We start from the raw sequence: 447256 nt of genomic DNA on the forward strand, positions 1-447256 counted from the left end.
CGGCAATCCGGCGCTGGACCAGGCGGCGCTGAACATCGTGCGCCGCGCCGCGCCCTTCGGCAAATTCCCGCCCAATATGCTGTCCAGCGAGAAGGATGACCTGTGGGTCATCATCACGCGCTTCAAATTCACGCGCGAGGAAAAGCTGGAAACCAATCTCGGAGGCTCGAACTGATGGACCGTTACTGCGTGTTCGGGAATCCGATCGCCCATAGCAAATCGCCCGAAATCCACGCGGCCTATGCGGCCCAGACCGGCCAGCAACTGAGTTATGAGCGCCGGCTGGCGCCAGTGGATGGCTTTGCCCAGGCGGTGCGCGAGTTCATCGCCGAAGGCGGCAAGGGCGCGAACGTGACCTTGCCTTTCAAACTGGATGCGCACAAGCTGGCCGATGCGCTGACCATGCGCGCCCAGGCCGCCGGCGCCGTCAATACGCTGGTGTTCGGTCCGGACGGCATCATCGGCGACAACACCGATGGCGCCGGCCTGGTGGCGGATATCGTCCGCAACGCGGGCGTGCCCATCGCCGGCAAGCGGGTGCTGATGCTGGGCGCCGGCGGCGCCGCCCGTGGCGCCGTGCTGCCTATCCTGGAGGAACGGCCGGCCGCGCTGGTCATCGCCAACCGCACCGTGGCCACCGCCGAGGCGCTGGTGCAGCAGTTTGCCGCCCTGGCGGGCGAGGGCGTGCTCTCGTCCAGCGGCTTCGAAAGCCTGCAGGGCAGCTTCGATATCGTCATTAATGCAACATCGGCCAGCCTGAACGCGGCCTTGCCGCCGATTCCGGCCGCAGTATTTCACCAAGGAACGCTTGCATTGGATATGATGTACGGAAAGGAACCGACCGTCTTCATGCACTTTGCAGCCGAACACGGCGCTACCGTACGCGATGGACTGGGCATGCTGATCGAGCAGGCCGCCGAAGCGTTCTACGGCTGGCGCGGGGTGCGGCCTGATACGTCGGCGTTATTGGTGCAAATGCGTTCAAAACTATGACAAAAGCGCGCAAGCCGCCCGGCCGTTTCAGCTGGGTGAAGTGGATGTTCATTATCCCCATCGTCTTGTTCATGGCCGTGCAGGCCTATTTTTTCGTGCAGATCTGGTGGTGGGTGGACCATAACCCGACCATGACGTCCTTCATGCGCGAGCAGCAGTCGGCGCTGCGGGAAAAGAACCCCAAGGCCAATATCCAGCAGCAGTGGGTGCCATACGAGCGCATTTCCAGCAACCTGAAGCGGGCCATCATCGCCTCGGAAGACGCCAATTTCAACGACCACGAAGGCGTGGACTGGGATGCCCTGGAGAAGGCCTACGAGCGCAACCAGAAGCGCAAGAAGGTTACGCACGGTGGCTCAACCATCACGCAACAGCTGGCAAAAAACCTCTTTCTGTCGGGATCCCGCAGCTATATCCGCAAGGGCCAGGAGCTGATCATCACCTATATGCTGGAAACCCTGATGGACAAGCAGCGTATTTTCGAGATCTACCTGAACGTGGTGGAATTCGGCAAAGGCACTTTCGGCGCGGAGGCAGCCGCCAAGCATTACTACGGTATTCCCGCTTCGCGCCTGAACGCTGCGCAGGCGGCCAGGCTGGCCGTCATGCTGCCCAACCCCCGCTATTACGATGCGCACCGCGACACCAATTACCTGAACCGCCGTACCGCCACCATTCTCAAGCGGATGAATTCCGCCGAAGTGCCCCGTTAAGGAGAGCCCTATGCCTCTGCGCCGACAGTCCGGAATCAGCCTCATCAAAGTGGCCGTGGTCATGGCCTGCCTTGCGGCCGGAGCCATGATCGCCATGATGTCCATGCGCCATGAGAAGAACTACTTCGCCGAAGGAGTGGAGAAGGGCAAGGCTGCCGCCACCGCCGCCGTACCGGTGCCGGAGGTGGCCGTCCCCAAGTCCGCGCCCCTACGCAAGTGCGTGATCAACGGAAAAACCGTGGTGTCCAATGTGGATTGCGGCGAGAGCGGCAACCAGATCGATATCCACGTTTCGCGCGGTATTGAGCCGCCAAAAGTGCCGGATAAGCGTCCATCGGAGGACGCCGCGGCCACAATGCGGGAAAAAATGATCGAAAAGGCGGCACGTTAGACAAAAAGTGTTGCAGCGGGGTGGCTTGGCCCCGGTCTTGCGGTTACACTTGCGCTGTTTCGTTCCCACCGTCGGCTGAGAGTGCCTATGATCAATGTCTTCGTTTTACAAAATGGCCGGCTCAACCAGGTGTCCATTGAGACGCGCGAAGACCTGGAACAGGCGGCGCCGGTCTGGGTAGACCTGACCGACCCCACCGACGACGAGCGCAACTGGGTTAAGTCCATTTATGGCGTGATCCTGCCGGGCGAAGACGAAGTCAAGGATATCGAGGCCTCGGCCCGCTACTACGAAGCCGAAAACGGCGACCTGCACCTGCGCACCGACTTCCTGCTGGAAGAAGACGACGGCCCCTCCCGCGTGGTGACAGTTGCGTTCATCCTCGCCAAAAAGATGCTCTTCTCCGTGCATACGGACGATTTGCCGGTGTTCCGCCTGGTGCGCATGCGCGCCCGTTCGCGGCCCGGCTCGATTGCCGATTACATGGATGTGCTGCTCGACCTGTACGCGACCGACGCCGAGTATTCGGCGGATGCGCTGGAAGGTATCTACCAGAAGCTGGAAGAGGTGTCCGGCCGCGTGCTGCAGGAAGAGTTCACCGACAAGGACGCAGCCGACGCCCTGAGCGCCATCGCGCACGAGGAAGACTTGAACGGCCGTATCCGCCGCAACATGATGGATACGCGCCGCGCCGTCAGCTTCCTTATGCGCGGCCGCCTGCTGAATTCGGAACAGTTCGAGGAAGCGCGGCAGATCCTGCGCGATATTGAATCGCTGGACGGCCACACCTCTTTCCTGTTCGATAAGATCAACTTCCTGATGGACGCCACCGTCGGCTTCATCAACATTAACCAGAACAAGATCATCAAGATCTTCTCGGTGGCGTCCGTGGCTTTCCTGCCGCCGACCCTCATTGCGAGCGTGTACGGCATGAACTTCGACTTCCTGCCCGAGCTGAAGTGGACCTACGGCTACGGCTGGGCCTGGGGCCTGATGATCACCAGCGCGATCGCTCCCTTCCTCTACTTCCGCCACCGCGGCTGGCTCAAATAACACCGTCGTCCCCGCGCAGGCGGGGATGAGGTCATTCCTGCTTCAGGTTGAGAAAGATATTCGCTGCGAATACCAGTACCGAGGCCGCAGCGAGCATCTCCGCCACCACCAGCACCGGAATAATCTTCATATTCTGCGTGGTAAGAATAATCCCCAGCGCCGCCATCATTACCGGCACCGAGATATTCATCAGCCAGAAGTGAATCTTCGCCAGCTTGCTGAGTCCGGCGCGCGGATATACCGTGTAAATCAGGCCGGCCAGTGCAAATGTGGCCCAGCCCAGTAAATTAATGTGCGCGTGCACGGGACGCAGCGTGAAATCGCGGCTGGCGCCCATCATGATTCCCATTGCCACGCCAACGATCAAATACACAACCGCGAGTTTGATCCAGATAGCGCCTTTGTTTTGAGGGCTTGCTTGCATTTGCATCTCCATGAACCGGTGAGTGAAGCGAGCGATTCTAGAGAGCGAACTTCATCAATTTGTCGTCCTTTTGTCAGCTTAGGAAGTTTTTAAGATTTGCCGCCCCAGGCGTGCCAGGGTTTGGCGCCAACGCGCCAGAAGCTGGCGCGAAACCTCATCAGAACGTTGCCGCCATGCCGCACACGGCAGCAACCATCAGGCCGACGCCCAGCCAGCCGAGCACCGTATGCCGCCGCGTCAGCGTGGCCCTGCCCATCAGTTTTTTATTATTCGCGAGCAGCATCATGATAATCATGATGGGCACGGCGATAACCCCGTTGATTTGCGCGGACCAGAGCAGGGCCTTGATCGGATCGACCGGCGCAAAATCCAGCGCCATGCCGCCAATGGTGGCGAGCGAGATAATGGCGTAGAACTCGCGTGCCTCCAGCAGTTTTAAATCCAGTCCGTTTTTCCATTGGAAGCTCTCGGTCACGGCATAAGCCGCGGAACCGGCCAGCACGGGAATCGCCAATAAACCGGTGCCGAGAATGCCGAGCGCGAAAATCAGCGAAGCGAATTCGCCTGCCACCGGCCTTAATGCCTCGGCGGCTTGCGCGGAACTCTGGATATCGATGCCGTTCAGGGTTGCCGCTGCCGTCAGGATAATGAAGAAGGCCACCAGATTGGAGAATGCCATGCCGATCAGGGTGTCGAGCTTTACCTTGCGCAGGCTGCGCCGCGTGCCTTCGCGCATTTCCTCCACCTCCTGCGATGCCTGCCAGAAGAAGAGATAGGGCGAGATGGTGGTGCCGAAGATGGCGACGATCATGCCCACGGACGTGGCGTTCCACTCGAAATGGGGCATCAGGCTGGCGCGCAGTACCTGGCCCCAGGAGAGATGCACTGCGAAAACCGTTGCCACGTAAGCAAGGAGCCCCAGCGTCAGCCATTTAAGGAAGCGCACATAGCTGCGGTAGGGCAGGAAAACCTGCAGGCTCAGGCACAGGAAACCGCAGGCCAGCGAATACAGGTGGGCCGTGCCCACGCCGATCACCAGCCGCAGCGCCTCGCCCATCGCCGCCACGTCGGCGGCGATATTGATGATGTTGGCGGCAAGCAGGAGCAGCACGATCAGCCACAGCAAGGGGCGCGGATAGGCGCGGCGAATATTGGCCGCCAGCCCGTCGCCCGTCACGAAGCCGATGCGTGCCGACACCAGCTGGATGCCCACCATCAGCGGATAGGTCAGCACCACGGTCCACAGCATATTGAAGCCGAACTGGGCGCCTGCCTGCGAGTAGGTGGCGATGCCGGACGGATCGTCGTCGGCCGCGCCGGTAATGAGTCCGGGGCCGAGCGCCTGGACGGCGTCGTGGTCGGTGAGGTGTTTCAGCAGTTTCATTTTCCGGCTCGTGCAGGCGCACGCCGCCGGAACGCAGGCCGGCAGCTTAGTGCTGGGTGATAGAGGGAGGCTTCATGTTGAGGCGAGTCTATCAGCCTGCTTGCCGCAGAAAGTTTCCAACTTGTTACAAAGCGCAGGATTAAGGCACTTTTAAGTCGCGGTCCGGAATTGGGCGTTCCAGCGCTGGATGCGTTCGGTAAGGTTGGCGGGTACAGAGAGGCTGTGCTGGCCCAGTGCGGCGCCGGGTAGCGGCATGGGGCGGCCGTTCTCTACATGAAGATCGAATGCGGTTTCAAAAGCGTCCAATGCGTTCGCCAGGGCGTCTTCGATATCGTCACCAACCGAATGGGCTGCCGGGATGTCGGGAAATCCAACGAGGAGCGTGCCGTTGTCATCTTTCTCAAGTGACAGGGGATATTGCAGCATGATCAGTCCTCCAATCCGAGATCTTTCTTGATGCGCTTGACGAGCCCGGTACCGATCTCCTTTGCGCCATGGTAGGGCAGTATCGAAGAGCGGCCGCCGAGCGTGACTTTCTGGTGGCTGCCTTTGCCGGGTCTGAACACAGCCCCTTGCCTGATCAGCCAGTTGCGAAACTCACTGTATTTCATTGTAGTCCCCCAGCGGTCTGTTAGCCGCCAATTTTCGGGCGTGAGGGACGTAAGTGGCTTGAGAGAAAACAAAGCCCGCCTAAGCGGGCCTTGAGGGAGCCGGGTGGCTTATTTGAGGTTCGCGAACACCTTGCGCGCCGCCGCGATGGTGGCGTCGATCACGGCGTCGTCGTGCCGGGCAGAGACGAAGCCCGCTTCGAAGGCGGCCGGGGCGAAGTAGACGCCTTCGTCCAGCATGGCGTGGAAGAAGACGTTGAACTTCGCGCGGTCGCCGGCCATCATTTCGGCGTAGTTGCGTGGAGGCTCGGCGCTGAAATAGAGGCCGAACATGCCGCCTTCATAGTCGGCGCAGAAGGTCACGCCCGCTTCGCGCGCAGCCCCCGTCATGCCTTCGGCCAGGCGTTTGGCGCTGGCGGTCAGCTTGTCGTAGAAGCCCGGCTGCTGGATCAGCTTCAGCGTGGTCATGCCCGCCGCCACCGCCACCGGATTGCCGGACAGCGTGCCCGCCTGGTACACGGCGCCCAGCGGCGCCATTTTCGCCATCAGGTCGGCACGGCCGCCGAAGGCCGCCACCGGCATGCCGCCGCCGATCACCTTGCCCAGTGCCGTCAGGTCCGGCTGGATGCCGTACAGCGCCTGCGCACCGCCCAGGCCTACGCGGAAGCCGCACATCACTTCATCGAAGATCAATACCGCGCCGTGCTTCGTGCACAGGCCGCGCAGCGCCTGCAGGAATTCCGGCGTGGCCTTGATCAGGTTCATATTGCCGGCCACCGGCTCCACGATCACGCAGGCGATCTCGCTGCCGAAGGAGGCGAAGGCCTCTTCGATCTGCGCCACATTGTTATAGTCCAGCACCAGCGTGTGCTTGACGAAGTCCTCGGGCACGCCGGCCGAGGTGGGATTGCCGAAGGTGAGCAGGCCGCTGCCAGCCTTCACCAGCAGCGAGTCCGCATGGCCGTGGTAGCAGCCTTCGAACTTCACGATCTTGTCGCGGCCCGTGGCGCCGCGCGCCAGGCGCAGTGCGCTCATGGTCGCTTCCGTGCCGGAGGACACCAGGCGCACCTGTTCGATCGATGGCACCAGGCGGCAGATTTCCTCCGCCATCTCGATTTCGCCTTCGGTCGGCGCGCCGAAGGAAAGGCCGCGGGTGGCGGCATCCTGCACCGCCTTCACGACTTCCGGATGGGCGTGGCCGACGATGGCGGGGCCCCAGGAGCCGATGTAGTCGATATAGCGCTTGCCGTCCGCATCCCAGAAATAAGGGCCTTCGGCACGGGTGATGAAGCGCGGCGTGCCGCCCACCGAGCGAAAGGCGCGCACCGGCGAGTTCACGCCGCCCGGCGTGGTTTTCTGGGCACGTTCAAACAGCGTATCGTTACGGGAAGTTGTCATCGGATTCAGGCCTGTTGCAAATTAAAGAAGGGATTCGGCACGAACTTGCCCATGCCGATACGGCGCGCATGCGTGAGCGCGCCGAAAAGGAATTGTTCCGCCAGCTCCACCGCTTCCGGCGCATCGGCGCCTTGCGCCATATGGGCGGCGATCGCGGCGGACAGCGTGCCGCCGCAGCCGATGAAGGGGCCGGCCAGGTGGCGCCAGTGGTCGTGGCGCAGCACGCCGCTGGCGCCGTACAGGGTATTGGCGCGCATGGAGTTGTCGGGACGGCCGCTGCGCGCCTGGGTTCCGGTCACGAGCACGTATTCGCAGCCCAGGTCGATCAGGTGCTGGGCGTCGTCGGCCACGGTCTCGCCGTTGTTCATCTCACGCCAGGTTTCGGCGAGGCGGCCCAGCTCCACCTGCGACAGCATCAGCAGCGTGGCCTGCGGCACCAGCAGCTGGCGCAGCACCGTCAGCAGCTCTTCGGGATCTTCCTCTTCCGGCTGTTCCGGGAACTGGGAGCCGAAGGGGTCGAGGATCAGCGGCGCGTCGGGATAATCGGATACCACTTCGGCAATCGAGGACAGGTGCTCCATATTGTCGACCGCGCCCACCTTGAACGCGGAAACCTGCACGTCCTCCAGCACTACGCGGGCCTGGTCGGACACCCAGTCCGGGTCCACATGCTGCTGGTCCTCCACGCGCGCGCTGTCGCCGATCAGCAGGGAGGTCGTCACCGAGAGGCCATGGCAGCGCAGCGCGGAGAACACGGCCAGGTCGGCGTGCACGCCAACGGCGCCAATGGGGTCGGCGGCGCCAAAGGTCAGGATGAGTGGAGATGTTTGGTTTTGCACGGCTGGTAGATTAAGATACCTGATTCGGCATTTTACTTGATTGAGGGTGGCAGAACGTGAGCAGTAACGATACGCAGGAATTCAAAAGCTGGATGTGCCTCATTTGCGGCTGGATCTACGACGAAGCGGCAGGCTTGCCGGACGAAGGCATCCCGCCCGGCACCCGCTGGGCCGACGTGCCGATGAACTGGACCTGTCCGGAATGCGGCGCCCGCAAGGACGACTTCGAGATGGTGGCGCTGTAAATTTGGCAAGTTCCGCACGGCTGCCGCGCGCCTGCCGCTGAGAAGTCCCCTGTGCTATCGTACGGTAAAACTGGTGGGCCCTTATGACGACAACACCGCAAGCGACAGGTTTGAAGATCATGGTGATCGACGACAGCAGCACGATTCGCCGCTCCGCCGAGATTTTCCTGAGCCAGGCCGGCTATCAGGTGCTGCTGGCCGAAGACGGCTTCGATGCCCTGGCCAAGATCAATGACCACCATCCGGACCTGGTGTTTTGCGACATCCTGATGCCGCGCCTGGACGGCTACCAGACCTGTGCGCTGATCAAGAAGAGCGCGAAATTCCATGCCACCCCGGTGCTCATGCTGTCCTCGAAGGACGGCCTGTTCGACCGGGCGCGTGGCGCGATGGTGGGCTCGGCGGCCTACCTGACCAAACCCTTTACGAAAGACAGCCTGCTGGCGGCGGTGCGTGAGCATACCGGCGCGGCCACGGGCGCATGAGCGAGGCAAGCATGGCCATTCACCGTATCCTGATCGTTGACGATTCGCCCACGGAGCGCTACTACCTGAGCGATATCCTGGTGCGCAACGGCTATCAGGTAACGACCGCCGAAAGCGGCGAGGAAGCGCTCAGCAAGATCAAGGACAACAAGCCGGAGCTGATCCTGATGGATGTGGTGATGCCGGGCGCGAACGGCTTCCAGGTCACGCGCTCCATCGCGCGCGATCCCGAGCTGAAGGATGTGCCCATCATTATCTGCTCCAGCAAGAACCAGGAAACGGACCGCATCTGGGGCATGCGCCAGGGCGCAAAGGACTACCTGGTGAAGCCGGTCGACGCGGCCGAACTGCTGTCCCGCATCGCGGCCCTCGGCTAACGATGAACGGCGAGCCGCAGGACTTCGACCCTCAATCCGGCGGCGCCGAACGCCGCAGCCGCCTGCGCCAGTACCAGGTGCAGCTGCTGGAACGCATGCAGGCTGCCAAAACCTCCGATACGCCAACCGAACGCTCGCTCGCCGTGGAAATCGGCACGCGCCGCTACCTGCTGGACCTGACGCAAATCGGCGAAATCGTGCCGATGCAGCCGCCGTCGCCCGTTCCGCTTACGCAGGACTGGTACCGGGGCCTGGCCAATATCCGCGGCAACCTGACCGGCGTGATCGACCTGGCGCGCTATCTGGGCGAGCCGCCCGCGCCGGTGGGCGCCGAGTCGCGCCTGCTCAGCTTTGCGCCGCATCTCGGTTTCAACTGCGCACTGCTGGCCACCCGCGTGCTGGGCCTGCGCAAGGTGGAGGAGGTGGAAGGGCAGGACTGGTACAAGCTGGATCTCGCGCAACTGGTGCGCGAGCCGCGCTTCCTGCACGTCGGCCTCTAGCGCCGCAATTCACTGAAGGACGGACCTGATGGCATTCCAACTGTTCTCACGCGGCGCGGACTACGGCGCAGATGAGGCGCCGAATTCCGAATTCGCCGCCGATGCCCACGCCGACGATGCCGCGCCGCTGCGGCTGCGCGATGCACTGCGGCGCGGCGGCAGCACAGGTACCGGCAATGCCGCAGGCGGCAGCGGCCCGGATTTCAAGCTGCCGCTGATCGGCCACCTGCCGCCGCAGCGCCAGCTCAGCTACCTCACCACTGCGCTGGCGCTGAGCGTGGCGCTGAGCGCGGCCTTTGTGGCGCTGAACGTGCGCTATAACGCCATCAGCGCCGCACGCACCCAGCTGGCAGGCGATACGCTGGTGCACTCCCAGCGCATCGGCAAGGCTGCGCCGAACGCGGTGCAGGGCAATGCGGAAGCCTTCCGCCAGCTGGAGGAAAGCCGCAATGAACTGAACCGCGATTTCGCGCTGATGATCGACGGCGGCAGCTACCAGGGCCGCAGCGTGGGCAATGCGGCGCCCGACCAGCTCAATGCGGCGCGCGAAGCCCGCCAGCGCTGGAGCGCTTCGGACAAGGCGGCAGGCACCATCCTCGCCCTGCGCGCCGACCTCACCGGCATGGACGCCACCTTGCGCAAGCTGAATGCGATGTCGCCGGATTTGCTGGCGCTGAGCGAGGAGATTGCGGCCCTCAGGCTGCAGCGCGGCGGTTCGGCGCGCGAGCAGGCTGCCATCGGCCGCCTCACCATGCTCACGCAGCGCATGAGCCGCAGCGCAACCGAGTTCCTGAGCGCGGGCGGCATCAGCTCGGAGACCGCCTTCCAGCTGGGGCGCGACGTAACGGTGTTCCGGACCACGGTGGACGCTTTCCTGAACGGCAGCGATACCTTGCAGATTGCGGCCACGCGCGATCCTGAACTGCGCCAGCGCTTCACGGCGCTGAAAACCCAGTTCGAGGATTACCAGACGCTGACTGTGAGCATCCTCGACCGCCTGGACAAATTCATCGCGGCCAAGAATGCGGAACGCCTGATCTTCACGCAGAACGAAGGTCTGCGCCAAAGCCTGGCCAGCCTGCAGCAGTCCTACCGGGGCGCGCAGGAATCGCTGAACTATACGTTCTGGCTGATGGTGGCGGGCGGCATGCTCACGCTGCTGGCCGGTGCCGCCATCGGCCGCGTGCTGCTGCAGGATTCGCACAACCGCACCCGCGGCGCGGAACGCCGCCGCAAGGAAGCGGAAGCCCTGCGCCTGCAGGCGCAGCGCAAGGAGGAAGAGGCCAAGGCGGAGAACGACCGCGCCCAGGCGGCCATCCTGCGCCTGATGAACGAGCTGCAGGAAGTGGCGGACGGCGACCTGACGGTGCAGGCCACGGTGTCCGAGGATATTACGGGCGCGATTGCCGATTCGGTCAACTACACGGTGGAAGAACTGCGCGGCCTGGTGGGCCGGGTGACGGTGACGGCGGAGCAGGTGACTGCCGCATCGACGCAGGCCCAGGGCATTTCCAGCGACCTGCTGCTGGCATCGCAGCAGCAGTCGCGCGAGATCGCGGACGCCAGCGCCACGGTGCTCAAGATGGCGAACGAGATTACCGATGTGTCGCGTTCCGCTTCCGAGTCGGCCGACGTGGCGCGGCAGTCGGTGGCGGCGGCAAGGCAGGGCGCCACGGCGGTGCAGAACGCCATTACGGGCATGCACGAGATCCGCGACCAGATCCAGGAAACCTCCAAGCGCATCAAGCGCCTCGGCGAATCGTCGCAGGAGATCGGCGAGATTACGGAGCTGATCTCCGACATCACGGAGCAGACCAATGTGCTGGCGCTGAATGCGGCCATCCAGGCCGCATCGGCCGGCGAGGCGGGACGCGGCTTCTCGGTGGTGGCGGAAGAGGTGCAGCGCCTGGCCGAACGCTCCGCCGAAGCGGCCAAGCAGATCGGCGCCCTGGTGCGCACCATCCAGACCGATACGCACGATGCGGTAGCGGCAATGGAGCGCTCCACGCAGGGCGTGGTGGAAGGCACGCGCCTGTCCGACGCGGCGGGCGCCGCGCTGGAAGATATTTCGCAGGTGTCGAACCGCCTTGCGGAGCTGATCCAGGGTATCTCGCTGGCCACCGGCGCGCAGGCCACCTCGGCCAGCGGGGTGGCGCAGAACATCCAGCATATCCTGCAGGTGACAGAACAGACCAAAGAGGGCACGCAGCATACGGCGCAATCGGTGCGCAAGCTGTCGGTGCTGGCGCAGGAGCTCAAGAACTCCGTGTCGCGCTTCCGCATTTCATCCTGAGGCAAGAATGAACAAAGCTGATCTTTCGACTTCGTCCACGCCGCCGTTCGACCCGGACCCGCTGTCATGGGTCATGGTCGAAATCCGCGAAGCGCTGGGCCGTTCGAAGACGGCGCTGTTCGAAGCGGGCGGGCGCGATCCGGAGGACCAGGCCACGGCGCTGCAGCATGCCAAGTCGCACCTGCACCAGGCACACGGCGCGCTGCAGATGGTGGATGTGGATGGCGTCGTATTGGTGACAGGCCTGGCCGAGCAGGCGCTTGAGCGCTTCCGCAACGGCACGCTGAAGGCCAATGCCGACAATGCGCAGATCGTGGCCAACCTGTACCAGGCGCTGATCGAGTACTTGCAGGAACTGCTGGCCGGCGCGCCGTTCCAGCCCGTGCGGCTTTTTCCGTACTACCGTGATGCGCAGATCATGCTTGGCGTGGAGCGCGTCCATCCGGCGGATTTGTTCTTCCCCGACCTGTCGCAGGCGCCGGAGTTGCCTGCGGCGCCCGGTGCGGATGGTGCAGACTACGCTGCCTTGCGCCAGCGCTTCGAGCGCGCGCTGCTGCCCTTCCTCAAGGCCTCCGATGCCGCCGGTCCCGCGGCGGCGCTGCGGGATGCCATCCAGGCAGTGGCGGACGCGCAGCAGGATAGCCGCGCACGCGCCTTCTGGTGCACCATGCAGGCCTTTGCCGAACTGGTGGCGTCCGGCCAGCTGGAGGGCGGCCTGTATGTGAAGCAGCTGTTCGGCATGATCAATTTGCAGCTGCGCCGCCTGTCGCAGGGCGTGCCGGAATTGCCGGAGGCGATGCAGCGCGACGCGCTGTTCTTCATTGCGGCGGCCGACGCCGGGCAGCTGTCGCCGCTGGCCAGGCAGTTGCGCAGTGCCTATGCGCTGGACGGCATGGTGCCGCAGGATTACGAGGTGCGCCGCTACGGCCAGCTGGATGAAGAGGCGCTGCGGCGCGCAGGCGAAGCGCTGGCGCAGGCGCAATCCGCATGGCAGCGCATCGAGCAGGCGGATGCCGGTCCGGAACAGCAGTCCGCATTCACGCACGCGCTGGCGGCGCTGGCCGCAGCCAGCGACAAGCTTGGGCTGGCGCCGCTGGCGGCCTTGATGCGGCAGCTGGCCAAAGTATCCGAGCATGCACATGCCCGCCTCACCCCCGCGGAGGCGGGGCGGTCCGCCGGTGCGGCCCAGGGGAGCAGCGAGGAGCTGGGCCTGGAAATGGCCCGCGCGCTGTTATTTGCCGAACACCACCTCGGCCACATCCGTCATCTGCCTGACGATTTCACTGCCCATGCGGACAATATAGGCGCCCGCCTGCAGGCATTGCTGGCAGGTGAAACGCCGCCTGCACCGGCGCAGTGGCAGAACAGCATGGCGCAGCAGGATGAAACGGTCGTTGCGCTGGCGATGGAAATGAAAACCTCGCTGCGGCAGGTGGAGAAGGTGCTGGATGAGTTCCACGCCGACCCATCGCGCCGTGCCGAACTGGGTGCGCTGGATGCGGTGCTGCACCAGCTGGAGGGCGCCCTGTCCATGCTCGATCTGTACGACGCCACGCAAGCGGCGGCCCACGTCCGTTCCGCGGTGGCGGCGCTGGCCCAGGGCGGCGATGCCGCGCGCGCGCTGGACGATATCGCGCAGAACGTGGGTGCGCTCGGCTTCTTTGTGGATATGCTGGCGCAGAATGCGGCCGGGGCGCAGGAGCGCTTTGTGTTCGATGCGGAGCAGGGCACCTTCCGCGCGGTGCCGTTCCGCAAGATTGCCGGGCCCGAATCGATTCCGGTGCTGGACCAGCAGGTGCCATCGCCGCCGCCCCCATCGCCCGCTGAACCGCCGGCCGCCGGCGATGATGCAGGCGTCGAGGCCGAGCTGCTGGAGATCTTCATCGGCGAGGCGCAGGACGTGCTGGCCTCCGTCGATATGCAGTTGAACGGTCCGCACGCGGCGTTGGAGTCGCTGGAAGGGCTCACCGTGCTGCGGCGCTCCTTCCATACCCTGAAGGGCAGCGCGCGGATGGTTGGCCTCAGCGCGTTTGCCGATGCAGCGGCATCGCTGGAGCGGGTCATGAATGTGTGGCTGGCCGAGGAGCGGGCGGCCAGTGCGGACCTGCTGGCGCTGCTGGAATGGGCGGCGCCGCAATTGCGCGCCTGGGTTGCCGAGCTGGCCGCGGCCGGCGCATCGCGCCGTGACGCGGCGGCGATCATGCGTGCGGCGGACGGTGTTCAGCAGGACGGCGCCTTCGTGCTGCCCGCTACAGAAGATGCCGCCGCAGAGCTGGATGCGTTCAGCGCAGCCCCCGACAAGGACGCAGGGGACGCAGCGAGCATTGACGACGCAGCAGCGCCCGGTGCGCCCATTGCGGAAGACGATGCAGCTACAACAGGAGCTGCCCGCGGGGAGGCGGTTGCCGGGGCGCCAGCGGCTCCTGGCGCTACGGATTCCATGGGCGCGGTACACGCTGCCGGTGGTGGGCCGGAGACGCCGGGTGCGGCGCAGACCGGAAATGTCATCGGCCTTCCGGTTGCGACCGCGCCGACACCGGTGACGCCGTCTGCCGACGACAACGTCAAATTCGTGGGGCGGCTGGCGATTCCCCTGCCGCTGTATAACATCTACCTTGCTGAAAGCGACGAACTGGTACGCCACCTGGCGCGCGATTTCGGCGAGTGGCGGCACGAGCCGCGCCGTCCGGTAAGCGCGCAGGCGCTGCACGCTGCACATACCCTGGCGGGCACTTCGGGCACGGTCGGCTTCAAGGCCTTGCGCGAGCTGGCCTTTGCGCTGGAAACCGCTTTGCAGGTGGTGCAGGCGCCGGCGCCGCAGCTCGACCCCGCACAACACGACCTGCTCGACTTTACCGTGGAGCGCATCCGCCAGATGCTGCAGAGTTTCGCTGCGGGCGACATGCCGGACGAGCAGCCGGAACTGATCGCCGCACTGGCGGCCATGGCCAGGGAGCTTGCGCAGCCACGCGCCGAAGGCGCATTGAACGCGCGCCTGGACAGCATCTTCGCCGATGCCGCGAGCGAGCCCGCGCCGCAGGATGACCTGGAAGCCCGACTGAATGCGCTGTTTACAGCCACCTATCACGCGCTGCTGGCCGATCCGCCCCCAATGCCGGAGCGTGGCGCGGAGCTGCGTCCCCGTCCGCAGCTCGCAAAGCAGGACGAAAGCATCGATGATCTGTTCAACGCGGCGTTCGACGATGCCTTCGCCGCTCCGCCGCTGACGCAGGTGGCGCCGCCGCCCTTGCCGCCCATGCCGGTACCTGAACCAGAGCCGGCCGAACCGCCCGGGCCAGTCCCTGCACCCGCGATCATCGACGAACTGATGGCGCTTCCCGCCGATGAACCGGCAGGGCAGGACGCACCCGAGATCACGCAGGCGCCCGAGCTTGAAGCGCTGCAGGATCACACGCCGGTGCCGCAGCCAACGGACGCGCCAGTTGCCGATGCCGGCGAAGCCGTTGCGCACGCTGCGGAGGACGCGACCGAACCAACACCCGCCGCTGAGGCGGGCGATGCAGAAGCGGCCCGCGACGTCGCCGCCACCGCCGCTGCGGCGGCCGATAGCGCAGCATCCACGAACGAGATCGAGCCGGAAGTCGAGTTGCTTGCCCTGCCGGCCGCCGAAGCCGCGCTGTCCGACGGCGCGCCGGCAGCGATTGCAGACGACATCGACCCCGACCTGCTGCCCGTCTTCCTCGAAGAAGGCGCCGACCTGCTGCCGCAAGTGGGCGAAGCGCTGCGCGCCTGGCACAACGCGCCCACCGATATCGGCCATGCCCACACCCTGCAGCGCGTGCTGCACACGGTGAAGGGCAGCGCCCGCATGGCCGGCGCGATGCGCCTCGGCCAGCACGCGCACGAGATCGAAACGCATGTGGAAAACATGGTCCACGCAGGCAGCGTCTCGCCGCTGGCCTTCGACGAGCTGATGGCCCACTACGACCACGCCCTGCTGCTCTTCGAACAGCTGCAAAATCCGGCGCCGGCGGAAGCGCCGCAGCAGGAGCAGGAGCCGGCGCCGGAGGCGGCCGACCCGGCGGCGCGCCAGGCCATGGTGCGGGTCCGCGCCGACCTGCTGGACCGCCTGGTGAACCAGGCCGGCGAAGTGTCCATCACCCGCTCCCGCCTGGAGAACGAAGTCGGCGTGCTGCGCACCTCGCTGGCGGACTTCCAGGACAACCTGGACCGCCTGCGCCGCCACCTGCGCGAAGTGGAAATGCAGGCCGAAACGCAGATCGCCTCGCGCCTCTCGATCTCGGGCGAGCGCGAGTTCGACCCGCTGGAATTCGACCGCTTCACGCGCCTGCAGGAACTTACCCGCATGATGGCGGAAAGCGTCAACGACGTGTCGGCCTTCCACGACAGCCTGATTCGCTCCGTCGATGCCGCCAGCGACGATCTCACCCAGCAGGCCCGCATGACGCGCGACCTGCAGCGCTACCTGATGCGCGTGCGCATGGTGCCCTTCGCCAGCATCTCCGAACGCCTGTTCCGCGTTGCCCGCCAGAGCGCGAAGGAAGTCGACAAGCGCGTCAACCTCGATATCCGCGGCAGCACGGTAGAAATGGACCGCGGCGTGCTGGAACGCATGGCCGGCCCGTTCGAACACCTGCTGCGCAATGCCATCGTCCACGGCATCGAAGCGCGCAGCGAGCGCGCCGCCCACGGCAAGCAGGAAACCGGCGAGCTGCTGGTGGAAGTGAGCCAGCAGGGCAACGAAGTAGTGCTGGAGTTCAGCGACGATGGCGCAGGGCTGGATCTCGCCCGCATCCGCGCCAAGGCGCAGCAAAGCGGCCTGCTCGCCGGGGCCGATATCAGCGATGCCGATGCGGCAAACCTGATCTTCGAGCCCGGCTTCTCCACCGCCGACACGCTGACCGAACTGGCGGGCCGCGGAGTGGGCATGGACATCGTGCGCGCCGAGGCCAGCGCACTGGGCGGCCGGGTGGATACCTGGACCGAAGCAGGCAAGGGCACCCGCTTCACCATCCACCTGCCGCTCACGCTGGCGGTAACGCAGGTGGTGTTGCTGGCCGCCGGCGGCAAAACCTACGCCGTGCCGTCGGCACTGGTGGAACAGGTGCTGCAGATGAAGGAGGGCGCGCTGGCCGAAGCCAATGCGGCGGGTATGCTCACGCTGCAAGGCCAGAGCGCGGCGCTGCACTACCTGCCGGCGCTGCTGGGCGATGCCGCGGCGCGGCCGCTGGCGCAGCGCTCGGCGCCCGTGCTGATGCTGCGCAGCGGCACCGACCGTCTCGCCCTGCATGCCGACGAGATCCTGGGCAACCGCGAAGTGGTGATCAAGAACATCGGCCCGCAACTGGCGCGGGTGCCCGGCATCGCGGGCGCCACGGTGCTGGGCAACGGCGAGATCGTGCTGATCCTGAACCCCATCGTGCTGGCGCAGCAGCCCGGCCGCGCGCTGCCCCAAACGCCTGCGCCGGCGCAGGCCGAAGGCGTGATCATGGTGGTGGACGATTCCATTACCGTGCGCAAGGTAACGCAGCGCCTGCTGGAACGCGAAGGCTATACCGTGATACTGGCGAAGGACGGCGTGGACGCGCTGGAGCAGGTGCACGAACGCAGGCCGGACCTGATGCTGGTGGATATCGAGATGCCGCGCATGGACGGCTTCGACCTGACCCGCAATATCCGCGGCGACGATGCCACGCGCGAGATCCCCATCATCATGATTACCTCGCGTAGCGCGGACAAGCACCGCAACTACGCCCTGCAGCTGGGCGTGAATGCCTATTTCGGCAAGCCCTTCCAGGAGCCTATCCTGCTGGGCGCCATTGCGGGGCTGATGCCTAAGAAGCCTTGACCACTTCGTAGCGCGCCAGCGTGCGCCGGCGCGCTTCGTCGTGGTGCACGATGGGCTCGGGATAGTCCTGCCCCAGCACCACGCCGCGCTGCTTCAGCAGCTCGCGCGGCAGCAGCCATGGCGCATGGATCTCCTTGCCGTACAGTCCCTTCAACTGCGGCAGCCAACGGCGGATGAACTCTCCCTGCGCATCGAACTTCTCCGACTGCGTTACCGGATTGAAGATGCGGAAGTAAGGCTGCGCATCGCAGCCCGAGGATGCGGCCCATTGCCAGCCGCCGTTATTTGCCGCGAGGTCGAAATCATTGAGCTTCAGCGCGAAATAAGCTTCGCCGTGCTGCCAGCTGATGCCCAGGTCCTTGATGAGGAAGCAGGCTGTCACCATGCGCAGCCGGTTATGCATGAAGCCCGTGTGGTTCAGCTGCAGCATGGCCGCATCCACCAGCGGGTAGCCGGTGCGGCCTTCGCACCAGGCCGCGAAAGCCGCTTCGGCATCGGGGCCGGTTTCCCATTCGATGCGGTCGTAAGCAGGCTTGAACGAAGCGCCCGCCGCATGGGGATTGTGAAACAGGATCATCTGGTAGAACTCGCGCCAGATAAGCTCCGACAGCCAGACCGCGCCGCCTTCGCCCGCCTGCCCGCGCGCCGACAGCTCCGATACGGTACGCACCAGGTGGCGGATCGACACCGTGCCGAAGCGCAGGTGCAGGGAGAGGCCGGAAGTGGCGCGCTGCGCCGGAAAGTCGCGCGCTGTTCCGTAATCGGCCAGGTGCGGCAGGAAGGCTTCGAACATGGCCGCGCCGCCGGACATGCCGGTATCGATACCCAGCTCGCGCAGGCCGGTGTGTGCAAAGCCGACATCGCGCAACGACGGCAGTTGCGATACGCCCGGCGCCAGCCGGTCGGCCAGCGGCTCGATATGCCAGGAAGCGAGCACGGCGGGATCGGCCTGCAGTTTGCGCAGCCAGGCATTCTTGTACGGCGTGAATACGGAGAAGGGTTTGCCCGCGAGGGAGAGCACTTCGTCCTTCGAGAAGACCACCTGGTCCTTGAAAGTGCGCAGGGAACGGCCGGATTCGGCCAGCGCCTGCGCCACCGCCGCGTCGCGCGCAATGGCAGCCGGCTCGTAGTCTTCGTTGGCGAACACGGCGTCCGCACCCACTTCGGCGGCAAGCGCGGGAACCAGCTCCACGGCCGGGCCATGGCGCACCAGCAGGTGGCCGCCCATTGCTTCCAGGTCCGCAGCCAGTTCTGCCAGCGAGGCGTGTATGAACTCGACGCGGCGGTCCGCACGCGGCAGATCGTCCAGAATGGCGCTGTCGAAAATAAAGGCGCAAAACACTTTGCGGCTGGCCTGCAGCGCGTGATGCAGGGCGGTGTGGTCGAAGGAGCGCAGGTCGCGCCGGAACCAGACGAGGGCAGTTTCCATGATTGTCCAGGACAAATAACGAGCGCTATTATTGCCCAGAATCAGTTCCCGGTGGTGTCTTGCTGGTCCGGCAGGATGGCTGAACCGGCAATTCATAGTAAACTGTGGGTATATTCCACAAGATCAAGCTGGAATATTAAGGAAATATCAAGATACAGCCAGCAGAGAGCACCGCGTATGAAGAAAAGCAAAGCCAGTAATCCGCTACCTGTGCCCGGCCTGTTGCAAGGAAGCAGCGACCCCTTGCAGGACAACTCAACTTCCAGCGTGCCAGCATTGAACCTCGCCAACCATTTTCTGATCGCCATGCCTTCGATGCAGGATCCTGTGTTCGGCGGCACGGTCGTGTACGTTTGCGAACATAACGAGAATGGCGTGCTCGGCGTGGTCATCAACAAGCCCACCGACATGACGATGGAAGTGCTGTTCGAGCGCATCGACATTGAAGTGGAAGCGCACAGCAGCCGCTATATGGAATCGGCGCCCATCATGTTCGGCGGCCCGGTGCAGGACGACCGCGGCTTTGTGCTGCACACGCCCGGCGCGCACTATTCGTCCTCGCTGACCGTGACCAATGACGTGGCCTTCACCACCTCCATCGATGTGCTGGAAGCGGTGGCCAAGGGCAAGGGCCCGGAGCGCATGCTGGTGTCGATCGGCTATTCGGGCTGGAGCCCGGGCCAGCTGGAAGATGAAATCGGCCGCAACGGCTGGCTGACGGTGGGCGCCGACCCGCGCATCCTGTTCGACATGCCGATTGAAGAGCGCTACGTCGCCGCCATGAAACTGCTGGGTATCGATCCCCTGATGCTCACTTCCGAAGCGGGCCATGCATAATCCTGAAACGGTATTCGGCTTCGACTTCGGCATCAAACGCATCGGCGTCGCAATGGGGAACACAATGATCGGCCAGGCTGCACCGCTGGCCGTTATTACATCGGTCGGCAACGACGCCCGCTTTGCGGACATCAAGGCGCTGATCGACAAATGGGGGCCGACCCGCTGCATCGTGGGCCTGCCTTTTCATCCGGACGGTGCGGAACACGAAATGACGGCGCGCTGCCGCCGCTTCGCCAACCAGCTGCACGGACGCTTCAATCTACCGGTGGTGCTGGTGGACGAACGCTACTCCTCGGCCATGATCCAGGCCAAACGGGGCGAAGTGATCGACGACCGCGCCGCCGCCATCATCCTGCAACAATACTTTGACGAACATGTCCCTCACTAATCCTTCCGAGCTCGATGCCGAGCGGCTGTACGCCAGCCTGCTGGAACAGGTCAAGGCCGGCCTGGCCGGCGCCAGCGAGCCAGCCATTGTCGGCATCCATTCCGGCGGCGCGTGGATCGCCGAACGCCTGGCCCGCGACCTGGGCCTGAGCGCGCGCTTCGGCGTGCTGGATGTGTCCTTCTACCGCGACGACTACGCGAAGAAGGGCCTGCCCGCCGAGGTCAAGCCCACCTCCATCAACTTCGATGTGAGCGGCGCCACCATCCTGCTGGTGGACGATGTGCTGTACACCGGCCGCACCACGCGCGCCGCCATCAATGAGCTGTTCGACTACGGCCGCCCGGCGCGCATCCTGCTCGCCTCGCTGGTGGACCGCGGCGAACGCCAGCTGCCGGTGGCTGCCGACTTCGTTGCCGCCACCACGCGTGTCGAACCGGGCCAGGCGCTGCGCCTGCGGCAGGACGGCACGGGACAATTTACCCTGACCATCGAACAAGACCATGCTTAATCCGCAACTGAACAAACACGGCGAGCTGCAGCACTTGCTGACGACGGAAGGCCTGCCCAAGGCCATCGTCAACCAGATTCTCGACACCGCATCTTCCTTCGTCAGCGTATCCGACCGCGAGGTGAAGAAGGTGCCGCTGATGCGCGGGAAGAGCGTGTTCAACCTGTTCTTCGAAAACTCCACCCGCACCCGTACCACCTTCGAGATCGCGTCCAAGCGCCTGTCGGCGGACGTGATCAACCTGAATATCCAGGCATCTTCGGCCAGCAAGGGCGAATCGCTGCTGGACACCATCGACAACCTGTCCGCCATGCATGCGGACATGTTCGTGGTGCGCCACTCGCAGTCCGGCGCGCCCTACCTGATCGCCAAGCACCTGCACGACACGAAGCAGAACCACGTGCACGTGGTGAACGCAGGCGACGGCCGCCACGCGCACCCCACGCAAGGCCTGCTGGACATGTACACCATCCGCCATTACAAGAAGGACTTCACCAACCTCACGGTGGCCATCGTCGGCGACATCCTGCACAGCCGCGTGGCGCGTTCGGACATCCACGCGCTGACCACCCTGGGCGTGCCGGAAATCCGCGCCATCGGCCCGCACACGCTGCTGCCGGGCGGCCTGGACCAGCTGGGCGTGCGCACCTTCACCAATATGGATGAAGGGCTCAAGGGAGTGGACGTGATCATCATGCTGCGCCTGCAGAACGAGCGCATGAGCGGCGCGCTGCTGCCGTCGGCGCAGGAATACTTCAAGAGCTACGGCCTCACGCCGGAACGCCTGGCGCTGGCCAAGGCGGATGCCATCGTGATGCACCCCGGCCCGATGAACCGCGGCGTGGAGATCGATTCGGCGGTGGCGGACGGCCCGCAGGCTGTGATCCTGCCGCAGGTAACGTTCGGCATTGCGGTCCGCATGGCGGTGATGAGTATTTTGGCAGGAAACCAGGGATGAAACTTCATATCAAGAACGGCCGCCTGATCGACCCGGCCAACAAGATCGACGGACAGCACGACCTCTTCATCGTGGACGGCAAGGTAGCCGCCGTCGGCAGCGCACCGGCAGGCTTCACGGCCGACCGCAGCATCGACGCTGCAGGCCTGGTGGTGGCGCCGGGGCTGGTGGACCTGTCCGCGCGCCTGCGCGAGCCGGGCTACGAATACAAGGCCACGCTGGAATCCGAAATGCAGGCGGCAGTGCAGGGCGGCGTAACGAGCCTGGTCTGCCCGCCCGACACCGACCCGGTGCTGGATGAACCGGGCCTGGTGGAAATGCTGAAGCACCGCGCGCGCGGCCTGAACCAGGCCAATGTGCATCCGCTGGGCGCCCTCACCATGGGCCTGAAAGGCGAAGCGCTGACCGAGATGGCGGAGCTGACGGAAGCGGGCTGCATCGGCTTCGCGCAGGCCGAAGTGCCGATTACCGACACCACCGTGCTGCTGCGCGCCATGCAGTATGCGAAGACCTTCGGCTATACCGTTTGGCTGCGTCCGCAGGATGCGCACATCGGCCGCGGCGGCATTGCCCACAGCGGCCCGCTGGCGTCGCGCCTGGGCCTGTCCGGCGTGCCGGTGATGGCCGAGACCATCGCCCTGCACACGATCTTCGAACTGATGCGCGCCAGCGGCGCGCGCGTGCACCTGTGCCGCATTTCCTCGGCAGCCGGCATCGAGCTGGTGCGCGCCGCCAAGGCCGAAGGCCTGCCGGTGAGCTGCGACGTGGGCGCGCACCATGTGCACCTGACGGACGCCGACATCAATTTCTTCGATTCGAATGCGCGCGTTACGCCGCCGTTCCGCAGCCAGCGCGACCGCGAGGCAATCCGCGGCGGCCTGCTGGACGGCACGGTGGATGCGCTGTGTTCCGACCACACGCCGGTGGATGACGACGAAAAGCTGCTGCCCTTCGGCGAGGCGTCGCCGGGCGCCACCGGCCTCGAACTGCTGCTGTCGCTCACGCTGAAATGGGCGGACGACTATGCGGCCCAGCACAGCAAGGATGCGCTGTCGCTGGCGCTGTCCCGTGTGACGTCGGAAGCGGCGCGGATCGCGGGGCTGGATGCAGGCACGCTAAGTGTGGGCAAGGCGGCGGACGTGGTGCTGTTCGATCCGGCGGCGCGCTGGGAAGTGAACGCAGCCGCACTGGCCAGCCAGGGCAAGCACACGCCATTCCTCGGTTACGAAATGGCGGGGCAGGTCATGGCAACCATCGTTGCAGGCCATGTCGCCTTCGAACGCACCGCGCGCTGAGAAGGGCATGGTGGTGGCGCTGCGCCTGGTGCGCGTGATCGTGCATCTCTTCCTGGGAATGGCGGTGTGCGCATTCATCTTCCCTTTCATCGGTGTGGAAGCGCGGGATGTGCACGTCCGTAACTGGTCGCGCCACCTGCTGGCCATCTGCAATGTGAGCGTGCAGATTACCTCGCGCAGCTCGGCGCCGCGGCAGAAGGCGCTGGTGGTGGCCAACCACGTGTCGTGGCTGGATATCTTCGTCATCAATGCGCTGTATCCCTGCCGCTTCGTGGCGAAGGCCGAGATCCGTTCCTGGCCGCTGGCGGGATGGCTGGTGGAGAAGGCGGGCACGGTGTTCATCGCGCGCGGCAACCGGCGCGACCTGCGCAATATCTTCAAGGGGCTGGTGAGCACATTGCAGTCCGGCCAGCGCGTGGCCTTCTTCCCGGAAGGGACGACGGCGCCGCAGGGCACGCTGCTGCCCTTCCACGCCAATCTGTTCGAGGCGGGCATCGACGCCAAGGTAAAAGTGCAGCCGTATGCCATCAGCTATGTCGATAGCAATCTGAAGCCGCATCCTTCGGTGGACTTCATCGGCGACATGACGTTCGCGCAGAGCATGATGGCGATCCTGCGCGGCAGCCCGATCCGCGCGCGGGTAACGATCCTGCCCGCCATGCGCACAGAGGGCAGCAACCGCCGCGACCTGGCCGAAGCGAGCTACCAGGCGATCCGCATGGCCCTCAACATCCCGCAGGAAGCCGCGTCCACCGAAGAAGCCCCAGACGAAGTTGCCCCAGACTAAAGTTGCTCTAAAATTGGGGACAGACCCGGATTAATTTAATCCGGGTCTGTCCCCATTTTCTAAGCAAGTTTTGGCTTGCGGTATTCGGTGCAGGGGATTTGCAGCAGGCTGCGGTCGTCGAGGCAGATGGCCGATAGTTGGCCGCCCCAGACGCAGCCGCTGTCCAGCGCGATGATGCCGGGCTTGACCTGCAGGCCCAGCGCCGACCAGTGGCCAAACACCACGGTAACATCCGAGGTGCGGCGGCCCGGCACTTCGAACCAGGGCATCAGTCCCGTGGCCGGGTCGGCGTGCGCGCTTTCCTTCATCTTGAAGTCCATCACGCCATCGGCCGTACAGAAGCGCATGCGTGTCAGGGCGTTGACGATGCAGCGCAGCCGCGCCGTGCCGCGCAGGCCATCGTCCCAGCGGTCCGGCTGGTTGCCGTACATTTCTGCCAGGAAGTCCACCCACTGCCCATCGCGCAGCGCCGACTCTACTTCGCCGGCCAGCGCCACCGTCTGCTCCGCGCTCCATTGCGGCAGCACGCCGCCATGTACCAGCAGGTGCCCCGCGCGCATGATCGCCATCGGCCGCAGCCGCAGCCAGTGCAGCAGGGCTTCGCGGTCCGGCGCGGCCAGGATGGTGTCCAGCGTGTCCGAACCGGACTCGGGCCGGATGCCGTTCGCTACCGCAAGTAAATGCAGGTCGTGGTTGCCGAGCACCGCGTCGATGCGGCCCGCGCTGCCCTGCGCCAGCGCCTGCACATAGCGCAGCGTGGACAGGGAGTCCGGGCCGCGATTGATCAGGTCGCCGCAGAACAGGATCGAGGGCGCCTCTTCACCCAGCTCTTGTTCTCGTGCGAGAATGCGCTCCACCAAAGCGACAGTTTCACCATGGCAACCTTGCAGGTCGCCGATCACGTAAGTCCGCATTATGTTCCCCGGAGCACGATTGGATTTTTTCGCGGGACTGCCGCGCTTTCACATACAATCGAGGTTATTACTTCATCAACTTGCTGGACTGGGATACTAAATGATTTTTGTGACCGGCGGTGCTGGCTTTATCGGCTCTAACTTCGTTCTGGACTGGCTGCGGCAGTCGGACGAGCCTGTTCTCAACTTCGATAAGTTGACGTACGCGGGAAATCTGAACAACCTGAACTCGCTCAAGGGCGACGCGCGCCATCTCTTCGTGCGCGGCGATATCTGCGACCGCGAGCAGGTGGAAGCGCTGCTGAAAGAGCACAAGCCGCGCGCCATCGTGCATTTCGCAGCGGAAAGCCACGTCGACCGTTCCATCCACGGGCCGGGCGAGTTCATCAACACGAATATCAACGGCACCTTCAGCCTGCTCGAAGCGGCGCGCGCCTACTGGAGCGGTCTGCCGGAGCAGGAGAAGACGGCATTCCGCTTCCTGCACGTCTCCACCGACGAGGTGTACGGCACCCTGGGGCCGGAAGATCCGCCTTTCAGCGAAACCACGCCATATGCGCCTAACAGCCCGTATTCTGCCTCGAAGGCGGCGTCGGACCATCTGGTGCGGTCTTATCACCACACCTATGGCTTCCCCACGCTGACCACCAACTGCTCCAACAACTACGGCCCTTATCATTTCCCCGAGAAGCTGATTCCGCTGATGATCGCCAACGCCCAGGCCGGCAAGCCGCTGCCGATCTACGGCGACGGCCAGCAGATCCGTGACTGGCTGTATGTGAGCGACCACTGCGCCGCTATCCGCCGCGTGCTGCAGGATGGACGCCTCGGTGAAACCTATAACGTGGGCGGCTGGAACGAAATGGCCAACCTCGATGTGGTGCACGTGCTGTGCGACATCCTGGATTCGCTGAAACCGAAGGCCGACGGCAGCAGCTACCGGACCCAGATCACCTATGTGAAAGACCGCCCCGGCCATGATCGCCGCTATGCGATCGATGCGCGCAAGCTGGAACGCGAGCTGGGCTGGAAACCGGCCGAGACCTTCGAAACCGGCATCCGCAAGACCGTGGCCTGGTACCTGGAAAACCAGGAATGGGTGGCCGACGTGCAGTCGGGCGCCTACTCCAAGTGGATGGAAACCAATTACTTTAACCGGGAAGTAGCATAAATGAGCGCATCTCGCAAAGGCATTATCCTCGCCGGCGGTTCCGGCACCCGTCTGTACCCGGTAACAATGAGCGTGTCCAAGCAGTTGCTGCCGATCTATGACAAGCCGATGATCTACCATCCGCTGACCACGCTGATGCTGGCCGGCATGCGCGAGATACTCATTATCTCGACCCCGCAGGATACGCCCCGTTTCAAGGAATTGCTGGGCGATGGCAGCCAATGGGGCCTGAAACTGGAATACGCAGTGCAGCCCTCGCCGGACGGCCTGGCGCAGGCTTTCATCATCGGCCGCGAATTCGTCGGCGACTCGCCGTCCGCACTGATCCTGGGCGACAACATCTATTACGGCAACGACCTGGATGCACTGCTGAACAGCGCCGCCGGCCGCAGCGAAGGCGCCACCGTCTTCGCCTACCACGTGCACGATCCGGAACGCTATGGCGTGGTCGAGTTCGACGACCATCGCCGTGCAGTCAGCATCGAGGAAAAGCCGCTGAAGCCGAAATCCAACTATGCGGTGACCGGCCTGTATTTCTATGACAGGCAGGTGTGCGATATCGCGGCCAGCATCAAGCCGTCCGCGCGCGGCGAACTGGAAATCACCGACGTCAACCGCGCTTACCTTGAAGCCAAGCAGCTGAGGGTGGAGCTGATGGGCCGCGGTATGGCCTGGCTGGATACCGGTACCCACGAGTCGCTGCTCGATGCGTCGCAATTTATCGCCACCATCGAACGCCGGCAGGGCCTGAAAGTGGCGTGCCCGGAAGAAATCGCTTATCGTAAGGGCTACATCGACGCTGCCCAGCTGGCAAAGCTGGCTGAACCGTTGAAGAAGAATGGCTATGGCCAGTACCTGCTGCAAATTCTGGAAGACAAGGTTATTCCCCGATGAAAGTGATTCCGACCGCCATCGACGGTCTGCTGGTGATTGAGCCGACGGTATTCGGCGACGACCGCGGTTTTTTCTACGAAAGCTTCAATCAGCGCCGCTTTGAGGAGCTGACCGGCGTGAAGGCCGATTTCGTGCAGGACAACCATTCGCGCTCCGCGCGCAATGTGCTGCGTGGCCTGCACTACCAGATCCAGCATGCCCAGGGCAAGCTCGTGCGCGTGACCAGCGGCAGCGTGTTCGACGTGGCCGTGGACCTGCGCAAGAGCTCGCCCACCTTCGGCAAATGGCATGGCCTGGAACTGTCGGCCGAAAACAAGCGCCAGTTCTGGATCCCGCCCGGCTTCGCCCACGGCTTCCTTGTCACCAGCGAGCATGCCGAATTCCTGTACAAGACCACCGATTATTACGCTCCCGAGCATGAGCGCGCCATCATCTGGAACGATCCCGCCATCGGCATCGAATGGCCGCTGGATGCCGCCCCCCTGCTGTCCGGCAAGGATCAGAAAGGGCTGAAGCTGGCTGACGCGGAAGTGTTCGCATGAAAATCCTGCTGACGGGATGCTCCGGCCAGGTGGGCTACGAGCTCGAACGCAGCCTGCAGGGGCTCGGCCAGGTGGTGGCGGTGGACCGCAGCCGCATGGACCTGTCCAATCTGGACCAGGTGCGAGATGTGATCCGCGCCGAAAAGCCGCAGCTGATCGTCAACCCTGCCGCCTATACGGCGGTGGACAAGGCGGAGAGCGAGCCGGAGCTGGCCTACCGCATCAATGCCGAAGCGCCGGGCCTGATGGCCGCGGAAGCGAAGGCCCTGGGCGCGGCCCTGGTCCACTATTCCACCGACTATGTGTTCCCCGGCGACGATCCGGCGCCGCGCGTGGAAGGCGACGCCACGGGCCCGATCAATGTCTACGGCGCCAGCAAGCTGGCCGGCGAGCAGGCCATTGCGGCCAGCGGCGTGCCGCACCTGATTTTCCGCACCAGCTGGGTCTATGGCATGCGCGGCAAGAACTTCCTGCTGACCATGCTGCGCCTCGCGAAAGAGCGCGACGAGCTGCGCATCGTGGCCGACCAGCATGGCGCGCCTACCTGGAGCCGCACCATTGCCGACACGACGGCGCTAGTGCTGGCGCAGGCCGGGCAGGGCGGTGCGGACTGGTGGCGCGAGCATGGCGGCATCTATCACCTGAGCAGCCAGGGCCAGACCACCTGGTTCGATTTCACCCGCGCCATCCTGGAGCAGGCCGGCATCGATTGCAAGCTGGTGCCCATCACCACGGCCGACTATCCGGTGCCCGCGCGCCGGCCACAGTACTCGGTGCTGTCCTCGCAGCGCCTGATGGACCGTTTCTGCACCCTGCCGCAATGGCAGGAAGCCTTGCGCCTCTGCATGAAATAAACGCGCTGCCCGGCGCGTTTATCCTTTGCTCAACATTAATCCGGTACAATGCCCGGTTAGCGTACAGGCCCCCATACCCATAAAAAACCGATGTTTTCCTTCCTGGTAAGTTTTATCGCTTCCGCCCTGCTGACCCTGCTGGTCATCAAGGAGGCGAGATTGCACGGGCCCGCACTCGATTCCGATTTCAACGGCGTTCAGAAAGTCCACTCGCATTCCGTGGCCCGTATTGGCGGGCTGTCCATTTTCCTGGCCGTAGCGCTGAGCGCCTGCATTTCCATCTGGCGCGTGCCCGCCATGACGACCTGGATGCTGTCGCTGATTGCCTGCGCCAGCTGCGCCTTCGTCGGCGGCATCGTGGAAGACTATACAGGCCGCGTGAGCGCTGCCCGGCGCCTGATTCTCACGATGATTGCCGCACTGCTGGGCTATTTCCTGCTGGATGCCCGCATCGACCGCCTGGACTGGGTAAATGCGGTCTGGCCCCTGCCTTATATCTGGCTTACCTTGCCGCTGACGGTCTTGGCGGTGGCGGGTATTGCCAATGCCATTAATATTATTGATGGATTCAATGGTCTGGCCAGCGTCGTAACCATTTGTATGCTTTTATCGCTGGGTTATGTGGCGCTGCAGGTGAGCGATATGTTTGTGCTGGTTGCCGCTTTGATGGTGGCCGGCGCCACGGCCGGTTTCCTGATCTGGAACTATCCGGTGGGCCTGATATTCCTTGGCGATGGCGGTGCTTATTTCATCGGTTTTATGCTGGGCGAGCTGGCGCTGCTGCTGGTTATGCGGAATCCGGAAGTTTCTACCTGGTACGCCGCATTGCTGTTAATCTATCCCGCATTCGAAACATTATTCTCGGTTTATCGCCGCATGTTCATTCGCGGTAAATCGCCGGCCATGCCGGACGGCATTCACCTGCACAGCCTGATTTTCCGCCGCGTCGTGCAATGGGCCGTGGGCCGCAAGGATGCCCGGGCGCTGATGCGCCGCAATTCCCTCACCTCCCCTTATCTGTGGATGTTTTCCCTGATGGCGGTAATTCCTGCCACGGTATTCTGGCGCCATACCTGGGTGCTGATCTGTTTCCTGCTGCTGTTTATCAGCAGTTATGTCTGGCTATATGTGCGGATTGTCCGTTTCAAGGCGCCGCGCTGGATGATCCGGCACAAGAAGAACTGAGGTTTTCTTATTATGGTGTATATTGCGCACAGCAAGCTGCACCCTCTGATTAGCCCCTCAAGGAATATGCCAAATGGATCTGTCGAATATGTCGGCTTCCGATTTGCGCAATCTGCAAGAGCAGATCAAGCGTGAATTGAAAAAACGTGAATCCCAGGACCTGCAAAAAGCGCGCGAACAGATTTTCGCGATTGCGCAAAGCGTGGGTTTGCCATTGAAAGATCTGGTTGCATCGGGCAACCGCAATAAGGGCGGCACGGTGGCGGCGCGCTACCGCAATCCGGCTGATTCCTCGCAGCAATGGACTGGCCGCGGCCGCCAGCCGAAGTGGGTCAAGGAAGCGCTGGACGCGGGCAAATCGATGGACGACCTGCGTATCTGATATCCTCTCATCCGTTGGCGGCGGGTCTTGCCTGCCGCCAGCATCGCAACTACCATACCGCTTGTTATCAACCCCGCAACCCACCCGGGTTCGCCTGCCTTTATTCCTATGGTTTCCCTCTCTAAATCGATCTTCAAAGCTTACGATATCCGCGGCATCATCGGCAAAACCCTGGACGCCGGCGTGGCGCGCCAGATTGGCCATGCATTCGGCCTGGCCGCCGCTGCGAAAGGGGAGCGCGCCGTAGTGATCGGGCGCGACGGCCGCCTGTCCGGCCCTGAACTGTCCAAGGCGCTGGCTGAAGGCCTGCAAACGGCGGGCGTGGACGTGATCGACCTGGGCATGGTGGCGACGCCGATGGTTTATTTCGGCACCAATGTGCTGGATGCGAAATCCGGCATCATGGTAACGGGCAGCCACAATCCGCCGGACTACAACGGCTTCAAGATGGTGCTGGCGGGCGAGGCGATCCACGGCGAGGCCATTACAGGCCTGTACGACGCCATCGCCGCCGGCTTGCAGCCTGCCGCCGCCACCGGCCAGTACCGCACCCACGATATCCGCGCCGCCTACCTGGAGCGCATCATCGGCGACGTGAAGATTGCGCGCCCGATCAAGATCGCCGTCGACTGCGGCAACGGCGTGGCCGGCGCCTTCGCGGGGGACCTGTACCGCGGCATGGGCTGCGAAGTGATCGAGCTGTTCTGCGAAGTGGACGGCACCTTCCCGAACCACCATCCGGATCCGGCGCATCCCGAGAACCTGCAGGACCTGATCCGCTGCCTGCAGGAGACCGACGCCGAAATCGGCCTGGCCTTCGACGGCGACGGCGACCGCCTGGGCATCGTCACCAAGGACGGCCAGATCATTTATCCGGACCGCCAGATGATGCTGTTCGCGGCCGACGTGCTGACGCGCCATCCGGGCGAACAGATCCTGTACGACGTGAAGTGCACGCGCCACCTGGCGCCCTACATCACCAAGGCAGGCGGCAAGCCGCTGATGTACAAGACCGGCCACTCGCTGGTGAAGGCCAAGCTGAAGGAAACCGGCGCCCCGCTGGGCGGCGAAATGAGCGGCCATATCTTCTTCAAGGACCGCTGGTACGGCTTCGACGACGGCCTGTATTCCGGCGCGCGCATGCTGGAGATCCTGACCCGCGAAAAAGATCCTTCCGCGCTGCTGAATGCACTGCCGCAGTCGGACAGCACGCCCGAGCTGCACCTGCACCTGAAGGAAGGCGAGAATTTCGCGCTGATGGACAAGCTGCGTGCGGACGCCGAGTTCCCCGGCAACGAACAGATCATCACCATCGACGGCCTGCGCGTGGAATATGCGGACGGCTTCGGCCTGGCGCGTTCTTCGAACACCACGCCGGTGATCGTGCTGCGCTTCGAGGCGGAAACGCCGGCGGCGCTGGAGCGCATCCAGGGCCAGTTCAAGAAGGTGATCCTGGCTGCCAAGCCGGATGCCGAACTGCCGTTCTGAGTTGAGATGAACATCCTCCTGGTGCGCGTCTCCTCGCTGGGGGACGTGCTGCACAATATGCCCATCGTGGCGGATATCCGCCGCCACTTCCCGCACGCGAATATCGACTGGGTAGTGGAAGAGGGCTATGTGAGCCTGGTGCGCCTGAATCCTCAGGTGCGCAACATCATCCCGTTTGCGCTGCGCCGCTGGCGCAAGAGCCTTGGCGACAAGGCCACGCGCGCCGAGATCGGCCAGTTCTTCCGCACCCTGCGCGCAGTGGAATACGACTATGTGTTCGACACCCAGGGCCTGCTCAAGACCGGCATCATCATGGGCGCCGCACGCGGGCGTTTCAAGGTGGGCCTGGCCAATGGCAGCGAAGGCTCGGGCTATGAAGGCATCTCGCGCATCTTCCATACGAAAAGCATCCCCCTCGACCCGCGCACGCATGCGGTAGCGCGCGGCCGCCTTGTGGTTGGCGCGGCGCTGGGCTACGCCGCCGATACGCCGGCCGATTTCGGCCTGCCGGAGGTGTCGCCGTCCGATCCGCGTCCCGACTGGATGCCTGCCGGGCCTTATGCCGTCTACTTCCATGGTACGGCGCGCGACGCGAAGAAGTGGGCGCCGGCCAACTGGATCGAACTGGGGCGCGCATTGGCCCCGATGACCATCCTGCTGCCCTGGGGCTCGCCGAAAGAAAAGGCTGAAGCGGAAGCGCTGGCGGCATCGCTGCCGAATGCGCGCGTGCTGCCCAGGCTGTCCATGGCCGATGCCGTGCTGCTGGCACGCCATGCCGCGCTGGCGGTGGGCGTCGATACGGGGCTCACCCATATCGCGGCTGCCTTCTCGCGCCCTGTGGTCGAAATCTACTGCGACTCGCCGCGCTGGAAAACCGAGGGCAACTGGTCGCCGAAGATCATCAACCTGGGCGATGCCGGCGCGCCGCCTTCCGTGGCCGAAGTGCTGGCTGCCGCCCGCAGCCTGATCGCCTGACATGCTTCGTTTCTATACCCTGATGTGGTGGCTGGCCTTGCCGCTGGTGCTGGCGCGCCTGTGGCTGCGCGGCCGCCAGGAGCCGGGCTACCGCCAGCACTGGGGCGAACGCCTTGGCATCTATGGCCGCCGGGCCGCCAACGACGGGCCGCTCACGATCTGGGTGCATGCCGTCTCGGTCGGCGAAACGCGGGCATCCGAGCCGCTGGTGGAAGCGCTGCTCAAGCAGTATCCGCACAGCCGCATCGTGCTCACGCATATGACGCCGACCGGCCGCGCCACCGGCAAGTCCCTGTTCGGCAAGCACGGCGCGCGCCTCGTGCAATCCTATCTGCCTTACGATATTCCCTCGCTGGTGCAGCGTTTCATCCGCCACTTCGAGCCGCGCATCTGCATCCTGATGGAGACCGAAGTGTGGCCCAACCTGATCGCAGAATGCGGCCGCCGCAAGGTGCCCGTCATGCTGGCGAATGCACGTCTCAGTGAACGCTCGCTGCGCAAGGCGCAGCGCTTCGGCCGGATGATGCGCAATGCGGCTGCCGGTATCTCGCATGTCGCTGCGCAAACGGAAGCCGATGCGGAACGCATCCGCAGCCTCGGGGCGCCGAAAGTGGACGTTACCGGCAGCATCAAGTTTGACGTCGTCGTGCCGCCTGCCGTGCTGGCGCTGGGCGCGCGGCTGCGCCAGCAGATCGGCTTGCGCCCGGTGCTGCTGTGCGCTTCCACGCGCGAGGGCGAAGAGGAACTGATACTCGACGCCGCGCGCACGGCAGCCATGCCGGACGGCTGGCTGCTGCTGCTGGTGCCGCGCCATCCCCAGCGATTCGATGCGGTTGATGCCATGGTGCGCGGGCGCGGCCTCTCCGTGCAGCGCCGCTCGGCGCTTGAGACGCCCGGCGCCCTTGTCGCTGCCGAAACACAGGTGCTGCTGGGCGATTCGATGGGCGAAATGTTCGCGTATTACGCTGCCTGCGACGTGGCCTTCATCGGCGGGAGCCTGCAGCCGCTGGGCGGCCAGAACCTGATCGAACCTGCAGCGCTGGGCAAGCCGGTGCTGGTAGGCCAGCACACCTTCAACTTCGCGCAGGCCACCGAAGATGCGCTGGCCGCAGGCGGCGCGCAGCGCGTGGCGAGCGCCGATGATTTGATGCGCACCGCCGCGGCGCTGCTGCAGGACGCAACAGCGCGCGAGACGATGGGCGCCAACGCGCTCGCCTTCGCCAACCAGCACCGTGGCGCCACCGCGCGCACCATCGCGCTGCTGCCGCCGCTCGCCTGACCATGCAAGTCGCCATCGCATCCATTCAGCGCAACCGGAATCCCTGGATCGTGGAATGGCTGGCCTTTCATATGGCGGTCGGGTTCAACAGGTTCTTCATCTATTGCCACGAATGCGATGATGGCATGCCGCAGACGCTGGAAACCCTGTCGCGGCACTATCCCATCACTTTCTACACCGTGCAGGCGCCGGACAAGCCGCAGCTCGCGGCCTATCAGCACGCTATCGATACGCATAATGCGGATGTGGACTGGATGGCTTTCATCGACGGCGACGAATTCCTGTTTCCGGTGCAGGCTCCGGACATCCAGCAGGCGCTGGCGGAGTTCAACGGACACGAAATGTCGGCGCTGGGCGTGTACTGGATGTGCTACGGCAGCAGCGGCCACCTGGAGGAGCCGGACGGCCTGCTGATGGAAAACTTCACACGCCACAGCAAACCGGACTTCGGACCAAACCGCCATATCAAATCGGTCATCAAGGGCCGCCAGCAGGCCAGGGCGGCCACCTCGCATATCTTCGCGACCGAACGCGGCACGTATGACGAGCGCTTGCGCCAGCTCACCACGCCCATGCTGAACGATCCGGCGCAACAGCCATCGCATGCCAAACTGCGCATCAACCATTACGTGACGCAAAGCTACGATTACTTCAAGGGCGTGAAGCAGAAGCTGGCTGCCGCCGACCGCACGCCCGTGGTCCTGCGCGGCGACGACTGGTTCTTTGCGCACGACCGCAACGAATGCGACGATGGCCTGTCATATAACTTCCTCGTACGCCTGAAGCTGAAGGTGCGGGAGCTGGAGGCCGTGCTGGGCAGGTGACATTTGTCACACCAGATTGATGGCGTTTTGCTCTGGCGGGCGCGCAGCCCGGAGCCGATACTTCTCCCACCAGACACCAGGGAGAAGACCATGTTCAAACCACTACTGCTCACCGCCGCCCTTGCTGCCGCACTGCCTGCAATGGCCGCAACCACGCTGATCCGCGACGTGCGCGTATTCGATGGCCAGCGCAGCTACGAGCACCGCAATGTGCTGATCGACGGCGCAAAGATCGCCGACCCAGACTTCCACGGCAAAGCGCCTGCCGATACCGTTATCATCGACGGCAAGGGCCGCACGCTGCTGCCAGGCCTGATCGATTCGCACGTGCATGCCTACCGCTATCTCGAGCTGCCGCTGCTGTTCGGTGTTACCACGCAGGTCGATATGTTCACCGGCGTCTCCATCATGCAGGATATGGCGGCGCGCATGCAGCGCGGCGAGAACAAGGACCGTGCCGACATGTTCTCGGCCGGCACGCTCGCCACCGTGCCCGGCGGCCATGGCACCGAATACGGCATTGCCATCCAGACCCTCACCCGCCCGGAAGAAGCGCAGGCATGGGTGGATGCGCGCATTGCCGAAGGTTCCCATTTCATCAAGATCGTACTGGAGCAGGGCAGTGCTGCGCATCCCACGCCCAGCCTCGACCTGCCGACCGTGAAGGCGCTGGTGGATGCCGCGCACCGGCGTGGCAAGCTGGCCGTGGTCCATATCGCCACGCTGGCCAATGCCCGCGCCGCGCTGGAGGCGGGGGCCGACGGCCTCGTGCACCTGTTCGTCGGCGAGCGCATTGCGCCGGACGATCTCGCGGCATTTGCCGCGCTTGCCCGCAGCCGCAAGGCCTTCATCATTCCCACCTTCAGCGTCATGGAAAGCATCGCAGGCGTGCAGGAACAGGATGTGCTGGACGATAAAACGCTGATGGCCCTGCTGCTGAAGGAGCAGGTGCAGCCGCTCAGGGGCAGCCATGGCAGCAGTGCGCATCCGGAGAAACTGGCGGCGCCGCGCGCGGTGGTGAAGGCGCTGCGCGATGCGGGCGTCACCCTGCTGGCGGGCACCGACGCCGGCAATGTGGGCACCCAGTACGGCGCGAGCATGCACCACGAGCTGCTGGCCATGACGCAGGCCGGCCTGGCGCCGTCTGAGGCGCTGGCGGCGGCCACCAGCGCACCGGCCAGGGCCTTCCGCCTGCCGCAGCGGGGCCGTATCGCGAAAGGCTACAAGGCGGATCTGCTGCTGGTGGAAGGGGATCCAACTGCCGATATCGGCGCCACCCGCCGCATCGTGGAAGTGTGGAAGGACGGCGCACCGGTCTCGCCGCTGCGCACGGCGCAGATGAAGGCGGTGGCGGACGAAGCCAGCGCGCAAAAGGGCAAGGCCCTGGCACTGCCGCCGGAAGGCCGTATCAGCCTGTTCTCGCCGGAGCGCTTCGGCAGCCCGTTCGGCATGGGCTGGGTGCCGTCCACCGATAATTTCATGGGCGGCAAATCGACTGCGAAGCTGGCCTTCGTGGAGTCGGGCGGGCAGCGGGCGGCAGACGTTACGGCCAGCGTGAAACCGGGCTTCGCCTATCCCTGGGCCGGTATCGCCTTCATCCCCGGCCAGCAGCCGATGCAGGCGGCGGACCTGAGCGCCGCAACAGTGCTGCGCTTCCGTGCGCGCGGCGACGGCCAGCGCTACGCGGTGGCCATCATGTCCAAGGGCGTTTCGATTCCGGTAAACCAGCCCTTCACCGCAGGCGAAGGCTGGTCCGAAGTCGTGCTGCCGCTGTCCTCCTTCAAGGGAGTAGACGCCAGTGCGCTCACCATGATAGCGTTCAACGCAGGACCGAAGCCGGGCGATTACCAGTTCCAGATTGCCGACGTTCGCCTGACGGAAGAATAAGGAGAAGCGCGTGGACAGGATACGGCGAATGCTGGCAGGGCCATGGGTGCCGCCCGCGGTCGGCAAGGCGCCGTATCTGTGGCTGCTGTCGCTGAACTTCTTCGTCTGGAAGTACTTCTACATCCGGCCCACGGCATTGGAGCTGGCATTGCTGGCGCTGACGGTGATCGTGTTCGTGCCGATGTATTTCTCCAGCTACTGGCTGCGCAACCGGCGCCTGGTACCCGTGCTGCTCGCGACCTTCGCGCTCGGCGTGGCGTGGGCTCCCTTCAACTTCGGCGCCTGCACCTTCTTCATTTTCGGCGCCGCCATGTGCGCCGGCATCGAGAACCGGCGCTACGCCTATGCCACGATTGCGGCAATCCTGTCCGGCGCGGCGCTCATCGCGCTGGTGGTCGATCTGCCGCTCAGCTTCCTGATGCCCACGCTCGCAGTCGGCGTGCCGGTCGGCATCGCCAGCGTGATGGACGCGACGCTGAAGCGCAAGCACTGGCAGCTGCTGCGCAAGCAGGAAGAGGTGGAGCACCTGGCGCGCATCGCGGAACGCGAACGCATCTCGCGCGATATGCACGACCTGCTCGGCCATACGCTGTCGCTCATCACGCTCAAGGCCGAGCTGGCGGGGCGCTTGCTCGACCGCGACCCGGAGGGTTCGCGCCGCGAGATCAGGGATATCGAAACCAATGCGCGGCAGGCGCTGGCGGAAGTGCGCAGTGCCGTGAGCGGCTACCGCCAGACGGGTTTCGCGCACGAGCTGGCGCAGGCTCGCGCCGCGCTGGCGGCCGCCAACGTTACATTGGATGCGAACATAGAGCCCCTGACGATGCCGGCGACCGCGGAGAGCGTGCTGTCGCTGTCCCTGCGCGAGGCGGTGACGAATATCCTGCGCCATGCGGATGCGAAACGCTGCGAGGTGAACGTGACGCTGAAGGACGGCCTGCTGGTCTGCCATATCCGCGACGATGGCAGCAAGCTCGATTCGCTGCAGGCGCTGGAGCAGGGCAATGGCCTGCGCGGCATGCAGGAGCGGGTGGCGTCGCTTGGCGGCCAGCTCAGGGTGGAAGTGGTGCGCGGCCTGTCGCTGGAGCTGCGGCTGCCGATGGGAGGTTTTGCATGATCCGCGTACTGATCGCAGAAGACCAGTCGCTGGTGCTGGGCGCGCTCGCCGCCCTGCTGAAGCTGGAGCCTGACCTTGATGTGGTGGGGCAGGCACGCAATGGCCGGGATGCGCTGGCCCTGTGCGCCCGGCTTGCGCCGGATATTGTGCTGACCGATATCGAGATGCCGCAGATGACGGGCCTGGAGCTGGCATCGGCCCTTGCGGAGCGCGGCGACGCTGCGCGCGTCATCATCGTTACCACGTTCGCGCGGTCCGGCTACCTGCGCCGCGCCATGGCGGCCGGGGTTCGCGGCTATCTGCTGAAGGAGGCTCCGTCCGAGTCGCTTGCTGCGGCGATCCGCACCGTGCATGGCGGCGGCAGGGCGATTGCGCCCGAGCTGGCGCTGGAAAGCTGGAGCGGTGCGGAAGATCCGCTCAGCGAGCGGGAACGCCAGGTGCTGCGCCTGGCGGGGGAGGGCCGCAGCGGCGCCGATATCGCCAGGCAGCTGTCGCTGTCCGAGGGCACGGTGCGCAATTACCTGTCCGAAGCGATCAGCAAGCTCAATGCCGGCAACCGCGTGGAAGCCTTCCGCATCGCGCGCGAGGCGGGCTGGCTGTAAGCCCGGTCAGAACATGACGGGCAGCTCCTGTGCGCGGCGGCGCAGCAGCTGCTTGGCTTCCTCGTACTGCGGATAGATGCGGCCCACGTGCGCCCAGAAGCGGGCACTGTGGTTCATCTCCAGGATATGCGCCAGTTCGTGCGCCACCACGTAGTCGATCAGCGGCAGCGAAAAGTGCATCAGCTTCCAGTTCAGGCGTATCGTGCGCTGCACCGTGCAGGAGCCCCAGCGCGTGTCGGCCGATGACAGGGAAAAGTCCGCATACTGCACGCCAAGCCTTGCCGCATACAGGTCCAGGCGCTGCTTGAACAGGCCTTCGGCCTGCTGCTTCAGCCAGGACTTCACGCGCTCCTTCACCAGCTGTTCGGTCGCGCCCTGCACCAGCCCCATCGCCAGCTCCTGCGTGGCCGGATTGTAGTCCGTGCGGTTACGCGGGGCGGCATACAGGCGCAGCGTGAGGTCCACGCCCAGATAGGGAATGCGGGCGCCGTCTTCCCACGCCACCGGCGGCTTTTCCAGGCGTGCGGCGCGGCGCTGGCGGCGCTCATCGAGCTTGCTCAGTATCCAGTGCTGCTTGGCGCGGATGGCATTGTCGATATCGGCCAGCGTGCAGCGTTTGGGCGCGGTCACGCGCAGGCCGTCATCGTCGATCATGAAGCCGATGGAGCGGCGCGTGGAGCGGCGCAGCACGTATTCAAGCACGAACTCGCCGACCAGAAGCTGCCGCTTCGATTCGCCGGCGACAGGCGGCGTGAGGACCGGATCGGGCTTGCGCAGCTGGATCGGCGGCCGCAGCAGGTTGACGGTGGCGGGGCCGGGAACGGGGAAGGAAGAAGAAGGCGGTACGGGGAGCGATGCGGCGGGCGCCGCATCCGGATTTGCTGCGCCGGCAAACAGGTCGAGCTGATTCACGCCCGCCTCTGAAGCCGGCGTGGATTTCGCGGTTGCGAGATCGTCTAGCCAGCGTTGTAAGCGTGGGGCGAAATGACGCGCATTTCTGATTCTATCCACTGTTCCACCTGTTCCATCATGCCATCCGCGCTCTGGCCTTCGGACGATATCGGCTTGCCTACCGAGACCGTGATTTTGCCGGGACGCTTGATAAACGAATTCTTTGGCCAGCATTCACCGGAGTTCAGCGCAATCGGCACCACCGGCGTATTGGTTTCCACCGCGAGTCGCGTGCCGCCGCTCTTGTACTTTCCCGCCTGGCCGACGGGAATGCGTGTCCCCTCGGGGAACATAATAATCCATTGGCCGTCTTTCAGCCTGCGCTTGCCGTGCGCGACCACCTGCCTGAAGGCGTTTTTGCCCTGCTTGCGGTCGATGGGAATCATGCGCAGCAGCGCGATGCCCCAGCCGAAGAAGGGAATGTACAGGATCTCTTTCTTGAACACGAAGACCAGGGGGCGTGGAAGGTTCGCCAGCAGGAAGATGGTTTCCCACGCCGACTGGTGCTTGGACAGGATGACAGCCGGGCCGTCCGGGAAATTCTCGTAGCCCTTGAATTCGTACTCGATGCCGCAAATCGCTTTCGCCGCCCAGATGATAAAGACGTTCCAGCGCGAGGTGACGTAATACCGTTTGTTGTAAGGAAGCGGCGCGGCCAGCATGCAGACGAAGCACCACACCACGGTGGCGACCACCATCAGCAGCGTGAACAGCAGGGAACGCAGGAACAGAACGGTGTTACGCAATGCTGGACTCCATCAGGATCAGTTGGCAGCCGGCGGCACCGGATTTTTCAGCAGGTGCTGCACCGTGGCTGCGAGGTCGGGAAAAGTCATTGTACCGGGTGGCAGGCCTCCCGTGGCCGCTGTTTTCTCGCCTTTGCCGGTTAATACCAGGTAGGGAGCGCAGCCCGCGATGAACCCGGCCTGCAGGTCGCGCAGGGAATCGCCCACCGTCGGCACGCCTTTCAGGCTCACCTGGTAGCGCTTGGCGATTTCCGCATACATGCCGGGCTTCGGCTTGCGGCAGTCGCAGTTGTCCGCCGCCGCGTGCGGGCAGAAGAACACGGCATCGATATCCGCGCCCACCTGCTGCGCCATGCGGTGCATCTTGGCGTGGATGGCGTTCAGGATGGTGATGTCGAAGAACTGGCGCGCAATGCCGGACTGGTTGGATGCCACCACCACGCGATAACCCGCCTGGTTCAGGCGGGCAATCGCTTCCAGCGAGCCGGGAACGGGAATCCATTCTTCCGGCGACTTGATGAAGTCCGGCGAATCATGATTGATCACGCCGTCGCGGTCGAGGATGATGAGCTTGAGCTGCGGCATATCAGGCAGCCAGTTTCGAGATGTCGGCCACGCGGTTCATCATGCCGTGCAGTGAAGACAGCAGGGCAAGACGGTTGTTGCGCAGCGCGATATCGTCGGCCATCACCATCACGTCGTTGAAGAAGGCGTCCACGTCGTCGCGCAGCTGGGCCAGCGTTTTCAGCGTGCCGGTGAAGTCGCCGCGGGCGAAGGCCGCATCGACTTCGGGCTGCACGCGGGTGACGGCGGCGGCCAGGTTCTTCTCGGCCGTGTCCTGCAGCAGCGCAGGGTTGACGGTGGAGGCCTGCGCCAGCGCTTCCTCGTTCTTCTTCAGGATATTGGTGATGCGTTTGTTGGCGGCAGCCAGCGAGGCGCTTTCCGGCAGGGCGGCGAAGGCCTGCACGGCTTCCAGGCGCTGCACGATATCGTCCAGTCGGTCCGGATTCTGCGCCACCACGGCTTCGATCTCGTTCGGCGTGAAGCTGCGGTCACGCAGGATGCCGCGCAGGCGGTCCAGCATGAAGGCGCTCACTTCGGCCGACGGATCCTTGAAATTCGGCACGGAAGCGAACTGCTTTGCCGCGTCGGCCAGCAGGCCGCTGATGGTCAGCGGCAGGCGCTTCTCGATCAGCATGCGCAGCACGCCGAGGGCGTGGCGGCGCAGCGCGAACGGGTCCTTGTCGCCGGTCGGCTGCAGGCCGATGGCCCAGATGCCGACCAGGGTTTCCAGCTTGTCTGCCAGCGCCACGGCGGTGCCGGTATTGGTGGTTGGCAGAGCATCGCCGGCGAAGCGCGGCTGGTAGTGTTCGGAGGCGGCCAGCGCCACTTCTTCCGGCTCGCCATCGTGGCGCGCATAGTAGGTGCCCATGATGCCCTGCAGCTCGGGGAACTCGCCCACCATATCGGTCAGCAGGTCGGCCTTGGACAGGCGCGCGCCGCGTTCGGCCAGCTTCACATCGGCGCCCAGCCTGGCGGCGATGGCGGTGGCCAGCGCGGTCACGCGGTCGCTGCGCTCGGCCTGGGTGCCCAGCTTGTTGTGGTACACCACATTCTTCAGCAGCGGCAGGCGCGATTCCAGCGTCTTCTTCTTGTCCTGCTCGAAGAAGAACTTGGCGTCGGACAGGCGCGGGCGCACCACGCGCTCATTGCCGCCGATGATGGCCTGCGGCGTGTCGGTGGCGATATTGGAGACGATCAGGAAGCGCGAGCGCAGCTTGCCGCTGGTGTCGGTCAGCGCAAAGTACTTCTGGTTGGTCTGCATCGTCAGGATCAGGCATTCCTGCGGCACGGACAGGTACTGTTCCTCGAAGTGGCACTCGTAGACGACCGGCCATTCCACCAGCGAGGTCACTTCATCGAGCAGCGCTTCCGGCATCAGCACCTGGTCGGCGCCGGCTTTCTGCAGCAGCGATGCGCGGATCTGTTCCTTGCGCGCTTCGAAGCTCGGGACCACCTTGGCCTTGTCCGCCAGCGTGGCGGCGTACGCGTCCGCGTTCGGCACGGTCACAGTGCGCTGGCCGGGGGCGGTCAGGAAGCGGTGGCCGTCGGTCTTGTTGGATGCGGTGAGGCCCAGCAGGGTCAGCGGCAGCACGGACTCGCCATGCAGCGCGATCAGGCTGTGCGCGGGGCGCACGAACTGCACGGTCTCGCCGTCCGGACGCTGGTAGCTCATTACCTTTGGAATCGGCAGCTTGGCCACGGATTCTTCCAGCGCGGCCTGCACGCCGGCCTGCAGCTGCGAGCCCGGCGCGGTGTAGGTGTAGAAGAAGCTCTCGGCCTTGCCGTCCTGCGCGCGTTCCAGGTCGCTCACTTTCAGGTCGGGGAAGCCCAGCGCGGCCAGCTTTTTGGCCAGCGGCGGCGTCGGGTTGCCGGAAGCGTCCAGCGCCACGGTCACGGGCAGCACTTTTTCGCGGATCGATTTATCGGGCGAGGTGGCGCGCACCTTGGTGATGGACACGGCCAGGCGGCGCGGCGTGGCGTAGGTGGTGGCTTCGCTGCCGTCTTCCAGGAAGTCGCGCGATTTCAGGCCATTGACGATGCCCGCGCTGAAGGCTGCGCCCAGTTTGGCGAGCGCCTTCGGCGGCAGTTCTTCGGTCAGCAGTTCGATGAGCAGAGTTTGAGTCATGTTCGTGTATCTTTATGCAGAAGCCAGCATCGGGAAGCCAAGGCGTTCGCGGGAATCGTAGTAGGCCTGCGCCACCATGCGCGACAGCGCGCGCACGCGGCCGATATAGGCTGCGCGTTCGGTCACCGAGATGGCGCCGCGCGCATCCAGCAGGTTGAAGCTGTGCGAGGCTTTCATGATCTGCTCATAGGCCGGCAGCGTCAGTTGCAGCTCGATCAGGCGCTTGGCTTCGGATTCATGGTTGGCGAACTGCTGGAACAGCAGTTCGGTATTCGAATGCTCGAAGTTATAGGCCGACTGCTCCACTTCGTTCTGGTGGAACACGTCGCCGTAGGTGAACTTGCGCTTCACGCCGTTCTCTTCCAGCTCGGTCCATACCAGGTCGTACATGTTCTCCACGCCCTGCAGGTACATGGCCAGGCGCTCGATGCCGTAAGTGATTTCGCCCAGCACCGGCTTGCAATCCAGGCCGCCCACTTGCTGGAAGTAGGTGAACTGCGTGACTTCCATGCCGTTCAGCCAGACTTCCCAGCCCAGGCCCCAGGCGCCCAGGGTCGGGCTTTCCCAGTCGTCTTCCACGAAGCGCACATCGTTCTGCTTCAGGTCCAGGCCCAGCGCTTCCAGCGAACCCAGATACAGGTCCAGGATATTTTCCGGCGCAGGCTTCAGCACCACCTGGTACTGGTAGTAGTGCTGGCCGCGGTTCGGGTTCTCGCCGTAACGGCCATCCTTCGGGCGGCGCGACGGCTGCACGTAGGCCGCGCGCCACGGCTCGGGGCCGATCGCGCGCAGGAAGGTACCGGTGTGGAAGGTGCCCGCCCCGACTTCCATGTCGTAGGGCTGGAGCAGTGCGCAGCCCTGCTTGTCCCAGTAGGATTGCAGGGTCAGGATAATTTGTTGGAATGTCAGCATCTTCGTTCTTCAGTGGCGCGCGCAGGCGCGAGCGTTATCGGTTCGCCAAAACGACTCATTTTAGCGGTTTTTAGCGCGGACTTGTAGAGATTTGGACCACAGACAGGCCGCGATGACGGCCAAAGCGGCGAGCGCCAGGATGAGGCGATTCTGCAGCAGGATATAGGGCGTGGTGCCGCCCATGCCCTGCACGGTGGTATTCAGCACGCCCGGCTGGTAGTAAGGCAGGCTGGCTTTCACGATGCCCTGGTGGTCGATCATCACCGTGGCGCCGCTGTTGGTGGCGCTCAGCATGGGGCGGCCGGTTTCCAGTGTGCGCATTTGCGAGATCTGCAAATGCTGGGGAATGGCCAGCGATTCGCCGTACCAGGCCAGTTCCGACACATTCAGCAGCACCGTGGCCGGCTGCGCATCCTCCGCCAGCTGCTCGGCGATTTCCTCGCCAAACAGGTTCTCGTAGCAGATATTCGGCAGCACGCGCTGGTCCTTCACGCGGAAGGCCGGCTGCAGCACGGCACCGCGGGTCTGGTCGCCGAGCGGAATCTGCATCAGGTTCGTGAACCAGCGGAAGCCGGGCGGAATGAATTCGCCGAAGGGCACGAGGTGGTGCTTGTCGTAGCGGTAGGGTTTTGGCCCAAGCGTGGGCGCAAGGCCGATCACGCTGTTCGAATACTGGGAAGGGCTGTCCATCAGCGGAATGCCGAGCACGATGGAGCTGCCGCTGCGGCGCGCGAACTGGCCGAAGCTGTCCAGGTAGCCGGCGGGGAGCTGGTGCGGGAACAGGGGCACGGCCGTTTCGGGCGTGGCGATCAGGTCCGCCGGCGCGGCCATCACGGCCTGCTGGTACTGGCGCAGCGTGGACTGCATGTGGTTCGGGTCGAACTTGGCCTTGAGCGCGATATTGCCCTGCACCAGGCGCACGGACAATGGCTTGCCTTCGGCATGGGTCCATTGCACGTACTGCAGGCCGAAGCCCGCACCCCAGACCACAGCGATGAGCGCCAGCGCGGCGGCGCGCGTGCGGTGCATCAGCAGGAGCAGGGCGCCCGCGCTCAGGGCGACCAGCCAGCTGATGCCGTACACGCCCAGCACGGGCGCGAAGCCGGACAGCGGCGAAACATTGTGTGCATAGCCTGCGGAAGCCCAGGAAAATCCGGTGAATACCCAGCCGCGCGCCCATTCGCCGACAGCCCACAGCGCAGGCAGCAGGAGGAGATTGGCGGCAGGCAGCGGCATGGCGAAACGCTTGCGCAGCCATGCGCCGGCGCCCATGGCGAGCGCCGAGTAGCCGCCCATGAAGACGGCCAGCAGCGCAATCGAGATGGCGGCCGGCGGCGCGGCCAGCTCGCCGAAGCGGTTCAGCGCCACGTAGAGCCAGTGCACGCCGGCCAGGCACCAGCCGAAGCCGAAGGCCCAGCCCACCAAAGCGGAGGCTTTGACCGAGGAGGCGCGCAGCACCTGGTAGAACAGCACCGCGAGGCACAGCAGCTGCAAGGGCCACCAGCCGAACGGCGCGAACGAGAACACGCTCGCCGCGCCGGCCAGCGCGGCGATGATCATTCTGCTGCGGGTACTGCGTGCGGGAGCTGGCGCTTCGCCGGGTTGGGCGCGGCGAAGGCGCATCAGTCCTGCTCGTCGATGGACGGTGGCAGCTTTTCCACGGTCAGCACGTGGATCTGGCGGGCATCGGCGCGCAGCACTTCGAAGTGCAGGTTGCCGATATCGAACTCGTCGCCCTTGTGCGGCATGCGGCCCAGATGCTGGGCAACGAAGCCGCCGATAGTGTCCGCGTCCTCGTCGGACAGGCTGGTGTCGAGTTCTTCGTTGAACTGGCTGATTTCGGTCAGCGCCTTCACGCGCCAGCGCGGGCCGTGCTGGCCTTCCTTGATGGAGAGGATATTGTCTTCCTCTTCATCGAAATCGTATTCGTCTTCGATATCGCCGACGATCTGTTCCAGCACGTCCTCGATGGTGATCAGGCCGGCCACGCCGCTGTATTCATCGACCACGATGGCCATGTGATTGTGGTTGGCGCGGAAATCGCGCAGCAGCACATTCAGGCGCTTCGATTCCGGGATGAAGATGGCGGGGCGCAGCATGTCGCGCACGTCGAAGGACTCCTGCGCGTAATAGCGCAGCAGGTCTTTCGCCAGCAGGATGCCGACCACCTTGTCGCGTTCGCCCTCGATGGCGGGGAAGCGCGAGTGGGCCGTTTCCAGCACCAGCGGCATCCATTCCTCGATGGGTTTGGAAATGTCGATCACGTCCATCTGCGAACGCGGCACCATGATGTCGCGCGCGGACAGGTCGGATACCTGGAACACGCCCTCGATCATCGACAGCGCATCGGCATCGATCAGGTTGCGTTCGTGGGCTTCGTGCAGGACTTCGAGCAGTTCCGAGCGGTTCTCGGGCTCAGGGGAAATCAGGGCGGTGAGTCGCTCGAGGAGCGATCGATGTGGTTTAGCGTCATTCCTGACGCTACTAGAGTGCTCTTGCATAATTGGCTTAAAGCCTTTGTTCCGAAGAGACGTAGGATACACCAAATGACGCACAGCCATCGTTTTTGACGTTGTTGCAACATTGCAATTGTTTGCCAGGGTACGCTTGTCAAATTGCGGTCACATTCGTTTGCTAGGCTCGGCACGGGCCATTCCGGCCGGTGTGAATGAGGGTGGATGCATGCAGATGACTTACGGCTCGGACCAGAACGGCCTGGTGTGCGGCTATCTGTTCGGGCGCGGGGCGCCGCTGCCGATCGGGGCGGGCGAGGCGATTGCCTGGCTGTGCCGCGATACGCCCGAAGGTGAATTCCTCTGGCTGCACTTCAACCTTGCCAACACGGCCAGCGAAAAATGGCTGCACGACCACACTGCGCTGGCGCAGGAGTTCTACGACAGCCTGCACGATGGCGCCCGTTCCACCCGCATCGAGCAGGCCGACGATACGCTGGTGGCCGTGGTCAACGACGTGCTGCACGACTTCAGCTTCGAAGCCTCGGACATTTCCAGCCTCTGCCTGAGCGTGGACCGGCGGCTGGTGGTGAGCGCGCGGCGCAAGCCCCTGCAATCGATCGAACGGCTGCGGCAGGCCGTGCACCGTGGCGAAACGATGGCCTCCACCATGGAGCTGCTGACCCACCTGCTGCGCGACCAGGCCGACGTGCTGACGCGCATCGTGCGCGACGCCACGCTGAAGGTGGACGGCATCGAGGACAAGCTACTGTCGGGAAAATTGCAATACAAGCGCGCCGGGCTGGGATCGCTGCGACGGGTGCTGGTCCGCCTGCAGCGGCTGCTGGCGCCGGAACCGGCCGCCCTGTTCCGCCTGCTGCAGCGCCCGCCCGCCTGGGTGGCGGCGCAGGACCGGCAGGAGCTGCGCGAATCGAGCGAGGAATTCGCCGTGGTGCTGAACGACATCGCGGCGCTGCAGGAGCGCATCAAGCTGCTGCAGGAAGAGATCGCGGCGGTGGTCAATGAGGCCAACAACCGCAGCCTGTACGTGCTGACGATCGTCACGGTGCTGGCGCTGCCGATCAACATCATCGCCGGCCTGCTGGGCATGAATGTCGGCGGCATTCCATTGGCGGGTGACGACAGCGGCTTCTGGATCATCGCCGGCATCGTCGCCGCCTTCACGGTGATCGCCGGCTGGCTCGCCCTCCGCAAGCAGCGCAACGCCGACTGACACCATGGGGTCAGGCCCCCGCTGTCATACTGACACAGTAGTGCCTGACCCCATGGTGTCAGGGTGACGGGCTCAGGCGTAGGGGTTGGGGTAGCCGAGCGTGGCGAGGAGCTCGGTTTCGAGGGACTCCATTTCGGCGGCTTCTTCGTCGTCTTCGTGGTCGTAGCCTTGCGCGTGCAGTACGCCGTGCACTACCAGGTGGGCGGTGTGCTCTTCGACCGATTTTTTCTGCTCGGCGGCTTCGCGCTGCAGCACGTCCGTGCACAGGATGATGTCGGCGCGCGTGGGTTCGTCGTCGGCGATCTCTTCGCCTTCGTTGTAGGCGAAGGTGAGCACATTCGTTGCGTAGTCCTTGCCGCGGTATTCGCGGTTCAGCGCCTGGCCTTCTTCGGCATCGACGAAGCGGATCGTGAATTCCGCCGGCGCGAAGAGCGCCGCTTTCACCCATTTGCGGATCATGGGACGGGTGATGCTCTCTGCCAGGCGGTCGTCGGCGTATTGCACCGACAGGGTCAGCTTATTTTTTTCGGACATTGCGGGTCGTTGTTGTCGTTGTTTTGGCCGGCTTGAGCAGCGGCGCGATGTCGGCCGTGCTCTGGTGCGCCTTGTCGTAGGCGTCCACGATGCGCCCCACCAGCGGATGGCGCACCACGTCGGTGCTGGTGAACTGGCTGAAGGCGATGCCGCGCACCTGATGCAGCACCTGCGCCGCATCCACCAGGCCGGATTTCTGGTGCTTCTGCAGGTCCACCTGCGTCACGTCGCCCGTCACCACGGCCTTGCTGCCAAAGCCGATACGGGTCAGGAACATCTTCATCTGTTCCACCGTGGTGTTCTGCGCTTCGTCCAGGATCACGAAGGCATGGTTCAGCGTGCGCCCGCGCATATAGGCCAGCGGCGCGATTTCGATGGTCCCTTTTTCGAACAGCTTCTGCGTGCGGTCGAAGCCCAGCAGGTCGTATAACGCGTCGTACAGGGGCCGCAGGTAAGGGTCCACTTTCTGCGCCATATCGCCCGGCAGGAAGCCGAGGCGTTCGCCCGCTTCCACCGCGGGGCGCGTCAGGATGATGCGCTGCACGGCGTCGCGCTCCAGCGCGTCCACCGCGCAGGCCACGGCCAGGTAGGTCTTGCCCGTGCCCGCCGGGCCGATGCCGAAGCTGATGTCGTGTTCCAGGATATTGCGCAGGTAGCGGATCTGGTGCGGCGTGCGGCCGCGCAAATCGCTGCGGCGCGTTTTCAGCGTGGGGCTGCTGATGTCCGGGTCGTTGAAGGGCGGTTCTTCCTGCGCTTCGCCGTCTTCCGCCGGCGCGCTGCTGGTGCGCTGTTCCACCAGCGCGAGCTGCACTTCTTCGACGGCGATGGATTTATCCGCCACGTCCCAGAAGCGCTCCAGGATCTGCACCGCGCGCTCCGCATTCTCGCCGCTGACGATGAATTTCTCGCCGCGGCGGAAGATGGTCACGTCCAGCGCGGCCGAGATCTGGCGCAGGTTTTCGTCCAGGGGACCGCAGAGATTCGCCAGGCGCGTGTTATCGAGCGGTTCAGGCGTGAAGTAGTGCGGCTGTACAGGTGTCTTTTTCAATGCTTATCCATTCAGGGGCGCGGCGACCAGTTCGCCGCGCAGGGAGTACGAAAGGCTTTCGGTGATGCGCACGGAGACCATCTTGCCATGCAAGCGCTCTGCCGCGTCGCCACCATCGAAGAACACCGTACGGGTATTGCCGGCGCGTCCCTGCAGTTCGCGGCCGCCCTGTTTGGACGGGCCTTCCACCAGCACCTGCATGGTCTGCCCGACCATGGCTTCGCTGTGGCGGCGGGTCTGCGTGTCGATCAGGGCCTGCAGGCGCTGCAGGCGGGCCAGCTTGGCTTCCTGCGGCGTGTCGTCCGCCAGGCTGGCGGCCGGCGTGCCGGGGCGCTTGCTGAAGATGAAGCTGAAGCTGTTGTCGAAGTCCACGTCTTCGATCAGCTTCATCATCGCCGCGAAGTCTTCATCCGTTTCGCCGGGGAAGCCGACGATGAAGTCGGAAGCGATGGTGATGTTCGGGCGCACCGCGCGCACCTTGCGGATGATGGATTTGTATTCCAGCGCCGTATAGCCGCGCTTCATGGCGTTCAGCACCTTGTCCGAGCCGTGCTGCGCGGGCAGGTAGAGATGGTCGGCCAGCTGCGGAATATTGGCGTAGCAGTCCACCAGGCGCTGCGTGAACTCCTTGGGATGGCTGGTGACGAAGCGGATCCGTTCAATGCCGGGAATCGCCGCCACGTATTCGATGAGCAGCGCGAAGTCGGCCTGCTGGCCGTCCGCCATCTCGCCGCGGAAGGCGTTGACGTTCTGCCCCAGCAGCATCACTTCCTTCACGCCCTGCGCGGCCAGGCCTGCCACCTCGGTCAGCACGTCGTCGAAGCGGCGCGACACTTCTTCGCCGCGGGTGTATGGTACGACACAGTAGCTGCAGTATTTGCTGCAGCCTTCCATGATGGAGACGTAGGCGAACGCGCCTTCCACCCGCGCCGGCGGCAGGTGGTCGAACTTCTCGATTTCGGGGAAGCTGATGTCCACCTGCGGCCTGCCGCTGTGGCGGCGCAGTTCGATCATCTTGGGCAGGCGGTGCAGGGTCTGCGGGCCGAATACCATGTCCACATGCGGCGCGCGCTTGACGATGGCTTCGCCTTCCTGCGAGGCCACGCAGCCGCCCACGCCGATCAGCAGTTCGGGTTTGTTCTGTTTCAGCTTGCGGAACACGCCGAGGTCCGAGAACACTTTCTCCTGCGCCTTTTCGCGCACCGAGCAGGTGTTGAGGAGGATGACGTCGGCTTCTTCCGGGGATTCGGTGCGCACCAGTCCATCGCTGGCACCGAGCAAGTCGGCCATCTTGTCCGAGTCGTACTCGTTCATCTGACAGCCGAAGGTTTTGATAAATACTTTTTTCTGCATTGCGGGAGTTTACCGTAAACGGCCAAGCCCTTGAATTGACAGGCTTTCCACACTACATTGTTATTAACTCATCAAGGAGCAGCCATGGCCATCAGCCCTATCCAGTCCAGCAACGCCGCGGTGACGGAGCGCCGCATCGAGCGTATCCGCGAACGGGAGGCGGAAAGCGAGCAGCGGCAGGCGGTACGCCGCCAGGAAACGGAACGTGCGCAAGCGCAGCGGACCCAGCTTGCAGCGGAGCGTCAGGAGCGTGATTTTCTTACTCGTGAGCAACTAAAACAAGCGCAGGAAGCGGCCAAGCCACCGCCCGGCAGCCGCGTGAATACCGCGGCTTGAAAGCGCTTCCAGCTGCCGTCTGGAAAGAGAAATTTTCCTTTGTTATCAAGGAGAAAAACTGCGTTTTGTAACAATTTCCTGAAAGTTCTTGCGTGCGCCACACAGCGCCCCCATGTGTTGAAATAACATTGTTGTCAAGATTTCAGCAAATGGTTGACTTAAGTCAATCCTTGTCTGGGATCGCAAAGTTGGAGCGGGCTTTTTCGGGTCTATCATCTTGTTGTATTGATAAGCGAACATCCGAAGGCGGCCGGCCCATTCGCCACCAAAAGTAGTGGCGTTTTACTCACCAACTATATCGACGAGGATCAATCATGGCACACCACGCTTTGGCATCACAAGAGAGTTACAACCCCAATCACCTGCTGGACATTCTGCTCGGCAAAATGCAGCTGAAAAACGATGCTGCACTGTCGCGCCTGCTGGAAGTGGCGCCGCCGGTCATCAGCAAGATCCGCCACCACCGCCTGCCGGTGGGCGCCTCGCTGCTGATCCGCATGCATGAAGTGACGGGCATGAGCATTCGCGACCTGCGCGACCTGATGGGCGACCGCCGCACCAAATACCGCCTGTCCGACGCACAGGGCCGTCCGAAGCCGGAAGACAAGGCGGCACAACAGGCTCAGCCACAGCAGCAGAAGGAAGGCGGCAACGGCGGCAACTACGCGCACTGAAGCCCGCTTGAGCGGCCGGAACTGCTCCGTTCCGGCCGAAGCTTCGCCGGCCGTTTCAGGCCAGGAGCACTTGCGAGATCTCTTCGAACTGCAGTTCGGTCTCGCGGAACAGCTGCATGCAGAACTGTTCGTTCAGTGACAGGGCATGCCAGGCCACATTGGACAGCGGCGGCACCAGGTCGTCCGGCTGCTGTGCCAGGTCCAGGGCATGCACCACCACATCCGCCACGTGAATGATGGTGGCGAGGAATCCTGCGCCCGGCGCTTCGGGTGCATGGTGGCCGCCGATGGCGAGCCGCATCGTATCCGAGAAATTCCAGTGTTCAGCCAGCGCCAGGCCGGCTTCCACATGGTCCACGCCCAGGATGGCGCGCTCGGCGTCCAGCAGGTAGCAGTCCTGTTCGGCGCGGTAGGCCAGCACGGCCGCGTACTGCTGCGGGAAGCAGCTGACCAGCACCAGGCGGCCGATATCGTGCAGCAGTCCCGCCGTGAAGGCGTAGTCCTGGTTGAAGCGCATATGCCGCGCCAGCACCTTGGCGCAGGCGGCCGTGGCCACCGAATGGCGCCAGAAGGCCTTGTGGTCGAAGCCGGGGCAGGCGCTTTCGGCGAAGCAGCCGGTGACTGCGGCGGCGGTGATCAGGTTGCGCGTGGCTTCAAAGCCGAGGAAGGTAATCGCCTGCTGGATCGTGGTGACTTTAACCTGCAGGCTGTAGACCGAGGAATTGGCCAGGCGCAGGGTCTTGGCGGTCAGCGCCTGGTCGTGCGAGACCTTGCGCGCGAGGACGGAGACGTCCACGTCATCGGAATCGATGCTGTTCAGCAGTTCCATCACCACCGCAGGCAGCGAGGGCAGGTCTTCAAGCGTGCCCACCACGTCGTCATAGCTGAGCTGGGTACTCATTGCGCCTCCGGACCAAGGCGGTGCAGCGCGACCAGCTGGCGCAGGGCGTTGGCAGCCCAGTCATCTTCACCTGCGGCGGTCTTGCGGAACAGGTAGGCCAGGCGCTCGCGCTGCGCGGCCTGCAAGGCGGCCAGTTCTTCCGCGCTCATCGGTTGCTGTTCGACGGGAAGCGAAGTAATGCCGTGGCGCGGCATGTGGGACAGCATGGCCTCGGTCAGCACCGTGCCCTGCGGCAGCAGCATATGGCCCTGCAGGTCCAATAACTCTGTGGCGAGCACCATTCCGGGTTTCACACCGGACAGGGGCAGATGTCGGTAGCCAGCGTTCATCTCGTCTCCTTTTTGCAGCTGATATTAACATTGCCGCGGAGAAAGTAGCTATCTGAAAGTGGGGAAATCTGTGGCAGATCAGCACCTGGCTCATCTTGCTAATCAGCATTAATTCACTTACATTGAAACTCTCTGTTGGCAAGGAGCGTGGAATGTTCGGGATTCAGGGACGGCTGACTTGCCTGTTCGTCGTCATCGTTACAGTAGTGCTCGGCATTTCCGGCACGTATGCGCAGTACAGCCTGCAGCATGAGCTGGAGACCAATAACCAGCGCCTGCGCGACGGCGTGCTCACGCGCCTGCAGACCAGCCTGCCGTCCGCCCTGTGGGACCTGGACAAGGCCAAGGTGGACAATATCGTCTCCGCCGAGATGATGCCGCCGGAACTGGTGGCGATCCGCGTATATGACACCTCGGTCGGCCTGTTCTCCGGCAAGCAGCGCAGCCCCAACGGCGTGATTTCCAATGTAGGCGGCGACGACCCGGTGGCCGGCACGCCGGTGGTGGCCGACCTGGGCTACCGCGATGCCGGTTCGGTCGGCAGCAGCCTGCGTCCCGTCATCGTGGGCCGCGTGGTGGTCAACTTCAGCCGCGAGCAGATCGAGGCCACGCTGGCCAATGAAATCCGGCGCAAGGTCATCGAGGTGCTGCTGCTGGACCTGATCCTGGTGGTGGCGCTGGCCCTCAGCCTGCGCATCGTGTTCGACCCCATCAAGAAGCTGCGCGACGGCCTGTTCGAACTGGCCACGCGCGACAGCGATGAAGTGGCGGAGCTGCCGGAAAAACGCGCCGATGAACTGGGCGACGTGATCCGCGGCTTCAATGCCATCCAGCGCCGCGTGAAGGCGATTATCGGGCGCACCCGGCAGGCCGAGGATGAAGCGCGCCGTTCGGCGCTGGAAACGGCGCAGGCACTGGATAATCTGCGCCAGACCCAGGAGTCGCTGCTGCAGGCCGAGCGCCTGGCCTCGCTGGGCGGCCTGGTGGCCGGCGTGGCGCATGAGATCAACACGCCCGTCGGCATTGCGCTCACCAGCGCCTCCGTGCTGGCCGAAGCCACGGAGGACGTGCACAAGGCCGTTACCGGCGGCACGGTGAAGAAGTCCGAGATCCTCAAATACATCGAGACGGCGGGCGAGAGCGCGCGCCTCATCATGAACAATGCCTACCGCGCGGCGCACCTGATTCACAGCTTCAAGCAGATCGCCGTGGACCAGGTGAGCGAAGCGCGCCGCCGTTTCGAGCTGCGTGAATACATCGACGAAGTGGTGTCCAGCCTGCAGCCAAGGCTGAAGAAGACCCGTATCGCGGTAGCCATTACCTGCCCCGGCGATATCGTGCTCGACAGTTATCCCGGCGCGCTGGCCCAGATCATCACCAACCTCACGCTGAACTGCGTGGACCATGCTTTCGATGCCGACATGCCGGGCCGCATCGCCATCAATGTGATGTGCGACGGCGACTGGGTGGAAATGCAGGTGGTGGACAACGGCAAGGGCATTCCGCCGGACATGCTGGACAAAGTGTTCGACCCCTTTGTTACCACCCGCCGCGGCCAGGGCGGCACCGGCCTCGGCCTGAATATTGTCTACAACCTGATCGTCAAGCAGTTTGCCGGCTCGATCACGGTCAGCAGCGTGCTGGGCCATGGCGCCAGCTTCGTGCTGCGCATTCCGCGCGTGACGCCGGGCGAGGACAGCGAACTGCCGCACGCCGATGCCCGGCTGCATGCCTGAGCGGGCAGCCGGGCGCTGTATTTGCCCGGCCTGCCGCATACTGCGCACAAAACAAGAGGAGGAGTGAATGAGCACAACGCGGCAGATTGCCCTGTTGCGCGGCATTAACGTTGGCCGCGCCAAGAGGGTGGCGATGGCCGATTTGCGCAAGCTGCTGGGCGAACTCGGCTACACCGGCGTCCGCACCTTGCTGAACAGCGGGAACGTGGTATTCGATTGCAGCCGCAAGGAAGCGGCCCAGTCCGCCACGCGGATCGAAGAAGCCATGGTGCTGAAGCTGGGCGTGGGCTCGCGCGTGACCGTGCTGGACGCCGCCCAGCTGGACGAGGTGGTCGAAGACAACTGCCTGTGCGAGGTGGCGGACGATCCCTCGCGCCTGATGGTGGCGGTGCTCAGCAATATCGCGGACCTGAGCAAGCTGCAGCCGCTGGCGCACCAGGACTGGAAGCCGGAAGCGTTTGCGCTGGGCCGCTGGGCGGCCTACCTGTGGTGCGCGGACGGCGTGCTGGCCAGCCGTGCCGCGGCAGCCATGGGCAAGGCCCTGGGTGATGCCGTCACCACGCGCAACTGGAGTACCATCCTGAAACTGCATGCGCTGGCAAAAGAGCCGGCCTGATTGAAAGGAGATGCGGGAATGCCCCTTGTAAGCGGTGAATTCGAAGTGAAGATGGCGCCGGAACCGCTGGCCGCGCTGACGGAAGGCAGCGGCATCGGCCGCATGACGCTGGACAAGCGCTACCATGGTCCGCTGGCGGCCACCGGCCGCGGCGAGTTCCTCGGCTACCGCAGCAGCGTGCCGTCGTCGGCCGCCTATGTGGCGCTGGAAGTGGTGCAGGGCAGCCTGGAAGGCCGCGAAGGCAGCTTCGTGCTGCAGCATGGCGGCATCATGGGCGGTCCGTATGATGGCTTGCGCATCGTGGTGGCGCCGGACTCCGGCACCGGCCAGCTGGCCGGTCTCTCGGGCAAGCTCGATATCCGCATCGAGAACGGCAAGCACTTCTACGACTTCGACTACAGATTGGACGGCGGCAGCTGATCCGCTACAATGCGGCCTTTTTTCGCGTAGCAGAAACATGAACAAGGACTTGCTCAAGGGCGCCGTCATCATTGCGGTAGTGCTCGTGATACTCGTGGCGGGCGCCTTCCTCTTTTCGGACAACGGCTGGCGCAAGGTCAGCTGCGTCGGCCGCGCCGTGGCCAGCGGCGTCTCCTTCGGCAATATCCACAGCGTCTGCGGCCTCTGAACGGCCTCTCTACTGCCGAGCCCGTGTCCACCGTGGTGCCTGACCCCAAGGTGGACACGGGCTCGGCTGTGCGTTTGCGTTAGACTGTGCGCTTTATAGATTGACAGGCATTGCGCAATGAAAGCATCCACCATTGCGCTGCTGCTGGCGGGCGCCGTGCTCGCCGGCTGCGGCGGCATGAAGAACAAGCAGGGCGGCGTTTCCGCTGCGGGCAATCCGCAGGTGCTGCTGCTGGGAGAAGTCCATGACAACCCGCAAGGCCACAAGCTGCGCTATGAGGAACTGCGCAAGCGCATCGAGGCAGGCTGGCGTCCGGCCATCGCGATGGAGCAGTTCGACCGCGAGCAGCAGGACCTGCTGAACGATGCCCAGAAAGGCTGTGCCGATGCGGGCTGCGTGATCCGGCTGATGAAGAAGCCGGGCTGGGACTGGCAGCAGTATTACGGCGTGATCCAGCTGGCGCTGGACCACCAGCTGCCGCTGGTCGCCGTGAACCTGTCGCGTGCCGACGCATCGAAAGTGGTGCGCGACGGCCTGGCGTCGAGCTTTGACGAGAAGACGGTAGCCGCTTACCGCCTGGGCGAGCCGGTATCGGCCGACTTCCGCAAAAAGCAGGAAGTGGAAATCCGCGAAGGCCACTGCAATATGCTGCCGGACATGATGCTGCCCGGGATGGTGAATGCGCAGCTGGCGCGCGATATCTGGATGGCGAAACTGATCCGCGACCAGCAGCCGCGCGACGTGGTGCTCATCGCTGGTAACGGCCATGTGCGCAAGGATCTGGGCGTGCCTTACTGGCTGAACGCCGTGGCGCCAGCGCTGACGGTGCGCAGCATCGGCTATCTGGAGCCGAAAGGGCAGGGGGAGTTCGATGAAGTGCGCCAGATTCCCGCGGCCAAACGTGAAGATCCCTGCGCCAAGTTCAGGAAGTAGGGAGACGCCATGCCGACTCGTGAAGATATCGTCCTGCTGGCGGCCTATAACGCCTCCATGAACCGCAAGCTGTATGACGCTGCGGCCAGGCTGCCGGAGCCGGAGATCGCTGCCGACCGCAAGGCCTTCTTCGGCTCGCTGCTCGGCACGCTCAATCATATTATTTCGGGGGATACGATCTGGCTGCGCCGCTTCATGGCGCACCCTGCGGCCTTCCGGTCGCTGGAGGCGATGCATGGGATGCCGGTGGCGTCCGGCCTCACCCATCAATTTGGCGCGGACCTGCCGTCGCTGCTGGCGATCCGCACGCGGCTGGACGAGATCATTACTGCGCTCGCAGCGGAAATAAGTACTGCCGACCTGGCGCAATCCCTCGACTACCGGAATTCGCGCGGCCCGCACCGGAAGCACTTCGGCAGCCTGCTGCTGCACTTCTTCAACCACCAGACCCACCATCGCGGACAGGCGAGCACCTTGCTGTCGCAGGCCGGCATCGATATCGGCGTTACCGACCTGCTGGAACTGATCAGCGATTAGCTTACTTGTACATCGGGCCGTCGTAGACGAACTTGCCGCCCACGTACAGCGACACGGGGTCGTCATCCGGCGGATAGGCGCCGCTGTCCGGGAAATTGTGCGCGAACTGCGAGGAGCTGTCCTTCGGGCGGAAGCCCAGGTGCGAGGCCTTGCGGTTGTCCCACCACTTCACCGCATTGTCCGAGGTGCCGAACAGGATGGTGTGGCCCACGCGCGGCGTGAACAGGGAAACGCGCAGCGCCTCCACCAGGTCGTCGTAGCTGAACCAGCTCGCCATCATGCGCACATTGGTCGGCTCGGGGAAGGAGGAGCCGATGCGGATGCAGACGGTTTCGATGCCGGCGCGGTCCCAGTAGTAGCGCGACAGCTGCTCGCCGAATACCTTGCTCAGGCCATACATGCTGTCCGGGCGCGTCGGCGCGTCGGCGTCGATGATTTCCTGCTGCTTGTAGAAGCCCACCGCGTGGTTCGAGCTGGCGAACACCAGGCGCTTCACGCCGTTGCGGTGCGCCGCTTCGTAGATGTTGTAGGTGCCCTGGATATTGGCATGCATGATGGCTTCGAAGGTGTTCTCGGTGGAGATGCCGCCGAAATGTAGCACCGCGTCCACGCCTTCCAGCAGCTTCAGCACGGCGGCCTTGTCGGCCAGGTCGCACTGCATTATCTCTTCGCCTTCCTGCGCGGCGCCCATGTCGCCGATATCGCTCAGGCGCACAACGTCAGCCCAGGGCTTGATGCGTTCGCGCAGGATCTTGCCCAGGCCGCCGGCGGCGCCGGTCAGCAGCAGGCGTTTGAATGGTTTGCTCATTTGTTTCTCTTCTCGATCAGGTCACTGGTGCAGGGTTGAACAGCACCAGCGCATTATGCAGTTTCCAGTGTTCGGCCCAGGTCTTCTTGCCGCTTGCCACGTCCAGCATCAGGTGGAACAGCTCCCAGCCCACATCGGCAATGGTTGCTTCGCCACTGGCGATGCGGCCTGCATTCACGTCCATCAGGTCGTGCCAGCGCCGCGCCAGGTCGTTGCGGGTGGCGACCTTGATCACCGGGACTTCCGCCAGGCCATACGGGGTGCCGCGGCCGGTGGTAAAGATATGCAGGTTCATGCCGGCGGCCACCTGCAGCGTGCCGCAAATGAAGTCGCTGGCCGGGGTCGCAGCGTAGATCAGGCCCTTCTTCGTCAGCTTTTCACCCGGCGACAGAACGCCGGAGATCGGGCTGCTGCCTGATTTTACGATAGATCCCATGGCTTTCTCGACAATGTTCGAGAGGCCGCCCTTCTTGTTGCCCGGCGTGGTGTTGGCGCTGCGGTCGACGCCGCCGCGCTTCAGGTAATTGTCGTACCAGTCCATTTCGCGGATCATCTCGGCCGCTACTTCGGCATTGATGGCGCGCGATGTCAGCTGGTCGATGCCGTCGCGCACCTCGGTCACTTCGGAGAACATCACGGAAGCGCCGGCGCGCACCAGCAGGTCCGTGGCGAAACCGACGGCCGGGTTGGCGGTGACACCGGAGAAGGCATCGCTGCCGCCGCACTGCACGCCCACCACCAGGTCGGAGGCAGGGCAGGGCACGCGCTGGCGCGCATTCAGTACTTTCAGCTGCTCTTCCGCCGTCTTCATGATCGAATCGATCATGGACATGAAACCCACGTGGCCATTGTCCTGCAGGCAGACCACAGGCGGCTCGGCGGCCATGCTGCCGTCATGGCGGCGGATCGGAATGGAGTTGGCGGGAAACAGGCGCGTGGGCTGCAGCTTCTCGCAACCGAGGCTGACCACCATGGCCTGGCCGCCGAAATTGGGGTTCTTGCTGATGTTGTGCAGGGTGCGGATCGGCACCATGGCGTTCGGCGCATCGATCGCCACGCCGCAGCCATAAGTATGTTCCAGGCCCACCACGTCATCCACATTGGGATATTTGGGCAGCAGCTCGTCCTTGATGCGCTTCACGGCGAATTCCACCACGCCCGATACGCATTGCACGGTGGTGGTGATGGCCAGGATATTGCGGGTGCCGACCGAGCCGTCCTCATTGCGGTAGCCCATGAAGGTGTAGCCCTCCAGCGGCTCCATCTTCGGCGCGGGAACGGTGGCGATAGGAAGATTGGTCAGCTCGCGCGCGGCAGGCATTTCCACCAGCGCTTCGGATACCCAGCTGCCACGGGCGATATCGCGCGCGGCGCGGCCGATGGTCACGTTATAGCGCAGGATGGGCTGGCCCCGGGGAATGTCCTGCAGGGCGACCTTGTGCCCCTGTGGAACGCCTTCCACCAGCGTCAGGCCGTCGTCGAACACCGTGCCCGCGGGCAGGCCGCCATCGTTCACCACGATCGCGACATTGTCGTTATCGTGCATCCGGATGCGGAGCGGGGTCGTGGCTGTCATCGTTACTTCCTTGGTTTGTTTATGGATTCAGTATGACAGATCAAAAAAAATTTGGCTAGTCCACATTGCTTATTTGGTCTGACCGCTTTAGAATGGCCTGACCACATAAGTAAAAAAACGTCGCATCGGAGACACAGTTTCATGCAAAAGAAGCCCGAGATCCTGCCTCAGGAGCCGCGCCTGTACCGCGTGGTGGCCGAGCGCATCCAGCAGCTGATCCGCGAGGAAGGCATCGCGCCCGGTTCGCGCCTGCCGGCCGAGCGTGAAATGGCGGCCAAGCTCAGTGTCAGCCGCGCGTCGCTGCGCGAGGCGCTGATTGCGCTGGAGTTGGGCGGCGTGATCGAAGTGCGCGGCGGTTCCGGTGTTTACGTCAGCGCCTTGCCGGAGCCGGACAAGGGCGTGGCCGAAGTGGGTCCCGGCCCCTTCGAAGTGCTGGCCGCGCGCAGCGTGATCGAAGTGGAGATCGCCGGCATTGCGGCGCGCGCCGCCACGCCGGCCGCAGTGGACGAGATCCTGCGCGCCGTGCTGGAGATGGAAAGCAGCCACTCCAACAAGTCCAGCAACGAGCAGGCCGACCGCAACTTCCACCTGGCCATTGGCCGCGCCACCGGCAACAGCGCCCTGGTGAGCACCCTCGACTACCTGTGGAACCAGCGCGGCACGCTGTGGCAAAGGCTGAAGGAACACTACCAGACCGAAGAACTGCGCCAGGACACCCTGAAAGACCACCGCCGCATCCTCGAAGCGATTGCGGCGCACGATCCCGCCGCAGCGCGCAAGGCGATGCGCGCCCATCTTGAACGCGTGACGAGGACCTTCTCACGCGGATAAGCTTCCCGGAGCACGCAGCCGCGCTGCTCCATCCCGCAGCAAGCAATTGAAACAAGCAAGGAGACAGATGCATGAATAAGCGCGAGTATCACGGGGCCAAACGTTTTGTACTGACCTCGATCGCGATGGCGGTAATGGCAGTGGCGAATCAAGCCGCAGCGCAGGAAGCGATGGCGCGTGTGGAAGTGACCGGCTCCAGTATCAAACGCATGGCAAGCGAAGAAGCGCTGCCTGTTACGACCATCAAGGCAGAAGAATTCACCCAGCGCGGCATGACCACGCTGGCCGACGTGATGATGGCGCTGCCGCAATCGGCATCGCTGGCGCCGTCCAATGCCGGTTCCGGCACCAATATCAATCTGCGCGGCCTGGGTGTGAACCGCACCCTGGTGCTGCTGAACGGCCGCCGACTGGCGAATGAGGCCATCGCCGACGGCTACGCCAATCTCGACACCATTCCGTTCAGCGCCCTGTCGCGCGTGGAGATCCTGCGCGACGGCGCATCGTCCATCTACGGCTCGGACGCCATCGGCGGCGTGGTCAACTTCATCACCAAGCGCGAATTCGAAGGAACGCAGATCACAGGCCAGGTGGTGCGTCCGGAGCGCTCCGGCGGCGGCGACGAGCGCCGTGCCACGCTGACCTTCGGCAAAGGCTCGCTGGGCAAGGATGGCTGGGCTGCCTACGCCACCATCGACTTCCACGACCGCAGCCGCCTGGCCTCGAAGGACCGCATCGAATACAGCTCGGACGCGCTGCTGGCCAGCATCGGCCGCGCGCCGACACTGGGCAGCGGCGGCAATGCCATGCCGGCCAACTTCACCACGGCGACCAACAAGACCGCGCAGAACCCGTATGCGGGCAGCTGCGCAGCGCCGTACTCGAAGATCGGCGCCAAGAATACCTGTATCCTGGACAGCAACGAGTACGGCACCGCGCTGCACGAAAACCAGCAGATCGGCTTCTACGCCAGCGCCATCAAGCAGATCAGCGAAGACCACACCTTCCGCATCGAATACGCGCGCGGCCAGTCGCACATTCTCGCCGCGCGCAACCCGACTAACGCTGTGGCGGTGAACGGCGTGAACGCCATCCTGCCATCGAGCTCGAAGTGGTATCCGGGCAATAGCGGCGGCGTGCCTGCAGTGGCCGGCCTGAAAGGCGAACCGCTGACTGTTACCTGGTCGGTGGCCGACCTGGGCATCGCCGTGCAGAAGGACAAGCAGGTCAACCAGCGCTTGGCCTTCGTGGATGAAGGCAAGTGGGGCAACTGGGACTACCGCGCCGGCATGGTGATCGGCCTGAGCGACCGTGAGAACTATTACGACCGCGGCTTCGTCACCGGCCAGGGCCTGCTGGATGGCCTGAAAAACGGTGTGTTGAATCCATTCGGCCTGCAGGACAGCGCCGGCCGCGAATACCTGAAGACGATTTCCGTCGACGGCCAGAAGAACCGGGATTCGCGCAGCACCTACAAGGGTATCGACCTGACCGTGAGCCGTTCGCTGATGGAGCTGGAAGGCGGCGCCATGGCGCTGGCAATCGGCGGCGACCTGCACCGTGATACCACGCGCGACGACAAGCTGGCGATCCAGAACTCGGTGACTTACCTGAACAGCACCTCCTCGCATGGCGACGGCGCGCGCAACGTGGCCGCCATCTACGCCGAGCTGGATATTCCGGTGACGAAGAAGCTGACCTTCAACGTCGCCGCACGCGACGACTACTTCAGCGACTTCGGCAACACCTTCAACCCGAAGGCCAGCTTCCGTTACGAGCCAAGCAAGCAGATCATGTTCCGTGGTTCGGCCAACACCGGCTTCCGCGCGCCAACCCTGTTCGACGCCTACGGCTACCGCCTGCCGGGCGCCACCGGCAAGAGCTCCGGCCGCTGGGACGATCCGGTGCTGTGCCCTGGCGGCACGCCGGGCGTGGCCAATACCGGCAAGCCGCTGCCGGGCTATGTGCAGTCCGAAGTATGTAATGTGCAGCTGCCGAAGCAGGTGGGCTCCAACCCCAACCTGAAGCCGGAAGAGTCGCGCGGCTTCACGCTGGGCACCGTCATCGAGCCGATGAAGAACCTCACCGTGTCCTTCGACTACTGGAACATCCGCATGAAGGACATGCTGGCGAACCTGCCGGAGCAGGTGTACTTCCTCGATCCGGCCAAGTACGCGTCCCTGTTCGTGCGCAACCCTGACGGCACGCTGGCCTACTTCGTCAACACCACCATGAACCTGGGCGGCCAGAAGGCAGCCGGTATCGACGTATCGGCGAGCTACCAGTTCCCGCGCAGCAGCTATGGCGACTTCCGCATGCAGCTGGACGGCACCTACCTGACCCAGTTCGACAACCAGCTCTTCCCGGGTGAAGAGTGGGTGTCGAATATCGGCCGCTTCGGCAACGCCAGCAACGGCACCACCTCCAGCTTCCCGATCATCACCTACCGCTGGAAGCATACGCTGCGCTTCAACTGGAGCAAGGGTGACTGGAGCGCGTCCGCGACCCAGAACTACAATTCGCAGTACGAAGACCAGAACCTGGTGGCGAAGGAGTATTGGCGTGACATCAATTCCTACAAGCCCTGGAACCTGACCGTGGGCTACAAGGGATTCAGGAACGTGAACATCACGGCCGGCATCACCAACGTATTCGATACGGCGCCGCCGGTAACGAACCACAGTGGTTATAGTTTCGGTTATCTGAGCAGCGCTGCGAGCCCGATCGGGCGTTCGTTCAACCTGAAAGCCAGCTACACCTTCTGATGATCCCGCGGGCGCTTCGGCGCCCGCATTTACTTGACAGGGAGTGTTTATGAAGCGATTGTCTGTTGCAGCCCTCGCACTGGCCATGGCCGGTTCCGCCTTCGCCGCCGCGCCGGATGCGCGTCCGGTCCGTTTTATCCTGGTTGGCGACTCGACCATGGCGCATTACAGCGGCTATGGCGATGCCTTCTGCGCCCATGTCAAGCGCTCCAACAACTGCACCAACCTGGCCAAGGGCGGCCGCAGCTCCGGCAGCTTCCGCGCCGAAGGGCGCTGGGACGAAGTGCAGGGCATGCTGCGCGGCAGCGCGGCCTATCGCGCCACCTATGTGCTGATCCAGTTCGGACACAACGACCAGCCGGGCAAGCCTGGCCGCTCCACCGATTTCGTGACCGAGTTCCCGGTCAACATGGCGCGTTATGTGGACGAGGTGCGTGCACTGGGCGGCGTGCCGGTGCTGGTTACGCCGCTGACGCGCCGCAGCTTCCGGCCGGACGGCATCCTGAAAAACGACCTCGCGCCCTGGGCGGATGTGATCCGCAAGACGGCGGCCAGCAAGAACGCCCCGCTGCTGGACCTGAACACCGACAGCTATAACGCGGTGCAGGCCATGGGCGAGGCGGAAGCGGACACGCTCGCGGTGGCGCCGAAGCCCGCCGCTGCACCGGCTGCGGCAAACAGCGCGGCAGCGGAGCCGCAAGGTGCGCCGAAGTCCGAGTTCGACCATACGCATACCGGCCCGAAAGGCGCGGCCTTCTTCGCACGCATGGTGATGAACGAAATGAAGGCGGCGATTCCGGAGCTCACCAAAGAGTTCCAGGACGTCGCGCAATGAGTTTTCGTATCACAGCCGCAGCGCTGCTGGCCCTGGCGGCCGGCGTGCTGCATGCGCAGGACGCGCTCATTGCCGAGGAGACGGCGACGGCGGCGCCGCGCCGTCCGCAGTTAAGCGCGGAGCAGGCGCGCAGCTACGATTACCGCGAGGTGCTGAAATACACCGGCCGCGCCGGTGCGGAAACGCTTGACCCGTGGGACCCGCTGGCCGATCCGCTGGCGCGCGGCGCAAGCTTCCGTCCCGACTATACGGTGGACGCCGCGGCGCAAGCCGACGGCGTGAAAACATTCGCCACGGTGCAGGCGGCCATCAGCCGCGCCGTCAGCGACATTGCTGCGCAGGCAGTACGCGCCGATCGCATCTATATCCTGGTGAAGCCCGGAACCTACAGGGAACTGGTCTACATTCCCGCCGCCGCAGTGCCGATCACGCTGTACGGCGAAGGAAAGGATGCAGCGGCGACGCGCATTGAGGCAGGGCTGGACGCGGCTGTCAGCAGCGCGCGCTACGCGCAGCAGTTCGGTTCCCAGTTCTCCAATGTGCATCCATCAATCCAGGAAATGCATGCCCTGATCAAGGCGCGCACCAATATCTCCACCAGCGGCACGCCGACGGTGTGGGTGCGCAACAAGGGCTTCCAGGCGCGCAATATCACATTCGAGAATTCCTATAACAAGGCGACCGGCAATGCGGGCGACGAATGCAGCGAGCGCGCCTGCGGCAACAGCGCCGTCGATGCCCAGGCCACAAAAATACACCATCAGGCAGTAGCCCTGCTGGTGGAAGGCGCCGACAAGGCGCAGTTCGAAAACATCCGCCTGATCGGCTTCCAGGACACGCTGTACCTGAAGTCCGTTGAGACACGCGTGACAGCGCGCAGCTTCTTCAACAAGTCCTATATCGAAGGCGACGTCGATTTCATCTTCGGCGACACCACGGCATTTTTCTACCAGAGCGAAATCAAATCGCTGGGTGACCGCAGCACGTCCTACGTCGTGGCGCCGAACACCAACTGGAAAACGAAATACGGCCTGGTGTTCGACCGCTGCCGTTTTACCAGCGACGGTTCGCCCAACGCGCGCCTCGGCAATTTCTTCCTCGGCCGCCAGTGGTTCAATAACTCGCGCTGCACGCCCTACAGCCAGGTGCCGCTGGAAGGCTACAGCTGCATGCTGGGCGCGGAAAACGTCTACAAGGCGCCAAAAGGCGCCATCACGCCGACCGCACTGGAAACGGTTGGCAAGGCCGTGGTGCTGAACTCCAGCATCGGCAAGCATATTCACCGCAATACCCCATGGTCCGACTGGAACCGCCAGGGCACCTTGCCTTACCGCCCCGCGCAGTTCACGTCGGACGACTACTGGAATAACCTGCGCCAAGCCGGCATCGAGCCTGTGAAACAACTTGGCTATACAAAGCAACCCTCGCCAGCGGATATCTACCTGGCAGAGTTCAACAATTCAGTGGAATAGAAGGAGTACTCCCGCATGCAATACATCAATCAGGCTCGCCGCACCATCCTCAAGGCGTCGGGCCTTGCTGCCGCAGGCGGCGCCGGCCTCGCGCAGGCGGCCGTGGCGCCGGATCCATGGCTGGAAGCGGAAGCCATCGTCAAGCGCCTGTCCAAGCCGCCCAAGTTCCGCAAGCAGGACTTTCCGATCACTAAATTCGGCGCGAAACAGTGCCAGCTGGTGAAAGTGAAGGCGTGGATCTCGCACGACCACCAGGACAACATCAACACGGCGGCGCAGAATTCGCCGGACTGCTACCGCCCCATCGCCGATGCAATCGCGGCCTGCCACAAGGCAGGCGGCGGCCGCGTGCTGATCCCGGCCGGTAACTGGTTCGTGGCCGGTCCCATCGTGCTGCTGTCGAACGTGAACGTGCACCTTGCCAAGGGCGCCCACGTCTACTTCAGCAACAAGCCCGAGGACTACGCAAAGTACGGCGATTTCGATTGCGGAAAAAAAGGCAAGCTGGTGATCTCGCGCTGGCAGAGCAACGACTGCCTGAACTTCTCGCCGATGGTGTATGCCTATGGCCAGGACAATATCGCACTGACCGCCGATGACTGGACCTCGATCCTGAACGGCCAGGGCGGCGTGCCCTTCAATGCAGAAGGCGACTGCTGGTGGACCTGGAAAGGCCGCAACCGCACCATCAATCCGGCCTCGCAGGCGAATACGCCGGGCTACAAGGAGGGCAAGGTATCGCAGCGCGATCCGAACCCGATCAATCCGCAGTCGCTGGCCGAAGTGGCGCCTAACCTGACGGAAGAAGAACGCTTGCTGATCCAGGGCGAAGGCCAGCGCTGGCGTGCGGACGAGCAGTACCTGCCCGCGCTGTCCGAAGCGGGTGTGCCAGCGGGTAAGCGCGTGTTCGGCCTCGGGAATTACCTGCGTCCGCCGATGATCCAGTTCATCAGCTGCACGAATGTGCTGATGGAAGGCTACCAGGTCATCAACACGCCGTTCTGGCAGCACCATCCGGTTCATTGCCGCAATGTGGTGATCCGCAAGGTACACGCGAACAGCGCGGGCCCGAACAGCGACGGCTTCGATCCGGAAGCATGCGACCATGTTCTCGTGGAAGGCTGCACCTTCGATACCGGTGACGATTGCATCGCCATCAAGGCAGGCAAGGACCAGGACACGCAGTTTGGTCCATCGCAGAACATCGTGATCCAGGACTGCATCATGCACAGCGGCCACGGCGCCGTGACGCTGGGCAGCGAGATGGCCGGCGGCATCCAGAACGTGTATGCGCAGAACCTCGTGTTCGAGAACATGCACTGGGAGACCGATCCGCTGAACACGGCGATCCGCCTCAAGACGAATATGAACCGCGGCGGCTACCTGCGCAATTTCTACGTCCGCAATGTCAAGATCCCGAACGGCGTGCAGACCACGCCATCGTTCTATGCCTCGCTGCCGGGTTCCCCGATCGCCTCGCGCACCGTGGCGACTGCCGCCGGCGCCGTGGTCACTTTCGACTGCGACTACACGCCGACCGCGGACACGGTGCGTACCCGTCCGCCCATGGTGCATAACGTGCAGATCTCGAACGTCACGGTGGGCAATGTGACGAAGAAGGGCAAGCAGGTATCGTGCTTCCAGGCGATCGTGATCCTCGGTCCGGTGGCCTCGGACTACAACGGTCCGCAACCGATGCCGGCGGTGCTGCCGGTAGCGGGTGTAACGATCAGCGACTGCGACTTCGGCACGCCGGTCAATACGGAGCAGCCTTTCTACCTGTACAACGTGCAAGGCCTGAAACTGAACCGCGTGCGCGTCGGCGGCAAGGACTACAGCACCACGCTGTCGGCCTGACCGGTTCATCGTGCGGCTCCGGCCGCGGCTTCGTGCTAAGGTACGGTGTCGCGAACGGAGTCGAACGATGGAAAGAACTTACCAGGAAGCGGCGCCTTCGCGCGCCGATATCGATGCACTCAGCGGTCCCGCGCTGCTGGAATTCGGCACCAACTGGTGCGGCTACTGCCGCGCGGCGCAGCCGCTGCTGGCCGAAGCCTATGCCGGCAAGGACGTACCGCACTTCAAGGTGGAAGATGGACCCGGACGGCTGCTCGGCCGCTCCTTCAAGGTGAAACTGTGGCCGACGATGATCTTCCTCAAGGACGGCAAGGAAGTGGCGCGCGTGGTGCGCCCGGCCAGCGCCCAGGAGATCCGCGACGGTTTCGCCCAGATCGCAGGCTGATCACAGCGCAATCATAGTCCAATGATGCCCCGTTTGACGGCGATGGCCACAGCGTGCGTGCGGTCATTGGCGCCCAGCTTCGCCAGTACTGTTTTCATATAGCCCTTTACCGTTTCCTCGCCGATGCCCAACAGCTGGGCGATGCGTTTGTTCGCATTGCCCTGCGCGGCATGCTGCAGCACGTCCAGCTCGCGCGCCGTCAGCGGCTGCTGCCCAAGATGCGATACCAGTTCCGCCGCTATCTCCTGGGGAATGTGGCGCTGGCCGGCATGCACCTTGCGGATGACGTCCACCAGGCCGGTGCGCAGTGAACTCTTGAGCAGGTAGCTCGCCGCCCCGGCTTTCAGCGCACGCTGGATCAGGGCATCGCCCTGGTAGGTGGTGAGCACAATGACCTGCGCTTTCGGGAATTCGGCGCGCAGCGCGTCGATGGCATCGAGCCCGTTCATGCCGGGCATCTGCAGATCCATCAGTGCAATATCAGGGCGGTGCTGGCGGAACAGGGCCAGTGCTTCGTTGCCGTCGGCCGCTTCGCCCACCACCTCCATGTCGGGAAAACCGCTCAGCAGTGAAGCAATGCCGGTGCGCAGAATGGGATGATCGTCTGCGATCAGAACACGGATAGCTTGAGTCATGGCCTGCATGTTACACGAGGCGCGCCAAACGGGTGCGGCGCCGCTCTGGCAAATAGCAGAGGGAGAACGGCCCCCGGCAAGGGGTGACGGCGGCGCCGCGGCGCCGCACACTTGAGGTATTTCCTCAACCAGCCTCAAAGGAGCCCACCATGGCTTATACCACCTTGCTTACCCCATCCGATTGCGCCCTGGCGCTGATCGACCACCAGCCGCAGATGTTCTTCGGCACCATGTCGCATGAGCGCATGACGGTGCTGCACAATGTGCAGATCCTCGCCAAGTCGGCCAAGCTGTTCGGCGTGCCCACCATCCTCACCACCATCGCCTCCGATACCTTCAGCGGCCACCTGCTGCCGGAAGTGCAGAACGTGTTCCCGGACCAGAAGCCGATCGACCGCACCAGCATGAATTCCTGGGAAGACCAGAATTTCAAGGCCGCCATCAAGGCCACCGGCAAAAAGCGTATCATCATCGCCGGCCTGTGGACCGAAGTGTGCGTGACCTTCCCGACCCTGCAGATGCTGGCCGAAGGCTATGAAATCTTCGTTCCGGTGGATGCTTGCGGCGATGTGACGGTGGAAGCGCACGACCGCGCCGTCCAGCGCATGATCCAGGCCGGCGCCACGCCGATCAATTCCCTGCAATGGATGTGCGAACTGCAGCGTGACTGGGCGCGCGGCGAGACGTATGATGGCTGCATGGAGATCTTCAAGGCGCATTCGGCGTACGGCATCGGCGTGCGCTACGCCAAGCAGATCCTGGGCGAACACGCAAACGAAGGCGGACACTGATTATGCTGATACTCACCAACGGCCGTTTCCATACGGTAGACCGGGCCCAACCCCTGGCCACCGCCGTAGCGATCAAGGACGGCAAGTTTCTCGCTGTCGGCGACGCGGAAGACGTCATGCGCCACCGCACGCCGGAGGCGCAAGTCATCGACCTGAATGGCCGTACGGTGATTCCGGGCCTGAACGATTCGCACCTGCACCTGATCCGGGGCGGGTTGAATTACAACCTTGAGCTGCGCTGGGAAGGCGTGCCTTCGCTGGCGGACGCGCTGCGCATGCTGAAGGAACAGGCCCTGCGCACACCGAGCCCGCAGTGGGTGCGGGTGGTGGGCGGCTGGAACGAGTTCCAGTTCGCCGAAAAGCGCATGCCCACGCTGGACGAGATCAACGCCGCTGCGCCGGACACGCCGGTCTTCGTCCTGCACCTGTACGACCGCGCGCTGCTGAACCGCGCCGCGCTGCGCCAGGTGGGCTACACGAAGGACACGCCGAATCCGCCCGGCGGCGAGATCCAGCGCGATGCCAGCGGCAACCCGACCGGCATGCTGATCGCCCGCCCGAACGCCATGATCCTGTACGCCACGCTGGCGAAAGGCCCCAAGCTGCCGCTGGACCAGCAGATCAATTCCACGCGCCAGTTTATGCGCGAACTGAACCGCCTCGGCATCACCAGCGCCATCGATGCAGGAGGCGGTTTCCAGAACTACCCCGAGGACTACAGCGTGGTGGAGCAGCTGGCGGCCCAGGACCAGCTCACCATCCGCATCGCCTACAACCTGTTCACGCAGAACAAAGGCCAGGAACTGCAGGACTTCGAGAAATGGACCGCCATGGTCTCGCCGGGGCAGGGCAGTGATTTCTACCGCCACAACGGCGCGGGTGAAATGCTGGTGTTCTCGGCAGCCGACTTCGAGGACTTCCTGGAGCCGCGCCCCGACCTGCCCGAGACGATGGAAGCCGAGCTGGAAAAAGTGGTGCGCCACCTCGTCGGGAAACGCTGGCCCTTCCGCCTGCACGCCACGTATGATGAATCGATCAGCCGTATGCTGGACGTGTTCGAGAAAGTGGACCGCGACATTCCCTTCAACGGCCTGCACTGGATGTTCGACCACGCCGAGACCATCAGCCCGCGCAATATCGACCGTGTGAAAGCGCTGGGCGGCGGCATCGCCATCCAGCACCGCATGGCCTTCCAGGGCGAATACTTCGTCGAGCGCTACGGCGCGCAAGCGGCAAAGGCCACACCGCCCGTCAAGCGCATGCTGGAGAACGGCGTGCCGGTCGGCGCAGGCACCGACGCAACGCGGGTAGCCAGCTATAACCCCTGGACAGCCTTGTACTGGCTCGTGTCCGGCCGTACCGTCGGCGGACTGCGCCTGTACGACGCAGGCAGCAAGCTGGATCGCGATACGGCGCTGGAGCTGTGGACGGCGGGCAGCGCCTGGTTCTCCAACGAGCAGGGCAAGAAAGGGCGCATCCAGGAAGGCATGCTGGCCGACCTGAGCGTGCTCTCCGCGGACTTCTTCAGCGTGGACGAAGAGGCGATCAAGTCGATCGAATCCGTGCTGACGGTGGTGGGCGGGAAGGTGGTGTATGGCGCCGCCGAATTCACGCCGCTGGCGCCGCCGCCGCTGCCGGTGCTGCCCGACTGGTCGCCGGTGAACAAGGTGCCCGGCCACTACCGCGCCGTGGCGCCGGCCGCTGCACGGTCGCTGGCGCACCAGTGCAGCGGTCCGTGCGCGGTGCACAGCCACGCGCACGATGTGGCGCGGCGTTCGAAGGTGCCGGTGTCCGACTATTCAGGCTTCTGGGGCGCTTTCGGCTGCAGCTGCTTTGCATTCTGAGGTGATGCGATGAACTACACGAAAATCCTGGCCGGCCTTGTGCTGTCCTTCGTCGTCGGCATGGGCTGCCGCAAGTTCGGCATTCCCGCCGCATCGCCGCCCGTGCTGAGCGGCGCGCTGCTGGTGTTCATGATGAGCACCGGCTACTGGCTGGTGGACCGCTTCATCGCGCGTCGCGCAGCGGAGCACAAGAAGCATTGCGGCGGCCACGCGCTGGAGAAGGTCCAATGAGCGCGCTGCTTATTGGCAGTGTGCTGGGATTGCTGATCGGCGCTGTCTGCCGCGCCTGCGACATCCCATCGCCCGCGCCGCCAACGCCGATTGGCGCGCTGCTGGTGGTCGCCATGACCTCCGGCTACATGGCCGGGGCCTTCGTATAGCGGCTTACTTCCTGTCCATCGCTTCTTCATGCAGGCGCTGGTTGCGTTCACGCGCCGCTTCCTTCGCCTGCTCATTGAACTGAATCTGCTGGATCTGCGCCTGGATGGTTTCGATCATCAGGCGCAGCTGCTGCATCTGCACGTTCAGCGTTTCGAGCACTTTCGGGTCCGAAGTCTCCGCCATTAACTTGATCAGCTTCTGCACCGATTTCTGCAAAGTCTTCAGCTGCGCGTGCAGCCGCGCGATCTGCTGCTCCGGATTGCTCATGACCGCGCCGCGCAGGGAATATCCGCCGATTGAAACCATTTTTCACTCCATGATGGATGGAGGCTGCCGTGCATAACTCACTGTCAGCATTTCCCACTGATGGCCATCCGGCTCGTTCCAGTAGATCATGCTGCCGCCGTAATCGGTATTGATCTGCAGATCCATCGGTCCGCGCACCGAACTGCGGTAAGGGATGCCCTTAGCCTGGATGCGTGAAAGGATAGCATCGAATTCCTGCTGGCTCACCCGGAAGCAGAAATGATAGATGGGGAAATTTTCATCGGTATCGATGAAATCCAGTGTCAGCCCCTCGTTGACGAACACCGGCGCAAAGGGCCCGAGGCTTTGCGGCGCCCACGGCACATCGAGCAGTTCCGCCAGCAGGCGGGCGCCCGCGACCTTGTCGCGCGAGGGAACAATGGTGTGGTCGAGCTCAATCGTCATGGCCGCCCCCAATAGCAAAAAAGCCGTTGACTCTGATGAATCAACGGCTTCCGAATTCTTGGTGGTGATAGGTGGACTTGAACCACCGACCCTAGCATTATGAATGCTATGCTCTAACCAACTGAGCTATATCACCGCGAGAGGCATTATTATCGTGGATGAAGTGGGGTGTGTCAAGGAACCGCCGCGAATTTTTTTAAGATTTTCGCGTTAATCTTTTTGCATGAGGTCCAGCAGCTGCCGGGTGGCGTCCGGCGCCAGGCAGTCGATCACGATCCGCTCCGGCATGGAGCGCAGCCAGGTGAGCTGGCGCTTGCACAGCTGGCGGGTGGCGATGATGCCGGTTTCGCGCATCGTTGCATGGTCGATTTTGCCATCGAGGTATTCCCACATCTGGCGGTAGCCCACGCAGCGCATCGAGGGCAGGCCCGGATCGAGGTCGCCGCGCGCGCGCAGCGCTTCCACTTCGCGTTGCAGGCCGCCGCCGCTCAGCATGATGTCGAAGCGGCGCGCAATGCGCTCATGCAGCACGGAGCGCTCGGATGGTTCCAGCGCGAAGGACTGCAGCGTGAAAGGCAGTTCTTCTTTCTCGCGCTGCGCCAGCAGTTCGGACATCGGCTTGCCGCTGAGCCGGATGATTTCCAGCGCGCGCTGGATGCGCTGCGCATCGTTCGGCTTCAGGCGCTCCGCCGTCACAGGGTCGAGCTGCGCCAGCCGCGCGTGCAGCGCGGGCCAGCCGAGGCGCATGGCTTCCTCATCGAGTGCCGCGCGCACCTCGGGATCGGCGCCGGGCAGGTCGTCCAGGCCGTCCTGCAGGCCCTTGTAGTACAGCATGGTGCCGCCGACCAGCAGCGGCAATTTGCCGCGCGCGCTGATCTCGCCGACCAGGCGCAGCGTATCGCTGCGGAACTGCGCCACGGAATAGCTGTCCAGCGGGTCGATGATGTCGATCAGGTGGTGCGGCACGGCGGCCAGTTCTTCCTGCGTGGGCTTGGCCGTGCCGATATCCATGCCGCGGTACACCAGAGCGGAATCGACGGAGATGATCTCGGAGGGGATGCGTTCGGCAATCGCCAGCGCCGCCGCCGTTTTGCCGGAGGCGGTCGGCCCCATGATGGCGACCGCCAGCGGACGCTTGGACTGCTTCATCGTGAACCTTACTGGCCGCGCAGGAAGAGCTTGTCCAGCGCGCTGATTTCAACCTGCACCCAGGTCGGGCGGCCGTGGTTGCACTGGTCGGCGCGTTCGGTGCCTTCCATCTGGCGCAGCAGGGCGTTCATTTCCGGCTGGGTGAGGATGCGGTTGGCGCGCACCGCCGTGTGGCAGGCCAGCGTGCCAAGCAGTTCGTTGCGGCGCTCGATCAGCACGCGCGAGCCGCCGTATTCACGCACATCGCGCAGCACGTCGCGCGCCAGGGTCTGTGCATCGGCATTCTTCAGCAGGGCCGGCACCGAGCGTACGGCCAGCGTGGTGGGCGACAGCACGGCGATATCGAAGCCCAGCGTGGCCAGCGTGTCGCCGTGCTCCTGCACCGTGCCCACTTCCACTGCGTCCGCATAGAAGGTGACGGGGATCAGCAGCGCCTGCACCTGCATGTCGGTGCCGTCGATCTGCGCGTCGAGCGCGTTCTTCAGCTGCTCGTACAGGATGCGTTCATGCGCGGCATGCATGTCGACCAGCACCAGGCCTTTGCTGTTCTGGGCCAGGATGTAGATGCCGTGCAGCTGGGCCAGTGCGAAGCCGAGCGGGAATTCTTCCTGCGACATGGCGGAGGAAGAGGCCACATAGGGCGCGGCTTCCGGCATTGCGTATTCGCGGCGGGGCGCGGCTTCCGCATCTGGCGCGGCGGAGAACAGCGCGCCGTAGCGCTCCGTGCTCTGGGCCACGCCGCCGCCATCGCCGCCGCGCGCGAAGGGCGAGGGCGAGAACGTGGACACGTAGTCCGGTTTCAGGATGGAGCCGAAGGAAGTCTGCTGCTGCGGACGCCATATGGGGCCCCCGGCCAGCGTGTCGGCGGCGGGCAGCGGCGAGGGCACGCTGCCGTGCGCCGTGGCCGAGGTTTGCGCGAGGGCGCGCTGCACCGCATGGAACACGAACTGGTGCACGGCGCGGCTGTCGCGGAAGCGCACCTCGATTTTCGAAGGGTGCACGTTCACGTCCACCAGCGCGGGATCGAGGTCGAGCGCCAGCACATAGGACGGATAACGGTCGCCGTGCAGCACGTCTTCGTAGGCGGCGCGCACCGCATGCACCAGCAGCTTGTCGCGCACGAAACGGCCGTTGACGTAGAAGTACTGGCAGTCCGCGCGGCCTTTCGACGCCGTGGGCAGGCCCGCGAAACCATGCAGGCGCAGTACGCCGGAGCCCTCGTCGATCGCCAGCCGTGCCTCGGCGAAGGTGTCGCCCAGGATCTGCGCGCTGCGCTTGGCCATGTCCGTCACCATCCAGTGGTCGACGGTCTTGCCGTTGTGGGACAGCGTAAAGGCTACATCGGGACGCGCCAGCGCAATGCGGCGCACGACCTCGGCGCAGTGGCCGTATTCGGTCTGCTCGGATTTCAGGAACTTGCGGCGGGCCGGCGTATTGAAATACAGGTCGCGCACATCGACCGTGGTGCCTTGCGAGCCGGAGGAGGGCACCACCGTGCCCTGGTGCGAACCTTCCAGTTCCCAGGCGTGCGCTGCATCGGCGGTACGCGAGGTCAGCGTCACAGCGGCAACGGAAGCAATGGAGGCCAGCGCCTCGCCGCGGAAGCCCAGCGTGCCCACGTTCTCCAGGTCATCCAGCGAAGCGATCTTGGAGGTGGCATGGCGCGCGAGCGCCAACGGCATCTGGTCCGGTGGAATGCCCTTGCCGTTGTCGGTAATGCAGATGCGTTTAACGCCGCCTTCTTCCAGCCGCACCGTGACCTGCGTGGCGCCCGCGTCGAGCGCGTTCTCCAGCAGTTCCTTGACCACGGCGGACGGCCGCTCCACCACCTCGCCCGCGGCAATCTGGGAAATCAGCTGGTCGGGCAGGGCCCGGATCGGGCGTGGTGGCGTAGGGGCGTTCATGGGGCAGCATTATAACTTGGCTTACTTGCCTTGCTCCCGCACCGGGATGGTGACGTTGCAAAGATCCACATGGCCGGCGGCGATCTTGGTCCAGGGGCCGCCGCGGTTGCGCTGCGCCTCGGCCACGGCCTTGAAGCTGGCCGAATCGGTGCGCATCACTTCCAGCTTGCTGCGTTCCGCTTCCGGCACGTCCGCCGCCAGGCGGATGGACTTGATCGTCACCATCTTCTCTGGCTTGTCGTAGAAGCCCATCGGCGCCGGACCGCGCGGCAGGGTGGAGAGCAGCGGCATGCCTTCGACCACGCGGCCGACCAAGGTGATATTGCGGTCCAGCTGGCGCGGCGCATTGCCGGTGACGGCATACAGGGCGCCGCCATTGCCGCTGTCGGATTCATTGCTGCGGCCCACGCCCACCATGCCGTAGCAGTGGGTCAGCCAGGCCTGGCCCGATTTCGGGTCGCGCGCGGAGGGGAAGCCGTTCGAGTGGCCAATTTGCGGCGCGTAGCCGTCCTTGTCCGGCAGGCGGGTGAACTGCCTGTCATTTTTCAGGGGGATGCTGAATTCGCCGGGCAGCTTTTCCTTGGCCGATTTCAGCGGTTTCGGGTTCTCCTCGTTCGGGTCGCCCCACTGGGCCACGAAATTGTCCTGCGAGCGCAGGATGGCCAGGCCGTCGAAATAGTTCTCGCGCACCATGGTTTTGATATTCGCCACATGCAGCGGAGCAAAAACCGGCGACAGTTCGATCACGATGCGGCCGCCCGGCACTTCCATATAGAGGGTGTTGTCCGGATCGAGGGCGCGCCACTCGGCCGGCCTGGAGGCCTTGATGACGTCGCTGACGCTCGGCTTCGGGGGCAGTTCAGCGGCATGGGCCAGGGTGCTCAGGACCAGCGCAGCGGGCAGGGCTTTCAAAATTTGCATCCGGGAATCTCCTCTGTGGGCTCAAAGGATTGTAAACTGGAACGTGGGGGTTTTGGAAACCGGGCGAAGGCCGCCCCGCTGGTGTATGATTCCCGCCGCTACCTTTTGGGATTTTTATGGATTTCGTTCAATTGCTGGACATGCTGGTCCACGTCGACAAGGCGCTCGGACAGCTGATTGCGCAGTATGGCACCCTGATCTACGCGGTATTGTTCTTTATCATCTTCGCCGAAACCGGCCTTGTGGTGCTGTTCTTCTTCCCCGGCGATACCTTGCTCTTCATTGCGGGCGCGTTCTGTGCAACCGGCGAGTTGCATCTAGGTCTTCTTATTTTCCTTCTGGTAACAGCGGCCATTCTCGGCAACACCACCAATTACTGGATAGGCGAGGCCATAGGCCAGCGCATGTTCACGCACGACTACCGCTGGATCAACAAGGACGCGCTGCATAAAACCCATAACTTCTTCGAGAAGCACGGCGGCAAAACCATTATCCTGGCCCGCTTCGTACCGGTGGTGCGCACCTTCGCGCCCTTTGTGGCCGGCGTGTCCGACATGACGCTGGTGCGCTTCCAGTTCTATAACGTCACGGGCGCCCTGCTGTGGGTGGTGTCGCTGACCGTGGCCGGTTACTTCTTCGGCAATATCCCCGTGGTGCGCGATCACCTGACCGCCATCGTGCTGTTCGGCGTGGGTGTGGCCGTGGTGCCGGTGCTGCTGGGCGCGGCCTGGAAATTCGGCCGCAAAATGCTGGGACGCTGACCACAGGGTCCCGAACGGGACCCCTCAAGTTTTCCCGCAGCGCAACCGTTAACCGGAGTAATAGCTTCTTCACTCCGGATTTACCATGCGTACGCTGCTTGTCTTCTCTGCCTGCTGTCTCCTTGCCGGGACCGCGAGCGCTAAAGATGCCCCGGCCTCCGCGGCCAAGGGCGCCAGCGCGGCCAGTGAATCGGCTGCTTCCGCTCCGGCGGGCAGCACCGCCACGCTCCCCGTCATCAAAAAGCCGGTCCGCAAGCTCACACCCAAACAGCAGGAAGAGCAGGCGGAGGCTGAACTGTCCGCCAAGATTGCCGAGCGCCTGGCCGAGATGCGCGCCAACCAGGCGGCCCGCATTGCCGCCGCAGCCAAGGCAAAGAAAGAACGCGAAGCGCGCGAAGCCAAGGCCAAACTGGTGGCTGCCACCACGCCGCCGCCGCGCGCGAACGGCACCTACTGGACCTATGAGGGCGAGTTCGGCCCGGCCAACTGGAGCAAGATCAATTCCGACTGGGGCAAGTGCAATGCCGGCACGCGCCAGTCGCCCATCGATATCCGCGACGGCATCAAGGTGGAGCTGGAGCAGATCGCCTTCGACTACCGTCCTTCGGCCTTCAGCGTGACCGACAACGGCCACACGGTGCAGGTGCAGATGGGGGCCGGCAACTACCTGTCGGTAGCGGGCCGCATGTTCGAGCTGCAGAACGTGCACTTCCACCGCCCGGCGGAAGAGCGGGTAAACGGCCGCAGCTACGAAATGGGCATCCACCTGGTGCACAAGGACGTGGAAGGCAAGATCGCCGTGCTGGCGCTGATGCTGGAACGCGGCCGCCCGCAGCCTGCGGTGCAGACCATCTGGAACAACCTGCCGCTGGAGAAGCGCGATACCTTCACGCCTTCCATCGTGCTCGATCCGAACGACCTGCTGCCGGAACGGCGCGACTACTACACCTATATGGGCTCGCTCAGCGAACCGCCTTGCACCGAAGGCGTGCTGTATCTGGTGATGAAGGAAACCGTGCAGGCCTCGCCGGCCCAGTTGGCGCTGTTCAGCCGCCTCTATCCGCTGAACGCGCGCCCGGTGCAGGCCGCGGCCGGCCGCATGATCAAAGAGTCGCAGTAATGGTGTGAAGGCCGGTCCATTCGGCGCCGGCCGCCAGCGGCTTCTTGTCCACCCGGGCAGGCTCGATGCAGACGAAGTGCTGCCATTCGTGGTCTGCCATATCCGTCAGTGCCGCTGCCGCTTCCGCGCCAGGGTTCCACACCACGAATTCCGTAAAGCCCTGCTGCTGCAGGTCCAGTTTGCCGTCGCCGGTATCCAGCGTGAGCGCTGGCGGGGCGGCATAGATATTGTCCAGTTTCGGGCCGAAGTCGATGCGGCCCGAGTCCAGGCCTTCCAGCGCCGTGCGCGTGAAGGAGGGCACTGCATAATAGGTGTGCAGGGCGCAGGCGAAATCCCAGTCTTCCTTGCCGGTGTTGCGCACATTGAAGCGCATCTCGATGGCATTGCCGCGCAGCGTGAAGCGCAGGCGCAGCGCGAAGGCGTGCGGCCAGCCTGCCGCCAGCGCCGGCGGCACATCGGCATCGCCCAGCGCGAATTCGGCCCAGGCATTGCCGTTCTCGCGGCCGCTGTCCACCAGCGTCCAGTGCGACAGGCGGGCCACGCCATGGCGCTGGCCGGTGCCGCGCGTGGAGAATTGGGGGAAGATCACCGGCACGCCGCCGCGGATCGCGGCGCTGCCATCGAGCGGCGACTGGCTGCTCATGAACAGGCGTTCCTTGCCGCCGGCGCTCTTCCACGAAGTGAGGTGGGCGCCATACAGGGTAATGGTGGCTTCGGCGCCATCGGCCGAAGTAATGCGGACGGCGGGCAGGCTGCCCACTGTGACCATCTGGTTCATGCTGTATCCTTGTTCAAGTCAGGCGGTTCTTGGCCAGCGGCGGATTCTTGGCGAAGTAGCGGCGGATGCCCTTGACGATGGCTTCGGCAATCTGGTCCTGGTAGCCATTGTCCAGCAGGCGCGCCTCTTCTTCCGGGTTGGAGATGAAGGCGGTTTCCACCAGGATGGACGGGATGTCCGGCGCTTTCAGCACCACGAAGCCCGCCTGCTCGACGGAGCCCTTGTGCAGCTTGGCGATGCCGCCGATTTCCGTCAGCACGGCCTTGCCGACCTTCATGCTGTCGTTGATCTGCGCGGTGGTGGAAAGATCGAACAGCACGCTGGCCAGGTGCTTGTCGGCGGCTTTGGTATTGGCGCCGCCGATCAGGTCGGCCGTGTTTTCCTTGTTGGCCAGCCAGCGCGCGGCCGAGGAGCTGGCGCCTTTTTCCGACAGCACGAACACCGAGGCGCCGCGTGCGCTCGGCTGCACGAAGGCATCCGCATGGATCGACACGAACAGGTCGGCATCCACCTTGCGCGCCTTCTCCACGCGCTGCGGCAGGGGCACGAAGAAGTCGCCGTCGCGCGTCAGCATCACGCGCATGTTCGGATGCTCTTCGATCTTGAACTTGAGGCGCTTGGCGATGGCCAGCACGATATCTTTTTCGCGGCTGCCTTTCGCACCGATGGCGCCCGGATCTTCCCCGCCATGGCCGGGGTCGAGCGCGATGGTCAGCATGCGCGTGAGCTTCTGGCCAGGGCGTTTCGGTTCCGCGGGCTCCGGCTTCTCCGCCTTCTTCGGTTCCGGCACGGCGGCAATATCCGGGCGCGGCAGGGTTTGCGAAGGCGGCAGGTCCGGTGCGGCGATCTTGTTGTCCGGCAGGGGCAGCGCAGGCCTGGGCGCGGCTTCCTGGCCCACCGGCGTGCCGTCCTTGGCCCATTCGCCTTTTTCGATCATGGCGGCAATCGGGTCGATTTCCTGCGTCGGATACAGGTCGAAGATCAGGCGGTGCTTGTACACGCCTACCGGCGGCAGCGTGAACACCTGCGGCTTGATCTCGGCCTTCAGGTCGAATACCAGGCGCACCACATTGGGCCGGTTCTGGCCCACGCGCACCTGCTGGATATAAGGGTCGTTGGACTGGATCTTGGCCACCAGCGTTTTCAGCGTGGGGTTCAGCTCCAGGCCTTCGATATCGACCACCAGCCGCTCCGGGTCTTTCACGATGAAGTGGGTGGCCTTCAGGTCCGAGTCGTTTTCCAGCGTCACGCGGGTGTAGTCTTCGGCCGGCCATACGCGCACGGCCAGGATCTGTGCGGCGCGCGCGGGCAGGGAAGCGAAGACGGACAGCAGCAGGGTGCCGCCCGCCTTCAGCACGGTGCGGCGGCGGCGGGCGCGCGTGTCGGCGCTCAGGGTGTCGGCTGGAATTGGAGGCGTTGCAGGCATAACTGACCTATAGCGGAGGACGCACGCAATTCTACATCACGTCCGGCCCCTGAAATCGTCAGGAAAATGTCGATATCGGCATCCGGCAGCACCGGTTCGCCCTTTTCCGGCCATTCCACGATGCAGACATTGCGGCCGTTGAAGTCCTCGCGGAAGCCCGCGTCGAGGAATTCCTCCGGGCTGCTCATGCGGTAAAGGTCGTAGTGAATGATGTTGACGGGCTGGCCATCCAGCTCCACCTTGTACGGCTCGGACAGCGTATAGGTTGGGCTTTTGACATTGCCCTTGTGGCCGGCCGACTGGATCAGCGCGCGGGTCAGGGCGGTTTTGCCGGCGCCAAGGTCGCCGTGCAGGTAGATGGTGAGGCCGGGCGCGAGTGCACGCGCCATGGCGGCGCCCAGTGCGCTGGTCGCGTGTTCGTCCGGAAGGTGGGCTGTAAAGTGCTGCATCGAATAAAATGGCTGCCTGAATCCTGTTGATGCCGTGCCCGATGTCCCTGACTCCCTCCCAGCTCGCCGAACTCGCCGATGCCATCAAGGCATGGGGGAAGGAACTCGGCTTCGCGGAAGTGCGTATCGCGGATATCGACCTGTCAGCCGCCGAAGCGGGCTTGCAGGCCTGGCTCGACGCGGGCATGCACGGCGAGATGGATTATATGGCAAGCCACGGCATGAAGCGCGCCCGGCCTGCGGAGCTGGTGCCCGGCACGGTGCGCGTGATCACCGCGCGCATGAATTATTTGCCCCAGTCGCTGGACGAGGACTGGCGCGAACGCGAGCGCGCGCGGCTGGCCGATCCCTCTGCCGCCGTGATCTCGGTGTATGCGCGGGGCCGCGACTACCACAAGGTGCTGCGCGCCCGCCTGCAGCAGCTGGCGGACCGTGTGCGCGCGGCGGCCGGTGAATTCGGCTACCGCGTGTTCACCGACTCGGCGCCGGTGATGGAGCTGCCGCTGGCGGAGAAGTCCGGCCTGGGCTGGCGCGGCAAGCACACGCTGCTGATCAACCGCGGCGCCGGATCGATGTTCTTCATGGGCGAAATCCTGGTGGACCTGCCGCTGCCTGTGGATGAGGCGACGGACGCGCATTGCGGCCAGTGCTCGGCGTGCATCGATGTCTGCCCGACGCAGGCCATCCTCGGCCCCGGCAGGCTGGATGCGCGGCGCTGCATCTCCTACCTGACGATTGAGCTCAAGGGCGCGATTCCCGAAGAACTGCGGCCGCTGATCGGCAACCGTGTGTACGGCTGCGACGACTGCCAGACCGCCTGCCCCTGGAACAAGTTCGCGCAGCGCGCCTCCCTGCCGGATTTCGACGAGCGCCATGGCCTTGCCACGGCAGGCATGATCGAGCTGTTCACGTGGGATGAGGAGGAGTTCAACCGCCGCATGGAGGGCAGCCCGATCCGCCGCATCGGCCACGAACGGTGGCTGCGCAATATCGCGGTCGGCCTTGGCAATGCTGCAGGCATGGGCGCGCGCGGCGATGCGGCCATTATGGCGGCGCTGCAGTCGCGCCGCGATCATCCATCGGACTTAGTGCGCGAGCACGTTGCCTGGGCGCTGGCCTGCCACACGGAATAGTACTAAGGCCGCAGCGCTCCACGCCAGCAGCGTGACGACCGAACCCTCCACGCCGTAAGCGCCGCCGCTCAGCCATTCCGGCCCGGCCGGCGCCACCTGGATCCAGCCGCGCGCCGCATGGCCGGATACCGGCACCGACATCAAGGCGTCGAACAGGTAGTTCCAGGCGAAGTGCATGCCCATCGCGATCCATACGCGGCGCGTGAGCAGGTAGACGCCGAGCAGGCCCGCGCCTGCAGCCGCCGTGGCCAGGATCGCCACCACGCTGATATGTTCGTTCGGCAGGTGGGCGAGGGCGAACAGCAGCACATTCGATACCACGGCAATGCGCAGGCCCCAGCGCTGTTCGACGATGCGGAACAGGATGGCGCGGAACACCAGTTCCTCGAAGGTCGCCACCATGACCTGCTCGGGCAGGGGCTTGAAGATGGCGCGCCAGTCGCCCACGCCCTGCACCTGCAGGGCGCCGCACAGCAGCAGCACGCCCGCCACGCCGATCGCCAGCGCGGCGCCGATGCCGAAGCCCGCACCCAGTTCGCGCAATACGCCGGGGCCGGATGCCTCGGCAGGCGCGCGTTTCTCCACCTTGCGCACATAGAAGTGGTAGCCTGCCATGCAGCCCGCGGCAGCCAGCAGCGTCGGCCACGCTACGCGCATCGGCCTGGGCACGATCTCGGACAGCATCAGCAGCAGCGCCATGGTGCCGATAGAGGCTGCCACGGCCAGCAGGATGCGCACGACGGGATTCGCCAGCAGGCGCTTGCCCAGCGGCGCGCGCTGGATACCAGCAGTAACGGTGCTCATGTGTCCTCCTTGTTCTTTGCTGCGGCCCGGATCCGTTCGCCGAAGGGGCGCTGTTCGAGCGCCGCGATGGCTTCCGCCAGCGCTTCGGACAGGGGGTGGCTCATGTCGGCGTCCAGCGAATCCGCCGCGGCCTTGGTAGCGGCCCAGCAGCGCTTCAGCCTGGGCAGCATTTCCTTGCCGTGATCGCTGAGCCGCACCAGCTTCTGCCGTGCATCCAGCGCGCTGGTTTCGGTCTGCACCAGATCGGCCTTCAGCATCAGGTTCACGGTCTGGGTGGCGGCAGGCTGGGTGATGTGGGATTGTTCGGCGATCTGGCTGATGGTGAGGGCCTTGCCGGAGGCGAGGGCGCGCATCACGGGCGTATAGCGCGGGCGGTAATCGAGGCCTGCCGCGTCGTAGGCGTCGCCGACGGCGCCGTCCAGCAGGTCGATCAGGTGGCGCAGCTGTGTTCCGAGTCCGGGTTTCATGGACCCATGCTAACACAGATTTGCATAAGTGCTTATGTAATTTTGAGGCGGAGCGCCGACCAGTCCTCGTCGATGGCGATCATGGCCACGCTGGTGAGGCCGATGGATTCGCCATATTCGCGGATGGTGTCGCGGTGCAGGCCGGTGTGCAGTTTTGAAGTGCCCTTCACATAAGCCACCCACAGCGCGCCTTTTGGCTCCAGCCGCTCCTTCACCTTCGGCAGCTGCTTCTGCAGTTCCATCTGGCTGTTGGCGAAATAGATGACCAGGTCCGCCATACCTTTCTTCACCAGCTTCTCCGCCGGCAGCTCGGCCACCAGCGCCGCATTGGCCGGCCCATCGTTGATCACGGCGATCGTTTTCGCCTTCTGCACAAACAGTTTGTCGGCAACGGTTTTTTCTGGCATTCGAGAATTCCTCTGGAGGCGTGGGTCGCCCCGCAGGCCATGGGCGGCACGGCTCAAGTATAACGCCACCTCATCTTCGTCATTGGGATCGTAAGGCATCAGCCAGAAATCGTAAGTTTCCCGTTCAGGTGCGGCGGCGACCATCGCTTTGAGCTGTTCATCAGTGAAAATTCTCTTCGATGAATTTTCGGGCGCGGGCCCTGTTGACATACCAGCAGGATATCGCCCGGGCATGGCGCCCTCGTTCTATCCAGATGAGCGCGGCGACTCTGCCTTGATGCAGGAAATAGGTCCGGTAGCGGAGTTCAGAGTGCGGGCCATCATCTACCTCAGCATCGGTCGGCTGCGAAAAGATGTCACCCAAGCTGGCAAAATCGATGCCATGCAAGGCAATATTTCGTCTGCGCTTGGTTTCATCCCAGATGAGCATGCGGACCAGCGTAGCTGGCCGCGCAGGGGGATCAACTCATATTAGGAGCTGGCCTGAGGTGTATCAAGCAGGCGGAACGCCTATTTGAGCAGGCCCGCCAGTTCGACCGCGGTCTTGACCTGCATCTTGTCGAAGATGTGGGCGCGGTGGACCTCGACGGTGCGCATGCTGATGCCCAGTTCATCGGCCACCACCTTGTTCATCTTGCCCGCCAAAATCAAGTCCAGCACTTCGCGCTCACGCGTGGACAGCGTGGCCAGCCGCGCGTGCACGGCGGCCGATGCGGAAGCGTGCCTGGAGGCGGCCAGGCCTTCCTGCACCCGGTCCATCAGGTCGTTGTCGTTGAACGGCTTCTCGAAGAAATCGAAGGCGCCGCGCTTCAGCGTATCCACCGCCATCGGCACGTCGCCGTGGCCGGTGAGGAAAATCACCGGCAGGCGCTGCGCCAGGCCGCGCGCGGCCAGCTGGTCGAACACGGCCACGCCGTTCATCTCCGGCATGCGCACGTCCAGCAGCACGCAGTCGCCGTCCGGATCGAACTTGCCCGCCTCCACATACTGCAGGAACTTGGCGCCGCAGTCATAGCTCGTCGCCGCGATGGCGCGTGAGGAAGCCAGCCACGAAAGCGAGTCGCGCACCACTTCCTCATCATCCACGATATGCAGCATTTTTTCTCCGTCCTCAAGCCTTGCCGTCCGATGCGGGCAGCGTAAATGTGAATATGGTACCGCCTTGTGGATTATCGCGGTGCGTCAGTGTGCCGCCGTGGAACTCGATCGCCGTGCGGCAGATGTTCAGGCCCATGCCCATGCCTTCGGCCTTGGTCGAGAAGAAGGGCGAGAACAGGCGTTCCGCCACGTCGGCCGGAATGCCGTGGCCGCGGTCGATGACGGCAACGGCCACCTGTCCGCTTTCTGCATCCAGCGCCGCTTCGATGCGCAGCACGCGCCGCTCCTGCGACACATTGGCCATCGCTTCGATGGCGTTGCGCGTGAGGTTCAGCAGCACCTGCTCAATCATCGTGCGGTCCGCGCGCACCAGCGGCAGCGTGGCCGGAATGCTGGCCTGCACCGCCACCATGTGCTGGCGCGCCTGCAGGTCGATCAGCGCGCGTATGCTGTCCAGCATGGACTCGACCGACACATCCTGCCGCTCGGATTCGCGCTTCTTCACGAATTCGTGCACGCTGCGGATGATCTGGCCCGCGCGCCGCGCCTGTGCGCCCGCCTGCTCCAGCGCGGGCTTCAGCATGCCGCAGTCCACCGCCTGATCATTGCTGCCCGCGCGGTTCAGCACATTCAGTGCGCCTGTCGTATAGCTGGAGATGGCCGCGAGCGGCTGGTTCAGTTCATGCGCCAGCATCGAGGCGATCTCGCCCATCGTTGCCAGGCGGGCGCTGGTCTGCAGCTTTTCCTGGTGCTCGCGGTTCAGTTCCTCGATGCGCTTGCGGTCGGTGATGTCGAGGATGGAGCCCATCCAGCCGGTGTGGCGGCCTTCGTTGTCTACCAGCGGCGCTTCGAACACCAGCACCGGAATGCGGGTGCCGTCCGGGCGCTGGAAAATGGTTTCGAACTGCGGCGTCACCGTCCCCTGCAGCACATTGGCGAGCCGGTGCTGGTACTCGGTCATCACCTCCGGCGCCCAGTAGGGCATGGGCGGGGAATGGCCTACCAGCTGTTCTTCGGAATAGCCCACCATCTGGCAGAAGGCCGGATTCACATAGGTGATGCGGCCTTCGAGGTCGCGCGCACGCAGGCCGGTAATCAGGGAATTCTCCATCGCCGTGCGGAAGGCCATCTGCTGGCGCAGCGCATTCTCGGCGGCGAGCCGGCGCGAGATGTGGCCCCACAGCGCGAGCAGGCTCCATAAGAGCCCGAGCGACAGCGCAATCACCGAGCCGACCAGCAGGTTGGGCAGCAGTTTCGGTTCGCTCTTCACGCTGTCCGTCATCAGGGTGATGGTGGCGCCCGGCAGGTCCAGCGCGCGCTTGTGCGTATATACCCCGTGGCCGGGGCCGGCGGCGGTGCGGCGCGCCAGCACCTTGTCGTCGCGGTCCAGCAGCGTGATCTGGTTGTCCTGCGCGAACCACCAGGGCACCATCTCTTCCAGGATGCTGCTCAGCTGGAAAGTCGCCACCAGGCTGCCCACGTAGTCGGGTCCGCGGTACATGGGGTAGTGATAGTCCATCGTGATGGCGCCCGGCGTGCCGGCCGGATTCAGGGCGTCGTCGTCGGGCTGGCTGTACACCGGCTTGTGGCTGCGGATGGCCAGGTCGGCGGCGTTCAGCGACTCGCTGGACAGGCCCGCCAGCACCGGCTGCGCGCTGTCGGTGGATGCGGCCACCTTGCCTTGCGGCGTCACCCACATCAGGCGCTTCAGCTCCTGGCCGTTTTTCAGCATGCCGTCCATCAGCGTATGCAGGCGGGCGTCGCTCAACTTTCCGGCCAGGATCTCGTTGGCCAGGCTGTGCACCGCTTCCTCGTGGCGCGACATCTGGAAGCGGATGGTCTGTTCCACCCACAGCGTGTCGGCGATCAGCTGCTCCTGCCGTTCGCTGCTTTCCATCTGGCGCGCCTGCCAGGGCAGCCAGATCAGGATGGCCAGGAAGAACAGCACCAGCACGATAGGCATCAGCCAGCGCAAGGGGGCTGGAATGCGTGGGCGGGCGAGCAGGAGCTTCTGGGTCATCGGCTGAGGGTAGCGATTTTGCCGGCGGGAGATATTGTGGTTTTCCACAGTTGTCCGGAAAAATGCGCATGTTCAAAATGGTATCCTGAGCATAATAATCTAATCAAATCGGGGACACATTCATGAAGCTGAAGGCCGTACTGGCCGCGCTCGCCGCGGCTGCCTGCATTACTTCCAACGCATTTGCGCAAGCCCCCATCGTCATCAAGTTCAGCCATGTGGTCGCGCCGGATACGCCGAAGGGGCAGGCCGCCGAACGTTTCAGGCAGCTGGCCGAGCGCGCCACCAACGGCCGCGTGAAGGTCGAGGTCTATCCGAACAGCCAGCTGTACAAGGACAAGGAAGAACTGGAAGCCCTGCAGCTGGGTGCGGTGCAGATGCTGGCCCCGTCGCTGGCCAAGTTCGGCCCGCTGGGCGTGAAGGAATTCGAAGTCTTCGACCTGCCTTATATCTTTCCCAACAAGACCGCGCTGTACAACGTGACCGAAGGCCCGATCGGCAAGAGCCTGCTGAAGAAGCTGGAGTCGAAGGGCATCACCGGCCTGGCCTACTGGGACAACGGCTTCAAGATCATGTCGGCCAACAAGCCGCTGCGCCTGCCGGCCGACTTCAAGGGCCAGAAGATGCGCATCCAGTCCTCCAAGGTGCTGGACGCCCAGATGCGCGCGCTGGGCGCCAACCCGCAGGTGCTGGCCTTCTCCGAGGTCTACCAGGCGCTGCAGACCGGGGTGGTGGACGGCACCGAGAATCCGCCATCGAATATGTACACCCAGAAGATGCACGAGGTGCAGAAGCATGCCACGGTATCGAACCACGGCTACCTGGGATATGCCGTCATTGTGAACAAGAAGTTCTGGGATGGCTTGCCGTCCGATATCCGCACGGCGCTGGTGGGCGCCATGCGCGAAGCCACCACCTTCGAGAAAACCATCTCCCAGCGCGATAACGATCTTGCCATGGATGCCATGCGCAAAGCCGGCAAAACCCAGTTCTATACCCTGAGCGCCCAGGAGCAGGCGGCATGGCGCAAGGCGCTGCTGCCGGTGCATAAACAGATGGAGGGCCGCATCGGCGCCGAGCTGATCAACGCCATCAACAAGGAAAGCTCGAAGTAGTTACCACAAATTTGCCCGTTTGCGCGCGTTGTTTTACTTCTAAACTAAATTGTCATGTTCCTGTAAAAAAACAGGAGAAATTCGGAAATGGATCAGTTATGATTCGACACGCTCTTAGTTGGTGCAAGAAATAAAGATATGCACCAAAGTAGCAAAGGACATGCAAATTAGTGGGGAGTGCAAATATAAAACGGTAGCAAATACCGCGGATAAATCGAGGAGACCCGCAGCTCAATGATGTTGTTGGCATCACCGTTGACTGGCAGCCACAAGCCGCCGCGACGGGACCAAACAACCGGGGCCGCGCCAGGTAATACTTAAAACGCACCAGAGGGTGCGTTTTTTTTTGCCCGATCCGGGCCGCTGGTGTAGCATCGCTGCGACAGCTGTATGGAGTGCAACCGTGTCGCAAATACAACAGAATTATGAGATTTATTCCGCCATCGTGCCGGCCCCTTTCGGCGCGGTAGGCATCCGCAGCGCCGGCGGCGTGATCGCCGAACTGCACTATCTGTCCCCCGGCCACGGCGAAAAGGCGCCCGCCGATGCGCTGGCCGAGCGTGCCGCGCAGCAGGTGCAGCGCTATATCGAAGATGCCGACTTCGTGTTCGACCTGCCGCTGGCGCGGGTCGGCAGCGAGTACCAGCGCAAGGTATGGGACGCCATCTGCAGCATCCCGCGCGGCCAGGTGCGCACCTACGGCGAGCTGGCGAAGCATGTCGGCTCCGTGGCCCGTGCGGTGGGGCAGGCCTGCGGCGCCAACTACTTCCCGCTCGTGATTCCCTGCCACCGCGTGACCGGCACGCAGGGCCTGGGCGGCTTTGCCGGCGACGACAACCAGACCGGCTTCACCCTCGGCGTCAAGCGCTGGCTGCTGGCGCATGAAGGCCACCGCGAATACGCATGGCAGCAGACAACCTTGCTCTGATCGACGAGTTCTGCGACAGCCTGTGGCTGGAAGACGGCCTGTCGAAGAACTCGCTGGATGCCTACCGGCGCGACATGCGCCTGTTCGCCAAATGGCTGGAGGCCATGCGGCCGCAGGTGGACGGCCTGCTGGCGGTGGGCACGGCCGATATCAATGCTTATTTCGCGGCGCGGCATGTGGACACCAAGGCCAGCTCCTCCAACCGCCGCCTGTCGGTGCTCAAGCGCTTCTACCAGCTGGCCTTGCGCCAGCGCCAGATCAGCGAAGATCCCTGCCTGAAGCTGGCTTCGGCCAAACAGCCGCAGCGTTTCGTGCATACGCTGAGCGAAGCCCAGGTGGAAGCCCTGCTGGCGGCGCCCGAGCTGCGTGAACCGCTCGGCGTGCGCGACCGCACCATGCTGGAGCTGATGTATGCCAGCGGCCTGCGCGTGTCCGAGCTGGTGGCGCTGAAGACGCTGGAGCTGAGTCTCAACGACGGCGTGCTGCGCATTACCGGCAAAGGCGCGAAGACGCGGCTGGTGCCCTTCGGCGCCCAGGCGCGGCAATGGATCGAACGCTATGTGAAGGAGGCGCGCGGCGCCATCCTGAACGGGCAGCAGGATGATGCGCTGTTCGTGACCGGGCGCGGCGGGCCGATGACGCGCCAGATGTTCTGGGTCATCGTTAAGAAATGCGCGGCGAAGGCAGGCATTACCGCGCCGCTGTCGCCGCACACGCTGCGCCATGCCTTTGCCACCCACCTGCTGAACCACGGCGCGGACCTGCGCGTGGTGCAGTTATTGCTCGGGCATTCCGATATCTCCACCACGCAGATCTATACGCACGTGGCCCGCGAACGCCTCAAGCACTTGCATGCGGCACATCATCCGCGCGGCTGAAAACTCTGCCATGCTGGCAGCTCTGGCACAATGGAGTGAAAGGGGGCTGGATTATGGCAAAAACGAACTTCCAGTATGAAAAGCGCCAGCGCGAGCTGGAAAAGAAACGCAAGGCCGAAGAGAAGGCCAAACGCAAGCTGGAGGCCAGGCACCGGCCGGAAGGCGAGCAGCAGGCTGACGAGGCCGGTTTCGACAACGCCGAGTCCGACCCGGCAATGAAATTGGGGACAGACCCGGATTAATTTAATCCGGGTCTGTCCCCAATTTCCAGGAAATATTGCTGGGGAGCGCGAGGTTTGAGCGCGCGCAATCGTAGCGGCACGGGGTGCGGCAAAAATGCGGAATGAGCCTCCTGAACCAATTGCCCGCCCAGCAAGCTTCGTCCGCGCATTCGGCGCTGGAGCTGATCGGCCGCATCGTCGCGGCCATGGAGGCCACGCCACTGGTTGCCGTCTGCAGTTTTGACCGCGACGGCATTGTGCGATTCTGCAATGCCGCCTGTGCCGAGCTGTGCGGCCTGCCGCCGCAGGACGTGATCGGCAAGCCACTGCGCGAACTGCTGTCGCGCGGCGCCCGCCAGCACGAGCACGACGCCATGGTCGAGCAGGTGTGGCAGAGCGGCCACAACGGTCCTTCCGGCGACTGGCTGGTGCGCACCGCCAGCGGCCGCGAACTGTGGCTCTATTCGACCAAGATTCCCATTGTGCAGGACGGCCGCATCCACCAGATCTTCTGCATGGACGTGGACATTACCTCGCGCAAGCGGGAAGAAGGCGCGCTGCTGGCGGCCGGCACCAATTTCCACCAGATGTTCCGCCGCTCGGGCGACGCCATCCTCTTGCTGCGCAACGGCCTGATCGAGGAGGCCAACCCGGCCGCGCTGCGCATGTTCAAGTGCCGCAGCAAGGCCGACGTCCAGGGCCGCAGCCTGAGCGACTTTTCGCCGCTGCAGCAGCCCGGCGGGGGCTTGTCCGCCGCCGCCTCGGCCCAGCTGGAGCAGCAGGCCCATGAACAGGGTAACTGCCGCTACGACTGGCGCTATCTCGATTGCGGCGGCAACCTGTTCTGGGGCGAAGTGCTGATGACGGCCATCACCCTGAACCATGAACACCTGTTCTATGTGGTGGTGCGCGATATTTCGGCGCGCAAGAACGCCGAACGCACGCTCTACCTGGCCGCCCAGGTCTTCGAGAACAGCCGCGACGCCATCCTGCTCAGCGACCGGCACCGCCACATCATCGCCATCAACCGTGCCTACACCGAGATCACCGGCTACCATAGCGACGAGATGATAGGCCAGGCGCTGAGCGTCTACCGTTCGGGCGTGGAAGATGAATCCTTCTACCGCGAAATCTGGGCCCAGATCGATGCCACCGACCACTGGCAGGGAGAGATCTGGGCCTGCCGCAAATCCGGCGAGCTGTTCCCCGCCTGGCTGGCGATGACGGCCATCCGCGACACGCACGACGAGATCAGCAACTACATGGGCATCCTGTCCGACATCACGGAGCGCAAGCGTTCGGAGGAACACACGCGCCACCTGGCCGAGCATGACTTCCTCACCGACCTGCCCAACCGCGTGCTGCTGCTGGACCGCCTGAGCCTCGCGCTGACCGCCGCGCGCCGCAATAACAGCATGCTGGCCATCCTCTTCCTCGACCTGGACGGCTTCAAGCATACCAACGACACGCTGGGCCACCAGGTGGGCGACCTGCTGCTGAAGGAGGTGGCGGCGCGGCTGCTGAAATGCGTGCGCAAGGTGGACACCGTAAGCCGGCAGGGCGGCGACGAATTCGTCATCATCCTGGCCGATATCGGCGGCATCGGCCACGCCGCGCATGTGGCGGAGACGGTGCGCAATGCCATCACCCAGCCCTACCAGCTGGGCGAACACCAGCTGCATGTATCGACCTCGATCGGCGTGGCCATCTATCCCAGCGACGGCGACGATATCGACACACTGGTGAAGAACGCGGATATCGCCATGTACCATGCCAAGGAAAGCGGCCGCAATAACTTCCAGTTCTTCAGCGCCGAGATGAACGAGCGCACCGTGGAGCGCACCAGCTTCGAGAACGGCCTGCGGCGCGCGCTGGACGAGCAGCAGTTCGAACTGGTGTTCCAGCCCGAACTCGATATCCGCAGCGGCGCGCTGGTGGGCGTGGAGGCGCTGATACGCTGGCGCCATCCGGAGCTGGGCCTGCTGCTGCCGGAGCGCTTCATCGGCGTGGCGGAGGAGGCGGGCCTGATGCTGCCGATCGGCAGCTGGGTGCTGCAGCATGCCTGCCGCCAGGCGCGCATCTGGCACGACGCGGGCCATCCGCTGGTGGTGGCCGTCAACCTGTCGCTCGCGCAGTTCATGCAGAAGGACCTGGCGCAGACCATCCGCCAGGCGCTGGCCGAAGCGGGCCTGCCGCCGCACTACCTCGAACTGGAACTGACGGAAGCCCTGATCATGAAGGGCGGCGCCGCCGTCACCGATATCCTGGCCAGCCTGCGCGAGCTCGGCATCCGCCTTTCCATCGACGATTTCGGCACCGGCTACTCGCGCCTCGGCCAGCTCAAGGACTACCCCATCGACAAGCTGAAAATCGCCCAGGCCTTCATGCGCAACGGCGGCGACGCCACGGCCATCCGCACCATCATCGCGATGGCGCGCAGCATGCACATGACGGTGATTGCGGAAGGGGTGGAAACCGCAGAACAGCTGGACTTCCTGCGCCGTAACGGCTGCGACCTGTACCAGGGCCGCTATGCGGACAGCGTGGTGCAGGCCAGCGGCCTGTCACGCCTGCTGCACTAATTGAACAGGCGCAGCCTCACCAGCACCTGGCCGTGGTCGGAAGCTTCCGGCCGCTCCTGCCGCAGGTGGTCGTTGAAGTAGCTCACATCGACTACCTCGCCGATCGCGCGCGGCGACTCGCGGTTGAATTCCTCGGACACCAGCACATGGTCGATGGTCGAATAATGCCCTTCGTGGATGCTGGTGTAGCCGATATGGCGCAGGTGGTCCTGCCGCAGCTGGATCTGGTTGGCGTCGAACAGGCGCCCGCGCCGCTCCTCGCCGCTGCTCTGCATATTGCCGTTGCCCAGCACGATGGTGGTGGTCACGGCATCGGCCGTATCGTTGAAATCGCCCAGCACGATGCAGGGGCGGCGCGACTCGCGCATCATCTTGCTCAGCAGCACGCGCAGCGCCACCGCTTCCGTGCCGCGCCACACCAGCGAGCGCAGGCTGGCCATGGCGTAGACCAGCGGGTCTTCGCCATTGTCGCCATGGCGGTAGTCCGGACGGCGCGATTTGAGATGGACCACGATCACATCGACCACGCGCCCGCCCGGCATCACCACCTGCGCGTGCAGGGGCGCGCGCGCGAAGCGGTCGGAATCGGGGCTGCCGGAGTCGCAGGGTACGTCCTCCGGGAAGTTGGCATAGATCTCGGGCGCGGCCGCCAGCGGCAGGCGCGATACCAGGGCCACGTTGGGCGTCAGCCGTTCGGCCGAAGGATCGGGGTCGAAACCGGCGTGGGTCGCTTCGCGGTATTTGCGGGTGCGGGACAGCACATCGAGCAGGGCCGCCTGCGAAAAGATCTCCTGGAAGCCGATCACGTCCGCGTCCAGGCCGTCGATCTGCTGGGCGGTCCAATTCGCCTTGGCCTCGTACTCCTCCTCGCTCAGGGGCGTCAGGTTGTCGTACAATTTCGCGCCCGCAGGGGCGAGGTTGCAGACATTGAAGGTGGCAAAGCGAATTTCTTGCTGCATAATGAGAAACTCCTTTATATACGATTAGCGTATCACGGCATGGCGAAGAAAGAGCACATTTCAGAAACGCCCGCGACGGCGCTGCTGCGCAAGCACAAGGTTCCGTTCACCGAGCACCCATACGAGTACGAGGAACATGGCGGCACCACGGTGTCGGCTCGCGAGCTGGGCGTGGACGAACACCAGGTGGTGAAAACCCTGGTGATGCAGGACGAAGCAGCGAAACCGCTGATCGTGCTGATGCACGGCGACTGCAAGGTCTCCACCAAGAACCTCGCGCGCAATATCGGCTGCAAGTCGGTTGAGCCCTGCAAGCCGGAGGTGGCGCAGCGCCACACCGGCTTCATGGTGGGCGGCACCTCGCCCTTCGGTACCAAAAAGGCCATGCCGGTGTATGTGGAGGAGAGCATCCTGTCGCTGGAAACAATTTATATCAATGGCGGGCGGCGCGGTTTTCTCGTCGCGATCAAGCCACAGGTAGTGACGGAAGTGCTGAATGCCAAGGCCGTGAACTGCGCGCTGGCCGATTAAACACACAAAAAGGAAAACAGGGGATATGACGACTATTCTGCTAACCATTGCCGCCTATCTGATCGGCTCCATCTCGTTTGCCGTGGTGGTGAGCAAGTTCTACGGCCTGGCCGACCCGCGCACCTATGGCTCCGGCAATCCGGGCGCCACCAACGTGCTGCGCAGCGGCAATAAGGGGGCGGCGATCTGGACGCTGGCGGGCGATGCCTTCAAGGGCTGGCTGGCCGTCTGGCTGGTCATGCATTTCCAGGAGCGCCTGGGCGTGGGCGACGAGGCCATTGCGCTGGTGGCGCTGGCCGTCTTCATCGGCCACCTGTGGCCGGTGTTCTTCCGCTTCGTGGGCGGCAAGGGCGTGGCCACGGCGCTGGGTGTGCTGCTGGCGCTGAACATCTGGCTCGGCCTTGCCACGCTGGCGACCTGGCTGATTGTGGCGTATGCCTTCCGCTATTCCTCGCTGGCGGCGCTGATCGCCTCCGTGTTCGCGCCGTTCTACTACGGCCTGCTGTTCGGCGTGGAGCCGCAGCTGTTCGCCGTGGTGGTCATGAGCGGCCTGCTGGTGTGGCGCCATGCCAAAAATATCGGCAACCTGATGGCGGGCAAGGAAAGCCGCATCGGCAGCAAGAGCGCCGGCGCGAAAAAGCACTGAGAGCGCTGAGCTTGCAATCGGCGCCGTCGGCACTATCTTCAGGAAATTGAGTTCATCCGAAAGGTTCACCATGCCAAGCGCCGTGCGTATCGATTTTGTCTCCGATGTCTCCTGCCCATGGTGCGCCATCGGCCTCAAGTCGCTGGAAACGGCGCTGGGCCGGCTGGAAGGGGAAGTGAAGGCGGAACTGCACTTCCAGCCCTTTGAGCTGAACCCCAACATGGGGCCGGAAGGGCAGGACATCACCGAGCATATCGCCCAGAAATACGGCGCCTCGCCCGAGCAGCAGGAGCAGTCGCGCGCCATGATCCGCCAGCGCGGCGCCGATGTGGGCTTCGACTTCGCGATGGACAAGCGCAGCCGGATTTACAACACTTTCGACGCCCACCGTCTCCTGCATTGGGCAGAGGCGGAAGGCCGCCAGCGCGAGCTGAAACATGCGCTGCTGGCCGCCTATTTCACGCGCGGCGAGGACCCGAGCGCGCACGAGGTGCTGCTGCGCGCCGCCGAAACAGCCGGACTGGACCGCAATGCAGCGGCGGAAGTGCTGTCCAGCGGCCGTTTTGCGGCCGAAGTGCGGGAAGCGGAGCAGTTTTACCAGCGCAACGGAATTAATTCCGTCCCCGCCATCATCATTAACGAACGGCATCTGATTTCCGGCGGCCAGCCGCCCGAGGTCTTTGAGAGCGCCCTGCGGCAGATAGTGGCTAACAAGTAACACTATTATCCGGGTTACAACGTCTCCCGATTGCGCTAAACTTGGCCGCAAAGCCCAATCAGCGCTCCTGGGAGAGTACATGTCAGCAGCAGAGCAATTGTTTCCCTCGTTCCCGCAACCTGCGGATGAAGTGCATCGCGTCGCGGCCCTGCAGCGTTTCGAAGCGCTGGACGAGGCCGTGGGCGAGGATTTCGATTTCCTGGCGCAGATGGCCGCCCGCCTGTGCGGCACCCCGTATGCCTTCATGACCCTGGTGGACAGCGAGCGCACCTGGTTCAATGCGTCCAGCGGCCTGGAGCTCGGCTCCCAGCCTCGCGCGCAGTCCTACTGCTCGCTGGCCGTGCTGGGCGACGACGCCACCGAGATCGCCGACCTGGCCAATGACGCCCGCACCATGAATATGCCGCTGACGCTGCAGGAACCGCAGATGCGCATGTACAGCAGCATTCCGCTGCGCACCTCGGCCGGCTATGCGATTGGCACCCTGTGCGTGATGGATACCCGTCCCGGGGGGCTGAATGAAGAACAGCGCGGCTTCCTGCGCGGCCTGGCGCGCCAGGCCATGAGCCTGATCGAAGCGCGCGCCAACCAGAAGGCGCTGCGCCTGTCCATGCGGGAACTGGAGTTGCTCGCCACCACGGACGAGCTGAGCGGCATGCACAACCGCCGCTCGCTGCAGCACCGCCTGAAGTTCGAGGTGGCCCGCGCGCGCCGCTTCCGCACCCCGCTGACGGCCCTGATGATCGACCTCGACCATTTCAAGCAGGTCAATGACGAGCACGGCCACCTGGTGGGCGACAAGGTGCTGGCCGAGGTTTGCAGGCTGGTCCGCGAAAACGTGCGGGTGATCGATATTGCCGGCCGTTACGGCGGCGAAGAGCTGTGCGTGCTGCTGCCGAATACGCCGCTGGAAGGGGCGCACAAGCTGGCGGAAAATTTACGCGCAAAAATCGCAGCCCAAGTACACTATGACGGCGCGCGCCGCATCACCATGACGGCCAGCATCGGCATCGGCGTCCACAACGATATGGACGTGAGCGACGCCGAAACGCTGCTGCGCGCCGCCGACGCCGCCCTGTACCGCGCGAAGGCGAAGGGGCGCGATTGCGTCGAAAGCTGATTGATCGGAGATACCAGTAATGCCCAAAGCAATGTGGAACGGCGTCGTGATCGCGGAAGCGGCCGAGGACGAAGTGGAAATCGTCGAGCACAACGTCTACTTCCCGCCTGAGCGCGTCAAGCAGGAATACCTGAAAACCAGCAGCCACACCACCATGTGCCCGTGGAAAGGCGTGGCCAGCTATTACGACGTGGAGATCGACGGCAAGCTGAACAAGAACGCCGCCTGGTACTACCCCACGCCCAGTGAGGCCGCCAAGGCCCTCAAGAACCGCATCGCCTTCTGGCACGGCGTGGAAGTCAGCCATTGAACGCTGCCTGCCCGGGCGGCTGATCGATGGATAACCTGACCCATTCTTTCGTCGGGCTGGGCGTCGGCGAGCTGGTGCAGCGCAGCCTGCCGCCGGAGGCGGATCCCGCGCAGCAGCGCACGCGCCACCGGCTGCTGCTGATGGCCTGCGCGGCGGCCAGCAATTTCCCCGACCTCGACCTGTTCCTCACGCGGCTGCTGCCCAACCCGCTGGGCTACCTGCTGCACCATCGCGGCCATACGCACACCATCCTGTACGCGCTGCCGCAGGCCTTGCTGCTGCTGGCGTTCCTGTGGCTGCTGTGGCCGAACGCGCGGGCGCTGCTGCGCAGCAGCCGGCCGGCGCGCCTCGGCCTTGGCATCGCCATCGTGGCCGGCTTCGCGCTGCACCTGTCGATGGACTTCCTGAATTCCTATGGCATCCATCCCTTCTACCCGCTGAATAATGGCTGGTTCTATGGCGACATGGTCTTCATCGTGGAACCGGTGTTCTGGGTGGCCTTCGGCGTGCCGCTGGCGCTGGCCATTCCGTGGAAGTTCCTGCGCTGGCCGGCGCTCGCCTTGCTGGCGCTGGTGCTCTGCTACTTTGCGGGCAAGGGCTACCTCTCGCCAGCCTCCCTGGCGGCTCTGTTCATGCTCGGTGGCGCCATTGCGGCGCTGCGCCTGATGCATATGCACAGCCGCCGTGCGCTGGCCCTCGCGCTCGTGATTAGTTTCGGCTTCGTGGGCCTGCAGGCTGCCGCTTCGCACGCAGGCCGGCAGCGCATCGAACAGAGCCTGCAGGCCATGGACCCACAATCGCGCGTGCTGGACGTGGCGATGACGGCATTTCCGGCGCAGCCCCTGTGCTGGTCCTTCGTCTCGGTGGAGAGCAATGAGGCGGCAGGCAGCTACCGCCTGCGGCGCGGGCTGTTGAGCCTTGCGCCGTCATGGATGCATGTGCGCGAATGCCCGGCAGCCCTGCGCGATCCCGCGCAGTTCGCCGATGCCGAAGGGCGGCTGCAGCTGTATTCGGAGTGGCAGGGCAGCCTGCCCATGCTGCGCGAGCTGGCCCAGCGCGACTGCCACGTGAATGCCTGGCTGCGCTTCGCGCGCATGCCGGCCGTGGACGGGAATACGGCCAGCGATATGCGCTTTGCCGCTACCCCGCGCGGCAACTTCACCACGCTCGATGTGGCGGGCGATGGCGAGCGCTCCTGCCCTGGCAGCGTGCCGCCCTGGGGCTATCCGCGCGCCGACCTGCTGTCGCCGGCGCTAAGATGAGCGGCAATGAATCCGCCTGACCCCGTCCAGACCGCGGCGCCCGCGCCGGCCGCCCGCTCGTCCGATCCGCACCAGCGCTACGGCAAGCCGGCCGCCGGCTGGCGCGCCGCGCTGTATGCGGTGATCTTCGAATCCGATACGCGCAAGGGCCGCGCCTTCGACCTGGGCCTGATCGTGGCCATCCTGCTCAGCGTCACCTGCGTGGTGCTGACCAGCATGGCGCCCGTCGCACAGCGCTATGGCGACTGGCTGGCGGCGGCGGAGTGGTTCTTCACCATCCTGTTCACCATCGAGTACATTGCGCGCCTGCTCAGCGTGCAGCGGCCGGTGCGCTATGCGCGCAGCTTCTTCGGCGTGATCGACCTGCTGTCCATCCTGCCCAGCTATGTATCGCTGTTCCTTCCGGGCGCCCACGTGCTGCTGGACGTGCGCATCCTGCGCCTGCTGCGCATCTTCCGCATCCTGAAGCTCACGCTCTACATCCAGGAATACAGCATGCTGGGGCACGCGCTGATGGCGAGCCGGCGCAAGATCCTGATCTTCCTGTCGGTGGTGATGCTGATCGTGTTCCTGCTGGGGACCGTGATGTATGTGGTGGAAGGCCCGGCCCATGGCTTCACCAGCATTCCCACCGCAGTCTACTGGGCGGTGAGCACCATGACCACCGTGGGCTTCGGCGACCTGGTCCCGAAGACGGACCTGGGCCGCGCCATCGCCTCCATCATGATGCTGCTCGGCTGGGGCATTCTCGCGGTGCCGACCGGGATCATCAGCTCCGAAATCACCTACCAGCGCGCGCAGCCGGACCGTCCGCACCGGGTGTGCGATGGCTGCCTGGCCACCGGCCACGAAGCCAGCGCACGCTTTTGCCGCAGCTGCGGCAAGGCCCTGCCGCCGCTGGCTTAAGCCGCCAGCTTCTCCGCCGGGAAGTCGGTGGAGAGAGCAGTATCGATCCACTCGCCCAGTTCCTTCTCCACGAAAGCGTTCTTCTCGCGCACGCGCGCCACCGTGTCGCTGCCCAGCTGCAGGCGCAGCGGCGGGTTGGGGGCGTCGGCCAGCGTCAGCATCGCGCCCGCCAGTTTCTCCGGGTTGCCCGGCTGCTTGTGGCTCGCATGGGCCGCAAATGCGCGCATTGCGCCCACGGTGCCCGCATAGTCATCGATGCGGTTCGCGGTGGCCACCAGCGAATTCTGGTCGAGGAAGTCGGTGCGGAAGAAGCCCGGTTCCACCACGGTGACGTGGATGCCCAGCGGCGCCAGTTCCTGCGCCATCGCTTCGCTCAGGCCCTCCACCGCGAACTTGGTGGAGCCGTAGACGCCCCAGCCGTGATAGCCCGAGTAGCCGCCGATGGAAGAGATATTGATCACATGGCCGCTGCGCTGCCGGCGCATCACCGGCAGCACGGCGCGGCTCACATTCAGCAGGCCGAACACATTGGTCTCGAACACCTGGCGCACTTCGTCGGCGGACGATTCCTCCACCGCGCCCAGCAGGCCGTAACCCGCGTTATTCACCAGCAGGTCGATGCGGCCGAAGTGCTCCACCGCCTTGCGCGCCGCAATGATGGCGGCCGCTTCCTTCGTCACATCCAGCGCCACGGCCAGCAGGTTTTCCTGCGCGCCCAGCGCATCGATGACGGTCTGCGGATTGCGTGCGGTCGCCACGACCTTGTCGCCGCGGGCCAGCGCATCGCGGGCGATCAGTTTGCCGAAACCACGGGAAGCGCCGGTGATAAACCATACTTTGCTCATGATGTTTTCCTTTCGGGGTGAGTGTTGATGGAGCCCAGTTTAGGCCTGGCCATGGTGTTACACTAGATAGAGGAAAGCTGATTTATTTTCATCTTCTGGTTGTAAATCTAATGGACAAGGCACGGGTCATCACACTGTTTATCGGCGTTGTGCGCGCAAAGAGCTTCAGCCAGGCGGCGGTGGAAGCGGGGCTGACGCCGCAAGCCGTGAGCAAGGCCGTGCGCCAGCTGGAAGAGCATCTTGGCGTGCGCCTGTTCCACCGCACCACGCGCAGCCTGAGCCTCACCGACGAAGGCCAGCGCCTGTTCGAGCTGGCCAATCCGGGCCTGCGCCTGCTGGATGAAGCGCTGGACCAGGTGCAGAACAGCCGCCGCGAAGTGGATGGCCTGATCCGCATCGCCGCGCCCACCTCACTCGGCACCAATCTGCTTGCGCCCCTGATTGCGGGCTTCCAGCAGCAGTATCCCGGCGCCAGTTTCGACCTCCAGCTGAGCGACCACTTCACGGACCTGATCGAAGCGAAGATCGACGTCGGCTTCCGCGCCGGCCACCCGCCCGAGCGCAACCTGGTGGCGCGCCGCATCGGCGACATCGTGCTGCATATCTGCGCCGCGCCGTCCTATATTGAACGGCATGGCGTGCCGCGCAATGCGCAGGAACTGCTGCAGCACCGCTGCACCGGCTTCCGCCAGCCGAACACGGGGCGCCTGGTGCCGTGGGAGCTGCATGGCGAAGGCGGCACGGTGTTCATGGACGTGCCCTGCGTGGCCAGCTTCAATACGGCCGAATCGGAAGTGGCGGCGGTGCGCGAGGGCGTGGGCATAGGCCAGCTGGCGGGCTTCATGCTGGGCGACGACCTGGCGCAGGGCAGGCTGCGGCACCTGCTGCCGCAGCTGGACACGCACAATGCGGGCGTGTACATGTACTACCAGCAGCGCACCCGCATGCCGCTGCGCGTGCGCCATTTCATCGACTACGCCATCGAGGCGTCGAAGCACGCATTCCCCAACCTGCGAAAGGCGAAATAGATGGACCGGCTTTACCTGATGACCGTGTTCGTGGCAGTGGCAGAGGAGGGCGGCTTTGCGGCCGGCGCGCGCAAGCTCGAGCTGTCGCCGCCCGCCGTCACGCGCGCCATTGCCGCGCTGGAGGAACGCCTCGGCCTGCGCCTGCTGGAGCGCACCACGCGCCATGTGCGCGTCACCCAGGCCGGGCAGCGTTACCTGGATGATGCGCGCCGCATCATCGCGGCCGTGGACGAAGCGGATGAAGCGGCGGCCGGCATCAATGCCGCCCCGCGCGGCCACCTTGCCGTGACGGCGCCCATGCTGTTCGGCCGCATGTATGTGATGCCGGGGATTGTGGACTATTTACAACGCTACCCCGGTACCGAAGTCTCGGCCGTTTTTGTTGACAGGGTGACTAATCTGCTGGAAGAAGGGCTGGACGTGGCCGTGCGCATCGGCGAGCTGCCCGATTCCTCCTTGCGGGCGCTGCAGGTGGGCCAGGTGCGTCGCATTATTGTCGCTTCGCCCGCTTACCTGAAGGCCAGCGGCACGCCGCGGCACCCCGCCGAAATTGGCCGGCACACGGTGATTGCCGCCACCGGCGCCAGCACCCAGCCGGAGTGGCGTTTCATAGAGGAAATGAAGCTTCAGAGCTATAAAGTTCAGCCCCGTCTGACTGTAACCAGCAACGACGCAGCGATCGAAGCGGCGCGCTGCGGGCTGGGCTTGGCGCGCCTGCTTTCCTACCAGGCCGCGCCGTGGATCGCGAGCGGGGATTTATTGCCGGTTTTGCAGGAATTTGAACTTCCGCCGGTCCCCGTTAACATTGTTCACCGCGACGGAAGGCATGGATCGGCGCGGGTCCGGACCTTCATCGACCTGCTTGCGGAGCGCCTGCGGGGCGATCCCGGCCTTGCCTGATAGACCAGACCCAGCTAATTGAGTGGTATAGGCACGCAATTTGCTGCTATTCTGGTATATACAAATCGGGAGGTAGGTATCATGAACAAAAGCATCAACTCTGCCGCCGCTTCGCAAGGCGTGGCAGGGCAGGCAGCGGGCAGCAAGCCGCTGCGTAGCGAACGTCTCACTGCACGTGGTGTGGATCTGAAGAAAAAGAATGTTCGTACGGGCACGTATGCCGCCGGTGGTTTGCTGGCGCTGGTAGGCTTGGCGGCAGTGCTGCTGAACTGAGTCAGATAGTGCGCAGTTCGTCCAGCGGCCAGCGCGGGCGGACATTGAAGGAATAGTCGCGTTGTGCCGCTTGCGGGTTGATCCGCAGCCGCATCGCGCCCGCAAAGGCGATCATCGCGCCGTTGTCGGTGCAGAACTCCAGTTCCGGGTAGTAGACCTTGAAGCGCTTCCTGGCGGCGGCTGCGTTGAGCGACTCACGCAGCTGGCTGTTGGCGCCCACACCACCCGCAATCACCAGCCGTTTCAGGCCGGTCTGCTTCAGCGCGGCCACGCACTTGGCCGTCAGCACATCCACGATTGCATCCACGAAGCCGCGCGCGATGTTGGCCTTGTCCTGCTCGCACACATTGCTGTGGTTCTTCACCACGGTGAGCACGGCCGTTTTCAGGCCGGAGAAGCTGAAGTTCAGGTCTTTCGAATGCAGCATGGGGCGCGGCAGCTTGTAGGCTTCCGGATCGCCGAATTCGGCCATGCGCGAAATGGCGGGGCCGCCCGGATAGCCGAGGCCCAGCAGCTTGGCTGACTTGTCGAAGGCCTCGCCGGCCGCATCGTCCAGCGTTTCACCCAGCAGCTCATACTGGCCCACGCCGTCCACCCGCATCAGCTGCGTGTGGCCGCCCGAGACCAGCAGCGCCACGAAGGGAAATTCCGGCGGCTCGGAAGCGAGCAGCGGCGACAGCAGGTGGCCTTCCAGGTGGTGCACGCCCAGCACCGGCTTGTCCAGCGCGAGGCCCAGGCTGCAGGCGATGGACGAACCCACCAGCAGTGCACCGGCCAGGCCGGGGCCTTGCGTGTAGGCGATGGCGTCGATCTGCTTTGCCTCGATCTGCGCGCCGTTCAGCGTTTGCTCCAGTAGCGGAATCGCACGCCGGATATGGTCGCGCGACGCCAGTTCCGGCACCACGCCGCCGTACTCCTCGTGCATGGCCACCTGCGAATGCAGGGCGTGCGACAGCAGCCCGCGCTCCGTGTCATACAGGGCCAGGCCGGTTTCGTCACAGGAGGATTCAACGCCGAGAACGATCATGGAAATGCTGCGGATTCAAAAGAGGAATCCGCCATTGTAATGGAAAGCGGCCGCAACTTCATGGGGCGGCCGGTCCGCGATGGGGCGCAGCTGCACCCGGGAAGTGCGCCCCTCATTCCCGCGCAGGCGGGAATCCAGGCGTGCCGCCGGCAAAAGTCATGGCATCGCTCTTGCTACCAATTCACCATTGGCGCCGCGCCTGGACGAAAGGAGACCCGATGCCAGAACAATGGAAACTGATTTGCAAGCTGAAGGACATTCCGCCACTCGGCACGCGCCTGGTGCCGCGCGGGCTTGCATGGCAGGAGCTTCCGGGGGTGCTGCTGGAGCGTGACGGCGGCGAGGCAGTCTGCGCCCGGCTCGATGCCCTTGACGGCCGGCCATACAAGGTAAAGGTGGAAGAAGGCAGGGTGTACCTGGACCTGCTGGAGCTGAGCGAGCCCGCCAGCCGCGCGGAAGCGGCATTGGCGGGCACCTACGGCGTGGCGCCGCTGGTGGAGATGCGGCTTTAAGGACGGGCCAGCAGTTCCTTGTGTGCGTCGCGCAGCATTTTGGCGGTGGTTTCCCAGTCGATGCAGCCATCGGTGACGGAGCAGCCGTACTTGAGCTGTGACAGGTCGGCCGGGATCGGCTGGTTGCCGCCCACGATATTCGATTCGATCATCACGCCCACCAGCGACTTGTTGCCGTTGATGATCTGGTTGATCACATCGGTCATCACCAGCGGCTGGAGTTCCGGCTTCTTGTAGCTGTTGGCGTGCGAGCAGTCCACCACGATATTGGACGGCAGCTTGGCCTTGGCCAGCGCCTGCTCGGCGATCGTCACCGATACCGAGTCATAGTTCGGGCGGTCGCCGCCGCCGCGCAGCACCACATGGCCATGGGCGTTGCCGCGCGTGCGCACGATGGACACATTGCCCTGGCTGTTGATACCGAGGAAGGCATGCGGGTTGGCCGCCGACAGGATGGCGTTGATCGCGATGCCGATATCGCCGTCGGTGCCGTTCTTGAAGCCGACCGGGGTGGACAGGCCGGAGGACATTTCGCGGTGCGTCTGCGATTCGGTGGTGCGGGCGCCGATGGCGGTCCAGGCGATGAGGTCGCCGAGATATTGCGGCGAGATCGGATCCAGAGCCTCGGTTGCGGTGGGCAGGCCCAGTTCGCAGACGTCCAGCAGGAACTGGCGCGCTTTCTCCATGCCGATATCCACGCGGAAGGAATCGTCCATGAAAGGATCGTTGATATAGCCCTTCCAGCCGGTGGTGGTGCGCGGCTTCTCGAAATACACGCGCATCACCAGCAGCATGGTGCCCTTCACTTCCTCCTGCAGGGCCTTGAGGCGGCGCGCATAGTCCAGGCCGGCGACAGGGTCATGGATGGAGCAGGGGCCCACCACCACGAACAGGCGCTTGTCGGTACGGTCCAGGATGGCGCGCAGGTCTTCGCGGCCATTGGTGACGGTAGCGGACGCCTTCTCGGTCAGCGGCAGTTTCGCGTGCAGCGCTTCGGGCGTCGGCATCGAAGCGAAGGAAGTGACATTAATATTTTCGAGGTCTTGGGCAATCATGGTTCAAGCGTGGTTTCTGCAGGGGGAGCCTGATAGTGTAGCCGAAATGCGGTAAGCTGTTTGGATGACGATCAAGGAACCCTTCAAGGCCGCGCCCTTCATCAAGGAGATTGGCCGCGGCAAAAACGGCGCGCGCAGCATGACGCGCAGCGATGCCCGCGCCCTTTACGAAGCCATGCTGGACGGGCGCGTGAGCGATCTCGAACTGGGCGGCATCCTGCTCGCGATGCGCATCAAGGGCGAATCGGTGGAGGAACTGGCCGGTTTCCTCGATGCCGCCGAAGCTTCCTTCGCGCCGCTGCAGGCGCCGGAGGGCGACTATGCGCCGGTGCTGGTCCCGAGCTACAACGGCGCGCGCAAGATGGCGAACCTGACCGCGCTGCTGGCGCTGCTGCTCGCCCGCGAAGGCGTGCCGGTGCTGGTGCATGGTGTGGCGCATGACGTGGGCCGGGTTGCGACGGCCGAAGTGTTCGCCGAGCTGGGCGTTCCGGCGGCCGCCTCGCACGCCGAAGCCGAAGCGGCACTGGGGGGCGGCCACGTCAGCTTCATCACCATCGACGCGCTGGCGCCGAAGCTGGCCTACCTGCTGTCGCTGCGCCGCGTGCTCGGCCTGCGCAACTCCACGCACACGCTGGTGAAGATCATGCAGCCCTTCGCCGGGCCTGCACTGAGGCTGGTTTCCTACACCCATCCTGAATACCTCGAAACGCTGGGCGAATACTTCACAACGGCGGCCCCGCACGAGCGCGGCGACGCCTTCCTGATGCGCGGCACCGAAGGCGAGACGGTGGCCAATGCCAACAAGGCGCAGAAGATCGACTGGTTCCACGAAGGGCAGCGCGACGTACTGGTGGAAAAGCAGCTGCTGGTGGAACAGCTCCCTGTGCTGCCCGAAGACAAAAGCGCCGCCGCCACCGCCGCCTGGATCCGCGAAGTCCTCGACGGGAAGATCCCCGTCCCCGACAGCATCGCCCAGCAAGCCGCCCACTGCCTCACCGTCTCCCGCGCCCTGCGCACCCGCCACCGCTGAGCTCGTGTCCACCTTGGGGTCAGGCACCAAAGTGGACACAGCCTCATCCGTGCTACTGCTTGAGTTCGTGTCCACCTCGGTGCCTGACCCCAAGGTGGACACGGACTGGGCAATGGGTTCGCGTAGAATGCCGGGTTTGGATGCGGCGGGGGCAAGATGGCGAAGGTGTTTGATGTGGCGGTGATTGGCGCGGGCGCGGCCGGGATGATGTGCGCGGCCACGGCGGCGCAGCAGGGCAAGCGCGTCGTGTTGATCGACCACGCCGCCAAACTGGCCGAGAAGATCCGTATCTCCGGCGGCGGCCGCTGCAACTTCACGAACATCAATGCCGGGCCGGCCAACTTCCTGTCCGAGAATCCCCACTTCGCCAGGAGCGCGCTGTCGCGCTATACGCCACAGGACTTCCTTACCCTCGTCAAGAAACACCGCATCGCATACCACGAGAAGCACAAGGGCCAGCTGTTCTGCGATGACTCTGCCGAACAGATTATCGAGATGCTGAAGGACGAGTGCGCCGCTGGCGATGTGCATTGGCGTATGCCTGCCAAGGTCGAATCCGTGGCGAAGACGGAGCAGGGCTTCCTGCTGGCTACCGACAGCGGCGAGATCGAATGCGCCGCCCTCGTCATCGCCACCGGCGGCCTGTCGATTCCGAAGATCGGCGCCAGCGATTTCGGCTACCGCATCGCCAAACAGTTCGGCCTGAATATCATCGAGCCACGCCCGGCACTGGTGCCGCTCACCTTCGACGAGCAGGAGTGGAAGCCTTTCGTGCCGCTGGCCGGCATTTCCCTCGAAGTGGACGTGGAAACCGGCTCCCTCAAGGGCCGCAACCCGAGCGGCGCCCGTTTCCGCGAAGACCTGCTGTTCACCCACCGCGGCCTGTCCGGCCCCGCCATCCTGCAGATTTCCAGCTTCTGGCAGCCCGGCACGCCGATCACCATCAACCTGCTGCCGGAAATGGACGTGGCGCAAACCCTCATCGAGGGCAAATCCACCATCAAAAAGCAGCTCGGCAACGTGCTGGCCCAGTGGCTGCCCGCCCGGCTGGCGGAAGGGCTGCTGCAGGCCCATGGCTTCGCCGCCGAGGCCCGGCTGGCCGATATGAAGGACGAGCAGCTGCGCAAACTGGGCCGCGCCCTGAACCAGTGGACCCTCACGCCCAATGGCTCGGAGGGCTACCGCAAGGCAGAAGTGACCCGGGGCGGCGTCGATACCAAAGAGCTGTCCCAGCAGTCCATGATGGCCACCAAGGTGCCCGGCCTTTATTTCATCGGCGAGACGGTGGACGTGACCGGCTGGCTGGGCGGCTACAATTTCCAGTGGGCCTGGGCTTCGGGGGTGGCGGCCGGGCTGGCAATCTGATATGATGCCTGTCCCGGCTTGGGGTTTCGATCTCTGTCCAAGCCTGCAGTACAGATCCAGCCTGAGTTGTGCCATTTCCACAAGCTCCAGGCAAGCCTGACTATGCAGCCCGCTTCCCATCCAGGGAAAAATCTGCTATATTCGCTGTCTCTCTGAAACCCTAACGGTTTGAATTTTTACCAATGACCACTATTCGCCTTAAAGAAAACGAGCCGTTCGAAGTCGCAATGCGTCGCTTCAAGCGCACCATCGAAAAAACCGGTCTGCTGACCGAACTGCGCGCACGCGAGTTCTACGAAAAGCCAACCGCTGAGCGCAAGCGCAAGCTGGCGGCAGCCGTGAAGCGCCACTACAAGCGTATCCGCAGCCAGCAGCTGCCGAAGAAGCTGTACTAATTCCGCTTCTGCATCACGCACCTGCCGTTGGCGCTTGCGCCCCTGGTGCGTGTGCGTACGCGATTACCCGCTCCGGTTTTCCGCAGCGGGTTTTCCTTTTTCTAAGCCCACTTTTTGAGGTTGCCATGAGCCTGAAAGAACAGATCACCGATGACATGAAAGCCGCCATGCGCGCAAAGGACACCCAGAAGCTGGGCGCCATCCGCCTGGTCATGGCCCAGATCAAGCAGAAAGAGGTCGACGAGCGCATCGAGCTGAACGACGCCCACATCGTGGCCTTGATCGAAAAGATGATCAAGCAGCGCAAGGATTCGATCACCCAGTACGAAGCGGGCGGCCGTGCCGACCTGGCGGACGTGGAGCGCGCCGAAATGGCCATTCTCTCGGCCTATATGCCTGTCGGCCTGACGGATGAGGAAATCGCCGCCGCCGTGAAGGACGCCGTGGCGGAAACCGGCGCCAGCGGTCCGCAGGACATGGGCAAGCTGATGGCCGTTCTGAAGGGCAAGCTGGCCGGCCGCGCCGACATGACCGTGGTGTCGGCCCTCGTGAAGAAAGCGCTGGCCCCGGCGTAATCCTCCGCGCACCGTTGAGCTTTATCAACTCCAGCTCAACGGTGCGGTATAGTCTGATCTGCAACAAGCTCACCAGCCACACGTGATTCCACAGTCCTTCATTGCCGATCTGCTCAACCGCGTCGATATCGTCGACGTGGTGGGCCGCTACGTGCAGCTGAAAAAGGGCGGGGCCAACTACCAGGGCCTGTGCCCCTTCCACAACGAGAAATCGCCGAGCTTTACCGTCAGCCCCACCAAGCAGTTCTACCACTGCTTCGGCTGCGGCGCGCATGGCACCTCGATCGGCTTCCTGATCGAATATTCCGGCATGGGTTTTGTGGATGCCGTGAAGGAGCTGGCGCAGGGCGTGGGCATGATCGTGCCGGAGGCGGACGACAAGATTCCGCCGGCCCAGCGCGCCGCCCAGCAGGCCCAGTCCATGGCCCTCTCCGAAGCGATGACCACGGCCGCCGACTTCTACAAGGCCGAGCTGCGCAAGGCGCCGAACGCTATTGCCTACCTGAAAGGCCGCGGCCTGACGGGCGAAATTGCCGCCCGTTTCGCCCTGGGCTACGCGCCCAACGGCTGGGATAACCTGCGCGCCGTGTTCCCGAAATACGACGCGCCCGTGCTGGTGGAAGCCGGCCTCGTGATCGACAAGGTCGATGAGCAGGGCAAGCACATCAAGCGCTACGACCGCTTCCGCGAGCGCGTCATGTTTCCGATCCGCAACACCAAAGGGCAGGTGATCGCCTTTGGCGGCCGCATTATGGAGCAAGGCGAGCCAAAGTACTTGAATTCCCCGGAAACGCCTTTATTTTCAAAGGGTTCCGAGCTGTACGGCCTGTTCGAAGCGCGCCAGGCCATCCGCGACGCCGGCTATGTGCTGGTGACGGAAGGCTATATGGACGTGGTGGCGCTGGCCCAGATGGGCTTCCCGCAGGCGGTGGCCACACTGGGCACGGCCTGCACCACCACCCATGTGCAGAAACTGTTGCGTCAAACCGACACTGTGATCTTCAGCTTCGACGGCGACCGTGCGGGCCGCAAGGCGGCCCGCCGCGCCCTGGAAGCCTGCCTCCCGCATGTGTCGGACGACAAAACGATCAAATTCCTGTTCCTGCCGCAGGAGCACGACCCGGACAGCTATATCCGCGAATATGGCGCCGAGGCCTTCGAGCAGCAGGTGCATGAGGCCATGCCGCTGAGCCAGTTCCTGCTGCGGGAAGCGGCCGGCGACCACGACCTGAGCGAACCCGAAGGCCGGGCCCGCACCCAGTTCGACGCCAAGCCCATGCTGCAGGCCATGGCGCCCTCGGCCCTGCGGCTGCAGATCGTGCGCGGCCTGGCTACCATGACGCAGAGCGCGCCGGGCGAGATCGAGGGCCTGTTCGAGCTGGCCAAGCCGGTCGCGGTGGCGCGCAAGGCGCCGCCGCGCAGCAAGCGGCAGGAGCCGGTGGGCCTGGAACTGAAGATTATCCGGGCGCTGATCACGCACCCGGCGCTGGCCATGCCGCTGGACGAGAGCGCGCTGGAAGCCTGCCGCCAGTTCGGCGACGAGGCCTGCGAGCGTCTGACCCAGCTGATCCAGCTGGCGCAGTCGCTGGGGCCGCAGGGCACATTTGCCGCCTTGGTGCAGCATCTGAAGGAAACCGGCAGCGAATATGATGCCATCATCGGCGAAATCGCTGCGGCGCCGGAGCCGGACGTGGACAGCGAGCAGGTGTGGCTGACGGCCACCATTCGCCAGCTGAAGCTGGATGCGCTGAAGGCCGAGCTGAACGCACTGTTCTCGGCGGGTTTGTCTTCTGACGAGATCGGTGTACGCTATCGGGAAATTACGTCCAAGCAAGATCAGCTGATGCGGGAAGCAGACGCGGCGATGAGTCCGCGTTAAGGCCGAAAACGCTACAGCGCCAGAGGGAGGCGGGGGCTGCACTTCTGGCAATTGTAAAGTGGCGTGCTATAATAAAACGCTAAGTATTTCAATACTTTTGCTAGCTTTTTCAGTTCAGAATTTGTGTTTGTTTTCAGTAAGTTAGGCTCTTGATCGGCGCGTCAGTGAGCGTCGGCGGCCAGAGCCGGACTTGGGTTGAGACGGCGCGAGTTTCTTGTCGCCGAGCGGGCCTCGTAGCCCGTGCCCTCACCGCCATGGCTCTAGCCCCCGCGCGCTGCCGTACAGTAGAATTTCCTGCCGCACCAGGCAGGCAACGCTGTTGCGTGGAGAACAGAGCCTGCAATGAGTAGCAGTTTTAGCAGTGCCGGGGTGGATTATCGGCATCATCCTAAACCGTTAAGCAAGTCGTTGTGACATCGAAAGCGCCTGTGCCAGCAAAGAAACCTGAAACCAAAGCGGCTGCAAAGCCCAGCAAAGTGACCGCCAAGGCTGCCAAGACGGCCGATAAAACGGAGACCCGCGCCAGCGCGCCGCCAGCGGTCAGCCAGACCACGGATGCGGCGGCCCTGGCCGCCATCGATACTTCGGGCTACGTGCTCCCCACCGTCAAGGTGCCGGGCCGGCGCGGCCGCAAGCCGAAAGAATTCCAGCCCGAGAACGACGAGGTCGCCGCGCTGAACGCGGTCGAGCGCGCCGAGCTCAAGGCCGTGGACAAGGCCAAGGCCAAGGACCGCAAGGCCAAGGAAAAGGCGCTGCTGAAGGACGCCTTCTCGTCCGATACCGAGGCCACCGAAGAGGAACTGGAGCGCCGCCGCCAGAAGCTGAAGACGCTGATCAAGTTCGGCAAGGAGCGCGGCTTCCTGACCTACGCCGAGATCAACGACCACCTGCCGGACAATATCGTCGATCCGGAAGCGATCGAAGGCATCATCGGCACCTTCAACGACATGGGCATCGCCGTGTACGAGCACGCGCCGGATGCCGAAACGCTGCTGCTGTCCGATAACGTTGCCACCGTCACCAGCGACGACGAAGCGGAAGCCGCCGCCGAAGCTGCGCTGTCCACCGTCGATTCCGACTTCGGCCGCACCACCGACCCGGTCCGCATGTATATGCGAGAAATGGGCTCGGTCGAGCTGCTGACGCGTGAAGGCGAGATCGAGATCGCCAAGCGTATCGAAGATGGCCTGAAGGACATGATCCAGGCGATTTCCGCCTGCCCGGTGACTATTGCCGAGATCATCGCCACCTCCGACCGCATCCGCATGGACGAGATCAAGATCGACGAGATCGTCGATGGCCTGGTGGACGAGAACGAGGAAGAGTCCGCTCCGGTCGCCTCCGACGAGGAGGAAGAGGACGAGGACGCCGAGGAAGAGGACGAAGAGGAAGAAGAGGAAGCCAGCCCATCGGGCGCCGCTGCCGGCTACTCCGCCGAACAGCTGGAAGCGATGAAGCAGGCCTCCCTGGAAAAATTCGACAACATCGCCGACCAGTTCGACAAGATGCGCCGCGCCTTCGAGAAGGACGGCTACAACTCCAAGGCCTATGTGAAGGCGCAGGAGAACATCTCGCAGGAACTGCTGGGCATCCGCTTCACCGCCAAGGTGGTGGAGAAGCTGTGCGACACCCTGCGCGGCCAGGTGGACGAAGTGCGCCATATCGAGAAGCAGATCCTCGACGTGGCGGTGAACAAGTGCGGCATGCCGCGCGCCCACTTCATCAAGGTCTTCCCGGGCAACGAAACCAATCTGGAGTGGGTGGACGGCGAAGTGGCGGCAGGCCATGCCTACAGCGCCATCCTGGGCCGCAACATTCCGACCATCAAGGAACTGCAGCAGCGCCTGATCGACCTGCAGGCGCGCGTGGTGCTGCCGCTGCCCGACCTGCGCAACATCAACCGCCAGATGGCGGCCGGTGAAATGAAGGCGCGCAAGGCCAAGCGCGAAATGACGGAGGCCAACCTGCGCCTGGTGATTTCGATCGCGAAGAAATACACCAACCGCGGCCTGCAGTTCCTCGACCTGATCCAGGAAGGCAATATCGGCCTGATGAAGGCGGTGGACAAGTTCGAATACCGCCGCGGCTACAAGTTCTCCACCTATGCAACGTGGTGGATCCGCCAGGCGATTACCCGTTCCATCGCCGACCAGGCGCGCACCATCCGTATTCCGGTGCACATGATCGAGACGATCAACAAGATGAACCGCATCTCGCGCCAGATTCTGCAGGAAACCGGCGCGGAACCCGATCCGGCGACGCTTGCGATCAAGATGGAAATGCCGGAAGACAAGATTCGCAAGATCATGAAGATCGCGAAGGAGCCGATTTCGATGGAGACGCCGATCGGCGACGACGACGATTCGCACCTGGGCGACTTCATCGAGGACAACAACACGCTGGCCCCGTCCGACGCGGCCCTGCACGCTTCGATGCGCGGCGTGGTGAAGGACGTGCTGGACTCGCTGACGCCGCGCGAAGCCAAGGTGCTGCGCATGCGTTTCGGCATTGAGATGTCCACCGACCACACACTGGAAGAGGTCGGCAAACAGTTCGATGTGACGCGCGAGCGTATCCGCCAAATTGAAGCGAAGGCCCTGCGCAAACTGCGCCACCCCTCGCGCTCGGACAAGCTGAAGAGCTTCCTCGAAGGTAACTAAAGCTTGACGGATAGGGCCTCCAGCCCTATCCTGCCGGGTTCTCAGGGCCTCTAGCTCATGCTTGGTTAGAGCAGCGGACTCATAATCCGTTGGTGCCCGGTTCGACTCCGGGGAGGCCTACCAATAAAAAATTAAGGACTTAGGTGCAAACCTAAGTCCTTTTTGTTTTGGCCAGACGCAAGCGGGAAGGACCTGCCTCCAGTGAACTGTTGACTTCAGATCATCAGCGAAATGTAGCCAACCATCGCTGCAGCCGCTACGGAAACGCAAAGCATTACGCTGGACATGATCTTTCCAGCACGGACACGCATTGCCGTGTCGGTCTCCAGTTTCGTAATCAGGCCTCTCATTTTGTTCCCCTTACACAATGCTTGCCGCTACACCTGACGTTGGCGACACACCTTCGATGCGGTCAATTATAGACTGCTTGCCCGCTGTTTATTGCGTCGAAAATGTTATTGCGATAAGGTATTTGATCCTGAACGCGAATGCATGGGAGGTAGATATGTTTCCCAAAAAGGGCGGGCCACGCCCCAACGCCACATCCCATTTCGAAGGCGAAGATGCGGAAGCGGCGAAGGGGCTCTATCAGGGGTTCACGCCGGCCAAGGTCAAGGGTTTGCCAAAAGGGGCCAAGGTGGGCTTCAGCCGGCGCGGGTCGATTGTCGTCACCACGCCTTCGACGGTGGATGTGCTGCATTCGGTTCGCACCAGCGCCGAGTTGAACAATCTCGATCATCCGCCTGCCACGAGCAGCCGGGGCAGGGTGACGGGACAGAAGCCGAATGTCCGGGAGCAGATTTTCAGCGGCGTGAAAACCAGCACCGGACATTTGCTGGAAGTGGAATCCTATGACTGGGTGCCTGGAACAGGCTTTCAGGAAATTCCCACCCGTGAGAAAACAGGGGTGTATCGCAGCGGTAAGGCAAACGGCGCCTCGTTTTCGACGCAGAAGAAGGTTGAAGCAAAGGTCAGGGATTCCGGCTGGTTGGATGAGGACATGTCTTATAGCGCCGAAAAGCACAACCACTCCGAGACGGACTTTCACCTGCAGAACCCCGGTCTGATGGAAAGATCCGCGGTGCTTGCGGCGCATCGCATGCATGGAACCAACGACATCTGTGAGCATTGCAACGAAGGCTTTCAACGAACCTTATTGGGCCCCAGCCAGTCCCGTGTCATGAGCTATGCATCCGACAAGCCTTTCAGCAGCCAGGGGGAATGGGAGGAGGATGCATCGAAGCTGTCCATCGCCACCAACAAGCTTGTTCGCGTCCGGCCGGAGGAAATGCAGAAGCCGGAAATGCACGCGGAATTTGCAGAGCACGCCAGGGCGTTGAGGAACTTGTCCTCCATGGCGGAGCCAGCTCCGGCGCCGGCGGAAGAACCCGCGCCTCAAGTCCGATCCAAAAAACGGGAAAAACCAATGGCAACGATACCCAGGCCACGCGTGAACACGGTGACGGCGCCGGTGGGCGATGTGCCTGCAGAGCGTGAGGAAAGCATCGCCGACCGGGTCGTCAAACGTCACAGGACTCAACGCTAGTCCCATGGCGAATGATTTGCAACACATCGCGGACTACATCATGCCGGCCTTTCCTGCGGTGCCGTCGGATCTGGGATTTTTGTTCGGCACCCGCCATGGTGTGGACGAGTTTTGCGAGGCGGCGCATGCGCTCTGGGAGCGCGGCATGTTCAGGCGCCTGCTGGTATCGGGTGGATGTACGGGCGGTGAACAGCGATCGGAAGCGGAAGTCATCGGCGAACGGCTTGTGGCGCTTGGTGTTCCCGAATCAGTACTGATACTGGAAGATGCTGCCACAAACACCGGCGAAAACGTCCAGTTCGGCCGGACCAGGGTGGCCGAACTGATGGACCTCGCTGCCATCCGCAGTGTCCTGGTCATCGGCAAGGTGTGCTCGACCCGCCGCTACCTGATGACCTTGCAGCGCCACTGGCCGGGCTTGCGGATGTCGGTTTGCCCGGTCAACTACTTTGGCGTGCCTGTCGAACGCTGGCATGAGCACGAGGAGTTCCGCAGGCGCGTGCTCAGCGAATTCGACAAGATCCCCCGTTATCTGAGCCAGGGCTTTTTGGATGAGATCCCCATTGTTGGCCCCAGTTGAATTGAGTTAGCGGATTCCCTGTATTTATTCCCATGCGCTAAAGGGCAAGAATACGCCCTCACATTAACGCAACAGGAGAGCTGCAATGCCGTTCGCAAACTACAAATTCCCCGAAGGGATTCTGGACCACGCCCGCAAGGAAGAAATCATCCATCGCACCACCGCCATGTTCGTCGAATATTTTGGCGAGAACGTCCGCCCCTATTCGATGGTGCTGGTGGAAGAAGTGGCGGACGGCGGCTGGGGGCGCGCAGATGAAACGCTGACGCTCGAGAAGATGGGAATTCCGCCGAAGTCGAAGTGATGAGGGGCGGGCAGCCGCGCGGCTATTTCCGAAGTCTTAGCGGTAGATGAGCCCGTGTCCACAATTGGGGTCTGCCCCCAAGGTGGACACGAGCTCGGCTGTAGTGGCAGGGTTCAGGGGATCTTCACGCGCATCGGCATGGGAACCGGGATCTCGCGGCTCGGCATCGGCGCGCGGTCAGGCGGCGTGAGGCCCGTGACGAGGTCGGCGATCTTCACCGTCTGGCCGGTCTCGAAGCATTGGTTGGCTGCCACGCCAACCAGGATCGAGTAGGCGCCGGCACGTTCGTTGGAGGCGCGCTTGTATTTGTCCGCAGGCGCGTTGCCGAAGATCTCGGCCAGCATCACGTCGTCGCCGCCGCCGTGTCCCCCGGTGCCGGTCCAGGGTTCGATGTCGCGCGGATTGCCGCGCAGCGGGATGATGCGGGTGCTCACGCGCTCGCTCTTGCTCTGGATCTGGTTCGCGCCGGCCGCGCCGGCCTGTTCAACGATGCTGTGTTCGAGGCGGCCCTTGGTGCCGTTGAAGGCGATGTGATAGCCCTCCCACGCATCGTAGGCGGACAAGGCGTATTTCAGCTGCGTGCCATTGTCGTACTTGACCATCACGTTCATCGTGTCCTCGATATTGATCTCGGGACGCCACACGCACTGGTCGCGGTAGTAGCCGTCGTGCTTCTCGTTGTCGAGGTAGAGCTCCTTCAGGCCGCGGTCGGCCGACAGGTCGAAGTAGAAGGTGCACTTGTGCTTTTCACTGCAGGTCAGGCAGCGTTCGTGCGCGCCGGACAGGCCCATGCGCTTCGCCGTCTCCGGCGTGTAGAACTGGCGTGACCCGAATGCGTGCACCTGCTCCGGCTGCGCGCCGAGCCACCAGTTCACCAGGTCGAAGTGGTGGGTGGATTTGTGCACCATCAGGCCGCCCGAACTGGCCTTGTTGCTGTGCCAGCGGCGGAAGTAGTCGGCGCCGTGTACGGTGTTCAGCAGCCACGTGAAATCAACCGACAGCACGTCGCCGATCTCGCCGTTCATGAGCAAATCCTTCACCTGCGTGCGCGGCGGCGAGTAGCGGTAGTTGAAGGTCACGCGCACATTGCGGCCGGTACGCTTCACGGCATCGAGGATGCGCTGGGCTTTGGCGGCCGTTGTCGTCATCGGTTTTTCGGTGATCACGTCGCAGCCGGCTTCCAGTGCACGCACGATGTAGTCGTCGTGCGTGGAGTCGACGGTGGTAACGATGACGTATTGCGGCCTGGTTTCGCGGATCATGCGGTCGAAGTCTTCCGCCGCATAGGGTTTGGGCTGGCTTGCGCCGGTCTCCGTGATCTTGCGCACCGCCAGCGCCGTGCGTCCCGCATTCTTGTCGCAGATGGCGACGATCTCGCTGGTGTCGCGGAATTTGCCCGTCATCGCGCTCGTGAACATGCGGGCGCGCGAACCCACGCCTACCACCGCATAGCGCTTGCGGCCGGCGGCCGTGGCGCCATATACGGCGCCCGTAGCGAGCATCATCCCGGCTGCGCCGGCAGCCTTCAAAACAGTGCGGCGCGCGCCGTTCGTGTTGTCGTCCATCTGTAGTCCCCTCCTTGTTGTATGGCCGCCGATGGGCAGCAACTTTGATGGTAGGGAATTGTCATGTAATTGGCAAGGCCAATTTGATCATTGGCTTGACCAATTTGAGGTGTGCCAGGTGATGGGGTGGCGCTGTTCGAGCCAGTCGATGCCGAACCGGACAATGTCGTTCGCGTCGATCAGGCGCGAAGGTGCTGCACCGATGAAGCTTTCCGTGTGGCGGCCGAGGGCAAGGTAGTCGCGCGTGATGCGCTCCACGGCATCCGGCTGTTCCGGGTCTGCGTAGTGGTCCAGGATGCCGTTCGAATCCCAGTCGGAGGCGGTGATCCATTCACGCTTTCCGGCGCGCAGCAGGGGCATCGAATAGGTAACCCGGCGCTTGTTGGGAATGCGCGCCACGGCCTCTGCGTAGTGCAGCACAGTCACCGCGTCCGGCCCGGCGCCGATGGACAGCACCTTGCCCTTGCGCTGCAGGAAGCGTTCGATCGGTGAGCCGGGGCCGTAGGCGCTGCCCATCTCGTGCGGCGACACCAGCCACCCTGCATCGGGGCCTATGGCCGCCATCGATGCATCGGGGTGAGCGCTGCGCTGGCATCCGGGCCAGGTCCGGATGAATTCATTGATCGCGCCAAAGCCGGGATAGGAGGGCGCGTGTTCGGGGTCGAATGCTGGCCAGCTATCGCGTATTTCGTCCGGCACGGACTCGTGGCCCAAGGTCTCTTCGTAAGGTGAGTCGCTCCATGATACGAAGGCCATCAAGTTACCAGCCGAGCCTATGCGTTCCAGTATCGCCTTGATCAAAGAGGCGGGACCGTTTTCAAGCGGTCCGAGCGCACGCAGCGACACATGCGTCATCACCGTATCGCCGGGATTGACGCCGAGGGCCGCAAGCTGCTCAAGGAGATTCATTCTGAACTGCGGCTGCGCATGGTCGGCACATAACGCAGCAGGAATACCGTAACGCCCGTGCCGATCAAGGCAAGCATCGCGATCAGCAGCGGCTTGCCGGTCTTCGCCATCGAGTAACCCAGCGAGCCCCACATCAGCAGCAGGATCACCACCTTGCCGCGCACTGGCAGGCCCCGGCCGTCCTCATAATCGCGCAGGTATTTGCCGAACACGGGATTGGTGCGCAGCCAGTTGTGCAGGCGCGTCGAGCCGCGCGCAAAGCAGGCGGAGGCCAGCAGCAGGAAAGGCGTCGTCGGCAACAGCGGCAGGAAGATGCCGAGAATGCCCAGCGCCACAGCAATGATGCCGATCAGATTGAGGACTGTTTTCATTGCCTAAAATGCTGAGATAACGAGGAATCGTAACATTTGCGGCGCAATGCGGCGGATATCTACTAAACTGAATGTGAGAATCGTGAGGTCGCGGACATGAATATGTTCACCATTGAAGAAGCGAAATTACAGCTTGCTGAACTTGTTGAGCGGGCGATGAACGGCGAGCCGCTCATCATCGCCGAAGCCGGAAAACCGCTTGTAAAAATTGTTCGCTGCGAGCCGCGGGCGACACGCTCTGGCGTGCGCTTAGGATTCATGGCTGGAGAGTTCACCATTCCCGACGATTTCAACCAGATGGGGGCACGAGAAATCGAGAATATGTTCTACGGCAAAAAGTGACCTTATTGCTCGATACGCAGTTGCTGCTATGGATTGCTGCTGAGCCGGCGCGGATTCCGCCTGCCGCGCGGGCGCTTCTTGAGGTGCCGGTGAATGAGTTTGCGTTCAGTGCGGCCAGCGTTTGGGAAGTCGCGATCAAGCGTGGTCTGCGCAGGCGGAGTTTTCTCGTTGAACCCGACCGGTTCAGGGATGGGCTCCTGAACAACGGACTGGCTGAAGTTCCCATTACAAGCGCACATGCAGTCGCAGTACGTTCCCTCCCGCTGTTACACAAAGACCCTTTTGACCGGATCTTGCTCGCGCAGGCCATTGTCGAAGGGTTTTCTCTCGTCACAACAGACCTGCAAATGCGCCAATATAACGCGCCAATTTACGCTGTCTGATGCTTCGCGGCGCTGGCCAGGGCGTTGCGGTCGATGCCCATGGCCTTGAGGGCGCGGGCGGCGGCGCCGTGTTCGGTGGCGGCGATGGCGGCGATGACGTGGGCGCCGAGCAGGGGCTCGGACGCGTTGCCGCGCTCGCGGTTCGCCAGCTGTTCGAGCATCGGCCCGACCTGCGGTCTGGAGCGGTAGGCGCCGGTGGCGGCCGATACCGGCGCGGGCGGCTCTGCATCGTTGGCGATGCCTACGCTCTCCAGCGCCTGCTGGTACTGCTGCGCGATCGCGCTGCGAAAGCGGTCCGGATCGGCGTTCACGCTTTCGAAGGCTTTGCGTGCCGTGCCGTCCGGCAGGTCAATGGCGGCGAGGACGAAATGTTCGAGCCCCACCTCCTGCTGGCCTTCCGCATTGGCGTGGCGCTCGGCGCCGAGGCAGAGCGCCTTGATCGTGCGCATGTCGTGGAACGCTCGTGCGAGACGCTTGAACATTCTTGGCTCCTTAGGATTTGTTGACGATGCCGGACAAGCGCTTGTGTGCCGCCTGCTTGGAGACGCCCAGCGCATCCGCAACCTGGCTCCAGGACCAGCCTTGTGCCAGCGCGGCCTCCACGGCACGCCGCTCAAGCTGGTCGGCTTTCAGGCGCAGCGCGACAACGGCTGCCAACGCCTGTTCAGGGTCGTCGGGTGAGGGAAGGGTTTTGAGCTGGGTCATGCGTCAATATTAGTTGACGATTTTGATGTCGTCAACCTTTATTGACGATGGCCGAGCCACTTCGTGAACGCTACTGCGTATCCTTGTCGAACACGACCAGGTTGGCCGGCAGTGTTACCCAAGAATGTCTCCTGCAGTCGTAGACGGAATCCTGCGGAGGTGGAAAGGCGGGGTCGGCGAAGGCGCCTACGGCCACCATCACGAATCCTTCCACGCCGTGTTCCGTATGGAATACGGTGCTGCCGCAATGGGGGCAGAAGTAAAAGGTGAAGGTGCCGCCCTGGTCTCCGCTGCGCACATAGGCGGTGGCATTCCCGGTGACGGTCCACGGTTTCGGAAATGCCGCCAGCGTGGCGAAAACGCTTCCGGTCCGGCGCTGGCACGCGAGGCAATGACAAACGCCGGTTCCGAGGGGTTCGCCTTCAACGGTGATGCTCAGTTGTCCGCAGCTGCAGGCGGCCGTGCGTTGCGTCATGTTGGCATCTCATTGTTGGCGAAGCCGAGTTCGCGGTGCAGAGTAATGCGGTCATCCTCGTAAGGCTTGAGGCCAAAGCGTTCATACAGCGCCGTGGCGCCGGCGTTGCTGGCGCCGACTTCCACGTAGACGGATCTGCAACCGCGTGCGCTGCAGTCATCCAGCAGCGCGGCGAGCAGGGCATACGCCACGCCTTGCCTGCGGTAGCCGGCATGCACAAAGAGATCGTCGATTGCAGCAGCCAGCGCGCCGAATTCCATTGCATAGCGCACAGTGAGAACGGCGTGGCCGATCAGGCTGCCGTTGTCCGCCACCCAGATGGCGCCGAGCGCGGGCTGCGCCAGCAGGGTTTCGAACGACCTTGCAGCCCAGGCACGGTCGAGCGGATAGCTGGACTCGGCATAGAAGGACTCCATCAGGTCCACCAGTGCGGGAATATCGGCTGGAGTGGCCAGCCGTATGCGAACGCCGTTCAATGCAGGTGCTCCAGCGGATTCGCCTGTGCGAGATCGCCGCCCATGCGTGTCTGCCGCCCGGGCGAGGCGGCGTTGAATTCGGCCTTGCCGCCATGGCGCGCGTAGACCAGCAGCCATGACATATTGCCGGGCTTGACGGGCTCCTGTTCGAAACCTGTGGCTTTGGCGATGGCGCTGCTGTCCTTTGCACCGTCTACCGTGAAGCGCACCAGCCTGTCCAGCTGCGGCGACTGTACGTCGAGGATGGAGGCCAGCAGCACCAGCGGCTGCGCGGAGAATACGTGGTAGTGCAGGGCTTTCGTGGCGCGCGCCATTTCCAGAGGCAGCGAACCGTCTTCCGCTACCTGCGACATGGCGTGGTCGAAGACCTTGCGGCCCCAGGCGAGATAGCGCGCGTCGCCTGTCACGCCGCCAACTGCCGCAACGGCCAGGCCTTCCCAATAGTAGTGGTTATTGCGTTTGCCTTTCTGGGCATCGGAGTGCGTCATCGTGGCATCGGCAAGCTGCTTGAACCAGCCTTCGATGGCCTGCTGCTGCGCGGGCGTGGCGGCGGGCTTGATGCGGGCGTAGCTGAGCGCCAGGCCCGCCAGCGTCCACTTGCGCTGGTAATAGGACTGGCCTGAGCTCATCTTGCCGAGCATGGCGCGGCCTTCCGCCCATACCGCCAGCCAGGTCAGGGCGCAGCGCTGGTCGTCCGGTTTCGTGCTGCCCGCATTCTGCGAGACCGTGGCGAGATAGTCCTCGATGGGTTTGGTGTTCGCGATATTACGCGCGCGGAGCACAGGGTCGATGACGGAGTGGTTCGCGTCCGTGTAATAGCTGTTGGCATCGATATCGACGACGGCTGCAGGCGGCCTAGTGCAGGCGATGGCGGGGAGGGCGGAAAACAGCAGTGCGACAATAAGCGGATACTTCATCAGGTCTCCTTGCTCGCCAGCCGCTTGCAGAATTCCGCGGTGGCTTCGTCGGTGGGGAAGCACGATTCGATGTGCAGTTCATCGATTGTAATATCGCGCGGCGTGCCGAAGGTGGTGATGGTGGAGAAGAAGCTGTATCGCTGTCCTTCGTGCTGGAACACGGTCGTCAGCAGCGGGCCGGGAATCGCCGACAGGTCGCGCAGCCGCCAGCGGGCGGGCACGCCGGGATAGGACAGCACCTCGTCCAGCAGGGCGCGCGCCGTGGCGTCCGAGGGGGAGCGTGCCACCAGCGCGTGCAGGTGGCCGAGCAGGTGTCCGGCTGTCTCCTCCCAGTTGATCAGCGCGGCGCGCAGGTCGTCGGGATCGAATACATGGCGCAGCATGTTGCGGTGCGGGCTGGCGCGGCCGCCCAGCATGGCGCCCGTGAAGCGGATGGCGGCTTCATTGCAGGCCACAATGTCCCAGTGCCGGTTCAGCAGGAAGGCAGGATAGGGCTCCTGCTGCTTCAGGATGAAGTCGATGGCCTGCTTTACCTTCTCCAGGCCGGGCGTGCCCAATTCGGATTCTGGGAAACGCGGCGCGTAGCCGGCAGCCACCAGCAGCGCGTTGCGCTCGCGCAGCGACATCTCCAGCGTATCCGCCAGCCGCACCAGGATTTCGCGGCTGGGCTGGGCCTTGCCGGTCTCGATGCAGCTCAGATGGCGTGCCGACAGGCCAGCATCCAGAGCCAGGTCCAGCTGGCTCAAACGGCGTGCTGCGCGCCATTCGCGCAGCAGCGTTCCCACCTGTGATGGCGCCACGGCGCCGGATGAATGCATGTTCATGCGCCTATCTTAACCCTGAAGCGAAAATCGTTGCCATGACCTCCGAGGTCATGGAAGCATGACCTGCGGCGTCATTGATGGCGTGACCCTGAACGCGGAAGATGGCTCCATCGTCAACCAACCAAGGAAACGCCATGAAACGCCGAACCTTCCTCCATACCGCCGCCGCTTTCGCCACCCTGGGCGCCGCGCCCTTGCACCACGCGGCGGCACAGGGAATGAATGCCGCCGCCTTCCATGCCGCCCGCCGCTATGCCTCCCTCGATTGCGGCCGTGTCGCCTATATCGACCGCGGCGAAGGCGCGGAAGTGCTGATGCTGCATGGCTTCCCGCTGAACAGTTTCCAGTGGCGCGGCGTGATAGAGCGCCTGTCGCCCTACCGCCGCTGCATTGCGCCGGACTTCCTCGGCCTGGGCTATACGGAAGTGGCCGAAGGGGCGAGTGTGGCGCCCGATGCGCAGGTGGCCATGCTGGTGGCGCTGCTGGACAAGCTGGCCGTCCGCCGCGTGGATATCATCGCCAATGACAGCGGCGGCGCCGTGGCGCAGATGTTCATGGTGCGCCATCCTGAGCGCGTGCGCAGCGTGCTGCTGACCAATTGCGATACCGAACATGATTGCCCGCCGCCTGCGCTCAAGCCCGTGATCGAGATGGCGCGCGCCGGCACCTTTGCCGACCAGTGGTTCCTGCCCTGGCTGGCGAACAAGACGCTGGCGCGGTCGGCCGAGGGCCTGGGCGGCATGTGCTATTCCGATCCGGCGCATCCAGGCGACGAAGCGCTGGAATGCTATCTGGGTCCCCTGGTCAGCACGCCGCGCCGCAAAACCATGATGCATGCCTATGCCATCGCGCTGGAACACAACTGGCTGGCCGATATCGGCCCTGCACTGAAGGCCAGCAAGATCCCGGTGCGCGTGCTGTGGGGAATGGGCGATACGATTTTTGCGCCGTCCAATGCGGATTATTTCGAGCGGGCTTTCGGCAATTCGAAGGGCGTTCTGCGGCTGGGCCAGCGCAAGCTGTTCTGGCCAGAAGAGCGCCCGGACCTGATCGCGGCGGAAGCCATGCAGCTGGCCGCCGCCTGATTCAGAAGTATTTGGAGAGGTAGAAGGCGCCGGAGTCGGGGAAGATGGTCGCAATGCGGCCGTGCAGCTTCGGCAGCGCCTTCGCAATGCCGGCCGCCACGCAGCCGCTGGAGCCGCCGGCCAGAATGCCTTCCTCGCGGGCGAGGCGGCGGCAGTATTCCAGCGCTTCCTCGTCCGTCACCTGGATCACGTCGTCCACCACGCTGGGGTCGAAGCTGACTGAAGGCGTGCGCTTGCCCACGCCTTCCATCACGGTTTTGTACTCATCCCCGCATTCGTCGTTCGTCACCAGCTTGCGGTAGGCGGAGTTCGCGGGCTCCACGCCGATCACCTTGATGTTCGGGTTCTGGTCCTTGAGGTAGCGGCCGATGCCGGAGATGGTGCCGCCGGAGCCGATGCCGCAGACGAAGTAATCGAGCTCGCAATTGAGCTGGAACCACAGCTCCGGCGCAGTGTCGGCGTAGTGGGCCTGGCGGTTCATCTCCGAACGGTATTGGTCGAGGTGGAAAGCGCCCGTGTCGGCGGCGATGCGTTCGGCCACGGAGTGGTAGCTGCGCTCGTGCGATTCCGGCACGTCCGCCACGCACACATGCACTTCCGCGCCATAGGCCTGGATGCGTTTTACTTTCTCCACGCTGGTGCGGTCCGGCACCGTGATATCGCATTGCAGGCCGTAGACGGCGCTCGCCATGGCCAGCGCGGCGCCCGTATTGCCGGACGAGCTCTCCACCACATGCTTTACGTTGACCGGCGAATGGCGCAGCATATGGCGCACCATGCGGTCCTTGATGCTGCCGCCCGGATTCATGAATTCGAGTTTCGCCACCACCTCCGCGTTGCGGAACAGGCGTGACAGCATGACGACCGGCGTGTTGCCGATGGCATCCATCACCGAGCCGCGGATCTGGGAAATGTGTTCTGACATCATGTCAGGCTCCTCAATATATGTTGCTTTTGTGTAATCCACAGGCTAGCACGGCCATTTCCGGGGCAGCGCGCGATTGACATTGGGGTGCGGTAAAATGACGGGTTTCCAGATTTCGATTGAGGTAGCGCGATGAAATGGGCGATTGTCGGTTTCTACATGTTGGCCGTTTTGCACATCCACTTCCGTGGGCGTGTGCGCCTGCCTATCGGCCGCCAGCTGTTCGATCACTCGTCCTTCATGGCGCCGATCAACATCTTCATGCACTGGTTCTCGCGCGTGCCGTCCACGCCGTACCTGAACGTGGCGGACTTCAAGGAGCTGGCGCCGCTGCAGCAGAACTGGCAGGTGATCCGCGACGAGGCGCAGAACCTGATCCGCCTGCAGAAGATCAAGGCGTCGGAGAAGAATGACGACGCGGGCTTCAACTCCTTCTTCAAGGCTGGCTGGAAGCGTTTTTACCTGAAATGGTATGACGCGAGCCACCCTTCGGCGGAACAGCTCTGCCCACAGACCTATGCGCTGCTGAAGGCCATTCCTTCGGTGAAGGCCGCCATGTTTGCGGAACTGCCGCCGGGCGGCAAGCTGAATCCGCACCGCGATCCCTTCGCCGGTTCGCTGCGCTACCACCTCGGCCTGGCCACGCCGAACGACGACCGCTGCTTCATCGACGTGGACGGCGAGCGCCACAGCTGGCGCGACGGCGAAGGCGTGATGTTCGACGAAACCTATATCCACTGGGCCATCAACGGCAGCGAGAGCGACCGCATCATCCTGTTCTGCGACGTGGAGCGCCCGATGCGCTTCCGCTGGGCGCAGGCAGTCAACCGCTTCCTCGGCAAGACCATGATGACGGCGGCCGCCTCGCCCAACGAGTCGGGCGACCAGGTGGGCCTGGTCAGCAAGCTGTTCCGCGTGTCCTTCTATGCGGGCCAGTACCGCCGCCGCTACAAGGCCTGGAACAAAACCGCCTACAAAATCACCAAGGTCGCCCTCATCATCGGCCTCGCGGCCCTGATCTACTGGATCTAAGGCCGCCCGGCCAGCACTTTATCCGGCGTCATCGGCGTGCTGCGCAGGCGGCGGCCGGTGGCGTGGAAGATGGCGTTGCTCACGGCAGCCGCCACGCCCACAATCCCGATTTCCCCCACGCCCTTGGCGCCCAGGCGGCTCACGATATGGTCCTCCTCCTGCGCGAAGATCACCTCGATATCATGGATGTCCGCATTCACCGGCACATGGTATTCCCCGTAGTTGTGGTTCATGAAGCGGCCGAAGCGGTGGTCCGCATAGCTTTCCTCGTGCAGGGCCTGGCTGATGCCCCACACCACGCCGCCCACCACCTGGCTGCGCGCCGTGCGCGTATTCATGATGCGGCCCGCAGCCACCGCGCTCACCACGCGTGACACGCGCACGATGCCGAGCTCCTCGTCCACCCGCACCTCCACGAACACCGCGGAATGCACCAGCCGGCGGTATTTGCGCTGCTTGAGCATATTCGGCAGCATCAGGAACTTCTCTTCCAGGCGGTTGATGCCGCCTTCGCCCAAGATCGCCGTCAGCGCGATGGCCGTTTCGGGCTGCTGGCGCAGCTGCATATGGCCATTGATGAACTCCACGTCGCGTGGCTTCGCCTTCGCAAACGGCGAGTTGCGCAGCTTCTGCGCCTGCTTCAGCAGGGATTTCTGCAGCTTCTCGCAGGCGCCTGCAACCGCGGAGCCTACCGTGGCGACATGTGAGGAGCCGCCCTCGATCGGCGCCACCGGCAGGGTGGAATCGCCCAGCTGGAAGCTCACCCGCTCGAGCGGCAGGCCCATGGCCTCGGCCGCGATCATCGCCATCACGGTATAGGTGCCGGTGCCGATATCGGTGGCCGCGCTGCTCACCACCAGGCTGCCGTCCGCATACAGCACGGCGCTGGCGCGCGCGAACATCTGCATCGCGTCCCACACGCCGGTGGCCATGCCCCAGCCGACCAGCTCACGGCCCTCGCGCATCGAACGCGGTTCGAGCGGGCGCCTGTTCCAGCCGAAGCGCGCAGCGCCCAGCTCATAGCAGGCGCGCAGCTCCTTGCTGGAATAGGGCTTGTCTTCCACCGGCGCACGCTCGGCGTAGTTCTTCAGGCGCAGCGCCAGCGGGTCCATTTTCAGTGCCCAGGCCAGTTCGTCCATCGCCACTTCCATCGCATGCACGCCGTGCGCGGCGCCCGGCGCGCGCATGTCCATCGGCGACGCATGATCGAGCTTTACCAGCTTGTAGCCGAGGCGGATGTTGTCGCACTGGTAGAGCAGGCCGGACCAGTTCACCACCACTTCCACATAGTCTTCCAGCTGCGAGGTTTCCGCCACCGCTTCATGCACGATGCTGCGCAGCGTGCCGTCGCGCTCCGCCGCCAGGCGCACGCGCTGCAGGGTTTCCGGACGGTGGCCGAAGCTGAACATCTGCTGGCGCGTGAGCACCACGCGCACCGAGCGGTTCAGCTGCAGGGCCGCCATCACGGCCAGCGTGAGCTGGTACTGCGGCCGCAGGCCGGAGCCGAAGGCGCCGCCAACATAGGGATTGCGCACGGTGACTTTGCTCTTGGGCAGGCCGAACACATGCGACACATACCAGCGGCTGTTCTGCGAGCCCTGCGTCTTGTCGTAGATGGTGAGATGCCCGTCCCTGGCGCGGATCACGGTGGAGGCGAACAGCTCCATCGGATTGTGGTGCTCCACGCCGCTGTAGAACTCGGACTGGATCTGCACCGGCGCATCGTGGAAGCCTTTGTCGGCATCGCCTTTCTCATCGGGCGGCGGTTCGTAGCCCGCTTTCAGGCGGCTGGGCTTGAAGGCGCGGTGCAGTCCTGCGGAGAGCTTGGTGTCGTGCTCTTCCTCCTCATATTCCACCCGCACCAGCGCGGCGGCGCGGCGCGCGGCCTCGAAGGTTTCCGCCACCACCAGCGCCACCGGCTGGCCGCTGTAGAAGATCTCGTCGCTGTAGAGCGGACGGAAAGGCGAACCCCCGGGCGCCGTCATGTCCTTGTATGCCAGGTCGAAGCCGCGCACCTTGGGACGGTTCAGGTGCGTGAGCACATCCACCACGCCGGGCAGTTCGAGCGCGGCGCGCGTGTCGATGCCGGCGATGCGGCCTTTCGCAATAGCGCCGCTGACCACCACGCCATACGCGAGGTCCGGAGCAAAGTATTCGGCGCTGTACTGCGCGCTGCCCGTCACCTTGGCGATGCCGTCGATACGCGGCACCGGCATGCCGGCGTGCACAGGCCCGGCGCCGGGCAGGGCGCGCGGCGTTTTCAGCTCGTCGATCAGGTCAGTCATTGTTTTCCCCCGTGTTCATGGCCGTGCCTTCGGTGGCGGCCAGCAGCGCGCGCACGATGGCGTTGCGCGCCAGTGGAATCTTGAAGTCGTTGGCGCCCTGGCCCACGGCGCCCTGCAGCAGGAAGTCGGCGGCATCGCCGAACAGAGCCTCGTCCGGCCGGTTCCCTGCGAGCATGGCCTCCGCCTGCGCATTGCGCCAAGGCTTGTGCGCCACGCCGCCCAGCGCCAGGCGCGCGCTGCGGATGGCGCCGTCCGCACCGATATCCAGCGCGGCGGCCACCGAGACCAGCGCGAAGGCATAGGACAGCCGCTCGCGCAGCTTCATATAGACCGAATGCGCGCGGTATTCATCGGCCGGCGGCAGCGCGATATGGGTAATCAGTTCGTCCGGCGCCAAGCTTGTGTCGATGTCGGGCCGGTCTTTCGGCAGGCGATGGAAGGCCGCAAAGGGGATTTCACGCTTGCCGCGCGCCGATTCCACATGCACCACTGCCTCCAGCGCGGCCAGCGCCACGCACATATCGGAAGGATGGGTGGCGATGCAATGCTCGCTCGCGCCGAGAATCGCATGCTGGCGCGTGATGCCGCCAATGGCGGAACAGCCTTCGCCGTTCCGCCGCTTGTTGCATGGCGTGGCCAGGTCGTAGAAATACAGGCAGCGCGTGCGCTGCAGCAGGTTGCCGCCGTTGCTGGCCATATTGCGCAGCTGCGGCGATGCGCCTGCGAGGATGGCGTTTGCCAGCAGGGGATAGCGCTCGCGCACCAGCGGGTGGTAGGCCGTATCCGCGTTGCGGGCGAGGGCGCCCAGCAGCAGGCCGCCGTCCGGTGCGGCCTCGATGCTGTTGTAGGGCAGACCATTGATGTCGAGCAGGTGCGGCGCTTCCATCACGCCTTCCTTCATCAGGTCCAGCAGGTTGGTGCCCCCTGCGATGAAGCGGATCGCGCCTTCGTTGCCGGCCACGGAATTCAGGACAGCCTGCAGGCTGTCGGGATGGGAGTAGCTGAAGGGATTCATGCGGGCACCGTTCCCGTGACGATGGGGTGCAGCTTGTTGTCCCCGTCGCGGCTGATGCCGGCCACCGAGGCCACGGCTTCCAGGATCTGCGGATAGGCGCCGCAGCGGCACAGGTTCCCGCTCATCAGCTCGCGCACTTCGGCGGGCGTCTTCGCCTGGCCTTCATTGATCAGGCCTATGGCCGAACAGATCTGGCCCGGCGTGCAGTAGCCGCACTGGAAAGCATCCTTGTCGATAAAGGCCTGCTGCATCGGATGCAGTTCCTGGCCATTGGCGAGGCCCTCGATGGTGGTGATCTCACGGCCGTTCTGCATCACCGCCAGCGTGAGGCAGGAGTTGATGCGCTTGCCGTCCACCAGCACGGTGCAGGCGCCGCACTGGCCATGGTCGCAGCCTTTCTTGGTGCCGGTAAGGCTCAGGCGTTCGCGCAGCAGGTCGAGCAGCGTGACCCAGGCTTCGATGTCGAATTCGTGCTCGCGGCCGTTGACGCGCAGCGCCAGCGGGTAGCGTTCGGGGGCAGGCATGGGGATTCCCTCTCGTGAAAAGGTTGAATCCCCACCTTAGCGTTTCATGTTTGCGGCGGCAGTGCGTTCCCACACACAGCGCGGGGGTATCTTAGCGGCGGCGTTTCCGCGCGGCGATGCCGACGGCGAGCAGGCCGGCTGCCAGCATGGTCCAGGTTTGCGGTTCCGGTACCGGCGCCAGCAGCACGCGCTGGTCGCGGCCGTAGAGCACGAGGTTGGAGAAGCCGGGAATATTGCCGCCGTTGTTCAGCCACTGGATATTCCAGGTGCCGGTCAGCGTCTGGCCCTTGGTCAGCAGCTGGTCGTCGAACAGGAAGTTGCCGCTGCTGCTGGAGGCATGCATGGCAAAGACCAGGTCGATGCGCACGTCCTTGGTGGTGGTGTTGGTGATGCTCCAGGTGCCGCTTTTCTTCGAACTGTCGAGCTGGAAGGTGAAATTGAAGGTGCTGCTCAGGTCCTGGATCTGGGCATTGCTGCTGATTTTTTCCAGCGCCGTCCAGGTGCCGGTGCCGGTGGAGCTGAAGGCGCCTGCGAAGCCGCCTGCACCCTGCATGGGATTCGCGCCCGAGTAAACGGCTGCGTCAGACCAGAAGCTGGCGGTCAGTCCACCCAGCTTCACGTCGTCGGCGCTCATCCCGCCTGCGGACCCGGCTTGAGCCTGGGCGGCGGCAAAAAGTGCAACAGCAGCAAATAAGCGTTTACAAAACAACATCAGGTATTGCGTAAGCGATAATAATTTCAGGAATGTCGTATGTTACCGGAAGTCGGCCCGGCTTCATAGTTTCCTTTTATCACGGCTGTTGTTTTTATTTGCGTTTCGCTTCTTCCGGGGTGAGCAGCCAGAGGCGGTCGATATTGCCGTTGGCGTCCTCCGTATAGCGCACGGGAAGGTTGCTGCCGCGCAGGGTCCCTGCAGTTTCGATCAGGTTGTCGTGGTTGAAGATGCGGCCGGCCGGCGACATGCGGTGAACCTTGCCGTCGATGAGGAGCTCGGGGAAATAGCTGGGCGTCATCTTGCCGCGTTTGCTGTTTGCCGGGAAAGTGCGCTCCTGCTGCCGGGAGCGGGCAGGGAGGGCCAGCGCGGCGGCGCAGCCGGCCAGGGCAAGCATCAGGTGACGTCGCAGCATGCGGTTCTCCGGCGGTGAAACGCCTAGCTTAACCTAGATCGCCATGGTTGCGAACATGGCGGCGACGGCCAGCGCCATGACGGCGGTGCAGGCCCAGCCCAGGAGCCTGAGGCGGCGCGAGATGGGCAGCGTGCCCATGACTTCCGGTTTGCTTGCCAGCGACATCATCACCACCATCACCGGCACCGCAATCACGCCGTTGACCACGGCGCTCCAGAACAGGGCCTTGATGGGATCGATGGGCAGGAAGCCGATGCCGACCCCGGCCGCCGTGGAGGCAATGATGATGGCGTAGAACTTTCGCGCGGCCGAGAACTGCAGCTCCAGGCTGTTGGTCCACCTGAAAGTGCCGGCAATGGCATAGGCGGCGGAGCCGGCCAGCACGGGGATGGCCAGCAGGCCGGTGCCGACGATGCCCAGCGTGAACAGCAGGAAGGCCGCTTCGCCCGCGATCGGCTTCAGCGCGGAGGCGGCCTGTGCCGAACTCTGGATATCGGTAATGCCGTGGGTATACAGGGTAACGGCCGTGGTCAGCATGATGAAGAAGGCCACCAGGTTGGAGAAACCCATGCCGACCACGGTATCAAGCCTGATGCGCTCGTATTGCTGCGGCACCTGCTCGGGGGCCTGCTTCAGCGGTTCGGCGTCCGGATCCGCGCGCAGTTCTTCCACCTCCTGCGATGCCTGCCAGAAGAAGAGGTAGGGGCTGATGGTGGTGCCGAACACGGCCACGATAGCGGTCAGGTATTCCGGCTTCCACGACAGGTGGGGCACCACTGTGGCGTGCAGCACCTGCGGCCACGGCACCTGCACCGCGAGGGCGGTGGCCACATAGGCCAGCAGCGCCAGGGTCAGCCACTTCAGCAGGTTCACATAGCGGCGGTAGGGGATGAAGACCTGCAGCGCCAGCGACAGCAGGCCGAAGCCCAGCGCATACCATTGGGGGCGTCCGCCGGCCACCAGGCGCACGGCGTCCCCCATGGCGGCGATATCGGCCGCGATATTGATGGTATTGGCCACGAGCAGCAGCATGACGATGCTGTACAACAGCCAGGGCCGGCAATGGCGGCGGATATTGGTGGCCAGCCCGCGCCCGCTGACCCGGCCGATGCGCGCGCTGATGATCTGGATGCCGGCCATCAGGGGAAAGGTCAGCAGCATGGTCCATAGCAGGTTGAACCCGAACTGGGCGCCGGCCTGCGAATAGGTGGCGATGCCGGACGGATCGTCGTCGGCGGCGCCGGTGATCAGGCCAGGGCCCAGTTTGTTGAGCCACGATTGTCCCGCCGGCGGCACGGTGGTGGATTCGGCGGCTGGTTCCTGTGAGTTGCTGAGCTGGCTGGAATTGTGGTCCATGCGCCATTGTGGCCGCGGTGCTCTGCCGTTTCCGTGCGGTGACGAACGCTGCGGTGTCAGTCCTCACTCACATCGGGATGGCGTTGTTTCCAGGCCGCAAGCGCCTGCCGGTAGCGTTCGAGGGCGTCCTGGTAGATATCGTGCACGCACCAGGCGCAGCCGCTGTTGCAGCAGTCGCCCGGCGCAGGCGGCAGGGGCGGCACGGGCCGCGGCTCATCCGGTACGGACATCCGTTTCGGGCGGCGCCATCAGGGCCTGGTTGCGGCCGCGGATCTTGGCGCGGTACAGGGCCTGGTCGGCGGCCGTCACCAGCATGTCCGGCGTCAGGCCGTCGGCCGGGACCATGGTCACCACGCCGATGCTGATCGTTACCTTGCCGAACGGCGATTCGTCGTGCGGCAGCGCCAGGCGCACCAGCTCGGCGACGATGGCCTGGGCCGTCTGCAGCGCGTCGTTGGCGTCCGTCGAGGCCGACAGCAGCGCGAATTCCTCGCCGCCATAGCGCGCCACCAGGTCGGTGGTGCGGCGGCCGTACTTGGTGATCAGGCCGGCCACCGTGCGCAGGCAGGCGTCGCCCGCCACGTGGCCGTAGCGGTCGTTGTATTTCTTGAAGTAGTCCACATCCAGCATGGACAGCGACAGCGGCTGGCCGGTGCGCGCCGCACGCCGCCATTCCTGCTCCAGCTGGGCGTCGAAGCCGCGCCGGTTGGTCACGCCCGTCAGGCCGTCGGTGGTGCTCAGCGCGGCCAGCTTGCGGTTTGATTCTTCCAGCTCGGCGGTGCGCGCGGCCACCACCATTTCCAGCGAACGGCGCAGGCGCACCAGGCGGCGCACGCGCCAGCGGTAGGTGCCCCACAGCGTACCGATGATGGCCAGCGCGGCCAGCGTGCGGAACCACCAGGTGCGCCAGAACGGCGGCGTGATGGTGATGTTCAGCGAGTCCGGCACCTCATTCCACATGCCGCGGTGGTTGGAGGCCTTCACGCGGAACACGTATTTGCCGGGATTCAGGTTGGTGTAGGTGGCGGCGCGGTGGGCGGCATCGGTCTCCACCCAGTCGTCGTCGAAGCCTTCCAGCTTGTAGGCATAGCGGTTCAGCGCCGGTTCCGTGTAGTGCAGGGCGGCGAATTCGAGCGAGAAGGCCGAGGCTTCGGAAGACAGCGTGAGCGCCACCGGCGCCGTGACCGGTCCTTCCAGCGTCACGCCCTTGTGCGGCACGCCGTCGCTCAGCGAATGGTTGTAGACCTTGACGTCGGTGATGGCCACCTGCGGCGGCGTGGACTGGCTGCGCACCTCGCGCGGCGACACCGCCGTCATGCCGTGCACGCCGCCGAAGTAGAGCACGCCGGCCGGGCCGGGCGTGGAGGAATTGACGGTGAAGCCTTCCGTCATGCCGTCCGAAGCCGTGTACAGCACGGCCTTGCCGGTGGCCGGGTCCAGGCGGTACAGGCCGACGATGGTGCTGACCCAGATCTGGTCGTCCAGGTCGCTGCGGATGGCCAGGATCTTGGCGCCGTTCATGGCTTCGGCGAAGGAGCGGAAGGTAATCACCTCGTTCGGCCCCTGCACCACCTGCTGCAGGCCCTTGCCGGTGCCGATCCAGATGCGGCCCAGCGCGTCCTCGTGCAGGCTGGAGACGTTGTCGTCGGCCAGGCCGTCCTGGTCGCTGCTGCTGTAGCGGAAATGGCGGAACTTGCCGCTGCGCGGGTCCAGCAGGTCGAGGCCGCCGCCATTCCATTCCGAGCCCATCCACACGCGCCCGCTGCGGTCTTCCAGCACGGAGGAGGTGCCGTTCACGCTGCGGCTGTCCGGGTTGGCGGGGTCGCTGCTGAAGATGCGGAAGCTGTCCGACTCGATGTGGTAGCGGATCAGGCTGTTGCCGGTGGCCAGCCACAGCACGCCGCCGCGGCCGGGCGCGATCGCGTTGATGTAGTCGCTGGCGGTATTGCCGAAGTGAATGGTGCGGAAGCTGCCGTCCGGGCTGTCGAGGCGGTTCAGGCCGTTCGAGGTGCCGGCCCACAGCGGGCCTTCCGGCCCCTGGTACAGCGAGTAGACGATGTTCTGGCTCAGGCTGCCCGCCTTCTTCGGATCGGACACATAACGCTTCAGCACGCTGTTCGTGGCCGGATCGAAGAGGCTGATGCCCACATTGCCGCCCAGCCACAGCCTGCCGCCCGGCGCGGTGGCGATGCTCAGCACGGCATTCGACATCGGCAGGCTATCATTGTCGAAGTAATGCGGCACATAGCGGGTGAAGCCGGTGCTGTTCAGGTTGACCAGCGCGATGCCGTCCGTAAACGACCCGATCCACAGCATGCCGCTGCGGTCCTGGGTCATGGCGCGCAGGTTGTCCCCCGGCAGCGAATACGGATCGTTGGCATTGTGCACAAACTGGTTGAAGCGCCCTTCCTTCACATTCCAGCGCAGCAGGCCGGCCGACAGGGTGGTGGCCCATAGGGTGCCGTCGCGGTCGATGTAGAAGCTGGTGACGCGGCTGTTCGGCGTGGTTTCGACCTTGCGCGCCGACCAGGGCTTGCTGCTGTCCCAGCTCATGGCCCCGGTTTCGGTGCCGATCCACAGCACGCCTTTGGCATCGAACTGCAGCGCACGCACGATGTTGCGGCGCGGGTCGGTCTGCTCGGCCAGGTCCACCTTGTGGTGGACGAATTCGGTGGCGCCGGGCGCGAGGTAGTCCAGTCCGCCCGGCCAGGTGGCCATCCACAGGCCGCCTTTCGGGTCCAGCGCCAGGGCATTCAGGTCATTGCTGCCGAGGCTGGACGATTTGGCCGGATCATGGGCATACACCACGAATTTGCCGGTATCCGGGTCGAAATGCTGCAGGCCGCCCCAGGTGGCGATCCACATGCCGTTCTTGCCGTCGGAAATGATGGACTTGATGATCTTGCGGTTGTTCGGCCCTTCCGGCGGCACGAACACGGTGAAGTCGTTGCTGACGGGATTGAAGCGCGCCAGCCCGTTCTGGGTGCCGGCCCAGATGCGGCCCTGCTTGTCCTCGTACAGGGCCTGCACGCGGTCGTGCGGCAGGCTTTTCGGGTCGTTCGGCCTGGCCGTATAGCGCACCGCCTGGTAGGCGTTATAGCGGTAAAGGCCGTTGACGTGGGTGCCGATCCACATGAAGCCCTGGCGGTCCTGGATCAGCGACAGCATCGAGGGTTCGTCATTGCCCAGCGGCCCGAGCTTCTTGAAGCGCAGCGTGGGCGGCGCCGAAGGCTGGGCAAGGGCGCTGCCGGCCACGCTCAGCAGCAGAACCAGGGGCAGCAGGGCGCGCAGCAGGCGGCGGCCGAAGGAGGAAGTCAGTGTCCAGAACATGCGGCGATTATACCTTCCGCTCAGGCAATAAAATCACCGGAAAATGCCGCTTTCTGTGCGGTTCCCGCCCGAAACGGGTATCATCCGGGGTTGGCCGCTCTGGCCGCTGTTTGCGCACACTGTTGTTTTAATGAAGAAAGCATGGCAACTGTCCCGGTTGCCGACCGAATTTATGTCCGAGATTGAAACCCACACCGCCTCTGGCGCCGAGCCATCCGCCCCCGCCCAGGTGCGTTTTGCCGATTTCGGCCTGTCGCCGGCCATCCAGCGGGCGCTGGACGATCAGGGCTATGAATACCCGACGCCGATCCAGGCCCAGGCAATTCCCGTGGTGTTGCAGGGGCGCGACGTGATGGGCGCGGCCCAGACCGGCACCGGCAAGACCGCCAGCTTCTCCCTGCCCATTATCCAGATGCTGCTGGCCCATGCCAGCGCCAGCATGAGCCCGGCGCGCCACCCGGTGCGCGCCCTGGTGCTGGTGCCGACCCGCGAACTGGCGGTGCAGGTGGCCGAGAACGTGGCTGCCTACTGCAGGCACACCCCGCTGCGCTCCACCGTGGTGTTCGGCGGCATGGACATGAAGCCGCAGACCGCCATCCTGCGCAACGGCGTGGAAATCGTCATCGCCACGCCGGGCCGCCTGCTGGACCACGTGGAGCAGAAGACGGTGTCGCTGGGCCAGGTGCAGATGCTGGTGATGGACGAGGCCGACCGCATGCTGGACATGGGCTTCCTGCCCGACCTGCAGCGCATCATCAACCTGCTGCCCAAGCAGCGCCAGAACCTGATGTTCTCGGCCACCTTCTCGCCCGAGATCAAGAAGCTGGCCAACAGCTTCCTGAAAGACCCGGTGCTGATCGAAGTGGCGCGCAGCAATGCCACCGCCGACAAGGTGACGCAGGTGGTGTACAAGGTGGCCGAAGAACACAAGCGCGATGCCGTCGCCCACATCCTGCGCCAGCGCGATGCCAAGCAGGTGATCGTGTTCGCCAACACCAAGATCGGCGCCTCGCGCCTGGCGCGCAGCCTGGAGCAGGAGGGCATGAAGGCCACCGCCATCCACGGCGACCGCAGCCAGCAGGAGCGCATGGCGGCGCTGGATGCGTTCAAGAAGTTCGAGATCGACGTGCTGGTGGCCACCGACGTGGCGGCGCGCGGCCTGGATATTTCGGACCTGCCCTGCGTGATCAACTACGACCTGCCGTATAACGCGGAAGACTATGTTCACCGCATCGGCCGTACCGGCCGCGCCGGCGCCTCCGGCGATGCGATCTCGATCTACTCGGACAAGGACGAGCGCCTGCTGGCCGATATCGAGAAGCTGATCAAGCAGACCGTCAAGCGCGGCGAGCTGGAAGGCTTCGCGCCGTCCGGCCGCGGCGAGGACCACCGCCATGGCGACCGCCGCGCACCGCGCCGCGGCGCCGACGCCGACCGTGGCGCGGAGCGCGGCCGTCCGGCGGAGCGCAGCGGCGAACGCAGCGCGCGTCCGGCCGGCGGCCCGTCGCCGCGCCGCGAAAAGGTCGATCCATGGTTCCTCAAGCCGTACGAGCCCAGCCGCGGGCCGGCGGCGCCGTCCGCCAGCGTGGCCCCGCCCGCGCCGGCCAGCGGCAAGGCCAGGCCGAAAGTCGCTGCACTGCTGGGCGGCCTGCCGAAAGGCTGAGTCCCGCCGGGCGGCGGCGCGCCGGGCTCCGGATCGCCGGCCGCCGGATCGCCGGCCGCCGGGTCGCCGGCCGCCGGATCGCCGGCCACCGGATCGCGTGGCCGTCTTGCGTCTCCGGCAGCTATAGTAGCGTCTCCTTCTGTGAACGCCAGCGCTGCCATGCTCCGCGACAACGCCCCCTTCTACATCGTCATGAATGCCGGCTCGGGCCATGCCGAGACCGAGCTGCGCAGCCGCATCATCCGCGAAGTGCTGGATGAGGCGGGCCGTCCTTTCCACCTGCGCATCGTGGAAGACGGCAGCCGGCTGGCCGATATCGCCGCCTGGGCGGTGCGCGAAGCCTGCGCCAATGATGGCGTGGTGGTGGCGGCGGGCGGCGACGGCACCATCAACACGGTGGCGCACCAGGCGGTAAACGCCGGCTGCCTGTTTGCCGTGCTGCCGCAAGGCACCTTCAATTATTTCGGCCGCACCCACGGCATTCCGGAAGACCTGGCGGACGCCGTGCGCGCACTGCTGACCGCGCGTGTCGAACCGGTGCAGATCGGCATGGTCAACGAGCGCATCTTCCTCGTCAATGCCAGCATCGGCCTCTATCCCACCTTGCTGGAAGAGCGCGAGCTGGACAAGAAGCAGTTCGGCCGCAGCCGGATGGTGGCCGCGTTCTCGGCACTCAAAACCCTGTTCGGCTCGGTGCGCCACCTGCGCATCACCATCGAGCAGGACGGCGTGGAGCGCCAGCTGCGCACCCCCACGCTGTTTGTCGGCAACAACGCGCTGCAGCTGCAGCAGGTCGGCATCGAACCGCTGTCGGCTGCGCTGGAAGAGGGGACGCTGGCTGCCATTGCGCCCCGCCCGCTCAGCCGGCTTGGCATGCTGGGCCTGATGCTGCGCGGCGCCTTGGGCCAGCTGGGCAGCTCGCAGGACGTGCACGCGTTCGGCTTCCGCCGCATGACGGTCAAAAAACGCCGCATGCCGGGCGGCCGGCGTATCAAAGTCGCCACAGATGGCGAAGTCTGCATGCTGTCCACGCCCCTTGAATTCAGGGTGGTGGAGGGGAAACTGCGCATGTTGAAGCCCATATAGTAGTCGCCAGGTAAGTTGTTGAATTAGAATGTAAGATTCCTCCTACCTGATTCAACACATGAACACAGTATCGGCCCTGGCAGCGGCGGGCGACAGCGCGCCTGCGCCGGCGGCGCTTCCGGCCCACTTGGCTTACCGCCCCGATATCGATGGCCTGCGCGCCATTGCCGTGCTGGCGGTGGTGCTGTTCCATGCCTTTCCCGGCAAGCTGCGCGGCGGTTTCGCCGGCGTCGACATTTTCTTCGTCATTTCCGGCTTCCTGATCGGCAGCATCCTGATCGGCGGCATGCAGCGCGGCGATTTCAGCTTCGCCGATTTCTATGCGCGCCGCGTGCGCCGCATTTTCCCCGCGCTCACGCTGGTGCTGGCCTCCTGCCTGGCCTTCGGCTGGTTTGCCCTGTTCGCCGACGAATTCGCGATGCTGGGCAAGCATGTGATCGGCGGGGCGGGCTTCCTGTCCAATATTTTCCTGTGGCGGGAAGTGGGCTATTTCGATACGGCGGCGGAGACCAAGCCGCTGCTGCACCTGTGGTCGCTGGCGATCGAAGAGCAGTTCTACATCGTGTGGCCGCTGCTGCTGGCGGCGGCCTGCAAGCGGCGCTGGCCCTTGTGGACGCTGGCCGCCGGGCTGGGCGCCCTGTCCTTCCTGCTCAATATCGCAGGCGTGCAGTATTTTCCGGAAGCGACCTTCTATTCGCTGGCCAGCCGGGCCTGGGAACTGCTGGCGGGCGTGCTGCTGGCCTATGCCAGCGTGAACGGCATCAGCTTCAGCTTGCACGCGCAGCGCGGCGGCGCCGTGCAGGTGCTCACGCCCGGCTCGCAGCGCGGGCGCGACCTGCAGTCTTTCGCGGGCCTGGGCCTGATCGTGCTGGCGCTGGCCCTGCTGCAGCGCGGCCCCGGCTTCCCCGGCTGGTGGGCGCTGCTGCCGGTGCTGGGGGCGCTGCTGCTGATCAGCGCCGGGCCGCAGGCCTGGGTCAACCGGCGCATCCTGTCGCAGCGCCTGCTGGTCGGCGTGGGCCTGGTCAGCTATCCGCTCTACCTGTGGCACTGGCCGCTGCTGTCGTTTGCGCAGATCGTGGAGGGCGGCACGCCGTCCCGCACCATCAAGCTGGCGGCGGTCGGCGCCGCCCTGGTGCTGGCCTGGCTGACCTGGCGCCTGGTGGAAAGGCCGCTGCGCGGCACGCGCTTCGGCCGCGCCAAGGTGGCGGTGCTGGCCGGCCTGATGCTGGCGCTGGCCGCTGCGGGCTATGCGGTGGCATCGCGCGGCGGCCTGCCGCTGCGGCCGGCCATGGTCGACAACGCGCTGCAGCAGAAAGACCTGATCCTGGTGGAAGACGTGGCCAATGCCAAAGCCTGCAAGCAGCGCTACGGTTTCGACAGCCTGTACGAATACTGCCTGATGGATGACCCCACGCGCGAACCCACGGTGGTGCTGCTGGGCGACAGCCACGCCTACCATATCAATGCGGGCCAGATGCAGTACTGGCGCAGCAAGGGAGAGAACTTCCTTTACCTGGGCACGCGGGTGCCCTTCATCGGCCTGCCCACGGCGGGCGACCCTTACCAGGAAGCGACGCCGCAGATGCTGGAGCTGGCGCTCAAGCTGCCAGCCGTGAAGACGGTGCTGTTCTCCACCGCGCTGTCCCTGCACCAGCCGGAGGCGGAGAAGGCGCTGCTGGTGCCGGCCTTCCGCGAAACGGTGCGCAGCTTCCTCGCGGCAGGCAAGCGCGTGATCTATGTGGCCGATACGCCGAAGCTGGACTTCGAGCCGCGCAGCTGCATCCGGCGCGGCGCGGTGGCCAACTCCGGCACGCGGCGCGACTGCTCGCTGCCGCGCGCGACCTACGATGCCACGCTGCGCCAGAACGCGGACCTGGCGCCGGTGCTGGCGGAATTCCCGGCGGTGCAGGTGTTCGATATCGCGCCCATGCTGTGCGATGCGCGGCGCTGCCGCGTGATGGTGGACGATGCGCTGATGTACCGCGATACCCATCACCTGAGTTATCGCGGCGACCTGGCGGCAGGCGCCGCCTTTGCGCGCTGGGACCAGGAACAGGCGCGCCGCTGACGCGCCTGCCCGGGTTTAGCGTGTGACCTGGAAGGACTGCAGGCCGACGCCGAGCAGGCGGCGGTCCGGCGACTGCTCGCGCTCATGCGGCGATACCGCATCGGGAATATGCAGCTGCAAGGTCACCTGGCCCTGGCGGCATTCCGCCGCGGGCACGGTGAACTTCACCACGCCGCCGTCGCTGGCCACGGCGCCCTGCCACAGTTCCCCGCTGTAGCCCTGCACCACCAGGCGCTGCGGCCCGTAGGCGCGCAGGCCCAGTTCCAGCGTGAAGGGCTGGCCATTGCCGATGTACTGGCGGCTGTCGCAGGGCAGGGCCAGCGTGGCGCGCGGGCCCAGCGACCAGGCGCCCCATTCCTCCGGTTCCGCCCACTGGTCGGCGAGAATGAAATTGCCGCTGGCGTTGATGCCGATGCGGTGTTTCCCGGCCGGGAACACCAGCAGCAGGGACTGCGCCTGGCTTTCGCTCAGCCGCACGTACTCGTAGTGCTTGATCGGTCCCGCCAGCCGGGCGCCCAGTGCATTGAGCAGCGCCGGATCGAACAGGCAGCGGCGCGGCGCCGAGGCGCCCAGGTCGCGCGGATGGTGCACCACCAGCGCCTTGCGGCAGTCGGGGCCGACCAGCATGCTCAGGCTGCGCGCCTCGCCATAGCCGGAATAGCGCTCCATGAAGATTTCCGGCGGCGGCGTATATAGCCAGGGCATGCGGCTCTGCACGTACAGCGAAGCCGGCGAAGGGCGGGAATACTGTTCCGGCAGGCGCGGATCGTAGTCCTGCACCGAGAATATCGAGAGCGCCAGCACGATGGCAGCCAGGATGGCGCCCATGCCGTCCGGACGCCAGCGCTGCACTGCCGCCAGCATGTAGGGGAAGGCCAGCGGCATGTACCACAGCGCATAGCGCGCCAGGCCGGGGGTGGCGCCGGAGTTGATATTGGTGGTCGAGGAGTGGGCGTAGAAGTTCACCGCCAGGTAGGCCAGGGCGAATGCGCGCCAGTACCAGTCCGGGGCTTCCGCTTCGGCGGCGGGCTGCTTGCGGCGGCGGCTCCACAGCCAGGCCGCAATGCCGGCCAGCAGGGCCACGGCGCCCAGCGGCCAGTTGGGGAACAGGCCCACGTCCGGATCGAGCAGCCAGATGTAGAAACTGGACAGGTTGCCGCCCAGCTTTGCTCCCGGCGCCAGCAGCTGCGGCGTCGGCACGCCATAGCGCCAGAAGTAGTAGGCCGGATGCAGCAGCACCATGGCCACCGTGGCGAGGAACAGCAGGGCCTCGCCGGCGGTCCAGCGGCGGCGCCATTGCAGGAACACGCGGTAGAACACCGGCAGGCCGGCGATCAGCGCGAAGCTCGGGTTCTGGGTGGAGGCCAGGGCGAGGAAGAAGCCTGCCGCCAGGTAGTTCCGGCGCATCATCTGCATCATCGCGCACAGCAGCACGCAGACGGTGAAGACTTCGGTATGCGCCTTGTTGAAGAACCACAGCAGCGGGGAAGCGACGGTCAGCAGCAGTGCCGCCGCCACGCCGCGCGCGCCCCAGTAACGCCAGGCCATGGCGAAGGTGCCTGCCAGCAGCGCGGCATGCAGGGCCATGAAGGCGTTGTGGATGGTGAGCTGCACGCCCGCCAGGGCCGCCAGCTTGCTGCAGCCGAGGGCCAGCAGGCTGTAAAGCCAGAAGTGGTTGTAGTCGGAGGTGGCGCCCCTGATCAGTTCAGGGAAGGCGGCATCGAACCAGCTCTTCGGCAGCAGGCCGGGAATCTGCGGCGTGGCCAGCAGCTGGTGGTAGGCCTCGTAGGCCTTCGGCGTCATGTAGGGCAGGTGCGTGACATCCCAGGCCAGGAACATGGCGTAGTACTCGGCGCCGTCGCCCACGCGCTGTGGCGGGATATGGATCATCCACTTGAACAGCAGCGCAACGGCGAGCGCGATCAGCAGGTAGGGCAGGGCGGCCTTGAGCCGCGCGCGCAGCGCGGGGCTCATGCCTTGCCGAGGCGCTGGGACAGCGCTGCCGCCACCTCGCGGCCTTCACGGATCGCGTAGTTGGTGCCGCGGTCTTCCGGATAAATCTGCGCCATGGTGCTGATGGTGGCGTTCGCGAAAGGCGTGGCGCGGCCCGGCACGTAGTCCGAGTAGCCGCGTTCCGTGACCGGCTGCGCATAGTCGGCGCGCCATACGCGGTATTCCTGCACCCAGCTGCGGTCCAGCTGCGGGAACATGCGCTGCAGGTGTTCCAGCGCGAAGTCCAGGTATTGCTGGTCGCTGAACTGCCACAGCGGATCTTCCTTCGGCAGGTAGCGCGACAGGAAGACGATATGCTTGCCGCCGTAGTTGGCCGGGCTGTCGAAGTTGGTGTGTTCGATCACGCCGACGAAGGGGAAGCCGGGATCGTTCACGTTCAGCCAGTAGGTGTCCGACAGGCTGCGGTCCATCTCCAGCACCAGGCACATATTGGCCAGGTACTTCACGCGGCGCAGGCTGGCCAGCCAGTCGGCCGGGGCGGCGCCGCCGAACATGTCGGCGATGATGTTGAAGGCCGGCGTGAACAGGAATTCCTTGCCCGTCACCTCGCCCGCGGGCGTGGCGAGCGCGGTCACGCGATTGCCCTCGGTGCGCACGCCCGTTACCGGCGTCCTGTAGCGGATCTCGCCGCCGTGGCGCACGATCTCATTGGCCATGGCTTCGGCCAGGCGCCCGAAGCCGCCCTTGAAGTAGGCCAGCTGCTCGCCGCCCTTGGCGTCGCGCGTGCTGCCGCGCAGGACCAGCTTTTTCCACATCCACACCGCGTTGACGGCGTCGGCCACCACCGAGAACTTGTTCTCGATCAGCGGCTGCCATACGATGCGGTAGGCGTTCTTGCCGCACAGCGGCTCCAGCCATTCGCGGATGCTCAGGTGTTCGATGGTTTTCCAGTCCTTTACCTGGCGCACTTTCAGCACCATCAGGCCGAGGCGGATACGGTCCAGGAAGGGCAGGGGCTTGAAGCGCAGCAGGTCCAGCGGCGTGGAGAGGCGCCAGTGCTTGCCGTTGAAGTACATGCCGGTGCGGGACGGCATGATGACCACGTCGCCTTCCATGCCCAGCTCCTTCACCAGTTCCGGCACGTAGACGTCGTTGTCGAACCAGTGGTGGTAGAACTTCTCGATGGTTACGCCGTCGCGGAATTCAAAGGTGCCGGCCAGGCCGCCGGGCGTGTCGTCCGCCTCCAGCACCAGCACTTTGTGGCCGGCGCGGGCCAGCTTCAGTCCTGCCGTCAGGCCGGTAAAGCCGGCGCCTGCAATTACTGCGTCGAATTGGGTAGTCATGCTTTAAAAGTCAGTCGTCGGTTCAGGGTAAATTGCAGCACCACCACCATCGGCAGCGTCAGCAGCTTGGCGATGCGCGGATCGAACTGCATCAGGTCCACCAGCACCCACAGCATCAGCGCCGAGGCGCCGAAGCCCACCGCGGCCACGGTGAGGAACATGGTGAGGCGCTGCAGCACGCGGTCACGCTTGCCGAAGGTGATGATGCGGTTCAGGGCGAAGCTGACCAGGGTGCCGGCCAGGTAGCCGAGCAGGTTGGCGGCCTGGTACCACAGGCCGCCGTTGACGCTCAGCCAGAACACGGCGTAGTCGCTCAGCACGCCGGTGCCGCCGCACAGGCAATAGAGAATGAACTGCTGCATCAGTCGTCCTTGCTTTCAGGCGCCGCCAGGCCGACGGTCTCGCCGACCACATACTGCGGGCGCGAGTTCAGCGTCAGCAGCACGCGGCCCAGGTATTCGCCCAGCATGCCCAGCGCCACCAGCTGCACGCCGCCGATGATGAGGAAGGTCACGATCAGCGAAGACCAGCCGATCGGCATGGCATCGATGGTGAACTTCTGGATAATCAGCAGCACCGCCAGCACGAAGCCGACACCCGCCATGGCCAGGCCGGCGAAGGAGGTCAGGCGCAGCGGCACGATGGAGAAGTTGGTGGCCATCTTGAGCCACAGCGAGATCGATTTTTTCAGGCTGTAGCCGCTGTCGCCGGCAAAGCGGTCATGGTGCTCCACGTCCACCGTGCCGATATTGCGCGTGACCGACAGCACCAGGCCATCGACGTACACATAGGGACCGTTGTAGCGCAGGATATCGCGCACGATGGCGGCCTTCATGGCGCGGAAAGGAGACAGGTAGAGGCCTTTCGGCTTCTTCATCAGGTAGCCCGCGACCTTGTCGTTCAGGCGGCTGCCCCAGATCTTCCATGCGGCGTGCTGGCGGTTCTTGAAACGGGCATACACCACGTCGCGGCCACGGCCCAGTTCTTCCAGCAGGGCGGGGATGTCCGAGGGCGAGTGCTGCAGGTCGTCGTCCATCGTCATCACGACCTGGCCGCGCGCCTGGGCGAAGCCGGCCATCAGTGCATTGTGCTGGCCCGCGTTCATGCGCAGCAGGATGCCGCGCACCCAGGGGTGTTTGGCCGACAGCTGTTCGATCACCTGCCAGCTGTGGTCCGGCGAGCAGTCGCAGACGAAAATGATCTCGTAGTTGCGGCGCGCCAGCGGCAGCGTCTCCATCACGTCATCGACGCGCGCCACCAGCTCCGGCAGCACTTTCTCGCTGCCATATACGGGGATAACGAAGGACAGGTAGGGATTAGCGGGCTGGCTCATAGTATTTCCGGATAAGTTTGTCGATATAGCCGGCGTCGATCACGATGCCGGCTTCCTTGGCGGCCTGCATGGCTTCCGTCACGTCGATGGCATAGCTGCCGCCGGCTTCCACCAGGTCGTAGTTGGCTTTGCGGCCCATCACGTTTTCGAAAACCTTCACCAGCTCGATCACGGGAATCGAGAAGGGACAGGCGATATTGAGGATGCGGTTCTCCGCGTCGCCGCGCACCAGCAGCTGGTGCGCGATGCCGACCACGTCGTCCACATCGATCAGGTTGCGGCGCGCGCGGGTCCACACGTGGAATACGTCGCCGCTCTCGATGATGTGGTGCAGGTAGTTGGTCAGCGTGTGCGGGTTGGGCGTATGGCCCACCACCTGCGGCAGGCGGAAGATGGCGTATTTCGGCGCGCGCTGCCGGATCAGTTCTTCCATCGCCAGCTTGTGGCGCACGTAGGCCGAACCCGCCAGGTCCGGGTCCTGGATCGAGCAGGTGCTGAAATACATCAGGCGCTTTTCCTGGCCCAGCGCCTGTTCCAGCAGCGTGCGTTCGCGCTCGAACGCTTCCGGCCGCGTTTCACGCGAGTTGGAAACGCCGGAAGCGAAAACGATGGCGCCGGTGTCGGGCGCGAATTCGGCCGAGAAGGCCTTGGCCAGCAGGCCGTTACCGATGATCATGTTGACTCGCAGTTCTGGCGCCGCCTGCAATGGCGGCCGCCAAGGTACCAATATCCATCTGATGCAGGGCGATGCCGAGCAGGCGCCCGTCGTCGCCCTGGCCCAGTGCGCGTGGCGACACCGGCTGTGGAATCTCGAAAACGATGGCGCTTTCGCCACCGGGGTTGTCGAAGCTGAGCGCCTGTTTGGCCCAGTCGCCGGACAGGCGCAGCACGCGGCGTGTCTCCCCGACGCTGACGATGATGTCCTTGCCCGCGTTCGGGCCGTAGGCATGGGCCGTCAGGCGCAGCGTCATGTGGGCCGGCAGCGGCTTGACGAAGCGCAGTTCGATGCGGCTGCCTTCCGACCAGCGGCCCCAGCCTTCGATGACGCCGATGCCCGTGCTGCCGCTGATCACATCGGCCGGGAATTCACGGCGGAAGTCGATGTCGTAAGCCTGCACCGGCTTCACCATCTGCCACAGCGCGAAACCGTCGCCTGCGGCGCGTTTCAGCGCATACGGCGGCGGCTCGTAGCCGCCGATCAGCAGCAGCCAGCCTTCTTCCGGCAGCTTGCGCAGGTTCAGCGGCTCGCCGTCGGGCAGCGGAATCAGTTCGGGACCGGCAACGTCGAGCTGGAAGTTGGCGCGCATCAGGCGGCCGTAATCGGGGCCGACGATGGTCACAGTGGCGCGCTGCTCCGGCGTGAGTTCGGCGCGCGCCAGCATGCCTGCGCGGTCGTACAGCTCCGGTTCGCGGGCGCCCATCAGCGCGAGGCGCGAGGTCATGCCGGCGGCAATGCAGCTGGCCGGCAGCACAAGCCACAGCAGCAGCGCGCGGCCGGCGGACGGACGCCAGGCCCAGGCCGCGGCGGCGACCAGGGAGACGGCCACCGCCGACATCAGGGCGCGCGAATTGCGCGTGGCTGCCGTCAGCTCCGGGCTGTCCACATACAGGAGGTGGAAGTGGCGCGGCAGCAGTTTCGCGGCGGCCAGCACCAGCACGGCGCCGACCACGGCGAACACGATGCGCTGGCGCTGCGCGGGCGGCGCGGCGGTGACGCAGGCGGCGGCTGCCAGCAGCAGCAGCGGGAAGGTGAAGCTGTAGTAGCGCAGGTGCAGGCGCACGCCTTCGAATTCCGCCGTGTCGGCGATGGAGGCCGTGTAGGCCACCGTCATCGCCAGCGCCATGCCCAGCATCAGCGCCGTGTACAGCAGCAGCGCGCGGCCCTGCTGGCCCAGCGTCGCGCGGCTGGCGGCACGCGCCGCGCCGCTGGCGATGAACAGCAGGGGCGCGCCGAACACCAGCAGCATGGCCAGCGCGTGGCCCGAGAAATTCAGCAGCATGGGCTCCACCAGCGTGAGCAGGGAACGGCCGCTGCTGTTGCTGACATGGTTGCCGTAGAAGCTGCCCAGCAGGCCGAAGCCGTTCCGGCCTGCCAGCAGCCCGCCCAGCGCCAGCTTGACGGCGACGGCCGCCACGAGGGCGGCGCCGGCGCCGGCGAAGCCCGCGCGCAGCGCGCCGGCGCGCCAGCCCAGCCACACCAGGTAGGCCAGCAGCGCCGGCAGCAGGAACAGCGCATGCACCTTGACCAGGGCCAGCACGCCCAGCACGGCGCCGGCCTGCAGGCCGAAAGCGATGCCGGGGCGGCCGCGCTGCAGCACCAGCCAGCTCATGGCCCAGAAGCCGAAGAAGTACAGCGGCTCCGGCATGAAGTAGGCGGTGAAGCCGGCGAAGGGGGCCAGCACGCTGGCGGCGGCCACCACCATCGCCGCCGTGCTGCCCGCAACGGGGCGGCCCACCAGGTAGATCAGCGGGGCGGCGCCGACCAGCAGCGCCACGTTCAGCACCCGGGCGCAGTCCAGGAAGGCGGGGCCGCAGGCGCTGGTGGCGCGGTACAGGCCGAGGAAGAGGAAGGACGGCAGCGTGCTTTCGCTCAGGGGCTTCAGGCGCGAGAACTGGCTGTACAGCCATTCGTCGGCAAACACCTGCGGATACAGGCCGTGGCTGCGCGCCACCAGGTAGGCGAAGGCCAGCAGCAGTGCGGCGCCGAATGCGAGGTGGCTGCGGGAAAGGCGCGAATCGCTCATTTGAAGATCCAGAATTTACCGAGCAGGAAGCCGTTCACGGCCACCAGCGGCAGCGACACGATCTTGCCCGCGATGGGCGCCACGCCCGCCCACAGCGCCAGCTTGACGCAGGCCACCGTCACGCCGTAGTTCAGCGCCACCACGCACAGGAAGCGCAGCAGCACCGCCGGCGAGGCGGACAGGCGGCGGAAGGTGACGCGCGCATGGAAGCTGTAGCTGATCACCAGCCCGGCCGCAAAGCCCGCCACCGCCGCGTGCACGGGATCGTGCCCGGCCTGCAGCAGCCAGTGCGTGAGGCCGAAGTCCACCGCGGCGCACAGCAGGCCGCCCGCGATATAGACCAGGAACTGGCGCTGGAACAGGGCATCAAGCATGGCGGCCGCGCAGCATCAGTTTCTTGTGGATGGCACGGCGCGGCACGGACGCGATGTCGTAGGCGAGGAAGGCCAGGATCAGCTGCACGCCCATCAGCACCGGCAGGGCCGACAGCATGACGGTGCCGGCCGCCGTGGCCACGCCGGCGCGCGCCGACTCGGCCCAGTGCCAGCCGCCATAGCCGGCGCCCAGCGTCAGCAGCAGCACGCCCGCAGGCAGCTCGATCGAGGCCAGCGACATGTCGCGCAGATAGTAGTTGTAGAACAGGCGCTTGAAGAAATTGCGCACGTGCTTGGCCAGGAACTCGGTGACGATTTTCGAGATCTTCAGGTTCGACACTTCGTCGCCGTAGTGCGCGTCCATCGGCACGTCCAGCACGGCGGCGCGCAGGGTATTCAGGCGGAACAGCATGTCCGTCTCGAAGAAATAGCGCTTGCTGATCTTGTGGAAGGGCAGGTGGCGCGCGGTGTCGGCATGGATCGCCGTGTAGCCGTTGGTGGGGTCGAACAGGTCCCAGTAGCCGGAGGACAGCTTGGTCATCAGCGACAGTACGGCGTTGCCGAACAGGCGCACCGGCGGCATGCTGCCGATCTGCTCCAGGTCGTAAAAGCGGTTGCCCTTGGTGTAGTCGGCCTGGCCGTCGAGGATGGGCGCAACGAAGGCCGGGATCAGCGTGGGGTCCATCTGGCCGTCGCCGTCCACCTTGACAATGACGGCGATGCCGTCCGCAATGGCGGCCTGGTAGCCCGTCATCACGGCGCCCCCCACGCCCTGGTTCTCCGCGTGGCGCAGCACGCGCACGCGCGCATCCTGGCAATTGGCTTCCACGAAGTCGCCCGACTTGTCGGGGCAGCAGTCATCCACCACGTAGATGCGGCTCACTTCCGGCCCCATGCCCGCGATCACGCCCAGGATATGGCGCGTGACCTTGTAGCTGGGGATGACGACGGCGACGCTGCGGTTTTCCTGCACGGCGCCGGGCAGCAGTTCGCTGGCGGTAGGCTGGTTCATTGTGACCTCGTTTCCTTCACGGCGGGAACGCCCGCCAGTTCGCGGTGCCAGCGCTGCGCGAACAGCGCCTGCTGCAGCTGGTCCGCGCTGTCGCGCCAGGTCAGCCAGGGCATATCGGCCGACGGCGGCGCCTTGCCTGCGCGGTGCAGCTGCAGCCATTCCTGCAGTGTAGCCGCCAATTCCGGTGCGGTACTGCCGGTGAAATAATAAGCGTGTTCGCCGCCCACCTCGCGGAATACCGGCAGGCTGCGCGCGATCACGGGCAGGCCGTGCTGCGCCGCCTCGATCAGCGGCAGGCCGAAGCCTTCGCCCACCGATGCCGCCAGCAGGGCGGAGCAGGACTTGTAAAGCTTGAGCAGCATTTCATCGGACACGCCGGCCAGCCAGAACAGGCGCTTGCCCAGCTCCGGATGCTGCTGGATGCGTTTGGCCAGCGCCTCCATCATCCAGCCCTGCTTGCCCACGATGACCAGGTTCGCATCCACATTGTCGCGCCATAGCAGCTCGAAGGCCTCCAGCGCCTGGCCCTGGCCCTTGCGCGGCTCGATGGTGCCCACCATCAGCAGGCTTGGGCGGGCGGCGATGGCGGCCAGCACCTGGTCCGCATCCGGCGGCATGCCGAAGCTCGGTGCGCTGGCGTCGATGTCGGCGCCCAGGTGGAACCAGCCCAGCTTTAGCGGGGCGGCGCGCCGTTGCGGGCGCTGTTCCAGCCAGTCGTGCAGCTCGTCGGCCACCGCGCGCGAAATGCAGACCAGGCCATCGGCCACGGCGCCGATGGTATCCAGGTACTCGGCGAAATAGCCTTCGGCGCCGAAGGGGAAGGCGTCCGGCAGCAGCACCGGCAGCAGGTCGTAGACCACGAAATAGATTTCCACGCCGTGGTGGCGCATGTCCGTCAGCCGTTCGCGGTTCTGCGCGGTGCCGTTGGTAAACAGGTCGAGGCCGAGGAAGATATCGCCCTTGCGCACTTCCAGCGGCGCGTCTTCCAGTTCCGGTCCGGGCAGGTTCAGCATCTTCAGCATATAGCTGCGCGCGTAGCGGTAGGGGCGGTTGCCGCCGTCGCTGAACACGGGTTCGATGCGGCAGCCGGGCGGCGGGCTTTCGATCAGCGCCAGCAGGATGCTGCGCACCACGCGCTGGATGCCGGTTTTGAGGTCGGTCTGCACCAGTGCCGAGATATCGACGAAGACCTGCTTCGGCGCCTTCGGCGGCAGGTTGGCGGCGATGGCGCCGGCGGCCGCGCTGAGCTCCGCGCTGCTGCCGTTCGGCAGGGCGGCGATCTGCGCCAGCAGGCGGCGGTAATGCGCGGCCGGGCTGCGCTGCGCGAAATCCTCGATCGCTTCATGGAAGGCCTGGCCCACGCGCTGCGGCGCATGCTCGCGCTCCATGAAGGCCACGGCGCGTTGCGACAGCGCTGCCGCCTGGGCCGGATCGCGGCGCAGCGCCAGCAGCGCCTGCGCCAGTTCATCGGCCGTGCATTCGTCCGCCAGCTTGACCAGCAACTCGTCCGGCAGCGAGGCGCTGGAGCCGTGCGCGTTGATCACGGTGGGCAGGCCGTACAGCAGGCAGTCCAGCACCGAGGCCGAGGTTTCGCCGCGGGTCTGGCTGCGCAGCTGGACGGCGGCATCGGCGGCGGCCAGCCAGCGTGCGTAGTCCTGCGGGGTGGCGAAGCCGGTCACGGTGACGCGGCTGCCGGCCGGGCTGGCGGCAATGCGTTCGGCGATGCGGCGGCCATAGTCGCCGCCGTCGCCTTCGCCCACGAACACCAGGCGGCACTGCGCATCCTGCGCCAGCGGCGAATCGAGGAAGGCCTCCAGCAGGCGCTCATTCAGCTTGGTCACGCCCATCATGCCGAAGCTGCAGATGACGAATTCGCCGTCCTGCAGGCCCAGCGCGGCGCGCGCGGCGCTGCGGGCAGAGGCGCGCTCCACGCCCGCGGGCAGGCCGCGGATCAGGGGCAGGGTGCGCCAGTGATCGGCAGCGTCCCCGCCATACCACTGGCGCGCCAGCTGGCGCGAAAACTCGGAGTGGACGATGATGCCGTCCGCGTTATCGAGCACGCCCTTGTTGCAGGGGTATTTCCAGATCGAGGGATTGCGGCCGATGCGTTCATGGTCCAGCAGGGCCGTGTAGCCGTGCGACTCGTACAGCGCATGCAGGTAGGCCTGGCGCAGGTAGCCGTCGCGCTCCATATTGTCGAGCACACCGCTCAGGAAGAAGTCGTGCAGCACCACGATGCCCGGCTGGCGGCGCAGCAGTTCGAACATATGGTTGTGCACACCGTTGTTGCCGAAGTGGTAGAGCACGCGGTCGAAGCGGTGCGCGCTGTCCTCGAATTCTTCAACGCTCAGTAGCGGCCAGGGCAGACCAACGGCCGAGCTCGTGTCCACTTTCGGGTCTGACCCCAGGGTGGACACGGGCTGATGCATAGCGGGGGCTTCGCAGACCAGGGTGATGTCGTAGAAGGCTTGCAGCTGCTGCAGCAGTTCGATGCTGTAGTCGGCGATGCCGGATTTTTGCGGAGGCAGGGGCGAGATATAGGCCAGGCGCGGCTTGCCTTCCGGCGCGGGCGCGGCCGGCGCCGGATGGGCCAGGGCGGCTTCGAAGGCCTGCCACAGGGCGGCGGCGCTGCCGCCATGGCAGACGATGGCCGCGGGGAAGGCTTCGCGCAGGGCGGCGCAGTCTTCATCGGTGGCGGCGGCCAGCACGGCGGCCTGGCGCAGCATCTTGCGGCGGCGCCAGGACAGGGCGTTCAGTTCCGATTCCGCGCTGTTCAGGGCCAGCACCTCGCGCACATCGTCGAAGCTGAAGGCGGCATGGCTGCCCGGCAGCTCGGCGCCGCTGCACAGCACCGGTGCGGCGGGACGCTCGAACAGGCCCGGCGTGAACACGAGGTCGGGGCGCAGGCCTGCAATGAAGGCATCGCGCATCAGTTCCGCGCTGCGCAGCACCCAGTCGCTGGCGCCGGGCGGCGCATCGAACACGCACAGCTGGGCCGGCGGCAGCATGCCGGCGAAGGCGTTGCGCGCTTCTTCCAGCGTGTCGCGCATTAGGCCGTGCAGCAGCACGAACACGGTGTGCGGGCCGGCCGCCAGCGCGAGTTCGCGCGCCTGCGCCAGCAGCTCCCGGTGACGGGAGGCGGCGCCGCTCTGGTAGGCCTGCAGGTCGATGAGAAGTCGCATAGTCAGTGTTTCGAGGTGGAGCGCAGGCGCTGCAGGTCGGCCAGGACCTTGCGCGCCGATTGCGGCATATGAATCAGGTCAGCCGGCACGCCCGGCTGGTGCAGCGGCATGGCCTGGCTGTCGCGCAGCGTGGTCCAGGTGCCCATCAGGCGTTTGCCCAGCGCCGGGAAGCGCTGCATCAGCGGCAGCACGGCCTTGCGCACGGCCTGCTGCGAGGCCAGCCAGCGCGCGGCCTGGTGTGCGCGCTTCAGCAGTACCTTGCGCACGGCAGGCCAGCGCTCGCGGAGGCGGCCGTAGTGCCCCAGCGTGCGCAGCGGACGCGTTACGCGCCATGAGGTGCTGGCATAGGTGTCGGCCAGCTGCTTCTGCAGCTGCAGCGCCCATTCGGCCGTTTCGCGGCGGGCGATTTCGGCTGCATCCGCATTGCCCTGGATGACCTGGTTGGCGCGCTCGGCCTCGCGTAATGCATTGGCGGCGGTGCGGAAGCGCTGCTCGGAATCGTCGGCGCGCGCCAGCGCCGCATCGAGCTGCTGCAGCACCTGGCCCAGCTGGGCCGAGGTCTCGGCGGCGCGATGTTCCGCTTCGGCGGCTGCCGCATCGCTGGCCGCGCCGCGCTTCCAGGCCTTGTCCAGGTGGTGGAAGATGAATTCGTCGAACACATTGGCCTGCACCGACAGCGCCTGCATCAGCTCGCGCTTCTCGCCCGCCACGTAGTAGCGGTTCAGGCCATCGAAGTAGGCGAAGTGGTAGTCGTGCGGCGTGACCAGGCCTTCCCAGCGCTCGTGCGCGGTCACGCGGCTGTTCGGCAGCGTGGCCTCGATCACCAGCACCCAGGGGCGCCAGCGCTGGAAGTCCATGCCCTTCAGCACTTCGCCTTCGAAGCCTTCCACGTCGATCTTGAGGAAGTGGATATCGCCGCGCACGTGCTCTTCACAGATGCTGCGCAGGGTGCGCAGCGGCACCTCGGTCTCCACCACGGCGATGCCTTCCGCGCGGTGCGCGATGGCCGTGTCCCTGTCGGTGGAGGCCCAGCCGTTCACCGATGGCGTGTCGAACAGCGTAATGCTGCCTTCTTCCGCGCCGCAGGCTACCGCGAGGTTGATGTCGCGCGGGCGTTCGCGCAGGAAGACCTGGTGGTAGGACGGCATGGGCTCCACATTGATGCCGTGCCAGCCCGCGTCGTAGAAGGCCTTGGTAACGGAATGCTCTTCCGGATCGTTGGCGCCAATGTCGATATAGAAGCCTTTACCGACGTGCTGCAGCGCGCGCCACAGCAGGACGTCTTCGCTGTTCTGGGCGTAGGAAATGAATGTCATGTCCGTTCAATCTCAATCGTCGGGTCGAGGAAGGCCGAGCCCTCGAAGTGCGGACGGCTCATGTTCACCACGGTGAACACCAGCGCCAGGTCGCGCCATTCGTAGTTGTTGACGAGGTGGGTCTCGGTGCTGACGATGGCCGTGGCCACGGAATAGGTGCCGGCGCCCAGGTTGGCCGGGAAGGCGAAGCGGTATACCACTTCTTCGCCGGCCCGCATATCGTCCAGCGGCAGCTGCTTCAGGTGGGTGTTGGTGCCGAACATGGGCTGGCCCAGGCGGTCCTTGATCATATAGCCCAGCACCATGCGCGGAATCGGCGCGTTCACGCGCACTGTTACCTGCAAGGTGACGGGCGCCGCCACGTCGATCACTTCCACGCGCTCGCCCGCCTCGTTCAGCAGCGCGATATCGGCCACCGTGGCTTCGCCGGTGCCGGACACGGTCTGCACCTTGCCGATGCTGGTGCCGGCCTGGCGCACGGTCTGGTTCTCGCGCTCGGCGATCATGGCATTGTAGTAGTCCATGATCTCTTCCGGCGGGCCCTGGCGCGACAGCTTGCCGCCGTCCAGCAGGATGGCGCGGTCGCACACGGACTGGATGGCCTGCTTGTCGTGCGACACCAGCAGCAGCGTGGTGCCCTGGCGCCGGTAGTTGCGGATGCGCTCGAAGCTCTTGTGCTGGAAGTAGGTATCGCCCACCGACAGCGCTTCGTCCACGATCAGGATATCCGGGCGGCGCGCGGTGGCCACGCTGAAGGCCAATCGCATCTGCATGCCGCTGGAGTACACGCGTACCGGCTGGTCGATGTATTCGCCGATTTCGGCGAAGGCTTCGATCTCCGGCATCAGCGTGCTGATCTCTTCCACGCGCATGCCGAGCAGCTGGCCCGCCATGTAAACGTTCTGGCGCCCCGTGAAATCGGGATGGAAGCCCATGCCCAGTTCCAGCAGCGCCGCCACCGTGCCCTGCATGGCCACGCTGCCCGTGGTGGGCTGGGTGGTGCCGGTGATCAGCTTCAGCAGCGTGCTCTTGCCCGCGCCGTTAATGCCGATCAGGCCGACCGCCTCGCCGGGCGATACATGGAAGCTGATGTCGGACAGGATCCAGCGCAGGCGGTGCTGCGGGCCGCGGAAGGGCAGCACCCATTCCACCAGCCGCGACCAGCGCGTCGGATACTGTTTATAGGCCTTGCCCAGTTGATTGACGACGATGCTGCCCATCAGAGTTCATCCACCATTTCTCCGGCGCGCTTGCGGAACAGTTGCAGGCCCAGCATGCACAGCAGGATGGCGCAGACCAGCGCCGGCAGCAGGCCGGCCCAGTGCGGCGCGCGGCCGCTCACCAGCACGTCCTGGTAGGCGCCGATAATGGCCGCCATCGGGTTCCATGCCAGCAGCGGGCGCACCGGCTCCGGCAGGATGGAGGCCGGGTAGACGATGGGCGTCAGCCAGAACCAGAACTGGATGAAGATGGCGAAGAACTGGCCCACGTCGCGGAAGAACACATTGAGCACGCCCAGCACCAGGCCGAGGCCGATGGCGAAGGCGATCTGCAGCAGCAGCACCGGAATCACCGCGAGGAACACCCAGCCGGGGAAGTTGCCGGACACGATAAGGAAGGCCGTGAAGATGCCGAAGATGATGGCAAAATTCAGGCCCGCGTTCAGCACCACGATCACCGGCAGCGCAATGCGCGGGAAGCTGATTTTTTTCAGCAGGTTGGCCTGCTCCAGGAACATGGACTGGGCGCGCGCCGTAATCTCGGCGAACAGGCCCCAGGTCAGCACGCCCGCGCACAGGTAGATGCTGTAGGCCAGGCTGGAGTCCACGCCCGGCAGCTTGCTCTTCATGACCTGGGCGAAGATCACCGTGTACACCAGCACCATGGCGAGCGGGTTCAGCACCGTCCACGCCGCACCCAGCATGGTGTTGCGGTATTTGGCCTGGAATTCACGCTTGACGCTGCCCAGCACGAAGCCGCGGTAGGTCCACAGCGCGCGCAGCATGGAAGCACGGATCATGCGCCGCCTCCTTGCGAAACCGGCAAGTCAAAATGTGTCATCGGGGTGGAAGTGACAGACTAAAAATTGCTGTCAAGTAATAAGCGAAACCACGGATTATACCGTAGCGCGTTGCCAGCTTGGCACTACCGTAACACCTTGTTACGCCGCGCCCTGCATCAGCTTCTCCAGCCCTTCGCGGTCGAGGATGATGAGCTTGTGCGAGTCTTTTTTGATAATACCCTGCTGCACCAGGGTCAGCAGCGCGCGGGTCACGGTCTCGCGGCTGGTATTGATCATATTGGCAATGTCCTGGTGGGTGGGCAGGTCTTCCACCACCTCGGCGCCATCGGGCTTTTTCTTGCGCATCAGGAACAGGTAGTTGTAGATGCGCTTGGTCGAATTATTAATGCTCAGCAGAGCACGGAATTCGGAATCGCGCTGGATCTTCTGCGCCAGGTGCTGCAGCATCTGGCGCGCCACCGAAGGCGAGTGCGAGAACAGGTGCATGGCGGTGGGCGCGGGCAGGAAGGCGACCAGCACATCGGTCAGGGCCACCACGGAGGCGGAGCGGGTGGAATTGTTGATCAGCGCGATCTCGCCGAAGAAGTCGCCGGGCGCCAGCATGCGCAGGCCGATGGCGCGGCCGTCTTCGGTAATGTCCACCACCTGCAGCTGGCCGGACAGCAGGAACAGCAGGCCGTCGCCGCTGCCGCCCTTGTGCAGCACTACCTCGCGCTTGCTGTGGCTGCGGATGCGGATGTCGGCTTTGACGCGCACGATCTCCTCGTCGCTCAGTTGCGACAGCAGCGGAATCTTGCGCAGATGGATGGTTACTGTGCCCCGCTTGCGCGGCTGTTCCGGCGCGGGAACCGCATCCGGCAGTTCGGGATTTCCGCCTTGGGGATCGATGGGATTGGTAGCCGACATGGCGCTATTCTATCAAAGCAGGTTGCTGAGCCCGAACGCCGCCGTGGCGGCCGCGATGCCGGCGGCATTGGCCGCCATGTCGCGCCAGGAGAAGCCGCGGTCCGGCAGCAGCTGCTGCAGGCATTCGATCACCCAGCCCGCCAGCAGCAGGCCGCCCAGCCACCACAGGGCTTCGGTCCGGGTCTGGGCGATGCGCAGCGCCAGCGTGGTGAGCACGGCGAAGGCGGCCGCGTGCATCAGCTTGTCGTTCGGCAGCGGCGGCAGCCAGCGGTTCGGCACCAGGCAGCCCAGCACCAGCGCCACCAGGAAGGCCAGGAACAGCGCCAGCTCCCAGTGCGCCATCAAGTCATGCAGCAATTACAAGCCCATCCACTGCCAGCTGATCTGCAACTGGCGGTTGTTGTACTGGAAGATAGAAATGTTTTCCTTGTTGCGCACATCGCGCACTTCCACCTGCAGGTTCTGGTTGCGCGACAGCGGATAGTTGACGCTGGCGCGCAGCACATGCGATTTCTGGTCGCGCACCTGGTCGATCAGGCCCGGCGCATAGGCGGTCTGGCCGCGCCAGGTCTGGCGCGTGAAGCCCAGTTCGCCGCTCACTTCGTTCGGCCAGCGGTGGCGGTACAGCAGGTTGGTGAGCGTGCCGTGGCGGTCGCCGCCAGGACGGTTGGCCGTGGCGTGGTCGTTCAGCAGGCCGAAGCCGGCGCTCGCATAATGGGCGCCCGCGCGGTAGGTGAACTGGCCACGCAGGTCCATCGTGTTGCCGCGGAAATTGGTCAGCGTGATGTAATCCACGTGGGTGAAGCCGGCCGTCACATTGAACTGCAGGCTGCGCGGCAGGGGCAGCGGCGGGCCGATATTGGCCTGCACCGAGGCCTGGCGCTGGTAGTAATGGCCGCCCAGCGTCATCAGGCCCAGGGTGCCGGACGTGCGCAAGGTCCATTTGCCGAAGCGCCAGGGCGACTCCACGCCGGCGAACAGGGTGGCGCTGTCGTAATCGTGCAGGCGGTCGTAGCGGCGGCCCTGGAACTGCACGAACAGGCTGCTGCCGTTGGCCGTGATGTCGCGCAGGTAGTCGCCGGTAAATTGCAGGTACTGGTCGTGCTGCGGCAGGAATTCGGGCAGCAGGATCAGGTCGTCCGACCCCGGTTGCGGCTGGTAGACCGCGCTGTTGGCGCCCTGGTTCACGTTCTGCTCGATGCCGCGGCCGGCCGCCAGCATGTACTGGCTGCGCGCTTCCCAGCGGTCGCAGCGCTGGGCCCGCGCCTCGTCGATCAGTTTCTGGATTTCCGGCGGCGGCGCGAACTGCTGTTCGATATTGGCGAACAGGCGTTCGGCCTCGGCCCGGTAGCCCAGGCTGCACTGCAGCAGGGCAAGGTCGAGCCAGGCGCCCGCGTGCAGCGGTTCCTGCTCGATCACGCGCTTCAGCGTGTCGCTGGCGTCGGTGCGGCGGCCTTCCGCGATCGACTGCAGGGCAGCACGGTACAGTTCCTGTGGGTCGGACGCCGGCGGCACCTCGTCTTCGGCGCGGGCGCCGTTGCACAGGGCGAGCAGCAGCAGGCCGCCAAGCCAGAACGACCGGTTCATGCGCGCCTTTCCGTGGCGCCGGGAGTGCTTGTCACTACTGCATCCATGCTGGGGGCTATCGTGTATAAGGTGGCAGGCTTTTCCTTGCCGCGCAGCAGGCGTTCGCCGAGCAGCAGGAACTGGTGGCGCCGCGCGCGGGCCACCGTGCCGGCGCCAACGATCACATCGTATGGATAGTCGCGCGCGGCCTGTTCGAGGCGGGAAGCGGTGTTGACGCTATCGCCCACAGCGGTATAAATACTGCGGAAGCTGGTGCCGAAATCGCCTGCCATGGCCGGCCCGCTTTCTATGCCGATGCGCACCCGCAGCGGCGCGAAGCCGGCGGCCACGCGCTGCGCGCTCAACACTTGCACGCGGCGCACGATATCACGCGCCGCTTCCAGTGCCAAGTCGGCGTGTGCTTCCTGTGCCAAAGGTGCGCCCCAAAATGCCACCAGGCCGTCGCCGGTGTACTTGTCCAGCGTGCCCTGCTTGTCGATCACGGGCGCCGTCAGGCAGGCCAGGAAGGTGCTGGTCAGGGCGGCGCCTTCTTCCACCGGCAAGGACTCCACATGGCTGGTATAGCCCTGCATATCGGCGATCAGGGTGGTGACGTCGAGGTGGCGCGGAGTCAGCGGATCCTTCAGGTCGCGCCGCAGCAGTTCCTGCACCACCGAGGGCGCCACGTACTGGCGCAGCGTATGCAGCAGGCTGCGCGAGCGGCGCTGCGCCAGCTGCCACTGGAAGGGCACGGCCACGGCCAGCAGGAACAGCAGGCTGGCCAGCGGCCCGGTCGTCACCAGCAGCTCGTCGTGCGGCACGATCCACGCCGCCAGCAGCAGCCATGCGAGGGCGCTCAGGCCCAGCATTGCAGTGCCCGCAACAGCCGACAGGCGCGGCAGGGCAAAGCTGGCCAGGGCCGTGGCCAGCAGGGCGAACAGGACGGCGAGCACCCGGCCCGGCCAGGGGGCGGGCGCCAGGCCGGCCTGGCGGTCGAGCAGGGTGCTCAGCACCGTGGCCTGCACCCCCAGGCCGGGACGGTTGGCGGCCAGCGGCGTGGTCACGCGGTCGGCCAGCCCCAGCGAGGAAGAGCCCACCACAACGTAGCGGCCCGCCGCGCTGGCCGGGTCGATCGCCTGCTTCAGGATGTCGGCGGCGGACACCACGGTATAGGCACTCCAGTCGCGCTGGTAGCGGATTCGGGCCAGCGTGCTGCCGGGCTGCTGCGGCACCGGCTGCCCGCTGCAGCAGGACAGCAGGGCGAGCTGCAGCGTGGGATAGGCCCGGCCTTCGAAGGTGGTCAGCAGTGCAATGCGGCGCAGGGTGCCGTCGGCATCCGGAATGAAGCCGATATTGCCGACATGGGCAGCGCCCGCCAGGCCTGCATGGTTGCCGATATAGCCGGTGGCGGCCGGGGCGTCCGGCGGCACGGCGGCGGTTTGCGGCAGGGCGCCGGCCAGTACGCCTTCGCGCAGCGGCTCGGGACGGGTGTTGTTGAAATCGAAGGCCTGGGGCAGCACCAGCGGCGCATGGGCCGCCAGCAGCGCCAGGCGCTGGTCGCCGGCGGCATCGGCCGGGCGCGGCAGCACGATGTCGAGCGCCACCCCGCGTGCCTGGTAGTTATCCAGCAGGATTTCCATCAGGTCGGCCAGGCGGGCGCGTGGCCAGGGCCAGGGACCCAGGCTGGCCATGCTGCTCTCGTCGATATCGACCACCAGCACGCGCGGTTCGGGTGCCGCGCCGACCTGCAGGCGCAGGAACTGGTCGCGCAGCCATTCATCGCCGAACCAGGACTGGCCAGGAATGGCCTGCCACTGCGGCCAGGCCGTCAGCAGCACGGCCGCCAGCGCAATCGCGAGGCGGATCAGCTGGACAGGAGCGAGGGCAGCGGGCAATTTCATTCGGTCAGTGCAGAAAAGACAAATTATATCTTAATTGCAACACTGTGACTGTGGACAACACTTATTGATACAAGATGTAAAGATAAGGGAAGCCTTGCAGAAAATCAGTAACAATGTGATGGTCGTCACGGCAGGTCTTGTCCTGTGCGGCATACTTCAGGCAAAAGGGGAACTTCTATCATGCTGCGTCAATCATTCTTCATCGCTGCGCTGGCGCTCTGTGCGCAACAGGCCGCTGCTGCCGAGGCAGGGAAGATCATTTTTGTCGCCGGTTCCGCCCAGGTCGCCGAGAAATCCGCGCAACAGGGCGCGGCGGTCCAGGAAGGCGCGCTGCTGAGCACCGGCGCCGATGGCTATATCTATGTCAAAACGGTGGACAACGGCCTGTTCATCCTGCGCCCGAACACGAAGGCGCGCATCGCGGCCTACCACGTGGACCGCGCCAACCCGTCCAATACCCGCGTCAAGCTGGAACTGCTGGGCGGCGTGGTGCGCAGCCAGTCCGGCGAGGCCGTGAAGCAGGCCCGCCAGAACTTCCGTTTCAATACGCCGGTGGCCGCCATCGGCGTGCGCGGCACTGATTTTACCGTGTTTGCCGACCGCGACACGGCGCGCGTGGCGGTGGTGTCCGGCGCCATCACGATGAGCGGCTTCGGCGGCTCCTGCAGCCCGGACGGCAGCGGTCCCTGTGAAGGCGCGACGGCGCGCGAACTGTCGGCCGGCCAGAAGGGCCAGCTGCTGCAGGTCAGCCGCGGCCAGGCCGCGCCCCAGCTGTTGCAGAGCGGCGCGCTGGCGCCGGACGTGTTGGTGCCGCCGCGTGCCGACGAGCCGGTGGCCAAGGCCGGCGGCGTGGAGCCCAGCCTGGAGCCGCTGAAAGTCGGCAACCTGGCGGTGCAGGTGCAGCTGAATAACAACCCCGGCGTCAGCGGTCCGTCGACCGAGAAGCCACCGGTGGTCACGCCGCCGCCGGTGGTGGAAACTGGTGCGCCATATAAGGAAATCAGCTGGGGCCGCTGGCAGGCATACGCCGACAAACCAGCTAACTCGGCGGTTGGTAAAGTCGGCGCCGACCGCATTGCCCTGAACGAGGTCTACGCTTTGTTCCGCAGTAATACGGGCGCTGACTACGCCGTCCCTGAAAAAGGCAGTATTGGCTTCTCCCTGGCCTCGGGGGAAGCATCGGTACGCAATACCCTGACCCAGGCCCGGAGCTCGGCCAGTATCGAAAACGCGCAGCTCGCGGTTGACTTCGGCAAGGCCAGCTTCACCACCAGCTTCGATGCGATCCACGAATCCGAGCGCTACAAGATGGCCTCGACGGGCATGCTGGCAAAAGACGGCGTATTCAGTTCGACCAATCGCTTCACCAGTGACAATAATATGACGGTGACTGGCGCGCTGAATGCGGATTCCGCAGCGTATTTGTTCCAGGGTTTGTTGAATGACCGGAAGGTTATATCCGGCGCCACCACATGGAACGCCGTGAAGTAAAAAGCATCGCATAAAACGCCAGTACCCTTATACCGCGTCTGCACCCTATAGGCTGAAAGGCCTATGGGGTGTTTTGTTTGCTGGGGCGCGCTAATAATATGGGCGTGAACATTGGAGAGAATTCGGGCAAAGACTTGCGGAACTCATCTTATTATCGACGCTGAGGCATTCTTACAAATCGCCACAGAAATTCCGTTGCATTCCTGATTAGGCTTCGCCATAATGGCCCGCGTGGTAATTTCTGTCGCTTTTTAGCAAAGAAAGAGACGATATAGACGCGAAATTGTGACGGCTGTCACATTTCACTTCCATGTCTTCTGCCATGATTCGATACGCATTCTTACGTTCACGTGAGTGTGATCGAACAGTTCAATTTCGAAATTTTTCTAGGAGCTTCATACAATGGCTACGCCAACCGAACAGATTCAACAGCTTTACCTCGCCTACTACAACCGTCCAGGGGATGTCGCCGGTGTGAACTTCTGGGTGAACGCCCTGAACTCGGGTACCTCCCTGGCCACGATCTCCAAAGAATTCGCCAAGGCCCCTGAGTACACCGCTACCTACGGCGGCAAGACTCCTGACGCAGTGGTTGCTACCATTTACCAGAACCTGTTCAACCGTCTGCCAGATTCCACCGGCCTGAACTACTGGTCCGACCTGCTGAGCCGCAAAGTGCTGACCATCGACAACATCGTTGAGTCCGTTGCTGCTTCCGCACAGCAAGACCCAGCCAAGGGCCCAGACACCATCGCTATCCAGAGCAAAGTGGCGGCCGCTGTTGCCTTCACCGACTACCTGAACACCGATGTGGCTGCCCGCGTTGCTTACTCGACCGGCTCGGCAAACGGCATCGCCACCCAATACCTGGCTGGCGTGACCAACGACGCAACCCTGACCGCTGCTAAAGCTGGCCTGGCTGCCACCGGTTCCGCAATCATCGACGGCGGCGCAGGCGTGGGCACCACCACCGCCCTGACCATCGCTGTGGATACCCCAGCCGGCACCGCTGCCAACGACACGTTCAACGCGCTGTCGATCAACCCAACCACCGGCGTGGCTGCGACCACCCTGGGCGCTTTCGACGTGATCGACGGCGGCGCGGGTAAAGACACCCTGAACATCTACGCTGACGGCACCGTCAACCTGACCCAGCAAGGCACCGTGAAGAATGTTGAAACCATCAACATCTACAACGAAGGCACCACCGCTGCAACCCAGTTCGGCGAAGCCGCTGGCGTGAACGCCGCTGGTTTCGTTGGCGCGACCGCTGTGTGGCAAAACGGCCAGGCCAACAAGATCGTTGGCGTGGGCGCTACCACCACCGCCGGCTTCCGCACGATCTCCGATGCAGCCCTGGACGTAACCGCTTCGACTGCTGGCGTGACCATCGCTCTGGCTGACGTGGCTGGCGATGCTGCTGCTAACGTGTCGACCCTGGCTGTTGGCGGCTCCAAGCTGACCTCCGTGACCGTGTCCGGCGCCCTGGCTGACAACGCTGCTTACGCTGGTTCCGATGCTGCCAGCCTGGCGCTGACCGCAACCGTTGCTGAAGACGCAACCACCTTCACCCTGAACAGCGCTGTGACCACCACCCTGGTAGTTACCGACACTGCTTCGACCAAGAAAGTGGCAACCGTCAATGCAAGCGCTTCGAGCGGCGACATCACCTTCGTTGGCGATACCGACGTGGCAACCATCACCACCGGCTCCGGCGATGACGCAGTTGAAATCGCTACCGAACTGACTGCCACCGTGAAAGCTGCATCGCTGACCACCGGCGCTGGCGACGACTCGATCACCGTGTCGATCACCGCACTGGCAGCTGGTACCGCAGCCGTGAATGCTGGCGCTGGCGACGACGAAATCGACCTGACCATCGCTACCGACGTGACCTACAACGTCACCGGCGGCGAAGGCGACGACGTGATCGCAGTGACGGGCACCGTGAAGACCACCGACGTGATCGACGGCGGCGCTGGCACCGACACCATCGCTATCGACGGCAAGGCAACCTACGTGGCCGACGACTACATCGTCTACACCAAAGTGCTGAAGAACTTCGAAAGCCTGAACTTCACCACGACCGCTGTGGGTACCGCCTTCACCAGCGGCGCCAACCTGGACGCATCGAAACTGACCCAGTACAAAGAGTTCGTCTTCGATCAGGGCGGCTTCGTGAGCGCTGTTGCTGCTGACCAGTCCCTGGTGACTGCTGCTGCTCTGTCGGCACGTGCTTCCGGCTATGTGCCAAGCACCACCGCTGCTTCCTCGACCACCTACGCCGGCACCCTGGACGTGACCGCTGTGTCGAACGCCACCGTGACCGTGGGCGCGAACGACGTGAAACTGAACGTTGTTGGCCACACCGGCGCTGGCGCTGCTGACACCGCTGCAACCCTGACCGGCGACGCGAAGACCGCTACCGTGACCCTGACCCACGGCGTGGACACCTCGGACGACAGCTTCACCATCGCTACCCTGAACCTGACCACTGTTGACACCGCGTCGACCGCGTCGCCAACCGGCCTGGAAGCACTGACCACCCTGACCCTGACCGGCAACGGCGTGGCCAACGTAACCAACGCCAACGGCACCAAACTGGCAACCGTGGACGCATCCGCGCTGGCCAGCGTGGACGCAGCTGGCGATGCAACCACCGGCCTGGTCTACACTTCGGCTAACACCGGCGTGGAAACCATCAAGCTGGGCGCAGGCGTTGACGAGATCACCCTGACGGCATCGACCTACGGCGCGGTGGACACCGTGACCGGCCTGCACCTGGTGCTGGACGCTGCTGGTACCGCGCTGGACGTGGGTGTGTCCGACCAACTCACCGTTGGCGCAGCTGGCGCGTTCCTGAAGTTCACCACCACCCAGACCGACTTCGATCTGGCACTGAAGGATGCAGCAGCTTCGAGCGTTGGCAACAACCTGGTCTTCAAGTTCGGCAGCGACACCTACGTCTTCGTTGACGCAGGCACCGCTGGCTCGATCGATGCAGCCGACACGGTTGTGAAACTGACCGGCACCGTTGATCTGGACACCCTGATCATCGCTCTGGCAACCGTCTAAGCGATTCCCTATACCCGGTGCTTGCACCGGGTACTGGATCCAAACCCGCTGTTCGCAGCGGGTTTTTTTTCGCCTGCACTTGACCTTCCAGTTGAAGGTCGGCAATATGATTCGTTGCATGCCGTGCATCCTGCCACGGTAAAAGCGCCTTTCCGGAGTCCACATGGCAAGCCTGACCCAATCGATTCAACAGTTGTACATCGCGTATTTCAACCGCCCGGCCGACAGCAAGGGCCTGGCGTTCTGGACCGACAGCGTGCTCAAGGGCGTCCCGCTGACGGCCATCAGCCAGCAGTTCGCCAAGACCGACGAATACAAGTTCAAATACGCCGGCAAAACACCGGAAGCCGTGGTCGACACGGTGTACCAGAATCTGTTTAACCGTGCCGCCGATCCGGCTGGCCGCGAGTTCTGGGCATCGGGGCTGCAGAAGGGGGTGTATACGGTGGACACCATCGTGGCCGAAGTGGCGGCATCCGCGCAGCAGGATCCGGCACGGGGGCCGGATACGCTCTACCTTGAAAGCAAGGTGGATGCAGCGGTCGCCTATACCGTCCGCCTGAATGCCGGCTTGCCGGTGTACGACCCGAACGTGGGCACCGGCGGCGGCAGCACCGCCTTTGATGCGGGCCGCTTTTGGGACTTCGAAAGCTTCCGCTTCAATGCCGGCGGCGTGATTACCGGCGTTGCCGCGCACCAGAGTGTGAGCACCGGCGGCGATATGCAGGCCACGGCGGCCGGCTATGTCGCTGCGGCGACCGGTGAGCCGGGCGACGGCGGGGCGGCACCGTCCGCGACGAAGTATGCCGGCACGCTCCATCTCACCGCGTATACGGACTCGACCACCATCACGGCACGGGCGGCCACGCTGGATCTGACGGTAAATGCCAAGTCGGGCACCGCGTCAGGGGAGGCCGACATCACGCTGACGGGTGATGTGCAGACTGCCGTGGTCACGTTGAACAGCGGCATCAATAGCGGCCGCACGGTTGCGGCGGCGACGATTACCATCGCTACCGGCCTGGGCATCGCGGACGATACCAACCACACCGGTCCGTATACCGAGTTGGGGAACCTGCGCTCGCTGACGATCCGCGGCAATGGCGCGGCATGGATAGACAATAATAATGGCACCAAGCTGGTAACGGTGGACGCTTCCGCGCTCAGCAGCGTGGATGCCCGCGGCGCAGCCATTGACGCCCTCCACTATACGTCCTCGAATACGCTGGCCGAGACCATCAAGCTGGGGATTGCCATTGACCACGTCACGCTGACGGCCTCGCGTTATGGCGGTCTGGGCGCCACGTCGATGGACACGGTGACCGGCTTGCAACTGACCTTGAATGCCGACGGCACTGCGTTGCGCTCCACTTCGGACCAGATCGATATCAACAACGGTTCGCTGAATGCGGTGACCTGGAAGCCTTTGGCCAGCCTGAAGGATCTCGATCTCATATTGCGCGAGGCAGCTATCGCCGAGAATGCCGACACCGGGCATGATGCATTGGTGTTCGATTTCGGCGGCAACACCTATATCTATCAGGACTCCGTAGCGGACGGCCAGATTACGGAAGGCGATACCTTGGTCAAGCTGACCGGTTCGATCGACCACAAGGCGCTGATTCTCGCTCTTGCCTGAGATCGCCCGGCAAGTGTCCAGCCGTTGCCTGCGGGCAGCGGCTTTTTTTTGCCAGTACAACTAGATACAAATATTTTGTGACGTAAATCACATTTCTCGCGTTTTTTAGGGGATAATCTCGGCACGCGATGCGGGCGCCCGAGCTCGCCAGAGGTAATCAATGAAAAACAAACTATTCAAAGCAAAGAATGAAATTGAACAGGCTTTAGCACTGTTCAAGAGCACCTTCATCACCGTGGGCGTGTTCAGCGCCATCAGCAATATGCTGATGCTGATGCCGTCCCTGTACATGTTGCAGGTGTACGACAGGGTGCTGCAAAGCCAGAATGAAATCACGCTGCTGATGCTGACGCTGATGATCCTGGGGGCATTGGCCCTGGTCAGCGCCCTCGACCTGGTGCGCAGTTTCGTGCTGGTACGTGTGGGCGCCCGTTTCGACCTTGAAATGAACAAGCGGGTATACACGGCCGCCTTCGAGCAAAACCTGAAAGGCGGCGGTACCAATGCGGGCCAGGCGCTGATGGACCTGACCAATATCCGCCAGTTCCTGACCGGGAATGGACTGTTCGCCTTCTTCGACGCCCCCTGGTTCCCGATCTACCTGGTCGTGATCTTTATCTTCCAGCCTTCGCTGGGCGTGTTCGCGCTGTGTGGCAGCGTGGTGCTGGTGGCGCTGGCCTTCATCAACGAGAAGGTGTCGCACAAGCCGCTGGCAGATGCCAACACCATGGCAATCGCCGCCAACAACTTGGCCACCAATAATCTGCGCAATGCGGAAGTGATTGAGTCCATGGGCATGCTGCCGAACCTGCAGGCCCGCTGGTTCAAGCTGCACACCAAGTTCCTGACGCTGCAGGCGGAGGCTAGCGAGAAGGCCGGCATTGTGAGCGCCGTCACCAAGTTCGTGCAGGTTTCGCTGCAGTCCCTGATTCTGGGCTTTGGCGCACTGCTGGTGCTGGAACATAAGATCACGCCCGGCATGATGATTGCCGCGTCGATCCTGGTCGGCCGCGCGCTGGGCCCGGTACAGTCCGTGATCGGCGTGTGGAAGAGCTTTGCGGCGACCCGCAGCGCCTACGAGCGCCTGACCATGCTGCTGGCCGCTTTCCCTGCACGGGAAGTTGGCATGGCCTTGCCGAAACCGACCGGCAAGGTCTCGGTTGAAGCGGTGACGGCGGCACCGCCGAATGTCACCGTACCGGTGTTGCGCAACCTCAATTTCGCCATTGGCGCCGGCGATGTGCTGGGCGTGATTGGCCCGAGCGGCTGCGGCAAGTCGACGCTGGCACGCCTGCTGGTGGGCATCTGGCCGTCAGCCGCGGGCAAGGTGCGCCTGGACGGGGCTGACATCTACCAGTGGAACAAGGCTGAACTGGGGCCCCATATCGGCTACCTGCCGCAGGATATTGAACTGTTCAGCGGCACCGTGAGCGACAACATCGCCCGTTTCGGTGATGCGGACCCGGAAAAAGTGGTGCTGGCGGCCAAGCGCGCCGGCGTGCACGATATGATCCTGCACCTGCCGAAGGGTTACGACACTCCGCTGGGCGATGCCGGCGCCGGCCTGTCCGGCGGCCAGAAGCAGCGTCTCGGCCTGGCCCGTGCCATGTATGGCGACCCCTCGCTGATCGTGCTGGACGAACCGAATTCAAATCTGGACGAAGTGGGCGAGGCGGCACTGGTGCAGGCGGTGAATGACCTGCGCCAGCGCGGCAAGACGATCGTGCTGATCACGCACCGGACCAGCGTGATCTCGGCCACCACCAAGTTGCTGCTGCTGCGTGACGGCGTGGTCAATATGTTTGGCCCGACCCAGGAAGTGCTGAAAGCACTGCAGGAACAGAACCAGCGCGCTATCGCGCAAGCCCAGGCCCAGGCCCAGGCCCAGGCGCAGAACCAGGCCCAGGTCCAGGCACAGCAGCGCGCCCCGGGCGCAGACGCACCGGCGGAACAGGAGTAAGCATGAGTAAAGAACTGATCACAAAACCGCAAACGGCACTGGATCTCGTTTCCCAGGATGTGGCGCCGCCGACGGTCAACACCGACGCCCGGGCCTACAGCAGGGTGGGCTGGTGGGTAGTGGCCGCTGGTTTCGGCGGCTTCCTGCTCTGGGCTACGCTGGCCCCGCTGGACAAGGGTGTGCCGCTGAGCGGCAGCATTACCAAGGAAAGCAACCGTAAGTCGGTGCAGAACATGAGTGCCGGCTCGGTGCAGGAAATCCTGGTCAGGGACGGTGATACCGTCAAGGCCGGCCAAGTGGTAGTACGCATGAATGCGGTACAGGCGCAGTCGCAGGCCGAAACGGCGCGCACGCAGTTCATTACGGCGCGCGCTACCGAAGCGCGCCTGCTGGCGGAACGCGACGGTGCTGCACGTGTGGCCTTCCCGGAATCGCTCAAGGAACTGAAGAACGACCCGCGTGTGATCACGGCCATGGCCTTGCAGGAGCAGCTGTTTACCTCGCGCCGCACTGCACTGCAGAGCGAATTGGGGGCATATGACGAAAATATCGCCGGCCTCAAAAGCCAGGTGAAGGGGCTGAGCGACTCGCGCGAGAGCAAGAAGGTTCAGATGGATATCCTGAAGGAGCAGTTGGCAGGCATGCGCGATCTGGCCAAGGAAGGCTATGTTGCACGCAATCGCCTGCTGGACCTGGAGCGCACCTATGCCCAGATCGCCGGCTCGATTTCCGAGGACATCGGCAATATCGGCCGCTCGCAACGCCAGATCATGGAAACCACACTGCGCCGTGCGCAGCGGGTGGCGGATTATCAAAAGGAAGTGCGCACCCAGCTATCCGATATCCAGCGCGAGGCGGAAGGCCTCGAAAACCGCCTGGCGGGGCTGGACTTCGAGCTGCAAGCCGTGGACATCAAGGCGCCGGTGGACGGTATCGTTGTCGGCCTGAACATCTTTACCAAAGGCGGCGTGGTGCCGGCCGGCGCGCATCTGATGGAAATTGTGCCAAGTGCGGACGCGCTGGTGGTGGAAGGGCAGCTGCCGGTAAACCTGGTGGACAAGGTGCATGCCGGTTTGCCGGTGGATCTGATCTTCGCCGCGTTCAATACCAACACAACGCCGCATATTCCGGGCAAAATCACGCTCGTGTCGGCCGACCGTACGGTGGACGAAAAAACTGGCAATGCCTTCTACAAGGTACGAGCCAAGGTGGAGCCGGAAGGCCTGAAGATCATCAAAGAGAAGAAGATGGATGTCCAGCCCGGCATGCCGGTGGAGATGTTCGTGAAGACGGGTGAACGCACGATGATGAACTACTTGCTGAAACCAGTGATGGACCGCGCTCACAGCGCATTGACGGAGGAATAAGCTTGAAGAAATATCCAGCTCCGTACCGTATTGCCGGCTTGCTAGCCGCGGCGGTGCTGTCGCAAAGCGGCGCCGCATCGGCCATGAGCCTGACGCAGGCATTCGACGCCGCGCTTCGCAACGACCCCCAATATAAGCTGGCGGAAGCCGAGCGTGCGGCGGGCATCGAGAACAAGGCGCTTGGACGTTCGGCCCTGCTGCCGCAGATGCAGGCGAACTACAGCCGCAACAAGAACCGCGCCGACCTGACCCAGGAACAGTTTGGCAAACCAGTGACCAGCCATCCCGAATACCTGAGTGGCGTCAGCAGCGTCCAGCTGCGCCAGCCGATTTTCAGCATGGAAGCATGGGCGCGCTACAAGCAAGGCGCGGCCCAGGCCCTGAGCAGTGAAGCGGTGTTCGACGTGCGGCGCCAGGAGCTGGTGCTGCGTGTGGTGGGCGCTTACACCGACGCGCTGTTCGCCAATGAACAAGTGCGCCTGGCCAGGGCGCAGCGCGATACGCTGGTGGAGCAGGCCAAGGTGAATGACCGCATGTTCGTCAAAGGCGAAGGCACCAGGACCGATCAGCTGGAAACCCAGGCCCGTCTGGATGTGGCTGAAGCCGCGCTGCTCGAAGCGCAGGACAACCTCACCACTGCGCTGGCGACGCTGTCCGAGATCGTTGGTGAAGAAGTCACGCAGCTCGATACGCTGGGGGCAAGCTTCCCGATCATGCCGATGCCGGCAGGCGGATTCGAGGCATGGAAGCAGCTGGCGCTGACGCGCAATCCGGATCTGATAGCGCGCCAGTATGGCGTGGAAGCAGCGCGCCAGGAAGTAAACAAGCAGCGTTCCGGGCACATGCCGCGCGTGGATTTTGTCGCCAGCTATGCCAAGGCCGACGCGGAAACGCTGAATACGTACACCCAGGAATCCACCTCCCGTTCAGTGGGGGTGCAGGTGACCATTCCTTTGTATTCCGGTGGCGCCGTTAGTGCGGCAACGCGCCAGGCCAGCGCCAACCAGCTGCGCGCGAAGGCCGATCTGGAAGCGCAGACCGATCGCGTGCTGGTAGACCTGCGCAAGCAATACAGCGCTGCCATCAGCAGCGTATCCCGCATTCAGGCGCTGGAGAAGGCCGTGGAATCGGGCCGCTTGCTGATGAAGGCCACCACTGAGAGCATCAAGGGTGGTGTACGTATCAATCTCGACTTGCTCAATGCGCAGCAGCAGCTGTATGTGAGCGAGCGCGACCTGGCGCAGGCCCGCTACAACTACCTGCTGGCCTTGCTGCGCTTGCGGGCGGCAGCGGGTACGCTGTCGGTTGACGACGTGACCACAACAGCACGTTACTTCCGCTGATAAAAAAGGCCGCTTTCGAAGCGGCCTTTTTTTCAGTTCCCGTCCTTGCCGAAGCAGTGCGGGCAGGACTTCTCGTACACATATTCCGGCGCCAGCTGCTGGCGCGGCGTGACCACGGCGCGGCAGGCGAAGCACTGCACGGTTTCGGTCGGCTCCAGCCTGGGGTTCAGCGCGGTGCGGTAATCGAACACGAAGCAGTCGCCGGTGTAATGGGCGCCGCCCACTTCCTCGAAGTACTTCAGGATGCCGCCTTCCAGCTGGTACACATTGTTGTAGCCGATGTTCTGCATATGGATGGCAGCCTTCTCGCAGCGGATGCCGCCGGTGCAGAACGTCACCACGGTCTTGCCCTCGAAATCGGCCTTGTGCTCCTCGATCACCTGCGGGAACTCGGTGAATTTCCGGATACGGTAATCCACCGTGTTGTCGAAGGTGCCCACATCCACTTCGAAGTCATTGCGGGTGTCGACCATGACCACCGGCTTGCCATTGTCGTCATGGCCCTGGTCCAGCCAGCGTTTCAGGGTTTTCGCTTCCACGAAGGGCGCACGACCTTCTTCCGGCTTAATCAGCGGCATGCGCATGGTGATGATTTCGCTCTTGATCTTCACCAGCATGCGCTTGTGCGACTGCTCGGCAGACAGGCTCTCCTTCACCTCCAGGTCCGCCAGGCGCGCATCGCTGCGCACCCAGGCCAGGTAGTCGTCGATGTTTTCGCGGGTGCCGGACAGGAACATATTGATGCCTTCCGGCGTCAGCAGGATAGTGCCCTTGAGGCCGAGCCGTTGCGTGATTTCCTGGTACTGCGGACGCAGGGTTTCCAGCTCGGTCAGCGTAATAAATTTATAAGCCGCGATATTGACGTAAACGGCCGGCGCGGCGCCCGCCTGTGCCGGGGCGCTGTGTGTCTGTGCTTGCATGGTGCGAAGGGATGGAATTCTGAAGCCGACATTATAAGGCTTTCCCATCGTCGCCGTCCGAATTTGCCTTCTTTTTGTGCAACCTACACTCCAGTCCGTGTCCACCTTGGTGCCTGACCCCAAGGTGGACACGGACGCGGCAGTTCGGGCGGGGTAAAATAGGCGCCTTCGATCCAGTAGCGAGCATCAGATGAACATGGCGGTAGTTGAACAGGAAGAGGGCGCGGCGGTGGCGGCGCCTGCGGGGCCGGAATTCGTCCACCTGCGGGTGCACTCGGAGTATTCCATCGTCGATGGCCTGGTGCGCATCGACGACCTGGTCAAGGCCGCGGCCAAGGACAAGCAGGCGGCGTTGGCCGTCACCGACCTGGCCAACCTGTTCGGCATGGTCAAGTTCTACAAGTCCGCGCGCGGCAAGGGCATCAAGCCCATCGTCGGCTGCGATGTGTGGATCACCAATGACGAGAACCGCGACCGTCCCTCGCGCCTCATGCTGTTCGCGAAGAACCGCATGGGCTACCTGCAGCTGTGCGAGCTGCTGTCGCAGGCCTGGCTCACCAATACCTGGAAGGGACGCGCCGAAATCCGCACCGAATGGCTGGCGGCGCTGCCGTCCCAGACCTATGCGCTGCTGCCCGGCGAGAGCGGCGCCAATGGGCTGATCGCGCTGTCCGGCGCGCACTTCGGCGACATCGGCCAGGCTATCGAGAACGGCAACCCCGACCTGGCCGAGGCGCATGCCGCCAAATGGGCCGCCATTTTCCCCGGCCACTTCTACATCGAGATCCAGCGCGCCGGCCAGCCGAACCAGGAGGCGCAGGTGCGCCAGTCCGTGGCGCTGGCCGCCAAGCTTGGCCTGCCGGTAGTGGCCACGCATCCGGTGCAGTTCATGTCGGAAGAAGAGTTCATCGCGCACGAGGCGCGCATCTGTATCGCCGAAGGCGAGATGATCGCCAACGCCAAGCGCGTCAAGCGCTTCAACGAGCAGATGCGCTTCCTCACGCAGGCCGAAATGGGCGAGCTGTTCGCCGACCTGCCGGCCGCGCTGCAGAACTCCGTCGAGATCGCGAAGCGCTGCAACCTCACGCTCACGCTGGGCAAGCCGCAACTGCCGAACTTCCCCACGCCGGGCATGACCATCGACGACTTCCTGCGCGCCGAAACCAAGAAGGGCCTGGAGGAACGCCTGCTGCACCTGTTCCCGAATCCGGAAGAGCGCGAGAAGCAGCGCCCGCGCTACGAGGCGCGCCTGGAGTTCGAGAACGAGACCATCATCAAGATGAAGTTCCCGGGCTACTTCCTGATCGTTGCGGAGTTTATCCAGTGGGGCAAGAACAACGGCGTGCCGATCGGCCCGGGCCGCGGTTCGGGTGCCGGTTCGCTGGTGGCCTATGCGCTGAAGATCACGGACCTGGACCCGCTGCGCTATAACCTGCTGTTCGAACGTTTCCTGAATCCCGAGCGGGTTTCGATGCCCGACTTCGACATCGACTTCTGCCAGGAGAAGCGCGAACTGGTGATCCAGCACGTGAAGGACCTATACGGCCGCGACGCGGTGTCGCAGATTGCCACCTTCGGCACCATGGCGGCGAAAGGCGCGATCCGCGACGTGGGCCGGGTGCTGGACTTCAGCTACACCTTCTGCGATGGCATTTCGAAGCTGATTCCCTTCAAGCCGGGCAAGCCGGTGTCGATTGCGGAGGCGATCGAAGAGGAGCCGCTGCTCAAGGAGCGCCTGGAAAATGAAGAGGAGGTGAAGCAGCTGCTGGACCTCGCCCAGCAGGTGGAAGGCATCACCCGAAATATCGGCATGCACGCCGGCGGCGTGCTGATCGCACCAGGCAAGCTGACCGACTTCTGCCCGCTGTACACGCAATCGGGCGACTCCGGCGTGGTGTCGCAGTACGACAAGGACGACGTGGAGGCCGTGGGCCTGGTGAAGTTCGACTTCCTGGGCCTGACCACGCTCACCATCCTGGACCGTGCGGTGAACTATATCCGCGAACTGGACCCGGCCGACAAGGACTTCGACCTGGCCACGGTGCCGCTGACCGACCGTCCTACCTACGACCTGCTGACCAAGGCCAAGACCGTTGCCGTGTTCCAGCTTGAATCGCGCGGCATGCAGGGCATGCTGAAGGACGCGCGCCCCGACCGCTTCGAGGACATCATCGCGCTGGTGGCGCTATACCGCCCGGGCCCGATGGACCTGATCCCGGACTTCTGCAAGCGCAAGCACGGCGAAAAGTTCGACTATCCCGATCCCCGCACCGAGGGCATCCTGTCCGAAACCTACGGCATCATGGTGTACCAGGAGCAGGTGATGCAGATGGCGCAGATCATCGGCGGCTACTCGCTGGGCGGCGCCGACATGCTGCGCCGCGCGATGGGCAAGAAGAAGGCCGAGGAGATGGCCGAGCACCGCGAAATCTTCCGCAAGGGTGCGGCCGAAGGCGGCCTCACCGTGGAAAAGGCCGACGAGATCTTCGACCTGATGGAGAAGTTCGCGGGCTACGGCTTCAACAAGTCGCACGCGGCCGCGTATGCGCTGCTGTCTTACCACACGGCCTACCTCAAGCATCACCATACCGCCGCGTTCATGGCAGCCAACATGTCGCTGACCATGGACGATACGGAGAAGGTCAAGATCCTGGTGGAAGATGCGATCGAGGTCTGCGGCCTGAAGATCCTGCCGCCGGACATCAACCTGTCGGCCTACCGCTTCCGGCCCGATGGCCCGCCGCCGTCCCAGACCGGCAAGAAGGTCATGGCCATCCGCTACGGCCTGGGCGGCGTGAAGGGCGCCGGCGAGAACGCGATCGAGGCTATCATCGCCGCGCGCGAGGCGGGCGGTCCGTTCACCAGCCTGTTCGACTTTTGCAAGCGGGTGGACAAGAAGCAGATCAACCGCCGCACCATCGAAGCGCTGATCCGCAGCGGCGCCTTCGACTGCTTCGGCGTGGACCGCGCCGTGCTGTTTGCGTCAGTCGGCTTCGCGATGGAATGCGCCGAGCAGGAAGCGCGTTCGGCCAACCAGGTGTCCCTGTTCGGCGGTGATGACAGCGACCTGGTGGCGCCGCCGGAATACGTGAAGGCGCTGCCCTGGAGCGACCGCGAGAAGCTGGCCGAAGAGAAGATCGCGCTGGGCTTCTACCTGTCCGGCCATATGTTCGACGGCTATGCGGCCGAGGCGCGGCGCTTCGCGCGCACCAAGCTGTCCGAGCTCGAACCGTCGCGCGACCAGCGCATGCTGTGCGGCGTGATCACCGGCATCCGCACCCAGATGACGCAGCGCGGCAAGATCCTCATCGTGTCGCTGGACGACAAGAGCGCGGTGGTGGAAGTCACGGTGTACAACGAGGTGTTCGAAGCGAACAAGAAGTGCTTCAAGGAAGACGAGTTCCTGTGCGTGACGGGCAAGGTGTCGGAAGACCGCTTCACCGGCGGCCTGCGCATCTCGGCCGAGAAGGTGTTCGACATCACCAGCGCGCGCCTGCAGTACGGGCGCCAGCTGGGCTGGCTGCAGCCGTCTGCCATCGCTCCGGCCAAGCTGCAGGAGATCCTGGCGCCGTACCGCGACGACTACGGCCTGCCGGTTCAGCTGCGCATCAAGCCGCAGGGCATCGACTGCGTGCTGCAGCTGGGCGACGACTGGCGGGTGGCGCCGTCCGACGAATTGCGCACGGCGCTGGAACAGCAGCTGGGCGCGAAGGAAGTGGCTGTCGAATATTAACCGCCGTTTGTCGTAGCTTACAGCGTGGGACGGGCGGCCAGCTTGTCCTGCCATGCCCTGGCTGCGGCGGCATCCGCCTTCTGGCCCAGCTCACCGGCTTCGTAAACGCGGATGAGCCTTCGCATCGCTTGCCTGTTGCCTTTTTCAGCCGCCTTCAGATAGGACTGGAAAGCACGTGGCTTGTCGGCTTGCGTGCCCATGCCTTCTTCCAGCAGACGTGCCTGCTCGTAGAGGCCCTGGGCAAAGCCCGTATCGGCAGCCCGGGTGTAGAACTTCAGGGCTTCCTCGTAGCGCTTTTCGTGTTCGGCGAGGCCGCCCAGGGAGACCAGGCCGATATCGCTGTTCTTTGCCACCGCCTGTTCATACCACCGTTTTGCTTCCATGAGGTCCATCGGCACGCCGCGGCCCGTTTCATAGCAGTCGCCAAGATTGTTCAGCGCCGTCGGATTTCCTTGCGCTGCAGCCTTTCTGTACCACTCCACCATTTCCTTATCTTTCGCGGCATCGGGCTGCTGGTTGTGGATACGTGAGCCCATGGCAGTCTGGGCCGGAGCGTAGCCGAAGGCGGCCGCCTGTTGGAGCCAGCGCTGGCTTGCTGCTGGATCGAGGTCCTTCAGGTAGAAGTACAAGGCATATTGCGAGCGTTCATGGCCTTGTTCCGCCGCCTTGAGCCAGTAATCCCACGCTGCCTTGCGGTCCCTGGGCATGCCTTCGCCGGAAAAATTCAGGAAGCCCATGGCATATTGCGCTTCCACATTACCCTGTTCCGCTGCGTCAGCGAACAATCTGATGGCCTGGTCGGGCCGGTAATACTTTCCGTTCCTGTTCTGATATTCGCGCGCGAGCAAAAGCATGGAAGGCACATCGCCTTGTGCTGCCGCCGCATTTGCCCAGCGCAGGGCCTCGTCCACATTTTTCGCCACGCCCTTGCCGAGCACATAGGCTTGGGCCGCAGCACGCTGGGCCGCCGGGTCGCCCGCTTCCGCGCCCTGCAGATACCAGCGGAAAGCCTTGGCATGGTCCTCGAACGGAGCGCGGGAGTAGATACGGCCGAGTTCATAACCCGCCTTCATATGGCCAAGTTCGGCAGCCGCCTCGTAAGCGTTAAGGGCAGCTTCGCTGCGCCGGTTTCGCGCGTGGTAGCGGCCAAGCTCCATCGCTGCGTCAGCGTCATGGGCAGCGGCCGCCGCCAGCAGGGTGACGGCGTCCTTCTCCGACCAGCCCGGCACGGTCCAGATAAATTTCAGCCGCATCGCCGCGAGCTCGCCCGCAGCCTTGGGGTCGCCCTGCTGTGCGCCCGCACGCAAGGCCGAAATATATTCATTCTTCGCAGGGAGCATGAAGACGTACTGAACGGAGACCCAGGCCCGTACCGCGTAGCCGGCGCGCTGTACCGGGGGCAGCTTGCAGGCGCGGCCTGCTGCCATTGCAGCTTCATCCAGCGCACGCTCGCCGCTGGAGACGGCAATCCGGGCATCGGTGACGGCGCCCTGCTCGTCAAGCAGATAACGGACCGTGACCGTCCCGTCCCTGCCTTCGCGCCTCACGCTGGCTGGAAAATCAGGTGGCCTGCAGGCGCGGAGAGCGTCGGCGTGATCGTAGCCATCGCTTGCGAGAGCGGTGAAGGAAAACGAAGCGAACAGGAAAGCCGAGATCGAGTACTTCATTGGATTTTCTAAGTGATAAGAACCCCACAGTGTAATTGCTGGCGTGTTACTTTAAGTTGCAAAAATGAAACAAGTTTGATTGACGGCCTACGCTCCCAGCATAAATACTGCTGATCGGCAAAAGGCCTCGACCACAAACCATCTACCTGAAGCGTCGTTTCCATGGCAAATCTCACCGATATCCGCAACACGGCAATTTCCGGTCTCACCCACATCGACGCCCTGCTGAACACCGGGCCGGACTGGAATTTCCTGACGCCGGCCAGCAATACCTTGTATTTCACGTTCGAGCTGGACAAGAGCAATGCGCGTGAGGCCGAAGCGGTCACGTCCACCGCGGAATTCGGTAACGCGCAGAAAGCGGCGAGCCGCACCGCCATGGCCTATCTGGAGCAGGTCACGGGCATCCATTTCGTGGAAACCCAGGATCCGGCACAGGCCCACCTGCACCTGTGGGCAGGCGACCTGGTTTCGGACACGGCGGCAGGGCTCTGCCAATGGCACCAGAGCTACCGTTACGCCCAGGATGGCACGCTGACCCAATTCGACGCGCAGGCGTGGATCTATATCGACAATGCGCGCTATGCCGCTGAACTGGCAAAAATGGCGCCCGGCACCGGCGCTTACCAGGTGCTGCTGCATGAGCTGGGCCATGCGCTGGGCCTGAAACACCCGTTCGATGGCGATATCACCTTGCCGGCGATCGATGACAATAAGCTCAACACCCTCATGTCCTACACCAGCCGGGGGCCGCTGGCAGCGGAGTACCGGCCGTACGACCTGGCGGCGCTGAACTGGCTGTATGGCGGCGACGGCCTGGGCGGAGAGCTCGGCCTGAATTCAGGCGGCGGACAGTACCTGGCCGGCACGGTGCGCGACGATGTGCTGAAGACCGGTGCTGCGGCCGATGTCCTGGAAGGGCTGGGCGGCAACAACAAGTTCGATGGGGGCGGCAATCTTGATGTGGCGCTCTATGGCGACAGCCGCGGCAACCACACCATCGTCAAGAGCGGTGACGGCTACAAGGTGAGCGCTATTGCAGGCAACTACGGCACCGACGAACTGCTCAACGTGGAGCGGCTGGCCTTCAGCGATGCGAACGTGGCGCTGGATGTGGACGGCATCGCGGGGCAGGCCTACCGCATGTACCAGGCGGCGCTTGGCCGCGCGCCGGATGCAGGCGGCCTGGGCTACTGGATCGAGATGATGGACCGCGGCATGACGCTGCGCGAGCTGGCAGCCAATTTCATGGCGACGCAGGAATTCATCGGCAAGTTCGGCGGCAGCAATCCGGAAGACGCGGTCTTCGTCACCAAGGTCTACAACAACGTGCTGCACCGCACGCCGGACAACGACGGCTTCAAGTACTTCATGGACACACTGGCTGCGGGCAACAGCAAGATCGACATGCTGGCCGCCTTCAGCGAGAGCCCGGAAAACCAGGCCCAGCTGATTGGCGTGATTGGCAATGGTATCGACTACCAGCCTTATGTGTGAGCAGCCTTACATATCCTTCAGGCTGGTAATGGCATAGCCCTTGCTGCCGATCTGCTGCGGCAAGTGCTCGATGTGGAAGTTCGGCAAGTCGTCGGCATCGTCATCGACTTCCAGGGCCTTGGTTTCCGGCTCCCAGTCGGTGTTGATCGCTTCCTGAGGGATAGGTTTGCCTTCGGGCACGGCGAGATAGGAAAAGATGCCGTCGTGTTCGGGGCGTCGGTAAATATCCAGGCGCATTGCGTTCCTCCACAGTGGGTTGATCACCGGGCCATTCTACTCCGCCCCGGCAAAGCCGGCGCTTCCCTTTACCCCCAACAATATTTCTAAGAAATTTCTTGCAGGCCTGCGACGGCTCGGGTGGTGCGGTCGGCGGCACGCTGCAGCACCACGGCGCGGTTGCTGCTCTCCTGGTCGCGCTGGTTTTCCTTATGCCACAGGTGGTAGACCTCGGTGGCGAAGGCGCCGTCCTTGCGCAGTACCCCCGCATTGAACAGGCGCACCACCAGGTCCGAGTCTTCATGGCCCCAGCCCAGGAAACTCTGGTCGAAGCCGTTGACTTTGTCTAGGTCGCTGCGCCAGACCGCCAGGTTGCAGCTCTTGATGCGGCGCCAGCTGAAACGCTTGCGTTCACGGCCCAGGTCCGGCAGCACCAGCACGGTCTGCAGGAATTTGTTGAAGTGGCCGGCCAGCCGCAGCTGCAGCCGCTCCAGCACGCCCAGGGCATTGATGTCGAGCTTCTGCTCCAGCAGGCGGCGCGTGTACTCCGGACTCAGCAGCACGCGGCTGCCGGACACCAGATAGCCCGGCCGTGCCAGCTTGCGGTGCTGGGACACGAAATTGCGGGCCGGAATGCAGTCGCCGTCGAGGAAGATGACGTAGTCGCCCGTGGCGGCCAGGGTGCCCAGGTTACGCACTCTTGCTGCACGGAATCCTTCGTCTTCCTGCCAGACATGGCGCAGGGGAACAGGGGAACGCCTCTGGAGTTCTTCTACGCAATTCCGCGTGTTGTTCGTCGAACCATCATCGGCGATAATGATTTCAAAATGCCGGTCGTCCTGCGCAAAGCAAGCTTCGATTACAGCCGCGAGCGCGTCGGGACGGTTGTAAGTGGTGACGATAACGGAGATTTTTGACGCTTGTTGCATGAAGTCGATGCGATCCGTGTTGATTTTTGCAAGAAAAGCTTACAAAAACGTTGAATGAATAATATCTTAGACAAGAACGCCGACGTCAAGACTGTCATTGTCACCAGCCTGGTTTTCCTCCTGCCCTTTCTGGCCCTGATCAGCAAGATCGGCGTGGGCCTGTGCAGCTTCGGTTTTTTGCTGGCCGCCATCGCCTGCGGCAAGCATGGCTTGAGCCTGTTCCGGCGTCATCTTAGCGATATCCGCGGGGTTTTGATAGCCTGCGGCCTCTACTTCCTGTTTACAGCCGCCGTGGTGGCCGCCCATGACGACGTCATGCTGCGCAACCTGGAAAAACCCGCCCGCATGCTGCTGTCGGTAACGGCGCTGATCTGTGTGCTGGCCTGCCGGCCGCGCCGCAAGGCCTTCTGGCTGGGCCTGGTTGCCGGCGTCGTGGCAGGTGCGGGCGTCGCCGTCTACCAGCGCTGGTTCGTCGGGGTCGACCGTCCGGGTGGCATGATGAATGCGATTACCTTCGGCGATATCCTGCTGTGCATGGGCCTGATGTCGCTGGCGGGCGTGCTGGATTTTCGCGGCCGCGAACGCCTGATCCCCGCGCTCGGCACGGTGGCCGGCCTGGTGGGCACGGTGGCTACCGGTACCCGCGGCGGCTGGATCGCCATCGTATTTTCCGCGCTGCTTTTCCTCAAATACGGCCATTACCTGCGCGGCAAATTCGCCAGGAGCGCGGCAGGCCTGGTGGCCGTGCTGATGATCGGCGCCTACCTGCTGCCGCAGACCGGCGTGCAGCAGCGGCTGGAGCAGGGCGTGGACGATGTGCGCACCTATTTCCAGGGCGCGGGCGCCTATACCAATGTCGGCGTGCGCCTCGAATTGTGGAAGGGCGCCCTGCAGCTGTCGGCGCGCCATCCCTGGACGCCGGTCAGCCAGGAGCAGGTGCGTAGCGAGCTGCAGCAGCTGGTGGCGGCGGGCGAACTGCAGCCTTTCGTGCTGGAAGCCGAGCACTTCCACAATGACATGCTGCAGGTGCTGGTCTATGGCGGCATTCCGGGCGCGGTGCTGTGGTTCGGCACCTTGCTGCTGCCTTTCCTGTTTTTCCTGCGGGTGCTGAACCGCCATGAATCGGCCGGCGTGGGCCTGATCGCGCCGGCGCTGGCAGGCATGCTGCTGGTATTGAGTTACTTCAGCTTCGGCCTGACCGAGGTGATTTTCTGGTCCGTGCGCAGCGCCATGTTCTATGCGCTGATGCTGTTCGTGCTGATGGGCTTCTGTCTGAATGCGAAGGAAAACGATGGCCGTTGAGCGCATCCTGATCATTTCGCCGAACTGGATCGGCGATGCCGTGATGGCGCAGCCGCTGCTGCAGCTGCTGTGCTCCCGATATCCCGCGCTGCCGATCGACGTGCTGGCGCCGCCTTCGCTGGCGCCCATCTGGCGCCAGGTGCCGGAAGTGGCCGACGTCATCGAAACCCCGTTCCGCCACGGCGCCTTGCAGCTGAAGGAGCGCTGGCGCTTCGCGCGCATGTTGAAGCAGCGCGGCTATAGCCAGTCCTATGTGCTGCCGAACACGCTGAAGTATGCGCTGATTCCCTGGCTGGCGGGCATTCCACGGCGCGTCGGCTACAAGGGCGAGTCGCGCTACGGCCTGGTGAACGTGATGCACCATGACGATGTGCCGCCGCGCCCCATGGTGCCTTTCTATGCGGCGCTGGCGGACGAGCCCTCGTCCCCGCTGCGCAACGATGTGCCGCGCCCCCGCTTGCAGGTAAGCGCGGAGCAGATCGCTGCCGCGGCGGCGAAGGCAGGCATCCCTTATGCGGCGCCGCTGCTGGTGTTCGCGCCCGGCGCGGAATTCGGCGCGGCCAAGCGCTGGCCGCCTGAATACTTCGCGGCGCTGGCCCGCCATGCGCTGGAGCTCCTGCCCGATGCGCGCATTGCCTTGCTTGGCTCGCCCAAGGACCGCGCCGTGTGCGACAGCGTGCTGGCTGCGGCCGGCAGCGCTGCCGGCGCCATCCTGAACCTGGCCGGCCAGACCCGCCTGGACGAAGCCGTGGCGCTGATCGCGCACGCGAAAGCGGTGGTCAGCAACGACTCCGGCCTGCTGCACGTGGCCTCGGCGCTGGACCGGCCGGTGATTGCGCTGTACGGCCCCACCGATCCCGATCACGCGCCGCCGTTCTCCACGGTCGCCGCATCACTCTCGCTGCGCCTGGACTGCTCGCCATGCCGCCAGCGCGAGTGCCCCCTGGGCCATCACAACTGCATGAGGCAAATGTACGACGGTATTGTGTGGAATGCGCTGAAGCCCATGCTGCCGCCAGTTTGAACAGGACAAAACACGGCTTTTCCGGTATAAACAATACTCACAATAACTATCCGCGAGCCACTGCGACACCTATGCTGAAGCGGCTAACGATCACCGTCTGGGCGACTCTTTTTGTGACGCTGGTGTGCGGGTCGCTGGTGGCGACCGATATCCAGCGCAGCTGGAGCCTGCGGGAAGATACGCTGGACAGCACCCGCCGTTCCACCGAAAGCGTGGCGCGCGCCATGGCGCAGCATGGCAACGATACCTTCAAGGCGGTGGACGCCATCCTGCACGGCGTGAAGGAACGCATCGAAACCGACGGCACCGACCAGCGCGCCATCGCGCGCCTGGAGCGCGTGATGGCGGGCAGCGTACGCAAGCTGCCGCAGTTGAACGGCCTGTTCGCCTTCGATGCGGAAGGGCGCTGGCTGGTGAATTCCATCACCGGCAGGAATCTCGATATGCCCGTCACCGACCGCGCCTACTTCACCTGGCACCGCGACCACCCGGAAGACAGGAATGTGCGCATCGGCGCACCCATCGTCAGCCGCAGCAACGGCCGCTGGGTGATTCCCCTGTCGCGCCGCCTGGAAAAGCCCGATGGCAGTTTCGCCGGCGTGGTATTGGCCAGCATCGACATGAGCTATTTCCGCCGCTTCTATGAGCGGCTGGACGTTGGCCGCAGCGGCGGCATGGTGCTGGCCCTGAGCGATGGCACCGTGGTGCTGCGCATGCCCTACAAGGAAGAACGGATCGGCAGCAACATCGCCGCCATCCCGCTGTTCCAGCGCTACAAGGCGCATCCCCAGGGCGGCACCGGGGAGTTCGTGTCGGTGCGGGACGGCGAAGTGCGCATCGCCAGCTACCAGTCGCTGGATGATTTCCCCCTGCTGGTGGTGGCAGCGATGTCGAAACGCGAGATGCTCGCGCGCTGGCGCGAAGACACCATCCTGCATACATCGGGCGTGCTGGCGCTGGCGGCCCTGCTGGCCTGGTTCGGCCATCGGCTGATCCGCCAGATCAAGCTGCGCCTGCGCGCCGAGGAAGAACTGCGGCAGGCGCGCGACGCGCTGGCCAGCCTGAACGGCACCCTCGAGAAGCTGGCGCTGCAGGACGGGCTGACCGGCCTGGCCAACCGGCGCCAGTTCGATGCCACGCTGGCCAAGGAGTTCAGCCGCGCCACCCGGCAGGGCAGCTCGCTGGCCTTCGCGATGATCGATGTGGATTACTTCAAGCGTTACAACGACCGCTACGGCCATAGCGCCGGCGACGATTGCCTGCGCTCCGTCGCCAACGCCATCCGCGGCCAGACGCCGACCCGCACCGGCGACCTTGCGGCGCGCTACGGCGGCGAGGAAATCGGCATCCTGCTGCCGAATACCGATGAAGACGGGGCCTGGGCGGTGGCCGAGCGCATGCGCATCGCGGTGCTGGCGCTGCGGCTGGAGCATGGCGATTCGCCGCTGGGCATGATCTCGATCAGCGCCGGCGTCGCCGCCGTGGTGCCGGAGCGCGACGACGATCCGGCAATCCTGATCGAAGCCGCCGACCGCGCCCTCTACGCCGCCAAGAACGCCGGCCGCAACCGCGTCGGCCGCGCTTCTAACGCCGAATAAGGTTATTCAAGCCGCACGTGCAGCGTGCGTTGCGACGATGGCGGCAAGAGCGTTAGCGTCAGCTACCCAGTGTGCATATTCGTCCTGGGTTAAGCCGAGATACTCAGCCAGGTTTTAATCGATGCCAGCTTCGCCGCGATGCCAGCGGGCGACCCAATCGCCAATCTGCTCGGGCTTTGCTGTGCCGGCAACGCATGATGAAATGAAGTTCATATCAGTCTCCCAAAGTGCGGCCGCGCACCGCATGCTTGATGAACTGCCCTGAGACGGCATCCAATGCGCCAAGGTGATGGCCATGCCGGTCGAACACCTCGCTTCCATTTCTGCAATTGCTTCAGATAGCCCGGCGAGCGGATGCGCATCCGTTCAAGCGTATCGGTTGCCCGGCGGGGAGTTTTTGTCTCGGACCAAGCACGGCCCTGGCTGTGGCCAGGATTATCCTAATAAATCGTTAAAGCCAGACCGGCAATATCCGGCCTGAAGGTGCTCATGTCGATGCGCCTGCAGAATGAAAGGATTTGCCGATGTTTCGAGATACGATGCAGTGCCTGCTGCTGGCAGCAGTGGTGCTGGGCGGCACCGGATGCGCGACGGCGCCGAAGCCTGCGCCGGAAAGCGCCGAAGTTGCCCGCCAGGCGAACGATCCGTGGGAGGGCTATAACCGCGGCATGTATGCCTTCAATACCAAGGTGGACAAGTACATTGCCCGCCCCATCGGCGTGGCCTACGACACCGTCGTGCCGGAGGTGGTGCAGCACCGCGTCACTTCCTTCTTCTCCAACCTGCAGGAACCGCGCACGATGGCGAACCAGCTGTTCCAGGGACGGCCCGTTGGCGCGGCCAGGACGCTGGGCCGCTTCGTGGTCAACACCACGGCCGGGGTGGGCGGCATGTTCGATCCGGCCAGCAAGCTCTCGCTGGTGAAGACGGAGGAAGACCTGGGCCAGACGCTGGCGGTGTGGGGATGGGAAGATTCGCGCTTCTTCGTCGCGCCCCTGCAGGGGCCGCGGACCGTGCGCGATTTCCTCGGCGGCTTTGGCGACAAGCCGCTGAATCCCACCGGCTATATCGACGACAGTGGCGCCAGCATGGCTGTCACGCTGCTGAACCTGGGCAGCATGCGTTCGGCGGCGCTGCCCATGGATAAGCTGCGCGCCGAGGCGCCGGACGAGTACGCGATGGTGCGCGACCGCTGGCTGGCCAGCCGCAAACACCAGATCGCGCAGCGGCAGTAGGGCTACATCAGGATAACGTCGTACTGTTCCTGGTGGTAGGCGGTTTCCACCTGCAGCGAGATCTTCTTGCCGATGAAATCGCCCAGCATCGCGAGGTGCTGGGATTCCTCTTCGAGGAACATGTCTACCACTTCCTGCGAGGCGAGGATGCGGAACTCGCGCGGGTTGAACTGCTTGGCTTCGCGCAGCAGCTCGCGCAGGATTTCGTAGCAGATGGTGCGCGAGGTTTTTACCTGGCCCTTGCCGCTGCAGGCAGGGCAGGGTTCGCACAGGATGTGCGCCAGCGATTCGCGCGTGCGCTTGCGCGTCATCTCCACCAGTCCCAGCGCGGAGAAGCCGCTCACCGATACCTTGGTGCGGTCGCGCGCCAGCGCCTTGCGCAGCTCGGCCAGCACGGCGTTGCGGTGCTCGGCGTTCTCCATGTCGATGAAGTCGAGGATGATGATGCCGCCCAGGTTGCGCAGGCGCAGCTGGCGCGCAATGGCATGCGCCGCTTCCAGGTTGGTCTTGAAGATGGTGTCCGCGAAATTGCGCCCGCCCACGTAGCCGCCGGTGTTGACGTCGATGGTGGTCATGGCCTCGGTCTGGTCCACGATCAGGTAGCCGCCGGACTTGAGGTCCACGCGCCGTCCCAGCGCGCGCTGGATCTCTTCTTCCACGCCGTACAGGTCGAACAGCGGGCGCTCGCCCGTGTAGTGCTGCATGCGATTCAGCACGCTCGGCGTGTACTCCTGCGCGAATGCCGTCAGCGCCACGAAGTTCTCGCGCGAGTCGACCTGGATGCTGGCCGTTTCATCGCACACGAAGTCGCGCAGCACGCGCTGCGCCAGGCTCAGGTCCTGGTGCAGCAGGCTGGCCGGCGGCCGGGTACGCGCGCCGTGGCAAATGGCGCTCCAGGTTTTGCGCAGGTACTCGATGTCGGCCTGCAGGTCGCTATCGCTGGCATCTTCGGCCTGCGTGCGCACGATGTAGCCGCCCTTTTCCTCCGGCGGCAGCAGGCTTTGCATGCGGGCGCGCAGCGCTTCGCGTTCGGCTTCCTTCTCGATCTTCTGCGATATGCCGATATGCGCGTCCTGCGGGAGGTAGACCAGCATGCGGCCTGCAATCGAAATCTGCGTGGACAGGCGCGCGCCCTTGGTGCCGATCGGATCCTTGATCACCTGCACCGTCAGCACCTGGCCGTCGAACAGCAGCTTTTCGATCGGCGTTGGATTGGCGGCCTGGCCGTCGTGCGGGCGCGCTTCCCAGATATCGGCCACGTGCAGGAAGGCCGCGCGTTCAAGGCCGATGTCGATGAAGGCCGACTGCATGCCGGGCAGCACGCGCACCACCTTGCCGGAATAGACATTACCCGCCAGGCCGCGCGTCAGCGTGCGTTCGATGTGCAGTTCCTGCACGGCGCCCTGCAGGATCAGGGCGACCCGTGTTTCCTGCGGCGTGATGTTGATGAGGATATCTTCGTTCATGGCAGCGGCAGGCCGGCCTGGCGCAGCAGCTGCGCGGTCTCGAACAAGGGCAGGCCCATGATGCCGGAGTGGCTGCCTTCGATGTGTTCAATGAATACGGAGGCCAGGCCCTGGATGCCGTAGCCGCCCGCCTTGTCGTAAGGCTCCTGCGTGGCGCAATAGGCCTTGATGGAAGCCGGGGAGAGCGCGGCGAAGCGCACCTGGGACACCTGGGTAATGCAGTCCGAGAAATCGCGGTGGCGCACGGCGATGGCCGTCAGCACCTGGTGCTCGCGGCCGGACAGCTTCTCCAGCATGGCAATTGCTTCCGCCGGCGTGGCGGGCTTGCCGAGGATTTCGCCATCGATGGCCACCGTGGTGTCGGCCGACAGCACGGGGCGCTGCGTGAGGCGGCGCCGCTGCACCAGGTCGAATGCAAAATCGGCTTTTTCGTTGGCCACGCGCGCCACATAGACCTCCGGGGTCTCGCCGGGCAGCACTTCTTCGGTCACGTCCGGCCCGCGCGGGCCTTCGCTGCGCAGGAGCAGCAGTTCGAATTCGACGCCGATCTGCCGCAGCAGTTCGCGCCGCCGCGGGCTCTTGGATGCAAGGTAGATTTTCTTGTCGACCGGTTTCATCGGCGTGCTTTGTTTTAAATTGTTACACGCGATGATACGGGTGATTCTGCGTAATTGTCCACGCCCGGTACAACTGTTCGGCCAAAAGCACCCTCACCATGCCATGCGGCAGGGTCATACTGGAAATGCGAATCATTCCCTCGGCGCGCGCTTTCAGCTCAGGATCGAGGCCGTCGGCCCCGCCGATCAGGAAGGCGGTATCGCGCCCGTCCTGCTGCCAGGCCTGCAATTGCTGGGAAAGTCCGACGCTGGTAAGGTCCTTGCCGCGCTCGTCGAGGGCGATGATGCGTACCGATTTGGGCAGGGCGGCTTCGATGCGCTCCTTTTCGAGCGCCATGGCGGTGGCGGCGGTCTTGCTGCCGGAACGCTCAACGGGCTTGATTTCCTTCAGCACGATGCGCAGTTCCGGCGGCATGCGTTTCACATATTCTGCGAAGCCGCTTTCAATCCAGGCGGGCATCTTGTGCCCGACCGCAGCGATGATCAGCTGCATGCTGCCTTACTCGGCAGCGGGTTTTTTGATGCGCTTGATGACGGTTTTAACCGGCGCTTCCGCAGCCTTGGCGGCCGATTTGGCTTTTTCCGCCTTGGCGGCCTTGGCCGAAGCCACGGCGCTCTTGGACGAGGCAACCTTCACCTTCTTGCCTTCCGGCGCCACTACGGCCGGCGCTTTCTTCACGGCGGCCTTCTTGGCGGCGGCGCCAGCAGCGGCGGCGGCCTTGGCGGTGCCGGGCTTGCGGGCGGCCGGGGCCTTCTTCTCGACCACGGCTTCGGCGGACTTGGCAACCTTGTTGGCAGCCAGGTGGCCCGATTTCTTCTTCGGCGCCGCCTCGGCTTCGGCGGCAGCCTTGCCTTCGGCGGTGGACTTGCGCTTGGCCGCGCCCAGCTTCACCGGCTTTTCACCCCAGATCTCTTCCAGGCGGTAGTAAGCGCGGATCGGCGCCTGCATGATGTGGACGATCATGTCGCCCAGATCCACCAGCACCCATTCACCGGTGTCTTCGCCCTCGATGCCCACCACTTCGCCGCCGGCTTCCTTTACCTTGTCGCGTACCGACGAGGCAAGGGCGCGGGTCTGGCGGTTGGAGGTACCGGACACGATGGCGATACGGTCGAACAGGCTGGTCAGCCCGGTCGTATCGAACAGGACGATGTCCTGGCCTTTCACGTCTTCCAGAGCATCGACGACGAGGGCTTGCAGTTTTTTGATATCCATTTAGTTCTTATAAAGATTATGTTGTTCAATATAGTCTAGCACTACCTGCGGGACAAGCGAGTTTGGCTCGCCGCCCCGCGCCAGTGCTTCCCGGATGGCTGTGGATGAGATATCCACGGCCAGTTCCGGGGCGAGGCAGGCCAGGCCTGCCGCGGTATTGCTTACCTTATCTGGCTCTGCCAGCCGCCGCAGGAACTCGGCGGCCACCGCGGGCGGCACGCCGGGGCCGTCCAGCGCAAAGCCCGGGCGCGCGGCCACGCAGAAGTTGGCCAGCCCGAACAGCGCCTGCCATTCATGCCAGGTGTCAAAGCGTTCCAGCTGGTCGGCGCCCATCAGGAAGCACAGCGAGGCATCCGGTCCCAGTTCCGCGCGCAGGGCCCGCAGCGTTTCCACCGTGTAGGTGGGCTTGCCGCGCTCGATTTCCTGGAGGTCGATGGCCACCGGGAAGGGCTGGCCGGCAAAGGCCAGCCGCGCCATTTCCGCGCGCTGCTCCGGCGCCGCCACCAGCGCCGACTTCTGCCAGGGCAGGGTCGGGATCACGCGCAGCTGATCCGCTTTCAGCAAACGGACAAAATGGGCGCCAAGCGCGACATGACCGTTATGGACCGGATCGAAACTGCCTCCCAGCAGTGCGATGCAGGCTGTCACGGGTTCAGCCAGTCGCGGTGCGGAAGGAAGTCGGTGTACAGCGCCGCTTCGGGCGATCCCTCTTCGGGATGCCAGTCGTAGCGCCACTTGACGACGGGCGGCATCGACATCAGGATCGCCTCGGTGCGGCCGCCGGACTGCAGGCCGAACAGCGTGCCACGGTCGAATACCAGGTTGAATTCGACATAGCGGCCGCGCCGGTAGGCCTGGAAATCGCGCTCGCGTTCACCGTATGGGGTGTCCTTGCGCGCGTTCAGGATCGGCAGGTAGGCGGTCAGGAAGGCGTCGCCCACGCTGCGCATCATGGCGAAGCTCTGTTCGAACTCCAGCGCATTGAAGTCGTCGAAGAAGATGCCGCCCACACCGCGCGCTTCCTTGCGGTGCTTCAGGTAGAAGTACTCGTCGCACCAGGCCTTGAAGCGCGGATGCAGCTCTTCGCCGAAGGGCTGCAGCGCATCGCGGCAGCTGCGGTGGAAGTGCTGCGCATCTTCCTTGTTGCCGTAATAGGGCGTGAGGTCCATGCCGCCGCCGAACCACCACACCGGCGTGCCGTCTTCGGTGCTGGTGGTGAAGAAGCGCACGTTCATGTGCACCGTCGGCGCATACGGGTTGCGCGGATGCAGCACCAGCGACACGCCCATCGCTTCCCATGCGCGGCCGCCGATGCCCGGACGGTGCGCGGCGGCGGAGGCGGGCAGCCTGGCGCCCATCACATGCGAGAAATTGCAGCCGCCGCGTTCCAGCACCTTGCCTTCTTCGATCAGGCGCGAAATGCCGCCGCCGCCTTCCGGGCGCTCCCACTCGTCGCGCAGGAAGGGCGAACCGTCGGCGTCCTCGAGGGCCGCAACGATGCGCTGCTGCAGGCCGAGCAGGTAGGCTTTGACGCCGGAGGGCGAGGGCTGCTGGTTCATTAGTGCTTCAGGCCGCGCCAGCCGATATCGCGGCGGAATTGCATGCCGTCGAAGCGGATCTTGTCCACGCTCTCGTAAGCCTGCTTCTGCGCCATCTTGATGCTGTCGCCCAGGCCCACCACGCACAGCACGCGGCCGCCGCTCGTCACCAGCGCTTCGCCCTGTTCCGCCGTGCCGGCGTGGAAGGTCACGGATTCCGGCGTTTCGGCCGGAATGCCTTCGATTACCGCGCCCTTGGCCGGATTATCCGGATAACCCGCGGCGGCCAGCACCACGCCCACGGCGGTGCGGCGGTCCCATTCCAGTTCGACCGCGTCCAGCGTGCCGTTCACCGCGTGTTCCATCACGCCCAGCAGGTCGGTCTTCAGGCGCGACATGATGGGCTGGGTTTCCGGGTCGCCCATGCGGCAGTTGAATTCCAGCGTCTTCGGGTTGCCCGCGGCGTCGATCATCAGGCCCGCATACAGGAAGCCAGTGAAGGGAATGCCGTCCTTCGCCATGCCCTGGATGGTAGGGGTGATAATCTCGCGCATCACGCGCGCATGCATGGCCGGCGTCACGATCGGCGCCGGGGAGTAGGCGCCCATGCCGCCCGTGTTCGGGCCCTGGTCGTTGTCCTGCAGGCGTTTGTGGTCCTGGCTGGTGGCCAGCGGCAGCACGTTCTTGCCGTCGCACATGACGATGAAGGACGCTTCTTCGCCTGCCAGGAATTCTTCGATGACGATGCGCGCGCCGGCGTCGCCGAAGCGGTTATCGGCCAGCATGTGGTCCACCGCCTGGTGCGCTTCGTCCAGCGTCATCGCCACCACCACGCCCTTGCCGGCCGCCAGGCCGTCGGCCTTGATGACGATGGGCGCGCCCTTGGCGTCCACATAGGCATGGGCCTTCTGCACGTCGGAGAAGGTCTCGTATTCGGCGGTCGGAATGCCGTGGCGCTTCATGAAGGACTTGGCGAAGTCCTTCGACGATTCCAGCTGCGCCGCTTCCTTCGTGGGGCCGAAGATCTTCAGGCCGCGCGCGCGGAACAGGTTGACGATGCCGCCGGCCAGCGGGGTTTCAGGGCCGACCACGGTGACGCCGATATTTTCCTTCACCACGAAGTCCGCCAGTTCTTCCAGGCCGGTGATGGGCACGTTCTGCAGGCGCACGTCGCCCGCCGTGCCGCCGTTGCCCGGTGCGACATAGACCATCTGCACGCGTTCGGATTGCGCGAGTTTCCAGGCCAGTGCGTGTTCGCGGCCGCCAGAGCCGACTACCAGAATTTTCATAGGGACTTGTGGGTGTGGTTGCTTATTCTTCGATGACGGCGTTGGTATAGACTTCCTGGGTATCGTCCAGGTTCTCCAGCGCGTCCAGCAGCTTCTGCATCTTCACCGCGTCGTCGCCGGTGAAGACGGTTTCGGTCGCGGGCTTCATGATCACTTCCGCCACTTCGGCCTTGAAGCCCGCCGCTTCCAGCGCATCTTTCACGGCCGCGAAATCATGCGGCGCGCACAGCACTTCGAAGCCGCCTTCCTCGTCGGCCACCACGTCTTCTGCGCCCGCTTCCAGCGCGGCGTCCATCAGCTTCGCTTCATCGGTGCCGGGGGCGAACAGGAACTGGCCGCAATGCTTGAACATGAAGGACACGCTGTTCTCGGTGCCCATATTGCCGCCGTATTTGTTGAAGGCATGGCGCACTTCAGCCACCGTGCGCACGCGGTTGTCGGTCATGCAGTCGACGATGATGGCCGCGCCGCCGATGCCGTAGCCTTCGTAGCGTACTTCTTCGTAGTTGGTGCCTTCGTCGCCGCCAGTGCCGCGCGTGATCGCGCGTTGCACGTTATCCTTCGGCATATTGGCGTCGGCCGCCTTGTCCACGGCCAGGCGCAGGCGTGGATTGGTGTTGATGTCGCCGCCGCCCATGCGGGCCGCTACCGTGATTTCCTTGATGAGGCGCGTCCAGATCTTGCCGCGTTTAGCGTCCGTTGCAGCCTTTTTGTGCTTGATATTGGCCCATTTGCTGTGTCCAGCCATGTTCGGTCTTCCTTAGACGGTGTGCAATTCGAGGGCGGTATTCTACCATACCGCCCCCCTTGAATTGCGCCGCCGCCGGGGCCTCAGCCGGTGAACACGGTGAACTCGATGCCGTTCTGGATGCTGCCGATCACCTGGGCCTTGTTCTCGGCGCTTTCCGAGAAGCCGAGCAGCACCATTTCACGCGTCTGGCCGTGGTTGGCCATCACATCCAGCCAGTAGTTCAGGCCCTCCTGGTCCACGTCGCGGTGCAGGGCATTGTGGTAGAGCGCCGTCAGGAACTCCGCATTGGTGGAATTGGCGCCGTACAGGTGGGTGAACTCGGGGCTGTTGGTAAAGCCGCCCGCGATATCGGTCCAGGCCGCGCCATTGTCGGCCACATTGATCCAGTAACCCAGGCCCGCCTTGTCGGAAGGGCGGTCGAAAATGGCCTGGTACAGGCGGAACATCTTGCCGGCGTTGCCGTTGATGTCGTAGGCCACGGCCGTATCGGAGAACTGCAGGCGCTCGATGCCGATCAGGGCATCGCTGCTCATGTCCGCCGCCACCACGGTGGCCGGCATGCCGCCGGCAGGGCGCCCCACGGTATAGGTGTCGCGCGCGCCGGCATAAATGGCCATGTCGTTGCCCGCACCGCCGTCGAGGGTGTCGTTGCCTTCGCCGCCATTCAGCCAGTCGTTGCCGCCGCCGGCATTGATCTGGTCGTTGCCGCCGTTGCCGTTCATGCGGTCATTGCCGTCGCCGCCGAACATCAGGTCGTTGCCGGCGCCGCCGTTCATCACGTCGCCCAGCAAATCGGGGGCACCGGCCCGGTCAATATTGCTGCTGTAAATCTGATCGTTACCGTTTCCACCACTCATAGTGTCAATTCCTCCATTGCCAAAAATGTAGTCGTCGCCGTCGCCGCCATTGAGGACGTCGTTACCGGCAGTCCCGCCCAGAAAAATCGTGCTCATGATTGACCACCTCCGCCTCCGCTGAAATAGTGCAATTTTTATAACGCAGCGTAGCGTCAAAAAGTTGAGTTGTCGCGCCGCCGTTCGCAATTTCGCGCAGCAAGATTTCGCTTTGGAAAAGAGGCTTGCCAAACGCAAGCAAGCGTTTCGTTCTACAATCGTGGGATGGACGAAAGTACAAGCAATGCCGGGCACGCGCGGGCGGCCTATCTGGGCGGCCTCGCCATTGCCGTGGGCGGCGCGGTGCTGTTTTCCACCAAGGCGGTGCTGGCCAAGCTGCTGTACCGCTACCAGATCGATGCGGTCACGCTGATTGCCTTCCGCATGATTTTTTCCCTGCCGGTGTTCGCCGCGGTGGCGCTATGGAAGATGCGCAGCGAAGCGCCCTTGTCCGGCGCCGACCGCTGGCGCCTGATCGGCCTCGGGCTGGTGGGGTATTACCTGTCCAGCTTCCTCGACTTCCTCGGCCTGCAATACATCACCGTCGGGCTGGAGCGCCTGATCCTCTTCCTCACGCCCACCTTCGTGCTGCTGATATCGGCCTTCGTGCTGAAGAAGGCCATCAGCCGCGCCCAGTGGCTGGCGCTGCTCGTGTCCTACGCCGGCATCGTGCTGGTCTTCCTGCACGACCTGCAGGGCGGCAACCGCAATGTGGTGCTCGGGTCCATGCTGGTGCTGGGCTCCGCTGTCGCGTATGCCTTGTACCTGCTGGCTTCCGGCGAAATGGTCAAGCGCATCGGCTCGCTGCGCCTGGTGGCCTATGCCATGTGCGTGTCCAGCGCCGCCTGCATTGCCCAGTTCTTCATCCTGCGCCCGGCGGCCATGCTGGTGCAGCCCGCGCAGGTGTACTGGCTGTCGCTGATGAACGGCCTGCTGTGCACCGTGATGCCGGTGTTCATGACCATGATCGCCGTGCAGCGCATCGGCGCCGGCGTGGCCTCGCAAGCGGGCATGATCGGTCCTGTTTCCACGCTGTTCCTCGGCGCCCTTATCCTGTCCGAACCCGTCACGAGCTGGCAACTGGCCGGCACGGCGCTGGTGCTGTCGGGCATATACCTGTTGTCCAACGCTAAGAAAGCCTGAACCCATGAGTCCACGCATTGCCCTGATCGCCCACGACAAGAAAAAAGACGACATGATCGCCCTCGCCGGCGAGTATGTGGACTTCCTGCGCCAGTGCACGCTGACGGCCACCGGCACCACCGGCGGCCGCCTGGTCAATGAACTGGGCCTCACCGTGGACCGCAAGCACTCCGGCCCCTTCGGCGGCGACTTGCAGATCGGTTCCCTGCTGGTGGAAGACCAGATCGATGCCGTGATCTTCCTGCGCGACCCGATGACGCCGCAGCCGCACGAACCGGACATCAATGCGCTGGTGCGCGCCTGCGACGTGCACAATGTGGCTTGCGCCACCAATGTCGCCACGGCGCACCTGGTGCTGAGCCAGCTGCGCGCCGCGTTCGCCAACCAGCAATAAGGAGTTTCCCGATGAGCAAAGCTATCCGCATGTCCCGGACCGGCGGTCCGGAGGTAATGGAACTGGTGGATGTGGAAGTGGGCCCGCCGGGCCCGGGCGAAGCCACCGTGCGCCATGAAGCCATCGGCATCAATTTCATCGACGTGTATTTCCGCACCGGGCTGTATGCGCAGCCGCTGCCGAACGGCCTGGGCCAGGAAGGCGCGGGCGTGGTGGAGGCGGTGGGCGAGGGCGTTACCGAGGTCAAGGTGGGCGACCGCGTGGCCTACGCGGCGCGGCCGAACGGCGCCTACGCCGAAGTGCGCAATATGCCGGCCAGTATCCTCGTGGTGCTGCCCGAGAAAATCGCCTTCGATACCGCCGCCGCCATGATGTTGCAGGGCATGACGGTGCAGTACCTGCTGCACCAGACCGCCCAGCTCAAGGCCGGCGATACCGTCCTGTTCCATGCTGCCGCGGGCGGGGTGGGCCTGATCGCCTGCCAGTGGGCGCGCGTGATGGGCGTGAACCTGATCGGCACCGTCGGTTCCGACGAGAAGGCTGCGCTGGCCATCGAGAACGGCGCGGCGCATGCCATCAATTACAAGCGCGATAATTTCACCGAGAAGGTGAAGGAGATCACGGGCGGCAAGGGCGTGTCCGTGGTCTACGATTCGATCGGCAAGGACACCTTCATCGGTTCGCTCAACTGCCTGGCCCCTCGCGGCCTGATGGTCAGCTTCGGCAATGCCTCGGGACCGGTGGCGCCGTTCGCGCCATCCGAGCTGCAGACCCGTGGCTCGCTATATGTCACACGTCCCACGCTGCCGCATTACACGGCCACGCGCGAAGACCTGGAAGCGACCGCCAAGTCCCTGTTCGGCGTGGTGGCCAGCGGCGAAGTGAAAATTGCAATAAACCAACGCTATAATCTGGCGGATGTGGGACAGGCCCACATCGACCTGGAATCGCGCAACACGACCGGGTCGTCCATTCTTCTTCCGCACTGACCATGACTGAACAGAATCAACCGGACGACGAAGGCAGCCCGAAATTCGGCCGCCTGCTGGTCGTCCTGCTGTGCGCGGTGGCGCTGATCGGCGTCATCACCTTTGCCAGCGAAGCCTACTTCTCATGACCCATACCCGCATTGCCTGCGACCTCGCGCGCCGAGCTAATAATTGGGGACAGACCCGGATTATACGGTTCGTATAATCCGGGTCTGTCCCCAATTTCCCAACTTTACTGTTGCTGGGGTTTGAGCTCCAGCTCAACCCGCTTGGCCTTGCCGCTTTCGCCGGGGAAGCCGGTGAAGGCGCTTTGCACCAGCGCCGGCATGACCAGCGGCGTGGACTGCTTGCGGCTGGTGTTGTTCACCGTCACGTCGAAGAGCTTCTGCCCCTGCATGCTGTTGATGGTGACGCGCAGATTGCGCTCGTAGTTGTGCTGGATGACTTCGCGGAAGGTCATCGGGCCGTACATCCACGGGTCGTAGTAAGGACGGAAGCCGTAGTAGCGGTAGCGGAAGCGCCCCGGATAGTAGTGGTAGCGCGCGAAGCCGTAAGGCCCCCAGTACGGTCCCATATAGAAGGGATCGGACGCTTCCAGCACCTTGTAGGGCCGGTCGATGGTGCTGAACTGCATGCCCACGCGCAGCTTGGCCTGGTCCGACGAGGGCGCCAGCGTGAAGCCCAGCTTGGCCAGTTCGCCGCTCACCAGGTTCTGGTAGCTGCGGTATTCCAGCGTATCCTCGGCGGGCGCCGGGGTCTCGAACACATACGATTTTTCCTGCAGCTCGGCCGGCCACTGGTGGAACACCGTGACATCGCTGCGCAGGGTAGTGGCGCACCCACTCAGCAGCAGGGTGCCCGCTGCAATAAGGATGGCTAAGGATCTCATGATTTCCGCTCCTACGATAATTAAGCTTGTCCACCTGTCAGTTTAGGACCGGCACAAAGCGTCTACACGAATATTACAGAATGTTACGGCAACTGTGGCAGCAGAAACTTCCAGCGCGTCCGGGACGGTATCCCGGCCCGGATTCCAGGAACATGTTGGTAAAATAAGCTTTTCGTCTTTGCCACACTGAAACTGCCATGCGTACCGACAGCCCACAGACCATTTACCGTAAAGACTACACCCCTCCCAGCTATCTGGTGGAGACGGTTGAACTGGGTTTCGACCTGGATCCGCAGCGCACGATTGTGTCCAGCCGCATCGTGGTGCGCCACAATCCGGACAGCAAGAACCACGATATCGTGCTGCAGGGCGAAGAGATCGAACTGGTGGCGCTGCGCATGAACGGTGTGGCGCTGGACCAGGCGCAGTACAGCATCGTCAACCACACGCTGACGATCCGCAAGGCGCCGCTGAATGCCGTGCTGGAGATTGAAACCCTGTGCAATCCGCAGGAGAACACCAGTCTGTCCGGCCTCTACGTTTCCAACGGCAATTTCTTCACCCAGTGCGAGGCCGAAGGTTTCCGCCGCATTACGTATTTCCCCGACCGTCCCGATGTGATGGCCAGATACACGGTCATGCTGCGCGCCGACAAAGCGAAGTATCCGGTGCTGCTGTCGAACGGCAACCTGATCGAAGAAGGCGAGCTGCCGGACGGTCGCCATTACGCCAAGTGGGAAGACCCGTTCAAGAAGCCGTCCTACCTGTTCGCGCTGGTGGCCGCGCGCCTGGTGTGCCAGGAAGAGACGTACAAGCTCAATTCCGGCCGCGAAGTGCTGTTGCAGGTGTGGGTGGAAGAGGGCAACCTGGACAAGACCGACTACGCCATGCAGTCGCTCAAGAACTCCATCCGCTGGGACGAGGAGCGCTGGGGGCTGGAGCTGGACCTGGACCGCTTCATGATCGTTGCCGTGGGCGACTTCAATATGGGCGCGATGGAAAACAAGGGCCTGAACATCTTTAACACCAAGTTCGTGCTGGCCAATCCGCGCGTGGCGACCGATGTCGATTACGCCGGCATCGAGGCGGTGGTGGGCCACGAATACTTCCACAACTGGACCGGCAACCGCGTGACCTGCCGCGACTGGTTCCAGTTGTCGCTGAAGGAAGGCCTGACCGTGTTCCGCGACCAGGAGTTCTCGGCCGACATGATCGGCACCGACACCGGCCGCGCCGTGACCCGCATCGACCAGGTGCGCACCCTGCGCCAGGCCCAGTTCCCGGAAGACGCAGGCCCGATGGCGCACCCGGTGCGGCCGGATTCCTTCGTCGAGATCAACAACTTCTACACGGTGACTGTGTATGAGAAGGGCGCCGAAGTGGTGCGCATGTACCAGACCTTGCTGGGCCGCGAAGGCTTCCGCAAGGGCATGGACCTGTACTTCGCCCGCCACGACGGCCAGGCTGTGACCTGCGACGACTTCCGCGCCGCCATGGCCGATGCCAACCAGCGCGACCTCAGGCAGTTCGAGCGCTGGTACAGCCAGGCCGGCACGCCGATTGTCACCGCGCGCACGCGCTACGACGAAAAGATGAAGGTGTTCGAGCTCACGCTGAGCCAGCGCTGCCCGGCCACGCCGGGCCAGGCGAAGAAGCAGCCTTTCCATATTCCGGTGGCCGTGGGCCTGCTGGATGCGGCCGGCCGCGACATGCTGCCGACCCGCGTGCTGGAGCTGACGGAAGCGGAAGACACCTTCCGCTTCGAAGGCATCGCCGAAAAACCAGTGCCGTCCATCCTGCGAAACTTCTCGGCCCCGGTGGTGCTCGAATACGATTACAGCGACGAGGAGCTGCTGCACCTGTTCCGCCATGACAGCGACCCGGTGAACCGCTGGGAAGCCGGCCAGCGCCTGGCCATGGCCCGCCTGCTGAAACTCACCACCGCCGTGCAGCGGGGCGAAGAGCTGGAGCTGGACTACACCTTCATCGCCGCCCAGCGCGCGCTGCTGCTGGACGACGCGCTGGACGCGGCCTTCCGCGAACAGGCGCTGATGCTGCCGTCCGAAACCATGGTGGCCGAGAACATGGAGGTGGCCGATCCGCACGCCATCCACCAGGCGCGCCAGTTCATGCGCCGCACCATTGCCCAGGTGCTGCGCAGCGAGCTGCTGAACGCCTATGCGGCCAATGCCACGCCGGGCGCCTACAGTCCGGACGCTGCCTCGGCCGGCAAACGCGGCCTGAAGAACCTGGCGTTGTCCTACCTGGCGCTGGGCGGCGAAGCGGAATCGCTGGCGCTGGCGGAACGCCAGTTCAATGAGGCGGGCAATATGACCGACCGCTCCGCGGCGCTGGTGGCGCTGGTGCATAGCGGCGCCGATGCCAGTAGTGCATTGGACAGCTTCTACCAGGACTTCAAAGGCGAAGCCCTTGTCGTGGATAAGTGGTTCTCGATTCAGGCCATGTCGCCGCAGACCGATGTGAACGCCGTGCGCGCGCTGATGGAGCATCCGGCCTTCACGCTGAAGAACCCGAACCGTGCACGCAGCCTGGTGTTCAGCTTCTGCAACGGCAACCCCTCGCAGTTCCATGCGAAGGATGGCAGCGCCTATGAATTCTGGGCCGAGCACGTCATCAAGCTCAATGCCATCAACCCGCAGGTGGCGGCCCGCCTGGCGCGCAGCATGGACCGCTGGCGCCGCTACCCGCCCGAATTGCAGGCACACATGCGCCGCGCGCTGGAACGCGTGGCGGCCACGCCCCAACTCTCGAACGACGTGATGGAAGTCGTCAGCAAAGCACTAGCCAACTAAGGAAAACATGAAACGCATCAGCCTCACGCAGCACCTCGTTGAAGAACAACGCCAGCACAACACCATTCCCGCCGAGCTGCGGCTCCTGATCGAAGTGGTGGCGCGCGCCTGCAAAACCATCAGCCACTCGGTAGGCAAGGGCGCACTGGGCGAAGTGCTGGGCGCCCTGGAAACGGAAAACGTGCAGGGCGAAGTCCAGAAAAAGCTGGACGTCATCTCCAACGAAATCCTGCTGGAAGCGAACGAATGGGGCGGCCACCTGGCCGCCATGGCATCGGAAGAAATGGAATCCATCCATCCGATTCCCAACCGCTATCCGAAGGGCGAATACATGCTGCTGTTCGATCCGCTGGACGGCTCCTCCAACATCGACGTCAACGTCTCCATCGGCACCATCTTCTCCGTGCTGAAGGCGCCGGAAGGCATGGGCACGCCGACCGAGAAGGACTTCATGCAGCCCGGCAGCAAGCAGGTCGCCGCAGGCTATGCCGTCTACGGCCCGCAGACCATGCTGGTGCTCACCACCGGCAATGGCGTCAACTGCTTCACGCTGGACCGCGAAATGGGCTCCTGGGTGCTCACCCAGAGCAATATGCAGATCCCGCCGAAGACGAAGGAATTCGCCATCAATATGTCGAACCAGCGCCACTGGCATCCGCCGGTGCGCCGCTATATCGACGAACTGCTGGCCGGCAGCACCGGCCCGCGCGGCGCCGACTTCAATATGCGCTGGATCGCCTCCATGGTGGCCGACGTGCACCGCATCCTGAACCGCGGCGGCATTTTCATGTACCCGGCCGACCTGCGCGACACCTCGAAGCCGGGCAAGCTGCGCCTGATGTATGAAGCCAACCCGATGGCCTTCATCGTCGAGCAGGCGGGCGGCATGGCCACCGACGGCAAGCACCGCATCCTCGACATCCAGCCCGAAAAGCTGCACCAGCGCGTGCCGGTCTTCCTCGGTTCGCGGGATGAGGTGGCGGTGGTGACTGGCTACCACCACGAATAAATGTTACGCCCGGTACTAGACCGGGCCCGGATTTCTTTGTTAGAATATTGCTCTTTGCCGGTGTAGCTCAGTTGGTAGAGCAGCGCATTCGTAATGCGAAGGTCGTAGGTTCGACTCCTATCTCCGGCACCAGAATTTGCAGCAAGATCAAAGGCTTACGTGCTCCGGTACGTAGGCCTTTTGTCTTTTCGGCTATACTGCGGATTCACCAGTCTGGGGGCGCATATGGCTGCAACGCCGATTCATCTGAGCGATGTGCTCATCACGGCGCAACTGGCGGCGCGCCGGCAGCGCACGGTAGACAAGGCGGCGGAGGCGGAAGGGCTGGCGGCGATTGCCGGCAGCATGTCGTATGGACGCGACGCGGTGCTTGCCGCCATCTGCGAACTGGCCCTGAAGCTTTGCCAGGCCGGATCCTCCGGCATCAGCGTGCTGGCCGAAAATCCTGAGGAAGGTTTCACCTGGGATGCAATGGCCGGTGTCTTCGCGCCCTACCTGCATGGCCGCGCACCGCGGCACCACAGCCCCTGCGGCATTACCATCGATGCCGGACAGCCGCAGCTTTTCGCGCGGCCCGACCGCTATTTCGAGTGGCTGGCTGCGCCCGGCATTCCCGTTCATGAGGGACTGGTGGTCCCGCTCTTCAGGGCGCAGCGCGAGCCCTATGGCGCCATCTGGGTGATGACGCATTCGCCGGGCGCCTATTTCACGCAGGAGCATGCCGCGTTGATGTCGCAGCTTGGCGACCACGTGTCGGCCGCGCTGCGGATACAGGTGCAGCGCGATCAGAACGTGATGAAGAAGCGCGCGCCCGACTTGACCGGCCGCGCGTAGCGCAGGGCGCCGCCGTTGCGGTGGACGAGCTGGCGGGCCATGGCCAGGCCGATCCCGCTGCCGCCTGCCTTGGTCGAAAAAAATGGCGTGAACAGACTGCCCGCAAGGTGATCCGGCACCCCTGGGCCATTGTCGCTGACTTCGATGCGCAGGCGGCCGCCCCGCGTCAGCCGCGCCGCAACGGCAATCACCGGCGCAGGCTGGCCGGCGGTGGCTTCCACGGCATTGTGCAGCAGGTTGACCAGCGCCTGCTCTATCTGGCCCGCATCGGCCATCAGTTCGATCGATTCAGGCTCCACGCTGAAGGAGGCGGCGGCGAACAGGGCGCCGAGCCGTGCGAACATCCCGCTCACCACAATGCGCTGCGGCCGCGCCTCCGGCACGCTGGCCAGCGTGCGGTAGCCGCCCGCGAAATGCGAAAGGCTGCCCGCGCGGCGGCCGATTGCGTCCAGCGCGGTATCGAGGTCGGTCCGCAGGTCATCGGGCAGGGCCGCTTCCCGCAGCATGTCGCGCGATGTCTTCGCCAGCGATGCAACCGGCGTCAGGGAATTCATGATCTCGTGCGTGAGCACCTGCACCAGCTGCTGCCAGGCGCGCATGGCTTCCGCCTCCAGTTCATTTTCCATGGGCAGCAATGCAATCAGGCGCTGGACGCCGCCCTCGACGGTGATCATGTTGGCGGCCGCCAGCGCGCGTTCGCGGCCCGCCTCCGTTTCATACTCGATTACGCGGCGCTGCCCTGCGGGCATCGCGGCGAGCAGTTCGCGCAATGCCGCTGCGTCGCTTACCCTGCCGGGCGCCATCAGGCGGCGCGCGCCGGCATTCAGGCAGCCGGCATCCGCCCCGGGAGGCGCGCGGAACAGCGCAACCGGCGCATGCTCCAGTTGCGCCTCCAACTGCAAGGCGTGTTCCGAAAGCCGGGCCACGTCTCGCGGCAGCCCAACGGGAACCTCCAGCGGCATGGCCGCGGAGGCGCGGAGGCGGCGGACGGCGCGCCACAACAGGCCCGCTCCGGCGGCTGCCGCCAGCGCGCAACCTGCAAGCGCCACGTCGGCACGCACTTGCCAGCAGTAGCCCGCGACCGCCGAGGCCAGCGACAGCAGGAGGCCGCCGGCGGCGGCATGCACGGCGTCAGAGCCCATGCTTCTCCAGTTTCCGGTACAGCGCGGCGCGGCTTACGCCGAGCAGGCGCGCGGCGCGGCTGATATTGCCCTGCACCTGGTCCAGGGCAGCCGTGATGGCGCCGCGTTCCAGCGCATCGAGGCGTACCGTGTCCGCTGGACGGGTGGCAGGCGTCTCTGCGCCCGGCGGCTGCATGTCCGGCGCCGCCGCAGCCAGGCCGAAATCGTCGCTGCGGTAGGCGTCCGCGTCGCACAGGATCACGGCGCGCTCGCAGGCATGCCGCAGCGCGCGCACATTACCGGGCCATGCATGTGCGCACAGTGCGCTGAGCGCGGCGGGGGATACCGCGCGGGCCGGCTTGCCGTACTGCTGCTGATAGTGGGCCAGGTAGTGGTTCAGCAGCAGCGGAATATCTTCGCGGCGCTCGCGCAAGGGCGGCACGCGGAGCACGATGGTGTTGAGGCGGAACAGGAGGTCGGGCCGGAACAGCTGGGCGTCATACAGCGCTGTTTCAGCAAGATTGGTGGCGCTCACGATGCGCACGTCGATCGCCTGCGCGCGGTCCGCGCCCAGCGGCGTGACCTCACGCCGTTCCAGCGCCGTCAGCAGCTTGGCCTGGGCAGGCAAGGGCAGGTTGCCGATTTCGTCGAGGAAGAGCGTGCCGCCGGAAGCGGCCTGGAAGCGTCCCGCGCGGTCCGCACGGGCATCGGTAAAGGAACCTTTGCGGTGGCCGAACAATTCACTTTCCAGCGTGGATTCGGGCAGGCTGCCCATGTCCACCGGCAGGAAGTGCTGTGCTGCCCGGCGCGAGGCATCGTGAATGGCGCGCGCAGCGAGTTCCTTGCCCACACCGTTCTCGCCGAGGATCAGCACATTGGCCTCGGTCGGCGCCACGCTGGCGATCAGGCGGCGCAGCTGCTTCATCACGGCGGAATCGCCCATCAGTGCGCTGGCCTGCTGGCCGGTGGCGGCAGTGCGCTGTGCCAGTGCCGCATCCACGGCGGCCGCGAGGCGTTCGTTATTCCATGGCTTGGTGATGAAGTCAAAGGCGCCGAGTTTCATTGCCTCTACCGCGAGTGCGACATTGGCGTAGGCCGTCATCACAATCACCGCAGGCGCAGCTGTGCAATGGCGCAGCAGCTGCAGCACCTGCATGCCCTGCTCGCCGTCGATGCGGCCCGGCGTGAAATTCATATCCAGCAGCACCAGGTCCGGTGGATCATCCTTGAGCCGCTGCGGCAGGAGGGCCGGATCGGCCAGCGTGCCGACCGTTGCGCCGCGCCGCCGCAGCAACAGCTGCGCCGCATAGGCGACGTCTGCATCGTCTTCCAGGATGAGGATATTGGCTTGCATGGCCGGCTGATTCTAGCAGCGGCGGATTGGCCGAAGCAATGACGGCGGGCGAAGTGTCCGGAATCGAACACTTCGCCTGTCCGCTTGCGAACGTTCTGCCAGCCCAGGCCTGCCGCCAGCTTCGGCTACGCGCGTGGCATGGAAGTTGCAAACGGCTGTCTGCATGACGATCAAACCTGCCCAGTTATCCGGAAGCCTGATGGACCAGCCGCTTGCGCCGCGTGCGTGGCACAGGCGCTGGCGGGGCGCCGCAGCTGCGGCTGCAGCGCTTGCGCTGGCTGCATGCGTTCTGTGGTTCCTGCTGCCGGACGGTATGGCCGTGCCGCTGGCCGACGTGCGCATCGCGGCCGTGCAGCGCGGCGTATTCCATGACGATATCGCCGTCCGCGCCAGCGCTGCGCCGCTGCATTCGATCCTGCTCGATGCGGTGGAATCGGGCCGCGTGGAGGAAGTGTTCGTGCGCGATGGTGCGCAGGTGCGCCGCGGCGAGCCGCTGTTCCGCCTGTCGAATCCGCAGCGGCGGCTGGAAGTGCTGGCGCGCGAAGCGGAACATGCGCAGCAGATCTCTAACCTGACGAATATGCGGGTGGCGATGGAGACGGCGAGCACCGCGCGGCAGCGCAACGCTTCGGAGCTGGCATTCGCATTGGCGCAGGCAGAAAAGCAGCATGCGCGCAACCAGGCGCTGGCCGCACGCGGCTTCCTGTCCGCCGCCGCGCTGGACGAATCGGCGGACCGGCTGGCGCAGCAGGCGCTCCTGTTACGCACGGCGCAAGCCAGCAATGACGCGGAGGCGCGCATCCAGCGCGATGCCATCCGCCAGATGGAGCAGGCAACCCGCAGGCTGGAAGACGGCCTGCAACTGGCGCATGCCACCGCCGATGCGCTGGTGGTGCGCGCACCTTCCGATGGGCGCCTGACGGATTTTCACCTGCAGCTTGGCGAGGCCGTGAAACCGGACCAGCGCATCGGCCGCATCGATGACGAAACGCGCTTCAAGCTGCTGGCGCAGATCGATGAGTACTACCTGAACCGCATCCGGCCGGGCCAGCAGGGACGCGCGCAAATGACGGCGCAGGCGGCCGCGCTCACCGTCAGCCGCATCTTCCCGCAGGTTCGGGACGGAAAATTCAATGTGGAGCTGGCCATTGCGGACGATGCGCGTGTGCAGCTGCTGCCCGGCCAGGGCGTGGATGCCTACATCACGCTGGCCGCGCCTGCGCAAGCGCTGCTGCTGCCCAACGACGCTTTCGCCGGCGATGGCGGCGGCGCCTTCGTCTACGTGCTGGAGGCCGATGGCCGCCATGCCGTGCGGCGCGCCATCCGCAGCGGGCGGCGCAGCCACCGGCAGCTGGAAGTGCTGGATGGCCTGAAGGAAGGGGAGCGCGTCATCGTCTCTTCCTACAAGGCGTTCGGCGAAAGTAATCGGCTCGAACTGGGCCGGAAATGACACAATGACTGAAACGGGAGACTGCATGCTTAAACTGACCAATGTCAGCAAAACCTTCGAAGGCGGCGAAGTTCGCACCAGGGCGCTGGACCGCATCAACCTGGACATCGAGGCCGGTGAATACGTGGCCGTTACCGGCCCATCCGGCTGCGGCAAATCGACGCTGCTGTCGGTGCTGGGCCTTCTGGATACGCCCGATAGCGGCGAGTGCTGGTTCGAAGGAGAGAACGTGGCCGGCTGGAGCGAGGCGCAGCTGAACCGCCTGCGCCGTGGGCGCATCGGCTTCATCTTCCAGAGTTTTAACCTGATCGAGGAACTGTCGGTAGCGGAGAATGTGGAACTGGCGCTCGAATACATGAATGTGCCGGCACGCGAGCGCCGCGAGCGCGTTGCCGCCATGCTGGACAAGCTGGGTGTGGCGCACCGCGCAAAGCACCGTCCCTCGCAGCTGTCGGGCGGCCAGCAGCAGCGCGTGGCAATTGCGCGCGCACTGATTGCGGGGCCAGCCCTGCTGCTGGCGGACGAACCGACCGGCAACCTCGATACGGCGCATGGCGATGAGGTGATGCGCATCCTGCGCCAGATTAACGCAGAGGGCACCACCATCGTGATGGTGACGCACTCGCCCTCGCACGCCGCCCAGGCATCACGCACGCTGCGTTTGCTGGATGGCCGCATCCTCGTCGATGCGCTGGCGGCATAAGGGGGCAGCATGCGGATCAGGGACTTTCGCACCGGCTGGCGGGCCTTGTTGCAGGAGCCTGCCTACTCGCTGGTGGTGGTGCTGGGACTCGGCACCGGTTTTGCCGCCTTCCTGCTGCTGATGGGCTTTGTGCGCTACTCATGGCAATACAACAGCCATGTGCCGCAGGTGGACAATGTATATGTGGTGAAGCAGCGCGACAATGTGAATCCGCTGGAGCCATGGTTCGACCAGTCGCCGCTGCTGCTGAGGCCCGCGGCCATGAAGCTGCCCGGCGTGGAGGTGGCGACTGCCTACATTCCTGCGCGCCCGCAAGTGACCGGCATGACCGTGCGGGCGGGCGGCACGCTGTTCCAGCTGAACGGCCTGACCGTGCTGCCGGGCTTTGTTGAAACACTGGGCATTACCGCCATACACGGCGATGCCGGCCGGGCGCTGGTGAATCCGGAAGGCATCGCACTGACCGAAGCGGCTGCCAAACGCCTGTTTGGCAAAAGCGATATTGCCGGCAGCAGCCTGCACATGGAGGGCAAGCTGCTGCGCGTGGACGCAGTGCTGGCGACACCGCCGGCGAATTCCACCGTTCCTTTCGAAGCGCTGGTTGGCGCCAATTCCGTCACCGGCGAGGAAGTGCTGCGCAAGGAATTGCTGACCGGCGAAATGGGCTGGTGGGGCAAGGTGCTGCTGCGCCTGAAGCCCGGCGTGGCGCCCGCGGATATCGCAGCGGCCCTGCAGCAGACCATCGACCAGTCGCCGGTGGTGCAGAACCAGTCGCCGGAAACGCGCGAACGCATCGGCAAGCGCAAGGTGATGGATGTGGTGTTGTCGCCGCTGCGCGATGCCTACTTCGACCGGCAGGTGGCAGAGAACCACATTTCCGCGCCGGGCGACCGTGGGCATCCGGCCGTGGTGGCAGGACTGGGCGTGATTGCGGTGCTGATCCTGCTGCTCGCATCCGCCAACTATGTGAACCTGGCGGCGGTGCGCACCTTGCGGCGCCAGCGCGAAATGGCGGTGCGCAAAGTGCTCGGCGCTGCACCGCGCCAGATAGCGCTGCAGCTGCTGGCCGAATCCATGCTGGTTGCCATGCTGGCGGCCCTGCTTGGCCTGCTGCTGGCGTGGGCTGCGCTGCCGCTGTTCTCGCAGCTGGTGAACCGCCAGCTCGCAGGCATCGCCACGCTGGAGAACTTGGTGCTGGCGCTGCTGCTGGGCGCATTGCTCGGCGCTGCCACTGCAGCATATCCGGTCTGGATTGCCTTACGGGTGCGGCCGGCCAGCGTACTGGCCGGGAAACCGGATGCTGAATCCACGCAAGGGGCTTTCCTGCGCCGCGCCCTGACGGTGCTGCAGCTCGCAACAGCCATCGGCCTTGCCAGCGTTACGCTGACGATTGCATGGCAGACGCAGTTCGCCATGCAGGCATCGGCAGGTTTTGACGATTCAAGGCTGCTGGTGGTCGATCTTCCCGGCTCTTACCGGGACAGCGCGGAGGCGCGCAACTTTGCCGCCGCCCTCAAGGCGCACAAGGAGGTGGCGGGAGTTGCCGTCTCCGGCGACGCGGTGGGCCGTACCCGCTCCTCCTGGATGCAGGACATCAAGCGGCCGGGCGGCCCGAGCGTCTCGGTGGATGTGCGCTCGGTCAGCGCCAGCTTCTTCGAGGAATACGGCATGAAAGCGGTGGCTGGCCGCCTGTTCGATGCGCGGCTGGACAAGGATGACGACGCGGTTCCGGTGCTGATCAATGCCATCGCCGCGCGCCGGCTCGGGTTTTCGGATCCGGCTGCAGCGGTAGGCGAGATCCTGCCGTTTACCGATTTCAGCGGAAAGGTCATTCACAAGCGCGTGCTCGGCATTGCACCGGACATCCGCTACCAGTCGCTGCGCGAGGCGCCGCGGGCCGTGCTGTATGAACTGTGGACTTTCGGCCAGACGCTGACGGTGCGCAGCAATGCACCGCTGGCCGAAACGGAAGCGCTGGTCAACATGCTGTGGCCGAAGTACTTCCCCGAGGCGCTGCTGCGCATGAGCAGGGCAAAGGATATCCTGGCAGAGAATTATGCCGAGGAGGCGCGTATCGCCCGCCTGCTGGCATTGGCCAGCGCGCTTGCCTTCGCGATTGCCGCTTTCGGCACCTATGCACTGGCCGCGCATGCGGTGCAGCGGCGCGCGAAGGAGATTGTGCTGCGCAAGCTGCATGGCGCCGGCCCGGCGGCAATCGCAGGCCTGCTGGCGCGGGAAATGGGACAGCTGCTGGCGCTGGCTTCCCTGCTTGGCATGCCGGTAGCTGCATTGACGATACAGCGCTACCTCGCGCCCTATCTGGAGCGTTCGCCGCTGGCTTACTGGTCTTTGCTGCTGGCGCTGGGCGCGACGTGCCTTGTCGCGCTACTGGCCCTGGCGCGGCACGCGCGTGCGGCGGTCCGGATGCGGCCCGCCGACGCGCTGCGCGTGTGATGGAAGCTTAGTAGCTGGTCAGCGCGGAAGGCTGGCCGTTCCTGAAGGTGAAGATGGTGACAGGGGAGGACTTCATGTCTCCCTTGCCATCGAAGGCATAGGTGCCCGCCACGCCGGCGTAGCTGCCGGTGGAGATGGCGCCGGCCACGCGGCCCGGATCGATCGAGTTTGCCTTCTGCATGGCCGCTGCGAACAGCTGCACCGCATCGTAGTAGGACGCAGCGTAGACGTCCGGGTCCGCACTGAAGCGTTTCTTGAACTTCGCCTTGAATGCAGGGCCGGCCGCCGCCTTGTCCAGCAGTGCGCCGCCCTGCGAACAGAGCACGTTTTCGCCAACCGCTTCGCCGCCCAGCTTGCCCATTTCGGCGGTGCAGATGGTGTCGCCGCCCAGCAGCTTCGCGTTGATGCCCAGCGCCTTGATCTGGCGCGCCATCGGGCCGCCCTGCGGGGCATAGCCGCCGAAGAAGATCGCTTCCACCTTCTTCGACTTCAGGCGGGTGAGGATGGAGGTGAAGTCCACGGCCTTGTCGCTGGTGTATTCGTGGGCCGCCACCGTCATGCCGGAGGCGCGCGCCTGCTTCTTGAATTCGTCGGCAAGGCCCTGGCCGAAGGCGGTGCGGTCATCGATGACGGCCACGGTCTTCATCTTCAGTTCCCTGGCCGCATACAGCGCCATCTTGGAGCCGAGCTGCGTGTCGCTCGCATTCACGCGGAACAGGCTGCGGTAGCCCTGCATCGTGAGCTTGGGATTGGAGGCGACGGTTGCCACCACCATGCCTGCGTCGTTGTAGACGCGCGAGGAAGGAATCGCGACGCCCGAGTTGTATGGACCGACGATGTATTTGATGCCGGTGTCGGCGAATTTCTGGGCGACGGAGACGCCGGCTTTCGGGTCGCCCTGGTCGTCTTCCGATACCAGCTCGAACTTGAGCTTCCTGCCGCCGACCGTAATCGGTTTTGCGTTCAGTTCTTCGACCGCCAGGCGGGCGCCGTTTTCATTGTCCTTGCCGGAGAAAGCCTGTGCGCCCGACAGGGGGCCGCTGTGGCCGATCTTGACCACCACGTCCTGCGCCATTGCGCCGGCCGCGAGGCTCGCCAGCGCGAACGCGCCCAGGGAATGCTTCACATTCATCGGATCTCCCGTCGTTTTAATGAGAATCCGTGAATTATCCACGATCCCGACCATACCGCAAGCAAAGTATTCAGGGCCGGCCTGGCTGAATATCGTCTGCGGGCTGCACTCGGGTGACCGGGCGCACCGGCGGATTCGGCTCCTGCCGTGGCGGCGGCGCATTGTTCTGGACCGGAGCGCCGCTGGCCTGGCCGCCCCCTCCCAGCCGGTAGGCCGCCACGGCGGCGGCAATCGACGGATCGCTCGCAATGCGGCGCGCCGCTTCCGCGCTGCCCGGCTGCAGGGCGCCCGGCGGCACCGGCGCGGCATTCGCTGGCGCACCCGCTGCGCCGGTGGCTGCCGTGGCCGGGGTGCTGCCCGGCTGGCCGGCGATGGCATTGATGCCGTCTTCGCTGCTGCCGCTTGCCGCCGCGTTTGCGGCCGGCGTGCCCGGAACCGCTGCACCGGCCGGAATGGTGGCGGGGCTGGCCAGCGACGCCTGCGTGCGCGCTGCACTGTCGGCGGCAATCTGCGCGGCGGCGGGATTCGCGCTGCCGGCGGCAGAGGCGGCGGCGATGCGCGCGTCCGCTGCGGCTGCAGCGGCGGCCTGCACATTGAAGGCGCTGTCCGCGGCGGAGCGAGCGGCCGCGCCGGCCGCCGCCTGCGCAGCCTGTTCGCTGTGCAGCGTGGCCTGGCGTTCCAGCTGGCGCGCCTGCAGTTCGGCGGCGGCGTGCCGGCGTTCAAAGGCCTGCAACGTTTCGCCGCGGTCCAGCAGGCGCGCTGCTTCCTGCTCCGCGGCCAGCCGGCGTTCCTGTTCCAGTGTGGTGGTCTGCTGGCTGGCCAGCTGTTCGCGCTGCACGGCCTGCCGCTCCATCTGCGCCGCAAGGGTCTGCAGTGCGGCGCGCTGCTGCTCTTCGCCACGCAGCTGTGCCAGTATCGCTTCCGCTTCCTCTGTGCGGAACGCGCGCTCCGCCGGCTGCGGCGGGAGCTGCGCCTGCTGCGGAACGGGCTCGCGCGCAGCTGCCTGGCGCGCTTCGGCCAGTTGCCGGTCGAGCAGGCGCTCGGCCGCAATGCGGTCGTCCGCCGCTGGGCTGTCATCGCGTGCCGCCATCTGCGCAACAAGCGTGGCGCGCGCCGTGTCCAGCCTCTCCGTGGCGAGACGGTCCTGCTGCGTCTGGACCGCCTGCCGCTGCTCCGCTGCTGCGGCGGCTTCGCGGCGCCCGGCTTCCATGCGGGTGGCGAGGGCTTGCGCGGCGGCGTCTTCCTCCGCGGTGCTGGTGAGCTGGCGCACGGTGGCCGCCTGCTGTTCCGCCAGGCGCTGTGCCTGCGTCGCTTCTTCCTGCTGCGCCGCGAGTGCCGACTGGGCGATATCGCGTGTTGCGGCCAGACGCTGTTCGGCAAGGCGATTCTCCTGCATCTGCACCGCCTGGTTCTGCTCTGTTCTCGCGGCGACTTCACGGCGCCCGGCTTCCATGCGGGCGGCGAGGGTTTGCGCAGCGGCGTTCTCTTCCGCGGCGCGCGCGGCTGCCGCCTGCTGCTCCGCCAGGCGCTGCGCCTGCGTCTGCTCCAGCGGCGTGGCTGCGCCCTGTACAGCCGGGTTGCCGGCGCCGGACAGCGCGCCGGGCTCCGCGCCCGCCGCCACGCCGGCTGCCACGGCCGCCTGCTGCTCCTGTGCCGCGAGTTGCTGGCCCAGCGGCGATACATCGACATCGGCCGATGCGGCTTCCTGTGGCGCAGCCGCCCGCACGGCCGTGCCGGACGCACTGGCCGGCGTTATACCCGCCGCGCGGTACACGCCCGCCGGGTCTACTGCAGAGATAGGCGTATCCATGATTCACCTCCAATCATTCCCGCAAGCATGCACCCGCGTCGCGCGCATGTCGGTGGGCCAGCGAACGCAACCCGACCTTTGTTAGATGACGCACGGTAAAGCAAGGGTGATCGGCCTATTGTTGTCCATGCAAGCCCGCATCCACCAACGCACAAGGAATCATCATGGATAACACCAACGACAAAAACGCTACCGGCAGCGTAACGCCGATCGGCAACAACACCCGCAATGACTTGCACAGCAGCATCGACAAAGCCGCCGACAAAGGCGCCGCCGCTGCGGAGCGCCTGGCCACCGGCGCGCGCGACACGGCCGACAAGCTGGCCGAGAAAATCCCGGCCGCTACCGACCGCCTCGTCAACAAGGCGCACGAAGGCGTGGACAAGATCAGCGAGGGCGTGAACAGCATGTCCGGCAAGCTGAGCGACAAGGCAGGTGAACTGAACGTTGCCTACCATCGCCTGGCCGAATCCGGCCGCAGCTATGTGCGCCGGAGCCCGGGCGTGTCGGTGCTGGTTGCGCTGGCCGCGGGCTATGCCGTGTCGAAGCTGCTCGGTTCGCGCAAGCACTAAGCCTCACGCGCAGCCTGCTGCGCGCCTCGCCCGGCAGCCTTCGCGCCGCCGGGCGATTTTGTTCGTCCCGTCATTCAACGAAGGAATATCCATGTCCACCAGCAATAAACCTGCAGGCGCCACCGACGGCGCCGGGTCCGTTCTCAGCACCGTGGCCGCGCCTTCCAATGCGGCGCCGCCGCAATCCACCGGCAACAACAATCCGCAGTCCGATGTCCTGCTCGAAAAGGTTGCGGGCGGGGCGGAGCTGGCCGCGCAGTTTCCATTCAATGCCGGCAAGGCCGGCGAATACGGCGACGCCGCGCGCAATCCGCAAGCCGGGCAGTCCGCTTCGCCGGCCAGTGAAATCGTTACCGGCAGCACCACGTCGGAGACTGTCGTGTCGCCCAAAACCGGCAGCGGCGCCAGCAAGGGCGTGAACGCCACCAACGGCTCGCTGGACCGCGTGCGCGCCGATTCCGGCGGCCAGGTGCTGACCACCAACCAGGGCGTGCCGGTTGCCGACAACCAGAATTCCCTCAAGGCCGGCCTGCGCGGCCCGACGCTGATGGAAGATTTCATCCTGCGCGAAAAGATCACGCACTTCGATCACGAGCGCATCCCGGAGCGCATCGTGCACGCGCGCGGTTCCGCGGCCCACGGCTATTTCGAGAGCTACCAGGACCTGGGCGATATCACCCGTGCCGCGCCGTTCGCCGCGGCGGGCAAGCGCACGCCGGTGTTCGTCCGCTTCTCCACGGTGGCAGGCGAACGCGGTTCCACCGATACCGCGCGCGATGTGCGCGGCTTCGCCGTCAAGTTCTATACCGAGGAAGGCAACTGGGACCTGGTCGGCAATAACATTCCCGTGTTCTTCATCCAGGACGCGATGAAGTTTCCCGACCTGGTGCATGCCGTGAAACCGGAACCGCACCACGGCATGCCTCAGGCCGCCAGCGCGCACGATACCTTCTGGGACTTCGCCTCGCTGATGCCGGAATCGATGCATATGCTGATGTGGACCATGTCGGACCGCGCCATCCCGCGCAGCTACCGCACCATGCAGGGCTTCGGCGTGCATACCTTCCGCATGGTGAATGCGGCCGGCGATTCGGTCTTCGTCAAGTTCCACTGGACGCCGCTGCAGGGCACGCATTCGCTGGTGTGGGACGAAGCCGTGAAGATCAGCGGCGCCGATCCCGACTTCCACCGCCGCGACCTGTGGGAAGCGATCGAGGCGGGCGAGTTCCCTGAATATGAGCTGGCGCTGCAGGTGTTCACCGAAGAGCAGGCCGCGCAATTCCCCTTCGACGTGCTGGATGCGACCAAGATCGTGCCGGAGGAACTGGTGCCCCTGAAACCGGTCGGCAAGATGATCCTGAACCGCAACCCGGACAACTTCTTCGCCGAAACCGAGCAGGTGGCGTTCTGCACCGCGCATATCATTCCCGGCCTCGACTTCAGCAACGATCCGCTGCTGCATGGCCGCATCCATTCCTATGTGGATACGCAGATCAGCCGCCTGGGCGGGCCGAACTTCCATGAAATTCCGGTCAACGCGCCGCTCGCCCAGGTCCACAACAACCAGCGCGACGGCATGCACCGCCAGACCATCAATCGCGGCCGGGTATCCTACGAACCCAATTCGCTGGGCGGCGGCTGTCCCTTCCAGGCGGGACGCGCGCAGGGCTTCACCAGCTTCCCGCAGCCGATGATGGAAGATAAGGTGCGCGGCAAGCCGGAGCTGTTCGCCGACCACTACTCGCAGGCACGCCTGTTCTGGCAAAGCCAGACGCCGGTGGAGCAGGCGCACATCGTGGGCGGCTTCCGCTTCGAGCTGACAAGGGTGCAGGTGCCCGCCATCCGCGAGCGCATGCTGTCGATGCTGGCGAATGTGGACGTCACGCTGGTGAACGCCGTCGCGGCAGGCCTCGGCATGGACGTGCCGCCGCCGCAGCCGATGGCGACCACCCGTCCGCTGCCGCAGTATGAACCTTCGCCGTCCCTGTCGCTGATGGCGCGGCCTGGCGCCACCGGCATCCATACCCGGCGTGTGGCGATCCTGGTCGGTAATGGTACGGATGCGGACAGCGTCCGCGCGCTGTATGCTTCACTGCTTGCCGACGGCGCCGTGCCGCGTGTCACCGGCAGCAATATGGGCAAGGTAAGCGGCGCCGGCGGCGGCACGCTGGATGTGGAAATCTCCCTCGAAGCGGGACCTGCCGTCGTCTACGACGCCATGATCGTGCCGGACGGCGAACAGGCTGTGCAGGCCCTGTGCCGCGATGCGCATGCGCTGGAATTCGTGCGCCTGCAGTACCGCCATTGCAAGCCGATCATGGTGATCGGCGCCGGGGCCCAGCTGCTGGCCAAGGCGGATATTCCATCCCAGCTGCCCGATGGTACGCCGGACCGCGGCATCATCGGCGCCGAACCGGCCGACATGGCGGCGGCGCTGACGGCATTCAAGCAGGCTCTCGCCGGGCACCGCGTGTTCGAGCGCGAGACCGATCCGCCCATGGTCTGACGCAGGTTCTTGCCGTGCCAGCGGCGCCCGCGGGCGCCGCTGTGTTTTCTGCGGGGCGGGACGAACTGGGGTATTCTTGGGCAGAAGAACACAGAGAATGGGAAGCATGGACGTCTACGCCCCCCGAACCTGGCAACCGCACGAACGGCCCCTGCTTCCGGGGTCGCCTTCGTCGCCGCTCCACTCCACGCCGCGCCGCATCGCCTTCCTGCTGGTGGGCTTCATCGTCGCCATCACCGGCGGCCTCGGGAATGCGCTCGTCAGCGTCAACCTCCTGTATGCGCAAGGCTCGCTGGGCGTGTACACCGCCGAGATCCAGTGGCTGCCGGCGGCCTATGTGATGGCGAATGTGTCGATGAACCTGCTGCTGGTGAAGTTCCGCCAGCAGTTCGGCCTGCGCCTGTTCACTGAACTCTTCCTGCTGCTGTACGCCGTGGCCACCCTGGCCCACCTGTTCGTGCACGGCCTGGCCTCCGCCATTGCGGTGCGCGCCGCCAGCGGCATCTGCGGCGCCGCGCTCACGGTGCTCGGCCTCTACTACACGCTGCAGGCCTTCCCGCCGCAGCACAGGCTGAAAGGCGTGGTGGTGGGCATCGGCTTCTCGCAGCTCGCGCTGCCGCTCGCCCGCCTGTTCTCCAGCGACCTGCTGGAAATCGCCGAGTGGCGCGGCCTGTATTCCTTCGAGCTGGGCATGGCCATCCTGTCCTTCGGCTGCGTGCTGCTGCTGAAGCTGCCGCCGGGCGACCGCGTGCGCGTCTTCGAAAAGCTGGACTTCCTCACCTTTGCGCTGTTCGCGCCCGGCGTGGCGCTGCTGTGCGCTGCACTGGCGCTGGGCCGCACCGTCTGGTGGTTCGAGGCGCCGTGGATAGGCTACTGCCTGGCCGGGGCCATTGTGCTGGTGACGGCGGCCGTGCTGATCGAGCATAACCGCAAGTCGCCGCTGCTGAACATCCGCTGGCTTACCACCGGCAAGATGGTGCGCCTGGCGCTGGCCGTGCTGCTGATCCGCATCGTGCAGAGCGAGGCCAGCGGCACGGTCGGTTTCCTGAATGCGCTGGGCCTGAACAACGACCAGATGCAGGACCTGTGGCTGATCACCCTGTTCGGCAGCATCGCGGGACTGGTGGCCAGCGCGCTGACGATATCGCCCTCGCGCGTGCTGCCTTCGCTGATGTTTGCCCTGTTCCTGATGGCGCTTGGGGCCTGGCTCGATGCGCACGCCACCAACCTCACACGGCCGCACCAGATGTATTTCAGCCAGTTCCTGCTGGCGTTCGCGGGCACCTTCTTCGTGGGCCCCATTTTCATTTCCGGCTTCGGCGCCATCATCGCGCAGCCGCGCAACCTGATTTCCTTCTCGCTGATGTTCTCGATGACGCAGAACCTGGGCGGCCTGCTGGGCACCGCCATCGTCGGCACGGTGCAGGTGCTGCGCGAGAAATACCATTCGAGCCAGCTGGTGGAGCACCTCACGCTGCTCGACCCCCTTGTGGCAGCGCGCATCCAGGGCGGCGGGGCGGCACTGGGCGGCACGCTGGCCGATCCGGCCTTGCGCAATGCTCAGGGCGTGGCCTCGCTCGGCGCGGCCGCCACGCGCGAGGCCAATATCCTCGCTTACAACGACGTATTCCTGCTGATATCCATCGTTGCCGTCGCCACCCTGGCATGGATCTCGATGCACTACCTGTGGAATATCTGCACCGCCAGCCGGCCGGCGGCGCCCGCACCGAACGCCCAGACGGGCATGGCCAATGTCTCACTTGAAAACTCCGGATCGAAATGAGCGCTAACGACAACTCCACCACGCAAGCGGAACAGCCCGGCCGCAGGCAGCAATGGCTGGCCGGCATCGGCTTCGCCCTGATTGCCTTGATCGGCGTGCTGATCGTGCTGTATGCCTGGCGCCTGCCGCCTTTCAGCAGCCCGGTGGTCTCCACCGAAAACGCGCTGGTGCGGGGGCAGGTGACGGTGATCGGCACCCAGCTTTCCGGCTACGTTACCGACGTAAAGGTGCAGGACTTCCAGCATGTGAAGCAGGGCGACCTGCTGGTGGAGATCGATTCCCGCACCTATCGCCAGCGCTTCGAGCAGGCGCAGGCCCAGCTTGATGCGCAGAAGGCGGCGCTGGCCAATTGGGAGCAATCGCGCCGCAGCGCCGCCGCGACCATCGCGCTCAACCAGGCGGCGCTTGCCAATGCGGAAGCGCAGGCGGCGCGCGCGAATGCGGACCTGGGGCGTGTTGAGCTGCTGGTGAAGGATGGTTCGCTGTCGCAGCGCGAATTCGACGCGCAGCGCGCGGCGCGGGCGCAGACCGCAGCTGCCGTGTCGCAAGCGCGTGCGAACGTGGAGATCGCGCGCCAGCAGTCGCAGTCGGTGGTCGTGAACAAGGCTTCGCTGGAGGCGGCAGTGGCTAACGCCGAGGCGGCGCTGAAGGCCGCGAAAGTGGACCTGGACAACACGCGCATCGTGGCGCCGTCGGACGGCCAGCTGGGGCAGGTAACGGTGCGCCGTGGCGCCTTCGTCAACTCGGGCGCACAGCTGATGGGACTCGTGCCGAGGCAGATATGGGTCATCGCGAATCTCAAGGAAACCCAGATGAACAATGTGCAGGTGGGGCAGGGCGCCACCTTCAAGGTCGACGCGCTGGATGGCGCCATCCTCACCGGCGTGGTGGAGCGCATCTCGCCCGCGACGGGCTCGGAGTTCAGTGTCCTGCCTGCGGATAACGCCACCGGCAATTACGTGAAGATCGCCCAGCGCATTCCGGTGCGCATCCGCATCGATCCCGGCCAGCGGCTGGCGGACCGGCTGCGGCCCGGCATGTCGGTCATCGTCAGCATCGACACGTCGGCGGTGCTGAACGAGGCCGGAGCGCGGCGATGAGAAGCTGGCATACGGCGATTACGGCGGTTCTGCTGGCAGGGTGCGCCGCAAAGGTCGGTGCGCCGCCCGGCAGCACCTTGCAGGTGCCGCAGCAATGGCGTGCGCCCATCGGGCCGGACAGCGCTGCGCAGCCGCTGGAGCGCGAATGGTGGCGCAGTTTTAACGACCCGGTGCTGACGGCGCTGGTCGCTTCGGCCATCGAGCGCAACGGCGACCTGCGCATCGCCCGCGCACGGATAGAAGACTTCCGCGCCCGGGTGGCCGCCGCCGGCGCGGCGCAGCAGCCCAGCCTCGGCCTCACGGCCACGCCGACGCGTGCGCGGGCGCTGGCCTACAACGGCGTGCCCCATGTGGCGAACGTGTTCCCGCTGGAGTTCCAGGCCAGCTATGAGATCGACGTATGGAACCGCCTGGCGAATATCACCGAAGCCGCCGCTGCCGCTTTGCGCGCCGAGCAGGCGAATACGGACGCCGTGGCGCTGGCCGTTGCAGCCAATACCGCGAGCGGCTATCTCAACCTGCGCGGACTGGATGCGCAGCTGGAGCTGGCGCAAGCCACGCTGAAGCTGCGCGGGCAGTCGCGCGACCTGGCGCGCCGCCAGTTCGAGGTCGGCTACAGCTCGCGGCTCGAATGGCTGCAGGCGCAGGCCGAGTATGATGCGGCCGCCGAGCAGATTCCCCAGTTGCAGCGGCAAATCTTCGAGCAGGAAAACGCGCTGGCGCTGCTGGCCGGCGGCAGCCCGGGGCCTGTCGCACGCGGCGCGGCGCTGGCCGGCCTGGCGCCGCCGCCGGTGCCTGCGGGCTTGCCATCCGACCTGCTGCGGCGCCGGCCGGACATTGCGCGCGCCGAGCAGGCGATTGCCGCCTCCAGGGCCACGCTGGCCGCAACCCGCGACCAGCTGCTGCCGTCGTTCCGCCTGACTGCCGCGGGAGGATTGCAGTCCACGGATTTCAGCGACTTCCTGCATTCGCCGACACGCTTGTGGCGCCTTACAGGCTCGCTGGCCGCGCCCCTGTTCGATGCGGGACGCGTGCAGGCGCAGACGGATTCCGCTGCCGCGCAGCGCGACCAGGCGATCTTCGCTTACGAGAATACGGTGCGCACGGCGTTTGCCGAGGTTGAGAATGGGCTGGATGCGGTGGCGCGCTTGCGCGAACAGGTGGTGCAGAACGATGCGCGCCGTGAAACGGCGGCGGAGACTTTGCGGATTGCGCATAACCGCTATGCCAACGGCTACGCATCGTATCTGGAAGAGCTGGATGCCCAGCGCACCTTGTACAGCGCCGATGTCCTGCGCCTGCAGCTGCGGGCGCGCTTGCTGATTGCGTCGGTGGACCTGTACCGCGCGATGGGAGGAGGCTGGCGACCCTGAACGTCGCCCCCGCGCAGGCGGGGGCGACGGGTCAGGCAGCGGGAGCGGCTGGCGCTGCCGGAACTTCCTTATGCCGCCGCAGCTTGCGCATGATGCGGCCCATCAGGTGCTCCAGGTCGTCGATGTAGGTGAACACAGCGGGCACCACCAGCAGCGACAGCAGCGTGGAGGTAATCAGCCCGCCGATCACCGTAATCGCCATCGGCGAACGGAAACTCGGGTCGGCGCCGAAGCCCAGTGCCAGCGGCATCATGCCGGCACCCATCGCGATGGTGGTCATCAGGATCGGGCGGCTCCGCTTGTGGCAGGCGTCCACCAGCGCATCGAAGCGGCTCATGCCCGCCTGGCGCGCCAGGATCGCATAGTCCACCAGCAGGATCGAGTTCTTCGTCACGATACCCATCAGCATGATCAGGCCGATCATGGACGGCATCGACAGCGCACGGCCCGTAATCAGCAGCGCCACGAAGGCGCCGCCGATCGACAGCGGCAGGGCGGCCAGAATCGTCACCGGCTGCATGAAGTCCTTGAACAGCAGCACCAGCACGCCATAGATGCACAGCACGCCGATCAGCATTGCGATGCCGAAGCTCGCGAACAGCGACGCCATCTCCTGCGCGTCGCCGAGTTCCGCCTGCTTGACCGATGGCGGCAGGTTCTTCATCGACGGCAGTGCGCGCGCTTCCTCGTTCAGCTCACCCAGCGAGCGGCTGCCCAGTTCCACGTCGAGCGTGACGTTGCGGCTGCGGTTCAGGCGGTCGATCTGCGCCGGACCGCTTTCCATCGTGACGGTGGCAACGGTGGATAGCAGCACGGGACCATTGCGGCCCGGTACCGTCAGGCGGCCGATGGCATCGAGGTCGGCGCGCACGGCATCCGGCAGCTTCACGCGGATCGGCACCTGGCGCTCGGGCAGGTTCATCTTCGTGAGGTCGAAGTCGTAGTCGCCGGCGGTGGCAACGCGCACGGTTTCGCCGATGGCGTTCGCCGTCACGCCCAGTTCCGCCGCGCGGGCGAAGTCCGGCCGCACGATGATTTCCGGACGCACCAGCGATGCGCTCGATGTCACGTTGCCGATGCCTTTCAGCGTACGCAGCTCGCGTTCCACGCTCTGCGCGGCGGCCGTCAGCGCCACCGGGTCTTCCGACTGCAGCACCAGCTGCATCTTCACGCCCGTATCCGGCGGGCCGACCGTGAAGCGCACACCGGGGATGACGCTCAGCTTCTTCCGGATTGCGTCGTCGATATCCGCCATGGTCTCGTCGCGGTCGTTGCGGTGCTTGGTGGTGATGGTCATCACCGCGCGGCGCGCTTCCGCAGCGGCGCCGGGGGCGAAGGCATCGCCTGCCGAACCGCCGCCAACCGAAGCGTAAATGCCCGTTATTGCCGGAATCTGCATGGCCAGCTGGCGCGCCTGTTCCGTCACTGCGCGGGTTTCGGCCAGCGTGGAGCCGGGCGGCAGCTCCAGCGTGATCTGGGTCTGGCCACGGTCCGCAGGCGGCACGAAACCGGTCGGCAGCAGGCCAACCAGCATGATGGAGCAGACGAAGAACACGGCCGATGCAATCGCTGTAACAAGGCGGTGCGTCAGGCACCACTTCATGGTGCGCATATAGCGCTGCATGATCCAGCCGTCCTTCTCTTCCACATGCTTCTTCGGCTTCAGCATGTAGGCGGCCATCATCGGCGTGAGGAGACGTGCCACCACCAGCGATGCCAGCACGGCCAGCACGGCGGTCCAGCCGAACTGCTTGAAGAACTTGCCCGGAATGCCACCCATGAAGGCGGTAGGCAGGAACACGGCCACCAGCGCGAAGGTGGTGGCGATCACCGCCATGCCGATTTCGTCGGCCGCTTCCAGCGCGGCCTGCATCGGCGTCTTGCCCATGCGAAGGTGGCGTTCGATGTTCTCGATTTCCACGATCGCATCGTCCACCAGCACGCCGACCACCAGGGCCAGGGACAGCAGGGTAACGGTATTCAGCGTGTAGCCGAACCAGTAGATGCCGAGGAAGGCCGGCATCACGGACAGCGGCAGCGCTGCCGCGGCCACCAGCGTTGCGCGCCAGTCGCGCAGGAACCAGAACACCACCAGCACGGCCAGGATGGCGCCTTCATACAGCAGCTCCATCGAGCCTTCGAAGTTTTCGTCCACCGGTTCGGCGTTGTCGATCGACTGTTTGATCTCGATATTCGGGTTCTTCACACGCAGTTCTTCGACGGCAGCGCGCACGCCATTTGCCACGTCGGTTTCGCTGGCGCCCTTGGTGCGGAACACCTCGAAGCCGATCACCGGCTTGCCATCCTGCAGCGCTACCGAACGCGGCTCTGCGATGGTGTCGGTAACAGTTGCCACCTGGTCCAGGCGCACGTGGCGGCCGTCGCCCAGCGGAATGTCCATGGCCGCAAGCGCCTGCGCACTCTGCACGGTGGCGATGGTGCGCACCGACTGCTCGGCGCCGCTCACGTCGCCGCGTCCGCCCGGCGCTTCCTTCTGCACCTGGCGCAGCTGGCGCGACACGTCCAGCGCGGACACGCGCAGCGCCGCCATGCGTGCATCGTCCAGCTCCACGCGGATCTCGCGCGTCACGCCGCCGGTGCGGTTGACGGCGCCAACGCCGGGTACTGCCAGCAGGCGCTTGGAAACGGCGTTATCAACGAACCAGCTCAGGTCCGCATCGTCCATCTGCGTGCCGCTGTTCGGTTTGGAGCTGGTAACGAAGGTCAGCACCACGCGGCCGGCGGTTGAAACCTTGCTGACCACGGGGTCGCGCAGTTCCGCCGGCATGTCGGCTTTCACGCGGGACACGGCATCGCGCACGTCATTCACCGCATCGGAGATGTTCTTCTCCAGGATGAACTCCACGGTAATGGTGGCCGTGCCATCCAGCACCTTGGTGTAGATGTTCTTGATGCCCTGCAGCGTGGCGACCGAATCTTCGATCTTGCGCGCCACTTCGGTTTCCAGCTGGGCCGGCGCGGCGCCGGGCAGCGTGGCCGTGACGGTCACGATCGGCAGTTCGATATCGGGAAAGTCCTGCACCGGATTGGCCTTGTATGCCAGCAGCCCTGCAAGCGTGAGCAGGACGAACAGCATGATCGCCGGGATGGGATTCCTGATAGATAAGGCGGAAAAATTCACGTGGCCTCCTTACTTGGCAGCGCGCACAGGCGCCGGCGCGGCTGCCGGGCGGCCGTTGCTGACAGCAACGAGGTCCCCGTCGTTCAGGAAGCCCGCGCCGCTCTGCACCACCGTGGTGTTGGCGTCGATACCACTCAGCACCTCGATGCGGTCGCCGATGCGGCGGCCCGGCTGGATCTTGGTCTGGTGCACGCGCGAGTCCTGCGACAGGCGGAACACGTAGCTGAAGCCATCGCGCACGGCAATGGCCTGCTGCGGCAGGGTGAGCGCACCGGATTCGCCCAGCTCGAACTGGCCGGTGGCGAACATGCCTGCCTTGAACGGCGCGCTGGAGCTGGTGTCCGCAGGCAGGTCCACATAGACCAGGGCGGAGCGGGTCTGCGGATCCACGGTCGGTGCAATCATGCGCACCTTGCCGGTCAGTTCGCTGCCGTTGGCGGCTTTCACCTTCGCGCTGCCGCCGATGCGGATATTGCGCAGTTCGGCGGCCGTCACTTCGGCGCGCCATTCAAGGCGACCCTGGCGCACCATGCGGAACAGTTCCGTGCCTGCGCCCACCACCGAACCCACGGTGGCGCTGCGCGCCGAGATCACGCCGCTGTCCGGCGCCACCACCTGCGTGTAGCGCAGGCGCAGCTGCTGCGAATTGAGCATGGCGCGCGCCGAGGCGATACGCGCATTTGCGGTCTGTTCGGCCGTCACGTACTGGCTGATCTGCTGCGCGCTCAGGGCGCCGCTGTTTTCCAGCGTGCGGGCGCGCGCTGCATTGGCCTTGGCTTCCGCTGCATTCGCTTCGGCTTCCAGCAGGGCGGCGCGCGCCTGCGCCACGTCGGCATTCACGGTGTCGGGCGAGAATACGGCGAGGACCTGGCCCTTCTTCACCACGTCGCCCACGTTCACGCGCACTTCGGTCAGGCGCAGGCCGTTCGACTCGCTGCCGATCACGGCTTCCTGCCACGCGGCGACGTTGCCGTTCGCGGTAAGGCGGATCGGCAGCGTGGCTTTTTCAGGGCGTGTGGTGGTGACGGTCAGCGCCGGCTTCTGCGCTTCTTCCTTTTTATCCGCAGCCACGGAAACCGGGCTGTACACGGCGATGCCCACGCAGGGCAGTACGAAAGCGGCCAGCAGCAGGGCGGCCATCGGTTTCATCGTCTGTTTGTTCATATGGAGTGCCTGTATTTGAATTATTGGTTTGCGGTCCAGCCGCCGCCTGCCGCGCGGTACAGGGCGATCCATGCGGCGCTGCGTTCGCGCTGCAGGTTCACCACCGTGTTTTCCGCTGCGAGGCGGGTGCGGCGTGCATCTTCCAGCTCCAGCAAGCTGGCCATGCCGTTCTTGTAGCGGTCTTCGGTAGCGGTGAAGGCGGTGCGGTAGCCTTCGAGCGCCGTCTGCGCATCGGCCGCCCGTTCATCGGTGCTTTGCAGGTTCACCAGCGCTTCTTCCACTTCGCGCACGGCCTGGCGCACGGCGCCGCGGTAGTTGCTCACCGCTGCCTCGTAGCGCCCTTTTGCGGCATCGACGGCGGCACGGCGGCGGCCTGCGTCGAACAGCGGCAGCGACATTTGCAGCGGGCCGATAGTCCAGGTGTTCTCCGTGACATTGCCATCCGAGGTATGGATGCGGCCACGGCCCACGGAACCCGTGATGGAAAGGCGCGGGAAGCGCTCGGCGCGCGCCCCGCCCACTTCAAAACTCGATGCCGCCACTTCGCGTTCAGCCGTAAAGACGTCCGGACGCTGGGCCAGCGTTTCCGCCGGCAGGGCAGGGATGGCGACACCTTGTGCGGGCGACAGCACTGCCGCCTGGCCGGCGAGGCGCTGGCGCAGTTCGGGTTCGGGAATCGCCGTCAGCGCCACCAGCGCCTTCACGTTCACGTCACACACGGCGCGCTGCGCGATGGCGCGGCTGCTGGCATCGGCGGCGCTGGCGCGGGCCAGGGCAGCATTGGCCGGGGCCTGGAAGCCTGCCTTGGCGGTCAGCTCCGTCAGGCGGGCCGTGTCGGCGCGCGATGCGGCGTCCTGCTGCGCCACGGCAAGCAGCTGTTCGCAGGCGCGCAGGCCGTAGTACTGGTTGGCGGTTTCCGCCGCCACCGACACGCGGGCGTCATGCCAGCCTGCCTGGGCGCTCTCCAGCCTTGCCTGGGCCGCGTCGCGCGCGGCGCGGTTGCGGCCGAAGATGTCGATCTCCCAGGAGGACTGCAACAGCAGCTGCGAGGTAGTATTGGTCGGCATGCTGGCCTGCTGCTGGCTCATGCGGGTGGACGTGGCCACGCCGTTCAGGTCCGGCGCCAGCGCGGCGCCGGCCGCCACGCGCTGCGCGCGCGAGTCCTCGATGCGCGAACGTGCCGTGGCAATGGTCGGGCTGACCGCCTGCGCCGCGTCGATCAGCTGCACCAGCAATGGGTCGCCCTGCTTCTGCCACCATTGCGCCAGCTCGGCTACCTCGCCCTTATGCGGCAGCGGCGCCTGCCATTGCAGCGGCGCCTGGGCATCGACTTTACTCGCCGGTCCCGACGCGCAGGCGCTGAGCGCCAGCGCTGCCGTGACCGCGAGCGTCATCTTCAGTACTTTCATGATTTCCCTTCTCGGAGTTTCTTTTGTTCTGCCAACACGATAGCCTCGGCATAATCGCTGAGGCGTGTCGTCCATTGGTCAATTGCGTCCGCTGGCGACAGCAGCTGCGGAGTAAAGGAGTTGATAACGTCGCGCACCAGGATCAGCTGCACGCCGAGCGCCGCCACCGAATAGGCAAGGCGGTGCACTTCATCGTTCGGTTCTATGCCGAGATAACGCGCCAGCACGCGCACCAGCGCCATATGTTCCGGCTTGATGCCTTCCTCGATCTCGCGGAACCATACGCCGGTGGGTTCCACGATCTCGCGCATCCACAACCTGGTGCACAGTACGGCGAATTCCCCTTCGGCCAGCGGCGCCAGCATCTGCGTGAAGAAGCCTTCCATCGCTTGCCGCAGCGTGAAATGCGGCTGGTCGAACTGCTGGATATTGTGCTCGGGCGGCGGAATGAGGTCGGTGAGGGCGGCCTTGTACAAACCGGCCTTGTCGCCGAAGTAATAGCTGATGGCGGCCACGTTCACGCCGGCAGCCAGCGCGATTTCGCGGGTGGAGGTGCGCGCGAAGCCCTGTTCGGCGAACAGGCGCATGGCGGCCATCAGCAGGCGCTCGCGGGATTGTTCACCGTCCGAGCGCGACTTTCGGGAGAAATGCTTTTCTGACATCCTGCCATTAGAGCACAGAATTTAAACAATTGATATAACTTAATCGATTGTTTTAATTTGCATGGCAGGCGTCATGTAACAGCGATTTACATACGATACAAACTGGCCTTTGGCAGCGCGGCGGGACAAGCGTATAAAGAAGGCTCGACCGTTACCGGGAGCCGCCAATGCCTGTCTTTCGCTGGATTCCACTTGTGATGCTGGCCGTGCTGCCGCAACTGCAGGCTGCGCCGCTCACCGGCGAGCAGGCGGCCGCTCACGTACTGAATCGCCTTGCTTACGGGCCCCGTCCCGGCGATATCGAGCGCGTGGCCCGGATGGGCGTGCAGCGCTATATCGATGAGCAGCTGGCGCCGGAAGCGCTGCCCCTGCCCCAAGACTTGTCTACGCGCCTGCAGGCGCTGGATACGCTGAACGAAACACCTGGCGCCACGCTGGGCAAGTTCCTCGAAGTGCGCGCCATGCGGCGCGACGAGGACGAGGCCTTCAAGGCCCGCCGCCGTGAGGTCTACTCGCGCATCAGCGATGAGGGCGCCGCCGCCCGCCTGCTGCGCGCCGTGGACAGCCCGCGCCAGCTGGAAGAGGTGATGACCGATTTCTGGTTCAACCATTTCAATGTATTTGCGGGCAAAGGCGAAGTGCGCGCGCTGGCGGCGAGCTTCGAACGCGATGCGATCCGCCCGCATGTATTCGGCTCCTTCCGCGAGCTGCTGGGCGCCACGGCCCACCATCCCGCGATGCTCTTCTATCTGGATAACTGGGTATCGAAGGCCAATGGACTGAACGAGAACTATGCGCGCGAGCTGATGGAGCTGCACACCATGGGCGCGGACCAGGGGTATACGCAGAAGGACGTGACGGAGCTGGCGCGCATGCTCACCGGCTGGACCTACCGTCCGCGCAAGCTGGTGAGCGAGAACGAAACCTTCTGGTTCGACCCGAAGCGGCACGACAACGGCGCCAAACAGTGGCTGGGCTGGACCATCCGGGCCAGCGGCCGTACCGAAGGCGAGTACGCCCTGGACGTGCTGGCCGTACACCCGGCGACGGCGAGGCATGTCAGCTACCGGCTCGCGCAGTACTTCGTGGCCGATGCGCCGCCGCCCGCGCTGGTTGAGCGCATGGCGCGCACCTGGCTCGACACCAAGGGCGATATCCGTTCGGTGCTGCGCACCATGTTCAGCAGCCCGGAATTCATGGACGACAGCACGGCGGGCGCCAAATTCAAAACGCCTTACCAGTACGTGGTGTCGGCGGCGCGCGCCAGCGGCGCCATGCCCGAGGTGAAGCGCATGCAGCAGGTACTGAACCGCCTGGGCATGCCCCTGTATGGCTGCCAGACGCCGGACGGCTACAAGAACACGCAGGAAGCCTGGCTCAATCCGGACTCGCTGGCCATGCGCATCGGCCTCGCCACGTCGCTGGGACAGAACGCCAGCATCGAAACGGTGCAGGCGGCGCTGGGCCCATCCATTTCACCGCGCACGCAGGAGCTGGCGGCGGCGAGCCCGGAGAAGCTGCGCAGCGCGCTGCTGCTTGGCAGTCCCGATTTCATGCAGCGCTGAGGAGAGACGGTATGCAAAGACGAGATTTCCTGAATGCCCTTGCCGCCGGTGCAGGCCTGATGGTGCCGCTGGGCCGCGAGGCATGGGCCGCATCGCTTGCCGCGCAGCCGGCCACCCCACATACGCGCAAACTGATTGTGATCATGCTGCGCGGCGCCGTGGATGGCCTGAACGTGGTGGCGCCGGTGGGCGATGCCGCATATGCCGGGCTGCGTCCCACCATCGCGCTGGCGAAGCCGGGCGAGGAGGGCGGTGCGCTGGACCTGGACGGCTATTTCGGCATGCACCCGGCCCTGTCGCCTTTGATGCCCCTGTGGGAGCAGAAGAAGCTCTCCTTCATTCACGCCAGCGGTTCGCCGGATGCCACGCGCTCCCACTTCGACGCGCAGGACTATATGGAGTCCGCCACGCCGGGTGTGAAGAGCACGCCGGACGGCTGGATGAACCGCCTGATCACGGCGCTGCCAGGCGATTCGCGTCCCACCCGCGCGCTGAGCATAGGCCCCACCATGCCGCGCATCCTCACCGGCCGTGCGGCGGCGATCAACCTCGCCAACGGCGCGGCGGGCACCAAAGGCACGGTGCTCGACGACAGGCCCGCCATCGGCGCGGCCTTCGATGCGCTCTACGCGGGCAACGCGCGCTTCGGCAAGGTGTACAGCGACGGGCGCGAAGCGCGTAAGGAGGTGATGGCTGCCGCAGCCAGCCCGATGGCGGCCGAAATGATGGCGGCAAACGGCGGCGCGCCGCTGCCGAACGGCTTCCCCGACGATGCGGCGCGGCTTGCCACGCTGCTGCGCAACGACCCGAACATGCAGCTGGCCTTTGTGGCGCTGGGCGGCTGGGACACGCACGCCAGTCAGGGCGCGGCCACAGGCCAGCTGGCCAACCGCCTCGCCCCGCTGGCGCAAGGCTTGGCGGTGCTGGCGCAGCGCCTCGGCCCGATGTTCGACGACACCACGGTTGTCGTGATGTCCGAATTCGGCCGCACGGCACGCGAAAACGGCAACCGTGGCACGGACCATGGCCATGGCAATGTGATGTGGGTGCTGGGCGGCGGCGTGAATGGCGGCAAGGTGCTGGGCGATTGGAAGGGCCTGGACGACAGCGCCCTGAACGAAGGCCGCGACCTGCCGGTGACGACCGACTTCCGCAGCGTGCTGGCCCACATCGCCGAACGCCACCTGCGCCTGCCCGACCGGCAGCTGGCGCGCATCTTCCCCCGCCTCCCCGCGTCGCGCCTAAGCTTCATTGCCTGAAGTTGGGGCCGTTTGGGAAATTGGGGACAGACCCGGATTATACGATTCGTATAATCCGGGTCTGTCCCCAATTTTAAAACAGCAAAAAAAAGCCCGCGAACCGGAGGCTGCGGGCGGAATCCAATGTTCGGAGAACGCTTGGAGGAGACAGTTCCACTATATCCAAGTTTATGTTGCGGTGCAATACCGTAAAACTACGATATGCGTGTTATCACTATGGCAGAGGCGCGAGGAGCGCTGTTGTGCATGTGCAGCAGAAATCGATTAACCGTTTTGCAGGGCGGTGCGGACCGCCTGCAGCAGCTCTGCGGGATCCTGCGGCACCTTGCGGACCACCGGCGTTGCTGCAAATTTGACAAGTGTTGCGCCGACGAAACTTGAGCTGGCCGGGCCATCGACCACGATCAGATCAAAGACCTGCTTGCCCAGGGCGCTCACCGCCCCAGTATCCGCCGCTACCTCGACCTGGAAACCGTGGTGCAGCAGCACGGCGGCCGCCATGCCCTCGCCCATGGGAGAGGGATCGAGCACCAGCACACGGGCCTTGGGGGCTGTCGTGGCCTCGGCCGCTGCCGGCGCTTCGCCGCCAAAGCTGCTGCGCAGGGCGGGCGGCAGGAAGGCGTCCAGCGAGGGCAGCAGCACATCCGGTTCGATGGATTTGGGCAGCAGGCCGGTAAAGCCTTCGCGCCGCAGCGCAGCGCCGCCGTCGCTGACGGACGCCGCGCTGGCGGCGAGTACCGGAATGTCCTTCGTGGCCGGGTCGGCGCGCAGGGCCGCGAGCACGCCATGCCCGTCGAGCCTGGGCAGCTGCAGGTCGCACAGCACGATGTCGGGCCGTTCGCTGCGCGCCATCGCCACACCCGCCTCGCCGTCGTAGGCGCACAGCACCTGATGGCCGAATGCGGTGAGGAGGTAATTCATCAGGTCCATATTGGCCTGATTGTCTTCCACCACCAGGACGCGGGCTCCCATTATTTGCGGGACTTCATTGCGAGGGTGAACACCGAGCCCTTGCCGAAATCGCTGCTGAAGAACAGCGAGCCGCCCAGCAGGTTGGCGAGGTTCTGGCACAGGTAGAGGCCAAGGCCGGCGCCTTCCGCGTGCCGTGTAGACGTGGAGTCCAGCTGCGAGAAGGCCTGGAACAGCTTGGCCTGGTCTTCTTCGCGGATGCCGGCGCCGCTGTCGGCAACGGCGAATTCGGTGGTGACACCATCAGGGTCCTGGCGCTGGCTCAAGGTGATGCGCACCATGCCTCTTTCCGTAAATTTGATGGCGTTGTTGGCGAGGTTGATCAGGATCTGCGTCAGGGCGCGGCGGTCGGTATCGAGGGAGATCGGCTCCGGCGCCAGCGCCACTTCCAGCGCCAGGCCTTTCTGCGTGGCGAGCGGACGCAGGGTTTCGCTCACTTCGCGGATCAGGTCCTGGCACTGCACGGTTTCCACCGAGAGCGTGACCTTGCCTGCTTCGATTTTCGCCACATCCAGGATGTCGTTAATCAGCGATAGCAGGTGGCGCGCGCTGGAGCGGATGGTGGTGAGCTGCTTTTCCTGGTCCTGCGTCAGCGGGCCGGGAAGCTTCATCAGCAGCGCGCCGGTGAAGCCGATGATGGCGTTCAGCGGCGTGCGCAGTTCATGCGACATATTGGCGATGAAGGCGGACTTCATGCGGCTTGCTTCCGCCAGTTCCAGGTTCTTGAGCGCGATTTCGCGGTTGGTGGCTTCCAGTTCGCCCGCATGGTGCGCAAGGCGCATATTCAGGTCGATCACCTGGCGTTCGCGCGCCTGCAGCTCGCTGTTCACCTGCACGGCCTGTTCGTAGGTCGAAATCAGCAGGTCGAGGATCTGCTGGCGTTCCGCGTTGATGAAGTGCTTCTGGTCGCCGAGGTAGAGCGCAATGCCCACCTCCATATTTGAGTCCTTGCGCAGCTTCTGGTTCACCAGCATGTGGCCGATGCGGTTCAGCAGGTAGTCTTCGGCGTATGGCTTGCGGATGAAGTTGTCGGCGCCGCATTCGATGCCGCGGATGATGTCCTTCGGGTCGGTCAGCGAAGTGACGAGGATGACCGGGATATCGCGCAGGCCGGGATCGCCCTTGATCGCACGGCACAGCTCATAGCCATCCATCTCCGGCATCACGATATCGGACAGCACCAGGTGCGGCTTGCGCTCGTGGATGGCGTCCAGCGCGAGCCGGCCGTTGGCGGCCACGCGGGCGCCGTAGCGCATCGACTGGATCAGGCGGCGCAGGCGTTCGGCCTGGGTTGGGCTGTCCTCAACGATCAGGATCTCAATTTCGTCCGGTGCGATTTCAAAACTGGAATCCACTGACATCTCCATATAGTTGAAAGGGCCCCCCGACTATATCGGATTTAGCCTTCAGCCGCCATCGCCCTGGAAGGCGTTCGCGCGGTAAGTCAGCACCAGCGTATCCCGGTAGCCATGTTCGCCCAGCGGCTGGATGGGAGTGGATTCATGGATGACAGCCGCATCGTCGAGCAGCAGCATGGTCCAGGGCTCGGTCATGGTAAAGCGCTTGCCGTTGGGGCCATCGGCCTCGAAGATGCGGGTTTCGCCGCCTTTGATGGCGTGGCGGCCGACCAGGATCACGGCCACGTAGTCCACGCCGTCGCGGTGCGCGCCTTCCGGGGTGGGGCGGCCGATGCCGTCGGCGGTATCGATGCGGAACTGGTGGGCTTCCACATACCAGGTTTGGTCCCCGCGCACGGCGCTGCAGATCTTGCCGAGGGCCGTGAGCAGGCCTTGCCAGCCGGGCTGCTCGACCGTGGCGGGCAGCACCGGTTCGAACATGCGGTGCATGCCGCCGTGCAGAGCGTTGTATTCGACCGGCTGCCAGTGGGCGCGGTGGGCGCTTTGCTGCAGCGCCTCGCCGCTCTGCACGAAGCAGGAATGGCGGCGCTTGCGGTAGCGGCCACCATCCTTCAGGTAGTTATCGAGGGCCAGGTTGTCCCAGCTGGCGGCCATTTCGTTCAACTGGGCCAGCGGGGCGCCGGCCAGGGCCGCCACATCGGCGGGGGCCAGCAAGGCGTAGCCCTCGTTGCGCAGCGCTTGCGTCAGCTGTTCAAGGGGTGTAAATGCGGGTGAAGTTGTACTCATGCATTTATTGTACGCCCCATTTTTAATTGGGGTCTGTCCCCAATTTCAGAATGCGGTGCTGAGGGTAAGGCGGAAAGTGCGCGATTCGATGGGGTGGAAGTGGATGTCGTCCACCGGCGCTCCTTCGCCGGGCAGGCGCGAGGCGTAGTAATACTCGATGGCGGAGTCGCGGCGGTTGCCGAGGTTGAAGCCTTCCAGCTCGATGTGGGTGCGCTTGCCGATGCGGTAGCCGATGCGGCCGTTCACCGTGCGCGTGCCGCGCGAGCGTATGCTGTTGTCTTCCACCAGCGGGCGCGGGCCGAAATAACGCATGCGCAGGGAGCCGCTCCACGGGCCGCCTGGGGCAAGAGTGAGCGCCAGTTGGCCAACGCCTTCGACCGCGCCGGGAATGCGGTCGCCTGCGGGATCTTCGTCGCGGTAGCGGCCGCGCGCGAAGGCCAGGTCGGCGTCCACCGACAGCCATTTGAGCGGCTTCCAGTAGTTGGAGAATTCCACGCCATAGCGTCGGCTTGGACGGCTGGCTTCCGTATTGCCCGCGTCGCCGATGAACACCAGTTCAGAGTCGAAATCGAGTTTGTACAGCGACAGGGAGCTTTGCAGTCCAGGCACCCATTCGCTGCGCACGCCCAGCTCCTGGCCGCGCGAACGCGCCAGCGGCGTGGCGGGATTGTCCGCATCCAGCACGCCGCGCGCGTCGTTGCTGTGGAAGCCGTTGCCCGCGTTGATGTAGAACTCGGTCTGCGACCATGGACCCAGCACGATGCTGATGCTTGGGCTGAGCAGGGTGTCGTCCTTGCGCCCGATGCGCGCCACGTCGAAGCGGTAGTGGTCCGCGCGCAGGCCGGCATTGGTGCGGAAGACCGGCGTCCAGCGCGTGGAGTTCTCCACATAGGCGCTGGTGCTGGTTTCCACAATATGGTCTTCGCGCGTGGCGCCCAGCACCTGGCGCGCTTTGGTCTTGTACAGGCCGTTGAAGATATTGTCGTTCTGGACCTGCATGCCGGCTGTGGTTACTGAAGCCATGTCACCCTCATGCCAGTGCCAGCTGTGGCTTGCATTCAGGCCGCTGGTGACGCGGCGGTCCGGCTGGGCGAACTGGTCGCCGTTGTCGGCGTCATCCAGCACATAGGTGAAGTTGGAGAATAGCTTGAGGCGGTTCGCGATCACATAGGCGCTGATCTTCGAAGAGCTTTCCTGCGTGGTCCGGCGCCAGATGCCCGAGAGGCTGAAACGCCGCGCTTCGCCGCCGTCGGTGGTGTCGATGGCGTCGAAGCGTCCCAGCGTGCCGTTGTCGACCGCGCGCCGGGGAATCTGGTCGGTGGAGTTCCAGTTGGCGCGGTAGGCCATGGCGGCCACGCTGAAGCCGTTGTTCGCATAGCCTTCGCTGTAGCGCAGCACTGCGTTCAGCTTGCGGTAGTTGTCGCCGTGCGTGAAGGGGCCGTCGTTGTGCATGGCTTCCACCGCATACAGCAGGTTGCCTTTGCCGGCTTCCGGCGAGCCGGCCAGCAGGGCGCGCGCAAAGCCGTTCTGGCCCGTGGTGGCGCTGGCGATGCCTTGCGTGAGGCGGTTGGCGTAGGTGATGGCGGTGGCGCCGGCCGATGCGAAATCGCCTTCGCTGGCGGAATAGGGGCCTTTTTTGTAGTCGAGGCGTGCGCTCAGTTCCGGGATCAGGAAATTCAGGTCGGTCCAGCCCTGGCCGTGCGCATGGCTGCGCTGGTTCACCGGCATTTCATCGACCGTGGTGCGCAGGTCGGTACCGTGGTCGAGGTTGAAGCCGCGCAGGTAGAACTGGTTGGCCTTGCCTTCGCCGCTGTGCTGGCTGACGATCAGCCCCGGCGTGGCTTCCAGCAGTTCGCCGGGACGGTAGTTGGTGCGGTCCTGCAGCTGGCGCTGGGTGGCGCTGCCTGCGGCTGCGGAATCCGCGATGCCGAGTTGAGTGGCGCGGGAACCGTCGATCAGCACGCGCTGGATGAAAGGGTCGTCAGCGAGGGCGAGGCCCGGGGTCAGTGCGACCAAAATAATTGGGAAGCTCGGCGCCCCCGTCTGACCCCAATTAATCAATTTTTTCATGGTAAAACTTGTTCGATCTGGGGCACCTTGAAGACCAGCGTTTGCGCAGCACGGCCCGCGGCGGAGGGCGCGATGTTGACCGTGTTGATCTGCGTGGGGAGAAAGTCGGTGAGTACGTTGTTGCGCAACACCGTGCCTGGCGCTAGCTGGGTCTTCTCGATTTCCTGGTAGATCGTGATGTTGTCGGCACTCGCCGACACGCCTATCCATTGCAGGCGCAGCGCTTTACCGCCGCTGTTCAGGGTGAATTGTTTTTCGATGTAGCGGCGCAGCACGGCCTGGTCTTCTTCGAGGCCCAGGTCGAACTGGCGCTGGTAGAGGTTCATCAGCAGCGCTTCCACGTCGTGCGCGGTATAGCTGTGGACGATCTCCGTGTTGCCGGTGTTCGGGTTGTAGCTGATGTCCGCCAGGCCCATATGGTAGTTATGAGCATAAACGGCGGCGCTGCCGCAAAGCAGCGCCGCCGCGAGGACGGCTTTAAAACGTCTGAGCATTACTTCTTCGTTTCCGCTTCCTGTTTAGCTGCTGCGCCGTTCTGCGGCGCGGGCTGGTCGGCCTTCTTCTCTTTCGGCTCTTCCTTGCCCTTCAGCGGCGTATTGTAGTCCTTCATCAGGTCTGGCGCGGCACGGGTGGCCTTGAACATCTCCAGGCGCGATGGCGTTGCCTTGCGCGGCCAGCTGTTGTTGCTGGTGTCGATGTCGGCGGTTTCCCAATATGGGTCTTGCGTCAGCGATACCATCGGCTCGTCGGTGACGATCAGCTTGGTGATCTTCTTCGGCGAGTAGCGCCATACTTCGGCAGGCACGCGCTCGATGTACTTCTTGCCTGACTTGAGCGTGATCTCCAGGATCAGGGGCGACACCAGGCCGCCCACATTGCTGAAGTCCACCAGGTACAGGTGCTTGCCCTGTGCCAGCAGGTCCTTCTGCCACGGTTCCAGGTCCTTCTGGAATTCGGCGAACTTGTTGCGATCGGCGTTGGTGACGGTGAAGTCATCGTGCTCGTTGTAGAAGTCCTTCAGTTCCGGCTGCGCATCCACGCGTTTCGGCAGGGCTTCGTTGCGCTGGTCGGTGATCGACACCGGCTCTTCGTCCTTGCGTGCTTTCAGCCAGGCTTTTTCGACTTCAGGATCCTTGGTGTTGATGGTGAATTCGCTGATGCCGTCCAGGCTCACGTCCACCGGATCGGTGGTGTAGAACCAGCCGCGCCAGAACCAGTCGAGGTCCGTGCCCGATGCGTCTTCCATGGTGCGGAAGAAGTCGGCCGGAGTCGGGCGCTTGAACTTCCAGCGCTGGGCGTACTCGCGGAAGGCCTTGTCGAACAGGTCGCGGCCCAGGATGGTTTCGCGCAGGATGTTCAGCGCGGTGGCCGGTTTTGCATAGGCGTTGTTGCCGAACTGGAGCAGCGACTCCGAGTTCGTCATGATCGGCACCTGGTTCTGCGAGCGCATGTAGTTGACGATGTCGCGCGCTTCGCCGCGGCCGATCGGGAAGTCCTTTTCCCATGCGTTCGCCGCCAGGAATTCGACGAAGGAGTTCAGGCCTTCATCCATCCAGGTCCACTGGCGCTCGTCCGAGTTCACGATCATCGGGAAGTAGTTGTGGCCCACTTCATGAATGATCACGGCGATCAGGCCGTACTTGGTGCGCTTGGAGTAGGTGATCTCGCCGGTTTTCTTGTCCTTGGTAGGACGCGGGCCGTTAAACGAAATCATCGGATATTCCATGCCGCCCACCGGGCCGTTCACCGAAATGGCGATCGGGTAGGGGTAGTCGAAGCTGTACTTGTTGTACTGCTCGATGGTGTGGATGATGGCGGCCGTGGAATACTTCTCCCACAGCGGATTGCCTTCCTTCGGATAGAAGGACATGGCCAGCACATTGGTGCCGTCCTTCTTGTAGCCTTGCGCGTCCCAGATGAATTTGCGGCTGGAGGCCCAGGCGAAGTCGCGCACGTTCTTTGCCTTGAAATGCCAGGTCTTGGTGGTCTTGGCAACCGACTTCTCGGCCGCCTCCGCCTCCGCCTGGGTGACGATGATGACCGGCTTTTTGGCCGTCTTTGCGCTTTCCAGGCGCTGGCGCTGTGCTGCCGTCAGCACCTCGCCCGGGTTCTGCAGTTCGCCGGTGGAGGCCACGATATGGTCGGAAGGCACGGTAACAGCCACGTCGTAGTCGCCAAATTCCAGCGTGAATTCGCCGGAGCCCAGAAACTGCTTGTGCTGCCAGCCCGTCACATCGTAATAGGCGGCCATGCGCGGGAACCACTGCGCCACTTCGAACAGGTCGTTCTTGTCTTCCGGGAAGTGCTCGTAGCCTGCGCGGCCGCCCAGCACCTTCTGTTCGTTGATCTTGTAGTTCCAGTCCAGCGAGAACGTGAAGTTCTGGCCTGGCTTCAGCGGCGTTGGCAGGTCGATGCGCATCATGGTGCGGTTGACCGTGTATTGCAGCGGCGCGCCGTTGCCGGCCTTGATATTGGACAGCTTGAAGCCGCCATCGAAGGATTCGCCCACCAGCAGGCTGCGCATGCCCTCGAACTTGAAGCCCGCTTCCGGGTTGGCCGGCTTGGTCCAGGCCTCGCGCGACGGCGCGGTCTGCATCATGCGCGCGTCCGAATTCTTGGCGTAGATGTTCTGGTCCAGCTGCAGCCAGATGTAGTTCAGCGTATCCGGCGAGTTGTTGTGGTAGGTGATGGTTTCCGTACCGGTGATCGAGCGGTCGGCTTCGTTCAGCGTGGCGCGGATCTTGTAGTCGGCGCGCTGCTGCCAGTAGGCGTGTCCCGGTGCGCCGGAGGCGGTGCGGTACTGGTTCGCTGCGGGCAGCAATTCGTCCAGCTGGCGGAATTTGTCGTCGAAGGTTGGCGCCGCGAAGGCGGCAGTGGAAAGTGTTGCGGCAAGCAGTGAAAGTGTCAGACGCTTCATCTAGGCCCCGATTTTGTAGTTGTAGAAATAGCGGGACCATTCTAAGCGTGCTTGGCGGCACCTGTTCTCAAACTTTTTGTAAAAAAGCTGAAACATGGTGTCCGCACCACGTCCGCGGACACTTCTGTCCGCGGACACTTTGCTTTATTTCAGACGGTAGCGCAGTTCTTCGCCCGCCTGGCGCAGCGCGGTCTTCACCGCCGGCACTTCGCTCAGGACGTTCAGCAGCCCATAATCGTGGATCATGCCGTTATAGCGTACGGTGGTCGCTTCGACACCCGCTTCGCTCAGTTTGCGGCCGTAGGCTTCGCCCTCGTCGCGCAGCACGTCGAACTGCGCGGTCTGGATCAGCGCAGGCGGCAGGCCTTTCAGCTGTTCCGGCGTGGCTTGCAGGGGCGAGGCGTAGATCTCCTTGCGCTTGGCAGCGTCGGTGGTGTAGTTATCCCAGAACCACTGCATCATGCCGCGGGTGAGGAAGTGGCCTTCCGCATATTCCTTGTAGGAGCCGGTGTCGAAGTTCGCATCCGTCACAGGCCACAGCAGCACTTGCGAGCGCAGTTTCGGTTCGCCTTTTTCCTTCGCCATCAGGGCCACTACGGCTGCCATATTGCCGCCGACGCTATTGCCTGCCACCGCGAGGCGGCGGCCGTCCACATTGATTTCCTTGCCATTTTTCGCCACCCATTTGGCGGCGCCATAAATCTCATTGAGCGCCACGCCGTAGCCCGCTTCCGGCGACGGCGTGTATTCGACGAACACGCCAACCGCACCGGAGTTCACCACCAGGTCGCGCACCAGGCGCTCGTGGGTCTGGAAATCGCCCAGCACCCATCCGCCGCCGTGAATGAAGACGAAGGCGGGCAGCGTGCCTTTCACGCCTGCGGGCCGCACCACATACAGCTTGACGTCCTTGCCATCGACCTTGATGGTTTTCTGGCTCACGTCCGCCGCCGGCAGCTTTGCGCCTTTCTGCGCGCCGACCAGCACCTGGCGCGCTTCCGCCGGGGTCATGGTCTCGATAGCCTTGCCGCCTTCCAGCGCTTTCAGGAAGCCGGCGGTAGTGGGCTCCACGCCGGGCGTGCCGGCCGAGGCGGCTCCTGCGGCAAGGGCGAAGACGGAAGCGGCGATCAGTTTTTTGGTGAGGGTCATGGTAAAGCTCCTTTAATTAGTTAGCTATTTAGTCGTGCACTACATATTGCGCATTATTATATCGTGCGCTATATACTTCACTTGAAGTGGCGGCCGGTGCCGCATCTTCAGGCATTCTTCATCAGGTTGTCCCGCAGGGCATCGAGCTGCTTCTTGATGCCGACCACCTGGTCCAGGCTGCAGGTGGTGGCGCCGAGAATCTGTTCCGGCAGCTTGGCCGCTTCCTCGCGCAGTTTGCTGCCCTGCTCGGTCAGCGCCACGATGACCTGGCGCTCGTCGCTGGCGGAACGGGTGCGGGTCAGCAGTTCCGCCTGTTCCATGCGCTTCAGCAGCGGCGTCAGCGTGGCGGAATCCAGGTACAGCTTGTCGCCCAGCGCCGAAACGGTTTGCTGGTCTTCCTCCCACAACACCATCAGCACCAGGTATTGGGAGTAGGTGATGCCCAGTTTCCTCAGCAGTTTGCGGTACAGCTTGTTCATCGCCAGCGAAGTCGAATACAGGGCGAAGCACAGCTGTCCGTCCAGCCGGGGTACCTGATGCAGCGGGTTGTCGTTCTTGGTTGCCATGCTTCGCAGTATAGATAGTGCGCTATACAATTGCAAGCGATTTCTGAAGTTTTTTTGTGCTTGCCTTCCGTGCCCGAAAAGGTCTATCGTTTCCGGACGCGCCAATCGATGCGCGAGGGGGTGACGATGAATAAGGCATACCCGCAACAGCCGTCCGAGCAGCGTGCCGGACCGGTCAAGCTGTATCTGGTGCAGCTCGATCCGCAGAGCGTGATCGACGGCGTGCGCTACGATGACAGCTATCTCGCCGACGGTATACGCACTTGCGGCACCATGCGGGAAACCTGTCCCGTGTGCGGCGAGGGACATCTGCAGCTGGTGCTGCGCCAGCGGAATGTGCGGATTGCGCACTTGTACTGCCTGGAATGCACGCGCTGTTTCGGCGCTTTCCTCGAGGACGGCCGGCCAGCTCTGGTCGAGTAGAAACATAATTGTACAAAGGGACAATGCCCTCAGGCGGCGGCCTCAGGTATGATGCTTCCATTGTGGCGGACTGCCACGGGAGACCTTGATACATGAACGGCCAAACCAGGCTTGTCGTCCTTGTCGGCGACAGGGCAGCGGACAACCTGATCCACCTCAGCGGCGTGCTGCAGGAACGCTATGACGTCAAACTGGCCGACAGCGGCAATGCCGTGCTGCGCGTGGCGCAGCAGCTGCCGCGTCCGGACCTGATGCTGCTGGATGCCAGCCTGACCGATACCGACACCTTCGATGCGCTGCGCCAGCTGCGCAGCATCCCCGATACCGCCGCCATCCCCGTCATCATGATGGTGGACAGCGGCGACCACGTGCTGGAACAGCGCTGCCTGCTGGCCGGCGCGGCCGATGTGGTGACGCGCCCGCTGCAGTCGGACACCGTGCTGGCCCGCGTCGGCACCCAGTTCGAACTGCAGCGCGCCCACATGCTGCTGAAGCACCAGCACCAGCACCTGGAACACCTGGTGCAGGAGGTGACGGAAGATCTGCAGCATATGGCCGACGCGGTGATCTGGTCGATGGCCACGCTGGCCGAGCTGCGCGACAACGAAACCCCGAACCACCTGAGCCGCATGCAGCATTATGTGCAGGCGCTGGCATACAAGCTGCAGGGCCACGCGCGCTTCGCCCACGAGCTGAGCGACAACCATATCCGCCTGCTGTTCAATGCCGCGCCGCTGCACGATATCGGCAAGGTGGCGATTCCCGACGCCATCCTGCTCAAGCCCGGCCGCCTCACGCCGGAAGAATTCGAAGTGGTGAAGATGCACACGGTGTACGGCCGCGACGCCATCGCCGTGGTGGAGGACAAGCTGGGCGGCAGCAATACCTTCCTGCGCTTCGCGCGCGAAATCGCCTACTCGCACCAGGAGAAGTTCGACGGCTCGGGCTATCCGCAAGGCCTGTCCGGCGAGGACATCCCGGTCTCGGCCCGCCTGCTGGCTGTGGCCGACGTGTACGACGCGCTGATCTCCAAGCGCGTCTACAAGCCAGCCTTCACGCACGAGACGGCGATCGAGCTGATCCGCCAGGGCGCCGGCGAGCATTTCGATCCGGATGTGGTGGATGCGATGCTGGCCATAGAGGAAGAGTTCATGCACATCGCCATGCGTTTCCAGGACGATACAGATAAGTCATTACTATTGTGAATTAGTCATTTCCGTATGTTATAGTCAGTTCATCGTACGAGGTGGAGCTGACCATGCGGATGAGGGGGTATCTGGCACTAGCAGTCGGGCTCTGCGCAACGGTCTGGGTCTGCCTGTTTGTGATGGAACTGCAGGATAAGCAGATCGATGACAGCTTCCGCCGCGACACCGACAAGATTGCACGCGACACCCAGGTGCGCATGCAAACCTACTTCGACACCCTGCTCAGCATGCAGGGCGCCTTCAGCATCAAGGGCGAGTTAAGCCGCACCGACTTCAATACTTATGTGAGGCAGCTGCGGCTGTCGGAACGCTACCCCGGTTTCCAGGCCATCCAGTTCGTGCGGCGCGTGCCGGACAGCGAGCTGGCGCAGCGCGTGGCCGCGGTGCGCGCCGACCGCAGCCTGCAGGGAGAGGGCTATCCCGGCTACACCGTGCATCCGGCGTCGATTCGCGGCGAACATTTCATCATCGAATACACCGAACCAATGCGGGGCAACGAGAACGCCTTCGGCCTCGACCTGGCGGCGCTGCCGACGCACTTGCGCGCGCTGGAGCTGGGGCGCGATACCGGCATGCTGATTGCCACTGAGCGCATCATTCTCGTGCAGGATGCGAGCGGGCAGCCAGGCTTTGTGGCACGCCTGCCCCTGTTCCGGCCTGGCATGCCGGTGCAGACCATCGAAGAGCGGCGCGCAGCGCTGACAGGTTTCGTGGCGATTGTGTTCCGCGTATCGGACCTGATGCGTGAAGTGATCGACCGCTCGCTGCTGCCGCAACTGCATCTGTCCGTCTACGACGCGGGCTACCTGCGCGACGGCGGCTCCACGCCGCCCTCGCTGGACAACCTGATGTATGACAGCGCCGGCAAGATCGGCGAGGCCGCCCACACGCCGCTCAAAAACCTGAACGCGCGCCTGACGCTGAACGTGGGCGAGCGGCGCTGGGTAATGCAATTCGATGGCCACGGCGGCGGCCGTTACAGCCGCAACTACCTGGCCATAGGCCTGATCGGCGGCGCGGGCTCGGTGATCAGCGTGCTGATCGCCGCCTTGCTGACGATGGCGGGCCGCCACCGCGACATGGCCGAAACGCTGCGTGCCACGGTCGGCGAGCAGCGCGCCCTGCAGGACAGCGCCATTGTCGGCATCGCCCTGATCCAGGACGGGCGCATTATGCGCTGCAACCGCGGGTTGGAAGAGATGATGGGCTATACCAGCGGCACGCTGACCGGCTGTCCCAGCACGGTGCTGGCGAAGCGCGGCAGCGAAGATCCTTTCCAGTGCGGCGCGGACGGCCAGCGCGTACATTCGGAGCTGGAACTGCAGCGGCGCGACGGCTCCAGCTTCTGGTGCATGGTGAACGGCAAGGTGCTCGATGCTGCGGCGCCCGGCAAGGGCTGTGTGTGGGTGCTGTCCGATATCAGCGACCGCAAGAAAACCGAAGCGGCGCTGGTGGAAGCGAAGGAGGGGCTGGAACGCAGCCTGAACGAGCTGGCGGCGCAGAAGGCCAATGTGGAACTGGCGCACCAGGATTTGTCCTCGGTGCTGGTGACGCTGAAGCAGGCGCAGGCCAGCCTGATTACCTCGGAGAAGATGGCATCGCTCGGCGCGCTGGTGGCCGGCATCGCGCACGAACTGAACACGCCGATCGGCAACAGCCTGCTGACGGCGACGGCGCTCAGCGACATGGTGGCGGACTTCGAACGCAAGCTGGCCGATGGCGGCATCCGCCGCTCCGCGCTCGATACGCACCTGCAGGATGCCAAGACGGCATGCGCCATCATCGCCAGCTCGCTCGGCCGCGCCGCCGACCTCATTACCTCATTCAAGCAGGTGGCGGTGGACCAGACCTCGGACCAGCGCCGTTCCTTTGCGCTGGCAGGGCTGCTGCACGACACGCTCGCCACCTACGCCGCCCAGCTGCGCCGCGCCAACTGCGAAGTGAAGGTGGACGTGCCCGAGACGCTGACGCTGGAATCCTATCCGGGCAGCGTGGGGCAGGTGCTCAGTAACCTGATCAACAACGCCATGCTGCACGCCTTCGAAGGCCGGGCGCACGGCAAGATCACCATCACGGCGCGCGAAACCGGCGACGGCACGGCGGTACTGCGCTTCCAGGACAACGGCGTGGGCATGAGCAGCCGCATCCTGCACCAGGTGTTCGATCCGTTCTTCACCACCAAGATGGGGCAGGGCGGCTCGGGGCTGGGCATGAACATCGTCTACAACATCGTGACCGGTGTGCTGAAAGGGAAGATCGAGATCGAATCCGCGCCGGACAAGGGCACGCTGATCACCATCATCCTGCCGCTGCGCGCCCCGGTTCAGGAAGAAGAGCTGGCTGCCTCATAGCGCCCGCGCAGCAGCGCGAGCATTGCCACATTCAGTTCCCATGCATTGCTGACGGGCTGCCGGGTATAGGGCTGGCTGAAGGTATAAGGCGCCGGGCCGAACTCCGGGGTAATGGTCATGAGCTCCGCGCCATCGGCACGGCGCAGCGCCACGATGCGGTCCCACCACGCAAGGTGCGCCTGCAGTTCAGGCGCCGTTTCGGGTGCGCGGAAATCCGCAACCTGCGGGCCTTGCGCATGGCCCACGCGGGCGTGGATATGGCGTACACGCGGCAATGTCTTCTCCAGGGTATCCGGCTGGTCCTCCAGCAGCGACTCGCAGGCCACGCACCAGTGCGAGAGGTCGGCAGTGAGCTGCAGCTGCGGCATGCGTTCCAGATAAGGCATCAGCAGCGCAGGATGGCCGCTGAAACGGCTGCGGTGGATTTCGTGCACGATGGGCACGTGGTAGTCGCGCGAGATGGAATCCGCCAGCGCGAGCAAGGCCTCGTTCTGCTCCTGCGTGTAGTAGTCCTTGCCCGTATGTGAATTCACCAGCAGCGGACGCGCTTCGCAGGCATTCACCAGCAGCTCGCGCAGCGCGCGCTTGTGCGCTTCAAAGCCGGGGTGGAATACGGTCTCCCACTGCGCAACGATGAGGCCAAGTCCGGCATCGGCGATGCGGCGCACCCAGTCATCGCGCTGCGCTGCGTCCAGCGGCAGGGACATTTCAATGCCGTCGAAACCGGCTTCCAGCACACGGTCGATGAACACCTGCGGCGGCAGTTCATTGCTGCCCCAATGCGGGGCGAAAATCTTTACCTGCATCAGATGAAGCCCCGCACCGGGAAGGAAGCATCGCGCTGGATCCAGTTCAGCGGCGAATACTCGGTGCGCGCATCGGTGGCGTGCAGCGTGTAGGCATGGCGCGATACCGGCGAGCGGTTTGGCGCGGAGTAGTGCGGCAGCAGGCCATGGAAGCAGACCAGCGCACCGGCCTTGCATTCAAGCGGCACGGCGGTGCTGTCGTCCGGCCAGGGCGTGCTGTCCAGCTTCTCGACCTTGATATCGTCGCCGGTGCGCACGAAGCGCTCGCGCAGGGGCGTGCGGTGGCCGCCCGGTTCCGCCCACAGGCAGCCGTTTTCCAGCGTGGCGTCCTCCAGCGCGAACCAGAAGGTGGTTACGCTGATCGGCGTGGTTTCGAAGTAGGTCGCATCCTGGTGCCAGCGCACTTCGCCGCCGATGCCTGGCTGCTTGAAGATATACATGGACTGCCAGACCTGCGGCTGTTCCAGTCCCAGGTCGTGTGCCACGGCCGCGAGGCGCGCATCGGTGGAGAAAGCGCGGAACACCGGATCCAGGTCGTGCATCGCGTGGCCGATCTTGTTGATCGACAGCTCCTTGGCCTGTTTCAGCTGACCGTCCGCGCCGAAAGCTTCTTCCTCGAAGAAGCAGCGGATGGTGTTATCGGAGCGTAGGAAGTACTCATCCGCCTTCTTCTCCTGATCCCTGGTAGTGAAGATGCCTTGGGCGACCGTCGGATCGAATTCGTTGACAATCTGCGCCGCCCGCGCGCGCAGCGCGGCAATCTCCTCCGCCGTCTTGAATCCGGGGATGACGATGAAGCCGTCCTTCTGATACTGCTCTTTCTGCGCTGCGCTCAGCATGATGGGTACTCCTCTGATAATCGATACCCCAATTGTACGGAGCGCACCCGTATCCAACAACGCGCAAATGGTTGACACATTGTCTCCAAAACGGAGACAATCTTTAAATTAAGGGACAGACCCGCATTTCTGCGCGACCATGGACCAGCTCAAAGCAATGGAAATCTTCGTTGAAGTGGCGCGCCTGCGCAGCTTCAGCGCCGCCGCCCGCAAGCTGGGCATCACCCGCGCCATGGTCAGCAAGCAGGTGCTGCAACTGGAAGACAAGCTGGGAGCGCGCCTGCTGCACCGCTCAACCCGCGAAGTCAGTCTCACCGACGCTGGCCAGGCCTATCTCGAACCCTGCACCGCCGCCGTGCTGCAGGCGCAGGAAGCGGCCCGCGTCATCACCCATGCAGGCGCCGAGCTTGCCGGACCATTGCGCATCCAGGCTCCCTCCAGCTTCGGCAGCGAATGGCTGGCCGATTCGCTGGCCCGTTTCTGCCTGCCGCATCCTCAACTGCAGCCGCTGCTGCATGTGGACGACGCACTGCTCGACCCGATAGAACATGGCTTCGACCTCACCATCCGCGTCGGCGGCATTCCGGACAGCCGTGCGCTTGCCATCCGGCCGCTGGCGCCATGCCACGGCGTGTTGTGCGCCTCGCCGGCCTACCTCGCCAAGCATGGCGCACCGCAGGCCCCGGAAGACCTGCAGCGCCACCGCTGCCTGCATTTCAGCCACCTGACCGACGGCACCACCTGGCACCTGAGCCGGGGCGAAGAAGAAGCTACCGTCCGGGTCAAGCCCGCGTTTTCCGCCAACAACGGCCTCGTGCTCCACCAGGCCGCGTTGCGCGGCCTGGGCATCGTCTACAGCACCACCTTCCTCGCCTGGCGCGAGCTGCTGGACGGCACGCTGGTGCAAGTGCTGCCCAACTGGGAACTGCCGCTGAACCACCTGAGCGCCCTGTACCCAGCCAGCCGCAAGCCCTCGCCGAAAGTGCGGGCCCTGATCGATTTTCTGTTAGGGGAATATCAGCCGGTACCGCCGTGGGACCGGCAGCTGGCGCTTCAGCGCGGGTAGGTAAAGCCGGTGCGGATATCCATCGGCAGCAGTTTGCCGCCATCGCGCACCATCAGGCGCTGCGGCGGTTCGTCGCCCGCCAGTGCGCGTGGCGCAACGGGCAAGCCTTCGCCTTTGCGCAGCAGCGCGTCGCAGCGTTCGTAGACATTGGGGCAATCCGTGGCCTTGATGAGCGCCTGTACGATTGCCACCTTCCACAGGTCCACGCCGCCGGCGTTGAACTGGCACACCAGATAGCCGCCGGTGCCGCCATAGCTGTGTACCAGAAGGCCGGGCAAGCCATCCTTGTCGCCGTTGACCAATTGCATCAGCGCCTGCGGATCAGCGCTGCGTAGCGCCTCGGTGCGTTTGAGGACGGCAGCCTGCACGCGGCGCTTGATCATGGCGTGGTCCACCGGCTCGTCCTCGCGCAAGGTCCAGACACGGGCGGCGATCTGCGACTTGGCGTTATAAGCTGCGCGGGCCAGGAACTGGCGCGACGAGGACTGCACCAGTGCCGTGGCCCCCGCCTTGTTGCGTTCCTGCGGCTTGCCTTCGACCTTCTCGATGGCAGAGACATAAATCCACGGCTCGCCGGAAAGCAGGCCTTTTTCCTTGCCTTGTTTGATGGTAATGATAAGCATGCGCGGCTTTCGTTTTGGGGATCCGGATGATACAGCATGATGATATGCTTTCTTCAGTCTGTGCACCCCATACAAGAGGAGACGTGATGCCGGAACTGAAAGTAAGAAGCTTCACCCTATCGCTCGATGGCTATGGTGCAGGCCCGAACCAGACCCTGGAAAACGCGATGGGCGAGGGCGCGCAAGGACTGCACCAATGGTTCCGCGGCACCCGCACTTTTCAAAGCATGATAGGCAACGCAGGCAAGGGAAGCGATGGGCCGGACGAGGATTTCGCCGCCCGTGGCTTTGAGAACATCGGCGCCTGGATCCTGGGCCGCAATATGTTCGGTCCGATCCGTGGGCCATGGCCGGACGACGAGTGGAAAGGCTGGTGGGGGGAGGAGCCTCCCTACCATGTACCAGTATTCGTACTGACCCATCACGCCCGTCCGCCGCTGGAGATGAAAGGCGGCACGACCTTCTATTTCGTCACCGACGGCATTGAGTCCGCGTATGCGCAAGCCATGAAGGCAGCGAACGGCAAGGACGTACGTCTCGGCGGTGGCGTGGCAACGATCCGAGAGTACCTGCGCGCCGGCCTGGTCGATGAGATGCACCTGGCAATCTCGCCGGTACTGCTCGGATCAGGCGAATCGCTCTTCGCTGGACTGGACCTGCCGCGTCTCGGATTCCGCTGCACCGGGCATGTGCCAACCGAAGCCGCAACGCACGTCGTGCTAAGGAAGGACTGACGTGAAGACCTATCGTGGCAGTTGCCATTGCGGTGCGGTCAAGTTTGAAGCAGATATCGACCTGAGCCAAGGTACGATCCGCTGTAACTGCTCCATCTGCACGAAGACGCGTTTCTGGCCAGCGATAGTAAAGCCCAATGCGTTCCGGTTGCTGGCTGGAGAGGCGGAGCTCACTAACTATCAATTCCTTAGCAAAACAAATCAACATCCTTTTTGCAAGCACTGTGGCGTCCGCGCATTTGGCATTGGCAGCTCGCCGCGCTGGGGCGACTTTTACGCCGTCAACCTGGCTTGTCTGGACGATGCAGCACTTGAAGAGCTCGTGAACGCACCTATTACCTATCTCGATGGTAAAAGCGATAATTGGACCATGCCTCCTGCGGAAGTGCGGCATCTCTAAGGAAGACACGATGACTGAAGGCCGCCGCACTCGGCCACAAGCGGACATCACGTGTTTCCACGCAGTGCCCCCTCTGCCATTCGCCAGTGTCGCCAATCGCTCTTAACTGGCGAAGGCCGGTTGTTGAGCAACGCTGTCGCGCATTTTCATTCGTTCATACCAGGACAACAAGGACTTGCATTCGGGCGGGATTTCCAGATTGACGATAGCAGCAAAGACCAAACCCCCTATGACCGCGATATCAGCCATCGAGAATTTTTCTCCTGCAACATAAGATTGCTGCTGAAGTACCCTATCAAAGTAGTGCATGCCGCGAATCGCTTTGTCACGTTGACGGAACCCCCATTCTTGATTCTGATATACCTCTACCAATGGCCCTAAGCCTGGCGTGCCATGATGAAAATAGACGCTGATAGCGTCAAGTAATTCAATTTCTGCGCGCTTGGTCATCATGTGAATCAGTCCCTGCTCCAAGGGCGTGGTGCCCGTAAGGATAGGGGATCCGTCTAGTGTGTCGAGGTATTGGGTGATGGCTGTGCACTCAGCTATCAGCGTGCCGTCTCCCAGCTCGAGGACGGGCAGGGTTCCCGAGTAATTTTTTTGCTCTATGAACTCTGGTTTTTTGTGTTCGCCCTTGTATAAATCTACGAACTCGTATCGGATTCTCGATTGCAGGTTCTTTTCTGCAATGGCAATTCTCACGCGCGTCGGGTAGGGGCCGACAGGAAAATCATAGACCGTCATGCTGCTGTCATTCGAGGTGGTGCTAGTAGTCATTTCATGCTCCTGAAGTTGATTGAATCGCAAAGAACGCAGGCCGCCAACTGTGACTACCTAACGTTCGTTAGGTTGGAGAATATGCGCTATACTGGCGGGAGTCAACCATTTATTGAGGAACATCTTGAGTAGCGAAGCGAATTCCAGCTCCAGCGAAAAGATTCTCGCCGCAGCCACGCGCATTGCCCAGGCCCATGGCTACGCGGGCTTAAACCTGCGCGCCCTGGCTGAGCAAGTCGGCATTAAGGCCGCCAGCCTCTATCACCATTTCCCAAGTAAGGCTGATTTGGCTGCAGCCGTGGCGCGACGCTATGCTGCCGATTCAGCAGCCACCCTGGAGCTGCTGGCGACTGAGGCCGGTAATCCGGCGATGGCGCTGGGCCGCTATCCAGAAACATTTCGCCGCTCGTTGGAAAACGATAACCGTATTTGCCTGTGCAGCTTCATGACTGCTGAATATGATGATTTGCCGCCCGAGGTGCAAGTTCAAGTGCAGGCGTTTGCAGAGGTGAACCTGGCTTGGCTAAGTGAAGTGCTGCAAGAAACCGGGATGAAAAAGAAAGCTGCTGAACTTCGCGCGCAGGCGATCTTTGCCGCCGTCTCGGGGGCACAGCTGATGGCGCGAGGAAGACAAGATATAAAGCTCTTCGATTCAATTATCGAAAGTTATCGTTTAGCTGGTCTTTTCTCGCCTGGGAACTAGTTCCTTACAGAGCAAGCCTTCATGCAAGCTGCCACGCGCCGTTTTCATACACCCGCTCATCATCCAGATACACCGCCTCAGTGATGGCAAAGATATCCACGTGATAGCGCGCGTCCTTGCGCTTGAACTGCGGCTTCTGGTACTGCCCGTGCTTGGCGCCGAGCGAGAGGTGGATGCCGCACATGCGCTCGTAGGTGCCGATATCGTCCACTGTGCGCTCGAAGGAGAAGGCGCGGTTCATGCCGAAGCCCAGCTCGCGCACCCATACTTCGCCTTCGTGTTCGCGGATGATCTCGAGCATGCGGTCAAATTCGGGCGTGCTGTTTTCGGCGCCGATCACCCGGCCGCGTTCCACGATCATGGTGATCGGTGTGGTGGGGCGGTTGATGTGAAAGGACGTATCGCCGAACACGAACACGCGCACGCGGCCGTTCACCGCTTCCAGGTCGCGCGCTTCGGTGAACACCTCGCCAATGGGAAACAGGCCGCCCACATTCTTCATCGCGCCGTAGTCGCCGATATTGAGCTTGGCTTCCTCGAAAGGCGAGGCGAACACCAGCTGTTCGCCGCCGCTGTCCACCACGCCGCGCTGCGCGCTGTCGATGCGCGCCTTGAGGCGGTGGCCGAGGCCGCGGTAGTAGGCCGGGTCGTAGGCCAGCGCTTCGATGTAGACCAGCCCCTGCTCGCCCGGCATGCGCGACAGGTGCATGTGCTCGATCACCTTCAGTCCAAGCTTGAACAGCTCCATGCGGATGCGGTAGTCGTTGAGGCGGAAGCTGGTGGTCTGCACCAGCACCACCAGGTCTTTCGCCTGCAGGCGTGCGAATGCGTCGAGGATTTGCGAGGGTTCGACCGTGTCGAAATCGATGAACTCGCCGTCCGGCAGGGCGCGGCGGTAGGCGTCCGTCAGCACTTCATTCAGCTCGCTGCGGCGGTCGAATACCACCAGCGCGCGCTGCGGTGGCGCGTGCTCGATGGCGAGAGCCAGCGTGTCGCGGATATTGCGCGCGGCCAGCTCGCGGACCTGGGCTGAAAAAATGCTCATATTTCGACTATGACAAAGTGTGGCGGAAAGCCCCGGCATTATACGGTGCCACGCTTGTAGCGCCTCCTGCGCCCATGTAGAATCGGAGGAATATAGCCAGAGGGCAACATCTGGCCGATACCATTGTGGAGCAGGGATGAGCATACAGTTTGGCCAGGATTTGCCGCAGGAGCGGCCCGAGCCTCAAGGGCGCGCGGCGATTTTCGTACCGAGCGGCACCATCAAGGACGATGTGCTGCAGCTGGTGCGCAAGGGCGCCGCTGTGGTTGGTTTTGGCAACCATGACCGAACGGTTACTATCTACTACGAGAGCAACCGCTTCAACGAGCCCGCCCTGCAGAAGTGGGAGCAGCGCGCACGCAAGGCCTATGACCGCCTGATCGACAATCTGCCCACTACCTCGAAAATGACCACCCGCCTCGATTACTTCGAGCAGGTGGGCTATATCAACGGCAAGGGCATCACTATCCGCCGCATGGACAGCCTGAAGCGCTGGCTGGAACAGTCCGAGCAGCTGGAATCGGCGCCGGCAAGCGAGTTCGTCGCCTACACGCCCCCCGCGCCGCCGAAGAAAATCAACATTAGTGAATAATGCTGTTGCTTGGTGTGTGAATATTCACACACTCGGCAATTAAGGCGATTTGGCCTGTGCTACTCTGGAACGACGGGTTCGACGAAGCCCGGTGACATAAGGCCGCAAGGCCACTTCCAAGAGGAGACTTATCGCTATGAAGCATCTTTTCCGCATGCTGTTCGCTGCCCTGTTTGCATTGACCGTGGGCGGTAGCGCCCAGGCCCAGTCCGATCACCGCGGCACCGCTGACGAGGCGGTGGCAATGGTTAAAAAAGCGGCAGCCTATCTTGAGAAAAATGGCCGGGCCAAGGCCATCGCGGCGTTCAACGATCCCAAAGGTGAGTTCATCAACGGCGACCTCTACGTCTTCATGTTCGGCATGACGGGCGATGAGCGCGGCGTGGCGCTGGCGCACGGCCAGAATCCGAAAATGGTGAACAAGAACCTCACCGAGCTCAATGCCGGCGGCGTATATCCGATCAAGGAGTTCCTGAAGCTGGCCGGCAGCCCGGCCGGCAAGGGCTGGGTGTCCTATAAATGGCCGAACTCCATCAGCAAGAACCTCGAAGATAAGTCCACTTACGTGGAGAAGGTGGGCGATGTGCTGATAGGTGTTGGCATTTATAAATAATTGCTCGTAACTGCGTGCAATGTGCACGCAACCCCTTTCAAAGCTTTCTAACGTCCCGCCATCGCGGGACGTTGTTTTTTGTCCGGTCAGCCCAGATTTATGCGTTATGATGGGCCCAACAGCACGCGCTCGCCGAGGCAGAGCTTGTGTTCATTTGCTTCAAACAGACCGGATGAAACATGGCATACAGGTGGCAAACCGAGGATAGTGCCTGGCTTGAACACGCGCCCGGCACAGGCGGTTTTGAACTGGAAGGCAGCAGGGACCTGAGTCCTGTCGCCTGGGCGGCGCATGCGCGCGGCCGGCTGCCGGACGTGGCCGCGCTGCTGGGCGCGTCCCTGCCCATGTCCTGCCATCACGCTCCCATTTACCCTGAAGGTTTTGCGTTCTGCCCCGATTGCGGGGCGGCGCTGGCCATGGCCGAACAGCGGCCGCAGCGCTTTCCCGCCTGGTGGACACCTGCCGGGACTTCGCCCCTGCCGCCCGCTGCATGGCCCTTGCCGCGCCATGTGCCGCAAGGCCTGCCTTTGAGCGCGGCGCCGCTGGCGGCGGCGCTGGAGCTGCGTCCGGCCGAGCCGGCCGTGGGGCAGGCGGAGCTGCGCCTGCCTGCACCGCCGAATGCCGTCTGCGTGTTCGCCTCCGGCCGTTTCGGCTTTGCGGCCCAGCGCCTGCTGGCGCTGGCCTACACGCGCAATGTGCTGCAGTACTGGGATCCTTTCGCCGCCCATTGGCAGATCATGGTGGCGGAAGAGGGCACGGCCGACCTTCGTTTCGAGCGTTCCACCTACGCCTGGCTGCCCGCCGGGGCGGGCGCACGGCGCGGCGAGCTGGGCCTGGTGCCGGGCGAGGGCGGACTGCATCGCCTGCTGGTCAATCCGGTTGGCGAGAGCTACCGCACCGAGCCCCTGTTGCACGCGCCATTGGCCAGCGGCCCCGGCGCGGTGGGCCGCTATATCGCCTGCCTGTTCAATGCCCCGGATGGGCTGCGGCTGTGGACTGCGCTGGCCGCCGGCGCCGATCCGGAAGTGCTGGCGGTCAGCGGCGCGGATGCACCGGCGGAAGGCTGGTCGCGGCCATACAGCTACGATGGCGCGCTGGTATGGCTGCACGAGCGCGGCCAGCTGCTGTGGTATCCGGGCCGTGCGCCGCAATGGCTGGCATGGCCTTTCCCGTGGACGCCGCGCCTGCAGTTCGGCGGGCCGGTGCGCAGCCGCGACGGCAGGCTATGGCTGATCGGGCACGATGGCGAAAGCTATTCCTTCCGCGAGCTGGGGCGCGAAGATGCGCAGGTGGAGCTGATCGACGGCGCGCGGCTCGGCTTCGATACGCTGCTGTTCCGGCGCGGGCACCAGGTGAAGAACGAGCCCTGGTCGGTGGAGGATGTGGAAGACCAGCGGCATGGCGACGCGCTGGTGCTGCCGCTGCTGGCGAATATCTCGGCCACGCGCAGCCAGTCTTCGGGCCTGGTGCTGCGCATCGAAGGCTATACCGGCAAGGCGGAAGCGGCGCTGGGCGGCGAAATATTGCCCCGTACTTTTGTGGAGTGGGTGGGGCAGCGCAATGTGGTCCTGGATGAACTGGTGCGGCTGCGCCATCCCGCGGACTGCCACGTGTTTGTGCACGACGACTGCTTGTGGCTGCACCATCCCGCATGGAACGAGATCCGGGGCTGGCGGCTGGAGGGCGGTGCGTGAGGGCCGCGCTGTTTGGGCTGCTGTGCGCCGCCGCGGGAACGGCGGGCGCCACCTCGCATGTATTCCTGGTGCAGAACTCGGGCTGGATGGAGCCTTTCTACAGCGATCCCCGTTCGCAGTACAAGGCGCTGGTGCGCGAGGTGGCGCTGGCCGCAGCGCAGCCGGGCGATGCGCTGGTGATGGCGTCGTTCAACCAGAGCCTGCCCGGTGCGGCATCGCCCAAAGCGCTGCTGGCGCTCAAGGTCGATGAAAAGGCTCCGCGCGATGCGGTGGCCGCTGCGCTTGCCTCGCTGGATGTGGCGCGCAAGCCGGGCGGCAATGCGCTGGCCGATACCGACCTGGGCGAGGCCGTGCGGGCCTCCATCGATACGGCGCTGGGCGGCAAGCCGGGGCTGATCTGGCTGTTCACCAACAACCGCAACAGCCCAAACAACGACCAGGCCACGGCGCGGCGCAACCGCGAGTTCTACCAGCTGATTCACGGCGGCGGCGAGATCCGCAAGGCGCTGGCCTTCCCGCTGCACATGCCGGTGAAGGGGGCAAACTATTCGGCCAACGGCCTGATGGTATATGTATTCGCCGTGCAGGAGCAGGGCGTGCGCGAGCTGGACCAGCTGCTGCGCACGGGGCGCGTGCAGCAGGTCATCACCGAGCCGCCCGCGCGGCTCAAGCCGCTGGACCAGGATACGGTGCGGCTGGTGCCGGCGAAAGTCAGCGGCCTGCCAGGCGTTGCCTTCAGCACGCAGGCCAATGGCGTGCTGCGCGCCGACATTGATGCAGCCGTCCAGGCGCAGCCTGGACACGGCGGCGCCGCGCGCATCGCCTGGCGTGTTGAAAACACGATTTATCCCTATACGATTAACCATGCGCGCATCGCCGCCAGCTCGGTGCTGGCCGGCCGTGCGGTGCCGATTGAGCTGGATGCGAGTGAGATCAGCGTGCTTGCCCCCGGCAAGAGCCAGGCCCTGGGCTCGGCCATGCCGCTGCCCGCCGCCCAGCTGCCGGGCCGATGGTCGCTGGAAGCGGTGAGCGCAGCCGGATCGGCGAAAGTGCTGCCGGCCCATATCCAGGTTCAGCTCACGGAGCAGAAGCTTGAACTGTCGCAGGCCTTCCGCCAGCGCATGCAGGCGCTGTTCCCCGGCGATCCGCTGCCGGAGATCTTTACGCCGCCTGCGCAGATCAAAAGCTCGCAAGCCCGCCTGCCGCTGGAGGTGCGCATCAACTACGGCATTGCACCGCTGGCAGGTCTGATCGGCGGCATCGCCGCGCTGCTGGCCGCCACTGCGGCGGCGGTGCTGGCGGCGACACGGCCACGCAAGGTGCTTGTCACCATCGACGGCGAGCCGCGCACCGTGCGCGCCAAACCCGGCGCCAGCACACCCCTGTATGACCGCGCAGGCAACCGCGCCGCCACCCTGCACACCAAATTGTTCGGCAACCACCTGGCGGACGTGCGCGAAGGCGCGCAGGTCCGTCTCGGCAGCTAACCCTTCGAGGAAACCATGCAGACTCCCGATCCCGGCTTTAAAGTCCCCGACAGCTCCGCACCGAAAGCGCCGGACGGCGCCAGCTCGCCGCTCTCGGCAACGCCGCCGGCCGAAGGTGCTCCGGCAATCGAAGTGGCGCCCGTGGCGGGCGCACCGGCTACCGATACCTCCAGCCGCGATATCGCCATCGGCGGCGCGATCTTCCTTGTCCTGCTGGTGATCTTTTTCTTTGCCCGCAATGCCTATGCCAACCACCTGGTGCGCAAGCGCGTGTCGCCGTCGTCGGCCGATACCGCTGGCTGGCTGATGTTCTTCGGCCTGTCCTTCCTGAGCGCCGCCGTGGTGCTGGGGCTGCTCAACGCCAGCAAGTTCCTCAACCTTGCCGTCACCGGCACGCTGCTGGTGTTCGGCATTGCGGCCATTGCCGGCGCGCTGCTGAGCGGGCGCCGCTAAGGAGACTCCATGAGCGACAAGAAGACTGAACTCAAGATCGACCTGCGGCCAACGCTGTTCATCGGCGCCGGCGGCACCGGCATGGAAGTGCTGATGCGCATCCGCCGCCGCATCCTGTCCGCGGTATGGAACCGCCATCATCCAACGCGGGTTGATGCAATCGGCGACTTCCCGGTGGCGCGCTTCCTGCACATCGACCTCGATAACGGCGCCGTGATCGACGAAGGCAAGTCGCAGCGCACCGACCCCTGGTTCGAACTGGTGAAGCTGAGCGACGAGGAGCGCCTGGTGGAAGCCATCGACCTGCCGCAATACCATGAGTCCGACGACAGCCTGGCGCGCTTCCCCCTGATCGAAAGCTGGATGCCGCTGCGCCCGAAAAAACTGCGCTCGCTGGGCATCGATCCCTCGAAAGGCGCGGGACAGATCCGCGCCGTGGCGCGGCTTTACCTGTTCGACAAATACCCCAAGCTGCGCGGCCGCATCAAGGGTGCGCTGAATTTCCTGAGCAGTAATGCCGGTAACGAGCGCAAGGAGAACTACCAGCGCCTCGGCCTGCAGGTGGATACCTCGAAGTTCCGCATTGTCGTTATCGGCTCAAACGCGGGCGGCACCGGCGCGGGCACCATGATGGACCTGGGCTGGATCGCCAAAGCGATCGCCCGGCAGGAAGTGGCGGACAGCCAGGTCGACCTGGTGATGTTCATGCCAACCGCCTACGCGAAGGCGAACAAGGAGCGCACCGAGGCGAATGCCTACGCCACGATGATGGAACTGGAAACGGCAATGCGCGACATGAGCGCCAATGTGCGCTGGGCCGATCCGGACAGCCTTACCGGCCGTGGCGCTCCGTTCGACGATGTGTACTTTGTCGACACCGCCAACCTCGCCAACAAGGCGACGCTGGACGTCAAGGACGTGTACCAGATGGTGGCCGATTCGCTGTTCGAGGACTTTGCCTCGGCCGACTTCGCCAACCGCAAGCGCTCGGTGGCAGTCAACCAGCAGCAGCACAAGCTTGGCCCGTTCAATCCGCGCGTGCCCGAGCAGCGCTTCGGCGACATGCGCCTGTCCTACTCCAAGGTGTACTCGGCCTTCGGCCAGTCGGTGCTGGATACGCAGCAAAGCCTGCGCGAGGACATCCGCGCCTACGAGCTGGCCGGGCTGATGGTGAAGGCCTTCTTCGGCATCATGGGCAGCGATGGCGCCCCCGCGCGCCGCGCCGGGGACCAGGAGCGCGACGTCTTCATGCGCGAGCAGATGGCCATGAGCGAACAGCCCTTCGACGAGTTCCCGGATTTCCGCAAGGGCCTGGTCGACACCACGCCCTTCCACGAATACGCACTGACCGGGCAGCTGCTGCAGGACAAGGACGAACGCTCGCTGCTGGAGCGCATCGAGAGCAAGGTGCAGATGGAAGTGGACCGCATCATGTCCGGCTATGAGCTGAAAATCTGGCGCGAGAAAGTGGCCGAGCTGCTGCCGCAGCTGGAGCGCGATGCGATCCGCGAAGCCGGGGCCACGGCCGAGACCAGTGAAGACCGGCTGAAGCGCCATACCAGCGAGCTGTCGGCGCGGCTGCAGGCGCGGGTGCGCGGCAAGCTGTATGCGCTGCTGGACGACCGCAAGCAGGGCGGCCTTGAGTTCGTGCTGTCGCTGCTGGAACAGATCAAGGGCCGCATCGCGCAGCGCGACCTGCCGCATATGGAGCGCAATGCGCGGCGCTACCGCGAGATGCGCGATATGCTGCGCACGCGCCAGGTGGAAGAGTCGCTGAACAATCTCACCCAGGCTTCCGGCAAGCTGCTGGGACGCGAGCAGCAGTCGCGCGAGGTCATGGCGCATTTGAAGCGCGATATCGCCGACTACCTGCGCTTCCACCTGCTGGCGGTAGCGGCGGGGCAGGCGGTGGAGCTGCTGGCCTCCATGTCCACCTGGCTGGGCGAGATCCGCACCGTGGATGAAAAAGGCCGTGCCGAGTGGAGCGGCATTGCGGGCGAATTCCAGGAAGGGCGGCGCTGCGTGGAAGCCATGCTGGGAGCGGTCGACCAGCGCATCGCGCAGCTGCGCGCGGATGCGCAGCACGAGCATGCCACGTACATGAAGCTGGCGAGCGATGTGCCGCCGGAGCCGGTGCAGCTGAGCGGCGACGTAAGCCAGTGGAGCGAAGAGGTGCTGCGCGAATTCGGCGGTTCCGCGCGCCTGTTCCCGCAGCTGGGCGACGAGAAGCTGCGCGCGTCCTTGCTGCTCAAGCTGTTCCGCCGCGCGCAGACGCAGCTCGCCAAGGTGCACGCGGGCGACGCGGCGCCATCCGATCCGCTGCTGGACCGCCTGCTGGCGCTGTCGCCGCAGGAACGGCAGCGCATCTTCAATGAGTGGATCCGCAGCGCGATGCCATGGGTGAACGCGCGTTTCAGCGCTGAATATTCACCGCATGCCGACCAGTTCAAATGCTTCATCGGCGTCGGCGATGCCAATGCCTGGCGGCGGCTGGAGCCTGAACTGCGTGCCGCCGTGCCGGCGGGCTTCTTCCATGGAGACCTGATCAGCATCGTCAACACGGGCATAGGGGGCAAGGCGGTCTGCTATATCGAGCTGTCCGGATTCCCGATGACGGCCCTGCGCGGGCTGCCGACCTGGCGCACGTCCTACCAGATCGAGAATCCGAAGATTCCCACGCACCTGCATTTCGACGCGACGCGCTTCCGCCATCCCATCGCGCCGAACATGGATGAACTCAACCGGCTGGCGGACGACTATGAATGGTTCCTGCAGGCGATTGCACTGGGTGTGTTGAAGCGCAAAGCCGACCTGGGCGACCGCGAGGCCAGCTTCCAGCCGCGCGGCCAGTACCTGTTCGAGGTGGAGCAGGGGTCCGGCGAGTGGCTGCAGATCGGGAATGAATTTGCCATCCGTTCCAACGGCCTGCCTGCGTACTACCGCGACCAGGTCATCGCTTCGGTACAGCATCGCCTCGGCCGCATGGGGCCGCACCAGATGGTGCTGCTGGCGGCGCTGATGCGGCACTACCAGCTGCGGGTGTACCAGCCGCGCCTGGAGGTGGATGAAACGGGCGCCGAACTCCCTTCGCCCTCGCTGCCCAATATCACCGCGCGCCGCCTGCATGATGCATGGCTGCGCCGGGCGCACGCTTCCGATCCCGCGCTCGGCGCGGCGGCGGAAGAGCGCGCGCTGGATGCGCTGGCGCAGTGGAGCGAGGTGGTGCACGGCTCGGCGAGCGACAGCTACAGCTGGGAAGTGCAGCAGCAGGTGGAGAAGCGCGTGCTGCGCCCGGAATACCTGGCCAGCGATTCCACGGCAGCGGGTCTGTTCGGCGCGGCGCCGGCCGCGGCCCCGGACGGCTTGTACAAGATATTCCTCAACCGCGTCCAGCATGGGCCGTTCACCGTGCCGGAACTGGCGCAGCGCATTGCGCGCGGAGAGATAGAACGTGGCACGAAGCTGTGGAATATGCGCTGGACGCCGCACGTGGACCAATGGAAGGCGGCCGCCGAGCTGCCCGAGATCGCGGTGCTGTTCGGCGGCGCGATTCCGGACCCGCAGGACGAGATTCCAGATCCGGAGTGAGTGGTGGCCGATTCTTACGCATGCATCAACAGCACTTGCGGCAGGCCGTTTCCGCGCGCGGTGAACTTTTGCCCGTATTGCGGAACGCGGCAGCCGGGCGCCGTGCTTCCGCCTGCGCCGCCGCGCGCCGAAGCAGCCCCCGCGCCCCAGCCGTCGGCCGAGGAAGCTGCAGCGGCATACCGCGCCGCAGTGAACGCGAACAAGGCTGCGGCAGCAGGGCAGGGCCCCGGCGATGCCGGCGCTGCTGGGAGCCCTGCTGCAGGCTTGTCAAAGCCCGGTAATTCCGGCAAGCCCGCAGCTCCCGGCGGCAGCGGCATTGCGGGCGCCGCTGGCGCAGTGCGGGCAGCCGCCGGCAGCGCGCAGGCAGCGCGGCCGCCATTGCGCAAGCCGGTCAGCAAAAGCACCTGGCTGCTGATTGCGCTGCTGGTGCTGGCCATCTGGCTGGTCGTGAAACCGGAAAACCGTGCGAAGCAGTTTGAAACCCGCGTCAGCGACGCCATCGCTTTGACGGCCGACTGCCGCATCAGCAATGCGCGCTCCGAGCTGAGCGCACTCAGAAATGCCAAGGCGATGCCCGAACAGCTGCAACGCCTGCAGGACGCCATCGAAAGCGCCGCCCCGGACTGCGAGAAGGCGCGCCAGCGCGCGAAGGCATGGAACGACCTGCAGCCCGGCATCAACAGCGCCATGAAGGCGAACAAGCCGGAGCTCGCCGCCAGCAGGCTCGCAGGCTTCACGAAGAAGTGGGGCGAAGACAAGGAAACGGACGCCGTATTCGCCCGCATCGATACCCTTCGCGCCGAACAGCTGCTGGACGAGGCGAACGCCTGCCTCAAACAGGGCAATCACAACTGCGCCGAAGCGAAGCTGCGCCAGGCGGAGAAGATGAACCGGCCGGAAGTGGCCGCAAGGCTGAACGCCCTGAAAGACGAGCTGTCGCGCTTCCTCGAATCCACGCTGCTGCAGTAATTGCCGCTCCGGCCCAAGGAAAGATTTGACATATTTGCAAATGGCAATTTAATATGTAAATGCATAAGCACTTATGTATATATTTTACGGAGACAAAATCAGCAATGCGTAAATCCATCCCCTTTGCAGTCTCGATCCTCTGCGCCATGACCCTCGCCAGCGCAGGCGCACAAGCACAGGCCCGGGCCGCCGCAGCGGTACCGGCAGCGCAGCAGTCCATGCCGCTGGCTGCAGCCGACAAGGCGGCGGCCGTTGAGCTCCTGGCCCAGCGCCTGTCCGCCAACTACGTCTACGCTGACGGCGGCAACAAGATGGCTGCCGCCATCCGCGGCCATTTGCGCAAGGGAGACTACGACAAGGCAGCCACGCATACGGCGTTCGCAGAAATGCTGACGTCCCATCTCCAGGCCGTCAATCCGGACAAGCACCTGAGCGTACGCCACAGGCCAAACGCAAGGCCTGACCGGCCGCGCCCCTCGCTCAAGGACGGCATGCCGCCCGAGGTTCGCGAGCGCATGACCGAGGTGGGGAAATACTGGAACTTCGCTTTCGAAAAAGTGGAGCGCCTGCCGGGCAATATCATGTATATGAAGTTCGACTCCTTCTTTGACGCGGACATCGCCAAGGCAGCTGCCACCGCCGCCATGAATTTTGCGGCCAGCGGCAACGCGATGATCATCGACCTGCGCGACAACGGTGGCGGCGACCCGCGCATGGTGGCGCATGTGGCGAGTTACCTGCTCGGCGACAAGAAGGTCCATCTATCGGACATGTACTTCAGGGCCGACAATGAAACGGATTCATTCTGGAGCGACCCCGCGGTTCCAGGTGCGCATTTTGGCGCGGATAAACCGGTCTATGTATTGACCGGCCGCGAAACCTTTTCCGCAGCTGAGGACTTCACGTACAGCCTGCAGGCCATCAAGCGCATCACCGTCGTCGGCGAAACAAGCGGAGGCGGTGCGCACCCGATCCATCCCTACCGAATCGATCCGCACATGATCGCCATTATCCCGATCGGCCGCACGATCAACCCTATCACCAAAGGCAATTGGGAAGGAAGCGGCGTGAAGCCGGACGTCGCCGTTGCAGCCGACAAGGCCCTTGCCAAAGCCAACGCCCTGGCCCTGCGGCAGGTGCTGCCGCAAGTGAAGGATGCGGAGGATCGTCCTCTCCTCGAGAAGAAACTCGCCGAACTGGAAGCGTCCTTGTAAGCGGCGGACTGGACTCCCTCGCGAGGCCAGGTTCATCCCCTGCCAGCGGCGTTCATCCCGCTGGCGCCGGTTTCCTCCCCGGTTTTCGGGCATTCGTCGCATGGGCTAAAACCCGCGCATTCCAGCGGCTAGAATGGCGGGGCGAGTTCAACGAGGAATTCAATGAGTTCTCCCCCATTCCTGCCATTCAACGCACCTCCCGTCGCGGAAGTCGGGCACGACCGCCGCCTGGTGCGCCGCTACCTGCTGCAGTCGGCGCTGCGCTTCAACGCCGGTTCGCTTTTGTTCCTGTCGCTGCCGATCGCGCTGCTGCCGCTCTGGCTGAAACTCGGGCCGGCTGCGGCGGGCGGAGTGGGGAGCCGCAAGCTGACCCTGTACATTGCCGGCTGCGTTGTGCCGGCGGTGGCGGTCTGGCTTGCGCTCATCTCCAGCGGGATCGCCCGCAACTTTCTTGCGCGGCTGGGCGAGGAGGGCAAGGCGCTGAGCGCCGAGGCGATGGCTTCCTCGGTGACGCGCAGCATCGATGCGCCGTTCAATCCCTATACCACCTTTGACCTGTGCACCGCGTCCTTGTCGGGGCTGGCCCTCGGCACTGCACTCGGCTATTCCGGCCCGCCGGCATTCTTCCACGACCCTTTCAAGGGCCGGATAGTGCTGGGCCGGCGGCGTCCATTCGTGCTGGGGCGCCACGTCGAGGTGAAGGTGTCGTCCGATCTGGGCCCCAGCTGCCACATCGAGGTACGCTGCCGCGCCGGACTGGCCTGGTTCCTCATCCAGCAGGGGGAGTCGCTGAAGGCCGCCGAGACAGTGTCTGCCCAACTGCGCCAGCACCTCGCGCGCCACGCCAGCGCGCTGGATGCGGCCCGGCGTGAGCGCGAACTGGAACGTACTTCGCTGCAGGCACGCCTCTCTGCCTTGCAGGCCCAGGTCGAGCCACACTTCCTGTTCAATACATTGGCCAATCTGAAATACCTGATCCGCACTGACCCACAGGCCGCGCAAGACATGCTCGACCACCTGGTCGGCTACCTGCAGAATGCGATGCCGGATATGCGCTCCGTGTCATCGACCCTGGGGCGGGAAATCGACCTTGTCACGGACTACCTCGCGGTGATGCGCATCCGCATGGGCGCGCGCCTGCGCTACACCGTCGAAGCCGCGGAGGAGTTGCGCAGCCTGCCGTTCCCGCCGGCGATGCTGATCTCGCTGGTGGAAAACGCCGTCAAACACGGTTTGGAACGGGCCAGCCGGCCGGGCCTGATCACCATCAGTGCAAGGCGTGGAAGCGGCGGGACGGGCGAGCTGCTGAGCGTGTCGGTGGTTGACGACGGGGTCGGCCTGACCGAACAAGCCGGGCAAGGCACGGGGCTGGCGAATATTGCAGAGCGCTTGCTGCTGCTATACGGGCGGAAGGCCAGCCTTTCTGTGGAGCCGGGCGACGGGCAAGGAGTACGCGTATTGTTGACCCTACCTATTGTCGGGAGCCACGCCTGATGCCACGCGCCCTGATTGTCGAAGACGAGCCTCTGCTGCGGGCAGAGTTGACGGACCAGCTGCGCGCCTTGTGGCCCGAACTGCAAATCGCCGGCCAGGTTGAAAACGGCATTGAAGCCGTGGCGGCCATCGATGCACTGAAACCGGACATCGTCTTCCTGGACATACAGATGCCCGGCCTCAACGGCATGGAGGTGGCGCGCCATATTCCCGAGTCGTGCCAGGTGGTGTTCGTTACCGCGTATGCGGACTATGCCCTGGCCGCTTTCGATGCCGGCGCGTCGGACTACCTGGTCAAGCCGTTGACGACCGCGCGCCTGCTGCAGACGATCCACCGCCTGAAGTCGCGCACGGCCGCGAGCCCGCCGCCGGCCTTATGGGAAAAGCTGTTTGAAAAGGAGGACGCACCGGTGTACCTCAAGTGGATCAAGGCTTCGAGCGGCCATTCGGTGCGGCTGGTGATGGTGAGCGAAGTGCTGTACTTCCAGTCGAGCGAAAAGTATACGCGGGTGGTGACGGAGAACGGCGATTCGCTGATCCGGCTGCCGATCAAGTCCCTGCTCGAGCAGCTGGATCCGCAGATGTTCGCGCAAATTCACCGCAGCGCCATCGTCAATCTGCAGGCCATTGACCGGATCGAACGCAATGAATTCGTGGCGCGCGGCGGCGCCGGGCTGGAGGTAATCCTGAAAGGCCGGACCGAGCGCCTGACCGTGAGTGAGGGGTTTGCCAGGCAGTTCCGACAGATGTAGCAGGGCTGCCCGTCTGCTGGCCGTCCTCGTCATCGTTCCACAAACTGATGTGAAAGGAAAAGAATGAAAAAGAAATGGATGGCCACACTCTCTTTGTCATCTCTGGCCGTGGCGGGGGCAATCGCAGGCACGCCGCCGGCAATGGAGCTCGATCGGGTGACCCGGTCGGAGGTCATCGATACGCTGATCGCCAAACTGAATTCCGACTACGTTTTTCCGGACAAAGCCAAACAGGCCGAAGCCGTCTTGCGCCAGCACCAGCGCGAGGGCAAGTACGATGGAATCACGGACGGCAAGCAGCTGGCCGAACAGCTGTCGGATGACATTGACGGCGTGATACATGACAGGCATCTGTCGGTAAATGCCAGCGCCCGCCCCGTGCCGCCAGATGATGCAGTACCGCCGCCACCCCAGACGCGGGCGGAGTGGGAAAAACAGGTGCCGCCTGCCGTGCTTGAAAGGGTCCGCGCATCAAACCTGGGCGTGGAAAAGGTCGAGCACCTCAGCCCTGATGTTGGCTACCTGCAGATTTCCTCCTTCGCGCCGGTTTTCCTCGTGGCCGACAAGTTCGCCGCCGCGATGAATGAACTCGCTGACACCGATGGCCTCATCATCGATCTGCGCAACAACGGCGGTGGCGGGGGCGACTCAGTGTCGCTGTTGATCAGCTATTTCGTTGACGGGCGTACGCGCCTCAACGACACCTGGGAACGTGCGACCGGCATCACCACGCAGTATTGGACGCAGGATAAGCTTGACGGCAAACGCTATGGCGGCAAGAAGCCGGTCCTCATCCTGGCAGGACCCAACACGAAGTCCGCCGCCGAGTCATTTGCGTACCAGATGCAGGCCCTGAAACGCGCCACCGTGATTGGCGAACGCACCTGGGGCGGTGCTAACGCTTCGCGCCCCTATCGCCTCGGCGAGCATTTTGTTGCATTTATCCCGAGCAGGCGTTCGATCAGCCCAATCACCCATACAAACTGGGAGGGCGTGGGAGTCGCCCCGGATGTTGCGGCAAAAGTTGACGATGCACTCGCGGCGGCCAAAGATTTGATGCAGCGGCAACTTAAGGGCGGCGCACCACGTGTTGCTACGGGGCGCTAAAACCTGAGGTGGTTACGAGCCGCCGGATCCAGCGCAGCGCGCCCTCCCGCAAGTTTTTGCTATGCTGAATGGCAATTTTTTTGGAGGGAGTCCGCATGCAAAAGCACATCATCGGCGCCGTGCTGCTCGGCCTTGCGCTGGCCGGCTGCCATAAGGAAGAGGAAAAACGCCTGAACGAAGGCCCGGCCGAACGGGCCGGGCGCGAAATCGACCAGGCCACGGCGAAGGCCGCAGTGGAGCTGGACAAGGCGGCCACGCACGCCGAACGCAATATCAACAAGGCGGCGGAAGTGATCGGCGAAAAGCTGGAGAAAGCCGGCGAGAAGGTGCAGGAGTCGGCACGCGAGGCGCGCGCCGAGGAAGAAGCGAAGAAGGCGAAGTAAGGAGCCGGGCACGCCGCGCACCGGACTGGGTAAGCTAGTTGCCGGCCTTGCGCGGCGCCTTGAGCGGGACGACGTTGCTGTGCGCATCGGCGGCCGGGGGGGGCACGCCGGGCGCGCCGCCCAGCACAACGCTCAGGTCCACGAAGCCTTCGCGCCAGGCGCGCTCCAGGTCCTGCTCAATATGCTCCATCGTGGTCTGGCTGAAGTTCGAGAAGCCATGCACGCCATACGCCCGGTTGCGGCCGTGCGCCTTGGCCAGGTACAGCGCCATGTCCACCAGGTTCACGGCGCGCTCCCATGGCAGCGGCGTGTTCACCGGAATCAGCGGGAAGGGCGCGAAGCCGACCGATACGTTCACATTGATCTGGGAACCGTGATACTCCAGCGACTGCGAAGAGATGCTGTAGAGGATGCGGCGCGCCACTTCTTCCAGTCCCGAACGCGGAATCGCCGGCAGGAAGGCGAGGAATTCCTCGCCGCCCCAGCGCACGATCATGTCGGTCTCGCGCAGCGCAATGCGCAGCTGCGCCGCAATCATCTTCAGCACCGCATCGCCTGCGGCGTGGCCGTGGGTATCGTTGATGTGCTTGAAGTGGTCCACGTCCAGCAGGAACAGGGCGCCCACCATATCGTCGCCGCCGCGGCGCTCCACCACATTGTGGGCACGCATGAATTCCTGGAAGTGGCGCCGGTTGTAGAGGGAGGTGAGCGGGTCCAGCGAACTTTGCTGCTTGAGCTCCAGGTTCTTCACCTCCAGCTGCGCATTGGCCTGGCGCACCTTGCGGTACAGCAGGCCGACGATGACGGCGACCAGGGCGAACACCACGGCCAGCAGCCACCACACACGCTGCTGCAGGCGGCGGTTATCCAGCTCCGCGCCTTTCACCAGGTTTTCGTGGCTCAGCTGGTCGATCTGGCGCTGCTTCTTTTCGGCTTCATACTTTTCCTGCAGCTCCAGCACGGCCTTGCGCCGCTCGTCCTCGAACAGTTCGTTCGACAGCTTGCGCTCGCGGTGATAGGCGGCGATGGCGGCTACGTGGTCGCCCGCACGTTCCAGGGAGGAGCCGTATTCCGAGAGAATGATCTGCAGTTCGGGCTTGTCGCCCAGTTTCTCGTAGGTGGCCAGGCCCAGTTCGAAACTCTTCTTGCCGTCGGCCACGCGGCCCATGCCGAGATAGGCCTGGCCGATATTGATGCGCGCCGTCGCCTCGGTGTGGGTATCGTGCAGCGAGAGGGCGGCGTTCAGCGACTCGGTGCCGAAGCGCAGGGCGCGCGGATAGTCGCCCTTCTTGAGGTAGATATCGGACAGGTTCACAAGCGTGGTGGCCACCATGCGCTGCGCGCCCAGCTTGCGCACCACTTCCAGGTTGTTCAGCAATGCGCGCATGGCGCGGTCGGTCTGGTGCGTGTCGATGGCCAGGCCGTATTCGGTGGTCAGGGCCAATGCCATGCGCCCCGGCGACTGCAGCTTGCGCACCACCTGCATGGATTCTTCCTGTACCGCCCAGCCCTTGTCGTACTCCTTGAGCTGCACATAGATCTGCACCAGCGCGTTCAGGGCGCTGGCCAATGGCGTGAGGTCGGATTCGATGCCGCGCGCGAGGTCCACCGCATGCTGCAGCTTGGGCAGCGCGTTCGGGAAGTTACCCTGTTCTGCGTAGCTCTGGCCGGAGGTAATGGTGGCCTGCACGCGCAGCGCCAGGTCATTGGTGGCGTTGGCGATGCGTTCGGCCTCGAATGCCAGCTGGTGCGAGGCTTTGTGCTCGCTCATCCTGGACAGCGTGTAAGCCCGGGCCAGCATGCCTTTCGCCAGCAGCACATTGTCCTTGCCGGCCCGCGCGAAGGAGATCAGCTCATCTGCAGCCTGCAGCGAGCGTTCGAAGGAATTGATGCCGCGCCAGGCATAGGCCACCTGGACCAGGTATTCGCCGTAGACGGCCGGCGAGGCGGAGCGTGCTTCGGCGTCGATTTTCTGGAGACGGGTCAGCGCCTGGTCCGGCATGAAGCGGACCTGTTCGCTGATCGAGGAGAGTTCCCGGTCCAGCGTTGTTTGCGCGAACGCGAGCATGGGCGCAAGGATGCAGGCCGCCGCCAGCAACCGAATGCCCCGCGAGATTCCTGAAACCGGTTTGCCTGCCAACTGGAGCTTCCTTCCGCTGCAATGTCCCGGAAATTATATGCCGTTGCAGATCAGAAAGTCCCGCCTGGTCCCAGATTTTCCCTAAAAACGCACAGTTTTTCGTGGCTTTCCGTGAATTCTTCGCTACTCAATTGTTTATTAGCCAGCTTTCCGCGCGCTTCAGGCCGCCAATTGCTGCAGCTGGTACAGGCGCTGGTACAAGCCCTGGTTAATCTGCATCAGTTCATCGTGCGTGCCCGATTCATCGATGCGGCCGTGATTGAGCACGACGATGCGGTCGGCATCGCGAATGGTGGAGAGGCGGTGGGCGATGGCGATAATGGTCACGCGGCCACGCAGTTCGTCCATCGCGCGCTGCACGATCTGCTCGGTGGCGCTGTCGATACGGGAGGTGGCTTCATCCATCAGCAGGATGCTCGGCTGGCCCGCCAGCGCGCGTGCAATCGCGATCAGCTGCTTCTGGCCGGAGGACAGGCGCGAGCCGCCTTCGCCCAGCAGGGTGTTGTAGCCGTCTTCCAGCGCGAGGATGAAGTCGTGGGCATGGGCAGCGCGTGCCGCCGCTTCAATGCGTTCCTGCGGCAGGCCGCGGCCCATGTCGATGTTCTCGTAGGCTGAGGCGGCCAGCAGGAAGGGATCCTGCGGCACCAGGCCGACTTCGCTGCGGAACTGCTCGGTGTCGATGTCGTCCAGCGGGCGGCCGTTCATCAGGATGCTGCCGTGCGGCGCCGGATAGTAGCGCAGCAGCAGCGACAGCAGCGTGGATTTGCCGCTGCCGGTGTGGCCGACGATGCCGAGGAAGGTGCCGTGCGGGATGGCCAGCGACAGGTCGTGCAGCACGCGCTGGCCTGCGATGTATTCGAAGTTCAGGTGGCTGATGGCGATGGCCGGCGTGGCCGCATCGTTGCTGGCGGCGGCCGGCAGCGCAGCCACGCCGGCCTTGCGGCGATGTTCCTGCGCGTCTTCTTCGTCCAGCAGCGTGGCCACGCGCGTGGTCGCAATCACCGACTGCTGCAGCTGGCTGAATTGCATGGTGATCTGGATCAGCGGCTCCACCACGCGCGCGATGTAGTTGATGAAGGCATACAGCACGCCCACTTCCACCGCGCTCATGGTGCGCTGGCCGAAGGCGAAGATCACGCCCGCCAGCAGCATCACGTTCAGCAGGTCAAGCGCGGGGCGCAGCAGCCAGGCATTGGCCTTGATCTCTGCCACGCGCTGCACATACTGCTGCTGGTTGGTCTTCGCAAACCGTTCGGTGAAGCGCTCGCCCGCATTGTTCGCCTGCAGCACGCTCATGCCGCCGATGGACTCCGCCATCTGCGCATTGATCTCGCTGCGCAGCTGGCGCGCCCTGGTGACAGCCGGGGCGCTCAGGCGCTGGTACATGAACACGATCAGCAGCACGCAGGGCAGCAGGGCCACCACGATCAGCATCAGGCGCCAGTCCAGCCAGGCCATGGCGCACACCATGCCGACCAGCACGATCGAATTGTCGAGGATGACGAACAGCACCTGGATGTACAGGCCCTTGACGGCTTCCGTGTCATTGGTGACGCGCGACACCAGCTGGCCCGTGATGGCGCGGTCGAAGAAGGCCATGGGCAGGCGCAGCACGTGGCCGTACACGCGCTCGCGCAGGCGCTGCACCGAGCGCATGGCCAGGCCGGACAGGCGCACCAGCTGCATATAGCGCAAAATGGTGGAGGCCCAGCCGGTGAGCAGCACGCCGCCCAGCAGCAGCCAGATATGCGGCCAGTCCAGATTGCGCGGCAGGATATGTTCGTCGATCAGCCTCTTGCCGAGCAGCGGGCCAAGCACTTCGAGTCCGGCCGCGCACACCAGCCACAGGAAGGCCCAGTACAGGTGGCGGATATCGGGTTGCGTAACGCTGTACAGCAGGCGCCATGAGCGCCTGGCGGCGCCCCGCTTGTCTTGGTTCTCAGGCTGCATCCAGGCTGGCCTCCAGTTGTTGATAGCGCCACTGGCTGGCGTACCAGCCGTTCAGCGCGAGCAGTTCCTCGTGCGTGCCGGCTTCGCTGATGCGGCCGTCGCGCAGCACCACGATATGGTCGGCATCCACCACGGCGCTCAGGCGGTGGCTGGCGATGATGGCGCTGCGGCCGGGATGGGCGCGGCGCAGTTCTTCCAGGTGTTCCAGGATGCGCGTTTCGGTGCCGGTATCCACGGCGGACAGCGCATCGTCCAGCAGCAGCAGCTCGTTGTCGGACAGCAGGGCGCGTGCAATCGCCACGCGCTGGCGCTGGCCGCCGGACAGGGTGATGCCGCGTTCGCCCACTTCGGTCTCGTAAGCCTGCGGGAACAGCAGGATATCGTCGTGGATCGCCGCCAGGTCCGCCGCGTGCTCCACCTCCTGCCGGCTGGCTTCCGGCCGCGCCAGGGCAATGTTCTCCGCAATGCTGGCCGAGAACAGGAAGGACTCCTGGGGCACCCAGCTGATGGCATCGCGCAGCGCCGCCAGCTTGTATTCTTCCAGCGCGTGGCCGCCCCAGCGCACCTCGCCCTGCTGCGGCGTGAGCTGGCGCAGCAGCACGCGCAGCAAGGTCGATTTGCCGGCGCCGGTAGGGCCAACCAGGCCGATGGTCTGGCCCGGCTGCACCGTCAGCGACAGGCCGCTCAACGCAAGCGCTGTCTGGCCCGGATAGCTGACCGAGACGTCGCGCAGCACCAGCTCGCCCGGCTGCAGCGTGGCGAGCGTGCCGTGGTCGTCGATGGACAGCGGCTCGTCCAGCATGGGCTGCAGGCGCGCCCACGCGGCGCGGCCGCGTTCGATCAGGGACATCACCCATCCTGCAGCGAACATGGGCCAGATCAGCAGGCCAAGGTACATGCTGAAACTGGTCAGCGCACCGATGGACAGCTCATTGGTCCACACCAGGTAGCCGCCATAGCCCAGCGACAGCACGGCCGCTGCCGACAGGGTCAGGCCGAACGCCGGCTCATAGGCCGCTTCCCAGCGCTGCGCGTTCAGGTTGGCCTGGGCCGCGTCACCTGCCAGCTCGGAGAAGCGCTTGCTGCTGCGCTGTTCCAGGCCGAGGGTGCGCAAGGTGCGCACGCCGGACAGCGTTTCCTGCACATGCTCGTTGAGGGAGCTGAAACGCTTCAGCGCGTCGGCCGACGCGGTGTGGATATTGGTGGAGATGCGCCAGAAGGCGTAAGCCATGATGGGGAAGGGCAGCAGCGATACCAGCGCCAGGCGCCAGTCCACGCCCAGCAGCATCATGGCCAGCACCAGCACCAGGGTGAGGGTGCCGTCGAAACCGGCCAGCGCGGCTTCGCCGGCGGCCATCTCGATGGCGTCGATATCGTTGGTGGCCAGCGCCATCAGGTCGCCGGTGCGCTGTTTCTGGTAGAAGGCCGGGCCCTGGCGCGACAGGCGGCGGTAGAAGCGGGTGCGCAGCTCCACGCCCAGCTGGTAGGCGGCGGAATAGAGCCGGATGCGCCAGGCCACGCGCAGGCCGTAATTGAGCAGGCCGACCAGCAGCAGGGCCGCGACCCCGGTCAGCAGCTCGTCGCCGCTGAGCCGGTTGGCCGCGAGGCCGTCGACCATGGAACCGATCTTGCGGGGAATCCAGATAGCGATAACGGCGACACCGGCCAGCATCACGCCTGCTGCGGCGTACGCGCGCCAGTGCGAACGTACGAAGCCGCCAATCAGCCTCGATAAACTCATGACATATCCTTGCAGTGAGCCCGCTAGGATACATCAATACGTCATTCCCCTTCGGCGGTCCGCCGCGCAGGCGGGAATCCAGGTGATCAGCCCCAGGCTCCCTCCTGGATTCCCGCCTGCGCGGGAATGACGAAAACAGCCGCTATTTCTTGGCTTTGGCGCTCACCGGCACAGCGGCAACCGCCTCCGAAACCGCCTTGGCGACGGCAGCGGGTTTGGCTTTCACCGGTCTGGACGCAGCTTCCACCGGGGCGGCGATGGCTGCAGCGGCGGCAGCTGCCGCATCGGCCACCGGGTCGGCGGCAGGCCTGGCTGCTTCCACCACCAGCGCGGCCGTTTCGGCGGGCGCCTGCAGCGCAGCAGGCCGGACCGTTTCAGCGGCGGCGCGGGCCGCGCCCAGCTGGGCCTTGGCGGTTTGCAGCAATTCGGCCTGGGTCTGGCTGGCGATGCTGAACAGTTCACGGCCATAGGCCAGCACCTTGTCCAGCGATGGCGCCTGCGCGGCGCTCAGGCTGATGAACTCGCTGGTATCCCTGGCGCCCAGCAGTTGCTGTACGGCATCGGTGCCCTGTTCGACGGACGCGCGCGCCGTGCTGACGTTCAGCGCGATGACTTTCTGGGCGCCTTCGAAAGCCTTGCTGGCGAAGCTGTTGAGGATATTCAACTGCGTTTCAAGCTGCGATTTCGCGGCCTGGGACAACTGCTCCGGAATAGGGAACATAATTTCTCCTGCAGAGGGTTGAAAATGGTGCGATGCAATAAGTTTATTCTAGCCATGAAGCGAAGGGAAGGAAAGCAGTTTTCGTTCGCGGCATAACATAATTAATGCAGTGCAACATTGCGTTTTATCATGATGTCTTTCCCATTGCGGGAAATGGCCGGCGGTGCCTACAATCGCTTAACAAATCAAGCGGAGACGATACCGATGGACGCAGTGATCCGTAACGCCACGCTCCCCGACGGCAGGCAGGGCATCGACGTTGCCATTGCAGCAGGACGGATCGCCGCCATCGGCCCCGCGCTGCCGGTGCAGGCGGCCTTGCAGATCGATGCCGACGGCGATCTGCTCACGCCGCCCTTCGTGGATGCCCATTTCCACATGGATGCAACGCTCAGCTACGGCCTGCCGCGCGTGAACCGGTCCGGCACGCTGCTGGAAGGCATTGCCCTGTGGGGCGAACTGAAGCCGGAACTGAGCCAGGAAGCGCTGGTGGAGCGCGCGCTGCAGTATTGCGACTGGGCGGTGGCGCGCGGCCTGCTCGCGATCCGCACCCATGTGGACGTGTGCGACGAGCGCCTGCTGGCGGTGGAGGCGCTGCTGGAAGTGAAACGCCGTGTAGCGCCTTACCTCGACATGCAGCTGGTGGCCTTCCCGCAGGACGGACTGCTGCGCAGCCCCGGCGCTTTCGACAATCTGAAGCGCGCGATCGCGATGGGTGTCGACGTGGTGGGCGGCATCCCGCATTTCGAACGCACCATGGCCGATGGCGCCGAGTCGGTGCGCCTGCTGTGCGAGTTCGCCGCGGACAAGGGCCTGCGTGTGGACATGCACTGCGACGAGTCGGACGACCCGCTGTCGCGCCACATCGAAACCCTGGCCAGCGAGTGCAACCGCCTTGGCCTGCATGGCCGCGTGGCGGGCTCACACCTCACCTCCATGCACTCGATGGACAATTACTATGTGAGCAAACTGCTGCCGCTGATCCGCGAGGCGGGCGTGGCCGCCATCGCCAACCCGCTGATCAACATTACCCTGCAGGGGCGGCACGACACTTACCCCAAACGGCGCGGCATGACCCGCGTGCCGGAGCTGATGGCCGCCGGCGTCGATGTGGCCTTCGGCCACGACTGCGTGATGGACCCCTGGTACAGCCTGGGCTCCGGCGACATGCTCGAAGTCGCCCATATGGGGCTGCATGTTGCGCAGATGACGGGCCAGCAGGCCATGCTGGCCTGCTTCGACGCAGTCACCAGCACGCCGGCCCGCATCCTCGGGCTGGAAGGCTACGGCATTGCCGAAGGCTGCAACGCCGACCTGGTGCTGCTCGATGCGGGCAGCCCGGTGGAAGCGATCCGCCTGCGTGCCGCGCGCCGCATGGTGATGCGGCGCGGCCGCGTGGTGGCCGAATCGCCGCGCGCTGCTGCGCGGCTGGCGCTGCCCGGCCGGCCCGCACAGGTGAACTTCCGCCTGCAGCGCAAGGTGCCTGCATGAGCGCCATTCTTGCCACGCCCCGCCTGACCCTGCGCACCATCGGTCCGCAGGATGCGCCTTTCTACCTGGAGCTGATCAACGACCCGACATGGATCGCCAACATCGGCGACAAGGGCATCCGCACGCTGGAAGGGGCGGAAGACAATATCCGCAGCGGTCCGATGGCGATGCAGCAGCGCCTCGGCTACTCGCTCTACCTGGTGGAGCGCCGCGCCGACGGCGAACGGCTCGGGCTATGTGGCCTGATCAAGCGCGACACGCTGCCGGACACCGATATCGGCTATGCCATCCTGCCGCGCTTTGCCGGGCAGGGCTATACCTACGAAGCGGCGGCCGCGGTACTGGCCTACGCACGCGACACAATCGGCCTGGAAAGGCTGCTGGGAATTACCTCGCCGCAGAACGAGGCGTCCAATTATTTGCTGCAGAAGCTCGGACTGAGATTCGTGCGCATCATTCACACCAACGACACGGACCCCGGCACGAACCTCTACAGCATCACCTTTTGAAGGGGAGTGTCATGAAATTTTCCGATCTCAAGATTGGCATCAGGCTGGCGCTGCTGGGAGCATTCTTTTTGTTGGCCGTGCTGATGGTCGGCCACCAGGGCTGGAGCGCGCTGAAGTTCATCAAGGAGCGCAATGAGGCGGGCATGGAGCGTTCCGCCACCTTGACGATGGCGGTGGATGCGGCACGCAGTTCGCAGGTCGAATTCAAGATCCAGGTGCAGGAGTGGAAGAACATCCTGCTGCGCGGCGGCGATCCGGCCTTGCTGGCGCGGTATACCGAGGCCTTCCAGAAAAGCGGCGCGAAAACGCAGCAGGAACTGCAGCAGCTGCGCACCCTGATGGAGCGCCTGAAGCTGCAGACCGCGCAGGTGGACCAGGCGCTGCGCATGCACGAGGAACTGGGGCGCAACTATCTGCAGGCGCTCAGACAATACGATTCCGCGAATCCGGACAGTGCGAAAACAGTCGACGGCCTGGTGAAGGGCATGGACCGTGCGCCTACCAAGCAGATCGACGATATCGTCAGCTATATCGGCGAGCAGTCGCGCAAGCTCATGGTGGAAGTACGCGAAGATAACGAAGCGGCCAACCGCAGCGCCACGATTTCGCTGGGCATCATGCTGGCGGCGACGCTGTTGCTGGGATCTGCCATCGTGGTGTGGCTGGTGCGCGGCATCACGGGGCCGCTGACGCAGGCAATCGGCATTGCGAAGACCGTGGCATCGGGCGATTTGCGCTGCAATGTGGACGTGCGCTCAAAGGACGAAGTCGGCGAGCTGCTGACGGCGCTCAAGCAGATGAGCGACAACCTGTCCAGCATCGTGGGCCGCGTGCGCAGCGGCACGCACCAGATTGCGGGCGCTTCGACGGAAATCGCCAGCGGAAATATGGACCTGTCGTCGCGCACGGAGGAGCAGGCAAGCTCGCTGGAGGAAACCGCATCGTCAATGGTGGAGCTCACCAGCACTGTGCGCCACAACAGCGATAACGCCCATGAAGCGAGCCGGCTGGCGGGCGCCGCGTCCCAGGTGGCGTCGCGCGGCGGCGTTGCCGTGTCCGAGATGGTGCGGACCATGGAAGCCATCAACGACTCATCGCACAAGATTTCCGACATCATCGGCGTGATCGACGGCATCGCCTTCCAGACCAATATCCTGGCCCTGAATGCGGCGGTCGAAGCAGCGCGGGCCGGCGAGCAGGGACGGGGCTTTGCCGTGGTGGCGAGCGAAGTGCGCAACCTCGCCCACCGCTCGGCAGCCGCCGCAAAGGAAATCAAGGAACTGATCGGGGTCTCCGTCCAGCGTGTGGAAACCGGCACGCGGCTGGTGGGACAGGCTGGCGTGACGATGGACGAGGTAGTAAGCAGCGTGCAGCAGGTGACGGCCATCGTCGGCGAGATTGCGACCGCGACCAGCGAGCAGCAGGAAGGCATCGAGCAAATCAGCACGGCGATCAGCCAGATGGATTCCGTGACCCAGCAGAATGCCGCGCTGGTGGAACAGGCCGCCGCCGCGGCGGACGCGCTGCAGCAGCAGGCAAGGGCGCTGGCCGAGGCGGTATCGATCTTCAAGCTGCACGAAGACCAGCATGAGCCGCGCATGGCGGCGCGGCACCGTCCCGCGCTCGCCGCCTAGGCCTGCGCCAATGCCGGGCGGCGCGCCGCAAAGGCGCCGTCGCCCAGCATGGCGTGCACCAGCGACATCAGCATCAGGAAGAGGGGATATTCCCAGCCGCCGCCGGTGGCGGTGAATACCCAGCCGTTCCCGGCATGCACAAACAGCGCGCCCGCCAGTACCGGCAGCAGCAGCAATGACGCCAGCCGCCCGTGGAAACCGGCCAGCAGCGCCGCGCCGCCTGCCAGTTCGGCTGCCGCCACGGGGTAAGCCAGCCATCCAGGCAGCCCTTGCGACGCAAAGAACTGCGCCGTTCCCGCCAGCGTAAACACCATTATCTTCAACAGCGCGTGGGCGATCCACATCGTGCCCAGGCTTATGCGCAGCAGCGCGGCCGCCAGCTCCTGCCGGCCGTTGACCATCTTTTGCATGATTCGATCCTTTAAAAATCGTTGCATTTGCAACTAAATCGCATTCTAGTTGCAGATCATTGCAATTGCAACTAAAATTTGATGATGAAAAAAAGTGCTGAAGCTGAATCGTCCTGGCCCCAGTTCCTCACGGCGCATGCGCTGCTGACGGAGAAGATCGAGCAAAGGCTGTCCGGGGCGGGCCTGCCGCCGCTGGGCTGGTATGACGTGCTGTGGGCGCTGGAGCGCGCGGAAGGCCACAGGCTGCGCATGCACGAGCTGGCGCACTACGTGGTGCTCACCCGCAGCAACCTCACGCGCCTGGCGGACCGCCTGATGGCGGCCGGGCTGCTGGTGCGCGAGCCCGATCCAAGCGACCGGCGCGGCGCCTTTGCCGTGCTGACGGCCGAGGGAAAGGCGCTGCGCAAAAAAATGTGGCCGCTCTATTCGGCGGCCATCGGGGAGCTGTACGACGCACAGCTTTCGGGAGAGGAGCAGCGCGTGCTGGGCAGCGCGCTGCGCAAGCTTATTGCTTCGGCGCGTTCTTAGGGAAGAACCATGCCAGCGGCAGTTTCACGCGGCTGGCCCAGGCCTGCTCGTTGTGGATGCCGCCGACGTCCTCGTGATAGTACAGATCCTTGCCTTCGCGGTAGCCTTGCCTCAGTATCGCATCGCGGAAGGCCTGCGTATCTTCCACGCCGTCGTAGCCGGTGCCGGCATCGATGTAGAGCTGCACCGGCAGGTGCGGCGGCGGATTCAGCACAAAGCTGCGCTGGTTCCACCAGAAGGAACTGGATACGCCGCCCGCCTTGGAGAACACCTGCGGATAGCGCTGCGCAATGTAGACCGAAGCGATGCCGCCCAGCGATGAGCCCATGATGGCGGTGTGCTCGCGGCCGGGCAGGGTGCGGTACTGCTTGTCCGCCCATGGCTTCACGGTATCCACGATAAAGCGCGCGTAGTCATCCAGCTTGCCGCCCCCGATGTAGAGATCGCAGCAGGGCGTGTATTCGTTCATGCGGTCCGGCGTGTTGTCGATGCCGACCACAATCGCTTCCTGCATCTCGCCATTGCGGATCAGGCGGTCCATCACCTCGTCGATATTCCACTCCGTGCCGTAGGCGGCGCTCTTCGCGTCGAACAGGTTCTGGCCGTCGTGCATGTAGAGCACCGGATAGCGTTTGGCCGGATTGGCCGCATAGCCTGGCGGCAGGTAGACGCGCAGCTTGCGCTCATTATTCAGCTGCGGCGACTTGAAGCCGTCAATGATTTCGACCCTGCCGTTCTGCGGCGCCGCAGCCGGCACTGCCGCCAGCGGCATCAGGCGGTAGCCCTGCAGGGTGAAGTCGTTGCGCGGGCCGGACACGCCGCCCGCATCCTTGTAGCTTGCGTTCGCCTTCAGGTAGCTCATGTTGGTGAAGTCGCTGAGCTCCAGCGTGTAGCGGCCCGGTTTGAGCTCCGCATACAGCGGCGTGGACCAGGAGGGCTGCTTTGCGTCGGCAGGGGAGTGCGGCATCTGCACCACGCCTTCGGCCGCCACGGCGCCCGCTGCGTCGCGCACGCGCAGCCATTTCACGCCGTTGGTGATGCCGAGGTTGACCTGGTGCGCGGTGTTGCGGTACTGCGTCTGCACCGCGTAGCGTCCGGCCTGCGCCACCTGGACGCTGGCCGGCGCCGCAGCATCCGGGGCGGCAACGGCGATGCCGGCGTCGATGCAGGCCGGCGCGCTGTGGTGGCTGCGGTTGCCGGAGTCGGTGAACACCGCTTCCACCGCATAGCAGGCGTTGCGCAAGCCTGCCGCGCCGCGGTCTGTCCAGCTCTTTGCCGGCAGACGTTCCGCCACCAGCTTGCCGTCGCGGTAGATGTTGAACGCCACCAGCCCGCGGCCTGGCAGTGCAGGTTTGGCCGTGGCCAGGGTATCGGTGCTGGCGATCTGCAGCACGGCGCCCTGGGCGCTGCGTTTCAGCGATGCGATGGACGGCTCGTGCGGTGCAAACACGGCGCTGTCCTGTTCCAGCACGGGGGCGGTGGCGCGCGCGATTTCCTGGCGGCCGGGCAGCAGCGGGCCGAGTTTCACCTCGATCTGGCTGTCGGCTTCAATCTCGCTCCACTTGGCCGGCATATTGATTGGCTTGCCGTTCTGGGTTACGCCCATGACGGCAAAATGGCCCGGCTTGTTTTCCGCGGCGGGCAGCAGCACCTTGACCTGGATGCGCTTGCCCTGCAGCGCAAGGCCGCTCAGCGTGATGGCGTCGCTGCCGTTAAATACCATGCCGCGCAGTTTGGCCGTGATGAAGGGGCGCACATTGATGCCCTCATCGGTGGTGGAAACGCCGAACACCCCGCCGACGATGGCGCCGAGATAGCCGCCCACAGACCACAGCTGGCGGCGCGAGTTCACCACCGGCCCGTTCAGTTCCGCCTTGCCCGGATGTTCCAGCATGGTCTGGCCGGACAGCCATTCCAGGTTCTCCATATTCGACACGCTGACGGCTGCGCCGCGCAACAGCGTTTCATAGGCGGCATCCGCCACCAGCACGTTGTTGTGCATGATGGCCGCCTTCAGGCCGTAGGCGGTGACGAAAGGCCAGATCGCACGGTTGTGATAGACCGGCATATCCTGCTGCTGCGGCCAGATGACGGGCGCGCCCATTGGTCCATGTGGATAGTGCGCGAGAATGCTGCGTGCCTGCTCCGCATCCGCCACGCCGGTGACAATGGCCAGCGACTGGCCCAGCCAGTCGAACTTGTGCAGCGGCGCACCGTCGAAGTGGCCGGCCGTAACGCTGCTGTACATGCCTGCATCCTTGAGCCAGAAGCGCGCGTTGATGGCCAGCTTGAGCTGCAGGGCCCAGGCGCTGTAGCGCTCCGCCTTTGCCGCATCGCCCTGCTCCTGCGCCAGCTGCGCCGCCAGCGTCAGCGCCTTGTAGTGGCCGACGTTGGTGGACAGGGCCTTCGATGAGGCCATGCTGGATAAGTCGCCAGGAATCCAGGCGGCATAGGACTGGTCGCGCCAGTCGAGGAAGGATTCTTCGCCGTTATACAGGCCGGCGGCGGCGTCGAAGGCCGCAAGGCGGTCGTTCTCGATGGTGTTGCTGAGCGCCTTCAGCGCGGTGATGGCGAAGGCCGCGCGTTCGGCCGCAGGCAGCGCCTTCAGGGCTTCTTCCGCGCCGAACGCCCAGCTCACACGGTCCGTGCTGACCGGCCAGCTCCCGCCGCTGCCCGTGTCCTGGATGATTTGCAGGCCGTCGTCGCTGCCGCCCGCCTGCGCTGGCTTCTTCACGCCATCGCGGTAGCCGGAGAGCTTGAACAGCAGCGAATTGCGCACGCGCTGCGGATCCAGCATGCCGAGGCCGAGGTTCGCGGCATAGGACAGGTCGCGCGTCCACACATAGTTCCACCTTTCGCCGGTTTCGAAGCATTCGCAGGGAATCGCCTCGCCGCCGTTATAGCTGCCGTCGCGGATGGCGGAGACCGAATCCAGCTTCATCTCCTCGCCCGCCAGCGCGAACAAGGCGTCGAACGCCAGGTTCCCGCTGCGCACGCGGGGCAGGTCGGCGCGTTCGGTGTACTGCACCGACTGCCTGTCGCCTTCGCGCAGCTTCATGGTGGTGGAATGCGTGTAGGTACGCAGCGGCGCGGCGGCATCCGGCGATGCGAATTTGACCGTCTCCTGTTTGCCGAATGCGCCGAACTGCGGCGCGAATTCGGCCGCGTGCGCGGCGCCGGACAGCAGGCCGGCCATCAGCATCAGTTTCGTCAGTTGATTCATTGAAGCTCCAGAATGAGGGCGCTGCGCGCAGGCAGCGTGATCTTGTCTTGCAGCGTGAAGCGCCGGCCGGTAACAACGTCCTGCCCGCTGCTGACGCCTGCCAGCATTTCACGGAAACGGCCGGTAGCCAGCGTCACATCCTTGCTGTTCCTGTTCAGCGCGACCATGACCTTCTTCGTGTCGTCGTAACGGAAGAAGACATAGCTGTCCTGCTCCGGCCCGTAATGCATGGTTTTGCCGTGATGGATAACGCCGGCGCCCTTGCGCCAGTTCATCAGCTTCTTCAGGAAAGCCTGCGCTTCGCGCTGCTGCGCGTCCAGACCTTCGCCGGTAAAGGCATTCACCTTGTCGCCGGCCCAGCCGCCGGGAAAGTCCTGGCGGTAGGAAGGGTCGTCGCGGCCCCTGGTGGTGCTGGTCATCAGCACTTCGCTGCCGTAGTAGAGCTGTGGAATGCGCGGTGCGGTCAGCACGTAGCTCATCGCAATGCGGAACAGGGCCGGATCGCTGTTGACCACACTGTAGATGCGCGACAGGTCGTGGTTCCCTTCGAACAGCACCAGGTTGCCGGGATCGGGATACAGGTAGTCGAAGGACAGCGCCTCATACAGGTCCTTGAAGCTGTGCGTGCCGTCCGTATCGGAGAGTGCCCTGCGCAGCGCGTCGTTCAGCGGGAAGTCCATCATGCTCGGCACATACGATGTGTAGCCGTCGAAATTCTGCTTGCCGCGCTGCCAGTGCGCGACCACCGGCGCGTGAACGCTCCATTCTTCGCCCACCAGGTTCAGGTTCGGATACTCCTGCATTACGCGGCGCGACCATTCGGTGAGGAAGGCATTGTTCGAATAGCCGTAGGTATCGATGCGCAGGCCGGAGAGGCCCGCATATTCGATCCACCAGATCGTGTTCTGGATCAGGTAGTTCGCCACATAGGGATTGGCCTGGTTCATATCCGGCATGCCCTTGCTGAACCAGCCTTCGGTGAAGTTGCGCGCGTCCTCCTTGCTGGCGTAAGGATCCTGCACGGCGTTGCGGTGATGCTCTGTTATTACCGGCTTGCCTTCGTAGCTGATCCAGTCCGGCATCGGCATGTCCTGCATCCACCAGTGCTTGCTGCCGATATGGTTCAGCACCACGTCCTGGATCACGCCGATGCCCTTGCCGCGCGCCTGGGACACGAAATTGCGGTAGTCCTCATTGCTGCCGTAGCGCTCATCGATGCGGTAGTGGTTGGTGGCTGCATAGCCGTGGTAGGAATAGGCCGGCATATCGTTTTCCACCAGCGGCGTAGGCCACACCTGGGTGTAGCCCATATCCGCCAGGTAGCCGAGGGCCTGCGTCATGCCGCGCAGGTCGCCGCCGTGGCGCCCGGAGCCGTTCTTGCGGTCGTACTTGTCCGCCATGCGCGCAATGCTGTCGTTGGACGGATCGCCGTTCGCGAAGCGGTCCGGCATCAGGTTGTAGATCACGTCCTGCGGACCGAAGCCCTTGCGCTGGGCGGAACCGGCCTCGCGCTGCAGCAGGCGGTAACGGTAGGAGGCCGCCTTCCTGCCGTCGCGCGTAAAGCTGATCTCGAATTCGCCGGCCGCTGCGGTATCGGACAGCACCAGGTCGACGAACAGGTAATTGGGGTTGGCCACACGCGACACCGCCTCGATGCGCACGCCGGGATAGGCCAGCGCTGGCTGCAGCTCGGCGATGCGAGGGCCGTGCACCATCAGCTGCAGCTTCTTGTGCGCCATGCCGCTCCACCAGAAGGCCGGCTCCATATGCTCGATGCGGTAGGCGCCCGCCTGTGCGGCAGGCGCAAGGGCGGCAGCAGCCAGCAGCGCGAGAGCGATGCGTTTCATGCTTGTCTCCTTTTTCTATTAGTAGCGGGACTACAAATTTATGCTTCGGCAGGAATAGTACACCAGAGCACAGGGCGATGGCTGTAGTTCGACTACAGGCGCTTCAAACTGGTTGTGTAGCCTAAATACAACGTGGCAGCCGTTCTCACAGAGGGAAGCCCTGAGAAACCACGTAGTTTCCCGTAGTCCGGCCGAAGTTTAATTGACACCAAATCTAGTTTTAGTACAAAATTGCCATACGACGTCTACAAGAACGTCCGCAATTCCTTGGATTCCCGTGTAGTTGAACTAGGCGATGTTGTTGCTGCACTACGGGAAAATTGTTTAATGAGTGAGGGGACTTTAATGACTAATTCCGCGTCCGCGCGCAGCACGCGCACGGCCCTGCAACTGAGCCCGGTAGCCGCTGGCTGCGCTCTGTTCGTTGCAGCACTGGCTGCTCCTGCCTATGCACAGGCACAATCCACCCCGGCCGCAGATGCGCCGGTTGCCACCGTTACCGTGTCCGGCATCCGCCGCGGTATTGAAGACGCGATCTCGGTCAAGAAAGACTCCACCTCCATCGTCGAAGCGATTTCCGCTGAAGACATCGGCAAGCTGCCGGATGTGAGTATCGCTGAATCGATCGCCCGCCTGCCCGGCCTGGCCGCCCAGCGCGTTGCCGGCCGTGCCCAGTCAATCTCCGTGCGCGGCCTGTCGCCGGACTTCTCGACCACGCTGCTGAACGGCCGCGAACAAGTGTCGACCGGCGACAACCGCTCCGTCGAATTCGACCAGTACCCGTCCGAGCTGCTGAGCGGCGTGACGATTTACAAAACCCCTGATGCCGGCCTGATCGGCCAGGGCCTGTCCGGTACCCTGGACCTGCAGACCGTGCGTCCGCTGAACTTCAGCAAGCGCACCGTGGCGATGAATGTGCGCGGCGAGAAGAACTCGCTGGGCAAGATGGCGAACACCGACGACACCGGCAACCGTTTCAGCATCAGCTACATCGACCAGTTCCTGAACCGTACCCTGGGCGTGGCCATCGGCTTCGCGCACCTGGAATCGCCAGTGCTGGCGCAGGAAACCGGTATCTACGAACCATGGAAAACCGAAGGCCGCCCAGGCGTGCCTGCCGGTACCACCGTCACCGACGGTATCAAGGCGCTGTCCCGTACCGGCTACAACCGCCGCGATGGCCTGATGGGCGTGGTGCAGTATCGTCCGAACAAGCAGTGGACCAGCATGATCGACATGTATGCGTCGATCTTCAAGCACCAGGACACGGCGAACCAGTTCGAGATCAACCTCGGCGGCTGGAACGGCGGCATCGATCCTGCCGTCGCGTTCACCAACGTCACCAAGAACGGCAATGCCATCAGCACCGCTGTGGCGAACAACGTGTACCCGCTGGTGCGTGGCATGTTCACCGACCGCCGCGACGATATCCGCGCCGTCGGCTGGAACAACGAAGTGCGCCTGGATGGCATGACCCTGGTGGCCGATGTCTCCTACTCCCGCGCCAAGCGCGATGAACTGAGCCTGGAAAACAACCTGCAGCTCGGCGCCACCAACAGCGCAGCTTCGCTGGACAATATCAACCTGGCCTTCAATACCGGCGCCTTCCCGACTATGTCGCCGACCCGCCGCACCTACAGCGATCCTTCGCAGCTGTACCTGAAGGGCACCATCTACGGTTCGGGCTACGGCAAAACCCCGTACGTGGAGGATGAGCTGAAGAGCTTCAAGCTGGCCGCCAACTTCGCTGCTACCGGCGCGCTGGAGAAATGGTTCTCCGGCTTCGACGTGGGCGTGAACTACGCCGACCGCGAGAAGGCCAAGGACCAGCCGGAAGGCAACATCAACATGATCGGCAACCCGACCGCGATCGGCAGCCAGTACCTGTACTCGCCAGTGAACCTGGGCTTTGCAGGCATCGGCACCATCCCGGCATGGAATGTGCCGGCCGTGGTCGGCAACTACATGTCCTTCAAGCCTACCTCCACCGAGAGCTACCTGATCTCGAAGAGCTGGCTGGTGTCCGAAAAGATCACCACCGCTTTCGTGAAGGCGAACATCGATCATGACTTCGGCGACGTGACCATGCGCGGTAACTTCGGCGTGCAGGCGCAGCACACCAAGCAGTTCTCCGATGCGAACTACTGGGACGGCACCGCGGCTGTTGGCCAGCAGGTCAAGCCTGTCCACGACGGCAAGTCCTACACCGACTACCTGCCAAGCCTGAACCTGGCCTTCGGCCTGGCGAACGAAAACACCGTCCGCATGGCGCTGGCCAAGCAGATCGCCCGTCCACGTATCGACCAGCTGCGTTCCGCACTGGACTTCGGCGTGAGCGACGTGACCTTCGACCCGGGTGCAAGCGGCGGTAACGCACGCCTGGATCCATGGCGCGCCAAGGCATTCGACCTGTCGTGGGAAAAATACTTCGGCAAGAAGGCATACGTAGCGGCAGCATTCTTCTACAAGAAGCTGGACACCTACATCTTCACGCAGACGAACACCTACGACTTCTCGAAGTTCATCCCTGGCACCAAGGCCGATACGCCGTTCGGCAACTACACTGCGCCGTACAATGGCAATGGCGGCACCATGAAGGGCGTCGAGCTGTCGGCTTCGCTGCCGCTGAACATGTTCACGCCAGTGCTGGACGGCTTCGGTATCCTGGGTTCGGCGAGCTATAACGATTCCGCCATCACGATCGAAGATCCAAGCGCCAGCATCGGCAAGGCGATTCCGCTGCCAGGCCTGTCCAAGCACGTGTACAACTTCACCGTGTACTACGAAAAGAACGGCTTCGAAACCCGTATTTCGCAGCGCAAGCGTTCGGACTTCGTGGGTGAGATCGGCAACTTCGCGGCAGAACGCAGCCTGCGTTACGTCGTCGGCGAAAACGTGATCGACTTCCAGATCGGTTACAACTTCAACGACGGCCCGCTGAAAGGCCTGGGCCTGGTGCTGCAGGCGAACAACCTGCGCAACGCCGCCTACGAAACCTACAACGGCAACCGCAACCAGCAGCTGGAATACCAGAAGTACGGCCGCACCATCCTGCTGGGCGCAAGCTACAAGTTCTGATTTTCGGAACGTATGCAACAATCGAAAACCCGTCGCGCAAGCGGCGGGTTTTTTTCCATCCATTCTTCATTTCCGAGACCGATGCAACGCATACCGTTTGCCCTTGCCGCGCTGGCCGCGCTGCTGGCCGCCACCTCCGCTGCGCATGCGCAGAATGCCGATCGCCAGTTCCAGGGCTTCGCCGCGCGCGGCAATGCACTTGAAATTGCGACGAACGACGGCCGCTACCTGATCAAGCCCTATTCGGCCACCGTGGTCGAAACCACCTTCGTGCCGAAGGGCGAGCAGTTCGATCCCGCCTCGCATGCGGTGATCCTGGCGCCATCGGCCACCGTCACGCTGCGCGAAGCGGCGGACCATATCGAATACGCCACCTCCGGCATCGCCGTCACGGTGCAGAAGAAGCCTTTTCGCATCAGCTACGCCTACAAGGGCCAGCCGCTGGTCGCTGAAAAGCTCGGCTATGTGAAGCGCGGCGAACTCGAAACCATCCAGTTCTCGCTGGACGACAGCGAAGCGCTGTATGGCGCCGGCGCCCGCGCCGTGGGCATGAACCGGCGCGGCAACCGCTTCCAGCTGTATAACAAGGCGCACTACGGCTATGGCAACCGTTCGGAACTGCTGAACTTCACGATCCCGATGGCGCTGTCGTCGAAAAAATACGCCATCCACTTCGACAATCCGCAGATCGGCTACCTGGACTTCGACAGCCGGAAAGACGGTACGCTGAGCTACGAAACCATCGGCGGCCGCAAGACCTACCAGGTCATCGCTGGCGACGGCTGGCAGGACGTGATGGCCGGCTATACCAGCCTGACCGGCCGCCAGCCGCTGCCGCCGCGCTGGACCTTCGGTAACTTCGCCAGCCGCTTCGGCTACCACAGCGAAGCTGAAACGCGCGCGGTGGTGGACAAATTCATCGAAGAGAAAATTCCGCTGGATGCCGTGGTACTGGACCTCTACTGGTTCGGCAAGGAAGTGAAGGGCACCATGGGCAACCTGGCCTGGGACAGGGAGAGCTTCCCGAACCCGGAAGGCATGATGGCCGACCTGGCAAGGAAGGGCGTGAAGACGGTGGTCATCACCGAGCCCTTCGTGCTTACGACCTCGAAGCGCTGGCAGGAAGCCGTCGACCGCAAGGTGCTGGCGACGACGAAGGATGGCAAACCTTATACCTACGATTTCTTCTTCGGGAACACGGGCCTGATCGACCTGTACAGCCAGCAGGGCAAGGACTGGTTCTGGAATATCTACAAAGACCTGAAGAAAGGCGGCGTGGCCGGCTGGTGGGGCGACCTGGGCGAGCCGGAAGTGCATCCCTCCGCACTGCAGCACGCAACGGGATCCGCCGACCAGCTGCACAATGTGTATGGCCATGACTGGGCGCGCCTGATCGCGGAAGGCTACCAGCGCGACTTCCCGAACCAGCGTCCTTTCATCCTGATGCGCGCGGGCTATTCCGGTTCGCAGCGCTTCGGCATGATTCCATGGTCCGGCGACGTGGGCCGCAGCTGGGGCGGACTGCAGTCGCAGATGGAGATCGCGCTGCAGATGGGCATGCAGGGTTTGGGCTATATGCACTCCGACCTGGGCGGCTTCGCCAACGCGGTGCTGGATGACGAACTCTATGTGCGCTGGCTGCAGTACGGCGTGTTCCAGCCGGTATTCCGTCCGCACGCGCAGGAGGAAGTGGCGCCGGAGCCCGTGTTCCGCGACGAGGCCGCGAAGAAGCTGGCCGCGGAAGCGATCCGCCTGCGCTACGCCATGCTGCCCTATAACTACACCACAGCCTTCGAGAACAGCCGCACCGGCATGCCGCTGATGCGTCCCATGCTGTTCGAGGAGCCGGAGAGCGGTGATGCGGCCGCCATGTCCTCCACCTACCTGTGGGGCCATGATTTCCTGGTGGCGCCCGTTGTGGAGCCGGGCGCCACGCGCAAGGAAGTCTACTTCCCGAACAAGGGCAGCGTGTGGTTCGACTTCTACAGCGACAAGCCGCACCGCGGCGGCATCACCGAAGCGCTGCAGGTGGTGAAGGAACATATTCCGGTATTTGTGCGCGCGGGCGCCTTCATTCCGCTGGCGAAGGTGGTGCAGAGCACGCGCGACTACTCCACCCGCCATATCGATCTGCACTACTACCACGACGCGAGCGTGGGCGCATCATCCGGCAAGCTGTATGACGACGACGGTGAAACGGCGCAGGCCTGGGAGCAGGGCAAGTATGAAATGGCCCATTTCAGCAGCGCCATTGCCGGTGGCGAGCTGACGCTGAAACTGCGCAGCGAATCCGGCAAGGCATGGAAGGCGCAGCCGCGCAGCTATGCGCTGCAGGTGCATAACGTGGCTGCCCGGCCCAAGCGGGTTATGCTGGACGGGCGCGCTGTCCAGCCAAAATGGGACGCGAAGCGCAAAGTGCTGGTGCTGGACATCCCGCCGCAGGCCGGTGGCGAACGCAGCGTCGCCATCACGCTGTAAGTCCTGTAGTCGGTGGCGCAAAAACCTGTTGTTTGACTACAGCGATCTGCGCCATCCCTATGGGAATACGCATTTGCGTAATTGACAGGCACTTATGTGCATGTTATTTTGCTACAAATTCACCTGCGCGCATTCGCCGCTGCAGATAACGGGGACACGCTAGATGCACTCTTCATCCATCAAGCCAAGGCTGTCGTTCTGGCAGCTCTGGAACATGAGCTTTGGTTTCTTCGGCATTCAGTTCGGCTTCGCGCTGCAGAATGCGAACACCAGCCGCATTTTTTCCACGCTTGGCGCCAATCCCGATGAACTGCCCCTGCTGTGGCTCGCCGCGCCTGTGACGGGTTTGCTGGTGCAGCCGATTATCGGCTACCTGAGCGACAACACCTGGCACGCGAAGTGGGGGCGCCGCCGTCCCTTCTTCTTCCTCGGCGCCCTGCTGGCATCGATCGCGCTGTTCCTGATGCCGAATTCCTCGGCGCTATGGATGGCCGCCGCCGTCCTGTGGATGATGGATGCAGCGATCAATATCTCGATGGAGCCTTTCCGTGCCTTCGTCGGCGACAAGCTCGATCCCTCGCAGCAGACTGCGGGCTTCGCGATGCAGACATTCTTCATCGGTTGCGGCGCGGTGATTGCATCGCTGCTGCCCACCTTCTTCGCCGATGTGCTCAATGTGAGCAATGTGGCGGCGAACGGCGGCATTCCCGACACCGTGCGCTACTCCTTCTACGCAGGCGGCGCCGTGTTCTTCATTTCCGTGCTGTGGACCGTGCTGACCAGCACTGAGGCGCCGCCGGAAAACCTCGAACAGTTCCGCGCCGAGCGCGCCGCGTCGCGCGGCCTGGGCGCGGCGCTGAAGGATATCTTCGGCGGCTTCCGCCGCATGCCGAAGACGATGGCGCAGCTGGCCTTCGTGCAGTTCTTCACCTGGATCGCGCTGTTCGCGATGTGGATCTACACCACCAATGCGGTGGCGGACAATGTATTCGGCACCACGGACGCGCAATCGTCCGCTTTCCAGGAAGCGGGCAACTGGGTCGGCACCATGTTCGCCGTGTATAACGGCGTATCCGCGCTGGCTGCCTTCATTCTGCCGGTCTTCGCGCGCGCCACCAGCCGCAAGATGGTGCATACGGTCTGCCTCATCATCGGTGGCCTCAGCCTGATCAGCGTGTTCATGATTACCGACAAGCAGATGCTGCTCCTGCCGATGATCGGTGTGGGCATTGCGTGGGCCAGCATCCTGACCATGCCGTATGCCATCCTGGCGGGCGCGCTGCCGGCGCACCGCATGGGCTACTACATGGGCGTGTTCAACTTCTTCGTCGTGATTCCCCAGATCGTCAGCGGCATCGTGCTGGGCTTCTTCATCAAGCATTTCTTCAACGGTCATGCCGCCAGTACGCTGGCGCTGGGCGGTATTTCGATGGCGCTGGCAGGCGTGCTCACGCTGCTGGTCAAGGATTCGGCGAAACCGGCCGGCTAAGCGCGCGCCGCCGCACGATTGTTCGGGGTAAAAAGGCGGTTGCGCCGGCGCTCAACAGGCGTCGGCAACGACCACCCACTCGGAGCGAACATGGCCATCCAAACGGTAGCAAGCACCCCGGTGCCCGGACAGCGTCCCGGCACCTCCGGACTACGGAAGAAAGTGACCGTCTTCCGCCAGCCCCATTACCTCGAAAACTTTGTACAGAGCCTGTTTGACACGCTCGGCGACCTCACGGGCAAAACCCTGGTGCTCGGCGGCGACGGGCGCTATCACAACCGCAGCGCCGTGCAGACCATTCTCAAGATGGCGGCGGCCAACGGCGTGGCGCGCGTGCTGGTCGGACAGGGCGGCATCCTGTCTACGCCGGCTGCCAGCTGCGTGATCCGGAAGAGCGAAGCGCTGGGCGGCATCGTGCTCTCGGCCAGCCACAATCCCGGCGGGCCGGAGGGCGACTTCGGCATCAAGTACAACATTTCCAACGGCGGCCCGGCGCCGGAATCCATCACCGAAGCGGTGTATGCGCGCACCACGGCGATTACGGCCTACCGCATCAGCGATGCGGCGGAGGTGGACATCGACCGTATCGGCAGCGCGCAGCTGGAGCAGATGCAGATTGAAGTGATCGACCCGGTGGCCGACTACGCGGAGCTGATGCAGCGCCTGTTCGATTTCGACGCAATCCGCAAACTGTTCGCCGGCGGCTTCACCATGCGCTTCGACGCCATGAGCGCCGTCTCCGGCCCCTATGCGAAGACCATCCTCGAAGGCATGCTTGGAGCGCCCGCCGGCACGGTAATCAATGCCGTACCGCTGGAGGATTTCGGCGGCCATCACCCCGACCCGAACCCGGTCAACGCAGCGGAGCTGATCGCCTTGATGGCCAGCCCCACGGCGCCGGACTTCGGCGCCGCATCGGACGGCGACGCCGACCGCAATATGATCGTCGGCCGCAAATTCGACGTCACACCGTCGGACAGCCTGGCGGTGCTGGCCGCGAATGCGGCCGTGGCTCCCGGCTACCGCGGCGGCATCAAGGGCATCGCGCGCTCGATGCCCACTTCGCGCGCCGCCGACCGCGTGGCCGAAGCGCTGGGCGTGCCGTGCTACGAAACGCCAACCGGCTGGAAGTACTTCGGCACCTTGCTCGACGCGGAAAAGGCCACGCTGTGCGGCGAAGAGAGCTACGGCACCGGCTCCAACCACGTGCGCGAGAAGGATGGCCTGTGGGCCGTACTGTTCTGGCTCAACCTGATTGCCGCCACCGGAAAATCAGTGCAGGAGATCGTCACGGAACACTGGTCGAAATACGGCCGTAACTACTACTCGCGCCACGATTACGAAGGCATCGACAGCGACGCCGCCAATGTACTGATGGACGACCTGCGCGTGAAGCTGGCGAACCTGGCAGGTCAGGAAATGAATCACTATACGGTGGACTATGCCGACGACTTCTCCTACACCGATCCGGTAGACGGCTCGCAGGCGCAGAAGCAGGGCATCCGCATCGTGATGACGGACGGCTCGCGCATCGTGTACCGCCTGTCCGGCACGGGCACCGAAGGCGCCACGCTGCGCGTCTACCTCGAACGCTACGAAGCGGACCCCGCGCTTCACAATATACCAACGCAGCAGGCACTGGCTGCGCTGATCGCCATTGCGGACAGCGTCGCCAATATCGCTGCCAATACCGGGCGGAGCAATCCCTCCGTCATCACCTGAAAGGAAACGGCCGCATGAAATTCACTCCCATTGCACTATCCCTTCTGCTGGCCGCCACGTGCGGCGCTGCCGTGGCAGCCAAGCCGAAACCCTTCGCATGGGAGAATGCGACCGTTTACTTCGTCCTCACCGACCGTTTCCACAACGGCGACAAAAGCAATGACCTCGCCTACGGCCGCAAGGCGGATGCGGCGCCGCTGCGCGGCTACATGGGCGGCGACCTGAAAGGCCTTACGGCCAAAGTCAGGGAAGGCTACTTCGACAGCCTGGGCGTGAACGCCATCTGGCTCACTCCGCCGGTCGAGCAGATTCACGCCGGAACGGATGAAGGCACGGGCAAATCCTACGGCTTCCACGGCTACTGGGCGCGCGACTGGACTGCGGTAGATGCCAACCTGGGAACCGAGAAGGACTTCAAGGACTTCGTGGAAGCGGCGCACGCGCGCGGCATCCGTGTGGTGCTGGATGTGGTGATGAACCATACAGGTCCGGTGACGGAAGCGGATCCGGTATGGCCCGCAGGCTGGGTTCGCACCGAACCGACGTGCCAGTACAAGGACGTGCCAACAACCGTGAGCTGCACGCTGGTGAAGAACCTGCCGGACGTGATGACGGGCAGCGACAAGCCGGTTGAACTGCCGGAAGCGCTGACCGCGAAATGGAAAACCGAAGGCCGTTACGAGCGCGAAGTGAAGGAGCTGGACGACTTCTTCGCCAAGACCGGCTATCCGCGTGCACCGCGCTACTACCTGATGAAATGGCACGCCGACTGGGTGCGCAAGTACGGCGTGGACGGCTTCCGCGGCGACACGGTCAAGCATACGGAGCCCGGCGTGTGGAAAGAGCTGCGCACCGTGGCCGTCGCCGCGCATGAAGAATGGAAGAAAGCCAATCCGAAGAAAGTGCTCGGCGACGGCAAGTTCTACATGGTGGCGGAGGTTTACAACTACGTGATCTCGCACGGCCAGGACTTCGACATGGGCGGCGGCGAGAAAGCGAACTTCTACCAGAACGGTTTCGATGCGCTGATCAACTTTGGCCTGATTCACGACGGCAAGGGCGACTACGAAAGCCTGTTCAGCAAATACTCCGCCGCGCTGGCCGGCCCGCTGAAGGGCTACTCGGTGCTGAACTACCTCGACTCGCACGATGACGGCAACCCCTTCGACGCCGCGCGCACCAAGCCTTTCGAAAGCGCCAACAAACTGCTGCTGGCGCCAGGGGCAGCCCAGATCTACTACGGCGACGAAACCGCACGCCGCCTGGACATAGCCGAAGCTGTCGGTGACGCGAAGCTGCGCTCCTACATGAACTGGGAAGAGCTGAAGCAGAACGCGCAGCGTGAAGGCTACAAGGTGGGCGCGGTGCGCCAGCACTGGAGCAAGCTCGGCCTGTTCCGCCAGGTCCACCTCGCGGTGGGAGCGGGCGCGCACGAAAAGCTGGCCGACAAGCCCTACACCTTCAAGCGCGTACTGGGTGAAGACAAGGTTGTAGTGGCCCTCGACGTACCAACCGGCCAGCCGGTCGACATCACGGTGAGCGGCGTGTTCCCCGACGGCACCCGCCTCAGGGACAGCTACACGGGCGCCAGCTACACCGTCCGCAAGGGCGCCGTCCGCACCAGCGGCAAAGCCTCCACCATCCTCCTGAGCAAGTAATTGCTTTAAAAATGGGGACAGACCCGGATTATTTTAATCCGGGTCTGTCCCCATTTTTCAGGAAACTATTCCACGAAGACAACAGCGGTGCGGGGCGGGACGGTGAAGCTGCCTGCTGCGCTGTCGTAACGCGCGGTGGCCGCACGCTTGTCCGCCGCGGTGGCTGCCGTGTGCACTGGATGCAGCCGGTACTGCTTGCCCGCCGCGCCGGCAATGCTGGCCTCTTCCTTGCCCACGTTGATCAGGTACACAATCGAGCGGAAGCCCGCGCCCGCATAGCCGGAACCGTCGAGCTGCGCCGCTACCACGGTTGGCACCTGCCCAATACCGGTGTTGAGGAACCGCAGCCGCTGCCTGATGTCCTCCGCCGTGCGCATGCGGAACAGCGTGCTGCTGGCGCGGATGCGGAGCAGGTCGCGGAAGGCATCGCGTGCGAAGGCGATGTCGGCGGGCGATGGCCTGAGGCCCGCATCCGCCAGCAGTGGCTTCATCAGCGCGAAGTCCTTGCCGTTGTCCGCAGCGGGCGGCAGGCCGGTGCCGAAGTAGTTGTCCTGGTAGCTCCAGTCCAGGCGGTTGAACCAGTCGCCGGATTCGAAGCTGTTGCGGTCGAGGGATTTGGAGCGCAGGATATCGAAGCCCGCGTGGTAGTAGGCCACGCCCTGGCTGAAGGCATTGATGGCTGCTGCCAGCACCTGCACGCGCGCGCGGTCGGCGCTACTCGTATTACGCGGCAGGCGCATCACGTTCAGGTCATACAGCGTCTGGTTGTCGTGGTTCTCGACGTAGTTGACCACTTCCCCCGGCTGGCTCGCGTAGCCCGCAGGCTGGTCGCCGCCATAGACCAGCGACTGCAATTCACGCACTTCGCCCTGCCAGGTCTGCATGCGGTAGCCCCGGATGGAACCCGCAAGGCCTACCTTCACCATGTCCGATGCCTTCAAGAGCTCTTCGGCGCTGTGCGCGGCGCTGCCGTTCGGATCGTAGACCAGGCCATTGATGAAGCCCTGCTGGGTAATCATCTTATCGCCTGAATCGCCCGCGCCGCCGCCGCGCACCGCGTCGCGGCCACGGTCACTGAAGGTGCCGATGCCGGTGCCATTCAGCGACAGCTGCGAAGCCTGCACAAAGCGCGCGCCGTTCGCCACCTCGCCGAAGTTCCAGCCTTCGCCAATGAGGTTGATATGGCGTCCGGCAGCCTTGTTCACGCGTGCCTGCAAGGCCAGCATGGCTTCGCGCGGCTGGTGCCCCATCAGGTCGAAGCGGAAGGAGTCGATCTTGTAGTGCCTGGCCCACAACTCGGCGGAGTCGATCATCAGCTTTGCCATCATGCGGTGCTCGGTCGCTGTGTTGAAGCAGCAGGTAGAGCTTTCGATCTCGCCCTTGCCGTTCAGGCGGTGATAGTAGCCGGGCACGATGCGGTCCAGCACAGACTTTTCATCCTGTCCGGCGCGGTAGGTGTGGTTGTAGACCACGTCCATGCCGACGCGCAGCCCTGCATTGTGCAGCGCCATCACCATTTCGCGGAACTCGATGATGCGGCGCGCGCCATCGGCGGGGTCGGTGCTGTAGCTGCCTTCCGGGGCACTGTAGTGGTAGGGGTCGTAGCCCCAGTTGTAGCAGTCGCTCAGCTTCGTCTTTTCGATCAGCGCCTGCTGCTGTTCGCTGTCGGCCGCGCCTTCGGGCTTCGGCATGACGCAGCCGTGCTCCGGCACGCTGCCGATGTCGTACACCGGCAGCAGGTGCACGTCGGTCATGCCGGCGCGCGCCAGGGCGCGCAGGTGCTGCATGCCTGCGGAACCGGTTTCCTTGAACGCCGTGTACTTGCCGCGATTGGCCGGGCTCACGGTCGCGTCATTGATCGAGAAATCCCGGACGTGCAACTCGTAGATCGACATGTCCGGCTGCGCCGCCAGCGTGCGGGGTGGGCGCGTGCTGTCCCAGCCCGTGGGTTTGAGTTTGCGGTCGCCAAGGTCCGCGATATAGCTGCGTGCGGAGTCCGTGGACAGGCTCACGGAGTAGGGATCGGTGACGAGATTGCGCACAAGGCCTGCGGCGGGGCTGAACACGTCCACCACATATTTGTAGTACTTGCCCTCCGCTGCTTTGGCTCGTGCGGCCCAGATGCCGGTACCGTGATCCATACGCATCTGCATGAGCGCCGACGCGGGTGAGCCGGCATTCTCGTAGATACAGACCGCCGCTTGCCGTGCAGTGGGCGCCCACAGTTTGAACCTGGCCGTGCCGCCGGACAGCGCAACGCCAAGCCTTGTTTCCTTCTCCGCCGCGGCGTAGCGCGCATCCAGCGCGCCTGCGATTTGCAGGGTGCTTGCCTCCTGTACTACACCCTCGCTGTTTTCGCGCACCAGCACGAACTGGCCGAACAGCGGGGGCGGTTCCGATGCCAGCGCGAGCACCGGCCCGTCGCCCGCATAGCGGTAGCGTGCTGCGGGCAGCGCCTTGACGGAGGCAAGCGCGAAGCTTTGCTCCGGGCCTCGCACGCGTGAGCCGGCCTCAATGCGCAGCGATGCACCCTCGGAGCGATACAGCTTGAACACGCCGTCGCGGCCGGCGCCAGGCCAGAGGATGCGGCGTCCGTCGAGCCACAGTGCGCGCGCTTCCATCTTCGGCGCGGGCTGCAATACGGTTTCGAAAGGCCCGTTGCAGGCGTCCAGCGGAATTGCGCCCGACGCCTGGGCGGAGTCCGCAGCAGCGGCCAGCGCCGCGAAAGTGATGAGGTGCGCGGCTGCGCGCTTGCCGATGGTATTGATAGCCAGTCTCCGTAGGTGTGCAGGTAAGCTGGCCGGTATGTTACCCGAAAGCGCGCGCTATTTGCGGCCCGTGCTGATCTGGTATTTCTTCATTTTGTCGTAGAGCGTTTTGCGCGGCACTTGCAGCGCATCGGCCGCGGCGCCGACGTTGTTGTCCGCTGCGGCAAGCGCGCGCAGGATCAGTTCGCGCTCATAGGCGTCCACCTGCTGCGGCAAGCCGTCCTGCATGTCGCCGCGCGGCGCGGCGGCCGGCGGAAGTTGCTGCACGTGCGGCACGATGCCCAGCGTGAGACGCTCCGCGAAATTACGCAGCTCGCGCACATTGCCGGGCCAGTCGGCTGCCTGCCAGGCCGCCATGTCGGAAGCGCTCCATTGCGGCAGCGGTCGTCCATAGCGTGCAGCAGCCTCCTGCACGAAATGCGCCAGCAGCAGCGGAATGTCGTCACGCCGCTCGTTCAGGCGCGGCAGGTCGATCGATACCACGCCAATACGGTAATAGAGGTCTTCGCGGAACTTGCCTTCGGCGCTCAGCTGCAGCAGGTCTGCCTTGCTGGCGGCGATGATGCGGCAATCCAGCGCCACCGCTTCGTTCGCCCCGAGGCGTTCCAGGCGGCGTTCCTGCAGCACGCGTAGCAGCTTTACCTGCAGCGACATCGGCATGGTTTCAATTTCATCCAGGAAGACCGTGCCGCCGTTCGCGTATTCCAGCTTGCCGATGCGGCGCTTCTGCGCGCCGGTGAAGGCGCCTGCCTCGTGGCCGAAGATCTCGCTCTCGAATACCGATTCCGGCAGCGCTCCGCAATTGATGGCGACGAAATTGCCCTTGCGGCCGCTGGCCGCGTGCAGCACGCGCGCCACCACTTCCTTGCCGGTGCCGGTCTGCCCGTTGATCAGGATGTCCACGCCTGCCGGCCCAACATTGCGGATGGTGAGGCGCAGCTGTTCGATGGCGGGGGAACGGCCGATCAGGTCCGGCGTGTCCGGATGCAGGGCGCGCGCGGTGCGCAGCTGGCGGTTCTCCAGTACCAGGTTGCGGCGTTCCTGCGCACGGCGCACGGCGTCCATCAGGCGGTCGGAAGAGAAGGGCTTCTCGATGAAGTCATAGGCGCCGCTGCGCATGGCCTCCACCGCCATGCTGACGTCGCCGTGGCCGGTGACGACGATGACCGGCAGTTCGGCATCCAGCGCCACTACATGTGCCAGCAGTTCGAGCCCGGAACGGCCGGGCAGGCGCACATCGGTGACGATCACACCGGCAAAGTCTGCCCGCAATATGGCCAGCGCTTCCTCCGCGCTGGCGCAGGCCTGCACGCTGAAACCGCCCAGTTCCAGGGTTTGTGCGGTTGCCAGGCGCAGTGTGGCTTCATCTTCAACAAGGATCGCTTGCAGCGTATTCAATCTGGTGCTCCTTTTGCCAGCGGCAGGCGCAGTTCGAACTGCGCACCGCCACGGTCCTGATTATGCGCCGTCAGCTGTCCGTTCATCGCCTGCACGATAGACGACGAGATGGCCAGTCCCAGCCCCAGCCCCTTGCCGGAAGGCTTGGTGGTGAAGAAGGGCTCGAACAGGTGCGCAGCCACCTGGTCCGGAATGCCGGCGCCGGTGTCGGCGATACGCACCAGTGCATGCTCGCCGTCGCGCGAGAGTGCGATACAGACCTGGCGCTGTTCGGCGCCTTCTACCGCATCCAGCGCATTGCGCAGCAGGTTGATCAGCACCTGCTCGATGCGCACCGCGTCGCCTGCCACCAGCAGCGCTTCATCGCAGGACTCGCTGCACAGCGTGACGTCGTGGCGGCGGAACTCGCTCTCCAGCAGGAAAACGGAAGCACGCACCGATTGCGACAGGTCGACGGTAGCAATGGTTTCGTCCTTGCGTGCGAAGCCCTTCAGCTGGGAGATGATGGCGCCCATGCGCGCGCTGGCGTCGCCGATATGCGTGAGGTTGTTCGCTGCCTGGTCCGACTGGCCCCGTTCCAGGAAGGTGCGCGCGTTGTCGGCAAAGGCGCGGATGGCGGCCAGCGGCTGGTTCAGTTCATGCGTAACGCCGGCGGCCATCTGCCCCAGCATGGCCAGTTTGCCCGCCTGTACCAGCTCGTTCTGTGTGCTGCGCAGCAGGTGTTCGGTCTCCTGCAGCTTGGCGTATTTCTGTTCCAGGTGGCGGTTGGTTTCGCTGAGCTGCGCCGTACGCTCGGCAATGCGGCTGTCAAGTTCCTGTGCCGCCTGCTGCAGCGCTTCGCGTGAGGCGAGCCGTTCTTCGAGCCGCCGCCGCCGCTGGTGCAAGGCCCAGTAGATGGCGCCGGCGCTCGCCAGCAGCAGACCCGCCGCCAGCGCCCATTGCAGGCCGGCGCGCAGCACGCGCGACTGGCTGGGGAACAGCATCAGCTGCCAGCCCAGGCGTCCCACGGGCCGCGTCACGAAGGCGCCGGGATGCTTCGCGAGCGGCGTTACGGTCTGGCCCATGTATTGCTGCGTGCGTGCGAGTTCGCGGAGCGTGGCGTCGTCCAGTGCATGCAGGCTGTGATAGCGCCATTCCGGGCGGTTGCTGAGGAAGATCACGCCGCTGCTGTCGGCGAGCGCAATGGGATCTTCGCTGCTGCGCCAGGTATGTTCGAATTCGGCGAGGCTGATCTTCACGGCGATCACGCCCGCGATGGCGCCGCGCTTGCCATTGCGGTACACCGGCTGCGCGATGAAGTAGCCCGCCTCGCTGGTGCTGGTGCCGATGCCGTAGAAACGGCCGGCGCGACCCTGGATGGCTGCGCGGAAGTAGGGGCGGTAGGAGAAATTCTTGCCGACGAAGCCCAGCGGCTGGTCCCAGTTGCTGGCGCCGATGGTCAAGCCGGTATGGTCCATCAGGTAAAGGGCGCCGACTTTCGCCTGCTGCTGGATGATCTGCAGCGTGGCGTTCAGGCGTTCGATGGCGGCGGGCTCCTGCGGATGGGCGAGCGCGTAAGTGAGGTCCGGCTGCTGGCCGAGCACGAAGGGAAGCGTCTCGAAGCGTTCGAGCACGGACTGCAGGTCGGGCGCCATGAGCTGCAATTGGCGCTGGGCGGCCATCGTGATGTCCTCACGCGCCCGATGCGCCCCCAAAGCAAAAGCTCCCGCAATAATGCAGGCCGCGGCCATCACGGCCGGCAGCAATAACAGGAGCTTTTTCGCGCGCATGGGCAAATTCTACTGCACCGCTTCACTTCGCCTCTGCCACCCTGGGTCAGGCACCCGGCTGTCACATGACACGTGGTGCCTGACCCCATGGTGTCAGTCTACGGCGGCGAGGCGCATTTCGTCGTTGTGGTGGCGCTGCTGCTCTTCCATCACCAGCATGCCGAGCTCGCGCTTCAGGGCGTTGAAGTCGGCCGAGGAGGGATCGCGCAGGCGGGGGATGTCGACCAGCATGTCGCGCTTGACCGTGCCGGGACGGTAGGTCATCACCACGATGCGGTCCGCCAGGTAGATTGCTTCTTCGATGCTGTGCGTGACGAAGATGATCGTCTTTTTCAGCTCGGACCAGATGCGCAGCAGCTCGTCCTGCAGGTTGCGGCGGGTGAGTGCGTCCAGCGCGCCGAACGGCTCGTCCATCAGCATGATCGGCGAGTCCAGCGCGAGCACGCGTGCAATCGCCACGCGCTGGCGCATGCCGCCGGACAGGTCTTTCGGGAAGCGGTTGCGGAAGTCGCTCAGCGACAGCATCTTGAGCAGCTGCTCCACCGTGCTGTCGATCTGCGCCTTCGGCATGCCTTTGATCTCCAGGCCGAAGGCGACGTTCTTCTCCACCGTCATCCACGGGAACAGCGCGTATTCCTGGAATACCATGCCGCGCTCAGGGCCCGGGCCCGTAATCAGCTTGCCGTCCGCGGTGATCTCACCGCTGGACGGCAGCGAGAATCCTGCAATCGCATTCAGCAGCGTCGACTTGCCGCAGCCCGATGGGCCGAGCAGGCAGACGAACTGGCCTTGCGGGATTTCGAGGTTGATGTCCTTCAGCGCGATCACTTCACGGCTGTCGGTCTTGAAGACTTTGTTGACGCCCTTGACGTCGATGTGGGTCGCGTTCATCTCAGTTCTCCAGGCCACGGTGCCAGCGCAGCAGGTGGTTATTCAGTTTGTTCATGCCGATGTCAATGATCAGGCCCAGGATGCCGATGCTGATCATGCCGGCGACGATCTTGTCCGACCAGAAGTACTCGCGTGCTTCAAGAATGCGGAAGCCGAGGCCATTGTTCACCGCGATCATTTCGGACACGATCACCACGATGAACGCCGTGCCGATGCCGATCCGCACACCGGACAGGATGTAGGGTACAGCGGCGGGCAGCATCACGCGCACGAACATCGCACGCTGGCTCACGCCGAGGTTGCGCGCGGCGCGGATGTAGATCCCGTCCACCTGGCGCACGCCGGCGATGGTGTTCATCAGCACCGGGAAGAAGGCGCCCAGCGCAATCAGGAACACGGCAGGGGCATTGCCAAGGCCGAACCACAGGATGGACAGCGGAATGTAGGCGATCGGCGGTATCGGACGCAGCACCTGCATCAGTGGATTCAGCCAGGCGTACATGCGCTGGCTGGCGCCCATCGCCAACCCTATCGGCAGCGCCAGGCCGGCGCCGACGGCGAAGCCGACCAGCACGCGGTACATGGAGCCCAGCGTGTCCATCCACAGTTCGCCCGACAGCGCCCAGCCCAGCCACGATTGCGTGGCAGGATCATAGGCCTGCAGCGGCAGCGCATACTCAACCCACTTCAGCAGCACCGCCAGCGGCGATGGCAGCACTTGCGGGTTGATCCAGCCTAGCATCGCGCACGCTTGCCACAGCGCGATCACGAGTACGGGCACGACCGCGCCCACGGCGATCTCTCGCCATTTAAGATTTGCCATCGTCTGCTCCGCTTATTTGATGTTCAGGCTTTTCTTCGCTTCGTCCAGCAGGTCGGTCTTGACCCACTCGGTGGCCACCGGCGGACGGCGCATTTTGCCCACGCCGGTCTTGGCCATCACGTCCGTCGTGATCTGGATGTGCTGGGCCGTGATGTCGTAGGTGTATGGCGAATTGCTGATGGCATCCTGGAAGTCGTCGGCCGTGATCTGGTTCTTGAAGATCGTTTCGCGCACATACTTTTCCGCCACGGCCTTGTTGTCGATGAAGGTCTTGGTGGCCTGCACGAAGCACTTCATGAACTTGGATGCGGTAGCGCGCTTTTCGTTGTAGAACATCTCGCTCATCACCATGGTGCGAATCGGCTCGCCGATCGGCGTGTCGTATGGCTTCATCACTTCGCGTCCGAATCCTTTATTGATGGCCTGCGAGGACTGCGGCTCCGATTGCATGATGGCGTCCAGGTTCTTGCCCAGCAGCGCCTGGTTCAGGTCGGCGAAGGCGAGGAACACCAGCTGCACATCTTTGCCCGGCTGGTCGGAGAAGGTGAGCCCAGCCTGCTGCAGTTCGGCAGCCAGCAGCACTTCGTGGATGCCGCCGCGCGTGACGCCGACTTTCTTGCCCCTCAGGTCCTTGACCGATTTGATGGCGACATCGCTGCGCGCCACCAGGCGTGCGCCGCCCTGCGCGAAGCCTGCAACGACGAAGATGGGTGCTCCGTTTGCGCGGCCCTGGATCGCTGCTTCGGATGCGGTGGCGCCCACGTCGAGTTCACCGGCCAGGATGGCCTGCATCACGTCCGGGCCTTTGGCGAAGACGTGTTCTTCGACCTTGATGCCGCATTTGGGAGCGATCTCCTTGATGTACGACACGGCGCCGTAGTGCGCGAACTTGAGGTTGCCGAGGCGAACCACTTCCTGCGCATTGGCGGTGGTGGCGAAAGCGGCGGCGAGGGCGAGGGTTAACAGGCGGGCTTTGGTCATGCTGGTCTCCAGGTTGGTTATTGTGTCCATCCATAGAGCAGCTTCCGTGCCAGTGCGGGCGGGAAAGACTAAGTGCTTGATTCGATTCGTTTGGTGCGCCGCCGCACAGGGAGCGGAGGGGCGGCGGCGGGCGGAATTCCGGAAAATTCCGCCGCGCCTTGTGCGGATTTCCGCCCGTCGCGAGCGCGTCGTTCCCGCGCAGGCGGGAACCCAGAAGAGCCGCCGTCACACTCCTGTATTCCCGCCTGCGCGGGAATGACGTTCAGGCCTTGGAGGGGATGGCGCCGTAGCAGGTGGCGTCCGGCGCCACGCGGTAGTTGTCCACCATCTTGTAGCGCGTTGCGTACCACGCGAACAGCGCCGCCGTGGCGATGGCGAAGCCCGCAAAGAAGAACATCTGGAACGCTGCCGTGGACAGGCCCGTACCGGAAATATGGCCCAGCACCGCGTCGTTCTTCACGCTGGAGTTCACCACCAGCACCCACAGGTTGCCCACGGTGACGGCGAGCTGCCAGAAGCTGGTGATGGAGCCCTTCATCGAAGCAGGCGCCTGGCTGTAGGCGAATTCGAGGCCGGTGGCGGACACCAGCACTTCGCCCATGGTCAGCACAATGTAAGGCGCCAGCTGCCACAGCAGCGACATTGGCGTGCCGCCATCCAGCGACAGCTGGATCCAGCCGATGATCAGCCACGCCACGCCGGACAGCGCAATACCCGCGCCCATGCGGCGCAGCGGCGTCGGCTCCACGCCCAGCGCGCGCAGGATGGGGAAGATCAGGATGTTATTCAGCGGGATGAGGATCATCACCATCAGCGGGTTCATGGCCTGCATCTGCGCCGGCAGCAGCTGGAATTCCCAGCCGAAGAGGGACAGCATCGGGCTGGTCATCGCATTCGCCTGCACGATCCAGGTGGATGCCTTCTGGTCGAACAGGGACCAGAACGGCGTCACCAGCGCGAACACCACCAGGATGCGCAGAACGGCGCGTACGCCTTCCACCGCTTCATCCGTATGCTTGCCGCGTGCGCGTTCCAGCTGCATCGAGGTGCCGATGCCGCCGAAGGCCAGCAGCAGCACCAGGGCGGTACATGCGCTGATCACGAAGCCCCATTTCCAGGACATCAGCAGCGCCGCCACGGCGCCCGCGGCGCCCAGCGCCGCAACCGTCAGGCCCGGACGGCCTTTTCCTTCCACTTTCGCCAGCAGTGCGGTGCGCGCAACGCTGGTGAAGGAATGCTCGTTCGGCGCGGCAGGCGGCACGTTCACATACTTTTTGCGGCCGGACCAGAGAATCAGCCAGGCCGCCAGCATCAGCAGGCCGGGAATGCCGAAGGCCACCGAAGGACCGTAGTTCTTCAGGAAGACCGGCATCAGCAGCGACGCGAAGAAGGAGCCGAAGTTGATCATCCAGTAGAAGGCGTCGAACACGATCTTCGATTTGTTCTTGTTGGTCTGGTCGAACTGGTCGCCCACGAAGGCGGAGATCAGCGGCTTGATGCCGCCCGAGCCGAGTGCAATGAGGAAGAGGCCGAAGTAGAAGCCCTTCATATTGTCTTCGAAGATGGCAAGGCAGGCATGCCCGATCACATACACAAGGCTGAGCCAGAAGATGGTGTTGTACTTGCCGTAGAAGCGGTCCGCGAGCCAGCCGCCAAGCAGGGGGAAGAAGTACACGCCGATCACGAAAGTGTGGAAGATGTGCTTCGCTTCGCTGGTGCGGTCCTCCATGATGGGGATGAAGGCCAGCAGGGTGCTGATCAGGAAGGGGGTAAGGATGTTGCGCATCCCGTAGAAGCTGAATCGTTCGCAGCCTTCGGTGGCGACGATGTAAGGAATTTGCCGCGGTAGCGGTCCGTTCCCGGCCTGTTGCTCTGCTTGTGACATGAGGTCTCCCGGATTTGATATGCACGCGATGCTATGCGAACGGTGTGGCCTTGGCAACAGCGGCCTGTGGGGGCGTGTAGTTTGACTACGATTCGCTCAACGATTTATTTTTAGGTGATGTTCTAAGTATTTGATTTTAAAGAAAACGCAGCAACTACATGGAAGGGTTTCCAGATTGAAGATTCGCCAGTCTTCATGTATATTATCTACAAAGCAAATATGGGGACCCCAAGCATGAGCAAACACGCGAATCCGAACTGGTGGCAGGAAGCGATCATCTACCAGGTTTATCCACGCAGCTATCTCGATACCAACGGCGACGGCGTTGGCGATCTGGCGGGTATTACGGACCGGCTGGATTATATTGCGAAACTGGGCGTGGACATCGTGTGGATTTCGCCTTTCTTCAAGTCCCCGATGAAGGATTTCGGCTACGACGTTTCCGATTACTGCGATGTGGACCCGCTGTTCGGCAACCTCGCCGACTTCGACAAGCTGATTGCGAAGGCCCACAGCCTGGGCGTGAAGATCATGATCGACCAGGTCATGTCGCACTGCTCGGAAGACCATCCATGGTTCAAGGAGAGCCGCAGCAGCCGCGATAATCCGAAGGCCGACTGGTTTGTGTGGGCCGATCCGCTGCCGGACGGGAACCCGCCCAACAACTGGCTGTCCGTGTTCGGCGGCTCCTCGTGGCAATGGGATTCGCGCCGCAAGCAGTACTACATGCACAACTTCCTGGTGAGCCAGCCGGACCTGAACTTCCATAACCCGGAAGTGCAGCAGGCCATGCTGGACAGCCTGCGTTTCTGGCTGGAGCGCGGTGTGGACGGCGTGCGCATGGATGCCTGCAACTTCCACTTCCACGACCGCCAGCTGCGCAGCAATCCTCCGGCCCTGGTGCGCGATACCGCGACCGTGACGGACGTGAACCCATACGGCATGCAGGCCCACATCCACGACAAGAGCCAGCCCGAGAATGTGGCCTTCCTGCAGCGCCTGCGGGTACTGCTGGACGAATTCGGCGCCGTGGCCATCGGCGAAGTGGGTGCGGATGATGCGCTGGCCGTGATGGCCGAATACACGGCAGGCGGCGACAAGCTGCACATGGCCTATAGCTTCAACCTGCTGAACGAAATCTGCACCGCCCGGCATATCCGCAAGCAGGTGGAAGATTTCAAGGCGCGTGTGAAGGACGGCTGGGCCTCCTGGTCTGTAGGCAACCATGACGTGCCGCGTGTGACCACGCGCTGGGGCAAGAACCACAATCCCGCCGCATTCGGCAAGCTGGTGCTGGCCATGCAGCTCTCGCTGAAGGGCACTCCCTGCCTGTACCAGGGCGACGAGCTGGCGTTCACCGAAGCCGAAGTGCCGTATGAGCTGATCCAGGACCCTTACGGCATTACCTTCTGGCCCGAGTTCAAGGGCCGCGATGGCTGCCGCACGCCGATCGCATGGACCAATGGCGAGAACGGCGGCTTCACGGCCGGAAAGCCTTGGCTGCCGGTGGCGGAAGAACACAAGGCGGTTGCGGCCTCCCTGCAGGAAGGCGATGCCGATTCTCCGCTGAACTTCGCGCGCCGCATGATCGCCTGGCGCCGCACCATGCCGCAGCTGACGCGCGGCGACATCGTCTTCTATGAAGCGCCGGAACCGGTGCTGGCCTTCCGCCGCGAGCTGCCGGGCGAACGCAGCGTGATCGCCATCTTCAACCTGGGCAAGGAGGCGGTGAACTTCACGCTGCCTGCAGCGAAAGGCGCGCAGAAGCTGGAGCAGCCAGGCCTGCCGGGCGAAGTGGTGGATGGCGAAGTACGGCTGCCGGCCTACGGCGCCTGGTTCGGCTACGCCGCATAAGGGGCCGCGATGAAACAGCTCGACGCCGATAAACTGAGCCGCGCCGCCTTCGCCGACGGACCTCGCCTGCTGGCCGACATTGGCGCCACCCATGCGCGCTTCGCGCTGCAGACGGCGCCCGGCGAATACCAGGCCGTGCGCGTCCTGCAATGCGATGACTACACGGGCATTGTGCCGCTGCTGCGCAGCTATCTTGCGGACCATCCGGACATCAACCTGAATCACGGTGCGCTGGCGCTGGCGAATCCGGTGCATGGCGACTATATCCGCATGACCAACCGCGACTGGCAGTTCTCCACCGACGAGGTGCGGCGCGAACTGGGCCTGCATACGCTGCTGGTGGTGAACGACTTCACCGCGCTGGCGATGGCGATTCCGACCTTCAAACCGGATGACCTGATGCAGGTTGGCGGCGGCTCTCCCGCCGCGAACTCCGTGATCGGCGTGCTCGGGCCGGGTACAGGGCTGGGCTGCTCCGGCGTGATTCCCACCGTGGACGGTTTCGTCACGCTGGGTTCCGAAGGCGGCCACAATAACTTCGCCCCGGCGGACGAACGCGAATACGCCATCCTGCAATATGCATGGCAGACCTGGCCGCACGTATCGAACGAGCGCCTGATCTCAGGCCCCGGCATGGAAATCATCTACCGCGCCATCGCCCGCCGCAACGGCCGCAATGTACGCGACCTGACCTCGCAGCAGATCATCGCCGGCGCCCTGAAGGACAAGGATGCGCTGTGCGTGGAAGTGCTGGAATGCTTCTGCGCCATGCTGGGCGGCGCCGCGGCGAACCTGGCGGTGACGCTGGGCTCCTTCGGCGGCATCTTTATCGGCGGCGGCATCGTGCCGCGCATGGGCGACTGGTTCAAGACCTCGCCGTTCCGCTCCCGCTTCGAAGCGAAGGGGCGCTTCTCGTCCTACCTGGCCGAGATTCCGACCTATGTGATCACCACGCCGAATCCGGCCTTCTACGGTGTGGCGACCATCCTGTCCGAGCACCTGCGCGGCCGCAGCGGCGCCAACACGCTGATGGAGCGCGTGCAGCACCTGCAGCACGAACTCACGCCGGCCGAGCAGCGCGTGGCCCAGCTGGTGCTGGAACAGCCGCGCCTTGTGCTGAACGAGCCGATTGCCGATATCGCGCGCCTGGCGGAAGTGAGCCAGCCGACCGTGATCCGCTTCTGCCGTTCGCTGGGCTTTCTCGGCCTGGCCGACTTCAAGCTCAAGTTCGCGAGCAGCCTGACGGGCGCCATCCCGGTGCGCCACAGCCAGGTGCGTGTGAGCGACAGCACGCATGACCTGAGCGCGAAGGTGATCGACAACACCGTCTCCGCCATCCTCAAGTTCCGCGACCAGCTGGACGTGCGCTCGCTGGACCGTGCCATTGCGCTGGTCAGCAAGGCGAAAAAGGTGGAGTTCTACGCGATGGGGAATTCGCGCGTGGTGGCGCTGGACGGCCAGCACAAGTTCTTCCGCTTCCGTATTCCTACCGCGATGTACAGCGATTCGCACCTGTTCACGCTGGCCGCTGACCTGCTCGGCCCCGGTGACGTGGTGATTGCGATCTCCAATTCCGGCAAGCTGCCGGAGCTGCTGGAAGCGGTGGATGCGGCGCGCAACTGCGGCGCCGACGTCATCGCCATCACCAGCAGCCAGTCGCCGCTGGCCAAGCGCGCCACCGTGTGCCTGGCGGTGGACCACAGTGAAGACAGCAAGACCTTCCTGTCCATGATCTCCCGCATCCTGCAGCTGCTGCTGATCGATATCCTGTCGGTCGGCATTTCGCTGGATGAGCAGAATGCCTCGCTCGTCCTCGAAAACAAATCGGGCACGGCCAGCGACAGCCGCCGCCTCCTGATTTCCCACCTCGACAACTAATCCACCCGCCGTCATTGCCGCGCAGGCGGCAATCCAGGAGTGCAACGATGCGCCCCTGGGTTGCCGCCTGCGCGGCAACGACGTTTACATCGGGCGCTTGCATTTTCCGCGGAATAGTTTACGATATATCTTATTGCGATATATCTTAATGAGGGAATATCATGTTCCACTTCCTGCAAAAACACGTTTTTCATCATCATCACCATGGCATGGGCCATGGGCATGGCCACGGCCGCGGACGCGGCCCCAAAATGTTCGACGCCGGCGCGCTGCGCTACGTTGTACTGCAGCTGATCGCCGAAAAGCCGCGCCACGGCTACGACATCATCAAGGAGCTCGAACAGCGCGCAGGCGCGGGCTATACGCCCAGCCCCGGCGCCATCTACCCGCTGCTGGCCATGCTGGCCGATATGGGCCACGTGGCTGTAACGGCCGACGGCAACAAGAAGCTGCACACCATCACGCCAGAAGGGGAAGCCTTCCTCAATGAAAACCGCGCCATGGTGGACGCGCTGATGGGCCGCATGTCGGCCCAGAATGAGCGCGGCGCCGACGAACTGCGGGGCCTGATGTATGAACTCAAACTCGCCGTCGTGGGCAAGGCCCGCGACAGCGCCGCCACCCCTGAACGCCTGCAGCAGATTGCAGCCATCCTGCGCGCCGCCGCAGCAGATATCAATCAACTCAAATGACCACAACCCTTAATCCATCGCGCGAGCGCCTGGTTCTCTGGCTGCTCGCGCTCACCCAGTTCACCGTCATCATGGACTTCATGGTGATGATGCCGCTTGCGCCCCAGCTTATGCAGGCATTCTCCATCAGCGCCGCCCAGGTATCGGGCGCCGTGTCGGCCTATGCCTGGTGCGCCGGGCTTTCCGGCCTGGCTGCAGTCACCTACATCGACCGTTTCGACCGCAAGCGCATGCTGATGACGATGTTCCTGCTGTTTAACCTGTCGAACCTGGCCTGTGCGCTGGCGCCCAACTTCCATGTGCTGGTGCTGTCGCGCGCCTTCGCGGGGCTGACCGGCGGCGTGCTAGGCGCGATCGTCATGGCCATCATCGGCGACCTCATTGCAGCGAACCGGCGCGGCTACGCAACCGGCATCGTGATGACTTCCTTCAGCATGGCCGCGATTGCAGGCGTCCCGATCGGCATCAGCCTCGCCGCGAAATTCGGCTGGCAGTCGCCGTTCTATATGCTGGTGGTGTTCTCGACCCTGATCTGGATCGCCGGCATGAATGTGCTGCCGCCGCTGCGCGAGCACCTGAACGTGAAGACGCCGTTCTCGCAGGTGCTGCCGGAGCTGGTTGGCCTGTTCCGCGTGCCCGCCCACCTCAAGGCTTTCGCGCTGTCGGCGGTGAATATGTTTACGGGCATGCTGGTGATTCCCTTTATCTCACCGGTGCTGGTGGGGAACCTCGGTGTGCATCCGGGCGATATCACCTGGATCTACCTGGCGGGCGGCGTCACCACCTTCTTCACCTCGCGCCTGATCGGCGTGTGGTCGGACAAGGTGGGCAAGCATACGGTGTACCGCGTGTTTTCGCTGTTCTCCATCGCGCCCATCATGATCATGACGCATATGCCGCAATGGCCGCTGCTGGCGCTGATCCTGTTCTTCCCCTTCTTCATGGTGTCGATGTCGGGACGGAATGTGCCGATGCAGGCGCTGATGACGACGGTGTCCGCGCCACAGAAGCGGGGCGCCTTCCTGAGCGCGAACTCGGCGCTGCAGCAGGTGGGTACGGGACTGGGTGCACTGGCCGGGGGCATGTGGCTCACCACCGACGCGGCGGGCCACATCGGCGGCTACGAAATCAACGGCTGGCTGGCGTCCGCCCTGACGCTGGTGAGCTGCTGGTGGATCGGCAATGTGCGGCCGGCAGCCGCACCGGCGCAGCAGGCTAGCTCGCCTGCGTGACGATCAGGTCCAGCAGGGCCTGGGCCTGTTTCAGCACCGGCCCGGCCAGCGCATCGCGGCCGAATTCGCCGAAGGTGCCGTCGCGCACATGCAGGCCGTCCGTGGCAAGGAAGGTAAAGCGTACATTGCCGAGCGTGGGCGCTGGGCCGCGCGAACGCAGCTGGGCCGTTGCGGCGGCCGGAATCGCGGCGTGCACCAGCATGCGGGCCTGGTGCGCGACTTCCTCCGGTTTTCCTTCGAATACGGCCACACGGCCGGTATGGTTGATGTAGCGTACGCTGCCATCGGCATAGGCCGCCAGCGCATCGTGCCCCTCCTGCATGGGCACCTCGACGACGATGCCCAGCACTTCGGCGGAGCCCGCGCCATGGCCGGCGCTGCGCAGCCAGTGCGATGCCAGCAGGCGCACGCGGCTCTCCTCGCCGGCATCATCGGCAATGGCTTGCACGACACGGGGATCGGGGCTGTCGCCGAACAGCGAGCCTGCAGCGGCTTCGCCCTGCAGGGCCACCAGTGAAGGATCGTCGCAGAACAGCAGCTTGTAGACGAGGTTCAGCTCATCCGAGGCGTAGGGATTGGCGGACGCCTTGCGTCCGCGCAGGGCGGCAAAGATTTTCTTGAACATGGCGCCATGTTACCAGCCGCTGAGTCCTTCTGTCGCGTTCACATGCTGCCAGCTCGGGCGGGCCCGCACCAGGTCCGCCAGCTTGCGCAGCGCGGGCCACTCGGTGGCCGGCTTCGGCATATTGCGCGACCAGCGCATATACATGGTAAGGATGAGGTCTGCTGCCGAGAATTGTTCGCCCAGCAGATAAGGTCCGCCGGCGCTGAGACGCGCATCCAGCTCTTCGAAGCTGGACTCGATCTTGCGGCGCAGCGCATCGCGGCCCTGGCAGTCGTCCTCGGTGGCGTCCAGGTCTTTCGGATAGAACCACAGGCGGTAGGCGGAGCCGAATGTATTGGCCATCCACACCACATCCTGCAGGAAGCGCGCGCGGCCCGGCGTGCCGGGCAGGGGCGCCAGGCCCGATTCCGGATGGCGCTCGGTCAGCAGCAGCATCAGGGCGGCGGATTCGCGCACGGCCTCGCCGTCCACCACCAGCGTCGGCACCACGCCTTGGGGATTCAGTTTGAGGTAGGCCGGGTCGCGCTGGCCTTTCAGATCAACCTGCGCCAGTTCGTAGGGGGCGCCGATCTCGAACAGCGCGGCGTGCAGGGCGAGGCTGGCTGCACCGGGGGCGTAATACAGTGTGTACATGGAAGCTCCAGCTTATTGCGCGCTGCGGCGCGCCATCGGTTTCTTATCGTCGCGCCATTTATCGAGCGACATCAGTTCATCGGTCAGTTCATCTTCCACCAGTATCTCGCCATCAGTGGTGGACACGAGGAAGTTCTCCCAGCGCCGCGCCGCCTCGGGCGCGTTCTCGATAAAGCTGAACTGGTAGAAGTCCTTGCCGTTGACGGCACGCGGCTCGGGATCGTATTCGATCAGCGCGCCATGTACCTTGCCGCCGGAGTTCTTCTCGATCAGCGCGGACCATGTTTTCAGTTCCGGCAGCGCCATCAGGCGGTCGGTGGCCTGTTCGCGGCTCAGCACCGTGGGCGTGGGGGGCTGTGCGGGGGACGGGGCCGTCGCTGCAGGCGCAGCGCGCTGCGGCGCAGTTTCTTCAGCTTGCGGAAGCAGATACCAGGCCAGGCAGGCCGCGGCCAGCAGGCCCGCCACGCTGCCGGCAACGGCGGGGAATCGAATCGAAGAGCGGGGACGCATTGCGCAGGCCCTCAGGTGGAATGAATGGAGCGGACATACTAAACCAAAGATGTCCCTCTATCAACATTTCCTGCTGGCCCTAGCCGCCTGGCTTGTGCGGCGGGAACCACGCGTCCCAGCTTTCCTTGATGCTGGCCTTGACGATGGCCATCGCATCCTTGTCGCCCTTCAGCAGGGCCGTGAAGTAGGCGCGCGCCTGTTTCAGCGACACATCCGGCGGCAGCGGCGGCACGTTCGGATCGGCCACCATCTCCAGCACGCAGGGCCTGTCGCTGGCGAAGGCGCTTTCCCATGCGGGCCCCACATCTTCCGGACGCTCGACCTTGATGCCCTTGAGGCCCAGCAGCTCGGCGTAGGCGGCGTAGGGAAAGTCCGGCACGGTCTGCGATGGCGCGTAGCGCGGGTCGCCGCCCATGGCACGCTGCTCCCAGGTGACCTCATTCAGGTCGCCGTTCTTCAGCACCATGATGGTGAGCTTGCCGTTGCCCCAGCCCTGCCAGTAGCGTGCGATAGTGATCAGTTCATTGATGCCGTTCATCTGCATGGCGCCGTCGCCGACCAGGGCAATCGCATGCCGTTCCGGCAGGGCGAACTTGGCGGCGACAGCATACGGCACGCCGCAGCCCATGGTGGCCAGGCCGCCGCTCACGCTGGCCATCATGCCGCGCCGCATTTTCACATCACGCGCAAACCAGTTGGTGGAAGTGCCGGAGTCGCCGGCGATGATGCAGTTGTCCGGCAGGCGAGGGGAGAGCTCACGGAACACACGCTGCGGATTGATTGGATTGGCCTCGTTCATCGCGCGCGCGTCCAGCACGCGCCACCAGCGCTCCACGCCTTCGCTGATGGTGTTTTGCCAGCTGCGGTCCTGCTTGCGCTCCAGGAGCGGAATGAGGGCGCGCAAGGTATCGCGGGCATCCCCGATCAGGTTGAATTCCATGGGATAGCGCAGGCTGGCGCGCCGGCCGTCGATATCGATCTGCACACCGCGCGCCTGGCCTTCTTTCGGCAGGAATTCGCCGTAGGGGAAGTTGGAGCCCACCATCAGCAGCGTGTCGCAGCCATTCATCATGTCGTGGCTGGGCTTGGTGCCGAGCAGGCCGATGGCGCCGGTGACATAAGGAATATCGTCCGGTACCGCTGCCTTGCCCAACAGGGCCTTGGCGATGCCTGCGCCCAGCAGGTCGGCCACCTCCAGCAGTTCATCCGTGGCGTGCAGCGCGCCGGCGCCGGCGAGGATCGCGACCTTCCTGCCTTCGTTCAGGATGCGCGCGGCCTGCTGCAGCGCTTCCAATGGCGGCACCTGGCTGCGCTCGATCGCGCCTATGCCCGAGTGGACGGAGCCGTGTTCGCGCGGCGGTTCAGGCACGGCGCCGAGGTCCTGCACGTCGTTGGGGATGATGATGCAAGTCACGGTGCGCTGCTCGGCCGCGATGCGGAAGGCGCGGTCGATCAGGTGGCGCACCTGGGCCGCATCGGTGGCCATGTGCACGTATTCGTGGGCCACGTCCTTGAACAGGGAAACGAGATCGACTTCCTGCTGGTAGTCGCCGCCGAGCGAAAGCCGTTTCTGCTGGCCGACGATGGCGACTACCGGCTGGTGGTCGAGCTTCGCATCGTACAAACCGTTCAGCAGGTGGATGGCGCCGGGACCGGAGGTGGCGAGGCAGACGCCCACTTCGCCGGTGAACTTGGCATGGGCGGTGGCCATGAAGGCGGCCATCTCCTCGTGCCGCGCCTGGATGAAGTCGATCTTGTCTTGCCGCCCGAACGCGCCCATGATGCCGTTGATGCCATCGCCCGGATACGCAAACACCCGCCGCACGCCCCAGTCATGCAGGCGTTGCAACAAAAAGTCCCCCACCGTTTTCGCCATCTGATCCTCGCGCAGTAAGCGGCGATCATAGAATCCCCGCGCCGCCGGCGGCGCACGCGATCCTTGAGGCAACAACAGCACAGCCCGTGTCCACCGTGGTGCCTGACCCCAGGGTGGACACGGGCTGTGCAATGAAAAAGGCCGCTTCCGGGGAAGCGGCCTTCTGTCAGACGGTGAGGTCTGGCGGCAATTACATCATGCCGTCCATACCACCCATGCCGCCCATGCCACCCATACCGCCCATGCCGCCGGCTGGCTTGTCTTCTACGACTTCAGCCACCATGCAGTCGGTGGTCAGCATCAGGCCGGCGATCGACGCTGCGTTCTGCAGGGCCGAACGGGTCACTTTGGCTGGATCCAGCACGCCCATTTCAACCATGTCGCCATAGGTGCCGTTGGCGGCGTTGTAGCCGTAGTTGCCTTTGCCTGCCAGCACGGCGTTCACCACCACCGACGATTCTTCGCCGGCGTTCTGAACGATCATGCGCAGTGGCTCTTCCATGGCGCGCAGAACGATCTTGATGCCTGCGTCCTGGTCCGGGTTGTCGCCTTTCAGGTTCAGTGCAGCACGGGCGCGCAGCAGGGCCACGCCGCCGCCTGGCACGATGCCTTCTTCAACGGCGGCACGGGTTGCGTGCAGCGCGTCTTCCACGCGGGCTTTCTTCTCTTTCATTTCGACTTCGGTGGCTGCGCCAACCTTGATCACGGCAACACCGCCGGCCAGCTTGGCCACGCGCTCCTGCAGCTTCTCACGGTCGTAGTCCGAGGTCGCTTCTTCGATCTGCACGCGGATCTGCTTGACGCGCGCTTCGATGCCGGCAGCTTCGCCAGCGCCGTCGATGACGATGGTGTTTTCCTTGCCCACTTCGATACGCTTCGCCTGGCCCAGTTCCTGCAGGGTGATTTTTTCCAGGGTCAGGCCCACTTCTTCCGCCACCACCTGGCCGCCGGTCAGGATAGCGATGTCTTCCAGCATGGCCTTGCGGCGGTCGCCGAAGCCAGGAGCCTTCACTGCGCAGGTTTTCAGGATGCCGCGGATGTTGTTCACCACCAGGGTCGCCAGCGCTTCACCTTCGATGTCTTCAGCGATGATCAGCAGCGGACGGCCGGCCTTGGCCACTTGCTCCAGTACCGGCAGCAGGTCGCGGATGTTGGAGATCTTCTTGTCGCACAGCAGCACGAAAGGCTGCTCCAGCACGGCAACTTGCTTGTCCTGGTTGTTGATGAAGTAAGGGGACAGGTAGCCGCGGTCGAACTGCATGCCTTCCACGATGTCCAGCTCGTCGTTCAGCGACTTGCCGTCTTCCACGGTGATCACGCCTTCCTTGCCCACTTTTTCCATCGCTTCAGCGATACGCTCGCCGATCGAGGCATCCGAGTTGGCGGAGATCGCGCCAACCTGGGCGATTTCCTTGGAGGTGGTGCATGGCTTGGCGATGTTCTTCAGTTCTTCGACGGTCGCTGCCACGGCCTTGTCGATGCCGCGCTTCAGGTCCATCGGGTTCATGCCGGCGGCAACGAACTTCATGCCTTCGCGCACGATGGCTTGTGCCAGCACGGTTGCGGTGGTGGTGCCGTCGCCGGCGTTGTCGCTGGTTTTGGAAGCGACTTCCTTCACCATCTGCGCGCCCATGTTCATGAGCTTGTCTTTCAGTTCGATCTCTTTAGCGACCGACACGCCGTCCTTGGTGACGGTAGGGGCGCCGAAGGAACGCTCCAGCACCACGTTGCGGCCTTTCGGGCCCAGGGTGACTTTAACGGCGTTGGCGAGGATGTTAACGCCTTCAACCATCTTGGCGCGCGCTGCGTCGCCGAAAATAACTTCTTTAGCTGCCATGTGTATTCTCCTGAATTCTTTAAAAGGGGCCGATTACTTGTTAACGATGGCCATGATGTCTTCTTCGCGCATCACCAGCAGCTCTTCGCCGTCAACTTTGACAGCCTGGCCGGAGTATTTGCCGAACAGAACACGGTCACCCACTTTCACTTCCAGCGCGCGCACGGCGCCGCTATCGGTCACTTTGCCGTTACCTACAGCCAGCACCTCACCCTGATCCGGCTTCTCGGCTGCGGCATCAGGAATGATCAGGCCGGACGCAGTTTTGGTTTCCTGGTCCAGGCGTTTGACGATGACGCGATCGTGCAAAGGGCGAAGGTTCATACAAAACTCCTTTAATATTCAGTGGTTAGTGCAAATTTTGCAATTTCTCGCAATACATTGTTAGCACTCGCGGCTAACGAGTGCCAACAATTATAGGGACGACCACTTTCGATTTCAAGTGAGGAAGTTTGCGGATGAGCAAAAAGACACGCCGGCTGAGCAGGCCGGCGTGTAAAAACGGAGGAACAGCAGCGATGGCAGCGGGCGAGCCGCCATCTACTATCTGTCGCCGGCGGCGCCGATTCCTGACAGGACAGTAACAATCTGCTAACTTAGGCGGGTTTTCAGCTCAGGAGTCAGCATGATTACCGTCTTAGGCAAGAGCAGTTCGATCAATGTCCGGAAAGTGCTCTGGACCCTGGCTGCGCTGAAGCAGCCTTATCAACAGGAAGAATGGGGCAGCGGCTTCCGCGACCCGAACGCGCCCGAATTCCTGGCCCTGAACCCGAACGCCATGGTGCCGGTGCTGCGCGACGGCGAACTGGTGCTGTGGGAGTCGAATACGATCAGCCGCTACCTGGCCGCCACCTACGGCCAGGGCGCGCTGCTGCCGTCGGCGCCGCGCGAGCGCGCCCAGGTGGAGCAATGGATGGACTGGCAGGCCACGGAACTGAACCCGGCATGGCGCGGCGCCTTCATGGGGCTGGTGCGCAAGAGCCCGCAGTTTGCGGATCCGGCCGGCATCGAAGCCAGCGCGCAGGCCTGGAACGCCAAAATGGCCATCCTCGAAGCCCAGCTGCAGAAAACCGGCGCCTATGCGGCGGGCAAGGAATTCTCCCTCGCCGATATCGTGCTCGGCCTCTCCACCAACCGCTGGAAGATGACGCCGATCGCGCACGCCGGCCTGCCTGCCGTCGAAGCATGGTACGAGCGCCTGGCATCGCAGCCGGGCTTCAAAGAACATTGCGCGAACGGCACCCCATGAAGCGCTTGATCGCGTTGATGCTGGCCGCGCTGCTGGCCGGCGGCGCCATGGCCGCGCCCACCACGCAGCAGCTGCTCGCGCAGGCGCGCAGCCTCTATGCGAAGAAAGACTATACGGCTTCGGTTGCCGCCTTCCAGCAGGCGATCGCGCAGGGCGCCGGCCATCGCGACGCGCTGTATGACGCCGCCTGCGTGCTGGCGCTGCACGGCAAGCGCGACGACGCGCTGGCGATGGCGGAACGCGCCGCAGCCGCCGGCCTGCGCGGGCGCGTCATGGTCGAGAACGATACCGACCTGGTTTCCCTGCACGGCCAGCCGCGCTGGCTCGCGGTGCTGCGGCAGGTGGAAGCCAATGATGCGGCCTACCGCGCGCAACACGGCGACCCGGACCGCGCACGTATCGTCACTTCGGATATCGACCGCTTCTGGGCCGTCTACGACCGCGCGGCCACGGCAGCCGATCCGGCCGCGCTGTACGATACCGAATACCTGGAGGCCGGCAGCGCAGGCCTGCACGGCTTCATCAACCAGCGCATCGGCAGCGGTGCAAAGCTGCATGCGGCCACGCAGAAATACGCGCGCTACTACCAGTCCATGCGTCCGAATACCTTGCGCGTCAAGGACATGGAAGGTGAAATCCGCGCCTCCCTGCGCAAGTTCAAGACGCTGTACGACGACGCCACCTTCCCGGATATCTATTTCGTCATCGGCGCCATGAGCTCAGGCGGCACTTCCAGCTCGGACGGCCTGCTGATGGGCACCGAGATGTTCAGCCGCGGCGACGGTGTGCCGGTCGACGAGCTCACGCCCTGGCTGCGCAACGGCACCAAGCCGGCCGCGCTGATCCCGAACATCACCGTGCATGAACTGATGCATTTCCAGCAGCAGGTGCCGGAGAATACCCTGCTGGCCGGCGCACTGAAGGAGGGCGTGGCCGATTTCCTGGCGCAGCTGGTATCGCAGGGGAATTTCAACGAGATCACTTACGCTTATGGCTATGCCAATGAAGCGGCCCTGAAGCAGGCCTTCGCCGAAGACATGAAGACCAATGAGCGCAAGCGCTGGTTCGGCGCCGGCAGCATGGAAGGCGAGCGGCCGGCGGACCTGGGCTACTTCATGGGCTTCCGCATCGCGCAGGCCTACTACGCCAAAGCCACCGATAAAAAAGAAGCAATCCGCACGCTGCTGACCTACCGCGATCCGGAACGCATCCTGCGCGAGAGCGGCTACCTGTAAGGCGCCGCAGCCGAAAGCGGTTGACCACGCTTTCGTGCGGCCCTATAGTGACGAAATGATTTCAGATTTCCAAGAACTCTCCGACAAGATCGCCCAGTTGGCGGAACTGACGCAAACACTGCGCCGCGAGAACGCCCAGTTGCGCCAGGCCAATGCTGCTTTAGTCGCTGACAACATGGGCTACCAGCGCCGCCTGTCGGAAGCGCACGAGCGCGTGTCCGCACTGCTGGAAAAAATTCCTGCGCCTGCCGACGAAGCAGCGCCTGAGAAAGAGGACGTGCAATGATCCAGGTCGATGTGACCATCATGGACCAGCCATACCGGCTGGCGTGCAAGGAAGGCGAAGACCGCGCGCTGAAAGAAGCGGCGGCACTGCTGGACAAGAAGATGTGCGGCATCCGCGAGAGCGGAAAAGTGAAGGGCAACGACCGTATTGCCGTGATGGCGGCGCTCAGCATGGCGGCCGAATTCCTGACGGCGAAAGCGCCGGCCGGCCCGCTGTCGGACATGTCGCTGCTGGAAATGCAGCAGAAGATTGGCGCCATGCACAAGGTGCTCGACAGCGCGCTGACGCCGCAAGAAAATCTGTTCTGATTGCGGAAAAGCCTTTCAATGCGGGGCCCGAAGGAGTAAACTCCGTTTCACCCTGCAGTGTTCGCGATTGTCATATATTCCTTGAACCATTTACATGCATCGGTTGTGGAAATTTGTTCGACGGGCGTGAGCGTCGCTAGTCCGATGAACCCGAAGTTGAACTAACCGCAACCACCTTGAGCCGTCAGGTTCGGGATGCCGGCATAGCGGCACAGGCGGGGCCCTATTCAAAAGAAGCGGTTGTTTGCATTTCACGATGCACAACCGTTTTTTTACGCCTGCCACTTTTGAAGGAGGAGCGCTGATGGCCTACTGGCTGATGAAGTCCGAACCGGACGATGTGAGTTTCGATGACGTGCTGGCATCGCCGAAGCAAACCACATCGTGGTACGGGGTGCGCAACTACCAGGCGCGTAATTTCATCCGCGACCAGATGAAGGTGGGCGACGGCGTGCTGTTCTACCATTCCAGCTGCGCCGTGCCGGGCGTGGCGGGCGTCGCCGAGATCACCAGCGCGCCGTATCCGGACGAATCGCAGTTCGATCCCAAGTCCCCTTACTACGATCCGAAAGCCACGCGCGAGAATCCGCGCTGGACCGGCATCGACGTCAAGGCGGTAAAGCAGGGCCGCTTCGTCGAGCTGAAGGAGCTGCGCACCCATCCCGAACTGGAGAATATGCGCCTGCTCGCGAAAGGCAGCCGCCTGTCGGTGATGCCCGTGGAAGCGGACGAGTGGCGCTTCATCCTCAAGCTGATCGGCAAATAGATGGACGTTGGCCTTATCCTGATCCTGCTGGCGATGGGCGCCGGCGGCGGCTTTGCGGCGGGGCTGCTGGGCATCGGAGGCGGCATGGTGCTGGTGCCCTTCATTACGATGATCTTCACATCTCACGGCTTCCCGCCGGAGCACATTGTGCACATGGCGATTGCCACTTCGCTGGCGACCATCCTGTTCACCTCCATTTCATCGGTGCGCGCGCATCACAAGCATGGCGCCGTGAACTGGCGCATCGTGGCAATGCTGGCGCCGGGGATCGTTGTCGGCGCCTGGGTGGGGCCCTGGATTGCGAAGCAGATGAACACGACCGTGCTGTCGGTTTTCTTCGGTGTTTTCGTGGCGGCGTCGGCGACGCAGATGCTGATCGGGAAAAAGCCCGCGGGCTCGCGCGAACTGCCCGGCACGGCCGGCATGTTTGCAGCCGGCGGCGTGATCGGCGTGATCGCGGGGCTGGTGGGCGCGGGCGGCGGCTTCCTGTCCGTGCCCTTTATGACCTGGTGTAATGTGCGCATCCATAATGCGGTGGCCACCAGCGCGGCGCTGGGTTTCCCCATTGCGCTGGCGGGCACGCTGTCGAACATCTGGTTCGGCATGGGCACGCCGGGGCTGCCGGAATATTCGCTGGGCTTTATCTACCTGCCCGCGCTGGCGGGGATTGCGGCAGCGAGCGTGGTGATGGCGCCGGTAGGCGCGCGCGCTGCGCACCGCATGCCGGTGGACCGGCTGCGGCGCGTGTTTGCGGTGGTGCTGTACTGCCTTGCAGCGTATATGCTGTGGAAGGCCTTTAACTGAGCACGGGCGCGGCGCCGTACACCTTGCGGCGGTAGGCCCATACCAGCATGATGATGGCGCCGATGATCATCGGCAGCGACAGTACCTGCCCGGAAGTGATGGGCAGGCCTGCGACCTGGATTTCCCAGTCGGGCGTGCGGAAGTATTCGGTGAAGAAGCGCGCGCAGCCATACAGCAGCGTGTACATGGCGCCCACGGCGAGCTGCGGCCGCTCCTTGCGCGCGAACATCCACAGGATGGCGAACACCAGCAGCCCGTCCACCAGCATCTGGTACAGCGGTGAAGGATGGCGCAGGCCTTCAAGGAAGACTGCGCCTGCGCCGATAGGGTAGCGCGTATCCGGCCACGCCATCGCCCACGGCAGCGAAGCATCCGCCACGCGGCCCGGCAGTTCGGCGTTGATGAAATTGCCGAGGCGTCCGCAGGCATAACCGAGCGGCACCATCGGCGCGATGAAGTCGTACACGTCCAGCAGGTTGCGGCCCGCCTTGCGCGACCAGAACCACATCGCAATCAGCACGCCGATAAAGCCGCCGTGGAAGGACATGCCGCCGTGCCAGACCATGAAGATTTCCAGCGGGTTGGCGGCGAAGTAGGGCAGGCGGTAGAACAGCACTTCGCCCAGGCGGCCGCCGAGCACCACGCCCAGCATGCCGTAAAAGAGCATGTCGTCCAGGTCCTGGTTCTTCCAGCCCACCTTTGCGATATGCGGCTGCTTGATGCGCACGCGGCCCAGCGCGATGAACAGGGCAAAGGCCAGCACATACATCAGGCCATACCAATGGATTGCTACGGGACCGATTTGAAACGCCACCGGATCGGGCATCGGGTGAATCAGCATTCAGAGTCTCTTTCTCATCAAGTCGAGGAAGCCGCGCAGGACCGGCGAGGCATTGTCGCGCCGCCAGGCCAGCCCCGTCTCGACCAGGGGCGTGGACTGCGCGAGCGGGCGGTATTCTACTCCCGGGCGGCGTAAATTCGAGACCGATTGTGGCACAAGTGCGATGCCCATGCCAGCCGACACCAGGCTCACGATGGTCTGCATCTGAATGGCTTCCTGGCCGATGATGGGCGTGATGCCCGCGGCGCGGAACACCGACAGCACCGCGTCATACAGGCCGGGCGAAATCGAACGCGGGAAGATAATCAGGGGCAGGGCGGGCAGCGAACGCAGGCTGGCCATGTGCTGGCCCTGCAGCTCTGGCAGGTTGGCGGGCGAAGCGAGGATCAGCGGCTCGTTCAGCACCGGCATGTAATCCAGTTCGGCCTTGGCCTTTTCCGGCAGCGGAGGAATCAGCAGGCCGGCGTCGATGCGGCCGTGGAGCAGCTCTTCCAGCTGCAGGTCCGAGGTGGCTTCCTGCAGCGTGATCTGCACCTGCGGATAGGCGGCGCGGTAGGCGCGCAGGGAAGGCGGCAGCACGCTGTAATCCGCCGAGGACACGAAGGCGAGCGACAGGCGGCCGGAGGCGCCGGTGGCTGCGCGCTGTACCAGGCCGCCCAGGTCCTGGGCCTGTGCCAGCAGGCGGCGTGCTTCGGGCAGCAGGGCTTCGCCGGCCGGGGTCAGGGCCACGCCGCGCCGGTTACGGTCGAACAGGGACGCGCCCAGCAGGTCCTCCAGCGCCAGGATGGTCTGGGACAGGGGCGGCTGGGTCATATGCAGGCGCTTCGCGGCGCGGCCGAAATGCAGCTCTTCGGCCACGGTCACGAAATAGCGGAGCTGTCGGAGCTCGATGTTGGCGCTCATGGTCTGTGATAGTTTTTACGACTCACTGCCTATTAAATCATATATTTGACATATTCTGCGCGGAAAGGCACTCTGACATTCTTATCTGAAGGAGACTGTCATGCCCGTTTATCGCTCAAGAACCACCACCCAAGGCCGCAATATGGCAGGCGCCCGTGCCCTGTGGCGCGCGACAGGCATGAAAGACGGCGACTTTGAGAAACCGATCATCGCCGTGGTCAATTCCTTTACCCAGTTTGTACCGGGCCACGTCCATCTCAAGGACCTGGGCCAACTGGTGGCGCGTGAAATCGAAGCCCACGGCGGAGTGGCCAAGGAATTCAATACCATCGCGGTCGATGACGGCATCGCCATGGGCCATGGCGGCATGCTGTATTCGCTGCCTTCACGCGACCTGATTGCGGATTCGGTCGAATACATGGTCAATGCGCACTGTGCGGACGCCATGGTCTGCATTTCCAACTGCGACAAGATCACGCCGGGGATGCTGATGGCGGCCATGCGCCTGAACATTCCGGCGGTCTTCGTATCCGGCGGCCCGATGGAAGCGGGCAAAGTGCTCAAGGTGGTGGAGGGCGGCGGCCAGAAAGTCATCAAGCTGGACCTGATCGATGCCATGATCAAGGCGGGCGACAAGACCGTTTCAGATGCGGATGTGGCGGAAGTGGAGCGCTCGGCCTGTCCTACCTGTGGTTCCTGTTCCGGCATGTTCACGGCGAATTCCATGAACTGCCTGACCGAAGCGCTGGGCCTTTCGCTGCCCGGCAACGGCACCATCGTCGCCACGCACGCGGACCGCAAGGAACTGTTCCTGAAAGCCGGCCGCCTGATCGTGGACCTGGCCAAGCGCTATTACGAACAGGATGATGCATCGGTCCTGCCGCGCAGCATCGCCAGCTTTGCCGCGTTCGAGAACGCGATGGCACTGGACGTATCGATGGGCGGCTCCACCAACACCGTGCTGCACCTGCTGGCGGCGGCGCACGAAGCGGGCGTGCCGTTCACGATGAAAGACATCGACCGCATCTCGCGCAAGGTGCCCTGCCTGTGCAAGGTGGCGCCGATGACGGACAAGTTCCACATCGAAGACGTGCACCGTGCGGGCGGCATCATTTCCATCCTGGGCGAACTGGCGCGTGCCGGCCTGCTCGACACCTCGCTGCCGACCATCCACAGCAAGACCCTGGGCGAAGCGATCGAGAAGTACGACATCAAGCGCAGCGACGACCCGGCCGTGCACCAGCTGTTCCGCGCGGCGCCGGGCGGGGTGCCGACGCAGGTGGCGTTCTCGCAATCCGAGCGCTATGAAGCCAACGATATCGACCGCACGGCGGGCTGCATCCGCGACTTCGCGCACGCCTATTCGAAGGACGGCGGGCTCGCGGTCCTGTACGGCAACCTGGCGGAAAAAGGCTGCATCGTGAAGACGGCCGGCGTGGACGAAAGTATCCTCAAATTCAGCGGCAAGGCGCGCGTGTTCGAAAGCCAGGACGCGGCGGTGGAAGGCATCCTCGGCGACACGGTGCAGGCGGGCGACGTGGTGATCATCCGCTACGAAGGCCCGAAAGGCGGGCCGGGCATGCAGGAGATGCTGTACCCGACCTCCTACATCAAATCCAAAGGCCTGGGCAAAGCCTGCGCGCTGCTGACGGACGGCCGCTTCTCGGGTGGCTCATCGGGCCTGGTCATTGGCCACGCCTCGCCGGAAGCGGCGGAAGGCGGCGCCATCGGCCTGGTGGAAGAAGGCGACATGATCGACATCGACATCCCGGCGCGCACCATCAGCCTGCGGATCAGCGATGCCGAACTGGCAAGCCGCCGCGCGGCGATGGAAGCGAAGGGTGCGGACGCATGGCAACCGGTCAACCGCGAGCGCTACGTCTCGCAAGCGCTGCAAGCCTACGCCGCCCTGACCACATCCGCCGATCGCGGCGCCGTCCGCGACCTCACCCAGCTGAAACGCTAACAGCCGAGACCGCGACACCTTGGGGCCAGGCCCCTCGTGTCGCTGACTCAACAGCAACCAGCGGCTGAGACCGCGACAGCAGGGGCCTGGCCCCATGGTGTCGCGGTCTCGGCTGTAGTTATTTGCGCTTGGGGTCGTTGAACGTTTTGGCGACGCGGGACTGGCGGCGTTTTTCGTCTTCGTTGTGGGCTTTGCGCTTGTCGAGGCCAAGCATGGGCTCGATGAATTCGAACCAGGCGAAGGCGGCTACCATCAGCCCCACGATCCACCACCACGACAGGTCAGCAAATTTCCACACTTCGAAATAACGCAGCGCGCATAGTGCTGCAATGATGATAATGATGGGCATGGGAAACTCCTGTTGATCGCCCATCTTACAAAACATTACGATTTCGGGCGAGCTTTAACGCGTCCTCCGGTCAACGCCGCAACATCAACCTGCGTTGAGGAAACGCGGTAGAATGGTTTGGGTTTTACTTTGGAGAAAATAATGAAACGTTCCCTGATGGTTGGTGTGGTGCTGGCTTCTGCTTTTGCTTCGCAGGCGGCGATGGCGAATGCCGATCTCGCGAAGGCGAAAAACTGCATGGCTTGCCACGCGGTTGCTAACAAGGTCGTTGGTCCAGCTTTTAAAGATGTTGCGGCGAAGTATGCCGGCCAGAAGGATGCTGAAGCGAAACTGTCGCAGAAGATCATCAAGGGCGGCTCCGGCGTCTGGGGCGCGATGCCGATGCCGGCCAATCCGCAGGTCAGCGAAGCTGAAGCGAAGACCCTGGTCAAATGGATTCTCGCGCAGAAATAATTGCAAAATAATTGGGGACAGACCCGGATTAAAATAATCCGGGTCTGTCCCCAATTTTAAGGAAAGGGGCCTGCGCGGCCCCTTTTGTTATTTCACTACTTCGAGCAGCGTTTTCTTGCCGCCTTTGTAGGTGAACAGCGTCAGCGCGCCGTCCTGGATGTCGCCATATTTGTCGAAGGCGATCAGGCCGGTGATGCCCTTGTACTTCACCTTGGCCAGGTAGGGCAGGTATTTCCCAGGATCGGCCGACTTGGCATCCGCCATCGCGGTGGCCATTGCCATCACGGCATCGTAGTAGTACGGCGCGTAGATCTGCACGTCGACGCCGAAACGCTTCTTGAAGCGCACCGCGAAGTCGTCCATATTCTTCTTCTGTTCCGGCAGCACGCCGCCCGCTTCCGCGCAGGTGACGATGTCGTCCGCATTGCCCGCCAGCTTGGGCAGCGCTTCCGTGCAGATGCCGTCCCCGCCCATGAATTTGGCCTTGATGCCCAGCGCTTTCATCTGGCGCAGCAGCGGGCCGCCCACCGAATCCATGCCGCCGAAGAAGATCAGGTCCGGGTTCTTGGACTTGATCGACGTGAGGATGGCGTTGAAATCGGTCGCCTTGTCGTTCGTGAACTGCTTGTCGATGATGGCCACGCCCGGGCCTTTCGCCGCCTTGGCGAATTCCGTTGCCACGCCCTGGCCGTAGGCCGTGCGGTCATCGATCACGGCAATGCGCTTGGCGCCAAGTTTCTGCACCGCGTACTTGCCGAGGCTGCCGCCCAGCTTGCTGTCATTCGCCACCACGCGGAAGGCGGTGTTGAAGCCCTGGCGCGTGTAGACCGGGTTGGTGGCGGCGCCGGAAATCTGCGGGATGCCCGCGTCGTAATAGATCTTCGACGCCGGAATGGTGGTGCCCGAACTCTGGTGGCCGACCACGCCGTTCACCTTGGCATCCACCAGCTTCTGCGCGGCGGCCGTGCCCTGTTTCGGGTCGGAAGCATCATCTTCCGGCATCAGCACCCATTTCACCGCTTTGCCGTTGATCTTGAAGCCTTTGGCATTCAGGTCTTCGATCGCCAGGCGGGCGCCGTTTTCGTCGTCCTTGCCGAGGTGGGCCGATGGGCCGGAGATCGCGGCCACGTGGCCGATCTTCACCACTTCCTGCGCACCGGCGCTGCCTGCGAAGGCCAGGGCAAGGGCGAGAGGGATGAGCTTGCTTTGCATGGTTTTCTCCAAAATAAAAAGGCCGTCCCGCAATCTGGACGGCCTGAACTGCTGTGTCCTTCCGGTGAAGCTTACTTCACCACTTCCATCTTCGTCTTCTTGCCACCGGTATAGGTGTACAGGGTCAGCGCGCCGTCCTTGATGTCGCCATACTGGTCGAAGGTGATCAGGCCGGTCACGCCCTGGTGCTTCACCTTGGCCAGGAATGGCAGGTATTTGGCAGGCTCGGCCGACTTGGCATCCGCCATCGCGGTGGCCATGGTCATCACGGCGTCGTACACATACGGCGCATACAGCTGCACGTCGCCGTTGTACTTCTTCTTGTAGCGCGCCACGAAGTCGTCCATGTTCTTCTGCAGTTCCGGCGTTACGCCGCCCGCTTCCGCGCAGGTGACGTTTTCGTCGGCCGCGCCGGACAGTTTCGGCAGGGATTCGGTGCAGACGCCGTCGCCGCCCATGTACTTGGCCTTGATGCCCAGCGCGCGCATCTGGCGCAGCAGCGGGCCGCCCACGGAGTCCATGCCGCCGAAGAACACGAGGTCAGGATTCTTGGCCTTGATGGAGGTCAGGATGGCGTTGAAGTCGGTGGCCTTGTCGTTGGTGAACTGCTTGTCCACGATCGATACGCCCGGGCCCTTGGCGCCCTTGGAGAACTCGCCGGCCACGCCCTGGCCGTAAGCGGTGCGGTCGTCGATCACGGCGATGCGCTTGACCTTCAGCTTCTCCACGGCGTATTTGCCCAGCGTGCCGCCCAGCTTGTTGTCATTGGCGACCACGCGGAAGGTGGTGTTGAATTTCTGCTTGGTGTAGACCGGGTTGGTGGCCGATGGGGAAATCTGCGGAATGCCGGCGTCGTAGTAGATTTTCGATGCGGGGACGGTGGTGCCCGAATTCAGGTGGCCGATCACGCCGTTCACTTTGGCGTCCACCAGCTTCTGCGCCACGGTGGTGCCCTGTTTCGGGTCGCCGCCATCATCTTCCAGCACCAGCACGAACTTCACCGGTTTGCCGTTGATCTTGAAGCCTTTGGCGTTCAGCTCTTCGATCGCCATTTTGGCGCCGTTTTCATTGTCTTTGCCGAGGTGTGCCGAAGGGCCGGAAACAGGAGCCACGTGGCCAATCTTGATGATTTCCTGTGCGCCAGCGCTGCCTGCGAACGCGAGGGCAATCGCTACCGGAATGAACTTCGTCTTAAACAGCATAGATTTTCTCCATTGGATGTGAAACGGCGACGCCTCATGAGCGCCGGCTCTGATTGTACAGAGGCAGAAGGTACATCAAAATGTTCAATTGGAAAAGCATGAATTGCCGCTTTTTTCAACAACGCACCGGCCGGGGGCGTGGTGCACCGCAAGCGGCCGCCGGATTCACTTTTTTTGTGCCTTGAGGTGGGTGATTTCCTGTTGCACGGCGCGGCTGACGATCTGGCCAAGGGTGTCGTGCAGGCCGTCACGCAGCTGGCCGGTTAGCTCGTGCAGGGATGCGTCCAGGACGCCGGCGATGCTGTCGCGGATACGCTGTTCCAGCACGAAGTCCACGCGGGCCTGCAGCTGCTGCAGGATGCGCTCGGAGATCTCGCGTTCGAATTGCTGCCAGTCGGTGCCCAGGATACCGGCCGGCATCGCGGTTTCGGCCGCTGCCGGTGCGGCGGGAGCCGAGGCGGGGGCCGGAGTTGCCGCCGGCTCGTCGCGCACGACTTCGGTCAGGACGGGAATGCCGGCGTCGAAAGCCTTGCTCATGACTTGCCTACGTTCAGGTGGGTTGGCTGGAATTCCTGGCGCTTGTAAGCGACGAAGCGCTGGCGCCCGGCAGCGGTATCTGCTTCGTCCAGCGAGATGACTTCGATCAGGCGCGGGAAGTTCTCGAACTGCGCTGGCGCGCGGCGCGAGAGGTTCACCAGCACGTCGGCCTGGGGCAGCTCCACGGCATCGGTATCGGTCAGCACGATGGCGCTGTCCGGCGCCAGCGGATCGTTGACGTGGGCGTGCGGCAGGAAGTCAGTGGCCGAAAAGGTCCATAAGGCCTGGTCAAGTTCCGCCAGCTGCGCGGCATCCTCCGTCATCACGACGATGCGGTTACGCGCGCCGTAGGCCTTGCGCAGCAGGCGGCAGGCATAGGCGACTTTGTCAGGGACGTTGCTGTGGAAGTCGATGCGGGTCATGGACGCTATTCTAGAACTGAAAGTCGGGTGGTGCGTTAACGGGCGGCTTGCGCTGGCTGCGTGCGGCTTCTTCCGCGGCGGCGCGGGCGAGGGCCTGTTCGTCCGCCGCAGGTTTTGCAGGCGGCGCGGCAGGCGAGGGCGCAGGCCACTGGTAGCCGGCCGGCAGGATGCGTGTAAGCGGATAGCCTGCGTCGGTGAGCATCGTATCCCATGCCACCTGTTCGAAGCCCACGGTCTTGCTGCGGCCGACCAGCAGCAGCGGCAGTTGGCCGTTGCTGCCCGCACGCTTCAGCGCCGCATGGTCGTCATTGCTGTTGACGGTCTTTTCCGCGAAGGGAATGCCGCGTGCGCGCAGCATGGCGCGAGCTTCATCGCAGGCGGCGCAGGCGGCCGTGGTATACAGCGTTACCGGCCGCGCCTTCGCTGGTTCGGCCAGCTCGTAAGGCAGGGATGGCAACGGTGCGCCATAGCTTTTCATCGCCGCGGCGGTGGCGCCGCTGGGCGGCGGCGTATCCGTGTAGTGCGTAACGCCTTTGGCGTCCTTCCACTTGTACATCTGCGCCTGCGCCGCACCGGCGGCGCATAGCAGCAGAAGGACAAGTTTCAGCTTCATGGCAATCAGGCCGCCATGCCGCTGTGGCGCAGCAGCGCGTCGATGCTTGGCTCGCGGCCGCGGAAGGCCGTGAACGATTCAAGCGCCGGGCGCGAACCGCCCACTGACAGGATCTCGTCGAGGAAGCGCTTGCCGGTTTCGGTGGACAGCCTGCCGTTGTCCAGCGCCGCCGCTTCTTCGAAGGCTGCGTAGGCATCGGCAGACAGCACCTCGGCCCACTTGTAGCTGTAGTAGCCCGCTGCATAGCCGCCGGCGAAGATATGGCCGAAGGAGTTCTGGAAGCGGTTGAAGGAAGGCGGGATCACCACCGCGAACTTGCGGCGCACCTCGTCGATCACGTCCTGCACCGACTTGCCGCTTTCCGGCGTGTAGTCATAGTGCAGGTGCATGTCCAGCAGCGAGAACTCGACCTGGCGCAGCGTCTGCATGCCGGACTGGAAGTTCTTCGCGGCCAGCATCTTGTCGTACAGTTCGCGCGGCAGCGGCTTGCCGGTTTTGACGTGGGCCGTCATGTGGCTCAGCACATCCCACTCCCAGCAGAAGTTCTCCATGAACTGGGACGGCAGCTCCACCGCGTCCCACTCCACGCCGGCGATGCCGGATACGCCCAGTTCTTCCACCAGCGTGAGCATGTGGTGCAGGCCGTGGCCGAACTCGTGGAACAGCGTAATCACTTCATCGTGCGTGAACAGCGACGGCTGCGGCTTGCCGTCCACAATGGCAGGCTCGGTGAAATTGCAGGTGAGGTAGGCCACCGGCGTTTGCAGCTTGCCGCCTTCCACGCGGCGGCTGCGCGCATCGTCCATCCACGCGCCGCCGTTCTTGCCGGAGCGCGCGTACAGGTCCAGGTAGAACTGGCCAATCAGCTTGCCGTCACGTTCGATGCGGTAGAAGCGCACGTCCTTGTGCCATACCGGCGCCGTGTCGGGAACGATATTCACTGCGAACAGCGTCTGTACCACGCGGAACAGGCCGTCGATCACTTTCGGCTCAGGGAAGTACTGCTTCACTTCCTGTGCGGAGAAGGCGTAGCGGCGTTCCTGCAGTTTTTCGGAAGCGTATGGCAGGTCCCATGCTTCCAGCTGGTCCAGGCCCAGCTCTTCCTTCGCAAACTGGCGCAGTTCCGCCACGTCCTTTTCCGCAAAGGGGCGGGCGCGTTTCGCCAGGTCTTCCAGGAAGCTGATCACATGATCGGGGCTCTGCGCCATTTTCGGCACCAGCGATACCTCAGCGAAGTTCTTGTAGCCCAGCAGCTGCGCTTCTTCGGCGCGCAGCTTCAGCAGCGTGACGATATTGCCGCTGTTGTCCCACTTTTCACGCTCGCTGAATACCTCGCCCAGTTCCGAGGCCTTGGTGGCGTTGGCGCGGTAGACCTTTTCGCGCAGCGCGCGGTTGTCGGCGAACTGCAGGATCGGGTAGTAGGAAGGGAAGTGCAGCGTGAACATGTAGCCGGACTTGCCTTCCTTTTCCGCCAGCGCTTTCGCGGCGGCCTTCACATCGTCCGGCAGGCCGGTGAGTTCGGCCTCGTTCTCAACGGTCAGCTTCCAGTCATTGGTGGCGTCCAGCACGTTCTCGGAGAAGCGCGTGGAAACGGCCGCATGCTCTTCCTGGATGGCGGCGAAGCGTTCCTTCTTATCCGCCGGCAGCTCGGCGCCGCCCATGCGGAAGTCGCGGATGGCGTTGTCAATGATGCGCTTGCGGGCGGGCGGCAGCGTGTCGAATTCCGCGCCAGCGCGCAGCGCCTTGTACTTGGCGAACAGCGCTTCGTTCTGGGCCAGCTCGGTCCAGAACTCGGTCACTTTCGGCAGGTTCTCGTTGTAGACGGCGCGCAGTTCCGGCGTATCGACCACATTGTTCAGATGGCTGACAATGCCCCAGGCGCGGCCCAGCATCTCGGTGGAGTTTTCCAGCGGCGTCACGAAGTTGGCCCAGGTGACGGTATCCAGCGGTGCTTCCAGCTGGCTGACCACGTCGCGGCTCTTGCCGAGCAGTTCGTCGATGGCGGGCGTTACGTGCTCCGGCTTGATCGCGTCGAAGCGCGGCAGGCCGCTAAAGTCCAGCAGGGGGTTGTTCAGCTCAGTCATAGTTCTTCCAATGTTTGCTCGATCCGGCGAAAGCTACGCCTTTCGCTCAGACGCGCTCCGCCGACTCGATGGTGTTCATCAACAGCATCGTGATCGTCATCGGGCCCACACCGCCCGGTACCGGGGTAATGTGCGAGGCCACTTCCTTGATGCCTGCAAAGTCCACGTCGCCACACAGTTTTCCATTATCGTCGCGGTTCATGCCGACATCGATCACGATTGCACCCGGCTTTACCATATCCGCAGTCAGCGTATTGCGGCGTCCGACTGCGGCCACCACTACGTCCGCCTGGCGGGTGTAGAGGCCCAGGTCCGGGGTTGCGCTATGGCAGATGGTGACGGTGGCGTTGGCTTGCAAGAGCAGCAGGGCCATCGGCTTGCCCACGGTGTTGCTGCGGCCGATCACCACGGCATGCTTGCCGCGCAGGTCGAAACCGGTGGATTCGATCAGCTTCATGCAGCCATATGGCGTGCAGGGACGGAAGCCTTCCAGGCCCGTCATCAGTTCGCCGGCCGACAGCACGGAGTAGCCGTCCACGTCCTTGGAGGTGGAGATGGCTTCGATCACCTTGTGCGGGTTGATGTGCTTGGGCAGCGGCATCTGCACCAGGATGCCGTGGATGGCCGGATCATTGTTCAGCGCCTCGATGCGGGCCAGCAGCGCTTCTTCGGTGAGGTCGGCCTCGTATTTCTCGAACACGGAGTTAATGCCCACATCGCCGCAAGCCTTGATCTTGTTGCGCACGTAGACCTGGCTGGCCGGGTCTTCGCCTACCAGGATCACGGCCAGACCGGGCTGTTTGCCCTTGGCGGTCAATGCGGCAGCGCGGGAGGAGATTTCGGCGCGCAGTTTTTGGGAGAGGGCGATTCCGTCGATCAATTGTGCAGGCATGGCAATCAGATGGTGGGATGGGAAAAGACGACATTATAAAGGGAGGCGGCCGGTTTTCTTATTGCGGTAACTTCCAGTAACGCTATGATAGGGCCATGCGATTCCAACACCATAAGACGGGGACAATCGCCCGCCTGGCAATGCTGCTCATGGCCTTGCTCGCATTTGACGCCCGGGCCATCGACAAGGTGATCTTCGACCGGCCGGCTTCCACGGCCGACCACCGGCGCGAGTATGCGAATGCGCTGCTGCGCCAGGTGATGGAGCGCACAGTGCCCGGGTTCGGTCCCTATACCATCGCCTATGCCGACACCCATATGGAGCGCCCACGCCTGTTCGAGGCGCTGAAAGAAGGGCGTCTGGTCAACGTTACGGCCTATCCAGCCGATGCCAGGTGGCTGAAAGAGCTGCGGGCGGTGCCGGTGCCTGTCGATATGGGCCTGCAGAGCTGGCGCATCGCGCTGATCGACAAACGGCAGCAGGAGCGCATGCGCAGGCTGCGCCTGCCCGGCGAGCTGAAACAACTGAGAGCCGGCGTCGGCATCGCCTGGGTGACAGCAGCTTCGCTGCGCGACAATGGCTTTGCCGTGGTGACAGGCGGCAGCTACGACGGACTGTTCGAGATGCTGATGGCGGGCCGCTTCGACTACATGCCGCGCGGTATCAACGAAATCTTCCAGGAATACGAGGAACGCAAGCCGGCCGCGCCGCAACTGGCGGTGGAAGACAGCATCCTGCTGCACGACCAGATTCCTTCGCTGTTCTTCGTCTCGCCCCAGGAGGCGCGGCTGCAGCGCCGCATCGCGGCGGGCATGGAGTCGCTGTTGCGGGACGGTACGCTGGAGCGCATGGTGCTGCAGCATCATCGCGGCTCGCTGCAGCGCGCCCGCATCTGCAAGCGGCGGCGCATCGATCTGCCCGGCAAGGACATGCCCGCTGCCATGCTCGCCCGCAGGGAACTGTGGCTGGACCCCTTTGCCCCGCGCCACGGCATTTGCCCCGCTGAAACCCGCGCCAGATAAGGCGCAGCCGCTTCAAACTATCCCGTTTTGACCGGTTCGCCGGCCGCCATATTGCGGGCAATTTCATATTGTGGAACGTTTTTCCGTAATTTGAAAAACGGAGAATTCGCTGTTAGAATCTTCACACTTAGCCAAAGTCTTAGTAAATAATCACCGATCACCGCCAAACAATAGGAGACTCGATACATGTCAGCTCAACCAGACCAGGTCACGGCCCTCACTGCCAATGATCCTGACACCCAGGAAACGAAGGAGTGGCTTGAGGCCCTTGAGGCGGTGCTCGAAAACGAAGGTCCTGAACGCGCCCACTACCTGATGGAGCGCCTGACCGACCTGGCCCGCCGCCGCGGCGCGCAGATCCCGTTCTCGGCCAATACCGCCTACGTCAACACCATTCCAGCCCACCTGGAAGCGCACTGCCCGGGTAACCTGGAATATGAAGAGCGCCTGCGCTCCTGGATGCGCTGGAACGCGATGGCGATGGTGGTGAAAGCCAACCGCGCCGACGGCGACCTGGGCGGCCACCTGTCCTCGTTCGCCTCGCTGGCGAACATGCTGGGCATCGGCTTCAACCACTTCTGGCGCGCGCCAAGCGAAAACCATGGCGGCGACCTGTTGTACATCCAGGGCCACTCCTCGCCAGGTATTTACGCGCGCGCCTTCCTGGAAGGCCGCCTGAGCGAAGAACAGCTGACCAACTTCCGCCGCGAAGTGGAAGGCAAGGGCCTGTCCTCGTATCCGCACCCGAAACTGATGCCGGACTTCTGGCAGTTCCCGACCGTGTCCATGGGCCTCGGCCCGCTGATGGCAATCTACCAGGCGCGCTTCCTGAAGTACCTGCACGCACGCTCCATCGCCGACACCACCGGCCGCAAGGTCTGGGCCTTCTGCGGCGATGGCGAGATGGACGAACCGGAATCGCTGGGCGCCATCGGCATGGCCTCGCGCGAGAAGCTGGACAACCTGGTCATCGTGGTGAACTGCAACCTGCAGCGTCTGGACGGCCCGGTGCGCGGCAACGGCAAGATCATCCAGGAACTGGAAGGCGAATTCCGCGGCGCTGGCTGGAACGTCATCAAGGTCATCTGGGGCCCGGGCTGGGACGCCCTGCTGGCCAAGGACACCGACGGCATCCTGCAGCGTGTGATGATGGAAACGCTGGACGGCGAATACCAGAACTACAAGGCGAAAGACGGCGCCTACGTGCGCGCCAATTTCTTCGGCAAGCATCCGAAGCTGCTGGAAATGGTCGCCAATATGAGCGACGACGACATCTGGCGCCTGACCCGCGGCGGCCACGATCCGCACAAGATCTACGCCGCCTTCAAGATGGCGAATGAATCCGTTGGCAAGCCAACCGTCATCCTGGCGAAGACCATCAAGGGCTTCGGCATGGGCAAGCACGGCGAAGCGCGCAACACCGCGCACAACACCAAGAAGCTGACCGACGAAGCGGTGCGCGAACTGCGCGACCGCTACGCGATTCCTATCCCCGACGACAAGCTGGCCGATATCCCGTTCTTCAAGCCTGCCGACGACGCGCCTGAAATCAAGTACCTGCACGAGCGCCGTGCAGCGCTGGGCGGCTACCTGCCGCAGCGCCGCCAGAAGGCCGACGAAAAGCTGGTGGTGCCGCCACTGTCCACCTTCCAGAACGTGCTGGAGCCGACCGCTGAAGGCCGCGAGATTTCGAGCACCCAGTCCTATGTGCGTATCCTGACCACGCTGCTGAAAGACCCGAGCATCGGCCCGCGCATCGTGCCGATCCTGGTCGATGAGTCGCGTACCTTCGGTATGGAAGGCCTGTTCCGCCAGGTCGGCATCTTCAACCAGCAAGGCCAGTTGTACGAGCCGGTGGATAAAGACCAGGTGATGTACTACCGCGAAGACAAGGCCGGCCAGATCCTGCAGGAAGGCATCAATGAAGCGGGCGGCATGAGCTCGTGGATCGCTGCGGCGACCTCGTACTCGACCAATAACCGCGTGATGATTCCGTTCTTCACCTACTACTCGATGTTCGGCATGCAGCGTATCGGCGACCTGGTCTGGGCCGCTGCCGACATGCGCGCACGCGGCTTCCTGATCGGCGGCACCGCCGGCCGCACCACGCTGAACGGCGAAGGCCTGCAGCACGAAGACGGCCATAGCCACCTGTTCGCCGCCGCCGTGCCGAACTGCATGCCTTACGACCCGACCTTCGGCCACGAACTGGCCGTGATCATCCAGGACGGCCTGCGCCGCATGGTCGATGAGCAGGAGGACGTGTTCTACTACATCACCACGATGAACGAGAACTATCCGCACCCAGGCATCAAGCCGGGCCAGGAAGAGGGCATCCTGAAGGGCATGTACCTGCTCCAGGAAGGCGACAAGAAGGCCAAGCAGCGCGTGCAGCTGATCGGCTCCGGCACCATCCTGCGCGAATCCATCTTCGCCGCGGAACTGCTGAAGAACGACTGGAATATCGCCGCCGACGTGTGGTCCGCTCCTTCGCTGACCCTGGTGGCGCGCGACGGTATCGACTGCGAACGCTGGAACATGGTCAACCCGACCAAGACCCAGCGCGTGCCTTATGTGACCGGCCTGCTGAAAGACACCAGCGGCCCGATCGTGGCCACCACCGACTACATGCGCGCATTCGCCGAGCAGATTCGCCCATACGTTCCACAAGGCCGTACCTTCAAGGTACTGGGCACCGATGGCTTTGGCCGTTCGGACAGCCGCGCCAAGCTGCGCGAGTTCTTCGAGGTGAACCGCTACTACATCACGGTGGCCGCACTGCGCTCGCTGGCCGACGAAGGCAAGATCGAGATGTCGGTGGTCGAGAAGGCCGTGGCCAAGTACAACCTCGATCCGAACAAGCCAAATCCGGTGACCCAATAACGAGAATACGGAGCAGACGCTATGAGCATTGTGGAAGTTAAAGTCCCGGATATCGGGGACTTCAAGGAAGTTGAAGTCATCGAGCTGATGGTGAAGGTGGGCGATACGATCAAGGTTGACCAGTCGCTGATTACCGTTGAATCGGATAAGGCATCGATGGAGATTCCATCGTCCGCCGCCGGCGTGATCAAGGAAATCAAGGTCAAGGTGGGCGACAAGGTTGCCGAAGGTTCGCTGCTGCTGATGGTGGAGGCCGATGGCGCCGCCGCTGCGGCTCCAGCGCCTGCTGCTGCACCTGCCGCTGCCGCGCCGGCGCCTGCCGCTGCGGCCCCGGCACCGGCTGCGGCGCCCGCCGCACCGGCCGCATCCTCCGGCCCCGTGGAAGTCAAAGTACCGGATATCGGCGACTTCAAGGAAGTCGAAGTCATCGAAGTGATGGTCAAGGTTGGCGACACCATCGCCAAGGACCAGTCGCTGGTGACAGTGGAATCGGACAAGGCATCGATGGAGATTCCATCGTCGCACGCCGGCGTGGTGAAAGAGATCAAGATCAAGGTCGGCGACAAGGTCGCTGAAGGTTCGGTGGTGCTGATCGTGGACGCGGCTGCCGGTTCCGCTGCACCTGCGCCGAGCGCACCGGCCGCTGCGCCGGCGCCTGCAGCATCTGCGCCAGCCCCTGCGCCGGCTCCGGCCGCCGCAGCACCTGCGCCTGCTGCTGCATCTGCTCCTGCGGTCAGCGGCAAGGCTGCCCACGCATCGCCATCCGTGCGCAAGTTCGCGCGCGAACTGGGCGTGGATGTGGGCCGCGTGCCGGGCACCGGCCCGAAAGGCCGCATCACCCAGCAGGATGTGCAGAACTTCGTCAAGGGCGTGATGTCCGGCGCGGTGGCATCGCCAGCGGGCGCCTCGGCTCCTGCGGGCGGCGGCGCGGGCCTGAACCTGCTGCCGTGGCCATCGCTGGACTTCAGCAAGTTCGGCGAAACCGAGCTGCAGCCGCTGCCGCGCATCAAGAAGATCTCCGGCCCGAACCTGCACCGCAACTGGGTCATGATCCCGCACGTTACGCAGTTCGAAGACGCGGACATCACCGAGCTGGAAGAGTTCCGTGTGGCCTCCAACGCGGCCAACGCGAAGAACAAGGATGCAGTCAAGCTGACCATGCTGGCCTTCGTCATCAAGGCATCGGTCGCCGCGCTGAAGAAATACCCGTCGTTCAACTCCTCGCTGGACGAGAAGGGCGAGAACCTGATTCTCAAGAAGTTCTACAACATCGGCTTCGCAGCCGATACGCCGAACGGCCTGGTGGTCCCGGTCATCAAGAATGCGGACCAGAAGAGCGTGACGCAGATCGCCAAGGAAATGACGGAACTGTCGCTGCAGGCGCGCGAAGGCAAACTGAAGCCGACCGACATGCAGGGCGCAACCTTCACCATCTCCTCGCTGGGCGGCATTGGCGGCACCCACTTCACGCCTATCGTGAATGCGCCTGAAGTAGCGATCCTGGGCCTGTCCAAGGCCTCCATGAAGCCAGTCTGGGACGGCAAGCAGTTCGCGCCGCGCCTGATGATGACGCTGTCGCTGTCCTACGACCACCGCGTGGTCGATGGCGCGTCCGGCGCACGCTTCGCCGTGTATCTGGCCGACGTGCTGGCCGATATGCGCAAGATCCTGCTGTAAGGAGAGCGCCATGACCGTAGACGTAAAAGTACCGAATATCGGCGACTTCAAGGAAGTGGAAGTCATCGAACTGATGGTGAAAGTCGGCGACACCATCAAGGTGGACCAGTCCATCGCGACCGTGGAGTCGGACAAGGCCTCGATGGAAATTCCATCGACCCATGCAGGCGTGATCAAGGAACTCAAGATCAAGGTCGGCGACAAGGTCTCCGAAGGCACCTCCATGCTGGTGATCGAGGAAAGCGCCGGCGCCGCGGCGCCTGCTCCTGCGCCGGCGCCGGCTGCCGCAGCACCGGCTCCAGCACCCGCACCGGCAGCGCCGGCTGCCGCGCCAACGGCCGGCGGCTACAGCGGCCAGGTGGACGTGCAGTGCGACATGATGGTGCTGGGCTCGGGCCCGGGCGGCTACTCGGCAGCGTTCCGCGCCGCGGACCTCGGCATGAATACCGTGCTGGTGGAGCGCTATTCCGTGCTGGGCGGCGTGTGCCTGAACGTGGGCTGCATCCCGTCCAAGGCGCTGCTGCACCTGGCGGCCGTCATCGACGAAACGGCAACCATGGGCAAGCATGGCGTGAAATTTGCCAAGCCTGAAGTCGATATCGACGAAGTGCGCAAGTACAAGGAAAGCGTCATCGGTAAAATGACCGGCGGTCTGTCCGGCATGGCCAAAGCACGCAAAGTGAATGTGGTGCAGGGCGTTGGCCAGTTCATCAGCCCGAACCATATCGAAGTCACCGCTGCCGATGGCTCGAAGAAGGTGGTGCAGTTCAAGCAGGCCATTATCGCCGCCGGTTCCTCGGTGGTGAAACTGCCGTTCGTGCCGGAAGATCCGCGCATTGTGGACTCCACCGGCGCGCTGGAACTGCGCCAGATCCCGAAGCGCATGCTGGTGATCGGCGGCGGCATTATCGGCCTCGAAATGGCAACCGTGTACTCCACCTTCGGCGCGCGCATCGACGTGGTCGAGATGATGGATGGCCTGATGCAGGGCGCGGACCGCGATGCCGTGAAGATCTGGCAAAAGTTCAACGCCCACCGCTTCGATAACATCATGACCAAGACCAAGACCGTTGCGGTCGAGGCGCTGAAAGAAGGCATCAAGGTCACTTTCGAAGCCGCGGAAGCGGGCGCCACCGCCCCAGCGCCGCAGGTCTACGACATGGTGCTGGTGGCCGTGGGCCGCAGCCCGAACGGCAAGAAGATCTCGGCCGACAAGGCCGGTGTTGTGGTGACGGACCGCGGGTTCATCCCGGTCGACAGCCAGATGCGCACCAACGTGCCGCATATCTTCGCCATCGGCGACCTTGTGGGCCAGCCGATGCTGGCGCACAAGGCGGTGCACGAAGGCCACGTGGCAGCGGAAGCAGCCGCCGGCGAGAAGTCGCACTTCGATGTCAAGTTGATCCCATCGGTGGCGTACACCGATCCGGAAGTAGCATGGGTTGGCGTGACGGAAGACGAAGCGAAAGCCAAGGGCATCAAGGTCGAGAAAGGCCACTTCCCATGGGCCGCCAGCGGCCGCGCCGTGGCCAATGGCCGGGATGAGGGCTTCACCAAGCTGCTGTTCGACGCTGAAACGCACCGCATCATCGGCGGCACCATCGTCGGCACGCACGCCGGCGACATGATCGGAGAGATCGCACTGGCGATCGAGATGGGCGCCGACGGCACCGACATCGGCAAGACGATCCACCCGCACCCGACGCTGGGCGAATCGATCGGCATGGCCGCCGAAGTCTACGAAGGCGTCTGTACCGACCTTCCGCCGCCGCGCAAGCGCTAAGGCAAAAGCCCCGCAGCAGCGGGGCTTTTTTTATTTGCGTGTGTAGTGCTGAACCAGGGCGCGGTTCGTTGGCAGGTCCGCCACCGCACGCTTCGACACCTCCGCGATCATGCGGAACTCCTTCTGCGCCGCCCCCATCTGCGCATACGCACGCGGGTTGTGGATCTCGGTGCGGAACTCCATCCCATACAGAACGTACTGCCAGCTCGATGGCGGATACATTTCCAGGTCCGTGATGAAATCCAGCTGGTGCGGCGGCCGGCAGCGCCACATGGCGAGCTTCTCGCGCAGCGTTTCGGGAATCGTTGAAGGATTCACATTGTCGGTCCAGAAGCTGTTGTCGGTGCGTTTGGTGAGGCAGTAGTGCAGCTTCACAAAATCCACGATCTTTTCGTAGCGCGCCTTCATCTGTTCATTGAACTGCTTCGCTACCGGCGCCACGTCGCCGTTGAAGGGGAAGAGGTAGCTCACCAGGTAGGTGGCCGCTTCAATCAGCCCGATACCTGACGATTCAAGCGGCTCCAGGAAGCCGCCTGAGAGCCCGATCGCCACGCAATTCTTGACCCACTGCGTGTCCCGGTAGCCCACGTTCAGCTTGAGCAGGCGCGGATCGCGGCCTTCGCTCGCCTTGCCGATATAGTTGCGCAGCACCTGTTCGGCGCGCGTTTCATCCGTATGGCGGCTGGAGAACACATAGCCCACGCCGCGCCGTTCATGCAGGCCGATATCCCAGGTCCAACCCGCTTCATGCGCGGTGGAGATGGTATACGAAGCAATCGGCGCATCCGGGGAGTCATACGGCACCTGCATCGCCATCGCGCGGTCCACGAACAGCGTGTCGTTGATATTGCGGAAGGGCGAACCCAGCGCCTCGCCGATCAGGCGCGCACGGAAGCCCGTGCAGTCGATATACAGGCCGGCCGTGAGCTTGCCGCTTTCCCGCGTCGTCACCGAGGCGATGGCGCCGTCTTCGGCCAGCTCCACGCTGTCCACCGTCGCCTCGATGCGCTTTACCCCCAGCGACTGCGCGTGCGTGCAGAGCAGGGCTGCGAAGCTGCCAGCGTCAAAGTGATAGGCGTAGTTCAGCGGCCCCATATAGTCGGCATCGCCCGGCCGCTTCGGCGCATGGCGCGCGTCGGCCACGGCCTTCTGCAACGTTGCCGCTTCGGCGAAAGGCGTGCTGCCTGCTGCGCCCAGCAGCCAGTAGGGCAGCAGTTCGGGGCCACCTGGCCGCTGGCTCGGCTGGCTGAAAGGATGGAAGTAGCTTTGCTGGCCCGGCGTGCCAGCAGGCCGCACCCAGTTCGCGAAATGCACGCCCTGCTTGAAGGTCGCATTGCATTCGCGGATGAAGCGCGCTTCATCGATCCCGATCACCGACAGCGTGCCGCGGATGGAAGGGAAGGTGCCTTCGCCCACGCCGATAATGCCGATCTCTTTCGACTCCACCAGCGTAATGCCGATGCTGTCGCCCAGCGTGCGGCGCAGGAAGCAGGCAGCCAGCCAGCCGGCCGTGCCGCCGCCCACGATCAGCACATCCTGAACAGGTTTCATATCGGGTCTCCGTTATTCTTTTTGTAAAAAAGCTGCAACATTACAAAATTTAGTTTGACACATTGAGAACGTTTTCATTACTATGAAAACGGTTTCAAGTAGCAAGAAATTTTTTTAACTGTGTTTGAAAACGTTTTCAGAGCAGATGTTATCACTACTGGTGAGTCCGGTGGTGAATAACGCAAAAAGGAGACTTATATGATTCGCACCCCCCGGACCCGCTTGCAGGGTTCGCCGATCCAGCTCGCCGTTTTTACCCTGCTGGCTTCCATGAATACCGCCTACGCGCAGAATGCCGCTGCGCCGGCCGGAGCTCAGGCAGAAGTAATCCCTGAAGTCTATGTAACGGCCACCAAGCGCAGCACCTCGCTGCAGAAAACCCCGGTCGCCGTGACCGCCATCAGCGCCGCCGCGCTGGACGATCACCATGTGCAGACCATCCAGGACATCGTGAACCTGGTGCCGGGCTTCCAGGCCACCACCCAGGGCGACCACGGCGTGATCACGATGACGCTGCGCGGCATCGGCAACGACAGCGCAAAAACCGAATACGCCGATCCGGAAGTCGCCACTTTCGTTGACGGCATCTACTCGCCGCGTCCTGAAGGCGCCACCACGCTGCTGTTCGACCTGGAAGGCATTGAAGTGCTGCGCGGCCCGCAAGGCACGCTGTGGGGCCGCAACTCCACCGTCGGTGCAGTAAATATGCAGACCGTGAAGCCAACGCTGGGCAGCAGCTCCGGCTTCCTGGAAGGCGGCATGGGCAACTATGCGCGCATGGGCGTGCGCGGCGCCGTGAACATTCCGATCTCCGAGAAGGCGGCACTGCGCGTGGCCTACGTGCACGAGCAGCACGACGGCTATGTTGATTACCAGACCCCGCCGAACATCCCGCTGGCGCAGCAGCAGGCTGCCGCCGCGCCTGTTATCGCTGCATGGAATGCTGCCAACCCGACGCGTCCTATCGGCTTCCAGCCGATCAATACTTCGCTGTTCGTCCAGAACGGGAAGAAATATAACGCGCAGGACCAGAGCGCAGTGCGCCTGAGCCTCTTGTGGGAGATCGCCCCGGACCTGCACTGGAACCTGTCCTATGAGCGCTACATGGACCGCGGCACGCCGGGCATGAACCTGATGCAGACGCCGCGTCCAGGCCAGGACCTGTGGTCGGCGCTGGTCGACACGGCGCCGTCGCTGAAGCGTGATTCGAACTCCGTGCGCAGCCGTGTGGACTGGGCGATCAACAAGGACATCAGCCTGGCCTACATCGCCGGCTGGTCCTCGTACCGCGGCTCCTCCACCTATGACCAGGATGGCGGCGCAGTCCTGCCAACCAGCTTCACTACCGGCGGCAACCACCAGGCCGACGATACCGTGTGGTCGAAGTACAAGAGCTACAGCCACGAGGTGGAACTGCAGTCGACCGGCAAGCGCGATGTGGACTGGCTGCTCGGCCTGTACTACGCGGCGGAAGACAACGGCATCCGCTTCGACATCCCTATCATGAACGGCACCAAGCAGGGCACCGTGGGCTGGCAGGGCTCCTTCATCCAGCCGAAAGAGACGGTGGACTCCTCCGCCATCTTCGGCCAGACCACCTGGAACGTGAGCGACCAGCTGCACCTGACCGGCGGCCTGCGCTACACCCACGACAAGCGCGAGAACATCGGCGGCACCGGCAATGGCTGGGCCTACAATCCGGCCGTGCCGCAACTGCCGATCAATCCAAGTGTGAATCCCTTCGATCCGGCTTCCGGCTTCAAGACCGACACCAACAACAGCGGCTCCTTCAGCGGCAGTAAGGTAACCGGCCTGCTGCGCGTGAACTACGACGTCTCGCCGACCTCGATGATTTACGCCAGCGTGTCCACCGGCTACAAGTCGGGCGGCCTGCAGGATGGCGGCAAACCATACGGCGCCGAAACGCTGACCAACTACGAAGCGGGCAGCAAGAGCACCTTCCTGAACGGCGCCGTGCGCATGAACAACGCCCTGTACTACCAGAAGTTCAAGGGCTTCCAGTTCAGCGCTCCGGTGACGAATCCGGACGGCAGCCACAGCCTGTCCACCTTCAATGCTGAAGGCGCGAAGGTATGGGGCCTGGAAAGCGAGATTGCGGCGCGCATCACGCCGGCAGACCGCGTGCAGGTGACGGCGGCATACACCAATGCGGAACTGGGCACCCTGGTGGGCGGCAGTAACGACTACCAGCTGCCGGCATGCCCGATCTCGGGCATCACCAACTGCCTCGATGTGACCGGCAACACCATGCCGCACGCGCCGAAGTTCAGCACCCAGATCGTGTACTCGCACATGTTCCAGCTGTCCGCCGGTAAACTGACGCCGCGCATCAGCACCCACTATGAAACCGCGAGCTGGCTGAGCGTGTTCAACCTGGGCGATCCTGACCGCCAGAAGGCCTACACGCGCACTGACCTCGGCCTGCGTTACGACGCGGACAAGAAGTGGTATGTGGACCTGTTCGTGCGCAACGTCGGCGACAAGAACATCAAGACCAGCGCGCAGAATCCGCAAGGCGTGTGGCAGGCGCAGTACCTGCCGCCGCGCACCTTCGGCTTCAACGCAGGCTACACGTTCTAAGCAGAGTTCTCAGTCCCTTCACGCCCCGGTACCGCAAGGTCCGGGGTTTTTTTTGCTCCTGGATGGCCCGATCAGCGCTGCGCCTTATTCCGCTCGATGTCGCCAACCAGTGCCTCCATCTCGGCGATTTCCCTGCGTTGCGTGGCGATGATGCCGTCGGCCAGTTTGCGTACGCGAGGATCGCTGATGCGGGCACGTTCGCTGGTCATGATGGCGATCGAGTGGTGGGGGATCATGGCGCGCATGAACGAGACATCGTCCACGGTGCGCTGGCTGCGGACCAGCCATAGCGAGCCTGCGAATACAATCGCCGCCGCCATGAAGATTGCCAGGTTGCGCTGCCGGTTCTGGTACATGCGCAGCATGAATGCGAGCATGATGGCGGCCATGGCGGCGCCCATGAGCAATGCCATCCAAAAACGCGTCTGGCTGAAGTGGATGTGCGCGGCCTCGTAGGTGTTCAGGAACATCAACGCATACATCGCCACGGTCGAGCAGAAAATCATCAGCGCAAAGCGTCCATAGCTTGCCATACGGCCTCCCCGATAGTCATACCGATAAAGGCGCCAGCCTACAGGCAATACGCGAATGGCGGCGCATGGCGCCGCCAGGAGTCAGGCTTCCTTGTGGTGGAAGGGGGCGAACCAGGTGACGAGGAAGGAGGGGATGGTGGCGGCCATCACGAACCAGAAGTAGTTCACGTAGCCGAGCAGCTGCTGCAGGTGGCCGCTGACGAGGCCCGTCACCATCATGCACATGCCCATCAGGCCGGTGCCGAAGGCGTAGTGGGTGGTAGTGTATTTGCCCGGCGCGAGCTGCTGCATCAGGTAGATCATGAAGCCCACGGAGCCGAAGCCGAAGAAGAATTTTTCGATGGCGACGCCGGCGCTGATCACCACCAGGTTGGTGGGCTGCGCCAGCGCCATCAGCAGGAAGGTCACGTTCGGAATGTTCACCGCGCAGCACAGCAGGAACAGCGTCGGCTTCAGGCCGCGCTTCGCCACGAACAGGCCGCCCAGCAGGGAGCCAAGCAGCACGGCCACCAGGCCATAAGTGCCGTACACGATGCCGAGCAGTTCGTTCGACAGGCCAAGACCGCCTTTCTCCACCGGGTCCACCATGAAGAAGGGGCCGATCTTTTCCAGCAGGCCGATGGAGAGCCGGAACAGGAAGGCGAAACCGATCATCAGCCACACGTCGCGTTTCTGGAAGAAGGTGATGAAGGAGTCCTTCAGGATGAACCACGCTTCGCCGATGGAGGAGGGCGCATTCTCGGCGCGCGCACCGTCCGGCATCATCTTCGTATGCCACAGGGCCAGCACCAGCGTCAGCGCCGCCACGATGAAGAAGATCACGCGCCAGGCATCGATCCACTCCGGGCCGAATACTTTCGGGTCATGGTGGAAGTAGTTGGTGTGCAGCCAGCCGCTCAGGTAGACAAGGCCGCCGGAAGCGACAATAGGGCCGATATTCCAGCTCAGGCTCTGGATGCCGCAATACAGCGACTGCGAGCGTGCATCGAGCGCCGTGACGTACACGCCATCGGCCGCGATGTCCTGCGTGGCGCCGATGAAGGACAGCACCGTGAACAGGAACACCAGCATGACCATATAGCCCGGCAGCGACATCGCCAGCGCCACGCCCGCAAAGCCCAGCGCAATGGTGAACTGCGCGCACAGCACGAAGAACTTCTTGGTGCGGTACATCTCCACCAGCGGCGCAAACAGCGGCTTGATGGTGTAGGCCAGGATCAGGTAGCTCGCATATTCCGCCGCCTTGCCGTTGTCCATGCCGAGGTTCTTGAACATGATGGCGGTGACGCTGGTGAGCATCACATAGGCCAGCGCCATGGTGAAGTAGCCGGTGGGAACCCATAGCAGCGGGCTGGCGCGGCGGCCAGCCACGGGAGCGGCCGCTGCACGGGCCTCGGATTGCATTGCTGCGTCGGTGGACATGCTGTCTCCTTGATGCGTTGTTCGAGTAGCCCGGCTATGCTGCCGGGTCAGTGCTGTTCGGTTCAGGCCTTGCGCTGTGCGTCGATCAGGCCGCGGTACCACAGCGCGCTGTCCTTCAGCGTGCGCTGCTGCGTTTCGTAGTCCACATGCACGATGCCGAAGCGCTTGGCGTAGCCGGAGTTCCATTCGAAATTATCCAGCAGCGACCACAGGAAATAACCATCCACTTTCACGCCCTGATGCATGGCCTCCTGCAGCGCGGCCAGGTGGCGCGTGACGAAGTCGATGCGCTGCGCGTCGTGCACGCGGCCGTCCACCACTGCGTCGCGGTTCGCCATGCCATTTTCCGTGATGTAGACCGGCGGCAGGTCGTAATCCTTGTTCAGCTTGAGCAGCAGCTCCGTCAGGCCTTGCGGATAGATCTCCCAGCCCATGTCGGTCACGCCCAGTGCGGCCGCCGGTGCGCGCGGCGGCACCTCGGCGCTGCAGAAGGCGCGGAAGTAGTAATTGCAACCGAGGAAATCGATCGGCTGCCGGATATCATTGAAATCGTTGTCATGGATGACGGGCGCATTGGCGCCGTGGGCTTTCAGGGCCAGCTCCGGGTAACGGCCCTTGAAGATCGGGTCCATGAACCATTCCACCGAGCGCGAGTATTCGAACGCTGCGAGCTCGCGGTCGGCCTGGCTGTCGGTGGCCGGGTGGGCGGTCCACTGGTTCAGCACGATACCCAGTTTGGCGCTGCTGCCAACCTTGCGCATGGCCTGCATGGCCAGGCCGTGCGACAGAAGCAGGTGGTGCGACACCTGGATCGACTGCCTGAGATCGGCCACGCCGGGTGCGAACTGCGCATTGCCGTAGCCGAGATTGGCCGTGCACCAGGGTTCATTGTGCGTTGCAATCGTTTTCACGCGATTGCCGAAGCGGCGCGCCACTTCCGCCGCGTATTCGGCGAATTGCTTTGCGGTATCGCGGTTCAGCCAGCCGCCTTCGTCCTGCAGCGCCTGCGGCAGATCCCAGTGGTAGAGGGTGACGTGGGCGTCGATGTTCTTTGCAGCAAGTTCCGTCAGCAGCCGGTCATAGAAGGCGAAACCGGCTTCGTTCCAGGCGCCTTTGCCGGCCGGCTGCACGCGCGACCAGGCGATCGAAAAGCGGTAGGCATCCACATGCAGGCCGGCCATCAGCGCCACGTCTTCGGCATAGCGGTGGTAATGGTCGCAGGCTACGTCGCCGGTGCCGCCGTCGATGATCTTGCCGGGAGTGTGGCTGAAGGTGTCCCAGATGGACGGGCCTTTCCCGTCGGCGCTGGCGCCGCCTTCGATCTGGAAGGCGCTGGTGGCCACGCCCCAGATAAAGTCGGCCGGAAACTGCTGGATTTCGCTCATTGTACTTGTCGTCGATATAGGTTTGAAAACGATTTCATAATCGTCCGAGCATTAGACAGCAAGCTCTCGGCGGTGTCAATTACTGATGTGCGGGGAAGGGCGGCCGCGGGCGCGGGCCGCCGCGGAGGCGGGCTCAGCCCTGGGTCAGCTTGTCGAAGTTCTGTTCGTAGTCGCGCAGGTTGTCAGCCAGCATTTTGTCGAACTGGCCCTTGAAGTGGGCAATGCCTTCTTCCTGGATGGCGCGGAACTGCTCCACGTTCTCCGCATTGCGCGCCAGCAGGTGGGCATTGAAGCGGGCGGCGGCGAACAGCAGAGCGGCGGCGGCCAAGCTCGGTGTGGCGCCGCTGTCGCGGCCTTCCTGATTGGTGTGGTTGATCAGGGAATTGCTCAGTTGCCAGAACAGCTGGTCTTCCTTATTCTCTTGCTCGCTCATCTATTACTTTCTTATCGGTCCGGCACCATGCCGGGGAGGGGCCATGCTGCCATGAACGGGAAAATGCCGCAAGGGTGGTTCGGGCAATAAAAAACCGGGCGGCGCCCGGTTCTGGAGTCAGTTAGCGACGAAGCGCGAGGGAATTTCGATACCGCCTTCGTTGGCCGCGTTCGCATATTCCCGCAGCTCATTGATTGCAAGATCCAGCTGTTCCTTGCTCGGATTCGCCTGGAAACCGCGGATGCGTTCATTCAGCGACGCCACTTTTTTGCTCCACTCGAGCCGATCCATCTTGCTCATGCTGCCCTCCCTACAAAATTATTCTTGAGGGAATCAGTATCCGGCAGCCGGGGCTCGCGCTCCGTGCGCTATCGCACATACCGCAGGGCAGCTATTTCAGTACCCCGCGCAGGAAGAGGTCGATGGCAATGTCGATGCTCGGACGGTCGATTTCGGTATCGACTTCGGCCACATCGAACAGGTAGCGCTTGAGGGGATCGCCCGTGAGGCAATTGATCAGGTGCACGGACAGCTGGTGTGCTTCAAGGTCCTCGCGCAGCTGGCTCCTGATGTCCAGACGGTCAAAATAACGGCTCAGCATTTCGCGGGTCTGGCGCGGGCCGCCGTCGAAGAAAGCGCGCGCCAGTTCCGGGCTGGTGTGCGCTTCCGCAATCACCATGCGGTGCAGGTTGACGACCGCCTGCGAAGTCAGCAGCTTATTGAAGCGATGGCCGAAGTCGAGCAGCACTTCGCGCATTGGGCGCTGGCTGGAGGCCAGGTCTTCCATCGAGGAAAAATAGTGTTCGCGCCCGCGCAGCAGGATGGCCTTGAACAGGCCGTCCTTGCCGCCGAACTTCACATAGATGGTGCGCACCGCCACGCGGGCCTCGCGCGCAATCATTTCCAGGCTGACCTTGTTGTAGCCCTTGGCCATGAACAGACGGGCTGCCACCTCGACCAGTTCCTGCACGCGCGCCTCGGCCTCGCTGGCCTTGGGGCGGCCGGCGGGTTTAGGGCACATGGGGCAGAGCTCGTCGAGCTGCTCGTCTGACATAAGGTTTGGTTCCGGACAAAAGGAAAAGGCTAACAGAAGGCCTCAGTTTATTCCACTCAAAAATGAAATGCAATCGTTTCATTTCTTGACTTTGCGGATTTTGTGGCTAATAATGCTCCGAACCAATTTCATTTCATGGAGCGTCGCATGTCCACCCAAGAACAAAAACTTGCCGCCGTACCGCCTGCCATCCCGGCAGCCCAAGCCAAGCGTCCGCCGAACCGCAAGGTGCTGGTGGGGGCGGGCGTGATTGCGCTGGCCGCGCTGATTGCCGGCGGCCGCATGTGGTACCGCAGCCATTACTTCGTGGAAACTGAGAACGCCTATGTGGCGGGCCATGTGCACCCGGTGTCGGCCCGCGTGTCGGGCGTGGTCACGAAAGTGCTGATCGACGACAACCAGCTGGTGAAGGCGGGCGATGTAATCGCCGAGCTGGATCCGGTCGACCAGCAGCTCAAGGTGGAACAGATCCGTGCCCAGATCGCGAGCGCCCAGCAGCAGGTGCTGCAGGCCGAAGCGCAGGTAGCGCAGGTCAATGCGCAGGCCAGCGCCGCAGCGGCGCAGGTGAAGCAGGCGGAAGCCCTGCAAGTGCGCGCCAATCAGGACGCCGAACGGTACAGCCAGCTGTACACGGCGCAGATGAAGGCGGTCTCGAAGGCGGAGCTGGATGCCGCCAATGCGGGCCGCGCCAGCGCCGCGGCCGATGTAGCGGCGCGCAAGGACAGCGCCGCTGCCGCCAAGGCGCAGATCACGGCCGCCGCGTCGGCACGCGATGTGCTGAAGGCCCAGATCGAGGTGCTGAAGGTGCAGCTGAAGGACGCCGAACAGCAGCAGGCCTATAACCGCATCGTGGCGCCGGTGGCGGGCCGCATCGGCAAGCGCAGCGTGGAAGTGGGCCAGCGCGTGCAGCCGGGCCAGCAGCTGACGGCCATCGTGCAGGACAACGTCTGGGTCACTGCCAACTTCAAGGAAACCCAGCTGGCCGATATGCATGTGGGCCAGCCGGTGCGCATCAGCGTGGATGCGTTGCCGGGCAAGGAACTGGTGGGCCGCGTGGACAGCTTCTCGCCGGCGTCGGGCGCGCAGTTCGCGCTGCTGCCGGCCGATAACGCGACCGGCAACTTCACCAAGATCGTGCAGCGCGTGCCAGTGAAGATCACGCTGAAGCCGGAAGACCTGAAAGCCTACAGCGGCCGCCTGGTGCCGGGCATGTCGGTGATTGCCGAAGTCGGCATCAAAGAGCAGGCAGCCCGCTAAGGAGCGCTCGCCATGAGCACAACACAAACGCTCCCCGGCACGGCCGGCGCGGCGGTCCCCGCGCGCACCTGGATTGCGGTGGCGGCCGGCATGCTGGGCGCCTTCATGGCGGTGCTGGACATCCAGATCACCAACTCTTCGCTGCGCGATATCCTCGGCAGCCTGTCGGCTACGCAGGAAGAGGGCTCGTGGATCTCCACCGCCTACCTGGTGGCCGAGATCATCGTGATCCCGATGACGGCGCTGCTGACGCGCGTGTTCGGCATGCGCGGCTACATGATGGGCACCACCGGCCTGTTCCTCGTGTTCTCCACGCTGTGCGGCTTTGCGTGGAACCTGGAAAGCATGATCGTGTTCCGCATGATGCAGGGCTTCACCGGCGGCGCGCTGATTCCAATGGCGATGACGCTGGTGATGGCCAAGCTGCCGCCGTCGAAGCGCGCAACCGGCATGGCCATCTTCGGCCTTACCGCCACGCTGGCGCCGGCCATGGGCCCGACCTTGGGCGGCTACCTGAGCGAGCTGTATGGCTGGCCTTCCATTTTCTATATCAACTGGGTGCCAGGCCTGCTGCTGATGGCGGGCATCGCCTATGGCCTCGATGAAGAAAAGCCGCAGTGGGCGCTGCTGCGCGATGCGGACTGGCTGGGCATCGGCCTGATGGCGCTGGGCCTGGGCTGCCTTACCATCTTCCTGGAAGAAGGCAACAGCAAGGACTGGTTCGACTCCGGCTTCATCATCACCTTCGCCGCGCTGTCGCTGGTGGGGCTGCTGGGCTGGGTGGTGACGAGCGCCATGCGCGCCAACCCCTTCGTGAACCTGGGGCTGTACGGCCAGCGCAACTTCCTGGTGGCGACGGCGCTGTCGGCGGTGATGGGCATGGGGCTGTACGGCTCATCCTTCCTGCTGCCGCTGTTCCTGGGGCAGATTGCGGGCTACTCGCCGATGCAGATCGGTGAAGTCATCATGTGGGTGGGCCTGCCGCAGCTGTTCATCATGCCCTTCGTGGCGCGGCTGTCGTCGAAGGTCGATAACCGGCTGCTGTGCACCATCGGCCTGCTGCTGTTCGGCGGCTCCTGCCTGATGAATGCCTTCATGGACGCCAGCACGGGTTACGACCAGCTGATGCTGTCGCAGGTGGTGCGTGCAATGGGGCAGCCCTTCGTGATGCTCACGCTGTCCAACTTCGCGATGAACGGCGTGCCGCCGAAGGACATGCCGTCCGCATCGAGCCTGTTCAACATGACGCGCAACCTGGGGGGCTCCATCGGCATCGCGCTGCTGGCGACGACGCTCACGCAGCGCGAGCACTTCCATTCGGCGCGCCTGGGTGAATCGATCACTGGCTTCTCGCTGGCGGTGCAGCAGCGGCTGGACTCGATGACGGCAGCTTTCGTGGGGCAGGGCATCGACCCCGTGAGCGCGGCGGACAAGGCGCTGAAAGCGATCGACGGCATCGTGCGCCGCGAATCCTTCGTGATGGCCTACAACGACGGCTTCCTGATCGTGGGCGTGTTCCTGCTGGCCTGTATCCCGGTCCTGTGGCTGTCGGACAAAGTCAAATCGCCATCCGGTGCCGGTGGCGGCGGTGCGCACCAACAAGAACGAGGTAGGAAAATGATCAATCAACTGAAACGTATTACCCTGGGCGCGGCCGTTACGGCAGCAGTGCTGGCGCTGTCCGCCTGCAGTACCGTCGGCAGCGATTTCAAAGCGCCGCAGAATGTGGCCGACGCAGCGTTCCGGCACCTGCCGCAAGGCGCGGCCAGCGATGCGCGCCTGCCGGCGCAATGGTGGACCGTGTTCGGCGACGAGAAGCTGAACGCGCTGGAGCAGCAGGCGCTGCGCGACAATCCCTCCGTGAAGATTGCGGCCGAACGCATCGTGCAGGCCGAAGCGCAGCTCGGCCTGGCGCGCGCCAACCAGCAGCCGTCGCTGAGCGTGAATGCGGGCGTCTCCAACACCCGCACTTCCGCCAATACCTCGCAGGGCATCGCACTCGGCGGCCGCTCGATCAGCGGCAACAACTTCTCGGTGGGCAGCGCCTTCTCGTATGAGCTGGACCTGCTGGGCCGCGTGCGCCGCGCCGTGGAAGCTGCCGATGCGCAGGCCCTGTCGGCGCAGGCCGACCGCGACGGCGTACTCCTGCTGCTGTCCTCGCAGGTCGCCACCACATACTGGCAGCTGCGCGGACTGGACGCCGAAATGGCCATCCTGCGCGGCGCGCTGGAAACGCGCCGTGAAACCGAAGAACTGGTGAACGCGCGCTTCAACGCCGGCCTGTCGAACGAACTGGATACCTCGCGCGCGCGCATCGAACGCGCCAACGCGCAGGCCGACCTGGAAGAAGTGCAGCGCCAGCGCAACCAGCTGGAACACGGCCTCGCAGTGCTGCTGGGCGCATCGCCATCGTCCACCGTGCTGCAAGCGGCGCAGGCGGCCACGCTGCCGCAGCCGCCATCGATTCCTGTCGGCCTGCCTGCGAGTGTGCTGTCGCACCGTCCGGACCTGGCCAGCAGCGTTGCCCAGCTGCGGGCGGCCAACGCGCAGATCGGCGTGGCCGAAGGCGCCTTCTACCCCTCGCTCAGCCTGACGGGCAATTTCGGCTTCGCATCGGAGAGCCTGGGCGACGTGCTGAAGAGCGGGTCGCGTGCGTTCAGCTTCGGGCCGCTGGCGCTGTCGCTGCCGGTATTCGATGGCGGCCGCAACAAGGCCAACCTGGCGCTGGCGAAATCGCGCTACGAAGAAGCGCTGGCCAACCACCAGAGCAAGCTGCTGACGGCCTTGCGTGAGGTGGAAGACTCGCTGTCCGACGTGCAGCAACGCCAGCAGCAGGCGCAGGTGCAAAGCGTATCGCGCGAGGCGGCGGAACGTGCCTACCTGGTGGCCCGCGCGCGTTATGAGCGTGGCCTGTCCACCTACCTCGACGTCACGGACGCCCAGCGCAGCGCGCTGGCGGCCGACCGCGCCGGCATCCAGATCAGCACCCAGCGCCTGCTCGCCTCGGTCGCCGTCGCCCGCTCCCTCGGCGCCGGCTGGCAATAAAACCTGACACCATGGGGTCAGACCCCCTTTGTCACTCAACAGTCGAAGCGCGCCTGAGTTCGCGACAGAAGGGGCCTGGCCCCATGGTGTCGCGGGCTCAGCTGAAGCGGGTGAGGACGAAGTCGATGAAGGTGGTGAGCTTTGGGGTGGGCTGGCGGTCACGGGAGTAGAGCAGGTGCATGGGGCGCGCGGCGGGGACGTGGTCGCGCAGGATGGGCACGAGGCGGCCTTCGGCGATGTCGCGCGAGAGAATCAGCTCGGCCTGCATCGTGATGCCGAAACCTTCCAGCGCCGCCATCCGCAAGGCGTGCGTGCTGTTGGAACGCAGCCGCGCCGGCGGAAAGGCGCGACCGTCCTTTTCTCCCTTCAGGCGCCAGCGTCCCTGCGCCGACCAGCCGGTGAAGTCCAGGCATTCGTGCTGCGCGAGGTCGGCCGGCACCTGCGGCGTGCCGCGCCGCGCGAGGTAGGAGGGGGCGGCGCAGATCACCATGCCGTAGGGACGCAGCGGCCGCGCAATCATTGTGGAGTCGCCCAGCACGCCGATGCGGATGGCGGCATCGAATCCTTCTTCCACCAGGTCCACCATGCGGTCGTTCAGGCTCAGCTCCACACTGATGTCGGGATACTGCTCAAGATAGCCGGCAATCGCTGGACTCAGCCACTCGGCGCCGAAGGAAACCGGCGCCGATATCTTCAGCTGCCCGCGCGGCGCCCCGCGCAGCGCTTCGGCGCCGCTTTCCGCCGCCTGTACCTGCGCCAGGATAAGGCGGCACTGCTCGGCGTAATGGCGGCCGATTTCCGTCAGCGACTGGCGCCGCGTGGTGCGCGTCAGCAGCGCCGCACCCAGCCGTTCTTCCAGCGAACGGATGTGCTTGCCCACCATCACCGCCGATATCTTGAAGCGTTCCGCCGCCGCCGTGAAGCTGCCCGTGTCGACCACGGCGACGAAAATCTCCATGCCGCGTAGCTTGTCCATTGCTAACCTGTGGTTTGAAATGTTGTTCATCCTAGCTCATTTATTCTTTACGCGCAGGGATAGATACTGGCTCCACTTTCAATTCAAGGAGCCGGACAATGAAGATCGTCGTGATTGGCGCAACGGGCGCTGTGGGCAAGGCAGTGGTGGAGCAGCTCGGGCAGCGCCATGAGATCGTCACAGTGGGCAGCAGCAGCGGCCAGTACCAGGTGCAGTTCGAGGATGAAGCCTCGGTGCGCACCCTGTTCGCACAGTTGGGCAAGGTGGATGCGGTGGTGGTCACTGCAGGCGAGCTGCACTTCGGCCCGCTGCACGAGATGACGCCGGAGCAGTTCCGCAAAGGCCTGAACAGCAAGCTGATGGGCCAGGTCAATGTGGCGCTGCTGGCGCAGGAGTACCTGAACGATGGCGGCTCGATCACGCTCACCAGCGGCATCGTGGGCCAGCAGCCGATCCGCTTCGGCGCCAATGCCAGCACGGTGAACGCGGCGCTGGAAGGCTTTGTGCTCGGCGCAGCGGTGGAGCTGCAGCGCGGCCTGCGCATCAATGTGGTGAGCCCGACGGTGCTGACCGAATCGCTGCCGGTGTATGGGCCTTTCTTCCACGGCTTCGAGCCGGCCGACGGCAAGCGCGTGGCGCTGGCCTACAGCCGCAGCGTAGAGGGCGTGGAGACCGGCAAAACCTACAAAGTCTGGTAAGGACGGGATTACAATGTGGCCTCCTTTCAATCGTTGAGTAAAGGCCATTAATGAAGAATATCCTGTTCCCGGTAGTGCTGGCGATGGCCGGCGCTGCCGCCGCAGCGGCGCCCGCCACCGTTGCCGATCTCGCCAAGATGACCCAGCGCTTTGCGCCCGTTGAACTGAAGGCCGACGCTTCCGGCCTGTCCGCAGGCGACCGCAAGGCCATCGCGAAGCTGATCGAGGCGGCGCAGATTATCGATACGCTGCAGCTGCGCCAGCGCTGGGAAGGCAACGAGGCGCTGTGGGCCGCGCTGCAGAAGGACAGCTCGCCGCTCGGCAAGGCGCGCGCCGAGTACTTCTGGCTGAACAAGGGGCCCTGGTCCATCATCGACGGCAACCAGTCCTTCCTGCCCGCCGAAATCGCGGGCATCAAGGTGCCGGCCAAGAAGCCGGAAGGGGCCAATTTCTATCCCTCGGGCGCATCGAAACAGGCGCTGGAGCAGTGGATCAATGCGCTGCCCGCCAAGGACAAGCAGGATGCGCAGTGGTTCTTCACCACCATCCGCAGCGGCAAGGACGGCAAGTTCAACATCGTCAAATATTCCGATGAATACAAGCCCGAGCTGCAGAAGCTGTCCTCCCTGCTGAAGGAGGCCGCGGCTGCCACCGATAATGCCTCGCTGAAGAAGTTCCTCAACCTGCGCGCGGACGCCTTCCTGTCTAACGACTACCTGGCTTCCGATTTCGCGTGGATGGATCTCGATTCGCTGGTCGACGTCACCATCGGCCCGTACGAGACCTATAACGATGAGCTGTTCGGCTACAAGGCCGCCTTCGAAGCCTACGTGAATATCCGCGACCAGAAGGAAACGAAGAAGCTGGACTTCTTCGCGAAGCACATGCAGGAGCTGGAAGATAACCTGCCGCTGGCCAAGCAGTACCGCAACCCGAAAGTGGGCGCCGTGGCGCCGATGGTGGTGGTGAACCAGGTCTATGGTGCGGGCGACGGCAATATGGGCGTGCAGACCGCTGCCTATAACCTGCCGAACGATGAACGCATCATCAGCCAGCGCGGTTCCAAGCGCGTGATGCTGAAGAACGTGCAGGAAGCGAAGTTCAAGGCCACGCTGACGCCGATCTCGAAACTGGTGCTGCGCGCACAGGACCAGAAGGACGTCGATTTCAACTCCTTCTTCACCCACATCCTCGCGCACGAGATCACGCACGGCCTCGGCCCGCACATCACGAAGGTGAACGGCAAGGAGTCCACGCCGCGCCAGGACCTGAAGGAAACCTATTCCACCATCGAAGAGGCGAAGGCCGACGTCACCGGCCTGTATGCGCTGATGTACATGATGGAGAAGGGCCAGCTGAAGGACACGCTGGGCCAGGGCGAAGCGGCGGAACGCAAGCTGCATATCACCTTCCTCGCCTCCGCTTTCCGCACCCTGCATTTCGGCCTCACCGATTCGCATGCACGCGGCATGGCGATCCAGGTGAACTACCTGCTCGACAAGGGCGGCTTCGTGTCGCATGGCGACGGTACCTTCTCGGTCGATTTCAAGAAGATCCGCCAGGCCGTGATGGACCTGGACCGCGACTTCCTCACCATCCAGGCCACCGGCGATTATGCTGCCGCCAAACAGATGATGGACAAGTACGTCGTTATCCGCCCGGATGTGCAGAAGGCGCTGGACAAGATGAAGTCGGTACCGAACGATATCCGTCCATCTTTCCCTACGGCAAAATCGCTGCTGGCCAAGTAAACATGCGGCTCGCGAAAGGGAATTGTTTCCCTTTCGCAACCTAACTATTGGAGTAGAGCAAGACTATATCTTTCGTGGTAACGTGTTCCCTTAAATCAATAATCTTTTGCTAGGGACACTTACAAAATGGACATCGAAAGCACCAAGATCAGCACCCGCCTATCCATAGGTTTCGGGCTTGTTTTCCTTCTCCTGATCATCGTGACGGCGCTCGGCATCAACCGCGTGCAGAAGATCGATACCATTCTTACCAACGTCAGCGACGTTAACAACGTCAAGCAGCGTTACGCCATCAACTTCCGCGGCAGTGTGCATGACCGATCCATCGCGCTGCGCGACGTGGTGCTTGCCGCCGATGCGGGCGCGGCGAAGACGCACATCGACACCATCAAGACCCTGGCCGACAACTACGCCAAATCGGCGGCTCCGCTGGATCAGCTGCTGGCCAGCCGCAAGGACACCAGCGCCGCCGAGAAAGCGGCCATTGCCGGCATCAAGGAAGCCGAAGCGAAGACCCAGCCGCTGATCGCCAAGGTCATCGAGCTGCGCCTCGCCGACAATCTGCCGGAAGCCACCAGCCTGCTAGAACAGCAGGCCGCGCCTGCCTTTGTGGGCTGGCTCGCTGCCGTGAACAAGATGATTGACCTGGAAGAGGAGATGAGCCGCAACGAGGCCGAAAACGCCAAGGGCGTGGCGCGCAGCTTCTTCTTCTTCATGGTGGTGCTGTGCCTGGGCGCCATCGGCATCGGCGTGGCGGCGGCGTGGTTCATCAGCCGCGGCCTGCTGAAGCAGCTGGGCGGCGAACCTGAGTACGCGGCATCCATCGTGGCCAGCATTGCAGCGGGCAACCTGGCCGTAGATATCGATACCAAAACCAATGACCGCAGCAGCCTGCTGTACGCCATGCGCGGCATGCGCGATTCGCTGGTGAACATCGTGAGCCAGGTGCGCGCCGGCACGCAGACCATCGCCACCAACTCGCGCGAGATCGCGGCGGGCAACCAGGACCTGTCGGCACGCACCGAAATGCAGGCCGGGAATATCGAGCAGACCGCGTCCTCGATGGAAGAACTCACCGGCACCGTGAAGCAGAACTCCGACCACGCGCGCCAGGCCAACCAGCTGGCGATGTCGGCGTCCGAAGTGGCAACCAAGGGCGGCACCGTGGTGGCGGAAGTGGTGGAGACCATGGCTTCCATCAACGAGTCTTCGAAGAAGATCGTGGATATCATTGGCGTTATCGACAGCATTGCATTCCAGACCAATATCCTGGCGCTGAATGCGGCGGTGGAAGCGGCGCGCGCCGGTGAGCAGGGCCGCGGCTTCGCCGTGGTGGCCACCGAAGTGCGCAACCTGGCGCAGCGTTCGGCCGGCGCGGCCAAGGAAATCAAGGCGCTGATCGACGACTCGGTGGAGCGTGTGGATGCGGGCGCCAAGCTGGTCGACCAGGCCGGCGCAACGATGGCGGAAATCGTGGACAGCGTGAAGCGCGTGACCGACATCATGGGCGAAATCTCCACCGCGAGCCAGGAGCAGACGCAGGGCATCGAGCAGGTGAACGAAGCCATCTCCAATATGGATACGGTGGTGCAGCAGAACGCCGCGCTGGTGGAGCAGGCCGCCGCCGCCGCCAGCTCGCTGCAGGACCAGGCCAACAACCTCGCTTCCGTGGTCAGCGTGTTCAAGCTGGACGACGCGCAGATTGCCGCGCATGTGGCGCCCGCGCCACGCGCCGTGGTCGCCGCATCGGCGCCGGTGGCGGCTGCCGCCAAGCGTCCGGCCGCGCGTCCGCAGGCGCGCCTTGCCACGGCACGCAAACAGGCGGCCGAGCGCAAGCCCGCTCCGGCCACCTCGGAAGAGGATAGCTGGGAAGAGTTCTAAGCTTAACAATTGCTCAAAGATGCTTGTTTTTACAGGCAATATTTTGTAACAGGCCTCACCCTGTCGTAACAAATTGCGCGGCGGAATGTATAGTTGAACTTCGTTATCGGAGTTCCTCATGCAGAAGTCTTCCGCCGCCTTCCTCCTCTGCCTCGCAGCCACGGGCGCCAGCGCAGCCCAGCTCACCGCAGCTGAAACGCGCTGGCTCACCGCCAGCTCTCCGGTACTTTCCTACGCAAAGCAGCTCAAGCTGCCGATCGACATCATCGTGCAGCCGCAGGCTGGTCCCAACGACGTGCCGATGGCGATGGGCTTTGCCGACGGCCGCTGCAAGCTGGTGCTGTCCATGCGCGGCAATCCGAATGCGGAAGCCATTTTTGACGGCGTACCCGAAGCGCAGCAGGGCGTGCTGATCGAAGCGATGGCCGCGCATGAAGTGGCGCACTGCTGGCGCTATGCGCAAGGCAGCTGGCATGTGCTGCCGGCCGGCTTCGTGGAAGTGGGCAACGAACAGTCCGACAGCCCCGAGCTGCTGGCGCTGTCGAAGCAGATGCGCGAAACGCGCCGCGAAGAAGGCTTCTCCGACCTGGTGGCACTGGCCTGGACGCAGCGCAGCCATCCTGCCGAGTATGCGCAGGTGCACGGCTGGCTCACGCAGGTGCGGCAGGACCAGCCTGCGAGCCATGGCTCGCACGACACGCGCGCCTGGCTCAAGCTGGCGAGCAATGGCGCGGTATTTTCCTCTGATCAAGGTTTATTTGATGGCGTAAAGGCCCTGTGGAGCACGGGCCTGCTGCAAGCGGAGTAAACACAACAAGGTCCCCGTCTGTGTTCGGCCGCGCACAGAACGATTTCGCGCGGCAGCGTTAAATCTTCATGCCAACCATCCTAAAGGGGACCAACATGAAGAAAATCGTATTCCTTACCCTGGCCACTGCCGCCAGCGTTGCTTTCGCACAGAACACCAACACCGCCGGCTACAAGGCTGCGCAGGACAAGGCCGCGGCCGATTACAAAGTGGCCAAGGACCGTTGCGATGCCATGAAGGGCAATGCGGAGGACGTGTGCGAACACGAAGCCAAGCTGACCCGCGCCCGTGCTGAAGCGAATGCAGTTGCCCAGTACAAGAGCGGTGACCGCAGCGAGATCGATCGCGCCAATCGTAAAGTGGCCGATGCCGAGTATGAGCTGGCCAAGGAAAAGTGCGATGACCTGAGCGGCAACGCCAAGGACCAGTGCCAGGCTTCGGCGCGCAATATGAAGAATACGGCGATGAATACCGGCGCCGCTGACAGCCGCACCGCCGTGCTGGTGCCGAACGCCGACCGCAACACGGTGGCCGCCAATGCCGCCGATGTACGCGACCGTACCGCCAACGCCGCAAGCAATGCTGCGGACCGTACCGCCGTCGCTGCCGAAAATGCGAAAGATAAAACGGTAGCCGCCGCCCACAACGCAAAAGAGAAGACCGCCGACATGGCGCAGGACGTGAAGGAAAAAACGGCTGAGAAAACCGCCGACGCTTCGCAAGCCATGTCCGACACCATGATCACCGCCAAGGTGAAAGCCGATATGGCCGCTGACAAAACCGTCACCGCCATGGACGTGCACGTGGAAACCCAGCAGGGCGTCGTCATGCTGAGCGGCTTCGTGCCCACCAAGGCTGAAGCCGACCGCGCCGTGCAGCTGGCCAAGGGCGTGAAAGGCGTGAGCGACGTGAAGAGCTCGATCCAGGTCAAAGGCAAAAAATAAAGGCCTCGTAGTGGCATTCCAATGGCCTGCCTCGTGCGGGCCATTTTTTTGTGCAGTATCATCGCGGGCACACGTACTCAGGGAGCCCCGATGAAACATGCTGTACATATTGCCGCGGCGCTGGCGTTTTCGGTGGCAGCCGGCACTGCCGGCGCCGCTGCGTTGACCGTATCGCCGTCAGGCGTGCCCGCGCTGCGCGAAGAGATGCTGTCCGCCGATTTCTGGATCCGCCGTGCGCCGTCGCCGAACGCGGTATTGCTGAATCCACGCCGGGCGGCTGCCCAGCGTGCAGCCGCGTATGCGCCGGGCGGCGGCTTCATCGACGTCGCAAAGCTGCCCGCGACACTGACGCAGGCACAGGTTGCGGAGTGGGTGAAACAAGCCGCGCAATCGCCGGTGGCGCTTGCGGTGGAGGACAACGGGCGGGCCGTTACCGGGCCAGTCCTGCAGGAACTGCGCGGGAACACTGCCCTTGAGCGTATTCCCGCGTCGGCGCCGGCACGCTATGGATTGAGTGTACAGCGCACGCCGATGCGCACGCTGCCTTCGGACCGCCGCTTCTTTGCGGCCAGCGACCAGCGCGACTACGAAAGCCTGACGGCCGGCGTGCTGTTCCCCGGCGAGCCGGTGCTCATCGCGCACCACAGCCTGGACGGACAATGGCTGCTGGTCGTCACGACCCAGGGGCCGGCATGGGTGAAAAGCACAAGCATCGCGGAGGGCGCCGCTGACGCCGTGTTTGCATATGCTGCAAAGGCGCCGGGCAGGGTGATAACAGGCGACCATGTGGCCACGGTCTATACGCCGGAAGCGCCGGAGGTGTCGGAGCTGGACCTGGACATGGGCGTGGCGCTGCCGCGTGCCGACGTTGAACCTTCCGAACCTGTCAATGGCGCGAGCAGTGTGGCCTCGTGGCCTGTGCTGCTGCCGGTACGCCAGCAGGACGGCTCGCTCGCGTTCCGGAGTGCCCTGATTCGCCGCAGCGCCGATACGGCCGGCGGCTACCTGCCCGCCACGCGGGCCAATATCCTGAGGCAGGCCTTCAAATTTCTCGGTGAACGTTATGGCTGGGGGCATCAGTTCAATGCGCGCGATTGCAGTGGCCTGATCAGCGAAGTCTATCGCAGCATGGGCATCCTGCTGCAGCACAGCTCCGCCATCCAGGGCAGCAGCAATGCGCTGAAACATCGCCTGTTCAGCGAGAAGGACAGCCATGCCGAGCGTGTGAAAGCGCTGGCAAACGCGCAGGTGGGCGACCTGATCGTGGTGCCCGGCCATGTACTGATGATCATCGGCCATATAAATGGCGAGCCCTACGTGATCCAGGACGTACCGTATGCCGTGTTCAAGGATCCGGCTTCGGGCCAGGTCCGCAAGACAAAGCTGAACCAGGTGTCGGTGACGCCGCTGCTGCCGCTCTATGCCGATGACACGAAGCTCTACGTTGACGCCATGACCAGCCTGGTCCATGTAACGCAGCCCTGAGCGGCGGCGAAGAGCGCCGGAAGCGGCGCTTTTCTTTTTCTTGTTTAAATTACGATCATCATTTAAAATGAATGCCATCTGATGAAAAAAGGGGCATTCCATGTTTTCTCAAGCAGTATCTGACTGGCTGGGGCGGCGCCAGCTGCACTACGCATGGGTGATCGTTGCGGTCACTTTCCTCGTTGCGCTGACCTCGTCCGCCGCGCTCGGACTGCCGGGCGCGCTGTTGCAGCCCCTGTCGAAGGAATTCGGCTGGGATGTGGACCAGGTCTCGTCCGCCATGGCGGTGCGCTTTGCGCTGTTCGGCCTGATGGGGCCTTTCGCGGCCATCCTCATGGAGCGCTACGGCTTGCGCAATGTGGTGGTGACGGCGCTCACGCTGATCGTCAGCGGCCTGCTGCTGGCCAGCGGCATGACGCAGTTCTGGCACCTGGTGCTGCTGTTCGGCGTGGTGCTGGGGGTGGGCTCCGGCATGACGGCGCTGGTGCTGAGCGCAGTGGTGTCGAACCGCTGGTTTGAAACGCGGCGCGGGCTGGTGGTAGGCATGCTGACCGCCAGCGCGGCCACGGGCCAGCTGATCTTCCTGCCTTTCGGCGCCTGGCTGATCGAGCGCTTCGGCTGGCGCATGGCGCTGCTGCCCGTGACGATCGCCTGCGCATTGGTCGCGGTGGCAGCCTTCTTCCTGATGCGTAACCGTCCTTCCGATGTCGGCTTGCGTCCGTATGGCATGGACCCGGATGCGCCGGCGCCTGCCGCCGCGGCGCCCGTCAAGGTGGGTTTCGGCACGCCCTTCAAGGTGCTGCGCGATGTTTCCGGCAGCAGTGTGTTCTGGATCCTGACCGGCACCTTCTTCATCTGCGGCCTCTCCACCAATGGCCTGATCCAGACCCACTTCATCTCCCTGTGCGGGGATGCGGGCCTGGGGCCGGTGCCTGCCGCTTCGGTGCTGGCGATGATGGGCCTGTTCGACCTGGTGGGCACCGTGCTCTCCGGCTGGCTGTCGGACCGCTACGACAACCGCAAGCTGCTGTTCTGGTACTACGGCCTGCGCGGCCTGTCGCTGCTGTGGCTTCCGTATTCCGAATTCACGATCTACGGCCTGACCGTGTTCGCCATGTTCTACGGCCTGGACTGGATTGCCACCGTGCCGCCCACGGTACGCCTGGTTGCCACCAACTTCGGCAAGGAGCGCGCAGGCATGGTGTTCGGCTGGGTGTTTGCGGGCCACCAGCTCGGCGCCGCGGCGGCCGCTTATGGCGCGGGCCATATCCGCACGCTGCTGCTCACGTATAACCCGGCGCTGTTCGCGGCCGGTGCGGCCTGCCTGGTCGCGGCACTGATGGTGATGGCGGTGCGGCGCGTGCCGGCCGTGGCGCCGGTGGCGGCCGCACCCGCCTGAACGTTGTCATAAGCCGGTCATGTGGGAGTGCCAAGATGGCGCTCCCATTTCGACTGGAGTTCAAGCATGTTCAAGACCTGGCAGAACCGCACGCTGGCGGTATCGATGCTGGCCTTGCTGGCCGCCTGCGGCAGCAACAATGATGTGGAAACCCCTGTAGCAGCGCCGGGCCCCGACCCGGTGATGCTGCCCAGCGTGGCGTTCATGACCGACGTGCACTTCGAGAACGTGTACGGCGATTTCAAGAATGCGCAGTTTGCAGGGATTCCGACCAAGGATGGCAAGAACGCCACCATCCGCACGATGTATGCGCAGCTCACATCGACCCGCCTGTTCAACGAAAACTACTTCGCCTTCCGTGCGGCGCTGGACGATGCCTATGGGCGCGGCGTGCGCTACGTGGCGCTGCCGGGAGACTACTCCGACGACGCGCAGCCGATCAATATCAACGGCATTGCCGACATCCTCAAGGAATACCAGGCGAAGGGCATGCGCTTCTTCCTCGCGCCGGGCAACCACGACCCGAACGAGCCATACGACGACAACGAGGCGGGCAAGAACGATTTCCTGACCAGGGATGGCAAGGAACAGAAGGTCTACGCCACCGGCAATGCGGGCTGCAAGGTCAAGGATCCCGCCGTGATCTGCACCGACGAGCTGATGGAGCAGGGCTACGAAAAACTGATCGCCAAGCTGGGCGAGTTCGGCTTCCAGCCGAACAAGGCGGACGTGTACTGGGAAACCCCGTTCAGCAAATACGCCGACAACAAATACAGCTATGAGAGTGCCGCCGCGCAGGGCGCCGTGGCGAACCGACAGTACGAAATCTGCGCCGAGGGTTCGGGCGGCGCCTACAAGGCCGCCGGCGAAGCAAAGCTGGGCAAGTCTTATACGAAATGCGTGATGATGCTCGATTCGAGCTACCTGGTGGAGCCGGTGAAAGGACTGTGGCTGGTTTCCATCGATGCCAACGTGTTCGTCCCGAACGGGAACTTCGATCCGGCCAACCCGAAGAATTTCAAGGGTTATGAAGGCGCGGGTAATGCGGGCTGGAACAAGGTTCTCACCCACAAGAAGCACGTCATGGACTGGCTGAAGAACATCAACGAGCGCGCCAAGTCGCAAGGCAAGCAGGTGATGGCCTTCTCGCACTATCCGACGACGGACTTCTACGCCAACCAGACCGACGCGATGAAGGCCGTGTTCAAGCCGGGCGCCTTCCAGACCGCGCGCGTGCCGGAAGCCGCCACCACGGCCGCGCTGGCGGCAACAGGACTCAAGCTGCACATCGGCGGCCATATGCACTTCAACGGGACCAACGACTACACCGACAGCGCAGGCAACTTCCTGGCCAACGTGCAGTCGCCATCCCTGGCCGTGTATGGCGCCGCCTACAAGATCGTGACCTACGAAAGTGCGGACACCATCGGCGTGCAGACCGTGGCGCTTAACAATGTGCCGCGCTATAACGAGCTGTTCCCGCTGTACGAAACCGAATACGGCTACCTGCAGGGCAGCAGCGCCACGGCCGATGTGGCCAAGCGCTGGAACCGTGCGGTGCTGGATACCAAATCCTACGGCGAGTTCACCAAATACTATTTCGGCGAGCTGTCCCGCCTGCGCTTCATGGACGAGTACTGGCCTTGCGAAATGAAGGAAGCGGCGATGGCGCTCGATGCGCGCCAGATGCTGATCCTGTCGCAGTTGCAGACCAAGGTCACGCTGGCGCAGCTGAAGGATGCACCAGGCATCGTGCCCCTGACCGCGAGCTGCGCCGCCAAAGGCACGGCAGGCGGTTCCGGCGTGGCTGCCGCGCAGCTGGCTGCCGATTGGGCCGATGCCACGGTGAAGGCGGACAAGCTGGCCACCGCAGCTGGCCTCAAGCTGGCGGACTTCGCGAAGATCACGGCCTATGATTTCTATGGCGACTTCCACCGCACCGTGTACGCCGGCGAGCTGGCGCTGCGCGATATGGGCAGCGAGCGCGTAAGCCAGTACAAGGTGCTGATGAATGCCTTCCCGGCATCGCCTGCCGCGATCGTGAAGATCAACGGCGTGCTGTCGGACCAGAACGAGGTGCACGTGGCCTTCCAGAACCAGTTCAAGCAGGTGTTCGCCATCTTCAAGGGCCTGGGGTCCGCCAAGCCGAACGACCAGTTCAAGATCGACCTGAAAAACAGGAAGATCGTCAACGCCAGTACGGCCCTTAGCTTCAATTAAGGGGCCGCCAGCAAAAACCGGGAAGCCGTCATATACTGGCGGCCCCGGTTTTTTTATTTTGGGAGGTAGAGCATGACGTACGAAGTGGAGCGCATCGCCGCATTCTGCGCAGGCGATCAGGGTGGCAATCCGGCAGGCGTGGTCATTGCAGCGGCAATGCCGCCGGAAGCCGACATGCGCCGTATCGCGGCGGAAGTAGGTTTCTCCGAAACCGTGTTCGCCGCGCCGCAGGCCGAGGGCTACCGCGTGCGCTACTTCTCGCCCGAATCCGAAGTGCCTTTCTGCGGCCACGCAACGATTGCACTTGGCGCAGCGCTGGCGTTGCGGACAGGCGGCGGCGTGTTCCCGCTGACGACCAATCACACCTCCATTTCCGTTGAAGGCAGCAAGCAGGGCGATGTGATCGCCGCGGCGCTGCAGTCGCCCGCGACCTCCAGCAAGCCGGCGCCGGACGCGCTGGTGGACGAAGCGCTGGCGCTGTTCGGCTACCGCCGTGGCGACCTCGATTCGCGCATTCCTCCTGCGCTGGCCCATGGCGGCGCCGACCACCTGGTGCTGGCGCTGTCCAGCCGCGCCGCACTGTCTGCAATGAAGTACGAGCTGGATGCCGGCCGCGAGCTGATGAACCGTTGGGGCCTGGTGACGATTGCCCTGGTCCACACCGAGAACCAGCAGCGCTTCCACGCGCGTAATCCTTTCGCTTCCGGCGGCGTCTATGAAGACCCGGCGACCGGTGCCGCCGCTGCAGCCTTCGCAGGCTACCTGCGCGATATCGGCTGGCCGCATGGCGGCGCCATCGAAATCCTGCAGGGCGACGATATGGACGTGCCGTCCCGCCTGCGGGCCGAGATCCCGGCGGAAAAGGGCAGCTCGATCCGCATCTCCGGCACCGCGCGGGTAATGTGATGAGCTTGCGCCGCCTGCTCCTGACGGTATCGCTGGCCCTGCTGGCGCCTGCGGCGCTGGCGCAGTCCCTGAACATCGCCACCTGGAACCTGCGCATGAACACGGCGAGCGATGGCCTCAATGCCTGGCCGCAGCGCAAGGAGCTGGTCAAGAGCCTGGTGCGCTATCACGATTTCGACGTGTTCGCGACGCAGGAGGGCTTGCCGGACCAGATCGCGGACCTGGACGGCATGGCGGAATACGCCCATGTGGGCGTGGGCCGCGATGACGGCAGGCAGGCCGGCGAGCACTCGGCCATCTTCTTCAAACGCCAGCGCTTTGCGCTGCTGCGTTCCGGCGACTTCTGGCTGAGCCAGACGCCCGACCGTCCATCTCTGGGCTGGGATGCGACCTGCTGCCACCGCATCGTGTCCTGGGCCCAGCTGCGCGACCGCCAGACTGGCCGCAGCTTCTACTTCTTCTCGGCCCATTTCGACCACGAAGGCGAAGTGGCGCGACGCGAGTCGGCGAAGCTGGTGCTGAACAAGGTCAGGGAGATTGCCGGCACGGCGCCGGTGATCGTGGCGGGCGATTTCAACTCCGTGCCGGAGACGGAGCAGATCCGCGCAATGCAGGCTGCGCTGCGGGATGCCTTCGAGGCCAGCGAGAAGCCCGTCTATGGCCCCGTGGGCACCTTCAACGCCTTCCGCATTGACAGCCCGCTGAACGAGCGCATCGACTATATCTTCGTCAGTCCGCAGGTGCGGGTGCTGAACTATGCGGCGCTGACCGATTCGCGCAACGGCCGCTTCCCGTCGGACCACCTGCCGGTGCTGGTACGGGCCGAAATCGGCAGCGCTAAGCCTCGTCCCGCAACCAGGTGATCCTGCCCGCGCAGGACTCGTTCATCTGCGTCTGGAAGGGAGCCGCTTCGGTGGCAGGCAGGCTGAATTCAAAGGCCACCGCTTCGCCGTGGCTGACGCCCGCCAGCTGGGCGCCTGCCAGCTCAAGCTCGCGCCGCAGCAGGCCTTCCAGCGGATAGGGGACCGTGCAGCGCAGGGTCTGTAATTTGATGATGGGGATTTTCTGCGCCGACAGCAGCGCCTGCGCCACGCTGTCGGTGTAAGCGCGCACCAGGCCGCCAGCGCCCAGCTTTACGCCGCCGAAGTAGCGCACCACGGTGGCCAGCACGCCTTCCAGGTCCTGATGGCGCAGTACGTCAAGCATGGGACGTCCCGCCGTGCCGCTGGGCTCACCGTCATCCACCGCTGCCGACTGCCCACCTGCCAGCAAAGCCCAGCACACATGGGCCGCCGCAGGGTGTTCCACCCTTAGTCCGGCCACCACGGTCTGTGCTGCCGTGCGGTCGCTAACCGGCTGCACGCAGGCGATGAAACGGCTCTTCTTGATGATCAGTTCGAAATGGACGGGGGCGGCGATAGTCTGAGGCATACCCGCATGGTAAAGCATAAGCGACGGCCCTGGGCCGGCGCCGGCTTGCCCGGTCAGTGCCGCTCAGCCGCCGTGCGGCAGGCCCAGGTTCTGGTTGGCCGGCACTGCCACGTCGATCAGCCTGGGCTTGGGCAGCTTGAGTTCCCCCATCAACTGGATGAAGGCCTCCCGGCTGCGGTTGGCCAGGCGGGCATTGTGCCGTTTCTCCCAGCCGATCGTCGATACCGACTGCTCCTTGTAATCGTGCCCCGGCCACACCCGCGTGTCGTCGGGCAGGGCGAACAGCTTGCGCGTCACGCTGTCGTACAGCGCATCGGCACTGCCGCTCTGGAAGTCGGTGCGGCCGCAGCCGTCAATCAGCAGGGTATCGCCGGTGAACACATTGCCGCGCCAGACATAGCTGGTGCTGCCGGCCGTATGGCCCGGCGTGTGCAGCGCTTCGATCCTTTCGCCATTGCCGAAGGTGAGCACGTCGCCGTCCTTGAGTTGCAGTTCGGCTGGCGCAATGCCGCAGCCGCTCGGCACCGCGGCCTTGGCGCCGGTGCGTTCACGCAGCTTGCCTGCGGAAGTCACATGGTCGGCATGCGCATGGGTTTCGAGTACATACGCCAGCTTCAGGCCCAGGCGCTCAAGGTGCAGCAGGTCGCGTTCCAGGTGGCGCTCGACGGGGTCGATCAGGACCGCTTCGGTGCTGCCGGGGGCCGCAAGGATATAAGTGTAGGTCGACGACTCGGTGTCGAATAGCTGGATAGGATTGATCATCATATTCTCCTGTGAGCGGCCCTTACAGCAAGGCCTTAACGATCATGCCCGCCGCAACCAGGGCGGAGAGCAGGGCAAACGCAATCTGCATGGAAGGACCGGACAGCCGTGCCGACAAGGCGCGCCCGCCCAGCATGCCGGCCAGTGCGCCCGCCGAGAAGGGCAGCGCGATACTCCAGGCCAGGGTGCCGCCGGCCGCGCTGGCCGCCACGCCGGCGGCGGAAATCAGCGCGATGACCGCGAGCGAGGTGGCGACCGCCGCCTGCATGGACAGGTCGGTGTAACGCCGCAATGCGGGCAGCACGACAAAGCCGCCGCCCACCCCCAACAGGCCTGACAGCATGCCCGCCGTGGCGCCGGACAGGGCCAGGGCGCGCGCGCAGGGGCGCGTCCAGATAAAGCGGCCGGTAGCGGCAGTGCGCCTGCAGACCGGCGTTTGCGGCGGCAGGTCCTTGCCGCCGGCGGCGCGGGCCTTGTGGAAGGTGTTGAAGGCAATGTACAGCAAGGTGAGGGCGAACAGCACGCTCAGCCAGCGGTTGTCGATGCGGTGCGCCAGCCACAGTCCGGCCGGCGAGAGCAGCATGCCGGCCAGGGCGATGAGGATGGCGGCACGGTAGCGCACCACGCCCGCCCGCAGGCCGAGGATGGCGCCAAGGGCCGCCGCCATGCCCACTGCCATCAGGCCGGCGGGCGCCGCCTGCGCCACGCCGATATGGGCGCCGAACACCAGCAGCGGAACAGCCAGGATGCCGCCCCCGGCCCCGGTGAGCGCCAGGATCATGCCGATGGCCAGGCCAAGGGACAGCGGGATCATCATGACAGCCTCCGTTCAGCCAGCGCGGCGCCGGGCCGCGGCACGTTCCAGCACTTCGAACAGCAGCATCCCGGCCAGCATGGCGCCCGTGAAGATGAGAGGCTTGGCGCCGCCGGTGGCGAGCGACGCCAGCGCCGGACCCGGGCAGAAGCCTGCCAGCCCCCATCCCGCGCCGAATACCAGGCTGCCCAGCAGCAGGCGGCGGTCGATGCCCGAGGTGCCCGGCAGCCGCATGGCGCCGCCGAGCAGCGAGCGCCCGCGCTTGCCGGCCAGGCGGAAGGCGAGCAGCCCCACCGCGATGGCGCCGCCCATCACCAGGGCCAGCGACGGATCCCAGTTTCCGGCCAGGTCGAGAAAACCCTGGACCTTGGCCGGATTGGTCATCCCGGCCACGATCAGGCCGATGCCGAACAGCAGGCCGATCAACAATGCACTGACGATTTCCATGATGTTCTCCTTAAGCGAGCAGGTGCCGCAGCACGAATACCGTCGCAAAACCGGCCGCCATGAAGACGGCCGAAGCGGCCAGTGAGCGCGGCGATAGGCGCGACAGGCCGCACACCCCATGGCCGCTGGTACAGCCGCTGCCGTAACGGGTGCCGAGGCCGACCAGCAAGCCGGCCGCGGCTAGCGTGCCGGCATTGGCGTCGATTTGCGCCTCCGGCAAGGCGGCGAACAGGGTGTAGGCGAGCGGGGCGGCGATCAGGCCGGCCAGGAAGGCCAGGCGCCACGCGATATCGCCCCGCGCCGGGCGCAGCAGGCCGCCGACAATGCCGCTGATGCCGGCGATGCGGCCGTTGACCAGCGCGAAGGCGGCGGCGGCAAGGCCGATCAGCAGGCCGCCGGCGAGCGCGCTCCAGGGGGTAAAGTTGATCCAGTCGAGGTTCATTCTGCTTCTCCCTGCTTCGGCGCGCAGTACAGCTGGTACAAGGTCTGCAGCACTGCCATGGCTTCGCTGCTCGCCAGGCTGTAGAAAATCTGCTTGCCTTCGCGCCGCGTATTCACCAGTTTCTCCTCCCGCAGCACCGCCAGCTGCTGCGACAGCGTGGGCTGCTGGATGCCCAGCATCGCCTCGAACTCGCTCACACAGAACTCACCCTGCGTGAGCTGGCAAAGCAGCAGCAGGCGGTCGGCATTGCCCAGCGTCTTCAGCAGTGAGCAGGCGCGTGCGGCAGCCCGCTGCATTTCCTGCAAATCGAATTGTTCCTGATCGTGCACCACGGTTTGGCCTCCCGGCAAATTCTATCTAAACACATTATATGAACTAACAGTTTGTTTTTCAATAGATTGTTTTTGTCTTGACTTGTAAATGCAAATAGTTATCATTCGCATTTATATTTTAAATCGGGATCGGAACAACAGTGAACATGGAAGCGCGCGCCCAGCGGGGCCTGGAACTGAACCGTCTTGCAGCCTTGGTGGCCCTCGCCATGCCGCTGCTGGCGCAGGCGCAGACTGCGGACCAGAATGCGGCAGTGATGCCGCAAGTGGAAGTCAACGCGCAGAAGCTGGGCGAAACGACCGAAGGCACCGGCTCCTACACCACGGGCAGGGGCCGCAGCGCAACGCCGCTGAGCATGTCCTTGCGCGATACGCCACAATCGGTTTCGGTGGTCACGCAGCAGCGTATCGAAGACCAGAACCTGGTGTCGGTGACGGACGTGGTCAACAACGTGACCGGGGTGTCAGTCAACCAGTACGAGACCCACCGCGCAGGCTTTACCGCGCGCGGCTTCGACATCACCAACCTGCAGATCGACGGCATTCCCACGACCTGGGAGCAGGCGTGGAGTTCCGGCGAAGTGCTGGGCGGCCTGGCGCTTTACGACCGCGTGGAAGTGGTGCGCGGCGCCACCGGCCTGATGACAGGTGCGGGCAATCCTTCGGCCGCCATCAACCTTATCCGCAAGCGCGCCACCAGCCGGCAGCTGACGGGGGCGGTTGAGGCGGGCGTGGGCCGCTGGAACGAACGCCGCGTGATGGGCGATGTGTCCACCGCCCTCAATCAGGCGGGCACCATCCGTGCACGCGTGGTCGGCGAATACGAGAAGAGCGACAGCTGGGTCGATCTCATGAAGAGCAAGAGCCAGACCGGCTACGCCACCATTGAAGCGGACCTGACGCCGCGTACCACGCTGTCCGCCGGCTTCAGCCGCCAGGAAACCGACCCCAAGGGCCCGATGTGGGGCGGCCTGCCGTTCTGGTACACCGACGGCAGCCACACCAACTGGGACCGTTCCAAAACCTCCGCCGCCGACTGGACGCGCTGGCACACCGAATACGATAACTTCTTCGCCAGGCTCGAACACAGTTTCGACAACGGCTGGCAGCTGCGCGCCAGCTTTACACAGGGCGACCGCAAGGCCGACTCCTACCTGCTCTACCTGTCCGGCGTGCCGGACCGCTTAACGGGCCTTGGCATGTTCTCCTTCGCCGGTTCCTATGCCACGCAGACGAAGCAGGATGACGCAGGGCTGCACGCCAGCGGGCCGTTCCAGCTGTTCGGCCGCAAGCATGAGGCGGCGTTCGGCTATATGCATTCGAAGCAGAAGTTCAGCTCCGACAGCCGTGCCGCCGATTTCGGCAGCAGCAGTTCGGACGTCGGCAACTTCAACAACTGGAACGGCGCCGCATTCCCGGAACCGGCATGGGGTGCACCCACCTTCTATGAAAGCAGCGTGACGAAGCAGGAGGCCCTGTATGGCGTGGTGCGTTTCTCCATCACCGATCCGCTCAAGGTAATCGCCGGCGTCCGCCTGACCAACTACGAGAAGATCGGCCATGGCTTGTGGACTCCGGCCTACGCCATCAAGCACGATGGCGAGGTGACGCCTTATGCAGGCGTGGTCTACGACCTGAACGACAACTACTCGCTGTACGCCAGCTATACCGATATCTTCCAGCCGCAGAACTTCAAGGACATCAATGGCAACAATCTCGATCCGGTGGTGGGCAAGAGTTCCGAAGCGGGCATCAAGGGCGAATTCTTCGGTGGACGCCTGAATGCATCGCTTGCGGTATTCAAGATCAAGCAGGACAAGCTGGGCCAGGAAGCGGGCCTGATCGACCGTGACGGCGGCGGCCCGCTGGCGCCGGAGACCTACTACCGCGCCGCGAAGGGCGCAAAGAGCGACGGCTTCGAATTCGAACTGTCCGGCGAGCTGGCGCGCGGCTGGAACGCCAGCGCAGGCTACTCGCAGTTCGATGCGGAAGATGCTGCAGGCGCCGACATCAACAGCGTCTATCCGCGCAAGCTGTTCCGCGTATTCACCACCTGGCAGCTGCCGGGCGCCCTGAGCGGGCTGACGGTGGGCGGCGGCGTCAACCGGGAGGGCCGGACCTACACGCTCGACCCGGCGGCGCCTGCCTCCACCAACGGCATGATCGAGCAGGAATCCTTCAGCGTGGTGAACCTGATGGCGCGCTACGACATCACGAAGCAGCTGTCGGCCCAGCTGAACATCAACAATGCCACCGACAAGAAGCACTTCGGGATGTTTGCAGCGTATGGCGCCATCACCTATGCCGCACCGCGCAGCGCTTCCCTGACCCTCAAGTACCGCTTCTGACCTGTCCATGCGCGCATTCTGGACCCTTGTTCACCGCTACCTCGGCCTGATCACCGCCGGCTTCCTCTTCGTCAGCGGCGTGACGGGCGCCATCATCTCGTGGGACCACGAGCTGGATGACCTGCTCAACCCGCACCTGATGGAAGCGCGTACGCCCGGCGCCGCGCAAGCCTCGCTGGCGCTGGCGCAGCAGATTGAAGAGCGCTATCCGCAGGTAAGCGTGTCCTTTGTGCCGCTGCACGCGGAGGCAGGTGAATCGCTGGGCTTCGGCGTGGCGCCGCGTGTCGATCCCGCGAAGAAGCTGCTGGGCGAGCCGGGCTTCAACCAGGTCTTCATCGACCCGGTGAGCGGCGTGGAGCTGGGCAAGCGGGAGTGGGGCGCCGTGTGGCCGATCACCAAGGAGACCTTCGTCTCCTTCCTCTACCGCCTGCACTACACGCTGCACATGCCGGAAATGTGGGGCATCGACCGCTGGGGCCTGTGGCTGATGGGCGGCATCGCCATGATCTGGGTGGTGGACAGTTTCGTCGGCTTCTACCTGACCCTGCCGCTGCGGCGCAAGCAGGCGCACGGCGGCAAGTCATGGTGGCAGCGCTGGCAGCCGGCGTGGAAGGTGCGCTGGAATGGCGGCTGGCCGAAACTGAACTTCGACCTGCACCGTGCTTTCAGCCTGTGGACCTGGGTACTGCTCTTCACCATGGCCTTCACGGCATTCTCGCTGAACCTGTATGCGGAGGTGTTCTATCCCGTGATGAGCAAGGTAACGAAAGTGACGCCGTCGCCGTTCGATACGCGTGCTCCCGCCGGCCGCCACCATCCCATCGCGCCGCGCGTCGGCTATGCCGATATCGTGCAGCGCGCGTCCACTGAAGCGCAGCAGCGCCAATGGGCCGAGCCGGCAGGCAGCGTGTTCTATTCGCAGGATTTCGGCATTTACGGCGTGAGCTTTTTCAAGCCCGGCGACGACCACGGCGCCGGCGGCGTCGGTCCGGCCGTGTTGTACTACGACGGTGTGGATGGCCGCCTGCTCGGCGACCGCCAGCCATGGAAAGGCACTGCGGCCGACATCTTCGTACAGGCCCAGTTCCCGCTGCACTCCGGCCGCATCCTCGGTATTGCGGGCCGCGTGCTGATCTCCTTCATGGGCGTGGTGGTCGCGATGCTGAGCGTGACCGGTGTGATCATCTGGTGGCGCAAGCGCAAATCGCGCGTGGCAGTCGTGCGAAGGGAAGCGTTGGACTCGGTCATGGGTACTGCTGACGGGAATGCATGACCGATAGAATTTCGATAGCCGTCGCGCCGATACGGTAAACGATAAGGTAGTTGGGATGAACAAGCAGTTCGCGAGTGCCTGCTACACGGCCTGCGCGGTACATATAGGGATGCTGAGGGAGTTGTGTGACAAGCCGGTCGACCGCGATAAAGGTCAACCGCTGCTCGCGCGTTACGTTGCGCAACGTAGTCGAGAATAGTAGCGAGATCGGCCTGGGCTTCAGCGCGCCAACGGATCGGGAGCATCGGTAGCGCGCTTCGCCTCGAGTACTTTCCTGAGCTCCGCCATTACTTCCTCGTGAGAGAACGTAGCATCCTGGCTGCCGAGTGCCGCCTTTACCTTTGCGCGGAACCAGCGGTCATAGGCCTCGGCTTCCTCCGCCGTGGCGAACTCTGTTGCATTGGGTGATGGCATGTCGCTCATGATCGGACAATTATAGGCCCATTGCGCTGTTTGGGCTGCTCCAACGATCCCAGACATGAGCTGTGTCAAGCGCACAAACAAAAATGCCAACCTGTGAAGGTTGGCATTTTTGTTGAAACTTGGTAGGCCGTGCGGGATTCGAACCTGCGACCAACGGATTAAAAGTCCGCTGCTCTACCAGCTGAGCTAACGACCCGAAAGAGGCCGCATTATACACAGGTGCCGGACACTCTGCCAAGTCCCTGCGTTCACCCGAGTGCGGCCGTGACTTTGAGGACTTCTTCGGCCGTCGTTACGCCGTCGCGGATCTTGTAGGCGCCGGCGATGCGCAGCGGCTTCATGCCGTCGGCGGCGGCCTGCCGGCGCAGCGCGCTGATGTCGGTTTCTTCCTGCACCTGTTGGTTGAAGGCTTCCGTCACCGTCAGCAGCTCGTAGATGCCGGTGCGGCCGCGGTAGCCGGTCTGGCGGCATTCGGGGCAGCCCACCGGCCGGTAGACTTTCTCCGGCTTCGGAATATTCCAGGCGCCGCCGATGCTTTGCCAGATGTCGTCGGCGATTTCGCCGTCGTCCTGTTTGCAGTCCACGCACAGCGTGCGCACCAGGCGCTGCGCCATGATGCCGATCAGCGTGGCTTCCAGCAGGTAGTAGGGCACGCCCAGCTCCAGCAGGCGCATCACAGCGGAAGGCGCGTCGTTGGTGTGCAGCGTGGAGAGCACGAGGTGGCCGGTCAGCGCTGCCTGGATCGCCATTTCGGCCGTCGCCAGGTCGCGGATCTCGCCCACCATGATGATATCCGGATCCTGCCGCATCAGCGCGCGCACGCCGTCGGCGAAGGTGAGGTCGATGGAAGGCTGCACCTGCATCTGGTTGAAGGAGGCTTCCACCATCTCGATCGGATCCTCCACCGTGCAGACATTGACTTCCGAAGTCGCGAGGAACTTCAGCGTGGTGTACAGCGTGGTGGTTTTGCCCGATCCAGTGGGGCCGGTGACGAGGATGATGCCGTGCGGGCGGTTGGTCAGCGCGTCCCAGCGCGCGGCGTCCTCGGGCGGGAAGCCCAGTTCCGGCAGGGTCTTTACCACCACGTCCGGATCGAAGATACGCATCACCAGCTTTTCGCCGAAGGCGGTGGGCAGGGTGGAGAGGCGCAGTTCGATTTCCTGCCCGCCAGCGGTGCGGGTCTTGATGCGGCCATCCTGCGGGCGGCGCTTTTCGATCACGTCCATGCGGCCCAGCAGCTTGATGCGGGCCGTCATGGCGATCATCACCACGGCAGGCACCTGGTAGACCTGGTGCAGCACGCCGTCGATGCGGAAACGGATGGCGCCCAGCTCGCGCTTGGGTTCCAGGTGGATGTCGGAGGCACGCTGCTCGAAGGCGTACTGCCACAACCAGTCGACGATGTTGATCACATGCTGGTCGTTGGCATCGACCTGCTTGTTGGTCTTGCCCATCTCCACCAGCTGCTCGAAGTTATTGCGCAGCGCGACGTCCTGCCCCGTCGATTTGCTGGCCTTCTTGATCGACTTTGCGAGCGAGAAGAACTGCGAGGTGTACTGCGCGATATCGAGCGGATTCGCGATTACGCGGCGGATGGCGCGGCGCGAGATCTTGGCAATCTCCGCTTCCCATTCGAGGGCGAAAGGATCGGCGGTGGCCACCGTCAGCGTATCCGTGTTGATTTCAACGGGCAGGATGTTGAAGCGCGCCGCATAGCTGGCGGACATCACATCCGCCACGCGCGTAAAGTCCACCTTCAGCGGATCGATGCGGTAGAAGGGAAGGTGGGTGCGCTCGGCCAGCCATTCGGTCAGCGCGTCCAGCGTGAGCAGCTTGTGGGGCGCTTTGGCGGACAGCAGCTTGCAGTGCGCCACCGCGCACAGCGGATGCATCACGCCGGAAGTATTGCGCAGGATGCCCTGGGCCTGGTTGTAATGGGCCTTGACGTCTGCCTTCTCGACCATGCCATCGGCGAGAAGCCAGGTAAAGATCTGCTGAAGGTCGAGCGCTTTCGCCATAAAGGTCCCTTAGCTTGCCAGTATGCCCTTGACCCAGGACTTGGCCGGCAGTTTGGTATCGGCCACGATTTGCGCGGCCCGTGCGTTCAATGCTTCCGCGTCAATGCTGCGAGCGGTGCGGAAGGCAATCGCCACCACATTCCCATCATGCACCTGCGGCAGGCTGATAACTTGCGGGAAGGCGAACTTCATCGCTTTCAGGTTCTTCGCATAGCTCGGATGATCACCGAACAGGTTCACGGTCATGATGCCGTCCGCGTTCAGGCAGGCGGCGCACGCCTGGTAGAACTCGGCGCTGTCGAGCACCGGGCCGCGCGCGGTGGCGTCGTAGAGGTCAACCTGCAGCGCATCGAGCGTGCCGTGGTTGGCGGCGTCGGTAACGAAGTCCATCGCATCCATCTCCAGCACGTTCAGGCGCGCATCGTTCGGCGGCAGCTTGAACATGGATTCGCAGATGGCGACCACCGCAGGATTCAGCTCCACCGCTGTTACCGAAGCTTGCGGCCAGGTCCTGTAGCAGAACTTGGTGAGGGCGCCGGTGCCGAGGCCCAGCTGGGCGATGGCGCGCGGCGTATCGTTCCACAGCATCCAGGCCATCATCTGCTGTGCATACTCCAGCTCCGGCCAGTCCGGCTTGCGGATGCGCATGGCGCCCTGCACCCACTCGGTGCCGAAGTGCAGGTAGCGCACGCCGTCCTGTTCCGACAGGGTGACAGGCGCGAACTTCGGTTTGCGGGGAGCGGCCGGCCGGGCAGCCGGGCGGGACGATTCTTCTTTTTCGATGGATTTGCGTTTGATAAGCATGGGCTATTATCCCGCGTTGTCTTGCTGTGTAGCAAGGGCACAAATAAAAACTGCCGGCCATCGCTGGCCGGCAGTCGCCCGAGGAGGTGGGCTGTGATGCTCTTTATTGCATCGGCTCGACCGACACGCGCAGGCGCAGGCGCTCGCCCGGATCGTAGCTCATGATGCTGGTGTAGTTGCGGCCGCGGTAATCATAGACCACTTCGTAGCCGTTCGGGCGCTGTTCCCAGTGATCGACCATGCGGCACTGCTTCACGGCCTGTTCGGTCACGCCGGCCGGCTGGCCGTTCTGGTTCTCGACACGGTCGCCGACCACGGCGCCGGCAATTGCGCCGGCGGCGGTGGCGGCGGTCTTGCCGCTGCCGCTGCCCACCTGGCTGCCCAGCAGGGCGCCGGCGATGCCGCCGACGATGGAGCCGCCCACGCCGCGCTGGGGCTGTTGCTGAACCTGCACATATTCAGTGCGGCATTCCTGGCGCGGACGGTTGATGCGTTCCATTTGCGGGGTCACGCGGACCACGCGGGCAAAATCTTCAAACTCGACAGCGTGCGCTGCCGGAATCGCTGCGCTCAGGCACAGGGCGGACACCATCAGCTTGGCTTGGATCTTCATATTAAGTACCTCTTATCTTGTTTATATGTCTTGGGTGGGCAGTTCTACGGGAAATGGAAGTGCACAACCCTATAGTAGCAAGGGTGCGTGTAACGTTCCTGCGTTCATGGCAACAAATTGTAACCCCTTGCCCGAAACCTTGCCGCCCACCGCTGGCGCGCGCTGCTGTTCAGCAATGACTCATAAAATGGCGCGAAAATGGCTGATTTTTAACGTTTCTTGTGTCATGAAGCACATTCAAGTTGATTCATGCTGTACAACACGTTACCCTAACACCCTGGGATTACATTGATAGAGAGAAATGCGACTAAGCCCTTGCAGGCGCGATGACCCGCCGCAGGGACGATTGTATAGGTGTCTCACAATAGCAAAAAAACAACCGTACAGAACAGGTCGATTTGAGGGAAAAATGAGTTTGTTGATAACCGTGCCGCCCAATCTTGTGCAGTCCATCCGGGCCTTCCGGGTGGTGGACCTGCAAGAAGAAGCCGGCCGCCTGGGACAGCATTTCCTATACGCACATTGCCACGCGGGCCTGACCAAGCAGCAAGTTCTGGGAATTATTGCCGAGTCATTCCGCTTTCCCAAGCCATGCGGTAAAAATTTCGACGCGCTGCGCGAAACGCTGACCAATACCCTGCACGCCGCAGGCCCGCAGCCGGGCTTCCTGATCGTGCTGGAGCAGTTGCCAAATACGCAAAAATTTGACCGGGAAGCACGCGAGACCCTGCTCGACGTGTTCCGCGACGCGGCCGATTTCTGGGCCGAGAAGAAAGTGCCGTTCCGCGTGTTTTACTCCTTCGAGTAAGCGCCCACCAGCCTTCCGTGCGGGCCGCTTTCTTGGTCCGCTCTGCCGCAGCAGGTACAATGGCGGCCTATGAAAAACATCGTCATCCTGATTTCCGGCCGCGGCAGCAATATGGAAGCCGTGGTCCGTGCTGCGCAGGCCGAGCAGTGGCCGGCGCGCATTGCGGCCGTCATCAGCAATAAAGCGGACGCCAAAGGCCTCGAATTTGCCGCCAGCCATGGCATCGCCACGGCCGTGGTGCCGAACAAGGACTACCCGACGCGCGAAGCCTTCGATGCGGCGCTGCAGGAAGTTATCGACTCCTTCCAGCCTGACCTGGTGGTGCTGGCCGGCTTCATGCGCATCCTCACGCCGGGTTTCGTGGAGCATTACGCCGGGCGGATGCTCAACATCCACCCCTCGCTGCTGCCGCTGTTCCCCGGCCTGCATACGCACGAAGCGGCGCTGGCTTCCGGGCTGGCCCAGCACGGCGCCACTGTTCACTTTGTGACGGCGGAACTGGATCACGGCCCGATGGTCGACCAGGTTGCCGTGCCCATCCTGCCGGGCGATACGGCCGAGACGCTGTCCGCCCGCGTGCTGCAGCAGGAACACATACTGTACCCGCGCGCCATCCGCTGGTTCATTGAAGATAGACTGACTGTCGAGGATGGCAAGGTCCGAGTGGACCAGACCATTAACTAAGGAATACCATGAGATTGTCACCAGCCGTACTCGGCAGCGCAGAAGAAGTGCTGCGCGAGATCCTGCGCTTTACCGCTCCGGCGGATACCACCCTGTCGCGCTATTTCAAGGACCACCCGCGCCTGGGCGGCCGCGAGCGCGGCGCCATCGCCGAATGCGTGTACACGGTGCTGCGCAACAAGAACTTCTTCACCGACTTCGCCGAAGGCGCGGGCGGCGCCAATATGCGGCGCCTGATGCTGCTGGGCATGCTCGATGCCGTCGGCCTCGACGCGCTGCCGGGCCTGAGCGAAGACGAGACCGCGTGGCTGGAGCGCATGGCCGGCATCGACCGCAAGCTGCTGCACAAGTCGCTGCGCACCAATATGCCGCTGTGGCTGTATGAAAAGCTGGTGGCGCAATACGGCGAGGAAGAAGCGCTGGCGCTGTCGGACGCGCTGAACACGCCGGCGCCGCTGGACCTGCGCGTGAACGCGCTGAAAGCGAGCCGCGACGAGGTAATCGCCAAGCTGGCCGAGGCGCCGATTGCCGCCGAACCGACGCCGTATGCGCCGCTCGGCCTGCGCGTGCTGAAGAAGCCTGCGCTGCAGAACCTGCCGCTGTTCAAAGAGGGCGCCATCGAAGTGCAGGACGAAGGCAGCCAGCTGCTGTCGCAGATCCTGGGCGCCAAGCGCGGCGAGATGGTGGTCGACTTCTGCGCCGGCGCCGGCGGCAAGACGCTGGCGCTGGGTGCGCAGATGCGCAATACGGGGCGGCTGTATGCCTTCGACGTGTCCGAAAAGCGCCTGGCCAAGCTGAAGCCGCGCCTGGCGCGCTCCGGCCTGTCGAACGTGCATCCGGTGGCGATTGCGCACGAGCGCGATGCCAAGATCAAGCGCCTGGCGGGCAAGATCGACCGCGTGCTGGTGGATGCGCCATGTTCCGGCATGGGCACGCTGCGCCGCAATCCCGACGTGAAATGGCGCCAGCCGCCGGAAGCCATCGGCGAGATGCAGGCAAAGCAGATCGCGATCCTGGACGGCGCCTCGCGCCTGGTGAAAAGCGGCGGCCGCCTGGTCTACGCCACCTGCAGCCTGCTGAACGAAGAGAATGACGCCGTGGCGGCGCAGTTCATCGAAAGCCACCCGGACTTCGCGCTGGTGCCGATGAAGCAGGTGCTGGCCGAACAGAAGATCGCGCTGGAGATGGACGACTACCTGAAGCTGCTGCCGCACAAGCACCAGACCGACGGCTTCTTCGCCGCCGTCTTCGAACGCAAGCCCATGCCCAAAGCCGCCGCCGCGGACGAATCCGAAAACTGACCAGCCCGTGTCCACCTTGGTGCCAGGCACCGGAGTGGACACGAGCTCGAGTGCAATACAGTAGAGGCCGTGTCCACCTTGGTGCCTGACCCCAAGGTGGACACGGGCTCAGCCACGGGAGAGCCATGAAGCAGACGCCGTTTACCAATCTGATTAACGATTTGCTGGGGGATCTGCGCGATCCCGGCCTGCTGTGGCAACTGGCCGCGCTGGCGGCGTCGATCGCGCTGGGGTGGACCATCGCGCGCTTCCTGCAGGCCAAGCTGGCCGGCCGCGAGTCACATGGCGTGCGCCGCTTCGGCATCGAGAGCTTCGGCCGCGTGGTCGGGCCGCTGGCCATCGTGGCGCTGCTGGCGCTGTCGCAGGCGGTGCTGCACCGCTGGTACCACGTGAACCTGCTGAAGGTGGCGCTGCCCATCTTCGGTTCCCTCGCCGTGATCCGCTTTACCTTCTTCCTGCTGCGCCGCGTGTTCGCGCGCCAGGGGCAGGTGGGCGAGACCCTGCTGACCTTCGAGAAGATTTTCCAGTTGCTGGTGTGGCTGGCCTTCGCCCTGTATATCACCGGCGTGTGGGACGATCTCTACCGCTACCTGGACGATACCTATATCCCGCTCGGCAAGAACCGGGCCTCGATCGCCGCCATCCTGCAGGGCGCGCTGTCCGTGGTGGTGCTGGTGGTGCTGGCCATGTGGGCCGGTGCGGCGCTCGAAGAGCGGCTGATGAATATGCCGACCATGAACTCCAACCTGCGCGTGGTGCTGGCGCGTACCGGCCGCGCGCTGCTGATCGTGCTGGCGGTGCTGTTCAGCCTGTCGCTGGTGGGCATCGACCTGACCGTGCTGTCCGTGTTCGGCGGCGCGCTGGGCGTGGGCCTCGGTTTCGGCCTGCAGAAGATTGCCAGCAACTATGTGTCCGGCTTCATCATCCTGCTGGACCGCAGCCTGACCATCGGCGACATGATCACCGTGGACAAATACAGCGGCCAGGTCACGCATATCAATACCCGCTATACCATCCTGCAGGGCCTGGACGGGGTGGAATCCATCGTGCCGAACGAGATGCTGGTCTCGACGCCGGTGCAGAATTCTTCGCTGTCGAACAAGATGCTGGCGCTCAACACCAAGGTATCGGTGGCCTACGATACCGACCTCGACTTCGCGCTCAAGGTGCTGGAGGAGGCCGCTGCCTCGATCCCGCGGGTGTCGAAGGACAAGCCGCCGGGCGCCACCCTGCAGAGCTTCGGCGCCGATGGCCTGGACCTGCAGGTCAGCTTCTGGATCAACGATCCGGAGGCGGGCAAGGGCGGCGTGACCTCGGACGTCAACCGCGCCATCTGGAAGGCCTTGAAAGACAATCGGATATCGGTTCCCTTCCCGCAACGTGAAATGCGCATCCTGGGACCGGTGCCGCCCCTTGCGGTGTCGCAGAACGGTGTTGATGAGCAGGCAACTTTGCCGGATTCCGGCGGAATTGGGCGTACAATGGCGACCAATACAAGCGAAAACACCGGCCGCTAAGTCCGATTTCCGGACCCTAGCCGGGGCAATCACCGTGGAGTAGTAATGGAGTTGAACGCAGTACTGGAGTTCCTGACGCATGGCGTCACCGGCCTGTCCAATTGGCAGACCGTAATCTATACGCTGATCGTGACGCATATCACGATCGCGAGTGTGACGATTTACCTGCATCGCCACCAGGCGCACCGCGCGCTGGAGCTGCATGCAATCCCGAGCCATTTTTTCCGCTTCTGGCTGTGGCTGACCACCGGCCAGGTGACCAAGGAGTGGGCGGCCATCCACCGCAAGCACCACGCCAAGTGCGATACCGAGGACGACCCGCATAGCCCGGTGACCCGCGGCATCAAGAAGGTATTCTGGGAAGGCGCCGAACTGTACCGCGCCGAGTCGAAGAACAAGGAAACGCTGGAGAAGTACGGCCACGGCACCCCGAACGACTGGATCGAGCACAATCTGTACTCGAAGTTCAGCTGGCAGGGCGTGGCGCTGCTGCTGATCGCCAACGTCATCCTGTTCGGCGCCAAGGGCATTACCGTGTGGGCCGTGCAGATGCTGTGGATTCCCGTGACCGCCGCCGGCATCATCAACGGCATCGGCCACTACTGGGGCTACCGCAACTACGACTGCTCGGATGCGGCGGTGAACATCGTCCCATGGGGGATCATCATTGGCGGCGAAGAGCTGCACAACAACCACCATACCTATGCCACCTCGGCCAAGCTGTCCTCGAAGTGGTACGAGTTCGATATCGGCTGGGGCTATATCCGCGCGCTGGAAATCGTGGGCCTGGCCAAGGTGAAGAAGCTGCCGCCGGTGCCGAAGTTCGACAAGGACAAGATCAAGGCCGACTTCGATACGCTGCAGGCCGTGATCGCCAACCGCTACGACGTGATGGCCAAGTACGCCAAGTCCGTCAAGCATGCGTGGAAAGAGGAGCTGGAGCACCTGAAGGACAAGGCCCAGCTGGAATCCCGCTTCCTCAAGTCCACCCGCAAGCTGCTGCAGCGCGAGCCGGCCAAGCTGGAAGCGCCGCAGAAGCAGCAGCTGGTCGAGCTGTTCCAGCACAGCAAGGCGCTGGAAACCATGCACAATATGCGCGTGGAGCTGGGCATGCTGTGGGAGCGTTCGCATTTCTCGCGCGACGAGCTGGTGCACAAGCTGCAGGACTGGTGCGAGCGCGCCGAAGCCTCCGGCATCAAGGCCCTGCAGGACTTCTCCCTGCGCCTGCGCAGCTACGCGTAAGCCTTCCAGCTCAAGCAAAAACGGCCCTTCGGGGCCGTTTTTTTTGCCGGGCCCGCCGGATATTGGGGCGAAAAAAAACCGCTCCAGGGAGCGGTTTTTGTATGAAGCCGAAGATTACTTGATCTTGGTTTCTTTGTACTGAACGTGCTTGCGGGCTTTGGGATCGAACTTCATGATCTCCATTTTGCCAGGCATGGTGCGCTTGTTCTTGGTGGTGGTGTAGAAGTGACCGGTACCTGCGGTCGATTCCAGCTTGATTTTGTCGCGGCCAGTTTTCGCCATGATAGCTCCCTATTAAACTTTTTCGCCACGAGCGCGCATGTCGGCCAGGACGGCATCGATGCCGACCTTGTCGATAACGCGCAGACCGGCGTTGGACAGACGCAGGGAGACCCAGCGGTTTTCCGATTCAACGAAGATACGACGGTTCTGCAGGTTAGGCAGGAAACGACGCTTCGTCTTGTTGTTCGCGTGGGAAACGTTGTTGCCGACCATCGGCTTCTTCCCAGTAACTTGGCAGACACGTGCCATGACGCACTCCTTAATAACTTCCGAAATTGGAAAAACGAGAGTATATCCAAAAAACTCAGCTTTTTCAATCACTTGCGAAAAACAATTGTGTCTTGATCTATAGCTTAAATTTAACATTTAACGGAGCTAGATTTGACCATGTTCGGCGAAGGAGTGGACGCGGCTGCCGGCCACCACAAAATGGTCGAGAACGCGGATATCCACCAGGGCCAGCGCCTGCACCAGGGCCCGCGTCAGCAGCAGGTCGGACTCGCTGGGTTCAGGCGTGCCGGAAGGGTGGTTATGGGCCAGCATCACGGCCGCCGCATTGCGCGCCAGCGCTTCCCGCACCACTTCGCGCGGGTAGACGCTGGTATGCGTGAGGGTGCCGCGAAACAGTTCGCGTGCCTCGATCAGCCGGTTTTTGACGTCCAGAAACAACACATGGAAGGATTCGTGGCGCTTGCCGGCGAGCGCGGCGCGCAGGTAGGTTTTCACCGCTTGGGGCGAGCTGAGCGCGGCACCGGCCTTCAGTTCCTCGCTCAGGGCGCGCCGGGCCAGTTCCATCACCGCCTGCAATTGGGCGAACTTGGCGCCGCCGATGCCCGGAACGGCGGCGAATTCCTGCTGTGTCGCCCCGAACAGAGCCCGCAGGGAGCCAAACTGGCGCAGCATATCGCTGCCCATATCCACCGCGCTTTTGCCGCGCACCCCGGTCCGCAGGAAGACCGCGAGCAGTTCCGCATCCGACAGCGCTTGCGGACCTTCGCGCAGGAGCCGTTCGCGCGGGCGCTGGTGTTCCGGCCAGTCGGTGATACGCATCGGAGCACTCCGGGAATGGATGAAGAAGCATTATGGGGCGGCCGGGGCGGGGCTGTACTGAGCCAACCCAAGCTCCATCGTTGCAGTATTTGAAATAGTTAATTGTTTTTGGCGCGGATTCTCTTCGTGGGCCGTATCGATGACACTGGAATCACTCAATCATCCACGAAAGGAAATGCCATGAAACTCCCACGCACCCTCCTGCTGCCGCTCGCTTTCGCCACCAGCCTCTCCGTGCTGTCCATGGCGGCTCCGGTACACGCCGCCGCGCCGGCCGCCCAGGTCCAGCCTGCCCGTCCCCTCACCGCGGTGAGCTACCACAAGGTCGATATCGACGGCGTCAAAGTCTTCTACCGCGAAGCCGGTCCCAAGGATGCGCCGACCCTGCTGCTGCTCCATGGTTTCCCGACCTCGTCCCATATGTTCCGCGAGCTGATTCCCAAGCTGGCCGACCGCTACCACGTGATCGCGCCGGACTACCCAGGCTACGGCCAGAGCGACCAGCCGGGCCTCGACAAGTTCAACTACAGCTTCGACAACCTGGCCAAGGTGGTCGATCAGTTCACCGCCAAAATCGGCATCAGCAAATACGCGCTCTATGTGCAGGACTACGGCGCGCCGGTCGGCTTCCGCCTGGCGGCGGCCCATCCCGAGCGCGTTACCGCCATCGTGGTCCAGAACGGGAATGCCTATGACGAAGGCATCGACAACGACTTCTGGGTACCGGTCAAGGCCTACTGGAAAGACCGCTCCGCGGCGACCGCGGCCCCGGTGCGCGCCGTGCTGGACCTGAAAGCCACCCAATGGCAGTACACGGAAGGCTTCCGCGATCCGTCCGCCCACGTCAGCCCCGATGCATGGATGCTGGACCAGGCCTACCTGGACCGTCCCGGCAACAATGAAATCCAGATGGAGCTGTTCTACAGCTACGGCACGAATCCGGCCCATTATCCCGAGTGGCAGGCTTACTTCCGCAAACACCAGCCGCCGATGCTGATCGTCTGGGGCAAAAACGACAAAATCTTCCCGGCCGAGGGCGCTTACCCTTACAAACGCGACCTGCCGAAGGCTGAACTGCACCTGCTGGACACCGGCCACTTCGCCCTGGAAGAGGACGGCCACGAGATCGCCCGCCTGATGCGCGATTTCCTGGACCGCAAGGTGAAACGCTGAGCAACTACTGAACAAGTAAAGCGCGGCGGCAGATACGGAGTCGGGGCAAGCTGGCTTACAATAGCGGTTTGCACGTAAAAAGAATTGCCATGTCCGACATCCAAGCTGCCGTCGTCACCAAATCGGCCTACCTGACCCTCCATTACCGCCTCGCCACCCTGGACGGGGCGGACATCGTTTCGACCTTCGCCGGCAATCCGGCCACCCTGATGCTGGGGCAGGGCCAGCTGGCGCCGGTGCTGGAGGACCTGCTGATCGGCCTGCCCGAGGGCACGCACAAGGTGTTCGACCTGGAGCCGGGCGTCGGCTTCGGTCCGCGCAACCCGGAATTGATCCAGCATGTGTCGCGCGCGACCCTGGATGAAAACTCCGTGCCGGGAGCCGACTACAAGGTCGGCGACCTGGTCGATTTCGCGGCGCCGGGCGGTGGCCGCTTTGCCGGCATCCTGCGCGAGCTGCGCGAGGATTCGGCCATCTTCGATTTCAACCATCCGCTGGCCGGCCAGCCGGTGAAGTTCGAAGTCAAACTTATCTCGGTACTGTAATGGACAAAGAAATTCTCCTGGCCCAGCCGCGCGGCTTCTGCGCCGGCGTGGACCGCGCCATCGAAATCGTGGAACGCGCCCTGCAGCAGTTCGGCGCCCCGATCTATGTGCGCCACGAAATCGTGCACAACGCCTATGTGGTGGAAGACCTGCGCGCCAAGGGCGCCATCTTCATCGAGGAGCTGGACGATGTCCCGGCCGGCAATACGCTGGTGTTCTCGGCCCATGGCGTATCGAAAGCCGTGCGCGCCGAGGCTGAAGCGCGCGGCCTGTCGATCTTCGACGCCACCTGCCCGCTGGTCACTAAAGTGCACGTGGAAGTGGCCAAGATGCGCAAGCAGGGCTGCGAGATCGTGATGATCGGCCACGACGGCCACCCGGAAGTGGAAGGCACCATGGGCCAGGCGGAAGAGGGCATGCACCTCGTCGAGACCGTGGCCGACGTGGCGAAGCTGAACGTGCGCAACCCGGAATCGGTGGCCTATGTGTCGCAGACCACGCTGTCGGTGGACGATACCGCCGACATCATCGCCGCCCTCAAACAGCGCTATCCGGCCATCATCGAGCCGAAGAAGGGCGATATCTGCTACGCCACCACCAACCGCCAGGAAGCCGTGAAGTTCATGGCGCCGCAGGTGGAGCTGGTGATTGTGGTCGGCAGCCCGAACAGCTCCAATTCGAACCGCCTGCGCGAAGTGGCCGAGAAAAAAGGCACGCCGGCTTATATGGTTGACAACGCCTCCCAGATCAATCCGGCCTGGCTGGAAGGCAAGCTGCGCGTGGGCGTGACGGCGGGGGCCTCGGCGCCGGAAGTGCTGGTGCAGGCCGTGATCGACCGCCTGAAGGAGCTGGGCGCGAAGAGCGTGCGTCCGCTGGAGGGCGTGGAAGAACACGTGACCTTCCCCTTGCCGAAGGGGCTGGATGGCAACAAAAACAACACTGCGGCCTGAAGCAGCGTGAGATTGTCCTGCTGAGCGTGAATTTAATTTAGAATATTCCCGATTTTTCAGTGTTTCGTTTCACGCAATCCTCGCTATCATTGCGATCGCTTTGAAAAATTGCTGTTCCGTTGAATGACGGCACCGCGGAGACTTTATCGTCCGGGTGCCGTTTTTGTTACCTGAAGGGGCATTCTCACGATGGATACTTTTATCCAACAAATTATCAACGGGCTGGTGCTGGGCAGCATGTATGCGCTGGTCGCCCTCGGTTACACGATGGTGTACGGCGTGCTGAACCTGATTAACTTCGCCCACGGCGATGTGCTGATGATCGGCGCCATGCTCGGCCTGACCATCCTGCGCCTGCTGGAAGCGTATGCGCCAGGCCTGCCGGGCTATGTGCAGCTGGCGATTGCGATCATCGGCGCCATCCCGCTCTGCATGCTGGTGAATATCATTATCGAGCGCGTGGCCTACCGCCGCCTGCGCAATGCCCCCCGCCTTGCTCCCCTGATCACCGCGATCGGCGTGTCCATCCTGCTGCAGACCTTTGCCATGATGATCTGGGGCCGTAACCCGCTGCCCTTCCCGCAACTGCTGCCGAGCGAGCCAATCCATGTCGGCGGCGCGGTGATCAGCGTGACCCAGGTGCTGCTGCTGGTGCTGGCCGCCGCCTCGATGTTCGGCCTGGTGTTGCTGGTCGAGAAAACCCGCATGGGCCGCGCGATGCGCGCCGTGGCGGAGAACCCGCGCGTGGCAGGCCTGATGGGCGTGGATTCGAACCGCGTGATCGTGGCCACCTTCGCCATCGGCGCCGCACTGGCCGCCGTGGCGGGCGTGATGTGGGGCGCGAACTACGCGTCCATCCAGTTCGCGATGGGCTTCGTGCCGGGCCTGAAGGCTTTCTCGGCCGCGGTGCTGGGCGGCATCGGCAATATCTACGGCGCCATGATCGGCGGCATCGTGCTGGGCATTATCGAAAGCCTGGGCGCGGGCTATATCGGCGACCTGACGGGCGGCTTCCTCGGTTCGAACTACCAGGACATCTTCGCCTTCGTGGTCCTGATCCTGGTGCTGACGATCCGTCCGTCCGGCATCATGGGTGAACGCGTCGCAGACCGCGCATAAGCATAAGGATTCAAGAACATGGCACTCCTGAATTTCGAAGTCCAGAAGAACCCGACCAAGGCCTATATCAGCATGGGCGTGGTGCTGGTGCTGATGCTGGTATTCCCCTTCATCGCCCAGCACTTCGGCAACTCCTGGGTACGTATCGTGGACCTCGCGCTGCTCTACATCATGCTTGCGCTGGGCCTCAACATCGTGGTCGGTTTCGCCGGCCTGCTGGACCTGGGCTACATCGCTTTCTATGCGTTGGGCGCCTACATGACCGGCCTGCTGGCATCGCCGCAGTTCGCAACGCTGCTGGAATCGCTGATCAACCTGCATCCGGAAACGGGCGAGGCGCTCGCTTCCCTGTTCGGCGAAGAGATCCGCACCAACGGCATCCACCTGTCGGTATGGTTCATCGTGCCGCTGGCGGCGGCGCTGGCCGGCGTGTTCGGCGCGCTGCTGGGCGCACCGACCCTGAAGCTGCGCGGCGACTACCTGGCGATCGTGACGCTGGGCTTCGGCGAGATCATCCGCATCTTCATGAACAACCTGAATGACCCGATCAATGTGACGAATGGCCCGCAGGGCATCAACCTGATCGAGCCAATCCGCGTGTTTGGCGTGAACCTGGCCGGCGAAGCCGGTTCGCGCGCCACGGTGTATATCGGCGGCTTCGCCATGCCGTCCGTGAACGCCTACTACTTCCTGTTCCTGTTCCTCACCATTGTCACTATCTTCGTCACCGCGCGCCTGCAGCACTCGCGCCTCGGCCGCGCCTGGGTGGCGATCCGCGAAGACGAAATTGCGGCCAAGGCCATGGGCATCAACACCCGCAACGTGAAGCTGCTGGCGTTCTCGATGGGTGCCACCTTCGGCGGCGTGGCGGGCGCCATGTTCGCGTCCTTCCAGGGCTTCGTGTCGCCGGAATCGTTCTCGCTGACCGAATCGATTGCCGTGCTGGCCATGGTGGTGCTGGGCGGTATCGGCCACATTCCGGGCGTGATCGTCGGCGGCGCGCTGCTGGCCGCGCTGCCGGAAGTGCTGCGCCACGTCGTGGAACCGCTGCAGCAAAAGCTGTTCGGCCACGTGCTGATCGAAGCGGAAGTGCTGCGCCAGCTGCTGTACGGCCTGGCCATGGTGCTGATTATGCTGTACCGCCCGGCAGGCCTGTGGCCGTCGCCCAAGCATGAAGACCGTCCGGATGCCGACAGCGACACCAAAGATCAATCGTCCGGCGTGATGCCCGCCTGAGGAAGCAAGAATGAGCCAACAAGAAGTCCTTCTGAATATCGCAGGCGTCAACAAGCGTTTCGGCGGCCTGCAGGCGCTGACCGACGTCGGCATCAAGATCATGCGCGGCCAGATCTATGGCCTGATCGGTCCTAACGGCGCGGGCAAGACCACTTTCTTCAACGTGATTACCGGCCTGTACCAGCCCGATACCGGCACCTTCGAACTGGCGGGCAAGCACTACTCGCCGTCGGCGCCGCACGCGGTGGCGAAGGCGGGCATTGCGCGCACCTTCCAGAACATTCGCCTGTTCGGTGAAATGACCGCGCTGGAAAACGTGATGGTGGGCCGCCACGTGCGTTCGCACCAGGGCGTGTTCGGCGCCGTGTTCCGCCACAAGGCGGCGCGTGAAGAAGAAGCATCGATCCGCAAGCGCGCGCAGGAGCTGCTCGACTTCGTGGGCATCGGCCAGTTCGCCAACCGCACCTCCAAGTTCCTGTCCTACGGCGACCAGCGCCGCCTGGAGATCGCACGCGCCCTGGCGACCGATCCCCAGCTGCTGGCGCTGGACGAACCGGCAGCGGGCATGAACGCCACCGAAAAGCTGGCGCTGCGCGAACTGCTGGTGAAGATCAAGAACGAAGGCAAGACCGTGCTGCTGATCGAGCACGACGTGAAACTGATGATGGGCCTGTGCGACCGGATTTCGGTGCTCGAATACGGCAAGCTCATTGCGGAAGGCCTGCCTTCCGAGATTCAAAGCAACAAGGCTGTGATTGAAGCCTATCTGGGAGGATCGCACTGATGGGCGCCAATGTACTGAAAGTCTCCGGCCTCAAGGTCGCTTACGGCGGCATCAAGGCAGTCAAGGGCATCGACCTCGAAGTCAACGAAGGCGAACTGGTGACGCTGATCGGCGCCAATGGCGCGGGCAAGACCACCACGCTGAAGGCGATCACCGGCACGCTGCCGGCCTGCAAGGTGGAAGGCACGGTGTCCTACCTTGGGCAGTCGCTGAAGGGCACCCAGTCCTTCCACCTGGTGGAGAAAAAGCTGGCGATGGTGCCGGAAGGCCGCGGCGTGTTCACGCGCATGACCATCCATGAAAACCTGATGATGGGCGCCTACACGCGCGACGACAAGGCGGGCATCGAAGCCGATATCGAGAAGTGGTACTCGGTGTTCCCGCGCCTGAAAGAGCGTTCGGCGCAGCTGGCCGGTACGCTGTCCGGCGGCGAACAGCAGATGCTGGCGATGGCGCGTGCGCTGATGTGCCATCCGCACCTGCTGCTGCTGGATGAGCCTTCGATGGGGCTGTCGCCGATCATGGTCGACAAGATCTTCGAAGTAATCCGCGACGTCTCGAAACAAGGCATCACCGTGCTGCTGGTCGAGCAGAACGCCAAGCTCGCGCTGCAAGCTGCGCACCGCGGCTACGTGATGGACTCCGGCCTCATCACGATGACCGGCAACGCCGCCGACATGCTCGACGACCCCCGCGTCAAAGCCGCCTACCTCGGCGAATAAACATGACACCATGGGGTCAGGCACCCGCTGTCAGTATGACAGGTGGGGCCTGACCCCAAGGTGTCAGGCGAGGAGGGTGGCGAAGCGGTCGATGTCGATGTTGCCGCCGCTGATGATGATGCCGATGCGCTTGCCGCGCAGTTCGTCCTTCATCGCGCGCGCGGCGGCGAAGCCCAGGCAGCCCGTGGGTTCCACCACGATCTTCATGCGTGATGCGAAGAAGCGCATTGCTTCCACCAGCTGCGCATCGCTCACCGTCAAAATATCGTTCACGTTCTGCTGGATCAGCGGGAAGGTGAGGTTCCCCAGGTGCTGCGTCTGCGCGCCGTCGGCAATCGTCTTCGGGGTGTCGATGTGCACGATGCTGCCGCTGCGGAAGGATTGCTGGCCGTCGTTGCCGGCTTCCGGTTCCACGCCGTAGATCCTGCACTGCGGCGACAGCGCGCGCGCAGCCAGCGAGGAGCCGCCCAGCAGGCCGCCGCCGCCCAGGCAGACGAACAGCGCGTCCAGTTCTCCCGTTTCTTCGAACAGTTCCTTTGCCGCCGTACCCTGGCCCGCAATCACGTCCGCATGGTCGTATGGCGGAACCAGCGTGAAGCCGTGCTTCTGCGCGAGCTCGCGGCCGATCTGTTCGCGGTCTTCCTTGTAGCGGTCGTAGGTGACAACCGTGGCGCCGTAGCCGCGCGTGGCGGCCACCTTGGACGCGGGCGCATCCAGCGGCATCACGATCGTGGCCGGAATGCCCATCAGCTTCGCTGACAGCGCAATCGCCTGCGCGTGATTGCCGGACGAGAAAGCGACTACCCCTGCCCGCTTCTGCTCGGGCGTGAAGCGCGACAGCGCGTTGTAGGCGCCCCGGAATTTGAAGGCGCCCATGCGCTGCATGTTCTCGGCCTTGAAGAACAGTTGCGCGCCCAGTTCTTCGTTCGCCGTGCGCGAGGTGAGCACCGGCGTGCGGTGGGCTTGTCCTTTGATGCGTTCGGATGCCGCTACCACGTCGGCATAAGTGGGGAGTTGGCTCATATCTTTCATCCTGTGATTACCACGGCCAGGCGATGCTGCTGCCCGTGCCAGTTGCCAAGGCGCGCTGTTGCAGCATGCGCGCCACCGTAAGGTCTTGCAGGGCGATGCCCGTCATATCGAAAATCGTGATGTCTTCTGCGCTGCGCGCAATACCACCTTCGGCCAGCAGGGCGCCAAGTTCCTCGGCGCTGCTGTCCTGCGACCATTGCAGTTCGCCGAGGGCGCGCGCTTGCGGCAGGTCGTCGGCCCACACGCGGGCGCGCGGGATCAGGCCTTCCGGCAGTTCGCGCTTGCCGCGCGTGTCGCTGCCGACGGCGTTGATGTGGGTGCCCGGCTGTACGGCATCGGTGTCGAACAGCACGGCGCGGCCGGGCGTGGCGCAGATGATGATGTCGCTCGCCGCCACGGCTTCGTCGGCGCTGCTGCCCGGAGCGATGTCGCAGCGGCCCGCGAAATGCGCTTCGAATGCTTCGTCGCGGCGGCTGAAGGAGGCAACGTAGCGCACGGTGCGCAGGCCGGGCATCACGCGCAGCGCGTAGTCCAGTTGCGCTACGCCCTGTACGCCGGTGCCGAACACGCAGATGCTGCGGCTTTCGGGACGCGCCAGCGCAAGCAGGCCAAGCGCGCCTGCGGCAGCCGTGCGCGTTGTGGTGACGGCATTGCCGTCGATGAGGCATTGAGGGCGGCCCGTATCGGGGTCGAACAGCATGATGGTGGCCTGGTGCGCGTCCGACCCGAGCTTGCGGTTACCGGGCCAGAAGCCCGCCGCCTTGAAGCCGAGCAGCTCTTCGTTTTCCACGCCGCCCGACTTGATGCCGAAGATCCCGTTCGGCAGCGGCTCGCGCACCAGCGGGAATACGCGGCCTTCGCGGCTCGCGTGCAGCAGGAAGGCCTGCTTCGTCGCGGCGATCACGTCGTCCGGCTGCAGGAGCGCGGCGGCCTGGTCGCGGTCGAGCAGCAGCAGGCGGGCGTCTTCAGACATGGCGTTCCTTATTTTGCGTAGTTGTAGACGGTGGCGCGCGATACGCCGAGATGGGCGGCCACGGTTTCCATGGCGCGGCGCATGTCGGTGAGGCCGGCGTCTTTCAGTTCGCGCATCAGCGCGCGGCGCTGGTCCGCGCCCAGCGCGCGTGGCGTGGTGGCGTGGCGCGCGGCGAATTTGTCGATGTAGGCGCGTACGGCATCGGAGCCCGCGGGTTCCAGCGTTTCGCTGATGGCGGCGGCGGCATCCACGCGGCTGAACTGTCCCAGCATGCTTTGCAGGCCCTGGAATAGCGAAAGGTCGAGGTTCATGCACAGCGCGGCGATGTAGTTGCCTTCGCTGTCCTTGATGCCGATGGATGTGCTCTTCGCCTGCCTGCCGTCAGGGAAGCGGTTGGGGTAGTTCGCCACCACCTGTGCGTATTCCGGATCGGCAATGCGCGCCAGCCCCAGCTCGGTAGCCGGATCGCCAGGCGCACGGCCCGAAAGATTGTTGTAGATCGCGAGCACCGCATGTTCCGGATCGCTCAGGTCGTGCAGCACCACCTCGCCGAAGGGCGCGAGCGTTTGCCCGAGCCCGGCGGCAATATGTTTCAGCTGTTCCAGCAGATGCTTCTGTTCAGGCGTATGCATCTGGATAGATTATCTCGTTTTGGAAAAACTGTAAACATGCGGGCCAAAAAAAGCCCCGGATGAGTCCGGGGCGAGGATGTCCGCTGATCGCGCGGATATCGAGGAGATTACTTTGCTGGTGCAGCTTTCACAGCCGAGGTGAACTGGTTCACGGCGGCGTTCACATTGGCTTCCAGGGTTTCGGCAGCCTGCTTGGCGGTCTTGCTGAACTGCTCGTAGCCGGCGTTGGCGCTGCCCAGGGCCGATTTGAACAGGGCCACGGCGTTTTCGGTGCCGGCCGGGGCGTTCTTGCTCACTTCGTCCACCAGGGAGATCACTTTACGGTTGGTCTCGGTGATCTGGGCTTCGGCGGCTTTGCTGAATTCTGCGGTGGTGCCGGTAGCGATCGAAGCCAGGTGGCGGCCGTAAGCGATCGACTTTTCAGCGGCAGGCTGCACTTGCGCTGCGCTCAGTGCGAAGAATTCCTGTGGGTCCTTGGCGGACAGCAGCTGCTTGGCGGTGGAGGAGGTTTCTTCCAGCGACGCTTTGGCGGCGGTCAGGTTCAGGTCCACGAACTTCTCAACGCCTTCAAAGGCCTTGTTGGTCAGCGAGGAAAACAGTGCGAACTGGCTTTCAAAATTTGCCTTGGTCGCATTCGAAAATTGTTCAGGAATCGAAAACATATAACTCTCCAAAAATGGGATTAGTCGTTGTAAATCCAGCTGTTCCAATGGGATACAAGGTATTGTGCAACGCAACATGGCCTATTTTACGGAACTGAATCCCGATGTCAAGCAGTTTTTGTGCATCGCACCAAAAATGCTTAAGTCATTGAAAGAAAAAGATTTCCTATGAGAAAAAAGTGCTCGCCAGCCGGCAAAATGCTGCCGTGTTAGACTCGACAGATGTCCGATAAGCCACACGCCACTTTCCTGTCCCCGATCCCCCTGTTCTTTGTATTCCTGTGGAGTACGGGGTTCATTGTGGCGAAGTTCGGGCTGCCTTATGCGCCGCCGCTTACCTTCCTGCTGCTGCGCTTCCTCGGCGTGCTGCTGATACTGGCGCCGGCCGTGGTGCTGCTGCGCGCGCCGTGGCCCAGCGGCAAGGTGGGGCATATCGCCGTGGCCGGCGTCCTGGTGCAGGCCGCCTACCTGAGCGGCGTGTGGTGCGCCATCAAGCTCGGCATGCCTGCCGGCCTGTCCGCCCTGATCGTGGGCATGCAGCCGATCCTGACCGCCTTTGCCGCGCCGCTGATCGGCGAGCGGGTGCGCCCCGTCCAGTGGCTGGGCCTGATGTTCGGCATCGCCGGCGTGGCGCTGGTGGTGTACGCGAAGATCAGCCTGGTGGGCCTGAGCTGGCAAGCCATCGCCCTGTGCGTGGGCGCGCTGCTGGCGATCACGGCGGGCACCCTGTACCAGAAACACTATTGCCCCCATTTCGACCTGCGCACCGGCACCGTGATCCAGTTTGCCGCGTCTTCGGTGGTGGTGCTGCCGTTCGCCATCTGGCTGGAAGGCCTGAATTTCTCGCTGGACGCCGTGCAATGGACGCCGCGCTTTATCGGTGCGCTGCTGTGGGCCGTGTTTGCCCTGTCGATCGGCGCCATCTTCCTGCTGTTCAAGCTGATTCGCCGCAGCGGCGCCACGCAAGTTACCAGCCTGCTTTACCTGACGCCGCCCACGACGGCGGTCATGGCATGGCTAATGTTTGATGAAGCGTTCAATTGGCTCGGTATTGCGGGCATGGTGCTCGCGGTAATCGGTGTAGTATTCGTTGTAAAGAAGGCAAAGTAGACAGGGGATTATCAGCATGATTTCCAGCTCCGAACAGCAGGCTGTGGATGCCGCCATCACTTCGCGCCGTTCCATCCGCGCTTTCCTGCCCACGCCGGTGGCGCGCGAGGATGTGGAAGCGATCCTGCAGGTGGCGGCCCGGGCGCCTTCCGGCACCAATACCCAGCCCTGGAAAGCCTATGTGCTTAGCGGTGCGGCGAAGGAACGCTTGTGCGCGCGCATTGTGGCCACATATAAAGATCCTGAGCAGAACAGCCAGCACACCGAGGAATACGCTTACTACCCCCGCGAGTGGAAGTCGCCCTATATCGACCGCCGCCGCAAAGTGGGCTGGGATTTGTATGCGCTGCTTGGCCTGACGCGCGACAACAAGGCCGGCATGGCCGCCCAGCACGCGCGCAACTTCACTTTCTTCGATGCCCCCGTGGGCATGATTTTCACCATCGACCGCATCATGGAGCAGGGCTCCTGGCTGGACTATGGCATGTTTTTGCAGAACATCATGGTGGCGGCGCGCGGACGCGGGCTGGATACCTGTCCGCAGGCCGCCTTTACGCAGTTCCACCGCCTGATCGCCGAGGAACTGAAGCTGCCGGACAACGAGATGGTGGTGTGCGGCATGGCGCTCGGTGTTGCGGATACATCAAAAATCGAGAATTCATTGATCAGTGAACGCGAGCCGCTTGCTAATTTTGTTAAATTTATGGAGTGACAAGGATTCGTTGCGCTGCTGCGTCATGAGTGAATATTCTGTCTTGCACGTATGTAATCAAACGGGCAAAAAAGGTTAAATTCATTTGCGGGAGCCCCGTGTTTTGCTACACTGCAACGGCGCTTTCATTTGTCAGTCCGGGGAAATAGCCATGTTGAAACTAGTTCTGAGTGCCATGATTTCCGTGATGTTCGTCGCGACTCCGGTTGCTGACGTGCAGGCGAAAGCCACCGCAAAGAAAGCTAGCGTCAAGAAGGCCGGCGCGCGCCGTATTGCGCAGGAGAGCGTGATTCCACGCGAGCGCATCGTGAAGCGCGTGATCACCGTGAAGGGCAAGCGCAAGGTCGTTTACCAGAAGGTGACGAATGTGGGCATGATGGCGGCCGCCGCCCGTCCCACCATGGGCGACCTGGCCGGCCTGAACCTCACGCGCGATCCCCTCGACCTGAAATCCAATGTGGCGCTGGTGGTGGACCAGGCCAATTCCGAAGTGCTGTTCGAGAAGAACGCCAACGTGGCGCTGCCCATCGCTTCGATTACCAAGATGATGACCGGCCTGGTGGTGGTGGAAGCCAACCAGGACATGGAAGAAATGCTGACCGTGACCGACGAGGACGTCGATCGCGAAAAATTCTCCAGCTCGCGCCTGAACGTGGGCGACCGGCTCACCCGCCGCAATATGCTGCATATTGCGCTGATGAGCTCCGAGAACCGCGCCGCGTCCGCGCTGGGCCGCAACTATCCGGGCGGGCTGCCGGCCTTTGTGCAGGCCATGAACGCCAAGGCGCAGGAGCTGGGCATGAACGACACCCACTATGTCGATTCCAGCGGTCTCTCCAAGATGAACGTGGCGAGCGCGCGCGACCTGGCCAAGCTGGCGCAGGCGGCATATGAACATCCTATCCTGCGTGAATTCTCCACCGATCCGAAAGCGATCATCGAGCGCAATGGCCGTCCGGTGCAGTTCGGCACCACGAACGGCCTGGTGTCGCCGAAGTCGGGCTGGGAAATCGGCCTGCAGAAGACCGGCTTTATCAACGAGGCAGGCCGCTGCGTGATGATGCAGGCCGTGATCGAAGGCCGCGCCGTCATCATGGTGCTGCTGGATGCGAAGGGCACGGCGGCGCGCGTGGGCGACGCCATCCGCATGAAGAAGTGGCTGACCGCACTGAAGCCTGCCGGCTTCGGCGATCAGTCCGCAGCCGGCATGTAACCGAGGGTGGCCGAGATCTGGTTGGCGGTAGTGACCAGGTCTTCCAGCCACTCTTCCTGCAGGCGGTCGGCCGGCGCCGAGATCGACAGGCCTGCCACCAGTTTCCCCGAATCGTCCCGAATGCCTGCGGCCATGCAGCGCACACCCAGTTCCAGCTCCTCATTGTCGCGCGCGTAGCCGCGTGCGCGCACCAGGCTCAGCTCGCGTTCCAGCTTGCCGAGGTCAGTAATCGAATTCTTGTTGTGGCCCGCCAGGCCGGTGCGCGTGGCGTAGGCGCGGATGGCTTTTGGCTCATCCACCGACAGGAACAGCTTGCCGGTCGAGGTCAGGTGCAGGGGACCGCGGCCGCCGATGGCGCGCACCACCTGCATGCCGGAGCGCTCGGAGAAGGCGCGGTCGATGTAGACGATTTCGTCGCCCTGGCGCACCGAGAGGTTGATGGTCTGCTGGGTTTTCTTGTGCAGCGAACGCATGAAGTCCAGCGCCGCTTCGCGCACGGAGAGGCGGCTCTTCACCACATTGCCCAGTTCCAGCAGGCGCATGCCGAGGCGGTAAGTGCCCGGCTCGATGCGGTCGACAAAACGGGTCAGCACCATATCGTTCAGGATGCGGTGCGCCGTGGAAGGATGCAGGCCCGATACTTTGGACAATTCCTTGAGGCTGACCGGGTCCGGGTACTTGGCAAGCGCATCCAGCAGCGCCACCATGCGCTCAATCACCTGAATGGTGGTCTTTTGTTCCGGGATAATTTCGCTTTTCATGATGTGGTTGGTGCGGTGCAGTATTCGTGCCGTCATTTATACCATGATGTGAAAAAAAGTGGAAATCACGGAGACAATTGCCAGCGGGGCTATAATTGGTGCACCGAATCAAAACTGGATCTCCATGGAACAGCCTGTCAGCGAATTCAAGAGCAAAAGCGGCCTCAAGCGCATCTTCTCGGCCTTCTTCTATTCGATCGACGGTTTCAAGGCGGCCTGGCGCAATGAACACGCTTTCCGCCAGGAGCTGATGCTGTTCGTGCCGGGCTGCGTGGTGGCGCTGCTGCTGCCGGTGTCGGCCTACCAGAAGCTGCTGCTGATCGGCGTGCTGGTGCTGGTGCTAATCGTGGAGCTCATCAATTCCGCGATCGAAGCGGTGGTGGACCGCATTTCGCTGGAGCGCCATCCCTTGTCCAAGAACGCCAAGGACTTCGGTTCGGCCGCGGTCATGCTGGCCTGCCTGCTGGCGGGTGCGACCTGGGCCGTGGTGCTGTTCACGCGCTTTTACTGAACTATATAAGTTCGCGGTATATAAAACTGCGAATTGCTTCGTTCTCTTTTATAAAGGACAGCTCTATTCTGCGATTTCCAAATAACAGGGGAATCACATGCTGTCCAAAAAACTGCTCGCACTCGCTGCCTTCTTTTCGCTGACCGCACAGGCGGCCGATATCAACCTGCTCAACGTGTCCTACGACCCGACCCGTGAGCTGTACCAGGATGTGAATGCCGCCTTCGCCAGGGACTGGAAAGCCAGGACCGGCGACAACGTGAAGATCAAGCAGTCGCACGGCGGCTCCGGCAAGCAGGGCCGCGCCGTGATCGACGGCCTGGAAGCCGATGTGGTGACGCTGGCGCTGGCTTACGATATCGACGCCATCGCCGAGAAGGGCCTGCTTAACAAGGACTGGCAGAAGCGCCTCGGCCATAACTCCACGCCGTACAGCTCGACCATCGTATTCCTGGTCCGCAAGGGCAACCCCAAGGGCATCAAGGACTGGGGCGACCTGGTAAAGCCCGGCATCGCCGTCATCACGCCGAACCCGAAAACCTCGGGCGGCGCGCGCTGGAACCACCTGGCCGCCTACGGCTACGCCCTGCGCCAGCCGGGCGGCAGCGACGCCACGGCGCGCGAATACCTGAAGAAGCTGTACAAGAACGTGCCGGTGCTGGATTCGGGCGCGCGCGGCGCCACCACCACCTTCGTGGAGCGCGGCATCGGCGATGTGCTGCTGGCCTGGGAAAACGAAGCCCTGCTGGCGATCAAGGAACTGGGCCCGGACAAGGTGGAAATCGTGGCGCCGTCCGTCAGCATCCTGGCCGAGCCGCCGGTGGCCATCGTGGACAAGGTCGTGGACAAGCGCGGCACCCGAAAAGTAGCTGAGGCTTACCTGAATTTCCTCTACACTGATGCAGCGCAGGAAATCATCGCCAAAAACTACTACCGCCCAACCGTGGAGAAGGAAGCGAAGAAATACGCTTCGCAATTCCCGGCAGTGAAGCTGTTCACGCTGGCCGATGTGGCGGGCGACTGGACCAAAGCGCAGAAAACACACTTCGCCGATGGCGGCGTGTTCGACCAGATTTACCAGACCAAGTAATCCAGCAAAGGAGAGGGCATGACGGCATCGCTGCTATCGAACTTCCGGGTCCTCGTGGCGCCCGGCCTGTCCAACAGCGGTGCCGAGCACTGGCAGAGCCGGTGGCAGCGCCTGTATCCCTCCTTCGAGCGCGTCAACCAGGACGACTGGGAAACGCCGGACCTGCAGGCCTGGAGCCGCCGCGTGGACGCGGCGCGTTCCGTGGACCGCCGGCCCACGCTGATAGCGGCGCACAGCTTCGGCTGCCTGGCTTCGGTGGTGAGCACGGTGCGCGACCCGCTGGGCATCGAAGGCCTGCTGCTGGTGGCGCTGCCCGATCCCGACAAGTTCGGCCTGGCGGACCAGTTGCCGAAAGAGCCGCTGCCATGCCCGTCCATCGTCATCGGCAGCACCACCGACCCCTGGATGCATATCGATAAAGCCCGCATGTGGGCCGAACGCTGGGGCAGCCGTTTCATCGACATCGGCGCGGCAGGACATATCAATTCCGAATCGGGACTGGGCGACTGGATCTTCGGCCAGCAGCAGTTGCAATTGCTGGCAGAAACAGCGCACAATGGCAGTCCCTTGTCACTTTAACTACCTGGAGAGATTTCCATGACTTTACGCCTCGGCGACACCGCCCCTGATTTCGAGCAGGACTCCTCCATTGGCAAGATCAAGTTCCATGAATGGGCCGGCGATTCCTGGGTGGTGCTGTTCTCGCACCCGGCCGACTTCACGCCGGTCTGCACCACGGAGCTGGGCCTGACCGCCAAGCTGAAACCGGAATTCGACAAGCGCAATGTGAAAGCGATCGCGCTGTCGGTGGACCCGGCGGACGCGCACCGCGAGTGGATCAAGGATATCGAAGACACGCAGAAGACCGTGGTGGGCTTCCCCATCGTTGCGGACTCGGACAAGAAAGTGGCCGGCCTGTACGACATGATCCACCCCGAGGCCAGCGCCACCGCCACCGTGCGTTCGCTGTTTGTCATCGACCCGAACAAGAAGGTGCGCCTGATCATCACCTACCCGATGAGCACCGGCCGCAACTTCGACGAAGTGCTGCGCGTGATCGACGCCCTGCAGCTGACCGACAAGCACAGCGTGGCCACGCCGGGCAACTGGAAGGACGGCGATGACGTGATTATCCCGCTGACCGTGCAGGATCCTGAGGTCATCAAGCAGAAGTATCCGAAAGGCTTTACGGCGCCGCGCCCCTACCTGCGCATTACGCCGCAGCCTAACAAATAAGAATTTACTGCAGCGTCACCGGAGAGCGCCCATCGAGGCGCTCTTTTTGCATCCAGGCCTCCTGGCTGCGCAGCAGCTCGCGCAGGGCGCTGATCTCGGTGCGGGCCTTGACGATGCATTGGGGATTGGTGCGGCCTGCGGGCGGTTCATATTCCACCGCAGCGAGGATGGCGTGACAGATGCCGTCGAGCTTTTCCGTCGCGTGCGAGGGCAGGGCGGCTTGCCGGAATTCTTCGTGAATGGCCTTGGTGGCCGCGAAAACCGTCGCTTTCTCGAATTTGGTATAAGCCTGCAGGGCCATTTCAGTCAGGTCGCACAGGCGGTCAGTCAGCAGCAAAGCACTATTCATGGTATGTCTCCGTTATGGTCGTTTGGACTGCCTGAGGACCATGGTAGACCTTATATAAGCAAATGACAAAAGGTTAGTTTGAGATATAACGGCTGTCTGCGATTATTCGCCCCTATTAGTCGAAAATGTAATAAGAGGGAGTGTATATGTCAGCAGTCGCTATACCGGCGGCCACGCCGGTAGCCGTGAAGCCGCGCAGCGCGCCTTACCGCGTAATGCCGGGCTTCAAGCTGTCGCTGGGCTTCACGCTGTTCTACCTGACGCTGATCGTCCTGATTCCGCTGTCTGCCGTGTTCCTGAAGACCTTCACCATGACCTGGGAGGCTTTCTGGGCAGCGGTGACGTCGGAACGCGTGGTGGCTTCCTATAAGCTGACCTTCGGCGCTTCGCTGATCGGTGCGGCCATCAATGTGGTTTTCGGCGGCATCGTGGCCTGGGTGCTGGTGCGCTACCGCTTCCCCGGCAAGCGCATCATCGACGCGCTGGTGGACCTGCCGTTCGCGCTGCCGACCGCCGTTGCCGGCATTACCCTGACCGCCCTGTATTCCTCGAACGGCTGGATCGGCCGCTACGTCGAAGGCGTGTTCGGGCTCAAGGTTGCCTTCACGCCGGTGGGCGTGGTGCTGGCCCTGACCTTCATCGGCCTGCCTTTCGTGGTGCGTACCGTGCAGCCTGTGCTGCAGGACGCCGAGCGCGAACTGGAAGAAGCGGCGGCCAGCCTTGGCGCCTCGCCGCTGCAGACCTTCGCGCGCGTGGTGTTCCCCACCATCCTGCCGTCGCTGATGACCGGCTTCGCGCTGGCCTTCGCGCGCGCCACCGGCGAATACGGCTCGGTGATTTTCATCGCCGGGAACATGCCGATGGTGTCCGAGATTACGCCCCTGTTCATCATCACGAAACTCGAACAGTACGACTATGCAGGCGCCACCGCCATTGCGGTGGTGATGCTGATTGCCTCCTTCATCATGCTGTTGACGATTAACCTGTTGCAGGCCTGGGCCCGCGGAAAGTCGGGGAAATAAGATGGCAACTCCACATCGTGGCGAACTGCCATCCGTTTCTGAAGTGCTGGAGCCGGCATGGGTGCGCTATGCGCTCATCGGCGTTGCACTGGCCTTCCTGACCCTGTTCCTGTTCGTGCCGCTGGTAGCCGTGTTCACCGAAGCGCTGCGCAAGGGCTGGGAGGTATATGTTGAAGCCATCCTCGATGAGGATGCGATTGCGGCCATCAAGCTCACGCTGATTACGGCGGCGATTGCAGTGCCGCTGAATCTCGTGTTCGGCGTCGCCGCATCGTGGGCGGTGGCGAAATTCGAATTCCGTGGCAAGAGCGTGCTGCTCACGCTGATCGACCTGCCGTTCTCCGTGTCGCCCGTGATTTCGGGCCTGATCTATGTGCTGCTGTTCGGCGCCCAGGGCTGGTTTGGCGAATGGCTGGCGGCGCACGACATCAAGATCCTGTTCGCGGTGCCCGGCATCGTGATCGCGACCATCTTCATCACCTTCCCCTTCGTGGCGCGCGAGCTGATTCCATTGATGCAGGCGCAGGGCAGTGAGGAAGAAGAAGCGGCGGTGGTGCTGGGCGCCTCCGGCTTCCAGACCTTCTTCAGGGTGACGCTGCCGAACATCAAATGGGGCCTGCTGTATGGCGTGATCCTGTGTAATGCCCGCGCGATGGGCGAGTTCGGCGCGGTGTCGGTGGTATCCGGCCATATCCGCGGCGAGACGAACACCATGCCGCTGCAGGTCGAGATCCTCTACAACGAATACAACTTCGTGGCCGCCTTCGCCGTGGCCTCGCTGCTGGCGCTGCTCGCCCTGGTCACGCTGGCCCTGAAAACCTTTATCGAATGGCGTCTGCACGAGAACTACGCCGACGACGCAACGGAGCACTGATATGACGATCGCAGTCAAGAACATCAACAAGCGTTTCGGCGACTTCGTCGCCCTCAACGACGTTTCGCTGGACTTCCCCCAGGGCGAACTGACCGCGCTGCTCGGCCCCTCTGGCTGCGGCAAGACCACGCTGCTGCGCTGCATCGCCGGCCTGGAGCACCCGGACTCGGGCCAGGTGCTGCTGGACGGGCAGGACGCGTCCGACCGCCACGTACGCGAACGCCAGGTGGGCTTCGTGTTCCAGCACTATGCGCTGTTCAAGCACATGACCGTGTTCGAGAACGTGGCCTTCGGCCTGCGCGTGAAACCACGTTCGGAGCGCCCGTCGGAAGACCAGATCCGCCGCAAGGTGAAGGACCTGCTGGAGCTGGTGCAGCTGGACTGGCTGGCCGACCGCTATCCACCGCAGCTGTCCGGCGGCCAGCGCCAGCGTATCGCGCTGGCGCGCGCGCTGGCCGTTGAGCCGCGCGTGCTGCTGCTGGATGAACCGTTCGGCGCGCTGGACGCAAAGGTGCGCAAGGAACTGCGCCGCTGGCTGCGCCGCCTGCACGACGACCTGCACGTGACCTCCATCTTCGTGACGCACGACCAGGAAGAGGCGCTGGAAGTGGCGGACCAGGTGGTGCTGATGAACAAGGGCCGCGTCGAGCAGCTGGGCGCGCCGGATGAAGTGTATAACCATCCGGCTTCGCCGTTCGTCTATGGCTTCCTCGGCAATGTGAACGTATTCCATGGCCGGGTGCACGGCGGCGTGCTGGCCACTGACGGCATCGAACTCGATGTGCCGGAAGCGACGGCGGAAGGCAAGGGCATCGCCTATGTGCGCCCGCACGACCTGGAAATCGACCGCTATGCGGCCGGGGCGGAAGGCATTGTGGTGAAGCTGCGCCGTGCGCACGCCATCGGCCCGCTGGCCCAGCTTGACCTTGAACGCGCCGACAATGCGGAGCTGATCGAAGCCACGATCTCGAACGACCGCTTCCGCCACCTCGACCTGAAAGAAGGCGAGACGCTGGTGGTCCGTCCCAAGCGTGTACGTGTGTTCGTGGACGAAGGAGCCGCCATATGAACTTCCAGCAGCTGCGTTCCATCCGTGAGGCCGCGCGCCGAAACTACAACCTGACCGAGGTGGCGAATGCGCTGTTCACGTCGCAGCCCGGCGTGAGCCGCCAGATCCGGGAGCTGGAAGACGAGCTGGGCGTGGTGATCTTTGAACGCAACGGCAAGCGCCTGACGGGGCTGACGGAGCCGGGCAAGGGCATCCTGAAGATTATCGACCGCCTGCTGGTGGAGGCCGAGAACCTGCAGCAGGCCAGCCTCGAATACAAGGGGCAGAGCAGTGGCACGCTCACCATCGCAGCGACGCACACGCAGGCGCGCTATGCGCTGCCGCGCGCCGTGCAGGCCTTCCGCAGCGCCTTCCCGGACGTGCGCATCGCACTCCAGCAGAGCGCACCGGAGCACATAGCGGAATGGGTCTTGTCCGGCAAGGCGGATATCGGTATTGCGACCGAAGGCCTGTCGCAGTTCCCCGACCTCGTTTCCTTCCCATGCTACCGCTGGAGCCACCTGATCGTGGTGCCGGACGGGCACCCGCTGCTGGCGCGCAATCCCGTGAAGCTGGAAGACCTGGCCGAATTCCCGCTGATCACCTATGACGTCGGCTTTACCGGCCGTGGCCACATCGACGCGGCGTTCGCCAAGGCCAATGTGCGGCCGGACATCGTGTTGACCGCGATGGATTCGGACGTCATCAAGCAATACGTGGCGCTCGGCCTCGGCGTTGGCCTGGTTGCCTCGATGGCGTTCGACCACGGGCGCGACAAGGGGCTGCGCGCGATCGAAGCCTCGCACCTGTTCGCCGTGAACACCACGCGTCTGGCAGTGCGCCGCGGCGCCTACCTGCGCTCCTACGCCTACGAATTCATCCAGCAATTTGCCCCCGACCTCAAGCGCCGCGACATCGAAACCGCACTCCTCGGCCCCGAAGCTGCATAATTGCTTAATTGGGGACAGACCCCAATTATTAAATTATGTGCCGGAGGACAGATGCACAGACTATTCGCCGCCGCCTGCTGTGCGGCGTCGCTGCTTGCAATGGCGGCTTTCGCGGCCTTCATCCAGAACTGGCTCCCAAAGAGCATCGACACTGGCGCCCCACCGTTTGACGGCGGGCTGGCCACCAACCTTGTTCTGCTCGCCGCTTTCGGTGTCGTGCACAGTCTCATGGCGCGGCCGGCATTCAAGCGCGCGCTGTATGGCAAACAGCCGTCACTGGACCGTCCCGTATATATCCTGGTCAGTGCGCTGCAGTTATGGATGCTTATTGTCTGGTGGACGCCCATGCCGCAAGTGTTGTGGCACATGGATGCGCCATGGCCGGTGGCGTGGTACGGCCTGTTCTTACTGGCCAACCTGCTGGTCGCCTGGGCCGTGTACAGCATCGATGCCTTGCACTTCTTCGGCCTGCGCCGGCAGGAGCCACCGTTCGCGCTGAAAGGTCCATACCGTTTCGTGCGGCATCCCATCCAGACGGGCCTGATACTGGCGCTATGGGCGACACCGCATATGAGCGCTGGCCATGCCTTGATGGCCGCAGTGTTAAGCGTCTACAGCATTGCTGCCACTTTGGGACTGGAAGAGCGCGACCTGGAACGGGCGCTTGGGGAGGACTACAGGAAGTATCGCGATGCGGTGCCCGCGTTGCTGCCATGGCGCCGCAAAAAAATGAGGACAGACCCTTAAAAAATAAATAGGGCCTGTCCCCAATTATCTCCCCGATTATCACCAGCTGTAATTCAGCTTGGCGTAGTAGTAGCGGCCGTTGAAGCCTGCCGGCGAGAAGTTACTGTAAGGGTAGATGCCGTTGGTGTTCAGGTTACCCAGCGTCGTCGTCTTGTCCGGATAGCTGTCGGTCAGGTTGTCGATGCCGGCGGTAACGCGCCAGTTCTTGCCCAGCCTGACGCTGCCCGATACATCCAGCACCCACTGCTTGCCGAATTCCTGGTCCAGCGCCGCGTTGTTCTGCGGGACGGTGAATTCGCCATACTGCGTGGCCAGGCCGCGCAAGCTCCAGATGCCCGCCGTGTAGTCCGCGCCGAGGCTGAACTTGTCCTTCGGCGTGCCCACGGTATTGCGCAGCGTGGTCTGGCGGTCGATCAGCAGCAGCTTGTTCGCAGTCAGCAGCGCTGGATTCTCCGCAATCTTCTCCACCGTCGTCTTGTTGTGGTTATACGCTGCGGTGAAATCGAAGCGCCCGGCCGCGTTCAGGTCGAGGCGATAGGTGCTGACGATATCGACACCGGTGGTTTTGGTATCGATGGCGTTGGTGAAGTAGCGGCCGGCGCCGACCACTATGCCCTGGGAGGCCAGCGCATTCTTCAGCGCGTCCGGCAGCGTCATGTTGGCGGACAGCGCGATACGGTCATCCACCGTAATGCGGTAGACGTCCACCGTGGTGTTGAAGTTGCGGTTCGGCTGCAGCTGCAGGCCGACGCTCAGATTGCGTGCTTTTTCCGCCTTCAGCTGCTGCGCGCCGAGCGCCCTGGCTGCGGCGCTGTTGGTGGCGAAGGTGCCGGTTTCGATGGGCGTGTTCACACCGTTCACCACCGCGAAGTTGGTGGTGGTGATGGTGTAGAACTGCTGCGCCAGCGAAGGCGCGCGGAAGCCGCTCGATGCCGTACCGCGCAGCGAGACCGCGTCGTTGAAGGCGTAGCGCGCCGAGGCCTTGGCCGAGGTGGTGCTGCCGAAATCGCTGTAGTGCTCATAGCGTGCCGCGATGGCGCCGGACAGCTTTTGCGTCAGCTGCGCTTCCAGGTTGACGTAGGCGGATTCGTTGTGGCGGCTGTTCTTGCCGGCATTGACAGGACGGAAGCCGCTGAAGCCCTGCGAGCCAGTGCCCACATACGATGCTTCGTCGCCCGCGTCGATCTCGTAGCTTTCGCGGCGCGCTTCGATACCGGTTGCCACGGTCAGCGGGCCGGCCAGGCCTGCGACAGGAAGCTCGCGCGCCAGGTCGAAGTTGAAGACCTTCTGCGTGTTCTTCAGCTGGCCCAGGTGGAAGTGGGTTGGGCTCTTGTCGAGCAGCGTGAGGTTGGCGGTGTTATCGATATCCAGCCAGAATCGGTTGCTGCCGTAGTCGAAGCTGGTATCCCAGCGCCAGCCGCCGATGTCGCCGCGCAGGCCGATCACGAAGGACTGGTCGGTGCTCGTGCTGTTCTGCAGCGGCAGGAAGCCGTTCGGGAACAATGGCGAACGGCCGAAGGTACGCCAGGTGGCGGCAGCTTCTGTATCGCGCTCGCCGTACTGGCCGAAGGCGTAGAAGTCGGTGTTCTCGCCCACCTGGTACTGCGTGTTGAAGAAGATGTTGCGCGGTTTGGTTTCCGAATCGCCGTAACGCTGGGTCACCTTGCCGTACAGCGGGTCAGCCGCATTGCGGGTGTCTGCCCCGGCGCGGTTGGTTGGATCGCGGTCGGCCGCTTCGGCGGCGATGCGCAGCCAGCCCTTGTCGCCCAGCGCGAAACCGCCGGAGGCCTTCAGCGTGACCTGCTTGCCGTCGCCTTCGCTGTATTCGCCGTAGCCCACTTCGACGTCGCCGCCTTTCGGTCCCTTCTTCAGGATGATGTTGACCACACCCGCAATGGCATCCGAGCCATACTGGGCCGAGGCCCCGTCGCGCAGCACTTCGATGTGATCGATGGCCGACAGCGGAATGGCATTGATATCGACCGGCGAGGAACCGCGGCCCACGGTGCCGTTCACGTTGACGACGGCGGTGGTATGGCGGCGCTTGCCGTTCACCAGCACCAGGGTCTGGTCTGGCGACAGGCCGCGCAGCGTGGCGGGACGCACCGCGTCGCTGGCATCGGTGCCGGACGGGCGCGGGAAATTCATCGATGGCAGCAAGCGCGCCAGCACGGTGGCCAGTTCGGTGGAGCCGGTGCTTTGCAGTTCCTTGGCGCCGATGATGTCGATCGGCGATTCGGAATCGGCGGTGCGGCGGTTCTTTGCGTAGGTGCCGGTAACGACGACAGTCTGCAGTTCGGCTTCGGGCGCCTGCGCCTGTTGGGCAAAGGCGGGAACGGTGATGGTGCTGATCAGGGACAGGGCCAGCAGTGCGCGGCCGGAATTCGGGTGGCGATGGCGGGTGCTCATGTAAACACTTTATGTTGTTAAATGAGCCGCCATGTTAGCGGCCGGCCGCGCGCTTGCGAACGATCCGTTTCAGCTTTGCTTATACGCGTCGAGCATATACGGCTGAGTTCGCGACAGGAGGGGCCTGGCCCCAGGGTGTCGCGAACTCGGCTGTGTTTATTGGCCGGGGTTGGGTGTTTCGGCGTGGATGGCGTTGATGGCGTCGACCAGTTCGGGCTTGAGCTTCACCGTGTAGGCGTCGATGTTGGCGTTCAACTGGTCGAGCGTGGTGGCGCCGATGATGGTGGAGCCGACGAACCAGCGCGAGTAGCACCACGCCAGCGCGAGCTGGGTTGGCGTGAGGCCGTTGGCGCGCGCCAGTTGGGCATACTGCGCCACCACCTTCCACACGCCGGGACGCAGGTAGCGTGGGCTCCAGGTCGGCGGGAAGATGGTGAGCCGGCCGTGCGCGTTGCGGTCGTCGTGATACTTGGCCGTGAGCTGGCCGAAAGCAAGCGGGCTATATGCCAGCAGGCTTACTTCTTCGCGGTAGCAGGTTTCGTCCAGCAGGCTGGTTTCGAAATGGCGCGCGCTCAGGTTGTACAGGTTCTGGATGGTGGCGATGCGCGGCAGGCCTTTCATCTCCGACTGCCTGGTGAATTCCATCACGCCCCAGCTGGATTCGTTCGATACGCCGATGTGGCGGATCTTGCCTTCGTCCACCAGCTTGCCCAGCGCGGCCAGCGTTTCTTCCACCGCAACCGAAGGCCGCTCCTTCTCCGGCTGGAACACGCTGGCGCCGAAGATCGGCACGTTGCGGCTGGGCCAGTGCAGCTGGTACAGGTCGATGTAGTCGGTCTGCAGGCGCTTCAGGCTCGCGTCCACCGCCGCGCGCAGGTTTTTCTCATCGAAGTTTTGCCGGCCGCTGCGCACCCAGCCCAGGCCGGGATTGGGGCCGGCCGCTTTGGTCGCCAGCACCACATCCGCACGGCGGCCGGTTTTCTTCAGCCAGCTGCCGATGAAGCGTTCGGTGGAACCTTGCGTTTCCGCGCGCGGAGGCACGGGATACATCTCCGCCGTGTCGATGAAGTTGATGCCACGTTCGAGTGCGAGATCGAGCTGGCTGTGCGCTTCGGCTTCGGTGTTCTGCTGGCCGAAGGTCATTGTGCCGAGGCAGATCTTCGTGACTTCGAGGTCGGTGCGTCCGAGTTTGACCTTGTCCATATCAGCCCCGCAGCGCGTCCGCGCAGTCGCGCACCAGCGCAGGGCCGGCGTAAATCAGGCCGCTGTACAGCTGCACCAGCTGCGCGCCCGCTGCGATTTTCGCTTTCGCATCCGCCCCCTTCATGATGCCGCCCACGCCGATGATCGGCAGCGCATCGCCCAGTTCCGCTTTCAGCAGGCGAATGACATTGTTGGACAGCTCGAATACCGGCGCGCCGGACAGGCCGCCTGCTTCCGCGCCATGCTGCATGCCTTCCACCGCCGTGCGGCTCAGCGTCGTATTGGTGGCGATCACGCCGTCGATCTTGTGGCGCAGCAGCGCGTCGCCGATGTTTTTCACCTGGTCGCCGTCCATGTCCGGCGCGATTTTCAGGGCCAGCGGCACATAGCGCTGGTGCCGGTCGGCGAGGCGCTGCTGCGCGTCCTTGAGTTGCGCGAGCAGGCCGTCCAGCTCCGAGCCGCCCTGCAGCTGGCGCAGGTTCTTGGTGTTGGGCGAGGAGATATTGACCGTGACGTAGCTAGCATACGGATAGACTTTTTCCAGGCAATGCAGGTAGTCGTCCGCCGCGCGCTCGATCGGCGTGTCGGCATTCTTGCCGATGTTCAGGCCCAGCACACCTTCCTTGCCCTGGTAGAAGCGCGAGGACTGCACATTGGCCACGAAGGCGTCCACGCCACCGTTATTGAAGCCCATGCGGTTGATGATGGCGTGCGCCGCCGGCAGGCGGAACATGCGCGGCTTGGGATTTCCCGGCTGCGCGCGCGGTGTTACCGTGCCCACTTCGATGGAGCCGAATCCAAGGTCGGCCAGCGCGTCGATGAAGGCGCCGTCCTTGTCCAGGCCCGCCGCGAGGCCGACAGGGTTCTTGAACAGCAGGCCCATGACGGTGCGCGGGTCCGGTTTGGGCTGGCGCACGAAGGCGTGCGTAAGGCCCAGCGCGGACAGGCGTTTCAGGGCAGGGAGGGTGAAGTGGTGCGCGCTTTCGGCGTCCATCGAGAACAGCAGGGGACGCGCGAGGGAGTACAGGAATTTGTCGGACATGGGGCAATCTGCAAATGAATTGCCGCCATTTTACCTTGCCATCACGCTCCAGACGCCTTTGCGGCGGGCTTCCAGCGGCTGGAAGTTGATCTTGTAGTTCATCTTCTGGCTGTCTTCGATCCAGTAGCCGAGGTAGACGAAGGGCAGCCCCAGTTCGCGTGCCTGGGCGATCTGCCACATGATGTTGTAGGTGCCGAAGGAGGCGCCCGGCACGTCCGGATCGAAGAAGGTATACACCGAGGACAGGCCGTCGCTCAGCATGTCGATGATGCTGACCATGCGCAGCGTGCCGTCCGGCTCGCGGAATTCCACCAGCCGCGTGTTGACGCGGCTTTGCAGCAGGAACTGCGCGTACTGGTCGCGGCTGTCCTGGTCCATGCCGCCGCCGGCGTGACGCGTGCTCTGGTAGCGCAGGTAGAGGGCGTAGTGTTCGTCGGAGAAGGACAGCGTGGCGACGCCGGTGGTGAGCTGGCTGTGTTTCGCCCAGGCGCGGCGCTGGCCGCGGTTCGGCTGGAACCCGGTGGCCACCACCCGCACCGGGATGCAGGCCTGGCAGCCGTCGCAATAGGGGCGGTAGGTGAAGATGCCGCTGCGGCGGAAGCCGTTCTTGACCAGCTCGGAATAGACGTCGGCGTTGATGAGGTGCGAAGGGGTGGCGACCTGCGAGCGTGCCTGCCGTGCATCCAGATAGCTGCAAGGGTAGGGGGCAGTCGTGTAGAACTGCAGTGTCGCAAAGGGCAGATCGTTCAGCTGCGTCATGCAATCAGTCCGTGAGGAGTTGGCGAAGCATGGTCATATCATAGCGCTTTCCAGCCACCTTCTGTGTTAGCTATCGCTCAGAGCTTGCCACAAACGGGGGAATCGGCGTCCAGTCGCGGATGCGCGGCTTGTCGATGGCCTGCTCCAGGTGGGCCAGGAAGTCGCTGCGCGGAATCGGCGAGGCGCCCAGCGAGGCCAGGTGCCCGGTCTCCTGTTGACAATCGATCATCGTTACGCCGTGCAGCCTGAGGAAGTGCACCAGCCAGGCCAGGGCCACCTTGGAGGCGTCCGTGACGCGGGCGAACATGGATTCGCCATAGAACATCCGGCCGATGGAGACGCCGTAGGCGCCGCCCACCAGTTCGCCGTCCAGCCACACTTCCGAGGAATGGGCGAAGCCCAGCTTGTGCAGGCCGGTGTAGCCGCGCACGATGTCCTCGGAGATCCAGGTGCCCGGGCCGTCCTTGCGCGGGGCAGCGCAGGCGCGCATCACCTGCTCGAAGGCGCTGTCGAAGCGCACCTGCCAGCGGCCGTCGGTGCGGCTGCTCCTTTCGACTTTTTTCAGGGTCTTTTTAAGGCTGTCCGAGACGCGGAAGTTCTCCGTCATCAGCACCATGCGCGGGTCGGTGCTCCACCACAGGATAGGCTGGCCTTCCGAAAACCAGGGAAAGATGCCGCGCTGGTAGGCGGCCAGCAGGCGCTGCGGCGAGAGGTCGGCGCCAGCCGCCAGCAGGCCGGGCGCCTCGGTGGTCAGCGCTTCGGAAACGTCGGGAAAAGGCGTGTGGGCGTCGAGCCAGGGGATCATGAATCGGTGATCGGACGCATGGGACGGGTGATGTCGTGCTCGTGGAAGCCATAGCCGGCGCCTTCGCGCACCTTTTTGCGGTCGGCGAAGAACAGCTCCAGCGTTTTGCGGATGGTGGGGAAGGCCAGCTCATCCCATGGGATCTCGGCTTCCGTGAACATTTTTACATCGAGGCTTTCCTCGCCTGGCGCAAAATCGAGGTCGCGCAGCGTGGCGAGATAGAACATGTGCACCTGGTGTACGTGTGAAACGTTAAGCAAGGTGAACAGTTTGCCAAGGTCGATATTGGCCCCGGCTTCTTCCTGCGTTTCGCGGGCGGCGGCATCGGCGGTGGTTTCATTGTTTTCCATGAAGCCGGCCGGCAGGGTCCAGAAGCCGTAACGGGGCTCGATGGCGCGCTTGCACAGCAGGATCTTCAGCTCGCCGTCACGCTCCCAGACCGGAATGGAGCCGATCACCATCTTGGGATTCTGGTAGTGGATGGTCGAGCAGTTGACGCACACATAGCGCGGGCGGTTATCGCCGGCAGGCACGGCCAGTTCGACCGGGTGGGCGCATTCTGAGCAGAATTTCATGGAAAAAGGATCAAAACTTGTCTAGTGCTTTACTTTACACCGCCTGCCGCGCAGACGGTGGACACTGCTGGCAAAATAAATTCGGCCTATCGTCCAGAATGCCGGGATTAAGATTGCCTAAATCTCTCAAAGGGCCTATAATACTTGCATCAGACGCGGGGTGGAGCAGTCTGGCAGCTCGTCGGGCTCATAACCCGAAGGTCACAGGTTCAAATCCTGTCCCCGCAACCAGAATTTCAGAGAGAACCGTCTCAGGCATCCGCCGGGGCGGTTTTTTTTCGTCTTGAGGCGCCCGATCGGGCTGGCCGCTGCGGCCGGGCTGCATATCTTGCTGCTTGTGATCACGCTACGCGGTATGCAGGCCACCATTCCCGTTTCTCCGCTGGTGGTGCGTTCGCAGCCGGTATGGGTCAGGCTACCGCCGCCCTTGCCGGCCGTGCGCTCTGGCGTGGCTCCTGTCGTTTCGCCCGCGCCCATGCCGCAGCCGAAGTCCCAGCCTGAGCAGCAGCCGATTCGCCGCGCGCCGGCAGAAGCCGTTGCTGCGCCGGTGCCCGAGGCCGAACCATCTGGTGCGCCGCCAATCGGTACAGCGGACCTGGTTCGGATGGCGGGCGAGGTAGGGAAGGAGCTGTCTGCAGGCGAGAAGACCGGCGCCCTGCCGGACTCGTTCCAGCGCAGGCTGGAACGGGGAATGCAGGCGGCGCGCGATGGCGTGAAGCCGAAATGGTATGAGGGGGCGCGCATGGAACTGTTCAGCGCCCCCAACGATCCGCGCAAGATCTACAAGATCACCACGGCTTTCGGCGAGTACTGCGTTTTTTATCCGGACAAGACGAAAGGGGATTCGGGGGCCGCAAGCTACGGGCAGCCAACTATCTCCTCCTGCCCGGTCCGCTTTTGATCAGCGCCCGTCCGCCGCACGCAGGAAAGCGATCATCTCATCGTTCATGGCCCGGCCGATGCGCAGGATAGGCTCGCTTTCAGTGGCAATCCTGAAGCGCTGGATGGTTTCCGGCCTTGAGCCGACCATGTCATGGAACAGGGCCATCCACTTGGCCGACAGCGCACGCGCCGCCGGGTTATTGGGCGAAGGATCGGCGCGCATCTGCGTTTTGATCTGCTCGATCAGGCCAGGCCATTCCTGGCCGCGCGTCTCCAGATGCTTGCGCATCTGGGCCAGCTCGTCCGGCAGCAGATATTTGGCATACAGGCGGAGTTTCACCTCGTTGATGGTGCGCATTACATAGGACCGCATATCGAGGCTGATGCCGGTTTCCTTCTGGACGGAAGGCTCGTTGACATGCATGCGGTCGAGGCGGCGCAACAGGTCGGCACTGCCGCCGGTGTCGCGGTCGAGCAGTTCCATCCAGCGCAGGCCCAGCTCGTGCGCGTCGCTGGGGGCGAGGCCGGATTCCATCGCCTGCCTTACCTGCATCACCAGCAGTTTCCAGTCAAATTCCGCTTCCGGGTTCTGATACAGCGGCAGCTGGTCGAGTTCTTCCTTCGAAAAATACTTCTCATACATAGTCATCTGCTCCAAGGTCGTTAGCCACACGGCCAGCTCCGGTTCCTCGCCTTTGGAGAGCTGCCCACGCAGGCGCTGCAGCTGCGCGCGCATGCGGCCGGCTTCTTCAATCTGCCGGTCGATCGCTGCAATCTGCTGGCCCACGATGGACAAGGGCGAGGCCTCGGGATTGGCCAGGAAAGCTCCGATTTCGGTCAGCGCCATGCCGAAACGGCGCAGCGCCTGGATCTGATGCAGGCGGACGACATCCTGATGGTCGTACAGGCGATAACCGGCGTCGGAGCGCGCTGAAGGCCGGAGCAGGCCGATGCTGTCGTAATGGTGGAGGGTGCGGACCGTGAGGCCCGCCTTTTGCGCCAGTTCACCAACTTTCAGCATCGATCAGCTCCTGTTCTTCATGCGTGACGCCAGCTTGGAGCCTGACGTTGCGTGAGGGTCAATAGCGAGATAATCGGTTATTCCTGCTTTTTTGGCAACAACTTAGCCTTCTTTGGGTACTGCCAGACTGGCCCAGAGGTGGGCTGCCGCCATGGTGCGGTGCGGCTGGTACTGCTGCAGCAAGCGCTCGGTACGCGCCATATCCGGTTTGCTTTCCTCGCCCAGCAGGCGCTGCAGGGCGGCGCGGATGGCCACGTCCCCATGCAGGGAGCAGTCAGCGTAGCCATAGCCCCGCAGCAGGCCGTAATTGACGGTCCAGGGGCCAATGCCCTTCACCGCCAGCAGGTTCGCGCTGATGGCCTCGATCGGATTGCCGGCGCTGGGCGCCAGGTCCAGCTCGCCGCTTGCGACCAGTTTCGCGAAGCGCAGCAGGGTCTCCGCCTTGGCTGTGGAGAACTTCCGGCTTGTGAGGTCTTCTGCCGTCAAACTGGCGGCATCTTGCGCCTCCGGATAGCACCACAGCCCGCTGCTATGCTGGCGCCCGGCCTGCAGGATGAAGGTGCGGCGCAGGGAAATTGCGAAGGGCAGGTTGATTTGCTGGCCGATAATGGCCCAGGTCAGCGCCTCGAACACGGTGGCCGACTGCACGATGCGCAGGCCCGGCTGCGAGGCAACCAGCTTGCCGAGCAAGGCATCGTCCCTGGCGAAAGCACTGAATTCGGCCGGATCGATGCGCAGGCCGAGGATATTCACCGCCGCCTCGCGCACCTGTGCGGCGAGTGCAGCGGGAAACTTGCGCAGGCCGGGCAGGTCGGCATTCGCTTCGCACACCGCTTCATGGCGGCCGAAACGGACGTCGAGCACCACGGCGGCGCCATCGAGCAGCATGCCTTTGCGGAGCCCCTGTTCGCTGACTTCCTCGGCCACGCTTTCGGCATCGCGGCGATGGAAGCTCATCACATCCTGCAAGCGGTAGCCCTCGGGCAGGGCGAGCGTAAAGCGCTGCTTCATGCTGCCTGCTTTATCCAGGGCAGCTTCGGCTTGTAGCCCGTCACGAGCGCGGTGCCGGTGATGACGATGGCGGCGCCGACAACGGTGTACCAGCCCACGATCTCCTGCAGGAAGAGCGTGCCCCACAGGATGCCGAACAGCGGGTTCAGGAAGGTGACGGTAAGCGCCGAAGTGGGGCCAACGTCACGGATCAGGCGGTAATAGAGCAGGTAGGCCACACCGCTGCACAATACGCCGAGCGCCAATGCGGCGGCCATGATGCCCACGGTAGGCTCGCCCGGCTGCGGGAACACGGCCAGCGCGGGCATCACCAGCAGGGCGGCGGCCCACATGCTGCCGTGCGCATTGGCGAAAGGCTCCACCGCCTTGGCCGACTTGGCGTAGGTACTGGCGATGCCGTAGTTAAAGGCGGCAAACAGGGCGGCGGCAATCGCAATACCTGCGCCCTCGCGCGAACTCACATGGTCGAAGCCGACCAGCAGGGCCACGCCCGCGGTACCGAGGACCAGGCCCAGCATGACCTTCGCGCTCACCATCTGGCGCTGCCACACGGCGCTGATGATGGCGCCCCAGATCGGCGCGGTGGCATTCAGCACCGACAGGACGGAGGCCGACAGCGTCTTCGCGGCATAGGCAAACAGCAGGAAGGGCAGGGCGGAATTAAAGAAACCGAGGATCAGGTAATGCTTCCAGTGCTCGCGCAGCGACAGCGCCTTGCGCGTGACGAGGGCAATCGCCGCCAGGAACAGCGCCGCGAACACCAGCCGGTACTCGATCAGCACGGCCGGACCCAGCACGGGCGCCGCAATCCGCATAAACAAAAACGAACCGCCCCAGATGGCGGCCAGCAAAATCAGACGCAACAAATTCGCAGTACTCATATTCTCCTTCTACAGCTCAGTTCGTGTCCACCATGGGGTCAGACCCGAATATGGACACAGGCTCGGCCATGTAGCGCTTGAGTTCGTGTCCACATTCGGGTCTGACCCCATGGTGGACACGGGCTCGGCAATTGGCTAGCTGGTTCTTGCGGTTGAATTCGGGTCAGACGGCGCAGAGTTCGGTGGTGGCGGGCTCGAGGGCGGCGGCGTGGTTGACTTGCAGGGCGGAGGGGACGCCGTTCTTTACCGCCGTCAGCTCGGCCAGGATCGAGATCGCGATCTCGGCCGGGGTCTTGCTGCCGATGTAGAGGCCGATCGGGCCGTGCAGCTTCCCCAGCTGGGCTTCGCTCAGGTCGAACTGCAGGAGCCGCTCGCGGCGCTTGGCATTGTTCACGCGGGAGCCGATGGCGCCGACGTAGAAGGCGTCCGATTTCAAAGCTTCCATCAGGGCCAGGTCGTCCAGCTTGGGATCGTGCGTCAGCGCCACAACTGCGCTGCGTGAATCGAGCTTCATGTCGATGACCAGGTCGTCCGGCATGGCATGCACCAGCTTTACTTCCGGCAGCTGCCAGCCGGCGCGGTACTCTTCGCGCGGGTCGCACACGGTGACGTGGTAGTCCATCGCGCTGGCAATCTGCGCGAGGAAGCGCGAGAGCTGGCCGGCGCCGATGATCAGCAGGCGCCAGCGCGGGCCATGCTGCGTGGTCAGCGTGTCTTCCGTCAGCGTGAGCACGGCGCCGGCACCGGCTGCATTCAGGCTGACCGCGCCCGTTCTGAGGTCGAGGCGGCGCTCCACCAGCTGGTGCTGTTCGAGACGTTCCAGCAGCTCGGCGATGCGGCTCTCCGCACCCAGCGGCTCGATCGAGAGCTGGATGGTCCCGCCGCAGGGCAGGCCGAAGCGGTGCGCTTCGTCTGCCGTGATGCCGTAGCTGACGATTTCGGGCGCGGTGCGCGTGATGCCGTTCTTGCGCACACGGTCGATCAGGTCATCTTCGATGCAGCCGCCGCTCACCGAGCCGACCACGCGGCCATCGTCGCAGATGGCGAGCGTGGCGCCGACCGGGCGCGGGCTGGAGCCCCAGGTCTTGATGACGGTAACGAGTTCGCAGCGGTGCCCTGCGGCGATCCATGCTGCGCTGGTCTTGAGTACTTCGAGGTCGATGCTGTCCATGGCGCCTAATATACACGGACTTATTTGCGCTTGCTGCAGACCGCTTTCATTGCCCCGGCATAAAGGTTGTCACTGCCCACTTCCTCGGGATCGTAGGCTTCGAACTTGTAGGTGCCGAGCGCTTCGCCGCGTGCCATCGGCTGTTCGTAGAACAGCTGGGTCTTCAGCGTGATGGTGCGCGCTTCGCAGTCGTACAGGTGCTGCGCGCGTACCGAGCGGTAAGGTTTGCCGTCCGGCGTGAGCTGGTCCTTGCTGAAGGTGTGCAGGGTCCAGGCCTTGCGGCCTTCGCTGCTTTTGCGGATGCTGGATTTGTCGAGATAGAGCGTGCTGCCCTTGTCGCTGCCTGTTTTGGTCCATGGCGCCGCCCCGGCCGCCAGGGGCAGCAGCAGGAGCAGCGCACACAGGATCTTCATGGCTTTACGGCGTCAGCGGACGCTTGGCAGCTTGCTTCGATTTGATTTCGGCCACGGTGCGGTCGATCGGCGCCATGCGGCCCGTGGCGTTCGGGTGCGTGGCGCTGTAGCCGTTCAGCACCGATGGCGGATACTGGGCATATACGCGCTGCCAGAAGCTCTTGTATTTGTCGATGCTGTAGCCGGCGCGCGCCAGCATGTAAAGCGCCAGGTTGTCGGCGGCGATTTCCATATCGAGCGGGTAGGCTTTCATGCCCGCCGTGCCGATCAGCATATTCAGGTCCGGGCTCACGCTGGCCAGGTTGTCGATGATGCTGCCGATGGCGGCGTTGTTGCGCATCGAGACCGAGTGGCCCAGCACATTGTGCGCAATGTCCTTGGCCAGTACATAGGCCAGGTGGTCGTCGCTCTGCGCAAAGTTGATCATGCCGCGCGTGACCAGTACACGGCTGCCGTCTGCGTAGGAGTTGATATTGTCCGAGTTGCCGAGATCGACGCGGATCGCGCAGGCGCGCGTCACCGGCACGTTCAGCGTCTGCTTGCTGCCGCCGCGGGCAATCGTCATGTTCAGCGAGGCGCGGCTCGATACCAGCGGGCCGAAGACGGCGGCGGCTTTCGATTCGGCGTCGCGGCCGGTCGGCAGGTTTTTGCCGTCGGCGGCAATCAGGTCGTCGCCCTTGCGCAGGCCGGCGCGTGCGGCGCCGCTGCCGGGCAGGATGCCGGAAACCTGCAGCACGTCGTCATAATTCAGCACGGCGGCCGCGGCGTCGTTGTATTCGCCGGGGTAGGAGAAGCGGTTCTTGGCGGTGAAGCCAAGCAGGTTGCGCGCCTGCGTGCGGCACAGGTCGGCGCTGCCGATCAGGATAGGCGCGGCCACGCGGTACAGGCGGTCCTGCAGGCTTACCATGGTGCGCAGCGCTTCGCGTGCGGCGGCCTGGCGCGGTGTCACAACGGGAGCGGCGGCCGGTGGCGGCACTTGCACCAGCGGCGAGGTGTCGGGTGGCGGAGGCGTGGTGGCGCAGGCGGACAGCAGCAGGGCCGCTGCCGTGGCGCTCAGCGCGGCCCAGGCGCGATTGGTGGGCTTCTTGTTCTTGTCTCCTGCCATTTTCCTTCTTCCTCAGTGTTTTCCGGTGCTGCCGAAGCCCCCTTCGCCGCGTTCGCTGGCGCCGAATTCTTCGACGACGTTAAAGCCGACTTGCAGGACCGGTACGATAATCAACTGGGCGAGGCGTTCCATCGGGTTCAGCGTAAAGGCGCTGTGGCCGCGATTCCAGGTCGAGACCATCAGTTGGCCCTGATAGTCGGAGTCGATCAAGCCTACCAGATTCCCAAGAACAATGCCGTTCTTATGGCCCATGCCGGAGCGCGGCAGGATCATGGCCGCATAGCCCGGATCGGCGATGTGGATGGACAGGCCGGTGGGAATCAGCACGGTCTGGCCGGCTTCGATCACCATGGGCGCATCGATGCAGGCCCGCAGGTCCAGGCCCGCGCTGCCAGGCGTTGCATAGGCCGGCATCTGTTCTTTCATGCGCGGGTCGAGGATTTTGACGTCGATAGTCTTCATTTGCGGCGGAACAGCGAGTGCTGGTCGATTCGTTTCGAGATTTCGGAAATCAGCTGGCGGGCCAGCGTCAGTTTGTCGGCGCGCGGCAGGATGGTGTGGCCATGTTCGTCGAACAGGATGATGGTGTTGTCGTCCTGGCCGAAGGTGTGGTGGCCGATATTCCCCACCAGCAGGGGAATGCCCTTGCGTTCGCGCTTGGCGGCGCCGTATTCAATGAGGTTTTCGGATTCGGCGGCAAAGCCCACGCAGTAAGGGTGCCCCGCCAGCGAGGTGCGTGCTGCCGCAGCCGCGAGGATGTCCGGGTTCTGCACGAACTCCAGCTGCGGCACGGCGCCGTCGGCTGTTTTCTTCACCTTCTGCGTGCTCGGATTCGTCACGCGCCAGTCGGCAACGGCCGCCACGGCGACGAAGACGTGCTGGCCGTCCAGCGCCGCCATCACGGCATCGTGCATCTGCTGTGCGCTCTGCACGTTGATGCGGGTGACGCCGAACGGTGTTTCCAGCGCGGTAGGGCCGGAAATCAGTGTGACCTCGGCGCCTGCTTCACGGGCGGCGCGCGCCACGGCATAACCCATCTTCCCGGAGGACAGGTTGGTAATGCCGCGCACCGGGTCGATGGCCTCGAAGGTCGGGCCGGCGGTAATCAGCACGCGTTTGCCTGCCATGACTTTCGGCTGGAAAGCCGCAACCAGTTCCGCCAGCAGCTGCGCCGGTTCCAGCATGCGGCCCATGCCCACTTCACCGCAGGCCTGGTCGCCCGCAGCCGGGCCCAGGATGGCGATGCCGTCCTCGCGCAGCTGCGCCACATTGCGCTGGGTTGCAGGATTGGTCCACATTTCCACGTTCATTGCGGGGGCAACCAGCAAGGGCACGTGGCGCGGACGGGCAACGCACATGGTCGACAGCAGGTCGTCGCAGGCGCCGTGCGCCAGCTTGCGGATGAAGTCCGCGGAGCAGGGCGCGATGATGATGGCGTCCGCCTCGCGCGTCACGTCAATGTGCGCCATATTGTTGGCCACGCGCGGATCCCACTGGCTGCTGTACACCTGCTTGCCGGACAGCGCCTGCATGGTGACTGGCGTGATGAAGTGTTCGGCCGCATCCGTCATCACCACCTGCACCGAGGCGTCTTCCTTCGTCAGCGCGCGGCACAGTTCCGCAGCCTTGTAGCAGGCCACGCCGCCGGACAGGCCAAGAACGATCTTTTTGCCAGTCAGTTCCATGATGCCTCCTCGCTTACCGGTTCACCCGGCGCAATTCGTCCAGTATAAACAGCGCCGCGCCCACGCAGATGGCGGAGTCGGCGATGTTAAAGGCCGGGAAGTGGCCGATGCCGCTCCAGTGGAAATCCAGGAAGTCGATCACGTGGCCATACACCAGGCGGTCGATCACATTGCCGATGGCGCCGCCCAGGATCAGCGCCAGGGCCCAGCAGAACAGGCGCTGGCCCGAATGCTTGCGCAGCAGGTAGACGATGTACAGTGCCGCGCCGATGCCGATGGCGGTGAAGAAGTAGCGCTGCCAGCCGCTCTCGTTGGAGAGGAAGCTGAAGGCCGCGCCGCGGTTATAGGCCAGAACGAGATTGAAGAAGCTGGTGATCACCTTCTCTTCGCCATAGACGAAGAGTTTGCTGATGGTGATCTTGGACAGCTGGTCGAACAGGATGACGACAGCGGCGATACCGAGCCACGGGGTCAGGCTCGCCGGGTTGCTCGAAAACGTTTTTTTAGTGGCCATGTGTGATGTGGTGGGTTACGCAATGGTGCGGACTTCGCCCGCGCCGAACAGGTTGCTGTGGCAGCGGCCGCACAGCGTTGGATGGTCCGCATGCGCGCCCACATCGGCGCGGTAGTGCCAGCAGCGCTCGCACTTGGCTTCCGGCGAAGCCGCCACGGCCACGCGTTCGTCTTCCGCCGACGCGACTTCGACCGCGCGCGCCAGCGAGGTGATGAACACGAACTTCAGGTCATCGCCCAGGCTGGACAGCACCTGGTATTTCTCGCCATGGGCGAAGATGTCGAGCTGCGCCTGCAGCGAGGAGCCGATGGCGCCCGAGGTGCGCAGGTCTTCCAGCTGCTTGGTGACGTCGGCGCGCACCGCGAGGATGGTCGCATACTTCGCCAGCAGCGCGTCCGCGCCCGGCACTTCCGGCAGCTTCCACCAGGTCTGGGTGTAGATGGTTTCATCGCTGGCCGCGTAGGCTTCGGCGCCGGCAAACGAGGACCATGCTTCTTCCACCGTGAAGGACAGCACCGGCGCCAGCATGCGCAGCAGGCTTTGCGTGATGTGCCACAGCGCGGTCTGCGCCGAACGGCGCGCCTTCGAATCCACGGCCGTGGTGTACAGGCGGTCCTTCAGGATGTCGAGGTAGAAGCCGCCCAGGTCTTCCGAGCAGTAGTTCTGCAGCTTGGAGACCACCGGGTGGAACTCGTACTGTTCGTAGTGCTTCTCCACCGAAGCCTGCAGCACGGCCAGGCTGGCCAGCGCGTAGCGGTCGGTTTCCAGCAGCTCGGCCACCGGCACGGCGTTCGCCTTCGGATCGAAGTCCGAGGTGTTCGCCAGCAGGAAGCGCAGGGTGTTGCGCAGGCGGCGGTAGGATTCGGTCACGCGCTTCAGGATCTCGTCCGAGATCGACAGCTCGCCCGTGTAGTCGGTGGAGGCGATCCACAGGCGCAGGATGTCGGCGCCCAGCGTGTCGGAGATTTTCTGCGGCGCCAGCGTGTTGCCCAGCGACTTGGACATCTTCTTGCCTTCGCCATCGACGGTGAAGCCGTGCGTAAGCAGCGCCTTATAGGGCGGACGGCCGTTCAGCATCGAAGAGGTGAGCAGCGAGGAGTGGAACCAGCCGCGGTGCTGGTCCGAGCCTTCCAGGTACAGGTCGGCCGGGAAGTGGGACTGCTCCGCGTGCGAGCCGCGCAGCACGGTCTGGTGCGTGGTGCCGGAATCGAACCACACGTCCAGCGTGTCCTTGTTCTTCTCGTACATGGCGGCTTCATCGCCCAGCAGTTCTTTAGGGTCGAGCGCCAGCCAGGCGTCGATGCCGCCTTTTTCGATGCGCTGCGCCACCTGTTCCAGCAGCTCCTGGGTGCGCGGGTGCAGCTCGCCGGTTTCCTTGTGCACGAAGAAGGCCATCGGCACGCCCCACTGGCGCTGGCGCGACAGGGTCCAGTCCGGACGGTTGGCGATCATGCCGTGCAGGCGGGCCTGGCCCCAGTCAGGGAAGAACTGCGTCTGCGCGATGCCTTCCAGCGCGGTTTCGCGCAGGGTGGCGCCGCCGTCCAGCGGCTGGATGTCCATGCCGGCGAACCATTGCGAGGTGGCGCGGTAGACGATAGGCGTCTTGTGGCGCCAGCAGTGCATGTAGCTGTGGTCGAACATCTTCAGCTCGAACAGGGCGCCTGCTTCGCGCAGCGCTTCGCAGATCGGCTTCGAGGCTTCCCAGATGGTCTGGCCGCCGAACAGGGGCAGGGTGGACGCGTATTTGCCGTCGCCCATCACCGGGGTCAGGATCTCGTCGTCCTTCATGCCGTGCTGGCGGCAGGAGATAAAGTCTTCCAGGCCGTAGGCAGGCGCGGAGTGCACGATGCCGGTGCCGCTGTCGGTGGTCACGTAGTCGGCCAGGTACATCGGCGACAGGCGGTCGTAGAAGGCGTCGCGCGCGTGCAGCGGGTGGCGGAAGGAGATGCCGGCCAGCTTTTCGCCGGTGGTGGTGGCAATCACTTTGCCTTCCAGCTTGTAGCGCTGCAGGCAGGACTCCACCAGGTCCTGCGCCAGGATCAGCAGCAGGGGCGCGCCGTCACGGCTGGTTTCCACCAGCGCATACGTCACTTCCGGATTCGCGTTCAGGGCCTGGTTGGACGGGATGGTCCATGGGGTGGTGGTCCAGATCACGACAAAGCCGTTCTCGGTCGGCAGCTTGTCCAGGCCGAAGGCCGTGGCCAGCTTGCCGAATTCGGCGAACTTGAAGCCCACGTCGATGGCCGGGTCGCGCTTGTCCTGGTATTCCACTTCCGCTTCCGCCAGTGCGGAGCCGCAGTCGAAGCACCAGTTCACCGGCTTCAGGCCGCGGTAGACATAGCCCTTCTCCAGCAGCTTGCCGAGGGAGCGCAGCTCGTCGGCCTCGTTGCGGTAGGCCATGGTCATATATGGGTTGTCCCATTCGCCCAGCACGCCCAGGCGGATGAAGCCCGCGCGCTGGCGGTCGATCTGCTCCAGCGCGTAGGCGCGCGCCTTGGTCAGCACTTCAGCGGTCGGCAGGTTCTTGCCGAACTGCTTTTCGATCTGGATTTCGATCGGCATGCCGTGGCAGTCCCAGCCCGGCACATAAGGCGCGTCGAAGCCGGCCAGGGTGCGCGACTTGACGACGATGTCCTTCAGGATCTTGTTGACGGCGTGGCCCAGGTGGATGTCGCCGTTGGCGTATGGCGGACCATCGTGCAGGATGAATTTCGGGCGGCCCGCGGCAGCCTTGCGCACGCGCTCGTAGATCTTTTTATCTTGCCACTGCCTGACCCAGCCCGGCTCGCGCTTGGCGAGGTCGCCGCGCATCGGGAACGGGGTTTCAGTCATGTTGACCGGGTATTTGCTCTCGGCCTTCTTTGCTTTGTTATCGGACATATCGAATCTTCTTTATCGTGTATCGGTGTGGGTGGCGCTGCGGATGGCGGCACTCAAATTCGGTCGGTGGCGGTGACTGCGCCGCTGCGCTCGCGGAAATACGCGCGCGCCTCCAGCGCATCGCGGTCGATGGCTGCGGTCAGCGTGGGCAGGTCGATGAACTTTTCTTCATCGCGGATCTTTTTCAGGAACTCGACGCGCACGCGCTCGCCGTAGCAGGAGCGGGCGTAGTCGAAGATATGCACTTCCAGCAGCACGCGCCCCGCGTCTTCCACGGTCGGGCGCACGCCCAGGCTGGCCACGGCAGGCAGCGGGCCTTCGGCCAGGCCGTGCACCTGCACGATGAAGATGCCGCCCAGGGCAGGGCGGTGCGGCACGCGCAGGTTCAGCGTGGGGTAGCCGATGGTGCGGCCCAGTTTCGCGCCATGGATCACATGGCCGGAAATCGAATACGGGTGGCCGAGCAGCTGTTCGGCGCGCGTGAAGTCGCCCGCCGCCAGCGCGCTGCGCACGGCGGAGGAGGAAATGCGGATATCGCCGTTCATCACGGTGGGCAAGGTCTCCACCTGGAAGCCGTAGCGCGCACCCGCTTCCTTCAGCATCGCCACATTGCCGGCGCGCCGGGCGCCGTAGCAGAAATCGTCGCCCACCATCAGCCATTTCACATGCAGGCCGTCCACCAGCACGCGCTCGGTGAACTCCTGCGGCGTGAGGGCGGCGAAGCTGTCGCTGAAATGTTCGACGATGACGCGGTCGATGCCGTTATTGGCCAGCGAGCCCAGCTTGTCGCGCAGGTTGGCGATGCGGGGCGGGGCCTTGCTCATATCGCCCATCTTGTGCGCGAAGAACTCGCGCGGATGGGGCTCGAAGGTCATCACGGCCGCTTCCAGGCCCAGCGACGAGGCGGCAGCGCGCACTTGCGCCAGCAGTGCCTGGTGGCCGCGGTGGACGCCGTCGAAATTGCCGATCGTGAGGGCGCAGGGCGCGCGCGCTGCTGCGTTCGGAAGTCCGCGAAATACCTTCATGAGGGGGTGATTCTCTTCTTTCTTTGCCAGAATGCTCGATTATAGCCCGCCCACAAGTAAAAAGCGCCGCCTGCTGGGGGCAGGCGGCGCTTTCCGGGACAAGCCGGAGGGCCGTTATCAGGCGCTAATTGGATTGTTGATGTACAGGATCCAGTAGCGGGCCAGTTCAGCCTCGCCGCCGGTGCCCTTCACCGTTTTCAGGGTGCTGATGGCAGCAGCCTTCTTGCCGGCGCGGTATTGGGCGATGCCGTAGTGCAGCTTCACGGCTTCCTGGTTGCGGGCGGTGCCGAACTTCAGGGCCTGGTCCATCAGCTTCAGGCCTTCGTCGCCCTTGCCGTCGCTCACCAGCGCGAAGCCGATGTTGGCCAGGGTATCGGCGTCCTTGTTGGCGATGGCTTCAGCCTGGTCCTTCTCGGCGCTGGCTTTCTGGTCGTTCTGGGTCTTCACGGCCAGGTCTTTCAGGCGCTGGTGGCGGCCGGCGTCGGTGCCGGTGCCCAGGGCGCCCTTCTTGTAGCCCTGGTCAATGATCTTCAGCGACTCAGGCGCATTGCGTGCCTGCAGGGCCAGCTGGCCCATTTCCATGAATTCGGATGGCTTGGCCAGTTGGCCCAGGGCCAGCTTGAGGCGCATCACGTCCAGGTTCATGGTCGGGGAGAAGCCAGGCTTGCCGACCACGCGGTTCAGCAGGTCAGCCCAGTAGGAAGCCTTCGGATACTGGCCGGCCAGCTTTTCCAGGGTCTGCACATAGCCGGCCTTGTCGTTCTGCTTCAGCTGGATATTGGCCAGCATCTGCAGGTTCTGCTCGGACTGCTTGCCCGAAGCCTGCAGTTCCTTGGCTGCCTCGCCGTATTTGCCGCTGATGTAGTAGGTCTGGATCAGCAGGTCACGCATGGTGCCGTTGTTCGGATTGTCCTTCAGCGCGCGCTGGATCCAGGTAATGGCCTTGTTGTAGTCCTTGGCGCGGTAGTACATGCCGGCCAGCGCTTCGGTGAACTTTGGCTGTTCAGCGTTGGACAGGCGGCCGGAATTGATCACGGCTTCGAAGGCGCGGGCAGCGGTGTCGCTGTCGCCGGCAGCCGCCGCAGCGGATGCGCGCACGCGTTCGATCTGGTATTTCTCGAATTCGGTCTTGCCACCGACAGCGTCGGCTTCCTTCAGTTTTGCCAGGGCTTCCTTGTTCTTGCCGGAGGAGGCCAGGCGTTGTGCTTCCTGCAGCGGTTTGCCCACTTCAGCACGCACGGTATCGGCGGCGTACGCGGCGGGCACCAGGCCTGCCAGGGGAGCTGCGGCGCTAAAGCCAATAGCGGCCATCACCAGGCCGAGATGAGCGAGACGGAACTTGGACATAACTTGGTTTTCTTTCATCAAAAAACGAAATAGGCAGGATAACCTGCCTATCGCGGAAAATAAAGAGCTGTACGTTACTGGAACTGTTCGTTGCCGACCAGACCGATCTTCGTCACGCCCAGGCGCTGGGCCGCAGCCATCACGCCTGCAACTGCGCTGTACTCAACCAGCTTGTTGGGGCGCAGGTGCACCTCAGGCTGGTCAGCTTGCGCTGCGATGTTCATCAGTTTCTGTTCCAGCGTGTTGCGGTCAGGAATAGCCTGGCCGTCCCACAGGATCGTACCGTCAAAGTCCACGTCGATCGTCACGACAACCGGTTCCGTCGTCTGCGGTGGCGGGGTGCCGACCGGCATGTTCAGGTTGACCGAGTGGTTCGCCTTGGGAATCGTGATAATCAACATGATAATGAGCACCAGCATGACGTCAATCAGCGGTGTCATATTCATTTCCATCATTGGTTCCGGATCCGCATTTGCGGCGCTGCCCGAACCGACATTCATACTCATGTGTGTTCCTTTCCTGGATCGCCGCCCCTCGTACAGACAGGGCGGCGGCACCAATTACATCTTGTCAGGCGGTTCGGTGATGAAACCGACCTTCTGGATGCCAGCACGCTGGGTGGTGAAGATCACGCGGCCGATGGACTCGTACTTGGCGTCTTTGTCGCCGCGCACGTGCACTTCAGGCTGCGGCAGCTTCACAGCTTCCACCTTCAGCATGTCGAACAGCTCGTTCGTGTCACGCATCTTTTTCTGGTTCCAATAGATGTCGCCATCCTTGTTCACCACGATGTTGACATTATCCGGCTTCGTCTGGATCGCCTGGTTGATCTCTTCCGGCAGGGAAATTTTCTGCAGTTTGAGAACGACCGGGCTCGTAATCAGGAAGATAATCAGCAGAACCAACATGATGTCCACGAGGGGCGTCGTGTTGATTTCCGACATGACTTGGTCTTCGCCGCTGCTATCAGCAGAGCCTACGGACATCGACATGGTTAATTACCCAATCTTTTTAGCTGCTTTAGCAGCGGAATCAGCGGTCGACATGGCGCCCGAGATCAGCACGGAGTGCACGTCAGCCGAGAAGGTACGGATGTCTTCCATCACGGTCTTGTTACGACGCACCAGCCAGTTGTAGCCCAGAACCGCAGGAACTGCCACTGCCAGACCGAAGGCGGTCATGATCAGCGCTTCACCCACAGGACCTGCCACTTTGTCGATCGATGCGTTACCGGTCATACCGATGTTGGTCAGTGCACCGTAAATACCCCACACGGTACCGAACAGACCGATGAACGGTGCGGTCGAACCCACGGTTGCCAGGAAGGACAGGCCGTCTTGCAGACGGGACTGCACTTTGTCCACTGCGCGCTGGATGGACATGGTCACCCAGGTCGACAGGTCGATTTGTTCCAGCAGGGCGCCGTCGTGGTGCGCGGTTGCCTTGGTGCCGGTTTCAGCGATGAAGCGGAATGGCGAGCCTTCAGCCAGGGTGGTGGTGCCGGCGGCGATCGACGAAGCTTTCCAGAACTTGGCGTTCATGTCTTTAGCTTGACGCATGATCTTCGACTGGTCGATCAGCTTGGTGATGATGATGTACCACGAGCCGATAGACATCAGCGACATGATGATGATGGTGCCACGCGGGACCCAGCCCGATTCCCACACAGCCTTGATGCCGAATGGGTTTTCCACTTCTTCCTTGCCAGCTGGGGCGGCAGCGGCGCCTTCGGCAGCTGGAGCGGCAGCGGCAGCGTCAGCAGCCGGTGCAGCAGCCGTATCCGCTGGGGCAGCGGCCGGGGCTTCGGCAGCAGCCGAGGCAGGAGCGTCAGCCATAGCTGGCGCGCTCACCAGGGCAGATGCTGCGGTCACCGAGAACAGCACAGCGGCCAGTACAGCGGACAAACGGGTATTCTTAAACATGCTTCCTCCAAATTGATAAAATAATCAGTTCGCTGAACGTAACGACAACGAAATTACTAAGTGGGACGGTGTTCTGTCCCGGTTTATTCCAGCGTCCAGACGTACTGCATAGTCATCCACGCCTGTTCCGGCTTGCCATCAACCATGGTTGGTTTGAAGCGGCATTTGCCGATACCAGTCTGTGCTGCCTTATCCAGGTCACGGAAGCCACTCGACTTCTGAACCTTCGATTCCATAACGCGACCGTCGACACCAATCAGGAACTGCAGGGTTACGGTACCCGTTTCTTCGTTACGCAGCGACGACTTTGGCCATTCCGGCTTCGCGCAGGTGCTGAAGTCAGCCACCGCAGGAATACGTACGGATTGGGCCGGTGGTGCTGGCGGTGCAGGCGGAGCCGGCGGGGCCGGGCGCTGCAGTTCGTTCGATGCAGGTTTCACGTTGGTCGCGTTAGCGATCGTGTTCTGCGGTGGCGGCGGCTGCTGAACCTGAACTTCAACCGGAGGAATGAAGGGTGGCGGTGGCGCCTTCATTTCTGGCGGTGGAGGCGGTGGCGGCAGCTCCTTCGGTGGCGGTGGGGCCACTTCTTCGATGATCTTGGTCTCAACAGGCTCGATCATCTTATTGATCATGCGCTTGCCCAGACCCGATACGATCCCGTAAGCAGCCACTACGTGCAAGGCCAATACTACGGCGATGCCGGTATAGTTCTTTTTGCCGCCCTTCCCGTTATCACTAAAATCCATGACTGCTTTCTCCAATACCTACTCTCTTGATACTACTCAAACCCCAAACCGGCGACACAAAGCTACAGCCGCATTCGGGACGTCGGCGAATTATACATACGAATTCTCGAATTTACATAGAAATTTGATCCATAAAAATAGGCTTAAATTTCATGCTCTTAGCGCAACTCCGGAGTGTGCGCTGCACCATTTCGGCGCACACTTTTGGCCCATTCGGGCTCCCATTTGGGGAGCTATGTAGGCAGCTGTCTATTAGTTCCCTGATTCTGTAAAAGGCCGAATATCCATTGCCGGGCAAGCGGTTTTGGAAAAAAAAATTTTGCGCAGTCGTTTGCTAATGCACAACTATTCCAATACCCGCCTTGCAGTTCCAGTATATGCAAAAACCATGCACGGTAGCGCACACATGGTGCCATTCCGGCAATCATGAAATTTCACTACGAAAATTTAGCGGGCAGACAATGTGCGCTAGAAGATCCGGCCGCGTTTTTCGCGGCGGCATTCGAGGGTGCTGACCAGCTGGCCGTCCGGGGTAACGGTGTCCAGGTGCACGTCGAAGCCCCATAGCCGGGCCACGTGCTTCAGCACCTCGTGCGCCTGCTGGTTCAGCGGGCGGCGGTTGAACTGGGTATGGCGCAGGGTCAGCGCGCGGTCATCCCGCGTGTTGACCGACCATACCTGTATATTAGGCTCGCGGTTGCCGAGGTTGTACTGCTCCGCCAGCTGCTGCCGCACGTAGCGGTAGCCCATCTCGTCGTGAATGGCGGAAACCGAAAGTTTCTCGTTCTTGTCGTCATCCAGTACCGCGAAGAAGTGGAAGTCGCGGATCAGGCGCGGCGACAGGTACTGGGCAATGAAGCTCTCGTCCTTGAAGTTGCGCATGGCAAAGTCCAGCGTCTTCTTCCAGTCGCTGCCCGCGATATCGGGGAACCATTCGCGGTCTTCCGCCGTCGGGTTCTCGCAAATGCGGCGAATGTCCTGCATCATCGCGAAACCGAGGGCATAGGGGTTGATGCCATTGTAATAGGGGCTGTGCACCGGCGGCTGGTAGACCACATTGGTATGGCTTTTCAGGAATTCCATCATGAAGCCGTCGCCCACCACGCCCTCGTCGTACAACTGGTTGAGGATGGTGTAGTGCCAGAAGGTGGCCCAGCCCTCGTTCATGACCTGGGTCTGGCGCTGCGGGTAGAAGTACTGCGAGATCTTGCGCACGATGCGCACGATCTCGCGCTGCCAGGGTTCCAGCAGCGGCGCGTACTTCTCTATAAAGTACAGCAGGTTTTCTTCCGGCTCCGGCGGGAAGCGCGGCGCCGGGCGGTTGACTTCCTCCTCCTCGCGCTTCGGCACCGTGCGCCACAGCTCATTGATCTGGGACTGCAGGTATTCCTCGCGCTCCCGCTGCTTCAGCTGTTCCTGGGCCAGCGACAGCTTGGCCGGGCGCTTGTAGCGGTCCACGCCGTAATTCTGGATCGCGTGGCAGGAATCGAGCAGCAGTTCCACCGCGTCGATGCCATGGCGCTGCTCGCATTCCGCGATGTAGTTCTTGGCGAAGACCATATAGTCGACGATGGCGTCCGCATCGGTCCAGGTGCGGAACAGGTAATTCCCCTTGAAGAAGGAATTGTGGCCGTAGGCCGCGTGGGCGATCACCAGCGCCTGCATCGTCAGGCTGTTCTCCTCCATCAGATAGGCGATGCAGGGATTGGAGTTGATCACGATTTCGTAGGCCAGGCCCATCTGCCCGCGCTTGTAGCCCTTTTCGGTGGACAGGAAGTGCTTGCCGAAGGACCAGTGGGCGTAGGACACCGGCATGCCGACCGAGGTATAGGCGTCCATCATTTGCTCGGCCGTAATGATTTCGAGCTGGTTCGGGTAGGTATCGAGGCCGAAGCCCCTGGCCACGCGCTTGATTTCCTCGTGCGCCTGCTCGATCAGCTCGAAGGTCCACTCCGACTGTTCGGGCAGGGCGCGCGGGTGGGGCGGCCGTTTGGTCATCTGGTTCATTATTTGGGCTGCTTCTTGAACAGTTCACGGAACACCGGGTAGATATCGGCCGGCGTCACTATCTTCTGCATCGCAAAGTGGCGGTGCAGCTCGGGAATCTGGGCGTACTGCTCCCACAGGTTCTGCGGCGGGCCGTCGGTGATCTCCACATAGGTGTAGTACTGCACCTTGGGCATGATGGTGTTGGTCAGCAGCTGGCGGCACAGCACCGAGTCGTTGTCCCAGTTGTCGCCGTCCGAGGCCTGGGCCACGTAGCTGTTCCACTGGCCGGCGCCGTAGCGCTCGTCGATGATCTTGTTCAGCAGGTTCAGCGCCGAGGACACCACGGTGCCGCCCGATTCGCGCGAGTGGAAGAATTCGTTCTCGTCCACCTCCAGCGCCGCCGTGTGGTGGCGGATGAAGACCACCTCGATCTTCTCGTACACCCGCTTCAGGAACAGGTAGAGCAGGATGAAGAAGCGCTTGGCCGTGTCCTTGCGCTGCTCGTCCATCGAGCCCGACACGTCCATGATGCAGAACATCACGGCCTGGGTCATCGGCTTCGGAATCTTGATGCGGTTGCTGTAGCGCAGGTCGAAGGGATCGATGAAGGGAATCGCCAGGATGCGCGTATGCAGGTGGTGGATCAGCTTCTTCAGCTCCACCACGCGCGGGTCGGCCAGCGGCACATCGGCCAGCAGCAGCTCTTCCAGTTCGCGCTCCGCTTCCGCCAGCTGCTTGCGCGGCTTGCCGCCCACGGCGATGCGGCGGCCGAGGGCGCCGCGCAGCGAGCGCAGCACGTGGATATTGGACGGCGTGCCGGATACGGTATAGCCGGCGCGCTGGTTCTTGAACTCGACGGTAGCGGTCAGCTGGGTCTTGACCATATGCGGCAGTTCCAGGTCTTCGAAGAAGTAGTTCATGAACTCTTCGCGCGACAGTTCGAAGATGAAGTCATCTTCGGTGGTCTGGTCGCTGTTGCCCGCCTTGCCCTTGCCGGCGCCCCCGCCGCCTTTCGGCCGCGCGATCTGGTCGCCTTTCTGGTATTCCTGGTTGCCCGGGTTAATCACTTCCCACACGCCGCCATGGGCGTGCCCGAAGGAAGGCTCGTTCACGTCCTTGACGGGAATCGAGACTTTCTCGCCATTCTCGATGTCGGTGATGGAGCGGCCCTTGATGGCGCGCCCGACCGCATCCTTGATCTGGCTTTTGTAGCGCCGCAAAAACCGTTCGCGGTTGACCGCTGACTTGTTCTTGCCTTGCAAACGACGGTCGATGAGGTAAGTCAACAATGCCTCCTGTACTGCAATGAATCCGACGGCCGGGCACGGCCGGCAGGCCGCGCCCCTATTATCTCACCGCCAGCTTAGGACGACTTCCTCACACGCAGATACCATTCGCACAGCAGGCGCACCTGCTTGGCGGTATAGCCCTTCTCGACCATGCGCGCCACGAAGTCGGCGTGCTTGTTGGCATCCTCGGCGCTGGCCTTCGCATTGAAGGAGATCACCGGCAGCAGTTCCTCCGTATTCGAGAACATCTTCTTCTCGATCACGGTGCGGAATTTTTCGTAGCTGGTCCAGGCCGGATTCTTGCCGCCGTTATTGGCGCGCGCACGCAGGCCGAAGTTGACGATCTCGTTGCGGAAGTCCTTCGGATTCGAAATGCCGGCCGGCTTCTCGATTTTTTCCAGTTCGCTGTTCAGCGCTTCGCGGTCGAAGCTCTCGCCCGTATCCGGATCGCGGTATTCCTGGTCCTGGATCCAGAAGTCGGCGAAGGTCACGTAGCGGTCGAAGATGTTCTGGCCGTACTCGGAATAGCTTTCCAGGTAGGCGGTCTGGATCTCCTTGCCGATGAAGTCCACATAGCGCTGCGCCAGGTGCTCCTTAATATAGGAGAAGTATTTCTGCTCGGTCTCCGGCGGGAACTGCTCGCGCTCCACCTGCTGCTCCAGCACATACAGCAGGTGCACCGGATTGGCCGCCACCTCGGTGGAATCGAAGTTGAAGACCTTGGACAAAATCTTGAAGGCGAAGCGGGTGGAGAGCCCGTTCATGCCTTCGTCCACGCCCGCATAGTCGGCGTATTCGTGGATCGACTTCGCCTTGGGATCGGTGTCCTTCAGGTTCTCGCCGTCGTAGACCAGCATCTTGCTGAAGATCGAAGAGTTCTCCGGCTCCTTCAGGCGCGACAGGATCGCGAACTGCGCCATCATGCGCAGCGTGCCCGGCGCGCACGGCGCCTCGCTGAGCGAGGAATTGCGCAGCAGCTTGTCGTAGATCTTGATCTCGTCGGTCACGCGCAGGCAGTACGGCACCTTCACGATGTAGATACGGTCGAGGAAAGCCTCGTTATTGCGGTTGTTGCGGAAGCTCTTCCACTCGGACTCGTTGGAGTGGGCCAGCACCACGCCATCGAAGGGAATTGCACCGAAGCCCTCGGTGCCCTTGTAATTGCCCTCCTGCGTGGCCGTCAGCAGCGGATGCAGCACCTTGATCGGCGCCTTGAACATCTCCACGAACTCCATCAGGCCCTGGTTGGCCAGGCACAGGCCGCCGGAATAGCTGTAGGCGTCCGGATCGTCCTGCGCATAGTCTTCCAGCTTGCGGATATCGACCTTGCCGACCAGCGAGGAGATGTCCTGGTTGTTCTCGTCGCCCGGTTCCGTTTTCGATACGGCCACCTGGCGCAGCACCGATGGGTAGCGCTTGACCACGCGGAACTGGTTGATGTCGCCATTGAATTCGTGCAGGCGCTTCACGGCCCACGGGCTCGGGATGCTGCGCAGGTAGCGGCGCGGAATGCCGTAGTCTTCTTCGAGGATGGTGCCGTCTTCCTGTTCGTTGAACAGGCCCAGCGGGGATTCGTTGACCGGCGAGCCTTTGAGGCAATAGAAGGGCACCTGTTCCATCAGGGACTTGAGCTTCTCTGCAATCGACGACTTGCCGCCGCCGACGGGGCCCAGCAGGTAAAGGATCTGCTTGCGTTCTTCCAGGCCTTGCGCGGCGTGGCGGAAATAGGAAACGACCTGTTCGATCACTTCCTCCATGCCGTAGAACTCGCGGAAGGCGGGGTAAATCTTGATGACCTTGTTGGCGAAGATGCGCGACAGACGGGTGTCCGTGCGGGTATCCACCAGGGTCGGCTCGCCGATGGCTGCCAGCATGCGTTCGGCCGCGCTGGCATAGGTCAGCGGGTCTTTCTTGCAAAGCTGCAGATATTCGGAGAGGGACATCTCCTCTTCTTTCGTGCGCTCGTACCGTGATGAGTAGTTGTCAAAAATGGTCATGTGCATGTCCTTTTCGGTAAATCTGCATTCACTGGGTCGGCAGTCATCGCGCGGCTGCTGGCCTGATCCTTGGGTGCTGCTCCTTGTCTGTTATTGTTTTGGTGTGCCAGCTTGCATGCGGCGGCATGGATTGCCCATGCCTCGGAGCTGGCTTTATAGTGGGCGCGCGGAGGGAGGATTCCGGCGTCGGATTGTGTGTGCCGTAACGCTTTCTTACGTCTATGAAATTGATTATTGCTCTAATGGTGCTGGAAGTCAAAAGATTATCCGACACGCGCAAAATTTTTCATAAACCCATGAATCTAAAGGGAAAACCCGCGCACGTTTAACCACACATTTCGCATTATCCACCCAACGTGTTGCCACTTTTTTCACACAGTAGCACGCTTGCAGAAGCCGTGCTGAACACGGCGCAAACCGTGCGCAGTCGCACGCACTGAAAGTCGCTGCGTTCTTGCGCTAAGATGCATGAATTGACCGCGACGGAAGGAAGCCGAATGAACACCCAGCTCCGCCACATTGTGCAGAACATGCCCAAGGCCGAACTGCATATCCACATCGAAGGTTCACTGGAACCGGAACTGATTTTTGCGCTGGCCGAACGCAATGGCGTGGCGCTCTCCTATGCATCGGTGGAGGCGCTGCGCGCGGCCTATGCGTTTACCGACCTGCAGTCATTCCTCGATATCTACTACGCGGGGGCCAGCGTGCTGCTGAAGGAGCGGGACTTCTACGATATGACGGCGGCCTACCTGGCACGCGCGAAAGCCGATCATGTGCGCCATGCCGAAATCTTCTTCGACCCGCAAACGCATACGGTGCGCGGCGTGCCGATGGCCGACGTGATCAACGGCATTCACCGCGCCTGCGCGGACAGCGAGATCAGCGCCAGCCTGATCCTGTGCTTCCTGCGCCACCTGAGCGAAGAGGATGCGCTGGCCACGCTGGACGCGGCCTTGCCCTTCCGCGACAAGTTCATCGGTGTAGGACTCGACTCTTCCGAAGTGGGCCATCCGCCCGAGAAGTTTGCGCGCGTATTTGCGAAGGCGCGCGAGCTCGGCCTGCACCTGGTGGCGCATGCCGGGGAGGAGGGACCGCCCGCCTATATCGAGAGCGCGCTGGATGTGCTGCATGTGGAGCGCATCGACCACGGCGTGCGGGTGCTGGAGGACCCGGCGCTGACGAAGCGTGTGGCGCAGGAGCAGATGGCGCTGACTGTTTGTCCTTTGTCCAATATCAAGCTGCGTGTATTCGATACGATGAAGGACCATAACCTGCTGCAGCTGCTGGATGCGGGACTGGCCGCCACCGTGAACTCGGACGACCCGGCCTATTTCGGCGGCTATATGAACGACAATTTCATCGCAGCTTTCGAAGCGCTGCCGCTCGGCTTGCAGCATGCGCACCAGCTGGCGCGCAACAGCTTCGCCGCCTCCTTCCTCGATGCGCCGGCCAAACAAAAATACCTTGACGAAGTAGATGCTTATTTCGCCGCCTTCAACGTCGTATAACGTCGCACCTGCGGAGGCGGCGGTCCGCCGATGCGGTGCCCAGAGGAGCCTCCGTAGCGCCCCTGGGTTCCCGCCTCCGCGGGGATGACGGGAGAGTATATGTTCCTTCAAGCTCTGAGAATGACCGCGCGCGACTGGCGCGCGGGGCAGTTGCGCTTCCTGCTGGTGGCGCTGGTGGTGGCGGTGGCGGCGCTGTCCGCGGCCGGCTTCTTCATCGACCGCCTGCGTTCCGGCCTGAACCGCGACGCGCACCAGCTGCTGGGCGCGGACCTCGTGGTGAACGCCGACCAGCCGATCAGCGATGCCTGGCGTGCCGAAGCGAAGAAACGCGGCCTGCTGATCGCCGAGACCGTGATCTTCCCCAGCATGGCGCAAGCGGGAGAGGGCGACGCCGCCCAATCCGTGCTCGCTTCGCTGAAGGCCGTGAGCCCCGGCTACCCGCTGCGCGGCGCGCTCAAGATCACCACCGATGCCGCGCAGGCGGGCGACAGCGTAGGCACGCCGGCGAAAGACATCCCGGCACCCGGCACCGTCTGGCTTGACCACAACCTGCTGAGCGGCCTGAATGTGCAGGTCGGCAGCGAGATCCGGCTCGGCGACAAGTCCTTCCGCGTGGCGCAGCTGATCGCCGCCGAACCGGACCGCGGCACCGGCTTCCTGAACTTCGCTCCGCGCGTGCTGATGCCGCTGGCGGACCTGCCAGCGACGAACCTGATCCAGGACGGCTCGCGCGTGAACTACCGCCTGCTGCTGGCGGCACCGGACGCCGCGCGCGCCGGAGCCGTGCGCGAATTCGGCCAGTGGCTGCAGGACACCATCAAAACCGGCAACATCAAGGGTGTGCGCATCGACTCGCTGGAAGACGGCCGCCCGGAAATGCGCGCCACGCTGGACCGCGCTGACCGCTTCCTGTCGCTGGTGGGCCTGCTCTCCGCCATGCTGGCCGCTGTGGCCGTGGCGATGGCCGCGCGCCGCTTCATGATGCGCCACCTGGACGCCTGCGCCATGCTGCGCTGCCTGGGCCTCACCCAGAACCAGGTAACGGCCATCTACCTGACCGAGTTCCTGCTCTTGGGCCTGCTGGGCAGCCTGATTGGCGTGGCAGTCGGCTTCGGCGCGCATTTTGTGCTGCTGGAGATGCTGGGCAAGCTGGTGTCGGTCGAGCTGCCTGCGCCAACCATCATGCCTGCGCTGCAGGGCATCGCGACCGGCATCCTGCTGCTGGCCGGCTTTGCGCTGCCGCCCATCCTGCAGCTGCGCAATGTGCCGCATAACCGCGTTATCCGCCGCGAGCAGGGCGCGCCGCAACCGGCCGCGCTGGCCACCTATGGCCTCGGCTTGGGGGCGTTCACCGTGCTGCTGCTGTGGCAGGCGGGCGATCCCCAGCTGGCGCTGTACACGGCGCTTGGCTTCCTCGGCGCCTTCGGCCTGTTTGCGCTGGTGGGCTGGCTGGGCCTTGCTTCGCTGAAGCCGCTGCGTGGCCTGGTGAATCACCAGGGCTGGCGCTTTGCCGTCACTTCGCTGCAACGCCGCCCCGGCGCCACAGTGGTGCAGGTGGTGTCGCTGGCGCTGGGTCTGATGGCGCTGCTGCTGCTGACGGTGGTGCGCGGCGACCTGATGACGGCCTGGCGCAAGGCCACGCCGCCCGACGCACCGAACCATTTCGTGATCAATATCCAGCCGGACCAGAAAGACGCGATCGCGCAGCGCCTGGCGCAGGCCGGCGTGAAAGACGTTCCGCTGTACCCGATGATACGCGGCCGCCTGGTGGCGGTGAACGGCAACGCTGTCACGGCGGATACCTACACCGAAGACCGCGCACGCGGCCTCGCGTCGCGCGAATTCAACCTGTCCACCATGGACGAACTGCCGGCGCAGAACAAGATCGTGCAGGGCGCCTGGTACCGCGACGCACCGGGCGTGGCCGAAGCTTCGGTGGAAGAAGGGCTGGCGCGAACGCTGCGCCTGAAGCTGGGCGACACCATGCGCTTCGATATCGCAGGCTCCATGGTGGAGGCGAAGATCACCAGCCTGCGCAAGCTGGACTGGGAATCGATGCGGGTGAACTTCTTCGTCATCATCAATCCGGCGGCCATGGCAGACACGCCGCAGACCTGGATTACCTCATTCCACCTGCCCAGGGAGTCGGCCGGCACGGGCAGTGCGCTGTCGCGCGCCTTCCCCAATCTCACGGTGGTGGATGTGGGCACCGTGCTGCGCCAGATCCAGGCGGTGCTGGACCAGGTGATTCAGGCGGTGGAATTCCTGTTCGCCTTCACGCTCGCCTCCGGCCTGCTGGTGCTGTATGCCGCGCTGATGGGATCGCAGGACGAGCGCACACGGGAAGCTGGCCTGCTGCGCGCATTGGGCGCCACCCGGCGCCAGTTGTCGCAGGCGCAGCTGATCGAGTTCCTGCTGGTTGGTTCGCTGGCAGGCCTGCTGGCTGCGACCGGCGCGGCAGCGATGGGCTGGGCGCTCGCCACCTTCCGCTTCGAGTTTGAATGGACCTTCAATCCGGGCGTATGGTTCGCCGGCCTGGCCGTGGGCGCGCTGTGCGCAATTGCGGGCGGCTGGCTGGGACTGCGCAATGTGCTGAAGCAGCCGCCGCTTCAGACCCTGCGCGAAGCCTGACGTTCGCCCTCAAGGAACTCCTTGAAGGCATAGACGGGCGATGCCAGATAGTGGTCCGGCACGTCGAACAGCGCCCAGTACCAGGTCTCGCGTCCCTCGCAGACCTGGGGCGCTGCGCAGTAGCGGTGCCACTGGTCGCCGACGGCGGCGGAGTACATGCCGTCCGCGCCCGGCTGGCTGAAGAAGGGCACCACGCGGCGTTCGCGCAGCGCTTCCAGCAGCGACGAAGGCGCGTCGTTGTCGCGCGCCATCTCGTAGTGCGAGCACATGCTCTTTGCGGTTTCGATCACCATCATCTTCGCGCGGCCGTAGCTGTCGAAGAACAGCACGCCGGTGGGGCCGTGGAACAGGTAGTGCTCCACCAGCCCGTGTTCCTTGCGCACCTGCTGGATAACGGCTGCCATGGCAGGGCAGCGCAGGAAGCCGTAATCATGCAGCGACAGCAGCTCGCACAAGGTTTCCGAATGCTTGAAAAAGAAGGCGCGCTGCATGGCCTCGATTTCCTGTTCGAGCCGGTCCAGCGCATCCTCCGCGCTTTTGCTGATATAGCGGTCGATCAGGCCGCGGTTGAAGGCATCGACCGCTATCTTTTCATCCGCCGCGCCGGTGAACAGGATCTTCTTGCAAGGGATGCCGTGCAGGGCTTCGCAGAACTGCACGCCGTTCATCTGCGGCATGGAATAGTCCACCACCAGCACCGAGGGGATCGAAAAGCGCTGGCGCTGGCTGCTCACATGGAAGATGCGCCGCACATCGACTGCCACATTGCGCTGGTCCGAAGTCGGGTTCAGGACGTCCAGGTTCACTTCCAGCGGCAGTTCGCTGCGCCGGGCGCTGGCGCGGAACCAGTTGAGGGCTTCCGTCGTGTCGTGAAAGGTCTTGCTGGCCAGGCCGGGATCGAGCTGGAATACCACGCTTTGCAGGAAGGAGTCGCTGTCGTCGACCAGCACCGTGGTCGTTGGATGGCTCAGAACTGGCAGTTTCATTGGGCACCTGAACGGGGAAATTCCAGCACGAAGATAGCATAGGCGCTTTCGCGCGAAACACAACGTATATTCGCATGCCAGGCATGCATGATCTGGTGGCACAGCGCGAGGCCGATGCCGTTGCCGTTTTGCGGAGGGTGGGCGTAGAAGCGGCGGAAGATCAGCGGCATGCGGCGCGGCGATATGCCGCAGGCGGTATCGATAAAGAGCAGGCGCGGGATGGCGTGGCCGCCATCGACCACGATGCGCACGCGGCCCTTGCCTGCGCGCTGTATCGCCTTCATGGCATTGCGCAGCAGGTTCAGCAGCACCACCACGGCCAGTTCCTCCTGGCCGGGAAAGCGGAAATTGCGGCGCACTTCCACGCTCACCTTTGCCGCGTGCACCGGGTCGCGGAAGGGATAGCGCCGCATGGCGGCATGTACGGCATTGGCCATGGACACGGTTTCGATCGGGGCCAGGCGCGTGGGCGGCGTGCTGGCGTTCACCAGGAACATATCGATCAGGTGGTTCATGCAGCGCACCTCATACTGGATGCGCGTCATCGCCAGCCTGATCTGGTCGCGCTGCGGCGTGCAGCCGTCATCCGCATCGCGCAGCAGGCGGGTGAGGCCGCGCACATTGGCTTCCACGCTGGCCAGCGGCGTGCGCATCTCGTGCGCCACCGTGCCCAGGCCCTCGCGCAGGCCGCTCAGTTTCTGGCGCTCCAGGGCATTGCGGCCCATGCGCAGCGCGCTGAGCGTGGCAAGCAGGAAGGCGTGCACCGGCAGCTGCTCCAGCACCGGGTAGGACAGCAGCATGGCGCCGCGCTGCCGGGCGATCACGCACAGCACGGCGCAGCAGGTGCCGGCCAGCCAGGCCGGCAAGGCAATGCGGTACTCGAACTGGAACAGCGCGATCAGCGCCACCATCAGGCACTGCGCCCAGATGTGGGAGCCGCCGTTCATCACGAACATATAGGTGCAGAAGAAGGGCAGGTAGTACATGGCCGCGAGCGCAACGTACAGCTTGCGCCAGAACCGGTCCGCGTGCACGGCGGCAAAGCCGAGCAGCCCGATGGCGGTGCCCACGGCGCGGGCAGCGAAGTCTTCGTAAGGCTGCGGGAACAGCTCGGAGAATATCCAGTAATACAGCGGAAAACCGGCCGCGCCGAACCAGGCCAGCAGGATCACGCGCAGGGCGCCGGGATTGGCCTCATGGCGGCCCGGCGCGAGGGTGGCGAACAGGCGGCGGGAACGGTGGCTCCAGGCGGGATCGGGCGCGAAACGCATGGCAGTAGCGGTGGGCTGTGGGAATGCCTATGGTGCAAGCAAACCCGTCCGTCTTGCGCGGAATCGTCACGAAGTTTGATCTTGATCAATACCAGTGCTCGCGCTGCGTTATGATGGCGTCTATGACTGAATCTCGCACTCTCTACGATGTGATCGGCGGCGAAACTGTCGTGCGCGCGATGGTGGACCGTTTTTACGACCTGATGGAACTCGAACCGGAGTTCGCGGGCATCCGCGCCCTGCATCCGCCCTCGACCGACGGCTCGCGCGACAAGCTGTTCTGGTTCCTCAGCGGCTGGATGGGCGGGCCGGACCTGTACCAGGAACAGTTCGGCCATCCGCGCCTGCGCATGCGCCACATGCCTTTCGGCGTGGGCACCAGCGAACGCGACCAGTGGCTGCGCGCCATGGCCTGGGCCATGGAAGACGTTGGCATCGAAGAAGAGCTGCGGCTGCGCCTCATGCAGTCCTTCTTCCAGACCGCCGACTGGATGCGCAACAAGGCCGACTGACGATGGAACTGATCATCCTGATTGGCCTGGTGGCGCTCGTGCTGGTGCTGCAGGTAGTCCAGCTGCTGCGCAGCCGTGCGGCGGGCGATGGCGGCATGGCCGAGCGCCTCGAACGCGTGGAGCGTGAAGTGCGCATGCAGCTGCAGGCCACGGCGCAGGCGCAGCGCCAGGAGATGGGGCACACCCTGTCGCAGGCGCATGCGGCCACGCTGCAGCAGCTGGACAGCATGCGGCGCCAGATCGAAGGGCTCACCGAATCGAATGCGCGGCGCATGGCCGAAGTGCGCGCCACGCTGGAAGGGCGCATCCGCGAACTGCAGGCCGATAACGGCGCGCGGCTGGAAGAGATGCGCAAGACGGTGGACGAAAAACTGCACGCCACGCTGGAAACGCGTCTCAGCGAATCCTTCAAACAGGTCTCCGAAAGGCTGGAGCGCGTGCACCAGGGCCTGGGCGAAATGCAGCAGCTGGCGCTGGGCGTGGGCGACCTGAAGCGCGTGCTGACCAATGTGAAAACGCGCGGCACCTGGGGCGAAGTGCAGCTCGAAATGCTGCTGGAGCAGGTGCTCACGCCGGAGCAGTATGCAAAAAACGTGGAAACGGTGGCCGGATCCAATGCGCGCGTGGAGTTCGCACTGAAGCTGCCGGGCCAGAAGGAAGGCGGCGCGCCGGTATGGATGCCGATCGACGCCAAGTTCCCGAAAGAGCAGTACGAGCGCCTGCTGGAGGCGGCGGAACTGGCCGACGCCGAAGGCCTGGCCCAGGCCGGCCGCGAGCTGGAACGCGCGGTGCGGCTGGAAGCGAAGACCATCGCCGAAAAATACCTGGCGCCGCCGCAGACCACCGACTTCGCCATCATGTTCCTGCCGACCGAAGGGCTGTATGCCGAAGTGATGCGCCGTCCCGGCCTGGCGGACGAGCTGCAGCGCCTCTGCCGCATCAGCATCGCCGGGCCATCGACGCTGTCCGCGCTGCTCAACAGCCTGCAGATGGGTTTCCGCACGCTGGCGCTGGAAAAGCGCTCTTCCGAAGTATGGGAAGTGCTGGGCGCGGTGAAAACCGAGTTCGCGAAATTCGGCGACGTGCTGGCGGCGACGCGCACCACGCTGGAACGCGCCGCGCGCAATATCGAGAACGCCGAAGTGCGCAGCCGCCAGATGGCGCGCAAGCTCAAGTCGGTGGAAGCCCTGCCCGCCGAAGCCGCCCAGCTGCTGCTGGGCCAGGAGCCCGATCCCGAAGAATAATTGGGGACGGACCCTCTTTATTATTTGGCGCTGATCGCCCTACGCCCAATAATAAAGAGGGTCCGTCCCCAATTAGACTAAGCCGTCGAAGCGGAGGATGTCGACCATGTCGCCGGGCGATACGCCGGCCTGCTCGTAGTCCGGGATGACCATGAATAATTGGGGACGGACCCTCTTTATTATTTGGCGCCGATCGCCCTACGCTGAATAATAAAGAGGGTCCGTCCCCAATTTATACAAGGCCGTCGAAGAGAAGGATATCGACCATGTCCCCGGGCGATACTCCGGCCTGCTCGTCGTGCAGGATGACCATGCAGTTGGCCTCGGCCATCGAGCGCAGGATGCCGGAGCCTTGCGAGCCCGTGATGCGCACTTCGCGCTGGCCGTCCGCGCCCACCGACAGGATGCCGCGCTGGTATTCCGTGCGGCCCGGCTTCTTGCGGATGGCGCTTTGCGAGCGCACGCGCAGCAGCTGGTCTTCCACCGCCTCGGCCCCCATCATGCGCAGCAGCGCATGCCGAGCGAAGAAGTAGAAAGTGACCATCACCGCCACCGGATTGCCCGGCAGCCCGAACAGGAAGGCGCTGCGCCCGTTCGAGCTGATTTTGCCGAAGGCCATGGGGCGGCCGGGGCGCATGCCGATGGTCCAGAAGGTGACGTCGCCCAGCGTGGCCATGATCTGTTTGGTGTAATCCGCCGCGCCCACCGATACCCCGCCGGAGGTGATGATGGCGTCCGCGCTTTCGCAGGCGCTGCGCAGTGCTGCTTCCAGCGAAGCGGGATCGTCCTTCACAATGCCCATGTCGATGATGTCGCAGCCCAGGCGTGTGAGCATGCCGTACAGCGTGTAGCGGTTGCTGTCGTAGACGCAGCCTTCATCGAGCCCCTGGCCGATGGAGCGCAGTTCGTCCCCGGTGGAGAAGAAGGCCACCCGCAGCCTGCGCTGCACCGGCACTTCGACAATGCCCAGCGACGCGACCAGGCCGAGGTGGGCCGGGCGGATGATGACGCCCTTGCGCAGCGCGGGGCTGCCAGCCTTCAGGTCTTCGCCCTTGAAGCGCCGGTTGTCGCCGGTGCGGATGCTGCCGGGTTTGACCGTGACCGTGCTGCCTGTGATGTCCAGCGCGTGCTCCTGCGGCAGCACGGTGTCGCAGCCCGCGGGCATCACGCCGCCCGTCATGATGCGCACGCACTGGCCTGCGGCCGGAACCAGGTCCGACGGGCGTCCCGCGTAGACCGTGCCGATGATCTCGAACTGCGTCGGCGTATCCGCGTTCAGCAGCGCGCCGGCGAAGGCAAAGCCGTCCATCGCGGAGTTGTCGTGGGCCGGAACGTTGATGGGGGAGATGATGTCCTCTGCCAGCACGCGGTCCAGCGCCGCGCGCAGCGCGACCTTTTCCACCGTCTGCACCGGCTGGATGAACTCGCGGATGATGCCCTGTGCCTGCTTCACCGGCACCGCATTCGGATCGTAATCCGACAGGCAGCTCACCACATCCTTCAGCGTGGCCTTGCCGGCCGCCGCTTCTTCCTGCTGCAGTTCGGTCAGGGTATTGATGTTGCGGAAGGCCGCAGCATCGCTGAACATCACTTCGGCTACCTTGATGGCCTTGTACCAGCCGTCCATGCGCCGCGCGCCGGTGGCCAGGTAGGCATCCAGGTGCGGTTTGGCGGAGACCTTCATCAGCGCGAACACGGGATGCTGCTGCTTGTGCGCGGCGCCCGATTCGTCCGCTTCCATGGTGGCGGCTACGGCCAGGTCGGCATCCTGCGCTTCCATCGCTTCATACAGGCGCTGCACCAGGTCCGCCGGCAGGAAGGGTGAATCGCATGGCGCCGTCACCAGCAGCTCCGTCTTGCAGTGATTGAGGCCCGTCTGCAGGCCTGCCAGCGGGCCTTCGAAGCCCTTGAGCTCATCCGGCAGCACCGGCACGCCTAGCGCTTCGTATTGCGGAAGATTGCGGTTGGCGTTGATGGCCACCTGCGCCACCTGCGGCGTCAGTTTCTGCAGTACGTGCGAGGCGAGCGTGCCGCCGCGGAAGGGCTGCAGGCCCTTGTCCACACGGCCCATGCGGGTGCCGCGTCCACCGGCCAGTATCAGTGCGCTGACTTTCTGCTTGAGCGTCAATCTATCCCCCAATATAGGACATCTCGACTTTGCGCTCGCTGCCATGCGCAAGGCCGTCGGTGTTGATGGTGCGAAGTTCGGAATAGCGGTCACTGCGCCCGCGCCAGATCTGGGCGATGGCGCCGGACAGTTCGGCGTCGCTGTGGCCGTCGCGCAGCAGGGCGCGCAGGTCGTGCCCTTGCGTGGCGAACAGGCAGGTATATAGCTTGCCTTCGGTGGAGAGGCGGGCGCGCGAGCAGTCGCTGCAGAAGGCTTGCGTCACGCTGGAGATCACGCCGATCTCGCCGCCGCCGTCCACATAGCGCCAGCGTTCGGCGGTCTCGCCCGTGTAATTCGGATCGGCCTGCACCAGCGGCATTTCGGCGCCGATGCGGCGCACCACTTCGGCGGACGGAATCACGTCCTTCATGTTCCAGCCATTCGATGCGCCGACATCCATGAATTCGATGAAGCGCAGGATATAGGGCGAGCCCTTGAAGTGGCGTGCCATCGGCACGATTTCCTGGTCGTTCATGCCGCCTTTCACCACCATGTTGACCTTGATGGGGCCGAGACCCACGCTGTGCGCCGCGTCGATCCCGTGCAGCACGTCGGCCACGGCGAAGTCCACGTCGTTCATGCGCTTGAAGGTGGCGTCGTCCAGCGAATCGAGCGACACGGTCACGCGCTGCAGGCCCGCGTCCTTCAGCGACCGGGCCTTGCGTGCGAGCAGGGAGCCGTTGGTGGTGAGGGTCAGGTCGAGCGGCTTGCCGTGCACCGTGCGCAGGCCGGCCAGCATCTCGATCAGTTTCTCGATGTTCTTGCGCAGCAGCGGTTCGCCGCCGGTGAGGCGGATCTTCTCCACGCCGTGTTCAACGAAGCTGCGCGCAATGCGGGTGATCTCTTCGAAGGTAAGCAGCGAGGAATGCGGCAGGTACTGGTAGTCCTTGTCGAACACTTCCTTCGGCATGCAGTAGACGCAGCGGAAGTTGCAGCGGTCGGTGATGGAGATGCGCAGGTCGTGCAGGGGACGAGCGAGGGCATCGGATAACAATCCGTTCGGCGCCTCGGGCGCAGCAGGGATGGACGGTTTCCTGTCTCGTTCCTGCTTGAGCAGGATGATTCGTTCGGTCATTTCGATACGATATCACTTTAGCGCGAGGCCCACCAATGCGCTGGCAGCCAGCAAGGTGATGGTGCCGGTCTGATAACGCATGAGGGCCACGCAGCCTGCCGCCGACATGGCGACGGCGATCCAGTCCCAGCCTGCGCCAGTGCGGAACACGTGCAGGCCGAAGAACAGGGCCAGGCTGGCGATCACGCCCACCACGGCGGCCGAAATGGCCGTGAGCGGCGCCGTCATGCGGATATTGCCGCGCGTGGCCTCGACCAGGGGCCCGCCTGCCAGGATGAAGATAAAGGAGGGCACGAAGGTGAACCAGGCGGCGACGAAGGCGCCTGCCATGCCGCCCACTGCGGGGCTGAGGCCCAGCACCTCGTGCGTCCAGCCGCCGACGAAGCCGACGAAGGCCACCACCATGATCAGCGGGCCGGGCGTGGTTTCGCCCAGTGCGAGGCCGTCGATCATTTGCCCGGGCGTGAGCCAGTGGAAGCTGTCCACCGCGCCCTGGTAGACGTAGGGGAGCACGGCGTAGGCGCCGCCGAAGGTCAGCATGGCGGCCTTGGTGAAGAGCCAGCCCATTTGCGCCAGCGGGTTGCGGATGCCCGTGAGTGTGGCCAGCAGCAGCCAGGCGCCGCCCATCAGGACGATGCCTGTTGCCGTGGTGAGCACGAGCTTGCGAGGGCTGAAGCGGGCGTGCGGCGGGGTGGGCGTGTCGTCGTCGATCAGGGCCGGGCCATAGTGTGCGTTGCCTTGGGCTGCTGCACCGCCGGGGCGGAAGTACTCGGGCCAGCGGCGGGCGCCCAGCCACCCTGCCAGCGCCGCCGCCGCGACCACCGCAGGGAAGGGCGCTTTCAGGGCGATGGCAGTGAATGACAGCGCCGCCATGCCGGCCAGCACGCCGTTGCGCAGCGTGCGCTTGCCGATGCGCCATGCGGCGGCGATGACGATGGCCACCACCGCCGGCTTGAAGCCGTAGAGGACGGCGGCAATGGCGGGAACGTGGCCGTAGGCGAGGTAGACCCAGGCCAGTGCCGTGATCAGCAGCAGGGAAGGCAGCAGGAACAGCAGGCCCGCAATCACTCCGCCGCGCACGCGGTGCAGCAGCCAGCCGATGTAGATGGCGAGCTGCGTAGCTTCGGGGCCGGGCAGCAGCATGCAATAGTTCAGGGCGTGCAGGAAGCGGTGTTCGGAGATCCAGCGGCGGCGCTCCACCAGTTCGCGGTGCATCATGGCGATCTGCCCGGCCGGGCCGCCGAAACTGATGAAGCCGAGTTTAAGCCAGTAGAGGAAGGCGGTGCGAAGGGTCATGGTGCGAATAATAAAAAAGGGAAGCCCGAGGCTTCCCTTTTGTGCTGTTGGTCAGCGCCATCCGCTTAGCGGCGGGTGTCGACCTGGATCAGCGGCTCGTTCGAGACCGGTGGCGCAGGCTTGCGTTCGCGGGGCTTGCGCTCCACGGGCGCGATCTGCGCGGCTGCTTCCTGTGCGGCACGCAGCTTGGCCGGGTCGGTGGCAGCCATCGTCAGGCCTGCGGCTTCCAGGACCTTGTTGATGTCCGCTGGTGCTGGCGCTGGCGCTGGTGCTGGCGCGGCAGAGGCCGGTGCGGGCGCAACGATTTCGCCATGGGCCACAACGACCGGTTCTGCAGCAGGAGCCGCTACAACTGGTTCAGGGAACAGAGGGGCTTGTTCAGCAGCTGGTGCGGCAGCAAGCGGTGCGGTGGCTTCCTCGACAGCCGGAGCGGCCACTGGGGCTTGCTCGACAGCCGGGGCCTCCGCCACAGGCGCTGCTGCGGCAACAGGTGGCTGCTCAGCAGTCGAGGCAACCGCAGGTGCTTGCTCAGCAGCCGGTGCAGCGGCAGCTGCTTGCTCGGCAACAGGGGCAGCCACAGCTGGCTCTTCGGCAACGGGAGCGGCCACTGGCGCTTGCTCGGCAACCGGGGCAACTGCAGCTGCCTGTTCAGCAACCGGCGCAGCGGCAGGTGCTTGCTCGGCAACCGGCGCCAGCGCAGGAGCTTTCTCAGCCGCCGCAGTTGCGGCGGCAGGCGCTGCTTCGGCTGCTGGAGCGGCAGGAGCCTGCTCAGCCGCTACCGGCGCTTCCACCACCGGCGCTGCTTCGACAGGGCGCGCAGCCAGTTTCTCTTCCACGGACTCGCCCGCAGCCGGCACGTCGGCGCCTTCCGCGCCTTCCATGCCCTCAACACCCTCAGCGCCTTCGCGCTCGCGGCGGTTGCGGTTGCGGCCACCGCGGCGGCGGCGGCGGCGTGGCTCGTCGCCACCTTCCGCGCCTTCGTTTTCTTCGCCTTCAGGACCCACATTGCCTGCAGACTTCACGGCGCCAACGTTCTCACCGGTGCCGGTGCCAACCGGACCGACGCCCGCTGCTGCCAGTGCCAGTTCTTCCTGCTTGGCTTCCGCCGGCAGGCCGGTGGCCTTGTCGGCACGTGGTTCGCGCGGTTCACGCGGCTGGCGTGGGGCGCGCTCTGCACGCTCGCCTTTTTCAGCGCGTTCGCCGCGTGGGGCTTTCGCCTCCACCTGGCCTTCGGCGCCTTCGCGCTGTTCGCGCGGCTCGCGTGGTTCGCGCGGCGGACGTGGTGGACGCGGCTGGCGTGCCTCGGCGGCCGGCTTGGCGCTTGCCTCCTCGGCGCCGGCGCGTGCGCCCGGTTCGCGGTCTTCGCGCTCGCCACGGCCTTTGCCGCGGTTACGGCCGCGCGGGCCGCGTGCATTGCGCTCGCCGCGGTCGCCGGCTGGCGCCTTGGTCACGATGGCCGGTGCGGTCGGCTTGGCCGGCTCTTCGTTTTGGCCGGTGAAGAAGGAGATCAGCTTGGCGAAGAAGCCTTTTTCGGCTGGCGCGGCGGCCACTGGCGCGGCCTTGGCCGGAGCGGCCGGGGCAGCGGTGCGGTCCACCATCGGCGCCGGCTGGGCCGGGGTGATGGTCTTGACGACGGCTTCCTGGCGCGGCTTGGCGTCTTCCTTCTGGCGCTTGCTGAAGGCCATGTCGGTCTCCGCCTGCTCGGCCATGGTGTAGGACGCGGCGTGGTCTTCCAGGCGCGGGTCGTCGTGCTTGATGCGTTCCAGCTTGTAGTGCGGGGTGTCCAGATGCTTGTTCGGGATCAGGATCACGGTAATGCGGTGGCGGCTCTCGATCTTCAGCACTTCGCCGCGCTTCTCGTTCAGCAGGAAGGCGGCGACGTCCACCGGCACCTGCACGTGGATCGCGGCCGAGTTTTCCTTCATCGCTTCTTCCTGGATGATGCGCAGCACCTGCAGGGCGGAGGATTCGGTATCGCGGATATGGCCGGTGCCGGAGCAGCGCGGGCAGGTCACGTGCGAGCCTTCGGACAGCGAAGGACGCAGGCGCTGGCGCGACAGTTCCATCAGGCCGAAGCGGGAAATCTTGCCCATCTGAACGCGGGCGCGGTCGTGGTGCAGGGCGTCTTTCAGGCGCTGTTCCACTTCACGCTGGTTCTTGGCGACTTCCATATCGATGAAGTCGATGACGATCAGGCCGCCCAGGTCGCGCAGGCGCAGCTGGCGGGCCACTTCTTCCGCCGCCTCGCAGTTGGTGTGGAACGCGGTGGTTTCAATGTCGGAACCGCGGGTGGCGCGGGCCGAGTTCACGTCCACCGACACCAGCGCTTCGGTGTGGTCGATGACGATGGCGCCGCCGCTTGGCAGCGGCACGGTGCGCGAATACGCGGTTTCGATCTGGTGCTCGATCTGGAAGCGGGAGAACAGCGGCACGTCGTCGCTGTAGCGCTTCACGCGGTGCACCATGTCCGGCATCACATGGCTCATGAACTGATGAGCTTGCTCGTAGATATCGTCGGTATCGATCAGGATTTCGCCGATATCCGGCTGGTAGTAATCGCGAATGGCGCGGATCACCAGCGAGGATTCCTGGTAAATCAGGAAGGCGCCCGGCGCCGATTTGGAGGCGCCTTCGATGGCGCGCCACAGTTGCATCAGGTAGTTCAGGTCCCACTGCAGCTCTTCGACCGTGCGGCCGATGCCTGCCGTGCGGGCAATCACGGACATGCCTTGCGGCAGGTCCAGCTTGTCCATGGTTTCGCGCAGTTCCTGGCGCTCTTCGCCTTCCACCCGGCGCGACACACCGCCGCCACGTGGATTGTTCGGCATCAGCACCAGGTAGCGGCCGGCCAGCGAGATGAAGGAGGTGAGGGCCGCGCCTTTGTTGCCGCGCTCCTCTTTTTCCACCTGCACCATGATTTCCTGGCCTTCGCGCAGCGCTTCCTTGACGGAGGCATTGCGCACGTCCACGCCTTCACGGAAATAGCTGCGCGCCACTTCCTTGAACGGCAGGAAACCGTGGCGGTCTTCGCCGTAGCTGACGAAGCAGGCTTCCAGCGAGGGCTCGATACGGGTGATGACGCCTTTGTAGATATTGGACTTGCGCTGCTCGCGTCCGGCGGTTTCGATGTCGATATCGATCAGTTTCTGACCATCGACAATGGCGACGCGCAATTCTTCCTGCTGCGTCGCATTGAACAACATGCGTTTCATTTTTATTTAACTCCGCGGGCCCATAGGCCTGGTAATGCCCTTTTTGAGAGGGCTTTTCCTTAGGGATACACGCGAGAATTAAGGAGGCTGCGGGGAAATGCCTCGTCATGCAGCAGCGTGCCACGGGCACAGCTACGGCAAAGGGCGCATGGAGCCGATCGTCCTGCCGAGTTTCGCACTGCCCGCAACTCATCCGAACGTCCCGACCTGGTCGGGGCGGAGAATGCAGGCGTGCGCAAAGCGTCGAGCCAGGGCATCTTGTATGGTGCCTGGCGAAAACGGCAAGCGTTATCAGTTCCATCAACCGGCGAGCAACGACTGTAGTGCTTGCTCACCGGACTTATCCTTACTATCCAGCCAATCTAATTCCGGCATTCCGGCGCTTGACCCGATGACAACAGTGGTTGCCACCCTGGCCCGCGCCCGAATGTGCGCATACATTTATTTCCACTGAATTTGCAAAATGGCGAGGCCAGTGGGTACGCCCCTGTGTAAAATTGTACTTTTCTTTCTTACACGTGCAGCAGCCAAACCGCCGCGAGACGATTATATATTCAAAATGAAGGACTTAGAGGGAATTTCTCGGAAGACAAGGCAAACGGTTGTAAAAGAGCCTGTTGCTACTTCCTCAACAAAGGTCCTCCCGCAGGCGCAATTCGTGACGATCGGCGAAGAAGAGGCCGGTCAGCGTATCGATAACTACCTGTTGCGCGTGTGTAAAGGTGTACCAAAAAGCCACATTTACCGCATCCTGCGCTCCGGCGAGGTGCGCGTGAACAAGGGCCGCATCGACCAGTTGTACCGCCTGAACGCGGGCGACCTGGTGCGCATTCCGCCGATCCGCGTGGCGGAAAAGGCCGAAAACAGCGTGCCCGGGGCCGAATTCCCCATCGTTTTCGAGGATACCCACCTGCTGGTGATCAATAAACCGGCGGGCGTGGCCGTGCACGGCGGCTCCGGCGTGTCCTTCGGCGTGATCGAACAGCTGCGCGCTGCGCGGCCGGAAGCCAAATTCCTGGAGCTGGTGCACCGCCTGGACCGCGAGACCAGCGGCCTGCTGCTGATCGCCAAGAAGAGGTCAGCGCTTACCAACATGCACGACCAGATGCGCGACGGCGTGACCGACAAGCGCTACTTTGCGCTGGCCGTGGGCGACTGGAAGAACAAGCGCCAGCACGTGAAGCTGCCGCTGCACAAATACACGACGGCGGACGGCGAGCGCCGGGTGGTGGTGCAGGAGGGCGGGCAGGAGGCGCACACCGTTTTCACGCTGCTCAAAAAATATGCAAACTTCGCCTTGCTGGAAGCCGAGCTGAAAACCGGCCGCACCCACCAGATCCGCGTTCATCTGGCATCGTCGGGCTTCCCCATCGCTGGTGACGAGAAATACGGCGATTTCGCACTCAACAAGGCGCTGCAGAAAGCCGACGCCACGCGCGGCGCGCTGAAGCGCATGTTCCTGCACGCGCACCAGATTACCTTCACGCACCCCGATTCGGGCAAAAAGATGACCCTGAACGCACCGCTCGCCCCCGAATGCGAAAAATTCTTGGTAAGCTTGGGCCAACCGCTGGATTAAGTAAAAAACAATACATGCCAAGAAAGCAATTTGATCTGATCGTCTTCGATTGGGACGGCACGCTGATGGACAGCACCGCCACCATTGTGAAGTCGATCCAGGCCGCCGCCAAAGACCTTGGCCTGCCCGTTCCCACCCGCGAAGCTGCCGCCCACGTGATCGGCCTCGGCCTGCACGAGGCGATGGCGGTTGCCATGCCCGGGCTGGACGCCAGGATGCTCGGCCGCATGGTGGAACGCTACCGCTACCACTACCTGAGCAAGGACCACGAGCTGACCCTGTTCGACGGCGTGCCCGAAATGCTGGACGAACTGTTCCAGCAGGGGTATTTCCTGGCCGTGGCCACCGGCAAGAGCAGGGTAGGCCTGAACCGTGCGCTGAACGCGGCCAAACTGCTGTCCACCTTCCACGCTACCCGCTGCGCCGACGAAACCTTTTCGAAGCCGCACCCGGCCATGCTGCAGGAACTGACCCGCGAGCTGGGCCAGGACCTGAAGCGCACCGTAATGATCGGCGACACCACGCACGACCTCTTAATGGCGCAAAATGCGGGATCTTCTGGCATCGCCGTCGAATATGGCGCGCATCCGGTGAGCCAGCTGGCCGCCTGCCGGCCGGTGTTCTCGGCGAAAACGGTGCCCGAACTGCACCAGTGGCTGAACGAGAACGCCTGATGAGCGAGCAGATCCTCATTTGCGCGGCGGCCGACGTGCCGGAAGGCGGCAAGGGCGTGCGCTTTCCCGTGACGGCGGGCGGCGACGATGCCACCGGCTTCGTGGTGCGCTACGGCGGCAAGGCCTTCGGCTACCTGAACCGCTGCGCCCACATTCCCGTGGAACTGGACTGGAACCAGGGCGAGTTCTTTGAATCCAGCGGCCTGTATATCATGTGCGCTACCCACGGCGCCATCTACACGCCGGAAAGCGGCCAGTGCGTGGGCGGCCCCTGCCGAGGCGGAAAACTGCGCCAGATCGCGGTCAGCGAGCACGACGATAATATTTACTGGATCCCGGACGAGTATGTACGCCCGGCGCGCGCCTGAAGCGCTTACCTGAGAAGCAACCATGAGCGAAGAGAACCACACCATTCCGCCGGCGCCTGCGCCGCAGCCAGCAGCCAACCCTCCCATCAACTGGGAGCGCGAGGTGCTGGAAAAGCTGGTCTTCGCCACCCTGAAAGAACAGCGCGCCAACCGCCGCTGGAGCATCTTCTTCAAAGTCTTCCTGCTGGTGGTGATTTTCCTGGCTGTTGCGAACTACTTCAACTTCAGCATTGTGAGCGGGGAAGGCGAAGTGGGTCGCCATACGGCGCTGATCGAGATCGACGGCAATATCGACAGCGAAGGCAGCGGCTCGGCAGGCGTGGTGATTCCCGCGCTGAACAAAGCCTTCTCGGATGGCGGCTCGGCGGCCGTGGTGCTGCACATTAACAGCCCCGGCGGCAGCCCGGTGCAGGCGGGCATGATCGTGGACGAAATCCGCCGCCTGCGCAAAGGCTATCCGGACAAGCCGCTGTATGTGGTGGTGGACGAGATCTGCGCTTCCGGCGGCTACTATATTGCCGCCGCGGCCGACCGCATTTATGTGAACAAGGCCAGCGTGGTGGGCTCGATCGGCGTGCTGATGGAAGGCTTCGGCTTTACCGGCACCATGGAAAAGCTGGGCGTGGAGCGCCGCCTGCTGACGGCCGGCGCCGACAAGGGCTTCATGGATCCGTTCAGCCCGGAGACCGAAGCGCACAAGCGCCACGCCCAGGCCATGCTGAACGAAATTCACCAGCAGTTCATTGAGGTGGTGCGCAGCGGGCGCGGCAAGCGCCTGAAGGAAACACCGGAGACCTTCTCCGGCCTGTTCTGGACCGGCGCCCGCGCCGTGGACATGGGCCTGGCGGACGATTTCGGCACCGTGGACACGGTGGCGCGCGACGTGGTGAAAGCGGAAGACGTGATCGACTACACCCAGCACGAAGGCCTGCCCGAGCGCGTGCTGAAGAAATTCGGCGCCTCGGTGGGCGCCGGCGCCATCAAGGCCGCCGCCGACGCGGCCAAGCCGGCGCTACGCTGACCTGCTTGTCGTCCCCACGAAGGTGGGGACCCGGGAGCGCGCCGGCACACTCCCGAATTACCACCTGCGCGGCAATGACGGTATCAATCCACCACGTACTTGTCGTTCAGCGCGCCGGGCAGCTTCACCACCACATTGACGGCATCGCTGATGGCGACGAAGTCGGTGATTTCGCCCGGCTTCAGCACCACGATATCTCCGGGCCCCCAGGTGCGGCCGCACATGCGCACCTCGCCCGACACGATGGCCGTGATCTCGGTGGCAACCTTGTGGTAATGCGCCGACTCATGATCGCCCGCCT

At 63.9% G+C, this 447256-nt stretch carries 405 protein-coding genes, 5 tRNA genes, 1 other RNA gene and 1 pseudogene (2 of these 412 running past the window's edge); 210 read left to right on the forward strand and 202 right to left on the reverse strand.

What is annotated here, in order from left to right:
* The 5 genes from ACJRPG_RS00790 to corA all read left to right on the forward strand — a co-directional run.
* Positions 1-175, forward strand: partial view of a TonB family protein gene (locus ACJRPG_RS00790; protein ID WP_407998133.1) — the 3' end only. 707 nt of this gene lie to the left of the window's left edge; the window shows 175 of its 882 coding nt (coding positions 708-882); its start codon lies beyond the left edge, outside the window; the stop codon is at positions 173-175.
* Entirely contained in the window at positions 175-993 is an 819-nt protein-coding gene (aroE, locus tag ACJRPG_RS00795; RefSeq protein WP_407998134.1) for a shikimate dehydrogenase, read from the forward strand. Before ACJRPG_RS00790 ends, aroE begins: the two co-directional genes overlap by 1 nt.
* Positions 990-1706, forward strand: coding sequence for a monofunctional biosynthetic peptidoglycan transglycosylase (gene mtgA, locus ACJRPG_RS00800; protein ID WP_407998135.1), 717 nt, complete (start codon positions 990-992; stop codon positions 1704-1706). The genes aroE and mtgA overlap by 4 nt, the downstream gene beginning before the upstream one ends.
* A gap of 10 nt (positions 1707-1716) precedes the next feature.
* Entirely contained in the window at positions 1717-2097 is a 381-nt protein-coding gene (locus ACJRPG_RS00805) for a DUF4124 domain-containing protein (protein WP_407998136.1), read from the forward strand.
* 87 nt (positions 2098-2184) lie between these two features.
* On the forward strand, positions 2185-3150 hold the full coding sequence (gene corA / locus ACJRPG_RS00810; protein WP_407998137.1) for a magnesium/cobalt transporter CorA: 966 nt from the start codon (positions 2185-2187) through the stop codon (positions 3148-3150).
* A gap of 31 nt (positions 3151-3181) precedes the next feature.
* Here corA and ACJRPG_RS00815 read toward each other — a convergent pair whose 3' ends face one another.
* The 6 genes from ACJRPG_RS00815 to thiD all read right to left on the reverse strand — a co-directional run bounded on the left by ACJRPG_RS00815 (position 3182) and on the right by thiD (position 7803).
* Positions 3182-3580 carry a hypothetical protein gene (locus ACJRPG_RS00815; RefSeq protein ID WP_407998138.1) on the reverse strand — a complete coding sequence of 133 codons (399 nt, stop codon included), beginning with the start codon at positions 3578-3580 and terminating at the stop codon, positions 3182-3184.
* A gap of 151 nt (positions 3581-3731) precedes the next feature.
* Positions 3732-4958, reverse strand: coding sequence for an Nramp family divalent metal transporter (locus ACJRPG_RS00820; RefSeq protein ID WP_407998139.1), 1227 nt, complete (start codon positions 4956-4958; stop codon positions 3732-3734).
* A 150-nt stretch (positions 4959-5108) separates the two neighbouring features.
* Complete coding sequence (locus ACJRPG_RS00825; protein ID WP_407998140.1) at positions 5109-5384, reverse strand: type II toxin-antitoxin system HicB family antitoxin; 276 nt, start codon at positions 5382-5384, stop codon at positions 5109-5111.
* A 2-nt stretch (positions 5385-5386) separates the two neighbouring features.
* Positions 5387-5569, reverse strand: coding sequence for a type II toxin-antitoxin system HicA family toxin (locus tag ACJRPG_RS00830; RefSeq protein WP_407998141.1), 183 nt, complete (start codon positions 5567-5569; stop codon positions 5387-5389).
* A gap of 108 nt (positions 5570-5677) precedes the next feature.
* On the reverse strand, positions 5678-6964 hold the full coding sequence (gene hemL / locus ACJRPG_RS00835; RefSeq protein ID WP_407998142.1) for a glutamate-1-semialdehyde 2,1-aminomutase: 1287 nt from the start codon (positions 6962-6964) through the stop codon (positions 5678-5680).
* 5 nt (positions 6965-6969) lie between these two features.
* Complete coding sequence (thiD, locus tag ACJRPG_RS00840; RefSeq protein WP_407998143.1) at positions 6970-7803, reverse strand: bifunctional hydroxymethylpyrimidine kinase/phosphomethylpyrimidine kinase; 834 nt, start codon at positions 7801-7803, stop codon at positions 6970-6972.
* Between the two features lie 92 nt (positions 7804-7895).
* Between thiD and ACJRPG_RS00845 the strand changes: the two genes are divergently transcribed.
* The 6 genes from ACJRPG_RS00845 to ACJRPG_RS00870 all read left to right on the forward strand — a co-directional run bounded on the left by ACJRPG_RS00845 (position 7896) and on the right by ACJRPG_RS00870 (position 17533).
* Positions 7896-8048, forward strand: coding sequence for a rubredoxin (locus tag ACJRPG_RS00845; protein WP_407998661.1), 153 nt, complete (start codon positions 7896-7898; stop codon positions 8046-8048).
* Between the two features lie 83 nt (positions 8049-8131).
* Positions 8132-8533: a response regulator gene (locus ACJRPG_RS00850; RefSeq protein ID WP_407998144.1), complete on the forward strand. Its 402-nt coding sequence runs from the start codon at positions 8132-8134 to the stop codon at positions 8531-8533.
* Positions 8534-8544: 11 nt separating this feature from the next.
* Positions 8545-8910, forward strand: a complete 366-nt coding sequence (locus ACJRPG_RS00855; RefSeq protein WP_407998145.1) for a response regulator — start codon at positions 8545-8547, stop codon at positions 8908-8910.
* 2 nt (positions 8911-8912) lie between these two features.
* A complete protein-coding gene (locus ACJRPG_RS00860; protein WP_407998146.1) occupies positions 8913-9410 on the forward strand; it encodes a chemotaxis protein CheW in 498 nt (165 codons plus the stop codon).
* Between the two features lie 28 nt (positions 9411-9438).
* Positions 9439-11703: a methyl-accepting chemotaxis protein gene (locus tag ACJRPG_RS00865; protein WP_407998147.1), complete on the forward strand. Its 2265-nt coding sequence runs from the start codon at positions 9439-9441 to the stop codon at positions 11701-11703.
* A gap of 7 nt (positions 11704-11710) precedes the next feature.
* Positions 11711-17533, forward strand: a complete 5823-nt coding sequence (locus ACJRPG_RS00870; RefSeq protein ID WP_407998148.1) for a hybrid sensor histidine kinase/response regulator — start codon at positions 11711-11713, stop codon at positions 17531-17533.
* Here the strand turns inward: ACJRPG_RS00870 and ACJRPG_RS00875 are convergent.
* Positions 17520-18962 carry a cryptochrome/photolyase family protein gene (locus ACJRPG_RS00875; protein WP_407998149.1) on the reverse strand — a complete coding sequence of 481 codons (1443 nt, stop codon included), beginning with the start codon at positions 18960-18962 and terminating at the stop codon, positions 17520-17522. The two genes, ACJRPG_RS00870 and ACJRPG_RS00875, sit on opposite strands and share 14 nt — an antisense overlap.
* Before the next feature lie 177 nt (positions 18963-19139).
* Here ACJRPG_RS00875 and ACJRPG_RS00880 point away from each other — a divergent pair, with 177 nt between their 5' ends.
* Genes ACJRPG_RS00880 through ACJRPG_RS00905 form a run of 6 tightly spaced genes read left to right on the forward strand, consistent with a single transcriptional unit; the run spans position 19140 to position 23738 of the window.
* Positions 19140-19799: a YqgE/AlgH family protein gene (locus tag ACJRPG_RS00880; protein WP_407998150.1), complete on the forward strand. Its 660-nt coding sequence runs from the start codon at positions 19140-19142 to the stop codon at positions 19797-19799.
* A complete protein-coding gene (ruvX, locus tag ACJRPG_RS00885) occupies positions 19792-20190 on the forward strand; it encodes a Holliday junction resolvase RuvX (protein WP_407998151.1) in 399 nt (132 codons plus the stop codon). Before ACJRPG_RS00880 ends, ruvX begins: the two co-directional genes overlap by 8 nt.
* Positions 20177-20698 (forward strand): bifunctional pyr operon transcriptional regulator/uracil phosphoribosyltransferase PyrR, encoded by a 522-nt coding sequence (gene pyrR / locus ACJRPG_RS00890; RefSeq protein ID WP_407998152.1) that lies wholly within the window; start codon positions 20177-20179, stop codon positions 20696-20698. The genes ruvX and pyrR overlap by 14 nt, the downstream gene beginning before the upstream one ends.
* On the forward strand, positions 20691-21656 hold the full coding sequence (locus ACJRPG_RS00895) for an aspartate carbamoyltransferase catalytic subunit (protein ID WP_407998153.1): 966 nt from the start codon (positions 20691-20693) through the stop codon (positions 21654-21656). The genes pyrR and ACJRPG_RS00895 overlap by 8 nt, the downstream gene beginning before the upstream one ends.
* The gene (locus tag ACJRPG_RS00900) at positions 21653-22951 is read left to right on the forward strand and encodes a dihydroorotase (RefSeq protein ID WP_407998154.1); all 1299 of its coding nucleotides are present in this window, start codon (positions 21653-21655) and stop codon (positions 22949-22951) included. The genes ACJRPG_RS00895 and ACJRPG_RS00900 overlap by 4 nt, the downstream gene beginning before the upstream one ends.
* Entirely contained in the window at positions 22923-23738 is an 816-nt protein-coding gene (locus tag ACJRPG_RS00905; RefSeq protein WP_407998155.1) for a lysophospholipid acyltransferase family protein, read from the forward strand. The genes ACJRPG_RS00900 and ACJRPG_RS00905 overlap by 29 nt, the downstream gene beginning before the upstream one ends.
* A 59-nt stretch (positions 23739-23797) precedes the next feature.
* Here the strand turns inward: ACJRPG_RS00905 and ACJRPG_RS00910 are convergent, their stop codons facing one another.
* Complete coding sequence (locus ACJRPG_RS00910; RefSeq protein ID WP_407998156.1) at positions 23798-24652, reverse strand: symmetrical bis(5'-nucleosyl)-tetraphosphatase; 855 nt, start codon at positions 24650-24652, stop codon at positions 23798-23800.
* A gap of 100 nt (positions 24653-24752) precedes the next feature.
* On the opposite strand from ACJRPG_RS00910, the gene rfbB reads away from it, so the two are divergent.
* The 13 genes from rfbB to ACJRPG_RS00975 all read left to right on the forward strand — a co-directional run bounded on the left by rfbB (position 24753) and on the right by ACJRPG_RS00975 (position 37852).
* Complete coding sequence (rfbB, locus tag ACJRPG_RS00915; protein WP_407998157.1) at positions 24753-25823, forward strand: dTDP-glucose 4,6-dehydratase; 1071 nt, start codon at positions 24753-24755, stop codon at positions 25821-25823.
* A complete protein-coding gene (gene rfbA / locus ACJRPG_RS00920) occupies positions 25824-26717 on the forward strand; it encodes a glucose-1-phosphate thymidylyltransferase RfbA (protein WP_407998158.1) in 894 nt (297 codons plus the stop codon).
* Positions 26714-27259, forward strand: a complete 546-nt coding sequence (gene rfbC, locus ACJRPG_RS00925) for a dTDP-4-dehydrorhamnose 3,5-epimerase (protein ID WP_407998159.1) — start codon at positions 26714-26716, stop codon at positions 27257-27259. The genes rfbA and rfbC overlap by 4 nt, the downstream gene beginning before the upstream one ends.
* On the forward strand, positions 27256-28113 hold the full coding sequence (rfbD, locus tag ACJRPG_RS00930) for a dTDP-4-dehydrorhamnose reductase (protein ID WP_407998160.1): 858 nt from the start codon (positions 27256-27258) through the stop codon (positions 28111-28113). The genes rfbC and rfbD overlap by 4 nt, the downstream gene beginning before the upstream one ends.
* A gap of 90 nt (positions 28114-28203) precedes the next feature.
* The gene (locus tag ACJRPG_RS00935; protein ID WP_407998161.1) at positions 28204-29298 is read left to right on the forward strand and encodes a glycosyltransferase family 4 protein; all 1095 of its coding nucleotides are present in this window, start codon (positions 28204-28206) and stop codon (positions 29296-29298) included.
* A 73-nt stretch (positions 29299-29371) separates the two neighbouring features.
* A complete protein-coding gene (locus ACJRPG_RS00940; RefSeq protein ID WP_407998162.1) occupies positions 29372-29680 on the forward strand; it encodes an H-NS histone family protein in 309 nt (102 codons plus the stop codon).
* 108 nt (positions 29681-29788) lie between these two features.
* The gene (locus tag ACJRPG_RS00945; RefSeq protein ID WP_407998163.1) at positions 29789-31168 is read left to right on the forward strand and encodes a phosphomannomutase/phosphoglucomutase; all 1380 of its coding nucleotides are present in this window, start codon (positions 29789-29791) and stop codon (positions 31166-31168) included.
* A gap of 6 nt (positions 31169-31174) precedes the next feature.
* On the forward strand, positions 31175-32143 hold the full coding sequence (gene waaC / locus ACJRPG_RS00950; protein ID WP_407998164.1) for a lipopolysaccharide heptosyltransferase I: 969 nt from the start codon (positions 31175-31177) through the stop codon (positions 32141-32143).
* Position 32144: 1 nt separating this feature from the next.
* Positions 32145-33422: a lipid IV(A) 3-deoxy-D-manno-octulosonic acid transferase gene (gene waaA, locus ACJRPG_RS00955; RefSeq protein WP_407998165.1), complete on the forward strand. Its 1278-nt coding sequence runs from the start codon at positions 32145-32147 to the stop codon at positions 33420-33422.
* A 2-nt stretch (positions 33423-33424) separates the two neighbouring features.
* On the forward strand, positions 33425-34246 hold the full coding sequence (locus ACJRPG_RS00960) for a glycosyltransferase family 2 protein (protein WP_407998166.1): 822 nt from the start codon (positions 33425-33427) through the stop codon (positions 34244-34246).
* A 90-nt stretch (positions 34247-34336) separates the two neighbouring features.
* Positions 34337-36133 carry a CIA30 family protein gene (locus tag ACJRPG_RS00965; protein WP_407998167.1) on the forward strand — a complete coding sequence of 599 codons (1797 nt, stop codon included), beginning with the start codon at positions 34337-34339 and terminating at the stop codon, positions 36131-36133.
* Between the two features lie 28 nt (positions 36134-36161).
* Complete coding sequence (locus ACJRPG_RS00970; protein WP_407998168.1) at positions 36162-37250, forward strand: sensor histidine kinase; 1089 nt, start codon at positions 36162-36164, stop codon at positions 37248-37250.
* Positions 37247-37852, forward strand: coding sequence for a response regulator (locus tag ACJRPG_RS00975; RefSeq protein WP_407998169.1), 606 nt, complete (start codon positions 37247-37249; stop codon positions 37850-37852). The genes ACJRPG_RS00970 and ACJRPG_RS00975 overlap by 4 nt, the downstream gene beginning before the upstream one ends.
* Before the next feature lie 6 nt (positions 37853-37858).
* Here the strand turns inward: ACJRPG_RS00975 and ACJRPG_RS00980 are convergent, their stop codons facing one another.
* From ACJRPG_RS00980 to ACJRPG_RS01010, 7 genes are read right to left on the reverse strand one after another with little or no spacing between them, the layout of a single operon-like run.
* Positions 37859-38764, reverse strand: a complete 906-nt coding sequence (locus ACJRPG_RS00980; RefSeq protein ID WP_407998170.1) for a M48 family metallopeptidase — start codon at positions 38762-38764, stop codon at positions 37859-37861.
* A 44-nt stretch (positions 38765-38808) separates the two neighbouring features.
* The gene (locus ACJRPG_RS00985; RefSeq protein ID WP_407998171.1) at positions 38809-39549 is read right to left on the reverse strand and encodes a lysophospholipid acyltransferase family protein; all 741 of its coding nucleotides are present in this window, start codon (positions 39547-39549) and stop codon (positions 38809-38811) included.
* 18 nt (positions 39550-39567) lie between these two features.
* Positions 39568-40134: a D-glycero-beta-D-manno-heptose 1,7-bisphosphate 7-phosphatase gene (gene gmhB / locus ACJRPG_RS00990; RefSeq protein WP_407998172.1), complete on the reverse strand. Its 567-nt coding sequence runs from the start codon at positions 40132-40134 to the stop codon at positions 39568-39570.
* A gap of 1 nt (position 40135) precedes the next feature.
* The gene (gene glyS / locus ACJRPG_RS00995; protein WP_407998173.1) at positions 40136-42238 is read right to left on the reverse strand and encodes a glycine--tRNA ligase subunit beta; all 2103 of its coding nucleotides are present in this window, start codon (positions 42236-42238) and stop codon (positions 40136-40138) included.
* 12 nt (positions 42239-42250) lie between these two features.
* Positions 42251-43150 (reverse strand): glycine--tRNA ligase subunit alpha, encoded by a 900-nt coding sequence (gene glyQ / locus ACJRPG_RS01000; RefSeq protein WP_407998174.1) that lies wholly within the window; start codon positions 43148-43150, stop codon positions 42251-42253.
* 60 nt (positions 43151-43210) lie between these two features.
* Positions 43211-44773, reverse strand: a complete 1563-nt coding sequence (gene lnt / locus ACJRPG_RS01005) for an apolipoprotein N-acyltransferase (protein ID WP_407998175.1) — start codon at positions 44771-44773, stop codon at positions 43211-43213.
* Complete coding sequence (locus tag ACJRPG_RS01010) at positions 44773-45651, reverse strand: CorC family transporter (RefSeq protein ID WP_407998176.1); 879 nt, start codon at positions 45649-45651, stop codon at positions 44773-44775. The genes lnt and ACJRPG_RS01010 overlap by 1 nt, the downstream gene beginning before the upstream one ends.
* Positions 45652-45832: 181 nt before the next feature.
* Between ACJRPG_RS01010 and ACJRPG_RS01015 the strand changes: the two genes are divergently transcribed.
* Complete coding sequence (locus ACJRPG_RS01015; protein WP_407998177.1) at positions 45833-46837, forward strand: transporter; 1005 nt, start codon at positions 45833-45835, stop codon at positions 46835-46837.
* Positions 46838-46909: 72 nt separating this feature from the next.
* On the opposite strand, the gene ybeY is transcribed toward ACJRPG_RS01015, so the two are convergent.
* Genes ybeY through miaB form a run of 3 tightly spaced genes read right to left on the reverse strand, consistent with a single transcriptional unit; the run spans position 46910 to position 49772 of the window.
* A complete protein-coding gene (gene ybeY, locus ACJRPG_RS01020; protein WP_407998178.1) occupies positions 46910-47371 on the reverse strand; it encodes an rRNA maturation RNase YbeY in 462 nt (153 codons plus the stop codon).
* Positions 47355-48419: a PhoH family protein gene (locus ACJRPG_RS01025; RefSeq protein ID WP_407998179.1), complete on the reverse strand. Its 1065-nt coding sequence runs from the start codon at positions 48417-48419 to the stop codon at positions 47355-47357. The genes ybeY and ACJRPG_RS01025 overlap by 17 nt, the downstream gene beginning before the upstream one ends.
* Before the next feature lie 3 nt (positions 48420-48422).
* Positions 48423-49772 carry a tRNA (N6-isopentenyl adenosine(37)-C2)-methylthiotransferase MiaB gene (gene miaB / locus ACJRPG_RS01030; protein ID WP_407998180.1) on the reverse strand — a complete coding sequence of 450 codons (1350 nt, stop codon included), beginning with the start codon at positions 49770-49772 and terminating at the stop codon, positions 48423-48425.
* An 84-nt stretch (positions 49773-49856) separates the two neighbouring features.
* On the opposite strand from miaB, the gene ACJRPG_RS01035 reads away from it, so the two are divergent.
* Together ACJRPG_RS01035 and ACJRPG_RS01040 are read left to right on the forward strand one after the other, a co-directional pair.
* Positions 49857-50108 (forward strand): hypothetical protein, encoded by a 252-nt coding sequence (locus ACJRPG_RS01035; RefSeq protein ID WP_407998181.1) that lies wholly within the window; start codon positions 49857-49859, stop codon positions 50106-50108.
* A 314-nt stretch (positions 50109-50422) separates the two neighbouring features.
* Positions 50423-50782, forward strand: a complete 360-nt coding sequence (locus tag ACJRPG_RS01040; protein ID WP_407998182.1) for a hypothetical protein — start codon at positions 50423-50425, stop codon at positions 50780-50782.
* Between the two features lie 55 nt (positions 50783-50837).
* Here ACJRPG_RS01040 and ACJRPG_RS01045 read toward each other — a convergent pair whose 3' ends face one another.
* Positions 50838-51683, reverse strand: a complete 846-nt coding sequence (locus tag ACJRPG_RS01045; protein WP_407998183.1) for an HDOD domain-containing protein — start codon at positions 51681-51683, stop codon at positions 50838-50840.
* On the reverse strand, positions 51680-52012 hold the full coding sequence (locus tag ACJRPG_RS01050) for a hypothetical protein (protein ID WP_407998184.1): 333 nt from the start codon (positions 52010-52012) through the stop codon (positions 51680-51682). Before ACJRPG_RS01050 ends, ACJRPG_RS01045 begins: the two co-directional genes overlap by 4 nt.
* A gap of 152 nt (positions 52013-52164) precedes the next feature.
* Between ACJRPG_RS01050 and ACJRPG_RS01055 the strand changes: the two genes are divergently transcribed.
* The 6 genes from ACJRPG_RS01055 (at position 52165) to ACJRPG_RS01080 (ending at position 56462) form a co-directional block, all read left to right on the forward strand.
* Positions 52165-53748 (forward strand): sensor histidine kinase, encoded by a 1584-nt coding sequence (locus tag ACJRPG_RS01055; protein WP_407998185.1) that lies wholly within the window; start codon positions 52165-52167, stop codon positions 53746-53748.
* Between the two features lie 67 nt (positions 53749-53815).
* A complete protein-coding gene (locus tag ACJRPG_RS01060) occupies positions 53816-54364 on the forward strand; it encodes a DUF1697 domain-containing protein (protein WP_407998186.1) in 549 nt (182 codons plus the stop codon).
* A gap of 18 nt (positions 54365-54382) precedes the next feature.
* Positions 54383-54784, forward strand: a complete 402-nt coding sequence (locus ACJRPG_RS01065; RefSeq protein ID WP_407998187.1) for a DUF3224 domain-containing protein — start codon at positions 54383-54385, stop codon at positions 54782-54784.
* Between the two features lie 37 nt (positions 54785-54821).
* On the forward strand, positions 54822-54992 hold the full coding sequence (locus ACJRPG_RS01070) for a hypothetical protein (RefSeq protein WP_407998188.1): 171 nt from the start codon (positions 54822-54824) through the stop codon (positions 54990-54992).
* Between the two features lie 117 nt (positions 54993-55109).
* Positions 55110-55925 (forward strand): ChaN family lipoprotein, encoded by an 816-nt coding sequence (locus ACJRPG_RS01075; RefSeq protein ID WP_407998189.1) that lies wholly within the window; start codon positions 55110-55112, stop codon positions 55923-55925.
* Positions 55926-55934: 9 nt separating this feature from the next.
* Positions 55935-56462: a DinB family protein gene (locus ACJRPG_RS01080; protein WP_407998190.1), complete on the forward strand. Its 528-nt coding sequence runs from the start codon at positions 55935-55937 to the stop codon at positions 56460-56462.
* Between the two features lies 1 nt (position 56463).
* On the opposite strand, the gene ACJRPG_RS01085 is transcribed toward ACJRPG_RS01080, so the two are convergent.
* Entirely contained in the window at positions 56464-57270 is an 807-nt protein-coding gene (locus ACJRPG_RS01085; RefSeq protein WP_407998191.1) for an NAD-dependent epimerase/dehydratase family protein, read from the reverse strand.
* 16 nt (positions 57271-57286) lie between these two features.
* A complete protein-coding gene (gene garD / locus ACJRPG_RS01090) occupies positions 57287-58846 on the reverse strand; it encodes a galactarate dehydratase (RefSeq protein ID WP_407998192.1) in 1560 nt (519 codons plus the stop codon).
* 141 nt (positions 58847-58987) lie between these two features.
* Between garD and ACJRPG_RS01095 the strand changes: the two genes are divergently transcribed.
* The 6 genes from ACJRPG_RS01095 (at position 58988) to ACJRPG_RS01120 (ending at position 66991) form a co-directional block, all read left to right on the forward strand.
* A complete protein-coding gene (locus ACJRPG_RS01095) occupies positions 58988-59677 on the forward strand; it encodes a FadR/GntR family transcriptional regulator (protein WP_407998193.1) in 690 nt (229 codons plus the stop codon).
* A 71-nt stretch (positions 59678-59748) separates the two neighbouring features.
* Positions 59749-62442, forward strand: coding sequence for a TonB-dependent receptor (locus ACJRPG_RS01100; RefSeq protein WP_407998194.1), 2694 nt, complete (start codon positions 59749-59751; stop codon positions 62440-62442).
* Between the two features lie 49 nt (positions 62443-62491).
* Positions 62492-63277: a rhamnogalacturonan acetylesterase gene (locus ACJRPG_RS01105; protein WP_407998195.1), complete on the forward strand. Its 786-nt coding sequence runs from the start codon at positions 62492-62494 to the stop codon at positions 63275-63277.
* Complete coding sequence (locus ACJRPG_RS01110) at positions 63274-64749, forward strand: pectinesterase family protein (protein ID WP_407998196.1); 1476 nt, start codon at positions 63274-63276, stop codon at positions 64747-64749. Before ACJRPG_RS01105 ends, ACJRPG_RS01110 begins: the two co-directional genes overlap by 4 nt.
* A gap of 15 nt (positions 64750-64764) precedes the next feature.
* The gene (locus ACJRPG_RS01115) at positions 64765-66606 is read left to right on the forward strand and encodes a glycoside hydrolase family 28 protein (RefSeq protein ID WP_407998197.1); all 1842 of its coding nucleotides are present in this window, start codon (positions 64765-64767) and stop codon (positions 66604-66606) included.
* Positions 66607-66673: 67 nt separating this feature from the next.
* Positions 66674-66991, forward strand: a complete 318-nt coding sequence (locus ACJRPG_RS01120; RefSeq protein WP_407998198.1) for a thioredoxin family protein — start codon at positions 66674-66676, stop codon at positions 66989-66991.
* Between the two features lie 11 nt (positions 66992-67002).
* On the opposite strand, the gene ACJRPG_RS01125 is transcribed toward ACJRPG_RS01120, so the two are convergent.
* Positions 67003-67626 (reverse strand): response regulator, encoded by a 624-nt coding sequence (locus ACJRPG_RS01125; protein WP_407998199.1) that lies wholly within the window; start codon positions 67624-67626, stop codon positions 67003-67005.
* Positions 67627-67775: 149 nt separating this feature from the next.
* Between ACJRPG_RS01125 and ACJRPG_RS01130 the strand changes: the two genes are divergently transcribed.
* Genes ACJRPG_RS01130 through ACJRPG_RS01145 form a run of 4 tightly spaced genes read left to right on the forward strand, consistent with a single transcriptional unit; the run spans position 67776 to position 70641 of the window.
* A complete protein-coding gene (locus ACJRPG_RS01130) occupies positions 67776-68417 on the forward strand; it encodes a hydrolase (protein ID WP_407998200.1) in 642 nt (213 codons plus the stop codon).
* A gap of 2 nt (positions 68418-68419) precedes the next feature.
* Positions 68420-70261 carry an amidohydrolase gene (locus tag ACJRPG_RS01135; protein ID WP_407998201.1) on the forward strand — a complete coding sequence of 614 codons (1842 nt, stop codon included), beginning with the start codon at positions 68420-68422 and terminating at the stop codon, positions 70259-70261.
* Between the two features lie 9 nt (positions 70262-70270).
* The gene (locus ACJRPG_RS01140) at positions 70271-70492 is read left to right on the forward strand and encodes a DUF1427 family protein (RefSeq protein ID WP_407998202.1); all 222 of its coding nucleotides are present in this window, start codon (positions 70271-70273) and stop codon (positions 70490-70492) included.
* A complete protein-coding gene (locus ACJRPG_RS01145) occupies positions 70489-70641 on the forward strand; it encodes a DUF1427 family protein (protein WP_407998203.1) in 153 nt (50 codons plus the stop codon). Before ACJRPG_RS01140 ends, ACJRPG_RS01145 begins: the two co-directional genes overlap by 4 nt.
* 4 nt (positions 70642-70645) lie before the next feature.
* On the opposite strand, the gene ACJRPG_RS01150 is transcribed toward ACJRPG_RS01145, so the two are convergent.
* From ACJRPG_RS01150 to ACJRPG_RS01175, 6 genes are all read right to left on the reverse strand, one after another.
* The gene (locus tag ACJRPG_RS01150; protein WP_407998204.1) at positions 70646-70948 is read right to left on the reverse strand and encodes a FlxA-like family protein; all 303 of its coding nucleotides are present in this window, start codon (positions 70946-70948) and stop codon (positions 70646-70648) included.
* Positions 70949-70951: 3 nt separating this feature from the next.
* Positions 70952-71353 carry a VOC family protein gene (locus ACJRPG_RS01155; protein ID WP_407998205.1) on the reverse strand — a complete coding sequence of 134 codons (402 nt, stop codon included), beginning with the start codon at positions 71351-71353 and terminating at the stop codon, positions 70952-70954.
* A gap of 59 nt (positions 71354-71412) precedes the next feature.
* Positions 71413-71489, reverse strand: a tRNA-Met gene (locus ACJRPG_RS01160).
* Between the two features lie 74 nt (positions 71490-71563).
* On the reverse strand, positions 71564-72502 hold the full coding sequence (miaA, locus tag ACJRPG_RS01165; protein ID WP_407998206.1) for a tRNA (adenosine(37)-N6)-dimethylallyltransferase MiaA: 939 nt from the start codon (positions 72500-72502) through the stop codon (positions 71564-71566).
* A gap of 8 nt (positions 72503-72510) precedes the next feature.
* Positions 72511-74406: a DNA mismatch repair endonuclease MutL gene (mutL, locus tag ACJRPG_RS01170; protein ID WP_407998207.1), complete on the reverse strand. Its 1896-nt coding sequence runs from the start codon at positions 74404-74406 to the stop codon at positions 72511-72513.
* Between the two features lie 21 nt (positions 74407-74427).
* Positions 74428-75327, reverse strand: a complete 900-nt coding sequence (locus ACJRPG_RS01175; RefSeq protein ID WP_407998208.1) for a peptidylprolyl isomerase — start codon at positions 75325-75327, stop codon at positions 74428-74430.
* A 116-nt stretch (positions 75328-75443) separates the two neighbouring features.
* On the opposite strand from ACJRPG_RS01175, the gene ACJRPG_RS01180 reads away from it, so the two are divergent.
* Together ACJRPG_RS01180 and ACJRPG_RS01185 are read left to right on the forward strand one after the other, a co-directional pair.
* Positions 75444-76088: a VTT domain-containing protein gene (locus tag ACJRPG_RS01180; RefSeq protein WP_407998209.1), complete on the forward strand. Its 645-nt coding sequence runs from the start codon at positions 75444-75446 to the stop codon at positions 76086-76088.
* Between the two features lie 85 nt (positions 76089-76173).
* Positions 76174-77208 (forward strand): carbonic anhydrase, encoded by a 1035-nt coding sequence (locus ACJRPG_RS01185; protein WP_407998210.1) that lies wholly within the window; start codon positions 76174-76176, stop codon positions 77206-77208.
* Here the strand turns inward: ACJRPG_RS01185 and ACJRPG_RS01190 are convergent.
* Genes ACJRPG_RS01190 through tsaE form a run of 3 tightly spaced genes read right to left on the reverse strand, consistent with a single transcriptional unit; the run spans position 77192 to position 79861 of the window.
* Positions 77192-77986: a D-hexose-6-phosphate mutarotase gene (locus tag ACJRPG_RS01190; protein WP_407998211.1), complete on the reverse strand. Its 795-nt coding sequence runs from the start codon at positions 77984-77986 to the stop codon at positions 77192-77194. The two genes, ACJRPG_RS01185 and ACJRPG_RS01190, sit on opposite strands and share 17 nt — an antisense overlap.
* Before the next feature lie 13 nt (positions 77987-77999).
* Complete coding sequence (locus ACJRPG_RS01195; RefSeq protein WP_407998212.1) at positions 78000-79412, reverse strand: N-acetylmuramoyl-L-alanine amidase; 1413 nt, start codon at positions 79410-79412, stop codon at positions 78000-78002.
* Complete coding sequence (tsaE, locus tag ACJRPG_RS01200) at positions 79376-79861, reverse strand: tRNA (adenosine(37)-N6)-threonylcarbamoyltransferase complex ATPase subunit type 1 TsaE (RefSeq protein WP_407998213.1); 486 nt, start codon at positions 79859-79861, stop codon at positions 79376-79378. Before tsaE ends, ACJRPG_RS01195 begins: the two co-directional genes overlap by 37 nt.
* A 41-nt stretch (positions 79862-79902) precedes the next feature.
* Between tsaE and queG the strand changes: the two genes are divergently transcribed.
* Positions 79903-80994 carry a tRNA epoxyqueuosine(34) reductase QueG gene (gene queG, locus ACJRPG_RS01205; RefSeq protein WP_407998214.1) on the forward strand — a complete coding sequence of 364 codons (1092 nt, stop codon included), beginning with the start codon at positions 79903-79905 and terminating at the stop codon, positions 80992-80994.
* On the opposite strand, the gene ACJRPG_RS01210 is transcribed toward queG, so the two are convergent.
* The 6 genes from ACJRPG_RS01210 to ACJRPG_RS01235 all read right to left on the reverse strand — a co-directional run bounded on the left by ACJRPG_RS01210 (position 80947) and on the right by ACJRPG_RS01235 (position 85790).
* Positions 80947-81798: a CPBP family intramembrane glutamic endopeptidase gene (locus ACJRPG_RS01210; RefSeq protein ID WP_407998215.1), complete on the reverse strand. Its 852-nt coding sequence runs from the start codon at positions 81796-81798 to the stop codon at positions 80947-80949. The two genes, queG and ACJRPG_RS01210, sit on opposite strands and share 48 nt — an antisense overlap.
* A complete protein-coding gene (locus tag ACJRPG_RS01215; RefSeq protein ID WP_407998216.1) occupies positions 81795-82265 on the reverse strand; it encodes a MarR family winged helix-turn-helix transcriptional regulator in 471 nt (156 codons plus the stop codon). Before ACJRPG_RS01215 ends, ACJRPG_RS01210 begins: the two co-directional genes overlap by 4 nt.
* A gap of 32 nt (positions 82266-82297) precedes the next feature.
* On the reverse strand, positions 82298-82672 hold the full coding sequence (locus ACJRPG_RS01220) for a DUF3052 domain-containing protein (protein WP_407998217.1): 375 nt from the start codon (positions 82670-82672) through the stop codon (positions 82298-82300).
* Positions 82673-82832: 160 nt separating this feature from the next.
* Positions 82833-83102 carry a BrnT family toxin gene (locus ACJRPG_RS01225; RefSeq protein ID WP_407998218.1) on the reverse strand — a complete coding sequence of 90 codons (270 nt, stop codon included), beginning with the start codon at positions 83100-83102 and terminating at the stop codon, positions 82833-82835.
* Between the two features lie 80 nt (positions 83103-83182).
* On the reverse strand, positions 83183-83770 hold the full coding sequence (locus ACJRPG_RS01230; protein ID WP_407998219.1) for a response regulator transcription factor: 588 nt from the start codon (positions 83768-83770) through the stop codon (positions 83183-83185).
* A 13-nt stretch (positions 83771-83783) separates the two neighbouring features.
* The gene (locus tag ACJRPG_RS01235) at positions 83784-85790 is read right to left on the reverse strand and encodes a two-component system sensor histidine kinase NtrB (protein ID WP_407998220.1); all 2007 of its coding nucleotides are present in this window, start codon (positions 85788-85790) and stop codon (positions 83784-83786) included.
* A gap of 122 nt (positions 85791-85912) precedes the next feature.
* Here ACJRPG_RS01235 and ACJRPG_RS01240 point away from each other — a divergent pair, with 122 nt between their 5' ends.
* The 5 genes from ACJRPG_RS01240 (at position 85913) to ACJRPG_RS01260 (ending at position 91514) form a co-directional block, all read left to right on the forward strand.
* On the forward strand, positions 85913-86905 hold the full coding sequence (locus ACJRPG_RS01240) for a TRAP transporter substrate-binding protein (RefSeq protein ID WP_407998221.1): 993 nt from the start codon (positions 85913-85915) through the stop codon (positions 86903-86905).
* 403 nt (positions 86906-87308) lie between these two features.
* Positions 87309-87833 carry a methylated-DNA--[protein]-cysteine S-methyltransferase gene (locus tag ACJRPG_RS01245; RefSeq protein WP_407998222.1) on the forward strand — a complete coding sequence of 175 codons (525 nt, stop codon included), beginning with the start codon at positions 87309-87311 and terminating at the stop codon, positions 87831-87833.
* Entirely contained in the window at positions 87809-88711 is a 903-nt protein-coding gene (gene xerD, locus ACJRPG_RS01250; protein ID WP_407998223.1) for a site-specific tyrosine recombinase XerD, read from the forward strand. Before ACJRPG_RS01245 ends, xerD begins: the two co-directional genes overlap by 25 nt.
* Positions 88712-88764: 53 nt before the next feature.
* Positions 88765-88953, forward strand: a complete 189-nt coding sequence (locus tag ACJRPG_RS01255) for a hypothetical protein (RefSeq protein WP_407998224.1) — start codon at positions 88765-88767, stop codon at positions 88951-88953.
* A 101-nt stretch (positions 88954-89054) separates the two neighbouring features.
* On the forward strand, positions 89055-91514 hold the full coding sequence (locus tag ACJRPG_RS01260; protein WP_407998225.1) for a sensor domain-containing protein: 2460 nt from the start codon (positions 89055-89057) through the stop codon (positions 91512-91514).
* On the opposite strand, the gene ACJRPG_RS01265 is transcribed toward ACJRPG_RS01260, so the two are convergent.
* Positions 91511-92473, reverse strand: coding sequence for an endonuclease/exonuclease/phosphatase family protein (locus ACJRPG_RS01265; protein ID WP_407998226.1), 963 nt, complete (start codon positions 92471-92473; stop codon positions 91511-91513). The genes ACJRPG_RS01260 and ACJRPG_RS01265 overlap by 4 nt on opposite strands.
* Before the next feature lie 39 nt (positions 92474-92512).
* Here ACJRPG_RS01265 and ybaK point away from each other — a divergent pair, with 39 nt between their 5' ends.
* From ybaK to ACJRPG_RS01300, 7 genes are all read left to right on the forward strand, one after another.
* Entirely contained in the window at positions 92513-93004 is a 492-nt protein-coding gene (ybaK, locus tag ACJRPG_RS01270; RefSeq protein ID WP_407998227.1) for a Cys-tRNA(Pro) deacylase, read from the forward strand.
* Between the two features lie 25 nt (positions 93005-93029).
* A complete protein-coding gene (gene plsY / locus ACJRPG_RS01275; RefSeq protein WP_407998228.1) occupies positions 93030-93650 on the forward strand; it encodes a glycerol-3-phosphate 1-O-acyltransferase PlsY in 621 nt (206 codons plus the stop codon).
* A 70-nt stretch (positions 93651-93720) separates the two neighbouring features.
* Positions 93721-94368 carry a DsbA family oxidoreductase gene (locus ACJRPG_RS01280; RefSeq protein WP_407998229.1) on the forward strand — a complete coding sequence of 216 codons (648 nt, stop codon included), beginning with the start codon at positions 93721-93723 and terminating at the stop codon, positions 94366-94368.
* A gap of 79 nt (positions 94369-94447) precedes the next feature.
* Positions 94448-95488, forward strand: a complete 1041-nt coding sequence (locus tag ACJRPG_RS01285) for a GGDEF domain-containing protein (RefSeq protein ID WP_407998230.1) — start codon at positions 94448-94450, stop codon at positions 95486-95488.
* A 19-nt stretch (positions 95489-95507) separates the two neighbouring features.
* Complete coding sequence (locus ACJRPG_RS01290; protein ID WP_407998231.1) at positions 95508-95798, forward strand: DUF427 domain-containing protein; 291 nt, start codon at positions 95508-95510, stop codon at positions 95796-95798.
* A gap of 26 nt (positions 95799-95824) precedes the next feature.
* Positions 95825-97060, forward strand: a complete 1236-nt coding sequence (locus ACJRPG_RS01295) for a metal-dependent hydrolase (RefSeq protein WP_407998232.1) — start codon at positions 95825-95827, stop codon at positions 97058-97060.
* 6 nt (positions 97061-97066) lie between these two features.
* Positions 97067-97966: an ion transporter gene (locus ACJRPG_RS01300; protein ID WP_407998233.1), complete on the forward strand. Its 900-nt coding sequence runs from the start codon at positions 97067-97069 to the stop codon at positions 97964-97966.
* Here ACJRPG_RS01300 and ACJRPG_RS01305 read toward each other — a convergent pair.
* Complete coding sequence (locus ACJRPG_RS01305; protein ID WP_407998234.1) at positions 97963-98811, reverse strand: oxidoreductase; 849 nt, start codon at positions 98809-98811, stop codon at positions 97963-97965. The genes ACJRPG_RS01300 and ACJRPG_RS01305 overlap by 4 nt on opposite strands.
* Positions 98812-98921: 110 nt before the next feature.
* Between ACJRPG_RS01305 and ACJRPG_RS01310 the strand changes: the two genes are divergently transcribed.
* The 3 genes from ACJRPG_RS01310 (at position 98922) to ACJRPG_RS01320 (ending at position 101012) form a co-directional block, all read left to right on the forward strand.
* A complete protein-coding gene (locus tag ACJRPG_RS01310) occupies positions 98922-99839 on the forward strand; it encodes a LysR family transcriptional regulator (protein WP_407998235.1) in 918 nt (305 codons plus the stop codon).
* Positions 99840-100739: a LysR family transcriptional regulator gene (locus ACJRPG_RS01315; RefSeq protein WP_407998236.1), complete on the forward strand. Its 900-nt coding sequence runs from the start codon at positions 99840-99842 to the stop codon at positions 100737-100739. It begins immediately after the preceding gene.
* An 81-nt stretch (positions 100740-100820) separates the two neighbouring features.
* On the forward strand, positions 100821-101012 hold the full coding sequence (locus ACJRPG_RS01320) for a hypothetical protein (protein WP_407998237.1): 192 nt from the start codon (positions 100821-100823) through the stop codon (positions 101010-101012).
* 1 nt (position 101013) lies between these two features.
* Here ACJRPG_RS01320 and tsaD read toward each other — a convergent pair whose 3' ends face one another.
* Positions 101014-102039 carry a tRNA (adenosine(37)-N6)-threonylcarbamoyltransferase complex transferase subunit TsaD gene (gene tsaD / locus ACJRPG_RS01325; RefSeq protein WP_407998238.1) on the reverse strand — a complete coding sequence of 342 codons (1026 nt, stop codon included), beginning with the start codon at positions 102037-102039 and terminating at the stop codon, positions 101014-101016.
* Positions 102040-102257: 218 nt separating this feature from the next.
* Here tsaD and ACJRPG_RS01330 point away from each other — a divergent pair, with 218 nt between their 5' ends.
* Positions 102258-102551, forward strand: coding sequence for a hypothetical protein (locus ACJRPG_RS01330; protein ID WP_407998239.1), 294 nt, complete (start codon positions 102258-102260; stop codon positions 102549-102551).
* On the opposite strand, the gene ACJRPG_RS01335 is transcribed toward ACJRPG_RS01330, so the two are convergent.
* Entirely contained in the window at positions 102548-103606 is a 1059-nt protein-coding gene (locus tag ACJRPG_RS01335; RefSeq protein ID WP_407998240.1) for a 3-deoxy-7-phosphoheptulonate synthase, read from the reverse strand. The genes ACJRPG_RS01330 and ACJRPG_RS01335 overlap by 4 nt on opposite strands.
* A 64-nt stretch (positions 103607-103670) precedes the next feature.
* Between ACJRPG_RS01335 and ybiB the strand changes: the two genes are divergently transcribed.
* The 10 genes from ybiB (at position 103671) to ACJRPG_RS01385 (ending at position 113940) form a co-directional block, all read left to right on the forward strand.
* Positions 103671-104636, forward strand: a complete 966-nt coding sequence (gene ybiB, locus ACJRPG_RS01340) for a DNA-binding protein YbiB (RefSeq protein ID WP_407998241.1) — start codon at positions 103671-103673, stop codon at positions 104634-104636.
* Between the two features lie 156 nt (positions 104637-104792).
* The gene (locus tag ACJRPG_RS01345) at positions 104793-106001 is read left to right on the forward strand and encodes a BaiN/RdsA family NAD(P)/FAD-dependent oxidoreductase (RefSeq protein WP_407998242.1); all 1209 of its coding nucleotides are present in this window, start codon (positions 104793-104795) and stop codon (positions 105999-106001) included.
* Between the two features lie 182 nt (positions 106002-106183).
* Entirely contained in the window at positions 106184-106396 is a 213-nt protein-coding gene (gene rpsU, locus ACJRPG_RS01350; RefSeq protein WP_005665410.1) for a 30S ribosomal protein S21, read from the forward strand.
* A gap of 125 nt (positions 106397-106521) precedes the next feature.
* The gene (locus tag ACJRPG_RS01355) at positions 106522-106971 is read left to right on the forward strand and encodes a GatB/YqeY domain-containing protein (RefSeq protein WP_407998243.1); all 450 of its coding nucleotides are present in this window, start codon (positions 106522-106524) and stop codon (positions 106969-106971) included.
* An 82-nt stretch (positions 106972-107053) separates the two neighbouring features.
* Positions 107054-108850, forward strand: coding sequence for a DNA primase (gene dnaG, locus ACJRPG_RS01360; protein WP_407998244.1), 1797 nt, complete (start codon positions 107054-107056; stop codon positions 108848-108850).
* A gap of 428 nt (positions 108851-109278) precedes the next feature.
* Positions 109279-111510 carry an RNA polymerase sigma factor RpoD gene (gene rpoD / locus ACJRPG_RS01365; protein WP_407998245.1) on the forward strand — a complete coding sequence of 744 codons (2232 nt, stop codon included), beginning with the start codon at positions 109279-109281 and terminating at the stop codon, positions 111508-111510.
* A gap of 44 nt (positions 111511-111554) precedes the next feature.
* Positions 111555-111633 (forward strand) — tRNA-Ile (locus tag ACJRPG_RS01370).
* A 382-nt stretch (positions 111634-112015) separates the two neighbouring features.
* Complete coding sequence (locus ACJRPG_RS01375; RefSeq protein WP_407998246.1) at positions 112016-113056, forward strand: hypothetical protein; 1041 nt, start codon at positions 112016-112018, stop codon at positions 113054-113056.
* A gap of 4 nt (positions 113057-113060) precedes the next feature.
* Positions 113061-113636 carry a YdcF family protein gene (locus tag ACJRPG_RS01380; RefSeq protein WP_407998247.1) on the forward strand — a complete coding sequence of 192 codons (576 nt, stop codon included), beginning with the start codon at positions 113061-113063 and terminating at the stop codon, positions 113634-113636.
* A gap of 85 nt (positions 113637-113721) precedes the next feature.
* Positions 113722-113940 carry a tautomerase family protein gene (locus ACJRPG_RS01385; RefSeq protein ID WP_407998248.1) on the forward strand — a complete coding sequence of 73 codons (219 nt, stop codon included), beginning with the start codon at positions 113722-113724 and terminating at the stop codon, positions 113938-113940.
* A gap of 113 nt (positions 113941-114053) precedes the next feature.
* Here the strand turns inward: ACJRPG_RS01385 and ACJRPG_RS01390 are convergent, their stop codons facing one another.
* The 3 genes from ACJRPG_RS01390 to ACJRPG_RS01400 form a co-directional block, all read right to left on the reverse strand.
* A complete protein-coding gene (locus ACJRPG_RS01390; RefSeq protein ID WP_407998249.1) occupies positions 114054-115505 on the reverse strand; it encodes a Gfo/Idh/MocA family protein in 1452 nt (483 codons plus the stop codon).
* Between the two features lie 87 nt (positions 115506-115592).
* Positions 115593-116414: an aminoglycoside 3-N-acetyltransferase gene (gene aac(3), locus ACJRPG_RS01395; protein WP_407998250.1), complete on the reverse strand. Its 822-nt coding sequence runs from the start codon at positions 116412-116414 to the stop codon at positions 115593-115595.
* Positions 116411-116785, reverse strand: a complete 375-nt coding sequence (locus ACJRPG_RS01400; protein WP_407998251.1) for a YbaN family protein — start codon at positions 116783-116785, stop codon at positions 116411-116413. The genes aac(3) and ACJRPG_RS01400 overlap by 4 nt, the downstream gene beginning before the upstream one ends.
* A gap of 96 nt (positions 116786-116881) precedes the next feature.
* Here ACJRPG_RS01400 and ACJRPG_RS01405 point away from each other — a divergent pair, with 96 nt between their 5' ends.
* Both ACJRPG_RS01405 and ACJRPG_RS01410 read left to right on the forward strand, forming a co-directional pair.
* The gene (locus ACJRPG_RS01405) at positions 116882-117127 is read left to right on the forward strand and encodes a type II toxin-antitoxin system Phd/YefM family antitoxin (RefSeq protein WP_407998252.1); all 246 of its coding nucleotides are present in this window, start codon (positions 116882-116884) and stop codon (positions 117125-117127) included.
* On the forward strand, positions 117124-117510 hold the full coding sequence (locus ACJRPG_RS01410) for a type II toxin-antitoxin system VapC family toxin (protein WP_407998253.1): 387 nt from the start codon (positions 117124-117126) through the stop codon (positions 117508-117510). The genes ACJRPG_RS01405 and ACJRPG_RS01410 overlap by 4 nt, the downstream gene beginning before the upstream one ends.
* Here the strand turns inward: ACJRPG_RS01410 and ACJRPG_RS01415 are convergent.
* The 6 genes from ACJRPG_RS01415 to ACJRPG_RS01440 form a co-directional block, all read right to left on the reverse strand.
* Positions 117498-117992, reverse strand: a complete 495-nt coding sequence (locus tag ACJRPG_RS01415; protein WP_407998254.1) for a Clp protease N-terminal domain-containing protein — start codon at positions 117990-117992, stop codon at positions 117498-117500. The genes ACJRPG_RS01410 and ACJRPG_RS01415 overlap by 13 nt on opposite strands.
* Positions 117993-118002: 10 nt before the next feature.
* A complete protein-coding gene (locus ACJRPG_RS01420; protein WP_407998255.1) occupies positions 118003-118215 on the reverse strand; it encodes a helix-turn-helix domain-containing protein in 213 nt (70 codons plus the stop codon).
* Positions 118216-118285: 70 nt separating this feature from the next.
* Positions 118286-118690, reverse strand: a complete 405-nt coding sequence (locus ACJRPG_RS01425; protein ID WP_407998256.1) for a GFA family protein — start codon at positions 118688-118690, stop codon at positions 118286-118288.
* Positions 118687-119166: a GNAT family N-acetyltransferase gene (locus ACJRPG_RS01430; protein ID WP_407998257.1), complete on the reverse strand. Its 480-nt coding sequence runs from the start codon at positions 119164-119166 to the stop codon at positions 118687-118689. Before ACJRPG_RS01430 ends, ACJRPG_RS01425 begins: the two co-directional genes overlap by 4 nt.
* The gene (locus ACJRPG_RS01435; RefSeq protein ID WP_407998258.1) at positions 119163-120083 is read right to left on the reverse strand and encodes an alginate lyase family protein; all 921 of its coding nucleotides are present in this window, start codon (positions 120081-120083) and stop codon (positions 119163-119165) included. The genes ACJRPG_RS01430 and ACJRPG_RS01435 overlap by 4 nt, the downstream gene beginning before the upstream one ends.
* Positions 120083-120907, reverse strand: a complete 825-nt coding sequence (locus tag ACJRPG_RS01440; RefSeq protein WP_407998259.1) for a helix-turn-helix domain-containing protein — start codon at positions 120905-120907, stop codon at positions 120083-120085. The genes ACJRPG_RS01435 and ACJRPG_RS01440 overlap by 1 nt, the downstream gene beginning before the upstream one ends.
* Positions 120908-121041: 134 nt before the next feature.
* On the opposite strand from ACJRPG_RS01440, the gene ACJRPG_RS01445 reads away from it, so the two are divergent.
* Entirely contained in the window at positions 121042-121992 is a 951-nt protein-coding gene (locus ACJRPG_RS01445; RefSeq protein ID WP_407998260.1) for an alpha/beta fold hydrolase, read from the forward strand.
* A gap of 1 nt (position 121993) precedes the next feature.
* Here the strand turns inward: ACJRPG_RS01445 and ACJRPG_RS01450 are convergent, their stop codons facing one another.
* The gene (locus ACJRPG_RS01450; protein WP_407998261.1) at positions 121994-122920 is read right to left on the reverse strand and encodes a PLP-dependent cysteine synthase family protein; all 927 of its coding nucleotides are present in this window, start codon (positions 122918-122920) and stop codon (positions 121994-121996) included.
* 129 nt (positions 122921-123049) lie between these two features.
* Here ACJRPG_RS01450 and lpxO point away from each other — a divergent pair, with 129 nt between their 5' ends.
* A complete protein-coding gene (lpxO, locus tag ACJRPG_RS01455; protein WP_407998262.1) occupies positions 123050-123949 on the forward strand; it encodes a lipid A hydroxylase LpxO in 900 nt (299 codons plus the stop codon).
* Here lpxO and ACJRPG_RS01460 read toward each other — a convergent pair.
* The 8 genes from ACJRPG_RS01460 to ACJRPG_RS01495 form a co-directional block, all read right to left on the reverse strand.
* Positions 123946-126234, reverse strand: coding sequence for a xanthine dehydrogenase family protein molybdopterin-binding subunit (locus tag ACJRPG_RS01460; protein ID WP_407998263.1), 2289 nt, complete (start codon positions 126232-126234; stop codon positions 123946-123948). The two genes, lpxO and ACJRPG_RS01460, sit on opposite strands and share 4 nt — an antisense overlap.
* Positions 126227-127249, reverse strand: coding sequence for an FAD binding domain-containing protein (locus ACJRPG_RS01465; protein ID WP_407998264.1), 1023 nt, complete (start codon positions 127247-127249; stop codon positions 126227-126229). Before ACJRPG_RS01465 ends, ACJRPG_RS01460 begins: the two co-directional genes overlap by 8 nt.
* Positions 127246-127773: a (2Fe-2S)-binding protein gene (locus tag ACJRPG_RS01470; RefSeq protein WP_407998265.1), complete on the reverse strand. Its 528-nt coding sequence runs from the start codon at positions 127771-127773 to the stop codon at positions 127246-127248. The genes ACJRPG_RS01465 and ACJRPG_RS01470 overlap by 4 nt, the downstream gene beginning before the upstream one ends.
* A gap of 91 nt (positions 127774-127864) precedes the next feature.
* A complete protein-coding gene (locus ACJRPG_RS01475; protein WP_407998266.1) occupies positions 127865-128407 on the reverse strand; it encodes a PEP-CTERM sorting domain-containing protein in 543 nt (180 codons plus the stop codon).
* 172 nt (positions 128408-128579) lie between these two features.
* Positions 128580-128900 carry a hypothetical protein gene (locus ACJRPG_RS01480; protein ID WP_407998267.1) on the reverse strand — a complete coding sequence of 107 codons (321 nt, stop codon included), beginning with the start codon at positions 128898-128900 and terminating at the stop codon, positions 128580-128582.
* A gap of 33 nt (positions 128901-128933) precedes the next feature.
* On the reverse strand, positions 128934-130256 hold the full coding sequence (locus tag ACJRPG_RS01485) for an NRAMP family divalent metal transporter (protein ID WP_407998268.1): 1323 nt from the start codon (positions 130254-130256) through the stop codon (positions 128934-128936).
* 56 nt (positions 130257-130312) lie between these two features.
* Complete coding sequence (locus ACJRPG_RS01490; protein ID WP_407998269.1) at positions 130313-130486, reverse strand: oxidoreductase-like domain-containing protein; 174 nt, start codon at positions 130484-130486, stop codon at positions 130313-130315.
* Positions 130470-133586, reverse strand: a complete 3117-nt coding sequence (locus ACJRPG_RS01495; protein WP_407998270.1) for a ligand-binding sensor domain-containing diguanylate cyclase — start codon at positions 133584-133586, stop codon at positions 130470-130472. Before ACJRPG_RS01495 ends, ACJRPG_RS01490 begins: the two co-directional genes overlap by 17 nt.
* Before the next feature lie 172 nt (positions 133587-133758).
* Between ACJRPG_RS01495 and ACJRPG_RS01500 the strand changes: the two genes are divergently transcribed.
* The 3 genes from ACJRPG_RS01500 to ACJRPG_RS01510 all read left to right on the forward strand — a co-directional run bounded on the left by ACJRPG_RS01500 (position 133759) and on the right by ACJRPG_RS01510 (position 138403).
* Entirely contained in the window at positions 133759-135249 is a 1491-nt protein-coding gene (locus tag ACJRPG_RS01500) for a DEAD/DEAH box helicase (protein WP_407998271.1), read from the forward strand.
* A gap of 159 nt (positions 135250-135408) precedes the next feature.
* Entirely contained in the window at positions 135409-136335 is a 927-nt protein-coding gene (locus tag ACJRPG_RS01505) for a diacylglycerol/lipid kinase family protein (protein WP_407998272.1), read from the forward strand.
* 58 nt (positions 136336-136393) lie between these two features.
* Complete coding sequence (locus ACJRPG_RS01510) at positions 136394-138403, forward strand: acyltransferase family protein (protein ID WP_407998273.1); 2010 nt, start codon at positions 136394-136396, stop codon at positions 138401-138403.
* A gap of 15 nt (positions 138404-138418) precedes the next feature.
* Here ACJRPG_RS01510 and ACJRPG_RS01515 read toward each other — a convergent pair whose 3' ends face one another.
* From ACJRPG_RS01515 to ACJRPG_RS01590, 16 genes are all read right to left on the reverse strand, one after another.
* A complete protein-coding gene (locus ACJRPG_RS01515; protein WP_407998274.1) occupies positions 138419-140377 on the reverse strand; it encodes a hypothetical protein in 1959 nt (652 codons plus the stop codon).
* Entirely contained in the window at positions 140374-141699 is a 1326-nt protein-coding gene (locus ACJRPG_RS01520) for an NAD(P)/FAD-dependent oxidoreductase (protein WP_407998275.1), read from the reverse strand. Before ACJRPG_RS01520 ends, ACJRPG_RS01515 begins: the two co-directional genes overlap by 4 nt.
* A complete protein-coding gene (locus ACJRPG_RS01525; protein WP_407998276.1) occupies positions 141696-142061 on the reverse strand; it encodes a GtrA family protein in 366 nt (121 codons plus the stop codon). The genes ACJRPG_RS01520 and ACJRPG_RS01525 overlap by 4 nt, the downstream gene beginning before the upstream one ends.
* Positions 142061-143032: a glycosyltransferase family 2 protein gene (locus ACJRPG_RS01530; RefSeq protein WP_407998277.1), complete on the reverse strand. Its 972-nt coding sequence runs from the start codon at positions 143030-143032 to the stop codon at positions 142061-142063. The genes ACJRPG_RS01525 and ACJRPG_RS01530 overlap by 1 nt, the downstream gene beginning before the upstream one ends.
* Positions 143016-143708, reverse strand: a complete 693-nt coding sequence (locus ACJRPG_RS01535) for an NAD-dependent epimerase/dehydratase family protein (RefSeq protein ID WP_407998278.1) — start codon at positions 143706-143708, stop codon at positions 143016-143018. The genes ACJRPG_RS01530 and ACJRPG_RS01535 overlap by 17 nt, the downstream gene beginning before the upstream one ends.
* Positions 143695-145776, reverse strand: coding sequence for a DUF7024 domain-containing protein (locus ACJRPG_RS01540; protein WP_407998279.1), 2082 nt, complete (start codon positions 145774-145776; stop codon positions 143695-143697). The genes ACJRPG_RS01535 and ACJRPG_RS01540 overlap by 14 nt, the downstream gene beginning before the upstream one ends.
* Positions 145773-146150, reverse strand: a complete 378-nt coding sequence (locus ACJRPG_RS01545) for a GtrA family protein (protein ID WP_407998280.1) — start codon at positions 146148-146150, stop codon at positions 145773-145775. The genes ACJRPG_RS01540 and ACJRPG_RS01545 overlap by 4 nt, the downstream gene beginning before the upstream one ends.
* Positions 146143-147162, reverse strand: a complete 1020-nt coding sequence (locus tag ACJRPG_RS01550; RefSeq protein ID WP_407998281.1) for a glycosyltransferase family 2 protein — start codon at positions 147160-147162, stop codon at positions 146143-146145. The genes ACJRPG_RS01545 and ACJRPG_RS01550 overlap by 8 nt, the downstream gene beginning before the upstream one ends.
* Positions 147159-150344, reverse strand: coding sequence for a glycosyltransferase (locus ACJRPG_RS01555; protein WP_407998282.1), 3186 nt, complete (start codon positions 150342-150344; stop codon positions 147159-147161). Before ACJRPG_RS01555 ends, ACJRPG_RS01550 begins: the two co-directional genes overlap by 4 nt.
* Before the next feature lie 2 nt (positions 150345-150346).
* Positions 150347-151660: an FkbM family methyltransferase gene (locus ACJRPG_RS01560; RefSeq protein WP_407998283.1), complete on the reverse strand. Its 1314-nt coding sequence runs from the start codon at positions 151658-151660 to the stop codon at positions 150347-150349.
* The gene (locus ACJRPG_RS01565) at positions 151657-152880 is read right to left on the reverse strand and encodes an ABC transporter ATP-binding protein (protein WP_407998284.1); all 1224 of its coding nucleotides are present in this window, start codon (positions 152878-152880) and stop codon (positions 151657-151659) included. The genes ACJRPG_RS01560 and ACJRPG_RS01565 overlap by 4 nt, the downstream gene beginning before the upstream one ends.
* Positions 152880-153680: an ABC transporter permease gene (locus tag ACJRPG_RS01570; protein WP_407998285.1), complete on the reverse strand. Its 801-nt coding sequence runs from the start codon at positions 153678-153680 to the stop codon at positions 152880-152882. Before ACJRPG_RS01570 ends, ACJRPG_RS01565 begins: the two co-directional genes overlap by 1 nt.
* Positions 153681-153821: 141 nt before the next feature.
* Complete coding sequence (locus ACJRPG_RS01575; protein WP_407998286.1) at positions 153822-154589, reverse strand: Crp/Fnr family transcriptional regulator; 768 nt, start codon at positions 154587-154589, stop codon at positions 153822-153824.
* A gap of 12 nt (positions 154590-154601) precedes the next feature.
* A complete protein-coding gene (locus ACJRPG_RS01580; RefSeq protein ID WP_407998287.1) occupies positions 154602-154946 on the reverse strand; it encodes a VanZ family protein in 345 nt (114 codons plus the stop codon).
* A complete protein-coding gene (locus ACJRPG_RS01585) occupies positions 154947-156176 on the reverse strand; it encodes a tetratricopeptide repeat protein (RefSeq protein ID WP_407998288.1) in 1230 nt (409 codons plus the stop codon).
* Positions 156173-158056 carry a CHASE2 domain-containing protein gene (locus ACJRPG_RS01590; protein WP_407998289.1) on the reverse strand — a complete coding sequence of 628 codons (1884 nt, stop codon included), beginning with the start codon at positions 158054-158056 and terminating at the stop codon, positions 156173-156175. Before ACJRPG_RS01590 ends, ACJRPG_RS01585 begins: the two co-directional genes overlap by 4 nt.
* Positions 158057-158236: 180 nt before the next feature.
* Here ACJRPG_RS01590 and ACJRPG_RS01595 point away from each other — a divergent pair, with 180 nt between their 5' ends.
* From ACJRPG_RS01595 to ACJRPG_RS01620, 6 genes are all read left to right on the forward strand, one after another.
* Positions 158237-159547 carry a FecR family protein gene (locus ACJRPG_RS01595; protein WP_407998290.1) on the forward strand — a complete coding sequence of 437 codons (1311 nt, stop codon included), beginning with the start codon at positions 158237-158239 and terminating at the stop codon, positions 159545-159547.
* A gap of 402 nt (positions 159548-159949) precedes the next feature.
* The gene (locus ACJRPG_RS01600; RefSeq protein WP_407998291.1) at positions 159950-162622 is read left to right on the forward strand and encodes a DUF4214 domain-containing protein; all 2673 of its coding nucleotides are present in this window, start codon (positions 159950-159952) and stop codon (positions 162620-162622) included.
* 163 nt (positions 162623-162785) lie between these two features.
* Positions 162786-164261 (forward strand): DUF4214 domain-containing protein, encoded by a 1476-nt coding sequence (locus ACJRPG_RS01605; RefSeq protein ID WP_407998292.1) that lies wholly within the window; start codon positions 162786-162788, stop codon positions 164259-164261.
* Between the two features lie 160 nt (positions 164262-164421).
* Positions 164422-166221 carry a type I secretion system permease/ATPase gene (locus ACJRPG_RS01610; RefSeq protein WP_407998293.1) on the forward strand — a complete coding sequence of 600 codons (1800 nt, stop codon included), beginning with the start codon at positions 164422-164424 and terminating at the stop codon, positions 166219-166221.
* Positions 166222-166223: 2 nt separating this feature from the next.
* Entirely contained in the window at positions 166224-167588 is a 1365-nt protein-coding gene (locus tag ACJRPG_RS01615) for an HlyD family type I secretion periplasmic adaptor subunit (RefSeq protein WP_407998294.1), read from the forward strand.
* 2 nt (positions 167589-167590) lie between these two features.
* Entirely contained in the window at positions 167591-168931 is a 1341-nt protein-coding gene (locus ACJRPG_RS01620) for a TolC family outer membrane protein (RefSeq protein WP_407998295.1), read from the forward strand.
* 32 nt (positions 168932-168963) lie between these two features.
* Here the strand turns inward: ACJRPG_RS01620 and ACJRPG_RS01625 are convergent, their stop codons facing one another.
* Positions 168964-169851 (reverse strand): sulfurtransferase, encoded by an 888-nt coding sequence (locus ACJRPG_RS01625; protein WP_407998296.1) that lies wholly within the window; start codon positions 169849-169851, stop codon positions 168964-168966.
* 190 nt (positions 169852-170041) lie between these two features.
* On the opposite strand from ACJRPG_RS01625, the gene dnaE reads away from it, so the two are divergent.
* Complete coding sequence (gene dnaE / locus ACJRPG_RS01630; RefSeq protein ID WP_407998297.1) at positions 170042-173584, forward strand: DNA polymerase III subunit alpha; 3543 nt, start codon at positions 170042-170044, stop codon at positions 173582-173584.
* 17 nt (positions 173585-173601) lie between these two features.
* Here dnaE and ACJRPG_RS01635 read toward each other — a convergent pair whose 3' ends face one another.
* Positions 173602-175251, reverse strand: a complete 1650-nt coding sequence (locus ACJRPG_RS01635; protein ID WP_407998298.1) for a TonB family protein — start codon at positions 175249-175251, stop codon at positions 173602-173604.
* A gap of 162 nt (positions 175252-175413) precedes the next feature.
* Between ACJRPG_RS01635 and ACJRPG_RS01640 the strand changes: the two genes are divergently transcribed.
* A complete protein-coding gene (locus tag ACJRPG_RS01640) occupies positions 175414-176748 on the forward strand; it encodes a DUF4214 domain-containing protein (protein WP_407998299.1) in 1335 nt (444 codons plus the stop codon).
* A 6-nt stretch (positions 176749-176754) separates the two neighbouring features.
* Here the strand turns inward: ACJRPG_RS01640 and ACJRPG_RS01645 are convergent, their stop codons facing one another.
* Both ACJRPG_RS01645 and ACJRPG_RS01650 read right to left on the reverse strand, forming a co-directional pair.
* Positions 176755-176985 carry a DUF6139 family protein gene (locus ACJRPG_RS01645; protein WP_407998300.1) on the reverse strand — a complete coding sequence of 77 codons (231 nt, stop codon included), beginning with the start codon at positions 176983-176985 and terminating at the stop codon, positions 176755-176757.
* 86 nt (positions 176986-177071) lie between these two features.
* Positions 177072-177893 (reverse strand): glycosyltransferase family 2 protein, encoded by an 822-nt coding sequence (locus ACJRPG_RS01650; protein ID WP_407998301.1) that lies wholly within the window; start codon positions 177891-177893, stop codon positions 177072-177074.
* 54 nt (positions 177894-177947) lie between these two features.
* On the opposite strand from ACJRPG_RS01650, the gene ACJRPG_RS01655 reads away from it, so the two are divergent.
* From ACJRPG_RS01655 to ACJRPG_RS01670, 4 genes are all read left to right on the forward strand, one after another.
* Positions 177948-179195 carry an O-antigen ligase family protein gene (locus tag ACJRPG_RS01655; RefSeq protein WP_407998302.1) on the forward strand — a complete coding sequence of 416 codons (1248 nt, stop codon included), beginning with the start codon at positions 177948-177950 and terminating at the stop codon, positions 179193-179195.
* Positions 179185-180219, forward strand: a complete 1035-nt coding sequence (waaF, locus tag ACJRPG_RS01660; protein WP_407998303.1) for a lipopolysaccharide heptosyltransferase II — start codon at positions 179185-179187, stop codon at positions 180217-180219. The genes ACJRPG_RS01655 and waaF overlap by 11 nt, the downstream gene beginning before the upstream one ends.
* 71 nt (positions 180220-180290) lie before the next feature.
* Entirely contained in the window at positions 180291-181817 is a 1527-nt protein-coding gene (locus ACJRPG_RS01665; protein WP_407998304.1) for a sensor domain-containing diguanylate cyclase, read from the forward strand.
* 524 nt (positions 181818-182341) lie between these two features.
* Complete coding sequence (locus ACJRPG_RS01670) at positions 182342-183052, forward strand: MlaA family lipoprotein (protein WP_407998305.1); 711 nt, start codon at positions 182342-182344, stop codon at positions 183050-183052.
* A 2-nt stretch (positions 183053-183054) separates the two neighbouring features.
* Here the strand turns inward: ACJRPG_RS01670 and rng are convergent, their stop codons facing one another.
* The 9 genes from rng to ACJRPG_RS01715 form a co-directional block, all read right to left on the reverse strand.
* The gene (gene rng / locus ACJRPG_RS01675) at positions 183055-184518 is read right to left on the reverse strand and encodes a ribonuclease G (protein ID WP_407998306.1); all 1464 of its coding nucleotides are present in this window, start codon (positions 184516-184518) and stop codon (positions 183055-183057) included.
* On the reverse strand, positions 184515-185135 hold the full coding sequence (locus ACJRPG_RS01680) for a Maf family protein (RefSeq protein WP_407998307.1): 621 nt from the start codon (positions 185133-185135) through the stop codon (positions 184515-184517). The genes rng and ACJRPG_RS01680 overlap by 4 nt, the downstream gene beginning before the upstream one ends.
* A 22-nt stretch (positions 185136-185157) precedes the next feature.
* On the reverse strand, positions 185158-185628 hold the full coding sequence (rlmH, locus tag ACJRPG_RS01685; protein WP_407998308.1) for a 23S rRNA (pseudouridine(1915)-N(3))-methyltransferase RlmH: 471 nt from the start codon (positions 185626-185628) through the stop codon (positions 185158-185160).
* Between the two features lie 6 nt (positions 185629-185634).
* The gene (rsfS, locus tag ACJRPG_RS01690) at positions 185635-186351 is read right to left on the reverse strand and encodes a ribosome silencing factor (protein WP_407998309.1); all 717 of its coding nucleotides are present in this window, start codon (positions 186349-186351) and stop codon (positions 185635-185637) included.
* Positions 186352-186999 carry a nicotinate (nicotinamide) nucleotide adenylyltransferase gene (gene nadD / locus ACJRPG_RS01695; protein ID WP_407998310.1) on the reverse strand — a complete coding sequence of 216 codons (648 nt, stop codon included), beginning with the start codon at positions 186997-186999 and terminating at the stop codon, positions 186352-186354.
* Positions 186996-187910 carry an oxygen-dependent coproporphyrinogen oxidase gene (hemF, locus tag ACJRPG_RS01700; protein ID WP_407998311.1) on the reverse strand — a complete coding sequence of 305 codons (915 nt, stop codon included), beginning with the start codon at positions 187908-187910 and terminating at the stop codon, positions 186996-186998. Before hemF ends, nadD begins: the two co-directional genes overlap by 4 nt.
* Positions 187910-189178: a phosphoribosylamine--glycine ligase gene (gene purD, locus ACJRPG_RS01705; protein ID WP_407998312.1), complete on the reverse strand. Its 1269-nt coding sequence runs from the start codon at positions 189176-189178 to the stop codon at positions 187910-187912. The genes hemF and purD overlap by 1 nt, the downstream gene beginning before the upstream one ends.
* A 22-nt stretch (positions 189179-189200) precedes the next feature.
* On the reverse strand, positions 189201-189926 hold the full coding sequence (locus tag ACJRPG_RS01710) for a YebC/PmpR family DNA-binding transcriptional regulator (protein ID WP_407998313.1): 726 nt from the start codon (positions 189924-189926) through the stop codon (positions 189201-189203).
* Positions 189927-190009: 83 nt separating this feature from the next.
* Entirely contained in the window at positions 190010-190882 is an 873-nt protein-coding gene (locus tag ACJRPG_RS01715; RefSeq protein WP_407998314.1) for a DUF4214 domain-containing protein, read from the reverse strand.
* Positions 190883-191047: 165 nt separating this feature from the next.
* Between ACJRPG_RS01715 and ACJRPG_RS01720 the strand changes: the two genes are divergently transcribed.
* From ACJRPG_RS01720 to ACJRPG_RS01735, 4 genes are read left to right on the forward strand one after another with little or no spacing between them, the layout of a single operon-like run.
* Entirely contained in the window at positions 191048-191965 is a 918-nt protein-coding gene (locus ACJRPG_RS01720; RefSeq protein WP_407998315.1) for a DMT family transporter, read from the forward strand.
* Between the two features lie 4 nt (positions 191966-191969).
* Complete coding sequence (locus ACJRPG_RS01725) at positions 191970-192359, forward strand: methylglyoxal synthase (RefSeq protein ID WP_407998316.1); 390 nt, start codon at positions 191970-191972, stop codon at positions 192357-192359.
* Between the two features lie 11 nt (positions 192360-192370).
* Entirely contained in the window at positions 192371-193348 is a 978-nt protein-coding gene (locus ACJRPG_RS01730; protein WP_407998317.1) for a quinone oxidoreductase family protein, read from the forward strand.
* Positions 193349-193350: 2 nt separating this feature from the next.
* Positions 193351-193476 (forward strand): hypothetical protein, encoded by a 126-nt coding sequence (locus ACJRPG_RS01735; protein WP_407998318.1) that lies wholly within the window; start codon positions 193351-193353, stop codon positions 193474-193476.
* A gap of 104 nt (positions 193477-193580) precedes the next feature.
* On the opposite strand, the gene ACJRPG_RS01740 is transcribed toward ACJRPG_RS01735, so the two are convergent.
* A complete protein-coding gene (locus ACJRPG_RS01740; protein WP_407998319.1) occupies positions 193581-194237 on the reverse strand; it encodes a DUF4136 domain-containing protein in 657 nt (218 codons plus the stop codon).
* 197 nt (positions 194238-194434) lie between these two features.
* On the opposite strand from ACJRPG_RS01740, the gene pepN reads away from it, so the two are divergent.
* From pepN to ACJRPG_RS01760, 4 genes are all read left to right on the forward strand, one after another.
* Positions 194435-197050, forward strand: coding sequence for an aminopeptidase N (gene pepN / locus ACJRPG_RS01745; RefSeq protein WP_407998320.1), 2616 nt, complete (start codon positions 194435-194437; stop codon positions 197048-197050).
* Between the two features lie 7 nt (positions 197051-197057).
* Entirely contained in the window at positions 197058-198059 is a 1002-nt protein-coding gene (locus ACJRPG_RS01750) for a class 1 fructose-bisphosphatase (protein WP_407998321.1), read from the forward strand.
* 56 nt (positions 198060-198115) lie between these two features.
* Positions 198116-198191: transfer RNA gene (locus ACJRPG_RS01755), tRNA-Thr, on the forward strand.
* Between the two features lie 93 nt (positions 198192-198284).
* A complete protein-coding gene (locus tag ACJRPG_RS01760; RefSeq protein WP_407998322.1) occupies positions 198285-198893 on the forward strand; it encodes a GAF domain-containing protein in 609 nt (202 codons plus the stop codon).
* Here ACJRPG_RS01760 and ACJRPG_RS01765 read toward each other — a convergent pair.
* Entirely contained in the window at positions 198845-200035 is a 1191-nt protein-coding gene (locus tag ACJRPG_RS01765) for a sensor histidine kinase (protein WP_407998323.1), read from the reverse strand. The genes ACJRPG_RS01760 and ACJRPG_RS01765 overlap by 49 nt on opposite strands.
* Complete coding sequence (locus ACJRPG_RS01770; protein ID WP_407998324.1) at positions 200025-201368, reverse strand: sigma-54-dependent transcriptional regulator; 1344 nt, start codon at positions 201366-201368, stop codon at positions 200025-200027. Before ACJRPG_RS01770 ends, ACJRPG_RS01765 begins: the two co-directional genes overlap by 11 nt.
* Before the next feature lie 163 nt (positions 201369-201531).
* On the opposite strand from ACJRPG_RS01770, the gene ACJRPG_RS01775 reads away from it, so the two are divergent.
* The 3 genes from ACJRPG_RS01775 to ACJRPG_RS01785 are packed head-to-tail and all read left to right on the forward strand — an operon-like array spanning position 201532 to position 205975.
* Positions 201532-202818 carry an efflux RND transporter periplasmic adaptor subunit gene (locus ACJRPG_RS01775; RefSeq protein WP_407998325.1) on the forward strand — a complete coding sequence of 429 codons (1287 nt, stop codon included), beginning with the start codon at positions 201532-201534 and terminating at the stop codon, positions 202816-202818.
* 25 nt (positions 202819-202843) lie between these two features.
* The gene (locus ACJRPG_RS01780) at positions 202844-203521 is read left to right on the forward strand and encodes an ABC transporter ATP-binding protein (protein ID WP_407998326.1); all 678 of its coding nucleotides are present in this window, start codon (positions 202844-202846) and stop codon (positions 203519-203521) included.
* Positions 203522-203530: 9 nt separating this feature from the next.
* The gene (locus ACJRPG_RS01785) at positions 203531-205975 is read left to right on the forward strand and encodes an ABC transporter permease (protein WP_407998327.1); all 2445 of its coding nucleotides are present in this window, start codon (positions 203531-203533) and stop codon (positions 205973-205975) included.
* Between the two features lie 7 nt (positions 205976-205982).
* Here ACJRPG_RS01785 and ACJRPG_RS01790 read toward each other — a convergent pair whose 3' ends face one another.
* Together ACJRPG_RS01790 and ACJRPG_RS01795 are read right to left on the reverse strand one after the other, a co-directional pair.
* Entirely contained in the window at positions 205983-207107 is a 1125-nt protein-coding gene (locus tag ACJRPG_RS01790) for a branched-chain amino acid ABC transporter substrate-binding protein (protein WP_407998328.1), read from the reverse strand.
* Between the two features lie 70 nt (positions 207108-207177).
* Positions 207178-208917 (reverse strand): coiled-coil domain-containing protein, encoded by a 1740-nt coding sequence (locus ACJRPG_RS01795; protein ID WP_407998329.1) that lies wholly within the window; start codon positions 208915-208917, stop codon positions 207178-207180.
* 164 nt (positions 208918-209081) lie between these two features.
* Between ACJRPG_RS01795 and ACJRPG_RS01800 the strand changes: the two genes are divergently transcribed.
* The 5 genes from ACJRPG_RS01800 (at position 209082) to ACJRPG_RS01820 (ending at position 216251) form a co-directional block, all read left to right on the forward strand.
* Positions 209082-209489, forward strand: a complete 408-nt coding sequence (locus tag ACJRPG_RS01800; protein ID WP_407998330.1) for a hypothetical protein — start codon at positions 209082-209084, stop codon at positions 209487-209489.
* A gap of 91 nt (positions 209490-209580) precedes the next feature.
* Complete coding sequence (locus tag ACJRPG_RS01805; RefSeq protein WP_407998331.1) at positions 209581-211995, forward strand: catalase; 2415 nt, start codon at positions 209581-209583, stop codon at positions 211993-211995.
* A gap of 106 nt (positions 211996-212101) precedes the next feature.
* The gene (locus tag ACJRPG_RS01810; RefSeq protein WP_407998332.1) at positions 212102-213778 is read left to right on the forward strand and encodes an MFS transporter; all 1677 of its coding nucleotides are present in this window, start codon (positions 212102-212104) and stop codon (positions 213776-213778) included.
* Positions 213775-214878 carry an HlyD family secretion protein gene (locus ACJRPG_RS01815; RefSeq protein ID WP_407998333.1) on the forward strand — a complete coding sequence of 368 codons (1104 nt, stop codon included), beginning with the start codon at positions 213775-213777 and terminating at the stop codon, positions 214876-214878. Before ACJRPG_RS01810 ends, ACJRPG_RS01815 begins: the two co-directional genes overlap by 4 nt.
* On the forward strand, positions 214875-216251 hold the full coding sequence (locus ACJRPG_RS01820) for an efflux transporter outer membrane subunit (RefSeq protein WP_407998334.1): 1377 nt from the start codon (positions 214875-214877) through the stop codon (positions 216249-216251). The genes ACJRPG_RS01815 and ACJRPG_RS01820 overlap by 4 nt, the downstream gene beginning before the upstream one ends.
* A gap of 31 nt (positions 216252-216282) precedes the next feature.
* Here ACJRPG_RS01820 and ACJRPG_RS01825 read toward each other — a convergent pair whose 3' ends face one another.
* The 4 genes from ACJRPG_RS01825 to ACJRPG_RS01840 are packed head-to-tail and all read right to left on the reverse strand — an operon-like array spanning position 216283 to position 222628.
* The gene (locus ACJRPG_RS01825) at positions 216283-219393 is read right to left on the reverse strand and encodes an efflux RND transporter permease subunit (protein ID WP_407998335.1); all 3111 of its coding nucleotides are present in this window, start codon (positions 219391-219393) and stop codon (positions 216283-216285) included.
* Between the two features lie 9 nt (positions 219394-219402).
* Positions 219403-220557 (reverse strand): efflux RND transporter periplasmic adaptor subunit, encoded by a 1155-nt coding sequence (locus tag ACJRPG_RS01830; protein WP_407998336.1) that lies wholly within the window; start codon positions 220555-220557, stop codon positions 219403-219405.
* A gap of 20 nt (positions 220558-220577) precedes the next feature.
* Complete coding sequence (locus ACJRPG_RS01835; protein WP_407998337.1) at positions 220578-221966, reverse strand: efflux transporter outer membrane subunit; 1389 nt, start codon at positions 221964-221966, stop codon at positions 220578-220580.
* Entirely contained in the window at positions 221963-222628 is a 666-nt protein-coding gene (locus tag ACJRPG_RS01840; protein ID WP_407998338.1) for a CerR family C-terminal domain-containing protein, read from the reverse strand. Before ACJRPG_RS01840 ends, ACJRPG_RS01835 begins: the two co-directional genes overlap by 4 nt.
* 167 nt (positions 222629-222795) lie before the next feature.
* On the opposite strand from ACJRPG_RS01840, the gene ACJRPG_RS01845 reads away from it, so the two are divergent.
* Both ACJRPG_RS01845 and ACJRPG_RS01850 read left to right on the forward strand, forming a co-directional pair.
* A complete protein-coding gene (locus ACJRPG_RS01845) occupies positions 222796-224193 on the forward strand; it encodes a DUF1800 domain-containing protein (RefSeq protein WP_407998339.1) in 1398 nt (465 codons plus the stop codon).
* Between the two features lie 11 nt (positions 224194-224204).
* Positions 224205-225452: a DUF1501 domain-containing protein gene (locus ACJRPG_RS01850; RefSeq protein ID WP_407998340.1), complete on the forward strand. Its 1248-nt coding sequence runs from the start codon at positions 224205-224207 to the stop codon at positions 225450-225452.
* 264 nt (positions 225453-225716) lie between these two features.
* Here the strand turns inward: ACJRPG_RS01850 and ACJRPG_RS01855 are convergent, their stop codons facing one another.
* The 8 genes from ACJRPG_RS01855 to ACJRPG_RS01890 form a co-directional block, all read right to left on the reverse strand.
* Positions 225717-226424, reverse strand: a complete 708-nt coding sequence (locus tag ACJRPG_RS01855) for a response regulator (protein ID WP_407998341.1) — start codon at positions 226422-226424, stop codon at positions 225717-225719.
* Positions 226424-227776 carry a hybrid sensor histidine kinase/response regulator gene (locus tag ACJRPG_RS01860; protein ID WP_407998342.1) on the reverse strand — a complete coding sequence of 451 codons (1353 nt, stop codon included), beginning with the start codon at positions 227774-227776 and terminating at the stop codon, positions 226424-226426. Before ACJRPG_RS01860 ends, ACJRPG_RS01855 begins: the two co-directional genes overlap by 1 nt.
* A 51-nt stretch (positions 227777-227827) precedes the next feature.
* Entirely contained in the window at positions 227828-228565 is a 738-nt protein-coding gene (locus tag ACJRPG_RS01865; RefSeq protein WP_407998343.1) for a 2OG-Fe dioxygenase family protein, read from the reverse strand.
* Between the two features lie 45 nt (positions 228566-228610).
* Positions 228611-230635, reverse strand: coding sequence for a TonB-dependent receptor (locus tag ACJRPG_RS01870; RefSeq protein WP_407998344.1), 2025 nt, complete (start codon positions 230633-230635; stop codon positions 228611-228613).
* Positions 230632-231129, reverse strand: coding sequence for a DUF6702 family protein (locus tag ACJRPG_RS01875; protein ID WP_407998345.1), 498 nt, complete (start codon positions 231127-231129; stop codon positions 230632-230634). The genes ACJRPG_RS01870 and ACJRPG_RS01875 overlap by 4 nt, the downstream gene beginning before the upstream one ends.
* Positions 231129-233552 carry a M1 family metallopeptidase gene (locus ACJRPG_RS01880; protein ID WP_407998346.1) on the reverse strand — a complete coding sequence of 808 codons (2424 nt, stop codon included), beginning with the start codon at positions 233550-233552 and terminating at the stop codon, positions 231129-231131. The genes ACJRPG_RS01875 and ACJRPG_RS01880 overlap by 1 nt, the downstream gene beginning before the upstream one ends.
* 144 nt (positions 233553-233696) lie before the next feature.
* Complete coding sequence (locus tag ACJRPG_RS01885; RefSeq protein ID WP_407998347.1) at positions 233697-234701, reverse strand: alpha/beta hydrolase; 1005 nt, start codon at positions 234699-234701, stop codon at positions 233697-233699.
* Positions 234702-234808: 107 nt separating this feature from the next.
* Entirely contained in the window at positions 234809-235267 is a 459-nt protein-coding gene (locus ACJRPG_RS01890) for a MarR family winged helix-turn-helix transcriptional regulator (protein ID WP_407998348.1), read from the reverse strand.
* Positions 235268-235393: 126 nt separating this feature from the next.
* On the opposite strand from ACJRPG_RS01890, the gene ACJRPG_RS01895 reads away from it, so the two are divergent.
* The 3 genes from ACJRPG_RS01895 to ACJRPG_RS01905 all read left to right on the forward strand — a co-directional run bounded on the left by ACJRPG_RS01895 (position 235394) and on the right by ACJRPG_RS01905 (position 239249).
* Positions 235394-235690 carry a hypothetical protein gene (locus ACJRPG_RS01895; RefSeq protein ID WP_407998349.1) on the forward strand — a complete coding sequence of 99 codons (297 nt, stop codon included), beginning with the start codon at positions 235394-235396 and terminating at the stop codon, positions 235688-235690.
* A gap of 92 nt (positions 235691-235782) precedes the next feature.
* The gene (locus ACJRPG_RS01900; RefSeq protein WP_407998350.1) at positions 235783-236895 is read left to right on the forward strand and encodes an HD-GYP domain-containing protein; all 1113 of its coding nucleotides are present in this window, start codon (positions 235783-235785) and stop codon (positions 236893-236895) included.
* A gap of 122 nt (positions 236896-237017) precedes the next feature.
* Positions 237018-239249 carry a CHASE domain-containing protein gene (locus tag ACJRPG_RS01905; protein WP_407998351.1) on the forward strand — a complete coding sequence of 744 codons (2232 nt, stop codon included), beginning with the start codon at positions 237018-237020 and terminating at the stop codon, positions 239247-239249.
* Here the strand turns inward: ACJRPG_RS01905 and ACJRPG_RS01910 are convergent.
* Together ACJRPG_RS01910 and ACJRPG_RS01915 are read right to left on the reverse strand one after the other, a co-directional pair.
* Positions 239222-240055, reverse strand: a complete 834-nt coding sequence (locus ACJRPG_RS01910) for a sugar phosphate isomerase/epimerase family protein (RefSeq protein ID WP_407998352.1) — start codon at positions 240053-240055, stop codon at positions 239222-239224. The two genes, ACJRPG_RS01905 and ACJRPG_RS01910, sit on opposite strands and share 28 nt — an antisense overlap.
* Positions 240055-240894, reverse strand: a complete 840-nt coding sequence (locus tag ACJRPG_RS01915) for a phytanoyl-CoA dioxygenase family protein (RefSeq protein ID WP_407998353.1) — start codon at positions 240892-240894, stop codon at positions 240055-240057. Before ACJRPG_RS01915 ends, ACJRPG_RS01910 begins: the two co-directional genes overlap by 1 nt.
* Before the next feature lie 139 nt (positions 240895-241033).
* On the opposite strand from ACJRPG_RS01915, the gene ACJRPG_RS01920 reads away from it, so the two are divergent.
* The gene (locus ACJRPG_RS01920; protein WP_407998354.1) at positions 241034-241960 is read left to right on the forward strand and encodes a LysR family transcriptional regulator; all 927 of its coding nucleotides are present in this window, start codon (positions 241034-241036) and stop codon (positions 241958-241960) included.
* Here ACJRPG_RS01920 and ACJRPG_RS01925 read toward each other — a convergent pair.
* Entirely contained in the window at positions 241948-242583 is a 636-nt protein-coding gene (locus tag ACJRPG_RS01925; RefSeq protein WP_407998355.1) for a class I SAM-dependent rRNA methyltransferase, read from the reverse strand. The two genes, ACJRPG_RS01920 and ACJRPG_RS01925, sit on opposite strands and share 13 nt — an antisense overlap.
* An 86-nt stretch (positions 242584-242669) precedes the next feature.
* On the opposite strand from ACJRPG_RS01925, the gene ACJRPG_RS01930 reads away from it, so the two are divergent.
* Both ACJRPG_RS01930 and ACJRPG_RS01935 read left to right on the forward strand, forming a co-directional pair.
* Entirely contained in the window at positions 242670-243317 is a 648-nt protein-coding gene (locus ACJRPG_RS01930) for a dihydrofolate reductase family protein (RefSeq protein WP_407998356.1), read from the forward strand.
* A 1-nt stretch (position 243318) separates the two neighbouring features.
* Positions 243319-243717, forward strand: coding sequence for a GFA family protein (locus ACJRPG_RS01935; protein WP_407998357.1), 399 nt, complete (start codon positions 243319-243321; stop codon positions 243715-243717).
* A gap of 102 nt (positions 243718-243819) precedes the next feature.
* Here the strand turns inward: ACJRPG_RS01935 and ACJRPG_RS01940 are convergent, their stop codons facing one another.
* Complete coding sequence (locus ACJRPG_RS01940; protein WP_407998358.1) at positions 243820-244494, reverse strand: glutathione S-transferase; 675 nt, start codon at positions 244492-244494, stop codon at positions 243820-243822.
* Positions 244495-244618: 124 nt separating this feature from the next.
* Here ACJRPG_RS01940 and ACJRPG_RS01945 point away from each other — a divergent pair, with 124 nt between their 5' ends.
* Positions 244619-245197 (forward strand): TetR/AcrR family transcriptional regulator, encoded by a 579-nt coding sequence (locus ACJRPG_RS01945; RefSeq protein WP_407998359.1) that lies wholly within the window; start codon positions 244619-244621, stop codon positions 245195-245197.
* 19 nt (positions 245198-245216) lie between these two features.
* Here ACJRPG_RS01945 and ACJRPG_RS01950 read toward each other — a convergent pair whose 3' ends face one another.
* Positions 245217-246242, reverse strand: coding sequence for a M29 family metallopeptidase (locus ACJRPG_RS01950; RefSeq protein ID WP_407998360.1), 1026 nt, complete (start codon positions 246240-246242; stop codon positions 245217-245219).
* Between the two features lie 136 nt (positions 246243-246378).
* Here ACJRPG_RS01950 and ACJRPG_RS01955 point away from each other — a divergent pair, with 136 nt between their 5' ends.
* From ACJRPG_RS01955 to ACJRPG_RS02010, 12 genes are all read left to right on the forward strand, one after another.
* Positions 246379-246834 (forward strand): hypothetical protein, encoded by a 456-nt coding sequence (locus ACJRPG_RS01955; RefSeq protein ID WP_407998361.1) that lies wholly within the window; start codon positions 246379-246381, stop codon positions 246832-246834.
* Positions 246835-246970: 136 nt separating this feature from the next.
* A complete protein-coding gene (locus ACJRPG_RS01960) occupies positions 246971-247447 on the forward strand; it encodes a cache domain-containing protein (protein WP_407998362.1) in 477 nt (158 codons plus the stop codon).
* Between the two features lie 179 nt (positions 247448-247626).
* On the forward strand, positions 247627-249141 hold the full coding sequence (locus tag ACJRPG_RS01965; RefSeq protein WP_407998363.1) for a hypothetical protein: 1515 nt from the start codon (positions 247627-247629) through the stop codon (positions 249139-249141).
* The gene (locus tag ACJRPG_RS01970) at positions 249138-250628 is read left to right on the forward strand and encodes a hypothetical protein (protein ID WP_407998364.1); all 1491 of its coding nucleotides are present in this window, start codon (positions 249138-249140) and stop codon (positions 250626-250628) included. Before ACJRPG_RS01965 ends, ACJRPG_RS01970 begins: the two co-directional genes overlap by 4 nt.
* A 15-nt stretch (positions 250629-250643) precedes the next feature.
* Positions 250644-251081 (forward strand): hypothetical protein, encoded by a 438-nt coding sequence (locus ACJRPG_RS01975; RefSeq protein WP_407998365.1) that lies wholly within the window; start codon positions 250644-250646, stop codon positions 251079-251081.
* Positions 251082-251090: 9 nt separating this feature from the next.
* Entirely contained in the window at positions 251091-254669 is a 3579-nt protein-coding gene (locus tag ACJRPG_RS01980; RefSeq protein WP_407998366.1) for a tubulin-like doman-containing protein, read from the forward strand.
* 102 nt (positions 254670-254771) lie between these two features.
* The gene (locus ACJRPG_RS01985) at positions 254772-255638 is read left to right on the forward strand and encodes a hypothetical protein (RefSeq protein ID WP_407998367.1); all 867 of its coding nucleotides are present in this window, start codon (positions 254772-254774) and stop codon (positions 255636-255638) included.
* Between the two features lie 59 nt (positions 255639-255697).
* Positions 255698-256852, forward strand: a complete 1155-nt coding sequence (locus ACJRPG_RS01990) for a S41 family peptidase (protein ID WP_407998368.1) — start codon at positions 255698-255700, stop codon at positions 256850-256852.
* 162 nt (positions 256853-257014) lie between these two features.
* Positions 257015-258346, forward strand: a complete 1332-nt coding sequence (locus ACJRPG_RS01995) for a sensor histidine kinase (RefSeq protein WP_407998369.1) — start codon at positions 257015-257017, stop codon at positions 258344-258346.
* Positions 258346-259098, forward strand: a complete 753-nt coding sequence (locus tag ACJRPG_RS02000; RefSeq protein ID WP_407998370.1) for a LytR/AlgR family response regulator transcription factor — start codon at positions 258346-258348, stop codon at positions 259096-259098. Before ACJRPG_RS01995 ends, ACJRPG_RS02000 begins: the two co-directional genes overlap by 1 nt.
* A gap of 63 nt (positions 259099-259161) precedes the next feature.
* A complete protein-coding gene (locus ACJRPG_RS02005; protein WP_407998371.1) occupies positions 259162-260205 on the forward strand; it encodes a S41 family peptidase in 1044 nt (347 codons plus the stop codon).
* 95 nt (positions 260206-260300) lie between these two features.
* On the forward strand, positions 260301-260588 hold the full coding sequence (locus tag ACJRPG_RS02010) for a hypothetical protein (RefSeq protein WP_407998372.1): 288 nt from the start codon (positions 260301-260303) through the stop codon (positions 260586-260588).
* A gap of 34 nt (positions 260589-260622) precedes the next feature.
* On the opposite strand, the gene ACJRPG_RS02015 is transcribed toward ACJRPG_RS02010, so the two are convergent.
* From ACJRPG_RS02015 to ACJRPG_RS02030, 4 genes are all read right to left on the reverse strand, one after another.
* Positions 260623-262656 carry a tetratricopeptide repeat-containing diguanylate cyclase gene (locus ACJRPG_RS02015; protein ID WP_407998373.1) on the reverse strand — a complete coding sequence of 678 codons (2034 nt, stop codon included), beginning with the start codon at positions 262654-262656 and terminating at the stop codon, positions 260623-260625.
* Between the two features lie 231 nt (positions 262657-262887).
* Entirely contained in the window at positions 262888-264678 is a 1791-nt protein-coding gene (locus ACJRPG_RS02020; protein WP_407998374.1) for an ABC transporter ATP-binding protein, read from the reverse strand.
* Entirely contained in the window at positions 264668-266419 is a 1752-nt protein-coding gene (locus ACJRPG_RS02025; protein ID WP_407998375.1) for an ABC transporter ATP-binding protein, read from the reverse strand. Before ACJRPG_RS02025 ends, ACJRPG_RS02020 begins: the two co-directional genes overlap by 11 nt.
* Before the next feature lie 142 nt (positions 266420-266561).
* The gene (locus ACJRPG_RS02030) at positions 266562-267140 is read right to left on the reverse strand and encodes a phasin family protein (RefSeq protein WP_407998376.1); all 579 of its coding nucleotides are present in this window, start codon (positions 267138-267140) and stop codon (positions 266562-266564) included.
* A gap of 204 nt (positions 267141-267344) precedes the next feature.
* Between ACJRPG_RS02030 and ACJRPG_RS02035 the strand changes: the two genes are divergently transcribed.
* Genes ACJRPG_RS02035 through ACJRPG_RS02045 form a run of 3 tightly spaced genes read left to right on the forward strand, consistent with a single transcriptional unit; the run spans position 267345 to position 270774 of the window.
* Complete coding sequence (locus ACJRPG_RS02035; protein WP_407998377.1) at positions 267345-268631, forward strand: amidohydrolase family protein; 1287 nt, start codon at positions 267345-267347, stop codon at positions 268629-268631.
* Positions 268628-269140 (forward strand): GNAT family N-acetyltransferase, encoded by a 513-nt coding sequence (locus tag ACJRPG_RS02040; protein WP_407998378.1) that lies wholly within the window; start codon positions 268628-268630, stop codon positions 269138-269140. The genes ACJRPG_RS02035 and ACJRPG_RS02040 overlap by 4 nt, the downstream gene beginning before the upstream one ends.
* Before the next feature lie 11 nt (positions 269141-269151).
* Positions 269152-270774, forward strand: a complete 1623-nt coding sequence (locus ACJRPG_RS02045; protein ID WP_407998379.1) for a methyl-accepting chemotaxis protein — start codon at positions 269152-269154, stop codon at positions 270772-270774.
* Here ACJRPG_RS02045 and ACJRPG_RS02050 read toward each other — a convergent pair.
* Positions 270771-271184, reverse strand: coding sequence for a DoxX family protein (locus ACJRPG_RS02050; RefSeq protein WP_407998380.1), 414 nt, complete (start codon positions 271182-271184; stop codon positions 270771-270773). The genes ACJRPG_RS02045 and ACJRPG_RS02050 overlap by 4 nt on opposite strands.
* Positions 271185-271265: 81 nt before the next feature.
* Here ACJRPG_RS02050 and ACJRPG_RS02055 point away from each other — a divergent pair, with 81 nt between their 5' ends.
* A complete protein-coding gene (locus ACJRPG_RS02055) occupies positions 271266-271712 on the forward strand; it encodes a MarR family winged helix-turn-helix transcriptional regulator (RefSeq protein WP_407998381.1) in 447 nt (148 codons plus the stop codon).
* On the opposite strand, the gene ACJRPG_RS02060 is transcribed toward ACJRPG_RS02055, so the two are convergent.
* Complete coding sequence (locus tag ACJRPG_RS02060; RefSeq protein WP_407998382.1) at positions 271690-274935, reverse strand: alpha/beta hydrolase-fold protein; 3246 nt, start codon at positions 274933-274935, stop codon at positions 271690-271692. The two genes, ACJRPG_RS02055 and ACJRPG_RS02060, sit on opposite strands and share 23 nt — an antisense overlap.
* Positions 274932-276782, reverse strand: coding sequence for a glycoside hydrolase family 13 protein (locus ACJRPG_RS02065; RefSeq protein ID WP_407998383.1), 1851 nt, complete (start codon positions 276780-276782; stop codon positions 274932-274934). Before ACJRPG_RS02065 ends, ACJRPG_RS02060 begins: the two co-directional genes overlap by 4 nt.
* A gap of 345 nt (positions 276783-277127) precedes the next feature.
* On the opposite strand from ACJRPG_RS02065, the gene ACJRPG_RS02070 reads away from it, so the two are divergent.
* The 5 genes from ACJRPG_RS02070 to ACJRPG_RS02090 all read left to right on the forward strand — a co-directional run bounded on the left by ACJRPG_RS02070 (position 277128) and on the right by ACJRPG_RS02090 (position 287207).
* Positions 277128-279860 (forward strand): TonB-dependent receptor, encoded by a 2733-nt coding sequence (locus ACJRPG_RS02070; RefSeq protein ID WP_407998384.1) that lies wholly within the window; start codon positions 277128-277130, stop codon positions 279858-279860.
* An 81-nt stretch (positions 279861-279941) separates the two neighbouring features.
* Positions 279942-282338: a TIM-barrel domain-containing protein gene (locus tag ACJRPG_RS02075; protein ID WP_407998385.1), complete on the forward strand. Its 2397-nt coding sequence runs from the start codon at positions 279942-279944 to the stop codon at positions 282336-282338.
* Between the two features lie 163 nt (positions 282339-282501).
* Entirely contained in the window at positions 282502-283827 is a 1326-nt protein-coding gene (locus ACJRPG_RS02080) for an MFS transporter (RefSeq protein ID WP_407998386.1), read from the forward strand.
* Between the two features lie 90 nt (positions 283828-283917).
* Positions 283918-285549, forward strand: coding sequence for an alpha-D-glucose phosphate-specific phosphoglucomutase (locus ACJRPG_RS02085; RefSeq protein ID WP_407998387.1), 1632 nt, complete (start codon positions 283918-283920; stop codon positions 285547-285549).
* A 14-nt stretch (positions 285550-285563) separates the two neighbouring features.
* Positions 285564-287207, forward strand: coding sequence for an alpha-amylase family glycosyl hydrolase (locus ACJRPG_RS02090; protein ID WP_407998388.1), 1644 nt, complete (start codon positions 285564-285566; stop codon positions 287205-287207).
* A 65-nt stretch (positions 287208-287272) separates the two neighbouring features.
* On the opposite strand, the gene ACJRPG_RS02095 is transcribed toward ACJRPG_RS02090, so the two are convergent.
* The 7 genes from ACJRPG_RS02095 to ACJRPG_RS02125 form a co-directional block, all read right to left on the reverse strand.
* On the reverse strand, positions 287273-289828 hold the full coding sequence (locus ACJRPG_RS02095; protein WP_407998389.1) for an alpha-1,6-glucosidase domain-containing protein: 2556 nt from the start codon (positions 289826-289828) through the stop codon (positions 287273-287275).
* Between the two features lie 204 nt (positions 289829-290032).
* On the reverse strand, positions 290033-291364 hold the full coding sequence (locus ACJRPG_RS02100) for a sigma-54-dependent transcriptional regulator (protein WP_407998662.1): 1332 nt from the start codon (positions 291362-291364) through the stop codon (positions 290033-290035).
* A 5-nt stretch (positions 291365-291369) separates the two neighbouring features.
* Positions 291370-293142 carry a sensor histidine kinase gene (locus ACJRPG_RS02105; RefSeq protein WP_407998390.1) on the reverse strand — a complete coding sequence of 591 codons (1773 nt, stop codon included), beginning with the start codon at positions 293140-293142 and terminating at the stop codon, positions 291370-291372.
* Between the two features lie 93 nt (positions 293143-293235).
* The gene (locus ACJRPG_RS02110; protein WP_407998391.1) at positions 293236-294033 is read right to left on the reverse strand and encodes an ABC transporter ATP-binding protein; all 798 of its coding nucleotides are present in this window, start codon (positions 294031-294033) and stop codon (positions 293236-293238) included.
* Position 294034: 1 nt separating this feature from the next.
* Positions 294035-294856, reverse strand: coding sequence for an ABC transporter permease (locus ACJRPG_RS02115; RefSeq protein ID WP_407998392.1), 822 nt, complete (start codon positions 294854-294856; stop codon positions 294035-294037).
* A gap of 12 nt (positions 294857-294868) precedes the next feature.
* Positions 294869-295837 carry an ABC transporter substrate-binding protein gene (locus tag ACJRPG_RS02120; RefSeq protein WP_407998393.1) on the reverse strand — a complete coding sequence of 323 codons (969 nt, stop codon included), beginning with the start codon at positions 295835-295837 and terminating at the stop codon, positions 294869-294871.
* A 262-nt stretch (positions 295838-296099) separates the two neighbouring features.
* The gene (locus ACJRPG_RS02125; protein WP_407998394.1) at positions 296100-297722 is read right to left on the reverse strand and encodes a POT-type proton-dependent oligopeptide transporter; all 1623 of its coding nucleotides are present in this window, start codon (positions 297720-297722) and stop codon (positions 296100-296102) included.
* A 234-nt stretch (positions 297723-297956) separates the two neighbouring features.
* Between ACJRPG_RS02125 and ACJRPG_RS02130 the strand changes: the two genes are divergently transcribed.
* From ACJRPG_RS02130 to ACJRPG_RS02145, 4 genes are all read left to right on the forward strand, one after another.
* Positions 297957-299576: an alpha-glucosidase gene (locus ACJRPG_RS02130; RefSeq protein ID WP_407998395.1), complete on the forward strand. Its 1620-nt coding sequence runs from the start codon at positions 297957-297959 to the stop codon at positions 299574-299576.
* Between the two features lie 9 nt (positions 299577-299585).
* Positions 299586-301454 carry a glucokinase gene (locus ACJRPG_RS02135; RefSeq protein ID WP_407998396.1) on the forward strand — a complete coding sequence of 623 codons (1869 nt, stop codon included), beginning with the start codon at positions 299586-299588 and terminating at the stop codon, positions 301452-301454.
* Positions 301455-301615: 161 nt separating this feature from the next.
* Positions 301616-302146, forward strand: a complete 531-nt coding sequence (locus tag ACJRPG_RS02140; protein ID WP_407998397.1) for a PadR family transcriptional regulator — start codon at positions 301616-301618, stop codon at positions 302144-302146.
* A complete protein-coding gene (locus ACJRPG_RS02145) occupies positions 302143-303378 on the forward strand; it encodes an MFS transporter (protein WP_407998398.1) in 1236 nt (411 codons plus the stop codon). Before ACJRPG_RS02140 ends, ACJRPG_RS02145 begins: the two co-directional genes overlap by 4 nt.
* On the opposite strand, the gene ACJRPG_RS02150 is transcribed toward ACJRPG_RS02145, so the two are convergent.
* From ACJRPG_RS02150 to groES, 6 genes are all read right to left on the reverse strand, one after another.
* Complete coding sequence (locus ACJRPG_RS02150) at positions 303362-304003, reverse strand: hypothetical protein (RefSeq protein ID WP_407998399.1); 642 nt, start codon at positions 304001-304003, stop codon at positions 303362-303364. The genes ACJRPG_RS02145 and ACJRPG_RS02150 overlap by 17 nt on opposite strands.
* Before the next feature lie 9 nt (positions 304004-304012).
* Positions 304013-304636, reverse strand: coding sequence for a glutathione S-transferase family protein (locus tag ACJRPG_RS02155; protein ID WP_407998400.1), 624 nt, complete (start codon positions 304634-304636; stop codon positions 304013-304015).
* A 12-nt stretch (positions 304637-304648) separates the two neighbouring features.
* Positions 304649-305146, reverse strand: a complete 498-nt coding sequence (locus ACJRPG_RS02160; RefSeq protein ID WP_407998401.1) for a hypothetical protein — start codon at positions 305144-305146, stop codon at positions 304649-304651.
* A gap of 79 nt (positions 305147-305225) precedes the next feature.
* Complete coding sequence (locus tag ACJRPG_RS02165) at positions 305226-307022, reverse strand: thiamine pyrophosphate-requiring protein (protein WP_407998402.1); 1797 nt, start codon at positions 307020-307022, stop codon at positions 305226-305228.
* Positions 307023-307212: 190 nt separating this feature from the next.
* Positions 307213-308859 (reverse strand): chaperonin GroEL, encoded by a 1647-nt coding sequence (groL, locus tag ACJRPG_RS02170; RefSeq protein WP_407998403.1) that lies wholly within the window; start codon positions 308857-308859, stop codon positions 307213-307215.
* Between the two features lie 33 nt (positions 308860-308892).
* Entirely contained in the window at positions 308893-309183 is a 291-nt protein-coding gene (gene groES / locus ACJRPG_RS02175; RefSeq protein ID WP_407998404.1) for a co-chaperone GroES, read from the reverse strand.
* A 301-nt stretch (positions 309184-309484) separates the two neighbouring features.
* On the opposite strand from groES, the gene ACJRPG_RS02180 reads away from it, so the two are divergent.
* The 7 genes from ACJRPG_RS02180 to ACJRPG_RS02210 all read left to right on the forward strand — a co-directional run bounded on the left by ACJRPG_RS02180 (position 309485) and on the right by ACJRPG_RS02210 (position 313507).
* Positions 309485-310108: a glutathione S-transferase family protein gene (locus ACJRPG_RS02180; RefSeq protein ID WP_407998405.1), complete on the forward strand. Its 624-nt coding sequence runs from the start codon at positions 309485-309487 to the stop codon at positions 310106-310108.
* Positions 310105-311343 (forward strand): gliding motility protein GldB-related protein, encoded by a 1239-nt coding sequence (locus tag ACJRPG_RS02185; protein ID WP_407998406.1) that lies wholly within the window; start codon positions 310105-310107, stop codon positions 311341-311343. Before ACJRPG_RS02180 ends, ACJRPG_RS02185 begins: the two co-directional genes overlap by 4 nt.
* A 55-nt stretch (positions 311344-311398) precedes the next feature.
* Positions 311399-311629, forward strand: a complete 231-nt coding sequence (locus ACJRPG_RS02190) for a hypothetical protein (RefSeq protein ID WP_407998407.1) — start codon at positions 311399-311401, stop codon at positions 311627-311629.
* Positions 311626-311937, forward strand: coding sequence for a cell division protein ZapA (locus ACJRPG_RS02195; protein WP_407998408.1), 312 nt, complete (start codon positions 311626-311628; stop codon positions 311935-311937). Before ACJRPG_RS02190 ends, ACJRPG_RS02195 begins: the two co-directional genes overlap by 4 nt.
* Before the next feature lie 46 nt (positions 311938-311983).
* Positions 311984-312163, forward strand: a non-coding RNA gene (gene ssrS, locus ACJRPG_RS02200) — 6S RNA.
* 78 nt (positions 312164-312241) lie between these two features.
* Entirely contained in the window at positions 312242-312703 is a 462-nt protein-coding gene (locus ACJRPG_RS02205) for an EVE domain-containing protein (protein WP_407998409.1), read from the forward strand.
* The gene (locus ACJRPG_RS02210; RefSeq protein WP_407998410.1) at positions 312704-313507 is read left to right on the forward strand and encodes a sulfite exporter TauE/SafE family protein; all 804 of its coding nucleotides are present in this window, start codon (positions 312704-312706) and stop codon (positions 313505-313507) included.
* Here the strand turns inward: ACJRPG_RS02210 and lgt are convergent.
* Complete coding sequence (gene lgt / locus ACJRPG_RS02215; protein ID WP_407998411.1) at positions 313500-314348, reverse strand: prolipoprotein diacylglyceryl transferase; 849 nt, start codon at positions 314346-314348, stop codon at positions 313500-313502. The genes ACJRPG_RS02210 and lgt overlap by 8 nt on opposite strands.
* Positions 314349-315251 carry a LysR family transcriptional regulator gene (locus tag ACJRPG_RS02220; RefSeq protein ID WP_407998412.1) on the reverse strand — a complete coding sequence of 301 codons (903 nt, stop codon included), beginning with the start codon at positions 315249-315251 and terminating at the stop codon, positions 314349-314351.
* A gap of 100 nt (positions 315252-315351) precedes the next feature.
* Here ACJRPG_RS02220 and ilvD point away from each other — a divergent pair, with 100 nt between their 5' ends.
* Positions 315352-317217: a dihydroxy-acid dehydratase gene (gene ilvD, locus ACJRPG_RS02225; protein ID WP_407998413.1), complete on the forward strand. Its 1866-nt coding sequence runs from the start codon at positions 315352-315354 to the stop codon at positions 317215-317217.
* Between the two features lie 118 nt (positions 317218-317335).
* Here ilvD and ACJRPG_RS02230 read toward each other — a convergent pair whose 3' ends face one another.
* Entirely contained in the window at positions 317336-317566 is a 231-nt protein-coding gene (locus ACJRPG_RS02230) for a TIGR04438 family Trp-rich protein (RefSeq protein WP_407998414.1), read from the reverse strand.
* Between the two features lie 141 nt (positions 317567-317707).
* Between ACJRPG_RS02230 and ACJRPG_RS02235 the strand changes: the two genes are divergently transcribed.
* Positions 317708-318019: a c-type cytochrome gene (locus ACJRPG_RS02235; protein WP_407998415.1), complete on the forward strand. Its 312-nt coding sequence runs from the start codon at positions 317708-317710 to the stop codon at positions 318017-318019.
* An 87-nt stretch (positions 318020-318106) separates the two neighbouring features.
* On the opposite strand, the gene ACJRPG_RS02240 is transcribed toward ACJRPG_RS02235, so the two are convergent.
* The 7 genes from ACJRPG_RS02240 to folD form a co-directional block, all read right to left on the reverse strand.
* Complete coding sequence (locus ACJRPG_RS02240) at positions 318107-319231, reverse strand: branched-chain amino acid ABC transporter substrate-binding protein (protein WP_407998416.1); 1125 nt, start codon at positions 319229-319231, stop codon at positions 318107-318109.
* 71 nt (positions 319232-319302) lie between these two features.
* A complete protein-coding gene (locus ACJRPG_RS02245; RefSeq protein ID WP_407998417.1) occupies positions 319303-320433 on the reverse strand; it encodes a branched-chain amino acid ABC transporter substrate-binding protein in 1131 nt (376 codons plus the stop codon).
* A 165-nt stretch (positions 320434-320598) separates the two neighbouring features.
* A complete protein-coding gene (locus tag ACJRPG_RS02250; protein WP_407998418.1) occupies positions 320599-320970 on the reverse strand; it encodes a DUF2486 family protein in 372 nt (123 codons plus the stop codon).
* Complete coding sequence (locus ACJRPG_RS02255) at positions 320967-321392, reverse strand: DNA polymerase III subunit chi (protein ID WP_407998419.1); 426 nt, start codon at positions 321390-321392, stop codon at positions 320967-320969. Before ACJRPG_RS02255 ends, ACJRPG_RS02250 begins: the two co-directional genes overlap by 4 nt.
* Before the next feature lie 10 nt (positions 321393-321402).
* The gene (locus ACJRPG_RS02260; RefSeq protein ID WP_407998420.1) at positions 321403-322005 is read right to left on the reverse strand and encodes a DUF4124 domain-containing protein; all 603 of its coding nucleotides are present in this window, start codon (positions 322003-322005) and stop codon (positions 321403-321405) included.
* 5 nt (positions 322006-322010) lie between these two features.
* The gene (locus ACJRPG_RS02265) at positions 322011-324089 is read right to left on the reverse strand and encodes a M3 family metallopeptidase (protein ID WP_407998421.1); all 2079 of its coding nucleotides are present in this window, start codon (positions 324087-324089) and stop codon (positions 322011-322013) included.
* Positions 324090-324135: 46 nt separating this feature from the next.
* Positions 324136-324981 (reverse strand): bifunctional methylenetetrahydrofolate dehydrogenase/methenyltetrahydrofolate cyclohydrolase FolD, encoded by an 846-nt coding sequence (gene folD / locus ACJRPG_RS02270; protein WP_407998422.1) that lies wholly within the window; start codon positions 324979-324981, stop codon positions 324136-324138.
* A 95-nt stretch (positions 324982-325076) separates the two neighbouring features.
* Between folD and ACJRPG_RS02275 the strand changes: the two genes are divergently transcribed.
* The 4 genes from ACJRPG_RS02275 (at position 325077) to lpdA (ending at position 332346) form a co-directional block, all read left to right on the forward strand.
* Entirely contained in the window at positions 325077-326003 is a 927-nt protein-coding gene (locus ACJRPG_RS02275) for a transporter substrate-binding domain-containing protein (RefSeq protein ID WP_407998423.1), read from the forward strand.
* A 186-nt stretch (positions 326004-326189) separates the two neighbouring features.
* Positions 326190-328886, forward strand: a complete 2697-nt coding sequence (gene aceE, locus ACJRPG_RS02280; RefSeq protein ID WP_407998424.1) for a pyruvate dehydrogenase (acetyl-transferring), homodimeric type — start codon at positions 326190-326192, stop codon at positions 328884-328886.
* Between the two features lie 21 nt (positions 328887-328907).
* The gene (aceF, locus tag ACJRPG_RS02285; protein ID WP_407998425.1) at positions 328908-330563 is read left to right on the forward strand and encodes a dihydrolipoyllysine-residue acetyltransferase; all 1656 of its coding nucleotides are present in this window, start codon (positions 328908-328910) and stop codon (positions 330561-330563) included.
* Positions 330564-330573: 10 nt separating this feature from the next.
* Complete coding sequence (lpdA, locus tag ACJRPG_RS02290) at positions 330574-332346, forward strand: dihydrolipoyl dehydrogenase (protein WP_407998426.1); 1773 nt, start codon at positions 330574-330576, stop codon at positions 332344-332346.
* Between the two features lie 30 nt (positions 332347-332376).
* Here the strand turns inward: lpdA and ACJRPG_RS02295 are convergent, their stop codons facing one another.
* Positions 332377-333897 carry a tryptophan halogenase family protein gene (locus tag ACJRPG_RS02295; protein ID WP_407998427.1) on the reverse strand — a complete coding sequence of 507 codons (1521 nt, stop codon included), beginning with the start codon at positions 333895-333897 and terminating at the stop codon, positions 332377-332379.
* A gap of 198 nt (positions 333898-334095) precedes the next feature.
* Here ACJRPG_RS02295 and ACJRPG_RS02300 point away from each other — a divergent pair, with 198 nt between their 5' ends.
* The gene (locus ACJRPG_RS02300; protein ID WP_407998428.1) at positions 334096-336498 is read left to right on the forward strand and encodes a TonB-dependent receptor; all 2403 of its coding nucleotides are present in this window, start codon (positions 334096-334098) and stop codon (positions 336496-336498) included.
* A gap of 71 nt (positions 336499-336569) precedes the next feature.
* On the opposite strand, the gene ACJRPG_RS02305 is transcribed toward ACJRPG_RS02300, so the two are convergent.
* The 6 genes from ACJRPG_RS02305 to ACJRPG_RS02330 form a co-directional block, all read right to left on the reverse strand.
* Positions 336570-337031: a DUF305 domain-containing protein gene (locus ACJRPG_RS02305; protein ID WP_407998429.1), complete on the reverse strand. Its 462-nt coding sequence runs from the start codon at positions 337029-337031 to the stop codon at positions 336570-336572.
* Positions 337032-337112: 81 nt separating this feature from the next.
* Positions 337113-338435: an MFS transporter gene (locus ACJRPG_RS02310; RefSeq protein WP_407998663.1), complete on the reverse strand. Its 1323-nt coding sequence runs from the start codon at positions 338433-338435 to the stop codon at positions 337113-337115.
* An 80-nt stretch (positions 338436-338515) separates the two neighbouring features.
* Positions 338516-339838: a GH1 family beta-glucosidase gene (locus tag ACJRPG_RS02315; protein WP_407998430.1), complete on the reverse strand. Its 1323-nt coding sequence runs from the start codon at positions 339836-339838 to the stop codon at positions 338516-338518.
* A gap of 133 nt (positions 339839-339971) precedes the next feature.
* Positions 339972-340271 carry a DUF3144 domain-containing protein gene (locus tag ACJRPG_RS02320; protein WP_407998431.1) on the reverse strand — a complete coding sequence of 100 codons (300 nt, stop codon included), beginning with the start codon at positions 340269-340271 and terminating at the stop codon, positions 339972-339974.
* A 117-nt stretch (positions 340272-340388) separates the two neighbouring features.
* Positions 340389-340571: a hypothetical protein gene (locus ACJRPG_RS02325; RefSeq protein ID WP_407998432.1), complete on the reverse strand. Its 183-nt coding sequence runs from the start codon at positions 340569-340571 to the stop codon at positions 340389-340391.
* A 91-nt stretch (positions 340572-340662) separates the two neighbouring features.
* Positions 340663-341325 (reverse strand): TetR/AcrR family transcriptional regulator, encoded by a 663-nt coding sequence (locus ACJRPG_RS02330; RefSeq protein WP_407998433.1) that lies wholly within the window; start codon positions 341323-341325, stop codon positions 340663-340665.
* Between the two features lie 147 nt (positions 341326-341472).
* Between ACJRPG_RS02330 and ACJRPG_RS02335 the strand changes: the two genes are divergently transcribed.
* The 3 genes and pseudogenes from ACJRPG_RS02335 (at position 341473) to ACJRPG_RS02345 (ending at position 345627) form a co-directional block, all read left to right on the forward strand.
* Positions 341473-342582: an HlyD family secretion protein gene (locus ACJRPG_RS02335; RefSeq protein WP_407998434.1), complete on the forward strand. Its 1110-nt coding sequence runs from the start codon at positions 341473-341475 to the stop codon at positions 342580-342582.
* Positions 342583-342594: 12 nt separating this feature from the next.
* Positions 342595-344178 (forward strand): annotated as a pseudogene (locus tag ACJRPG_RS02340) (DHA2 family efflux MFS transporter permease subunit); the annotation flags it as partial.
* Positions 344179-344199: 21 nt separating this feature from the next.
* Positions 344200-345627 (forward strand): efflux transporter outer membrane subunit, encoded by a 1428-nt coding sequence (locus ACJRPG_RS02345; protein ID WP_407998664.1) that lies wholly within the window; start codon positions 344200-344202, stop codon positions 345625-345627.
* Positions 345628-345724: 97 nt separating this feature from the next.
* Here the strand turns inward: ACJRPG_RS02345 and ACJRPG_RS02350 are convergent, their stop codons facing one another.
* Positions 345725-346603 carry a LysR family transcriptional regulator gene (locus ACJRPG_RS02350; RefSeq protein WP_407998435.1) on the reverse strand — a complete coding sequence of 293 codons (879 nt, stop codon included), beginning with the start codon at positions 346601-346603 and terminating at the stop codon, positions 345725-345727.
* 98 nt (positions 346604-346701) lie between these two features.
* Between ACJRPG_RS02350 and ACJRPG_RS02355 the strand changes: the two genes are divergently transcribed.
* The 10 genes from ACJRPG_RS02355 (at position 346702) to ACJRPG_RS02400 (ending at position 359558) form a co-directional block, all read left to right on the forward strand.
* On the forward strand, positions 346702-347301 hold the full coding sequence (locus tag ACJRPG_RS02355; RefSeq protein WP_407998436.1) for a short chain dehydrogenase: 600 nt from the start codon (positions 346702-346704) through the stop codon (positions 347299-347301).
* A 50-nt stretch (positions 347302-347351) separates the two neighbouring features.
* The gene (locus ACJRPG_RS02360) at positions 347352-349052 is read left to right on the forward strand and encodes a dipeptidyl-peptidase 3 family protein (protein ID WP_407998437.1); all 1701 of its coding nucleotides are present in this window, start codon (positions 347352-347354) and stop codon (positions 349050-349052) included.
* A 126-nt stretch (positions 349053-349178) separates the two neighbouring features.
* A complete protein-coding gene (locus tag ACJRPG_RS02365) occupies positions 349179-350933 on the forward strand; it encodes a methyl-accepting chemotaxis protein (RefSeq protein WP_407998438.1) in 1755 nt (584 codons plus the stop codon).
* A gap of 118 nt (positions 350934-351051) precedes the next feature.
* Positions 351052-351741 (forward strand): hypothetical protein, encoded by a 690-nt coding sequence (locus ACJRPG_RS02370; RefSeq protein WP_407998439.1) that lies wholly within the window; start codon positions 351052-351054, stop codon positions 351739-351741.
* A 95-nt stretch (positions 351742-351836) separates the two neighbouring features.
* Positions 351837-352685 carry a BON domain-containing protein gene (locus tag ACJRPG_RS02375; protein WP_407998440.1) on the forward strand — a complete coding sequence of 283 codons (849 nt, stop codon included), beginning with the start codon at positions 351837-351839 and terminating at the stop codon, positions 352683-352685.
* 90 nt (positions 352686-352775) lie between these two features.
* The gene (locus tag ACJRPG_RS02380; protein ID WP_407998441.1) at positions 352776-354170 is read left to right on the forward strand and encodes an SH3 domain-containing protein; all 1395 of its coding nucleotides are present in this window, start codon (positions 352776-352778) and stop codon (positions 354168-354170) included.
* A 100-nt stretch (positions 354171-354270) separates the two neighbouring features.
* Positions 354271-355569, forward strand: a complete 1299-nt coding sequence (locus tag ACJRPG_RS02385; RefSeq protein ID WP_407998442.1) for an MFS transporter — start codon at positions 354271-354273, stop codon at positions 355567-355569.
* 66 nt (positions 355570-355635) lie between these two features.
* Complete coding sequence (locus ACJRPG_RS02390; protein WP_407998443.1) at positions 355636-357789, forward strand: metallophosphoesterase; 2154 nt, start codon at positions 355636-355638, stop codon at positions 357787-357789.
* A 72-nt stretch (positions 357790-357861) separates the two neighbouring features.
* A complete protein-coding gene (locus tag ACJRPG_RS02395) occupies positions 357862-358695 on the forward strand; it encodes a PhzF family protein (RefSeq protein WP_407998444.1) in 834 nt (277 codons plus the stop codon).
* Complete coding sequence (locus ACJRPG_RS02400; protein WP_407998445.1) at positions 358695-359558, forward strand: endonuclease/exonuclease/phosphatase family protein; 864 nt, start codon at positions 358695-358697, stop codon at positions 359556-359558. The genes ACJRPG_RS02395 and ACJRPG_RS02400 overlap by 1 nt, the downstream gene beginning before the upstream one ends.
* Here the strand turns inward: ACJRPG_RS02400 and ACJRPG_RS02405 are convergent.
* The 6 genes from ACJRPG_RS02405 to ACJRPG_RS02430 form a co-directional block, all read right to left on the reverse strand.
* The gene (locus ACJRPG_RS02405; RefSeq protein ID WP_407998446.1) at positions 359533-360126 is read right to left on the reverse strand and encodes an IMPACT family protein; all 594 of its coding nucleotides are present in this window, start codon (positions 360124-360126) and stop codon (positions 359533-359535) included. The genes ACJRPG_RS02400 and ACJRPG_RS02405 overlap by 26 nt on opposite strands.
* A 63-nt stretch (positions 360127-360189) precedes the next feature.
* A complete protein-coding gene (locus tag ACJRPG_RS02410; RefSeq protein WP_407998447.1) occupies positions 360190-360891 on the reverse strand; it encodes an MBL fold metallo-hydrolase in 702 nt (233 codons plus the stop codon).
* A gap of 19 nt (positions 360892-360910) precedes the next feature.
* The gene (locus ACJRPG_RS02415) at positions 360911-361705 is read right to left on the reverse strand and encodes a sulfite exporter TauE/SafE family protein (RefSeq protein WP_407998448.1); all 795 of its coding nucleotides are present in this window, start codon (positions 361703-361705) and stop codon (positions 360911-360913) included.
* Between the two features lie 12 nt (positions 361706-361717).
* Positions 361718-362149 (reverse strand): DUF6691 family protein, encoded by a 432-nt coding sequence (locus tag ACJRPG_RS02420; protein ID WP_407998449.1) that lies wholly within the window; start codon positions 362147-362149, stop codon positions 361718-361720.
* Positions 362150-362159: 10 nt separating this feature from the next.
* Positions 362160-362591, reverse strand: a complete 432-nt coding sequence (locus ACJRPG_RS02425) for a YeeE/YedE family protein (protein ID WP_407998450.1) — start codon at positions 362589-362591, stop codon at positions 362160-362162.
* Entirely contained in the window at positions 362588-362923 is a 336-nt protein-coding gene (locus tag ACJRPG_RS02430; RefSeq protein ID WP_407998451.1) for a metalloregulator ArsR/SmtB family transcription factor, read from the reverse strand. The genes ACJRPG_RS02425 and ACJRPG_RS02430 overlap by 4 nt, the downstream gene beginning before the upstream one ends.
* Before the next feature lie 146 nt (positions 362924-363069).
* On the opposite strand from ACJRPG_RS02430, the gene ACJRPG_RS02435 reads away from it, so the two are divergent.
* The gene (locus tag ACJRPG_RS02435) at positions 363070-365271 is read left to right on the forward strand and encodes a TonB-dependent siderophore receptor (RefSeq protein WP_407998452.1); all 2202 of its coding nucleotides are present in this window, start codon (positions 363070-363072) and stop codon (positions 365269-365271) included.
* A gap of 7 nt (positions 365272-365278) precedes the next feature.
* The gene (locus ACJRPG_RS02440) at positions 365279-366544 is read left to right on the forward strand and encodes a PepSY-associated TM helix domain-containing protein (RefSeq protein ID WP_407998453.1); all 1266 of its coding nucleotides are present in this window, start codon (positions 365279-365281) and stop codon (positions 366542-366544) included.
* Here the strand turns inward: ACJRPG_RS02440 and ACJRPG_RS02445 are convergent.
* From ACJRPG_RS02445 to ACJRPG_RS02470, 6 genes are all read right to left on the reverse strand, one after another.
* On the reverse strand, positions 366516-366647 hold the full coding sequence (locus ACJRPG_RS02445; RefSeq protein WP_407998665.1) for a type II toxin-antitoxin system RelE/ParE family toxin: 132 nt from the start codon (positions 366645-366647) through the stop codon (positions 366516-366518). The two genes, ACJRPG_RS02440 and ACJRPG_RS02445, sit on opposite strands and share 29 nt — an antisense overlap.
* A 116-nt stretch (positions 366648-366763) precedes the next feature.
* Positions 366764-366967: a type II toxin-antitoxin system RelB family antitoxin gene (gene relB / locus ACJRPG_RS02450; RefSeq protein WP_407998454.1), complete on the reverse strand. Its 204-nt coding sequence runs from the start codon at positions 366965-366967 to the stop codon at positions 366764-366766.
* A gap of 120 nt (positions 366968-367087) precedes the next feature.
* Positions 367088-367163 (reverse strand) — tRNA-Lys (locus tag ACJRPG_RS02455).
* 52 nt (positions 367164-367215) lie between these two features.
* Positions 367216-368985 (reverse strand): type IV pilus assembly ATPase TfpB, encoded by a 1770-nt coding sequence (gene tfpB, locus ACJRPG_RS02460; protein WP_407998455.1) that lies wholly within the window; start codon positions 368983-368985, stop codon positions 367216-367218.
* Positions 368986-368994: 9 nt separating this feature from the next.
* A complete protein-coding gene (locus ACJRPG_RS02465; RefSeq protein ID WP_407998456.1) occupies positions 368995-369789 on the reverse strand; it encodes a spermine/spermidine synthase domain-containing protein in 795 nt (264 codons plus the stop codon).
* A gap of 103 nt (positions 369790-369892) precedes the next feature.
* Complete coding sequence (locus ACJRPG_RS02470) at positions 369893-370402, reverse strand: glycine zipper 2TM domain-containing protein (protein WP_407998457.1); 510 nt, start codon at positions 370400-370402, stop codon at positions 369893-369895.
* A gap of 409 nt (positions 370403-370811) precedes the next feature.
* Here ACJRPG_RS02470 and ACJRPG_RS02475 point away from each other — a divergent pair, with 409 nt between their 5' ends.
* The 5 genes from ACJRPG_RS02475 (at position 370812) to ACJRPG_RS02495 (ending at position 375954) form a co-directional block, all read left to right on the forward strand.
* Positions 370812-371210: a barstar family protein gene (locus ACJRPG_RS02475; RefSeq protein WP_407998458.1), complete on the forward strand. Its 399-nt coding sequence runs from the start codon at positions 370812-370814 to the stop codon at positions 371208-371210.
* Between the two features lie 69 nt (positions 371211-371279).
* Positions 371280-371894, forward strand: coding sequence for a phosphoribosylglycinamide formyltransferase (purN, locus tag ACJRPG_RS02480; RefSeq protein ID WP_407998459.1), 615 nt, complete (start codon positions 371280-371282; stop codon positions 371892-371894).
* Between the two features lie 8 nt (positions 371895-371902).
* Positions 371903-373195 (forward strand): RsmB/NOP family class I SAM-dependent RNA methyltransferase, encoded by a 1293-nt coding sequence (locus tag ACJRPG_RS02485; protein WP_407998460.1) that lies wholly within the window; start codon positions 371903-371905, stop codon positions 373193-373195.
* A gap of 125 nt (positions 373196-373320) precedes the next feature.
* The gene (locus tag ACJRPG_RS02490; RefSeq protein WP_407998461.1) at positions 373321-374712 is read left to right on the forward strand and encodes a mechanosensitive ion channel family protein; all 1392 of its coding nucleotides are present in this window, start codon (positions 373321-373323) and stop codon (positions 374710-374712) included.
* A gap of 45 nt (positions 374713-374757) precedes the next feature.
* Complete coding sequence (locus tag ACJRPG_RS02495; protein WP_407998462.1) at positions 374758-375954, forward strand: DesA family fatty acid desaturase; 1197 nt, start codon at positions 374758-374760, stop codon at positions 375952-375954.
* 114 nt (positions 375955-376068) lie between these two features.
* Here the strand turns inward: ACJRPG_RS02495 and rpmG are convergent, their stop codons facing one another.
* The 3 genes from rpmG to radC form a co-directional block, all read right to left on the reverse strand.
* Positions 376069-376236, reverse strand: a complete 168-nt coding sequence (rpmG, locus tag ACJRPG_RS02500) for a 50S ribosomal protein L33 (RefSeq protein WP_407998463.1) — start codon at positions 376234-376236, stop codon at positions 376069-376071.
* 12 nt (positions 376237-376248) lie between these two features.
* The gene (gene rpmB, locus ACJRPG_RS02505; protein WP_008451488.1) at positions 376249-376485 is read right to left on the reverse strand and encodes a 50S ribosomal protein L28; all 237 of its coding nucleotides are present in this window, start codon (positions 376483-376485) and stop codon (positions 376249-376251) included.
* Between the two features lie 126 nt (positions 376486-376611).
* Positions 376612-377286, reverse strand: a complete 675-nt coding sequence (gene radC, locus ACJRPG_RS02510; protein WP_407998464.1) for a RadC family protein — start codon at positions 377284-377286, stop codon at positions 376612-376614.
* Between the two features lie 180 nt (positions 377287-377466).
* Here radC and ACJRPG_RS02515 point away from each other — a divergent pair, with 180 nt between their 5' ends.
* The 7 genes from ACJRPG_RS02515 to ACJRPG_RS02545 all read left to right on the forward strand — a co-directional run bounded on the left by ACJRPG_RS02515 (position 377467) and on the right by ACJRPG_RS02545 (position 383815).
* Entirely contained in the window at positions 377467-378459 is a 993-nt protein-coding gene (locus ACJRPG_RS02515) for an alpha/beta fold hydrolase (protein ID WP_407998465.1), read from the forward strand.
* An 89-nt stretch (positions 378460-378548) separates the two neighbouring features.
* Entirely contained in the window at positions 378549-379004 is a 456-nt protein-coding gene (locus tag ACJRPG_RS02520; protein WP_407998466.1) for an FKBP-type peptidyl-prolyl cis-trans isomerase, read from the forward strand.
* Positions 379004-379954 (forward strand): 4-hydroxy-3-methylbut-2-enyl diphosphate reductase, encoded by a 951-nt coding sequence (gene ispH, locus ACJRPG_RS02525; RefSeq protein ID WP_407998467.1) that lies wholly within the window; start codon positions 379004-379006, stop codon positions 379952-379954. Before ACJRPG_RS02520 ends, ispH begins: the two co-directional genes overlap by 1 nt.
* Positions 379955-380143: 189 nt before the next feature.
* Complete coding sequence (locus ACJRPG_RS02530) at positions 380144-381073, forward strand: branched-chain amino acid ABC transporter permease (RefSeq protein ID WP_407998468.1); 930 nt, start codon at positions 380144-380146, stop codon at positions 381071-381073.
* A gap of 18 nt (positions 381074-381091) precedes the next feature.
* A complete protein-coding gene (locus ACJRPG_RS02535) occupies positions 381092-382309 on the forward strand; it encodes an ABC transporter permease subunit (RefSeq protein WP_407998469.1) in 1218 nt (405 codons plus the stop codon).
* Between the two features lie 10 nt (positions 382310-382319).
* Positions 382320-383093 (forward strand): ABC transporter ATP-binding protein, encoded by a 774-nt coding sequence (locus ACJRPG_RS02540; protein ID WP_407998470.1) that lies wholly within the window; start codon positions 382320-382322, stop codon positions 383091-383093.
* Complete coding sequence (locus ACJRPG_RS02545; protein ID WP_407998471.1) at positions 383093-383815, forward strand: ABC transporter ATP-binding protein; 723 nt, start codon at positions 383093-383095, stop codon at positions 383813-383815. The genes ACJRPG_RS02540 and ACJRPG_RS02545 overlap by 1 nt, the downstream gene beginning before the upstream one ends.
* A 63-nt stretch (positions 383816-383878) precedes the next feature.
* Here ACJRPG_RS02545 and ACJRPG_RS02550 read toward each other — a convergent pair whose 3' ends face one another.
* The 4 genes from ACJRPG_RS02550 to phaP form a co-directional block, all read right to left on the reverse strand.
* On the reverse strand, positions 383879-384847 hold the full coding sequence (locus ACJRPG_RS02550; RefSeq protein ID WP_407998472.1) for a threo-3-hydroxy-L-aspartate ammonia-lyase: 969 nt from the start codon (positions 384845-384847) through the stop codon (positions 383879-383881).
* A gap of 7 nt (positions 384848-384854) precedes the next feature.
* Positions 384855-385820 (reverse strand): ornithine cyclodeaminase family protein, encoded by a 966-nt coding sequence (locus ACJRPG_RS02555; protein WP_407998473.1) that lies wholly within the window; start codon positions 385818-385820, stop codon positions 384855-384857.
* Between the two features lie 8 nt (positions 385821-385828).
* Complete coding sequence (locus ACJRPG_RS02560) at positions 385829-386452, reverse strand: helix-turn-helix transcriptional regulator (protein WP_407998474.1); 624 nt, start codon at positions 386450-386452, stop codon at positions 385829-385831.
* A 107-nt stretch (positions 386453-386559) separates the two neighbouring features.
* A complete protein-coding gene (phaP, locus tag ACJRPG_RS02565) occupies positions 386560-387114 on the reverse strand; it encodes a TIGR01841 family phasin (protein ID WP_407998475.1) in 555 nt (184 codons plus the stop codon).
* 222 nt (positions 387115-387336) lie between these two features.
* Between phaP and ACJRPG_RS02570 the strand changes: the two genes are divergently transcribed.
* The 3 genes from ACJRPG_RS02570 (at position 387337) to ACJRPG_RS02580 (ending at position 390149) form a co-directional block, all read left to right on the forward strand.
* Entirely contained in the window at positions 387337-388224 is an 888-nt protein-coding gene (locus ACJRPG_RS02570) for a DMT family transporter (RefSeq protein ID WP_407998476.1), read from the forward strand.
* Positions 388225-388240: 16 nt separating this feature from the next.
* Positions 388241-388936, forward strand: a complete 696-nt coding sequence (locus ACJRPG_RS02575) for a nitroreductase (protein WP_407998477.1) — start codon at positions 388241-388243, stop codon at positions 388934-388936.
* Positions 388937-389087: 151 nt separating this feature from the next.
* Positions 389088-390149, forward strand: coding sequence for a serine hydrolase (locus ACJRPG_RS02580; protein ID WP_407998478.1), 1062 nt, complete (start codon positions 389088-389090; stop codon positions 390147-390149).
* Here ACJRPG_RS02580 and ACJRPG_RS02585 read toward each other — a convergent pair.
* Positions 390128-390910 (reverse strand): IclR family transcriptional regulator, encoded by a 783-nt coding sequence (locus ACJRPG_RS02585; RefSeq protein WP_407998666.1) that lies wholly within the window; start codon positions 390908-390910, stop codon positions 390128-390130. The genes ACJRPG_RS02580 and ACJRPG_RS02585 overlap by 22 nt on opposite strands.
* A 124-nt stretch (positions 390911-391034) precedes the next feature.
* On the opposite strand from ACJRPG_RS02585, the gene ACJRPG_RS02590 reads away from it, so the two are divergent.
* From ACJRPG_RS02590 to ACJRPG_RS02605, 4 genes are all read left to right on the forward strand, one after another.
* Positions 391035-391421, forward strand: a complete 387-nt coding sequence (locus tag ACJRPG_RS02590) for a diacylglycerol kinase (RefSeq protein WP_407998479.1) — start codon at positions 391035-391037, stop codon at positions 391419-391421.
* Between the two features lie 97 nt (positions 391422-391518).
* Positions 391519-392511 carry a sulfate ABC transporter substrate-binding protein gene (locus tag ACJRPG_RS02595; protein WP_407998480.1) on the forward strand — a complete coding sequence of 331 codons (993 nt, stop codon included), beginning with the start codon at positions 391519-391521 and terminating at the stop codon, positions 392509-392511.
* 18 nt (positions 392512-392529) lie between these two features.
* The gene (locus ACJRPG_RS02600; RefSeq protein ID WP_407998481.1) at positions 392530-393090 is read left to right on the forward strand and encodes an RBBP9/YdeN family alpha/beta hydrolase; all 561 of its coding nucleotides are present in this window, start codon (positions 392530-392532) and stop codon (positions 393088-393090) included.
* 18 nt (positions 393091-393108) lie between these two features.
* Entirely contained in the window at positions 393109-393747 is a 639-nt protein-coding gene (locus ACJRPG_RS02605; protein ID WP_407998482.1) for a peroxiredoxin, read from the forward strand.
* A 4-nt stretch (positions 393748-393751) separates the two neighbouring features.
* Here ACJRPG_RS02605 and ACJRPG_RS02610 read toward each other — a convergent pair whose 3' ends face one another.
* Positions 393752-394096 carry a hypothetical protein gene (locus ACJRPG_RS02610; RefSeq protein WP_407998483.1) on the reverse strand — a complete coding sequence of 115 codons (345 nt, stop codon included), beginning with the start codon at positions 394094-394096 and terminating at the stop codon, positions 393752-393754.
* A 215-nt stretch (positions 394097-394311) separates the two neighbouring features.
* Here ACJRPG_RS02610 and cysT point away from each other — a divergent pair, with 215 nt between their 5' ends.
* Genes cysT through ACJRPG_RS02635 form a run of 5 tightly spaced genes read left to right on the forward strand, consistent with a single transcriptional unit; the run spans position 394312 to position 398737 of the window.
* On the forward strand, positions 394312-395118 hold the full coding sequence (gene cysT / locus ACJRPG_RS02615; protein ID WP_407998667.1) for a sulfate ABC transporter permease subunit CysT: 807 nt from the start codon (positions 394312-394314) through the stop codon (positions 395116-395118).
* 1 nt (position 395119) lies between these two features.
* A complete protein-coding gene (gene cysW, locus ACJRPG_RS02620) occupies positions 395120-395992 on the forward strand; it encodes a sulfate ABC transporter permease subunit CysW (protein ID WP_407998484.1) in 873 nt (290 codons plus the stop codon).
* 1 nt (position 395993) lies between these two features.
* On the forward strand, positions 395994-397061 hold the full coding sequence (locus ACJRPG_RS02625) for a sulfate/molybdate ABC transporter ATP-binding protein (protein WP_407998485.1): 1068 nt from the start codon (positions 395994-395996) through the stop codon (positions 397059-397061).
* Positions 397058-397990, forward strand: coding sequence for a CysB family HTH-type transcriptional regulator (locus ACJRPG_RS02630; protein ID WP_407998486.1), 933 nt, complete (start codon positions 397058-397060; stop codon positions 397988-397990). Before ACJRPG_RS02625 ends, ACJRPG_RS02630 begins: the two co-directional genes overlap by 4 nt.
* A 51-nt stretch (positions 397991-398041) precedes the next feature.
* Complete coding sequence (locus ACJRPG_RS02635) at positions 398042-398737, forward strand: methyltransferase family protein (protein WP_407998487.1); 696 nt, start codon at positions 398042-398044, stop codon at positions 398735-398737.
* A gap of 39 nt (positions 398738-398776) precedes the next feature.
* On the opposite strand, the gene ACJRPG_RS02640 is transcribed toward ACJRPG_RS02635, so the two are convergent.
* From ACJRPG_RS02640 to ACJRPG_RS02665, 6 genes are all read right to left on the reverse strand, one after another.
* On the reverse strand, positions 398777-401146 hold the full coding sequence (locus ACJRPG_RS02640; RefSeq protein ID WP_407998488.1) for a TonB-dependent receptor plug domain-containing protein: 2370 nt from the start codon (positions 401144-401146) through the stop codon (positions 398777-398779).
* 156 nt (positions 401147-401302) lie between these two features.
* Positions 401303-402349 (reverse strand): aldo/keto reductase, encoded by a 1047-nt coding sequence (locus ACJRPG_RS02645; protein WP_407998489.1) that lies wholly within the window; start codon positions 402347-402349, stop codon positions 401303-401305.
* 1 nt (position 402350) lies between these two features.
* The gene (locus ACJRPG_RS02650; RefSeq protein ID WP_407998490.1) at positions 402351-403391 is read right to left on the reverse strand and encodes a quinone-dependent dihydroorotate dehydrogenase; all 1041 of its coding nucleotides are present in this window, start codon (positions 403389-403391) and stop codon (positions 402351-402353) included.
* Between the two features lie 30 nt (positions 403392-403421).
* On the reverse strand, positions 403422-404150 hold the full coding sequence (locus tag ACJRPG_RS02655) for an arginyltransferase (protein WP_407998491.1): 729 nt from the start codon (positions 404148-404150) through the stop codon (positions 403422-403424).
* A gap of 70 nt (positions 404151-404220) precedes the next feature.
* Positions 404221-404955 carry a leucyl/phenylalanyl-tRNA--protein transferase gene (gene aat, locus ACJRPG_RS02660; RefSeq protein ID WP_407998492.1) on the reverse strand — a complete coding sequence of 245 codons (735 nt, stop codon included), beginning with the start codon at positions 404953-404955 and terminating at the stop codon, positions 404221-404223.
* Positions 404952-405530 carry an NUDIX hydrolase gene (locus ACJRPG_RS02665; RefSeq protein WP_407998493.1) on the reverse strand — a complete coding sequence of 193 codons (579 nt, stop codon included), beginning with the start codon at positions 405528-405530 and terminating at the stop codon, positions 404952-404954. Before ACJRPG_RS02665 ends, aat begins: the two co-directional genes overlap by 4 nt.
* A 154-nt stretch (positions 405531-405684) precedes the next feature.
* Here ACJRPG_RS02665 and ACJRPG_RS02670 point away from each other — a divergent pair.
* Positions 405685-405761: transfer RNA gene (locus ACJRPG_RS02670), tRNA-Met, on the forward strand.
* A gap of 106 nt (positions 405762-405867) precedes the next feature.
* A complete protein-coding gene (locus tag ACJRPG_RS02675; protein ID WP_407998494.1) occupies positions 405868-406431 on the forward strand; it encodes a hypothetical protein in 564 nt (187 codons plus the stop codon).
* Here the strand turns inward: ACJRPG_RS02675 and ACJRPG_RS02680 are convergent, their stop codons facing one another.
* From ACJRPG_RS02680 to ACJRPG_RS02770, 19 genes are all read right to left on the reverse strand, one after another.
* Entirely contained in the window at positions 406432-407433 is a 1002-nt protein-coding gene (locus ACJRPG_RS02680; protein ID WP_407998495.1) for a MerR family transcriptional regulator, read from the reverse strand.
* A 102-nt stretch (positions 407434-407535) separates the two neighbouring features.
* The gene (locus tag ACJRPG_RS02685; RefSeq protein ID WP_407998496.1) at positions 407536-408444 is read right to left on the reverse strand and encodes a DNA-3-methyladenine glycosylase family protein; all 909 of its coding nucleotides are present in this window, start codon (positions 408442-408444) and stop codon (positions 407536-407538) included.
* Positions 408441-409325 (reverse strand): DMT family transporter, encoded by an 885-nt coding sequence (locus tag ACJRPG_RS02690; RefSeq protein WP_407998497.1) that lies wholly within the window; start codon positions 409323-409325, stop codon positions 408441-408443. The genes ACJRPG_RS02685 and ACJRPG_RS02690 overlap by 4 nt, the downstream gene beginning before the upstream one ends.
* Before the next feature lie 163 nt (positions 409326-409488).
* Positions 409489-410496, reverse strand: coding sequence for an XdhC family protein (locus tag ACJRPG_RS02695; RefSeq protein WP_407998498.1), 1008 nt, complete (start codon positions 410494-410496; stop codon positions 409489-409491).
* Between the two features lie 20 nt (positions 410497-410516).
* Positions 410517-410909, reverse strand: coding sequence for a surface-adhesin E family protein (locus ACJRPG_RS02700; RefSeq protein WP_407998499.1), 393 nt, complete (start codon positions 410907-410909; stop codon positions 410517-410519).
* Between the two features lie 4 nt (positions 410910-410913).
* Entirely contained in the window at positions 410914-412014 is a 1101-nt protein-coding gene (locus ACJRPG_RS02705) for a M48 family metalloprotease (protein ID WP_407998500.1), read from the reverse strand.
* Between the two features lie 12 nt (positions 412015-412026).
* On the reverse strand, positions 412027-412476 hold the full coding sequence (gene dut / locus ACJRPG_RS02710; RefSeq protein WP_407998501.1) for a dUTP diphosphatase: 450 nt from the start codon (positions 412474-412476) through the stop codon (positions 412027-412029).
* Complete coding sequence (coaBC, locus tag ACJRPG_RS02715; RefSeq protein WP_407998502.1) at positions 412473-413699, reverse strand: bifunctional phosphopantothenoylcysteine decarboxylase/phosphopantothenate--cysteine ligase CoaBC; 1227 nt, start codon at positions 413697-413699, stop codon at positions 412473-412475. The genes dut and coaBC overlap by 4 nt, the downstream gene beginning before the upstream one ends.
* A 13-nt stretch (positions 413700-413712) precedes the next feature.
* Positions 413713-414213 carry a signal peptidase II gene (lspA, locus tag ACJRPG_RS02720; RefSeq protein WP_407998503.1) on the reverse strand — a complete coding sequence of 167 codons (501 nt, stop codon included), beginning with the start codon at positions 414211-414213 and terminating at the stop codon, positions 413713-413715.
* A 15-nt stretch (positions 414214-414228) separates the two neighbouring features.
* Positions 414229-417093, reverse strand: a complete 2865-nt coding sequence (gene ileS / locus ACJRPG_RS02725; protein WP_407998504.1) for an isoleucine--tRNA ligase — start codon at positions 417091-417093, stop codon at positions 414229-414231.
* A gap of 53 nt (positions 417094-417146) precedes the next feature.
* Positions 417147-418118 (reverse strand): bifunctional riboflavin kinase/FAD synthetase, encoded by a 972-nt coding sequence (locus ACJRPG_RS02730; protein ID WP_407998505.1) that lies wholly within the window; start codon positions 418116-418118, stop codon positions 417147-417149.
* A gap of 117 nt (positions 418119-418235) precedes the next feature.
* A complete protein-coding gene (locus ACJRPG_RS02735) occupies positions 418236-419465 on the reverse strand; it encodes a tetratricopeptide repeat protein (RefSeq protein WP_407998506.1) in 1230 nt (409 codons plus the stop codon).
* Between the two features lie 74 nt (positions 419466-419539).
* Complete coding sequence (locus tag ACJRPG_RS02740) at positions 419540-419971, reverse strand: ExbD/TolR family protein (RefSeq protein WP_407998507.1); 432 nt, start codon at positions 419969-419971, stop codon at positions 419540-419542.
* Positions 419972-420025: 54 nt separating this feature from the next.
* The gene (locus ACJRPG_RS02745) at positions 420026-420457 is read right to left on the reverse strand and encodes an ExbD/TolR family protein (RefSeq protein WP_407998508.1); all 432 of its coding nucleotides are present in this window, start codon (positions 420455-420457) and stop codon (positions 420026-420028) included.
* Between the two features lie 6 nt (positions 420458-420463).
* Positions 420464-421387, reverse strand: a complete 924-nt coding sequence (locus ACJRPG_RS02750) for a MotA/TolQ/ExbB proton channel family protein (protein WP_407998509.1) — start codon at positions 421385-421387, stop codon at positions 420464-420466.
* Between the two features lie 83 nt (positions 421388-421470).
* Positions 421471-422133 carry an energy transducer TonB gene (locus ACJRPG_RS02755; protein ID WP_407998668.1) on the reverse strand — a complete coding sequence of 221 codons (663 nt, stop codon included), beginning with the start codon at positions 422131-422133 and terminating at the stop codon, positions 421471-421473.
* A gap of 468 nt (positions 422134-422601) precedes the next feature.
* A complete protein-coding gene (locus tag ACJRPG_RS02760; protein WP_407998510.1) occupies positions 422602-424140 on the reverse strand; it encodes a SpoVR family protein in 1539 nt (512 codons plus the stop codon).
* Entirely contained in the window at positions 424140-425408 is a 1269-nt protein-coding gene (locus ACJRPG_RS02765; protein ID WP_407998511.1) for a YeaH/YhbH family protein, read from the reverse strand. Before ACJRPG_RS02765 ends, ACJRPG_RS02760 begins: the two co-directional genes overlap by 1 nt.
* Before the next feature lie 77 nt (positions 425409-425485).
* A complete protein-coding gene (locus tag ACJRPG_RS02770) occupies positions 425486-427408 on the reverse strand; it encodes a PrkA family serine protein kinase (protein ID WP_407998512.1) in 1923 nt (640 codons plus the stop codon).
* A gap of 497 nt (positions 427409-427905) precedes the next feature.
* Here ACJRPG_RS02770 and ACJRPG_RS02775 point away from each other — a divergent pair, with 497 nt between their 5' ends.
* Together ACJRPG_RS02775 and ACJRPG_RS02780 are read left to right on the forward strand one after the other, a co-directional pair.
* A complete protein-coding gene (locus tag ACJRPG_RS02775) occupies positions 427906-428919 on the forward strand; it encodes an adenosine deaminase (protein ID WP_407998513.1) in 1014 nt (337 codons plus the stop codon).
* Between the two features lie 99 nt (positions 428920-429018).
* A complete protein-coding gene (locus ACJRPG_RS02780) occupies positions 429019-431550 on the forward strand; it encodes an ABC transporter permease (protein ID WP_407998514.1) in 2532 nt (843 codons plus the stop codon).
* Here the strand turns inward: ACJRPG_RS02780 and ACJRPG_RS02785 are convergent.
* Entirely contained in the window at positions 431529-432536 is a 1008-nt protein-coding gene (locus ACJRPG_RS02785) for a response regulator (protein WP_407998515.1), read from the reverse strand. The two genes, ACJRPG_RS02780 and ACJRPG_RS02785, sit on opposite strands and share 22 nt — an antisense overlap.
* Positions 432533-433807 (reverse strand): sensor histidine kinase, encoded by a 1275-nt coding sequence (locus ACJRPG_RS02790; RefSeq protein WP_407998516.1) that lies wholly within the window; start codon positions 433805-433807, stop codon positions 432533-432535. The genes ACJRPG_RS02785 and ACJRPG_RS02790 overlap by 4 nt, the downstream gene beginning before the upstream one ends.
* Before the next feature lie 113 nt (positions 433808-433920).
* Here ACJRPG_RS02790 and ACJRPG_RS02795 point away from each other — a divergent pair, with 113 nt between their 5' ends.
* Positions 433921-434319 (forward strand): group II truncated hemoglobin, encoded by a 399-nt coding sequence (locus tag ACJRPG_RS02795; protein WP_407998669.1) that lies wholly within the window; start codon positions 433921-433923, stop codon positions 434317-434319.
* A 2-nt stretch (positions 434320-434321) separates the two neighbouring features.
* Complete coding sequence (locus ACJRPG_RS02800) at positions 434322-435563, forward strand: DNA recombination protein RmuC (RefSeq protein ID WP_407998517.1); 1242 nt, start codon at positions 434322-434324, stop codon at positions 435561-435563.
* A gap of 232 nt (positions 435564-435795) precedes the next feature.
* On the opposite strand, the gene moeA is transcribed toward ACJRPG_RS02800, so the two are convergent.
* The 4 genes from moeA to ACJRPG_RS02820 all read right to left on the reverse strand — a co-directional run bounded on the left by moeA (position 435796) and on the right by ACJRPG_RS02820 (position 443313).
* Entirely contained in the window at positions 435796-437691 is a 1896-nt protein-coding gene (moeA, locus tag ACJRPG_RS02805; protein WP_407998518.1) for a molybdopterin molybdotransferase MoeA, read from the reverse strand.
* A gap of 1 nt (position 437692) precedes the next feature.
* Positions 437693-438805 (reverse strand): GTP 3',8-cyclase MoaA, encoded by a 1113-nt coding sequence (gene moaA, locus ACJRPG_RS02810; RefSeq protein WP_407998519.1) that lies wholly within the window; start codon positions 438803-438805, stop codon positions 437693-437695.
* 12 nt (positions 438806-438817) lie between these two features.
* A complete protein-coding gene (gene chrA, locus ACJRPG_RS02815) occupies positions 438818-440101 on the reverse strand; it encodes a chromate efflux transporter (RefSeq protein ID WP_407998520.1) in 1284 nt (427 codons plus the stop codon).
* A gap of 65 nt (positions 440102-440166) precedes the next feature.
* Positions 440167-443313 (reverse strand): Rne/Rng family ribonuclease, encoded by a 3147-nt coding sequence (locus tag ACJRPG_RS02820; RefSeq protein ID WP_407998521.1) that lies wholly within the window; start codon positions 443311-443313, stop codon positions 440167-440169.
* A gap of 559 nt (positions 443314-443872) precedes the next feature.
* Here ACJRPG_RS02820 and ACJRPG_RS02825 point away from each other — a divergent pair.
* From ACJRPG_RS02825 to ACJRPG_RS02840, 4 genes are read left to right on the forward strand one after another with little or no spacing between them, the layout of a single operon-like run.
* On the forward strand, positions 443873-444892 hold the full coding sequence (locus ACJRPG_RS02825; protein WP_407998522.1) for an RluA family pseudouridine synthase: 1020 nt from the start codon (positions 443873-443875) through the stop codon (positions 444890-444892).
* Between the two features lie 14 nt (positions 444893-444906).
* The gene (locus tag ACJRPG_RS02830) at positions 444907-445566 is read left to right on the forward strand and encodes an HAD-IIIA family hydrolase (RefSeq protein ID WP_407998523.1); all 660 of its coding nucleotides are present in this window, start codon (positions 444907-444909) and stop codon (positions 445564-445566) included.
* The gene (locus ACJRPG_RS02835) at positions 445566-445934 is read left to right on the forward strand and encodes a Rieske (2Fe-2S) protein (protein WP_407998524.1); all 369 of its coding nucleotides are present in this window, start codon (positions 445566-445568) and stop codon (positions 445932-445934) included. The genes ACJRPG_RS02830 and ACJRPG_RS02835 overlap by 1 nt, the downstream gene beginning before the upstream one ends.
* A 22-nt stretch (positions 445935-445956) precedes the next feature.
* A complete protein-coding gene (locus tag ACJRPG_RS02840; protein WP_407998525.1) occupies positions 445957-446955 on the forward strand; it encodes a S49 family peptidase in 999 nt (332 codons plus the stop codon).
* 83 nt (positions 446956-447038) lie between these two features.
* Here ACJRPG_RS02840 and ACJRPG_RS02845 read toward each other — a convergent pair whose 3' ends face one another.
* Positions 447039-447256: the 3' portion of a hypothetical protein gene (locus tag ACJRPG_RS02845; RefSeq protein WP_407998526.1), read on the reverse strand. It continues 106 nt past the right edge of the window; 218 of the gene's 324 nt are visible here — the last part of the coding sequence; its start codon lies beyond the right edge, outside the window — the gene reads right to left on this strand; the stop codon is at positions 447039-447041.

It is taken from the genome of Pseudoduganella rhizocola, from assembly GCF_045984285.3.
Classification (GTDB): Bacteria; Pseudomonadota; Gammaproteobacteria; order Burkholderiales; family Burkholderiaceae_D; genus Rugamonas.

What these genes read in the sequence shown, in the direction of transcription:
- aroE (WP_407998134.1), top strand. Translation starts at nt 175, where the DNA reads ATGGACCGTTACTGCGTGTTCGGGAATCCGATCGCCCATAGCAAATCG.
- mtgA (WP_407998135.1), top strand. Translation starts at nt 990, where the DNA reads ATGACAAAAGCGCGCAAGCCGCCCGGCCGTTTCAGCTGGGTGAAGTGG.
- ACJRPG_RS00805 (WP_407998136.1), top strand. Translation starts at nt 1,717, where the DNA reads ATGCCTCTGCGCCGACAGTCCGGAATCAGCCTCATCAAAGTGGCCGTG.
- corA (WP_407998137.1), top strand. Translation starts at nt 2,185, where the DNA reads ATGATCAATGTCTTCGTTTTACAAAATGGCCGGCTCAACCAGGTGTCC.
- ACJRPG_RS00815 (WP_407998138.1), bottom strand. Translation starts at nt 3,580, where the DNA reads ATGCAAATGCAAGCAAGCCCTCAAAACAAAGGCGCTATCTGGATCAAA.
- ACJRPG_RS00820 (WP_407998139.1), bottom strand. Translation starts at nt 4,958, where the DNA reads ATGAAACTGCTGAAACACCTCACCGACCACGACGCCGTCCAGGCGCTC.
- ACJRPG_RS00825 (WP_407998140.1), bottom strand. Translation starts at nt 5,384, where the DNA reads ATGCTGCAATATCCCCTGTCACTTGAGAAAGATGACAACGGCACGCTC.
- ACJRPG_RS00830 (WP_407998141.1), bottom strand. Translation starts at nt 5,569, where the DNA reads ATGAAATACAGTGAGTTTCGCAACTGGCTGATCAGGCAAGGGGCTGTG.
- hemL (WP_407998142.1), bottom strand. Translation starts at nt 6,964, where the DNA reads ATGACAACTTCCCGTAACGATACGCTGTTTGAACGTGCCCAGAAAACC.
- ACJRPG_RS00845 (WP_407998661.1), top strand. Translation starts at nt 7,896, where the DNA reads ATGTGCCTCATTTGCGGCTGGATCTACGACGAAGCGGCAGGCTTGCCG.
- ACJRPG_RS00850 (WP_407998144.1), top strand. Translation starts at nt 8,132, where the DNA reads ATGACGACAACACCGCAAGCGACAGGTTTGAAGATCATGGTGATCGAC.
- ACJRPG_RS00855 (WP_407998145.1), top strand. Translation starts at nt 8,545, where the DNA reads ATGGCCATTCACCGTATCCTGATCGTTGACGATTCGCCCACGGAGCGC.
- ACJRPG_RS00860 (WP_407998146.1), top strand. Translation starts at nt 8,913, where the DNA reads ATGAACGGCGAGCCGCAGGACTTCGACCCTCAATCCGGCGGCGCCGAA.
- ACJRPG_RS00865 (WP_407998147.1), top strand. Translation starts at nt 9,439, where the DNA reads ATGGCATTCCAACTGTTCTCACGCGGCGCGGACTACGGCGCAGATGAG.
- ACJRPG_RS00870 (WP_407998148.1), top strand. Translation starts at nt 11,711, where the DNA reads ATGAACAAAGCTGATCTTTCGACTTCGTCCACGCCGCCGTTCGACCCG.
- ACJRPG_RS00875 (WP_407998149.1), bottom strand. Translation starts at nt 18,962, where the DNA reads ATGGAAACTGCCCTCGTCTGGTTCCGGCGCGACCTGCGCTCCTTCGAC.
- ACJRPG_RS00880 (WP_407998150.1), top strand. Translation starts at nt 19,140, where the DNA reads ATGAAGAAAAGCAAAGCCAGTAATCCGCTACCTGTGCCCGGCCTGTTG.
- ruvX (WP_407998151.1), top strand. Translation starts at nt 19,792, where the DNA reads ATGCATAATCCTGAAACGGTATTCGGCTTCGACTTCGGCATCAAACGC.
- pyrR (WP_407998152.1), top strand. Translation starts at nt 20,177, where the DNA reads ATGTCCCTCACTAATCCTTCCGAGCTCGATGCCGAGCGGCTGTACGCC.
- ACJRPG_RS00895 (WP_407998153.1), top strand. Translation starts at nt 20,691, where the DNA reads ATGCTTAATCCGCAACTGAACAAACACGGCGAGCTGCAGCACTTGCTG.
- ACJRPG_RS00900 (WP_407998154.1), top strand. Translation starts at nt 21,653, where the DNA reads ATGAAACTTCATATCAAGAACGGCCGCCTGATCGACCCGGCCAACAAG.
- ACJRPG_RS00905 (WP_407998155.1), top strand. Translation starts at nt 22,923, where the DNA reads ATGTCGCCTTCGAACGCACCGCGCGCTGAGAAGGGCATGGTGGTGGCG.
- ACJRPG_RS00910 (WP_407998156.1), bottom strand. Translation starts at nt 24,652, where the DNA reads ATGCGGACTTACGTGATCGGCGACCTGCAAGGTTGCCATGGTGAAACT.
- rfbB (WP_407998157.1), top strand. Translation starts at nt 24,753, where the DNA reads ATGATTTTTGTGACCGGCGGTGCTGGCTTTATCGGCTCTAACTTCGTT.
- rfbA (WP_407998158.1), top strand. Translation starts at nt 25,824, where the DNA reads ATGAGCGCATCTCGCAAAGGCATTATCCTCGCCGGCGGTTCCGGCACC.
- rfbC (WP_407998159.1), top strand. Translation starts at nt 26,714, where the DNA reads ATGAAAGTGATTCCGACCGCCATCGACGGTCTGCTGGTGATTGAGCCG.
- rfbD (WP_407998160.1), top strand. Translation starts at nt 27,256, where the DNA reads ATGAAAATCCTGCTGACGGGATGCTCCGGCCAGGTGGGCTACGAGCTC.
- ACJRPG_RS00935 (WP_407998161.1), top strand. Translation starts at nt 28,204, where the DNA reads ATGTTTTCCTTCCTGGTAAGTTTTATCGCTTCCGCCCTGCTGACCCTG.
- ACJRPG_RS00940 (WP_407998162.1), top strand. Translation starts at nt 29,372, where the DNA reads ATGGATCTGTCGAATATGTCGGCTTCCGATTTGCGCAATCTGCAAGAG.
- ACJRPG_RS00945 (WP_407998163.1), top strand. Translation starts at nt 29,789, where the DNA reads ATGGTTTCCCTCTCTAAATCGATCTTCAAAGCTTACGATATCCGCGGC.
- waaC (WP_407998164.1), top strand. Translation starts at nt 31,175, where the DNA reads ATGAACATCCTCCTGGTGCGCGTCTCCTCGCTGGGGGACGTGCTGCAC.
- waaA (WP_407998165.1), top strand. Translation starts at nt 32,145, where the DNA reads ATGCTTCGTTTCTATACCCTGATGTGGTGGCTGGCCTTGCCGCTGGTG.
- ACJRPG_RS00960 (WP_407998166.1), top strand. Translation starts at nt 33,425, where the DNA reads ATGCAAGTCGCCATCGCATCCATTCAGCGCAACCGGAATCCCTGGATC.
- ACJRPG_RS00965 (WP_407998167.1), top strand. Translation starts at nt 34,337, where the DNA reads ATGTTCAAACCACTACTGCTCACCGCCGCCCTTGCTGCCGCACTGCCT.
- ACJRPG_RS00970 (WP_407998168.1), top strand. Translation starts at nt 36,162, where the DNA reads ATGCTGGCAGGGCCATGGGTGCCGCCCGCGGTCGGCAAGGCGCCGTAT.
- ACJRPG_RS00975 (WP_407998169.1), top strand. Translation starts at nt 37,247, where the DNA reads ATGATCCGCGTACTGATCGCAGAAGACCAGTCGCTGGTGCTGGGCGCG.
- gmhB (WP_407998172.1), bottom strand. Translation starts at nt 40,134, where the DNA reads ATGCCGCAGCTCAAGCTCATCATCCTCGACCGCGACGGCGTGATCAAT.
- glyS (WP_407998173.1), bottom strand. Translation starts at nt 42,238, where the DNA reads ATGACTCAAACTCTGCTCATCGAACTGCTGACCGAAGAACTGCCGCCG.
- glyQ (WP_407998174.1), bottom strand. Translation starts at nt 43,150, where the DNA reads ATGCTGACATTCCAACAAATTATCCTGACCCTGCAATCCTACTGGGAC.
- lnt (WP_407998175.1), bottom strand. Translation starts at nt 44,773, where the DNA reads ATGCGCCTTCGCCGCGCCCAACCCGGCGAAGCGCCAGCTCCCGCACGC.
- ACJRPG_RS01010 (WP_407998176.1), bottom strand. Translation starts at nt 45,651, where the DNA reads ATGCAAGAGCACTCTAGTAGCGTCAGGAATGACGCTAAACCACATCGA.
- ACJRPG_RS01015 (WP_407998177.1), top strand. Translation starts at nt 45,833, where the DNA reads ATGCAGATGACTTACGGCTCGGACCAGAACGGCCTGGTGTGCGGCTAT.
- ybeY (WP_407998178.1), bottom strand. Translation starts at nt 47,371, where the DNA reads ATGTCCGAAAAAAATAAGCTGACCCTGTCGGTGCAATACGCCGACGAC.
- miaB (WP_407998180.1), bottom strand. Translation starts at nt 49,772, where the DNA reads ATGCAGAAAAAAGTATTTATCAAAACCTTCGGCTGTCAGATGAACGAG.
- ACJRPG_RS01035 (WP_407998181.1), top strand. Translation starts at nt 49,857, where the DNA reads ATGGCCATCAGCCCTATCCAGTCCAGCAACGCCGCGGTGACGGAGCGC.
- ACJRPG_RS01040 (WP_407998182.1), top strand. Translation starts at nt 50,423, where the DNA reads ATGGCACACCACGCTTTGGCATCACAAGAGAGTTACAACCCCAATCAC.
- ACJRPG_RS01045 (WP_407998183.1), bottom strand. Translation starts at nt 51,683, where the DNA reads ATGAGTACCCAGCTCAGCTATGACGACGTGGTGGGCACGCTTGAAGAC.
- ACJRPG_RS01050 (WP_407998184.1), bottom strand. Translation starts at nt 52,012, where the DNA reads ATGAACGCTGGCTACCGACATCTGCCCCTGTCCGGTGTGAAACCCGGA.
- ACJRPG_RS01055 (WP_407998185.1), top strand. Translation starts at nt 52,165, where the DNA reads ATGTTCGGGATTCAGGGACGGCTGACTTGCCTGTTCGTCGTCATCGTT.
- ACJRPG_RS01060 (WP_407998186.1), top strand. Translation starts at nt 53,816, where the DNA reads ATGAGCACAACGCGGCAGATTGCCCTGTTGCGCGGCATTAACGTTGGC.
- ACJRPG_RS01065 (WP_407998187.1), top strand. Translation starts at nt 54,383, where the DNA reads ATGCCCCTTGTAAGCGGTGAATTCGAAGTGAAGATGGCGCCGGAACCG.
- ACJRPG_RS01070 (WP_407998188.1), top strand. Translation starts at nt 54,822, where the DNA reads ATGAACAAGGACTTGCTCAAGGGCGCCGTCATCATTGCGGTAGTGCTC.
- ACJRPG_RS01075 (WP_407998189.1), top strand. Translation starts at nt 55,110, where the DNA reads ATGAAAGCATCCACCATTGCGCTGCTGCTGGCGGGCGCCGTGCTCGCC.
- ACJRPG_RS01080 (WP_407998190.1), top strand. Translation starts at nt 55,935, where the DNA reads ATGCCGACTCGTGAAGATATCGTCCTGCTGGCGGCCTATAACGCCTCC.
- ACJRPG_RS01085 (WP_407998191.1), bottom strand. Translation starts at nt 57,270, where the DNA reads ATGAGCAAACCATTCAAACGCCTGCTGCTGACCGGCGCCGCCGGCGGC.
- garD (WP_407998192.1), bottom strand. Translation starts at nt 58,846, where the DNA reads ATGACAGCCACGACCCCGCTCCGCATCCGGATGCACGATAACGACAAT.
- ACJRPG_RS01095 (WP_407998193.1), top strand. Translation starts at nt 58,988, where the DNA reads ATGCAAAAGAAGCCCGAGATCCTGCCTCAGGAGCCGCGCCTGTACCGC.
- ACJRPG_RS01100 (WP_407998194.1), top strand. Translation starts at nt 59,749, where the DNA reads ATGAATAAGCGCGAGTATCACGGGGCCAAACGTTTTGTACTGACCTCG.
- ACJRPG_RS01105 (WP_407998195.1), top strand. Translation starts at nt 62,492, where the DNA reads ATGAAGCGATTGTCTGTTGCAGCCCTCGCACTGGCCATGGCCGGTTCC.
- ACJRPG_RS01110 (WP_407998196.1), top strand. Translation starts at nt 63,274, where the DNA reads ATGAGTTTTCGTATCACAGCCGCAGCGCTGCTGGCCCTGGCGGCCGGC.
- ACJRPG_RS01115 (WP_407998197.1), top strand. Translation starts at nt 64,765, where the DNA reads ATGCAATACATCAATCAGGCTCGCCGCACCATCCTCAAGGCGTCGGGC.
- ACJRPG_RS01120 (WP_407998198.1), top strand. Translation starts at nt 66,674, where the DNA reads ATGGAAAGAACTTACCAGGAAGCGGCGCCTTCGCGCGCCGATATCGAT.
- ACJRPG_RS01125 (WP_407998199.1), bottom strand. Translation starts at nt 67,626, where the DNA reads ATGACTCAAGCTATCCGTGTTCTGATCGCAGACGATCATCCCATTCTG.
- ACJRPG_RS01130 (WP_407998200.1), top strand. Translation starts at nt 67,776, where the DNA reads ATGGCTTATACCACCTTGCTTACCCCATCCGATTGCGCCCTGGCGCTG.
- ACJRPG_RS01135 (WP_407998201.1), top strand. Translation starts at nt 68,420, where the DNA reads ATGCTGATACTCACCAACGGCCGTTTCCATACGGTAGACCGGGCCCAA.
- ACJRPG_RS01140 (WP_407998202.1), top strand. Translation starts at nt 70,271, where the DNA reads ATGAACTACACGAAAATCCTGGCCGGCCTTGTGCTGTCCTTCGTCGTC.
- ACJRPG_RS01145 (WP_407998203.1), top strand. Translation starts at nt 70,489, where the DNA reads ATGAGCGCGCTGCTTATTGGCAGTGTGCTGGGATTGCTGATCGGCGCT.
- ACJRPG_RS01150 (WP_407998204.1), bottom strand. Translation starts at nt 70,948, where the DNA reads ATGGTTTCAATCGGCGGATATTCCCTGCGCGGCGCGGTCATGAGCAAT.
- ACJRPG_RS01155 (WP_407998205.1), bottom strand. Translation starts at nt 71,353, where the DNA reads ATGACGATTGAGCTCGACCACACCATTGTTCCCTCGCGCGACAAGGTC.
- miaA (WP_407998206.1), bottom strand. Translation starts at nt 72,502, where the DNA reads ATGAAGCAGTCCAAGCGTCCGCTGGCGGTCGCCATCATGGGGCCGACC.
- mutL (WP_407998207.1), bottom strand. Translation starts at nt 74,406, where the DNA reads ATGAACGCCCCTACGCCACCACGCCCGATCCGGGCCCTGCCCGACCAG.
- ACJRPG_RS01175 (WP_407998208.1), bottom strand. Translation starts at nt 75,327, where the DNA reads ATGCAAATTTTGAAAGCCCTGCCCGCTGCGCTGGTCCTGAGCACCCTG.
- ACJRPG_RS01180 (WP_407998209.1), top strand. Translation starts at nt 75,444, where the DNA reads ATGGATTTCGTTCAATTGCTGGACATGCTGGTCCACGTCGACAAGGCG.
- ACJRPG_RS01185 (WP_407998210.1), top strand. Translation starts at nt 76,174, where the DNA reads ATGCGTACGCTGCTTGTCTTCTCTGCCTGCTGTCTCCTTGCCGGGACC.
- ACJRPG_RS01190 (WP_407998211.1), bottom strand. Translation starts at nt 77,986, where the DNA reads ATGAACCAGATGGTCACAGTGGGCAGCCTGCCCGCCGTCCGCATTACT.
- ACJRPG_RS01195 (WP_407998212.1), bottom strand. Translation starts at nt 79,412, where the DNA reads ATGCCTGCAACGCCTCCAATTCCAGCCGACACCCTGAGCGCCGACACG.
- tsaE (WP_407998213.1), bottom strand. Translation starts at nt 79,861, where the DNA reads ATGCAGCACTTTACAGCCCACCTTCCGGACGAACACGCGACCAGCGCA.
- queG (WP_407998214.1), top strand. Translation starts at nt 79,903, where the DNA reads ATGTCCCTGACTCCCTCCCAGCTCGCCGAACTCGCCGATGCCATCAAG.
- ACJRPG_RS01210 (WP_407998215.1), bottom strand. Translation starts at nt 81,798, where the DNA reads ATGAGCACCGTTACTGCTGGTATCCAGCGCGCGCCGCTGGGCAAGCGC.
- ACJRPG_RS01215 (WP_407998216.1), bottom strand. Translation starts at nt 82,265, where the DNA reads ATGAAACCCGGACTCGGAACACAGCTGCGCCACCTGATCGACCTGCTG.
- ACJRPG_RS01220 (WP_407998217.1), bottom strand. Translation starts at nt 82,672, where the DNA reads ATGCCAGAAAAAACCGTTGCCGACAAACTGTTTGTGCAGAAGGCGAAA.
- ACJRPG_RS01225 (WP_407998218.1), bottom strand. Translation starts at nt 83,102, where the DNA reads ATGCTCATCTGGGATGAAACCAAGCGCAGACGAAATATTGCCTTGCAT.
- ACJRPG_RS01230 (WP_407998219.1), bottom strand. Translation starts at nt 83,770, where the DNA reads ATGCTGCATATCGTGGATGATGAGGAAGTGGTGCGCGACTCGCTTTCG.
- ACJRPG_RS01235 (WP_407998220.1), bottom strand. Translation starts at nt 85,790, where the DNA reads ATGACCCAGAAGCTCCTGCTCGCCCGCCCACGCATTCCAGCCCCCTTG.
- ACJRPG_RS01240 (WP_407998221.1), top strand. Translation starts at nt 85,913, where the DNA reads ATGAAGCTGAAGGCCGTACTGGCCGCGCTCGCCGCGGCTGCCTGCATT.
- xerD (WP_407998223.1), top strand. Translation starts at nt 87,809, where the DNA reads ATGGCAGCAGACAACCTTGCTCTGATCGACGAGTTCTGCGACAGCCTG.
- ACJRPG_RS01255 (WP_407998224.1), top strand. Translation starts at nt 88,765, where the DNA reads ATGGCAAAAACGAACTTCCAGTATGAAAAGCGCCAGCGCGAGCTGGAA.
- ACJRPG_RS01260 (WP_407998225.1), top strand. Translation starts at nt 89,055, where the DNA reads ATGAGCCTCCTGAACCAATTGCCCGCCCAGCAAGCTTCGTCCGCGCAT.
- ACJRPG_RS01265 (WP_407998226.1), bottom strand. Translation starts at nt 92,473, where the DNA reads ATGCAGCAAGAAATTCGCTTTGCCACCTTCAATGTCTGCAACCTCGCC.
- ybaK (WP_407998227.1), top strand. Translation starts at nt 92,513, where the DNA reads ATGGCGAAGAAAGAGCACATTTCAGAAACGCCCGCGACGGCGCTGCTG.
- plsY (WP_407998228.1), top strand. Translation starts at nt 93,030, where the DNA reads ATGACGACTATTCTGCTAACCATTGCCGCCTATCTGATCGGCTCCATC.
- ACJRPG_RS01280 (WP_407998229.1), top strand. Translation starts at nt 93,721, where the DNA reads ATGCCAAGCGCCGTGCGTATCGATTTTGTCTCCGATGTCTCCTGCCCA.
- ACJRPG_RS01285 (WP_407998230.1), top strand. Translation starts at nt 94,448, where the DNA reads ATGTCAGCAGCAGAGCAATTGTTTCCCTCGTTCCCGCAACCTGCGGAT.
- ACJRPG_RS01290 (WP_407998231.1), top strand. Translation starts at nt 95,508, where the DNA reads ATGCCCAAAGCAATGTGGAACGGCGTCGTGATCGCGGAAGCGGCCGAG.
- ACJRPG_RS01295 (WP_407998232.1), top strand. Translation starts at nt 95,825, where the DNA reads ATGGATAACCTGACCCATTCTTTCGTCGGGCTGGGCGTCGGCGAGCTG.
- ACJRPG_RS01300 (WP_407998233.1), top strand. Translation starts at nt 97,067, where the DNA reads ATGAATCCGCCTGACCCCGTCCAGACCGCGGCGCCCGCGCCGGCCGCC.
- ACJRPG_RS01305 (WP_407998234.1), bottom strand. Translation starts at nt 98,811, where the DNA reads ATGAGCAAAGTATGGTTTATCACCGGCGCTTCCCGTGGTTTCGGCAAA.
- ACJRPG_RS01310 (WP_407998235.1), top strand. Translation starts at nt 98,922, where the DNA reads ATGGACAAGGCACGGGTCATCACACTGTTTATCGGCGTTGTGCGCGCA.
- ACJRPG_RS01315 (WP_407998236.1), top strand. Translation starts at nt 99,840, where the DNA reads ATGGACCGGCTTTACCTGATGACCGTGTTCGTGGCAGTGGCAGAGGAG.
- ACJRPG_RS01320 (WP_407998237.1), top strand. Translation starts at nt 100,821, where the DNA reads ATGAACAAAAGCATCAACTCTGCCGCCGCTTCGCAAGGCGTGGCAGGG.
- tsaD (WP_407998238.1), bottom strand. Translation starts at nt 102,039, where the DNA reads ATGATCGTTCTCGGCGTTGAATCCTCCTGTGACGAAACCGGCCTGGCC.
- ACJRPG_RS01330 (WP_407998239.1), top strand. Translation starts at nt 102,258, where the DNA reads ATGCCAGAACAATGGAAACTGATTTGCAAGCTGAAGGACATTCCGCCA.
- ACJRPG_RS01335 (WP_407998240.1), bottom strand. Translation starts at nt 103,606, where the DNA reads ATGATTGCCCAAGACCTCGAAAATATTAATGTCACTTCCTTCGCTTCG.
- ybiB (WP_407998241.1), top strand. Translation starts at nt 103,671, where the DNA reads ATGACGATCAAGGAACCCTTCAAGGCCGCGCCCTTCATCAAGGAGATT.
- ACJRPG_RS01345 (WP_407998242.1), top strand. Translation starts at nt 104,793, where the DNA reads ATGGCGAAGGTGTTTGATGTGGCGGTGATTGGCGCGGGCGCGGCCGGG.
- rpsU (WP_005665410.1), top strand. Translation starts at nt 106,184, where the DNA reads ATGACCACTATTCGCCTTAAAGAAAACGAGCCGTTCGAAGTCGCAATG.
- ACJRPG_RS01355 (WP_407998243.1), top strand. Translation starts at nt 106,522, where the DNA reads ATGAGCCTGAAAGAACAGATCACCGATGACATGAAAGCCGCCATGCGC.
- ACJRPG_RS01375 (WP_407998246.1), top strand. Translation starts at nt 112,016, where the DNA reads ATGTTTCCCAAAAAGGGCGGGCCACGCCCCAACGCCACATCCCATTTC.
- ACJRPG_RS01380 (WP_407998247.1), top strand. Translation starts at nt 113,061, where the DNA reads ATGGCGAATGATTTGCAACACATCGCGGACTACATCATGCCGGCCTTT.
- ACJRPG_RS01385 (WP_407998248.1), top strand. Translation starts at nt 113,722, where the DNA reads ATGCCGTTCGCAAACTACAAATTCCCCGAAGGGATTCTGGACCACGCC.
- ACJRPG_RS01390 (WP_407998249.1), bottom strand. Translation starts at nt 115,505, where the DNA reads ATGGACGACAACACGAACGGCGCGCGCCGCACTGTTTTGAAGGCTGCC.
- ACJRPG_RS01400 (WP_407998251.1), bottom strand. Translation starts at nt 116,785, where the DNA reads ATGAAAACAGTCCTCAATCTGATCGGCATCATTGCTGTGGCGCTGGGC.
- ACJRPG_RS01405 (WP_407998252.1), top strand. Translation starts at nt 116,882, where the DNA reads ATGAATATGTTCACCATTGAAGAAGCGAAATTACAGCTTGCTGAACTT.
- ACJRPG_RS01415 (WP_407998254.1), bottom strand. Translation starts at nt 117,992, where the DNA reads ATGTTCAAGCGTCTCGCACGAGCGTTCCACGACATGCGCACGATCAAG.
- ACJRPG_RS01420 (WP_407998255.1), bottom strand. Translation starts at nt 118,215, where the DNA reads ATGACCCAGCTCAAAACCCTTCCCTCACCCGACGACCCTGAACAGGCG.
- ACJRPG_RS01425 (WP_407998256.1), bottom strand. Translation starts at nt 118,690, where the DNA reads ATGACGCAACGCACGGCCGCCTGCAGCTGCGGACAACTGAGCATCACC.
- ACJRPG_RS01435 (WP_407998258.1), bottom strand. Translation starts at nt 120,083, where the DNA reads ATGAAGTATCCGCTTATTGTCGCACTGCTGTTTTCCGCCCTCCCCGCC.
- ACJRPG_RS01440 (WP_407998259.1), bottom strand. Translation starts at nt 120,907, where the DNA reads ATGAACATGCATTCATCCGGCGCCGTGGCGCCATCACAGGTGGGAACG.
- ACJRPG_RS01445 (WP_407998260.1), top strand. Translation starts at nt 121,042, where the DNA reads ATGAAACGCCGAACCTTCCTCCATACCGCCGCCGCTTTCGCCACCCTG.
- ACJRPG_RS01450 (WP_407998261.1), bottom strand. Translation starts at nt 122,920, where the DNA reads ATGATGTCAGAACACATTTCCCAGATCCGCGGCTCGGTGATGGATGCC.
- lpxO (WP_407998262.1), top strand. Translation starts at nt 123,050, where the DNA reads ATGAAATGGGCGATTGTCGGTTTCTACATGTTGGCCGTTTTGCACATC.
- ACJRPG_RS01460 (WP_407998263.1), bottom strand. Translation starts at nt 126,234, where the DNA reads ATGACTGACCTGATCGACGAGCTGAAAACGCCGCGCGCCCTGCCCGGC.
- ACJRPG_RS01465 (WP_407998264.1), bottom strand. Translation starts at nt 127,249, where the DNA reads ATGAATCCCTTCAGCTACTCCCATCCCGACAGCCTGCAGGCTGTCCTG.
- ACJRPG_RS01470 (WP_407998265.1), bottom strand. Translation starts at nt 127,773, where the DNA reads ATGCCTGCCCCCGAACGCTACCCGCTGGCGCTGCGCGTCAACGGCCGC.
- ACJRPG_RS01475 (WP_407998266.1), bottom strand. Translation starts at nt 128,407, where the DNA reads ATGAGCGCCGACGACGTGAAGCTGGGTGGACTGACCGCCAGCTTCTGG.
- ACJRPG_RS01480 (WP_407998267.1), bottom strand. Translation starts at nt 128,900, where the DNA reads ATGCTGCGACGTCACCTGATGCTTGCCCTGGCCGGCTGCGCCGCCGCG.
- ACJRPG_RS01485 (WP_407998268.1), bottom strand. Translation starts at nt 130,256, where the DNA reads ATGGACCACAATTCCAGCCAGCTCAGCAACTCACAGGAACCAGCCGCC.
- ACJRPG_RS01490 (WP_407998269.1), bottom strand. Translation starts at nt 130,486, where the DNA reads ATGTCCGTACCGGATGAGCCGCGGCCCGTGCCGCCCCTGCCGCCTGCG.
- ACJRPG_RS01495 (WP_407998270.1), bottom strand. Translation starts at nt 133,586, where the DNA reads ATGTTCTGGACACTGACTTCCTCCTTCGGCCGCCGCCTGCTGCGCGCC.
- ACJRPG_RS01500 (WP_407998271.1), top strand. Translation starts at nt 133,759, where the DNA reads ATGTCCGAGATTGAAACCCACACCGCCTCTGGCGCCGAGCCATCCGCC.
- ACJRPG_RS01505 (WP_407998272.1), top strand. Translation starts at nt 135,409, where the DNA reads ATGCTCCGCGACAACGCCCCCTTCTACATCGTCATGAATGCCGGCTCG.
- ACJRPG_RS01510 (WP_407998273.1), top strand. Translation starts at nt 136,394, where the DNA reads ATGAACACAGTATCGGCCCTGGCAGCGGCGGGCGACAGCGCGCCTGCG.
- ACJRPG_RS01515 (WP_407998274.1), bottom strand. Translation starts at nt 140,377, where the DNA reads ATGAGCCCCGCGCTGCGCGCGCGGCTCAAGGCCGCCCTGCCCTACCTG.
- ACJRPG_RS01520 (WP_407998275.1), bottom strand. Translation starts at nt 141,699, where the DNA reads ATGACTACCCAATTCGACGCAGTAATTGCAGGCGCCGGCTTTACCGGC.
- ACJRPG_RS01525 (WP_407998276.1), bottom strand. Translation starts at nt 142,061, where the DNA reads ATGCAGCAGTTCATTCTCTATTGCCTGTGCGGCGGCACCGGCGTGCTG.
- ACJRPG_RS01530 (WP_407998277.1), bottom strand. Translation starts at nt 143,032, where the DNA reads ATGAGCCAGCCCGCTAATCCCTACCTGTCCTTCGTTATCCCCGTATAT.
- ACJRPG_RS01535 (WP_407998278.1), bottom strand. Translation starts at nt 143,708, where the DNA reads ATGATCATCGGTAACGGCCTGCTGGCCAAGGCCTTCTCGGCCGAATTC.
- ACJRPG_RS01540 (WP_407998279.1), bottom strand. Translation starts at nt 145,776, where the DNA reads ATGAGCGATTCGCGCCTTTCCCGCAGCCACCTCGCATTCGGCGCCGCA.
- ACJRPG_RS01545 (WP_407998280.1), bottom strand. Translation starts at nt 146,150, where the DNA reads ATGCTTGATGCCCTGTTCCAGCGCCAGTTCCTGGTCTATATCGCGGGC.
- ACJRPG_RS01550 (WP_407998281.1), bottom strand. Translation starts at nt 147,162, where the DNA reads ATGAACCAGCCTACCGCCAGCGAACTGCTGCCCGGCGCCGTGCAGGAA.
- ACJRPG_RS01555 (WP_407998282.1), bottom strand. Translation starts at nt 150,344, where the DNA reads ATGCGACTTCTCATCGACCTGCAGGCCTACCAGAGCGGCGCCGCCTCC.
- ACJRPG_RS01560 (WP_407998283.1), bottom strand. Translation starts at nt 151,660, where the DNA reads ATGACATTCATTTCCTACGCCCAGAACAGCGAAGACGTCCTGCTGTGG.
- ACJRPG_RS01565 (WP_407998284.1), bottom strand. Translation starts at nt 152,880, where the DNA reads ATGGGCAGCATCGTCGTCAATCAACTGGGCAAGGCCTATAAACAGTAT.
- ACJRPG_RS01570 (WP_407998285.1), bottom strand. Translation starts at nt 153,680, where the DNA reads ATGATCCGTGCTTCCATGCTGCGCGCGCTGTGGACCTACCGCGGCTTC.
- ACJRPG_RS01575 (WP_407998286.1), bottom strand. Translation starts at nt 154,589, where the DNA reads ATGTCGGCTACCAATCCCATCGATCCCCAAGGCGGAAATCCCGAACTG.
- ACJRPG_RS01585 (WP_407998288.1), bottom strand. Translation starts at nt 156,176, where the DNA reads ATGAACCGGTCGTTCTGGCTTGGCGGCCTGCTGCTGCTCGCCCTGTGC.
- ACJRPG_RS01590 (WP_407998289.1), bottom strand. Translation starts at nt 158,056, where the DNA reads ATGAAATTGCCCGCTGCCCTCGCTCCTGTCCAGCTGATCCGCCTCGCG.
- ACJRPG_RS01595 (WP_407998290.1), top strand. Translation starts at nt 158,237, where the DNA reads ATGCTGCGTCAATCATTCTTCATCGCTGCGCTGGCGCTCTGTGCGCAA.
- ACJRPG_RS01600 (WP_407998291.1), top strand. Translation starts at nt 159,950, where the DNA reads ATGGCTACGCCAACCGAACAGATTCAACAGCTTTACCTCGCCTACTAC.
- ACJRPG_RS01605 (WP_407998292.1), top strand. Translation starts at nt 162,786, where the DNA reads ATGGCAAGCCTGACCCAATCGATTCAACAGTTGTACATCGCGTATTTC.
- ACJRPG_RS01610 (WP_407998293.1), top strand. Translation starts at nt 164,422, where the DNA reads ATGAAAAACAAACTATTCAAAGCAAAGAATGAAATTGAACAGGCTTTA.
- ACJRPG_RS01615 (WP_407998294.1), top strand. Translation starts at nt 166,224, where the DNA reads ATGAGTAAAGAACTGATCACAAAACCGCAAACGGCACTGGATCTCGTT.
- ACJRPG_RS01625 (WP_407998296.1), bottom strand. Translation starts at nt 169,851, where the DNA reads ATGCAAGCACAGACACACAGCGCCCCGGCACAGGCGGGCGCCGCGCCG.
- dnaE (WP_407998297.1), top strand. Translation starts at nt 170,042, where the DNA reads ATGAACATGGCGGTAGTTGAACAGGAAGAGGGCGCGGCGGTGGCGGCG.
- ACJRPG_RS01635 (WP_407998298.1), bottom strand. Translation starts at nt 175,251, where the DNA reads ATGAAGTACTCGATCTCGGCTTTCCTGTTCGCTTCGTTTTCCTTCACC.
- ACJRPG_RS01640 (WP_407998299.1), top strand. Translation starts at nt 175,414, where the DNA reads ATGGCAAATCTCACCGATATCCGCAACACGGCAATTTCCGGTCTCACC.
- ACJRPG_RS01645 (WP_407998300.1), bottom strand. Translation starts at nt 176,985, where the DNA reads ATGCGCCTGGATATTTACCGACGCCCCGAACACGACGGCATCTTTTCC.
- ACJRPG_RS01650 (WP_407998301.1), bottom strand. Translation starts at nt 177,893, where the DNA reads ATGCAACAAGCGTCAAAAATCTCCGTTATCGTCACCACTTACAACCGT.
- ACJRPG_RS01655 (WP_407998302.1), top strand. Translation starts at nt 177,948, where the DNA reads ATGAATAATATCTTAGACAAGAACGCCGACGTCAAGACTGTCATTGTC.
- waaF (WP_407998303.1), top strand. Translation starts at nt 179,185, where the DNA reads ATGGCCGTTGAGCGCATCCTGATCATTTCGCCGAACTGGATCGGCGAT.
- ACJRPG_RS01665 (WP_407998304.1), top strand. Translation starts at nt 180,291, where the DNA reads ATGCTGAAGCGGCTAACGATCACCGTCTGGGCGACTCTTTTTGTGACG.
- ACJRPG_RS01670 (WP_407998305.1), top strand. Translation starts at nt 182,342, where the DNA reads ATGTTTCGAGATACGATGCAGTGCCTGCTGCTGGCAGCAGTGGTGCTG.
- rng (WP_407998306.1), bottom strand. Translation starts at nt 184,518, where the DNA reads ATGAACGAAGATATCCTCATCAACATCACGCCGCAGGAAACACGGGTC.
- ACJRPG_RS01680 (WP_407998307.1), bottom strand. Translation starts at nt 185,135, where the DNA reads ATGAAACCGGTCGACAAGAAAATCTACCTTGCATCCAAGAGCCCGCGG.
- rlmH (WP_407998308.1), bottom strand. Translation starts at nt 185,628, where the DNA reads ATGCAGCTGATCATCGCTGCGGTCGGGCACAAGATGCCCGCCTGGATT.
- rsfS (WP_407998309.1), bottom strand. Translation starts at nt 186,351, where the DNA reads ATGGATATCAAAAAACTGCAAGCCCTCGTCGTCGATGCTCTGGAAGAC.
- hemF (WP_407998311.1), bottom strand. Translation starts at nt 187,910, where the DNA reads ATGAACCAGCAGCCCTCGCCCTCCGGCGTCAAAGCCTACCTGCTCGGC.
- purD (WP_407998312.1), bottom strand. Translation starts at nt 189,178, where the DNA reads ATGAAAATTCTGGTAGTCGGCTCTGGCGGCCGCGAACACGCACTGGCC.
- ACJRPG_RS01710 (WP_407998313.1), bottom strand. Translation starts at nt 189,926, where the DNA reads ATGGCTGGACACAGCAAATGGGCCAATATCAAGCACAAAAAGGCTGCA.
- ACJRPG_RS01715 (WP_407998314.1), bottom strand. Translation starts at nt 190,882, where the DNA reads ATGAGCACGATTTTTCTGGGCGGGACTGCCGGTAACGACGTCCTCAAT.
- ACJRPG_RS01720 (WP_407998315.1), top strand. Translation starts at nt 191,048, where the DNA reads ATGGACGAAAGTACAAGCAATGCCGGGCACGCGCGGGCGGCCTATCTG.
- ACJRPG_RS01725 (WP_407998316.1), top strand. Translation starts at nt 191,970, where the DNA reads ATGAGTCCACGCATTGCCCTGATCGCCCACGACAAGAAAAAAGACGAC.
- ACJRPG_RS01730 (WP_407998317.1), top strand. Translation starts at nt 192,371, where the DNA reads ATGAGCAAAGCTATCCGCATGTCCCGGACCGGCGGTCCGGAGGTAATG.
- ACJRPG_RS01735 (WP_407998318.1), top strand. Translation starts at nt 193,351, where the DNA reads ATGACTGAACAGAATCAACCGGACGACGAAGGCAGCCCGAAATTCGGC.
- ACJRPG_RS01740 (WP_407998319.1), bottom strand. Translation starts at nt 194,237, where the DNA reads ATGAGATCCTTAGCCATCCTTATTGCAGCGGGCACCCTGCTGCTGAGT.
- pepN (WP_407998320.1), top strand. Translation starts at nt 194,435, where the DNA reads ATGCGTACCGACAGCCCACAGACCATTTACCGTAAAGACTACACCCCT.
- ACJRPG_RS01750 (WP_407998321.1), top strand. Translation starts at nt 197,058, where the DNA reads ATGAAACGCATCAGCCTCACGCAGCACCTCGTTGAAGAACAACGCCAG.
- ACJRPG_RS01760 (WP_407998322.1), top strand. Translation starts at nt 198,285, where the DNA reads ATGGCTGCAACGCCGATTCATCTGAGCGATGTGCTCATCACGGCGCAA.
- ACJRPG_RS01765 (WP_407998323.1), bottom strand. Translation starts at nt 200,035, where the DNA reads ATGGGCTCTGACGCCGTGCATGCCGCCGCCGGCGGCCTCCTGCTGTCG.
- ACJRPG_RS01770 (WP_407998324.1), bottom strand. Translation starts at nt 201,368, where the DNA reads ATGCAAGCCAATATCCTCATCCTGGAAGACGATGCAGACGTCGCCTAT.
- ACJRPG_RS01775 (WP_407998325.1), top strand. Translation starts at nt 201,532, where the DNA reads ATGACGATCAAACCTGCCCAGTTATCCGGAAGCCTGATGGACCAGCCG.
- ACJRPG_RS01780 (WP_407998326.1), top strand. Translation starts at nt 202,844, where the DNA reads ATGCTTAAACTGACCAATGTCAGCAAAACCTTCGAAGGCGGCGAAGTT.
- ACJRPG_RS01785 (WP_407998327.1), top strand. Translation starts at nt 203,531, where the DNA reads ATGCGGATCAGGGACTTTCGCACCGGCTGGCGGGCCTTGTTGCAGGAG.
- ACJRPG_RS01790 (WP_407998328.1), bottom strand. Translation starts at nt 207,107, where the DNA reads ATGAATGTGAAGCATTCCCTGGGCGCGTTCGCGCTGGCGAGCCTCGCG.
- ACJRPG_RS01795 (WP_407998329.1), bottom strand. Translation starts at nt 208,917, where the DNA reads ATGGATACGCCTATCTCTGCAGTAGACCCGGCGGGCGTGTACCGCGCG.
- ACJRPG_RS01800 (WP_407998330.1), top strand. Translation starts at nt 209,082, where the DNA reads ATGGATAACACCAACGACAAAAACGCTACCGGCAGCGTAACGCCGATC.
- ACJRPG_RS01805 (WP_407998331.1), top strand. Translation starts at nt 209,581, where the DNA reads ATGTCCACCAGCAATAAACCTGCAGGCGCCACCGACGGCGCCGGGTCC.
- ACJRPG_RS01810 (WP_407998332.1), top strand. Translation starts at nt 212,102, where the DNA reads ATGGACGTCTACGCCCCCCGAACCTGGCAACCGCACGAACGGCCCCTG.
- ACJRPG_RS01815 (WP_407998333.1), top strand. Translation starts at nt 213,775, where the DNA reads ATGAGCGCTAACGACAACTCCACCACGCAAGCGGAACAGCCCGGCCGC.
- ACJRPG_RS01820 (WP_407998334.1), top strand. Translation starts at nt 214,875, where the DNA reads ATGAGAAGCTGGCATACGGCGATTACGGCGGTTCTGCTGGCAGGGTGC.
- ACJRPG_RS01830 (WP_407998336.1), bottom strand. Translation starts at nt 220,557, where the DNA reads ATGAACAAACAGACGATGAAACCGATGGCCGCCCTGCTGCTGGCCGCT.
- ACJRPG_RS01835 (WP_407998337.1), bottom strand. Translation starts at nt 221,966, where the DNA reads ATGAAAGTACTGAAGATGACGCTCGCGGTCACGGCAGCGCTGGCGCTC.
- ACJRPG_RS01840 (WP_407998338.1), bottom strand. Translation starts at nt 222,628, where the DNA reads ATGTCAGAAAAGCATTTCTCCCGAAAGTCGCGCTCGGACGGTGAACAA.
- ACJRPG_RS01845 (WP_407998339.1), top strand. Translation starts at nt 222,796, where the DNA reads ATGCCTGTCTTTCGCTGGATTCCACTTGTGATGCTGGCCGTGCTGCCG.
- ACJRPG_RS01850 (WP_407998340.1), top strand. Translation starts at nt 224,205, where the DNA reads ATGCAAAGACGAGATTTCCTGAATGCCCTTGCCGCCGGTGCAGGCCTG.
- ACJRPG_RS01855 (WP_407998341.1), bottom strand. Translation starts at nt 226,424, where the DNA reads ATGGGAGCCCGCGTCCTGGTGGTGGAAGACAATCAGGCCAATATGGAC.
- ACJRPG_RS01865 (WP_407998343.1), bottom strand. Translation starts at nt 228,565, where the DNA reads ATGAGTACAACTTCACCCGCATTTACACCCCTTGAACAGCTGACGCAA.
- ACJRPG_RS01870 (WP_407998344.1), bottom strand. Translation starts at nt 230,635, where the DNA reads ATGAAAAAATTGATTAATTGGGGTCAGACGGGGGCGCCGAGCTTCCCA.
- ACJRPG_RS01875 (WP_407998345.1), bottom strand. Translation starts at nt 231,129, where the DNA reads ATGCTCAGACGTTTTAAAGCCGTCCTCGCGGCGGCGCTGCTTTGCGGC.
- ACJRPG_RS01880 (WP_407998346.1), bottom strand. Translation starts at nt 233,552, where the DNA reads ATGAAGCGTCTGACACTTTCACTGCTTGCCGCAACACTTTCCACTGCC.
- ACJRPG_RS01885 (WP_407998347.1), bottom strand. Translation starts at nt 234,701, where the DNA reads ATGACCCTCACCAAAAAACTGATCGCCGCTTCCGTCTTCGCCCTTGCC.
- ACJRPG_RS01890 (WP_407998348.1), bottom strand. Translation starts at nt 235,267, where the DNA reads ATGGCAACCAAGAACGACAACCCGCTGCATCAGGTACCCCGGCTGGAC.
- ACJRPG_RS01895 (WP_407998349.1), top strand. Translation starts at nt 235,394, where the DNA reads ATGAATAAGGCATACCCGCAACAGCCGTCCGAGCAGCGTGCCGGACCG.
- ACJRPG_RS01900 (WP_407998350.1), top strand. Translation starts at nt 235,783, where the DNA reads ATGAACGGCCAAACCAGGCTTGTCGTCCTTGTCGGCGACAGGGCAGCG.
- ACJRPG_RS01905 (WP_407998351.1), top strand. Translation starts at nt 237,018, where the DNA reads ATGGAACTGCAGGATAAGCAGATCGATGACAGCTTCCGCCGCGACACC.
- ACJRPG_RS01910 (WP_407998352.1), bottom strand. Translation starts at nt 240,055, where the DNA reads ATGCAGGTAAAGATTTTCGCCCCGCATTGGGGCAGCAATGAACTGCCG.
- ACJRPG_RS01915 (WP_407998353.1), bottom strand. Translation starts at nt 240,894, where the DNA reads ATGCTGAGCGCAGCGCAGAAAGAGCAGTATCAGAAGGACGGCTTCATC.
- ACJRPG_RS01920 (WP_407998354.1), top strand. Translation starts at nt 241,034, where the DNA reads ATGGACCAGCTCAAAGCAATGGAAATCTTCGTTGAAGTGGCGCGCCTG.
- ACJRPG_RS01925 (WP_407998355.1), bottom strand. Translation starts at nt 242,583, where the DNA reads ATGCTTATCATTACCATCAAACAAGGCAAGGAAAAAGGCCTGCTTTCC.
- ACJRPG_RS01930 (WP_407998356.1), top strand. Translation starts at nt 242,670, where the DNA reads ATGCCGGAACTGAAAGTAAGAAGCTTCACCCTATCGCTCGATGGCTAT.
- ACJRPG_RS01940 (WP_407998358.1), bottom strand. Translation starts at nt 244,494, where the DNA reads ATGACTACTAGCACCACCTCGAATGACAGCAGCATGACGGTCTATGAT.
- ACJRPG_RS01950 (WP_407998360.1), bottom strand. Translation starts at nt 246,242, where the DNA reads ATGAGCATTTTTTCAGCCCAGGTCCGCGAGCTGGCCGCGCGCAATATC.
- ACJRPG_RS01955 (WP_407998361.1), top strand. Translation starts at nt 246,379, where the DNA reads ATGAGCATACAGTTTGGCCAGGATTTGCCGCAGGAGCGGCCCGAGCCT.
- ACJRPG_RS01960 (WP_407998362.1), top strand. Translation starts at nt 246,971, where the DNA reads ATGAAGCATCTTTTCCGCATGCTGTTCGCTGCCCTGTTTGCATTGACC.
- ACJRPG_RS01965 (WP_407998363.1), top strand. Translation starts at nt 247,627, where the DNA reads ATGGCATACAGGTGGCAAACCGAGGATAGTGCCTGGCTTGAACACGCG.
- ACJRPG_RS01975 (WP_407998365.1), top strand. Translation starts at nt 250,644, where the DNA reads ATGCAGACTCCCGATCCCGGCTTTAAAGTCCCCGACAGCTCCGCACCG.
- ACJRPG_RS01980 (WP_407998366.1), top strand. Translation starts at nt 251,091, where the DNA reads ATGAGCGACAAGAAGACTGAACTCAAGATCGACCTGCGGCCAACGCTG.
- ACJRPG_RS01990 (WP_407998368.1), top strand. Translation starts at nt 255,698, where the DNA reads ATGCATAAGCACTTATGTATATATTTTACGGAGACAAAATCAGCAATG.
- ACJRPG_RS01995 (WP_407998369.1), top strand. Translation starts at nt 257,015, where the DNA reads ATGAGTTCTCCCCCATTCCTGCCATTCAACGCACCTCCCGTCGCGGAA.
- ACJRPG_RS02000 (WP_407998370.1), top strand. Translation starts at nt 258,346, where the DNA reads ATGCCACGCGCCCTGATTGTCGAAGACGAGCCTCTGCTGCGGGCAGAG.
- ACJRPG_RS02005 (WP_407998371.1), top strand. Translation starts at nt 259,162, where the DNA reads ATGAAAAAGAAATGGATGGCCACACTCTCTTTGTCATCTCTGGCCGTG.
- ACJRPG_RS02010 (WP_407998372.1), top strand. Translation starts at nt 260,301, where the DNA reads ATGCAAAAGCACATCATCGGCGCCGTGCTGCTCGGCCTTGCGCTGGCC.
- ACJRPG_RS02015 (WP_407998373.1), bottom strand. Translation starts at nt 262,656, where the DNA reads ATGCTCGCGTTCGCGCAAACAACGCTGGACCGGGAACTCTCCTCGATC.
- ACJRPG_RS02020 (WP_407998374.1), bottom strand. Translation starts at nt 264,678, where the DNA reads ATGCAGCCTGAGAACCAAGACAAGCGGGGCGCCGCCAGGCGCTCATGG.
- ACJRPG_RS02025 (WP_407998375.1), bottom strand. Translation starts at nt 266,419, where the DNA reads ATGAGTTTATCGAGGCTGATTGGCGGCTTCGTACGTTCGCACTGGCGC.
- ACJRPG_RS02030 (WP_407998376.1), bottom strand. Translation starts at nt 267,140, where the DNA reads ATGTTCCCTATTCCGGAGCAGTTGTCCCAGGCCGCGAAATCGCAGCTT.
- ACJRPG_RS02035 (WP_407998377.1), top strand. Translation starts at nt 267,345, where the DNA reads ATGGACGCAGTGATCCGTAACGCCACGCTCCCCGACGGCAGGCAGGGC.
- ACJRPG_RS02040 (WP_407998378.1), top strand. Translation starts at nt 268,628, where the DNA reads ATGAGCGCCATTCTTGCCACGCCCCGCCTGACCCTGCGCACCATCGGT.
- ACJRPG_RS02045 (WP_407998379.1), top strand. Translation starts at nt 269,152, where the DNA reads ATGAAATTTTCCGATCTCAAGATTGGCATCAGGCTGGCGCTGCTGGGA.
- ACJRPG_RS02050 (WP_407998380.1), bottom strand. Translation starts at nt 271,184, where the DNA reads ATGCAAAAGATGGTCAACGGCCGGCAGGAGCTGGCGGCCGCGCTGCTG.
- ACJRPG_RS02055 (WP_407998381.1), top strand. Translation starts at nt 271,266, where the DNA reads ATGATGAAAAAAAGTGCTGAAGCTGAATCGTCCTGGCCCCAGTTCCTC.
- ACJRPG_RS02060 (WP_407998382.1), bottom strand. Translation starts at nt 274,935, where the DNA reads ATGAATCAACTGACGAAACTGATGCTGATGGCCGGCCTGCTGTCCGGC.
- ACJRPG_RS02065 (WP_407998383.1), bottom strand. Translation starts at nt 276,782, where the DNA reads ATGAAACGCATCGCTCTCGCGCTGCTGGCTGCTGCCGCCCTTGCGCCT.
- ACJRPG_RS02070 (WP_407998384.1), top strand. Translation starts at nt 277,128, where the DNA reads ATGACTAATTCCGCGTCCGCGCGCAGCACGCGCACGGCCCTGCAACTG.
- ACJRPG_RS02075 (WP_407998385.1), top strand. Translation starts at nt 279,942, where the DNA reads ATGCAACGCATACCGTTTGCCCTTGCCGCGCTGGCCGCGCTGCTGGCC.
- ACJRPG_RS02080 (WP_407998386.1), top strand. Translation starts at nt 282,502, where the DNA reads ATGCACTCTTCATCCATCAAGCCAAGGCTGTCGTTCTGGCAGCTCTGG.
- ACJRPG_RS02085 (WP_407998387.1), top strand. Translation starts at nt 283,918, where the DNA reads ATGGCCATCCAAACGGTAGCAAGCACCCCGGTGCCCGGACAGCGTCCC.
- ACJRPG_RS02090 (WP_407998388.1), top strand. Translation starts at nt 285,564, where the DNA reads ATGAAATTCACTCCCATTGCACTATCCCTTCTGCTGGCCGCCACGTGC.
- ACJRPG_RS02095 (WP_407998389.1), bottom strand. Translation starts at nt 289,828, where the DNA reads ATGGAAGCGCGCGCACTGTGGCTCGACGGACGCCGCATCCTCTGGCCT.
- ACJRPG_RS02105 (WP_407998390.1), bottom strand. Translation starts at nt 293,142, where the DNA reads ATGCGCGCGAAAAAGCTCCTGTTATTGCTGCCGGCCGTGATGGCCGCG.
- ACJRPG_RS02110 (WP_407998391.1), bottom strand. Translation starts at nt 294,033, where the DNA reads ATGAACGCGACCCACATCGACGTCAAGGGCGTCAACAAAGTCTTCAAG.
- ACJRPG_RS02115 (WP_407998392.1), bottom strand. Translation starts at nt 294,856, where the DNA reads ATGGCAAATCTTAAATGGCGAGAGATCGCCGTGGGCGCGGTCGTGCCC.
- ACJRPG_RS02120 (WP_407998393.1), bottom strand. Translation starts at nt 295,837, where the DNA reads ATGACCAAAGCCCGCCTGTTAACCCTCGCCCTCGCCGCCGCTTTCGCC.
- ACJRPG_RS02125 (WP_407998394.1), bottom strand. Translation starts at nt 297,722, where the DNA reads ATGTCACAAGCAGAGCAACAGGCCGGGAACGGACCGCTACCGCGGCAA.
- ACJRPG_RS02130 (WP_407998395.1), top strand. Translation starts at nt 297,957, where the DNA reads ATGAGCAAACACGCGAATCCGAACTGGTGGCAGGAAGCGATCATCTAC.
- ACJRPG_RS02135 (WP_407998396.1), top strand. Translation starts at nt 299,586, where the DNA reads ATGAAACAGCTCGACGCCGATAAACTGAGCCGCGCCGCCTTCGCCGAC.
- ACJRPG_RS02140 (WP_407998397.1), top strand. Translation starts at nt 301,616, where the DNA reads ATGTTCCACTTCCTGCAAAAACACGTTTTTCATCATCATCACCATGGC.
- ACJRPG_RS02145 (WP_407998398.1), top strand. Translation starts at nt 302,143, where the DNA reads ATGACCACAACCCTTAATCCATCGCGCGAGCGCCTGGTTCTCTGGCTG.
- ACJRPG_RS02150 (WP_407998399.1), bottom strand. Translation starts at nt 304,003, where the DNA reads ATGTTCAAGAAAATCTTTGCCGCCCTGCGCGGACGCAAGGCGTCCGCC.
- ACJRPG_RS02155 (WP_407998400.1), bottom strand. Translation starts at nt 304,636, where the DNA reads ATGTACACACTGTATTACGCCCCCGGTGCAGCCAGCCTCGCCCTGCAC.
- ACJRPG_RS02160 (WP_407998401.1), bottom strand. Translation starts at nt 305,146, where the DNA reads ATGCGTCCCCGCTCTTCGATTCGATTCCCCGCCGTTGCCGGCAGCGTG.
- ACJRPG_RS02165 (WP_407998402.1), bottom strand. Translation starts at nt 307,022, where the DNA reads ATGGCGAAAACGGTGGGGGACTTTTTGTTGCAACGCCTGCATGACTGG.
- groL (WP_407998403.1), bottom strand. Translation starts at nt 308,859, where the DNA reads ATGGCAGCTAAAGAAGTTATTTTCGGCGACGCAGCGCGCGCCAAGATG.
- groES (WP_407998404.1), bottom strand. Translation starts at nt 309,183, where the DNA reads ATGAACCTTCGCCCTTTGCACGATCGCGTCATCGTCAAACGCCTGGAC.
- ACJRPG_RS02180 (WP_407998405.1), top strand. Translation starts at nt 309,485, where the DNA reads ATGATTACCGTCTTAGGCAAGAGCAGTTCGATCAATGTCCGGAAAGTG.
- ACJRPG_RS02185 (WP_407998406.1), top strand. Translation starts at nt 310,105, where the DNA reads ATGAAGCGCTTGATCGCGTTGATGCTGGCCGCGCTGCTGGCCGGCGGC.
- ACJRPG_RS02190 (WP_407998407.1), top strand. Translation starts at nt 311,399, where the DNA reads ATGATTTCAGATTTCCAAGAACTCTCCGACAAGATCGCCCAGTTGGCG.
- ACJRPG_RS02195 (WP_407998408.1), top strand. Translation starts at nt 311,626, where the DNA reads ATGATCCAGGTCGATGTGACCATCATGGACCAGCCATACCGGCTGGCG.
- ACJRPG_RS02205 (WP_407998409.1), top strand. Translation starts at nt 312,242, where the DNA reads ATGGCCTACTGGCTGATGAAGTCCGAACCGGACGATGTGAGTTTCGAT.
- ACJRPG_RS02210 (WP_407998410.1), top strand. Translation starts at nt 312,704, where the DNA reads ATGGACGTTGGCCTTATCCTGATCCTGCTGGCGATGGGCGCCGGCGGC.
- lgt (WP_407998411.1), bottom strand. Translation starts at nt 314,348, where the DNA reads ATGCTGATTCACCCGATGCCCGATCCGGTGGCGTTTCAAATCGGTCCC.
- ACJRPG_RS02220 (WP_407998412.1), bottom strand. Translation starts at nt 315,251, where the DNA reads ATGAGCGCCAACATCGAGCTCCGACAGCTCCGCTATTTCGTGACCGTG.
- ilvD (WP_407998413.1), top strand. Translation starts at nt 315,352, where the DNA reads ATGCCCGTTTATCGCTCAAGAACCACCACCCAAGGCCGCAATATGGCA.
- ACJRPG_RS02230 (WP_407998414.1), bottom strand. Translation starts at nt 317,566, where the DNA reads ATGCCCATCATTATCATCATTGCAGCACTATGCGCGCTGCGTTATTTC.
- ACJRPG_RS02235 (WP_407998415.1), top strand. Translation starts at nt 317,708, where the DNA reads ATGAAACGTTCCCTGATGGTTGGTGTGGTGCTGGCTTCTGCTTTTGCT.
- ACJRPG_RS02240 (WP_407998416.1), bottom strand. Translation starts at nt 319,231, where the DNA reads ATGCAAAGCAAGCTCATCCCTCTCGCCCTTGCCCTGGCCTTCGCAGGC.
- ACJRPG_RS02245 (WP_407998417.1), bottom strand. Translation starts at nt 320,433, where the DNA reads ATGCTGTTTAAGACGAAGTTCATTCCGGTAGCGATTGCCCTCGCGTTC.
- ACJRPG_RS02250 (WP_407998418.1), bottom strand. Translation starts at nt 320,970, where the DNA reads ATGAGCAAGGCTTTCGACGCCGGCATTCCCGTCCTGACCGAAGTCGTG.
- ACJRPG_RS02255 (WP_407998419.1), bottom strand. Translation starts at nt 321,392, where the DNA reads ATGACCCGCATCGACTTCCACAGCAACGTCCCTGACAAAGTCGCCTAT.
- ACJRPG_RS02260 (WP_407998420.1), bottom strand. Translation starts at nt 322,005, where the DNA reads ATGAAGCTGAAACTTGTCCTTCTGCTGCTATGCGCCGCCGGTGCGGCG.
- ACJRPG_RS02265 (WP_407998421.1), bottom strand. Translation starts at nt 324,089, where the DNA reads ATGACTGAGCTGAACAACCCCCTGCTGGACTTTAGCGGCCTGCCGCGC.
- folD (WP_407998422.1), bottom strand. Translation starts at nt 324,981, where the DNA reads ATGCCTGCACAATTGATCGACGGAATCGCCCTCTCCCAAAAACTGCGC.
- ACJRPG_RS02275 (WP_407998423.1), top strand. Translation starts at nt 325,077, where the DNA reads ATGCGATTCCAACACCATAAGACGGGGACAATCGCCCGCCTGGCAATG.
- aceE (WP_407998424.1), top strand. Translation starts at nt 326,190, where the DNA reads ATGTCAGCTCAACCAGACCAGGTCACGGCCCTCACTGCCAATGATCCT.
- aceF (WP_407998425.1), top strand. Translation starts at nt 328,908, where the DNA reads ATGAGCATTGTGGAAGTTAAAGTCCCGGATATCGGGGACTTCAAGGAA.
- lpdA (WP_407998426.1), top strand. Translation starts at nt 330,574, where the DNA reads ATGACCGTAGACGTAAAAGTACCGAATATCGGCGACTTCAAGGAAGTG.
- ACJRPG_RS02295 (WP_407998427.1), bottom strand. Translation starts at nt 333,897, where the DNA reads ATGAAACCTGTTCAGGATGTGCTGATCGTGGGCGGCGGCACGGCCGGC.
- ACJRPG_RS02300 (WP_407998428.1), top strand. Translation starts at nt 334,096, where the DNA reads ATGATTCGCACCCCCCGGACCCGCTTGCAGGGTTCGCCGATCCAGCTC.
- ACJRPG_RS02305 (WP_407998429.1), bottom strand. Translation starts at nt 337,031, where the DNA reads ATGGCAAGCTATGGACGCTTTGCGCTGATGATTTTCTGCTCGACCGTG.
- ACJRPG_RS02310 (WP_407998663.1), bottom strand. Translation starts at nt 338,435, where the DNA reads ATGCAATCCGAGGCCCGTGCAGCGGCCGCTCCCGTGGCTGGCCGCCGC.
- ACJRPG_RS02315 (WP_407998430.1), bottom strand. Translation starts at nt 339,838, where the DNA reads ATGAGCGAAATCCAGCAGTTTCCGGCCGACTTTATCTGGGGCGTGGCC.
- ACJRPG_RS02320 (WP_407998431.1), bottom strand. Translation starts at nt 340,271, where the DNA reads ATGAGCGAGCAAGAGAATAAGGAAGACCAGCTGTTCTGGCAACTGAGC.
- ACJRPG_RS02325 (WP_407998432.1), bottom strand. Translation starts at nt 340,571, where the DNA reads ATGAGCAAGATGGATCGGCTCGAGTGGAGCAAAAAAGTGGCGTCGCTG.
- ACJRPG_RS02330 (WP_407998433.1), bottom strand. Translation starts at nt 341,325, where the DNA reads ATGTCAGACGAGCAGCTCGACGAGCTCTGCCCCATGTGCCCTAAACCC.
- ACJRPG_RS02335 (WP_407998434.1), top strand. Translation starts at nt 341,473, where the DNA reads ATGTCCACCCAAGAACAAAAACTTGCCGCCGTACCGCCTGCCATCCCG.
- ACJRPG_RS02345 (WP_407998664.1), top strand. Translation starts at nt 344,200, where the DNA reads ATGATCAATCAACTGAAACGTATTACCCTGGGCGCGGCCGTTACGGCA.
- ACJRPG_RS02350 (WP_407998435.1), bottom strand. Translation starts at nt 346,603, where the DNA reads ATGGACAAGCTACGCGGCATGGAGATTTTCGTCGCCGTGGTCGACACG.
- ACJRPG_RS02355 (WP_407998436.1), top strand. Translation starts at nt 346,702, where the DNA reads ATGAAGATCGTCGTGATTGGCGCAACGGGCGCTGTGGGCAAGGCAGTG.
- ACJRPG_RS02360 (WP_407998437.1), top strand. Translation starts at nt 347,352, where the DNA reads ATGAAGAATATCCTGTTCCCGGTAGTGCTGGCGATGGCCGGCGCTGCC.
- ACJRPG_RS02365 (WP_407998438.1), top strand. Translation starts at nt 349,179, where the DNA reads ATGGACATCGAAAGCACCAAGATCAGCACCCGCCTATCCATAGGTTTC.
- ACJRPG_RS02370 (WP_407998439.1), top strand. Translation starts at nt 351,052, where the DNA reads ATGCAGAAGTCTTCCGCCGCCTTCCTCCTCTGCCTCGCAGCCACGGGC.
- ACJRPG_RS02375 (WP_407998440.1), top strand. Translation starts at nt 351,837, where the DNA reads ATGAAGAAAATCGTATTCCTTACCCTGGCCACTGCCGCCAGCGTTGCT.
- ACJRPG_RS02380 (WP_407998441.1), top strand. Translation starts at nt 352,776, where the DNA reads ATGAAACATGCTGTACATATTGCCGCGGCGCTGGCGTTTTCGGTGGCA.
- ACJRPG_RS02385 (WP_407998442.1), top strand. Translation starts at nt 354,271, where the DNA reads ATGTTTTCTCAAGCAGTATCTGACTGGCTGGGGCGGCGCCAGCTGCAC.
- ACJRPG_RS02390 (WP_407998443.1), top strand. Translation starts at nt 355,636, where the DNA reads ATGTTCAAGACCTGGCAGAACCGCACGCTGGCGGTATCGATGCTGGCC.
- ACJRPG_RS02395 (WP_407998444.1), top strand. Translation starts at nt 357,862, where the DNA reads ATGACGTACGAAGTGGAGCGCATCGCCGCATTCTGCGCAGGCGATCAG.
- ACJRPG_RS02400 (WP_407998445.1), top strand. Translation starts at nt 358,695, where the DNA reads ATGAGCTTGCGCCGCCTGCTCCTGACGGTATCGCTGGCCCTGCTGGCG.
- ACJRPG_RS02405 (WP_407998446.1), bottom strand. Translation starts at nt 360,126, where the DNA reads ATGCCTCAGACTATCGCCGCCCCCGTCCATTTCGAACTGATCATCAAG.
- ACJRPG_RS02410 (WP_407998447.1), bottom strand. Translation starts at nt 360,891, where the DNA reads ATGATGATCAATCCTATCCAGCTATTCGACACCGAGTCGTCGACCTAC.
- ACJRPG_RS02415 (WP_407998448.1), bottom strand. Translation starts at nt 361,705, where the DNA reads ATGATGATCCCGCTGTCCCTTGGCCTGGCCATCGGCATGATCCTGGCG.
- ACJRPG_RS02420 (WP_407998449.1), bottom strand. Translation starts at nt 362,149, where the DNA reads ATGGAAATCGTCAGTGCATTGTTGATCGGCCTGCTGTTCGGCATCGGC.
- ACJRPG_RS02425 (WP_407998450.1), bottom strand. Translation starts at nt 362,591, where the DNA reads ATGAACCTCGACTGGATCAACTTTACCCCCTGGAGCGCGCTCGCCGGC.
- ACJRPG_RS02435 (WP_407998452.1), top strand. Translation starts at nt 363,070, where the DNA reads ATGGAAGCGCGCGCCCAGCGGGGCCTGGAACTGAACCGTCTTGCAGCC.
- ACJRPG_RS02440 (WP_407998453.1), top strand. Translation starts at nt 365,279, where the DNA reads ATGCGCGCATTCTGGACCCTTGTTCACCGCTACCTCGGCCTGATCACC.
- ACJRPG_RS02445 (WP_407998665.1), bottom strand. Translation starts at nt 366,647, where the DNA reads ATGTACCGCGCAGGCCGTGTAGCAGGCACTCGCGAACTGCTTGTTCAT.
- relB (WP_407998454.1), bottom strand. Translation starts at nt 366,967, where the DNA reads ATGAGCGACATGCCATCACCCAATGCAACAGAGTTCGCCACGGCGGAG.
- tfpB (WP_407998455.1), bottom strand. Translation starts at nt 368,985, where the DNA reads ATGGCGAAAGCGCTCGACCTTCAGCAGATCTTTACCTGGCTTCTCGCC.
- ACJRPG_RS02465 (WP_407998456.1), bottom strand. Translation starts at nt 369,789, where the DNA reads ATGCTTATCAAACGCAAATCCATCGAAAAAGAAGAATCGTCCCGCCCG.
- ACJRPG_RS02470 (WP_407998457.1), bottom strand. Translation starts at nt 370,402, where the DNA reads ATGAAGATCCAAGCCAAGCTGATGGTGTCCGCCCTGTGCCTGAGCGCA.
- ACJRPG_RS02475 (WP_407998458.1), top strand. Translation starts at nt 370,812, where the DNA reads ATGAGTTTGTTGATAACCGTGCCGCCCAATCTTGTGCAGTCCATCCGG.
- purN (WP_407998459.1), top strand. Translation starts at nt 371,280, where the DNA reads ATGAAAAACATCGTCATCCTGATTTCCGGCCGCGGCAGCAATATGGAA.
- ACJRPG_RS02485 (WP_407998460.1), top strand. Translation starts at nt 371,903, where the DNA reads ATGAGATTGTCACCAGCCGTACTCGGCAGCGCAGAAGAAGTGCTGCGC.
- ACJRPG_RS02490 (WP_407998461.1), top strand. Translation starts at nt 373,321, where the DNA reads ATGAAGCAGACGCCGTTTACCAATCTGATTAACGATTTGCTGGGGGAT.
- ACJRPG_RS02495 (WP_407998462.1), top strand. Translation starts at nt 374,758, where the DNA reads ATGGAGTTGAACGCAGTACTGGAGTTCCTGACGCATGGCGTCACCGGC.
- rpmG (WP_407998463.1), bottom strand. Translation starts at nt 376,236, where the DNA reads ATGGCGAAAACTGGCCGCGACAAAATCAAGCTGGAATCGACCGCAGGT.
- rpmB (WP_008451488.1), bottom strand. Translation starts at nt 376,485, where the DNA reads ATGGCACGTGTCTGCCAAGTTACTGGGAAGAAGCCGATGGTCGGCAAC.
- radC (WP_407998464.1), bottom strand. Translation starts at nt 377,286, where the DNA reads ATGCGTATCACCGACTGGCCGGAACACCAGCGCCCGCGCGAACGGCTC.
- ACJRPG_RS02515 (WP_407998465.1), top strand. Translation starts at nt 377,467, where the DNA reads ATGAAACTCCCACGCACCCTCCTGCTGCCGCTCGCTTTCGCCACCAGC.
- ACJRPG_RS02520 (WP_407998466.1), top strand. Translation starts at nt 378,549, where the DNA reads ATGTCCGACATCCAAGCTGCCGTCGTCACCAAATCGGCCTACCTGACC.
- ispH (WP_407998467.1), top strand. Translation starts at nt 379,004, where the DNA reads ATGGACAAAGAAATTCTCCTGGCCCAGCCGCGCGGCTTCTGCGCCGGC.
- ACJRPG_RS02530 (WP_407998468.1), top strand. Translation starts at nt 380,144, where the DNA reads ATGGATACTTTTATCCAACAAATTATCAACGGGCTGGTGCTGGGCAGC.
- ACJRPG_RS02535 (WP_407998469.1), top strand. Translation starts at nt 381,092, where the DNA reads ATGGCACTCCTGAATTTCGAAGTCCAGAAGAACCCGACCAAGGCCTAT.
- ACJRPG_RS02540 (WP_407998470.1), top strand. Translation starts at nt 382,320, where the DNA reads ATGAGCCAACAAGAAGTCCTTCTGAATATCGCAGGCGTCAACAAGCGT.
- ACJRPG_RS02545 (WP_407998471.1), top strand. Translation starts at nt 383,093, where the DNA reads ATGGGCGCCAATGTACTGAAAGTCTCCGGCCTCAAGGTCGCTTACGGC.
- ACJRPG_RS02550 (WP_407998472.1), bottom strand. Translation starts at nt 384,847, where the DNA reads ATGAAAGATATGAGCCAACTCCCCACTTATGCCGACGTGGTAGCGGCA.
- ACJRPG_RS02555 (WP_407998473.1), bottom strand. Translation starts at nt 385,820, where the DNA reads ATGTCTGAAGACGCCCGCCTGCTGCTGCTCGACCGCGACCAGGCCGCC.
- ACJRPG_RS02560 (WP_407998474.1), bottom strand. Translation starts at nt 386,452, where the DNA reads ATGCATACGCCTGAACAGAAGCATCTGCTGGAACAGCTGAAACATATT.
- phaP (WP_407998475.1), bottom strand. Translation starts at nt 387,114, where the DNA reads ATGTTTTCGATTCCTGAACAATTTTCGAATGCGACCAAGGCAAATTTT.
- ACJRPG_RS02570 (WP_407998476.1), top strand. Translation starts at nt 387,337, where the DNA reads ATGTCCGATAAGCCACACGCCACTTTCCTGTCCCCGATCCCCCTGTTC.
- ACJRPG_RS02575 (WP_407998477.1), top strand. Translation starts at nt 388,241, where the DNA reads ATGATTTCCAGCTCCGAACAGCAGGCTGTGGATGCCGCCATCACTTCG.
- ACJRPG_RS02580 (WP_407998478.1), top strand. Translation starts at nt 389,088, where the DNA reads ATGTTGAAACTAGTTCTGAGTGCCATGATTTCCGTGATGTTCGTCGCG.
- ACJRPG_RS02585 (WP_407998666.1), bottom strand. Translation starts at nt 390,910, where the DNA reads ATGAAAAGCGAAATTATCCCGGAACAAAAGACCACCATTCAGGTGATT.
- ACJRPG_RS02590 (WP_407998479.1), top strand. Translation starts at nt 391,035, where the DNA reads ATGGAACAGCCTGTCAGCGAATTCAAGAGCAAAAGCGGCCTCAAGCGC.
- ACJRPG_RS02595 (WP_407998480.1), top strand. Translation starts at nt 391,519, where the DNA reads ATGCTGTCCAAAAAACTGCTCGCACTCGCTGCCTTCTTTTCGCTGACC.
- ACJRPG_RS02600 (WP_407998481.1), top strand. Translation starts at nt 392,530, where the DNA reads ATGACGGCATCGCTGCTATCGAACTTCCGGGTCCTCGTGGCGCCCGGC.
- ACJRPG_RS02605 (WP_407998482.1), top strand. Translation starts at nt 393,109, where the DNA reads ATGACTTTACGCCTCGGCGACACCGCCCCTGATTTCGAGCAGGACTCC.
- ACJRPG_RS02610 (WP_407998483.1), bottom strand. Translation starts at nt 394,096, where the DNA reads ATGAATAGTGCTTTGCTGCTGACTGACCGCCTGTGCGACCTGACTGAA.
- cysT (WP_407998667.1), top strand. Translation starts at nt 394,312, where the DNA reads ATGCCGGGCTTCAAGCTGTCGCTGGGCTTCACGCTGTTCTACCTGACG.
- cysW (WP_407998484.1), top strand. Translation starts at nt 395,120, where the DNA reads ATGGCAACTCCACATCGTGGCGAACTGCCATCCGTTTCTGAAGTGCTG.
- ACJRPG_RS02625 (WP_407998485.1), top strand. Translation starts at nt 395,994, where the DNA reads ATGACGATCGCAGTCAAGAACATCAACAAGCGTTTCGGCGACTTCGTC.
- ACJRPG_RS02630 (WP_407998486.1), top strand. Translation starts at nt 397,058, where the DNA reads ATGAACTTCCAGCAGCTGCGTTCCATCCGTGAGGCCGCGCGCCGAAAC.
- ACJRPG_RS02635 (WP_407998487.1), top strand. Translation starts at nt 398,042, where the DNA reads ATGCACAGACTATTCGCCGCCGCCTGCTGTGCGGCGTCGCTGCTTGCA.
- ACJRPG_RS02640 (WP_407998488.1), bottom strand. Translation starts at nt 401,146, where the DNA reads ATGAGCACCCGCCATCGCCACCCGAATTCCGGCCGCGCACTGCTGGCC.
- ACJRPG_RS02645 (WP_407998489.1), bottom strand. Translation starts at nt 402,349, where the DNA reads ATGGACAAGGTCAAACTCGGACGCACCGACCTCGAAGTCACGAAGATC.
- ACJRPG_RS02650 (WP_407998490.1), bottom strand. Translation starts at nt 403,391, where the DNA reads ATGTCCGACAAATTCCTGTACTCCCTCGCGCGTCCCCTGCTGTTCTCG.
- ACJRPG_RS02655 (WP_407998491.1), bottom strand. Translation starts at nt 404,150, where the DNA reads ATGACGCAGCTGAACGATCTGCCCTTTGCGACACTGCAGTTCTACACG.
- aat (WP_407998492.1), bottom strand. Translation starts at nt 404,955, where the DNA reads ATGATCCCCTGGCTCGACGCCCACACGCCTTTTCCCGACGTTTCCGAA.
- ACJRPG_RS02665 (WP_407998493.1), bottom strand. Translation starts at nt 405,530, where the DNA reads ATGAAATTCTGCTCAGAATGCGCCCACCCGGTCGAACTGGCCGTGCCT.
- ACJRPG_RS02680 (WP_407998495.1), bottom strand. Translation starts at nt 407,433, where the DNA reads ATGCTGAAAGTTGGTGAACTGGCGCAAAAGGCGGGCCTCACGGTCCGC.
- ACJRPG_RS02685 (WP_407998496.1), bottom strand. Translation starts at nt 408,444, where the DNA reads ATGAAGCAGCGCTTTACGCTCGCCCTGCCCGAGGGCTACCGCTTGCAG.
- ACJRPG_RS02690 (WP_407998497.1), bottom strand. Translation starts at nt 409,325, where the DNA reads ATGAGTACTGCGAATTTGTTGCGTCTGATTTTGCTGGCCGCCATCTGG.
- ACJRPG_RS02695 (WP_407998498.1), bottom strand. Translation starts at nt 410,496, where the DNA reads ATGGACAGCATCGACCTCGAAGTACTCAAGACCAGCGCAGCATGGATC.
- ACJRPG_RS02700 (WP_407998499.1), bottom strand. Translation starts at nt 410,909, where the DNA reads ATGAAGATCCTGTGTGCGCTGCTCCTGCTGCTGCCCCTGGCGGCCGGG.
- ACJRPG_RS02705 (WP_407998500.1), bottom strand. Translation starts at nt 412,014, where the DNA reads ATGGCAGGAGACAAGAACAAGAAGCCCACCAATCGCGCCTGGGCCGCG.
- dut (WP_407998501.1), bottom strand. Translation starts at nt 412,476, where the DNA reads ATGAAGACTATCGACGTCAAAATCCTCGACCCGCGCATGAAAGAACAG.
- coaBC (WP_407998502.1), bottom strand. Translation starts at nt 413,699, where the DNA reads ATGGAACTGACTGGCAAAAAGATCGTTCTTGGCCTGTCCGGCGGCGTG.
- lspA (WP_407998503.1), bottom strand. Translation starts at nt 414,213, where the DNA reads ATGGCCACTAAAAAAACGTTTTCGAGCAACCCGGCGAGCCTGACCCCG.
- ileS (WP_407998504.1), bottom strand. Translation starts at nt 417,093, where the DNA reads ATGTCCGATAACAAAGCAAAGAAGGCCGAGAGCAAATACCCGGTCAAC.
- ACJRPG_RS02730 (WP_407998505.1), bottom strand. Translation starts at nt 418,118, where the DNA reads ATGAAGGTATTTCGCGGACTTCCGAACGCAGCAGCGCGCGCGCCCTGC.
- ACJRPG_RS02735 (WP_407998506.1), bottom strand. Translation starts at nt 419,465, where the DNA reads ATGTCCAAGTTCCGTCTCGCTCATCTCGGCCTGGTGATGGCCGCTATT.
- ACJRPG_RS02740 (WP_407998507.1), bottom strand. Translation starts at nt 419,971, where the DNA reads ATGAGTATGAATGTCGGTTCGGGCAGCGCCGCAAATGCGGATCCGGAA.
- ACJRPG_RS02745 (WP_407998508.1), bottom strand. Translation starts at nt 420,457, where the DNA reads ATGTCGATGTCCGTAGGCTCTGCTGATAGCAGCGGCGAAGACCAAGTC.
- ACJRPG_RS02750 (WP_407998509.1), bottom strand. Translation starts at nt 421,387, where the DNA reads ATGTTTAAGAATACCCGTTTGTCCGCTGTACTGGCCGCTGTGCTGTTC.
- ACJRPG_RS02755 (WP_407998668.1), bottom strand. Translation starts at nt 422,133, where the DNA reads ATGGATTTTAGTGATAACGGGAAGGGCGGCAAAAAGAACTATACCGGC.
- ACJRPG_RS02760 (WP_407998510.1), bottom strand. Translation starts at nt 424,140, where the DNA reads ATGAACCAGATGACCAAACGGCCGCCCCACCCGCGCGCCCTGCCCGAA.
- ACJRPG_RS02770 (WP_407998512.1), bottom strand. Translation starts at nt 427,408, where the DNA reads ATGACCATTTTTGACAACTACTCATCACGGTACGAGCGCACGAAAGAA.
- ACJRPG_RS02775 (WP_407998513.1), top strand. Translation starts at nt 427,906, where the DNA reads ATGAACACCCAGCTCCGCCACATTGTGCAGAACATGCCCAAGGCCGAA.
- ACJRPG_RS02780 (WP_407998514.1), top strand. Translation starts at nt 429,019, where the DNA reads ATGTTCCTTCAAGCTCTGAGAATGACCGCGCGCGACTGGCGCGCGGGG.
- ACJRPG_RS02785 (WP_407998515.1), bottom strand. Translation starts at nt 432,536, where the DNA reads ATGAAACTGCCAGTTCTGAGCCATCCAACGACCACGGTGCTGGTCGAC.
- ACJRPG_RS02790 (WP_407998516.1), bottom strand. Translation starts at nt 433,807, where the DNA reads ATGCGTTTCGCGCCCGATCCCGCCTGGAGCCACCGTTCCCGCCGCCTG.
- ACJRPG_RS02795 (WP_407998669.1), top strand. Translation starts at nt 433,921, where the DNA reads ATGGCGTCTATGACTGAATCTCGCACTCTCTACGATGTGATCGGCGGC.
- ACJRPG_RS02800 (WP_407998517.1), top strand. Translation starts at nt 434,322, where the DNA reads ATGGAACTGATCATCCTGATTGGCCTGGTGGCGCTCGTGCTGGTGCTG.
- moaA (WP_407998519.1), bottom strand. Translation starts at nt 438,805, where the DNA reads ATGACCGAACGAATCATCCTGCTCAAGCAGGAACGAGACAGGAAACCG.
- chrA (WP_407998520.1), bottom strand. Translation starts at nt 440,101, where the DNA reads ATGACCCTTCGCACCGCCTTCCTCTACTGGCTTAAACTCGGCTTCATC.
- ACJRPG_RS02820 (WP_407998521.1), bottom strand. Translation starts at nt 443,313, where the DNA reads ATGAAACGCATGTTGTTCAATGCGACGCAGCAGGAAGAATTGCGCGTC.
- ACJRPG_RS02825 (WP_407998522.1), top strand. Translation starts at nt 443,873, where the DNA reads ATGAAGGACTTAGAGGGAATTTCTCGGAAGACAAGGCAAACGGTTGTA.
- ACJRPG_RS02830 (WP_407998523.1), top strand. Translation starts at nt 444,907, where the DNA reads ATGCCAAGAAAGCAATTTGATCTGATCGTCTTCGATTGGGACGGCACG.
- ACJRPG_RS02835 (WP_407998524.1), top strand. Translation starts at nt 445,566, where the DNA reads ATGAGCGAGCAGATCCTCATTTGCGCGGCGGCCGACGTGCCGGAAGGC.
- ACJRPG_RS02840 (WP_407998525.1), top strand. Translation starts at nt 445,957, where the DNA reads ATGAGCGAAGAGAACCACACCATTCCGCCGGCGCCTGCGCCGCAGCCA.